This is a genomic window from Umezawaea tangerina (assembly GCF_003002815.1).
GTDB classification, from domain to species: Bacteria; Actinomycetota; Actinomycetes; order Mycobacteriales; family Pseudonocardiaceae; genus Umezawaea; species Umezawaea tangerina.
Genome location: NZ_PVTF01000009.1, coordinates 170,918 through 545,808, shown reverse-complemented (window position 1 = coordinate 545,808; position 374,891 = coordinate 170,918). Strand labels below are relative to the sequence as shown.

Genomic DNA, 374,891 nt, shown 5'->3' with positions numbered 1-374,891 from the left:
GACCAGGTTCCTGGAGTTCTGTCGTTATCTGCGCACGCTGTATCCGCCGACGGTGCGGTTGGCGATCGTGTGCGACAACTACGCCCCGCACCTGACCACCAAGCGGTGCCGTCGGGTCGCCGACTGGGCCGAGGCCAACAACGTCGAGATCGCCTACACCCCCACGAACTCGTCGTGGCTCAACCGTATCGAGGCCCAGTTCACCGCTCTGCGTTACTTCACCCTCGACGGCACCGACCACCTCGACCACAAGCAGCAGGGCAGCATGATCCGCCGCTACGTCATCTGGCGAAACAAGCACGCTCAGGATCGGCGGCTACGCGAGGTCGTCAACAGGGCGAACGTTGCCTGATACGGCACTAGTTGGTCGACCAGTTCGTCGAGTGGGAAAACGCGGTGGCCCGCCGCGGCGGCGGTGCGGCGGGTCATCCGCTGGAATCCAGAATGCCCTAACTTGTGCGGGCGCGAGTATTAAACGCCCAAACGAGTGGGTGACGTTATCGTTTATCAACCGCGAGTGATCGCTTTGTCACTCCCGTGTTCACCGGTAGGTGTCGGGCACCCCTGATAGTGGGGGAGGGGCGCCTGCTGACCGGCCCCGCCGCGCGCAGTTCGGGGAACCGGAGGAACAGCGCGCGCACCGCCGCGGTGGCCTCCATCCGGGCCAGGTTCGCGCCGAGGCAGTAGTGGATGCCCGACGAGAACGCCAGGTGCTCGCGGGCGTCGGCGCGGTCCGGGTCGAAGCGGTGCGGGTCGGCGAACACCGCGGGGTCGCGGTTGGCCGCCGCCAGCAGCATCAGCACCGGCGTGCCGGTCTCGAGCCGCTGCCCGCCCACCTCCACGGGCTCCAGCGGCACCCGCACGACGTACTGCACCGGCGGGTCCCAGCGCAGCGTCTCCTCGACCACGCGCTCCGCGTACTCCGGCTCGGCGATCAGCCTCCGCCGCACGTCGGGGTGGCCGAGCACGGCGTTCGCCGCCGTGCCGATGAGGTTCACCGTCGTCTCGAACCCGGCCACCAGCAGCAGTTCCGTGGTCGCGACCAGGTCCTCCAGCGCCAGCTCGTCGTGCGCGACCAGGTCGCTGACGAGGTCGTCGCCCGGATGGCGTCGGCGGTGCTCGACCAGGTCCATCAGGAACGCGTCGAACTCCGCCAGCGTGTCCTGGAGCAGCTTCAGCTCCTTCGTGTCGCGCACGCCGTCGATCGAGTTCACCAGCGCGCTGCCCCACCGGATGAAGCTGTCGTGGTCGCTCGCGGGCACGCCGAGCAGGTCCGCGATCACCTGCACCGGCACCTTCTTGGCGAAGTCGTCGACCAGGTCGAACGCGCCCTTCTCCGCGACGAGGTCGAGGTGCCGCCCGACGACCGCCTCGATGGCCGGCATCTGCTGCCGCAGCGCGCGCGGGGTGAACCAGCCGCCGACGTACCGGCGCAGCCGGGTGTGGTCGGGCGGGTTGCGCATCAGGAACGACCGCTGCAAGGGGTTCACCAGCACCCGGCTGTCCGGGGCGTACGCCGTCTCGTCCACCAGCGCCATCTCCGACGGCGCCATGACTCCCCAGCGCGGGTCGCGCAGCACCTCGGCGGCGATCGAGTGCTCGGCGGTGAGCAGCAGTCCGAGCTTGCTCGGCACCAGCTTCCCTTTGGCGCGCACCGACTCGTATAAGGGGTAGGGGTCTTCTATTGCGGGCTTGCGGAACAGGCGCGCGCCCGGGTCGCCCGTGGCGGCGCGCAGGGCGACCACCACCCGCCCGACCGCGAGCAGCACGGTGTTCTTCCACGACGACGGCATACCCCTACGGTGCCGCGAACGCGAAGGCGGTTCAAGAGCCCCGACGGGCGGGTTCGCGCACCTGGAAGACCCGCCGGACGCCCTCGGGGATCGTGGTGTTGCGCAGCTCCAGCGTCCCGACGGCCACGTACCGGTTCCACCCGGTCGCGATCGGCGTCCCGTCCACGTCCGCCTCGAACGCGAGCGTCACCGACGTCGTGCCCATCGACCGCACCCGGACCCCGATCTTGACCAGGTCGTCGAACCGGGCCGACCCGGTGAACCGCAGCGACGACTCCTCCACGACGAACTCGATCCCGTTGCGCTCCAGCTCCTTGTAGGAGCCCAGCAGCGAACGCAGGGTCTCGACCGTGGCGGCCTCGAAGAACAGGGGGAACCGGGAGCTGTGCACGACACCCCGGTGGTCGCAGTCGGCCGGGCGCACCCGCACCCGGTGGACGTGGGCAGGGCGCGCAGGAGCCATGTCTCGGATCCTCACCGATCCCGCCCCGTTGGCCAAGCACGGTTCCGTCACGTTCCGTATGCGGTTGGTCGCCTGTCTTGACGGTTTGACTCAACCGCGCAAGAATCTTCTCAACTAAGATAATTACCGAACAAGAGGTGATCGTGGTGACCCAGCCGGTGCTCCGGGTGTCCGACCAGGAGCGGGAGCAGACCGTCGCGGTGCTGAACCAGGCCGCCGCCGACGGCCGCCTGACGTGGGACGAGCACTTCGACCGCGTCCAGGCCGTCTACAGCGCCCAACTCCGCGGCGACCTCGCGTCGCTGCTCGACGACCTCGGCCTCGCCGACCTCCCGGCGACGACCGCCCCGCAGCGCGTCCACGCGTTCGCGAGCAAGGTCCACAGCGCCCCCGTCGCCCGTCGCATCGAGGCCGAGGCCAACTTCGGCGCCGTCGTGCTCGACCTGACCGGCCTGCCCGCGGGGGAGCGCTACACCCTGGAGGCGTCGTCCTTCTGCGGCAAGGTCACCGTCCTGGTCTCCGCCGCGGCCGTGGTGCTCGACGGCGGCACCGCCAAGCTGGGCAAGCGCTCCCTGCCCGGTGCCCCGACGGCCACCGGCGGCCCGGTGATCACCGTGACCGGCAACTCCACCCTCGGCCACATCCGCGTGGTCCGCCCCGACTCCCACTGGGCCCGGCACGCGCTGCACTAGTGGGTCCTACCAGGGCACGGGCTGTCCGAACCGGTCCAGGAACCGCAACCCGCCCGTTCCGGCCCGCGACTCCAGCACGTCGACCACGGCCGGGATCGTGTCCCGAGGTTCGAGGGGTGCCTCGGGACCGCCCAGCCGGGTCCGGTTGTGACCGGGGTCGATCAGCAGCTTGGTCCGACCGTCGTCGGCGGTGCGGGTGGCGTAGCTGCGCATCAGCTGGTTGAGCGCGGCCTTGCTGGCCTTGTAGAGCTCGTAGCCGCCCTCGGTGTTCAGCGAGACGCTGCCCTGCTCCGACGACATCACCGCCACCGTCCCGCCGGGCGCGACGAGGTCGCCCAACGCCTCCAGCACCCGCAGCGGGGCGAGGGCGTTGGTGATCATCACCTCGACGAACTCGTCGGTGTGCACCTCGTCGATCGGGAGGTCTCCCCGGTCGATGGCCGCGTTCACGAACAGCAGGTCCAGCCTTCGTCCCGCCAGGCGTCCCCGCAACGCTGTCAGCCCTGCCGGATCCGTCATCTCCAGCGACTCCACCTCGACCCGCCCGCCCGGCGCGTGGCCCTCCAGCGGGCCTCCGGGTCCGCGGACGGTCCCGATCACCTGCCACCCGCGCAGGGCGAGCTCGTCGACGAGGGCCAGGCCCAGTCCTCGGGAGGCCCCGATGACGAGCGCTTGACGACCGGGCGTGGCGGGCATGGCTGCTCCTTCGAGGAGGGGTAATTGACGAGACGCAACGTTGCGTCTAGACGCTAGCACGCCCCTGCCGACCGGTACGCTGTCCCGCATGCCCGTCGTGAACTCCGAGTCCCGCAGGGCCCGTTCCGGCAACCGGCGCGACGAGGCCGCCCGCGTCGCCGTGCTGCACGCGGCGGACGACCTGCTCGTCGAGCACGGTTTCGGCGCGCTGACCATCGAGGCGATCGCGCGCCGCGCGGGCGTGGCCAAGCAGACGATCTACCGCTGGTGGCCGTCCAAGGTCGAGATCCTCCTCGACACCCTCATCGAGGACAGCGACAAGCACGTCCCCGTCCCGACCGGGGAGGTCACGGCCGACGGCGTCCGCGACTACCTGCGCGGCTTCGCGCGGTTCCTCACCGGCGACCCCGCGGGCAAGGTCCTGCTCACGCTCATCGCGCAGGCGCAGCACGACCCCGGCACGGCCGGGAGCTTCCACGAGCGCTACCTCGGCCCGCGCCGCGACCAGGAGCGCGACCTGCTCGCGCGCGCCCTCGACGCGGGCGTGATCGCACCCAGGCTCGGGCTCGACGAGGTGGTCGACGCCCTCGTCGGACCGATCGTCTACCGCGCCCTGGTGGGGGCGGCCGTCCCCGACGCCCTGGTGGACGCCCTCGTCGACGACCTGCTCAGGCCCCGTCCCGAGTCCTGAGCCGAAGCGGGCCGGGCGCGCTCACCGCCAGCCCGAGACCGGCCGCCACGAGCTGCGCCGCGGCCACCGCGAAGATCGCCGCGCGGGTGTCGTGCAGCGTGCCGCCGACAGCGGCGCCGATCGCGAACGCGCCGATCTTCAGGCTCGGCCCCGTCGTCGAGACCTGCCCGAGCAGCACCGCGGGCGTGTACCGCTGCCGGGCGGTGATCAGGGACGTCAGCGTCGGCCCCTGGGCGATGCCCGCGACCACGGCGAGCCCCACCAGCACGACGAGCCCGGTCGCGAACGGCCACGACGCCAGCACAAGGCCGTACCCGGCGATCGACGCGAACAGCACCCGTTCCGGCCGCCACCGGTGCAGGTGCCCGCGCAGCACCAGCAGGCTCGCGACGCTGCCCACCTCGATCGCGGCCCACACGAACCCGGCCGCGCCCGCGGGGTGGCCGAGCTCCGCGACCCGCACCGGCAGCGCCGTCGCCAGCAGCCCGACCGAGCCGTACCCGAGGACCGCGGCCAGGGTCGCGCCGCGCAGCGGGGGAGTGGTCACCAGGTGCCGCACGCCGTCGCGGATCGCGCGCGCCATCGACATGTGCACGACGTCGGCGTGCGGCGGCACGCGCAGCCGGAGCGTGCACAGCGCGCCCGCCGTCGCCAGCACGCCGATCGCGACCACCGCGCTGTCCACCCCGAACAGCGCGGTCAGGCCGCCCACGACGGCGGGGCCCGCCAGCGCCGTGGACAGGTACACGAGCGCGTCCGCCGACGTCGCCCGCGGCAGGTCGACGGCGATCCTGGGCAGCAGGCCGGTGAAGCCGCCGCTGCTCATCGGCAGCGCCGTCCCGGCCAGCGACGCCAGCGCCAGCACGGCGACCGGGTGTCCCACGAAGAGCAGCAGACCCGCCGCGGCCACGGCGAGCAGCAGCTGGTTGCCGACCAGCGCGACCAGCGGCCGCCGGGTCCGGTCCAGCCACGCGCCCAGCAGCGGACCGGACACGATCGACGGCACGGTGTACGCCGCGACGGTCGCGCCCGCCAACGCCCGGCTGTCGGTGCGCAGCAACACGAACAGCACCAGCGCCAGGCCCACCATCTCGTCGGCCAACCGGGTCAGGCCCGCGGCCACGAGGTAGGTGCGCAGGCCCATGACCGGAACCCTATGCACGAACGGTCGTCGCGCTTAGCCATTTCGAGTACGTACCGCACCTGGTCGATGACTTCGCGTGGCATCGGTTTTACGGTGATCACATGACTGAGTACACCGACGAGGAACGCCAGACCCTCCGCATCGCGGTCTACGGTGCGGGTCTCCTCGTGTCCAAGGCCGATCCGGGATCGATGGAGGTGGAGGGCTCCGCGACCGCCACCGCCATCAAGAGCCTGTCGCCGGAGTTGCAGGAGGCGTTGGGGACGGTGTTCCCGAAGCTGCCCAGGGGGTCCGCGGCGCAGGTCGAGGGCGAGGTGCTCGACGCGCTGCGGCAGTCCGTCGCCATCCTCAAGGCGAAGGCGCCGCGGGTGGCGCGCGCCTTCCCCGACGCGGTCGTCTCGGTGTGCGACGCGGCGGCCAACGCCGACGGGGGCGTGTCGCAGCCGGAGGTCGCGGCCATCACCAAGGTCAAGGCGGCGCTGGCCGAGGAGCTCTAGGGTTCCGCGGGTTCGCCAGGCGCTACGACGTGCGGCGTCGCCTGCGGACGGTCTCCTCGACGACGTCGAGCACAGGACCGAGGTCGTCCGCGGGCAGGCCCATCGCCAGGTGCGACACCAGGCCCTCCAGGACCAGCTCCAGGAAGCTGGTGAGGACGTCCACGTCCACGTCGTCGCGCAGGTTGCCCGCCTCCCGCTGGCGCAGCAGCCGTTCGCGGGTCGCCTTGGTCAGCTGCGACGAGCGCTCCGCCCAGCGGGCGCGGAACTCCGGGTCGGTGCGGAGCCTCCGCGACACCTCCAGGCGAGTGCCCAGCCAGTCCGCCGGGTGGTCCTCGGTGGACGGTTCCTGCACCAGCAGCAGGTCCCTCATCACCTGCACCAGGCCCTGCTCGGCCACCACGTCGGCCATCCGCAGCGCGTCGTCCTCCGCCAGCGCGAGGAACAGCGACTCCTTGTCGCGGAAATGGTGGAAGATGGCACCGCGGGACAGCCCAGTGGCCTCCTCCAGGCGGCGCACCGTCGCGCCCTCGTAGCCGTAGCGGGCGAAACAGGTCCGCGCCCCGTCGAGGATCTGACGGCGGCGGGCGTCGAGATGGTCCTGGCTGACCCGTGGCATCCACGGATGATCCCAGTACCGGCCCGCGATATCCAATCCGTACGTACGGATTGCGAGCCCCGATCCCGTCGGGACCGGTACCCCCAAAGGTGATCCTTTGGAGTGGATCTGGTCTGTCGTTGTCGAACTCCCAGGTCAGAGCGCAATAGTGTCCGATTCGTGGAAGCACTCGGAGACTTTCGACCCTCGACCGCGCACACCCGTGAGCTGGGTGACGAGGTGCGCGAGGTCCGCGAGCGCAGCGGGCTCAGCCTGACCAAGCTCGCCGAAGGCCTCGGCTGGTCCCCCGGCAAGCTGTCGAAACTGGAACACGGCCGCCGCGGCGGCGACGTGGTCGACCTCATCAGGCTCGTCGGCTACTGCCAAGGCGACCAGGCCTCGCTGGACCGGATTCTCAGCATCGCCCGAGAGGGGGAGACGGGCTACATCATCCGACCCCACCTCGACGGTGTGCCGGACGCCCTGCGCGCGTTGATCTCCAGCGAACGCAGGGCCACCACGATGTTCGACTACGAGTCGATGCGGGTCCCCGGCCTGCTCCAGACCGAGGACTACGCGCGGGCGCTCATGCTGGCGGGCAGCGATCCGCGGTTCGCCGTCGAGCCGGGGGTCCAGACCCGGATGGAGCGCCAGGAGGTTCTGCACCGCTCCCAGCCCGCGCACTCCACCTTCTTCATCCACGAGGCCGCGCTGCACTCGTGGGTCGGCGACTGGCAGGTCATGGCCGACCAGATGCTCCACCTCGCGCTGACGAGCGCCGCCGGCCACCTCCACATCCGGCTGGTGCCGTTCAGGGGCGGCAGCCAGGTGTGGACCGCCTTCCCCTTCCGGCTCATGGAGTTCAAGGACAGCGAGCCGCTCGTCCACTCCGCGAACCTGACCTTCAGCGTCCTGTCCGAGCGGCCCGAAGTGGTCAAGAGGCACCGGGCGGTCACCGAGGCGATCAACGCCATGGCGTTGAGTGAGGAAGAATCGCGGTCGGAGTTCGCCCGCTGGGCGGACCACTACGAGCGACTGCGGGGCGACGATGACAACGCAGGTGGGCCAGTGGCGTAAGAGCAGCTACAGCGACGAGAGCGGAACCAACTGCGTCGAGGTCGCGGCATCATCCGTCCGCGACTCGAAGAACCCCACCGGTCCGGTACTGGTGTTCCCCGTGGCCCGCTGGAAGTCGTTCCTGACCCACGTGAAGAACAACTAACCCCGACTCGACCCAACCGATCCCCACACGGCTCTGCGCGCAACCGGCCATCCCGTAGCGCGTCCCCGGCAGCGTCACCGCCTGCATCACCGGGCGGCAGTCGCCTGTCGCGCGCGGAGGTGCGGGGCGGTTTACCGTGAGGCAAACGCTTTCCCCTTGACCGGCCCAGGAAGTTGGCGGCCTTGACAGTAAGGAAAGTTTCCTTCCTAATTGAGGTCGTTCCACTCGCCGGGGCTGCCGGGGCTGTTGCCCGTGCTGTTGCTGGTGCTGTTGCCGGTGATGTTGTGCGAGTTGCTGTCCGACCTGCGTTGATGCCGCCGCCACGGTAGTGATCCAACCCGACCCTGCTAGCGGGAGGCACTCAGTGGTACCGAGGAACAGTCGACGACTTCGCGCCGTCGGCACCCTGTCCGTCGTGATGGCCACGGTGGTCGCCGCGTTGGCCCTGCCCGGCGCGGCCTCCGCCGCGCCGACCCGTTACGAGGCCGAGAACGGGAGTCTGGTCCAGGCCGTCGTGGAGTCGAACCACGCGGGCTTCTCGGGTGCCGGCTTCGTGAACGTGGACAACGTCGTGGGCAGTTCGGTGGAGCTCACCGCGACCGCCGCGCAGGCGGGCCCGGCGACCCTGACCATCCGCTACGCCAACGGGACCGCGGACAACCGCCCGGCGGACATCAGCGTGAACGGCGAGCTCGTCGTGGACGACCTGGCGTTCCCCGCGACCGGTGCGTGGACGACGTGGCAGAGCCTCACGACCACCGCCCAGCTCGCGCCCGGCGCGAACAAGATCCGGATCACCTCGGCCGGGGCGACCGGGGCGGCGAACATCGACTACCTCGACGTCGACGCGGCGGGCGTTCCCGCGTCCGACTACGAGTCCGAGTCGGCGGCGATCAGCCAGGGTGTCGTCGAGTCGAACTGGGCGGGCTACTCCGGCAGCGGGTTCGTCAACTACGACAACGTGGTCGGCAGCTCGGTCGAGTACGCCGTGACCGCGGCGCAGGCGGGCGCGCACTCGCTGGCGTTCCGCTTCGCCAACGGCACCACCACCGATCGGCCGCTGTCGATCAGCGCCAACGGCGGCACACCCGTCACCCTGTCGTTCCCGCCGACGGGCGCGTGGACGACGTGGCAGACCGCGACCACCACCCTGCCGCTCGCCGCGGGCACGAACAAGATCCGCACCGTGGCGACGACCGCCGTCGGCGGCCCGAACGCTGACAAGCTGAGCGTCGCGTTCAGCGGCCCTGCCGACACGGAACGACCGCTGCCGCCGACCGGGCTGCGCTCCACCGGGCACACCACAACCACCGTGTCGCTGGCCTGGGACGCCGGTTCGGACAACGTCGGCGTGACCGGCTACGACGTCTACCAGCACGGGCAGCTCGTCACGAGCGTCGGCAACGTCCTGCAGGCCACCGCGACCGGTCTGATCGCCGACACCGAGTACGACTGGACGGTGTTCTCCAAGGACGCCGCGGGCAACGTGTCCGTGGCCAGCACCAACATGATCGTCCGCACCGACCCGGCACCCGCCGATACCGTCGCGCCGACGACCCCCGGTTCGCTGCGCTCCACCGGCAAGACCGCGACCAGCGTCGACCTGGCGTGGACCGCGTCCACCGACAACGTCGCCGTGACCGGCTACGACGTGTTCCGCGACGGCGTGCAGACCGGCACCGCCGACGGCACCGCCACCGCCATCACCTCCGCAGGCCTCACCGCGGGCACCGAGTACGCCTTCAAGGTCCGCGCCCGCGACGCCAAGGGCAACCTCTCCGGTTTCAGCAACGAGATCAAGGCGACCCCCAGCGCCGGCGGCCCGGCGGGCAGCCCTGACCCCGGCACCGTCAGCACGTTGGCGAGCGGCGTGGATGTCGCCTGGGGCGTCGTCTTCCTGCCCGACGGTTCGGCGCTGTTCAGCGAGCGGGAGACGTTCACCGTCTACCGGCTCACCAAGAGCGGGCAGAAGACGTCGGCAGGCAAGATCTCCCAGGCCGTCGGCACCGACGGCGAAGGCGGCCTGCTCGGCCTCGAACTGTCGCCGACCTTCGCTACCGACCACTGGCTGTACGTCTACCACACCGCGTCCGAGGGCAACCGGATCGTGCGGATCAAGTACGAGAACGGCGCACTCGTGCAGAGCAGCTACCAGATCCTGTTGCAGGGCTTGGCGAAGAACCGCTACCACAACGGCGGCAGGCTCCGCTTCGGTCCCGACGGCAAGCTGTACGCCTCCGTCGGCGACGCGCAGAACAGCGCCAACGCCCAGAGCAACACCTCCCTCAACGGCAAGATCCTCCGCATCAACGCCGACGGCACCATCCCGTCGGACAACCCGTTCGGCAACGCCGTGTGGAGCAAGGGCCACCGCAACCCGCAGGGCCTGGACTTCGACTCCCAGGGCCGCCTGTGGGAAGCCGAGTTCGGCAACACCAGCCAGGACGAGGTCAACCTCATCACCAAGGGCGGCAACTACGGCTGGCCCAACTGCGAAGGCACCGGCGGCTCCTGCGCCGGCTTCATCGCCCCGAAGAAGGTCTGGGCCACCAACGTCGCCTCACCCAGCGGCCTGACCATCATCAACGACCGCGTCTTCGTCGCCACCACCGTCGGCCAGCGCGTCTACCGGATGACCATCGACAGCAGCAGCAACCTCGTCGACCAGAAGATCTACTTCCAGGGCACCTACAACCGCCTGCGGACCGTCGAGGTCGACCACGACGGCGACATCTGGCTCACCACCTCCACCGACAAGGACGGCACCCCCAACAACGACCGCGTCCTCCTCGTCGACATCGTCTACTCCGGCACCCGCACCCAGAAACCCGCCTAGCCACCCAGGGTGCCGACCCCTCGCGGTCGGCCACCCCGCCGGACCTTCCATCCACCGCCTCCCCGGCCTCCGGTCGGGGAGGCTTTTGGTTGTCTTGGTTGTTTCAGTGTTGACCGAAATTAGTGTTGGACGGTTCGAGCGCTGGAAAGCCTGGCGACGGTGCCCGAAAAACAGGAGCCTTCAGGGCCAGAACCAGGGCCAGAACCAGAACCAGGGCCAGGGCCAGGGCCAAGGCCAGGGCCAGGCGAGAGCGGGGCGGGGCCAAGGCAGAGCCAAGGCGAGGCGAGAGCGGGGCGGGGCCAAGGCAGAGCCAAGGCGAGGCGAGAGCGGGGCGGGGCCAAGGCAGAGCCAAGGCGAGGCGAGAACGGGTCAGGGTCTGCGGTGGCGCTAGCGCCAAGGCCGAGACGGGCCAGGCCAGAGCTGGGCTTAGGGCCGGGGTGAGTCAGAGCCTGGGGCGGGCAGGGCGGGCAGGGCGGGCAGGGCGGGCTGGCGTCAGGGCTGCGTCAGCAGCCAGGGCTAGGGCAAGGGCAGGGGTGGAGCAAGGGCAAGGGCAAGGACGGGGATTGGGTCTGGGGCTGAGGAATGGGCTGGCGCTGGGGTTAGTGCCAAGACGGGCCATGGCCGGGGCGGGCCAGGGGCAGGGCGAGCCAGAGCTAAGGGGGCGGGCCGGGGAACCGTGGCCGTGGCCGTGGCAGGAGCTGGGACTGGGCCAAGGCCAGTGCCGAGGCTGGGCCGGGGCCGGGACTGGGGCCGGGACTGGGGCTGGGCAGGGGCTGGGTCGGCCGAGGCTGGGTCGGGTTGGGGTTGGGGCCAAGGCAGGTCGGGGTCGGGATGGTGCGGTGGCAGCGATGCGGCCAAGGCAGGCCGAGGTTGGATCGGGCTGGGGTTGGGGTTGGGGCCAAGGCAGGTCGGGGTTGGCATGGTGCGGTGGCAGGGATGGGGCTGAGGCAGGCCTGGGCTGGGCGGCTGGGGCTGGATCGGGTTGGGATGGGGTGGTGGCAGGGAATCGGGCTGGGGATGGATGGCGGTTGCAGACCGGGGGGCTTTGTGTGGTGGGGAAGGTCGGGCCTGGCGGCAGGTGGGCAGGGTCGGTGTCATGGCGAGGTGTCCGGGTTCTTGGTTGGTTGGGGTCGGAGTTGTGGGTTCGTGGTCGGGGTGGAGTGGTGAATGTCCTCAAAGGACGGGTGGTGGGAGTTGGAGGTGTGGTGTCAGGGGGCGGCGAAGAAGGTGAGTAGTTCGGTGGTGACGGCGGTGGGGTTCTCCTCGGGGAGCCAGTGGCCGGAGTGGGGGATTTCGGTGGTGCGCCGGAGGTTCGTGGTGAGAGGGGCGAGGGTCGGTGTGGTGGAGGCGAGGGTGCCCTCGGCAGTGAGGAGGAGCGTGGGGACGGTGGTCGGGCTGGCGGAGGTGTTGTCCTTCTGGTCCTGGTCGAGGGTGCGGTAAAGATCGAATCCTCCGGTGAGCACCTGTGGGCGCCGGTAGGTGCGGGCGTACTCGTCGACCTGTGCGGGGGTGAACGGGGACTGGGTGTTGGTGCCGCCGAAGGCGGTGCCCTGGTAGGCGACCTGGGGGTAGAAGGCGGACAGGTAGTCGTGGACGTCGTCGTCGACGAGCATCTCGGGGATGCGCGGTTGGGTGTGGAAGGCCATGTGCCAACTGAACTTGCGGTAGTCGGCGGCGCTGAGGGCGGGGCCGGGGACGGGGTAGTCGAGGTGGGCGTAGCGGACGACCTGGTCGGGGTACTGGAGCGCGTACTGGATACCCACGCCCGCACCGAGGTCGTGGCCCACCAGCCGGATGTGGTCGAGACCGAGGTTGTCGGCGAGCAGGGCGTGGACGTACCGGGCGAGCGTCGCCTTGTCGTAACCCGTGGGCGACCCGGTGCTGTCGCCGAGCCCCGGTAGGTCGAGTGCGTACACGGTGTAGTTCCGGGCAAGGTCGGGCATGATTCCCCGCCACTCGTACCACGACTGCGGCCAACCGTGGAGCAGCACAAGCGGCTCACCCGTGCCGCCGGTGACGTAGTGCATGCGCACCCCGTCGACGTCGGCGAACTCGTGCCTGAACTGCCGGTTGAACGCGGCGTCGTCCCTGGTGGCCGCGTCGAACGCGTCCGCCGCGCCGGTGGTGTCCGGCGAAAAAGCGCATCCGAGTAGGCACAGCAGGATGGCGATGGCGCCCGCGAGTCCGCGGTACCGCTTGGTGTTCTGGTGGTTGAGCGTCACGCGGCGAGCTTGTGGGGCGGGACTCGTGATCGACAAGATTTGTTGCCGATCGGCAAGTCGCTAGGGGCTGTCTGGGGTTCGGATCTAGGTAGGGGCCGGTGGTGAGCTGGTCGGGCTGGTAGAACACGGATGTGGCGCGTTTTGATCTTGACCGATGCCGAGTGGGCACTGATCGAGCCGCATGTGCCGGTGGCGGCCACGGGGCCGTTGCCGCGGCGGGTGTGGGACCAGTTCAACGGGATTCTGTGGCGGTTCCGTACCGGATCGGGCTGGCGTGATGTCCCTGAACGGTACGGGCCCTGGTCCACCGTCTACTCCCGGTTCGACGCCTGGGTCAGGACCGGGGTGTTCCAGGTGTTGATGGACGCGCTGATCGCCGAGGCCGCGTCTCGTGGACAGGTCGGGTTGGAGTTGGTCAGCGTGGACTCCACGATCGTGCGGGCTCATCACGAATCGGCCGGGCTCGCGGTTGCCGGTGGGACCCTCGATGCGCTGGAACAGGCACTGACCGAGGAAAAAGGGGCTCCGTTGCCTACGCGGCAGCGGGTGCTGCGGGTGATCAGCCGCAGGCCAAGGCGGATAAGGACTGCGCGGGCACATCCATCGGTCAGGATCGTGCCGGTCTCCGGCGACGTCGCAAGGCGCGGGCGGAGGCGGCCTGGCTCGGCCGGTCCCGAGGCGGGCTGAGCAGCAGGATCCACGCCGTGGTCGACGCGGGCGGAATGCCGTTGGCGTTCGTGCTCACGCCTGGTCAAGCTGGGGACTCACCACAGTTTCAGGCCGTGCTGAACAAGATCCGGGTCCCGGGCGAGGTCGGTCGGCCTCGCACCCGTCCGGGCGCGGTGGCGGCGGGCAAGGCCTACTCCTCCAAAGCAAATCGGGCTTGTCCGCGTCGTCGTCGGATCACGGCGGCGATCCCGGAGAAGGCCGACCAGCAGGCCAACCGGAAGAGGAAGGGCTCTGCTGGAGGACGGCCGGTCTCGTTCGATCCCGCGCTTTACGTACAACGCAGCACCGTCGAACGCTGCTTTCAGAAGATCAAGACATGGCGTGGGTTGGCCACTCGCTATGACAAGTCAGCGGAAGGCTACGAGGCCGGGTTACGTCTACGAGCTGCGGTCATGTGGTTGAGGACCCTGACCTCAACCACATGATCCAAACCCCAAACAGCTCCTAGCAGGGTGTCCAGTGGTCGTCTCGAACGCCTCCCTTGGGCTTGGGTGGATCCCGTGTGGACAGCAGGATGAAGACGCTTGTCGTTTGCCGGGCTTGGGGTGGGACTTGTGAGCGGCAGGGGGTGTTGCTGGTGTGCAAGATGGCGGTCATGGATGACGACGCGAGCGCTGTGCTGGAGGGTGTGGGGCAGAGGTTGAGGGTGCTGCGTCGGTCACGGGGGACGACGTTGGCCGAGTTGGCGGGGGAGACGGGGTTGACCGCGAGTACGTTGTCGCGGTTGGAGAACGGCAAGCGGCGGCCCACCTTGGAGCAGTTGCTCCCGTTGGCGCGGGCGCACGGTGTGCCGCTCGACGACCTCGTCGGCTACCGGCACACCGGTGACCCGCGGGTCCACTTGCGACCGGTGGCGCGGGACGGGATGACGTTCGTGCCGTTGACGCGGCGGGCGGGTGGGATCCAGGTGTTCAAGGTCGTGTACCCGCCCGCGTCGCGTTGGGGGGAGCCCGCGTTGAAGACGCACGAGGGGTACGAGTGGTTCTACGTGATGAACGGCAGCGTCCGGTTCGTGCTCGGTGACCAGGACCTCGTGCTGCGAGCCGGCGAGGCCGCGGAGTTCGACACCCGCCTGCCGCACTGGATCGGCAGCGCGGGCGAACACCCGGCCGAACTCCTCACCCTGATTGGGCTCCAGGGCGAGCGGGCGCACCTCACCGTCTCGGGCGACTGACGGCCGGTACGTGGGGGACATCGACATGGTCGGGCTCCTTCGTCGGATCGATTGCGTGCCGCTGGCACGTATGGGAGACTTTACCCGAAGTGCGTGCCGGAGGCACGTAACCTGATCGGGTGTAAGACGTGCGGGCGGCCAGAATGTGACCCAGCTCACCGGAGAGTCGAGAACCGCCAGCCGCCTCCCCGACGACCCAGTCACATGCCGGAGGGATCGAGCGGGATGGACGAGCGCGTGCTGCTGCGCCGTGCCGCGGCCGGGGACCGGGAGGCGTTCGCCGAGTTCTACCGGCAGACGGCGCCCTGGTTGGCGGTGCGGCTGCGCAAGCGGTGCGCCGACGAGCAGCTGGTGGCCGAGGTCGTGCAGGACACCTACGTGGCGGTGTGGCGGGCGGCGGGGTCGTTCGCCGACGGGGCCGCGGTGGACAGCGTGCTCGGCTGGTTGTGGCGGGTGGCCGCACGGCGGCTGGTCGACGCGTTCCGCCGGGAAGGCCGGCACCGGGACGTGGTGGAGGCCGCCGCGGAGACGGCCGCGACCGCCCCGGCGGCCGAGGACGCCGTCCTGGAGTGGACGTTGTCGGGGGACGTCGGGTCGGCGCTCGGCGCGCTGGCACCCGAGCTGCGGCAGGTGCTGCAGGCGATGGTCCTGGACGGGCTGACCGTCCGGGAGACCTCGGACCTGCTGGGGATCCCCGAGGGAACCGTGAAGACCAGGGCCCGGCGCGCCAGGCTGACTATTCGGGAGGCGATGTCATGACCGCCGGGAAGCACGTGGGACCCGCACTGCTCGCGGCCTACCTCGCGGGAGCACCGGCGCTGCCCGCCGAGACCGAGTGGGCGGTGGAGGCGCACCTGGAGAACTGCCGGGACTGCCGACTGCGGCTCGCCGACGTCGTGCGGGTGCGGGAACCGGCGCTGGACCTGGTGCTGGGCCGGGTGTGGACCGAGGTGGAGGCCGCCGAGCCCGAACGCCCCGCGCCGACGAGACCCGCCTGGGTGCGCTGGGCGCGGACGTGGGCGCCGCCGACGATGGGCCCGTGGGTGCTGACGGGGGTGCTGGTCGCACTGGTGGCGTTCGCGATCGACCTGGCGGTACCTGTCGGGCAGTCGCCGCTGATGTTGCTGCTGGCGCCGGTCGTGCCGCTGTTCGGGGTGGCGGCCGCGTGGTCCAGGCGGTTCGACCCGTTGCACGAGCTGACGGCGGCGACGCCCGCCGCGGGGCTGCGGACGGTGTTGCGCCGCACGACGGTCGTGCTGGTGGCGGTGATCCCGGTGCTCGCCGTGGCGGGTGCCTTCACGGGCCTCGCGCCCGCGCTGTGGTTGTTGCCCTGCCTGGCTTTCACCGTCGGCGCGCTCGCGCTCGGCACGGTGGTGGGCGTGGGGAGGGCCGCGCTGGCGCTGGGTCTGGTGTGGACGGTGTTCGTCGTCGCGCCCTCGTTGCCGGACGAGGTGAGTCCGTCGTTGCTGCGGCAGGCGGCACTGCCCTGGTGGGCGCTGGTCGTGGTGGGTGCGGTGGTGGTCGTGGTGGCGCGGGCGAAGTCGTTCGCCGCGCCGGGAAGCAGGTACTGACGTGGAGATCCGAACGAGGGAGGGCACTGTGGTCCGGGCGGTCGATCCGACCGAGCTGACGCCGACGCTGCACGCGTGGGAGGTCGAGGCGCACGGCCTGCGTTCGCGGGTGGGCAGGAGGATGGCGGTCGACGGGCTCGACCTGCGCCTCGGCAAGGGGGTGCACGGCCTGCTCGGCCCCAACGGGGCGGGCAAGACGACGCTGATCCGCACGTTGGCGACGATCCTGAGCCCGGCGGGCGGGACGCTGGAGCTGCTGGGCAGCCCGGTGTCCGGCAAGCCGGATCTGCGGGCGCTGCGCCGTCGCATCGGCTACCTGCCGCAGGAGTTCGGCTACTACCCGAAGTTCACCGTGCGCGAGTTCGTCGAGTACATGGCCTGGCTCAAGGAGGTCGACAAGCGCGACGTCGCGGGAGAGGTGCAGCGGGCGATCGAACGGGTCGGGCTGGCGGACCGGGCCGAGGACCGGATGAAGACGCTGTCCGGCGGGATGCTGCGCCGCGCGGGCATCGCGCAGGCCGTGGTCAACGAGCCCGACCTGCTGCTGCTCGACGAGCCGACCGTCGGCCTGGATCCCGCGCAGCGGCTGGAGTTCCGCACGCTGCTGCGGGAGCTGGGTGAGCGGTCGTGCGTGCTGGTCTCGACGCACCTGGTCGAGGACGTGTCGGCGGCCTGCACGCGGGTGGTGCTGATGACCGAGGGGAAGTCGGTGTTCCAGGGCACGCCGGACGAGGTGGTCGCGGCGGGCGGCGAGGGCGACATCGGCGACAGCCCGATCGAACGCGGGTACTCCGCGCTGCTGGCGGGGGCGGCCCGGTGAACGGCCGGATCCTGCGGATCGAGCTGCGCCGGTCCGCCGCGGCGACGTCGGGCGCGCTGGTCGCGTTCGTCGGCATCGCGGGCCTGTACACGCTCTACTTCACCGAATCGGGCGACCTGTGGAGCGTGCAGTGGACGATGCTGGCGGCCTTCCAGCGGGTCGTCCTGCTGCTGCTGTGGCCGTTGGCGCTGGGCGCGGGGGCGTGGATCGCCCGGCGCGACCGGCGTACGCGGATGGAGGAGCTGCTGCTGACGACCCCGCGTTCGGTTCGTTCGCGGATGATGCCCGCGGCGACAGCGCTCGGGCTCTGCCTGGGCCTTGGCTACCTGCTGATCTTCGGGGCGGGCGCGGTGGTGATGTCGCCCTCGTACAGCCACCTCGGTTGGGTGCCGATCTCCGTCGTGGGCGTGGTGTCGTTGGTGGCGGCGGGGTGGCTGGGGCTGGGGATCGGGCGGCTGCTGCCGTCGACCTACACACCGCCCCTGCTCACGGTGGCGAGCTTCCTGGTGCTGGTGCTGCCCGTGCAGCTCAGGAGGGGCGGGGGACTCAACTGGACCGCCCTGCTCGCGCCCAACCTGAGCTCCTACCTCGACGAGGTCACGACGGTCGACGGCTCCGCCACCCTCGGCCAGGCCGCGTGGTTCGTCGGCTTGGCGGTGGCCGGACTGGTGCTGGCCGTCGGGGCTCGTCATCGCGGCGCGGTCCTGGCGGTCGTGCCCGCGCTGGTCGGGTTGGTGGTCGCGGTCCCGTTCCTGTCGGCCGCGCCGAAGGCGGGGCTGCGGGTCGACCCGGCGGCGGTGGCCGAGATCTGCACCACCGACGGGGGCCCGGTGGTCTGCGTGCAGAAGGTGCACGAGCACGGCCTGGCCGAGTTGACCGGACCCGCTCGACGCGCGTTGGAGTTGTTGGCGAGGCTGCCCGACCCGCCGACGTCCGTCCACGAGGTGCGCCCCGCGCGACCGGGCCCGCAGCCCACCTCCGAGGTGTGGTTCAGCGGCGGGTACCACCAGGCCGGAACCGGGTGGATCGCCCAGGGCGACGCGCTGGTGGGCCGGGTGCTGGAAGGCGCGGGCACGCGTCCGTGCGGGCACGAGGGCTTCGATGACCGGTCGATGGCCGCGGCGTGGCTGTGGGGCTCCTACCCGCTGCCCGGCGGCGAGCTGTCGCCCCAGCTGGAGGCCGAACGCATGGTCCTCTGGGAGCGGTTGCGGTCTCTGCCCCCGGCGGAGCAGCTCCAGCGGGTTCTGGCGACCCGCGCTGTGGGCCTGGCCTGCACCATTCAGGGCAACCGGCCGTGAGGGCGCTCGCGCTGTACCTGAGGTCGCGGCAGGTGCCGTTCGCGCTGCCGGGCGCGGTGGTGGCGGTGCTGCTGGTCGCCAGGATCGGAGCCGTGGCGCCCAACCAGCAGCTGGAGGTGGCGGCCGTGGTGCTGGCCATGGGGCTCGGACTCGCCATCGTGGGCTACGGGCTGGGCGGCGCCGACCCGGAGCTGGAGCGGACGGCGGCGGTGTCGTGGCCGCCCCGCCGGGCCGCCCACCTCGTCGCGGTGACGGTGGTGCCCGCGGCGGCGTTGGCACTGGCGACGACGGTGCCTCTGGAGATCGTGCTGCGGGCCGCCGTGGGCTTCGCGGGCCTGACCGCGCTGGCCGCGATCCTGTTCGGACGGCAGCTCGCGTGGACGCTGCCGGTGGCTTGGGCCGGGGGAGTCGCCGCGGTGCCGCCGGTCGACGACCCGGTGCTGCTGCTGGTGCTGACGTGGCCCGCCCAGCCCGTCGGCAGCACACCGGCGTTGGTCACCGCCTGCGTGCTCGGCGGGATCGGCCTGGTCGGGTACGCCCTGCGCGGCTGCCGGACCTGAAGGTGCGCCCTCCCCCTGGCGAATCGGGGGAGGGCGCACGGGTCAGCCGGTCACGACGCCTGGCAGGTGACGGCCGGGGCCGCCCACTGGCCGTTCGCCATCACGGTGAAGCCGAACGTGGTGCTGGCACCGGCTCCGAGCGAGCCGTTCCCGTTGGGCTTCATGGTCATCACGTTGCCGCTGGAGTCCCAGCTCGGCGAGCCGTTCCAGGTCGCCGACACCTTCTGCGGCGACGTGACGGTCACGGTCGAGGTCCAGGTGGAGATGGCCGCGCTGCCCGCCTTGATCGTCACCTCGCCGTTGAAGCGGTCGCCCCACGTCTGCGTGGTCCGGTAGGTCGCCGTGCAGGAGCCCCCACCCGACGGCGGGGTGGTGGTCGTGGTGGTCGTCGGCGGCGTGGTGCCGGGGTCGTCCGACGGGGCGACGGCCTGGCCGGTGGCCGTGGAGATCATGCCCGCGCACAGCCCGCGGCTGGTGAGGTCGGAGACGATCTGCGGGATGGCGTTGACGGTCGTCTGGTAGCCGTCGTGCATGAGGATCACGCCGCCGTTCTGCAACGTGGACGCAGCCTGCACGATGGCCGAGGTGCTCGCGCCGTTCCAGTCCTGCGAGTCCACGCTCCACAGCACCTCGGTCAGCCCCTGCTGCTGCTCCACCGCCTTGAGCGTCGAGTTGGTCTCGCCGTAGGGAGGCCGGAACAGCTTCGGCGTGTCACCGGTGGCCTGCTGGAGCGCCTGCTGGGTCTGGCTGAGCTCCGAGCTGATCTGGGACTGCGACAGCTGGGTCAGGTGCGGGTGCGTCCAGCTGTGGTTGCCGATCCACATGCCCGCGTCCTTCTGGCTGCGTGCCAACGAGGCGTTCGACGCGACCTTGTTGCCGATGTTGAAGAACGTCGCCCGCACGCCCGCCGAGCGCAACGCGCTGAGCAGTGCCGGGGTGCTGCCCGCGATGGGCCCGTCGTCGAACGTCAGCCCCACGTAACCGTTGCGGCAGTTGCCGTTCGGCGGGGTGGTGGTGGTCGTGGTCGTCGGCGGTGTGGTCGTGCCGCCGCCGTTGAGGGCGTTGAGGACGGACGTGTACGCGGCCTTCTTGTTGCCGGAGCCGTCGAACAGCAGCGGGCTGTCGCCGGAGCGCCACGAGTCGCTGTCGCGGATGCCCCACACCGTGATGCCGTTGCAGCGGGCCACCGCGAGGCAGTCCTTGGTCACGTTGCCGTAGGTCGTCCCCGACGCGCCCGCGATGTCGAGCTCGGTGATCTGCACGTCCACGCCGAGCGCGGCGAAGCTGGACAGCGTCGTCCGGTAGCTCGACGGGTACGGCGAACCGCTGTTGAAGTGCGACTGGAAGCCGACGCAGTCGATCGGGACTCCGCGGGACTTGAAGTCGCGGACCATGTTGTAGACCGCCTGGGTCTTGGCCTGGCCCCAGTCGTCGGTGTTGTAGTCGTTGTAGCAGAGCTTCGTGTCCGGGTCCGCCGATCGCGCGGCCCGGAACGCCGCCTCGATCCAGTCGTTGCCGGTCCGCTGGAGGTTGGAGTCGCGGCGCGCGCCGGAGCTGCCGTCGGCGAAGGCCTCGTTCACCACGTCCCAGGAGTAGAGCTGGCCCTTGTAGTGGGTCGCGACCTGGGTGACGTGGTTGAGCATGGCCGAGCGCAGCGCGCTGCCGCTCATGTTCTGCATCCAGCCGGGCTGCTGCGAGTGCCACGCCAGCGTGTGCCCGCGGACCCGCATCCCCTGGCCCTTGGCGTGCGAGACGATCCGGTCGGCGTTGCCGTAGGAGAACTGCCCCTGGTTCGGCTCCGTCGCGTCGATCTTCATCTCGTTCTCGGCGGTGACCATGGTGAACTCGCGGTTCAGGATTCCCACGTAGGTCGAGTCCGAGAGCTTGTTCGCCGCGACCGCCGTACCGAAGTACCGACCGCTCTCCGCGGCCGAGGCACCCAGGGTGGTGCCGGCGCTGGCCACACCGGGGACGACCAGTGCCACCGCCCCCAGCAGCGCGGCCACGCCCGCCAGCAGCGCGGCTCTGCGCGGGCGCGCGCCGGCGTCATCGATTTTCGACATCAGTCCTCCACGTTGAGGGTCGAAAGTTTCGTAACAAGTTACTAAACTTCTCGCAACGTAGAATCGCGGGCCGACGGCGTCAACGACCAAGTTCCATCTGAGACGGCTTTTACCACTGGTTAGAGCCATGTGGGCGAATAAAGAGGAGTCGAAAGTTTCGATATCAACGAAAGTGCGCGTGCGGCGCCGTCCGGTCCGACGGCGCCGCACGGCCCGTCAGCGCAGCGAGACGGCGATCTCCTCCAGCAGGTCGAGGCCCTTCTGCATGCCGTCCTCCATGCCGGACTCGACGTGCATGTCGCGCCCCTCCTTCGTCTTGTGCTCCACCAGCAGGGTCAGAGTCGTGCGGCCGCCCTCGTCGGTGAACGTGTGCGTGGTCGTCGCCGCGTTCCCGTCCGGGTCGGGGATGCCCTCGTAGGCCTCGGTGCACACGATCAGCTCGTCCGGCACCAGCTCCAGGTACTCGCCGTGGAAGCCGACCTCGAAGCCCTCGGGGGTGACCAGCGCGTAGCACCATCTCCCGCCCACGCGCAGGTCGACCTCGGCGACGGTCATCTCGCCGTGGCCGCCGGGCCACCAGCGCCTGATCAGCTCGGGCTCGGTCCACGCCCGGTACACCAGGTGCCTCGGCGCGTTGAACTCGCGCGTGATCAGGATCTGCGTGTCGGCGGGGAGGGTGACCACCGCGCTGCCGACCGTCGTGTCCGTCATGTCCCGTTCTCCTCTGCTTTGAGTTCTTCCAGCACGTCGTCGAGCGCGGAGAAGCGCTCCTCCCACGCCTGCGCGTAGCCCTTGACCCAGTCGTGGACGGCCTTGAGCGGGACCGCGTTGAGGCGGTAGACGCGCTGCCGTCCGGCGTCGCGCACGTCGACCAGCCCCACCTCGCGGAGCACCCGCAGGTGCTTGGACACCAGCGGCTGGGCCAGGTCCAGCAGGTCGACGAGGTCGTTCACGGGCCGTTCGCCACCCGCCAGCACGTCGAGTATCTGCCTTCGTCGGGGTTCCGCCACCGCGTTGAACGCGTCCGTCGTCGTCGCCGCTCGTGCCATGGCGGAAAACATATACCCATATGGGTATATGTCAAGCGGAAGCGGGTGTCGGATGTCCGGTTGTCCCTGATCCGTAAGGAGATCGCCAACTTCGTCACGTGCGACTGTCGGTGCCCACGTGTAGCGTCGAATCGCGACGAAAGATCACGGGGAGTACCGGAATTGACTGCTGTGCGTAACGTCTCGGCCGAGGGGCCCGGCCCCCAGGTGTTCCGGGACCGTGCCGAGGCGGAGGCCTACGTGGCCTCCGTCTGCTTCAAGCACGGGCCGCCGCGCCTGTTCGGCGTCGAAATCGAATGGACCGTCCACCACCGACAGGACCCGACCCGGCGGCTCGACGCGACCAGCCTCGCGGCCGCGCTCGGGCGCCACGCGCCTCCCACCCTCGTTCCGGACAGCCCCCAGCGGCCGCTGCCCAGCGGCACCCCGCTGACCGTCGAACCCGGTGGCCAGGTCGAGATCTCCACCCCACCCCGCGCCTCCCTGACGGAGCTGCTGAAGACCGTGGGGGAGGACGTCACCGAGCTCCGACGCCTCCTCGGCGCCTCCGACCTCGTGCTCGGCGACCGGGGAGCGGACCCGTTCCGCCCACCCACCCGGATGCTGCGCGTGCCCAGGTACGCGGCGATGGAACACGCCTTCGAGCCGATCGGCCCCGAGGGCATCACGATGATGTGCAGCACCGCGGGCCTCCAGGTGTGCCTGGACTTCGGGCTGCGCGAACACCTCAACGCCCGGTGGGCGGCCGTGCACGCGCTCGGCCCCGTGCTCAACGCGCTGTTCGCGAACTCGCCGGGCGTGGGCGGCCGTCGTCCGGAGTGGGCGTCGGCGCGGATGAGGGCCCTGTACGGCACGGACCCGGTCCGCACCCGGCCCGCCGCGGCGGTCTGCGACGACCCGGCGGGCGAGTGGGCGCGCCGGGTGGTGGGCACGCCGGTGATCGCGGTCCGCGGACCCGGCCCGAACTGGGTGCCGCCGCGGCCGCTGACCTTCGCCGAGTGGGTCGACGGAGCCCTGGGCGACCGGGTGCCCACCAGCGACGACCTGGACTACCACCTGTCGCTGATGTTCCCGCCGGTCCGGCCGCGCGGGTACCTGGAGGTCCGCTACCTCGACACCCCGCCGGACGGGCGGTGGATCGAGCCGGTCGTGCTGATGGCGGCCCTGTTCAGCGACCAGTCGGTCGTGGACGAGGTGCTGGCCGCCACCGCGCCCGCCGTCGGCCGCTGGCTCACCGCGGCCCGGTACGGGCTGGCCGACCCGACCATCGCGCGGGTCGCGCGGGAGGTCGTCGAGATCGGCTGCCGCGCGCTGGAGCGCACGGACCTGTCGATCAGCCAGAACGCCGCCGTGGCCGAGGAACTGCACCGCATGCTCGCCGAGAAGTCCGGAGGAGTCACGCCATGACCAGCATCGACGATCTCGGTACCGACCGCCTGCGCGACCACGTGGCCGCCCAGCTGACGCGTTCCCGCGCCCGCAGCGCGGCGCTGACCGACGCCGTGGACGAGCACGACCTCGTGCGCCAGCACTCGAAGCTGATGTCGCCGCTGGTGTGGGACTTCGCGCACATCGGCAACCAGGAGGAGCTCTGGCTGGTGCGCGACGTGGGCGGGCGCGAGCCGGTCCGCAGCGACATCGACGAGCTCTACGACGCGTTCAAGCACTCCCGCTCCTCCCGCCCCGAGCTGCCGCTGCTCGGCCCGGCCGAGGCCCGCCGGTACGTGGCCGAGGTGCGCGACAAGGTGTTCGACGTGCTGGAGACCACGAGGTTCGAGGGGCGCAGGCTGCTCGACGGCGGGTTCGCGTTCGGCATGATCGTGCAGCACGAGCAGCAGCACGACGAGACGATGCTCGCCACGCACCAGCTCCGCGTCGGCGCGCCCGTGCTCGACGCGCCACCGCCGCCCCCCGGTTCACCGCTGCCGGTGTCCGAGGTCCTGGTACCGGGCGGGTACTTCACCATGGGCACGTCCACGGAGGCGTGGGCGCTGGACAACGAACGGCCCGCGCACCAGGCGCGCACTGACCCGTTCTTCATCGACACCGCACCGGTCACCAACGCCCGGTACGCGGCGTTCATCGACGCCGGCGGGTACACCGACGAGCGCTGGTGGAGCGAGGCCGGGTGGGCCCACGTCCAGCAGGCGAAGCTGGTCGCGCCCCGGTTCTGGGAACGCGTCGGCGCCGAGTGGTACCGCGACCGGTTCGGCGTCGTCGCGCCGGTGGTGCCGGACGAACCCGTGGTGCACGTGAGCTTCCACGAGGCCGAGGCCTACGCGAAGTGGGCGGGCAAGCGCCTGCCGACCGAGGTCGAGTGGGAGAAGGCGGCCAGGTTCGACCCGGCGACCGGCCGGTCGCGCCGGTACCCGTGGGGCGACGAGGAGCCGACCGAGCTGCACGCCAACCTCGGCCAGCGGCACCTCCAGCCCGCACCCGTCGGCGCCTACCCGGCGGGGGCGTCGGCGTTGGGCGTGCACCAGCTCATCGGTGACGTGTGGGAGTGGACGAGCTCGGACTTCCACGGCTACACCGGGTTCGAGGTGTTCCCGTACGCCGAGTACTCGCAGGTGTTCTTCGGCCCCGAGTACAAGGTGCTGCGCGGCGGCTCGTTCGGCGCGGACCCGGCCGCGGTGCGGTCGACGTTCCGCAACTGGGACTACCCGATCCGACGGCAGATCTTCGCCGGCTTCCGATGTGCCCGCGACGCGGAGGCGGCCGAGCTGAGCTGACATGTGCCGCCATCTGGGCTACCTGGGCACCGCCGTGCCCGTCGCGTCGCTGGTCCACGACCAGCCGCACTCGTTGGTGCACCAGTCCTACGCGCCCGCGGACATGCGGGGCGGGGGCTCGGTCAACGTCGACGGGTTCGGCGTCGGGTGGTACCCCACGCCCGGCTCGGCCGCGGTCCGCTACCGGCGGACCGGGCCGATCTGGTCGGACGCCAACCTGGAGGCCGTGACGCGCGTGAGCACGTCCGGCGCCGTGCTGGCGGCCGTCCGCAACGCCACGGTCGGCATGCCCCTGGTGGAGACGGCCTGCGCGCCCTTCACCGACGGGCAGTGGCTGTTCAGCCACAACGGCCGGATCGCCGACTGGCCCGACTCCGTCGCCGACCTCGCGAAAGCGCTGCCGGTGACCGAGTTGCTGACGCTCGACGCCCCCACCGACTCCGCGCTGCTGTGGGCACTGGTCCGCACGCGGCTCGCCGCCGGTGGACACCCGACCGCCGTGCTGGCGGGCGTCGTGTCCGAAGTGGCCGCGACCGCACCCGGCTCGCGGCTCAACCTCTTGCTCACCAACGGAACCGTGCTCGTCGGCACGACGTGGACGCACGCCCTGTGGGTCCGCTCCACCCCCGACTCGGTCGCGCTCGCGTCCGAACCGTGGGACACCGACGAGCGCTGGCGGGAGATCCCCGACGGTTCCGTCGTCACGGTGGCCGCACAGCCCTCCACCGTGGACATCCGGCCGATCGGCCCACGAGGCAGAACAGGAAACCCATGACAGAGCCAGTGGTGGACGTGCACCTGACACCCGAGGACGCGGCCCGCGCGCTGCGCGCGGAGGCCAGGGCCGGACTGACCGCGAAACCCAAGTGGGTCTCGCCGAAGTGGTTCTACGACGCCGTCGGCAGCGAGCTGTTCGAGGACATCACCCGCCTGCCGGAGTACTACCCGACCAGGGCCGAGCGGGAGATCCTCATCGCGCGGTCGGTCGAGATCGCCGCGACGACCGGCGCGCACACGCTGGTGGAGCTGGGTTCCGGCTCGTCGGAGAAGACCAGGCTGCTGCTGGACGCGCTGCGCGACCACGGCACGCTCGAGGAGTTCGTGCCGCTCGACGTGTCCACGACGGCGTTGACCGAGGCGTCGGCCGCGATCCTCGCCGACTACCCCGGCCTTGGCGTGCACGGGGTCGTCGGCGACTTCACCGAACACCTCGCAGGGCTGCCGGGGTCCGCGCCGCGCGTGGTGGCGTTCCTCGGCGGCACGATCGGCAACCTGATCCCGGAGGAGCGGCGCAAGTTCTTCTCGTCGGTCCGCGACGTGCTCGGCGCGGGGGAGTGGCTGCTGCTCGGGACGGACCTGGTCAAGGACCCGGACGTGCTGGTGCGGGCGTACGACGACGCGCAGGGCGTGACGGCGGAGTTCAACCGCAACGTGCTGCGGGTGATCAACCGCGAGCTGGGCGGCGACTTCGACGTGGACGCGTTCGAGCACGTCGCGCTCTGGAACGCCGAGCAGGAGTGGATCGAGATGCGGCTGCGCGCCACCCGACCGGTGCGCGTCCGACTGGCTGAACTGGACCTCGACGTGGAGTTCACGGCGGGCGAGGAGCTGCGCACCGAGGTGTCGGCGAAGTTCCGGCCGGACGGCGTGCGGGCGGAACTGGAGGAAGCCGGGTTCGAGCTGCACCGGTGGTGGACCGACAGCCAGGGGAGGTTCGCCCTCTCGCTCGCCCGAGCAGTGGGCTGACCGGCGGAACGGTCGCTGTGCGTGGTCGGACCAGGCCACCACAGCGACCAAGTCCATCCGATCTGCGGGTGTTCTGACACACGGACGGGTGGGAGTCTCCGGCGGTTGCGTCGCAAGGCACACGAGGGGCGACGCACGCGGAGACCAAGGAGTCAGCACCCGTGGCACTACCGAACGCACGCAGAACGCTAGCCGGCGCACTGGCCCTGGGGGTCGTGTGGTCCGGGCTGGCACTCGGCGGATCCGCCGCCTCAGCACAACCGGAAGCCACCACCACCGCCAAGCCCGCCGCGTGGACGACCTGCGCCGCCGACGTGCTCGCCGAGATCCCGGAAGCCCAGCACGACAAGGTCAGCTGCGCCGCGTACCCGGTGCCGCTCGACCACGGCAAGCCGCGCGGCGCCACCATCGGCATCCAGATGATGAAGCGCCCGGCCGACGACCAGGCGCACAAGATCGGCTCGCTGTTCATCAACCCCGGCGGCCCCGGCGGCGCGGGCCTCATCTACTCCGCCTACGGCAGCTCGTTCTTCCAGCCGGAGGTCATGAAGCGGTTCGACCTCATCGGGTTCGACCCGCGCGGCGTCGGCCGCAGCGCGCCGCTGAAGTGCTTCACCACCATGGAAGAGGCCGACGAGGTCTTCGGCCGCATGTCGAGCATCCCGGTCACCCGGACCCAGATCCGCGACACCATGGACGCCACGCTCGACTACACGCGGTCCTGCGCCAAGGTCGCCGGCCCGCTCATCGACCACATGTCCACCGAGGACGTGGCGCGCGACCTCGACCTGATGCGCCAGGGCGTCGGCGACAAGCAGCTGAACTACGTCGGGTTCTCCTACGGCACGCTGCTCGGCGCGACCTACGCCAACATCTTCCCGAGCAAGTCCCGCGCGATCGTGATCGACGGCAACGTCGACCCGAACCTGCGCACCCACAACGGCACGCAGTACGACCGCGAACGCGCGCAGGGTTTCGAGATCTCGCTCGACGCGTTCCTCAAGCGCTGCGACGCCGTGGGCGCCAAGTGCGCGTTCAGCGACGGCGACCCGCGCGCCAAGTTCGACGCGCTGCGCGACCACCTGCGCACGCAGGCCGTGACGCTGCCCGACGGCACGTCCGCGACCTACGAGGGCGTGATCGGCCGCGTTTCGTCCAACCTGTACTCGCCGGGCTCGTTCACCGCGCTCGCCGCGTACCTGCAGACCGTCCACAACGCGATCAACGGCACCGCGTCCCTGTCGGCCAACGCCGTGTCGGACGTGCCGCTGCTGGCCAACAACCAGGGCCGCGCCGACGTGCGCGTCCTCGCGGACACCCCGTACACGTTCGACGACTCCTACTACGCCGTCAACTGCTCCGACAAGCCGTTCGTCCGCGTCCCGGAGCTGTTCCCGCTGGTCGCCAAGGCGTGGGAGCGCGAGTCGCCCACGTTCGGCCGCAGCCAGGCCGCCTCCGACCTGCTCACCTGCGCGAGCTGGCCGGTCCCGCACCCGGACCGCTGGGCAGGCCCCTGGAACCGCAAGACGCCCAACCCGGTCGTCGTGGTCGGCAACTACTACGACCCCGCGACGCAGTACAAGTTCGCGCAGCGCATGGCCAAGCAGCTCGGCAACGCGCGCTTGATCAGCGTGGACGCCTTCGGCCACTGCATCCTCGGCGACAGCGCCGGCGTCGACACACTCGTCACGGACTACCTCGTAAACCTCAAGGCCCCGGCCAACGGCCAGGTCTTCGCCCCGAACGTCCAACCGTTCGCGTGACCCCGTGAGCGCCCCTCCCTTCGCGGGGAGGGGCGCTCGGGTCGGTGCCCCGTGGTTGTCGGGCGCCGTCGTAGTGGATCGGCGGCAGTGCGCGGCGGTCCGGTGTTGGTCAGCCGCCGTTTTGGGGGTAGGTCTTGCCCTCGGCGGGTGTCGGAGATGCCTCTCCGCAAGTTCCCCCAATCGGGTGGTCACCTCGGCGTTTTCCCAGGTAGCGGCGGTCATCGGAAGCATGGATACTCTTCTTGACGGGTGCCCGACCCCTGCGGACGACGATGGGAGCGACTCCATGGAAGCGCTCTCAACGTTGTGGAAAATAGTTCGGTCGCCACCCACCACCACACCACCGATCCACCCACTGGGCCGGTAGCCGGTGACCACCACGTCGGCGTCATCGTCGTCCAACACCCACCGGTCCCCGTCGTCCAGGGGCCCGTCGAACACCCGCCCGTCCCCATCGTCGGCGAGGTCCGGCAACGCCGACCGCTCGCCCATCCCGATGCGCGCGTGCGCGTCGGGCGACTCCGGCAGGTTCGGCGAGTCCACCCGCAGCACGTCCGCACCCGGCAGCGCCAACGTCCACGTCGCGACCGGCCCCGCGATCACCCTGGTCAGGTCCAGCACCCGAACCCCTTCGGCTGGCAGCTCCGCCCTCAGGAGCACCCTTCCGGCGCCGTGCCCGCTCCTGTCGACCAGCGGGTGCCTGGTGCCGGACATGCCCACCGCCACCGCCAACTCGCCCACCGCGTAGACGGTCTGCTGGCCCCACCCGGCCCGCCGCCGCTCCAGGCCCGGCCGGTTCCCCGTCTCCGCGTCCTCACCCAGCCCCAACACGTCCAGCAACTAGGCCTGGTGGTGCGGGTAGTTCGCGTGCGTGCGCACCTGCCTGCTGCCGGTCTGCCAGAACCCCGACACCGTTGGCGCCCGGCCATCGACCCGTAGGTGCCGCTCGCTCACAAACGCCGTTGCCACCCCCCTCGTCCACCCGAACCGCCCGAGCCGCGTCCACCCGAGCCGCGGGCATCGCGCTCCCGTTGTGCACCGCCAGGATCTCCGCCGCCGCCAACGAACACACCCCGACCGCAGCCCGCGCCAGCTCCCGCATCGGCAACTGCGCCTCCACCCCGCGCACCTGCCTGCACGACACCCCACCGACCAACTCGCCCGCCCCACCCAGCGCCGCTGACGCCTCCGCGATCGCCCCGTCCACCTCACCCATACCGCCAGCCCGCCGCCGGTCGGGTATACCTGCGAGATGGCTGATCTTCCCCGGTCGGGGCTCGGTGACAGTGCTGGAGTGCCCGCTCGTACGCACCTGCTCGTGGCCGCGGTGGTCGGGGTTGTGGTGGGGGTGTTGGCGTCGGTGTTGGGGGCGCACTGGACGTTCGCGGTGCTGATCGGGTGGATGGCGGGTGGGATCGCGTACCTGGTGTGGAAGTGGGTGACGATCTGGCCGATGGACGCGCCCACGACGGCCCGGCATGCGGTGCGGGAGGACGCGGGGCGGGCGGTGATGGATGTGCTGGTGCTGGTGTCGGCGGTGGCCAGTCTTGGGGCGGTGGTGCTGCTGTTGACGGCGTCGGGGGAGAACCCGGACCTGCAGGCGGCGTTGAGCGTGGGGAGCGTGGCGGTGTCGTGGGCGGCGGTGCACACGACGTTCGCGACCCGGTACGCGCGGCTCTACTACACGGGGCCGGATGGCGGGATCGACTTCAACTCCGGTGAGCCGCCCGCGTACACCGACTTCGCCTACCTGGCGTTCACGCTCGGGATGACGTTCCAGGTGTCCGACACGGCCATCCGGGATCGGGTGATCAGGGCCACGGCGTTGCGGCACGGGCTGCTGTCGTTCCTGTTCGGCACGGTGGTGATCGCGACCATGATCAACCTGCTGGCTAGCCTCGGTCGTTCCTGAAGCGCTCCAGATGTGAGCAGCGGCACGGCTGAACTGGGAAAACGGGCCGGTAGGATCGGTTCAGTGTTCAACCATGTCGTCGTAGGGAGCCTCGCGTGACCACGACCCTGGAAACCTCCACCGTCCGGCGCAGCGCGGCGCCCGCCCTCGCGGCCCTCGCGCTCGGCGGCTTCGGCATCGGCACCACCGAGTTCGCGACGATGGGCCTGTTGCCGCAGATCGCGAGCACGTTCGACATCTCCATCCCCACCGCGGGGCACTCGATCAGCCTGTACGCGCTCGGTGTCGTCGTCGGCGCGCCGCTCATCGCCGGGCTGGCCGCGAAGCTGCCGCGCAAGGGGCTGCTGATCGCGTTGATGCTCGCCGTGGCGCTGGGCAACGGCCTGTCGGCCGTCGCGCCAAACACCACGTTGCTGATGGTCTCCCGGTTCGTCGCCGGCCTGCCGCACGGCGCGTTCTTCGGCATCGCCGCCGTCGTCGCCTCCGGCATCGTCGCGCCGGAACGCCGGGGCACGGCCGTGGCGCGCGTGATGGTCGGCCTGACCGTCGCGAATCTCATCGGCGTCCCGTTCGCCACCGCCGCCGGTCAGCAGATCGGGTGGCGCAGCGCGTACGCCGCGGTCGCCTTCGTCTCGGTCGTCACGGCGCTGGCACTGGCGAGGTGGGTGCCCCGCATCCCGGCCGCGCACGGGGCCAGCGTGGGTGCCGAGCTGCGCGCGTTCCGCCGCCCGCAGGTGTGGTTCGCCCTGGTCACGGGCATGATCGGCTTCGGCGGCATGTTCGCTGTGTACTCCTACATCTCGCCCACCACGACCGAGGTCACCGGGCTCGGCGCGGGCGCCGTGCCGTGGATCCTGGCCGTCTTCGGCCTCGGCATGACGTCGGGCGCGTGGCTCGGCGGCCGCTTCCTCGACCGCTCCGTGATGGGCACGGTCTTCGGCACACTGATCGCCACCACGGTCGAACTGGCCCTGTTCGGGCTGCTGGCCACCATCCCCGTGGCGTCGTTCCTGCTGCTGTTCCTGATCGGCTTCACCACCACCGTGCTCGCGTCCGCGCTCCAGATGCGCCTGATGGACGCCTCCCCGGACGCCCCCTCCCTCGCGTCCTCGTCCAACCACTCCGCCTTGAACGTCGCCAACGGCGCGGGCGCGTGGCTCGGCGGGCTCGCCATCGCCGCCGGATGGGGCTACGTGTCCACCGCCTGGGTCGGCGTCGCCCTCAGCCTCGCGGGCCTCGCCATCGCCGTCCTGTCGGTCGTCGTGGAACGCCGTGCGAAAACTGTCGTACCCGTTTGACATGCTCGGCACATGCCGAACGACCACCCACGCGCCACCACACCCGAAGACCTGGGCCGCTACTTCGTCGAACGAGCCAACGCGGGCGACATCGACGGCCTGGTCGCGCTCTACGAGCCCCGCGCCGTGTTAGCGCTGCCCGACGGCCGTCGCGCCACAGGAACCGAGGAGATCCGCCAGATCTACACGATGCTCCTCGAGGACCGCCCGCAGTTCGCCGCGGGCGAGCAGCGCACCGCCCTCCACAACGGCAACCTCGCCCTCACCTCGACCCGCCGAGGCCCCAGCGCCACCGCCGAAGTCGCCCGCCGCCAACCCGACGGCACCTGGCTCTGGCTGCTCGACGAACCCAACGTCCTGGGCTGACCGCCACGGGCACGGCGATTCCTGGTCACCGTGCCCGAGCCCGGCTCGTCCACTCGACGGTGTTGGCCCGATCGACTTGAGAGGCTCTTCGGGTGAAGAACGTGCGGCCGGTCGGGTGATGCGGCTTGGGCTGGGTAACACGCAGCGTTGGGCTTGGCGATGTCCGGGGCGGGTGAAGTGGGCCGCGGACGAGCTGAGGGTGTGAGCGATGTTCAGGCGGAAGGCGAACAGGATCGCGGAGCTGGAGCGGGTCGTCGCTCGGGTCCAGAGGCGGCTGGACGAGGCGAACGAGCGGTTGGCGGAGATCGGCGGGTTCGAGTACGAGAAGGTTCGGCGGCAGGTGGAGGGGCTGCGGGCCGAGGCGGAGCGGGTGTTGAGGGAGCGGTTGGCGGCGAAGCTGCGGTTCGAGGCGGAGCTGGCTGAGCGGAAGACCGCGCAGGTGGTCGCGTTGGCGCACGCGCGGGCGGCGGTGGAGGCGGAGTTGGGGGACGTGCGCCGTCAGATCGCGGAGGCGCGGCAGGAGCTGCGGCAGTTGGAGGAACGGGACGGGCTGGCGCGGCCGGAGAGCCTGCGGCCGTTGCCGCCGCTGCCGCGTGACGGGGAGGCGGAGGCGGGGAAGCCGCCGTTGCCGCGGGATGGTGAGGCTGAGGTGGGGAGGCCGCCGTTGCCGCGGGATGGTGAGGCCGAGGTGGGGCGTGCGCCGCAGGAGGAAGGGGCCGGGAGGCGGCCGCTTCCGGAGGTGGCGGAGCAGGCGCGGCGCGTGGTGGAGCGGGAGGGCCAGAAGGCTGAGGGCTAGGTGCCCTTGGCCTGTTGTGAACGGGCACGCGGTCGCGGGGGCATCCGGCTCAGTGATGGCGTTGCCGGTGACAAGCGCGGTGGCGTTCGCGTGGGAGGCGGAGCCGAATCGGACGATTTCCGGTGGCCTACCAGCTCGCCGATGGCGCCGCAGGTGATGGGTGTGGTGGCGTTGGCCGGTGTGCGGGGTAGTAGGGCCGATGTCGGAAGGCTCCCAGTCGGCGGGGATTCGGTGGCCTACCAGCTCGCCGATGGTGCCGCGGGTGATGGGTGTGGTGGCGTTGGCCGGTGTGCGGGGTAGTAGGGCCGATGTCGGAAGGCTCCCAGTCGGCGGGGATTCGGTGGCCTACCAGTTCGTCGACGGCGCCGCAGGTGATGGGTGTGGAGTAGCAGGGCTGAATCGGCGGACTCCCGGTCGGCGGAGGTTCAGTGGCCTCGCAATGCGCAGATGCCCCTGGGCGGCGTGTGTGGTGGCGCCGAATCGGCGGGCGGGCGGTGGCGGAGGGGGCACCGACCGCCAGCTCCGCGATGGCGTCATGAGCGACGGGTGTGATCGCGCCTGTCCTACGACGAAAGCCACCGCCTACCCGATGGCGCTGCGGACGATCAGGGTGACGGCGGTGATGGTGGACAGCACGAGTACGGGGGTGCGGATGCCGTTGGTGTCGACGAGTTTGCGAAGGGGGCTGGAGAGGAGGAAGCCGAGGATGAGGAAGGGGATGAGGAGGAGGCCGGTGAGGAGTTGGGGGGTGTGGACCTGGCCCGCGATGGCGAGGCCGGTGACCGAGGTGATGGAGCCGAGGACGAAGTAGGCGGCGAGGGTGGAGCGGACCAGGGCGCCGGGGGAGTTCTGGTAGAGCATGGCGACGGGAGGGCCGCCGACGGACATGGCGGTGCCGAACGAGCCGCTGGTGAGGCCCGCGATCACGAGGGACACCTTGGTGGGGCGCGGGGTCCAGGTGGTGATCGACAGGAGCACGCTGGCCAGCACGACGACGCCGATCAGGAGGCTGAACCGCTTCTGGTCCAACGAGTCCACGAGCAGGACGCCGATGGCGGTGCCGGGCAGGCGGCCGATCATCGCCCAGCCGACGCCGTGCCAGTCGACGTGCCGGTGCTCGCGCGCGAGGCTCAGGACCGAGTGCGTCATGGCGGTGATCAGGATCGGCACGGGCAGCAGGGACGGGTCGAGCAGGGCGAGGATGGGGACGGCCACGAGGGCCAGTCCGAAACCGGCCAGCCCCTGGACCAGACCGCCGAGGGTGACCACCACACCGGCGAGCAGCAGTCCAGTCCACATGATTAGCCACGCTAACAGTCGAAAGCGCCCAACCCGGACCCGCGGTGGTGTCTACTTGCGCACATGCGGCGCGACGTGATCGGTACGGGGTGGAAGGTCGCGGGGTTCCTCGCGCTCAGCGCGGCGGCGGTGGTCGTCGCGGCGGTGCTGGGCGGGATGCTCGGCAAGGGCCCGTGGCCGGTGGTGGCGATCGCCGCGGCGCTGGTCCTGGTGCTGACGCGGCTGTTCGACGGCAAGCGCCCCGCGACCGGGAGGCTCAAGCGCCTGGCCTGGTTCGCGGTGGGCGCGGTCGTCGGCACGGCGCTCGTGTGCGGACTCGCGTGGGGCCTGATGCTGCACGGGGTCCTGTACTGGGTGCCGAACAGGGCGTTCACGGGGTCGGTCGCGCTCACGGGTACCGCGTACTTCTTCTTCGCCGTGCTGGTGGAGGAGCTGGTGTTCCGCGGTTACGCCCTGCGGCGCCTGGCGGACAGCCTCGGCCCGAAGGTCGCGGTCGGCCTGCTCGCCGTCGGGTTCGGCGGCTACCACCTGGTCAACCTCGGCACGTCCCCGTCGGTGAAGTCCGGCGGCCTCGAGCTCCTCTGGACCGCGGCGGGCCCGGCGATCGGCGCCGTCGTGTTCGGGGTGGCGGCCCTGCGCACCGGCGGGATCGCCCTGCCGCTCGGCCTGCACCTCGGTTGGAACTGGACGCAGTGGCAGTTCTTCTCGGTCCCCGGCGACGACACCCCGATGGGCCTGTGGAGCCCGATCCTCGTCCCCACGGCGAACCCGGTCGCCTTCCAGGTCGGCTACCTGGTGGCGATGGCGGTCGCGCTGGCCGCGGTGCTGCTCGGCACCCGCGACTACCGCCCTGGGAACAGCCAGCTCAGGGCGGCCAGCGACTTCTCGGCGTAGACGGACTTCCCGGTGTCGAGCGCGTACGCCAGGTCCTCCAGCACGGTGCACCGGGCGTAGAACACCGCGCGCTCACGCGGCGCGTCCGTCCCGTACGCGGCGAGCGCGGCGTCCAGCGCGGCCGGACCGAGGTCGCGGTGGAGCAGGCCGAAGTCGTAGGCCGGGTCGCAGAACGCCGCGTCCGTCCAGTCGATCACGCCGGTGACCCTCCACGAGCGCGGGTCGACCAGGACGTGCTCGACGCCGAGGTCGTTGTGCGAGAACACCCGCGCGGACCGGGCCGGGGGTGGTGCGGCGGACAGGAAGGACTCGATCGGTCCTCTGTGGACGGACGGGACCGTGTCCGGGACGTACAGCTCCGCCGCCTCCGCGAGCCACCGGGCGGGCGGGTCGTCGTCCACGCCGACCACGTCGGCCATCCGTTCCGCGGGCACGGCGTGCAGCACGGCCAGGTACACGCCCAGCACCGTCCCGAGGAGAGCGGCGGGCGGGTCCGCCAACCGCAGCAGCGTGGTTCCTGGCACCTTCCGGTACGCCAGGCATCCCTGTTCCGGCACCGAGAACACCGGTGTCGGAACAGGGATCGGAGACACCTCGGCCACCTTCGCCAGCAGCCGCGCCTCCCGGTCGGTCTCCGCCGGGTCGGGGTGCTTCGCGAACCGCACCACCAGCTCGCCGTCCACCTCGTACGCCACGTTGTCCTGCCCCTCGCCGAGCGGCACCACGTCGCGGTAGGACGGCCAGTGCCCGGCCAGGACCTCGGTCACCCGCTCGCGCGCGTCCACGTCAGACCGGGATCAGCCAGGCGTAGCCGGTCGGCTGCCCCATCGCCTGCCACCGGTCGTACCCGGTCGCCGGGTGGTACCAGGGGGAGCGGGCGCCCTCGTCGAGCGCGGTGTAGGCGAGCAGCACGTCCGACGCGGTCTTGCAGCCGGGGTGGGCCGCCGCGAAGCGCCGCACCCGGTCCCGCACGGCCGCCGAGCACACCCACTCCCGGACGACGGCCGCCGGGTCCGCGGGCCACCACCAGGTGAACCACTGGTCCTCGCCCCGCAGCAGGCCGGTGGTCCACTCCAGCGCGAGCCGGACGACACCGGCGTCCGCCTGCGGCCCGCGCAGCGCGTCGAGCCGGGCGAGCCACGGGCCGAGGTCGTCGTACGCGCACGCCAGCCCGCCCAGCAGCGTGGTCACCTCGTGCGCGGGGTCGCCGTAGGTGACGGCCACCTCCAGGACGGCCGCCAGCGCGTCGTCGAGCGCCGTCCGCTGCCGCTCGGGCCACGAGGACAGGTCCGCGTGACCCTTACCCAACGACGCGAGCTCCCGGTCGACCAGCCCGCGGCCCCGCTCGGCGAGGACCTCCCGGACCACCCGCGGCGCGGTCCTTGACCAAAGCGCCCGCCACTGCTCGGGCGACCAGTGGTCGGCCGACTTGCGCAGCGCGGTCGTGGCCAGGTCCACCGGGATGCGCGCGGGGTCACCGGCGAGCACGGCCAGGTCGGGCTCGCTGAAGCAGGCCGAGCACCCGTCCGACAGGTCGACGGCGGGCGGATCGGCGAACGCGAGGTCGAGAGCGGTCAGGAATCGTTGCACGGCAAGACCTTAGAACAGGGCGAAGGCCCGCCCGGTGCGAACCGGACGGGCCTTCGCCGTGAGCGGGAACCCACTGTGGCGACCACGATCCTCGGCGGGCACTTCCGGGCCCAGCCGCTCGCGGGGACCGCCTGGACGGCGGAACTCCCCGGCGAGGATCCGTGGTCACCGCACTAGCTGCGGACCATCTTGCGCAGCACGTACTGCATGATGCCGCCGTTGCGGTAGTAGTCCGCCTCGCCGGGGGTGTCGATGCGGACGACCGCGTCGAACTCCACCTTCGAGTCGGCCTTGGTCGCCACCACGTGCACGGTCGACGGCGTGGAGCCGTCGTTGAGCACGGTCACGCCGGACACGTCGAACGTCTCCGTGCCGTCCAGGCCCAGCGACGCGGCGGTCTCGCCTGCGGGGAACTGCAGCGGCAGCACGCCCATGCCGATCAGGTTCGAGCGGTGGATGCGCTCGAACGACTCGGCGATCACGACGCGCACGCCCAGCAGGGCGGTGCCCTTCGCGGCCCAGTCGCGCGACGAGCCGGAGCCGTACTCCTTGCCCGCCAGCACGACCAGCGGCACACCGGCCTCGGCGTAGGCGGCAGACGCGTCGTAGATCGTGGTCTGCGGCGCGTCGTCGGCCAGGAAGTTGCGGGTGAACCCGCCCTGGACGTCGTCCAGCAGCAGGTTGCGCAGCCGGATGTTCGCGAACGTGCCGCGGATCATGACCTCGTGGTTGCCGCGGCGGGAGCCGTAGGAGTTGAAGTCCTTGCGCTCCACGCCGTGCTCGGTCAGGTACTTGCCCGCGGGGGAATCGCCCTTGATCGAGCCGGCGGGGGAGATGTGGTCCGTGGTGACCGAGTCGCCGAGCAGCGCGAGGACGCGGGCGCCCGACACGTCGGTGACCGGCTTCGGGTCCATCTCCATGCCCTCGAAGTACGGGGGCTTGCGCACGTAGGTCGAGTCCTCGGCCCACTCGAACGTCTTGCCGGTCGGCGTCGGCAGCGACTGCCAGCGCTGGTCGCCCGCGAACACGTCGGCGTAGTCCTTGGTGAACATCTCCGAGGTGATCGACGTGGAGACGACCTCCGCGACCTCCTGCGCCGACGGCCAGATGTCGGCGAGGTACACCGGCTTGCCGTCCTGGTCGTTGCCCAGCGGCTCGGTGGTGATGTCCTTGTCCATCGACCCGGCGAGCGCGTACGCCACGACCAGCGGCGGGCTGGCCAGGTAGTTCATCTTGATGTCCGGGTTGATCCGGCCCTCGAAGTTGCGGTTGCCCGAGAGCACGGACACCGCGGCGAGGTCGTTGGCCTGGATGCCCTCGGAGATCTCGTCCTGCAGCGGACCGGAGTTGCCGATGCACGTGGTGCAGCCGTAGCCGACCAGGTGGAAGCCGAGCTTCTCCAGGTACGGGGTGAGGCCCGCGCGCTCGTAGTAGTCCATGACGACCTTGGAGCCGGGCGCGAGGGTCGTCTTGACCCACGGCTTGCGCTCCAGGCCGCGCTCGACGGCCTTCTTGGCCAGCAGCGCCGCGCCGATCATGACCGACGGGTTGGACGTGTTCGTGCACGACGTGATCGCGGCGATGGCCACGGCGCCGTGGTCGAGCTCGAACTCGGCGCCGTCGAGCGACACCTTGACCGGGTTGCTCGGACGGCCCTGCGCGCCCTCGGCGGCGGAGTGGAAGACGTGCGGCTTGCCGCCGCCGTTCTCGCCCTCGTGCACTGCGATCGGGTCGCTGGCCGGGAACGTGTCCTCGATGGCGTCGTCGACGTCCGACTTCGCCTCGACGTCGCCGTGCGCCACGTACGCCTTGAGGGCCTGGCGGAACGACTCGCGCCCGTTGGTCAGCTCGATCCGGTCCTGCGGCCGCTTCGGGCCCGCGATGGACGGGACGATCGTGGCGAGGTCCAGCTCCAGGGTCTCGGAGTAGACGGCCTCGAAGTCCGGGTCGTGCCAGAGGCCCTGCTCCTTGGCGTAGGCCTCGACGAGCGCGATCTGCTCGGCGGAGCGGCCGGTGAGCTTCAGGTAGTCGATGGTCTCCTGGTCGATCGGGAAGATGCCGACCGTGGAGCCGAACTCCGGGCTCATGTTGCCGATGGTGGCGCGGTTGGCCAGCGGCACGGCGCCGACGCCCTTGCCGTAGAACTCGACGAACTTGCCGACGACGCCCTGCTGGCGCAGCATCTCGGTGATCGTCAGCACCAGGTCGGTGGCGGTGGCGCCCGCGGGCAGCTCGCCGTGCAGCTTGAAGCCGACCACGCGCGGGATCAGCATCGACACGGGCTGGCCGAGCATGGCCGCCTCGGCCTCGATGCCGCCGACACCCCAGCCCAGCACGCCGAGGCCGTTGACCATGGTCGTGTGGGAGTCGGTGCCGACGAGGGTGTCCGGGTACGCCTGGCCGTTGCGGGTCATGACCACGCGGGCCAGGTGCTCGATGTTCACCTGGTGCACGATGCCGGTGCCCGGCGGGACGACCTTGAACTCGTCGAACGCGGTCTGGCCCCAGCGGAGGAACTGGTAGCGCTCGTAGTTGCGCTCGTACTCCAGGTCCACGTTCGACTCGAACGCGTCCGGGCGGCCGAAGACGTCGGCGATGACCGAGTGGTCGATGACCAGCTCGGCGGGCGCCAGCGGGTTGACCTTGGTGGGGTCGCCGCCGAGCTGCGTCACGGCCTCGCGCATGGTGGCGAGGTCGACGACGCAGGGCACGCCGGTGAAGTCCTGCATGACCACGCGGGCCGGGGTGAACTGGATCTCGGTCGACGGTTCGGCCGTCGGGTCCCAGCTCGCGAGCGCGCGGACGTGGTCGGCGGTGATGTTCGCGCCGTCCTCGGTCCGCAGCAGGTTCTCGAGCAGGATCTTCAGGCTGTACGGCAGGCGCTCGGCACCCTCGACCGCGTTCAGCCGGAACACCTCGTAAGAGGCGTCTCCTACTGAGAGCGAACCGCGGGCGCCGAAGCTGTCCTTGCTCGAAGGTGCAGTCACGTCAACTCCATACAGCGCAAGTCTGGTGGTTGGGAACAAGGCGAGTCTTGCGCACTCGCGCTGGTGGCGCAGACGTTGCCCTCTGGTTTAAACAGTACGCGTGTCCTTTATAGGGCTTCAAGCCAGGCTCACCTAACTCGCGGCAGGATGTCCCGGTGATCCGACTGGAACGAGTAGGCAAGCGCTACGGCCGCGGACCCTGGGTGCTCCAGGACGTGGACCTCACCTTCGAGCCCGGCGAGCTGACCGTCATCGCTGGCGGCAACGGCTCCGGCAAGTCGACCCTGCTCAGGATCATCGCAGGTGTCACGTCGCCCAGCGGTGGACGGGTCAAGGGCAGACCGAGATCCGTCGGCTACCTGCCCGAGCGCTTCCCGGCGGGCCTGCGGCTGTCGGCCAAGGCGTACCTGCGGCACATGTCCGCGGTGCGCGGGAGCACCGGCGCCGACGTGCTCGACGCCCTCGGCTTCCGGGGCGACCCGGACGCCCCGATCTCGACGTTGTCCAAGGGCAACACCCAGAAGGTCGCCATCGCGCAGGCGTTCCTCGCGAAGGACCTGCTCGTCCTCGACGAGCCGTGGACCGGCCTGGACACCGGCGCGAGCGCCGTGCTGGCCGAGCTCGTCACCGCCGCCGAGGCCACCGTGCTGGTCACCGACCACCGCGGCACCGCCCGCGCCCTGCCCGACGCCCACGAGGTCGTGATGCAGGGTCCCGCGGCCGCCACCGGCGTGGCCATCGAACTGGTGCAGGTCAGCGACCTCACCACCACCGTCATCGGCGACTGGGACGGCGTCCGCGTCCTGTCCGCCTCCGACGGCAGGCTCAGCCTGCTGGTCGAGACCGCCGTCAGCGACCGCGTGCTGGCCGACGCGCTGCGGATGGGCTGCTCGGTGAAGAGCGTGCGGACCTGACGTCCGTCTGAACCGATCATGGTGATCCTCCTTGCCCGCCAACGACTTCGAGTCCGGTTGGGACGTTTGGGGGTGGCGCGGCGCGGTCCGGCGCGGTGGGATCGTGGCGGAGCCGACGGAGGTGCCGAGGGATGTTGCGGACGCGGGTCGTGGTGTCGTTGCTGGGGCTCGTGCTGGTCGCGGGCGGCGCGCCCGCCGTGGCCGCGGAGCCGGTCGGGTCGGCCGACGTGGAGGTCGCCGGGCGGGGTGTGCCGGACGACCAGCCCCTGCCGGGTTACTCGGTCGTCAACCCGCCCCTGCCGCCGGAGTCCGTCGGCGGCAAGCCCAGCCGGGTCCTGCAAGGGGTCTACCGGCACGCCGCCTACACGATCGAGGTGCCGCCGAACTGGAACGGCCGCCTCACCATGTGGGCGCACGGCTACCGCGGCACCGGCAAGGTGCTGACCGTGGACCCGCCCGCCTACGGGCTGCGGACCACGCTGCTCCAGCAGGGCTACGCGTGGGCGGCCTCGTCGTACTACGACAACGCCTACGACGTCCGCGCCGGGGTCACCGGCACGCACGACCTCGCGCTGCGGTTCGGGCAGCTCGTGGGCAGGCCGAGGAAGGTGTTCGTGGCCGGTGTGTCCATGGGCGGGCACGTCATCGGCCGGTCGCTGGAGCAGTACCCCGGCTTCTACGACGGCGCTCTGCCGATGTGCGGGGTGCTCGGCGACCAGGAGCTGATGGACTTCTTCCTCGACTTCCAGCTCACGTCCCAGGCGCTGGCCGGGATCGACGCCTACCCGCCGCCCGCCGACTACGTGACCGCCGTCGTCCCGCGCGTCCAGGCCGCGTTGGGCCTGACGGGACTCGTGCCCGGCGGTCCGGACACCACCAACGAGCGCGGCAAGCAGTTCCGGTCCATCGCGGTCGAGCGGTCCGGCGGCCCGCGCCCCGCCGACGCGAACGCCTTCGCGTACTGGAAGGACTTCCTGTTCGGCCTCGGCGCGCCCACGACCGGCGACCGGCTCGCCGAGAACCCCGGCCGCATCGCGACCAACCTGACCACCCGGTACAGCCCGACCAGGCCGGTGGACGTCAACCGGGCCGTGGAGCGGGTCGCGCCCGAGGACTGGCGGAGCCGGGTCTCGCCCGCGCTGACCGAGATCCCGCGGATCGCGGGCAGGCCCACCGCGCCGGTGCTCTCGCTGCACGGCGTCGGCGACATGTTCGTCCCGTTCTCGATGGAGCAGCTCTACCACCGCGACGTGGTCCGCAACGGCCGCGGCGGGCAGGTCGTGCAGCGCGCCATCCGCACGGTCGAGCACTGCGAGTTCGCGCCCAGCGAGGTCGGTGCCGCGTGGACCGCGCTGGTCGACTGGGTCGACCGCGGCAGGCGGCCCGCCGGTGACGACGTCGACGCCGCCTCGGCGGCCGACTTCGGCTGCCGGTTCAGCGACCGCGCCGCCTACCCGACCGGCACCCGCGGGATGTTCGCCCCCTGCGCCTGACCTGACCGAACGGGCACGGCCGCGGCCGAAGCGCACCCCACGGGGCCGGGGCGCGCCAGGTGGGCGACAATCGGGGTATGCCACTAACGGGTGAACGAGTGACCGAGCGGGCGGCGCGGAGCGTCCGCCCGTGACCGCCCTGGTGCGCTACCTGGCCGTGGACCTGCTGCGCTCGCAGCGCTACCTGCCGCCGTTGCTGCTGCACTGCGCGGTGCTGGGCATGATGTTCAGCGGTGACGCGGGCGAGGCGCTGTTCGCCTACGCGGGGTCGTGCGCGCTGGTCTACCCGGTCGCCGCGTGGCTCGGCGTCGTCGTCGCGACCACCGAGGACCCGACCCAGCGCGCCGTCACGGCCGTCACCGCGGGCGGGTGGGGCCGGGTGGCGTCGGCGCAGGCCCTGCTGGGCGCGCTCGGCACCGTGGTGCTGGCGGTGCTCGCGACCCTCTGGCCGGTGTTCACCAACCCGCACCCCTACACCGCGGGCGTGGTCGGGCTCGGGTTCGCCGCGCACCTGGTGTGCGGGCTGACCGGTCTCGCCGTCGGGATGCTGTGCTCGCGCCCGGTCATCGTCCGCACCGGGCCGTCGCTGCTGGCCGTGGTCGCGGTCGTGGCGCTCACCTACAAGGCGGGCCGCGGCACGCCGGTCGGCGCGATGCTCGGCGGGCTCGCCCAGCAGGACCTCGCCGCGCTTCCCTTCGCGGCCGGCGCCGCCGTGCTGCTGGTCGTCGTCGCGGCGGCGGTCGCGTGGCGGCTGGGGCCCCGCCGGGCGTGAGGCGCGCGCCCGGCGGGCCACCCGTCAGGCGTACTGGTAGGCCTTCATGTCGCGCAGCAGCAGGTACGTGTCGACGAGGTGCGCGCTGTCGTCCAGGGACCGGTAGATGCCCCACTTCGGGCGCACCACGTCGTCCAGGTAGGTGTCGCCGTTCCTGGTGGCGTCGATGACGGTGCTGCCCGCGTCGCGCAGCGCCCAGCGGACCCGGCCGGCGCTGCCGTTGCCGATCCTCTGCTCGATCTCGACGTCGATCCACTTGTCCTGCAGCGGCACCAGGTCCACCGACCCGACGGTGATGTCCGGCCCGTAGATCCTGAACTCGATCTTCGGCACGCCGCCGGTGTGGCGCAACGACATCACGGTCAGCGGCAGGGTGCCGGTGCCGGGCATCTTGGTCTGGAAGATGTGCGTGAAGCTGGTGGTCGCCTTGAGCGTGCCGGGGATCCACATCCGGTAGTTCCAGCGCCACGTCTGGCCGTTCTTCACGGTCAGCAGCGACCCGTCCGAGCGCATGCCCTTGACCTCGCTGCGCTGCCTGTCGTCCTTCGCCTCCCGGTCCACCGTGTGCACGGTGAACCGGTAGTCGTTGCCCTTGACGTAGATGTGCGAGCCGCCGTGCGAGGTGAGGCCCCAGTCCTCCACGCCCTCGAAGGCGTTCAGTCCCGCGCTCGACGCGACCGGGCTCCACTTCAGCCGCCACGACGCCGCGCGCGCCCGGTCCGTTCCGAGGAGGGGGACCGCCGCCCCGGCGGCCAGTCCGGCGAGCACGGCACGTCGTCCGATGTCGGCCATCGATCGTCCTTCCAGATCCACAGGGCGGCGGATTTGGATGGGAAAGGTTCTTTCCGAATCCAAGCACCGGGATCGGGCGCCGGTCAAGGACTGGTCTGGACCTGTTGCGGTCCCGGACGACGGACGCCCCGCCACCCGTGGTCGGGTGGCGGGGCGTCCGCGCAGGTGGAGGACTACTTGGCGAGCTTGAGCAGCTCGTCGATGTCCTTCGGCTCCAGACCCCGCATGAGGGTCAGGCCGAGCTCGCTGTACGTGCGGATGGGGCTCACGTACCACTTGCCGTCGACCTCGGTGGACACGACGCCGATGCCGTCCTTGAGCACCCGCGACCCGATCCGGGCGATCACGTCGAGCGCCGCGCTCGGCACGCTCGTACCGCTCTGCTGCTCGACGAGCTGGGTGATCTCGTCGGCGCACAGCTTCTGGTTCTGGCCCTGCGCGGTGACCGCGTAGCAGTCGCCGGAGCGGACGACCTCGACCTTCTCGCCGTCGACCTCGACGCCGAGCTTCTTGATGGTCAGCTGGGTGCCGCCGGTGACGTCCTTGGAGTCCGTCTCGAACGCCGTCAGCTTCGCGCCGGTGGCCGGGATCCGGCCCGCCTGGTCGATCAGCACCGGGCCGACGTCCTGGAGCACGCCCATCTCGTCCGGCGGCAGCAGCGCGATGACCTTGGTCAGGTCGGCCGCCATGGCCGCCTCGACCAGGCTCTTCGCCGCGGCCTCGGCCGAGCTCGCGCCCGCCGGGGCGATCGGGCTCGACGGCCACTTCAGCTTCTCCTCGTGGAGCGCGTTGTCCGCGATCGTGTAGAAGAGGCTGGGGTACCAGTCGCTGCCGACCTTGATCGACGCGATCCGCAGCGGCTCGCCCTTGTTGGACTTCTTGATCTCCTCGGCGATGTCGATGGTCTCGGTGGTGGGCTTCTCGTCCTGCACGCCCATCGCCTCGACCAGCTTGTCGGTCAGGGGGATCTTCTTGACGTCCGAGGTCAGCGTGATCTTGCCCTCGGTGAGCTTGTTGATCACGAGGTGGTCGTTGACCTTCTCGGCCGCGCCCTCGTCGAACTTGATGTTCTCGGCCTTGAAGTCGACGCCGCTGATCTTGTTCGGGTCGGCTTCCTTCTTCAGCACCTCGAGCCGCTTGAGCTCGTCGACCGTGCCGGTCAGGTAGTCCTTGCTCAGCTTCGCCTCGGCGGGCGCGAGGCCGTTCATGATGCCGATGACGTCACCGCTGCCCAGCGCGCTGACCAGGTTGTTCGCCGCCGCCGCGGGGCTCGGGGCGCCCGCCGCCACGTCGTCGGAGTTCTTCAGCGCGTAGACCGTCACGACGGCACCCGCGGCCAGCGCGACCACGGCCACGACGGCGGTGATCGCCAGGCCGGTGCGCTTCTTCTTCGGCGCGGGACCGGAGGCGTAGCCGAACGGCTGCTGGCCGCCGGGGAACTGCGGCGGCGGCTGCTGCCCCCAGCCCGGCTGCTGCTGCGGGGGCTGCTGCGGGAACCCCTGGGGGTTCGACTGCGGGTAGCCCGGCTGCTGGGGGAAGCCCTGCGGCCCGGTCTGCGGGTAGCCGCCCGGCTGCTGCTGGGGGAAGCCCTGCGGGTTGGACTGCGGGTACCCGCCCTGCTGGGGGTTCTGCTGCCACCCGCCCTGTTGGGGCTGCTGCGGCTGCTGGGGGTAGCCCTGCTGGCCCGGCTGCTGGTGCGGGTTGTTCTGCGGGGGCCATTCGCCGCCGCCGCCACCTGGGTAGCTCACGGTGTTCCTCCTGGGGTCCTGATCGCTGTGCGGGTCGACGCGGTGAGCACGGTGATCGCCCCCGCGATCGCCAGCACAGCACCACAGAGGGCCACGGCGGGTCCGGTCGGGTTGATCCCGACCATCGCGCCCTCGTTGCCCCCTTGGACGGTGACAAGTGCCGCCACCGTTCCCGTGATGGTGCCAAAAAGAATTCCGATCCACGCGGCGAATCGGCGAAGTCCGAACGTGAACAGCAACACGGCAACCACGGCGACGGGTGTCATCGCGACCCACGCGACCCTGATGACCTCGCCGGACCCGTTCGACAGCCCCGCCCAGCCACGCAGCGCGAGCACTTCGTAACTGTCCCTGTTCACGGTTCCCGACCGCAGCCACGGCAAGAACGAGCCGGCCACGGTCGTTATCAAACCGAGAGCACCTACCCCGCAACCGACACGCATCACGCTCACCACGTCATGTTCCCAGCCTTTCCCGGCGTCATTTCACCCAACACGCGAAAATGGCGGTCGCGGTTCACCGGGGGACGTGTGGAACGGTGGGGGAGTGAGCGCGGACACCGGTGCGGCGGGCGCGGCGGTGGCCACCGCCCGCCGCGTCGCGGTGCTCACCGGCGCCGGGGTCTCCACCGCGTCCGGCATCCCCGACTTCCGCGGCCCCGCCGCCGTCGACGTGTGGTCGTCCGAGCCGCCGGTCGACGCGTACGCGGCCGACCCCGAGGTGCGCCGGACCGCGTGGCGCGCGCGCCTGCGCCACCCGGTCTGGACGGCCGAGCCGAACGAGGCCCACCGCGCGCTCGTCGACCTGGAGCGCTCGGGGCGGCTGCGCGCGCTGCTCACCCAGAACGTCGACGGCCTGCACGGCCGTGCCGGATCGGGGCGGGTCGTCGAGCTGCACGGCACGATGCGCGCCACCGCCTGCCTGGGCTGCGGCGCCCGCGCCCCGATGTCCGCCGCGCTCGACCGCGTCCGCGCGGGCGACCCGGACCCGTCCTGCGAGGCCTGCGGCGGTGTCCTCGGGCCCGCCACCGTGTCGTTCGGCCAACCCCTCGACCCGGACGTCCTGCGCGCCGCCCGCACCGCGGCCCTGGACTGCGACCTGATGCTGGTCGCGGGCACGTCCCTGCTGGTCCAGCCCGCCGCGGACCTGGTCGTCCTCGCCGCCCGCGCGGGTGCCGCCGTCGTGGTCTGCAACGCCGAACCGACCCCGCTGGACGGGTTGGCGGCCGCGGTCGTCCGCGCACCGGTGGAGCTGGTGCTGCCCGAGCTGGTCGCCGTGCCGCGGGCGGATCCCGAACGGCCGGTGCGGACGTGGGGCGATCCGAGCACGTGGTGATTAGGGTGAACACCTGATCGACTGCGGAGGTGCGTCCCATGAAGGTGCCACTGACGATCGCGGACTTCCTGAGCCGCGCCGAGCTGGTCTTCCGCGACACGACGGCGACCGTCGACGAACCCGACCAGCCCGCGGACCCCGTGGCGACGACGACCTACGGCGGGATGGCCGTGCGGGCGCGCGCCTGGCAGGCCGGGCTGGACGCGTTGGGAATCGGCGAGGGCGAGCGGGTCGCCGTGGTCAGCCACAACTCGGCGCGGCTGCTGGAGCTGCTGCACGCCGTGCCCGCGAGCGGCCGGGTGTGCGTGCCGGTGAACTTCCGGCTCAGCCCCGAGGAGGTGTCCTACATCGTCGGGCACAGCGGCGCCTCGGTGCTGCTGGTCGACCCGGAGCTCAAGGCGCTCGACGGGATCACCGCGCGGCACCGGTTCACCCTGGGCGAGGAGACCGAGACCGGGCTGATGCGGTTCGACACCGAGCCCCGGCCGTGGGCCGAGCCGGACGAGGACGCCACCGCCACGATCAACTACACCTCAGGCACGACCGCGCGGCCCAAGGGCGTGCGGCTGACCCACCGCAACATCTGGGTCGACGCGGTCACGTTCGCGATGCACACCCGCGCGTGGGAGCGGGACGTCTACATGCACGTGCTGCCGATGTTCCACTGCAACGGCTGGGGGATGCCGTTCGGGCTCGCGGGCCTGGGCGTGCCGCAGGTCGTGCTGCGCAAGGTCGACGGCGCCGAGATCCTGCGCCGCGTGCGCGACCACGGCGTGACGCTGATGTGCGGGGCGCCCGCGGTGTGGAACAGCGTGCTGGACGCGGCGCAGTCGTGGGAGGGCGAGATCCCCGGCCGCGACCGGGTGCGCGTGGTGTGCGCCGGCGCGCCGCCGCCGAGCCGGACGATCGCGCGGATGTCGGAGGAGCTGGGCTGGGAGTTCCAGCAGATCTACGGCCTCACCGAGACCGCGCCGCTGCTCACGTTCAACCGGACCCGGCCCGAGGACGTGGACCTGCCCGCCGAGGAGCGCGCGCACAAGCTGTCCCGCGCGGGCGCCCCGGCGCTCGGCGCGCGGCTGCGGATCTCGTCGGACGGCGAGGTGCTGGCGCGCTCGAACGTGGTGATGGACGGCTACTGGGAGAACCCCGAGGCGACGTCCGACGCCATCGAGGACGGCTGGTTCCGCACCGGCGACGGCGGCTACCTCGACGACGAGGGCTACCTGACGATCTCCGACCGGCGCAAGGACGTGATCATCACCGGCGGCGAGAACGTGTCGTCGATCGAGGTCGAGGACGCGGTCTTCAGTCACCCGTCCGTGGCGGAGGTCGCGGTCATCGGCGTGCCGCACGAGAAGTGGGGCGAGACGATCAAGGCGCTGGTGGTCGTGGCGGAGGGCGCCGAGGTGACCGAGGCCGAGATCATCGCCCACTGCAAGGCGAAGCTGGCCGGGTACAAGGCGCCCACGTCCGTCGAGTTCCGCGACGCGATCCCGCGCACGGCCACCGGCAAGATCCAGAAGTTCCGGCTGCGCGAGCCCTACTGGGCCGACCGCGAGCGCAAGGTGAACTGATCACTCTCGGTGTCCGTGTGACACGAGTGGTTGATGGTGTGCGTGTTCCCCGTGAAATCGGAGGGGTAGGAGTGGCACTCTCCCGGTGAACGTTCGCGCTGGGCCGTTCGGCCCAGCGCGGATGGGCTGATCGGTGGGAGGTGGCGTCGTGACCACACGACGGGCAGTCGCTCGGCTCGCGGTCTCCGGTGTGGTGGCCGTGGTCCTGGCCCTGTCCACGGCCGGACCGGGCTCCGCCGCCCCGCCGCCACCGCCCAACCCCAGCGACTCCGAGATCGACCAGAGCCGTGCCGACGCCGACGCCAAGGCCGCCAGGGTCGGTGAGCTGACCGGTCGGCTCACCGCCGCGGAGGCCCGGCTGCAGGAGCTGACCGACGACGTCGCGGCCAAGATGGAGGCCGCGAACAAGGCCCGCGTCGACCTGGAGGCCGCGCAGGCCGAGGCGGCCAAGGCGGCCGCCGACGCCGCGTCGGCCGGGGTCGAGGCCGACGCCGCGGGCAAGGCCGTCGAGGACAGCCGTCGCGACCTCGACGAGTTCGCCGCCGCCAGCTACCAGCAGGGCAGCACCATCGGCTCGATCAGCGCGTACTTCGGGGCCAAGAGCCCCGAGGACCTGCTGGCCAGGGCGCAGCTGCTGGAGGCCGTGTCCGGGTCGAGCCTCAACGCGATGGACACCATCGAGCGCAGCCGCACCGAGAAGGCCAACAAGGACGCCGCCGCCCGTGCCGCGCTCGACGTCGCCAACGACAAGCAGGCCGCCGCCGACGAGGCCAAGCGCAACGCCGACGCCGCCCAGATCATCGCCGTGCGCGCCCAGCAGGACCAGGCCGGGCAGGCCGCCGTGCTGCGCGACGACAAGGCCGCCGTCGAGGCCGAGCTCGCCCAGGCGCTCGGCGCCGTCGACGGCCTCACCGCCCAGCGCGCCCAGTACGACGACTGGGCCGCCGCCAAGCAGCGCGAGGACGACGACAACGCCCGCCGCGCCGCCGAAGCGGCCGCCGCCGCGTCGGCCCCGGTGTACTCGGCCCCCGTGTACGAGGACTCGGAACCGGACTACAGCCCCGAACCGGTCTACGCGCCCAGCGGCGGTGGCGGCGTCGAGACCGCCATCGCCCGCGCCATGGCCTACCTCGGCACCCGCTACTCGTGGGGCGGCGGCAACTACAACGGCCCCACCGTCGGCATCCGCGACGGGGGCGTCGGCGACTCCTACGGCGACTACTACAGCGTCGGCTTCGACTGCTCCGGCCTGATGATGTACGCCTTCGCGGGCGCCGGCGTCTACATCCCGCACTACAGCGGCTACCAGTACACCTCCGGCCGCCAGGTCCCGCTCGCCCAGGCCGAGCGCGGCGACATGCTCTTCTGGGGTCCCGGCGGCGGCACCCACGTCGCCCTGTACCTCGGCGACGGCATGATGATCGAGGCCCCGTACTCCGGTTCCAGCGTCCGCATCTCACCCGTCCGCTACGGCGGCATCATGCCCTACGCGACGCGGCTGCTCTGAGCGCTCGCCGCTTGAGGTACCGCGGAACGAGAGGTCGCCGGCCGCGGGGCCGGGGCCCGCGCTGTCGAACCAGCGGGGTCGCTATCCCTTCAGCCCCAACTGCTCCCGCCCCACCGGCGACAGGTCCGCGGCCGTCGGGCGGCCCGTCCACGAGACCTCGTAGTCCTCGGCGGCGAAGTCGGAGGGGCTCTTCCCGGACAGGAAGGCCTCGCCGCACAGTGCGGCGTAGGCGGCGTTCTTCTCGCAGTGCGGGCTGGCCGGGATGTACATGACGTTGCCCCACCCCTTCTGGTCGGTGACCTCGCCGACCGAGTGGATCAGGTCGCCGTGCCACCACACCGTGTCGCCGGGCTCGACGGTGGGGATGGGGGTGAGGGCGGGCAGGAGCAGGGGGTGCCAGGTGGGGTCGACGGGGAGGGCCTGGCCGTTGGCGGCGCCGCAGAGGTCGTCGTCGGCGACGTCGTCCTGGAGGGCGCGCAGCAGCACGTACGCCATGGCCGACGGGATCGGGACGGTGTGCAGGACGCCCTCGGTCGGCTCCATGTCGGACAGCGCCGTCCAACCCTGGAAGGTCCGGAAGGCGGAGCACATGACCGTGGACTCGAACTCGTGGACCTCGGTGCGGTAGGCGCCGTCCCACGGGTCGTGGGCGTCGACGTCGCCGTCGAACACGTGCCGGAACACGGCCTGGTAGGCGGGGAGCAGCCAGCGTTCGACCGAGCCCGAGTCGGTGTGCGGGGAAAGGCCGCCCGAGGTGGCGCCGGGCGCGCGGCGGCGGACGCGGTCGGGGTAGGCGGTGTCGCGGGTGGGGTCGAACCACACCCTGCCCTCGGACTCGTGCTTCCAGAAGCCGTTGAGGAAACCGCGGACGGCGACCATCGCCGGGTCCTCGCGGGCCTCCATCTGGGGCTTGGACCAGTAGATCGGGAAGATCGACGGCCTGCCCGCGGCGAGGCCGCCGAAGACGCCGTCGTCGACGTACTCGTAGGTCTTCCCGAACTCGTTGCGGTCCAGGTAGGACACCAGCTCCCGGTCCCACGCCTCGGCGCGGGCGCGGGGGAAGGTGCCGCGCACGACCGCGCAGCCGCGGCGGCGGACGGCGGCCACGACGTCGGCGGGGACGGTGCCCGCGGCGACGTCGGCGTAGCGCACCTCGGGCCACACCCGCTCGCCGCGGGTGCGCGCGGCCACGACCTCGTCGACCTCGGCGCGCACCAGCTCCTCGGCGCGGGCGAACGCCTTGGCCGGGTCGCCGAGCCGCTGCCGGAGCGCGGCCTTGGCCGACCGGATGGCGGCGGGCATGTCCTGGGGTGTCATCGAGGTACCTCCGCGATTTGGTAAGGTGACCTAACTAGAACGTTGCCCTACCGTAGACCCGCCTACGGAGAGGACGCAAGAGTGGTGTTGCCCCAGGCCGTGCTGCGCGAGGCGACCGACCGCAAGCTGTTCGACGAGGTGGTCGGCCGCGAACGCGTGACGAGGGCCGAGCTCGCCACCGCGACCGGTTTCTCCAAGCCCACGGTGTCCGAGTCCGTCCGCAGGCTCACCGAGGGCGGCCTGCTGGCGGCCACCGGACCGCAGGAGACCGGCCGCCGCGGCCGGGTCGGCACGTTCTACGAGCTGGGCACCGCGGCGGGCTGGGTGCTGGCCGTCGAGGTCGACCAGTCCGGCGTGCAGGCCTGGTCGGCCGACCTCGCGGGCCGCGTCCTGCACCGGCACGACCGGCCGCCGGGCGGCGCGGGCGACACCGGGGCGCTCGCCGAAGCCCTGCGCGCCACCGTCTCCGCCGCGCTGCGCAAGCCGCCCGCCGGGCCGTTGCGGGCGGTCGCGGTGTCCATGGCGAACCCGGTCCACCCCGACACGCGCGAGGTCATCGCGCTGCCGCGCTCGCCGTTCCCGGAAGGCCTGCTGAGCCCCGGCGACATCCTCGCCGACCTGGTCACGGCCCCGGTGCTGGTGGACAACGACGTCAACCTGGCCGCGTTGGCCGAGCAGCGCTTCGGCGACGCCACGAGCTTCGCCTACCTCTACGTCGGCGCGGGTCTGGGCCTCGGCCTCTACCTCGGCGGCACGCTGGTCCGCGGCGCCCACGGCCTGGCGGGCGAGGTCGGCTACCTGCCCGGCGCGGGCTGGCGCACGCTGGCCACCGAGCTCGCGGCCGCGGGCCTCGGCCGCTCGGACGCCCCGTCCAACGACGTGGCGGCCGTCCTGCGCGCCCTCGACGCGGGCACCCCGGCGGTGCTGATGGCACTGGTCGCCGCCGTCGCCCGCGCGGTCGCCTCGGTCACGGCCGTGGTCGACCCCGAGGTGGTGCTCCTCGGCGGCCCGCTCGGCACCCACCCGGCGCTGCTGGACCCGGTGCGCGCGGCCGTGGCCACGTTGTCGCCGAGCCCCACCCGCCTGGACCACGGCACCCTCGGCGCGCTCGCCCCGCTGCACGGCGCCACCCACCTCGCCCTGGACCACGCGGTGGCCGCGGCGATCAAGCACGACGTGCCGGGGTAGGGCGTGGCGACCGACTGGGCGGCGATCGTGCTCGCCGGGGGCTCCGGCAGCAGGCTCGGCGGCGTGGACAAGGCCTCGGTGGTGGTCGGCGACCGGACCCTGCTCGACCACGCGCTCGCCGCCGTCGGGGGAGCGGCACGGGTCGTCGTGGTGGGACCGGGGGAGCGCGACGGTGTCGTGTGGACGCGCGAGGACCCGCCCGGCGGGGGACCGGTGGCCGGGCTCGCGGCGGGGCTGGCGGCACTGGCCGATGTGGACCTCGCCGCCGTGCTGGCGGTGGACCAGCCCGGTGTCACGGCCTCCACTGTGGACCGTCTGCGGGCTGCCGTCGGGGACCGCGCGGGGGCGGTGCTGGTCGACGCGGGCGGCCGGCTCCAGTGGCTCGCCGGGGTCTGGCGCGTGGACGTCCTGCGCGCGGCCATGCCCGCCGAACCCGAGGGCGCCTCACTCCGCTCGGTGCTGCGGCCGTTGGCCCCGGTGGAGGTGCCCGCGCTGCCCGGCGAGGCCGACGACGTGGACACGCCGGAGGACCTGTCCACCCTTCACAAGCGCCACACCGGTCACGCGGTTGACTAGGCTCGCGAAACCGCCAGTGCTGTGTGTGTTCTAGGAGGTTGACACGTGACCGAGTCCGGTCCCGGTACCGAGGGTTCGGTGGGCGAGACGCCCAGCACGCCCGCGCGTGATGCCCAGCTGCTCGAACGGACCGTGTTCGAGGTCAAGCGCGTCATCGTCGGCCAGGACCGGTTGGTCGAACGGATGCTCGTCGGCCTGCTGGCGAAGGGCCACCTGCTGCTGGAGGGCGTGCCCGGTGTCGCCAAGACGCTCGCGGTCGAGACCTTCGCGCGGGTCGTGGGCGGGTCGTTCTCCCGTGTCCAGTTCACCCCCGACCTGGTGCCCGCGGACATCCTCGGCACCCGCATCTACCGGCAGAGCAGCGAGACCTTCGACGTCGAGCTCGGCCCGGTCGTCGCCAACTTCGTGCTCGCCGACGAGATCAACCGCGCGCCCGCCAAGGTGCAGTCGGCGATGCTCGAGGTGATGGCCGAGCGGCACGTGTCCATCGGCGGCAAGACGTTCCCGATGCCGAACCCGTTCCTCGTGCTCGCCACCCAGAACCCGATCGAGAACGAGGGCGTCTACCCGCTCCCCGAGGCCCAGCGCGACCGGTTCCTTTTCAAGATCCAGGTCGAGTACCCGACCGCCGAGGAGGAGCGCGAGATCGTCTACCGGATGGGCGTCGAGGCGCCCGTGCCGAGCCAGGTGCTCAGCCCGGAGGAGCTCGTGCGGCTGCAGGGGGTCGCCTCCCGCGTGTTCGTCCACCACGCCCTGGTCGACTACGTCGTGCGCGTCGTGATCGCGACCCGCGCGCCGAAGGAGCACCAGCTCGACGACGTCGCGGGCTGGGTCGCCTACGGGGCGTCGCCGCGCGCCAGCCTCGGCATCATCGCCGCCGCCCGCGCGCTCGCCCTGGTCCGCGGCCGGGACTACGTGCTGCCGCAGGACGTCGTCGACGTCGTGCCGGACGTGCTGCGCCACCGGCTCGTGCTGTCCTACGACGCGCTCGCCGACGGCGTGCCGCTCGACCACATCATCACGCGCGTGCTCCAGACCGTGCCGCTGCCCCAGGTGTCCGCCCGGCCGCAGCCGCCCACCGGCCAGCCGGTCGCGCCCGCGCAGGCCGGGATGGCCGGCAGGCCGTGAGCGCCGGAGAAGCCGGCGCGCGCCCGAACTGGGCGCCGCCGGTGATGCACGGCGGCCGCATGGAGGCCGCCCTGCGCACCCTCGAACTCGAAGTGCGCCGCAGGCTCGACGGGCTGCTCCAGGGCAACCACCTGGGACTGGTCCCCGGACCGGGTTCGGAACCCGGCGAGGCCCGCACCTACCAGCCCGGTGACGACGTGCGCCGGATGGACTGGGCGGTCACCGCCCGCACGACCGTGCCGCACATCCGCGAGACCGTCGCCGACCGCGAGCTGGAGACGTGGCTGGCCGTCGACCTGTCGCCGAGCCTCGACTTCGGCACCGCCGTGTGCGAGAAGCGCGACCTGGCCATCGCCGCCACGGCCGCCGTCGCCCACCTCACCAGGGGCGGCGGCAACCGGATCGGCGCCCTGGTGTCGACCGGCGACGCGCTGGTCCGCGTGCCCGCACGGGGCGGGCTCGCCCACTCCCGCGGCCTGATCCGCCGCGTCGCCGAGACCCCGCGCGCCCCCGAGGGCACCAGGGGCGACCTGGCCGGTGTGGTCGAGCAGCTGCGCCGCCCGCCGCGCCGCCGCGGCCTGGTCGTGGTGATCTCCGACTTCCTCGGCGACACCGGCTGGCAGCGCCCGCTGCGCGCCCTGTCCGCCCGGCACGACCTGGTCGCGATCGAGATCGTCGACCCCCGCGACATCGACCTGCCCGACGTCGGCACGGTCGTGCTGGCCGACCCGGAGTCCGGCCGGCAGCGCGAGGTGACCGCGTCCCCGCTGCTGCGGCGGGAGTTCGCCGCGGCCGCCGCCGAGCACCGCGCGGACGTGGCCGCCGGGCTGCGCCAGGCCGGTGCCGGCCACCTGGTGCTGCGCACCGACTCGGACTGGATCGCCGACGTCGTCCGCTTCGTCGTCGCCCGCAAACGCCGCTGGTCTGGAGGAGTCGCCTGATGTTCGGGCTCAGCTTGGGGGCGTTCGCGACTCCGTGGTGGTTCCTGCTGGCGATCGCGGTCGCCGCGTTGGCCGTGATCTACGTGGTGCTGCAGCGGATGCGGCGCAGGCGGATGCTCAGGTTCGCCAACCTGGAGCTGCTGGAGCGGGTCGCCCCGAAGCGCGAGGGCTGGTACCGGCACGTGCCCGCGGCGTTCCTGCTGGTGGCGTTCCTGCTGCTGACCGTCGCGCTGGCCGGGCCGACCGCCGAGCAGAAGGTGCCGCGCAACCGGGCGACCGTGATGCTGGTGATCGACGTGTCGCTGTCCATGAAGGCCACCGACATCAAGCCCAGCAGGCTGGAGGCCGCGCAGGCCGCCGCGAAGTCGTTCGCCGAGGGCCTCACCCCCGGCATCAACCTCGGCCTCATCTCGTTCGCCGGGTCCGCCACGGTGCTGGTCGCGCCGACCACCGACCGCGACGCGGTCAGCCAGAGCATCGGCGACCTGAAGCTCGCCCAGTCCACGGCCACCGGTGACGCGATCGTCGCCGCCATGGCCGCCATCGACTCGTTCGGCAAAGTCGTCGGTGGCGCGGACGGCCCGCCGCCCGCCCGCATCGTGCTGATGACCGACGGCAAGGAGACGGTCGGCACCCGCAAGGCGTTCGATGCCGCCGAGGACGCCAAGACCGCCGGGATCCCGATCTCCACGATCTCCTTCGGCACGGAGGAGGGCGTGGTCGAGATCGAGGGCCGCCGCCAGGACGTGCCGGTGGACGACGACTCGATGAAGGAGATCGCCAAGCTCTCCGGCGGCGAGTTCTTCAAGGCCGCCAGCGCCGAGGAGCTGCGCCGGGTGTACGACACGCTCGGTGAGCAGATCGGCTACGAGAAGAAGCAGGCCGACGCGAGCAAACCGTGGCTGGTGCTGGGCACCGTCCTGGCCATGCTCGCCGCCGCGGCCGCGCTGGTCTTCGGTCAACGCCTGCCCTGACGGCGTCCCCGGTGGGGCGGCCGGTCAGCCGTGCAGGTCGCGGTAGGCCGCCGCGGCACCGGGGTGCAGGGGGACGTCGGTGGTGCCGATCAGGCTGCGGACGTCGAGGAACTGGGTGCCCAGCGCCTGGTCCGGCACGAGGTCCGCGGCCCGTCCGACGAGGACGCGGGTGACCGCGCCCGCGATGTCGTCGGGCAGGTCGGGGCGGCACACGAGCAGGTTGGCCACGCCGACCGTGGGGATGTCGGCGGTGGAGCGGTAGACGCCCGCCGGGACGGAGACCGGCTCGTAGACGCGGCCGTAGCGGTCGCGCAGCGAGGTGAGCACGTCGGCCAGCGGCAGCAGGCGGATCGGGACCTCCTCGTCCAGCGCGGACAGCGTCGGGGTGGGCAGGCCGCCGGACCACAGGAACGCGTCGATCCGGCGGTCCGCCAACGCCTGCGCGGCCGCGGCGAGCGGCAGGTGGTCCACGCGGTCGCCGAGCGCGGCGGCGGTGACCAGCCGTTCGCCGAACACGGTGGCACCCGCGCCGCGCGCGCCGAGGGACAGCGCGCGGCCCGCGAGGTCGTGGACGGCGGTCGCCGGGTCGTCGGAGCGGACGACCAGCTGGAAGTAGTTCTCGTAGACGCGGCCCAGAGCCCGCAGGTCCGCGCCGATGGCGGTGTCGGCCAGCGTGAGGGCCAGGTCCGCCTGGCGGTCGCGCAGCAGCGACAGGTTCTCCAGGCTGCCCGCGGTGGCCTTCGGGGTCGTGCGCAGGGCCGGGCCCAGTGCGGCCGCGAGGAGCGTGGCGAAGTCCAGGTACAGGCCGCCCTGCTCGCCCGCCGCGATGGTCAGGTCGCCGGAGGGCGTGCCGGTGCCGCAGGCGGTCAGCGCCACGGCGCCGAGGAGGAACGCGCGGCGCTTCACAACGGCGGCTCCAGCGGCAGGGTGAGGCGGACGCGCAGGCCGTGCGGGTGCGCGGTGGACAGGTCCAGGCTGCCGCCGCGCGCGGTGGCGAGCCGGTCGGCGATCGCCAGGCCGAGGCCGGTGCCGCGGGTGTCGGTGCCGCCGCGCCAGAACCGGGTCGTGGCCAGAGCGAGGTCGGCGGGCGGGAGGCCGGGGCCGTCGTCGGCGACCTCGACCCAGGCGGTGCCCGCCGCGCGGTCGGCGCCCATCGTCACGCGCCCGCCCGCGCCGTGCTTGGCGGCGTTGTCCAGCAGCACGTCCAGCACCTGGGCGAGGTCGGACTCGGGGCAGCGCACCAGGATCGCGAGCCCGGTCGGCACGTCCGCCTCGGCCGCCCAGAAGTCCGCCCGGTCCGACACGACCGCGCCGAGGTCGGCCAACGCCGGTTCACGACCGCCCGCCGCGACCTCGGTCGCCGTGCTCTCCGCCGTCGCCAACGCGAGCAGACCGTCCAAAAGGGACTCCAGCCGTTCGACCTCGGCCACCGCGGCCCCGTAGGTGCCGTCGGGACCGACCCGCGCGGACAGCGTGTCCATCCGCAACCGCAGTGCCGCCAACGGGTTGCGCAGCTGGTGCGAGGTGTCGGCGATCAGCCTGCGCTGCTGGTCGGCCGCCTCGGCCACGGCGTCGGACATGCGGTTGAACGACTCCGACAGCGCCCGCAGCTCCCGCGGGCCGCTGCCGCTCGGCACGTGCGCCCGCTGCTGCCCGGAAGCGACGGCCCGCACCCCGCCCTCCAGCTCCGCCAACGGGCGCAGCAGCCACCGCGCCACGACCTGCGCCAGCAGCACGCACGCCAGCGCGGCGGCCAGCGCGCCCGCGAGCACCCACACCCAGCCGACCGCGACGTCGGCGGCGGCCCGTTCGGTGGACGCGCGCAGCACCACCACACCCGCCACGCCGGTCCCGGTGCCGACCGGCCGGGCGAACACCACGGGGTCGGTCGACCACGGGCGGACGGTGGGGACGGGCGCCGCGGGCTGGTTGCGCAGGGCGGCGTCGAGCGCGGCCGCCAGCGCGGGGTCCGCCGGGTCCAGCTCGCCCGACCGCGCGACGACCCGCCGCTGCCCGTCGACGACCAGCACCGGCTCGTCGTACACGGCGGTGTAGGCGGAGATCTCGGCGACCAGCGCGGACCGGTCGCCGGTCGCCAGCGCTGCGAACCGGTCGACGTCCGACGTGCGGCTGATCACGAACCGCTGGGTGCGCTCGGCCGCCGTGCTCGACAGCAGCGGCAGCGCGAACGCGGTGACGGCCGTGGCGGAGAACAGCAGGAGCACGACGAGCAGGCGGCGGCGCATCCCTACTCCCCGGTCGCCAGCCGGTAGCCGAAACCGCGGATCGTGGTCACCACACCGGGCCGGTCGAGCTTGGCCCGCAGCGCCGTGAGGTGCACGTCCAGGGTCCGCGACACCGCGAGGTAGGCGTCACCCCACACCTCGTCCATGAGCTGCTGCCTGCTGACCGCCGTGCCCGGCCTGGTGGCCAGCACCGCCAGCACCTCGAACTCCTTGGTGGTCAACGCCACCTCCCGCCCGCCCACCAGCACCCGCCGGGCGTCCAGGTCGATCTCCACGTCACCGGTCCGCACGACCCGGTCTCCCGGCGCGGCGTGGGCGCTGCGCCGCCGCACGGCGTCCATCCTGGCCAGCAGCTCGGCCAGCCGCACCGGTTTGACCAGGTAGTCGTCGGCGCCCAGGCGCAACGCGCGCACGATCGTCCGCTCGTCACCGCGCGCCGTCAGCACCACGATCGGCACGTCGGCCATCCGCCGGATCTTGCGCAGCACCTCCAGCCCGTCCTCGTCGGGCAGCCCCAGGTCCAGCAGCAGGAGGTCGAAGTCGCGGTGCGCCGTCAACGCGTCCGCGCCCCGCCCCACCCGCCCCGGCTCGTGCCCGTTCGCGCCGAGCGCCTCGACGAGGGCGGCCGCCACCCCGTCGTCGTCCTCCACGAGGAGTACACGCACCAACACACCTCCCGTCGCGTCTGGGCCAGTATCGCCTCCGGGGTGTACACAATGCTGGTGAGCATCAACGAGGTGGAGTCGGCTGCCCGACTCGACGAGGCGAGCGCAGCCCTGGAGGACCTCCAGGGCGTGCTGGCCTCCGAGGAGCCCATCCAGGACGCCCTGCAGGGACTGGCGGAGGCCGCGGTGCGGGTCATCGCGGACGCCGGAGCGGTGACCATCACCATCGTCGACGGCGAGCACGCGAGCACGGCCGCCTCCACCAGCGAGGACGTCATCCGGATTGACGCCGACCAGTACGCCTCCGGCGAAGGGCCCTGCCTCGAGGCCGCCCGCACCCTCACCCCGGTGCGCGTGGCCGTCGGCGAGGCCAGGCAGCGCTGGCCCAAGTTCGCCGACACCGCCGAGGAGGCGGGCGTCCGCGCCTACCTCTCCGCCCCGCTCGCCGTCGGCGACGACGTGCTCGGCTCGCTCAACGTCTACGGCTACACCGACGAGGCCTTCGACCCCTACGACGAGGCCCTGCTCAGGCTGTTCACCACCGCCGCCTCCGGCGCCATCACCGCCGCCCGCCGCTCGTCGCGGTCCCGCCAGATCATCACCAACCTCACCAAGGCCCTCGTGTCCCGCGCCGAGATCGACCAGGCCAAGGGGGCGTTGATGGCCGTGCACGGGATCGAGGCCGACGCGGCGTTCCAGCAGCTCGTGGACGAGTCGCAGACCACGAACACCAAGCTGGTCGAGGTCGCCCGAAGACTCATGGAGTCGTTGCGCCGGGAATGACCAGCGGCTCCGCCTGCGCCGACGGCCGTCGGGGAGCCCCGGTCCGGCCGTGTCCGAATCCCGCGGGAAAAAAAGTTTCCCGCCCCTGTCGATGTGGGTCGTCCCCGTTCGTCGGGTGGTCGTAAACCGATGGTGATGTGGAGGGAAGACCATGCGCTACATGCTGCTGATCTGCGCCGACGAGTCCGCTCAGGTCGACGAGGTGGACCCGATCGAGCCGTGGCTGGACAAGGCGGGGGCGCGGCGGTTGGACGGGTCGCAGTTGCGGCCGGTGGCGGATGCCACGACGGTGCGGGTGCGCGGGGGTGAGGTGGTGGTGTCGGACGGGCCGTTCGCGGAGACGAAGGAGCAGATCGCGGGGTTCGACCTGATCGAGGCCGGTGACCTGGACGAGGCGCTGGAGATCGCGGCGGCGCACCCAGTGGCGAAGTTCGGGACCGTTGAGGTGAGGCCGCTCTGGGAGGACTGAGCCAGGACGCGGTCGCGGAGGTCTTCCGGGACGAGTGGGGCCACGTGGTGGCCACGCTCATCCGGATGACCGGCGACTGGGACCTCGCCGAGGAGTGCGCGCAGGACGCCTTCGCGACGGCACTGGAACGGTGGCCGAGCGAGGGCGTCCCGCGCCGCCCCGGCGCGTGGTTGACGACGACCGCGCGCAACCGGGCGCTGGACCGGTTGCGGCGCAAGGCGAACGAGGCCGTGAAGCTGCGGGAGGTGGCGGTCGTGGCGCCGGGACCCGAGGAGGACGACCCGAGCGGTGTGCCGGACGACCGGCTGCGGCTGATCTTCACCTGCTGCCACCCCGCGCTCGCGCTGGAGGCGCAGGTGGCGCTGACGCTGCGGACGCTCGTCGGGCTGACCACGGTCGAGATCGCGCGGGCGTTCCTGGTGCCGGAGGCGACGATGGCGCAGCGGCTGGTGCGGGCCAAGCGCAAGATCCGCAACGCGGGCATCCCGTACCGCGTCCCGCCCGCGCACGTGCTGCCCGACCGCGTCCAGGGTGTGCTGGCGACGCTGTACCTGCTGTTCAACGAGGGCTACTCGGGGCAGGCGCGGCACGAGCTGTGCGCGGAGGCCATCAGGGTCACCCGCGTCCTGGCCCACCTGATGCCCGACGAGCCGGAGGTGCTCGGCCTGCTGGCCCTGCTGCTCCTGCACGACGCCCGCCGCGCCACCAGGACCGACGCGGCGGGTGACCTGGTCGTGCTCGCCGAGCAGGACCGCACCCGGTGGGACCGCGGCGAGGTCGACGAGGGCCTGGCGCTGCTGGACGCGGCGATGCGCCGCCGCGAACCCGGCCCGTACCAGGTCCAGGCCGCCATCGCCGCCTGCCACGCCTCCGCGGTGCAGGCCGACGACACCGACTGGGACCAGATCGCCGCCCTGTACGGGAGCCTGACCAGGTTCGTCCGGTCGCCGGTCGTCGAGCTGAACCGGGCGGTCGCGGTCGCGATGGCCCAGGGCCCGGCGGCCGGGCTCGAACTGGTGGAGGCGTTGGCGGACACCGGGCAGCTCACCGACTACCACCTGCTGCCCGCGACCCGCGCCGACCTGCTGCGCCGCCTGGACCGCAGGGCCGAGGCGGCGACCGCCTACCGCGAGGCCCTCGCCTTGGCGACCAGCGACGCCGAACGCCGGTTCCTGAGCAGGCGCGTGGAGGAGATGGGCTGAGACCTCAGCTGTCGGCGGACTCCAGCCGCTCGGAGCGCAGCGCCCTGACCTCCTCGCGCAGGGCGCGCAGCTCCTCCAGCACGACCAGGCTGTTGTCCGGCGCCGGACGCGGTGCGGGCACGGCCGCCGGCTGGGCCTGGATCTCGGACTCCATGGCGCTGCACACGACGGCGATGAACAGGTTGAGCATCGTGAACGTGCCGACCAGCAGGTAGCAGACGAAGAAGATCCAGGCCAGCGGCTGGGCGGGCATGAGGTCGCGCATCACGTCCGACCAGCCGTCGCCGGTGGTGATCTGGAACAGCGTGAGCACGGTCGCGCCCAGGTCGGCGAAGCGGGGGTCGCCGCTGCGCTGGAACAGGTTGCTGGCGACCACGCCGCCGACGTAGAGCAGCAGCATGAGCAGGCCGGACAGCGACACCAGGCCGGGGATCGACTTCACCAGCGCGGCCACGACGCGGCGCATGCTCGGCACCATCGCGACCAGGCGCAGCGCCCGCAGGATCCGCAGCGAGCGGACGACGGACAGCGTCCCGCCCGCGGGCATCAGCGAGATGCCGACGACCAGGAAGTCGAAGCAGTTCCACGGGTCGCGGAAGAACCGCAGGCGGTGGGCGTAGAGGCGGGCGACCAGCTCGGCGACGAAGATGCCCAGCGCGACGTGGTCCACCGCCGTCAGCAGGTCGCCGTGCGCCGCGACGAGCCGCGGGGACGTCTCGCAGCCGAGCGCGATCGCGTTCACCACGATGACGCCGATGATCACCCGCTGGAACCGCTTGCCGTCCACGAGGTCCGCAACGCGGTCGCGCAATGCCATGGTGTTTCCCCCGAGATGTGTCGCGCGCCGGAAGTAACCCCATTGGGTGACAAGGGATCCGCGGCGCACCATATGTCCACTAGGGACGATAACAGGCGGTTCCCACCCGATCGCGGGGAGTACCGGCGACGCGCTCGGACCGCCGCTTGACGACCGCGCGGCGGTGTCGTGCCTAGGCTGGTCGCATGACTGCTTACACGGACGAGGAAGCCCGGACGTTCCGCACCGCGGTGTTCGGCGCGATGGTGCTGGTGTCGACGGCCGATCCGGGCGCGCTCGACAAGGAGAGCTACGCGGGTGCCAAGGCGGTGGACCTCCTGTCACCCGACCTGCGCGAGCTGCTCAGGGCGGGCCAGCCGACGCTGCCCGCGGGCACGGTGTCCGATGTGGAGAACGGGGTGCTCTCGGCGCTGCGGGAGTCCGTGGCGATCCTCGCCGCGAAGGCCCCCGAGGAGGTCGACGCGTTCCCCGCCGCGGTCGTCGAGATCTGCCGCGAGGTGGCCGAGGCGGACGGCCGCGTGGTCGGTGCCGAGGACGCGATGGTCGCCAAGATCGAGGCGGCGCTCACCCGCTGACCGCCGTCCCCCGGCCCGTTCGCGCGGGTCGGGGGAGACCGTCCGGTCTGGACGTCCCGCGTGCGCGGCGCTCGCGCGAGGTTTCGGGATCCCGTCTTGTGCTCCACGGGTCCGGTGCTAGCTTCGGTCAGGTCATCAGCGGCCCGGCCAAGGGTGGTGGATCGTGGTCGCCTCACCGGAGGCCGACAAGTTCGCCCGCCACCTGCGGATGCTGAAGGAGCGCAACGGCGCGGGGTTCAGCAGGTTGGGCAAGCTCGCGGGCGTCAGCGGGTCGACGCTGCACCGGTACTGCTCGGGGCTGAGCGTCCCGGCGGACTACCGGGTGGTGCACACGTTCGCGAAGGTCTGCGGCGCCACCGCCGCGGAGCTGCGGGAGGTCCACCGGCTGTGGGCGCTGGCCGACGCGAGCAGGTCCGCGCCACCGGTGCCCGAACCCGAGGAGCCCCCGGTCGTGCCAGGACCGCCCGGTCCGCGCGCGGTGCCCGCCTTCCGCTACGCGGCCGTCGTGCTGGGGCTGCTCCTGGTCGGCGGCCTGGTCTGGTCGAGCGGCGGGAGCGCGGCCGCGCCGGAGGTCGACGCCGGCAGACCGCTGTTCGCGCCGGGGTGCTCCGCGGTGGCCATGGGGCGCAACGACGAGTGCGTGCGCGAGCTCCAGGCCCTGCTGCTGAGGGCGAGGGGGCGGATCACCGTCGACGGTGCGTTCGGACCCGAGACCCTGCGCCGGGTAACCGCTTTCCAGGTGCTCGCGGGCCTGCCACCCACCGGTTCGGTCGACACCCCCACCAAGAACGCGCTCTACGCGCAGGGCGTGGACATGGCGACGTGGTCGCCCGCCGAGGTGGAGGGCCGGATCCGCGAGGTGTTCGTCGAACGGCCCGACGTCGCGGTCGCCATCGCCCGCTGCGCGTCGTTCCTGGACCCGCAGTGGGTGCTGCCCAACACCAACGGCAGCCGCAACTGGGGCGTCTTCCAGATCTCCGACGCCCGCCTGCGCGACCTCGACGGCACGCCCCGGCGCGCGCTGGACCCGGCGTGGAACATCGAGGCGGCGCACCGGTTGTGGAGCGCCCGGCACGACTTCCACGACTGGCCGTCCTGCGAGGCCGCCGCGGTACCGGGCTGAGGCCGGGGACCACAGCGGCGGTCCCCGGCCCCTGGTCCCGGTGGGTCAGACGGTGCCGTCCTCCCACCACCACGCGCGGCCGAGGTCCGCCCGGCTGTCGACGTGCTGGTGGTCGACGGTGTAGGTCTCCAGGCCGGAGAACCCGCAGGTCTCGGCCTTCTGGTAGACCGTGCGGTTCGCCACGCCGGGCACGTTCAGGTCCGCCGCGGTGCCGTAGAGGTGCATGCTGTCGGTCGCGCCGCCGACGTCGGCGTTGTGCGCGATGCTGCGGAAGCCCGAGTTGACCGTGATCGCCTTGTCGCCCAGCTTCTTGCGCAGCGCCTCGAGCTTGTACATCGTGCGGCGGGCGTTCTCCTTGGTGGAGGCCGCGCTCAGCTTGCCGCCGGAGAACGTGCCGCTCACCCGGTCGGTGAACTCGCTCCAGTTGAAGTGCAGCGTCGACCCGTCCGACTGCTCCAGGGAGTTCAGCTTCGCCTGCGTGGACGGCCCGACGCTGCCGTCGGCGGTGAGGCCGTAGGCGGACTGGAACCGCTTGACCGCGGCGAGCGTGCCCGCGCCGAACTCGCCGTCGATCGCCACCCGGCTGTGGCTCGCGCTCGACGCCGCCCAGCCCGCGACCCTGATCTGCAGCTCGGTCACGTCGGCGCCGGTGGCGCCCTGGGTCAGCGTCCGGGTCCACGAGTACGCCTGCGCGACCCCGGAGAACAGCAGCGGTCCGAGCACGACACCCGCGCCCGCGGCCAGCGCGCCGCGCAGCACCGCACGGCGGTTCGGGGTGGGGGAGGAGGAGGTCATCGTCGTCCTTGTCCTTTCGGTCGGGGAGTCCAACGTCGGTGTCGTGGGCGTGCTGTGCGGGGAGCATGCGCACGCCCACGACACCGGGCGCACCGGCGGCCCCTCGGAGAGGGCTACCGGTTGGCCAGGTGGTCGAGGTGGGCCCGTGCGCCGTCGCGGACGTCCTCGGTCACGGGCGCGCGGCCGCCGTCGGTGTGCTCCGCGGAGTCGAGCGCGAACCCGGAGGGCTGGGAGCGGCGGCCGGACCGGGCGACAAGCGCGGACCGCGTGTTCGGGCCGGCGTTCGCGCGGCGCCGGGAGTCGACCACCCGCTCCTTGACCGGCGGCTGCCAGGGGGCGCGCCCGCGGACCGCGACACCAGGGGTGCGCACGGGGTCGGCCGCGGCGTTCCCGACGCGGCGGGCACGTGCCCGCGCCGGAGTGCTGTCGTTCCCATGCGGACCCTCCTGGTGCGGAGGCCGGGAGGCCCGGCCGGGCACCAGGTTGGCAGCGGTCACCCGGATGGTCGCCCCGCGGAGGCCGCCGCGGGACGATGGGACGTTCTCAGGCCTCCGACCTGCGGGGACGCGCCCGCCCTGGGACGCGCGTGGGACGCGGCACCTTGGCGCGGCCACCCGTCGGGCCTCCCCGACCGACGCCGTGAGCCCTCGGCGCCCGCAGTGGATCGATCAGTCCGCGCACCACCTGCTGCCGACCGCGCGGACCTGGATGTCCTCGCCGTGGACGACGTCGGTGGACGGACCGGTCGCGGAGACGACGCGTGGGGGAGTTGTCGCCGGGCGTGGACCTCAGCGGCTGAGCGCGCGGCGCCACTGGTCGGCGACGACGTGGCGCAGCCGTTCGGTGTCGACCACGTCGGGTGCGAGCACGCGTTGCAGGCCGATGCCGCGCAGCTGGCCCAGGATCGTCACGGCGACGTCGTCGGACGCCACGTCGGGGCGCACGCGGCCCTCGGCGATCCCCGCCTCGACGTCCGCGCGCAGCCTGCTGCGGAACCCCTCGTCACGCGCCCGGAAGAGGTCGGTCAGCTCCGGTGTCGTGGACGACTCGGCCCACAGCAGCAGGAACGCCCTGCTGATCACGGAGATGTCGCCGAGCGCGCCCACGTACCCCTCGACCACGGCCAGCAGCCGGTCCAGACCCGGCTCGAACCGGTCGACCCCCGGCACGAACCCGCTCTGCGTGGCGTGGGCGAGCGCCTCCAGCAGCGCCTGCTTGGTACCGAAGTGGTGGTTGACGATCCCCCGGCTGTAGCCGGCGCGCTCACCGACGCGGGCGAGCGTCATCGACCTCAGCCCGGACTCGACCACCAGTTCCGCAGCAGCCGCGACGAGCGCGGTCTCCGTCCGGTCGCGGCGTTCCCGCTGGGTGAGTCGAGCCATGATCGGCAGTCTAGGGCGAAACTAACTTGCGTGATAGATGGCAAGTATGTGAGTCTTGGCGGACCCGACACCGAGGAGTCCTCATGACCGAGATCGCCGACCACGACCTGGACCTGCTGCTCGCCGAGGATCCGGGCGGCCCCGTGGTCATGCTCAACCTGCTGCGCTTCCGGCCCGACGGCGGACGCGAGCGCTACCAGGAGTACGTCGACGCGCTGGGCGACGGCGTCTCCGCCAAGTACGGCCTGGAGATCCAGTACCTGGGCGAGGGCGCCCGCGCGCTGGTGGCGCGGGAGGGGCAGGCCTGGGACATGGTCGTGCTCGTGCGCTACCCCAGCCGCTCGGCGTTCGTCGACATGGTCCGCGACCCGGCCTACCAGGCCGTCGCGCACCTGCGCACCGAGGCGCTCGTCGAGGGCGTCCTGCAGCCCACGGTGCCGATGGGGGCGTGACCATGCCGGTGTTCGTGCACGGCAACCCCGCGACCGCCGCCGTCTGGGAACCGCTGCTCGCCGCACTCGGACGCGACGACGTCACCCGCCTGTCCCCACCCGGTTTCGGCTCCCCGCTGCCGCCCGGTTTCGGCGCCACCGCCGACGAGTACCACGACTGGCTGGTCGCCGAGCTGGAGGCGTTCGGCGAGCCCGTCGACCTGGTCGGCCACGACCTCGGCGGCAGCCACGTGGTCCGCGTCGCCATGACCCGTCCCGACCTGCTGCGCAGCTGGGTCAGCGACGCCGTCGGCGTCTTCCACCCCGACTACCGGTGGCACTACCTCGCCCGGCTGTGGCGGACGCCGGGCGTCGGGGAGGTCGACGTGGCCAGGCGGTTCGGCGGCACCGTCGCCGACCGCACCGCGTTCCTGGTCACCCGCGGCGTCCCCGCCGACGTGGCCGCGCGCATCGCCCCGCACCAGAACCCGGCGATGGGCCGGGCCGTCCTCGCCCACCACCGCTCCACCACCCGCCCGACCCGCTCCCCCCGCCTCGCCGCCCACCGCCCCGGCCTGGCCGTCGTCGCCACCGCGGACAACACCGCGGGCACCGACGTCCAGCGCTGGGAGGCCGCCGCCGCGGCGGGCGCCTCCGTCGAGGTGCTGGAGGGGCTGGGGCACTGGTGGATGGTCCAGGACCCGGACCTGGCCGCGAAGGCGCTGACCCGCTTCTGGGAGTCGGTGCCCGGCTCAGCGGCGTAGGGCGGTCGCCCGGCCCATGTGCGACAGCTTCGCCGGGTTGCGGACGGCGTAGAGGCCGGAGACCAGGCCGTTGTCGACGCGGACCGCCAGCACCGTGTCGATCTCGCCGTCCTGCCGCAGGACCAGTGCCGGGTGGCCGTTGACCTCGGCGGGGCTCAGGGTCATCGACCGGGCGGTGATCGTGCCGAGTCCGACGGCCAGCAGGCGGGCGACCCGGTCGGCCCCGAGCACGGGGCGCAGGACGGCCTGCTTGACGCCGCCGCCGTCACCGAGGAAGACCACGTCCGGGGCTAGGACGTCCAGCAGGCGCTGGAGGTCGCCCGTCTCGGTCGCCCGCCGGAACGCCTCGAACGCCTCCCGCGTCTCCTCCTGGGACACGAGCGCGCGCGGTCGGCGTGCCGCCACGTGCGCCCGTGCCCGGTGGGCGATCTGGCGCACGGCGGCGGCGTTCTTGTCGACGGCCTCGGCGATCTCGTCGTACTCCAGGCCGAACACCTCGCGCAGCACGAACACCGCCCGCTCGGTGGGTCCCAGCGTCTCCAGCACCAGCAGCATCGCCATCGAGACGCTCTCGGCCAGCTCCACGTCCTCGGCCACGTCCGGTGCCGTCAGCACCGGCTCCGGCAACCACTGCCCGACGTAGGACTCCTTGCGCCGCCCCAGCGTCCGCAACCGGTCGAGCGCCTGCCGCGTCGTGATCCGCACCAGGTACGCCCGCCGGTCCCGCACCTCCCCGAGGTCCACCCCCACCCAGCGCAACCAGGTCTCCTGCAGCACGTCCTCCGCGTCCGCGGCCGAGCCCAGCATCTCGTAGGCGACCGTGAACAACAGGTTCCGGTGGGCGACGAACGCCGCGGTGCTCTCGTCCGGCATCGGTCGGCTCCTCCCTCTCGCGTCGCCCATCGGACGCCGGCCCCGGCCGTCGTGTGACACCCGTCGACCATGGCGCTCGTCACACGACCTCGCTGTCACCGGGACATGCGCTCGGTCGTCTTGTGTCCGCCCAGTAGGACACCACGAGTGAGGACGCACCATGGATGCCCGCTTCGACATGTTCCGCAACGAGTTCGCCACCAGGTTCGCCAAGCGCTTCGTGGCCGCCGCCCAGCTGCTCGACCAGTCACCGCTGCCGAAGTCGATCCAGGAGCTCGTCTCGCTGCGGGCCAGCCAGATCAACGGCTGCGGCTTCTGCACCGACATGCACACCAAGGACGCCACCGCGGCGGGCGAGACCCCGACCCGCCTCCACCTGGTCGCCGCCTGGCGCGACGCCACCGTCTTCACCGACGCCGAACGCGCCGCCCTCGCCCTCGTCGAGGAGGGCACCCGGCTCGCCGACACCCACCACGGCGTGTCCGACGAGACGTGGGCCCTGGTGCGCGAGCACTACGACGACGACCAGACCGCCGCCCTCGTCTGCCTCGTCGCCCTCATCAACGCCGCCAACCGGATGAACGTCATCGTCCGCAACCCCGCGGGCTCCTACGAACCCGGCATGTTCGCCTCGCTGACGGGCTGACCGTCCTCAGTGGACGTTCCGCCCGACCGCGACCCCGGTGGTCCCGGAGCGCGGTCGGGCGGTGGTCGTCAGGTGTACTGGGAGAGCTCGCGGGCCACGTCCTGGGGGGACGGCATGGCCGCGACCTCGTCGGCCATCGCCCTGGCGGCGGCGAGCACGGCCTCGTCGGTGAGCAGGCGGTGCGCCTTGGCCGTGACCACCTCGACGGCGAGGTCGGCGGCGAGCACCTGGTCGCCGAGGCCCGCGGCGGTCACGACGTCGGCGTTGCTGAACTGGTCGGCGCCCTGCGGCAGGACCAGGTGCGGCACGCCCGTGGCGAACGTGCTCATCGTCATGCCCGCCCCGCCGTGGTGCACCACGAGGTCCACGTGCGGCAGGAGGTCGGCGTGCGGCACCCACGGGCGCACGACCACGTTGTCCGGCACCTCGCCCAGCGAGCCCGCCGGGACGCTCGGGCCGGTGGCGACGAGCACGCTGGCGTCCAGCGCGGCGAGGCCGTCGAGGGCGGTGCGCAGCACGGTCGTGTTGCCGAACGCCGTGCCCAACGTCAGGTACACCAGCGGTTTGCGGCGTTCGACCACCCACGACGGCAGCTCGCCCGGCTCGGAGAACGGCACCGGCCGCAGCGGGACGACCGTGGTGGGCCAGCGCGGGAAGTCCGGGTCCTGCACCGAGGGCGGGCAGATGTCGAGGTAGGGGTTGCCGAGCGTCGTGGGGTCGCCGTCGGGCATGTCGACGCCGAGCTCCGCGGCGACCTCGGCCAGGTTCGCGCGCAGGGTCTCGATGGGGCCGGTGGGCCGCCACATCCGGCCGAACGAGTGGCACACCGCCGGCACGCCGGCGGCCCTCGCGGCCAGGCCGGCGCCGGGGTTGGCCACCTCGTGCACGACCAGGTCGGGTTTGCGGTCGACGATCACCGGCGCCAGGTCCGCGGCGTAGCTGCGCGGCAGGATCGACCCGAACACCTTGGAGACCCGCTCCGGCCGGAAGTCGGGCTTCCTCCGGTCGGCGGGACCCGCCTTGGCCTGTTCGAACGCCGCGAGCATGTCCATGCCGCCCACCACGTGGTCGACGCCGTTCCCGGTCAGCGCGCTCGCGAACCGGGCCGTGGTCACGAAGGAGACCTCGTGGCCCACCTCGCGGGCGGCGATCACGAGCGGGAGGAGCGGGTAGGTGTGTCCGTGGGCACCGAGGCTGGAGAAGAGGATTCGCACCGGGAAGAACGTAGCGAGTTCACCCCCGCCGGAGACGAGCCACCCCCGACCGCTGCGGTCCGGGCCGACAGCACTTCGGGATCGCCGGACGCGGACGGGGGAAACGCCTGGTGGCGGTGGTCGATCTTGCCGCGGGGCCATCGCCCTAAGGCGAGGTAAGGACTTCCCCGGCCTCCTTGTCGCGCCTCGCCCGCCACCGCATGGTGTGGGTGATCACACTAGGAGGGCGACCATGGCAGTGGAGGCCGGTACCGGGACGGGCGTGGTGGAGCGGCGGGTCGTCGCGAACGTGCTGCGCGGATCCATCGGGAACCTGATCGAGTGGTACGACTGGTACGCCTACACGGCGTTCAGCATCTACTTCGCGGCGGCGTTCTTCCCCAAGGGGGACCAGACCGCGCAGCTCCTCAACACCGCGGCGGTGTTCGCGGTCGGGTTCCTGATGCGGCCGCTGGGCGGGTGGCTGCTCGGGCGGTACGCGGACCGGCACGGGCGGCGGGCGGCGTTGACGCTGTCGGTGTCGTTGATGGCGCTGGGGTCGTTGATGATCGCGTTGACGCCGTCCTTCGCGACGATCGGGGTCGCGGCGCCGATCCTGCTGGTGACGGCCCGGCTGCTGCAAGGGCTGTCGGTCGGCGGGGAGTACTCGACGTCGGCGACCTACCTGTCGGAGGTGGCGTCGAAGGGCAGGCGGGGGTTCTACTCGAGCTTCCAGTACGTGACGCTGACCGCGGGCCAGCTGCTGGCGCTGGGGGTGCAGATCGTGCTCCAGCAGGTCCTGGCCAAGCACGAGATGCAGTCGTGGGGCTGGCGGATCGCGTTCGTGGTCGGCGCCACGGGGGCGATCATCGTGATGTACCTGCGGCGCGGGATGGACGAGTCGGAGAGCTTCCGGCGGGAGGGCAGGACGTCGGAGTCGCGGGGGTCGCTGCGGGCGTTGCTCCAGTACCCCAAGGAGTGCCTGCTTGTCGTCGGGCTGACCCTCGGCGGGACGGTGGCGTTCTACACGTACACGACCTACCTGCAGAAGTTCATGATCAACACGAGTGGGATCGACGCGGCGACGGTCAGCTGGATCAACTTCCTGGCGCTGCTGGTGTTCGTGGTGATCCAGCCGGTCGCGGGGGCGTTCTCGGACCGGATCGGGCGGCGGCCGCTGCTGCTGGCGTTCGGTGTGCTGGGGACGCTGGGCACGGTGCCGCTGCTGACGGCGCTGGCGTCGACCAGCGAGGCGGTGCCCGCGTTCCTGCTGATGCTGGCGGGTCTGGTGGTCGTGACGGGGTACACCTCGATCAACGCCATCGTGAAGGCCGAGCTGTTCCCGACGCGGATCCGGGCGCTCGGTGTCGGGCTGCCCTACGCGCTCACGGTCGCGATCTTCGGCGGCACGGCGGAGTACGTGGCGCTGGGGCTGAAGTCGGCGGGCCACGAGTCGTGGTTCTACTGGTACGTCTCGGGATGCGTCCTCGTCTCGCTGGTCGTGTACGGCACCATGAGGGAGACGTCGAAGGAGTCGACGCTGGAGGAAGCGAGTCCTTAGTGGACTCGACCTCGGGGTGAACCAGCGCCCGGACGGGCCGGTTCACCGCTCAGTCGCGCAGACCCAAAGCCCTGGCCAGGACGGTCGCCGAGTGCACGGGTTCGGCGTCCGAGCCCTCGCGGACCTGGGTGCGGCAGCTGAACCCGTCCGCGACCACGGCGGTGTCCGCGTCGGCGGCGCGCACGGCGGGCAGCAGCGCCTGTTCCGCGACGGCCATCGACACCTCGTAGTGGCCGCGCTCGAACCCGAAGTTGCCCGCCAGCCCGCAGCACCCGGCGTCCAGCACCTCCGCGGTCACGCCCGCCTTGGCCAGCAGGGCCCGGTCGGCGTCGAAGCCGAGCTCGGCGTACTGGTGGCAGTGCGTCTGCACGATCGCCTTCCCGGTGCCCGCCACGCCCTCCAGCGACGGCTCCACGTGCTCGGCGAACGTCCGCGTCGCCGCGGCCAGCGCGGCGACGTGCGGGTCGTCGCCCGCCAGCTCCAGCGCGTCCGACCGCAGGAACGCCGTGCACGACGGCTCCAGCCCGACGACCGGCACCCCGGCCCCCGTGTACCGCCGCAGGATCCGGGCAGTGCGGCGCAACACCTTGCGCGCCAAGCCGAGCTGGCCCGTGGACATCAGCGTCAGTCCACAGCAGACGGTCCGGTTCGGGATCCGCACCGACTCGCCGAGGTGGGTCAGCACGGCCGCGGCGTCGTGCCCGATCGACGGCTCGAAGTGGTTGGTGAACGTGTCGGTGAACAGCAGCACCTCGGGCCCGGAGGACTTCACCCGGCGGAACGTCGCCCGGAACGACCGCTTCGCCACGGTGGGCATCCGGCGTTCGGACGCGAGCCCGGCGAGCCGGGGGAACCGCGACGTCAGCCGGTTCACCAGCCCCAGCCGCAACCACAGCGGCAGCCAGCCCATCGAGTAGTGCGCGACCGGCCTCCTGCGGCCCTTGTAGTGCTGGTGCAGGAACTCCGCCTTGTAGGTCGCCATGTCCACGTCGACCGGGCAGTCCCGCTTGCACCCCTTGCAGCCCAGGCACAGGTCCAGCGCGTCGCGCACCTCGGTGGACCGCCAGCCGTCGCGCACGACCTCCCCGTTGAGCATCTCGAACAGCAGCCGCGCCCGGCCGCGCGTCGAGTGCTGCTCCTCCCCGGTCGCCCGGTAGCTCGGGCACATCACGCCGCCGCTGGTGTTGAGGCACTTCCCGACGCCGACGCAGCGCCGGGTCGCGCTCGCGAAGTCGCCGCCGTCGGCGTGCAGCGCCAACGCCGTGCGGGTCGGGATGCGGGCCGGTGCCACGAGCACGCGCAGGTCGGCGTCCAGCGGCAGCGGGTCGACGATCCGGCCGGGGTTCATCAGGTTGCCGGGGTCGAACGCGGCCTTGAACCTCCCGAACGCCTCGATCGCGGCGGGCGGGTACATCCGCGGCAGCAGCTCGGACCGGGCCTGGCCGTCGCCGTGCTCGCCGGAGATCGACCCGCCGTGCGCCACCACGAGGTCCGCCGCGTCCTCCAGGAACGCCCGGTAGCCCGACGCGAGGTCGAAGTCGATCCGCACGTGCACGCAGCCCTCGCCGTAGTGCCCGTAGGTCAGCCCGCGCCGCCCGTGCCCGGCCAGCAGGGCGTCGAACTCCCGCAGGTAGGCGCCCAGCCGTTCCGGCGGCACGGCGGCGTCCTCCCAGCCCGACCACGCCTCGGTGCCGTCGACCGTCCGCGTCGCCAGTCCCGCGCCGTCCTCGCGGATCCGCCACAGCAGCCGCTGCCGGGCGGGCGAGGTCACCACGACCGAGCTCGGCGCGATCGACGCCACCCGCTGCGCGGTCCCCTCGTCGCGGCACTCCACGAACAGCCAGCTCACGCCGGGCGGCAGCAGGGCGAGCGCGGGGGAGTCCGGGGTCCGCTGCCGCACCACGGCGACCATGCCCGCGTCGATGCCCTCCAGCGCCAGCACGTCGTGCTCGCGCAGCGCCATCACGTTGTCGGCGGCGTCGTAGGTGTCCGCGAAGCCCAGCACGGCCAGCACCCGCCGCCGCGGCGCCTCGACCAGCTTCACCGTCGCGCCCAGCACGGTCACGCACGTGCCCTCGGTGCCGACCAGCGCGCGGGTGAGGTCCGGCAGGGCGTCCAGCGCGTACCCGGACACCCGGCGGCCCAGCGCCGGGAACCACGCCGGGTCGACCTCCGGGAGCCCCAGCGCGGGCGGTGTCCGGGTGTCGAACCGGGTCCCGTCGGGCAGCAGCACGTCGAGCGCCTCGACGTTCTCGCCGGTCTTGCCCCACGCCACCGAGTGCGCGCCGCACGCGTTGTTGCCGATCATCCCGCCGAGCGTGCACCTCGAGTGCGTCGACGGGTCCGGGCCGAACAGCAGGCCGTGCGGGGCCGCGGCCGCGTTCAGCCGGTCGAGCACCGCACCCGGCTGCACCACGGCCAGCCGCCGGTCGGGATCGACCTCCACGACCCGGTCGAGGTACCGGGCGAAGTCGAGCACCACGCCGGGGCCCGCCGAGTTGCCCGCGATGCTCGTGCCGGCGCCCCGGTTCGTGATCGGCACGCCGTGCTCGACCGCCAGGGCGACGGTCGCCAGCACGTCGTCGAGCGTCCGCGGCCGGACCACGACGGCGGGCACGTGCCGGAAGTTCGACGCGTCGGTCGAGTAGACGGCGCGGGACGTCGGGTCGGTCAGCACGTCGCCGGAGACCTCGGCGGCCAACCGATCGGATAGTTCGCTCACCCGGACGATTGTGATCCGGGTCCGCCGATGCCGGGGTACTCGGGGGTAACGGATAGCCTCGCGGCCATCAACCAGCAGCGATGGGAGAACCGTGTCGAGGTCCGTTCTGGTCACCGGCGGCAACAGGGGTATCGGCCTGGCGATCGCGCAGGCGTTCGCAGCACAGGGTGACAAGGTCGCCGTGACACACCGCGGCTCCGGCGCCCCCGAGGGCCTGTTCGGCGTCAAGTGCGACGTGACGAACGGCGACGAGGTGGCCGCGGCGCTGGCCGAGATCGAGGCGCACCAGGGGCCGGTCGAGGTGCTCGTGGCGAACGCGGGCATCACCGACGACACGCTGCTCCTGCGGATGAGCGACGACCAGTTCGAGCGCGTGCTCGACGCCAACCTGACCGGCGCGTTCCGGGTCGTGCAGCGCGCGTCCAAGGGGATGCTGCGCAAGCGCTACGGCCGCATCGTGCTCATCTCCTCGGTCGTCGGCCTGCTCGGCAGCGCCGGCCAGGTCAACTACGCGGCCAGCAAGGCCGGTCTCGTCGGCATGGCCCGGTCGATCGCCCGCGAGCTGGGGTCGCGCAACATCACCGCGAACGTCGTCGCGCCCGGCTTCGTCACCACCGACATGACCGACAAGCTCACCGACGACCGCAAGAAGCAGATCCTCGGCCAGGTGCCCGCGGGCCGCTTCGCCACGCCCGAGGAGATCGCCGCGACCGTGGCGTTCCTCGCGTCGGACGCGGCCGGGTACATCACCGGCGCGGTCATCCCGGTCGACGGCGGCCTCGGCATGGGCCACTGACCTTGACTCTCGAAACGACCAACGGAGGAAGTAAGTGACGGGACTGCTCGAAGGCAAGCGACTGCTCATCACCGGTGTCATCACCGACGCGTCGATCGCCTTCCACGTCGCCAAGGTCGCGCAGGAGCAGGGCGCCAAGGTCGTGCTGACCGGGTTCGGCCGGATGAGCCTGGTCGAGCGGATCGCGAAGCGGCTGCCCGAGCCCGCGCCGGTCGTGGAGCTCGACGTGCAGAACCAGGAGCACCTCGACACGCTGGCCGACCGCGTGCGCGAGCACGTCGACGGCCTCGACGGGCTCGTGCACGCCATCGGCTACGCGCCGCCGAGCTGCCTCGGCGCGCCGTTCATGGACGCGCCGTGGGAGGACGTGGCCACGGCGATGCACGTGTCCGCGTACTCGTACAAGGCGCTGGCCGGTGCCGCGCTGCCGCTGCTGACCAGGGGCAGCTCGATCGTCGGCCTCGACTTCGACGCCCGCCAGGTGTGGCCCGCCTACAACTGGATGGGCCCGGCCAAGGCCGCGTTCGAGTCGATCAACCGCTACCTCGCCCGCGACCTCGGCGAGCACGGCGTCCGCGTCAACCTCATCTCGGCGGGCCCGGTCCGCACCATGGCCGCCAAGTCCATCCCCGGCTTCCCCGAGCTCGAGTCGATGTGGGCCGACCGCGCCCCCCTCGGCTGGGACGTCGACGACCCGACCCCGGTCGCGCAGTCCGTCTGCGGCCTGCTGTCCGACTGGTTCCCGGCCACCACCGGGTCCATGGTCTTCGTCGACGGCGGCGTGCACTTCCTGGGCCTGTAGACCACCCGACCGGGTCGACGTGATCATGAGCACGTCGACCCGGTCGTGCACGGGTCGGCGGTCAGGGCCAGGATGTAGCGGTGAGTTACGACGCGCTGCTCTGGTTGTCGTTCGGGGGCCCGGAAGGACCAGCGGACGTCCGTCCTTTCCTGGAGAACGTCACCAGGGGCCGTGGTGTGCCACCCGAACGACTGGACGAGGTCGAGGCGCACTACCAGCACTTCGGCGGCGTCTCACCCATCAACGCCCTCAACCTCGCCGCCATCGAGGCCGTCCGCGCGATCGGCTTCGACCTGCCGATCCACTTCGGCAACCGCAACTGGCACCCCATGGTCGAGCAGGCCCTCGCCGACATGAAGGCCGCAGGCGTCCGCCGCGCGCTCGTCTTCCCCACCAGCGCCTACGGCGGCTACTCCGCCTGCCGCCAGTACGACGAGGACATCCTCCGCGCCCGCACCGCCGTCCCGGACGCCCCCGAGCTCGTGAAGCTGCGCCAGTTCTTCGACCACCCGCTCTTCATCGACGCCTTCGCCGACGCCGTCCGCGCCGCCGCCACGACCCTGCCGCCGGACTACCGCCTCGTCTTCACCGCCCACTCCGTCCCGGTCTCAGCCGACCAGGCCGCGGGCCCTCCGTCCGAAGGCGGCCACCGCTACTCCCGCCAGGTGGCCGAAGCCTCCCGCCTCGTCGCCGCCGCCGTCGGCCAGGACCAGTACGACGTCGTCTGGCAGTCCCGCTCCGGCCCACCCCGGATCCCCTGGCTGGAACCCGACATCGTCGACCACGTCGAGTCCCTCCACAAAGAAGGCGTCCCCGGCATCCTGGTCTGCCCCATCGGTTTCGTCAGCGACCACCTCGAAGTCGTCTGGGACCTCGACACCGAGGCCCACGACCGCGCAACCGAACTGGGCATGCCCTTCGCCCGCGCGGCCACCCCCAACAGCGACCCGCGATTCGCCCAACTGGTCGTGGAACTAGTCCACGAACACACCCACAACCTCCCCCCACGCAAACTCTCCCCCTTCCCCACAGCCGGCTGCACCACCAACGGCACCCCCTGCGCCCCCCTGTGCTGCGAACCCGCAAAACGACCGACCAAGCATTAGCCAGCAACGGGAAACAAACGCCAAGCACCAAACGCCAAGCACCAAACGCCAAGCACCAAACGCCAAGCACCAAGCACCAAACGCCAAGCACCAAGCACCAAGCACCAAGCACCACAACGAAACCGAGCGCGCTCGTCCGCTCGTGCGGCCGACTTGACTTGGGGTTTTTGGGCTTAGACTTGCGGCGGCGGGCAGGCTCTACCACCTGCCCTTTTTCGCCCGACGAAGCCCAAAAAAGGGGCCCCAAGTCAAGTCGGCCGCACCCGGAGACAGCTGTAGCGACACCCCGCTCTGACTCTCCGCGACGACACCCCGCTTCGACCCTCTGCACCAACACCCGGCGCCACCAGAACCCCCTCAACCCCCCACATGCACATAAGCCGCCCACAACGACGGCACCCCCGGATACCTCCCCCGCACCCTCCTCACAGTCCGGTGCACCGCCCCCGCCGCCCTCCCCGCATCCGGCACCCCCTCCAGCAACTCCCCGTACACCATCTCCGCGAGCCTCGGCGCCAGCGCGTCGTGGATCTCCCACAACGTCCCCACGACCTGCCCGAACCCCGCGATCTGGAACGCCGAAGTCGGGTGGATCGCCTCGTCCGTCAGCCGCTCCGATCCCCGTGCCGTGTCGCAGGCCGACAGGTACGCGAACTCCGCCTCCTCCAGCCGCAGCCGCGACACGTCCACCACGTCCAGCGACGACCCCACCAGCACCAGGCGGCTCCCCGACGGGTTCTCCGGATCGCTCACCCCGTGGCACGCGAAGTGCGCCCACGTGCTGTCCCGCAGCCCTGCCAGCACCCGTTCCCGAGTCGCCTCCGCCCCCGCCAGCACCACGCACCCCGGCACCCGCTCCGCCAGGTGGGCGGCCTCCTGACGGGCCCCCGGCAGGTTCCGCGCCCCGTCCACCTCGGGCACCGCCACCACCAGCATCCGCGGGTTCCCCGGCCTCCGTGCCCGTGACCGCGCGTGCCCCAACGCCCGGACGGTCGGCGTCACCGAGGACACCACCCGGTCCAGGACCGTCGGACCGCCAGCACGCAGGTGTCCGGCGGCGTGCAGCGGCAGCAGGCCCAGCAACCCGACCGGCGCCCACCACAGCCGCGGCAGCGGGTCCGTCCCGCCGACCAGCCCGAGCCGGTCCAGCACCGGCCCGGTCACCACGTCCCACAGCCATTCGAGGACGTCGTGCACCACGTCCTCGGCGGCCAACCGCTCCTCCCGGCCACCCCGCACCGCGAGCGCGGCCCGGAACGCCTCGACCTCGCGCCGGAGCCCGGAGGCGGTGAGGTCGACCAGGTCCTGCACCAGCACGCCGGACGGGGTCAGGATCACGGCGTCGCACCGGTACCGGCTGACGTTGACCAGCACCACCGGTCCCTCGTGCGCCTGCGCCACCAGGTCCGCGGTCAGCGGGGGCCGGAGGAAGCGGTCCATGCCCGGCAGCGCGCGGATCTCGGCGGTCAGCGCGGCGAGCTCGTCGGCCAGCAGGAGCCGGTCGTGCGGGGTGTCGGACTCGAACTCGGCGCTGAGCGCGGTGAACCGGTCGGCCAGCTCCGGCGAGTGGTCGCGCAGGTCGGACACGTCGCCGCGGCCGTCGAGCGCCTGCGCGGCCAGCACCCCGCGGCCGACCTCCAGCAGTGCGAGCGCGCCGTCCACGTCGCCCACGGCGAGCGAGCACGCCGCGGCGTCGGCGGCGAGGTCGGTGAAGCGGCCCAGCAGGTACTGGGCGTCGGTCTGGCCCACCCGCCGCCCGGCGAGCTGGGGGAGCAGGTGCACCGCGGTGGCGAACCCCTCCGCCGCCGAGGTGTAGTCGTCGGCCTCCGCGGCGAGCTCGCCCCACAGGTCGGCGGCGACCACCCGGTCGTCGGTCGGCGACGAGGTCGTGGCCGCGGCCTCGCGCAGGGCGGCCAGCGCCTCGGCCAGCGCGGCCCGGTCGCCGTGCCGGGTGAACCGCGGCCGGAGGGACCTGGCGAGGTCGGTCAGCCGCGACGCGCGCTGGTGCGCGGTGGCCGCGGCGGAGCCCGCCGCCCGGCGCCCGAGGTCGATCGCCTCCGCCAGCGCCTCCTCGTCCGGCGGTCCCGTGCCGGTGGTGTCCTCGTACCGCTGGCGGAGCGCCGCGCCCAGGTTCGCCAGGTACCCGGCGTGCTCGGCGCCCGCCGGGTCGGTGGCCAGCACCGCGGCCCGGTACGCGCTGATCCCGCGGTCCAGTGCGGCCAGGTCGCCGTACCGCCGGTGCGCCTGGACGAGCGCTCCGCCCAGGTTGCCCAGCGCCAGCGGCCGTCGGGGGTGCCGGTCCGGGGTCGCCCGCACGGACGCCTCGTGCAGGCTGATGCACTCGTCGATGGCCTCGGCCCGCCCGGTGCGGCTCCACAGGGCGAACAGCATCGCCCCGAGGTTGGTCAGGTGGCTCGCGTGGGCCGCGTCGGTGTCCGCTCCGACCCGCACGGCCTCGCGGCCGACGGCGATCGCCTCGGTGAGCACGGCCAGCTCGCCGGTCACGGTGGAACGGCGGTGCAGCAGCGCGGCGAGGTTCGCCAGCATGGTCGCGGGCCCGGTCGTGCCGCGGTCGGTCGCGACGGCCCGGCGGGTCACCTCCACCGCCTCGGTCAGCCGCGCGAGGTCGCCGGTGGCGTAGAACTGCGAGCTCAGCGCGACGCCGAGGTTCCCGAGGTAGCGCGACTCGTACGGGTGCCCCGCCGGGACCGTCGCCACCGCCTCCCGGTGCAGCGCGACGGCACGGGCGAGCAGGCCGTGGTCGTTGTCGCGCTCGGCCTGCTCGGCGAGCGCGCTCGCGAGCACGTCGAGCCGCTCCGGCCGGTGCGGGTGGTCGGGCGCGGTCTCCGCGAGCGCCGTCCGGCCCTCGTCGACGGCCCGGTCGAGCAGCGCGGGGTCGTGGGTCTCGCGGTACTTCATGACCAGTTCGACGCAGTGGTGCGAGCGCACCCCCGCCTGGTCGACCGGCGAGATCGTGGTGTCGGGCTCGCGCTCGCCGGTCAGCGCGGTCCACGCCCGTGCGGCCTTCTCGAAGCTCGACCGGTGCGAGCCGTACCGGGGGTGCCCCATCGGGGTGACCGCGACCAGCGCCCGCCGGACGTCGACGATCGCGGCCAGGTCGTCCCGGTCGCCGGTCAGCCGGTACCGGTCGTCCAGCAGGTACCCGAGCAGGGCCAGCCGGTCGAGCTTGAGCGCCGAGCCCGGCGGGGTGAGGTCGACGGCCCGCCGTTCGGCGTCGATCGCGTCCGACAGGCCGCCGGTGTCGCCGGAGGCCTGGATCCGGCTCCGGACCAGGAACGCGAAGAAGTGCAGGCCCTCGCTCCGGCCCTCGTCGTCCCCCTCGGCGTCGGCGACGGAGTCCCGGGCCTCCCGCACGGCCTCGCGCAGCACGTCGAGGTCACCGGTCTCGGTGAACGCGGTGGACAGCGCGACGGCGAGGTTGCGCCGGTACTTCGACCGCGACGGCCCCTCGGTCGTGGTCTCGACGGCGGCCCGGCTCAGCGCGACGGCGTCGTGCAGGACGGCCCGGTCCCGCGTGTGCTGGAACCAGGTGTGCCGCAGCATGCCCCCGTTGTTGAGCAGGCTCGCCTCCTGCTCGGCGTCCACGTCCTCGACGAGGGCGGTGACCACCGCGGCGTAGGCCGCCCGCAGGTGGCCCAGGTCGCCGGTCTGGTGGAACCGGGTCTGGAGCAGGCCACCGAGGTTGGACAGGTGGCGCACCAGGTCGGGGCTGCCCGGCGCGGTGGCGAGCCTGCCCGCTTCGACGGCGGCCTCGACGGCGGCCGGGCTGGGGTCGAAGCGGGCCACGTCGAGCGCGAGGTCGAACCGCTCTCCCGCGTCCACCGCCTACTCCGCGGTGGGCGGCACGTGCGAGGTGCCCGCCGGGCCTCCCGGAGCCTCGTCGGGCTCCTCGACGTCCCGCTTGGGCGTGAAGCCCCGGCCGTGGTCCAGGAGCAGGTCGTCCTCGTCGGGCAGGGGAACCGGGTCACCTGTCGTCACGCGTCCACCGCCTTCACGTCGTGGTCGGCGGGTCGGTTCGCGTCGACGAACTCCAGCACGTCGAAGTCCTCCGCGCGCAGCCGCAGGCCCGCCGTCCCCTCCACCTTCGGTCCGAACCGGCCGTCGGGCGCCATCACCCGCGCCGACTCCAGGTACAGCTCGGCCGGGTGCGGATAGGACGACGCGTACGACCGGTGCCCGTACCAGCCGCCCGCCCAGTTGCCGTCCTTGAGCCGGACCCGCACGAAGCACGGCTCGCGGTCGCGGAAGGCGTGGTCCCACGCGGTCGGCGTGCGCTGGTAGGTCGACCGGCGCCGCCTGCGCTCCACCAGCGACACGGCGAAGGCGGCCGCGCCGGGCACGACCAGGAACAGCAGCACCGCGACCAGCCCGACCGCGCGCGGCTGCTGGACGAACCCGGCGAGCTCACCGGGCGGGGTGCCCCGCACCATCCGGACCAGCGCGGGACCGGCGACCGCCAGGTACCCGGCGTCCAGCGCGATCGACGCGACGATCGCGCGGAGCACCCGCTCGCCGAGATCTCGCTCCCACGGCACCGGGCCGCGCAGGCGTTCGCGCACGAACTGGTAGGAGACGCCGGGCAGCACGAGCAGCACCAGCAGGACGAGCTGCACGACCGTCGAAGGTGCCTGCACCCACACCCTCCCCAGGTTCGACGATCTTCGTCCCCAGGCTACTGCGCGGGTGCTCCCGGCGTGCGGGTTTCCGCTGGACGGGGGACCGGCGGCCCGGTCCTAGGGCGTGTGTCGAAGTCCGTGTTCGCGGTAGCCGGGCCTGAGGCGGCCCCTGGGGGCACGGCCTGGTGGCCCGCATACAACAGCGGTATGCGGACCACCAGGCCGCACCGCCAGGAACCACCTCAGGCGCGACTCCCATCGAACGAGACTTCGACACACGCCCTAGTGCAGGCCCGCGGCCTGGTCGGACAGCACCCGCACGGCCTCCTCCACGGCGGCGCAGCGGGCCCGCCGGACGGCCTCGGACAGCGGGCGCAGGGCGTCGTCGCGGGCCTGCATGGCGGAGGCCGACTTGGCGTTGCCGGGTGAGTCGCCCGCGGCGACCTCCAGGATCGCGGTGACCTCGGCGGCGCGTTGCAGCACGCGCACGGCCCGCGGCGGCATGCCCGCGGGCCACTCCAGCTTCGAGTGCTTCGTGGACAGCGCGGCGATCTCCTCGCGCACGTTCGGGCGGTGCCTGGCCACGTCCAGCGTGACCAGCGCCGTCGCCGCCTGCCGCATCGCGCTGGCCAGGCCGTGCTCGGCCTCGCCGATCGGCACGTGCTCGGCGCCCGACGCGGACGGCAGGTCGAACACGGTCCAGCGCATCACGCCGTCGGCGACGATCTTCGGGACCAGCCCGACGCCGGTGTCCGGCAGCACGACGGCCTCGCCCGCGCGCAGGGCGCAGGTGCTCAGCGGGCCCTTGCCGCCCAGTCCGCGCACGTCACCGGGCACGGGCAGCGCCAGCCTGCCGGTCGTGGTGCCGGCCCGCCGCAGCGCGGCCAGCAGCAGGGCGGGGCCGACCGGGGCCTCGTCCGGGCCGGGGAGGTCGAGCGCGGTGGCGGTGCCGTCGTCGTCGGCCACCACCTCGTGCAGGTCCGCCCACGCCTGAAGGGCGTCCAGGACGTCGTCGGCCGCGGCTGCACCATGCAGCCACGCGGAGGTCCACACGACCAGCGTCGCACTCGCACAAGACACGCTGACCAAGGTTACTGCCTCCGGTGCCGTGCTCCGCGCTCAGGCGGCCGGTCCCACGTGGCGGACGAGCAGGTCGCGAAAACGGTTTCGGGCGACGTTGTCCTCGAACGCGCGGAAGGGCACCGCGTACATCGGACCGCGCGCGCCCGCCTCGGTGCGCAGGACGAACCCGCGGCGGGTCTCCGTCCACGCGGGCAGGTGCGCCCACGGCAGCTCGCTGCGCGCCGCCTCGCCCACCGTCATCCGCAGCGAGTGGTCGTCGGCGGTCGCGGTGACCGTGCCCGCCGCCAGCGGGTGGCCGCTGAAGTCGATCCGCACCTGCACGGGCACCAGCACCGCCACGACCACGGCCGCGCCCAGCCCGAACAGGCCCGCGGCGGTCTGCCCGGTGAGCAGCAGCACGACCGATCCCGCCGCCACGACCACCGCGAACCAGGTGGCCCAGCGGAACATCGGCACGGCGGATCGGAGCGCGTCACCCCAGTCCGCCGGTTCGGGTGACCACCTGAAGTCGACGCTGCCGCTCACTACCGCTCCGATGTCGTGGGTGTCCGTGTCGGGGGCATTCTGCTCCTCGGCGGCCACGGCTCAGGCGGGCAACCGCGAGACCGTGACGAAGGTGTAGCCGCGGTCCCGCAGCGAGCGCACCACCCTGGGCACGGCGTCCCAGGAGGACTACCGCGACGACGACGGCCCGGCGGCGCTGGAGCTGCTCCATGTCGACCAGTCCGGCAAACGTGCGTAGCGTCGAACGGGTGACCGTCTCCTCCGCACTTCCCCGTACCGCGGGCGAGCTCCGCGCCGCGGGCCACCTGCCCCGCAGCGTGAAGATCGAGATCCGGGAGAACCTGCTGACCGCCCTGCGCACCGGGAGCAACCCGTGGCCGGGCATCGTCGGTTTCGACCGCACCGTGATCCCGCAGCTCGAACGCGCACTGCTGGCCGGGCACGACTTCGTGCTGCTCGGCGAGCGGGGCCAGGGCAAGACCCGGCTGCTGCGCACCCTGATCGGCCTGCTCGACGAGTGGACCCCCGTCATCGAGGGCTCCGAGCTGGGTGAGCACCCGCTGGAGCCCATCTCCCCCGAGTCCAAGCGCCGCGCCGCCGAGCTCGGCGACGACCTCCCCGTCGTCTGGCGTCACCGCGACGAGCGCTACGCCGAGAAGCTCGCCACACCGGACACCTCCGTCGGCGACCTCGTCGGCGACGTCGACCCGGTCAAGGTCGCCCAGGGCCGCAGCCTCGGCGACCCCGAGACCATCCACTACGGACTCCTGCCGCGCTCGCACCGCGGCATCATCGCCATCAACGAGCTGCCCGACCTGGCCGAGCGCATCCAGGTGTCGCTGCTCAACGTGATGGAGGAGCGCGACATCCAGGTCCGCGGCTACACGCTGCGGCTGCCGCTGGACGTGCTGCTCGTCGCGACCGCGAACCCCGAGGACTACACCAACCGCGGCCGGATCATCACGCCGCTCAAGGACCGGTTCGGCGCCGAGATCCGCACGCACTACCCGTTGGAGATCGCCGCCGAGGTCGACCTGGTCCGCCAGGAGGCCGAGCTGGTCGCCGAGGTCGGTGACCACCTGGTCGAGGTCGTCGCCCGGTTCGTGCGGCACCTGCGCGAGTCGTCGTCGGTCGACCAGCGCTCCGGCGTGTCCGCCCGGTTCGCCGTCGCGGCCGCCGAGACCGTCGCCGCGTCCGCGCTGCGGCGCTCGGCGCTGATCGGCGAGTCCCCCGCGGTGGCCCGGCCGGTCGACCTGGAGTCGGTGCCCGAGGTGCTGCGCGGCAAGCTCGAGTTCGAGGCGGGCGAGGAGGGCCGTGAGATCGAGATCCTCACGCACCTGCTGCGCCGCTCGATCGCGGACACCGCGCGCTCCACGTTCGCCGGCCTCAACCTCAAGTCGCTGGCCGACGCCGTCACCGACGGGCACCCCGTCGCCACCGGTGAGCGGGTGCACGCGGGCGACATGCTCGCCGCGCTGCCGGAGCTGCCGGTGCTGCACGAGGTCGCGGCCCGCGTCGGCGTCGGCCCCAAGGACCCGGTGGGCCGGATCGCCTCCGCCGTCGAGCTGGCGCTGGAGTCGCTCTACCTGACCAGGCACATCGGCAAGGACAGCGACGACGATCGATCGGTGTACGGATGAGCGGTTACCGCTACGGCCGCTATGTGGACGGCCCCGACCCGTTGGCGCCGCCCACGGATCTGCGCGCGGCCATGGACGAGCTCGGCCGCGAGGTGATGGAGGGCAGCTCGCCCGCCGCCGCGCTGCGCGAGCTGCTGCGCCGCGGCACCGAGGGCACCCGCGGCCTGGACGACCTGATGGGCAGGCTGTGGAAGAAGCGGTCGGACATCCAGCGGCGGCACCGGTTGGACGGCACGCTGCAGGAGGTCCAGCGGCTGCTCTCGGAGGCGCTGAGCGCCGAGCGGCGGACGTTGTTCCCGGAGCCGACCGACGACGCCCGGTTCCGTGAGGCGCAGCTGGACGCGCTGCCACCGGGCACCGCGGCGGCCGTGCGGGACCTGGCCGACTACGACTGGCGCTCCTCCGAGGCGCGCGAGTCGTACGAGAAGATCCAGAACCTGCTCGGCCGCGAGCTGATGGACCAGCGCTTCCAGGGCATGAAGGAGGCGATGGCGAACGTCGACCAGGGCGACGTGCAGCGCGTCCAGGAGATGCTGGCCGACCTCAACGAGCTGCTCGCCGGGCACGCCGCCGGTGACGAGGACACCCCGCGCCGCTTCGACGAGTTCATGGCCAAGCACGGCGAGTTCTTCCCGGAGAACCCGCGCGACGTCGACGAGCTGATCGACGCGCTGGCCGCCCGGTCCGCCGCGGCGCAGCGGATGATGAACTCGATGAGCGACGAGCAGCGCGCCGAGCTGGCGGCGTTGTCGCAGCAGGCGTTCGGCAACTCCGGCGTCGGCCAGCAGCTGTCCACGTTGGACTCGCTGTTGCAGGGGCTGCGTCCGGGGGAGGACTGGAACGGCTCCGCCCGCTTCCGCGGCAACAACCCGCTGGGGCTGGGCGAGGGCGCGCAGGCCATGTCCGACCTCGCCGACCTGGACGCGCTCGCCGAGCAGCTCGGCCAGTCCTACCCCGGAGCCAGGCTGGAGGACATCGACGTCGAGTCGTTGGTCCGCCAGCTCGGTGCGGAGGCAGGGGTGGACGCGCGGCGGCTCGCCGAGCTCGAACGCCAGCTGCGCGACCAGAACCTGCTCGAACGAGGCCCCGACGGCGACCTCCGGCTCACCCCGAAAGCGCTGCGGCGCCTGGGGGAGACCGCGCTGCGCGGTGTCGTGGACAGCGTGCGGACCCCGCGCGGCGACCGCGACAACAACCGCGCGGGCGCGGCCGGTGAGCCGATCGGCAGCACCAGACCGTGGCAGTTCGGCGACTCCGAGCCGTGGAACGTCCCGCGCACCGTCACCAACGCCGTGCTCCGCAGCGGCGGCGGCCCGGTGTCGCTGGACGTCGTCGACGTGGAGATCACCGAGACCGAGCAGCGGTCCCGCGCGGCCATCGCCCTGTGCGTCGACACGTCGTGGTCGATGGTCCAGGACGGCCGCTGGGTGCCGATGAAGCGCACCGCGCTGGCGCTGCACCACCTGGTGCGCACCAGGTTCCGCACCGACGCGCTGGAGCTCATCACCTTCGGCCGCCACGCCGAGACCGTCGACATCGGCGAGCTCACCTCGTTGGAGGGGGTGTGGGAGCAGGGCACCAACCTGCACCACGCCCTGCTGCTGGCGGGCAGGCACCTCCGCCGCCACCCCGACGCCCAGCCGGTCGTGCTGGTCGTCACCGACGGCGAGCCCACCGCGCACCTGGAGCCCACTGGCGAGGCGGAGTTCAACTACCCGCCACTGCCGCGCACCCTGGGCAAGACCCTGGTCGAGGTCGACAACATCGCCAAGCTCGGCGCGTCCATCACCGTGTTCAAGCTCGGCGACGACCCGCGGTTGGCGGCGTTCGTCGACACCGTGGCCCGCCGCAGCGGCGGGCGCGTGGTGGCACCGGACGAGGACGGGCTCGGGGCGGCCGTGGTGAGCGACTACCTGCGGGCCCGCAAACGCAGGCGCTGACCGGTTCGGCGACGACACGCTCAGGCACTCCCGATCGGGGGTGCCTGAGCGCTTTCCGGGCCCGAGCGCCCACACTGGTCCGGTGGACTCCGAGCGGGCGCGGGTGGCGCGGGACTGGTTGGGCGGGTGGGGTGTGTCGGCGGTGGGGGACGCGTGGGTGTGCCTGACGCCCGACGGTGACGAGGAGTCGTTCAGCGCGAACGACATCGCCCACGAGTGGACCGAGAAGGCGTTGGAGGACCCGGCGCTGGACGGGGCCGGGCGGGTGCGGGTGGCGTTGGGGCTGCTGGACCTGCTCGACCAGTACGCGGTCGCGATGTACCTCAAGGTCACGCCGCTCGACCCCGCCACCGAGCACCTGCTCTGGCAGGCCTTCCGGGACCGGCTGGAGCACCCGGCGTCGGCCGAGTCGGTGACCTACGCGCTGTGGGTCGACTGGTTCGAGGACCCGGCGACGGTGGAGACCGCGTTCGCCGAGGTGGTCGCGGGGCTGGAGGAGCTGACCGAGGGGCCGTTGCGGCGGGCCCGGCGGGTGCTGGTGGTGTCCGGACCGGTGCCCTGGCGGCTCAAGCACGACCTCTACCGCAGGGCGGCGGCCACACCGGTCCTGCACGAGGCCCTGTTCCACGGTCTGCGCGGCAGCCTGCACGACGTGTACGGCGACCTCGACCGGGAGGCGGCGCTGCACCTGCTGGCCGCGCTCGACCTGCCGGAGGAGCGGGTGGCCGTGCTGCGCGGGGACATCAAGGCGCTCTAGGGTTCTGGTTCCCGGTCGGCCGCCAGGGCGGTGTCGGTGGCCTTGTCCCGGCGGACCCGGTGCTTGCCGGGTTTGAGCAGCGAGAAGTGCGACTCGTCGCGCATGCGGTCGACCATGTGGGGGTAGTGCAGCTCGAACGCGGGCCGTTCGGACCGGATCCTGGGCAGCTCCAGGAAGTTGTGCCGCGGCGGGGGCGAGGTGGTGGCCCATTCGAGGGAGTTGCCGAAGCCCCACGGGTCGTCGGCGGTGGCGGCGTCGCCGAAGCGGTAGCTGCGGAAGACGTTGTACACGAACGGGAGGACGGAGGCGCCGAGGAGGAAGGCGCCGATGGTGGAGAGGGTGTTGAGGAAGGTGAAGCCGTCACCGGGCAGGTAGTCGGCGTAGCGCCGCGGCATGCCCTCGTTGCCCAGCCAGTGCTGGATCAGGAACGTCAGGTGGAAGCCGAGGAACGTGGTCCAGAAGTGCAGCCTGCCCAGGCCCTCGTCGAGCATCCGGCCGGTCATCTTGGGGAACCAGAAGTAGATCCCGGCGTAGGTGGCGAACACGATGGTGCCGAACAGCACGTAGTGGAAGTGCGCGACGACGAAGTACGTGTCGGTGACGTGGAAGTCGATCGGCGGCGACGCGAGCAGGATGCCGGTGAGCCCGCCGAGCAGGAACGTGACCAGGAAGCCGACGCTGAACAGCATGGGGGTCTCGAACGTGACCTGGCCGCGCCACATGGTGCCGATCCAGTTGAAGAACTTGATGCCCGTCGGCACCGAGATCAGGAACGTCATGACCGAGAAGAACGGCAGCAGCACCGCGCCGGTGGCGTACATGTGGTGCGCCCACACGGCGACCGACAGCATGGCGATGGCCAGCGTCGCGAAGACCATCCCCTTGTAGCCGAACAGCGGTTTGCGGCTGAACACCGGGATGACCTCGGTGATGATGCCGAAGAACGGCAGCGCCACGATGTAGACCTCGGGGTGGCCGAAGAACCAGAACAGGTGCTGCCACAGGATGACGCCGCCGTTGGCGGGGTCGAACACGTGCGCGCCGAGGTGGCGGTCGGCGGCCAGGCCGAGCAGGGCCGCGGTGAGGATGGGGAACGCCAGGAGGATCAGGATGCTGGTGACCAGGATGTTCCAGGTGAAGATCGGCATCCGCCACATCGTCATGCCGGGCGCGCGCAGGCAGACGACGGTCGTGGTCATGTTGACGCCGCCGAGGATCGTGCCGAGACCGCTGACCGCCAACCCCATGATCCACAGGTCGGCGCCGATGCCGGGGGAGTGGACGGCGCTGCTCAACGGGGTGTAGGCGGTCCAGCCGAAGTCCGGGGCGCCGCCGGGGGTGAGGAACGACGACATGACGATCAGGCCGCCGAACAGGAACAGCCAGTAGGAGAACGCGTTGAGCCTGGGGAACGCCACGTCGGGCGCGCCGATCTGCAACGGCAGGACGTAGTTGGCGAACCCGAACAGGATCGGGGTCGCGTAGAGCAGCAGCATGATCGTGCCGTGCATGGTGAACAGCTGGTTGTACTGCTCGTTCGACAGGAACTGCAGCCCCGGCCTCGCCAGCTCGCCGCGCATCAGCAGCGCCATCACACCGCCGACCATGAAGAACGCGAACGACGTGACGAGGTAGAGGATCCCGATCTGCTTGGGGTCGGTGGTCTTGAACAACGAGAGCAGCAACGAGCCCTTGGGCCGTGGTCGGGCGGCGCCGGGACGGGGGATCACCGGTGTGGGCCTGAGCGTGGTCATGCCGCCTCCCTCGTCACAGGACGTGAGCGGCGTCCATGCTTCACCCGCCGGGAGGCCCCGGCAATCGGTCAGCCGGGGAGTTGTTCCTCCTCCGGCTTCGGTTCAGATGACTTGACCTGCGCGGCCTGCCGGTCGAGCGCGTCGGAGCCCTTCTCCAGGAACCGCAGCAATTCCACGGGGAACGGCAACACCAGCGTCGAGTTCTTCTCCGCGGCCACCTCGACGATGGTCTGGAGCAGCCGCAGTTGCAGCGCCGCGGGCGTGTCCGACATCGTCGCGGCGGCCTCGGACAGCTTGTACGACGCCTGCAGCTCGCCGTCGGCGGTGATGATGCGCGCCCGGCGTTCGCGCTCGGCCTCGGCCTGCCGCGACATCGAGCGCTTCATGCCCTCGGGCAGCGCGACGTCCTTGATCTCGACCCGGTCGATGTCGATGCCCCAGCTCAGCGCCGGTGTGTCGATCATCAGCTCCAGGCCCTGGTTCAACCGCTCGCGGTTGGACAGGAGGTCGTCCAGCTCGCTCTTGCCGATGATGGAGCGCAACGAGGTCTGCGCCACCTGGAGGATGGCGAACCGGTAGTCCTCGACGGTCACGACCGCGCGCACGGGGTCGACGACCTTGAAGTACACCACCGCGTCCACGCGCAACGTCACGTTGTCGCGGGTGATGCCGTCCTGGGCGGGGATGGGCAGGGTGACGATCTGGAGGTTGACCTTCTTGAGGCGGTCCACGCCGGGGAGGAGCATGGTGAGGCCGGGGCCGCGGAGGTGCTCGCGCACACGACCGAACCGGAAGACGATGCCCTGCTCGAACTGCTTGATCACACGGGCGCTGGACCCGAGCCCCACGACGGCGAGTCCGAGGACGCCGAGTGCTATGTCGAGGATCACGGGGATCATCTCCTCAGGTGCTACTCGTGAGGGTACGCCGGTGGGGTGTGGGGTGAGGGGGTTGGTGGTGGGGTGTGGGTTTGCTCTGTTATTTGTGGGGAGGTCGGGGCTTGCCCTGTCGCCCCTGGGGAAGTCCGGCCCTTGCTTGCATCGTGCCCACCCCGCGCGAAGCCCAGCCCCCGGCGCGCGATTGTCTCAATGCCTGATCTTGCTTGTCAAGACGATAGGGCTGTCTTGACAAGCAAGATCAGGCAGGAGGGCGCTGTGGATCGGGGGCAGAGGGGAAGTCTGGCTTCGCCAGCATCCGACGCTCCGCGCCGGACCAGGCATCCTCGCTGCGCGTCGGACAGGGCATCGGGCTTCGCCCGACCAAGCATCAGGCTTCGCCTGACTCAGGCATCGGCTGGCGCCGACAAGGCCCCAGGCGCTCCGCGCCGGATGCGCGCTGGCGGGCTGCGCCCAATTGTGGAGGGCTCGGCTGGGTTGGTAGGTGGGTGGGCTTGTCCGATATGTGACCTTGTCCGTCAGGCGGGGCTGATCAGGGCGATTTAGCCTTCTGCACCATGAAGTGGCTTCGTTGGGCTCTGCCCGCGCTCCTGGTTGTCGTCTGGCTGGCCGTGGGCGGTGTTGGGGGGCCGTTGCAGGGGAAGTTGTCGGAGGTGCAGAAGAACGACAACGCGTCGTTCCTGCCCGCGGCGGCGGAGGCCACGGAGGTGGCGGACTGGCAGAAGCGGTTCGCCGACCAGGAGTCGCTGCCCGCGCTGGTCGTGTTCGAGCGTGAGGGCGGTCTGACGCCGGAGGACCTGGGGGCGATCGGGGAGCGGGTCAAGGCGCTCGGGTCGTTCGACGGTCTGTCCGGCAAGGTGGTGGGGCCCGTGCCCGCCGAGGACGGTGAGGCGGCGCAGGTGATCGTGCCGCTCAAGCCCGTCGGATCCGAGATCACGGAGGTCGTCGAGAAGCTGCGCGGTTCGGTACGCGAGGGGTTGCCGGGCGGTCTCACCGTGTACGTGACGGGGCCCGCGGGGATCCTGGGGGACTTCGCCAACGCGTTCGGGGGGATCGACGGGCTGCTGCTGCTCGTGACGGCGGTGGTGGTGGCGTTGATCCTGCTTGTCGTCTACCGCAGTCCGCTGCTGCCGCTGGTGGTGATCCTCAACGCGGGGCTGGCGTTGTGCTTGGCGGTGATCGCGGTGTACCTGTTGGCGCGGGAGGACGTGCTGACGTTGAACGGGCAGAGCCAGGGGATCCTGTTCATCCTGGTGTTCGGTGCGTCCACGGACTACTCGCTGCTGCTGGTGGCGCGGTTCCGGGAGGAGCTGCACCGGCACGAGGACCGGTGGAGCTCGTTGCGGACGGCCATGAAGAGGTCGTTGGAGCCGATCGTGGCGTCGGCCGGGACGGTGATCATCGGGTTGCTGTGCCTGCTGCTGTCGGACCTGAAGTCGAACCAGGGGCTCGGGCCGGTGGCGGCCATCGGCATCGCGGCGTCGCTGGTCGCGACGCTGACGTTCCTGCCCGCGGTGCTCGCGCTGCTGGGGCGCGCGGCGTTCTGGCCGTTCCGGCCGAAGTTCGACACGGTGCCGCACAAGGAGAACGGCCTCTGGCAGCGGGTGTCGGCGCTGGTCGGTCGACGGGCCCGTGCGACCTGGATCCTGACGACGCTGGTGCTGCTGGTCGGGATCGCGTTCGTGCCGCAGCTCAAGGCGAACGGCGTGGCGCAGACCGACTTCTTCCTCAACCCGGTGGAGGCGGTGACCGGCCAGGAGGTGCTGACCAAGCACTTCGACGGCGGCACCGGGTCGCCCGCGGTGATCATCGTGGACCAGGCCGCCGCGCAGGAGGCGGTGACCAAGGCCAAGGCGGTGCCCGGTGTCGCGGAGGTCGCCCCGTCGGGTGACAAGGTGGTCGACGGGCGGGTCGAGCTGCTCGCCACGCTCAAGGCGCCGGCCGACAGCGCGGAGTCGACGGCGGCGCTGCGGCAGCTCCGCACCGACCTGCACCCGGTCGGCGGAGCCCTCGTCGGTGGTGTGACGGCGATCCAGGTCGACGTGCAGGACACCGCGAAGCGCGACCTGAGGGTGATCATCCCGGTGGTGCTGCTGGTGATCTTCCTGATCCTCTCCCTGCTGCTGCGGGCGCTGCTGGCGCCGCTGCTGCTGATCGCGACCGTGGTGCTGTCCTTCGCCGCGACGCTGGGCGTGTCGGCGCTGGTGTTCAACCACGTGCTCGACTTCCCCGGCGCGGACCCGAGCGTGCCGCTGTTCGCGTTCGTCTTCCTGGTGGCGCTGGGGATCGACTACAACATCTTCCTGATGACCAGGGTGCGCGAGGAGTCCCAGCGGCACGGCACCCGCGAGGGCACCCTGATCGGCTTGTCGGTCACCGGTGGCGTGATCACCTCGGCGGGCGTGGTGCTCGCCGCGACGTTCGCGGCCCTCGCCGTGCTGCCCATCCTGTTCCTCGCGCAGATCGCGTTCCTGGTCGCGTTCGGCGTCCTGCTCGACACCCTCGTCGTGCGCTCGCTGCTCGTGCCCGCGCTCACGGTGGACATCGGACGGGCCGTCTGGTGGCCCAGTCGGCTGGCCCGGAAGCCTGTGACCAGCGTCCCAGTGGACGAGAAGTCCGCCGAGGTCGAGCACTCGGGTTAGGGTCGAAGGCATGCAGACCTGGTCTTCCATTCCTGTGCCGCGGGTAGCGGGCGAACCTCGGCCCCTGCGGTTGTTCGACACGGCCACGGGCGAGGTCCGCCCCACCGCGCCGGGCGCCACCGCCAGGTCGTACGTCTGCGGCATCACGCCGTACGACGCGACGCACCTCGGGCACGCGGCCACCTACCTCGCCTTCGACCTCGTCCACCGGGTGTGGCTCGACAACGGCCACGACGTGCACTACGTGCAGAACGTCACGGACATCGACGACCCGCTGCTGGAGCGGGCCGCCCGCGACCAGGACGACTGGGTCGTGCTGGGCATGCGCGAGACCGCGCTGTTCCGCGAGGACATGGAAGCGCTCCGGGTCGTGCCGCCGCGCGAGTACGTCGGCGCGGTCGAGGCGATCCCGGAGATCGTGGAGGCCATCGCCAAGCTCGTCGCGGACGGCTCGGCCTACCGGGTCGACGACGCCGAGTACCCCGACCTGTACTTCGACCACGCCGTCACCGGTCGGTTCGGCTACGAGTCGAACTACGACGAGGAGACCATGCTGCGGTTCTTCGCCGAGCGCGGCGGCGACCCGGACCGCCCCGGCAAGCGCCACCCGCTCGACGCGCTGCTCTGGCGCATGGCGCGCCCCGACGAGCCCTCGTGGCCCTCGGACCTCGGCGCGGGCCGTCCCGGCTGGCACATCGAGTGCAGCGCCATCGCGCTCAACCGGCTCGGCACCGCGTTCGACGTGCAGGGCGGCGGCTCCGACCTGATCTTCCCGCACCACGAGTACAGCTCCGCCCACGCGGAGGCGCTGACCGGCGAGCACCCGTTCGCCCGGCACTACGTGCACGCGGGCATGATCGGGCTCGACGGGGAGAAGATGTCCAAGTCCAGGGGCAACCTGGTCTTCGTCTCCAAGCTGCGGGCCACCGACGTCGACCCGAACGCGGTCCGGCTCGCGCTGTTCGCCGGGCACTACCGCAGCGACCGGCCGTGGAGCGACGAGCTGCTGGCGCAGGCCCAGGAACGGCTGGCCCGCTGGCGTTCGGCCGCGGCGCTGGTCGCGGGACCGTCCGCCGAGGACACCATCGCACGGCTGCGCGACCACCTCGGCAACGACCTGGACACGCCGCGCGCGCTCGCCGCGGTGGACGCGTGGGCCGCCGACGCGCTGGCCGCCGGCGGCTCGGACCACTCGGCCCCGGCGCTCGTGCGGACCGCCGTGGACGCGCTGCTGGGCGTGGAACTCTGAGGAGAACAGCACGAAGGCCGTCCTGCGCTGAGCAGGACGGCCTTCTCCGTGCTGTGTGGGAGGCCGTCGGCGGGTCACCCCGGAGATGGGCGGGGTGGTCCGCCGACGGGTCGTTCAGGTGGGGTGACCGCTATCAGGCGTCGAGCGTCCAGGAGTCGATGCGACCCGTGTCCAGGCTCGCCTGGTCGCGGACCCTGAGCTTCCAGGTACCCGCGATGACCTCGCTCGAAGCGTTGACCGTGTAGGTCTGGTTGATGTTGTCGGTGCTGCCGCCGCTGCGGTTGTGCAGGTTGTAGACGGAGCCGTCCGGCGCGACCAGGTCGACGATCAGGTCACCGATGTAGGTGTGGACGATGGCGACCGTGACCTTGGTGGTCGAGGACGCGGTGCCCGAGCAGGTGAGCGCGATCGAGCTGCTCACGTCGGAGTTGTCCGGGATGGCCACGTCGGTGCCGTTGGTGGCCGCCGGGCAGTCCGCGCCGACCGGGTTGACGACCCAGGAGAACGTCGCCGAGGCCGTCTTGGCCGCCGCGTCGGTCGCCGTCACCGTCACCGAGGAGGTGCCCTCGGTGGTCGGCGTGCCGGAGATCAGACCCGAGCTGCTGATCGACAGGCCGGCCGGGAGGCCGGTGGCGGTCCAGGTGTAGGGCGAGGTGCCGTTGACCGCCGTGAGCTGCAGGCTCACGGCCGTGCCGACCGTGGTGGCCTGGGAGCCGGGGTTGGCTACCGAGGGGGTGCCGGGCGTGCCGCCGCCACCGGTGTAGAGCAGCTTGTTCGGCGACCCGGTACCGGGGCTGGTGATCTTGTCGCTGGTCGCGGCCGCGACCAGGGCGGAGGACACGGTGGCGGGGGACGCCGTCGGGTTGGCCGCCAGGTACAGCGCGGCCGCGCCCGCCACGTGCGGGGTGGCCATCGACGTGCCGCTGATGGTGTTCGTCGCGGTGTCGTTGGTGTTCCAGGACGAGGTGATGTCCTGGCCCGGCGCGAAGATGTCGGTGCAGGTGCCGTAGTTCGAGAACGAGGCGCGCGCGTCGGTGCGCGTCGACGCGTTCACGGTGATGGCCGTGGGCACGCGGGCGGGGGAGAAGCTGCACGCGTCGGCGCTGGAGTTGCCCGAGGCGATCGCGTAGGTCACGCCCGAGGCGATGGAGTTCGCGACGGCGTTGTCCAGGGTGGTGTCGACACCGCCGCCGAGGCTCATGTTGGCGACGGCCGGCTTGATGGCGTTCGCGGTCACCCAGTCGATGCCGGCGACGACACCGGCGGTCGTGCCGGAGCCGCCGCAGGTGAGCACCTTGACGGCGACGATGGAGACGCCCTTCGCCACGCCGTACTCGGAGCCGCCGACGTTGCCCGCCACGTGCGTGCCGTGGCCGTTGCAGTCGGTGTTGTTGCCGTCACCCGCGGTGTTGGTGCCCCACGTCGCCCGGCCGCCGAACGTGGAGTGCGTGGTGCGCACACCCGTGTCGATGATGTAGGCGTGCACGTTCGACGCCGTCGTGGTGTAGCTGTAGCTGTTGTCCAGCGGCAGGTTCTGCTGGTCGATCCGGTCGAGGCCCCAGGAGGGGGTCGGCGTCTGGGTGTCGGCCAGCTTGACGACCGCGTCCTGCTGCACGTAGGCCACACGGGGGTCCGCGGCGAGCTTGCGGGCCTGGTCGGCGGACATCGTGGCGGAGAAGCCGTTGATCGCGTGCTTGAACGCCGCGCGGACCTGGCCACCGTACTTCTGGGTCAGGGTCCCGGCGGTCTCCGAGGACTTGGCCCTCGGCGACTCGCTCTCCTTGAGCGTGACGATGTAGCTGTCCTTGACGGCGTCGGCGCGGTCCGCGCCGAGGATCTGGCCCTGTGCCGACGCGGGTGAGGCGACGGTGACGGCCAGTGCGATCGCCGCGGTGGCGGCCATGCCCAATCCGGCCAGTCGTCTGGTGATCCGAGCGTCTCCCATTGCAGGTGTCTCCCTCAAGACAAGGTGGCCCTGCCGATCGGCGACGCCGACCGACTGGGCTGCAGGGATGGGACGTTCGCGCGAACGGGTGAAGCTGTGATCGACCGGTCACAGAAGATATTCGTGACATTCCACGCCGGGGAGTAGCACCGATCGTCGCAACCTTGCAACGGACAATTACCCGTTGACATGCGAAAACCGGACACGTGTTTAGGGGTCCCGTTCAGTGGGGACGCGCGTGCCCGACTACTTCAGCCACCCGTGGGGTCGATACCGTCCGACGGCCCTAACTCTTTCCGGGCACGCCTGCATAGCGTCACCCGTCAGGAGCACCGGAACTGGGGCGGGCAGTTCAGGGCCGTTGGGGACGCGGAGCCTTCATGTCGTGTCGTGCGTGCGGCCACGTTGCAGCGTGGTCGATCTCCTCATCGCGGTCCGGGCGGCGGTCGTTACACCCGCCTCCCAAGTTGCGCCGTTCGGCCCAGCTCCGGTTCTGCTAGCCCCCTCGGGGGTGTCCCTGCAGGCGAGGAAGAGGAGAGCTGGATGATTCGCACGAGTGTTGCGCGGGTGGCCGGAGCCACAGTGCTCGCGGCGGTCTCACTGGTACCGGGAACGGCACTGGCGCACGCCGACCAGGCGTCCTCGGGACCGTCCAGCGAGGTGCTGGCCGCCTACAAGCGCGACCTCGGGTTGGACGCCGACCAGGCCAAGGCGCGTCTGGAGCAGGAGCGGACGGCCGCGGCGACGCAGAAGGCGGTGGTGCAGTTCACGGGTGACGCGTTCGGCGGGGCGTGGTTCGACCAGGCGAGCGGCAAGCTCGTCGTGGGGGTCACCGACGCGGCCAAGGCCGGGGTCGTCAAGTCGCTCGGTGCGGAGCCGAAGGTCGTCGCGCACTCCGAGGCGACGTTGACCGAGACCAAGGACAAGATCGACCGGGCGGGCCGCGCGCCCGGTTCGGTGACGGGCTGGTACGTCGACGGCAAGGCCAACGCCGTCGTCGTCACGGTCAAGAAGGGCGCCGTCGACGCCGAGGCGCAGAAGTTCCTCGACACCGCCAAGGCCGCGGGTCCGGTCTCGGTCGTGGAGACCGACCGGTCGCCGAGGCTGTACGCCGACGTGGTGGGCGGCGACGCCTACCTCATCGACAACGCGGCGCGGTGCTCGATCGGCTTCGCCGTGTCCGGCGGGTTCGTCTCCGCGGGCCACTGCGGGTCCGCGGGTGACTCCGTCACCTCGGGCAGCACGCCGATGGGCACGTTCGAGGGCTCGTCGTTCCCCGGCAACGACTACTCCTACGTCAGGACGACCAGCGGCTGGACGCCGTCGCCGAAGGTCAACGGGTACGACAACGCCGACGTGACGGTCACCGGCTCCACCGAGTCGGCCGTGGGCGCGTCGGTGTGCCGGTCGGGTTCCACCACGGGGTGGCACTGCGGCACGGTGCAGGCGAAGGACCAGACGGTGAACTACCAGGAGGGCTCGGTCTCCGGTCTCACGCTGACCAACGCGTGCGCCGAGCCGGGCGACTCCGGGGGCTCGTGGGTCAGCGGTACCGAGGCGCAGGGCGTGACGTCAGGCGGCTCCGGTGACTGCACCTCCGGCGGGGAGACCTACTTCCAGCCGGTCAACGAGATCCTGTCCGTCTACGGGGTCAGCCTCATCACGGGCTGACGCCGTCGCGAACCGGTGGGCCACCCCTCAGGGATCGGGGTGGCCCACCGGCCTGCTCAGGCCAAGGCCTCCTTCGCCACCCGCTCCAGCGCGGCCCGGTACCCGGCCCACCAGGCCCGGTCCACCGGCGGCATGAACGGGTCCTCGCGCTGCTCGCCGACTTCCCCGTCGACGAGCTCGCGCACGACGTCGGCGTGCCCGGTGTGCCGGTGGCACTCGGCGACCACGTGCACCAGGACCCGGTGCAGAGTGGTCCGCCGGTGCTCTTCCGGCCACCACGGGACGAAGCCGGGCGCGTCCGGCTCCAGCGCCTCGATGGTGGCGTCCGAGTGCAGGCAGGCCCTCCGGTAGGTGTCGAGGAGGTACTCCCGCGACTCGTCGGCCGCGGCCCACTTGTCGGCGTTGGGCTCGGCCTCGCGGCCCACCCACGGCGGCGGCCGCTCGGGCAGCCGGTCGAAGGCGACCCCGAAGTAGATGACCTCGACCGTGGTCAGGTGCTTGACCAGGCCCAGCAGGTTGGTGCCGGTGGGCGTCAGCGGGCGGCGGACGTCGTAGGAGGACAGCCCGTCGAGCTTCCACACCACCGCCTCGCGGGCCTTCACCAGGTACTCGTGCAGATCGGCCTTCATCCGCTCACGCCTCCTTCAGCACGGCGCGCAGCCGGGTCTCGAACGCGGCCGGGTCGCCCGCGAAGCCGATGTGGTCGCCGGGGAACATGGTCGGCTCGACGCCCAGCAGCGCGCAGAGCGCCCGCGAGGTGCGGTCGCAGATCTGGCCCGCGGACTCCTCGCCGATGCCGACCAGCACGCGGGTCCCGCCGGAGCGCAGCAGGTCGAGGTCGGGCCGCCAGGCGATGGTCGGCCGCATCATGTGCGCGTTCTGGTAGTCGGCGTCGGCGATGTCCTGCGCGGACCGCTCGCCCGCGAACACCATCTGGAACACCTCCTCCGGCATCGCGATGTTCGCCTGCGCCAGGAACTTCCGCATGGCGCCCACGCGGTCGCCGGACAGGTGGGTGGCGATGATGTCCTCGGTGCCCGCGCGCAGCTCGTCGCGGTCCTCCAGCAGCTCCAGCAGCGGCGGCTCGTGCGCGATGACCGTGTGCACCAGGTCGGGCCTGGCCTCCGCCAGGGCGAGCACGCTGACCGCGCCGCCGCTGGAGCCGAGCGCGACCGCCGGACCGGCGTCGAGGTGGGTCAGCAGCCGGGCGAGGTCGTCGGCGCGCATCTCCGGCGTCGAGTCCTGGTCCGGGTCGTCCACCGGGCTGCGGTTGATGCCGCGCGGGTCGGTGGTGAGCACGGTGTGGTCGACGGCGAGCAGGTCGGCCAGCGGCTCGAACGACCTGGCGTCCATCGGCGCGCCCACGAGCAGCACCAGCGGTCCACTGCCCCGCACCTCGTGGTGCAGCTCCGCGCCGGGCACGCGGAGCGTCGTGGCGGTGGCGGTCGACGTGTCGTCCATCAGGTCCTCCTGGATTCGGGTAGTCGCTGTTCGGGGGTGGTGACCGTCCGGCTGGGGCAGAATCGTCGCTCGTGAGCGAAGTTCTTGCGGCACGACCCGCGGAGGAGCCCGACCTGGCCCTCGCGCGCGACGGTGACGACGCCGCGTTCACCCGGCTCGTCGGTCCGCTGCGGCGCGAGCTGCACGCCCACTGCTACCGCATGCTGGGCTCGACCCACGACGCCGACGACGCGTTGCAGGACGCGCTGCTGCGCGCGTGGCGGGGGCTCGCGCGCTTCGAGGGCCGCAGCTCGCTGCGCTCGTGGCTCTACACCGTGGCGACCCGCACCTGCCTCGACACGGTCGCGACCCGCGGCAGGCGGGCGCTGCCGGTGGACCTCGGCCCGTCCAGCGAGCATGCCGTGGTCGGCGACTCCCCGCTGACCGAGGTCGCCTGGTTGGGGCCCTACCCGGACACCGACCCCGGCGCGGGCTACGAGCGGCGGGAGGCCGTGGAGCTGGCGTTCATCGCCGCGCTGCAGCACCTGCCCGGCAACCAGCGGGCGGCACTGCTGCTCTTCGAGGTGCTCGGCTTCTCCGCCGCCGAGATCGCGGACATGATGGCCACGACCACCGCGTCGGTGAACTCCGCGCTGGCGCGCGCCCGCCGGGTCGTCGCGGAGAAGGTCCCCGAGCGCGGCGGGCAGCGGCCGCTGCGCGAGGTCGACGACGCCCGCGTGCGCGAGATCGTCACCGGGTACTCGTCGGCACTCGAACGTGGTGACGCGGCCGCCCTCGTGGCGCTGCTGACCGAGGACGTCACCTGGTCGATGCCCCCGATGCCGTGCTGGTACCGCGGGGTCGACGCGGTCATGGACTTCGCCACCAGGATCCCGCTCGGCAGCTGCGGCGCCTGGAAACACCTCCCGACCAGCGGGAACGGCCAGCCCGCCGTCGCCTGCTACCTCTGGAAGGAAGAGGAGGGCGTGTTCCGGGCGTGGGCGGTCAACGTGCTGACCCTGCGTGGCGACCGCATCTCCGACGTGACGTCGTTCATCGGCCGCGAGCACTTCGAGGCGTTCGGACTGCCCCTTTCACTGTCCTGACCGGAGTCCGCGGCCGCGTTCGGTAGTCCCCGGTTCACTCCATGAAACCCGGCCGCCGCTCGGATGGCCGTTGTCGGGGGATCGGGCCGGTTGCCAGGGTCTTGTTCCGAGCCCTCGCAGCCGGTCCGAAGGAGTAGCCCCGCTCATGCAGGCGTTCACGCTGCCCGATTTCTACCTGCCCCATCCGGCCAGGCTCAACCCCAACCTGGAGCGCACCCGCGACCACAGCGCGGCGTGGGCCAGGAAGATGGGGATGCTCGACTCGCCCAAGCCGGGGGGAGGTGTCGTCTGGACCGAGGCCGCCCTGGAGAAGATGGACTACGCGCTCATGTGCGCCTACACCCATCCGGACTGCGACGGGGACGCGCTCGACCTGATCACCGACTGGTACGTGTGGGTCTTCTTCTTCGACGACCACTTCCTGGAGCAGTTCAAGTACAGCCGCGACCTCAAGGGCGCCAAGGCCTACCTGGACCACCTGGAGCTGTTCATGACCGCGGGCGACGCGTCCCCGCCGGAGCCGACCAACCCGGCCGAGGAGGGCCTGCGCGACCTCTGGCGGCGCACCGTGCCGTCCATGTCGGACGGTTGGCGCCGCCGGTTCACCACGGTGACGCACAACCTGATGGTCGAGTCCATGTGGGAGCTCGGCAACATCGAGCTGGGCCGCGTCGCGAACCCGATCGAGTACGTGCAGATGCGCCGCCGGGTCGGCGGCGCGCCCTGGTCGGCCGGGCTCGTGGAGTACGCGGTCGGCGCCGAGGTGCCCGACGCCGTGGCGGCCCTGCGGCCGATGCAGCTGCTGTCGGACACGTTCTCCGACGCCGTGCACCTGCGCAACGACCTGTTCTCCTACCAGCGCGAGGTCGAGGAGGAGGGGGAGAACTCGAACGCCGTGCTGGTGTTCGAGAGGTTCCTCGGCTGCTCGACGCAGCAGGCCGCCGACCTGGTCAACGAGCTGCTCACCTCGCGGCTGCACCAGTTCGAGAACACCGCGCTGGTCGAGGTCCCGGCGCTGCTGGCCGAGCACGGCGTCCCGCCGCACGAGCAGCTCGGCGTGGCCGCGTACGTGAAGGGGCTTCAGGACTGGCAGTCCGGCGGTCACGAGTGGCACGCGGTGTCCAGCCGGTACATGAACGAAGAGGCGGCCACCGGCACGAGCGTCCTGGGTGGACCGAGCGGGTTCGGCACGTCGGCGAACCGGATGTTCTCGCCCGCGGCCACCGGCCTGCGCCGCCGCAGGCAGCAGTTCACCCACCGGCCGTTCGAACCGGTCGGCCACCTGCCGCTGCCCGACTTCCCCATGCCGTACGCGGTCAGGACGAGCCCGCACATCGACGAGTCCCGCCGCTACGCCGTGGGCTGGGCGCGCGACATGGGCATGTTCGACGACGGCGTCTGGGACGAGCGCCGGTTCGTGGGCTTCGACTTCGCGCACTGCGCGGCGATGATCCACGCCGACGCGAGCCGGGACCAGCTCAACCTGACGTCGGACTGGCTGGCCTGGGGCACCTACGGCGACGACTACTTCCCGCTGGTGTTCGGCGCGGCCCGCAACATCCCCGCGGCGAAGCTGTGCAACGAGCGGCTGTCGCTGTTCATGCCGCTGGACGGCGGCGCGACCCCGGACCCGACCAACCCGATCGAGCGCGGGCTGCGGGACCTGTGGCGGCGCACGGCCGGGCCGATGGCCGTGGGCGCGCGGCAGGAGTTCCGCAAGGCCGTGGAGGACATGACCGAGAGCTGGGTCTGGGAGGTGTTCAACCAGGCGCAGCACCGCGTCCCCGACCCGGTGGACTACATCGAGATGCGGCGCAGGACGTTCGGCTCGGACATGACGATGAGCCTGAACCGGCTGGCGCACTGGAGCTCGGTGCCGCGCGAGATCTACCAGACCAGCGTGGTGCGGGAGATGGAGACCGCGGCGCAGGACTACGCGTGCTTCACCAACGACCTCTTCAGCTACCAGAAGGAGGTCGAGTACGAGGGCGAGGTGCACAACATCGTCCTGGTGGTGGAGAACTTCCTGGAGGTCGACCGGATCACCGCCCGCGACGTCGTCGCGAAGCTGATGACGGCGCGGATGGAGCAGTTCGGGCAGATCGTCGAGAACGACCTGCCCGCGATGTTCGAGGACCTCGACCTCGACGAGGAGGTGCGCGCGATCCTCACCCGGCACGCCGACGGCCTCAAGGAGTGGATGTCGGGCATCCTCGAGTGGCACCGCAAGTGCGTGCGGTACGTCGAGGCGGAGCTCAAGCGCACCAGGGCGTCGGCCGTGCCGGACCTGGGGACGTCGGCGCTGAGGGTGCGGGGAGCGTCCGCGCCGGGCGTGTTCGGCGTGGGCAGGCCGGGTCTCGCGGTGTCCGGTGCCGGGCTGCCCGGCGCGCTCCGACCGGGGGCGCCCGCGGGTGGCCCGCCGGTCGGCGCGGTGCCGAGCACCCCGGTGGGTGCGGTCCCGAGTGGACCGGCTGTCACCACGCCGAGTGCGCCCGTGGGGGCCGTTCCGTCCGGACCCGCGGTGACCACGCCCAGTGCGCCGGTGGGTGCCGTCCCCAGTGGACCAGTGGTCACCGGGCCGAGCACGGACGTGCCGAGCTCAGGTGGACCGGTGGTCGCGACGGTGAGCGCACCGGAGGGCAAGCGCGCGATCGGCGTGCCGACCGGGCTGGGCACGTCCGCGGTGCGGGTGCGGCCTCAGGAGCCGAAGGTCTCCGCACGGTAGGCGTGCCAGCGCTTCAGCATCGCGGGCATCTCGCTGTGGATGAACTTGAAGAACGCCAACGTCTCGTTGAGGCGGCGGCCGGCGGGGGTGTCGGGACCCAACGTCTCGACACCCTCCTTGAGCGGGACGGACCAGCGGTCGAGCATCTGGTCCTTGTGGAAGACGGCCTCGTACCAGACGTCGTCGGAGACCTGGAAGACGTCGCGGCGCGAGCCCACCTCGCGCTCGCGGCGGATCAGCTCGACCTGGCTCAGGTAGCGCACGGCGCCGGAGATCGCGGCGGGGGAGACCTGGAGCAGCTCGCCGAGCTCGGCCGCGGTCATCCGTCCCGTCTCGCTGACCAGCAGGGTCACGAAGACCCTCGCCGGCATCCGCGCCATGCCCGAATCGGTGAACACGGAGGAGAAGCGCTCGATGAAGCGCACCACCGCCTGCTCGTCGCGCTCTGCCACCTCGGTCACCGTCGCATCATCCCCTTCGACCGGTTCGGGACCGAACCTTATCCGATTTCATAACTTCACGAATTTGTGAAACAAGTGTAGCTTACCGGTCATGACAGATGCGATATCCGTGTCGGGCCTGGTGAAGAGCTACGGCCCGACGCGTGCGTTGGACGGTCTCGACCTGACCGTCCGCACCGGTGAGGTGCACGGCTTCCTCGGCCCCAACGGCGCGGGCAAGTCGACCACCATCCGGGTGTTGCTGGGACTGCTCCGGGCGGACGCGGGCACCACCCGCCTGCTCGGCGGCGACCCGTGGAAGGACGCGGTCACCCTGCACCGCAGGCTGGCCTACGTGCCGGGCGACGTCACGCTGTGGCCGACCCTGTCCGGCGGCGAGGTCATCGACCTGCTCGGCAGGCTGCGCGGCGGTCTCGACCCCACCAGGCGCGCCGAGCTGCTGGAGCGGTTCGAGCTCGACCCCCGCAAGAAGGGTCGCGCCTACTCCAAGGGCAACCGGCAGAAGGTGGCGCTGGTCGCCGCCCTCGCCTCCGACGTCGAGCTGCTGATCCTGGACGAGCCGACCTCCGGGCTGGACCCGCTGATGGAGGCCGTGTTCCAGGAGTGCGTTCAGGAGGAGCGGGTCCAGGGGAGGACCGTCCTGCTCTCCAGCCACATCCTCGCCGAGGTGGAGGCGCTCTGCGACCGGGTGAGCATCGTCCGCAACGGCCGGACCGTCGAGTCCGGCACGCTCGCCGAGCTGCGCCACCTCACCCGCACCAGCATCTCCGCCGAGCTCGCCTCCGCCCCCGACGGCCTGGCCGCGCTGCCCGGCGTGCACGACCTGAAGGTCGACGGTCTGCGGGCCCGCTTCGACGTGGACACCGACCAGCTCGACGCCGTCCTCCGGCAGCTCACCCTGGCCGGTGTGCGCAGCCTGGCCAGCCACCCGCCGACGTTGGAGCAGCTGTTCCTCCGGCACTACGAGGCGGAGCCGGCGGTGTCGCGATGAGCGCCGGACGCGCTCCCGCGGTGTCCCGACCGGATCCGACTCCGACGTCGCCGGACGGTGGACCCGATGCCACCGCTGTGAGCGGCGGGTTCGTCGGCACGGGCGCGTTGGTGCGGCTCGCTTTGCGCCGTGACCGGATCATGCTGCCCGGCTGGGTCGCGGGCATCGTGCTGCTGGCGGTGGGGTCCGCCGCGGCCGCCGCCGACCTCTACTCGACGGTCGAGTCGCGCATCGCCTCCGCCACCGCCGCGAACAACACGACGGCGCTGGTCGCCCTGTACGGCCGGGTGTACGACCCGGCGTCGGAGGGCGGCATCTCGATGGTCAAGACCGGCGGCATCGGCGCGGTGATGATCGCGCTGCTGTCGGTCATCGTCGTCGTCCGGCACACCCGCGCCGAGGAGGAGTCCGGGCGGCTGGAGCTGGTCGGCGCGACCGTCGTCGGCCGGTTCGCCCCGCTGACCTCGGCGCTGGTCGTCGCCGTCGGCACCAACGTCGTGCTGGCGCTGCTCACGGCCGTGACCGTGGCGGGGGCGGGCATGCCGACGGCGGGCTCGTTCGCGTTCGGCCTCGCCTGGGGCGGGGTCGGGATCGCCTTCGCGGCGATCGCCGCCGTCACCGCGCAGGTCTCGTCCACCGCCCGCGGCGCGACCGGTCTCGCGGCGGTCGTGCTCGGCGTCGTGTACGTCGTGCGCGCGGTCGGCGACACCGCGGGCCCGGACGGTCCCGGCTGGATGTCGTGGCTCTCGCCCGTCGGCTGGGGCCAGCAGTTCCGGCCCTACTCGGGCGACCGCTGGTGGGTCCTGCTGGTCATGCTCGGCTTCGCCGCCGTCGTCGTCATGGCGTCGTACGCGCTGGTCGAACGTCGCGACATCGGCGCGGGCCTGGTCGCCGACCGGCTCGGTCCCGCCGGGTCCGCGCGGCTGACCGGCACGTTCGCGCTGGCGTGGCGCCTGCAACGCGCGTCGCTGCTCGGCTGGGCGGCGGCCTTCGCGGGTCTCGGGCTCGTGCTCGGCAACATCGCGGGCAACGTCGGCGGGTTCGTCGACACCCCGTCCGCGCGGGAGATGGTCGCCAAGCTGGGCGGCACCGACGCGCTCACCGACGCCTTCATCTCCGCGGAGATGGGCATCATGGGCCTGGTCGCGTCGATCTACGGCATCCAGGCCGCGCTGCGGCTCAGGTCCGAGGAGACGGGCCAGCGCGCCGAGCCGCTGCTGGCCGCGGCGGTCTCGCGGACGAGCTGGGCGTGCAGCCACCTCGTCATCGCGCTCGGCGGTCCGGTGCTGCTGGTGGCGGCGACCGGTGTGGGCGCCGGGCTGTCGCACGGCGCGTCCTCCGGTGACATGAGCCGGTTCGGGCCGGTGTTCGTCGCGGCGATGCTCCAGGTGCCCGCGGCGTGGGTGCTCATCGGCATCGTGGTCCTGGCGTTCGGCGCGGCACCCCGCCTCGTCGCCGCCGGGTGGGTCGCGCTCGTCGTGTTCCTGCTGCTCGGCCAGCTCGGGCCGCTGCTGGAGCTGGACCAGTGGGCGATGGACCTCTCGCCGTTCACCCACGTGCCGAGGTTCCCGGCGGGTGACGTCGACCCCGTCCCGCTGGTGGTGCTGGCGCTGGTCGCCGCCGCGCTCGTGGCCGCGGGGCTCGCCGCGTTCCGGCGCCGGGACCTCACCACCTGACCTGATCGCCCGTCCGGCCGGGTCCTCCGCGGGGGACCCGGCCCTTGCCGTGCGCCCGTCGGCGTGCAAACCTGAAAGAGAACTTTCGAAAGAACTCTTTCAGGAGTGGTGATGGTGTTTCCGGAACCGCGTCGGGTCGTCGACGTCGACGCGCTCAAGGCGCTCACGCACCCGTTGCGGGTGTCGCTGCTCAACCACCTGGTGTCGGTCGGACCGCGCACGGCCAGCGAGTGCGCCGACGAGGTCGGCTCCAGCGCCTCCAACTGCAGCTGGCACCTCCGGCAGCTGGCCAGGTTCGGCTTCGTGGAACGGGTCGACGCCACCGACGCGCGGGAACGGCCGTGGCGGGCCACCGAGGTCGGGTTCGACTTCGGCGGGTTCGACGAGGACCCGGCCGTGCGCACCCAGCAGGACGCGCTGGCGGCGTTGCAGCTCAACGAGGACAACCGGCTCGTGCAGCGGTTCCTCGACCGGCAGCACGAGCTGCCGCGCGAGTGGCTGGAGGCCTCGGCGTTCCACGGCTACGCGCTCAACGTGACCGCGGAGGAGCTGGGCGGGCTGCTCGGCATCGTCGACGACCTGCTGCGGCCCTACCTCGTGCCGGTGCGCGAGGACGTGCCAGAGGGCGCCGCACCGGTCCACTTCGGCATCCGGGCGTTCCTCCGGTGAGCGGCCCGCTGGCGAACCCCGCGTTCCGGCGGCTGTGGGTCGCGGGGTTCGTCTCCGAGATCGGCGACTGGGTGCTCCAGGTCGCGATGCCGATCTACGTCTACCAGCTCACCGGGTCGGTCGGGGCCACCGCGACCACGTTCGTCGTCGCGCTGCTGCCGGGCATCGCGCTGTCGCCGGTGGCCGGTGTGCTGGCCGACCGCTGGGACCGGCGGCGGCTGATGCTGCTGGTCAGCGTCGCCCAGGCCCTCGCCCTGCTGCCGCTGCTCGCCGTGCGCGGCGCCGAGGACCTGGTGCTGGTCAACGTCGTCACGGCCTGCCAGGCCGGGCTCGCCGCGCTGTTCGAACCGGCCAAGAGCGCGCTGCTGCCGTCGTTGCTGGAGCGCGACCAGATCACGGCGGCCAACGGGCTGATCGGGCTCAACGGCAACCTCGCCCGGCTGCTCGGCGCGTCGCTCGGCGGCGTCCTGCTCGGGTGCACCGGGCTGCCGGGGGTGCTCGCGGCCGACGCGGCGTCGTTCCTGCTCGCCGCGGCGCTGCTGGTGCGCGCGTTCGGGGTGGACGCCGAGCCGGTCGAGCACCCGCCGGTGGTCAGGGCGTGGGTGGAGGGGCTGCGGGAGATCACCGGTCGGCGGCAGCTGCGGTTCATGGTGCTGGTGGTCGGGCTGATGTCCACGGCCCAGGGGTTGTTCGTGGTGCTGTTCGTGGTGTTCGTGACCGAGCGGATCGGCGGGGACGAGGCCGCCACCGGGTTGCTGCGCGGCGTCCAGGCCGTCGGCGGGCTCGTCGGCGGCGCGCTGGTCGGCGTGCTGGCGCGCAGGTTCGTGCCGGGCCGGGTGCTGGCGTGGGGGCTGCTGAGTCTCGGGGTGCTCAGCGCGGTGATCTGGAACAGCGCCTCCCTGACCACCTCGTTGCCGTACTACCTGGTCGGGTTCGCGGTGGTCGGCGCGCCGGGGGTCGTGGTCGGCGCCGGGATGCTGTCGGTGTTGCAGCTACACACCTCGGATGCGACGCGGGGAAGGGTGCTGAGCAGCTTCTTCAGCCTGTTCGACGGGTTCCAGGCCGTCGGGATGATCATCGCCGGGGCTCTCGTCGGGCCGTTCGGGCTGCCCGTGCTGCTCGACGTCCAGGCCGGGTTGTACGTGCTCGCCGGCGTGTTGGCGGTGCAGCGCCAGTGGGGGGACGGCGACGAGCAGCGCGGCCGGGACGAGGAAGGCCACGACCGCGTCGAGGTGGTACAGGGGCACGATCAGCGCCGGTGAGAGCGCGCCGCCGAGGAAGCGCAGCGACTGCACCACCGACACCGACCCACCCCGGTTCGCGCCCGGATCCGACAGCACCAGCGCGTTCACGCCGACGATGATCCCCTGGCTGGCCGCGCCTCCCGCCGCCCACAGGAGTCCGACGGCCCACAGCGACGGGAGCAGCGCGACCCCGGCCAGCAGGACGGCGCCGGTCACCGAGCCGAGCAGCACGCACCGCTTCGCCCCGAACCGGTCCACCGCCCGCCCGACCAGCCGCGCGGTGAGGATTCCCGCGATGCCGAACCCGGTCAGCACGAGCCCCCGCTGCCCCGCGCTCAGCCCGAACCCGTCCCCCAGCCGGAACGCCACGAGGAACGACAGACCACCCAGGCACCCCCACGCGATGAAGCCGGTGACGGCGATCCGGATGACCGACGGACGCCAGGCGCTGCGGAGCCCGGGGCGGTCGGTCGAGGTGGTCCTCGGCAGGCCCGCGCAGGCGAGCAGGGCCGCTACCGCCGCGGCACCCAGGAAGGCCCAGCGCCAGGAGGCCTCGGCGGCCAGACCGCCCACGAGCGGAGCCGACGTCTGGCCCACGGCCTGCATGGACGCGAAGACACCCAGCGTTCGCCCCAGTCGGTGCTTCGGGGTTGTCGAGGCGAGGGCGGCGAGCAGCAGCGGGGTGGTGAAGGCGTTCGCGGCACCTTGGAGGACTCGGCCGGTCAGCAGGAGGGGGAAGGTGTTCGCCGCGGCGCAGAGGAGGGAGGCGGCGGTGTAGGTGAGGTAGGCGATCCGGACTGTTCGCACGGAGCCCCAACGGGCGCCCAAGGTGCCGGAGAAGAGCATGAGGGCGGCGAAGGGGAGGAGGTAGAGGGAAAGGGTGAGGGCGGCGTCGCCGGGGGTGCGGTGGAAGTCGGCGCCGATCTCGGGGAGGACGGAGGAGGTCATGGCGCCGCCGAAGGGGCCTAGGAGGCCGCCTGCGTAGAGGGCGGGGGTTTGCCAGGGGCGGGGTGGGGGTTGGGGTGGTTGGTCGTGGGGGTGCTGGTGGGGGTGCTGGTGGGCGGGAATTGTCGGACCCCCTGGGTACCTTGTGTATTGGGGGGTCTTCCGGATCGGGGGACCCTTGGGTGGGGTTGGGGTTTCGTTGGGGGCGTGGGGGCACCCCGGTCGCCGAGTGTTCTATACCCGCCGAATCTTGTCAAGACGGTGGAGCTGTCTTGACAAGATTCGGCGGGTATAGAGATGGCTTTCTCGTCGGGGTGTGGGGGGAAGGGTGGGTTTTGAGGGCATCAGGCTGCGCCTGACAGGGCATCGGCTTCGCCGACTGGGCATCCTCGCTGCGCGTCGGACAAGGCCACAGGCGCTCCGCGCCGGTTGGGGGTGGCGGGCTTCGCCCGGCTGGGGGTCCTCGCTGCGCGTCGGACTGGGCATCCTTGCTGCGCTGCGGATAAGGCCCCAGGCGCTTCGCGCCGGATGCGCGTTGGCGGGCTGCGCCCAACGTGGGGTTCCTTGGCTTCGCCGTCGGACGGGCGTCCTGGCTGCGCGTTGGACTAGGCGGGGGACGCTCCGCGTCGGGTGGGGGTGGCGGGCTGCGGATCTGCTGGGGATCTTCGCTGCGCGTCGGGTTGGGCGGCCTTGCGTCGGGTGTAGCGGTGGGTGCTTTGCGCCGGAGGCGAGGTGGCGGATGCGTTGGGGTGGGGATCGGTGGTGTTGAGGGCGTCCGAGCTTGCTGGATGTGGGTGTCGACTAGGTGTTGGGCGTGTCTGGCCAAGAGGCGGGCAGGTGGTCTGGTGCCTCGGCTGGGCGGGTGTGGTTGTGGGTGGGGGTGCCGGGATCGGGGGGCCGATCCCGGCGTGGGTGGGGGTTAGAGGCCGGTGGGGCCGCGGCCTGGGCCGCGGCCGCGGCGGCGGAGGTAGCGTTCGAATTCGGCGGCGATGGCGTCGCCGCTTTCCTCGGTGATCTCGATTTCGGCGTCGCCGCGTTCCTCGAGCGCGCGGACGTAGTTGCGGACGTCCTCGTCCTCGTCGGCCATCTCGCTGACGGTGCGCTCCCACTCCTCGGCCTGCTCCGGCAGCGCGCCCAGCGGGACCTCGACGTCGAGGACTTCTTCGACGCGGTGGAGGAGGGCGAGGGTGGCTTTGGGGGAGGGGGGTTGGGAGACGTAGTGGGGGACCGCGGCCCAGAAGGAGATGGCGGGGATGCCTGCCTGGACGCAGAGGTCCTGGAAGACGCCGACTATGCCGGTGGGGCCCTCGTAGCGGGAGCGTTCGAGGCCGTACTTGGCGGCGGACTCCTCGTCGTAGGCGGTGCCGGTGACGGGGACGGGGCGGGTGTGGGGGGTGTCCATGAGGAGGGCGCCCAGGGTGACGACGGTGGTGATGCCGAGGCCCTCGATGTGGCCCAGCAGTTCCGCGGCGAACTTGCCCCAGCGCATGTTGGGCTCGATGCCGTGGACGAGGATGACGTCGGTGGCGGAGCCGGGAGGGCGGCACACGGTCAGGCGGGTTGTGGGGAATTCAACCCTTCGGGTGATGCCGTCCACCATGCGGACCGTGGGGCGGGTCACCTGGAAGTCGTAGTAGTCGTCGGGATCGATCTCCGCCAAGGGCGTCGCGTCCCAGGTGAGTTGCAGGTGTTCGATCGCGGTACTGGCTGCGTCTCCAGCGTCGTTCCAGCCCTCGAACGCCGCCACCATGATCGGGTTGGTGAGGGGTTTCCGAGGGTCGTAGGGGGTGGGGGAGGCCTGGTCCGGATCGGTCACCGGGTCAGACTACGACCCTGGTCCAAGTCCGTTGCCCGTAGGCTTGGCGCATGGTGGATCGTGTCTCATCACCTTTGCTGGCCGCGCTCGAAGATCGTGTGGTCGTCGCCGACGGGGCGATGGGCACGATGCTCCAGTCCGTGGACCTCACGCTGGACGACTTCGCAGGTCACGAGGGTTGCAACGAGATCCTGAACGTCACCAGGCCGGACGTGGTGCGGGGTGTGCACCGGGCCTACCTGGAGGCGGGGGCCGACGCCGTCGAGACCAACACGTTCGGGGCCAACCTGCCCAACCTGGCCGACTACGGCATCTCCGACCGGATCTTCGAACTGTCCAGAGTGGGCGGTGCGCTGGCCCGCGAGGTGGCCGACGAGTTCGCCGAACCGGGGCGGCCGAGGTTCGTGCTCGGGTCGGTCGGGCCCGGCACGAAGCTGCCGACGTTGGGGCACGCGCCGTTCGCGCGGTTGCGCGACGCGTACGTGGAGCAGGTGAAAGGCCTGCTCGCGGGTGGTGTGGACGCGATCGTCGTGGAGACCTCGCAGGACCTGCTGCAGACCAAGGCGTCGATCATCGGGGCCAAGCGGGCGATGGCGGCGGACGGCCGGACGGTGCCGATCATCGCCCAGGTGACGGTCGAGACGACCGGCACGATGCTGCTCGGCTCGGAGATCGGGGCCGCGCTGACGGCGCTGGAACCGCTCGGGATCGACCTGATCGGGTTGAACTGCGCGACCGGACCCGCCGAGATGAGCGAACACCTGCGGCAGCTCGCCAAGCACGCCCGGATCCCGCTGTCGGTGATGCCGAACGCGGGCCTCCCGCGACTGGGTCCGAACGGGGCGGTCTACCCGTTGTCGCCGGAGGAGCTGGCGGAAGCGCTGGTCGGGTTCGTGCGCGACTTCGGCACCCGGCTGGTCGGCGGCTGCTGCGGCACGACCGGCGAGCACATCCGGCAGGTCGTGCGGGCGGTGCGCGACCTCGGCCCGACGGTCCGGAGGCCGCGGCCGGAGCCGGGCGTGTCGTCGCTCTACCAGGCGGTGCCGTTCCGGCAGGACGCGTCGGTGCTGATGATCGGCGAGCGGACGAACGCGAACGGCTCGAAGGCGTTCCGGACGGCGATGCTGGAGGACCGGTTCGACGACTGCGTCGAGATCGCCCGCGACCAGACCCGCGACGGCGCCCACCTGCTCGACCTGAACGTGGACTACGTCGGCCGCGACGGCGCGGCGGACATGACGGCGCTGGCGTCGCGGCTGGCCACGGCGTCGACGTTGCCGATCATGCTCGACTCGACCGAGCCGGAGGTGCTGCGGGCGGGCCTGGAGTGCCTGGGCGGCCGGTCGGCGGTCAACTCGGTCAACTACGAGGACGGCGACGGGCCGGAGTCGCGGTTCCACCGGATCATGGAGCTGGTGGCCGAGCACGGCTCCGCGGTCGTGGCGCTGTGCATCGACGAGGAGGGCCAGGCGCGCACCGCCGAGTGGAAGGTGCGGGTGGCCAAGCGGATCATCACCGACCTGACCACCAACTGGGGGATGCGGACCTCCGACATCATCGTCGACTGCCTCACCTTCCCGATCTCCACCGGGCAGGAGGAGGTCCGCAAGGACGGCGTCGAGACGATCGAGGCCATCCGCGAGCTCAAGCGGCTCTACCCGGACGTCCAGACGACGCTGGGGCTGTCGAACGTCTCGTTCGGGCTGAACCCGGCCGCCCGGCAGGTGCTCAACTCCGTGTTCCTGCACGAGTGCGCGCAGGCCGGTCTGGACTCCGCGATCGTGCACGCCTCCAAGATCATCCCGATGGCGCGGATCCCGGACGAGCAGCGCGCGGTCGCGCTGGACCTGGTCTACGACCGCCGCCGCGAGGGCTACGACCCGCTGCAACGGCTGATGGAGCTGTTCGAGGGCGTCACCACGTCGTCGGACAAGGCGTCGCGGGCCGAGGAGCTGGCCGCGCTGCCGCTGTTCGAACGGCTGGAACGCCGCATCGTGGACGGTGAGCGCGTCGGGCTGGAGGCCGACCTGGACAGCGCGCTGGACCAGCGCCCGGCGCTGCAGATCATCAACGACACCCTGCTGTCGGGCATGAAGACCGTCGGCGAGCTGTTCGGCTCCGGCCAGATGCAGCTGCCGTTCGTGCTCCAGTCCGCCGAGGTGATGAAGACCGCCGTCGCGCACCTCGAACCGCACATGGAACGCGCCGACGACGGCGGCAAGGGCCGGATCGTGCTGGCCACGGTCAAGGGCGACGTGCACGACATCGGCAAGAACCTGGTCGACATCATCCTGACCAACAACGGCTACGAGGTGGTGAACCTCGGCATCAAGCAGCCGATCACCACGATCCTCGACGCGGCCGCCGAGCATCGCGCGGACGCCATCGGCATGTCCGGCCTGCTGGTGAAGTCCACCGTGGTCATGAAGGAGAACCTGGCCGAGATGAACTCGCGCGGGGTCGCCGCGCGGTGGCCGGTCCTGCTCGGCGGCGCGGCGTTGACCAGGGCGTACGTGGAGAACGACCTGACCGACGTGTACCTGGGCGAGGTCCGCTACGCCCGCGACGCGTTCGAGGGCCTCCGGCTGATGGACGCGATCATGGCGGCCAAGCGCGGCGAGTCCCCGGTGGTCGACCCGGAGGCCGAGGCCAAGGCCGCCGAGCGCAAGGCGCGGCGGGAGCGGTCGCTGCGGATCGCCGCCGAGCGCAAGGCCAAGGCGGAGGCCCTGGAGACCGAACCGGTCGCGGCCCGCTCCGACGTCGCCGTGGACGTGCCGATCCCGACGCCGCCGTTCTGGGGCAGCCGGGTCGTCAAGGGCATCCCGGTCGCCGACTACTCCGCGCTGCTGGACGAACGGGCCACGTTCATGGGCCAGTGGGGCCTCAAGGGTGCGCGCGGCGGCGGGCCGACGTACGAGGAACTGGTGGAGACCGAGGGCAGGCCGCGGCTGCGGTACTGGATGGACCGGCTGGCGACCGAGGGCGTCCTCGCGCACGCCGCCGTCGTCTACGGCTACTTCCCGTGCGTGGCCGAGGGCGACGACCTGGTGGTCCTCCAGGAGCCGAGGCCCGACGCGCCCGAACGGCTGCGGTTCACCTTCCCGCGCCAGCGCCGCGACCGGCGGCTGTGCCTGGCGGACTTCTGGCGGCAGCGCGACGCCGCCGTGGCGGAGGGCGTGGTCGACGTGATCGCGTTCCACCTCGTCACGATGGGGCAGCCGATCGCGGACCACGCCAACGAGCTGTTCGCCAAGGACGCCTACCGCGAGTACCTGGAGGTGCACGGCCTCGGCGTGCAGCTCACCGAGGCGCTGGCCGAGCACTGGCACCGGCGGGTCCGCGAGGAGCTGCGCTGGGCCGACGGCGGCTCGGTCGCGGCCGAGGACCCGACCGACGTCGAGGAGTACTTCAAGCTGGGGTACCGCGGCGCGCGCTACTCGTTCGGCTACGGTGCCTGCCCGGAGATGGAGGACCGGGTCAAGGTCGTCTCCCTGCTGGAGCCCGACCGGATCGGTGTGGTGCTGTCCGAGGAGCTCCAGCTGCACCCCGAGCAGTCCACCGACGCGTTCGTCGCACACCACCCGGAAGCGAAGTACTTCAATGTCTGAACTGGACAGAGCCCCCGCCGCCGTCCTGTGGGACATGGACGGCACCCTGCTGGACTCCGAGAAGCTGTGGGACGTCCCGCTCTACGAGTTCGCCGAGAAGCTCGGCGGCACGCTGTCGCTGGAGACCCGGCACGCCATGGTGGGCTCGAACGTCCCGACCACGCTGTCGCTGCTCTTCGCCGAGGTCGGCCTGGAACCGTCCCCGGACGACCTCAACGACGCCGCCGTGTGGATCGCGCGCCGCACCGAGGAGGTGTTCCGCGCCGGGCTGCCGTGGCGGCCGGGCGCGCCGGAGGCGTTGCGCGCGGTGCGGGACTCGGGTGTCCCGATGGCTCTGGTGACCTCGACCGAACGGGCGCTGACCGAGGTCGCGCTGGACACCATCGGCCGCGACCTGTTCGACGTGACAGTGTGCGGTGACGAGGTCGACGGGCACAACAAGCCGCTGCCGGAGCCGTACCTGCGCGCCGCCCGGCTGCTCGGGGTGGACGCCGCCGACTGCGTCGCCGTCGAGGACTCGCCGACCGGTGTCGCGTCCGCCGTCGGCGCGGGCTGCACGGTGCTGGTGGTGCCGTGCGACGTCCCGGTCGACCAGGGGGAGCGGCGGATCTTCCGCGAGTCGCTCGTGGGCGTCGACCTGGCCGTGCTCTCGGCGCTGTGAGACGGAAGAAGGGGAGCCCCCGCGAGGGCTCCCCTTCCACCTTCGTGTCGTCCTAGGCCGCTACGGCGGCCTTGGCCTCGCTCTTGCGGACCGCCGGGTCGATCAGCAGCCCGAACACCACGCCGAGCCCGATCCAGAGGGTCGCCGTCTCGGCCAACGACGCCAGCCGGAAGTCCCACAGGACACCCGACGGCATGTCGGCCGGGATCGCGTCCGGCGGCGGCGGGAACACCAGCAGCAGGACGGTCACCGCGACGACGGTCGCGAGCAGCACGGCCGTGACGCGCACCGGCGCGGCCAGGTGGCCGAGCCGCGAGGCGAGGTAGCTCGCCCCGTACGCGACGACGATGCCGGCCAGGATGAGCCCCAGGTACAGGCCCGTGCGGAAGTTGACCGTCGTCGGGTCGCCCACCGCGGGCGGGTTGGCCGGGTACTTGATGGCGGGCAGCAGCGCCGCCACGCCGAACGCCGACAACCCCAGCGCGGCGCTGCGGAAGAACGGCTGCTTGTCGACGAACCAGCGCCGCGTGTAGGCGAAGACCGTCGCGAACAGGGCGCCGACCGCGAGTCCGAGGACCACCGCGGCCAGCACACCGCCCACGACCTGGGTGCCGCGGCTGAAGAGCTCCGCGTGCTCGTGCTCGCCGCCTTCGGCGTGCTCCGCCGCCGCGCGGGCCTCCTCGACGGCCAGCGCGGCGCGGATCGGCACTTCGACGACGAACAGGCTGACCAGTCCGGCCGCGAGACCGGCGATGCCACCCGCGGCGAGGCCGCGGGTCAGCAGTCCGGTGTAGGTGGTGGGTGCCATGTCCGTGCCGCCTAGTGGCACGGAACGCCGAGGGCGTGGCGTCCGTCGTGGAAGAACTCGTGGACGTTCTCGGCGGCCGCGCCGAGCGCGACGCCGTTCTCCTGGAGGACCACCCAGGCGACGATCAAGGCCACGAGCGCGACGGCGAAAGCCCATTTGGGCACGGCGATGGACGGTGTCAGTGCGGGGCTCGTCATGACGGGCTCCTCCATACCTCGTGGAAGGTCAACGGTGTACTCGGCGCCGCAGCCGGTCTCCTGACTCCCAGGTCACCGCTAGCCCGCGTCTTCCCAGCAGGCTCTCTGCCAGTGACGTTCTCGGCGGGGTCGCTACCCGGTCACAGTGGCGAGGACCGCGCCGGATTCACACCGGCTTCCCGTCCACTGCGGCGGGGGAACCGTAAAGGCCGCGTGCGCCCCGGCACAACCGACCAGACGAGTTGTCGTGCAGGTCACCTCGGTGACAGCGGACAGTCGCCGCAGGTACCGCCGCCGTCGAGGCGGTAGTAGAGGCAGCAGCTGGACCGCAGGAAGGCGACCTCGTCGGGGAAGTCGAGGAACTGACCCGCACGCCGCAGCGGCCCGTCGGCGAACAGCTCCGCCCCCTTCTCCAGGCACTCCCGCGCGCTCGCGGTGCCGGTGCGGGCCATCGTGCGCAGCCCGCCCGCCATCGACGACGCCGCGTTGCCCCACAGCAGCCCGACCGCGACACCGCTCTCGCGGCGGACCGCGTCCACGACCGGCGTCATCGCCTCGACGACGCCGGGACCCGCCAGCGGCTCGTCGAGCCGGACCCGCAGGCCCTGCTCGGGGTCGTAGCGCCACCACAGGTTCTCCGGCCGGACGTCCGGGACCGCGCCGTCCAGGACGTGCGCGGCGACGGTGGGGCAGAGCAGGCGGGCGGTGTAGCTGAGGAAGAACAGCGACGCGGCGACCCGGCGTTCGGTCGTCCGGTAGCGCGCGCCGATCTCGTCGAGGGTGTCCGGCAGCGCCCGGCTCCCGTCGGTGAGCGCGGTGCCGTGGTGCCACGTGCCGTCCGGGCGGCCGACGTCGAGCACGAAGAACGGGCTGATCCCGCGGGCCTGCCGCAGCGTGGCCAGGACGGCCGCGTAGTCAGACACGCCGCTACACCGACGTCGGGCGGTGGGCGAAGGTGCGGCGGTAGTCGTTCGGGGTCACGCCGACGGCCTTGTGGAAGTGGTGGCGCAGCAGGGGAGCCGTGCCGAACCCGCTGTGCCGCGCGACCTCGTCGACGCTGAAGTCGGTGTCCTCCAACAGGTGCCGGGCGCGCAGCACCCGTTGCGTGGTCAGCCAGCGGTGCGGCGTGGTGCCGGTCTCGGCGACGAAGCGGCGGGCGAAGGTGCGCTCGGACAGCTGGGCGCGCTGCGCCAGCTCGGCGACCGGGTGCTCGGTGGCCAGCGTCTCCAGCATCCAGGCCAGGATCGGTTCGAGGCTGTCCGCCGTGCAGGTGGGGATGGGGAGCTCCACGTACTGGCGCTGGCCGCCGTCGCGCTGCGGGGCCACGACCATCCGGCGCGCGATGGCCGTCGCGGCCACCGACCCGTGCTCGCGGCGGATCAGGTGCAGGCAGGCGTCGATGCCGGACGCGGTGCCCGCGCTGGTGACGATGTTGCCGTCGTCGACGAACAGCACGTCCGGGTCGAGCCTCGCCAGCGGGAACCTGGCCGGGAAGGTCTCGGCGTACTGCCAGTGGGTCGTGCACCGGCGCCCGTCGAGCAGACCGGCCTCGCCCAGCAGGAACGCGCCGCTGCACACCGAGAGCACGGTGGCGCCCGCGGCCACGGCCCGGCGCAGCGCGTCGATGACGGCGGGCGGGTACTCGTCGCGGATGCGGAACGCGGGCACGGCCACCAGGTCCGCGCCGACCAGCGCGTCCAGGCCGAGCTCCGGGGTCAGGCTCGCGCCGACGTTCGTGCGGACGGGGACGCCGGGGTGCTCGCCGCAGACCCGGAACTCCATCGGCGGCACGCCCTCGTCGGTCCGGTCGATGCCGAAGACCTCGCAGATGAGGCCGAACTCGAACGGGGCGAGGCCGTCCATGACGACGCAGGCGACGGTGTTGAGCATCCCCCGAGAGTACTTGGCAGGATTTTGATGCACAACGTCAGAGCTGCCACTGTTGGCGAGATGTTGTGCATCGTAGATTTACTGCCATGACCACCGCGCTGATCGCCCTCATCGTCCTGGCACTGCTCGCCTACGGCCTGGAACGCAACAACGCCAGGCAGTCCTACCCGCACTCGCGGCTCGCGGGCAGCAACGACGTCCAGGACCGCGACCTCATCCGCACCGACGCCGACCTCCGCGCGGCCTCCGCCCTCGGCGCGACCCCGCGCCACCGCCGGACCCCCGCCCTGCGCCTGCACCGGAGTGCCTGACCCGACAGCAGTACCTCGCCCCCGCGGCCGGGCCCCGAGCACGACGGGGTCCGGCCGTTCCGCGTCTCAGCCCGCCGACGGGTCGGGCAGTCCGGCGGCCACCTGGCGCAGCGCGTTGCGCACCAGCTGCGTGATCGGCGCGGGCTTGGCCGTGCTCAGCCACTTGTCGGTGGCGACCTCCACCGCGGCCCACACCGTCGCCGCGACCAGCCGCGGGTACAGGTCCCTGGTGACCTTGGTCCCGGTGCGCTCGGCCACCACCTCGGCGAGCTCGCGCTCGGCGATCGCGTTCGTCTTGAGGAACTCGCCCAGCAGGCTCGGCTCGCTCGTCATCAGCCGGATGCTGGCCGTCCACTCCGGATCCGGGCGCTTGCGGTCGGCCTTGTACGGCGACAGCGCCGCGTGCGTGATCGCGTCCCACAGCGGCTCGCCGGCGGGGCGGGCGCGCAGCGCCTCCGCGACGCCGCGCGCGCGGTCGAGGTGGCGGGCGGCGATGGCTTCCGCCTTGCCGCCGAAGTAGTTGCTGAACGTCCGGTGGGACACGCCCGCCGCGGCGGTGATGTCCTCGATCAGGGCGTTCTCCACGCCGCGCTCCACGGCGAGCCGCACGGCCGCCTGGATCATCGCTTCGCGCCTGGCCAGCTTCTTCTGGTCGCGCAGGCCGAGGGGAGGGGTCGTCATCGGCACACGATAGTGGGGATCTTGCGTGGGGTGCAAGATTGCTCGGAGCGCAAAACCAGCCGTCCCGGACGGTGCTGCCTGCGCCCCGGTCGACGTGTCCAGTGTCAGTCCACTGGGTGGACATCTGCGCCCGGATGCACCGCGTCCGGACGCGGGGTGGGAAGATTCCCGCTCGTGAAGACCTTCGACGAGCTGTTCGCGGAACTCAGCGAGCGCGCCCACACCAAGCCTGAGGGGTCCGGCACCGTCGCAGCACTGGAGGCCGGCGTGCACGCGCAGGGCAAGAAGGTGCTCGAGGAAGCCGGCGAGGTGTGGATCGCGGCGGAGCACGAGTCCGACGAGCGGCTGTCGGAGGAGATCTCGCAGCTCCTCTACCGGCTGCAGGTGTTGATGCTGGGCCGCGGGCTCACCCTGGACGACATCTACAAGTACCTGTAAGGGGAGACCCATGCTGCGCGTGGCTGTTCCGAACAAGGGCGCGCTCGCCGAGCGCGCCTCCGAGATGCTGAGGGAGGCGGGCTACCGCCAGCGCAACGAGCAGCGCGACCTCACCGTCATCGACTCGGCCAACGACGTCGAGTTCTTCTTCCTGCGCCCCAAGGACATCGCGATCTACGTCGGTTCCGGCAGGCTCGACCTCGGCATCACCGGCCTCGACCTGATGCGCGACTCCGGCGCCAACGTCGAACCGCGGCTCCCGCTCGGCTTCGGCGGCTCGACCTTCCGCTACGCGGGGCCCAAGGGCACCGACTGGCAGCTCGCCGACATCAAGGGCAAGCGGCTCGCCACCGCGTACAAGACGCTCGTCCAGGCGGACCTGGAGAAGCACGGCATCGAGGCGGAGATCATCCGGCTCGACGGCGCGGTGGAGATCTCCATCCAGCTCGGCGTGGCCGACCTGATCGCGGACGTGGTCGGCTCCGGCCGCACGCTCCAGCAGCACGACCTGGTGCCGTTCGGCCACACGATCTGCGAGTCCGAGGCCGTCCTCATCCACTCCTCGGCGGTCGAGGACTCGGCGGCCAAGCAGCAGCTCACCGCCCGCCTGCAGGGCGTCGTGTTCGCCCAGCACTACCTGATGCTCGACTACGACTGCCCGCGCTCGCTGCTGGACGAGGCGCTCCGCGTCACGCCGGGCCTCGAGTCGCCGACCGTGGCCCCGCTCGCCGACCCGGCCCAGGTGGCCGTGCGCGCGATGGTGCCCCGCAAGGACGCCAACCGGCTGATGGACCAGCTGTCCGCGCTGGGCGCGAAGGCGATCCTCGCGTCCGACATCCGGTTCTGCCGGCTGTGACCCCCGTGCGGTGACCGCCGACGGATCGGCGGTCACCGCACGGATGAGCCGTTCCCGCGGCCGAATTGGCCGAAACCGGACGTCGGGTCCCCGTCGACCTGCGGTTCCGCCTCCATGGCCGTCACCCTGTGTTCACAGAACGTGCATCCTTCGCTACGGTGCGAGCTGGGAGCATTCCCAGATCCCTGTTCCGCAATCCTCAACGTGGAGGACGTGTGAACTTCCGAAAGGTGTTACCCCAGGTGCTCGGCGTGCTCGCGGCGGTCGCCGCGCTGCTCGCCTCGCTCGTGGTCGGCGTCGCGAACGCGCACGGCTCGACCACCGACCCGCCGTCCCGCAACTACGGCTGCTGGCAGCGGTGGGGCAGCGACTTCCAGAACCCGACGATGGCCACCAAGGACCCGATGTGCTGGCAGGCCTGGCAGGCCGACCCCAACGCGATGTGGAACTGGAACGGCCTGTACCGCGAGAACGTCGGCGGCAACCACCAGGCCGCCATCCCCGACGGCACGCTGTGCAGTGGCGGGCGCACCCAGAGCCCCCGCTACAACGCCCTCGACACCGTCGGAGCCTGGCAGGCCGCGACCAAGAGCAGGCAGTTCACCCTGACGGTCACCGACCAGGCCCACCACGGCGCGGACTACCTCCGCGTCTACATCACCAAGCAGGGCTTCGACCCGACCCGGCAGGCACTCGGGTGGGGCAACCTGGAGCTCGTGACCACGACGGGCCGTTACGCGCCTGCCGGGACGTACGCGACCCCGGTCAACGCGGGCAGCCGCACCGGGCGGCACGTGGTGTACGTGATCTGGCAGGCCAGCCACCTCGACCAGTCGTACTACCTCTGCAGTGACGTGATCTTCCAGTAGGCCGGGGGCTCCGGGTGCGGCGATTGTGCGCCACACCCGGAGCCGCGGTTTTCCCAGGCACCGGACCTGTCGGCGTTCCCGCCCTACCTCTCGCGGACGAACAGCGACTGCGCGGTCCGGCCCACCGGGCCCAACAGGTCGTGCACGACGCTGGTCGCCACGCCGACCCCGCCCGACCCGATCGCGGTCTCGGCGTCGAGGGCGAACCAGGACCCCTCGGGCTCGCGGTGCAGGTGCACGGTGAGGTCGGTGTTGATCGCGAACCACTTGCGGATGTCCAGCCTGCTCGACACCCCGCTGGCCGAGTCCGTGATGGCGAACATCCGCTGCAGGGCGGTGCTCTCCTCGTCCTGGACGGTGGGCAGCAGCGGCTTGCCCCACACGACCGCGTCGCCGGGGGTGAAGATGCCGCCGTCCACCGACCGCCAGTCGACCGCGTCGAGGTACCCGCACCGCCAGTCGGAGGGCATCTCCATCGAGGGGCACATCCGCGGTTCGGGCAGCATGCCGGAGAACTCGGTGGCCAGCGGCGCGGTGTCCCCGCGGCTGATCCGCCACGCCTGCGCGCGCAGCACCGCACGACCCCCGTGCCGCAGCTCCGCGCCCAGCAGCTCGACCGACCGCCCCGGCCGCACGACCGACGCCGACACCGCCAGCTCGGCCACCGGGACCGGCCCGAGCACGTCGAACACGACCCGCGCGAACGCCATGTCGGCCCGCGGCGCCAGGTTCTCCATCTCCCGCACCAGCAGCGCGGACGGCGGCCCGAGGTGCTGGCTCTCCGTGCTCCACGGCCCGGCCGTGTGCGGGGTCGCGAGGTACCGGTTCTCGCCCAGGTGCCGGTAGAACCCGGCCATCAGTCGACCCTGTCCAGCGGCGTCTCGACGCTCGCGTCGGGCTCCGGCCAGCCGGGGTAGGGCGGCGGCGTGCCGTCGAACGCCGGGCAGAACGCCTTGTGGTCGCAGTAGTCGCACAACCTGCTCGGGTTGGGCCGGAAGTCGCCGGTCCTGCCCGCCCGCAGGATGGCCTCCCAGATGGCCTCCAGCGTCCGCTCGAACCGGGTGAGCTCGGCCTCGTCCGGCGTGTAGGCCAGCGCCTGCTTGTCCGCGAGGTACATCAGCCGCAGCTGGCGGGGCACCACGCCGCGCAGCTTCCACAGCACCAGCGCGTAGAACTTCATCTGGAACAGCGCCTTCGCCTCGCCGACCAGGCGGGGTGCGGCACCGGTCTTGTAGTCGACCACCCGGATCTCCCCCGTCGGGGCGACGTCCACGCGGTCGACGTACCCGCGCAGCAGCACCCCGGACGGCAGCTCGGACTCGACCAGCAGCTCCCGCGCGTCGGGCTCGAACCGGCGCGGGTCCTCCAGCTCGAAGTACCCGTCCAGCAGCCCCTCGGCCGACAGCAGCCACTCGCCCAGCTCCGGGTCGTCCGCGCTGTCGAACAGCCCGGCGAACTCGGGCCGCTCCTCGCGCACCCGCTCCCACGCGGGCCCCAGCAGGTTCTTCGCCACCTCCGGCGTCCGCTCGCCCGCGGGCAGCCCGAACAGGTCCTCCAGCACCGCGTGCACCACGGTGCCGCGCACCTGCGCCCTCGTGGGCACCTCGGGCAGCCGGTCCACCGCGCGGAACCGGTACAACAGCGGACACTGCTTGAAGTCCCCGGCCCTGGACGGCGACAACGCGGGCCGCCGCACCGGACGGGTACTGGTGACGACCGCACTGGCCGCTGCTGGGTCGGACATGCCCCGAACGATAGGCGAGACCACCGACAGTTCCCGATCGCCCACCGGCCGTGCGGGCTCCCACGTGTCACGGCAGTCGTACACAGATGACCCTAGGCTGCCCCAATGGCCACGACGGGGAGCTGGCGCAGGCAGGTTGACCGGGACGGCGGCGTGCTGCTGTTCCGCGCCGCCGGCGTGCCCGTGCTGCTCGCGCCCTCGTGGTGGCTGGGCTCCGCGGCGATCGTGCTGATCTACACCCCGCTGGTGGGCCGCCTGCTCCCGGACGTCGGCGCGCTCACCGCGTTCGTCATCGCCGCCGCGTTCACGATCTTCCTCGGGCTGTCGGTGCTCGCCCACGAGCTGGGCCACTCGCTCACCGCCATCCGCCTCGGCCTGCCGGTGCGCAGGCTGCGGCTGTTCCTGCTCGGCGGCGTGTCGGAGATGATGCGCACGCCCACCAGACCCAGCCACGAGGGCCTGGTCGCCGCGGCAGGCCCGGCCGTCTCGGTGGGGCTCGCGGCGGCGTTCGGCGTGGCCGCGATGGTCATGGAACCGGACACCTCGCTGTGGCTGCTGATCGCGCAGACGGCCTTCGCCAACGCCGCGGTGGCCGTGTTCAACCTGCTCCCCGGCCTCCCGCTCGACGGCGGCCGCATCCTGCGGGCGGGCATCTGGGCCGCCACCGGCAAGCGCGCGTCCGGCACCAGGGCGGCCGTGCTGGGCGGCGGTGTGGTGGCCGCGCTGCTGGTCGCCTGGGCGTTCTGGGGTGTCGTGCAGGGCGAGGACGACGCCTGGGTCCGCTTCGGCGTCTGCGTCCTCACCGCCTGGTTCGTGGTGGCGGGCGCCCGCGGCGAGCTGTCCGCCGAACGCAGGCGCACCTGGCCCGAAGGCCTGACCCTCGCCGAGCTCGTCCAGCCCGTCCTGCAGCTGCCCGCCGAGAGCCCGGTCTCCGGCGCGCTGGCGGCGTCGGCGGGCAGGGGAGTGGTCCTCGTCCGCGCGGACGGCGTGGCCGTCGGGCTGCTCGACCAGGACCTGGCCCGCAGGCTGTCCACGAGGTCGCCGCACGCCCCCGCGGAGCAGGCGGCCGACCCCATCCGCCCCGAGACGGTCCTGCTGGCCGACGAGCCCGGTGAGGAGATCGTCGACCGGGTCCAGGGCACCGCCGCGTGGCAGTTCCTCGTGGTCGACCTGGAGGGCCGCCCGTCCGGCGTGCTGCGCCGGGAGGACCTCAAGGCCGCGCTGGACCGTCGCTGACCAACCCGGCCTCCTGCGCCAGGATCGCCGCCTGCACCCGCGACCGCAGGTCCAGCTTCGTCAGCACCCGCGACACGTGCGTCTTCACCGTCGTCTCGCCGATGTGCAGCCGCCGCCCGATGCCCTGGTTCGACAGGCCCTCGCCGAGGCAGCGCAGCACCTCGGTCTCGCGCTCGGTCAGCAGGTCCAGCACCTTCGGCCGCTCCACCTGCCGGGGCGCCACGGCGGCGAAGTCCCGCATCAGCCGCCGCGTCACGCTGGGCGCCAGCACCCCGTCGCCCGCCGCGACCAGCCGCACGGCGTCGACCAGCGCCGCCGCCTCGACCGACTTCAGCAGGAACCCGGCCGCGCCGGCGCGCAGGGAGGCGTGCACGTACTCGTCCATGTCGAACGTGGTCAGCACCAGCACCTGGCACACGCCGTCGCCGACCAGCTCGCGGGTGGCCGCGATCCCGTCCATGCCCGGCATCCGGATGTCCATCAGCACGACGTCGGGCTTGAGCGCCCGCGCCATCCGCACCGCCGCGGCGCCGTCACCAGCCTCGCCGACGACCTCGACGCCCTCGCCACCGCCGAGGATCATCACCAGCCCGGCCCTGATGGCGGTGTGGTCGTCGGCCACCAGCACCCTGATGGTCACCCGCGCGCTCCTCCTGTCGGCAGTTCGGCCCGGACCCGCCACCGGTCGTCGACGCGCCCGGCGTCGAACGTCCCGCCGACGGCCTGCGCCCGCTCGGCCATGCCGACCAGCCCGCTCCCGGTCCCCGGCGTGGAGGCGCCACGCCACTCGCTCGTCACGGTAACGGCCAGCCGCTTCCCTGCCTCGTCCAGCGCCACCTCGACGCGCGCGCCCGGCGCGTGCTTGAGCGCGTTGGTTAGCGACTCCTGCACGATCCGGTACGCCGCCAGGTCCACGGCGACGGGCAGGTCGGTGGGCGCCTCGCCGGACAGCTCCACCCGCAGCCCGCCCGCGCGCGCCGAGTCGACCAGCCGCCCCAGCTCGCTCAGCCGCGCCGAGGCGGGCTCGTCGGGCACCTCGTCGTCGGCCCGCAGCACGTCGATCATGGTCCGCATCTCGGCCAGCGACTGGATGCTGTTCTCGCGCACCGACCTCAGCACCGTCCGCACGGTCTCCGGGTCGCGCGCGGCCATCGACAGCACCGCCTCGGACTGGATGGCGATCGCGGACAGGTGCCCGGCGATCACGTCGTGCAGGTCCCGCGCCATCCGGGTGCGCTCGGCCGTCACCGCCGCCCGCCGGTCCAGCTGCGAGATCCGCTCCACCTGCTCGGTGTTGAGCCGGTGCTGCCGCAGGTTGATGGCCCACCACACGGGCATGACCAGCACCGAGAAGATCTGCAGCCCGGACCCGACCGCGCTGCGCCAGTCCTGCACGGTCAGCGCGATCCCGACCGCGATCCCGACCGCCGTCATCACGACCAGGCCGATGATCAGCTGGCTGGTCCGCTTGGACCCGCGCAGCGTGGCCACGTGCAGCAGGTCCATCAGCACGATGATCACCGGCGCGCTCAGCCCCAGCGCCACGTCCACCGACGCCGCCGACAGCGCGACGAACGCCCCCACGAGCGGCGCGCGACTGCGCAGCAGCTGGCCGAGGCAGGCGATGCCGAGCACGAGCAGCCGCCAGCCGAACGGGGTGTCCGACGGGCCCGCCCACAGCTCGTAGAGGTTGAACCGGTAGAGCACGGCGCCGACCGCGAAGCAGCCCAGCGCGATCAGCAGATCGCGGGCGGGGTCGGGGAGTCGGCGCACGTGGTCATCTCAGCACACCGGCCCTGGCCTGCGGGTCCTACGAAGTGATGACACCCCTTCGGTACGACCGATGGACTCGGGAACGGCCCCGGACGGCCAGGCTGGTGGCAACGCAAACGGCTCCCACGACAGCCCAGGAGGCAGTCATGATCGCGATCATCGCCCAGGTCCTCGGGTTCGTCATGCTGATCCCGCAGGGGATCCTGCCCATCATCTTCCTGGCCGCCGGCATCCAGTCGAAGAGCTGGTTCCTCGCCCTCTACGTGCCGGAACCGATGAACCTGCCGGTCGCCATCGCGTTCGTGCTGGTCGGCGGTCTCCTCGCGTTCTTCGGCACCAGGACCGTCATCCGCTGGACCTGACCGCCCGGTGTCGGCGGCCGCCGCGGGCCCTGAGACCATCGTGCGCCTTGAGTTCCGCACGTAAGCAGGAGGTTTCCCGCGGTGATCGCCGCCAGTGGCCCGTTCCGTCCCGGTGACCGGGTGCAGTTGACCGACCCGAAGGGACGGCACTACACGATCGTGCTCGAACCGGGCAAGGAGTACCACACCCACCGCGGCGCGCTGCCGCACGACAAGCTGATCGGCGAGCCCGAGGGCTCCGTCATCCAGTCCGTCGGTGGTACGTCCTTCCTGGCCCTGCGGCCCCTGCTGGCGGACTACGTCCTGTCCATGCCGCGCGGCGCCCAGGTGATCTACCCGAAGGACGCGGCGCAGATCGTCATGTACGGCGACGTCTTCCCCGGCGCGCGCGTGCTGGAGGCCGGTGCCGGCTCCGGCGCGCTCACCTGCTCGCTGCTGCGGGCGGTGGGGGAGAAGGGCAGCGTCATCTCCTACGAGGTGCGCCAGGACCACGCCGACCACGCCGTCCGCAACGTCGAGCAGTTCTTCGGCGAACGCCCCGGCAACTGGTCGCTGACCGTGGCCGACCTGGCCACGCACACCGGTGAGGTCGACCGGGTCGTGCTGGACATGCTCTCCCCGTGGGAGCAGCTGGACACGGTGGCGAAGAACCTCATCCCCGGCGGCGTGCTGGTCGTCTACGTGGCGACCACGACGCAGCTGTCGAAGGTGTGCGAGGCGCTGCGCGAGCAGCAGCACTGGACCGAGCCGCAGTCGTGGGAGACGCTGGTGCGCCCGTGGCACACGGTGGGCCTGGCCGTGCGGCCGGAGCACCGGATGATCGCGCACACCGCGTTCCTGCTGACCACCCGCAGGCTGGCCGACGGCGTCACGCCGCCGCGCCCCCAGCGCAGGCCGTCGAAGGGCTGACCGGACGTCGAACGGCCCGCCCCAGGAGTGCCGGGGCGGGCCGTTCGACGACGTGGGGCGGGGTCAGAAGGTGTCGCAGATCTTCCAGTCGCCGTCTTCCTTGATCATCTTGAGGGTGACCGAGTCGTCCTTGATGAAGTCCTTGTACTTGTCGGGCACGTTCTCGACCTTCAGGCTGAGCTTGGCCGTCGCGGAGTCGCCGGTCTCGGCCACCTCGCCCACGGTGAACGTGACCTTGACGTCCTTGAACTCCTCGCCCTGCGAGCCGGGGTCGTTCACCTTGATGTCGGCGGCCTTGTCCCGGTCCTTCTTGCAGGTGAAGGACTGGATGGTGCTGACGTTCGCGTCCTTGCCCTTGTTGAGCTCGGCCGCGAGCTGGTCCGCGGTGCCCTTGGCGGAGCCGCCGGTCATCGTGACGACGACGACCACGATGGCCGCGACCACGAGGACGCCGACGCCCGCGAAGACCCACACGAGCGGGTTTTTCTTCTTCGGGGGCCCGTAGGGCTGCCCCTGCGGGCCGGGTTGGCCGAAACCACCCGGTTGGCCGTATGGGGGCTGGCCGTACTGGCCCTGCTGGCCGTAAGGCTGCTGGCCGTAACCGGGCTGTCCCTGCGGCGGCTGCTGGGGAAAACCCCCGGAAGGGGGGCCGTAACCGGGCGGTTGTCCACCCTGTGGGACACCGCCGGGCGGCGGAGGATACCCGCCCGGTTGCTGTCCGAACCCCGGCTGCTGACCGAATTGCCCAGGCTGTTGGCCATGTGGATCCGGCTGCTGGCCGTACGGACCGGGCTGCTGCGGCGGGACGGACATCACGTTCTCCTAGAACTTGCCGCTGGTGGCGTGGACACTTCCCGGACACACGCCGGTGGACGACGTACAGGACGCACGGTAGCGGGTGGGTGGTTCCACTTGACACCGAGATGGAGCAGTCCATCCCCTTGGGAGGGTCGTTGGTGACGCCACACGACTCTCGATGACCTTGGGGATAGCCGCTTTTGTCGGTGATCGCCGGTACCGTTGCTGATACGAACACGGGAGGAGGGTGCCGACATGCAGCACGGTCATCCCGGCAGCCAACCCGATGAGGGTGGCGAGCTGAACACGGGCAACAACTCAGATGAGCTGACAGCGCAGGTCAGGTTCCTCGAGGACGAGATCGCGCTGCTGCGCCGCAAGCTGACGGAGTCCCCGCGACACGTCCGCCTGCTGGAGCAGCGATTGGCCGAGGCATCCGAGCGCGTCAGCCAATTGACCGAGCGCAACACGAAGCTCATTGACACCCTCCGAGAGGCACGAGGCCAACTGCTGGCCCTGCGCGAGGAGGTCGACCGCCTGGCCCAACCGCCCAGCGGCTACGGCGTATTCCTCGAGCAGTTCGAAGACGGCACGGTGGACGTGTTCACCTCAGGCCGTCGCATGCGGGTGTCCGTCTCGCCTGCGGTGGAGTCCCCCACCCTGGTGCGCGGGCAGTCGGTGCGCCTGAACGAGGCACTCACGGTCGTCGAGGGAGGCAGCTTCGAGCAGACCGGTGAGGTCTGCACGTTGCGCGAGATCCTCGACGGCGTCGAGCCGGAGAACTCTGTCCAGCGCGCGCTCGTCGTCGGCCACGCCGACGAGGAGCGGGTCGTGTGGCTGGCCCAGCCGCTGATCGACTCGCCGTTGAAGGTGGGCGACTCGCTGCTGGTCGACTCGAAGGCGGGCTTCGCCTACGAGCGGGTCCCCAAGGCCGAGGTCGAGGACCTCGTGCTCGAGGAGGTCCCGGACGTCCTCTACACCGACATCGGTGGCCTCGGCAGGCAGATCGAGCAGATCCGCGACGCCGTGGAGATGCCGTTCCTGCACGCCGACCTGTTCCGCGAGTACAAGCTCCGGCCGCCGAAGGGCGTCCTGCTGTACGGCCCTCCCGGCTGCGGCAAGACGCTCATCGCCAAGGCCGTGGCGAACTCGCTGGCCAAGAAGGTGCTCGAGGCCCGCGGTGAGACGGGGAAGCAGGCCAAGTCCTACTTCCTCAACATCAAGGGCCCGGAGCTGCTCAACAAGTTCGTCGGCGAGACCGAGCGGAGCATCCGCCTGATCTTCCAGCGGGCTCGCGAGAAGGCCTCCGAGGGCACCCCGGTCATCGTGTTCTTCGACGAGATGGACTCGATCTTCCGCACCCGCGGCTCGGGCGTGTCGTCCGACGTCGAGACGACCATCGTGCCCCAGCTGCTGTCGGAGATCGACGGCGTCGAGGGCCTCGAGAACGTCATCGTCATCGGCGCCTCCAACCGCGAGGACATGATCGACCCCGCGATCCTGCGACCCGGCAGGCTCGACGTGAAGATCAAGATCGAACGTCCGGACGCCGAGGGCGCCATGGACATCTTCAACAAGTACCTGACGCCCGACCTGCCGATCCACGCGGACGACCTCGCCGAGTTCGGCGGTGACCCGCAGGCCTGCATCGAGGGCATGGTGCAGCACACGGTCGAGCGCATGTACGAGGAGTCGGAGGAGAACCGGTTCCTGGAGGTCACCTACGCCAACGGTGACAAGGAGGTCCTGTACTTCCGGGACTTCAACTCCGGCGCCATGATCCAGAACATCGTCGACCGCGCCAAGAAGGCAGCCATCAAGGCCCTGCTCGACACCAAGCAGCCCGGCCTCTCGGTCCGCCACCTCCTGGCCGCGATCGTCGACGAGTTCGCCGAGAACGAAGACCTCCCCAACACCACCAACCCGGACGACTGGGCCCGCATCTCCGGCAAGAAGGGTGAACGGATCGTCTACATCCGCACCCTCGTCACCGGCAAGAGCACGGACTCCGGCCGCGCCATCGACACGGCCACCAACACCGGCCAATACCTGTAACAACCACGACACCGGAAAGCCCGCCTGCCACCACAGGCGGGCTTTCCGCATCTACACCCCCTGTACCCGCCTCGCCCCCTGTCGCCCTGTCCGGCGCAGCCCGGATGCTTTGTCAGGCGAAGCCTGATGCCTGGTCCAACGCGCAGCGAGGATGCGGTGTCCGATGGCGGAGCCGAGGATGCCCCCGTTGGGCGGAGCCCGCCAGCGCGCATCCGGCGCGGAGCGCCCGCCCGCCTTGTCCGACGCGTAGCGAGGATGCAGTGTCCAACGCGCAGCGAGGATGCCCCCGTTGGGCGGAGCTCGCCACCCCCAACCGGCGCGGAGCGCCCGCCCGCCTTGTCCGACGCGTAGCGAGGATGCAGTGTCCAACGCGCAGCGAGGATGCGGTGTCCGATGGCGGAGCCGAGGATGCCCCCGATGGGCGCAGCCCGCCACCCCCAACCGGCGCGGAGCGCCTGGGGCCTTGTCGGCGCCAGCCGATGCTTTGTCAGGCGAAGCTCGATGCTTTGTCCAACGCGCAGCGAGGATCATCCGCCGGGCGTCAGCCGCCACCCCCATCCGGCGCGGAGCGCCAGGGGCCTTGTCAGGCGAAGCCTGATGCCTTGTCCGACGCGCAGCGAGGATGCCCTGATCCTGGCGAAGCCAGACCCCCTCCCGCCCCCGATAAACAGCGCCCTCCTGCCTCACCCCTGTTTGTCAAGACAGCTTCATCGTCTTGACAAACAGGGGTGAGGCATTGAGACAATCGCGCACCGGGGGCCGGGCTTCCCTCTTTCCCCCAACCCCCGCCCAACCCCCGCCCGCCCCACCCCCGCAGACCTACACATCCACCACCCCCGCCTCATAAGCCGCAATCACCAACTGCGCCCGATCCCGCGCCTGCAACTTCCCCAACAACCTCCCCACATGCGTCTTCACCGTCCCCGCACTCACATGCAACGCCCCCATGATCTCCGCGTTCGACAACCCCTTCGCGATCAGCACCAGCACCTCCCTCTCCCTCTCCGTAACCCCTTCCAGCCCCCGACTGACCCGCCTCTCCGGCCTCCTCCCGAACTCCTCGATCAACCGCCGCGTCACCGTCGGCGCCAGCAGCCCCTCCCCGGCGGCGATCGTCCGAACCCCCGCCAGCAGTTCCACCGGTGGCGTGTCCTTGAGCAGGAACCCGCTCGCCCCGGCCCGCAGCGCCGCGTACACGTACGCGTCCAGGTCGAACGTCGTCAGGATCAGCACTTTCGACTCGGCGGCGATCCGCCTGGTCGCCTCGATCCCGTCCATCTCCGGCATCCGGATGTCCATCAGCACGACGTCCGGCCCCGTGGTCCGCACGAGCTCGACCGCTTCACGACCGTTGCCCGCCTCGCCGACCACCTGGAGGTCCGGCGCGGAGTCCACCAGCAGCCGGAAGCTGCCCCGGAGCAGGGCCTGGTCGTCCACCACCAAGACGCTGATCATCCGAACGGCACCTCGGCGACCACCCGGAACCCGCCGTCGCGTCCCGGTCCGGCCCGGAACTCGCCCCCGTACATCGCCACCCGCTCCCTCATCCCCGCCAACCCGTGCCCGCCGCCACCGGCGAGCACCCGTTCACCGGCGCCGTCGTCCGACACCTCGACCACGACCCGCGCGTCCGAGACGGCTATCGAGACCGAGCACCGCGCGGGTGCGGCGTGCTTCACCACGTTCGTCACCGACTCCTGCACGATCCGGTACACCGTCAGCCCCACCCCGTCCGGCAGTCCCGGCGCACCCGTAATGGTCAGCGACACCGGCACTCCGGCCATCCCCGCCCGCTCCACCAGCGCCGGCAGGTCTCCCAGACCCGGCACGGGCGAGAGCTCCGGCCCCTCCGACGACCTCAGCACCCCCAGCAGGTGCCGCATCTCCACCAAGGTGGCCCGGCTCGTGGTCTCGATGACCCGGAGGGCGTCCCTGGCCTCGGCGGGCTGCTCCTCGGCCACGTGGTTGGCGATCCCGGCCTTCACCGCGATCATCGTCAGGCTGTGGGCGACGATGTCGTGCAGCTCCCGCGCGATCCGCAGCCGCTCCTCGGTCAGCGCGTGCTCGGCCTCCTCGGCCGCGGCCTTCGCCGCGTACTCCCGTCGGACCCGCGTGGTCCACCCCAACGTCCAGGTCGCGCCCATCAGGAACCACACCGTCAGGGTGATGCCGAAGTCGTCCGGCCACGGTTCGGAGATGGCGACGGCGACCGCCGTCAGCACCGCGCCGCACGCCAGCGCCGGCGTTGACCGGCGGCGGGGCAGGGCGACCGCGACCAGGTACAGGGCGAACAGCGTCGGCGTGTACACCTCCAGCGTGATGTGCAGCAGGGTCGCGGTGTTCTGGGCGAGCACCACGACCGCGTAGACGGCCAGCGGCCACTTGCGCCGCACCGCCAGGGGAACGCCGATCAGGAAGGCCAGCACGTAGCCGAACGGCACCGGACCGTGGGTGATCTCGACGAAGGTGAGGTAGAGGAGCGTCGCGGCGACGGCGGCGGCCACGTCCACGGCGACCGAGTAGGCGACCGGCAGCCACTTGACCAGGCGGGGAGGTGCAGTCACCGGTCGACCGTAGCGACGGACCGGCCGGAGGGGATCGGACCGTGGTCCGACCCCGGTCGTGGTCGCTGGGCCGATCCGCGGCGGCGCCGATCGCGCCAAGGTTCTCGGCATGATCGAAGTACGCGAGCTCACCAAGCGCTACGGCGCGGTCCGGGCGGTCGACGGACTCTCCTTCGAGGTGAAACCCGGCTACGTGGCGGGGTTCCTGGGCCCCAACGGCGCCGGGAAGTCGACGACCATGCGGGCGGTGCTGGGGCTCGACGCCCCCACGTCCGGCGAGGCGCTGGTCAACGGCAGGCGGTACGCGGGGATCAAGCGGCCGATGTTCGAGGTCGGCGCGCTGCTCGACGCCAACGCCGTGCACGGTGGCCGTTCCGCCGTGAACCACCTGCGGTGCCTGGCCCGCAGCAACGGCATCGGCCTCAAGCGGGTGGTCGAGGTGCTGGAGCAGGTCGGCCTGGCCGGTGCCGCCAAGCGGCGGGTGTCCGCGCTGTCGCTGGGCATGAAGCAGCGGCTGGGGGTCGCGGCGGCCCTGCTCGGCGATCCGGGGGTGCTGCTGTTCGACGAGCCGGTCAACGGGCTCGACCCGGAGGGCATCCGGTGGATCAGGGGCCTGATGAGGGGACTGGCCGCCGAGGGGCGGACCGTGCTGGTGTCCAGCCACCTGATGAGCGAGATGGCGCTCACCGCCGACCGGATCATCGTGGTCGGGCGCGGGCGGCTGATCCTGGAGTCGTCGATGCGCGACCTGGCCGACCGGTTCAAGCGCGACGTGCTGGTGCGCACGCCCGACGTCGCCGGGCTGCGGTCGGTGCTGGAGAACGCGGGCGCGTCGGTGTCCGTGGACGACGGCGCGCTGGTCGTGCGGTCGCTGGAGGCCGCGGACATCGCGGACCTGGCCGCCCGGCACGGCATCGCGGTGCACGAGCTGACCCCGCGCAGCGCGACCCTGGAGGACGCCTACCTGGAGCTGACCGAGGACAGCGTGGAGTTCCGCACCGCGGAGGTGGCCCGGTGATCGACGTGACGGCCTCGGAATGGCTGAAGGTCCGCACCGTGCGGTCCACCTGGTACCTGCTGCTGAGCGTCGTGGGCGTGCTCGCCCTCGGCACGCTGATCTCCTACCTGATGACCGCCGAGTGGGACCGGTCCACCCCCGACGTCCAGGCGGCCTTCGCCTCCGCCGACCCGAGCGTCGTCGTCATGCCGTTCGCGCAGTTCGCGTTCGGTGTGCTCGGGGCGCTCGTGGCCACGTCGGAGTACGGCAACGGGATGATCCGCACTGTCCTCGTCGCCGCGCCGCGGAGGCTGGTGCTGCTGGTCGCCAAGGTGGTGGTCGTCGGCGTCGGCGCGCTGGCGCTGGGCACCGCGGTGTCGTTCGCCGCCTACGCCATCGGCAAGGTGGTGACCGGTGACCGGCCCGCGCCCATCTCGGGCGACCCGTTCTCCGAGGCGCTGCCCGCGCTGTTCGCGAACGGGCTCGCCGCGCTGGTGATCGCACTGGTGGGACTGGGTTTCGGGGTGCTGCTGAGGTCGACGGCGGGTGCGCTGGTCACGTTGTGCGTGCTGATGTTCGTCGTCCCGGTGGTGGCCGTGCTGTTGCCCGCGCCCTGGAACAACCGGGTGGTCTCGGTGACGCCCCTCTACCTGGGGCCGCAGTTCTCCGGGCAGCTCACCGGCCAGCTGACCCCGGCGCAGGCGCTCGCGGTCATGATCGCCTACCTGGTCGTGGCGCTCGGGGCCGGTGCGCTGGTGCTGGTCCGCCGCGACGCCTGAGCCGACCCCGTGCGACCCGCGCGCGACGCGAGCCACTAAGTTCTGGGAGATCACCGAGCTTGGAGGACAGCCTTGCGTCGCGCGCACGTCGCGGTCGTGGTCGCGACCACCCTGATGATCACCGGCTGTTCGGTCGAGCAGCGCCCGCTGCGCCGGGGCTTCGCCCTCGACGAGACCACGGGCCCGACCACCACGAGCACGTCGGCGGGCGCGACCGCCAAGGCCGCGCCCGCGACGCCGACCAGCACCAGCCCGAGCCCGAGCTCCGGTCCGAGCGCCAAGGCCAGGCCCGCCGCCGAGCTGGCCGCCCTCGCCCTGCCGCAGCCCGCGCTGACCGAGGACGGGCTGGACGTCCGCGAGTCGGCCGCCGCCGCGCCCTCGGTCGCGGAGACGGTGTGCGGCAAGCCGCTCACCGTGCCCGGCCGGGCCCCCGACGGCTACCGGGTCTCGACCCGCAGCCAGAGCGGCGCGAGCAAGCTGGAGCAGCGGGTCACCGGCTACCCGGAGGCCGAGGTCGTCGTCGACGCCGCGCGCAAGGCGTTGACGTGCCCGGAGACCGCGCTGCAACTGTCCGGAGTGGACGACGCGGTGGCGTGGTGCGAGGCGCTGCCCGGCGGTCGCGGCGCGTGCACCACCGTGCTGGCCAAGGACGACCTGGCGATCACGTTGCGGATGGAGACCATCAGCGTCGAGCGCGCCACCGAGGTCACCACCCGGCTCGCGGCCGCGGCCGCGGGACTGCTCGCCCAGGCCTGACCGGTCAGCCCTCCCCGCGCGCGAGCCACTCCAGGAACAGGGCGCGGCCGTCCGGCACGACCGCCCACTCCGGGTCGTCCACCCGCACCCGCAGCTCGTCGAGGTCCATCCAGCCGCCGGAGGCGACCTCCTCCGGCTGGTGCACGAACGGGCCGTCGGTGCGCACCTCGTAGACGTGCGCGAAGTAGCGGATCGGCGGGTCGACGAACCGGGTGCTGAACGACCGGGTCAACGGCACCCCGCGGACTCCCAGCTCCTCGGCCAGCTCCCGTTCCGCGCAGGCGTCCGGGTCCTCGCCGTCGGCCAGCACCCCGCCCGCCCAGCAGTCGTGGAGGCCGGGGTAGACGTCCTTGGTGTCGGTGCGCCGGTGGACGTACACGCGCCGCCCGTCCGGCGACCGCACCAGGATCGACGCGCAGGCGTGCCACAGCCCTTCGGCCCGCACGTCGCCCCTCGGCCTGCCCGGCAACGGGGTGCCGTCCTCGGCGAAGACGGCGACCAGCTCCAACGACGATGTCACCGGTTGTCCTCCTGTGGTCGTACCGCCCATTGCTACCACGGACCGACGCACGGCGACGCCGGTGGTTCCTACGGTCGGAACGCACACCGTCACGAGGAGGAGCCTTGCCCACAACGATCGGACTCGCGCTAGCGGAGTTCCGCCACCGACCCGGCCGCGCGCTGCTGCCGGGTGTCGCCCTGATCGTCGGTGTCGCGTGCCTGATCGCCTCGCTCGTGCTGAGCGACGCGCTGGTCAAGGCGGCCGACGAGGGCATGCCGGTCGTGCCGTCGGCGGTGACCCTCCAGGTCGGCCTCGACCAGGACCCGATGCTCGACCTCCCCGTCCGACCCGTGCTCGACCAGGCCGCCGCGGACCGGATCGCGGCCGTGCCCGGCGTGGAACGGGTCGTGCCGGTCCGCCGGATCGGCGTGGACCTGTTGCTGGACAACGGTCGCGCGGGCACCAGGCGCGGGGTCGGCGACGTCGAGGTGGACCGGGAGGGACTGCGCCGCGTCCCGATCGGCGAGGGTCGGTCGCCCGCGAGCGACGGGGAGATCGCGGTCGACCGGGTCACCGCGGACCAGTACCACCTCGCGCCGGGTGCGACGGTGAAGGTCGCCGACGCGCAGGGCAAGCCGCTCGACGTGGTGGTCCGGGGGATCACCAAGCGCGGCTCCACGGGCGACCAGCCGGCCGTCGTGGTGGGCGAGGCGCTGGCGGCCAAGCTCGACCCGAAGCCGGAGGTGTCCGAGCTGCACGTCGTCGGCGGTGAGCAGGCGGCCGTCGCCGCGGCGGCCGGGCCGGGGCTGCTGGTGAGCGGGGTGAGCGAGAGCGCGCGCAGCGGACTCGGCGGCAGCAACGGGGAGGCGCTGTCCACGGTGCTCATCATGTTCGCGATCCTCGCGCTGGCCACCGCGTCCTTCGTCGCGGCCGCCACGTTCCGCGCGGTGTACCTCCAGCGCCAGCGCCAGACCGCGCTGCTGCGCTGCCTCGGCGCCACCCGCAAACCGCTGGTGCTGGCCAACCTCCTGGAGGCGTTGCTCACCGGCGCGGTGGCGGGCGCGCTCGGCGCGCTGGTCGGCGGACCCGTCGCGCTCGGGCTGTCGCGGATCTTCGACGTGACCGGGGTGTCCGCGATGTTCGGCACGTCCTCGCTCACCCCGGAGCTGCTGCCCTCGACCGGGTACGCGGTCGTCGGTGCGGTCGTCGCCGCGCTCCTCAGCGCGTTCGCCGCCGTCCGGCCGTCGCTGGCCGCCACGCGGGTCTCGCCGCTGGCCGCGCTGCGCACGTCCGAGGGTGCGACGCCGAGCAGTTCGGTGGCCCGCTGGCGGATGGTGTTCGGGCTGTTCCTGGTGGTCGTCGCGGGCGGGCTGGTCATGGCGGCGCTGGCCGCCAAGGGCACGACCGGCGCGATGTTCGCGGTGCTGTTCTCGGCGATCATCGCGGTCGCCGCGCTGTTCGGGGTGCTGGGCCCGGTGGTGGTGCCCGCGATCAGCATGCTGTTCGGCTCGGTCGCCGCGAAGGTCGGCGGCGCGAACTGGAAGCTGGCCGCGGCCGAGGTGCGCCGGGTACCCCACCGCTCGGCGTCGGTCGCCATGCCGCTCGTGCTCGCCGCCGCGATGGTCACCTTCTTCGCCGTCACCGTCGGCACCGTCCGGAACCTGGAAAGCGAGCTGTCCCAGGGCTCCCGGCCCGACGTGCAGATCTCCGACGTCGGCGAACGCCCGTTGACCGACGAGGTCGACCGCGTCGCGAACCGCCCCGAGGTCGCGGGCAGCGCCGTGCTGCACCGCGCCGAGGGCAAGCGCGCCGACGGCGACACCTACGTCGCGCTGGGCGCGGACCCCCAGCGGCTCGCGACGTGGCTCAACGCCGAGAACGAGGGCGCGACCGGGCTGGCCGACCTCCGCGAGGGCACCGCGCTGATGTCCGAGGGGGCCATGTGGTCGTGGGGGACCTCGGTGGGGCAGGCCGTCACGCTGGACGGCCTTCCCGGTGGGGCGCGCACGGTGAAGGTCGTGGGCACGGTCCCGAGCGGCCTCCTGTCCTACGAGGGCGTCGTGGTCGCCGATCCCTCGATCGGGCCGGCGAGCAGCGTCGTCGTGGCGCTCAAGCCGGGCGCGGACGTCGGCGCCTACCGCGCCGCCGTGCTGGCCGGGCTGGCCGCCGAACCGACGGTGGCGGTGTCCACCAGCGCGAGCGACTCGGCCGAGAACCAGCACTACCTCGACCTCGCGATCGTGATGCTGATGGTCCTGCTCGGCCTGTCCGTCGCGGTCGCGGTGACCGGGATCGGCACCACGCTCACGATCTCGGTGCAGGAACGCCGCAAGGAGCTGGCGCTGCGCCGTGCGCTCGGCGTTACCAAGGGCGGCCTGCAGCACGGGGTCGTGGCCGAGGCGGTGCTGCTCGCGCTGGTCGGCGTGCTCGGCGGTGGTCTGCTCGGCCTCGGGTACGCCCAGCTGACGATCGCCGCGGTCGGGGTGTCCACGTTCCCCAGCGCCGACTGGCTCTCGCTGGGGCTCGGCGGGCTCGCCGTCGTCGTGCTGGCGGTGCTGTCGGCGTTCGGCCCGGCCCGCGGCGCCTCGCGGATCCGCCCGGCGGCGGGGCTCGCCTCGGGGTGACGTTCACCCGAACGACCCTTCCCACGCCCACTTGTCCAGACCACTCTGGATCAAGTGAACCCAGTGGGGAAGGTTGGCGCCCTCGCGGTCGCCGCACTGGTCGCGCTCGCCACGGCGCAGGTAGCCGTGGCGGGCGCGACCCCGTTGTCCGACCAGGAGATCACGCTCATCACCGGCGACCGGGTGGTCGACGGCGGCGGGGTCGAGCCCGCACCGGGACGCGAGGCGCTCGTGTTCTCGGTGTACGAGCGGAAGGGGCACCGGTACGTGGTGCCGGAGGACGCGCTCGGGCCGATCCGCGACGGCGGGCTGGACGAGCGGCTCTTCGACGTCACCGCGCTGGCCGAGGCCGGGTACGGCGTGCGGGGGCGGCCGGTCCCGGTGATCGTCGGCCACCGGCCCGGCGCGGTCCGGACCGCGATGGCGGGCACGACCGCGGAGCTGCCGGTCATCGACGCCAGCGCGGTGGCCGCCGCGACGGACGGCTCGGCGTGGCGGGCGATCCTCGACGGCGGCGCGCGGAAGGTGTGGCTGGACGGGCGGGTCAAGGCCTCGCTCGACCGCAGCGTGCGGCAGATCGGCGCCCCGGCGGCGTGGGAGGCGGGTCTCACCGGCGCGGGCGTGAAGGTCGCGGTGCTGGACACCGGTGTCGACGAGACGCACCCGGACCTGGTGGGGCAGGAGATCGCCGAGCGCAACTTCAGCCCGGCCGCCGACAACGTCGACCGCTACGGCCACGGCACCCACGTCGCGTCCACCATCGCGAGCAACGGGACGAGGTACCGGGGCGTGGCGCCCGGCGCGCGGCTGCTCGACGCGAAAGTGCTCGGCGACAACGGCGGCGGCACGGAGTCCGGTGTGCTGCAAGGCATGCAGTGGGCCGCCGAGCAGGGCGCGCGGGTGGTCAACATGAGCCTGGGCGCGGTCGACTCCGACACCGAGGACCCGGTCGAGGAAGCCGTGAACGCGCTGTCCGCGCGCTACGGCACGCTGTTCGTGGTGGCCGCGGGCAACGAGGGGCCGCGGGTGACCACGATCGGCTCGCCCGGCAGCGCGGACGCGGCCCTCACCGTCGGGGCCGTCGACCGGGACGACTCGCTGGCGCCCTTCTCCAGCCGCGGTCCGCGGGTCGGCGACGGCGTGATCAAGCCGGACCTCACCGCGCCGGGCGTCGGGATCGTCGCCGCGAAGGCCGCCAACGGCCGGATCGGCACACCCGTCGAGCCCGGCTACGTGTCGGCGTCCGGCACCTCGATGGCCACCCCGCACGTCGCCGGTGCCGCCGCGATCCTGGCGGGCGAGCACCCGGACTGGACCGGTGGTCAACTGAAGTCGGCGCTCACCGCGTCCGCGAAGCCCACCGCGGGCCTGACCCCGTTCGAGCAGGGCTCCGGCCGGGTCGACGTGGCCCGCGCGATCACCCAGACCGTCGGCACGGTCCCGTCGTCGGTCTCCCTCGGCACGCACGTCTACCCGCACGACGACGACCAGCCTGTGACGAGGTCCTTGTCCTACCGCAACTCCGGCCCGACCGACGTCGTGCTGGACCTCGCCGTGGACGCCGCCGCGCCCACCGGGATGTTCACCCTCGCGCCCGCGCGGCTGACCGTGCCCGCGGGCGGCGAGGCGACCGCGTCCGTCACCGGGTTCACCGGCCTGGACACCGCCGACGGCACCTACCACGGCGCGGTGGTCGCGACCGGCGCCGGCACGAGCGTGCGCACGCCGCTGGCGATCGTCCGGGAGGCGGAGAGCTACGACCTGACGCTCCACCACGTGCAGCGGCCCGGCGCGCCGTCGGGCAACTACAGCACCACGGTCATCAGCTACGCGACCGGCGACGCGATCCAGCCCTACGAGCCGGACGGCAGCGTGACCGTCCGGCTGCCCAAGGGGCGCTACCTGGTCGACAGCACCGCGGGTGGGCCGACGTTCGACTGGCTCGTCCGGCCGTCGCTGGTGCTGGACCGCGACACCACCCTCGACCTCGACTTCGGCACCGCCCAGCCGATCCGGATCACCGCGCCCGACCCGACCGCGTTCGTGCGCGGCGCGGCCGTCCACTACGACCACCGGCTCGGCACGGGTGCCGTGGTGGGCAAGGGGTCCATGTCCGGTGGCGACGCCAGCCTGAACCGGATGCGGGTGGCGAACGTCGGCCCGCCCGCCCCGGCCGACGAGGAGTTCCGGTCGCTGGTCAGCACCCAGTGGGCCGCCGACAACGGCGACTTCTACGGGCTGGCCTGGCACCAGGACGGCGCGTGGCCGACCGGGTTCACCCGCGCGCCCGCGAAGGCCGACCTGGCGCACGTGCGGGCGGAGGTCGGGCCGGGCAGGCGGTTGGTGAAGCCGTTCCCCACGACCGGGGCCGCGGTCGCCGACCACGGGCTGCCGCTGCCGGTGACCGGTCCGCGCGACGAGTACCTCAGCACCGAGGGCACGTCGTGGCGGACCGACACCCGCGAGATCGCCGCGGACGGCTCCACGACGACGTTCGAGCAGCGCGGTCCGGTGAAGCGGTACCGGGCCGGGCGGACCTATGCCGAGCACGTCGGCCGGGGCGTGCTCGGCCCGGCGTTCCCGCCGACCCGCGACGCGGGGCAGTGGGTCACCCGGACCGGTGACGCGCTGCACGTGGACGTGCCGTTGTTCGGCGACCGGGATGGCAACGCGGGCTTCTCCACCGTGGACCCGCGGTCCACGACGGTCGTCCGCGACGGGGTGCCGGTCGGCGAGGCGTCGGGCACCGGTGCGGCCGACTTCGCGCTGCCCGCAGAGCCGGGGGAGTACCGGCTGACCACCTCGGCCCGCCGGGCGGGGGCGACCACCAGCACGGCGGTGTCGGCGACGTGGACGTTCCGGTCGGGTCGCACCGACCGGACGACCGCCCTGCCGCTCATGGCCGTCCGGTTCGACCCGGACACCACCGCGGCCCGCGCGGGCCGGGCGTTCGCGATCCCGGTCGCCGTGCAGGGGCCCGCGCCCCGGTCCTTGACCGCGGAGGTGTCCTACGACGGCGGCCGGACCTGGCGGCGGGCGCCGGTGCTCGGCCGGTCGCTGGTCGTCGTGCACCACCCCCGCGACGCCGTGTCGGTGTCGCTGCGGGCCACCGCGGCCGATCGCGGGGGCGACACCGTCGAGCAGACGATCCTCGACGCCTACCGGCTGGTCTGACGGCCTACGCGGGGTCTCCGGGCCCCGCGTAGAGCCAGTCCAGCTCGGTGTAGTCGTCGTCGGCGCGCAGCGCGAACATCCGGTCGCGCACGCCGATCAGCAGCGGGTCCGCCGTGTGCCACAGGTCGCCCCACGGCCGTGCGGACGTCTGGCAGCGCACGGCCTTGGGCCGCCGGGCACGCTGGAACGCCTCCAGTGCGGTGCCCGAGTCCTCGTGCAGCCGCGCGCCCAGTTCCACCGCGTCCTCCAGCGCCTGGCAGGCGCCCTGGCCGAGGTACTGGAGCATCGGGTGCGCGGCGTCGCCGACCAGGACGAGCCTGCCGGTGACCCACGAGTCCAGCGGCTCCCGGTCGTGCATCGCCCAGTGCCGGTCGCGGCCCACCCGCGCCACGGCGTCGCGGACCGGCTCGCAGGTGCCCGCGAAGGCGGCCTCCAGCTCGTCCACGCCGCCCCACTCGGCCTCACCGGCGTGGAACCGGGGACTGCGGAACACCGCGACCTGGTTGACCAGCGCGCCCGCCCGGACCGGGTAGCGCACCAGGTGCAGGCCGGGCCCGATCCAGAGCACGACCTCGTCCGGCCCGTCGCCCTCGCGCGGCGCGGTGCCCCGGTAGGCGGCGTACCCGCTGCACACCGGCTCGTCGTCGCTCAGGTGCCCGCGCAGCCCGGACCCCAGCCCGTCGGCGGCCACCAGCGTGCGCGCCCGGTAGGTCGACCCGTCCGCGCAGCGCACCTCGGCGCCGTCGGCCCGCACCTCGGAGGAGACGACCTCCCGGCCCGCCTCCAGGGTGACCAGGTCGTGCGCGCGGCAGTGGTCGAGCAGCACGTCGAGGAGGTCGCCGCGGTGCATCACGAGGTAGGGGTGGCCGTACCGGTCGCGGAAGGCCCCGCCCAGGTCGAGCCTGGTCAGCACGCGCCCGCTCACCGCGTCCCTGAGCACGCCCGCCGCGGGCCGCACGGCCAGCGGCAGGACGTCGTCCAGCACGCCCAGCGCGTCGAGCGCGCGGCTCGCGTTCGGGCCCATCTGGAGGCCCGCGCCGATCTCGCCGAACGCCGCCGACCGCTCCAGCACGCGCACCGGCAGCCCCCGCCGGGCCGCGGCCAGGGCGGTGGCGAGCCCGCCGATCCCGCCTCCGACGACGAGCAGGGGCACCTCGACAGTGCTCAACGGGGGTCCTTTCGTCCGTGGCGAACGCAGAGTATTGGCAACGCCATATAGCCCCGAGCAGGGGCGGACGCCGTAGGCTGCCCCCATGAGGCGGATCATGGGAACCGAAGTCGAGTACGGCATCTCGGTGCCGGGGGATGCGACGGCGAACCCGGTGCTGACCTCGACACAAGTGGTGCTGGCCTACGCGGCGGCCGCCGACATCCCGCGCGCCCGCAGGGCCCGGTGGGACTACGAGGTGGAGTCGCCCCTGCGCGACGCGCGCGGGTTCGACCTCGGCGTGCCGGGCAACCACCCGATCGACACCGACGTCGAGGACCTCGGCGCGGCCAACGTCATCCTCACCAACGGCGCCCGGCTCTACGTCGACCACGCCCACCCGGAGTACTCCGCGCCCGAGGTCACCAACGCGCGCGACGCGGTGATCTGGGACAAGGCGGGCGAGCGGATCATGGAGCAGGCGGCCATCAAGGCGGCCAGCGTGCCCGGCCAGCCCCGGCTGCAGCTGTACAAGAACAACGTGGACGGCAAGGGCGCCAGCTACGGCACCCACGAGAACTACCTGATGGCCCGCAGCACCCCGTTCACCGCGGTGATCGCGGGCCTCACCCCGTTCTTCGCGTCGCGCCAGGTCGTCACCGGCTCCGGCCGGGTCGGCATCGGTCCGACCGGCGACGAGGAGGGCTTCCAGCTCTCCCAGCGCTCGGACTACATCGAGGTCGAGGTCGGCCTGGAGACCACGCTCAAGCGCGGCATCATCAACACCCGCGACGAGCCCCACGCCGACGCGGACAAGTACCGCAGGCTGCACTGCATCATCGGCGACGCGAACCTCGCCGAGTACTCCACCTACCTCAAGGTCGGCACCGCCTCGATCGTGCTGGACATGATCGAGGCCGGCAGGCGCTTCGACGACCTGCGGCTGCTCGACCCGGTCCGCGCCGTGCACCAGATCAGCCACGACCCGACGCTGAAGGTGCAGGTGGAGCTGTCCGGCGGCCGGAAGATGACCGGCCTGGACATCCAGTCCGCCTACCACGAGCGGGCCGTGCGGTTCCTCGAGGAGGACACCTCCGGCGACCACGCCGCCGACCGCGACGTCGTGCGGATCTGGGGCGAGGTGCTCGACGCGCTGCGCCGCGACCCGCAGGAGTGCGCGGACCGCCTCGACTGGGTGGCCAAGCTGCGGCTGCTGGAGGGCTACCGCTCCCGCGACGGCCTGGCCTGGGGCGCGCCCCGGCTCAAGCTCGTCGACCTGCAGTACTCCGACGTCCGGCTGGACAAGGGCCTCTACAACCGGCTGGTCGCGCGCGGCTCGATGAAGCGCCTGGTCAGCGAGGAGGAGGTCCTCGCGGCCATCAAGTCGCCGCCCGAGGACACCCGCGCGTACTTCCGCGGCCGGTGCCTGGAGCGCTACCCGCAGTCCGTGGCGGCCGCCTCGTGGGACTCCGTGATCTTCGACCTCGGTCGGGAGTCGCTCGTCCGGATCCCCACCCTCGAACCCCTCCGGGGGACGAAAGCCCACGTGGGAGCGCTCCTGGAGGCCGCCGAGACGGCCGAACAACTGGTGGACGCCCTGACGAGGGGCTGATCATCGAACCCGTGTGGCAGGCACTAATTGTCGGTCCTGCTGGGTAATGTTGTGGGAGACCCCTTCACTCGGGTCGACGCGGGAGGCTGAGATGGCACAGGAACAGGTTCAGCGGCAAGGCGGCGGTGACGGCGACGGCGATGGCGGCGACGCCGCGGCGGCCGGTCAGGAACGACGCGAGAAGCTCGGCGAGGACGTCGACGCGATCCTGGACGAGATCGACGACGTTCTCGAGGAGAACGCCGAGGACTTCGTGCGGGCATACGTGCAAAAGGGCGGCGAGTAGGCGGTACGCACCGCCCACCAGCCGACTCGGGGACAGGAGACGAAGCCACACATGGAAAACAGCTCGTCCGGGCGGTACCCGTCCGCGTCGTTGCCCCCGGCGTACTTGACGCCGGGGTCATCGTCGTTCACCGACTTCCTCCGCGCCCAGGCGCCCGAGCTGCTCCCGTCGGGGCGCAAGCTGCCCGAGGGCAGCCACGTCCAGGCCCCGCACGGGACCACGATCGTGGCCGTCACCTTCAAGGGCGGCGTCCTGATCGCGGGCGACCGGCGGGCGACCATGGGCAACGTGATCGCCCAGCGGGACATGAAGAAGGTGTTCGTCACCGACGACTACTCCGCGGTCGGCATCGCGGGCACCGCGGGCATCGCGATCGAGATCGTGCGCCTCTTCGCGGTCGAGCTCCGGCACTACGAGAAGATCGAGGGCGTCTCGCTCTCGATCGACGGCAAGGCCAACCGCCTGGCCGCGATGATCAGGGGCAACCTGGACGCGGCCATGGCGGGCCTCGCGGTGGTGCCGCTGTTCGCGGGCTTCGACACCGAGGCCCCGGACCCCGATCGCGCGGGCCGGATCGTGTCCTACGACGTCACCGGCGGCCGCTACGAGGAGAACCAGGGCTACCAGGCCGTGGGCTCGGGCTCGCTGTTCGCCAAGTCCGCGCTGAAGAAGCTCTACGACCCGGACGCCGACGCCGACGGCGCCGCCCGTGCCGCCGTCGAGGCGCTCTACGACGCGGCGGACGACGACACCGCCACCGGCGGCCCCGACACCGTCCGGCGCATCTACCCGGTGATCGTCACGATCACCGCGGCCGAGGGCGCCGTCCCGCTGTCCGAGGAGCGCACGGCCGCGGTCGCCGAGGCCGTCGTCGAAGGCCGCAGGGTCTAGCCGTGTTCACCCCCATTCGCCGAGGTCAGGAGCCGCGCCAGTGACGATGCCGTTGTACGCCTCACCCGAGCAGATCCTGCGCGACCGCTCGGAGTACGCCAGGAAGGGTATTGCCAGGGGCCGCAGCGTCGTCGTGCTCAGGTACGCCGACGGGATCCTGTTCGTGGCCGAGAACCCGTCGAGCACGCTGCACAAGGTCTCGGAGATCTACGACCGCATCGGCTTCGCGGCCGTCGGCCGGTACAGCGAGTTCGAGAACCTGCGCCAGGCCGGGATCCGGTTCGCCGACATCCGCGGGTACCAGAACGACCCGCGCGACGTCACCGGCCGCTCCCTGGCCAACGTGTACGCGCAGACGCTGGGGTCGATCTTCACCGAGCAGATCAAGCCCCTTGAGGTGGAGATCTGCGTCGCGGAGGTCGGCAGCCTGCCCGAGCAGGACACCATGTACCGGCTCACCTACGACGGCTCCATCGTCGACGAGCCCCAGTACGTGGTCATGGGCGGCCAGGCCGAGGCCACCACGACCGCGCTCAAGGACCTGTTCGCCGACGGGCTGGCGCTGGCCGACGCCGTGAGCGTGGCGGTCCGCGGGCTGAGCGCGGGGTCGACGAGCACCGGCAACGGTAAACCGGACCTGCTGGACCGGGGCAAGCTGGAAGTGGCGGTCCTCGAACGCGACCGACCGCGTCGGGCTTTCCGGCGGATCGTGGGGGCGGCTCTGGACGCGATGCTGCCGTCCGGGGAGGAGCCGGGGGCGGAGGATCCGAAGTCGGAGGCGCCTACGTCCACCAAGGGTGGGCCGGCCAAGCCGACGAAGGATGTGAACCTGCCGCCGAACGACGACAAGGCTTAGGGTTTGAGGCATTGCGGGGCATCTCCGGGTGGGGGTGTCCCGCTTTGTTGTGTGTGGGGTGGTTGATGCTGTCGTGGGGTAGGACGGGGTGTTGTCGCGGGGTGTCGAAGCGCGGGGTGTCGTCGCGGAGGGGGCAGAGCGGGGTGTCGTCGCGGAGGATCTAAGCGGGGTATCGCCGCAGAGGGGTAGGGCGGGGTATCGCGCAGAGGATCTAAGCGGGGTGTCGCTACAGCTGTCTCCGGGTGCGGCCGACTTGACTTGGGGCCCCTTTTTTGGGCTTCGTCGGGCGAAAAAGGGCAGGTGGTAGAGCCTGCCCGCCGCCGCAAGTTTAAGCCCAAAAACCCCAAGTCAAGTCGGCCGCACGGGCGGACGGGTGGGCTCGCTGGCGTCGTGGGTGGGCGTGCTCCTCGGGTTCTGTCGTGGGTGGGCGTGCTCGGTGTCGTTGTGGGTGGGCGTGGTCCTCGGGTCTGTTGTGGTTGTGGGTGCTCCTTGGGTTTTGTTGGGTCGGGCTGCTCGGCTCTGGCTTGTGGTCGTGTCCCTTGTTCTGTCCGCTGGACAACGGTGGGTGTACGAAGGTTGCGCCGCGTAGCGGGTTCCTGACCAGGGAAGTCGGTGGGAGAATCCACGCTGACAACGTTGTCATCTTCCTCGTCCCTGCAGGAGGAACCATGCGTCTTCGTTCCGTGGTCCTGGCGGCCGTGACCTTCGCGGCCGTCGCGGTCCCGATATCGGCCGGTACGGCTCAGGCGGTGACTGATCCGGCTCAGTACGTCAACGCGTTCGTCGGTACGAAGCCCGGTGGGCCGGACTTCGGGCATGGTGGTGGGGCGGGCAACACGTTCCCCGGTGCTGTGTCGCCGTTCGGCATGTTGCAGTGGAGTCCGGACACCGTCACGCACCAGCACGGTGGTTACCACTACGACGACAACCGCATCCGCGGCTTCAGCCTGACGCACCTGTCGGGGCCGGGGTGCAGTGACTTCGGGAACATCCCGTTCATGCCGACGCTGGGTACGAGCCCGGTGAGCTACTACACGTTCAACCACGCCAACGAGATCGCGCAGCCGGGCTACTACTCGGTGGCGTTCGACAACGGGCTGCGGACGGAGCTGACGGCGAACCAGCGGTCGGGGGTCGCGCGGTTCACCTACCCGGCGGGGCAGCGGGCGTCGTTGTCGGTGGACGCCGCGAAGGCGTTCAACGCGGCGAGCGGGTCGATCACGATCGGGACGAACAGCCTGTCCGGGTACACCGACAGCGGTGGGTTCTGCGGGGCGGGCAACCGGTACCGGTTGCACTTCACGGTGACGTTCGACCAGAACTTCAGCACCGCGGGCGTGGTGGACGAGCAGGGCAAGGTCGACGAGTCGCGGCGGACGGTCGAGGGCAAGAGCGGGCAGCAGCTGCCGCCCGAGCCGAAGACCGCCGAGACGCAGAACCTGCCCGCGTCGCCCGGCGTGACGCAGCAGGACGTGCAGCCGTTCGCGGCGGCGGCGTTCGTCTCCTTCAACACCAGCACGGTGACGGCCCGCATCGGCATCTCGTTCGTCGACCTCGACGGCGCGAAGGCCAACCTGGCGAGCGAGACCGGCACGAAGTCGTTCGACGAGGTGAAGGCCCAGTCGCGGGCGGCGTGGAACGGCTGGCTGGGGCGGATCGACGTCACCGGCGGCACGACGACGCAGCTGCGCACGCTGTACACGTCGCTCTACCACTCCCTGTTGCACCCCAACGTGTACAGCGACGTCAACGGCCGGTACACCGGGTTCGACAACCAGGTGCACACCACGTCGACCGTGCAGTACGCGAACTACTCCGGCTGGGACGTCTACCGCTCCCAGATAGCGCTCATCTCCCTGCTGGCGCCCAAGGAAGCCTCCGACATCGCGCAGTCGGCCGTGAACCAGGCGGCGCAGGGCGGCTACTTCGACCGCTGGACCGTCGCCAACGGCGGCACGGGGGTCATGAACGGCGACCCGATGGCGATCATCGTCTCCACGGTGCACGCGTTCGGCGGCACGTCGTTCGACACCGCGCAGGCCCTGCAGCGCATCGTCGCGGGCGTCAACGACGTCCGGCAGCGGCCGGGCTGGTTGCAGTACAACACCTACGGCTACGTCCCGACGGGCCTGCCGGACGTCTGGGGTTCCGCCTCGACGACGCTGGAGTACACCAGCGCCGACTTCGCCATCAGCCAGCTCGCGTCGCGACTGGGCGACACGGCCACGGCGGAGAACTTCCTGCGGCGCGCGCAGAACTGGCGCAACATCTTCGAGTCCGGGCAGAAGTACCTCAAGCCGCGCAACACCGACCTGAGCTGGCCCGCGTTCGACCCCATCCAGGAGAACGAGTACGTCGAGGGCAACGCCGCCCAGTACACGTGGCTCGTGCCCTACAACCACCGCGGCCTGTTCGACGCGATGGGCGGCAACGCGACCGTGGTCTCGCGGCTGGACACGTTCTTCACCGAGCTCAACGCGGGCCCCAAGAAGCCCTACGCCTACCTGGGCAACGAGCCGACGCTGAACACCCCGTGGGCCTACGCCTACGCGGGCGCCCCGGCGAAGACGCAGGACGTGGTGCGCCGCGCCCTGACGTCGATCTTCACGCCGGTCCCGGAAGGCCTGGTGGGCAACGACGACCTCGGTGAGATGTCGTCGTGGGCGGTGTGGGCCGCGCTCGGCATGTACCCGGAGGCGCCGGGCCGCGCCGACCTGGTGCTCGCGAGCCCGCAGTTCCCGCAGACCACGATCACCCGCGGCAACGGCAAGACCATCACGATCACCGCGGCGGGCGCGTCCGACTCGGCGAAGTACGTGCAGTCGTTGCGCGTCAACGGAACCGCGTCGACCAAGCCGTGGCTGCCGTCGACGTTCGTCGCCAACGGCGGCACGCTCGACTACGCGCTGGGCACGTCGGCGTCCTCGTGGGGCACGGCCGCGGCCGACGCCCCGCCGTCGTTCGACGTCGGCCCGACGCCCGCGCGCACCGGTGCCGTCAGCGGTCTGGCGTCCAAGTGCGCGGACGCCGACCCGGCCGTCACGGGCAACGGCGCGCCCGTGCGCCTGTGGGACTGCAACACCTCCGCCGCCCAGCAGTGGACCCTGGCGTCGGACGGCACGGTCCGCGCCGCGGGCCGGTGCATGGACGTGAGCAGCAGCAGCCGGTCGAACGGTGCCAAGATCCAGCTCTGGGACTGCAACGGCACCGGCGCCCAGCAGTGGTGGCCGAAGGCGAACGGGTCGCTGGTCAACCCGCCGTCCGGTCGCTGCCTGGACGTCCCGAACAGCAACTCGGCCAACGGGACGCAACTGCAGATCTACGACTGCAACTCCAGCACTGCCCAGCAGTGGAGGGTTCCGTAGCAGCGTCGTCCCGGCCGCGCACCACCGCGCGGCCGGGACGTCCGCCACTGTGAGACGACTTGACTCATAGATCGCCGGGTGGCAGGCTCCCCCTGTGAGACGCGGTGTCTCACAGAGCCCACGGACGGGGAGTCGGCATGACGCGCGGGAGCGGATCGGACGGCCTGCGCCGGATCCTGGTGCTGGGCGCGACCGGGGCGACCGGCCGGGAGGTGGTGGACCAGGCGCTCGCGGCGGGCCACCACGTCACCGCGTTCGTCCGACGGCCGGTCCTGCCCGCGCACCCGATGCTGGACACGGTCGTCGGCGACCCGGTCGACGACGTGGCGGCGCTCGCCGTGGCGGCCAAGGGGCAGGACGCGGTCATCTCGGCGCTGGGCAACACCCTCGCGCTGCGGGACGGGCGCCACCCGAAGATCCTCGCCCGCGCGGCCCGCACGCTCGTCGGCGCCGCGGCGGACGCCGGGGTGGCGCGCGCGGTCGTGATGCTCAGCTACGGCAGCGCGGCGACCGCGCCCCTCGCGCCACCGCTCATCAGGCTGCTCGGCAAGACGGTGCTGCGCAAGGACTTCGACGACCTCGCCCGAGCCGTGCGGGTCCTGGAGTCGTCCACACTGGACTGGACGGTGTGCCACTTCGGTGCCCTTGTCGACGGTCCGCGCACGGGGCTGGCCACCGCCTCCGCCGCGCTCACCCGTCCCGCCGCCTACCGGATCCGCCGGGCCGACCTCGCGGAGGTCCTGCTGCGCGTCGCGCTCACCGACGCCCACCCGAAGCGGTCCGTCGTGGTCAGCGGACCGGCGGCGCGGTCGTGAGCCGCGACCTCGCCGGGCGCACGGTGGTGGTGACCGGCGCGAGCTCCGGCACCGGTGCCGAGGCCGCCCGCCTCTTCGCCGCCCGCGGTGCCGAGGTGGTCGTGCTCGGGCGTTCCCCGCGGCGGACGCGGGCCGTCGCCGAGGAGGTCGGGGGAACCGCGCACCTCGCCGACTTCGCCGTGCTGGCCGACGTGCGCCGCGTCGCGGAGGAGCTGCGCGAGGCCCATCCCGTCGTCCACGTCCTGGCCGACAACGCGGGCGGCGCGTTCCCGTCGACCGAGCCGACCGCGGACGGCCACGAGCCCAACTACCAGGTCAACGCGCTCGCGCCGATGCTGCTGGTCGCACTGCTCACGCCCGCCCTGCGCGCCGGGCGTGGACGGGTCGTGTCCACGTCGTCGAGGTCCCACAAGGGCGCGACGCTGGAGGCGGGCAACGTCGGCGAGCAGCTCGACAACCCGCTCGGGCTCGGTCCGCACCAGCGCTACGCGCGCGCCAAGCTCGCCGCGCTGCTGCTGCACCGCGCCTACGCCTCCCGCCATCCCGACGTGCCGGTCGCCGACTTCCACCCCGGCATCGTGGCCTCCGACTTCGGTCGCTACCTCGGCGCGGTCGGGGCGGTCGCGAAGGTGCTCGGCAGGCCGTTCCTGGCCTCACCGCGCACCGCCGCCCACCGGCTGGTCCACCTCGCCACCACCGCGGACCCCGTGGCGGGCCGCTACTTCGCGCACACCACTCCCGCGGCACCCAACGCGCTCGTCCTCGACGCCGACCTGGCCGAAGCCGTGTGGTCCGACGCGGACGCCCGGCTGGACCGGGCCCTGGAGCGGGCCTGACCGGTCGCGTCAGGAGACCGCGGCGAGCACCTTGTCGAACTTCTCGGTCATCGCGGCGGCGGTGTCGGTGGTGGCGTTGACGAAGTAGACGTCGACCGTGCGGCCACCCTTTCCGAGGTCGCCCTCGATGGTGTTGGCGCCGCGGGTGCACGTCTTGCCGTCGGCGACGGCGGACTCGCCGAGCGTGCCGCCGTTGTCGGTGCAGTCGCTCTCGAAGTGGGTGCGGGCCGCGGCGGCGTTGGCGCCGGTGATGGTGTCGACGCGGAGCACGAGCGGGTCGCCCGCGTCCTGCGGGGTGCTGGGGGAGATGAAGACGCAGACGAGGGCCTTCACGCCCGGCTGGGTCTCCAGTTCGTGGTCCTGGCGGGTGTCGCCGAGCTCGAAGCTGAGCCCGGTGGCGCTCGACAGGTCGGCCGCGCTGAGCGGACAGCCCGTGCCGGGCGTGCCCTCGGCCGCGGCGGACGTGGCGGCCGGTGCCTTGGTGCCCGCCGCGCCCGTGGGGGTGCCGGACGTGTCCGACGGGCCGCACGCGGTGGCGGCCATGGCGAGGGCGGCGGTGCTGACCAGCAGGGCCGCGATGCGTCTCTTGGGTCTCATGTCCGTAGTGGACGAAGACGTGGGGTGACCGGATCCGTCCGTGATGAGATCGTGTCGAACGGACGTCCGGTCGCGACCGGCGCCGCGGTGGCGTCCTGACGCCACCGCGACCGCCGACAACATCCGGGGGCCTCGCGACGGGCGCGCCGGGGCCCTCGGCTCAGGCCGCGCGGCCGAACGTTGTCGTGAGCGCGTCGGCCAACGACCCCTCGCCGGACCAGCACACCGTGGTGTCCGGTCGGAGCAGCAGCGGGCCGAGGTCGTCGGCGGACTTCACCCGCACCACGTCCACGCGGTCCGCCCAGCCTTCGGGCACGTCGAGCGAGCCGGTCGGGTCCAGCAGCAGCCCGCGACCGGTGCGCAGCAGCTCGGCGAGCCGGACGGGACCGTCCTCGGTGACCAGGTCGTGGTCGGGCACCCGTCCCTCGGCGTCCAGGCCCGACATCATCCCGGCCAGGTGGTGGTTGGCGTCGGGCAGCCGGATGAGGTCGGTGAAGATCTCGCGCAACGCCACCAGGTCCTCGTCCGGCTTGGGGGTGGCCAGCAGCCGCTGGGCCGAGGTGTGGTGCAGCACGCGCGCGGCCTTCGGGTGGCGTTCGACCTGGTAGGTGTCGAGCAGCCCCTCCGGCGCCCACCCGGCGGTCGTCGCCGCGAGCTTCCAGCCCAGGTTGACCGCGTCCTGCACCCCGAGGTTCAGCCCCTGCCCGCCCCACGGCGGGTGGATGTGCGCCGAGTCGCCCGCGAACAGCACCCGCCCGTGCCGGTAGTGCTCCAGCTGCCGGGTCGCGTCGCTGAACCACGACGAGTTCAGCACCTCGCCGAGCACCGTGCCCTCGCCGTAGACCGCGGTCAACGCGCGCTGCACGCCTTCCGGCGTCGCCTTCGCCTCCTCCTCGGTGCTCGTGGCGCCGTAGGTGAACCGGTACTCGTCCCCGCCGACCGGCACCAGCATCCCGAAGTACCCGTTGTCGTGCCGGGTCATCGTGCTCAGGTGGCCCGCCGTGGTCGGCACCAGCTCGGACACGGCGGTCAGCCGCACGTCGGTCAGCACCGCCCGGTAGGTGCCGGGCCTGCCGGGGAACGGCAGCTCCAGCAGCTTCCGCACAGCGCTGTGCGCCCCGTCGCAGGCCACCGCGTACGCCGCCCGCAGCTCCACCCCACCCGCCGTCACGGTCACTCCGTCGTCGTCCTGCTCCACCGCCGTCACCGCGTGGTCCCGCATGATCGCGACCCCGCGCGCCACGGCCGCCTCGGCCAGCACGTCCTCGATCGCCCACTGCGGGACGGCGATCGGGTACGGGTGCCGGGTCTGCCAGCCCTCGCAGTCCAACGACACCGGCAGCCCCGCGAAGTGCCCACCCGCGTTCGTCCGCTCCAGCGCCCGCTCCTGGATCGCCTCCAGCAGCCCCCGTGCGTCCAGCAGCTCCGACGTGCGCGGCTGGATCGCCCCTCCCTTCACCTGCCGCACCCGCTCGGCCAACCGCTCCACCACCACGACCTCGGCCCCACCCAACGCCAACTCGTGCGCCAACACCAGCCCCGTCGGCCCCGCCCCGATCACGACGACGTCCATAACTCCCTCTCAGTGCATAAGTAGACTGAGTGCAAGTTATACCCCAGTGCAGACAGGCCGGCTAGTCTGGTGCGGTGAGCGAGCAGACCGGTTTGCGCGAGCGGAAGAAGCTGCGGACCTACCAGGCCATCTCCGACACGGCCTTGGCCTTGTTCGCCGAACACGGCTACGACCAGGTGTCCATCACCCAGGTCGCCGAGGCCGCCGAGGTCTCCCGCCGCACCCTCTTCAGCTACTTCCCCACGAAGGAAGACCTGGTCATCAGCCGCATGGCCGACCACGAAACCGAGGCAGGCCGCGTAGTCCGCAACCGCCCACCCGACCAACCCCCACTGGCCGCCCTGCGCACCCACTACCTCGACGGCCTGTCCCGCCGCGACCCCATCACCGGCCTCACCGACCTCGAACCGGCCCTGGTCCTCTACCGCGTGATCCTGGGAACCCCGTCCCTGGTCGCAGGCATGTTCAAATTCAAGGTCAACGGCGAAGAAGCCCTAGCCGCCGCCCTCCACGAAACCGCCGCCCTCCCCACCCTCACCGCCAAACTCGCCGCCACCCAAATCATGGCCGTCATGTGGATGCTCTCCCTCGACAACCGCGAACGCGTAGTAGCCGGCACCTGCTCCGACGACCTCTACCCTCACGCAGTAGCAGCCGCCGAACAGGGCTTCACCCAACTAGCCAACGGCCTAGGCACACTACTAACCGCAACAACAACAACAACCTGACACCACACAGCGCCACCTCACGCCCGGCGCGGACCGCCCACCGCCCGCCCAATCGACGCGATGCGAAGCGAGTCCGCCACCCCTCCTCGTTGGGCGCAGCCCGCCAGCGCGCATCCGGCGCGGAGCGCCTGGGGCCTCGTCGGCGCCAGCCGATGCCCTGTCCGCCGCGAAGCGCGGATGCCTCGTCCGACGGCGAAGCCGAGGATGTTTGGTCAGGCGCAGCCTGATGCTGGCGAAGCCAGACTTCCCCTCTGCCCCCGATCCACAGCGCCCTCCTGCCCGATCTTCGTTGTCAAGATGGCTTTATCGTCTTGACAACGAAGATCGGGCATTGAGACAATCGCGCGCCGGGGGCTGGGCTTCCCCAGAGCCGACGAACAACCAACCCCCTACGCGTTATCCCTCCGAAAAACCCAAACCCCCCACCCCAAAGCCACCCCCACCATCCCCAAAGCCACCCCCACCCCCAAAACCACCACCCCATTCACATACCTCCCCAGGAACACCTCCCGAACCGCGTCCACCACATACCTCAACGGCGTCAACCTCGACACCACGTCCAACCACCTAGGCCCCAACGACATCGGCAACAACACCCCCGACAGCAACAACAACGGCACGGTCACCGTGTTCAACAACGGCGCCAACGACTCCTCGCTCTTCGTCGCCATCCCCACCGCGTACGACAGCGCCGCCAAGCCGGCACTCAGCAGGGCCACCAGCACCAGTCCGATCAGCACCCCGACCACCGGCGCCCTCAGCCCGAACCCGACCGCCACCACCACGAGCACGACGCTCTGCCCCACCAGCAGCACCACGTCCCGCAGCACCCGTCCCAGCAGCAGCGCCACCCGGCTGACCGGTGTCACCCGCATCCGCTCGATGACCCCCGACCGCACGTCCGCGATCACCGAGAACCCCACGAACGCCGCCCCGAACAGGGTCAGCTGCACCAGCAGTCCCGGTATGTAGACCTGCCAGGAGTCGGCTCCCAGGTTCAGCCCGGCCAGCAGCGGCCCGAAGAACACCAGGTACACCACCGGTTGCACCAGGCCGACCACCATCCACAGAGGACTGCGCAGGGACAGCGCCAGCTGCCTGCGGAAGATGAGCGCGGTGTCCCGCATCGGTGTTCCCCTCACCCGATCGCCGTCCGAACGGGAACCTCGTCGGTCAACGGGTTCCCCGTCACCGCCCGGAAGACGTCGTCCAGCGTCGGCCGGTGCAGCTGGATCGACCTCGCCGTGAACCCGGCGCCGTCGAGCGTCCGCAGCAGTTCCGCCAGCACCCGGTCCCCGTCGCTCACGGTCAGCCGCAGCACCGTGCCGTCGTCGACCACCGTCCGCACGGCCGGGTGCGCGGCCAGGACCCGCGCGGCCGCCCGGTCGACGTCGACGACCACCACGTCGCCGTGCAGGCTCCGCTTGAGCTCGTCCGACGTCCCCGCCGCCACGACGACCCCGCGGTCGACCACCAGCAGCCGGTCGCACAACGCGTCGGCTTCGTCGAGGTAGTGCGTGGTCAGCAGGACCGTCGTGCCGTGCAACGCCCGCAGGTGGTCCCACAGGTCGTCGCGGCTGCTCGGGTCGAGCCCGAGGCTCGGCTCGTCCAGGAACAGCAGCGCGGGGGAGTGGACCATCCCCAGGGCGATGTCGAGCTTGCGCCGCTGGCCGCCCGACAGCGTGCCGACGGTCCGGTTCTCCAGACCCGCCAGGCCGAGCAGTTCGCACAGCTCCCGCGCACGGCGGCGCGCGGTGGTCCGGTCGACCCGGTACAGCTCGGCCTGGAGCACCAGCTCCTCCGCGACCCGGCACCGCGGTTCGGTGCCGCCGCTCTGCGCCACGTACCCGATCCGCCGCCGCACCAGCGCCTGCTCGGTGAGCAGGTCGGCGCCCGCGACCGTGGCGGTGCCGGAAGTGGGGCGCAGCAACGTGGTCAGCATCCGCAGCGTCGTGGTCTTGCCCGCCCCGTTGGGGCCGAGGAGGCCGACGGTCTCGCCCTCCTCGACCCGCAGGTCCACCCCGCGCACGGCCTCCACGTCGCCGAACGACCGCCGCAGCCCGCGCGCGTCGATGATCACCAGCCCACCGCCACGGCCGCCACGAGCTCCCCCTTGTGCGTGATCGACACGGTGACCCGCGAGATCCCGGCGGCGTCCGCGGCGGTGCAGGCGCTGTCGCGCAACAACACCGCGGGCGCGCCGGACGGGTCGCGGGTCACCGCGATGTGGCTGGGCACGACACCCTGGAACAGCCCGGTGCCGAGCACCTTGAGCACCGCCTCCTTGGCGGCGAACCGGCCTGCCAGGAACTCCGCGCCCCGCTCCGCCGCCAACGACTCCGCGTGCGCCAGCTCGGCGTCGGCGAAGGCGAAGCGGCGGAACCACCTCCGCGTCAGCAACCCGTCCAGCTCGTGGCGGGTCAGCAGGTCAATGCCGAGGCGCATCGGCGTGCCCCGCGGCCGGGAAGTAGTCGCTCTTCAGCAGGCCCTGGAACACCGACAGCCGGTGCAGGTTGCTGGTGCCCTCCATGAACTCGAACGCCCGCAGGTCCCGGTAGGCCTTCTCCAGCCACGGGTGCTCGATCAGCGACGCCGGGCCGAGCAGCTCGGCGGCCAGCAGGGTCGCCCGTTCGCCGAGCTGCGCGGCGCGCATCTTCACCGTGCCGATCCGGTGCGCGTTCACCACGCCGCGGTCGACGTCGGCCGCCACGTCGTACATCATCCGGCGCACGGCGGCGATCCGGTCGAGCAGCGCGTCCACCCTGGCCTGGTCGGCCTTGGGCAGCACCGGCCGGTGCTCGGCGAGGTAGTCGCACGCGGCCTGGGTGAGGCCCAGCGTCATCGCGCCGAGGCCGGGCCGGAACCGCAGCAGCGCGTGCAGGGCGCCGTAGATGCCGCGGCGGCTGGGCGTGCGGTGCCTGCCCAGGACCCGGTCGGCCGGGACGCGCACGGCGTCGAACCGCAGGTGGCTGATCCGCGCCCCGCGCAGGCCGACCATCGGCAGCAGCTCACCGCTGAACCCCTCGGCCGACGGGTCGACCACGACGGCCTCGATGCCCCACGGACCCGGCGCGCGGCGGCAGAACACGACGCCGATCTGCGCGCGGGCGCCGTTGCCGATGTACTTCTTCTCGCCGTGCAGCAGCCAGCCGTCGCCGTCGGGCGCCGGGGTCAGCCGGGTGTCCAGCTCCAGCGCCGCCGAGCCCTTGCCGGGTTCGGTGAGCCCGAAGAAGGTCCACGTTGGGCCGTCGTCGACGCGTCCGAAGAACTGCTCGCGCTGGGCGTCGTCACCCAGCTCGCGCACGACGTCGCGGCACAGCCCCGCGCCTGGACCGGCGAGGATCGCGCCGGGGTCGCCGTGCGACAACGCCTCCAGCACCACGCACAGCGCCGTGCACGTCGGGTCGAACGCGTCCACGACCAGGTCGCCGGTCTGGTACTCCGGCGGCGTGAACACCTGGCCCAGCACCCCGAACGCGGGCAGGTGCAGGAAGTCGCGGATCGAGTCGGGGTCGCGGTCCAGCGCCACGCCGACCTCGCGGAACGACGGCGCCACCTCGCGGCACTGCGCGTGCAGCCTCCGCAGCGGTCCGTCGAGCGCGTCGGCGCCGCGCTCTACCCCGGTGCTCAGCAGGCCGGTCATCGGTCCTCCTCGCCGGGGTGCAGGTAGACGTTCCCGGTGACCTCGGCCAGGTGCAGCTCGCCGCCGGGTCCGGTGACCAGGAAGCTGCTGGCCCCCAACAGGGTCAGCAGCAGCCGACCGGCCGCGGTGAGGCCCTGGTGCGCGCGCCACCTGGACGCCGGGTCGTCCGGGCGCAGCGCCTCGCTCTCCCGGATCTCGACGGCCACGTCGGCCAGCGACGCCTGCACGAGCTGGCGGTCCAGCAGCGTGGTGTCGCCGGACGTGCGCCCGTTGAGGTGCTCGACGGCGTGGTCGATGCCGCGCCGCAGGAGCTGCCGGTGCAGGTCCAGCAGCCCGTCGGCGAACCGCTCCAGCACCAGGGGGTCGTCCGGGTCCCGGCGTCCGACGCCGAGTCCGAACCGGGTCAGCGGGTGGTCGCCCGCGATGCTCTCGCCGGAGGCGATGACGACGCCCGAGGCCGAGGCGACGAGGTGGTCGCCCGCGGTGCGGTCGTGCAGCGCGTCCAGCAGCGCCGGGTAGCTCACGTGGGGTCCTCCGTGTCGGTGTGCCGCAGCAGGGCGGCGTGGCTGCGCCCGGTGCGCGGGTCGGTGTCGCACAGGACGATCGCGTCGTGCTCGGCGGCCCACCGCTCGTGGTGCCGGGCCAGGTCGAGCCACAGGCTCGTGCAGTAGGAGCCGGGTGCGACCCGGTGGTGCGGCCGCCCGGTCGCCTCGACCACGGCGGCGTCGGTCCACGGACCGGCCACCACCAGCGGCCGGTCGCCCCGCACTGTGTCGAGGAGCAGGTCGGCAAGGTCACCCGCGGGCGGCAGCGCGGCCACCTCCCACGAGCCCCTTCCGCCGCCCAGCACCAGGACCGCGGCGGTGTCGGCCAGCGCCCCGTCGCGTGCGAGCGGCTCGTCCTGCCCGAACGTCGACTGCTCCACCACGACCAGCGCGAGCTCGCGGCAGCGGCCGGAGCGGGCGTAGGCGCCGCCGACGCGCAGGGCGGTGAACGGTGCCCGCAGGCCCTGGTCGGAGATGGCGAAGTTCTCCGACCCGCCGCCGACCAGCTTGTCCACGTGCCCGCCGATCGAGCGGAACGGGTAGTGGTCGGGCAGCCCGTGGGCGATGATCACCAGGTCCGGCCTCGGCGGTTCGGCCAGCCCGTCCAGCGCCCGCGCGGCCAGCTCCTGGAAGCCGATGTTGGCGCCCTGCTCCAGGAACCTCTCGTCGAACGGGACGCCGAACGGCGCCAGCAGGTCCCGCTGGTAGGACACCAGCCAGTCGTCGCGCCGGTAGGGGTGGCGGTGGTCGGCGACGAACGCGCTCGCCGCCCGGAGCGTCAGGCCCATGTCATACCGACACGTCGAGGTTGCCCTCGATGTAGTCGGCCAGCGTGCCGATGGTCTGGAAGTTCTCCATCTGCAACGACTCCGGGTCGACCTCGATCCCGGTCTGGTCCTCCAGGGCCATCAGCAGGGTCAGCACCGACGTGGAGTCCAGGTGCAGGTCCTCGAACAGCCGGGTCTCCTCCGTCACCTCGGAGTACTCCCGCTGCATGATCTCGGACAGGGCGTTGACGATGGTCTTGACCACGCTCGGACGATCCATTGCGGACTCCCTTTGTCAGGTGGGGATGAGCTCCTGCTTGCCCAGCAGGTCCTCGACGGTGTCGCGGCGGCGCACCAGGTGCGGCGTGCCGTCGAGCACCAGCACCTCGGCCGGGAAGCCGTGGCCGAGGAACAGGCCGGGGGAGGCGGTGGGGCCGTACGCGCCGGAGCGCTCGACGCCGATCAGGTCGCCCGCGTGCACCTCGGGCAGCGCGACCTGCTTGGCGACCACGTCGTTCGGCGTGCACAGCGGCCCGGTGATGTTGTAGGGCCGGAACGCGGGCTCGGCGTAGCGGGTCAGCGACCGCACCGGGAAGTTGCGCTTCACGAAGCTGCCGATGCCCACCGCGGCCATGTGGTGGTTCGTGCCGCCGTCGGCGACGACGAACCACTCGCCCATGGACTCCTTGACGTACCGCGCGCGCACCACGTAGGTCCCGCACCAGCCGACCAGGTACCGGCCCAGCTCGGTGATCACCCGGCAGTCGCCCTGCCGGTCGAGGAACCCGGCGACGGCGCTGTTCACGCCCGCGGCGAGCAGGTCGACGTCGAGGTCCTTCTCGTTCTCGAAGTACGGCACGCCCAGCCCGCCGCCGACGTCCACCGTCCGCAGGTCGAAGGCCAGCTCGACGGACAGCTCCTCGGCGGCGGCGAGGATGCCGCGGGTGTTGTGCACGACGTCCTCGGCGTCCAGGATCCGGGTGCCCATGTACCCGTGCACCCCGATGATCTCCACGTGCCGCAACGACTTCAGGAACGACCGCGACCGCAGCAGCACGTCCTGGTCCATGCCGAACTGGCGGGGCTTGCCGCCCATGGCGAGCCGCGCGCCCTTGGACTCGAACGACGGGTTCACCCGCAGCATGACCCGCGCCCCGCCGGGCACCCGCAGGTCGTTGACCTGCTCCAGCTCGTCGAACGACTCGCACACGATCGCGTGCACGCCCTGGTCGACGCACGCCCGCAGCTCCTCGGCGGACTTGCCGGGGCCGAGGAAGATGACGTCCTCCGGCGCGGCACCGGCCCGGCGCGCGGTCACGAGCTCGACCAGCGACGACACCTCGATGCCCGCGCCCAGCGAGCGGAGCACCGCGCACACGCTGACGTTCGGGTTCGCCTTGGCGGAGTACAGGATGTCCACCCGCGGGTCGAGCCGCTCGCGCAGCGAGAGGTACACGTCGCGCAGCACGTCGCCGTCGTAGAGGTAGAGCGGTGTGCCGAACCGCTCCGCCAACTCGCTGATCGGGTGTCCCTGGACGGTGTACTCGCTCGTCATCGGCTCTCCAGCGTGGTGAGTGCGGTCTGGGTGGCGGCGTCCAGCGCGGCGAGCCGGGACCGGTCGGGGGCGACGAGGACGGCGTACAGGCGGCCCTCGAACGGCGCGTCGTCGGCCGCGTTGGCGTTGACCGTGCCCGCGCAGGTGACGACGACCCGTTCGCCGTCGCGCTCGTCCAGCAGCGCCCCGAGGGTGGCGCGGACGTGGTCGAACGGGAGCCGTCCGTCCAGCCGCAGGGTGTAGTGCCTGGCGAGGGCGGTGTGGCCGGGCGGCAGCAAGCGTTCGGTCACGCCGCCCTGGTAGGTGGACATGTTCAGCCGCGCGTTGATCTCCAGCAGCGGGTACAGCACGCCGTCCGCGCCGAGGATCGCGTCCACCCCGGCGACTCCGCTGAACCCGTCGGCGTGCAGCCGCGCGCCGATGACGTCCGCGGCGCGCCGCAGCTCCTCGTGGTGGTGCGGCGGGAGCTCGGCGGGCACGAGGTGGCCCTTGTGCACGCCGTCCTCGGTCAGCGCCTGCTTGACGAAGTCGAACGCCACGGCGCCGTCGCGGCCGACGGTGAACTGGTAGTTGAGGTCGAACCTCTTGGGCAGCCAGCGTTCCACGACCACGTGCAGCCGGTCGTCGCCGGTGCGGGCGGCCCGGCGGGTGACCAGCTTCCGGACCCCGGCGACCTTCACGGCGGCGTCCAGCACCACGAGCCCCTTGCCGGACACGCCGTAGGCGTCCTTGACGACGACCCGTTCCCCTTGCGCCACCAGCGGTTCCAGCTCGTCGAGCACGGCGAGGAACTCGGCGGTGGTCTCGCACTCGAAGCCGGGCACCGGGCGCAGCCCGCCCGCCGCGGCCACCCGGCGGCCGTAGATCTTGCTGTTGACCCGTTCGAACACCTCGGCGCCCGGCACGGCCAGCGGCAGCCCGGTCTCCTCGGCCAGCTTCTGCTCCGGCACCGTGGTGCCCATCGGCAGCAGGACGCCGTCGATGCCGCCGAGCCTGGCCAGTAGTTCGGGGGAGGCCAGGGCGTTCTCGGTGGTCGACCGGGCGGGGTCGACGTTCTCCGGCACCAGCACGGTCGGCAGCGCGAAGCCCAGGTCCTCCGCGTAGCGCCGGAAACCGGGGTCGACGTCCTCGGACACCACCAGGTAGTCGTCCGGTCCGCCGAGCAGCACCCCCAGCTCCTCCATCCGCCGCACCAGCCGGGTGGACGCCGAGAACGGCACGCTCGGCAGGCCGAGGTATCGCTCGGCCCAGAACGCCTCCGCCTCGAAGTTGCACACCAGCACGAGCGGTGTCGACCCGTCGCCGGTGAGCGCCTTCTTGATCCCCCGCAGGTAGTCCGTGGTCATGTCGTCCCTCCGCCGCGGTGCTCGATCACCATCGCCGCGTAGGTGGCCCCCAGGCCCACCGACGTCAGCAGGTACAGGCCGCCCTCGACCAGCCGCCCCTCGTCGCGCAGGGTGGCGTAGTTGAGGAACGGGTCGGCGCAGCAGCAGTGGCTGTAGCGCCCGATGTTGTCGAAGAACGCCCGCGACCGGTCGACGCCCAGCTCGTCGAGCGTGCGCCACCAGAGCAGCTTGCTCACGTTGTGCGGCACGAGCATCGTGATGTCGTCCAGGGTGAGCCCGGCCCGCGACAGGGCCTTGTGGACGGCCTCGGCCAGGAACGCGGTGTAGTTGTCGTTGAACTCGGTGACCAGGTCGTCGGCCAGGTACACGCCGTCCGACAGCAGCACCTGCGTCCTGGTCGCGTAAGCCCGGACCACGTCACCGCTGCCGCCCGCGCCGACCAGGCACGCCGTGGACGCCTCGCCGAGGATGGTGGTGTTGTTGACGACCCGGAACCGCGCGGTGACGGGCTTCTCGCCGGTGATCACCAGCGCACGGGCGTCCGGGTCGTCCTCGGAGCGCAGCAGCTCGCCCGCGATGTCGACCGCGGCCAGCCCGCTCGCGCAGTGCTGCTGGGTGACCGCGAACGCCTCGGCGTCGACCAGCCCGAGCGCCCGCCGGATCACGTCGGAGGCGTCGACGTGCGACGGCGTGACGTCCAGGACGGTGTGCGCGAACAGCAGGTACCTGATCGCGCCGGGGTCCGGGGTCGCCTTGACGACGAGCTCCGCCGCGGCGGTCACGAGCCCGAACAGGTCGAGCTGGGTGTCCTGGTGCAACCGGTCGAACCCGTGGATGTTGCGGAACATCCGCACCACGTACCTGTGCAGCCCCAACGACTCCCCGACGTCCTCGATGGGGACCGAGCGGCCCGGTGCGAAGGCGGCGATCCGCTCCAAGGTGGTGACCCGACTGGACATGGCGCCGACGTTAGGCAGGTTGTCCAGACCACAGCATGAGGGGAATCCCTACACCCGCACCCTGCGCAGCGGCTTGAGGAGGCAGTCGAAGACGGGACCGGCGGGGGTGAACGCGGTCGTGGCCACCGGCGTCCACCCCCAGCGCAGGTAGGCCGACCGGGCGGGCTCGTTGCCCGGCTCGACGCACATCAGCCCGCGCTCCTCGCCGCGGGACCGCAGGAACTCGTCGTGCAGGGTGCGGGCGATCCCCCTGCCCCGCCACGGCGCGCGGACCATGATCTCCTGGATGAACACGGTCCGCGCACCGGTCTCCTCGGTGGTCTCGGCGGGCAGGACGTCCTTGAGCGGCGACCACCAGCGGGTGTGGCCGGGCAGCGCGAACCCGTAGAGGTACCCGGCGGTCTCGTCGCCGTCCTCCGCCGCGAGCAGGCTGAACCCCGGCTGCCGCGACGCGACCGCCAGCCGGTCGCGGAACCGGTCGTCGGCGTAGTACGGGACGCCCCGGAACGGCGGCTCGGCGTGGACCTCGCCGTGCACGCGCACGGCCTCGTCCAGCACCGCGCGCGTCGCGTCCGCGTCGCGGCTGCGCAGCGTGACTGGTCTCATGGCACCCGATCCTGACCGCCGGACGGCGCCGCGGTCCATGCCGCGACACCCGATTCCGCCGAGGACAAGGGTTTTCCCCCATGCTGCGGCGGGGCGCGCCGGCTAGCGTCGGCACGGGTGTCAGCCTCGGGAGGCAGCGATGGGACAACTGCGCGTCGACTTCACCGGTGCCCGCGCCGGACGGGCGCCGGTCACGCTCGGGCAGGGCAACGTGCTGGAGTGGATCGGCGAGCAGCGGCAGGAGCGCTCGGACGTCCTGTGCCGCTTCGTCCCGGTGCCCGACGGCGTGACGGCCGCCGACGTCGCCGAGTCGTTGCGCGTGCTGCTGGTCCGGCACGAGGCCCTGCGCACCACCGTCCTGCCCGGTGACCGGCCCGAGCAGGTCGTCGCGCGGGAGGGGACGCTGCTCGTCGACGTGGTCGAGCTGGACGGGCCCGACGTCGAGCCGGTGCTGCGGGAGCGGCTGGCCGGGTCGCCCTTCGACTACGGCGAGGACCTGCCGCTGCGGGTCGCGGTCGCCACCCGTTCCGGTGTACCGCACCTGGTCGCGCTCGCGTTGTCGCACCTGGCCACGGACTTCGCGAGCATCGAGCTCGTGGCCGGCCAGCTCGTCGCACTGCTCGCCGACCCCGCGTCGCGGGTGGTCGGGCCCACCGGGCACCAGCCGCTCGACCAGGCCGAGCGCGAGGCCACCGAGCCCGCCCGACGCCGGGCCGCGGCCGCCCTGCGGTTCTGGGAGGCGCAGCTCCGCCGGATGCCGCAGTGCGTGTTCTCGGTGCCGCCGGTGGGGGAGGAGGGCTGTCGCGAGGGGTACCTGAGGTCGCGGGCCGCCGGGCTGGCGCTGCCCGCGATCGTGGCCAGGACCGGGGTCTCCCACTCCACCGTGCTGCTCGCGGCCGCCGCCACGCTGCTCGCGGTGCACACCGGCAACGCGCGCGGGGCGTTGGTGTCCATCTGCGGCAACAGGTTCCGCCCCGGCATGGCGGAGTACGTCGGGACGATCGCCCAGGACGCGCTGGTGCCGTTCGAGCTCGGGTCGTCCACTGTGGACGACGTGGTCCGCGGCGTTCGGCTCGCGACGATGAACGCCTACCGCTACAGCCAGTTCGAGGCCAGGAGGCTGTGGCCGATCATGGACGCGGTGGCCGCCGAGCGCGGGACCCGGTTCCAGCGCGACTGCGTGTTCAACGACGTGGGCGCGCACCGGGAGCAACGCCCGGTCGACACGACCCCGCCCGACGCGGCCCTGCTGGCGGCGGCGGGACCGGACACGGTCTTCTCCTGGCTGCCCGCGACCTCCTACCCGGTGGCGTTCTACTTCACCGTGGTCAGCGCGGGCCAGGACGTGGAGATCGCGCTGTACGCCGACACCCGGTACCTGCCGCCCGCGGCGATCGAGGCGTTCCTGCGCGGGGTCGAGGCGCTGCTGGTCGCCTCCGCCGACCGCGCGGTGCCGGTGTCGGAGGTGCCCGCGGTGACCGGGGTCGTGCCGGTGCGGCGCGGGCCTGGCTGGGTGCGCGTGGACTCGTGCTGGGTCGAGCTGGACGCGGCGAGCCGGGTGCTGGCCGAGGCCACCGGCGGGGTCGCGCGGGTGTTCGGCGGCACCGAGCTGGTCGGGTACGTCGTGGCGGACGAGAAGCCGGAGGCGATCCACGAGAAGTGCCTGGCCCTGCTGCCCGGTCGGTACACGGCGATGGCGCCCGGCCGGTACGTCGTGTGCGAGCGCGCCCCGGACGACCCCGCGGACCGGGCCGCGTGGGCCGGGGTGCCGGTGGTCGCCGAAGGGACCGGCCGACCGTAGAAATGCCGTTGCGACCGGGTGCCCGCCGAGTCGACAGTGGTCGCATGGTCGTGGTGCGGGTGCTCGGGGTCGACGACTGGGCGGACTGGCGGGAGCTCCGCCTCATGGCGTTGCGGGAGGCGCCGGGCGCGTTCGGCGCGAAGCTCGCGGACTGGCTCGGCGAGGGCGACGTGGAGCGGCGGTGGCGCACCCGGCTCGGCGGCGGCACGCACAACCTGCTGGCCTACCTGGACGGCAGGCCCGCGGGCATGGTCAGCGGCACCAGGCCCGACCACGGCGGCACGGTCGGCCTGATCTCGATGTGGGTGGCGCCGTTCGCCCGCGGCCGCGGGGTCGGCGACGCGCTCGTGGACGCGGTGGTCGACTGGGCCGAGGAGCACGCGACCGGTCGGGTCGTCCTGCTCGTGCTGCGGGACAACGACCGCGCCCGTGCCCTCTACCGGCGGCACGGGTTCCTCGACGCGGACACCGGCGACGACGCCGAACGCCGCATGGTCCGCCACCCGTCGCGCTCCTGGCTCTCCCCGCGCGCCGAGGTCCGCCCCTCCCCGATCGACGGCCTCGGCCTGTTCGCCACCTCCCCGATCCCCGCGGGCGAGGTCGTGCTGCGGCTGGGCGGCGTGCTCATCGACGACGACGCCCTGGCCGCGCTCACCCCGCCCTACAGCAGCCTGACCGTCGCCCACGGCCACCACCTGCTCCTGGACCCCGTCCACCCCGCCCGCTACGGCAACCACTCCTGCGACCCGACGCTGTGGCACGCCGACGCGACCACCCTGGTCGCCCGCGCGGACGTCCCGGCGGGCGCGGAGCTGACCGTGGACTACGCCACCCACACCGGCGTCGGGACGTGGCGGATGGACTGCCGCTGCGGGACGTCCCGGTGCCGCGGCGCCGTGACCGGGCAGGACTGGCGCCTGCCGCACCTGCGCCGCCGCTACGGCGGCCACTGGAGCCCACCACTGCTCGACCGCATCGCCGAGGAGCCGTAGGGGAGTTGCACGGGTCACATCCGGCAAATTGCTTCGCATGGGCAAGTAATCTGCTGGTCTGCCACCCACCCCCGTCCGAAGGTCCTCCATGACATCGGTCAGCCTCGAACAGCCGTCGACCGCCGTCCGCGCCCCGCGCGCGCTCACCCCGACGCTCGTCTACATCGGCCTGCTGATCGCGGTGGTCAGCAGCCTGGGCGCGCCGCTCATCCCGACGGTGGCGGCGGACTACGACGTGAGCCTGGGCAGCGCGCAGTGGTCGGTCACGCTGACCCTGCTGGTGGGCGCGCTGGCGTCGCCGGTCGTGGGGAAGCTGGGGGACGGCCCGTGGCGGCGGCAGGTGCTGCTCACGGCGCTGGTGGTCCTGCTGGCGGGCAGCGTGCTGGCGGCGTTCCCGCTGCCGTTCGCGCTGATGCTGGCCGGACGGGCCATGCAGGGCGTCGGGCTGGCGCTGCTGCCGCTGCTGATGAGCGTCGCGCGCGACAACCTCGCCCCGGACGCGGCACGGGCGGCGGTGGCGACGCTGTCGGTCACGGCGGTCGTCGGCATCGGTCTCGGCTACCCGCTGATGGGGCTGATCGCCGGGAGCCTCGGGTTCCACGCCGGGTTCTGGCTCGCGGCGGGCCTCGGGGTGGTCGCGATCGCGCTGGTGGCCGTGGTGGTTCCGGCGAGCCCGACGCGGGTGGCCAAGCCGTTCGACGTCGTGGGCACGGTGCTGCTGGGGCCGGGGATCGCCTGCCTGCTGGTCGGGCTGAGCGAGGGGCCGGTCTGGGGCTGGGGGTCGCCGCGCACGCTGGTGGCGTTCGCGGTGGCGGCGGTGCTGCTCGGCGTGTGGTTCCGCCGCGAGCTGCGCACGCCGCACCCGCTGGTGAACCTGCGCCTGATGCGCAACCCGTCGGTGCTGGCCGCGAACGCGACCGGGCTGGTGGCCGGGGTGGGCATGTACATGCTGATGTCGATGGTGATCCGGTACGTCCAGACGCCGACGTCGGAGTCCTACGGGCTCGGCGCGCCGGTCGTCGTGGCCGGGCTGGTGCTGGTGCCGATGTCGGCGTGCAGCTTCGCGGTGAACACGCTGGTCGGCAGGCTCGGTGCGAGCGTGAGCCCGAGGGTGCTGCTGCCCACCGGGGTCGGGATGTTCGCGGTCGCGCTGCTGCTGTTCGCCGTGGCGCGGTCGCGGCTGTGGGAGATGTTCGTGGTGATGGGGTTCGCCGGACTCGGCACCGGGCTGGTGTTCGCGGTGCTGCCGAGGATGGTGGTCGCCGGGGTGCCGATGGAGGAGACCAGCAGCGGGCTCGCCATGCACCAGGTGCTGCGCACGGTCGGTTACTCGGTCGGCAGCGCGCTCAGCGCCACGATCCTGACCGCGCGCACGGTCGCGCCGTCGCGGTTCCCGGACAACGGCGGCTACACGGTGGGGGCCGTCGTGGCGATCGCGCTGTGCGTGGTCGCGGGCGTCGGCGGCCGCCTGCTCCAGGCCCGGCCCGTGCCGCGGGAGCCCTAGTAGTGCTTTGTTAGGTTATTCGGTGGTTGTTGCGATGTAGTGGTTTCACGGTTTGGTGGCAGGTCAGACACACGCCGGTCCAGGTCGCGAGGAGCTGTTGCAGTTCGCGGATGACCTTGTAGAGGGTCAGGCCGGCGCAGCAGCTTTTGGGTCGCCTCGCAGCAGGGTGAGGAACAGGTGTGCGGCGGTGACCAGGGTGACGTGGCGGTGCCAGCCCTGCCAGGAACGGCCTTCGAAGTGGTCCAGGCCAAGGCCGGTCTTGAGTTCGCGGTAGTCGTGTTCGATGCGCCAGCGGATCTTGGCGTAGCGGACGAGGTCGACGGCGCCAGTGCCGGCGGGAAGACTGGACAGCCAGTAGGTGACCGGTTCGGGCTCACCATCGGGCCACTGGGCGATCAGCCACCGCTCGGGCAGGACGCCGTCCTCGCCGTCGCGGGGGACGCGGTGCCCGGCGGGCCGGACCCGCAGGAACACGAACTGGGAGGACAGCGCGCCCTTGCTGCCTTCGCGCCAGGTGAGGGTGAGTGCGGCCTCACGGCCGGCGGCGGCCACGTGCCGGGCCAGGCTGACCGGCTCGTCCGGGTAGACGGGTGTGTCGGCCGGCGGGCGGCCGCACCGGCCCGTGCCGGGCCAGTCCTGTGCGGCGGGAACCGCCTCGCCGGCGTGTGCCAGGGCCTCGCCTTGGAGCTGCACGCTGTAGGCGATGTCGCGGTTGTCGAGCGCGGCCCGGAACCGGCTGTTGTCACCGTAGCCGGCGTCCGCGACCAGCACGGGTGGCCGAAGCCCATGTCCGGCGAGCTTGTCCAGCATCTCGACGACCAGTATCCACTTCGGACGGTGTCCCTCGTCCTCGGGTATGCCGGACCGGTCGCGCCGTGTCCTGGCGGCCTCGGTGACCGCCCGCACGTCCACCTCGACCTCGGCGCCGGTCGGCCCACCGGCCGCCGCGGTGGCTCGTGGCCCGTTCTTCAGTGTCCTGCGCCGCGTGGCGTTGGCCGCTTTGATCGCCGCAGGGCCCGCCTTGGCGGTGTCCCAGGACTCCGGCAGGAACAGCCGCCAGTGCAGTGGGCAGGAGGCGGTGTCGGTGACCGCGTGCACGCTCACCCCGATCTGGCAGTTGGCGACCTTGCCCAGGGTTCCGGAGTATTGCCGGGCCACACCCGGTGAGTTCGTGCCGTCCTTCGGGAAGCCGCTGTCGTCGACCGCCCAGGCCACCGGGCCGATCGCTTCCACCGCGGTGCGGGCCAGTCGCGCCCGCACCGCGTCGGTGTCCCATGTCGAGGTCGTCACGAACTGTTGCAGTCCTTGATGATCCACTCCCAGCCGTTCCGCCATCGGCTGCATCGACTTGCGCCGCCCGTCCAGCAGCAGCCCACGCAGATACGTCTCGCCCTTGGCCCGCTGATCAGACCGGGCCAAGGGCGCGAACACCTCCGCCGCGAAGTCCTCGAGACGTTGCCGGACATGAGCAAGCTCATCAGGAGTCACCGGGACATGAAACCGCCGAGTCTGTCCGGAGTCCCCACGACACGCCGTAACCTAACAAAGCACTACTAGGGCGTGTGTCGAAGTCTCGTTCGATGGGAGTCGCGCCTGAGGTGGTTCCTGGCGGTGCGGCCTGGTGGTCCGCATACCGCTGTTGTATGCGGACCATCAGGCCGTGCCCCCAGGGGCCGCGTCAGGCCCGGCTACCGCGAACACGGACTTCGATACAGGCCCTAGACCCAGTCGGCGGTGTGCCGGTGCCTGCCGAGGCCGACCGCGTCGAACGCGTCCTGGTCCTCCTCCGCCACGACCCCGATCCGCCGCAGGGCTTGGGAGATCGCGGTTCCCTCCGCCGGCGGCTGGTCGCCCTCCTCCAGCTGGACCGGCCCGAAGACGACCTCGCCGCCCTCCCACACGACCGCTCGCTGCGATCCCACGCCTGCCCAGAACTCGGCCTCCACGTAGGCCACCGGCCCGGTCTTGGACCACTCCGCGGCGGAGGCGGCCAGCTCCGCGGTGAGCTTCCAGAACCCCAGCTCGTCACCCGACGGCCCGCGCACCGGCAGCAGCGCCCACCCCGCGGCCAAGGTGGCGAGCGGGGCGTCCGTCGCGGCCCGCAGCAGCTCTTCGCGCGCGATCACGGCCTCGATCACGTAGGTCACGCGGGCATTGTGCCGGACCCGGCCCGCCGGTCCGCCCGCCGGGGCCGGGTCCTAAGTGGACTCCGCCCCGGAAAGCCGTTGCGCCACACCGACCCGCGACTTCACCCCGAGCTTGGTGAACATCCGCGCGAGGTGCGCCTCCACGGTCTTCGCGCTCAGGTACAGCCGCGCGGCGATCTCCCGGTTGGTCAGCCCGTCCGCCACCAGCCGCGCGATCTCCCGTTCCCGCACGGACAACGCGTCTACGGTGCCGACGGCATCCGGCTTGCGGGGACGCGGTGCGCGGGCGCCGAGCCTGCTCTCGCTGTTGCGGACCCGCGTCAGCAGCCACCCGGCGTCGCAGGACGCGTACCCGTTCTTGGCCAGGCCGAACTCGACGCGCGCCCGTTGCAGGTCACCGGCGGCGGACAGGGCGACCGCGGCGACGTCGTGGGCCATCGCCCGGTACAGCGGGGCGCGGGCCTCGGTGAAGCGGTGCACGGCCGCCTCCGCCTCGTCGACCGACAGCGGCAGCTGGCCGCACTCGGCGAGCACCCGCGACCGGGTCAGGTGGGCGAGCCCGCGCTGGAACGGCAGGTCCGTCGCGTCGGCGAGCACCTGGGCGTGCTCGGCCAGGTCGAGCGCCTCGTCCAACGCCCCCAGGTGCGCCTTCGCCACGGCGAGCGACCCGCACCACCGCACGGCGTGCAGCCCGACGACGTCCTTGGGGTCGTCGCCGACGTGCGGCCCGATGTGCTCGGCGGCCTCGCCGGGCCGGTCGGCGAACAGGTGCACGGTCGCGACGAACACGTCGGCCTCCTGCGCCCACCACCGCGACTTCGCGCGCCCCCCGGCGAGCTCGGCGGCGGCCTCCGGACCCCGTTGCCACAGCGCGGAGCGGAGCTCGACGGCGTTGGCCATGGCCGCGGTCTCGGGGCTGCCGATGAGCGCGGAGGTCTCCCGCGCGTCCTCGGCGCGCTGCCGCGACTGCCCCAGCCGACCGGTCCTCGCCTGCAGCGCCGAGTCGACGATGAGCAGGTAGGGCAGCACGGGTGTGTGCCCGCTGGCCCGTGCGACCGCCAGGCCGCGGGTGAGGTGCCGGGCGCTGTCGGCGTAGCGCTCCAGGTGCAGCTCCAGCCACGCCAGCGGCGGCAGCAGGTGCAGGTGCTCGCGCAGCTCGGTGTCGGACAGGCCGTCGACGAGCCGGACCGCGTCGGTGGCCAGGACGCGGGCGGTCGTCGTCTCGGCGCCGTGCAGCGCAGCCAGGCCGAGCAGCGTCGTACCCGCGGCGACCTGGCCCCGGTCGCCCAGCTCCCGCCCCATCTCCACGGCGGTCCGCGCGTGCGCCGCGCACCCGGCCAGGTCGCCGCGCAGCACGTCGGTGGCGGCCAGCTCGACGACCAGCCCGACCCGTTCGACCGGGTCGTCCGGCGACTCCGCCTCCAGCAGCGCCCGAGCCTCGTCCAGCCTGCCCAGCAGCCGGTCCACGACGGCGCAGATCCGCACGGCGACCGCGCGCCGCGGACCTGCCGTCTCCAGCACCTCGTGCAGGATGTCCCGGCTCTCCTCCAGCCGCCCGGTGAGCCCGAGCGCCCTGGCGAGCAGCAGCAGCACCTCCGCCCGCCGCTGCGCGCGTTCGGGCAGCAGCCGCAGCGCGGTGCGGGTCCACTCGACCGCGTGGCCGGGAGCGGTGTCCAACGCCGCGGTCGCGGCCTCCACGAGGGTGTCGATGACATCGTCGTCACCGGCCCGCGCGGCCCGGCTGAGGTGGTGCGCCCGCAGGGGGAGCGGGCCGCCGCGGGCCCGCAGGTACTCCTCCGCGCGGCGGTGGCCGCCGATCCGCCACGCCGGTCCCGCCGACTGGTAGGCGGCGGCCCGCACGAGCGGGTGGCGGAACCGGAACCGCGACCCGGCCGTGTGCACGACGCCCAGCGCCACCAGGTCGTCCAGCGCGCGGAACACCTCGTCCTCCGGCGCGTCCGCGATGCTGGTGACCAGGTCCAGGTCGGCCGGGTCGCCCGCGATGGCGGCCGCCTGCGCGACCAGCCGCCGCATCGCGTCGAGCGAGCGCAGCTCCGTCATCAGCAGCGCCTGCAACCGGTGCGGCATCTCGCCCTCGCCGAGGTGGTCCGGCGCGGCCCCGTCCCGGCCGGTGTGGTCCGGCGCGGCGAGCGCGGCCACGGTCTGGTCGTCCACCCGCGCCAGCGCGTCCAGGTAGAGCGGGTTGCCGCCGCTGGCCGCGAGCAGCAGCCGCCTGCGCCGCGCGGGCACGTCCGGCAGCAGCCGGGCCACGTCCGCGGCCCCCAACGGGCCGGGCGCGAGCCGGGTCACCTCCGCGCGCGTCCTGGCCAGCGCGGCGGGCAGGCCCGGCGGCACGTGGTGGCCGCGGTAGGCCAGCGCCACCAGCAGCGGCACCCTCGGCATGTCCAGCAGGACGTGCTCCAGCAGCTCCAGCGACGCCTCGTCGGCCCAGTGCAGGTCGTCGAGCAGCACGACCAGGCCGGGCGTGCGGGCGTACCGGACGGCCACCCGCCGCACGGCCCGGTACAGCCGGTACCGCTCGGCGCCCGCTGTCACCCCGGTCGCGGGATCGGGGGACAGGGCGTCCACGACCGCGCGCGTCTCGCCGTCGCCACCGGCGGTCGCGAGCCGGTCGACCGCCTCGGCGACCATCCCGAAAGGGACATCGCGCTCGTATTCGCCCGCTCGACCCGATACCAATTCCATTCCGTGGTCTGCGGCCATTCGGGCGAGTTCGTCGAGTAATCGGGTCTTGCCGATTCCGGTTTCGCCGTGGATCTCCACCACTTGCGGACGGCTCTGTGCCAATCGGCCCAAAACCTCGGTGAGTTTGCCTATTTCGTTCCGTCTACCTGCGGTTATGGGTGGCGGGGCTTCCGGGTCGACGACGTTTCCCACTCGGGTTCTCCTCGTTTCCGATCCACGGAAGTCGGAAACGCGATCGTAAGTGAACGGCGGAATGCTGTCGATCACCGCAATGGCGATCGCCTATCGGCTCCATTCGCCGCCGAGCGGGCGCTGCCACGTCTGGCCGATCACGTCGCGTCCGAAGAGCCGGTCCGGCCGCTCCTCCCGCAGGGTGAACCCGGCCCGTTCGTAGACGCGCCGGGCCGAGTCGAGCCCGGCCACGGTCCACAGCGTGATCGACCGGTACCCGGCCCGCTCGGCGAAGCGCAGGCACTCCTCCACCAGGCGCGCGCCGATGCCGAGACCGCGCGCGGACGGCTCCACGAGCAGCAGCCGCAGCTTCGCCGTCGTGTCGTCCAGGCGCACGCACAGCACCGAGCCGACCGGCTCGCCGTCGACCTCCGCGATCCACGCCGCCTCGCGCTCGGGGTCGTGCCCCCGGCCGAAGTCCGCGACGACCTCGGCGACGAGCGCCTCGAACGTGCCGTCGAACCCGCTCTCCTCCGCGTAGCGCACGCCGTGCCGGTGCACGACCCACCCCAGGTCGCCGGGCCGCGGCGGGCGCAGCACGTAGGAGGACGGGGGAGTGCGGCCCAGCACCCGCTGGACGGTCGCCATCGCGGCGGTCAGCCTGCGCCGGTCGGACTCGGGGACGTCCGCCAGCAGGGCGCCCACCTCCGCCGATGACCGCTCGTCCAGCGCGGCGAACACCTCGCGGCCCCGGTCGGTCAGCCCGGCGGACTGGCGGCGGCCGTCGGTGGGGGACGGCTCGCGCACGGCGAGCCCGTCGCGTTCGAACCGGGTGAGGATCCGGCTCAGGTAGCCGGCGTCCACGCCGAGGTCCGCGCGCAGGTCGGTGACCTCGCAGTGGTCGCGGGTGGCCAGCTCGAACAGCACCCTGGCCTCGGTGGCCGAGTACGGGGAGTCGAGGTAGCAGCGGTCGAGCAGGCCGATCACGCGGGTGTAGAAGCGGGTGAACCCGCGGACCTGGCCGACCGTCATCGTTGACCGCCTCAACTGAGTCTTTGACAGAGTCAACGACAATAGCGGACGCGACCACCCGTCCGGGAAACTTGACCCTCACGTCGCGTGAGGTCGTAGCGTCGCCTCCATGACCGGACGGCAAGGCCCTGAGCAGCGGTGGAGCGTGGGGGAGCTGGCCCGCGCGACCGGCCTCACCGTGCGCGCGCTGCACCACTACGACGACATCGGGCTGGTCACGGCCAGCGAGCGGACGGCCGCGGGGCACCGCAGGTACGCGGAGGCCGACCTGCGGCGGCTGTACCGGGTGCGCGCGTTGCGCGGGCTCGGGCTGTCGCTGGAGGAGATCGCCACCGTGCTCGCCCGTGACGTCGACGACGTGTCCGCGCTGCGGGCGGTCCTGGAAGGCCAGTTGGCCCACCTGGACGAGCAGGCGGTGCGCGTGTCCAGGCTGCGCGAGCAGGTCGCCGGCCTGCTGGCGAGCCTGGACGAGGGCATGCCCGGTCCGGAGAGGTTCACGGCGACCCTGGAGGCGATCTCGAGGATGGACGACCACTACACCCCCGCCCAGCAGGACCTCATGGCCCGGAAGAGGACGGAGCTGGGCCCGGCGGCGATCGAGGCCATGAAGGTCGAGTGGTTCGGCCTGGCCCGGCGGTTGATGGGGTTGCAGGCCCAGGACGTGCCGGTGGACGATCCGCGCGTGCAGGAGATGACGAAGAGGTGGGACGAGATCGGCACCGCCTTCCACGGCGGTGACACGGCGATCGTGGCGGCGACCGACGCGGCCTACGAGGGGTCCAAGGAGAGCCTGAACCGGCAGCTCGGCTGGCCCGCGCCGGGCGACGGCCCTGACCTGGTGGACTACGTGCGGCGGGCGCGGGAGGCGCGGACGTGAGCGGGTACACGACTCCGGGGCCGATGACGTCCGCCGGCAGGCACTCGGCGCTGCTGGAGCAGCTGCCCGACGACCTCGCGGGCCTGGTGTCCGCGGGGCACGGGCTGCTGATCCACGAGCACATCGCGCCGAACTACGGCGTGGAGCTGTCCGCCGCCGACCGCGCCCCGGTGCACCTGCGGCGGGTCGAAGACCTGCTGGACCGGATCGCCTCGCGCGACGACCGGCCCCTCACCGAGGCCAGGGAGCCGCGGGACCGGGTCGCGGGCAACTGCAGGCACTTCACCGTCCTGCTGGTGACCGCTCTGCGGGCTCGAGGGGTGCCCGCCAGGGCGCGCTGCGGGTTCGGCGGGTACTTCGGCGGCGGCACGTTCGAGGACCACTGGGTCGCCGAGTACCACGACGCCGAGCAGGACCGCTGGGTCCTGGTCGACGGCCAGATCGACGACGTGCAGCGCGGGATGTTCCCGATCGACTTCGACCCGCTGGACGTGCCGCGCGACCGCTTCCTGGTCGCGGGCGACGCCTGGCTGCGCTGCCGGGCGGGCACGGCGGACCCGGACGGGTTCGGCCTGGCCGTGATCGGCGAGACCGGGATGTGGTGGATCGCGGGCAACCTCGTCCGCGACGCGGCGGCCCTGCTGGGCACCGAGGTGCTGCCGTGGGACGGCTGGGGCGCGATGCCGGGGCCGGACGAGGAGATCACCGACGATCTGACGGCCCTGTTCGACCGGCTGGCGACGCTGACGCTGACCCCGGACGAGTCGGCCGCCGAACTGCGGGAGCTGTTCCTCGACGAGCGGCTGCGGATCCCCCCGACCGTGCACAACCACGTGCGCGGCACCGAGGACCCCATCTGACCCGCGGCCCCGCGCCGCCTTGTCGCCGACTTCCGAAAGGGGAGGCCGCGCCGATGTCGCGGCGCGGCCTCCGGGCGTGAAGTCGGGTGCGGGTCCTCAGGGGCGGTAGATCGCCAGGGCCGCGGGGTGCGAGCGGAACCGGAAGCGGTCGCCGGTGGGGCCGACCTCGCCGTCGGTCGCGATGGCCACGTCGGAGCCGAACACGCGGACGTCCAGCGTCCTGGTCTCCATGTGGCGGTAGGTGCGGCTGCGGTGCAGCGAGCCCAGCAGGGCGCCGATGAGGAACCGGATCCGCGAGTACCGGGTGTCCGCGCGGATGAACCGCACGTCCATCAGCCCGGTGTCGAGCTTCGGGCGGGTGGTCGGGGCGAAGCCCTTGGGCAGGTACGGGCCGTTGCCGACGAACAGCATCCACACGCGGTGCGGCTCGCCGTTGAGCTCCATGTCCAGCGGCTGCGACGTCCGCAGCACCTTGGCCATCGCCATGCCCGCCGCGGGCCACTTGCCCCAGCGCTTCTCCAGCTTCTCGCGCACCCGCACCATGTCCGGGTAGCCGCCGAGGCTCGCGGTGTTGACGAACCAGATCCGGTCACCGCCGTCGACCTCCACGGCCGACAGGTCGACCCGCACGCCGTCGCCCGCCGCGACCGCGGTCTCCGCGTCGGCCAGACCCTCGACGCCGATGTCGCGGGCGAAGTGGTTGAGCGTGCCCGCGGGCACGAGCACCAGCGGCAGGTCGTGCTCGGCGGCCACGGCGGCCACCGCGGCGACGGACCCGTCGCCGCCCGCGACGCCCAGTGCGAGCGGGTGGTGGTCCTCGACGACGGTGTCGAGGCCGTCGATCGCGATGACGGTGGCCTTCGGCCACGCCTGCTGGATCTGCTCGGTCGGGTCGGTCGTGGTGGGCCCCGAGCCGGGGTTGACGACCACCACGAGGCCCTCGCCCTCGGCCAGCGGTTCCAGCGTCGTGTGCTCGTAGGCGGTCGCGGCCTCCTCGCGGCCGAGCGGCCACCAGCGGCGGGTCAGCAGGCCCGCGCCGACGCCGATCGCGGCACCGGCGGCCACGTCGGACGGCCAGTGCACCCCCGTGTGGACGCGCGAGTACGCCACGGCCGCCGCGATCGGGGCGATCGCGACCGCGACCTTCGGCGAGTCCATCGCGATGGCGGTGGTGAACGCCGCCGCCGAGGCCGCGTGCCCCGACGGGAACGACGAGGAGGTGGGCCGCTTGGTCAGCCTGCGGGCCATCGGCACCAGGTCGGCGGCCGGCCTGCGGCGCGGGAACAGGGTCTTGCCGACCGCGTTCGCGCTGAAGCTGGCGCCCGCGATGGCCACCACGCCGCGCAGCGCGGCCTTGCGCGTTATTCCTTTCCGCGTGGCCAGCAGACCGGCGATCGCGAACCACAGCACACCGTGGTTCGCCGTCTTCGTCAGCCTCATCAGCACCGCGTCCGCCGAGGTCAGAGGCAGGTTCGCACTCTTCCGAACCAGCTTCTGGTCGATCTGCCCGACCCGCATACCCGACTTGCGCACTCGTCTCAACACACGACGACGTTAGCCCGAATCGGGCACGCCGCCCGTTTGGATCACTGATCGCGGGGGGTTTTGCGCCTACTGTTGAGGGATGCAGCGGCGGATCTTCGGCATTGAGACTGAGTTCGGGGTGACCTGCACCTTCCACGGGCAGCGCAGGTTGTCCCCGGATGAGGTCGCGCGGTATCTGTTCCGCCGGGTCGTGTCGTGGGGGCGTTCCTCGAACGTGTTCCTGCGCAACGGCTCCCGGCTGTACCTCGACGTGGGCTCCCACCCGGAGTACGCGACGGCCGAGTGCGACGACCTGGCCCAGCTCGTCACCCACGACAAGGCGGGGGAGCGGATCCTCGAAGACCTGCTCGTCGACGCCGAACGCAGGCTCGCCGACGAGGGCATCGGCGGGGACATCTTCCTGTTCAAGAACAACACCGACTCGGCGGGCAACTCCTACGGCTGCCACGAGAACTACCTGGTCGCCCGCGCGGGGGAGTTCTCCCGCATCGCGGACGTCCTGCTGCCGTTCCTGGTGACCCGGCAGCTCATCTGCGGAGCGGGGAAGGTCCTCCAGACTCCCCGCGGAGCCGTGTTCTGCCTCTCGCAGCGGGCCGAGCACATCTGGGAGGGCGTCTCCAGCGCGACGACCCGCTCCCGGCCGATCATCAACACCCGCGACGAGCCGCACGCCGACGCCGAGCGCTACCGCAGGCTCCACGTCATCGTCGGCGACTCCAACATGTCCGAGGTCACGACCCTGCTCAAGGTGGGCAGCGCGAACCTCGTGCTGGAGATGATCGAGCAGGGGGTGCAGTTCCGGGACTTCTCCCTGGACAACCCGATAAGGGCCATCCGCGAGATCAGCCACGACCTCACCGGCCGGCGCACCGTCCGGCTCGCGGGCGGCAAGGAGGCCTCGGCGCTGGACATCCAGCGCGAGTACTACGAGCGGGCCGTCGAGCACGTCGCCAAGCGCTCCCCGGACCCGATGGCCGAGCGCGTGCTCGAGCTGTGGGGCCGCACGCTCGACGCGATCGAGGCCGAGGACCTGTCCAAGATCGACCGCGAGATCGACTGGGCCATCAAGCACCGGCTGATGCAGCGCTACCAGACCAAGCACGACATGGACCTGTCCAACCCGCGCATCGCCCAGATCGACCTCGCCTACCACGACATCCGGCGCGGCCGGGGGATCTTCGACCTCCTGCAGCGCAAGGGCCAGGTGGAGCGGGTCACCGATGACGGCGAGATCGAGGCCGCCAAGGACACCCCGCCGCAGACCACGCGGGCGAAGCTGCGCGGCGACTTCATCGCCGCCGCGCAGGCCGCGGGCCGTGACTTCACGGTCGACTGGGTGCACCTGAAGCTGAACGACCAGGCGCAGCGCACCGTGCTGTGCAAGGACCCGTTCCGCGCGGTCGACGAGCGCGTCGAACGGCTCATCGCCTCGCTGTAGTACCTGTCGAGACGCGGAGGGGATCCCTACTTCGGTAGGGGTCCCCTCCTGCCGTCGGGTGGGGCAGCATGATCGCCAACCGAGAGGGGCGGACATGCGGGCGTTGGGCGTTGTGGTCGCGGTGCTGCTGTCGTTGCTGGTACCGGGGGTGGCGTCGGCCTCCGGAGGGCCCTCGTGGGTCGTGCGGCCGACCGGCGTGGACGCCCAGCTGCGCGGGCTGTCGGCCGTGGACGGCCGAGTCGCGTGGGTCAGCGGCAGCAAGGGCACCGTGCTGCGGACGGTCGACGGCGGCGCCACCTGGGCCCCGGTCGCCCCGCCGGACACCGCGACCCTGGAGTTCCGCGACGTCGAGGCGTTCGACGCGCTGCACGCCGTGGTGCTGTCCATCGGCCCCGGCGACTCCTCCCGGATCTACCGGACCTCCGACGGCGGCCGGACCTGGGACCTGGCCTTCCGCAACACCGAGGAGGCCGCGTTCTACGACTGCGTGGCCTTCTTCGACCGCTTCCGGGGCCTGGCCATGGGCGACCCGGTCGACGGGAGGTTCCGGATCCTGTCCACCCACGACGGCGGCCGCAGCTGGTCGCTCGTGCCGGAGGAGAACTTCCCGCCGGCGCTGGCGGGCGAGGCCGGGTTCGCCGCCAGCGGCCAGTGCGTGGCCACCGCGGGCCCGTTCGACGCCTGGTTCGCCACCGGCGGCGGCGCGACGGCCCGCGTGCTGCACTCCGGCGACGGCGGCAGGCACTGGCAGGCCACCGACACCCCGCTGCTGAGCCTGCCGTCCGCGGGCGTGTTCGCGGTGGCGTTCCGGACGCCGTGGCAGGGGCTCGCGATCGGCGGCGACTACGCGCGGCCCGCGGAGCCGGTGCCCGCGCTCGCGTTGACGGCCGACGGCGGCCGGAGCTGGAAGGTGCCGCCTCAGGCGCCCCTCGGCTACCGGTCGGGAGCGGCGTGGCGCGGCGGCTCGGTCATCGCCGTCGGACCCACCGGCAGCGACCTGAGCACCGACGGCGGCAGGCACTGGCGGTCCTTCGACACGGGCGGCTTCGACACCGTGGACTGCACGCCGCTGCGGGTCTGCTGGGCCTCGGGCGCCAAGGGGCGGGTCGGCGTGCTGAAGGGCTGAGCCGCTTCCGACGCCGTGAACGGTCCGTTCGGCGGTGCTCGTGCCGGGGAGGCAGGACGTCCGGTCGTCCGACGGGGTTAGGGTTGGACGGTGTCCACCACCCGCGCCGAACGGCTCGTCAACCTGGTGTTGTGCCTGCTGTCGACCCGCCAGTTCCTGAGCGCCGAGCGCATCCGCGGCATCGTCCCCGGCTACGCCGACGCGCTCAGCGACGAGGCGTTCTTCCGCATGTTCGAACGGGACAAGACCGAGCTGCGGGACCTCGGCGTGCCGCTGGAGGTCGGCAAGACCCAGTCGTTCGAGACGACGGACGGGTACCGGATCGCGCGCCGCGACTACGAGCTGGGCGACATCGACCTGGAGCCCGACGAGGCCGCCGCGGTCGCGCTGGCCGCCCGGCTGTGGGACTCGCCGCAGTTCACCGGTGCCGCGCACGGGGCGCTGATCAAGCTGCGCGCGGCGGGCGTGGACGTGGACCAGGACGTGCACGCGGCCGTGGAGCCGAAGGTGCGCACCAGCGAGCCGGCGTTCCCGTCGCTGCTGGCGGCGGTGCAGGCCGGTCAGGTCGTCGAGTTCGACTACCGGCGCCCGGTCGCGACCGACGTGGCCACCCGCACCATCGAGCCGTGGGGCGTGGTCGCCTGGCGCGGCCGCTGGTACCTGGTCGGCCACGACCGCGACCGCGGCGCCGCCCGCTGCTTCCGGCTGTCCCGCGTGGTCGGGGAGGTGCGCACGGTCGGCAAGCCCGGAGTCGTGCAGCGGCCGGAGGACGTGGACCTGCTGAGCTTCGTCGCGACCAGCCAGCGCGACGCCCCGCCCAGCGCGCCCACCAGGCTGTGGGTGGCCAAGGGCCGGGCGCACGGGCTGCGCAGGCGCGCGCGGCTCGTCGGCGAGCAGGTGGTCGAGGGCGAGCCGGGCGACCTGGTGGAGATCGAGCTGCGCTTCCCGGACTCGGCGGCCAAGTGGATCGCGGGCTTCGGCCCGGACGTGCTGGTGCTGGAGCCCGAGGTGCTGGCGAAGTCGGTGCGGGAACGGCTGCTGGGCGCGCTGAGCACCCAGCGCGGTGCGGAGGTGGGTCGGTGAGCGCGTCCTCGGAACGGGTGCCCCGGCTGCTCGCCCTGGTGCCGTACCTGCTGGCCAGACCGGGCATCCCGCTGCGCGAGGTGGCGGCGGACTTCGACGTGCCCGAGAAGCAGCTGCGCAAGGACCTGGAGCTGCTCTGGATGTGCGGGCTGCCCGGCTACGGCCCCGGCGACCTGATCGACCTGTCGTTCGAGGGCGACACGGTCACCGTGGGCTTCGACGCGGGCATGAGCAGGCCGCTGCGGCTGACCGCCGCCGAGGCCACGTCGCTGCTGGTGGCGCTGCGCGCGCTGAGCGACACGCCGGGCATGCTGGACGCCGAGGCGGTCCAGCGGGCCGTGGCGAAGATCGAGGCGGCCGTGGGGCAGGCCCAGCCCGCGGGCGTGGCGGTCGGGCTGGCGCTGCGCGAGGCACCGGAGACCGCGAAGGTCCGCGACGCGCTCCAGGACGGCGTCCGGCGCGGTCGGGCGCTGCGGCTGCGCTACTACACCCCGTCACGGGACGAGATCACCGACCGGGTCGTCGACCCGATGCGGATGCTCCTCGTGGAGGGTCACAGCTACCTCGAGGCCTGGTGCCGGGGAGCCGACGGCGTCCGGTTGTTCCGGCTCGACCGGATCGACGAGGTCGAGGTGCTGGAGGAGGGCGCGGCCCCGCCGCCGCACGCCCAGCTCACCGACACTTCGGAGGGGTTGTTCCGGCCCGACCCGTCGCAGCGGATGGCCGTGCTCGTGCTGGAGCCGGACGCGCGCTGGATCGCCGAGTACTACCCGGTCGACGACGTGATCGAGCTCGGCGCGGGCCGGGCGCGCGTGATGATGCGCTACGCGGACCTGTCGTGGATGGTCAGGCTGGCCCTGGGCCTCGGCGGGGACGTGCGCGTGGAGCACCCGGCGGAGCTCGCCGACGAGGTCATCAGGCAGTCCACCGCCGCGTTGCGGCGGGCGGAACACCTGCCGTCCACCTGAGACCAGTACGGTGAGGGGGTGCCGTACTTGCCCAGCCTGGTGCTCGTGGTCATCGGAGTGGTCGCCCTGGTGGTGATAGCGATCCGAGTGACCCGGTCGTTGCGCCGCTTCACAGGGGCCAGCACCCTGGTGGGTGACAATGTGGGCAACGGCGTGGGTTTGCTGAAGGCGCGGACGGCCGCGCTCGGCGTTGCCTTCGCGGAACGGCGTTCGGATCAGCCCCGCGTGCGATCGACGGACCGGGGGAGACAGGAGGACCACCGTGGGTAACCTCGGAGCTACAGAGCTGATCATCATCGCCGTGGTGATCATCCTGCTGTTCGGTGCGAAGAAGCTGCCGGACATGGCGCGTTCGCTCGGCAAGTCGGCGAAGATCCTCAAGGCGGAGACCAAGGGCCTGCGCGAGGACGACGACCAGACGCAGCACCAGGCGCCCCCGCAGCAGTACGCGCCGCAGCCGCCGGTCCAGCAGGCCCCGCCCCAGCAGCTGCCGCCCGCACAGCCCCAGGTCGTGCAGCCGCCCGTCGCGCAGCCGCAGCCGGTCGTGCAGCAGCAGCCCGTGGACCAGAAGAACCCCAACAACTGAGCTGAAGGACGGACCGCACGGTGGGCGCAAGTCCCGTCCGGTGGCTGGGTCAGCTCCGGGACCGCAGGAACAAGACCAGCCGTCGGGCGAACCCCGATGGCACGATGTCCCTCAAGGACCACCTCTACGACCTGCGCAGCAGGCTCGCGTGGGGTCTGCTGTTCATCGCCATCGGCGCGATCTTCGGCTTCTTCTGGTGGCAGTGGCGGCTCTTCGGCCTGCCCAGCCTCGGTGACGTCGTCATCGCCCCGTACTGCGGCATCCCGCTGGACAACCGGCTGCACCAGGGCGACGTCGCCTGCCAGCTGCTGCAGACGGAGCCGTTCGAGGGCTTCATGATCCGCCTGAAGGTCGGCGCGGCGGCGGGCATGGCCCTGACGTCGCCGCTGTGGCTGAACCAGGTGTGGCGGTTCATCGCGCCCGGCCTGTACTCGAAGGAGCGCAAGTTCGCGCTGGTCTTCGTGTTCGCGGCGTCCGTGCTGTTCATCTGCGGCGCGGTGCTGGCCTTCTACGTCGTGCCCCAGGGCCTGAACGTCCTGGTCGGCTTCGGCGACGAGAAGTTCCTGACCGCGCTGTCCGGTGGCGCGTACATCAACTTCGTCCTGGCGCTGCTGCTCATCTTCGGCGTCAGCTTCGAGCTGCCGCTGGTCGTGGTCATGCTCAACCAGGTCGGCGTGGTGAGCTACGAGAAGCTGAACAAGTGGCGCCGCGGCATCATCTTCGCCCTGTTCGTCTTCGCCGCCATCGCCACGCCGGGTACCGACCCGATCTCGATGGTCTTCCTCGCCGTGGCGTTGACGCTGCTGTTCGAGCTCGCGATCCAGATGGCCCGCGTGCACGACCGCCGGGCGGCCAAGCGGCTCGCCGCCGAAGGGCTGGCGGAGCTCGACGACAACGAGCCCGCGCCGTTCGACTACACGCCCTCCTCGATCGAGGAGGAGCCCGTCGAGGCGCCCGCGACCCCGCGGAAGCGCCCGGACTACGACGACGCGACCTGACCCGAAGTCCTGACCGCGGGCCGTGCCGAGCTCCACCGGCGCGGCCCGCGGTCGTTCTTCCGCAGGGGTTCCGGGCACGCCCACGTGGGTATGCTCGCGACGGCGGAACGGCTGACCGAACGGGGAAACGACCGATGACCCACGCGGCCCTGCTGGTGTGCCCGGCCTCGGGTAAGGGCAGGGCGGCGCGGATCGCGGGCACGGTCGCGGCGGGCCTGCGGGAGGCCGTGGACCGGCTCGACCTGCACGTCGGCTACAGCGCCGGGGACACCGCCCGACTGGCCCGCAAGGCCGTGGCCGACGGCGTGGACGTGCTCGTCGTCCTGGGTGGCGACGGCGGCGCGCACCTCGGCGTCCAGGCGTGCGCGGAGACCCCGACCGCGCTGGCCGTGGTCCCCGCGGGCACCGGCAACGACTTCGCGGCCGTGCTCGGCACGGCGACCGTGGACGACGTGGTGGCGAACCTGCGTTCGGGCGCCCGCAAGCGGTTCGACCTCGGCCGGGTCTCGACCGGCACCTGGTTCGCGACCGTGCTGTGCGCCGGGTTCGACTCGGCCGTGAACGAACGCGCGAACGCGATGCGCTGGCCCGCCGGACCCCGCCGGTACGACCTGGCGATCCTGGCCGAGCTGGCCGCGCTGCGGGCGGCGCCGCTGGTCGTGGAGACCGAGCACGGCGTCGAGGAGCTGGACGCGACGCTGGTCGCGATCGGCAACACCCCCTGCTACGGCGGCGGCATCCCCGTCTGCCCCGACGCCGACCCGACCGACGGTCTGTTCGACCTCACCGTCGTCACCGAGGTCAGCCGCACCGCCCTGGTCCGGATGCTGCCCACCCTGCGCACCGGCGGCCACGTCGAACACCTGGCCGTCCGCACCCTGCGCGCCCGGTCCGTCCGCCTCGGCGGCGACAACGGCTGGGTCGGCTACGCCGACGGCGAGCGCATCGCCGAACTACCCCTCTCGGTCGACTGCCGCCCCGGCGCGCTGGCGGTCGTCGCCTCGTAGTTGGTGCGCTCGGTCTCTTCCGCACAGATGACGAACTCGTTACGGTCAGTGTCTGGGAGCGTTCCCAGAAACGTGAGGAGTAACCGTGCGAACCCTGCTGCGCGTGCTCGCCGCCGTCATGTCCGGTCTGTCCGTCGTGGCACTGGTCGTGGTCGGCGGCCACTCCTCCGCCTCGGCCGCACCCGCCTGCGCCGTCGTCTACCAACCGAACCAGTGGCAGGGCGGGTTCACCGCGAACGTCACCGTCACCAACGGCGGCGCGCCGGTCACCGCGTGGACGCTCACCTGGACCTACACCGGCAGCCAGGTGGTGACCTCCGCGTGGAACGCGACCGTCACCCAGTCCGGCAAGGTCGTCACGGCGAAGAACGCCGCCCACAACGGCACCCTGGGCACCGGCGCCAGCACCCAGTTCGGTTTCCAGGCGACCTTCCAGGGCACCAACGACGCCCCGGTCGACTACGCGTTCAACGGCGTCTCCTGCAACGGCCAACCGCCCACGACCACCACGACGACAACCACCACCACGACGACGACGACCACCACACCCCCGGTTCCGGGCACGTGCCCGACCGGCGCCGTCTGCGACAACTTCGAAAACCAGACCGGCACGACCCCCTCGGGCCTGTGGACCGTCGGCGCGGCCAACTGCACGGGCGCCGGAACCGTCTCCGTCGACACCGCCGTCGCCCACGGCGGCACCCGCTCCATCCGCGTCGACGGCAAAGCCGGCTACTGCAACCACATCTTCTTCGGCACCGCCGTGTCCATCTCCGGCCCGGTCCGCGTCCGCTACTACCTCCGCCACACCACCGCACTACCCACCAGCCACATCACCACCGCGGCGTTGAAGGACACCTCCGACAACAACCGCGACCTCCGCTTCGGCGGCCAAAACCAAGCCCTCCAGTGGAACCGCGAATCCGACGACGCCACCCTCCCCGCCCAAAGCCCGGCAGGCGTGGCGCAAAGCGTCCCGCTCCCGCTCAACCAGTGGAACTGCGTCGAATTCGAAATCGACCGCACCGGTACCCTCCGCACCTGGCTCGACTCCCACGAGATCACCGGCCTGAAAGTCGACGGCACCCCCACCCCCGACATCGACCAACAATGGCTCTCCCGCACCAACTGGCACCCCACCCCAGTCGACCTGCGCCTCGGCTGGGAAAGCTACGGCGAAGGCTCCGACACCCTCTGGTACGACGACGTGGTAATCGCCAACTCCGCCATCGGCTGCTAACCACCAGGGCACACCAATCGGAGGTCCCCTGACCGTGAAGACCCCCCGATGCACAAGGTACTCAGGGGGTCCGACATTTTCGGCGCGCCAAATTCGGCACACGGCTACTTGATCTTCGGAAACACCAGCTACTACTTGACGACCCTCCACACGACACGACAAGCGCCTAACCCGACAAATGCCCACCACCCGCCACCCACCGCACCGGATGCGACCTGGCCCATCCGCCACCTCGCATCCGGCGCGGAGCGCCCGCCTTCTCCATCCGACGCGCGGCGAGGACGCAGTGTCCGACGGCGAAGCCAAGGCTCCGCAGATGGGCGAAGCCCGCCAACGCGCATCCGGCGCGCAGCGCCCAGGGCCTTATCGGCGCAGCCGATGCCTGTACCAGGCGCGCAGCGAGGATTCCCTGATGGGCGAAGCCCGCCACCCCCATCCGGCGCGGAGCGCCTGGGGTCCTGTCCGACGCGTAGCGAGGATCCCCAGCGGGGCGCAGCCCGCCACCCCCAACCGGCGCGGAGCGCCAGGGGCCTTGTCCGACGCGCAGCGAGGATGCCCGGTCGGCGAAGCCGATGCCCTGTCAGGCGGAGCCTGATGCCCTCTCAACCACTCGTCCCCCACGCACCCCGACGAGAAGCCATCTCTATGACCACCGCCGCTTGTCAAGACAGCGCTATCGTCTTGACAAGCGGCGGTGGTCATAGAACACTCGGCGACCGGGGTGAACCCCTCACGAAAACCCCAAACCAAGGGTCCCCCAACCCAGAAGACCCCCCAATACACAAGGTACTCAGGGGGTCCGACAATTCCGGGCCCCCAGAAACCCAAACCCCCCAAACCCAAACCCCCCAAACCCAAACCCCCCAAACCCAAACCCCCTCAAACCCAAGGGCCCCCGAGGACAACACCGTCCCCGAGGGCCCCAGCCCAACACCCGTCAGCCCAACACCCGTCAGCCCAACATCACACCATCGGCCGATCACCCGGCCCGATCGGCCGAGGCAACAAATCCCTACCGGTCAAATAAGCATCCACCCCCGCCGCCGCCGACCTCCCCTCCGCAATCGCCCACACGATCAACGACTGCCCCCTCCCCATGTCCCCCGCCACGAACACCCCGTCCACCGACGTGGCGAACGACCGATCCCGCGCCACATTCCCCCGACCATCCAGCTCCACCCCCAGCTCCTCGATCAACCCAGCCCTCTCGGGCCCGAGGAACCCCATCGCCAGGGTCACCAGCTGAGCCGGGATCACCCGCTCAGTCCCCTCCACCGGCACGAACTTCCCACCCTCGAAGGCGACCTCGACGAGCTGCAACGACTGCACAGCACCGTTTTCGTCTCCCCGGAACTCCACCGTGGACACCGCGTAGACGCGCTCCCCACCCTCTTCGTGGGCCGAGGACACGCGGTAGATCATCGAGTAGGTGGGCCACGGGTTGGTGGCAGAGCGCACCTCCGGAGGGCGGGGCATGATCTCGAGTTGGGTCACCGAGGCCGCGCCCTGCCGGTGCGCGGTGCCGACGCAGTCCGCGCCGGTGTCACCGCCCCCGATCACGACGACGTGCTTCCCGCCCGCGTGGATGGGCGACTGCTCGAGGTCGCCCCGTGCCACCCGGTTCGCGGGCGGCAGGTACTCCATGGCCTGGTGCACCCCGGACAGCGAGCGGCCGGGGATCGGCAGGTCGCGCCACGCCGTGGCGCCGCCCGCGAGCACGACTGCGTCGTAGGACTCGCGCAGCTCCTCGACGGTGACGTCCACGCCGACGTTGACCGAGACGCGGAACTCGGTGCCCTCGGCCCGCATCTGGTCGAGCCGCCGGTCGAGCCGCCACTTCTCCATCTTGAACTCCGGGATGCCGTACCGCAGCAGCCCGCCGATCGCGTCGGCGCGCTCCAGCACCACGACGTCGTGACCGGCGCGCGTCAGCTGCTGCGCGGCGGCCAGGCCCGCGGGCCCGGAGCCGACGACGGCGACCTTCTTGCCGGTGCGGACCTCGGGGACCTGCGGGGTCACCCAGCCCTCGTCCCACGCGCGGTCGATGATCGAGATCTCGACCCGCTTGATGGTCACCGGATCGCCGTTGATGCCGACGACGCACGCGGTCTCGCACGGGGCGGGGCACAACGTCCCGGTGAACTCCGGGAAGTTGTTGGTGGCGTGCAGGCGCTCGGCGGCCTGCCGCCAGTCCTCCCGCCACACCAGGGTGTTCCACTCGGGGATGAGGTTGCCCAGCGGGCAGCCCTGGTGGCAGAACGGGATGCCGCAGTCCATGCAGCGCCCGGCCTGCTTCTCCAGCCGCTGCCCCTCGAACTCCTCGTAGACCTCGCGCCAGTCCTTCAGGCGCAGGAACACCGGCCGGGTGGTCGGCACCTCGCGCCGGGTGGTGAGAAAACCCCTCGGGTCAGCCATGAGCGGCCTCCATGATCGCCTCGTTGACGTCGCGGCCCTCGCGCTCGGCCCGCTCCTGCGCCGCCAGCACCCGCTTGAAGTCCTTCGGCATGACCTTCGTGAACCGCTCGGCGGCCACGTCCCAGTCCGCCAGCAGACCCCGCGCCACCGCGGACTCCGTCTCCGCGTAGTGGCGTTCGACGACCTCGCGCAGGAACCCGCGCTCGTCGTCGGTGAGCCGGTCGAGGTCGACCATCTCACCGTTCACCCGCTGCGGCAGCAGGTCCAGCACGTAGGCGATGCCGCCGGACATGCCCGCCGCGAAGTTGCGGCCGGTCTGCCCGAGCACCACGACCCGACCACCGGTCATGTACTCGCAGCCGTGGTCGCCCACCCCCTCGACGACGGCCAGCGCACCGGAGTTGCGGACGCAGAAGCGCTCGCCGACCCGACCGCGCAGGAAGATCTCGCCCGACGTCGCGCCGTAGCCGATCACGTTGCCCGCGATGATGTTCTGCTCCGCCGCGAACTGCGCCTCGGCCACCGGGCGGACCGTGATCCGGCCGCCCGACAGGCCCTTGCCGACGTAGTCGTTGGCGTCGCCGACCAGCCGCAGCGTGATGCCCCTGGGCAGGAACGCGCCGAACGACTGGCCCGCCGTGCCGGTGAAGGTGATGTCGATGGTGTCGTCCGGCAGCCCCTCACCGCCCCAGCGCTTGGTCAGCTCGGAGCCGAGCATGGTGCCGACCGTGCGGTTCACGTTGCGCACGGGCAGCTCCAGCCGCACCCGGTCACCGGAGGACAGGGCGCCCTCGGCGAGCTGGATGAGAGTGTTGTCGAGCGCCTTCTCCAGACCGTGGTCCTGCGTGGTGGTCTGGTGCCTGGCCGCGCGCGGCGGCAGCTCGGGCACGTGGAAGATCGGCGACAGGTCGAGACCCGCGGCCTTCCAGTGGTCCACGGCCTTGCGCTTGTCCAGCAGCTCTGCGTGCCCGACGGCCTCCAGCAACGACCGGAAACCCAGTCGCGCCAACAGCTCCCTGACCTCCTGCGCGATGAACTGGAAGAAGTTCACCACGTGCTCGGCCTGACCGGTGAACTTGGCGCGCAGCACCGGGTTCTGCGTCGCCACCCCCACCGGGCACGTGTCGAGGTGGCAGACGCGCATCATCACGCAGCCCGACACCACCAGCGGCGCGGTCGCGAAGCCGAACTCCTCCGCGCCGAGCAGCGCGGCGATGACGACGTCGCGGCCGGTCTTGAGCTGGCCGTCGGTCTGCACCACGATCCGGTCGCGCAACCTGTTGGCCAGCAACGTCTGCTGCGTCTCGGCCAGCCCCAGCTCCCACGGTCCGCCCGCGTGCTTGAGCGAGGACAGGGGAGAGGCGCCGGTGCCGCCGTCGTGCCCGGAGATGAGCACCACGTCGGCGTGCGCCTTGGACACGCCCGCCGCGACCGTCCCGACACCGACCTCGGACACCAGCTTCACGTGCACGCGGGCGGCCGGGTTGGCGTTCTTCAGGTCGTGGATCAGCTGGGCGAGGTCCTCGATCGAGTAGATGTCGTGGTGCGGCGGCGGCGAGATGAGCCCGACACCCGGCGTGGAGTGCCGGGTCTTGGCGATCCACGGGTACACCTTCGTACCGGGCAGCTGACCGCCCTCGCCGGGCTTCGCGCCCTGCGCCATCTTGATCTGGATGTCGTCCGCGTTCACCAGGTACTCGCTGGTCACGCCGAACCGCCCGGACGCCACCTGCTTGATGGCCGACCGGCGCAGGTCGCCGTTGGCGTCGCGGGTGTAGCGGTCGCTGTCCTCGCCACCCTCACCGGTGTTGGACTTCGCGCCCAGCCGGTTCATCGCGATCGCCAGGACCTCGTGCATCTCCTTGGAGATCGACCCGTAGGAGATGGCGCCGGTGGCGAACCGCCTGACGATCTCGGAGACCGGCTCGACCTCCTCGATCGGCACCGCGGGCCGCACGCCCTCCTTGAACTCGAACAGGCCGCGCAGCGTGAGCAGCCGCTCGGACTGCTCGTCGACCGCGCGCGTGTACTCCTTGAAGATGTCGTAGCGCCCCGACCGCGTGGAGTGCTGGAGCTTGAACACGGTGGTGGGGTTGAACAGGTGCGCCTCGCCCTCGCGGCGCCACTGGTAGTCGCCGCCCACCTCCAGCTCGCGGTGGCTCGCGTGCACCCCGTCGGCCGGGAACGCCTTGCGGTGCCGCTTCGCCACCTCCTCGGCGAGCACGTCGAAGTCGACGCCGCCGAGCCGGGACGTGGTGCCGGTGAAGCAGTTCTCGACCACGCCCTCCCCGAGGCCGATGGCCTCGAAGATCTGCGCGCCGGTGTAGGACGCGACGGTGGACACGCCCATCTTCGACATCGTCTTGCGGACGCCCTTGCCCAGCCCCTTGATCAGGTTCCGGGCCGCCTGGTGCGGCGAGATGTCGCCCAGCACGCCGCGCGCGCTCAGGTCCTCCACCGTCGCCATCGCCAGGTACGGGTTCACGGCCTTGGCGCCGTACCCGACCAGCAGGGCGATGTGGTGCACCTCGCGGGCGTCGCCGGACTCCACGATGAGCCCGACCTGGGTGCGGGTCTTCTCGCGCACCAGGTGGTGGTGCACCGCCCCGGTGAGCAGCAGCGACGGGATCGGCGCCTTCGTCGCGGTCACACCGCGGTCGGACAGCACGATCACCCGCGCGCCGTCCTCGATGGCCTCCGACACCTCGGAGCGGATCTGGTCGAGCCTGGCCACCAGCGCCGCGCCACCACCCCGCACGTCGTAGGTGCCGCGGACCGTGACGGCCTGGAACTCAGGGAACTCCCCGTCGTCGTTGACGTGGGTGATCTTGGCCAGCTCGTCGTTGTCCAGCACCGGGAACGGCAGCGTGATCCGCCTGCACGAGTCGCCGTCGGCGAACAGCAGGTTCGGCTCCGACCCCACCGTGGTCTGCAACGAGGTGATGAGCTCCTCGCGGATCGAGTCCAACGGCGGGTTCGTCACCTGCGCGAACAGCTGCGTGAAGTAGTCGAACAGCTGCCGCGGCCGGTCCGACAGGGGAGCGAACGGGGCGTCGTTGCCCATCGACCCGATCGGCTCGGCACCCGAGACGGCCATCGGCCGGAGCAGGACGTTCAGCTCCTCCTCGGTGTAGCCGAACGCCTGCTGCCTGCGCACCAGCGACGCGTGCGACGGCCACTCGCGCTCCCGCAGCGGCAGGTCGTCGAGCGCCACGAGACCCTCGGCGACCCACTCGGCGTACGGGTGCGCGGCGGCCAGCTCGCCCTTGATCTCGTCGTCGTCGATGATCCGACCGGCGGCGGTGTCGACCAGGAACATCCGGCCCGGCTCCAACCGTCCCTTCCGGACGATCGTGGCCGGGTCGAACTCCAGCACACCGGCCTCGCTGCCCAGGACCACCAGCCCGTCCTCGGTGACCCAGTACCGGGCCGGGCGCAGGCCGTTGCGGTCCAGCACCGCGCCGATGACCGTGCCGTCGGTGAACGACACCAGCGCGGGCCCGTCCCACGGCTCCATGAGCGTGGCGTGGAACTCGTAGAACGCGCGCCGCGCGGCGTCCATCTCGGTGTGGTTCTCCCACGCCTCCGGGATCATCATCAGCACCGCGTGCGGCAGCGACCGGCCGCCCAGGTGCAGCATCTCCAGCACCTCGTCGAACGTCGCCGAGTCGCTGGCGCCGCGCGTGATGACCGGGAAGATCCGGGACAGGTCGCCGTCGATCACGTAGGAGGCCAGCGTCGACTCGCGGGCGTCCATCCAGTTCCGGTTGCCGCGCAACGTGTTGATCTCGCCGTTGTGCGCCACGTACCGGTACGGGTGCGCCAGCGGCCACGACGGGAACGTGTTCGTGGAGAACCGGGAGTGCACGAGCCCGATGGAGCTGGTCACCCGCTCGTCGGTGAGGTCCGGGAAGAACCTCTCCACCTGGGGCTCGGTCAGCATGCCCTTGTAGACGATCGTCCGCGCGGACAGCGACGGGAAGTACACGTCCGCCGCGTGCTCGGCGCGCTTGCGCACGACGAACGCCAACCGCTCCAACGCCAGCCCCTCGACGGCCGGGTTGCGCGGTGCGACGAACACCTGGGCGAAGTGCGGCATCGTGGTCGCCGCGGTCGGACCGACGTGCTCGGTGTCGACCGGCAGGTCGCGCCACCCGAGCACCTCGGCGTCCTCCTCGGCCGCGATCCGGCCGACCGCGTCGACGACCTCGGCGCGCTCGCCGGGGTCCACGGGCAGGAACGCCGTCCCCACGGCGTACCCACCCGCTTCCGGGAGCTCGAAGTCGACGACGGCCCGGTAGAACGCGTCCGGTACCTGGATGAGGATGCCCGCGCCGTCACCGGTCTCCGGTTCCGCTCCCCGAGCACCCCGGTGCTCGAGGTTGCGCAACGCGACCAGTGCCTTGGACACGATGTCGTGGTTGCGGCGTCCGGCCAGGTCGGCGACGAACGCGACACCGCACGCGTCGTGCTCGAACTGCGGGTCGTACAGACCCCGAGCGGAGCTCTGTTGCTGCTTGTGGTGGGTCACAGCCTGCGGCCCTCCCATGGCTAGTGCTGACAAAGGGGCACACATGTCGTTCGGGCACACGTCGGTGGCCGGGCCCCAGCACGACGAGGTGACGGGGGCACGGCCTGAGCGGGTACCGCAAAGCGCCGGGTGGAAGCCGGCTGATCTACAGGTGGTGACCGCACGCCGTTGTGCGGGAGGCACTGCGTGGTGCATGCGCACGCGGCCGGATGGCGGATCGTGGTGCGCCTGGGTGCTGCGCCGGGGGTGACCCGGTCTTGTGACGATAGTGTGAATTCGTCGTTATGGCTCTAGTCCGTCCAGGGCTCGTGGGAAATCCCACCCCGTGTTGACAAGCTCCCGGCAGGTGGAACCGACACCCGTTCGGCCGAACGGCGCAGCGAACGGGTGTTCCGGCAGGTCCACCGGTGCGCGTGGTCCTAACGACGGCGCCTCAGCAGGTAGGTGTCCATGATCCAGCCCTTGCGCTCCCGAGCCTCCGCGCGGGTGGCCACGATCCGCTCGGCGACCTCGTGGACGGGGCCGGAGACGAGCAGCTCGTCCGGCGTGCCGACGTAGGCGCCCCAGTAGATGTCGACGTCCTGGTCGGCCACGCCGGTGAACGAGTTGTGCGCGTCCAGCATCACCACGACGTCGTCCACCCCGTCGGGGAAGCCCTCGGCGAGCCTGCGCCCGGTCGTGACCTGCACGGGGCGGCCCACCCGGTTCAGGCTGGTCCGGTGCTTCGCGACCAGCGCCTGGACGCTGGTGATGCCGGGGATGACCTCGTAGTCGAACTCCACGCCGCCGCGCGCCAGGATGTCCTCGACGATGGCCAGCGTGCTGTCGTAGAGGGCCGGGTCGCCCCACACGAGGAACGCGCCGGTCTGGCCGTCGGCCAGTTCGGCGCGGATCAGCTCCTCGCACACGTCCGCGCGCCGCCTGCGCCAGTCGTGCACGGCCTCGGCGTACGCGGGCGTGCTCCGGTCCCGTTCCGGGTCGCGCGCCTCGACCACGCGGTAGGCCCGGTCGACGTGCCGGTCCAGGATCTCCTGGCGGACGTCCACCAGGTCCTGCTTGACCTCGCCCTTGTCCAGGACGAAGAACACGTCGACGCGGTTGAGGGCCTTGACCGCCTGGATGGTCACGTAGTCGGGGTCGCCCGCTCCGATGCCGATGACGAGGATCTGCTTCACGGGCGCGAGTCTGCCAGTCGTCCTACCCCTGTTCGGCGATGGCGCCGCGCACGCACGCGGCCGCGGCGATCAGCAGCGTCGCGGCGAGGACCGCGGGCCACACCGTCGACGAGGTGATCGCGATGCCGATGTTCACCACTCCGGTGAGGGCGAACAGGACGGCGGGAAGCAGCCACGCGCTGTGATGGCCGTGACGAACGCGGTGGGTAACCGTCTGCTCCAACAAGTGGCACCTCCTGGTCCTGTGACACCCATATCGGCGAGGGTGCGAGCCGGGTTACCCCGTTCTCGTCCGATTCACTCCTGGATCCGACGAGTGGTCGTTTTCGCGAGCCGGACGGTCAGGCGCGGTCCAATCTGGGGAACAAAACCTCTCTGAGTAGCAGCAGCACCGCCGCTGCCAGCGGAATTGCGACGATTGCTCCGATTACGCCGAGGAGGGTGCCGCCGATGAGGACGGCCGCGACCGTGACGACGTCCGGGATCTCCACGACCCGACCCATCACCTTCGGCGAGAGGTAGTAGTTCTCGACCGTCTGGTACACGACGAAGAAGACGGCGGTCGCGATGCCTACGGGGAGTGACACCGTCAGTGCGATCAGGCTGACGACGACCGCGGCGATCGTGGCGCCGACGGCCGGGATGAGGTCCAGGATCATCACGCCGATGGCGAGCAGCAGCGCGTAGGGGACGCCGAAGACGATCAGCCAGACGAACGTCACGCCTCCCGCGATGAGCGAGATGAGCACGTTGCCCAGGACGTAGCCGCCGATCTTGGCGAACATCTGGTCGCCGATCAGGATCGCCCTCGGCCTGCGCGTGCTCGGCACGAACCGGTAGATCGTGCGGCGGATCGCCGGGAGGTTGCCCAGGAAGTACGCGGTCAGGATCAGCACGATGACGGTGTTGGTCAGCGCCCCGAACACCATCGCGCCCGCGCCCAGGATCCCGTTCATCAGGGTGTCCTGGTTCTTGGTCACCAGCTCCTGGACCCTGTTCTGCAGGTCGAAGCGGGTGTTCAGCTCGGTCAGCACCGACCCCTTCGAGGTCAGGTCCTTGAGGTACTCGGGCGCGTGGGCGGCGAACTGGGTCGCCTGGTCGACCAGCGGCGTGATCGCCATGACCAGGAACCCCACCAGGATCCCGACCAGGGTGAGCAGCACCGCCGACACCGCCAGCCCGCGCCGCCACCGGTGCTGCGCCAGCCACGACACGGCGGGTTCGAGCCCCACGGCCAGGAAGAACGCCAGCCCGATCATCACCAGCACGTCCCGCGTGCTCAGCAGGAGCTGCGACAGCCCGTAGGTCACCGCCACGCCCGCCGCGCCGATCATGCCGACGAAGAACGGCGACCTCCGGTTGAGCGGCCGACCGGGACGTCCCAGCGGCCGCTCGTCGCTGCTCATCTCCGCTGCCGCCGCCTCGGCGTCCGCGATCGGGCCCTCGGCCTCTTCCTCGTGCGGCTGCGCCACCAGGTCGTGGTGCGCCTCCGCGGCCTTGCTGTCCGGGTCCGCCATCTCGCCATGCCCCCAGGTCCGCCGTGTTGTCGCCGGATACCCGTCGACCTGCACAGGAAACGTACAGCCGGGACACAGCGCGCGAACGGGGTGAAGCGGCGAAAGTGGAGGTCATGAGCGGACACACACCTGACCACGACCGGGGCCTCGCCTTCGACCTGGCGACCCTGAACCGCCGTCGCGTCCTCGCCCTGTTCGGCGGCGCCGGACTCGCCACCCTCGTCGGCTGCGCCAGTGGCTCCACCGGTGCCGCCACCGCGACCTCCGGCACCACTTCCGCCGCGGCCTCCGCCTCCGCGACCGCCTGCGCCACCGAGATCCCCGACGAGACCGCCGGCCCCTATCCCGGCGACGGCACCAACGGCCCGAACGTCCTCACCGAGAGCGGCATCGTCCGCACCGACATCCGCTCCAGCTTCGGCGCCTCCTCGGGCACCGCCCAGGGCGTGCCGCTGACCATCGCGCTCACCGTGCAGAAGGACTGCAAGGCCTACACCGGCGCCGCCGTGTACCTGTGGCACTGCGACCGCGACGGCAACTACTCGATGTACTCCAAGGGCGTCACCGACCAGAACTACCTGCGCGGCGTCCAGGAGGCCGACGCGGACGGCAAGGTCACCTTCACCACCGTCTTCCCCGCCGCCTACTCCGGCCGCTGGCCCCACGCCCACTTCGAGGTCTACCCGACCCTCTCCGAGGCCACCAGGGCGGGCGACCCCGTCAAGACCACCCAGCTCGCCTTCCCGAAGGACGTCTGCGACACCGTCTACGCCACCGACGGCTACACCGCCAGCATCCGCAACCTCGCGTCGACCTCATTGGACTCCGACATGGTCTTCGCCGACGGCCACGACACCCAACTGGCCACCGTCACCGGCACCCCCACCACCGGCTACACCGCGACCTTGCTCGTCACCCTCTAGCCGTAGCGCACCATCACCCCCATGATCATGCGCCAAGCGACCGCCACCGACCTAGACTCCCTGGTAGCCCTGCGCTTCGCCACCGCCGAGGCCCACATCGCCTTGGAACCGCAGGTCTACCGCCCACCCGACCGACACGCCGTCCTCACCCACGCCACCCCACCCCGATGGGCGCAGCCCGCCAGCGCGCATCCGGCGCGAAGCGCCTGGGGCCTTGTCCGCCGCGAAGCAAGGATGCTCTGTCCGACGCGCAGTGCGGATGCTTTGTCCAACGCGCAGCGAGGATGCCTCGTCCGACGGCGAAGCCGAGGATGCAGTGTCGGGCGGAGCCCGATGCCCGAGTCGGACGGAGTCCGATGCTGGCGAAGCCAGACTCCCCCTCTGCCCCCGATCCACAGCGCCCTCCTGCTTGATCTTGCTTGTCAAGACAGCTTCACCGTCTTGACAAGCAAGATCAAGCATTGAGACAATCGCGCGCCGGGGGCCGGGCTTCCCCGGAGGGTGAGAGGGCCGAAAGCCAAACTCGCAGGGCGGGACGGCCGCAACCCAACTTCACCAGCGCCACCCCCCCTCACCCCACAGTCACCCCAAACAACACCCCGATGTAATAAGTCACCACCATCGTCACCGCCCCCACCACCACATTCCTCACCACAGCCCTCCGAACCCCTCCACCCCCCACCCACGCACTGACCACCCCAGTCCCCACCAACCCCACCAACACCGCCACCACGCACGTCCACACACGCCACGAAGTCGGCGGCGCGGTGATCGCCACCACCGGCACCAGCGCCCCCACCGCGAACGACACCAACGACGCCCCCGCCGCCTGCCACGGACTGGTCAGTTCGTCCGGATCGATGCCCAACTCGGCCTCGGCGTGCGCCCGCAACGGGTCCGCGCGCGTCAGCTCCCGCGCCACCTGCGCCGCCAGCTCCGCCGACAGCCCCTTGTCCTGGTAGATCCCGGCGAGCTCCTGCTCCTCCTCGACCGGCATCTCCCGCAGTTCCTGCCGCTCCAGCGCCAGCGCCGCCTGCTCGGTGTCGCGCTGAGTGCTCACCGACACGTACTCCCCGCCCGCCATCGACAGCGACCCCGCGACCAGTCCCGCCACCCCGGCCGCGAGGATCGCCGTCCGGTCCGTCGTCGCACCGGCCACCCCGACGACGAGTCCGGCGGTCGACACGATCCCGTCGTTCGCGCCCAGCACCCCCGCCCGCAACCAGTTCAACCTGCCCGCGAGGCCGTCGTGATGGGGTTCACCGGGGTGCGCCATGCCGCGATCACATCACGAACGCGTCCGGTCGGCCGCTCGGGCCGTCAGCCGGTCTCGGTGATCTTCCAGCGGGGGCCGTCCTGCCAGTTCGCCTCGAGCTTCGACTTCTCCGCCGAGCTCTGGAACTCGACCACCAGCGACGTGCCCGTCGGCTGCTGGACCGACACCGCGAAACCCTGGCGGGGGGTGGCGGAGATGGTCTGGACGGAGTCCGCGGTGAAGCGGACGGCGACCTCGCCGCCGTCGAGCTGGAAGCTGCGGACGTAGACCTGCTTGCCGTTCTCCTCCGACCAGCTGCCCTCCGTGGACGCCAGCCGTGCGGGCGTCGAGGGGTTGGTGGAGGAGACCGCGGAGGAGGACGGGGTGCTGCTGGTGGTGCTGGGCGCGGACGTGACCGAGGAGGGCGGTGGCGGGCTGGAGGGGCGGGTGGTGGTCGCGGTGGTGGTGGCGCTGCTGGTCTCCAGGGTGCGGCCGGTCACCACCTGGGGGCGTTGCTGCACGCCCGCGTCGAGCACCGAGCGCACGCCCAGCCAGGACAGCGCCACGGCGACCGCCGTCGACGCGAGCCAGGCCGCGATGTACCGGATGCCATGTGCCACGGGTTGCATCCTGCCAGTACCGTCCTCCCATGCCTTCGGTGCTGCTCGTCGAGGACGATCCGGTCGTGCGCTCGGCCGTGACCAGAGCCCTCACCGCACTCGGCAACGCGGTCACCCCCGTCGGGACCGCGCTGGACGCGTTGCGGGAGATCACGTCGGGGACGTTCGACGTGGTCGTGCTGGACCTGGGTCTGCCGGACATGGACGGCGGCGACGCGCTGCGCATGATGCGCGGCGTGTGCGACGTGCCCGTGATCGTGGCGACCGCCCGCGACGACGAGACCGAGATCGTGCGGTTGCTGAACGCGGGCGCGGACGACTACCTCGTGAAGCCGTTCTCCAGCGACCACCTGGCCGCGCGGTTGGCCGCCGTGCTGCGCCGGGCCCGGCGCGACGACGCGCACGAGCCGTTGCGGGTCGGCGAGCTGGTGGTGGACCTGGAACGCCGCGAGGCCGCGCTGAGCGGCCGGGTGCTCGCGTTGACGCGCAAGGAGTTCGACCTCCTCGCGTACCTGGCCGCCCGCGAGGGCAAGGTCGTGCCGCGCGGCGAGCTGCTGGCGAACCTGTGGAACATGCCCGGCAACCAGGACGACCAGACGCTGGACGTCCACCTGTCCTGGCTGCGCCGCAAGCTCGGTGAGCGCGCGGCGGCGCCCCGTTACCTGCACACCGTCCGCGGTGTCGGGTTCAAGCTCACGGCGGCTGGGTGAGACGCTCGCTCGCGCTGGTCGCCCTCGCGGTCACCTCCATGATCGCGTTGGCGTTCCTCATCCCCTTGGCGCTGGTCGTGGCGCAGCTCGCCGAGGACCGCGCACTCGCCGACGCCGAACGCCAGGCCGTGGCCCTCACCCCGGTCCTGGTCATCACCAACGAGCCGAAGGCCATCGAACAGGCGCTCGCCAGCACGCAGTTCGGCGGCGCGGGCCGCATCGCGGTGCACTTGCCCAGCGGGCAGGTGCTCGGGTTCGTGAAGTCGACCCCCGAGCAGCTCGCGACCGCGAAGGAGGAGGGCAAGTCGTTCACCGCCTCGGTGTCCGACGGCCGCGTCTACCTCCAGCCCGTGGTGCTCGACCGCGGCCGGGTGGCCGTCGTCGAGGCGTTCATCCCGGAGGCGGACCTGTCCAGGGGGGTCGAGTCGGCGTGGCTCGCGCTGTCCGGGGTGGCGATCGTGCTGGTCCTCGGGTCGGTGCTGGTCGCCGACCGGCTGGGCGCGCGGGTCGTGAGCGCCGCGCAGGCGCTGGCCGACGGCGCGCGGAAGATGGAGCAGGGCGACCTGACCGCGCGCGTGGAGCCGACCGGGCCGCCGGAGCTGGTCGAGGCCGGTGGCGCGTTCAACCGGATGGCCGCACGGATAGGCCAACTGGTCGCATCCGAACGTGAAGTGCTCGCCGATCTTTCGCACCGCCTCCGCACCCCGTTGACGGCATTGCGTCTCGATTCCGAAACCCTCGGCACCGACAGCAGCGCCAATCGCGTGCGGCAGGCCGTGCACGCGTTGGAGCGCGAGGTGAACGAGCTCATCCGCGCGGCCCGCCGTGAGCTGACGGACCCGGACAGCAACCGGTGCGACGCCGCTCTCGTCGTGCAGGACCGGTTGGTCTTCTGGTCGGCGCTGGCCGACGACCAGCAGCGCCTGTGGAACCTGCGCGGCACCGAGAAGCGGGCCATGGTCGGGCTCGCGCGGTCCGACCTCGCGGCCGCGATGGACGCCGTGATCGGCAACATCTTCCGGCACACCCCGGAGGGCACGAACTTCGTCGTCGCGCTGTTCCACCAGGCGGAGCGCGTGGTCATCGTGATCGAGGACGCCGGTCCCGGCATCCCGGACACCGAGGCCGCGCTGCGCAGGGGCGTGAGCGGGGCGGGGTCGACCGGGCTGGGCATGGACATCGTCCGGCGCGCGGCCGAGGCGACCGGCGGGTCGCTGCGGATCGACCGGGGGCCGCTGGGCGGCACCAGGGTCCAGCTGCGGCTCGTCCGGCTGCCGGATTAGGTCAAGTCGCCTTTTCTTTTCCTGATGTGAACATTAAATGTTCCATAAATAAATGCTCCTTGACATTGTTTCGAATGCGGCTAGTGTTTTGCGTGGCCATTAATTCGTCACTTGCCGCAGAAGAGGACGCTCGCTGTGCCACGCACCACGACTGCCGTTCGCTCGTTCCTCCTGGTCGCCAGCACCGTGTTGCTGGTCGCCGGCTGCGAAGGCGGTGGCACCGTCGCAGCGGGTGGCGGTGGTGGTGGTTGGGTGACCCAGACCCCCAGTCCCACGACGGCCACCTCGCCGTCGTCCCCGGACGCCCTGACCGGCCCCAGCTCCTCCTCGCCGTCCGGCAGCTCCAGCGCGCCCAGCAGTTCCAGCGCGGTCTCCTCGGCTCCACCGACGACGACCACCACCGAGACCTCGACGACCACGCCCGCGCCCCAGGCCCCGCCGCAGACGACGGAGAAGCCCGCCGACCCACCCGCACCTCCCGCCCCGACGCCCACCGAGGCCGACGCGCAGGAGGCGAAGGTCGTCGAGCTCACCAACAAGGAGCGCTCCAACGCCGGGTGCGCCCCGCTGGTCGCCGACAAGCGGCTCGGCACCTCCGCCCGCGGGCACAGCCAGGACATGGCGAACCAGAACTACTTCGACCACGTCTCCAAGGACGGCCGCACGTTCGTCGACCGCATCAAGGCCGCCGGCTACCCGAGTCCCGGCGCGGAGAACATCGCCGCCGGCCAGCAGACCCCGGCCGACGTGATGAAGAGCTGGATGGAGTCGCCGGGGCACCGCGCGAACATCCTCAACTGCGGACTGAAGGCGCTCGGTGTCGGCGTGGCCAAGGGCGGCTCGTTCGGCATCTACTGGACCCAGAACTTCGGCTGGTAGCCGTTTCCCGCCCGGACCTCCGGGCTTGAGGCTCAGGCACCCGGGACCCTGCATCTCGGGTGCCTGACCTGTTTCTGCCCTGTTTGCTGGGGCCCGGTTCGCTGCTGCCTGGTTCGTTGCTGCCTGGTTTCTGGGGCAGGCATCGCGTCAGTGTTCGTCGAGCAGTTCGCGGATCCAGGAGAGCGTCGAGGTGGCCTGGGCGCGTTGGAACGCGCGGAGGGTCGGTAGGCCGGGTGGTGCGGGGAGCCGGGCGCCGTCGGTGAAGAAGCCGGCGAGGCCGGCCAGGACGCCGATGGCGTCCGCGCGGTCCACGTCGAGGCGGTCCAGGAGCCTGGTGGTGTCGTGGCCGCCGTGCAGGCGGACGTTGACGAGTGTCAGCAGGGAGTCCATCCACGCCGGTCCGCGGCAGGCCCACGGCCAGTCGACGATGGTCACGCTGTCGTCGGGGCCCAGGAGGATGTTGTCGGCGCGGATGTCGGTGTGGACGAGGGTGTCACCGGTGAGGGCTGCCAGGCCGTGGTCGGCGAGTGCGCGCAGGTCGTCCAGGTGGGTGTTGGTCCACGGGTCCAGAGTGGTCGGTTTTTCGACGACTCGGTGCCAGCCTTGGAAGTCCTCCTGGAGGCGTTCGGCGGTGGTTTCCAGGGTGGGGGACGGGGTCGTCGTTCTCGCCATCTCTGTGAGTGCTGTGAGGACCAGGGTCAGTTCTTCTTGTGTCCACGGGGTTTTGGGGTGGCGGCCTTCGATGTCCTCGAGGACCAGGACGACCCAGTCGCCGTCGTCGTGGGAGCCGAGGAGGTGAGGGGCGGGGACGGTGGAGGGGAGGGTGCTGGTGGCGAGGATCTCGCGGCGGTGCAGGGCGGGGGAGTGGGCGTTCTGGGCTGTGCTGACGGCTTTGACGAACGCGCGGAGGCCGGTGGAGGTGGTGACGCGGTCGGCTGTGCCGGGGGAGAAGCCGCCTTGTTGGGAGACGGCGGTGGTGACGGTGTCGCCGAGGATGGATTCGACGGTGGAGCGGATGTGGAGGGGGAGGTCGGGCCAGGTGATCCTGGTGGTGGGGGGCATGGTGGGGTTTCTGGTTGGGGGGTGTGGGTTTGGTGGGGTTGTCGGACCTCTTGAGTACCTTGTGTATTGGGGGGTCTTCTGGGTTGGGGGACCCTTGGTTTGGGGTGTTCGTGAGGGGGTTCACCCCGGCTCGCCGAGTGTTCTATGCCCACTCCTGCTTGTCAAGACGGTAGGGCTGTCTTGACAAGCAGGAGTGGGCATAGAGATGGCTTTCTCGTCGGGGTGTGCGGGGGGGAAGGGTGGGTTTCCGAGGGCATCAGGCTGCGCCTGACAGGACATCGGCTGGCGCCGACCGGGCAATCCTCGCTGCGCGTCGGACAAGGCGGGCGGGCGCTCCGCGCCGGTTGGGGGTGGCGGGCTGCGCCCCGTTGGGGGGTCCTCGCTACGCGTCGGACGGGCATCCTTGCTGCGCTTTGGACAAGGCGGTGGGGCGCTTCGCGTCGGATGCGCGGTAGCGGGCTTGGTCCGGCGGGTAAACCTCGGTTTCGTTTGGGGGTCTTCACGAGTGGGGGACCTGGGGTTGGGGTTGTCAGGTTGTGGGGGTGTGTAGTTCGTCGAGGATCAGCACTGTGTGGCTGGAAGTGACGTCTGGCATGGTTTGCAGGCGGTTGAGGACGAGGTCGCGGAGGCTGTGGGCGTCGGGGGCGCGGACGAGGAGGACCAGGTCGTAGTCGCCTGAGACGAGGGCGCCGTGCCAGACCTCGGGGATTTCCTGGATGCGTCTGCGGACGGCTTTCCAGGAGTGCTGGCTGATCTTGAGGTAGACGTAGGCGGAGATGCCGAAGCCGTAGCGTTCCGGGTCGATGTCGGCGCTGTAGCCGGTGATGACGCCGTCGCGGTGCAGGCGGTCGACCCTGGAGTAGGCGCCGGCGCGGGAGATGTGCAGGCGTTCGGCGAGGGTGCGCATGGAGAGGCGGCCGTCGGTGCGGAGCTCTTCGACGATGCGGCGGTCGGTGTCGTCCAAGGGGTCCAGACGTCCAGGGGTGGGGGCCTTGGCGCGTGGCTTGGTGGGCATGTGGCCAACGATATGTGCTGGTGGGAGCCGTTCGTCCAGGAAAACGCCCGAGAACTAGAACATTGGCTGTGAGCCAGTTCACCATGGGCCTTCCCAGGGTCGAGGAGGACACCGATGGTGCGCACCAGCCTGCCCGCGCGGGAGCGTTCACTGCTGCCGACCGACGAGCCGTTGTCGTTGTTGACGAAGACCGGTGAGCCGGTGGCGGACCCGGTGCTGGAGATGCCGGGGGACGACGTGCTGCTGGAGCTGCACCGCAAGATGGTGGTGGGGCGGCGGTTCGACACGCAGGCGACGGCGTTGACGCGGCAGGGACGGCTGGCGGTGTACCCGTCGTCGCGTGGCCAGGAGGCGTGCGAGGTGGGGGCGGTGCTGGCCCTGCGGGAGCAGGACTGGTTGTTCCCGACCTACCGCGACTCGGTGGCGCTGGTGACCAGGGGAGTGCCGGCGGGGGAGACGTTGACGCTGCTGCAGGGCGGGTGGCACCTGGGGTACGACCCGTACGAGCACCGGGTGGGGCCGCAGTGCACGCCGTTGGCGACGAACACCCTGCACGCGGTGGGCCTGGCGCAGGCGGCGTCGCTCAAGGGCGAGGACACCGTGGCGCTGGTGCTGGTCGGCGACGGCGCGACGAGCGAGGGCGACACGCACGAGGCCTTGAACTTCGCCGGGGTGTGGAAGGCGCCGGTGGTGTTCCTGGTGCAGAACAACGGTTACGCGATCAGCGTGCCGATGAGCAAGCAGAACGCCGCGCCCTCGTTGGCGCACAAGGGAGTCGGCTACGGGGTGCCGTCGGTGCTGGTCGACGGCAACGACCCGGCCGCGGTGTACGCGGTGGTGCGCGACGCGGTCCGCACGGCCGCCGAGGGCGGGGGCCCGACATTGGTCGAGGCGCTGACCTACCGGGTCGAGGCGCACACCAACGCCGACGACGCGACCCGCTACCGCGACGCCGACGAGGTGGCGGCGTGGCTGGACCGCGACCCGGTGGACCGGATCGAGAGCCACCTGGCGGCGAAGGGCCTGCTGGACGACGCGCGGCGCGCGGCCGTCGCGCAGGAGGCGGAGGCGTTCGCCGCGTCGGTCCGCGAGGTGATGAACACCGACGTCGAGGTCGACCCGGCGGAGCTGTTCGCGCACGTGTACGCCCAGCCGACCAGCCACCTCCAGGAGCAGGCGGCGATGCTCGCGGAGGAGCTGGCATGAGCGCGCTGTCCATGTCCGGCGCGCTGAACCGCGCCCTCGCGGACGCGCTGGAGGCGGACGACCGGGTGCTCGTGTTCGGCGAGGACGTCGGCCCGCTCGGCGGCGTCTTCCGGATCACCGACGGGCTGGCCGCGCGGTTCGGCGACCGGCGGGTGTTCGACACCCCGCTGGCCGAGTCCGGCATCGTCGGCACGGCGATCGGCATGGCCATGAACGGGATGCGGCCCGTGGTGGAGATGCAGTTCGACGCGTTCGCCTACCCGGCGTTCGAGCAGATCACCAGCCACCTGGCCAAGATGCGCAACCGCACCCGCGGCAAGGTCGAGGTGCCCGTGGTCATCCGCATCCCCTACGGCGGCGGCATCGGCGGCGTCGAGCACCACTGCGACTCGTCGGAGGCCTACTACACGCACACGTCCGGCCTGCGCGTCGTCACGCCCGGCACCCCGCAGGACGCCTACGACCTGCTGCGCGACGCGATCGACTCGCCGGACCCGGTGATCTTCCTCGAACCCAAGCGGCGCTACTGGTCCAAGGGCGAGGTCACGCCCGGCGCGGACCGGGTCGGGTTCGACCGCGCGGTCGTGCGCAGGCCCGGCCGGGACGTCACGCTGATCGCCTACGGCCCGATGGTCGCGACGGCACTGGAGACCGCCGAGGCCGCGACCGAGGAGGGCTGGGACGTCGAGGTCGTCGACCTGCGCAGCCTGTCGCCGTTCGACGACGAGACCGTGTGCGCGTCGGTGCGGCGCACCGGGCGCGCGGTCGTCGTGCACGAGGCGTCCGGGTTCGGCGGGTACGGCGCGGAGGTCGTCGCACGGGTCACCGAGCGCTGCTTCCACCACCTGCACGCGCCCGTGCTGCGGGTGACCGGGTTCGACATCCCCTACCCGCCGCCGAAGCTGGAGGAGCACCACCTGCCCGGCGTGGACCGGATCCTGGACGCGATCGGCCGCCTGCAGTGGGACGACGAGGTCGTGGGGGCTGGTCGCGGTGCCTGACTTCCTGCTGCCCGACCTCGGCGAGGGCCTGACCGAGGGCGAGATCGTCACGTGGCTGGTGTCGGTGGGGGACAAGGTGTCCGTCGACCAGCCCGTGGTCGAGGTGGAGACCGCGAAGGCGGTCGTCGAGGTGCCGTGCCCGTTCGAGGGCGTCGTCACGGCCACGCACGGCAAGGCGGGCGAGTCGCTGGCCGTCGGCGCGGTGCTGCTGACGGTCGGCGGGGACGAGGGGTTCCAGGAGCCCGGTGTGGTCGTGCCCGAGCAGGGCAGCGGCAACGTGCTGATCGGCTACGGCACGTCGGAGGCCCCGCGCAGGCGCCGCCGCGCACGGGCGGCGCAGGTCATGACGTCGGCGCCGGTCGTGACGGCGCGGCCCGGCGTCATCTCGCCGCTGGTCCGGCGGCTGGCACGGGAGAACGGCGTCGACCTCGACCGGGTCACCGGCACCGGGCCGTCCGGCATCATCCGCCGCCACGACGTCGAGCAGGAGCTGGCGAAGCGCGCGGCCACCGCCCCCGCCGCGGAAGGGCGCCGGATCCCGTTGAAGGGACTGCGCAAGACCGTCGCGGACAAGCTCTCCACGTCCCGCCGGGAGATCCCCGAGGCGACCGTGTGGGTGGATGTCGACGCCACCGCGTTCCTGGAGGCGCGCGCCGCGCTCAAGGACGTCGGCCTGCTGGCGCTGCTGGCCCGGTTCACCGTGCTGGGGCTCAGGAAGTTCCCCGAGCTGAACTCCCGCGTCGAGGGCGACGAGATCGTCGTGCTGGACCGGGTGCACCTCGGGTTCGCCGCGCAGACCGACCGCGGCCTGGTCGTGCCGGTCGTGCGGGACGCCCAGGAGCTGACCGCGAGCGCGTTGTCGGCGGCACTGGCCGAGCGCACGGCGGCGGCCAGGGCTGGCAGGCTCGCCCCCGCCGACCTGACCGGCGGCACCTTCACGGTCAACAACTACGGCGTGTTCGGCGTGGACGGCTCGGCCGCGATCATCAACCACCCGGAGGCCGCGATCCTCGGCATGGGCCGGATCATCGACCGGCCGTGGGTGGTGGACGGGCAGCTCGCGGTGCGCAAGGTGTGCGAGCTGACGCTGGCGTTCGACCACCGCGTCTGCGACGGCGCCACCGCGGGCGGGTTCCTGCGGTACGTCGCCGACTGCGTCGAGTCGCCGATCACCGCGCTGGGCGACCTCTAGGGCGTGTGTCGAAGTCCGTGTTCGCGGTAGCCGGGCCTGAGGCGGCCCCTGGGGGCACGGCCGACTGGCCCGCATACAACAGCGGCATGCGGGCCAGTCGGCCGCACCGCCAGGAACCACCTCAGGCGCGACTCCCATCGAACGAGACTTCGACACACGCCCTAGTCCAGCAGGCCCCCGAGTCCTGGACTCCGGGGGAGAGGGAGCGCTTCCACCGATCTGCGATCATGCTCCGCCATGCAGCGATATGAGCGGTTTCGTGGTGCGGCGGTCGATCTGGGCATCCCGCGGGACGAGGTCGACAAGTTCGCCCACCAGCTCCGGTTCGCGATCTGGGCGGGGCCGAGCGGTGCCGGGGACCGGGTCGTCGGGCAGTTCGGAGGGCTTCCCCGGCTCCCGGTGGGCGTGGCGTGGCCGGGTGACCCCCTGCCGTTCATCGGCTCCGTCGACTGCGCGGCCCTGCCTCGGGCCGATGGACTCGACCTGCCGGAAGACGGCTCGCTGCTGTTCTTCCTGCACCACGAGGAGGACATGGAGGAACACCCCACCACCGAGTTCTCCCGAGTCCTGCACGTCCCGGCGGGCACGGAGACGGAGGTGGCCCCACCGCCGCCCGGCCACGACACCAGGACGTCCTTCCACGAGGAGGTCCCGTTCCTCCTCCCCGAGCACGCGCTCGCCGCGTGGGTGCGACCGGTGCTGCCGGAGTGGATCGTCGACCGCGACGCAGACTCCGAGGCGGACTCCGTGAAGCGGTTGTACGACGAGCTGAAGCACGTCGACGGGTTGTGCGCGCTCGTCGAGGACCTCTGGCCGGACCAGGACCGCTCCTGCACGCTTCGCCTCGGCGGGTACGGCCGCGGGATCGGCGGCCAGGACGACCCGTGGACGCAGATGGCGTTCGACGACCTCGACGGCCGCGGCACGGCGAGGGAGGAGCTGTTCCGCCTGCTGCCCGAGGAGGCGCACCGGTTGACCCGTGACTGGGTGCCGCTGGCCCAGTTCCCCACGGCGAGCGAGTTCTACCACGGGTGCTTCCTGATCGGCCCGGACGACCTCGCCGCGCGGCGCTTCGACCGGATGCGGTCGTTCACCATGTTCACCGAGTAGGGATCACCACCGCACCGGGCACGTGCCCGTCTAGACGCGCAGAGCCCAGGCGAGGCAGGCGAAACCGGCCGTGGACGTCAGGGTGCGCACGAGGTTCCACGGGACCCAGGTGGTCTCGAACCGCGTGCGCACCGCGGCCAGGTCGGTGATCGCCGCCGGGTCGCCCGCGGCGTCGAGCGCGTTGTTCAACGGGATGTTGACCGCGGCCGTCACGGCGATCGCGGCCAGGTAGAGCACCGCGCCCGCCAGCACCCAGCCGAACCCGGCGCGGCCGAGGTGCAGGAACGCCGCCAGCACCCCCAGCACGGCCGCGCCCAGGAACGCGAGCAGGAACCACCCGTTGACGATCGCGACGTTGACCCGCTGCATCGCGTCGACGAACGTCCGGTCGTCCGCGCCCTTGAGCGCGGGCATGACCGAGCAGGTGTAGGCGAAGAAGAGGCCCGCCATGAGGCCGGTGGTGAGGGTGGCCCCGACCAGCGAGGCGCCGCGCAACGTGTCCATGCGCCGAGTGTCGGCGGGTCGGCGCGCCCGGACCATCGTCGAGGCGCTCACCGCTGTGCGCGTCCGTCTACGCTGGTCGGGTGGACGCACTGGCGGGGCTCCTGGACGGTCCGCGCGCCCGCGGCGCGTTCCTCCTGCGCACCGTCCTAGACCCGCCGTGGTCGGTCCGCATCCAGGACGAGGCGCCGCTCACCGTCGTGTCGGTGGTGCGCGGGCACGCCTGGATCGTGCACGACACCGGCACCCCGGTGCGCCTGGCCGCGGGTGACGTCGCCGTGGTCCTCGGCCCCGACCCATACACCGTCGCCGACGACCCGACCACCCCGCCGCTGGCCGTGATCCACCCCGGCCAGCGCTGCGAGACCCCCGACGGCCGCGGCCTGGCGCAGGAGATGGCGCTCGGCGTCCGCACCTGGGGCACCGACCCCGACGGCGCGATGGTCATGCTCACCGGCGCGTACCCGATGCGCGGCGAGATCGGCCGACGGCTGCTCGACGCCCTGCCGCGGTTGCTGGTGCTCGCCGAGGGCGACTGGGACTGCCCGGTGGTCCCGTTGCTGGCGGCCGAGATCGTGAAGGACGACCCCGGCCAGGAGGTCGTCCTGGACCGCCTCCTCGACCTGCTGCTGATCGCCGTGCTGCGCGCCTGGTTCGCCCGCTCCGACGCCCCGCCCTGGTACCGCGCGCTGGGCGACCCGGTCGTCGGGCAGGCCGTGCGGCTGCTGCACCACGACCCCGCGCACCCGTGGACCGTCGCCGGGCTGGCCGCGAAGACGGGCGTGTCCCGCGCGGCGCTGGCCCGGCGGTTCACCGAGCTGGTCGGCGAGCCCCCGATGGCGTTCCTCACCGGGTGGCGGCTCGCGCTGGCCGCGGACCTGCTCCGCGAGTCCGACGCCACCGTCGGCGCCGTCGCCCGGCAGGTCGGCTACGGCAGCCCGTTCGCGCTGAGCACCGCGTTCAAGCGCGAACACGGGGTCAGCCCGCAGGAGTACCGGACCGGTCAGCTCCGCCAGGTCGAGTTGTAGCGGTCTTCCTCGTCCTTGTCGTGGTGGCTCCGGCGGTACTCGCCCGCCGACCCGCGCGGGTACCCGTACTTCGTCACCCGGTTCTCCACGCTCTCCGCCGCGTACGACAGCGAGAAGTACACCCCGACGATCAGCCCGATCCCGCCGCACGCCACGGCCAGCCCGACGGGCGAGCCGAGCGCCAGCACGAGGACCAGGGCGATGGCCAGGCTCAGCGGCAGCACCTGGAGCAGCGCGCGGACGGTGAACCGGACCAGCCAGTCCTTCCTGGTCACGTCGGCGAACACCCACTCGCGGTAGCGCCGCGGCAGCCTCCCGCCGAGCAGGTACCACAGGTGCAGGAACGGGTTCGGTGTCATGACGACTCCTGGTGTGCCGCGGCGATCACGCGGGTGAGCGAGCTGTGCAGGGTCCGCAGCTCGTCCAGGCCCATGTCGAGCCTGGAGACGATCGCGGGCGGGATCTTCAACGCCTCGTCGCGCAACGCCCGTCCGGCGGGCGTCAACGTCACCGCGAGCGCGCGTTCGTCGCCGCGGTCGCGGTCGCGGGTGAGGTAGCCGGCGGCCTCGAGGCGCTTGAGCAGGGGCGAGAGGGTGCCGGGGTCCAGCCGCAGCAGGCGGCAGAGCTCCTTGCCGGACAACGGGTCGCGCTGCCACAGGGCGAGCATCACGAGGTACTGCGGGTGCGTGAGGCCCATCGGTTCCAGCAGTGGCTTGTAGACGGCCACGACCCCGCGCGCCGCGATCGACAGCGCGAAGCAGACCTGGTTCTCCAGCGCCAGCGGGTCCTCTTCCATGTGGTTAGCGTACCAAAGATTGGTACACCAAGTAAAAATTGGAGTGTGACCCCGGACGCGCATGGGGTTAGCTCGACTCCCATGACGCCCGAACTGCTCGTCGGCCTGCTCGCCGAACCGGACCGCCTCCGCGTCGTGGCCGCCGTCGTCCTCGGCGCCCGCACGCCGTCCGAGATCGCCACCGCCGCCGCGCTGGACGCCCGCGTGGTGGTCAAGGCGCTGGGGAGGCTGGAGGCGGGTGGTCTGGTGTCGTCGCGCCCGGACGGCGTCGTGCTGCACGCGGAGCTGTTCAAGGAGGTGGCGGCCTCGGCGGTGGCGCCCGCCGTCGAGCACGAGGACCAGGTGCTGCGCACGTTCGTCCGCGGCGGCAGGCTGGTCCGCTTCCCGGCGCAGGAGACCAAGCGGCGCACCGTGCTGGAGCACGTCGCCGACTCGTTCGAGCCGGGCCGCCGCTACCCGGAGTCCGAGGTCAACGCGACGCTGGTCGCCTGGTGCGAGGGCGGGGAGGCCGACCACGTGACGTTGCGCCGGTACCTGGTCGACGCCGGTCTGCTGCTCCGCGACGCCGGGCTGTACTGGCGGGCCGTCTGAGGCCGCGATGAGTTTCCCGGCGCCCTCGGGTCTACCTCCCGACCGCTGACCACCCCCACCGCCGGGAGCACCCCATGGGCCTCGTCCACCTCGAGCTGTTCACGACCCTCGACCTCGTCGCGCAGGCGCCCGGCGGCCCCGACGAGGACTCGCCGGAGTTCCCGTTCAGCGGCTGGCAGGTGCCGATGCTGGGCGAGATCGACGGGGCCGGGATCGACACCGGGCACGAGGGCATGGACGCCCTCCTGCTCGGCCGGAAGACCTACGACGTGTTCGCCGGCTTCTGGCCGCACCAGGAAGACGGCCCGATCGGCGAGACCGCGGTCCGGTTCAACAAGGTCCCGAAGTACGTGGCCTCCCGCGGCACCCCCGACCTCGCCTGGAGCTCCTCGACCCACCTCGGCCCGGACCTGGTGGCCGCCGTCCGCGAGATCCGCGACCGGCACGAGCACGTGAAGGTCATCGGCAGCCTCGACCTCGCGCAGACCCTGCTGCGCGAGAAGCTCGTGGACCGCCTCGACCTCCTGGTGCACCCGATCGTGCTCGGCGTCGGCAGGAAGGTGTTCGACGACGGCGCGGTGCCCACGAACCTGGCGCTCCTCGCGCCGCCGGTGGCGGGCCCGATGGGTGCGGTGTACCTGCGCTACGGGCTGGTCGACGGCACGCCGGGGACGGGGGACATGAGCGCACCCGATCCCGGCGTCTGAGGCCGGACTCCCGCTGTCGTCGGCGGCGGGTCCACCCGGACCCGCCGCACTAGCTCTTGCGGATCCCGTCGAACGCCACGCGGCACACCGCGTCGGCCAGGTCGACGTGGTCGGAGCCCTTGCGCGGGCGGTACCACTCGGTCAGCGAGTTGACCATGCCGAACAGCAGCCGCGCCACCGTCGCGGGCTCCAGGCCCTCGCGCACGTCGCCCTCGGACTCGGCCTGCTTGACCAGGTCCGTGACGAGGTGGTCGAACTCGCGCCGCCGCGCGAGCGCCGCCCGTTCGACCTTCGTGTTGCCGCGCACCCGCAGCAGGAGCGTGACGAAAGGCAGCTGCTCGACCAGCACGGCCACGCTGCCGCGCAGCACGTGCTCCAGCCGGTCGATCGCCCGGCCCGGCACGTCCTCGATCTCCGCCACCACCGCGAACAGCCCGTCCAGCGCCCGGTCCACCGCCAGCCGCAGCAGCTCGTCCTTGCTCGGCACGTGGTAGTAGATCGCCGACTTCGTGATGCCCAGCTTCCGCGCCAGGTCCTCCATGCTCGTGCCGTCGTAGCCGCGCTCGTTGAACAGCTTCACGGCCACCTGGAGGAGCGACTCCAGGTCGTAGCCGGGACGGCCGCGACGGACGGGCTTCGTGGTCATGGTCGGCATTGTCGCCCAGGTCTCGTTTCCTGACCGAACGGACGGTGGATAATGAGTGCCCTGCCGAGGAAGGGAACCCTGATGCCCGAGGTCTACCTGGTCGACGGAGTCCGCACCGCCCAAGGCCGCTACGGCGGGGCGCTCGCCCAGGTCCGCCCCGACGACCTTGCCGCGCTGGTGGTCGCGGAGGTGCTGCGGCGCACGGGTGTGCCGGGCGACGCCGTCGACGAGGTGGTGCTGGGCGCGGCCAACCAGGCGGGTGAGGACAACCGCAACGTGGCCCGCATGGCCGTGCTGCTCGCCGGGCTCCCGCAGGAGGTGCCCGGTTACACCGTGAACCGCTTGTGCGCCAGCGGGTTGACCGCCGTCGCCTCCGCCGCCCAGGCCATCCGCGCTGGCGAGGCCGACGTGGTCGTCGCGGGCGGCGTCGAGTCCATGACCCGCGCCCCCTGGGTCATGGCCAAGCCCGGCACCCCCTGGGCCAAGCCCGGCGAGGTGTCCGACACGTCGCTGGGCTGGCGCTTCACCAACCCGCGCTTCGACGCGGGCACCACGTTGTCCATGGGCGAGACCGCCGAGGAGGTCGCCGCCCTGGACGGCATCACCAGGGCCGAGTCCGACGCCTTCGCCCTGCGCTCCCACGACCGCGCCGTCGCCGCCGCCGACGCGGGCCGGTTCAGCCCCGAGATCGTCCCGGTGCCGGTGAAGGGCGGCGTGTTCGAGGTCGACGAAGGACCCCGGCGCGGCAGCACGCTGGAGAAGCTGGCCTCGTTGAAGACCGTCTTCCGCGACGGCGGCGTCGTCACCGCGGGCTCCTCCTCCCCGCTGTCCGACGGCGCCAGCGCACTTGTCCTCGCCAGCGAGGAAGCCGTCCGCCGCCACGACCTCACCCCCCGCGCCCGCATCGTCGCCGGCGCCGGCGCCGGCGTCTCCCCGCACCTCATGGGCCTGGGCCCCGTACCCGCCACGGAGAAGGTGCTGGCACGCACCGGCTGGCGCACCGACCAGCTGGACGCCGTCGAACTCAACGAAGCCTTCGCCGTCCAAAGCCTCGCCGTCTTCCGCCGCCTGAAACTCGACGAGGAGAAGGTCAACGCCGACGGCGGCGCCATCGCCCTCGGCCACCCCCTCGGCGCCTCCGGCGCCCGCCTCCTGGTCACCCTGCTGGGACGCCTCGAACGCGACCACACCTCCCGCGGCCTGGCCACGCTCTGCGTAGGCGTAGGCCAAGGCGTCTCGATGCTGATCGAACGGGTGTAGCAAGAGAAGCACCACGAACCCGCTGGCACGCAAGACAACCACGGCGAACCCGCCGGCAAGCAGGACAAGCACGGCGAACCCACTGACACGCAGGACAACCACGCCAGACCCGCTGGCACAGGACCAGCACACCCAACCCGCTGGTACCAGCACCAGTACACCCAACCCGCTGGTACCAGCACCAGCACCAGCACACTGAACCCGCTGGTACGCAACAAAAGCACGCAAGCGTGGTCGATTTTACTTGGGGTTTTTGGGCCTACAATGAGTCGGCGGGCAGGCTCTACCACCTGCCCTTTTTCGCCCGACGAGGCCCAAAAAGAGGGGCCCCAAGTCAAATCGACCACACCCACCCACGCAACCACCCCCTGGAACCACCCTCCACTGTCCGACCAGCACAACGAGCAGCCAGACCAGCACGACGAAGGATCCCCGGCACAGCCGATCCTCAGCCCCCGGCACCCCAGCCCCGACGATCCCCCCAACACGATCACCGGACCCCTCCCACCTGCCCCACCACCACCATGCACGGAGGGTGAGACCGGTCAGTCCGTCCACCCACACGAACCCCACCGGTGTGGATTGTGGAATGCCGGATGCCTTGTGCGACCATTGGATCATGACTCTGCTTCGTGTCGCGGTACCGAACAAGGGTTCTTTGAGTGCCGCTGCCATGCAGTTGTTGACCGACGCCGGTTATCAACTGCACCGCAACAATCGCGAGCTTTCGATGCTCGATCGCGCGAACGGGGTGGAATTCTTCTTCCAGCGCCCGAAGGACATCGCCGTCTACGTGGGAAGTGGTGCCCTCGACGTCGGCATCACCGGCCGCGACCTGCTGATGGACTCGGGCGAGGCCGCCAAGGAAATCCTGCCGCTGGGCTTCGCCAAGTCGAAGTTCCGGTTCGCCGCCAAGCCGGGCGGCGTCTCCGACGTCGCCGCGCTCGACGGTCGGCGGGTGGCGACGAGCTACCCCACCCTGGTCGGGAAGTACCTGGTCGGACGGGGTGTGACCGCCAACCTGGTCAAGCTCGAGGGCGCCGTGGAGAACGCCGTGAAGCTCGGGCTCGCCGACGCGGTGGCCGACGTCGTGGAGACGGGGACGTCCCTGCGCAACGCGGGCCTGGTCGCGTTCGGCGAGCCCATCCTGGCCTCGGAGGCGGTGCTCGCCCGCACGGAAGGCGGAAAGTTGTCACCCGAGTTGGAGGTCGCCGTAGAGGTACTGGTCCAGCGCTTGCAAGGCGTGCTGCACGCGCGGGAATTCGTGTTGATCGATTACGTCTGCCGCACCGACGTGGTGGACCGCGCGTGCGAATTGACCCCTGGTCGCGAATCGCCGACGTTGTCACCACTGGCGAAAGAAGGGTGGGTGGCCGTGCGTTCCCTCGTCGAGCGCCAGGGAATTCAGCGGCGCATGGACGAGCTGACGAAGATCGGCGCCGAGGCGATTCTCGTGACGAAATTGGAAGCCTGCCGGATCTGACACGCTGTTACGGCTTCCACCGCGGATCGCGCCCGGTCAACCCGAGCACCCGGTCCACCGTGGACGCCCCGTCGGGCACGACGACCTCCGCGCCGTACACCCCCATGGCGCGGCCCTGGTCCGCGGTCTTCGCCACCTCGCCGAGGGCGAACTCCAGGACGTCGTCGTCCCACTCCGGGTGCTGCCCGCTCGCCCGAGCGAGGTCCCAGCCGTGCACCAGCACCTCCACGAGCACCATCCCGCCCACCAGGTCGGCGGGCATCTCCGTCGGCCCGCCCATGTGCGTCGTGCCCTGCCACGCGCCGTCGTCGCCCCACGCCACGACGAGGTCGTCCAGCACCGCCTCCAGCTCGGCCGTCCAGTCGTCGCCGACGCGCACGCCCTCCCTCGGCGGCACCCCTTCCTTGCGCCCGGCACCGGCCAGCGCCGGTCCCCACGTCAGCATGTGCTCCACCAGCGCGCGCACGTCGAACTCGGCGCACGGCGTCGGCGCGTCCAGCTCCCGCACGCCCCGCACCACCCCCACCGTCGTCGAAACCGCGCCGCCGACCAGCGATCCCCGTGCCATCCGCCGTGCTCCTCACCCGTTCGTCGTCGTTGCGCCGTCACCGTAGGGGCGCGTCGCGGGGGGTGTCTTGGACTAACGCGACACTAGGATCGGCTGGTGGCCGACCGGGACGTCCGGGAACTGGGTGGTGCGTGGGCGAGCTTCCAGCACCACTCGTTCCCCGAGCCCGCGCCGGACCTGGCGCCGTTCGTCGACCACTTCTGGGCCGTCACCTGGGACCTGACCGGGCAGCCGCCGTACCGCCAGCTGGTCGTGCCGAACCCGACCGTGCAGCTGTCCTTCCGCGCCGGTGGCGCCGAGGTGCACGGCGTTGGCCGCCGGTCCGGCTTCAAGGTGCTCGACGGCGTGGGCCGGGTGTTCGGCGTGGCCTTCCGGCCCGGCTGCTTCCGGCCGTTCCTCGGGAGGCCCGCGTCCACGATCACCGACCGCGTGCTGGCCGCGGCCGACCTGTTCCCGGACGTGCCCGCGCGGGCGATGGCCGAGGCACCCGACGAGGCCGCGCAAGTGCTGGTGGCGCAGGACTTCCTGCGCTCGGTGCGCCCGGAGCGGGACCCGACCGCCGAGCACGTCGCGGACGTCGTGGCGCTGGTCGCCGCCGAGCCGGGGATCACGCGGGTCGACGTGCTCGCCGAACGCCTCGACACGCACGTCCGCTCGGTGCAGCGGCTGTTCGCCGAGTACGTCGGAGTCGGCCCGAAGTGGGTGATCCGCCGGTACCGGCTGCGCGAGGTGACCGACCGGATGGCCCGTTCCGGTGCCGTGGACTGGGCCGGTGTGGCCGCTGAGCTGGGGTACGCGGACCAGGCGCACCTGGCCCGCGACTTCACCGCGATGGTCGGTGAGTCACCGACCCGTTACGCCGCGAGGTATCCCGCACCACCTGCTTGACTGGACCATTGGCAACGGTGTTCCATAACGAGGTTTCCCCTATCGGGAGTGGGTCTGCTATGAGCGGCGTCGAGGACGGGGTGGTCGACGGGGTTCCGGCGCCCGTCCTCCCGGTCGAGGGGACCGTGCCGAAGTGGCTCACGGGCACCCTGCTGCGCACCGGTCCCGCCACCTCCCCGAGCGCCTTCCGCAACTGGCTCGGCGGGCCGTCCGCGTTGCACCGCTTCGGTTTCGGCGGCGGACGCGTGTCCTACCGCACCGGCCTGCTGGACTCCCGCACGACGCGGCGGGGCCACGGCCGCATCGACTTCGCCGAGTTCACGGTCGACCCGTGCCTGGCGCTGTTCTCCCGCTTCTTCACCCGCTACCGCGTCACCCCCAACGCCGCCGCGAACGTGCTGTCGCTCGCCGACCGCCAGTGGGCCCGCCACGAGACGCCGATAGCGGTCGACTTCGAGCCAGGTGTGCTCGACGGCGTCGGCATCTCCGGCGGCCTGGACCCCGTCGCCCCCGGTGCCCGCCCGCACCACGCCCCGCTCACCGGTGACGTCCTCGACTACGTGCTCAGCTTCGGCGAGCGCAGCGAGTACCGCGTCCACCGCCGCCGCCCCGGCGGCCGGGTCCGCGACCTGCTGGTCGCCATCCCCACCGAGCACCCCGGCTACCTGCACAGCTTCGCGGTGACCGACCGGTTCGTCGTGCTGGTCGAGTACCCGTTCGTCGCCGACCCCCGGCACCCGCTCGCGCCCGGCAGGCCGTTCATCGCCAACCACCGCTGGCGCCCCGACCTCGGCACCCGCTTCATCGTGGTCGACCAAGCCGACGGGCGGATCGTCGCCGACCACCGCACCGAGGCGTTCTTCGCCTTCCACCACATCAACGCCCGCGACGCCGGACACCGCGTGGTGCTCGACATCTGCACCTACGCCAACGCGGACGCCGTCAACGCCCCTCGCCCGGCCCGGTGGCGCGGCGAGCTCCCGCTGGCGCTGCCCACGCGCTACGAGATCGACCTGCTCGGCGGTGTCCTGCACACCCGAAGACTCGCCGCCCAGGCGTTCGAGCTGCCCCGCATCTCCTACCGCGCGCACAACGGCGGCGACTACCGCTTCGCCTACGGCGTGGGCGTTCCGGGCCCGCGCGGCGCCGACGTGTTCGACCGCCTGGTGAAGCTCGACGTGCAGTCCGGCGAGACCTCGATCTGGCACGAGCCCGGCGGGCACCCCGGCGAACCCGTCTTCGTGCCCTCGCCGACCGCCCGCCACGAGGACGACGGCGTGCTGCTGTCCGTGGTCCTCGACGGCCGCGACGGCCATGCGGGCATGGTCGTCCTGGACGCCCACTCCTTCGAGGAGCTCGCGCGCGTCGCCGTCCCGCACTTGGGCGGCACGGCCACCGTGCACACCGCGGCCAGCTAGCCGGCTATTCGGCGAGCGTGTGCGCGACCAGTGCGTTCGCGTGCCCGTGGCCCAGACCGTGCTCGGTCTTGAGCCAGTTCACCAGCTCCATGTGCTTGGTCAGCGGCGACGCGCGGATCAGGTCCTTCCACTCCGCGATCGGGCGGCCGTACTTCTTCTCGATCGACGGGAAGTAGGACGCCGGGCCCTTCACTGGTTCGGTCACGCGGGGAAGTGTCGCATGGAATCACCATCGGGCCTGGTAGGAGGCCGCTGTCCGCGGGTACAGCTCGCGGTAGGCGGGCACGTGGCGCCACCCGGTGGTCACCGACTCGGCCGCCAGCAGCCCGTGCACCAGCGCGCGGGCGAACACCTCCGCGCCCGCCGCGACCACCGCCTCGGCGTCGGTGTCCTCGGTGCCGGTGGCGACCGCGAACACCGTGTCGCCGTCGAACAGGCCGTGGGCGGGTCGCACCGCGAGCGCGAGGCCGTCGTGGGCGGAGTTGGCCAAGCGGAAGAGCTGGGCCGGGGTCAGTCGGGCGTTGGTCGCGATGACGCCGATCACGGTGTTCAACGGGTTCGACGGGGTCGACGGGTTTGACGGCATCAGGTGGGATCGTGCGGCGGTCAGGTCGTCGCCGCCGGCGGTCGGGAACTCCTGCCAGGCCACCGGTTCGCCGTCGCGCCAGCGGTGGTGCACGCCGGTCGACGCGGCGTGGGGGAGGCCGGTGTCGGGGTCGACGGAGGTGCCGACGGCGTTGAGGGCGGCCAGGGCGGCGATGACGGTGCCGTCGGGGAGGACGGCGCTGGCGGTGCCCAGGCCGCCTTTGAGGCCGGCGTTGACGGCGCCGGTGCCTGCGCCTGCGTTGCCGGTGGGGAAGTGGGGGTTGGCGGTTTTGGCGGCTTCTGCGGCTTCCATGCCGAGGGTGGGATCGGGGTGGAGGGTGAAGTTGCCGCCGCGGCCCAGGTCGAAGAGGGCGGCGGCTGGGACCAGGGGGGTGGGGGTGCCCAGCCAGGTCTGGACGCCGTCGGCTGCGGAGAGGCCGTAGGAGCTGCCGCCGGTGAGGACGATCGCGGGGACCTCGCGGCCGCCGTAGCGGGGGTCGAGGGCGGTGGTTTCCCTGGTGGCTGGTGCGCCGCCGCGGACGTCCGCTGTGGCGAGTGTGCCGGGTGGGAGGAGGACGACGGTGGTGCCGGTGAGGGCGCCGTTGTGGGTTCTGGTGGCGTTGCCTACGCGGATTCCGGGGATGTCGGTGATGGCGTTGAGGTGGCCCGCGGTGGTGGCGGTCATCGCGGGAGCGTACTGGGGGTGGGGCACCCCGGTCGCCGAGTGTTCTATACCCACCCGCGCTTGTCAAGACGGTAGGGCTGTCTTGACAAGCGCGGGTGGGTATAGAGATGGCTTCTCGTCGGGGTGCGTGGGGGGGTGTGGGTGGGGAGGGCATCCGACGCTCCGCGACGGACAGGGCATCCTCGGCTGCGCCGTCGGACCAGGCATCCTTGCTGCGCGGCGGACGAGGCCCCAGGCGCTCCGCGCCGGATGCGCGCTGGCGGGCTGCGCCCAGTGGGGGATCCTCGGCTGCGCCGTTGGACAGGGAAGGCATCCTCGCTGCGCGTCGGACAGGGCCCCAGGCGCTTCGCGCCGGGTGGGCGCTGGCGGGCTGCGCCCGCCGGGGTTGTCTGTGCTCGGGTTGCTGGTGGGTGGGGCGTTCTTGCTGTGCGTTGGGCTTCGCCTAGTGGGTTAGGCGCGGCCCAGGGCTTGGCCGGCGGCGGAGAGGGTGCGTTCGACTAGGTCGGTTGGGGTGTGGGGGGACCAGCGGGTTGCCCAAGCGGAGGCGTAGTTGAGGTAGTCCGTGTACTGCTCGGTCGACCAGGGGCCGTCTGGGTGCCAGGTGCTGCCGCGTAGGGCGTTGATGGCGATGGTGATGTTGTGGTCGAGGATGAGCGGGCCGTTGGTGGTGGGGGTGTAGGCGCCGAAGTGGAGGACGCGGGTGGTGGCGGCGGTGCTCAGTGCGGGGAGGGGGTGGGGGCCGCGTTTGCTGAGGAGGGTGTAGCCGGAGGTTGGGGACTCCGAGCGGGTGGTGCGGATGGCGAGTGAGAGGTTTTCGCCCAGGTTGGTGGGGTTGGCGGTGAAGACGGCGCCGAGTTTGGGGGCGTTGCGCCACTTGGTGCCGGTGGTCCAGACGGTGGTGGCGACGAGGGTGTGGATGGCGCCCAAGGGGGTGTCGGCGCGGGTGCCGATGGTGAAGAGGGTGCGGCGGTCGACGGTGGTGCGGTCGTCCAGTTCCGGGGGCCAGTAGGCGCGGTCGGGGAGGTGGTCGAGCCAGTGGCCCTTCACGAAGGTGGTCGCCTGGTCGAGCAGGTAGGCGCCGTCGCGCGGAGGAGGGGTGTCGCGGAAGACGGTCTCGAACGCCAGGGAAGCCACCCCCCGGCATCCTATGGACAGGGTGTTCCGGGCAGCTCCGGGAGTGCTCCGGAACATGGTTCAAGACTTAGTTTAAGTGATGTATTGACACCTGGCTGTAACAGTCATAGCGTCCTGACCACGGAGAAAGGGGTCGTGGTGAGCAGATCCGAGGTCGTTGGAAGACGTCGGCTGGGCGCCATGACCGGAGCTCCTCGGTAGTGCACTTCCAGGGCGCGGTTCCGCCGCACGGCGCCCGTCGGTCCGTTCCACCCCGCTGACAGTTGTCCGACGGATCGCCGGCACGCCCGTCCCTGCCCGTCGGCCCCCAGTACGAAGGGGGTCGGTCGGTTCGCGTGCGCGTCGGTGACGACGCCGCGCGCGCCGCGGCCGAGGAGGGTTCCCACAGTGCTTCCACGTCCCAAGGGCCGCGTGCCGCGCGGTCGACGAACGGCTTTCGCCGCGGTGCTGGCGGTGATCGCGGGCATGGTCACGTTCCTGTCCGTGGGCTCGCCCGCCGCGAACGCCGCCGTCGACCCGTCGGTCTGGTACACGGTCGTGAACCAGGCGACCGGCAAGTGCGTCGACGCGCGTTCGGCCGCGACGGCGAACGGAACGGCGCTCCAGCAGTACACCTGCAACGGGACCGACGCCCAGCTGTGGCAGTTCCAGGCCACCAGCGGCGGGTTCAGCAGGGTGAACGCGCGGGGCGACGCCGCGCAGGTGTGGGACGTCTCGAACGTGTCCACCGCCGACGGTGGACTCATCCACCTCTGGACCTATGGTGGTGGGAACAACCAACAATGGCAGGCGGTAGAACAGGCGGGCGGCTCCTACCGCTTCGTCAGCAGGCTGAGCGGGAAGTGCCTGGACGTGCCCGGCTCGTCCACGGCCGACAGCGTGCAGCTCCAGCAGTGGGGGTGCACCGGGTCGAGCGCGCAGTCGTTCACCCTTGTCCCCGCAGGAGGAACCACCCCCGTGCCCCCAGTGCCCGGTACTCCGGACTTCGGCCCGAACGCGATCGTCTTCGACCCGTCCATGTCGGCGGCGACGATCCAGAGCAGGGTCGACCAGATCTTCGCCCAGCAGGAGCGCAACCAGTTCGGGCAGCAGCGGTACGCGCTGATGTTCAAGCCGGGCACGTACAACGCGAACGTGAACGTCGGCTTCTACACCCACGTTCTCGGCCTGGGCAAGAACCCGGACGACGTGAACATCAACGGGTCGGTGCACGTCGAGGCCGACTGGCTGGGTGACCAGAACGCGACGCAGAACTTCTGGCGCGCGGCGGAGAACCTGTCGGTCACGCCCACCGGGGGCAACGACCGCTGGGCGGTGTCGCAGGCGGCGCCGTACCGGCGGATGCACCTGCGCGGCAACCTGGCGCTCGACGACGGCGGCTGGTCCAGCGGTGGTCTGCTGGCCGACAGCAAGATCGACGGCCAGGTCCGGTCCGGGTCGCAGCAGCAGTGGCTGACCCGCAACTCCGAGATGGGCAGCTGGACGGGCTCCAACTGGAACATGGTGTTCGTGGGCGCCACCAACGCCCCCGCGGGCACGTTCCCGAACCCGCCGTACACGAAGGTCTCGCAGACCCCGCAGGTCCGCGAGAAGCCGTTCCTCAACATCGACGCGGCGGGCAACTACAACGTGTTCGTCCCGGCGCTGCGCACCAACTCCACCGGTGCCAGCTGGACGAACGGCGCGGCCGCGGGCCAGAACCTGCCGATCAGCCAGTTCTTCGTGGCCAAGCCGGGCACGTCGGCGAGCGCCATCAACGCCGCACTCGCCTCCGGCAAGGACCTGGTCTTCGGACCTGGCGTCTACCACCTGAGCGAGACGATCAAGGTCACCCGTCCCGACACCGTCGTGCTCGGCCTCGGCCTGGCGACGCTGATCCCGGACAACGGCGTGACCGCGATGACCGTCGCGGACGTCGACGGCGTGAAGATCGCGGGCATCCTGATCGACGCGGGCCCCACGAACTCCACCCTGCTGATGGAGATCGGCCCGACCGGGTCCAGCGCGAACCACGCGGCCAACCCGACCTCGCTCAACGACGTGTTCTTCCGGGTCGGCGGCGCGGTGGTCGGCCGGGCCACGACGAACCTCGTCATCAACAGCGACAACGTCATCGGCGACCACATGTGGATCTGGCGCGGTGACCACGGCGACAGCACCGGCAACGGGGTGGGCTGGAACCTCAACACCTCGGACACCGGGCTGATCGTCAACGGCGACGACGTGACGATGTACGGCCTGTTCGTCGAGCACTACCAGAAGTACCAGACCATCTGGAACGGCAACGGCGGCAGGACGTACTTCTACCAGAACGAGATGCCCTACGACCCGCCGAACCAGGCGGCGTACATGAACGGCTCGACGCAGGGCTACGCGGCGTACAAGGTCGCGAACTCGGTCACCAGCCACGAGGCGTGGGGGCTGGGCAGCTACTGCTTCTTCAACGTCAACCCCAGCGTGGTCAACGCCCACGCGTTCGAGGTCCCGAACAACCCGAACGTGAAGTTCCACAACATGGTGACCGTCTCCCTCGGCGGCAACCAGGGCACGATCCGCAACATCATCAACAGCACCGGCGGGACGGTGGGCCCCAACAACCCCACGGTCGCGAACTTGGTCAGCTACCCGTAGTTCCGCGCAGTACGGGGAAAGGCGCCGTCCGGGTCCTCCGGGCGGCGCCTTTCCGCCGTCTCAATGTCTGGATGCTCAGTAGCTTCAGTGCAGACCAAAACTCAGTCCGGCGTCACCCCGGTGCCGCGGACCTCGCTGCCCGGCCGCGACCTCTGGTGAGCGGTCTCAGGAGGGCTTCAGCTCGCCCGCCTCGACGGGCACGGTGACCACGTTGCCCTTCGGCGGTCGTGGGCAGGTGCCGTAGGGCGAGAAGGCGTAGGGCATGTTCCTGGCCCGGTTGAAGTCCAGCACCGCGCGGCCGTCGCGCAGCGCGCCCGTCAGGGCTCGCCACTCGGCGGTCGACGTGCCGCTGGTGGGGTCGCTGAACCGGAGGTCCACGGTGTCGCCGTCGACGGAGGCGGCCAGCCGCTGCTCGACGCCGGCGAGGGTGAAGACCAGCTCGCCGTGCACGGTGGTGTCCTGCTCGAGCCCTTCCTGGGCGGACCCGACGACGATCGTCCGCGGTGCCTCGTACGGCGTGAACACGGCCTCCACGACGTACTCCGGCCGCACGGCGAACGCGGGGACGCCGGTGAACGACCGCAGCACCGGGGCGTTCGGGTCGCGCGGCCGCAGCGCGTAGCGGCCGGACCGGAGGGCGACCTCCAGGTGCACGTCGCCGTAGGAACCGAAGATCGTCGAGTCCTGCTCGGCGACGGTGACCTCGGCGGAGCCGTCGAACGGGAGGCCGTCGACCACGAGCCCTTCGGCGGCGGTCGCGGTCACCCGTGCGGCACCGCCGTCGACGCGCCACTCACCGGGCACTCCGGGGAACCGCCGCGGTCGTTCGTCCAACCAGTGCAGCCCGGCCAGGCTCAGCCACCCGTGTGGCCCGCGCAGCTCGGCTTCCCGGCGGTCGTGCCACTCGGTCCACCCGGCCTGGAGATCATCGCTCATGTCGGCAAGAACGTCCGGGACGGGGACGGGATTCCTGGTGGGTGCCGAGCGGCACCCACCAGGGTGACCCGCTAGCCGAGCTGGTCGCGCTCCAGGCGCACGGACACCTTGCGGCCCTTGACCGTCGCACCGCGCAGGGCCACGATCACCGACTGCGCCGCCGACTCGGGCACCTCCACCAGCGAGAACCGGTCCGCGATCTCGATCGCGCCGATGTCGCGGCCCTTGAGCTTGGCCTCGCCCGCGATGGCGCCGACCAGGTCCTGCGGCCGGATGCCCGCGCTGCGGCCCGCGCCGAAGAACAGCCTGGTCATGCCCGCGGTGGGCGTGCGCGGCCTGCGCTCACGCCGGTTGCCGGGCTCGGCGGACCCGCGGCCGGGGCGGTCCAGGCGCGCGGACACGTCCGGGATCTCCTCCTCCTCGTCCGCGGCGGCACCGGAGGCCTCGTGGGCCAGCTTCACGGCGGCGAGGGCGATCTCCATGAGGTCGAACTCGTCGGTCAGCGTCTCCACGACCACCCGGAAGCCCTCGAGCTGGTCCTCCAGCAGGCTCTCGTGCAGCGCCGCGCGGGTGAGCTCCAGCCTGCGGGCCTTGAGGTCCGCGACGGTGGGGACCTTCTCGACCGGGATCCGCTGCTTGGTGACCCGCTCGATGGTCTTGAGCATCCCGTGCTCGCGGGGCTCGGCCAGCGTGATGGCCACGCCCTCGCGGCCCGCGCGGCCGACGCGGCCGATGCGGTGCACGTAGGACTCGGGGGCGGAGGGGACGTTGTAGTTCACCACGTGCGTGAGCTGCTCGATGTCCAGGCCGCGGGCGGCGACGTCGGTCGCCACCAGCAGGTCGGCCGTGCCGTTGCGCAGCCTGCCCATGACCCGGTCGCGCTGCTCCTGGCTGATGCCGCCGTGCAGCGACTCCGCCCGGTAGCCGCGGCCGTTGAGGGTCTCGGTCAGCTGGTCGACCTCGTCGCGGGTGCGGCAGAAGACGATCGCGGCGGTGGGCGACTCGACGTCGAGCACGCGGCCCAGCGCGGCGGGCTTGTGCGCCCGCGGCACGATGTAGGCGCTCTGCCGGACGCGGGGGGCCTCGCCGGGCGCGGTCTGCTCGCGCCCGATCGTGATCCGCACCGGGTCCTTGAGGTGCTGGCGGGCCAGCTTGTCGATGCGCGGCGGCATCGTGGCGGAGAACAGCACCGTCTGCCGGGACTCGGGGGTCTCCTGCAGGATGCTCTCGATGTCCTCGGCGAAGCCCATGTCGAGCATCTCGTCGGCCTCGTCGAGGACGACGATCTCCAGGCCGTCGAGCTTCAGCGTGCCGCGACCGATGTGGTCGATGGCCCGGCCCGGCGTGGCGACGACGACGTCGACACCGCGCTCCAGGGCCTGCAGCTGGCGGCCGATGGGCTGGCCGCCGTAGATGGGGAGCACGCGGGCGCCGAGGTCGCGGCCGTACTTGTGGATCGCCTCGCACACCTGCACCGCGAGCTCGCGGGTCGGGACGAGCACCAGCGCGAGCGGGGCGGTCGTGCGGCGGCCCGACTCGGTGAGCTTCTGCAGCACCGGCAGCGCGAACGCCGCGGTCTTGCCGGTGCCGGTCGCGGCCTGGCCCAGCAGGTCCTTGCCCTCCAGCAGCGGCGGGATCGCCTCGCGCTGGATCGGCGTCGGCTCCTCGTAGCCGAGCGTCGTCAGCGCCTTGAGGAGCTCGGGACGCAGCGCCAGGTCGGCGAAGGTGGTCCTGTCCTCGGTCGCCTCGGCGGCGTCGACAACGTCGGGCACGTCGGTCACTTCGGGGGTCATGCAGCTCCTCGTTCCAGGTCCGATCAACTGTGGCGGACCGGCCGAGTTCTGCTCGGCGAGAGTTCAGGCCAACCGGCGCCTACCTGCGAAACCGAGGTCGAGACGGTGGTACCAGCTGAGCTCGGTGTCGCCTTCCAACCAGCACAGCAGCACCGGCGCGCCGTCAAGGTCCGAGGGGAAGTCTACGAGGAGGGGGGCGAACCCCTTCAGTTCGGCCCCTGTCTGCTGCACCGAGGTGAGCAGTTCGTCCAGCTCAGCCTGTGCGGCCTTCCACTCGGGGAGGCCTCCCAGACGGGACGGTCCGCCGCCGGGGGACACCGCGGCGGCGAGCTCCGCGGCGTCGGCTCGCAGGCGGACGATGTCGTGCAGCACGGGCATGAGGTCGGCCAGCACGGCCCGCGCCTCGGCGACGGTGAACAGTCCCATGGCCGGCAGTTTCGCACCGCCCCCTTCCGGCGCCGCCGGGGGCGGTCGGCGGGCCGAGGGGTGAGGATGACGCGGACCGGATCGGCGTCGGCGCCCGCTGGGGGTGACCGGTCGTCGACGCGCGGGTCCGCGCCATCTCTCGGGGAGCCGAGAGCCGGGGCGGCCGGCCTCGTGCGGGACTGCGGTGGAGCGGGGTCCGGGCGTCCGCTGCCGGACGTGCGGCCACTCGGGGGTTAACAGCCGGCTAATTGACGGTTGACGCTTCCTCGACCACGGTGACGACACCGTCGAGGTTGACCATGCGGGTCAGCTCGGCCTGGTCGATCTCGATGCCGAAGGTGCGTTCCAGCGCCGACAGGATTTCGATGGCCCCGAGGCTGTCCGCGTCGTGGTCCTCTTTGAACAGGCTCGTCGCCGTCATCTCCGCGGGGTCGATCTCGAGGATTTCCGAGACGATTTCCTTGATCTGCGCCCTCTGGTTCTCGTCGAGCGTCACGGTGGCCTGCGAGGCGGTCATGGTTCCTCCACGGGAGCGGTATCTGCGAAGGAATGCTCCGGGCGCCCGCTATAGCACTTCTATACTTCAGGTTGTCCGCCGAAACGGTGTTTCGCGACCTATCCCATTGCCGCTACGGTGCGTTCCGAACAACATCCCGGAGCTTCGCCACGGCACCAGGAACGCGACCGCCCCGCGTCCCGGAGCCCTGGGCGGGTGACGGTCGGTAGCCGGATCGAGGGCGGAACACGTGGGTCGAAGGGTCACCGTCGAGGTCGTTGACGACCTGGACGGGAGCACTGCCGAAGGTGTCGCCACCATCAGTTTCGGGTTGGACGGCGTCGAGTACGAGATCGACCTGTGCCCGGCGAACGCGGCTCGGCTCCGCGAGGTGCTCCGGAGGTATGCGCTGTGCGCCCGTTCGGGCCTGCGGGATGCCGAACCCGCTGCTCGCGGCGCTCGGCCGAGCCCGGTGCGCAGCCTTGACGTGGAGGAACTCCGAGCGGTGCGGGCGTGGGCCCGCGGCAGGGGGTTCAGCGTCTCGGATCGTGGACGGCTGTCGGAGGCCGTGCTCAGCGCCTATGAAGAGGCTCATCCGAACGACCGCAAAAGCCCTCGTCCGACTGCGCGCGGATTATGGAACTGACCGGTAACATAATTCTGCGATGTGTTTCGGCCTGCCATCGTGGCTGGTCGGGGCCGGATTGTGAACAACTGGCTGACTGCCGTTGCAGTACGTGAATTGTCGCACAAGGCCCAGTCCGCTGCGCCGTTCGGCCGCATACCGCCCGCGTGCCCCCGACGCGAGCCAAATGATATTTCCCCCCAACGTCGCGGCGTAGGCAACATGTGATCGCTTTAACAAGGACTATTCCAGGTCGTCGTCCCGTCCGCTGATTCGTGGGTCGACGGCCTGGATTCCTGCGCTCTACCACCCTCCGCACCGGCCGCGAAAGGTCTGCGGGAGGTAAAGAAAGGTTGAACGGCGAAGTACACCTTCGCACCGCCGAGGGACTTGGGGGTCCTGGCCATGCAGATTCAGATTCTGGGTGCCGTCGCGCTCGCTCACGGAGACCGACGGATCGGAGTCGCTGCCCGGCAGGTTCGTACTCTTCTCGCCTTGCTCGCACTGTCTCCTGGAACGCCCGTCCCATTTGACCGCCTGGTCGAGGAACTGTGGGCCGGAAAGACGATGGGCAATGCACGAAATGCACTACAGGCAAATGTGGTGCGTTTGCGAAAATTGTTGGAAGGGGTAGCGGACCGGCCAGGGGATGAACTGGTCCGAACACTGGGCAGCGGTTACGTGCTCGACGTCGACGCCGATTCCATCGACGCGTACCGCTTCCGCGACCTGGCCGACCTCGGGTCGAGCTGCGTCACCCGCAGGCCCGCCGAGGCCATCGACCTGCTGGAGCGCGCGCTGCGGCTGTGGCGCGGCCCGGCCCTGTTCGACGTCGGCGACGGGCTGCGCTTCCGGATCGAGGCCGCCCGCCTCGACGAGCGCCGCCTGAGCGCCAGGGAGGACCTCATCGCGGCCAAGCTCGCCAACGGCGAGGACCGCGGCGTCGTCTCCGAGCTCAAGCAGCTCGCCGCCGAGTACCCCGAGCGCGAGCGCTTCAGCGAGCAGCTCATGGTCGCGCTCTACCGCAACGGTCGCCAGACCGAGGCGCTCGACGTCTTCCACCACACCCGCAAGCGGCTCGCCGCCGAGCTCGGCCTCGAGCCCGGTCACGCGCTGCGCGAGCTCTACCAGGCGATCCTCGTCCACGACCAGGTGCTGCTGTGAAGCCCGGAGCCCAGTCGTCGCCGTCGATCGTTTCGCAGAGGGGTGTGAGTCCGTTGCTGGAGTTCCGGATCCTGGGGCCGGTCGAGGTGCTGAACGACGGGGAGGAGGTGCCGCTGGACGGCTCGAAGCCGCGCACGGTGCTGGCGGCGTTGCTGCTCGCCGACAACGGGACCGTCTCCGACTCGGAGATGAGCGACTTCCTGTGGGGCCACCACCCGCCCGCCACGTTCAACGCGCAGATCTACACATACGTGTCCAGACTGCGCAAGACATTGCTCCACGAGGTCGGCATAACTCGCCGTTCACGCGGTTACGACATCCGGCTCGGGAACTGCCGGTTCGACCTCTGGGAATTCGAGGAACAGGCTCGGCTCGGCCAGAACGCATTGGCGGCCGGGCGGTACGAGGAATCCGCCGGATTGCTGCGTTCGGCGTTGTCGTCGTGGCGGGGTCCCGCGTTGTCGGGGGTCTCCGAACACCTGACCGACGCCGAGGGGCCGCGGCTGGAGGAGGCCCGCATCGCGGTCCTCGAGAGCCGCATCGAGGCCGACCTCGCGCTGGGCAGGCACGCCCAGCTGCTGCCGGAGCTGACCCGCCTGGTGCGGCAGCACCCGTTGCAGGAGCGGTTCCGAGCCCAGCTCATGACCACCTTCTACCGCTGCAACAGGCAGGCGGACGCCCTCGTGCTCTACGAGGAGGGCAGGCGCATGCTGGCCGACGAGCTGGGCATCGACCCCGGCTCGCTGCTGCGCCAGGTGCACCTCGCGATCCTCACCGCGGACCCGGTCCTCCAGGTCCCGCACGCGCTGCGCGTCGGCGTGGGCTGACCAGGCACATAGGCCAAATATAGCCCTCGGGCGCAGTCTTGAACGGTAGGAAAAAGCTGCGTTCGTGGAGGAAACAAATGACTACTTCCCAGTCCGTGACGATCGACGAGAACCAGAAGTCACAGATCAAGGAAATCGTCTCGGAAATCCTCGAGATCGACCCCGCGGAGATGACCGACACCAGCCTGTTCAAAGAGGACCACGACGCCGACAGCCTCGGCGCCATCGAGATCCTCTCCGCTCTCGAGCGCACCTTCGGCGTCGAGATCGACCAGGCCGAACTGACCCGCATGGTCAACCTCGAGGGCGTCATCGCCGTCGTGGCCGAAGCAGCAGCCGCCAAGTAGCCCCTCGGCCCGGTTGGAGCAGACGATGCACGAAGAGCGCCAGTCACCCCGCCGAGTGGTGATCACCGGTCTGGGTGTGGTCACGAGCATCGGCATCGGCGTGACCGAGTTCCTGGCGGGCCTGCGGGCCGGTCGCAGCGGCGTCAAGCCGATCACGTCCTTCGACACCACCGGGTTCGCCCACTCCAACGGCGCCGAGATCGACGAGTTCGATCCGGCGGACTGGTTGGAGCGGGCGGAGCCGGAGGAGTTGGGGCGGGCGAGCCAGTTCTCCGCGGCCGCGGCCCGGATGGCCGTCGCCGACGCCGGCATGTCGCTGGACGAGGTGCGGGCCCGCCGGGCGCTGGTGTCGGTCGGCACGACCGACGCCGAGTCGCGGGACCTGGACAACCTGATCGGCGTCCAGGTCGAGCAGGGCCCCGAACGGCTCGACCCGGTCGTCGCCCGGCGTTCGACGGCGGGCAGGCTGTCCTCCAGCATCGTCCGCGAGCTGGGCCTGACCGACGTCGAGGCGGTCACCATCCCGACCGCGTGCGCGGCGGGCAACTACGCCATCGGCTACGGCTTCGACGCGATCCGCGACGGGGACGTGGACGTGTCCCTGTGCGGTGGCGCGGACGCCGTGTGCCGCAAGACGTTCACCGGGTTCTACCGGCTCGGCACGATCGCACCCGAGGTGTGCCAGCCGTTCGAACGCGACCGCAAGGGCATCCTCACCGGTGAGGGGGCGGGCATCCTCGTCATGGAGAGCCTGGACTCCGCGCTGGCCCGCGGTGCCCGCATCTACGCCGAGGTGCTCGGTTACGGCCTCAACTGCGACGCGAACCACCCGGTCGCACCGGACCGCGACAGCCTGGCCCGGTGCATCGAGCTGGCGCACCGCAACGCGGGCGTGAAGCCGGAGGACGTCGACTTCATCTCCGCCCACGGCACCGGCACGAAGGCCAACGACGTCACCGAGTCCGGTGCCATCCGCCAGGTCTTCGACACGCCGCCGCCGACCATCTCCATCAAGGGCATGCTCGGGCACACCATGGGCGCGGCCAGCGCGCTCGCCTCGGCGGCCTGCGCGCTCGCGATCAAGGAGGGGTTCATCCCCCCGACGATCAACCACGTCGAGACCGACCCCGAGTGCGGCGTCGACTGCGTGCCGAACGTGGCGCGCGAGGCCCAGCTCGAGGTCGTGCAGAACAACGCGCTGGCGTTCGCGGGCAACAACGCGGTGCTGATCCTCGGTCGGTACCGGGACGCCGTCTGATGGTCCAGGTCCTGCTGCTGCACGGGCTCGCGGGCAAGCCCGCCGTGTGGGACCCGATGATCGCGGCGCTGCCCGACGGCGTCGAGGTCACCAACGTCGAGCAGCCGTGGCACGGCATGTCCGACGGCACGTGGGCCCACCACCCCGACCCGGTGCGGCTCGTCGTGGACGCGGTGCGCCCTGAGCACGACGTGGTGGTGGCGCACTCGTTCGGCGCCACCCTGCTCGCCGAGGCCTATGCCGACGGACGCGTGCCCGCGCGGCCGTCGGTGCTCCTCTGCCCGTTCCACCGGTCGTCGTCCGCCGAGTTCGACTGGTCGACGATCTCGTACTACCTGAACGACTTCCACCGCACCTTCGAAGAGGCCATGCGGGTCGGCGAGACCGCCCGCTTCCCGGAGAGGCGCCGTGCGTGGCTCGCCCGCGCGCTGCGCGACCAGGTCGGCCCCTACGGCTGGATGCGGTGGTTCGAGACCTACCTGCGGTCGCCGTTCCTCGACTTCTCCGGAGTGGGGGCACCGCAGCTCGTGCTGTCCGGTGTCGACGACATCGCCGCCCGCCCCGAGGACGGGCGAGCACTCGCGAAGTCGTTGCCGCACGGCCGGTTCGAGCTGCTCGACGGCTGCGGTCACTTCCCGATGCTGGAACAGCCCGACCGGGTCGCGGCGCTGATCCGCGATTTCCTCGACGACGCCTGGAGTTGACGTGAGCCAGACCGCTACCCCCGAACACCTGACGATGTCGCAGATCCGGCCCCGCTACGAGGGCTCGAACATCTGCACCTGGATCGGTTTCAAGCACGTCAACTACATGGTCGAGGAAGCCGTGCTGGACCACCTGCGCCAGCGCGGGTTCCCGGCGGGCGCGCTCTACGAGCGCTACGGCCTGTGCACCGACATCACCGACCTGGACACCAAGATCCTCACCGCGTTCCACATCGACGACCTGGCCACGGCCACCGTCCGCGAGGTGGCGCACGACGGCCCCGAGCTGCGGCTGTCGGTCGAGTTCACGGTGGACCGCGGCAAGCCGGTCAAGGCCGTCAAGTCGAAGGTGTCCGTGTCGCTGCGCCTGGACCCGCACGGGTTCGACGCCGAGGACGCGCCCGCCGAGCTGCTCCCGCACGTCGTGGCCTCGATCTCCGCCGAGGACAAGGCCGTCGTGCCGATCCCGGTCGGCGACGCCGACCCGCTCGACCTGCTCACCGCGGGCCGCAACGCCTTCGGCTGGGCGTGGCGGATGCCGTACTTCTACTGCCACTTCACCGAGCGCGTGCAGATGTCGGGCTACCTCCGCCAGATGGAGGAGATCCTGGACCTGTTCGTCGAGGACCGCGGCGTCTCCATCAAGACCCTGCTCGACGAGCAGAACTGGATCCCGGTCGTGCCGCACTCGCGGATCACGTTCCTGGCCGAGGCGAAGATGGAGGAGACCCTCTACACGGTCTTCACCGTCGAGAACGTCTTCAAGCGCTACACCTTCACCGCCCGGATGGACTGCTACGTGCTGCGCGACGGCGTGCTCGTGCCCACCGCGACCGGCCGCATCACCCACGGCTGGGCCGTGATCGAGAACCGCAAGGACTGGAGCCTGGTCAACTTCGACGACCGGCTCACCGACGCGCTCACCGGCAAGGCGGGCGTGATCTCCGGCCGCGGAACGGTCTGATCCCATGACCGCCACGACTCCCGTCGACCGCACGGGTCGACTCGTCTTCTCGGCCTGGTCCGCCGTGTCGCCGTACGGCATCGGCGGCGACGCCTTCGCCGCGGGCGTCGTGGCGGGCCGGGACGCGACCACCGAGCTGGACCAGGAGACCTACCCCGGCCCGTACCCGCGGGCCGGGCTGGTCCCCGAGTTCACCGCCGCCGGAGCGCTGGGCCGCAAGGGGACCCGCACGATGGACCGGGTCACCGCCATCGCGGTCTCGGCCGTCGGGCAGCTCATCGACGACTGCGGTCCCGAGCTGCTGGCCGAGCCCGACCGGGTCGGCCTGGTGCTGGGCACCGGGTCCGGCAGCGTGCAGTCCATCATGGACTTCACCAAGGACTCGCTGACCGGCGCCAAGCCCTACCACGTCGACCCGGCGCTGTTCCCGAACACGGTGATGAACCGCGCCGCCGGGCAGAGCGCCATCTGGCACGGCATCAAGGGCCCCAACACCACCATCGCCGGTGGTGCGCTGACCGGTCTGCTCGCGCTGAGCTACGCCATGCGGCTCTACCGCGGCGGGCACTGCGACCGGGCGCTGCTCGGCGCGGCCGAGGAGTACTCGGTGCAGCGCGCCTGGCTGGAGTGGCACGGCCGCACCGGTGACGGCGTCGCGCCGTCGCTGGGCGAGGGCGGCGCGGTGTTCCTGCTGGAGCCCAAGTCCGACGCCGAGACCGCGGGCCGCACGGCGCTCGCCGCCGTGCTGGCCACCCGCTTCCGGGCGTTCGGCGAGACCGTCGACGCGCGCAAGGCCGTCGGCGACTGCGTGCGGGCCGCGCTGGCCCAGGCCGGGGTGTCCGCCGCCGACGTGCGGCTGGTCGCCCCCGCGGGCGGCGAGTTCGAGACCGCGGAGGACGCGGGCGTCGCCGACGCGCTCGACGGCGGCACGCCGGAGTTCGTCCGCTGCGGACAGCTCTTCGGCGACACCTCCGCGGCCGGTGCCAGTTTCCAGCTGGCCGCCGTGCTCGCGAAGGGCGGTGGCGGCATCGCGCTGGTGACTGGCGTCGACCGCGACGGCACGGTCGGGTGCGCGGTGCTGGAGCTCGCCGGATGACCGCCGTGGAGGAGGGGACGCGGGTCTTCGTCGACCCGGCCGACCCGGTGTTCGCCGGGCACTACCCCGGATTCCCCATCCTGCCGGGTCTCTTCGTCGTGCAGCACGTGCACGAGGCCGTCCGCGACCGGCTGCCCGGCATGCGGGTGAGCGCGGTGCAGCGGGCCAAGTTCCTCAGCCCTGTGTTCCCCGGCGACTCGCTGCTGATCGCCACGACGTTCGCCGACGACGGCGACAGCGTCCTGGTGACCGCCGTGGTGTCCACCGGCACCGGGCCGGTCGTCGAGGTCAAGCTCCGCTACTCGGGGAGCGCGTCGTGACCGGGGTCGAGGGGATCAAGAGGATCATCCCGCACCGGTTCCCGGTGCTGCTGGTCGACCGGGTGTCCGAAGTGGACCCCGGTCGCACCCTGGTCGCGCACAAGGCGATCAGCGGTCGCGAGTCCTGCTACGAGGGGCTCGCCGACGACGCCGACCACGCGTACCCGATCGGCCTGCTGCTGGAGTCGTGGGCGCAGTGCGCCGTGCTGCTGACCCGCTGGGAGAGCCCGAACCCGGACGTGCTGGCCGACAAGGTGGAGCTGATCACCGGGATCCGCGGCGTCTCGCTGCTGGCCCCGGTCTACCCCGGCGACGTGCTGACCCACCACGTCCGGCTGGTCCGCGAGGTCGACGACGCCGCGATCCTGGCCGGTCACAGCGTGGTCGGCGGGCGCACGGTGCTGGAGGTCGGCACGTTCACTATGGCCCGTCGCGGGGTCGAGGTCCTGCGGCCGCAACGAGGAGTGGTGGCATGAGGCGCGTCGCACTGGTGACCGGAGGGTCGCGCGGGATCGGCCACAAGGTGGTGACCCGCCTGGCCGAGGACGGCTACGACGTCGCGTTCTGCTACCAGTCCAACGCCGACGCGGCCGCGGTCGTGGCCAAGGAGGCCGAGGCGCTGGGCGCCGCGGTGCACGCCGGGCAGGTGGACGTGGCGCAGCGCCGCGAGGTCGAGGCGTTCGTCAAGAGCACCGAGAAGGAGCTCGGCCCGCTGCACACCGTGGTCTCCTGCGCGGGCATCGTGCGGGACAACCCGCTGGTGCTGCTCAAGGAGGACGACTGGCAGGCGGTGCTGCGGACCAACCTCGACGGCACCTACCACCTGTGCAAGGCCGCCGTGTTCTCGATGATGAAGCGGCGCGCGGGGAGCCTCGTCACGATGTCCTCGGTCGCCGGGGTCTACGGCAACGCCGCGCAGACCAACTACTCGGCGTCCAAGGCCGGGATCATCGGGTTCAGCAAGGCGCTGTCCAAGGAGGTCGGCAAGTACGGCATCCGGGTCAACGCCGTCGCGCCCGGCTTCATCGGCACGGACATGGTCGCCGGCCTCGCCGACGACTTCGTGGCGAGGATGACCGAGAGGATCCCGCTCGGCCGGTTCGGCACGCCCGAGGAGGTCGCCGACCTGGTGTCCTTCCTGGCCTCCGACCGCGCCTCCTACGTCACCGGCCAGGTCTTCGGGGTCGACGGCGGACTGGTCATCTGAGGAGGACGGCATGAGCAAGAACCCGAGGTTCTACTTCTCGCTGCGCAGCCCCTACTCGTGGATGGCCTACCGGGACCTGCTGGACAGGTACCCGGACGTGGCCGAGGCCGTCGAGTGGGTGCCGTTCTTCGAGCCCGACGAGCTGAGCACGCGGATGCTGACCGAGCGGGGTGAGGAGTTCCCGTACTCGGCGATGTCGCGCGCGAAGCACTTCTACATCCTCCAGGACGTCGGCAGGCTGACGAAGGCCCGCGGCCTGCCGCTGACCTGGCCGGTCGACCGGGACCCGGTGTGGGAGGTGCCGCACCTGGGCTACCTGGTGGCCCGGCGGGCCGGGCTGGGCCGCGAGTACGTCGACGCCGTCTACCGGACCCGGTGGGAGCTGGGGCGCGACATCTGCGACCCGGAGGTCATCGCGGACGTGGCGACCTCGCTGGGCCTCGACCCGGTCGCGGTGTCCACCGCGGCCTCGGACAGGGCCCTGCGCGAGGAGGGCGTGGAGATCCTGCTGCGGATCTGCAAGGACGGCGTGTTCGGCGTGCCGTTCTTCGTGCACCGGTTCTCCCGCTTCTGGGGCATGGACCGGCTCGACGAGTTCGCCACCCACCTCCGCTCCAAGCTCGCCCCGGCGGGCGCGCTGCCCGCGTCGGCCACGTCGGTCGGCCTCGGGCGCTCGTCGGAGGAGAGCCACGCGGGCGGCTGCGGCTGAGATCCACCACCTGGCGACGTGGAGCGGCTCCCCGGAGAACTTCTCCGGGGAGCCGCTCCACGTGTGCTCCGCGAGATCAGGTGCAGCGCCAGACCGTCGGCTGGTTGTTGGACCCGGTCGCCCGGCTCCAGCCCGCCACGGCACCGTTGTCGGCGGACACGTTCACGCCCAGCGTGCCCGAGAGCGTCGTGGTCGCCGTGCCGAGCTGCCACACCCCGAACGTCAGCGAGGTGGCGGTGGTGAACCCGGTGGACTGCCCGGAGCGGTTGACCGAGTGCAGGGCCGCCGAGCTCGTCGGGAGCACCGCGGCACCGCTCTGGTCCCACAGCACGCCCTTGCCCGCGGACGTGCTGGAGGAGTAGGTCGTCCCCGCCACCCGGCCGTTGGAGATCGACTCGCCCTCGACCGACGCCGTGCCGGAGGGGAGCACCAGCTTGCGCGCCGCGGAGGCCTTCCACAGGTACAGGTTGGTCGCCGTGAACGCGTCGGTCTGCGTCGGGAAGTGCTCGACCAGCACCGTCCCGTCCTGGTCGATCCCCGTCGCGATCGTCTGCCCCGTGGTCGGCAGGCCACCGGACAGCTTCACCACGGTGCCCGGCGCGCTCGCTGGCCACAGCACCGCCGTGTGCACGGTGTAGATGGTGGTGCCCTGCTGGAAGTCCGTGCCGACGTGCCCGACGATGTCGCCGTTGTCGTTGACACCGGTCGCCCACGACGAGTCGACGCCCGCGGGCTCCGGCAGCGCCGTCAGCGCGGTGCCGGTCGAGCGGAACGCCCGGTAGTGGGTCAGGGTCGTCTCCTGCGAGTAGCCGACGACCGTGCCCGCGGCGTTGACGCCGGTGACGGTGACCCTGCTGATGTGCCCCGGCAGGGTGCCGAGGTTGGTGACGGTGCCGCCCGTCCAGCGGACGGCGTCGACGGTGGGCGAGCCGAGGACGCGCTGACTGGTCGCCTCACCGGCGAAGCCGCCCCCGCTGTCCGCCGCGGTGACGACCGCGGCGACCCTGGACGTGGGGATCGGGAGTGTGGTCGGCGTCCACGCGCAGGCCGCCGCGGACGCCGTGGGGGAGGACATCGCCGCGAGCACGAGCGCGATGGCCACCGGGTACCTGGACCGCATGATTCTCCTTGGCTGATAAGGGAAACCGATGGCTCACCGTCGCGCCGCCCGCTGACTTCCCCCTGACCGGCCGCTGATCGGCTGACCCGTCGCTGACCGCACGCTGACGCGGCCCCCGGTCGCGGGAACCGCGTCGGCGTGCGGTCGGGTGCGGGTCAGAGGCAGCGGAAGTACGCCGGGCGCACCTGCGCGTTGGGATCCGCGCGGGTCCACCCGGCCACGGTGCCGTTGTCGGCCGAGACCAGGAGGGCTCCGCCGCCGGGGAACGAGCCGACCTTGGCGGTGCCCTGCCACACCGAGTAGGTCACGCTCAGGAACGAGCCCTCCTTGTAGCCGACCGACTGGCCGGTGCGGTTGACCGAGCTCATCCGGGTGGACGCGGTGGGGACGGCGAAGGTGCCGCCCTGCTCCCAGAGCGCGCCCGTGGGCCTGTTCGTGCTGTAGGTCGACGCGCCCACCACCCGGCCCGCGGAGATCGCGTTGCCCGCGACCGCGGACGTGCCCGCGGGAACGGGCAGCGCCCGCGCGGTCCCGGCTCGCCACAGGTACAGCGCGGTGGCGTCGCCGGTGAAGGGGGACCCGGTGAAGTGCTCGACCAGGATCGTGCCGTCCTGGTCGACACCGGAGGCCTCGGTGTGGCCCGTGGTCGGCAGGCCGGTCAGCTCGACCACCGTGCCGGGCGCGTTCGCTGGCCAGAGCACGGCGACGTGCACGACCTGGGAGGAACCGCCGGTGGTCCTGGTCCTGGCGACGTACCCGACGACGTCGCCGCCGTCGTTGACCGCCGTGGCCCAGGAGTCGGTGGCACCGGCGGGTTCGGGCAGCGGCCGCAGGGCCGTGCCCACCGACCGGAACGCCTGGTCGTGCGCCGTCGCCGCCGCGTACGTGGAGCCGACGACGACGCCGCTCCCGTTCGCCCCGGTGACCGACGCGAACGGGCCGAAGCCGGGGACGGTGCCGTAGTCGGTGACCGCGCCACCGCTCCAGCGCACGACGTGCGTGCTCCAGTCGGGGGCGGTGGGCGCCGGGGCGACCTGGCCCGCGTAGCCGCCCTGGCTGTCGGCCGCGCGCACCTCGCCCGTGGTCATGCCCGCGGGCAACGGGAGTGGTGTCGGTGTCCACGTGCAGGTCGCCGCGGACGCGGTGGGTGGGGAGATCACGGCGAGCACCAGGGCGACGGCCACCGGGTATCCGAACCGCATGGTTGTCCTTTGCTGGTCGGGGAAACGACTGCCCATCGTGGTGGCGTCCCCTGACCCGCTCCTTACCGCGCGCTGATGCGGCTCCCCGGCGGGGGAGCCGCACCGCGGTCGATCAGAGGCAGCGGTAGTAGGCGGGCTGGTTCGGCGAGTTGGCCGCCGTCCGGTTCCACCCGGCGACCGTGCCGTTGTCGGCGGACGCGGTGAGACCCCACCGGCCGGAGTACGTGCCGACCTTGGTCGTGCCCTGCCAGACGGAGTAGGTCATGTTCAGCGACGGACCCGCCTTCCAGCCGACGGTCTGGCCGGTGCGGTTGACCGAGGTCGTGTAGTCGGCGGCGGCGGGCTTCACGATCGTCCCGTTTGGCTCCCACACCGTTGCGGAGAGGTCGCCCAGGACGGTGGACCCGCCCGCCACCCGGCCGTTGGAGATCGCGTTGCCCGCCACCGAGGACGCGCCCGACGGCGCGGGCAGCGCGCGAGCCGACCCCGCGCGCCACAGGTGGAGGACGTCGGCGTCGAGGAAGCTCGTGGTGGTCGGGAAGTGCTCGACCAGCACCGTCCCGTCCTGGTCGACGCCCCGCGCGATCGTCTGGCCCGTCGTGGGCAGGCCCGCGGTCAGCTCCACCACGGTGCCGGGAGCGTTCGCGGGCCACAGGACGGCGGTGTTCACCAGGTAGGAGGAGCCGCCGATCGTCACGTCCGCGCCGATGTTGCCGACGACGTCGCCGTTGTCGTTGACGGCCGTGGCCCACGAGTGGTTCGCGCCCGCGGGCTCCGGCAGCGCCTGCAGCGCCGTGCCCACCGACCGGAACGCCCGCTGCCGGTTGCCGGTCGCGGCGCTGGTGCTGCCCACGACGACCCCGTTCCTGTTGACGCCCTTGACCGAGACGTACGGCCCGTACCCCGGCACGGTGCCGTAGTCGGTCGCGGTGCCGCCGCTCCACCGCACGGCGTGGCTGGTGGCGCCGTCGCCGGAGGCCACGCCCGCGTACCCGCCCCCGCTGTCGGCGGCGTACACGGTGCCCGTGGTCATGCCCGCGGGCAGCGGGAGGATCGTGGGGGTCCACGTGCACGTCGCCGCCGACGCGGTGGGGGAGGAGATCGCGGCGAGCACCAACGCGATGGTCACCGGGTATCTGAACCGCATGGTTCTCCTTGGCTGGTAGGGGAAACCCGCGGCCCAACGTGGCGACCCGCGCTGACGTGCCGCTGATCGGGACCCCGCCGTCAGCGCGCGGTCAGCCACCCGGAAAGCCGGAAGGCAGGACCACCGGGGTGGTCCTGCCTTCCGCGCGGCCGTCGTCGCGAGGCCCTAGGTCAGGTCGGAGCACTTCCGCGCGTCGGGATCGGCGCCCGCCCTGGGCACCCACTTGACGTTGGCGAAGGACGCCGAGAACGGACCGTCGGTGTACACCAGGAAGGGCGTGTTGACGTGCTCGAAGTCCAGGCCGCCCGCCTCGAAGCAGGAGACCGGGATCTTCACCGTGTTCTTGCCCGGCGGCAGGTTCGTGAACAGGTTCGTGGCCACGACCTCCGAGAAGCACGGGTAGACGCAGTGCATGCTGACCACGGTGCGGTTGGCCGGTGCCTGGTTCACGACCACGTCGAACACCAGCGCCGCGTCGGTGTTCAGGTAGCCGCGCAGGTCCTCACCCGTGCCGGGGCTCTGCATGTACAGCTGGGCCGCGCCCGCGCCGGTCCAGGTGGCCTTCAGGCCGTCCTGCTGGACGTTGACGTCGGCCGGGACGACGGTGATCTCGGCGTGCGCCGCGGTGCCGTCGGGGCCGATCTCGGTGCCGCCCCAGTTCTCCGGGGAGCCGATGTAGCTCTTGTACGGCGCGGAGTCCTGGCGGTTGAAGATCTCCAGGTCCTCCGTGGCGTTGCCGCCACCGCCGCCACCGCAGTTGGCCGGGGACTCCTCGCTGAGCACGGGGACGGTGGCGCGCTGCCCGTTGCGCAGGCCGTAGCCCAGCTTGAACAGCGGGTCGTAGCCGTCGGTCCCGGCGTTGAGCGGGGTCTGGCAGGCGCTCTTCGGCCAGGAGTAGGACAGCTTGCCGGTGTAGCCCGAGCCGGTGTTGCGGCCCTTGACCAGCAGGTCGGCCACGCCGCCGCCCTCGGTGCCCGGCAGCCAGGCCGCCACGAAGGCGTCCGAGCGGTTGAGCTCCTTGTTCACGTACAGGGGGCGGCCCGACACGTACACCGTGACGACCGGCTTGCCCTTGCCCGCGACCTTGTCCAGCACCGCGAGGTCGTTCGGGTAGATCTTCGCCGCCTCCAGGGTGCGGCGCAGGTCGCCGGTGCCCTCGGCGTACGGGGTCTCGCCGATCACGGCGACGACCGCGTCGAACGCGGCGGGGTCCACGCCGTCGGCGTTCTCGCTGAACGTCACGTTCGCGGCGCCGAGCGCCTCCTTCAGGCCACCGAGGACGCTGGTGCCGTTGGGGAAGTCGGCGTTGGTGTTGCCGGTGCCCTGCCAGGTCAGCGACCAGCCGCCGGTCTGGTTCTGCAGGCTGTCCGCGCTCTTGCCGACGACCAGCACCTTCGACTTCGGCGACAGCGGCAGGACCTTGTTGTTGTTCTTGAGCAGCACCTGGGACTCGCGCACGGCCTCGCGGGCCAGCTTCTTCGAGTCCAGGGCCCGCGCCGACCCGGCGAGGTCGCGCTGCGACGGCTTCGGGGCGGTGAACAGGCCCGAGCGCAGCTTCACCCGCAGGATGCGGGTGACCGCGTCGTCGATGCGGGCCATCGGGATCTGGCCGCTCTCGACCTGCGCGGTGGTGTTGGCGATGAACGCCTTCCACTCGCTGGGCACCATGACGACGTCGATGCCCGCGTTGATCGCCTGCGGGCAGCTGGAGTTGGTGCAGCCCGCGACCTGGCCGATGCCGTTCCAGTCGGAGACGACGAGGCCGTCGAAGCCCATCTTCTTCTTGAGGATGTCGTCCACGGCCTTCTTGCTGCCGTGCAGCTTGCCCTCGTCGATGCCGAGCTCTTCGTTGGTCCAGCTGTTGAACGACACCATCACCGACTGGGCGCCCGCGGCGAGCGCGCCGTAGTAGCCCTGGCCGTGGGTGTTGATCATCTCGGCCTCGGACGACGGGTTCACGCCCTGGTCGGTGCCCTTGAGCGTGCCGCCGTCACCGATGAAGTGCTTGGCGGTGGCGATCACGCCGTCCTCGCCGAGCCTGCGCGAGTCGCTGTCCTGCAAGCCCTTCACGGCCTCGTAGCCGTACGCGCGGGTGATCCGCGGGTCCTCGGAGAAGCCCTCGTACGTGCGGCCCCACCGGTCGTCCTTGACCACGGCCAGCGTCGGCGCGAACGCCCAGTCCTGGCCGGTCGCGCGGATCTGCTCGGCGGTCGCCTCGCCGATGTCGCGCACCAGGCACGGGTCCTGCGCCGCGCCCAGCCCGATGTTGTGCGGGAACAGGGTCGCGCCGTACACGTTGTTGTTGCCGTGCACCGCGTCGATGCCCCACAGGACGGGAATCCTCGTCCTGGTCTCGACGGAGGCCTGCCAGTAGGCGTCGGCCAGCGCCAGCCACGCCGCCGGGGTCGCGTGCTTGTCCTTGCCCGGCCACGCGCCGCCGCCGTTGAGGACGGTGCCGATGGCGTAGGTCTTGACGTCCTCCGGCGTGATGGAGGTGATCTCGGGCTGCGTCATCTGGCCGATCTTCTCGGCCAGCGTCATGCCCTTGACCATGGTCGCGATCCGGCGCTCGTCGAACGGGTTCTTGTCGATCCGGCTGTCGACCTTCGGCCAGTCCTTGAGGGTCGGGAGCCTGTCCTCGATCCGCGCGCACCCGTTGCGGTCGGTGTTCGGGCGACCGACGGTGGGCTGCCGGTTTCCGCCCTTCTCCGCGTCGGGGGCGGCGCTGGAGTACCCGGCGGCGGAGCCGGCCAGGAGCGCGACCGCGGTCAGCGCCCCGAGCGCACCTCGTCGTGCGCGTCTCCAGGCGGGGGATCTGGTCATGGAGGTTCCGTTCTCGTCGGGTGGGGCAGGGGAGCCACACCGGGCAGCGGTGCGTCGATGCTGACGCCGTTCTCGCAAGCGGTCAACAGCCTCACGAGAGCGCTCTCTGGCGAGAAAAGTACCTGGCGAGAACGTCTCAACTGGCGTCCCGGTCGTCCGTCTTGTCCGGAGACACCACCCGGTCGTGCTCAGGTTCCTCTCACCTTCTCCGGGCAGACTGGTGGGTACGGGAAAGGAGCCCCCCATGGACCTCGTAGGGTCGCTGCTCGGCACGCTGCTCTGGCTGTTCTGGCTCGTGATGCTGGTGCGCCTCGTCCTCGACTGGGTGGCCGTCGCGTCCACCTCGGGCGGCCCGTCCTGGACCGGCCGGGTCCGCGGCTTCGCCTGGTCGGTGACCGAGCCCGTCATCGCGCCCGTCCGCCGGGTCCTGCGGCCGGTCAGGGTCGGTGGGATGTCCATCGACCTCGCGTTCACCGCGGTGCTGGTCGGAGTGCTGGTGCTCCGGGCCGTCGTCGCCGCCGTCTTCTGAGAGGGATCGCCCAAGATGGAGCTGACCAAGTTCGGACACGCCTCGGTCGCACTCGAACGCGACGGCCGCAGGCTCGTCGTCGACCCCGGCGGGTTCACCGACGCGTCCGCGCTCGACGGCGCCGAGGCCGTGCTGATCACCCACGAGCACCTCGACCACTTCGTCGAGGACCGCATCCGCGCGGCGCTGGCCGACGTGCCCGGCCTGGAGGTGTGGACGAACCCGGCGGTCGCCGCCGCGCTGGAGGGCGCGGGCCCGCGGGTGCACGCGGTCGGCCACGGCGACGCGTTCACCGCCGCCGGGTTCGACGTGAAGGTGTTCGGCGAGTGGCACGCCGTCATCCACCCCGACATCCCGCGGATCCACAACGTCGGCTTCCTCGTCGACGACGCCGTGTTCCACCCCGGCGACGCCTTCACCACCCCCGAGGTCCCGGTCGACACGCTGCTGGTCCCGGTGCACGCGCCGTGGTCGAAGCTGGCCGAGGTCATCGACTGGATCCGCGAGGTCAAGCCGGGCCGCGCGTTCGGGATGCACGACGTGCTGCTCAGCGAGACCGGCCTCGGCCTGGTCGCCAGGCTGCTCGGCGAGGGCGGCCCCGGCACCGGTGCTCCCTACCGGCGGATCGGCGTCGACGAGCGGGTCGGCCTCGCCTGACCGCGACGCGCCGGGGGCGGGGGTGACCCGCCCCCGGTGACCCGAACGGTCGTGTCGCTCCCACCGCGCGAGTGCCTAACGTCACAGGGAGGTCACGAGCGAGGAGCCGACACATGACGACGGCCGGCCTGTCTCCGCAGTTCCGCACGGCCCGCGAGGCCGTCGCCTGGTGCCGCGCCACCGTCACCCCGGCGCTCAGACGCGAGGTCGACCTCCTGCCCGCCACGATGCGCGCCATCGCCGGCTACCACTTCGGCTGGCTCGACCGGCACGGCGCGCCTGACACCGGCGACCCCGGCAAGGCCGTCCGCCCGGCACTGGTCGTGCTCGCCGCGCGCGCCGTCGGCGCCGACCCCGGCACGGCGGTCCCCGCCGCGGTCGCCGTCGAGCTGGTCCACAACTTCTCCCTCCTGCACGACGACGTGATGGACCGCGACCCCGTGCGCAGGCACCGCCCCACCGCCTGGACCGTGTTCGGCGAGTCGGCCGCCGTCCTCGCGGGCGACGCCCTGCTGGCCGCCGCGCCCAGGGCGCTCGGTCGCAGCCCGGTGCTCGTCGGCACGACCGCGTTCGACTGGCTGGCCCAGGGCGTGCTGGACCTCTGCGAGGGCCAGGCCGCCGACCTCGCGTTCGAGTCCCGCGCGGACGTCGGTCTGGACGAGTGCCTGCGGATGGCGGCGGGCAAGACCGGCACGCTGCTCGGCCTCGCCTGCGCGCTGGGCGGCCTCGTGGGCGGCGCCGACCACGTCCGGATCGGGCACCTGCGCGCGTTCGGCGACCACTTGGGGCTGGCCTACCAGCTGGTCGACGACCTGCTGGGGGTGTGGGGCGACCCGCTGGCCACCGGCAAACCGGTGGGCGCGGACCTGCTGAGCCGCAAGAAGTCGCTGCTGGCCGTGGCGGCGCTGACCTCGGGGACCGCCGCCGCGCAGGAGCTGGCCGCGCTGTACCGGCGCGAACGGCCGCTGGAGCCCGCCGAGGTCCCGCTGCTGGCCGCCCTGGTCGAGGGGACCGGCGCCCGCGAGTGGGCCCGGACCCGGCTGGCGCACGAGCTGGGGGAGGCGACCCGCCACCTGGCGGCGGCCGACCCCGGCGAGGGTGCCGCCGATGCGCTGCTGGACCTCGCCCGGCACGTCGTCGGGCGGGACCGGTGAACCGCCGCGACCGCTGGTCCGTATGCCTGGGTGGGAGACTCCGGGAACGCGCCGGAGATCACCCCGCCGCACCGCGCCGCGGGCGCCTGACCTGGGACGGGAAAAAAGTTCTGATCGGGTTGAACCGACGGCCGATGTCGTACGTAGGCCCCGGTGTCGGAGTAGTACCCGAGAACGGCATGCTGCGGTTCACGACGAAGATGGGACCAGTCATGCGACCGATTCGCCGGACCACGTGGTCCAACCACGCGGACTTCACGAGTCAGTCGGGGGTGGAAGGGGCTTGAGACCCAACAACGTGAGACCCAACAAGCCGAACCCGCCCGTTCTGCTCACGACCTCGCACAAGGTCACCCCCGGCCGCCTGTCGGACTTCTCCGTCGGCGCCAGGGGGCTGGTGAGCGCCGCGCAGCGGTCCCCCGGCTGCCTCGGCGGCTCGGTGACCGGGTCGCCGACGGACAACGGCGTGTGGCAGATCGTGTGCCGGTTCACCGACGAGGCCGCCGCGGACGCCTGGGCGCGTTCGTCGTCGAACGCCCGCTGGGGCCGGTACATGCAGAAGTACTCGATGCAGATCGGCGTGACGTTCTCCAACGGCGTCACCTCGGTCGACGAGTCCACCGCGCAGGCGATGTCGCCGGTCTACGACGACGACCTCGAGCCCGCGCGCGCCCCGCGGGGCAAGCGCCGGGTCGTGCTGGCCGTCTTCGTGTTCGTGGTGTTCTTCGGCGCCGTGATCGTCGCCAACGGCATGGCCGTGAAGATGCTGCCGAACGTGCCGCCGCTGGTCCGCATCCTGGTGCTGTGCTTCGCGATGACCGGTCTCGCGGCCTGGGTGCTCCCGCCGCTGCTCGGCCGAGGTGGTGGCGATGCCGCCGCCGTCGAGCCCGCGCCGGAGAAGCCGCGCCGGACCAGGGAACCCGTGATCAACACCCCGAAGACCCGCAGGCGCGCCCCCGAGGTGGACCGCCGCGGTCGTCGGATCGAGCCCGCGCCGCGTCCGGAGCCGACCCCGGCGCCCGTCGCGGCCGAGCCGCCCAGGGGCAGTGGCAGGCGCGGCAAGCAGGCGCCGCGGCCGATGCCGGCCAGCAGCACGTTGACCACGATCGAGCCGGTCGGGCCGCCGCCGCAGGCGAGGCGCCGGGCCGACCGCCGTCCGAACGCCGCGCAGGAGCAGCAGCGCCGCAGGCAGGAGCCGGAACCGGTGCGCCTGCGCCCGCTGAACATCGACCCCGGTCCGATGATGGAGTCGCCGGTACCGCCGCCAGCGGCCGCGCCCCTGCCCGCGCCGAGGGGCGGGTTCTTCCCCACGTCCCCGCACAAGGGGCCGCGCACGTGAACGCTTCGTGAGCGAGCACGTGCTCACGGTTTAAATTAGGTCTTGAATTAAGACCTGAAGTTGGGTTGTCTTGGGGTGCCCGGCCGGTGCTTCCGCACCGGCTCGCACCGCGAAGGAGACATCGATGTCTTCAGCGAGTCCCAGGACGCCCCAAGGGGTTCGGGAGCTTGCCCGTGGCCGCGTCGGCCGGGGCCGCCGCACGTCGCCCTCCACGGGTGGCGCTCTCCCTGTGAAGAACCCCCGAAAGGTCCCTGCATGCGCACCGTTCCCAGCGGTAAACGCAAGGTCGTCCAGCTGTTCGCCCTGCTGCTCGCCGGCCTGTTCGTCGTGGTCAGCCCGGCACTCGGGCGCGTCGAGGCGCAGGCGGCGCCCCAGTTCAAGGTCCTGGCCTTCTACAACGGCACGTGGGACGCGGCCCACATCAACTGGGTGAAGGAGGCGAACGTCCGCTTCCCGCAGATCGCGGCGCAGAACAACTTCTCCTACACCTCGACCACCAACTGGAACATGCTCAACGCCACCGACCTGGCCCAGTACCAGGTCGTCATGTTCCTCGACGACGCGCCGACGGGTGCCGCGCAGCGGTCGGCGTTCCAGCAGTACATGGCAGGAGGCGGCGGCTACTTCGGCTTCCACGTGTCCGCCTACACCGACAACGCCAACAACTGGCCCTGGTTCAACAACACGTTCCTCGGCTCCGGCACCTTCAAGAGCAACACCTGGGGCCCGACCACCGCCGTGCTCAAGGTCGAGGACCAGACCCACCCGTCGACCAAGCGGCTGCCCACGACGTTCACCTCCGCGGTGAGCGAGTGGTACAGCTGGAACAACGACCTGCGGACCAACCCGAACATCAAGGTCCTCGCGTCGGTCGACCCGTCCAGCTTCCCGCTGGGCACCGACCCGAACCAGCAGTGGCGCAGCGGCTACTACCCCATCCTGTGGACGAACAAGAACTACAAGATGCTGTACGCCAACTTCGGCCACAACGCGATGAACTACGAGACCAACACCGGCCTGTCCTCCACGTTCGACAGCGAGGTCCAGAACAGGTTCCTCCTCGACGGCCTGCTCTGGCTCGGCGGCGGTTCCGGCACCACGCCGCCGGATCCGGGCGGCATCTCGCCCACGGCCTGGTACAGCGCGGTCAACAAGGGCAGCTCCAAGTGCGTCGACGCCCGCTCCGCCGCCACCGCGAACGGCACGGTCGTCCAGCAGTACGCCTGCAACGCCACCCTCGCCCAGCAGTACCAGTTCGCGCCCACCAGCGGCGGGTACGTGCGGATCAACAACCGGGGCAACGCCGCGCAGGTCGTCGACGTCAGCAACACCTCCACCGCGGACAACGCGGGCCTGCACCTGTGGGCCTACGGCGGTGGCGACAACCAGCAGTGGCTGCCCGTCGCCGAGACAGACGGCAACTACCACTTCGTCAGCAGGCTCAGCTCCAAGTGCCTGACCGTCCCCGGCGGCTCCGCGGCCGACAGCGTTCAGCTCGTGCAGCTCACCTGCAACGGCAGCGCCTCGCAGTCGTTCCACCTCACCCAGCAGGGCTGACCGGACCCGTGGAGGGCCCGCCCACCACGGGCGGCCCTCCACGGGGGTCAGCGCTTGCCCTTCAGCTCCCGCAGCGCCTCCGCGCGCCGCTGGTCCATCGCGAGCTTGAAGTCGAGCTCCACCTGTTCGCGGGCGGCCTGCGCGGTGGTGTCCAGGTGGCGTTGGCGTTCCTGCGCCTCCAGGATGATCGCCGCCGCCTCGACGCGGGCCAACCGGACGACGGCGGCGTGCTCGGCGTCGATGGCGTCCCGCTGCCGCTTGGTCTCGTCGGCCAGGCGGTCGTAGTGCAGGCGGAGCTTCGCTGCGGACTCCTTGGCCGCGGTCCAGGTCGCTTCGGCGCGTTCCAGCACGCAGGCCGCCTCGGCGGTGGCGACCTCGACCATGACGGCGAGGCGGACGGGCAGGACGTCGGGGTCGTAGGGCTTGCTGCACACCCGGTTGAGCTCGGCGCGCAGGGCGGCCGTCTCCGCGCGCGAGCGCTCCAGCTGTTCGGCCAGGTGGTCGGCGCGCGCGGTGCAGGCGTCGCGGTCGGCGGCCAGGTCGCGGAGGTCGTGCTCGAGGTCGTGCACGTAGTCGTCGACCTCCTCGCGCTGGTAGCCGCGCCAGCTCAGGTCGAACCCCGTCTTCAGCGGCACGAGGTCCTCCACGCTGTGGACGCTCATCGGCTGCTCCTCACGCTCGTCACGACTCGGCCCTTTTCCCGTACTACGGATGGCGGCCGCGCTCGGTTCTGGCCAGACTGGTCGCATCACGGACACATCGGACGTCGACCAGGCCGCGGACGAGCTCTACTCCTTGCCGCCGGCCGACTTCGTCACGGCCAGGACCAAACGCGTCACCGCCGCCCCCGACAAGGACACCGCCCGCGCCATCGCCGCCCTGCGCAGACCGACCGTCGCGGCCTGGGCGGTGAACCGCCTGGTCAGAGACGGTCACGCCCTCGTCGACGAAGCCTTCGACCTCGGCTCCCGCCTCCGCTCCGCCCAACGCCGGATGCACGGGAGCGAACTCCGCCGACTGGACGTCCGCCGCCGCGAACTCATCACCGAACTGACGGCACTCGCCTCCACCTCGGCAGGCGGCCTCACCCCCGAAGCCGAACAACAGGTCCGCAACACCTTCACCGCGGCCATGTCCGACGCCACCCTCGCCGACCAACTCCGCGAAGCAAGACTCACGAAGGCCCTCGAATACTCCGGCTTCGGCCCCCTGACCGACGCCACCCCCATCGACGACCTCTCCGAACGCCGCGCCCTACGCCACGAACGCAAACTCGCAGAAGCCCGCGAAGCCCTCGAAGAGGCAGAACAACGCGTCACCGCTCACGAGAAGGAAGTCAAGGACGCCACCACCGAACACGCCAACCGCCTGCGCACCCTGGAAGACCTCCGCTCCCAACTACGCGACGCCGAACGCCAGGCCCAACAGGCGAAAAGAACCTTGGACAAAGCCGAACAACACCTCACCTCAGCAGAAACCGCCCGAACCGCCGCCCAAACAGCCGTCACAGAACTAGAGCAATAACCCCGCCACAGTCACCACCACAGCCCCTCAAAGCCAGACCCGACACACAGCGAGCACCCACCCCCGCCCCGTCGGGCGCAGCCCGCCAGCGCGCATCCGGCGCGGAGCGCCTGGGGCCTCGTCGGCGCCAGCCGATGCCTTGTCCGCCGCGAAGCGCGGATGCCCGGTCCAACGGCGAAGCCGAGGATGCCTGGTCGGACGAAGTCCGATGCTTGAGTCAGGCGCAGCCTGATGCTGGCGAAGCCAGACTTCCCCTCTGCCCCCGATCCACAGCGCCCTCCTGCCTTGCCCTAGTTTGTCAAGATGGCTTTATCGTCTTGACAAACTAGGGCAAGGCATTGAGACAATCGCGCGCCGGGGGCCGGGCTTCCCCAGTGGTGGGAGGACCGAAAGCCGAACTCACGGGGGTGAGAGGGCCAGAACTCCACCAAGCGGTGAGCACGACGCAACCCGCAAGCCAGCCGCCTCACCCCCCACCCTTGATGTTCCCCAAAGCGATCGAAGCCACCTGCTTCGACACCTCACAAGGCTTCCCGTACTCCGCCGCCCGCTCGTCCTCGATCTCCACCTCCACCTCGAACGCCGCCCCCTCGGCGATCCCCACCACCGTCGAGCACCTCCCCGACGTCCCCTTCCCCGTATCCCGGTCCACCGCCGGATACGCCTCCACCACCGTGGGCTCGAAGTACGAGAACGCCCCGCGAGCCGCGTACACCCGCGCCAACCCCTGCGCTTCCCCGAACAGCGAGATCCCGATCGTCTTCGTGTCCGCCGTCCACCGGCACTTCCCCGCGAACTGCTCGGGGTCCGGTGTCCCCGGCCCGTCCACCCCCAGCGCCCCCAACTGGTCCACCCCGAAGACCCGGCACGGTTTCCCCGTGAACACCTTCAGGCTCAGCGGTGGCACCTCCAGCTTCGGCACGTCGCCCACCGCCGCCACCGGCGCCGACGTGCAGCCCGCCGCGGCGCCCACTGCGCCCGCGGCGGCGATGATCATCGCGAGAGTCGCGAACTTCACGGTCCTCACCTCCGGGTGGTCCCGTGAACTCCTACGGACCCGCGCGACCCCCGGTTCACCCCCGCCCGACCAACCGAGACGGGCCCGGAAACGCCTTCGGGGACGTGATCCGGTGCACCCGCGGGCACCTCCGGCCGTGGTCCTTCCGAAAACTGTCGGACCCTGGAGATACCCTCCCAGTACCGCCCATCGCGAACCGCGTCCGCAATCCATGATCGGGAGATTGACCCTGTGACTGCCGAGACCCTCTACGGGGCCGATGACCTGACACATCTGGAGGGTCTGGAAGCGGTCCGCAAACGACCCGGCATGTACATCGGGTCGACCGACAGCCGCGGCATCAACCACCTCTTCACCGAGATCGTCGACAACTCGACCGACGAGGGCATCGCGGGCAACGCGACCCGCGTGGTGGTGACGCTGCACGCCGACGGCAGCGTCCAGGTCGACGACGACGGCCGCGGCATCCCCACGGGGGTGCACGCGAAGTCCGGCCTGTCGGGTGTCGAGCTGGTGCTGACCAGGCTGCACGCGGGCGGCAAGTTCGGCGGGTCGGGCTACAAGACCTCCGGCGGCCTGCACGGCGTCGGCGCGTCGGCCGTGAACGCGCTGTCGCACCGGTTCGACGTGACGGTGAAGCGCGACGGCAAGGTGCACCAGATGTCGTTCGCGCACGGCGTCCCGGCCGTGTTCGACGGTCCCGGCCCCAAGGCGGCGTTCACCCACCAGACCGGGTTGCAGATCACCGGGCGGATGAAGCGCGGCGAGTCGACGGGCACGTCCATCCGGTATTGGTACGACGCCAGGTACTTCGAGAACGGGTCGTCGCTGGACGTGGAGAGCGTGCGCGCCAAGCTGCGCAACACCGCGTTCCTCGTCCCCGGCGTGACCTACGTGCTGCGCCACGCCATCGAGGACACGATCGGCGAGGAGACGTTCCACTACCCCAACGGCCTGGCCGACATGGTCGACTTCCTGGCCCCGGCGGGGGACAAGGCGGTGTCCGGCACGCTGATCGTCAACGGCACCGGCACCTACCAGGAGAACGCGGCCGACCAGAACGGCGTCATGCGGTCCAAAGTGGAGCGCCAGGCCGAGGTCGAGGTCGCGCTGCGCTGGGGCACCGGGTACGAGCGGGCCGTGGAGTGCTTCACGAACACGATCCGCAACGTTCACGGCGGCACGCACCGGCGGGGCTTCGACCGCGCGGTGGTGAAGGCGCTGCACGACGCCATCTCCAAGACCCGCGGCCTGCTCAAGCCGAAGGAGGACATGCCGACCCTGGACGACGTCCTGGAGGGCATGACCGCCGTCGTCCACGTCCGCATCCCCGAGCCGCAGTTCACCTCGCAGACCAAGGACGAGCTGTCCACCGCGGGCATCACCAAGGTCATCCAGGGCGTCGTCGAGCGGTACCTCAAGGCGTGGACCGAGGACCGCAAGACCAAGATGGAGGCCAAGGTCGTGCTGCAGAAGGTGGTCGACGCCTCGCGCGTGCGGCTCACCCAGAAGCAGCAGAAGGACGCGGCCCGCCGCAAGACCGCGCTCGAGGGCGCCTCGATGCCGCCCAAGCTCGTCGACTGCCGCGCCACCGGCGTGTCCCGCAGCGAGCTGTTCCTGGTGGAGGGCGACAGCGCGCTGGGCTGCTTCACCGGCGACACGATGGTCGCCATGGCCTACGGGCGGCCCCGGTCGTTCGCGGACCTGGTGGCCGACTGGCAGTTCGGCATCACGCACTACGGGTACGCCACCACCGACACCGGCCGCGTCGTCGTGGCGCCGCTGCTGGAGCCGCGCCTCACCCGCTACATGGCCCCGCTGGTCCGCGTGACCCTCGACAACGGCGGCGAGATCCGGTGCACCCCGGACCACCTGTTCCGGCTGCTCGACGGCGGCTACCGGCGGGCCGACGAGCTCGTCATCAACCAGTCGCTGATGCCGCTGTACCGCTCGCCGTCCATCGTGGACGGCGGCAGGCCGGTGTGGATGAACGACCGGGGGATCTGGGCGCTGCCCAAGCTCGACACCGAGGTGGAGACCACGATGTTCGGCCACCTCGACGCCCCCGGTGACGGCCGGTCGCCGGTCAACCACCAGGTGCGGTCGGTCGAGATGCTCGAGGAGGTGGCGGACGTCTACGACCTCACGGTCGACGGCCTGCACAACTTCGCCCTGGAGACCGGCGTCTTCGTGCACAACAGCGCCCGCATGGCGCGGGTGTCGGAGTACCAGGCGCTGCTCCCGCTGCGCGGCAAGATCCTCAACGTGCAGAAGGCCAGCCTGGGGGACACCCTGCGCAACGCCGAGATCGCCTCGATCGTCCAGGTGCTCGGCGCGGGCACCGGCCGCACGTTCGACCTGGCCGCCATGCGCTACGGCCGGGTGATCCTGATGGCGGACGCCGACGTCGACGGCTCGCACATCAGGACGCTGCTGATCACGCTGTTCGCCAAGTACATGCGCCCCGTCATCGAGGACGGCAGGCTCTACGCGGCGATGCCGCCGTTGCACAAGGTCGTCACCAAGGGCCGCAACCCGGAGACCCGCTTCACCTTCACCCAGCGCGAGATGGAGCAGACGGTCGCCCGGCTGGAGAAGGCGGGCAAGCAGATCGTCACGCCCGTGCCCCGGTTCAAGGGCCTCGGCGAGATGGACGCCGACGAGCTGTGGGAGACCACGATGAACCCGGCCACCCGCTCGGTCCGCCGCATCACCATGGACGACGTGGACGCGGCCGAGACCGCGCTGGAACTGCTCATGGGCGAGAAGGTCGAGCCCCGGCGCGCGTGGCTGGTGGAGTCCTCCTCGCGCGTCGACCAGTCCGCGATCGACCTCTGACCCGTCCCCGCACCCGTAGAAAGAGCGCTCAGCCATGGCACGCCGCAAAGGCCCGACGACCAAGGTCGACCCCTCCGCCTTCGACCAGGCGGGCGCGAACGTCGTCGACAACCCGCTGAAGTCCGAGATCGAGGACTCCTACCTGGAGTACGCGTACTCGGTCATCCACTCGCGCGCCCTGCCCGACGCCCGCGACGGGTTGAAGCCGGTGCACCGCCGGATCCTGTACTCGATGAACGAGCAGGGCTACCGGCCGTCGCACGCGTACGTGAAGTCGGCCCGCGTGGTCGGCGACTGCTTCGTGCGCGGCGCGCTGGTGTCCACGCCCGAGGGCCTGCGGCCGATCGAGGCCATCGGGGTGGGCGACCTGGTCCTGGACGCCGAGGGCGTCGCGGTGCCGGTGGTCGAGGCCTACGAGAACCCGGTCTCCGAGCTGGTCAGGGTGACGTGGTCGACCGGGCGGAGCATGGTCGTGACGCCGGGGCAGCGGTTCCGGACCGTGAACGACGACCTGACCCCCGGCTGGACCGCAGCCCGCGACCTCGCGGGCAGGCTCACCGCCGGTTACGGCAGCGCCCGCTGGGCCGCCGCGCCCGCGCAGGGCCGCGACGCGCGCCCGTACGTCCAGGGGCTGGTGTCGGCCGCGGGCCGGGCCGTCGACGGCGGTGTCGTCGTCGAGCTCGCCGACAGCGCGCCGCTCGACGTCGCGCACGGCTGGGCGATCGCCGCGGGCGTCGCGGCGTCCCGCGACAAGCACGAGGACCCGGTGCGGCACACCCTGACCCTGACCGGCTTCGCGGTCGACGAGGTCCCGGCATCCGTGCCCGCCGACCGCTCGACCTGGATCCCGTTCCTGGCGGGCCTGCTCGACGGCGCCGGTTCCGCCTCGCCGCACGGCGTCCTGCTGCCCGCCGCGGCAGGCTCCGCGGTCCGCGCGATGCTCGCCGACCTCGGCGTCCGCGCGAGCACCCACCCCGAGGGCCTGGCCGTGACCGGTGCCGACGCCGCCGCGCTCGCCGCGATGCTCGTGCGCTGGTCCACCACCGACGGCCTGCACGCGGTCCCGGCCACGAAGTCGCGCGCCGCGGCCCTGCCCGGCCTGTCGCTCACCGGCGTGACGTCCGTCGAACCGGTCGGCCGCGACACCACCTACGACATCCAGGTCGGCACCGCCGAGCACGCGTTCGTCGTCGAGGGCCAGGTCGTCCACAACTGCATGGGCAAGTACCACCCGCACGGCGACGGCGCGATCTACGACGCCATGGTCCGGCTGGCCCAGGACTTCTCCCTCAACACCCCGCTGGTCGACGGCCACGGCAACTTCGGCAGCCCGGACGACGGGCCCGCCGCGTCGCGGTACTGCGTGGTCGGCGACACCCGCGTCCGGCTCGCGGACGGGTCGAGCACCCGCATCGCCGACCTGGTCGACCTGCCCGCCGACGCCGAGGCGGACGCCGACTTCGAGGTCCTCGACAAGGACGGCAAGGCCGTCCGGGTCAGCAAGGTGTTCAACTCCGGCGTCCACCCGACGCTGAGCGTGACCACCAGGGCCGGGTTCTCCATCCGGGGCAGCGAGAACCACCTCGTGCTGTGCCTGGAAGCGCCCATGGGCGTGCCCCTGTTCCAGTGGCGCAGGCTGGACGAGGTCCGGCCGGGCGCGGTGGTGTGCATCGCCCGCAACGCCTGGGCCGACGTCATCCCCACCGCCCGCGAGACCATGCTGGGTGTGCGCGGTGCCGCCGCCGTGGCGCGCGGCGAGGCCGTGCCCGAGTTCGTCTGGGCGGGCGGCTGGGGCGTCAAGCGGGCGTTCCTGACGGCCGTGTTCGACGAGGACGGCGAGGTCCGCGCCACCGAGGTCGGCCCGGTCGTGCACTGCCCGGCAGGCGGGGAACTCGCGGCCGAGATCCAGGAGATGCTGGCGGAGTTCGGCGTCATCGCCCGGCGCACGGCCCCCGGCCTGGCCGTGTCCGGGGTGCGCGACCTGCGGGCGTTCGTCGAGCGCGTCGGGTTCCAGAACGCGAAGGCGCGCCGCCTGGAAGACCTGCTCCGGCGGCCGCACCGGTCGGCCCCCGACGAGATCCCGTTCGTCGCCGAGTTCGTCGGCGAGGCGCTGGACCTCGACGACTGGGAGACCGGGCGCGCGCGGATCGTGGACGGGATCGCCGACCAGGAGACCCTGGCGACCATCCTGCCGATCATGGACTCGGGCTACCGCTTCGAGACGGTGACCGACGTGGTGCCCGGCGAGCGGGCCGAGGTCTACTCGGTCCGGGTCGACACCGAGGACCACTCGTTCCTGGCGGGCGCGTTCGTCAACCACAACACCGAGGCCAGGATGTCCGAGGCGGCGATGCTGCTGGTGGGCGAGCTGGGCGAGGACACGATCGACTTCCGGCCCAACTACGACGGGTCGCTGGTCGAGCCGTCCGTGCTGCCCGCGGCGTTCCCGAACCTGCTGGTCAACGGCACGTCCGGCATCGCGGTCGGCATGGCGACGAACATGATCCCGCACAACCTGGGCGAGGTCGTGACGGCGGCGCGGTGGCTGATCACGCACCCGGACGCCTCGCTGGACAAGCTGATGGAGTTCGTGCCCGGCCCCGACCTGCCGACCGGTGGCATGCTGCTGGGCCTGGACGAGGTGCGCAAGGCCTACGAGACCGGCCGCGGTGTGGTCCGGATGCGGGCCAAGGTCGACATCGGTCCGCTGGAGGGCAGCCGGGGCAGGCAGGCGATCACGGTCACCGAGCTGCCCTACGGCGTCGGGTCCGAGCGGATCATCGAGAAGATCACCGACGAGGTCAACAAGTCCAAGCGGCTCTCCGGCATCGCGGACGTCAAGGACCTCACCGACCGCGAGAACGGCATCCGGCTGGTCGTCGAGTGCAAGGTGGGGGTGAACCCGCAGGCGCTGCTGGCCGACCTGTACCGGCTCACGCCGATGGAGCAGTCGTTCGGCATCAACAACCTGGTGCTGGTCGAGGGCCAGCCGCAGACGCTGGGGCTCAAGGCGCTGCTGGAGGTGTTCCTCGCGCACCGCTACGACGTCGTCACCCGGCGGACGAGGTTCCGCCGCCGCAAGCGCGAGGACCGGCTTCACCTGGTCGAGGGCCTGCTGACGGCGCTGCTGGACATCGACAAGGTCATCAAGCTGATCCGGGACAGCGAGAACGCCCAGGCCGCCAAGGACGGCCTGATGAAGCGGTTCAAGCTGTCCGAGATCCAGGCGACCTACATCCTGGACACGCCGCTGCGCCGCCTCACCAAGTTCGACAAGATCGAGCTGGAGGCCGAGCAGGACCGGCTGCGCACCGAGATCGCCGAGCTGACCAGGATCCTCGACGACCCGGCCGTGCTGCGGAAGCTCGTGTCCACCGAGCTCGCCGCGGTGGCCAAGGACCTGTCCGCCGACCGCCGCACCTCGCTCATCGACGGCGACCTCAAGGAGGTCCTCGCGGCGTCCAAGCCCGCCGGGCCGCTGGAGGTCGCCGACGACCCGTGCCAGGTGATCCTGTCCGCGACGGGGCTCGTGGCGCGCACCGCCGCGGAGTCGGAGGAGGCGTCGGAGGCCAGGCGCCGCAAGGGCCGCACCCGGCACGACGCGGTCGCCGCCGTGGTGCACTCCACGGCCCGCGGCCAGATCCTGCTGGTCACGAACCTGGGTCGGGCGTTCAAGACGGACGTGCTGCCGCTGCCGGTGCTGCCGGAGCAGGTCGGCACGGTGTCGTTGAGCGGTGGCATGGCCGCCAGCGAGCTGCTGCCGTTGGAGAAGGGCGAGAAGGTCGTCGGCATCGCCCCGCTCGGCGAACCGGACCCGACGTCGCCGGGCCTCGCGCTCGGCACCCGGCAGGGCGTGGTGAAGGTCTGCGCGCCCGAGTGGCCGGTGCGGTCCGACGAGTTCGAGGTCATCAGCCTCAAGGAGGGCGACGAGGTCGTCGGCGCCACCTGGTTGACCGACGGCACCGAGACGCTGGCGTTCGTCACGTCCGACTCGTCGCTGCTGCGGTACGCGGTGTCGCTCGTGCGGCCGCAGGGCCTCAAGGGCGGCGGCATGGCCGGGATCAACGTCTCGGCGGGCGCGAAGGTCGTGTTCTTCGGCGCCGTCCGCCCGGACGACGAGGTGCACGGCGAGGCGATGGTCGTGACGTCGAGCGGCCAGAGCGTGAAGGTGACACCGTTCGGGGAGTACCCGGCGAAGGGCCGGGCGACCGGCGGCGTGCGGGCGCACCGGTTCCTCAAGGGCGAGACCGGCCTCGTGCTGGCCTGGATCGGCTCCCGCCCGGCGGGCTCGTCGAAGTCCGGCGTCCCGGTGGAGCTGCCCGAGGTGGACCAGCGACGGGACGGGTCCGGCTCACCGCACCCCGGCCCGGACGTGGTGGGGCACGTGATCGAGCGGGGCTGACCGAGGAGGCGCGATGAGCCGGATCAACGACGTCGGCGGGATGCACGGGTTCCCGCCGATCGAGCGGGAGATCGAGGAGCCACCCTTCCACGCGGACTGGGAGGCCCACGTGTTCGCGCTCAACCGCGCCCTCATCGGCCGCGGCGTCTACAACCTCGACGAGTTCCGCGACGCCGTCGAACGCCTCCCACCCCAGGAGTTCCTCGCCTCGTCGTACTACGAACGCTGGTTCCGCGCCCTCTCCACCCTCCTGGTGGAGAAGGGTGTCTGCACCGCCGAGGAGCTCACCGGTGCCTGACCTCTTCGCCCCCGGCGACCGCGTCCGCACCACCAACCTCGACCCGCCGCACCACACCAGGGTGCCCCGCTACGCCCGCGGCGCCCCCGGTGTCGTCGTCGAGGTCGAGGGCCACCACCCGCTCGCCGACGACCGCGCCCGCGGCCTGCCCACCACCCCGCAACCGGTGTACGCCGTGCGCTTCACCGCCCGCGACCTGTTCGGCGAGGGCGACCACTCGGTCACCCTCGCGGTCTGGGAGACCCACCTACGAGCGGAGCCGTGATGAGCGGAGACCACACCGGAACCGACGCCGCCATCGCCGCACAGGTCCGCCACGTCGAAGCCCTGCTCGAAGAACGCGGACTCGTGGACCCCAAGGAACTCGACCGGGCCATGGAAGCCTTCCTCGCCAAGGCCAACCCCGACAACGGCGCCCGCCTGGTCGCCAGGGCCTGGCTCGACCCCGCCTTCCACCACCGCCTGCTCACCGACGCCTCAACAGCACTGACCGAAATCGGCCTCTCCATGGGCGGCGGCCTCCAGGAACAACGCCTCAAAGTGGTCGCCAACACCCCCACCACCCACAACGTCATCGTCTGCACCCTCTGCTCCTGCTACCCAGTAGCCCTACTGGGCCCCTCCCCAACCTGGTACAAGAGCGAGGCCTACCGCTCACGAGTCGTCCGCGACCCCCGCTCGGTACTAGCGGAATTCGACTTCCACCTACCCCCGACCACAACCATCACCGTCTGGGACGCCAACGCCGAAACCCGCTTCATGGTCATCCCCCAACGCCCAAAAAACACCGACAACCTAGACGAACACGCCCTTGCCAACCTCGTAACCAGAAACGGCCTAATCGGCGTCGCACCGCTCTAACCCCCACCCAGTCCGAGCGCAGCGAGGATGCCCTTCCGACGGCGCAGCCGAGGATCCCCAGTTGGGCGAAGCCCGCCAGCGCGCATCCGGCGCGGAGCGCCTGGGGCCTTGTCCGCCGCGAAGCAAGGATGCTCTGTCCGACGCGCAGCGAGGATGCTTTGTCCAACGCGCAGCGAGGATGCCTTGTCCGACGGCGAAGCCGAGGATGCCTTGTCGGACGTAGTCCGATGCCCTGTCGAGCGCAGCTCGATGCTGGCGAAGCCAGACTTCCCCTCTGCCCCCGATCCACAGCGCCCTCCTGCTTGATCTTGCTTGTCAAGACAGCTCTATCGTCTTGACAAGCAAGATCAAGCATTGAGACAATCGCGCGCCGGGGGCCGGGCTTCCCCACAGGTGAGAGGGCAGGAACCGGGCTTCACCGGGAGACGGGCACAACACAGAGAACCGGGCTCAGCTCTTCCCCCGCCCTCCACGCCAAGCTCATGCCACCCTCACCCCATGCCACTGATCTGGATCACCGGCACCTCAGGCGCGGGTAAATCCACCCTCTGCGCCCACCTCAACTCCCTCGGCCACCCAGCCGTGGACGCCGACTGGGAGGGCTACAACCACTGGGTCGACCGCACCACCGGCCTCACCGTCGCCGACCCGCCCGACCCCGTCCCCCCTGGCTGGCTGGACCGCTTCTCCTGGCGCGTCAACCGACAACAGGTCGAAGCCCTGGCAGCAGGCACCGAAGAGACCACCTACCTCTGCGGAACAGTGGAAAACGAAGACGACGTCCGCGACCTCTTCGCCCTCACCATCTGCCTGGTCGTCGACGACGAGACCCTTGAGCACCGCCTGCTCACCCGCACCACGAACACCTTCGGCAAGCACCCCGAGGAACTGGCGGCCGCTCTCCACCACAACGCCGCCGTCGAACCCACCTACCGGAGCCTGGGCGCGACGATCGTCGACGGCACCCGCCCCTTGGACCAGGTCACCCGCGCGGTCTTGGAGGCAGCCCTCAGCTCTGGTTGTCGATCAGCCACGCACCGCCCTGCTGCACCAGCGTGAACGTGAACGTCTCCGGTGGCTGCGTACCGTTCACGGCGACGTAGTTCACCGTCGCGGTGACCACTCCGGGTCCCTGCTCGACCACGTTCGACGTCGACACCGAGCTGAACCGGTTCCAGAAGTCCACGTAGTCCGCGAAGCTCGGTGCACGGGCGGCCTTGAACGAGTTGGTCAGGCGCGCGTAGGACGCTTCCTTGTTCGCCAGCAGCCCCGCGTAGTAGTCCTGCAACGCCTGCGCCGCGGTCCCGTTGGGCGGCGGAGGCGTGTTCGAGGGCTGCTGCGACGTGGTCGTGGGTGGGGTCTCGGAGGTCGTCGTCACCGCTTCCCCGGTGGTCTCCGCGGGCTGTCCGCCTCCGGAGGTCGTCTGGGGCGGCGCGCTCGTGGAGCTGGACGGGTTGCCGCCCTGCCCTTCGGTGCCCTTGTCCCGGTTGGCGATCAGGAACACCACCCCGACGATCACGAGCAGCAGCACCAGCACCCCGGCCAAGCCGAAGATGGCTTTTTTCCGCCGCTTCTCGTCCTCCGTCGGCGGCGGCTTCGCCACGGCGGGCGCCGCGGACGGCGCAGCGGTGGGCGCGGCAGGAGGTGCGACAGGATCCGGGACCACGACCGGTGCCACCACCGGCACGGAGGCCTCCGGTTCGGGCTCGGCCGCGACGGGCTCGGCGGCCACGGGCTCCCCGACGGGCTCCCGGTCCACCAGCGTCGGCACCGGTTCCCGGATCTCCGCCAGGACCGCCAGCTCCTCGGCCGCCTCCGGCATCGTCGGCCGGGTCTCCGGGTCCGGGTCGAGCAGGCGCAGCAGCACCGGGGTCAGCGCCCCGGCCCGCTCCGGCGGGCGGATCGTGCCCTCGGCCACCCGGTGCAGCTGGGCGATCGAGTTCTCCGAGATGCCGAACGGCGGCGTGCCCTCGACGGCGTTGTACAGCGTGGCACCGAGCGAGAACACGTCCGACGGGTACCCGCCGTCCTCGCCCTTGGCGACCTCGGGGGAGAAGAACGCGGGGGTGCCGACGGACCGACCGGTCGCGGTGGCCGTGGCGTCGTCGATGGCGCGCGAGATCCCGAAGTCGGTGATCTTCACGGCACCCGCGTCGCCGAGCAGCACGTTGCCGGGCTTGACGTCGCGGTGCACCACGTTGACCTTGTGCGCGGCCGCCAGTGCGGCGGCGAGCTGGCCGCCGATCTGGATCACGTCGTCGACCGGCAGCGGCCCGTTCTCCGCGATCACCAGCGCGAGGCTCTTGGACGGCAGGTACTCCATGATCAGCCACGGCTGGCCGTCGTGCTCCACGACGTCGTACACGGCGATCGCGTTGGGGTGCTGCAGCCGCGCGGCGATGCGCGCCTCCCGCATGGCACGGCGACGGGCCTGCTGGGCCGCCTTCTCGTCGAGGTACGAGGGCAGCAGCAGTTCCTTGACCGCGACGATGCGGTCCAACCTTTGGTCCTGGGCGCGCCAGACCAGCCCCATGGCTCCACCGCCAAGTCGCTCGGCCAGCTGATAACGCCCGGCGATCCGCCGGTTTTCCTCGCTCACGTGCGACTCCCCGGACTGGCAAACGCTGACGGTACGGCAATGTTAGTGGGGTACCTCCGAGGCTGATCGAATGAGGCCGACAGAATGGCCCGCGTCGAAGTCCTCGGGGGAAGGAACTTGGTGGCGGAGCAGCGCGACGACCGGGATGTGCGGGCCAGGCCGAAGCGGGGGTGGCGCTGGGTCCGGCGGGTCGGTTACGCGCTGCTCGCGCTGGTGGTGCTCGTGCCGGTGGGGGCCTTCGCGGTGGTGGACCGGGTGGTGGACGTGCCCAGCACGACCGAGATCTCGGCGCGGCTGGGCAAGGTCGTCACGATCCTCTACGCGGACGGCTCCGAGATGACCCGGATGGCCGCCGACGGCGCGAACCGGACGCTGATCGCGAACGGGCGGATCCCGGACGACGTGCGGCACGCGGTCTACGCCGCCGAGCAGCCGGACTTCGAGACGTCCTCGGACTTCGACCTCGGCTCCGGCCTGGCGAAGCAGTACCTGCGCGCGGTGACCGAGTCGTACGAGGACTCCTGGCGCCGCGAGTTCGTCGACTTCGTGACCGCGCACAAGCTCAGCTCGAACGAGAGCAAGGACCTGGTGCTCACCGGGTACCTCGACACCGTCCACTTCGGCCGAACGGCCTACGGCGTCGTCGCGGCCGCGCGGATGTACTACGCCAAGGCCGTCGCGGACCTGACGGCGTCCGAGGCCGCGATGATCGCCGGGGTGATCAGGGACCCGGCGAAGGCGGACGACCCGGTCTACGCCGAGGCCCGCTGGAACGCGGTCATGGACGGCATGGTCGAGCACGGCTGGATGACCCGCGACTACCGCGCCGCCCAGGAGTTCCCGAAACCGGTACCGGTCGAGGAGTCGCGGCTCGAGCCGCTCGCGGGCCCGCGAGCGCTGATCCAGGCCGAGGTGCTCCGCGAGCTGGAGCGCAAGGGCTTCCCGGTGGAGCGCGCCGCGCAGCTGGGGCTCGTCGTGCAGACGACCATCGACCCCAAGGCGCAGTCGGCGGCGGAGAGCGCCGTCGACGAGGTGATGGTGGGCCAGCCGGAGGTGCTGCGCCAGTCGATCACCGCCGTGGACCCGGCCAAGGGGGCCGTGCGCGCCTACTGGGCGGGCCGGGACGGCCAGGGGGCCGACTACGCGCGCGACACGCTCCAGGCGCCGGGCACGGCGTTCCTGCCCTTCGACCTGGTGGCCGCCCTGCGGAAGGGCATCGGCCTGGGCGCGAAGCTGGACGGCACGTCCCCGCGGACGTTCCCCGGCAGGGAGGCCAACCCCGTCAGGAACAACGGCGGCACCCCGTCCTGCGCCAAGGAGTGCGGCCTGCGCGCCGCGGTGGAGCAGGACGTCGCCACGGTTTTCTACGACCTGGTCGTCAACCAGGTCGGCACGGTCGCCGTGGCGGACGCGGCCAAGGCGGCCGGGATCCCGGCGTCGGTCAAGGTCTCGAACGTCGAGCGCGAGCTGCTGGGCGGCCACGACCCCGGTTCCGCGCCGGACGGCGACATCGCCCTCGGCGGGGGCCTCACCCTGGTCCGCCCGTTCGACCTGGCGGTCGCCTACGGCACGTTCGCCGCCGAGGGCGTCCGGCACGAGCCGTACTTCGTCGAGAAGGTCGAGGACACCCCCGGCCACCTGCTCTACCAGCACACCGACGCCGCCAGGTCCGCGTTCGACGGCGACCAGGTCAGGAGCAAGGCCGTCGCGGACAACGTCACCGCCGCGCTCAAGGGGGTCCCCGGCATCGCGGGGATCCCGTGCGCGAACCGGGAGTGCGCGGGCAAGCCCGGCGTGCAGACCCTGGACGCGGGCGGGAACTCGCAGGCCTGGATGGTCGGCTACACCCCGTCGCTCGCCGCGTCGGTCTGGGTCGGCACCGCCGAGGGCGCGGTGGCGCTGCGGGACAAGACGGGCCAGGCCGTCACCGGGTCCGGACTGCCCGGTCTGCTGTGGCAGCGGTTCATGGACAGGGCGCTCGACGGCACGCCGCCGGTCGCCTTCCCCGCACCGACCCCGATCGGCCAGTTCGAGTAGTCAGTCCACTTCGGACGGTCACTGGAACGCGTGCCGGTAGGCCTGCGGGCTCACCCCCGTCACGCGCTTGAACCTGTCCCGGAACGACGTGGGGGAGCCGAAGCCGACCTGCAGGGCGATCCGGTCCACGGTGTGCCCGGTCGTCTCCAGCAGGAACTGAGCCTGGCGCACCCGCGCCCGGTGCAGCCACTGCAACGGCGTCGAGCCGGTCTGCTCGCGGAACCGGCGCAGCAGCGTGCGGGTGCTCATGCCGCTGTGCCGGGCGATGTCGTCGAGCGTGAGGTCGCGCTCGACGTTGTCCTGCATCCACCGCAGCACCGGTTCCAGCACGGAGCCCTGCGGGGTGGGCGGCGGCTCGTTCACGATGAACTGCGCCTGCCCGCCCTCGCGCTCCAGCGGCATCACCGACAGCCGCGCGGCGTCCGCGGCGACCGCCGACCCGTGGTCGCGCCGGATCAGGTGCAGGCACAGGTCCAACCCCGCCGCGGCACCGGCGGACGTGAGGATCGACCCGTTGTCGACGTAGAGCACGTCCGGGTCGACGTCGACCTCCGGGTGCAGCTGGGCCAGCATCGCGGCCGCGGCCCAGTGCGTGGTCGCGCGCATCCCGTCGAGCAGGCCCGCGGCCGCCAGCGTGAACGTGCCGGAGCAGATGGACGCGATCCGGGTCCCGGCGGCCGCCGCGGCCCTCAGCGCGTCCAGCACCGGCTCCGGGACCGGCCGGGTCACCGTCGCCGTGCCCGGCACGATGATCGTGTCCGCGTCGGCGAGCCCGTCCAGGCCGCACCGCGCCGTGATGGTGAACAGGCCCGCGTCCACCACGGGCTCCGCGGCGCACACCCGGACCCGGTAGGCGGGGCGCCCGTCGGGCAGCCGGGCTCGCCCGAACACCTCCAGCGGGGTGCCGAGGTCGAACGGGACCACCTGCTCCAGCGCGAGTACCGCCACGGTGTGCATGGCGACAACGTAGAACAACCCCGTGATCCCGCCAAACGTTTGCACCTGGGCTTATAGTTCCTGGCCGCCGTTGGCGAGAACTCGTTGGAACGTGGCGTTCACGCCACTGGCGAACGAGTCGGGAAGGTGTTCGGGGCGCGCCCGCGTGTCATGGCGGTGGGGGAGGGTTAGGTTCCGTCCATGAACGAGACCCCCGACATCAAGCCGCGCAGCCGCGACGTCACCGACGGTCTGGAGCGCACCGCCGCGCGCGGGATGCTCCGGGCCGTCGGCATGGGCGACGAGGACTGGGTGAAGCCCCAGATCGGGGTCGCCTCGTCGTGGAACGAGATCACCCCGTGCAACCTGTCGCTGGACCGGCTGGCCAAGGCCAGCAAGGAGGGCGTGCACGCGGCGGGCGGCTACCCGCTGGAGTTCGGCACGATCTCGGTGTCCGACGGCATCTCGATGGGCCACGAGGGCATGCACTTCTCGCTGGTGTCGCGCGAGGTGATCGCGGACAGCGTGGAGACCGTGATGCAGGCCGAGCGGCTGGACGGCTCGGTGCTGCTCGCGGGCTGCGACAAGTCGCTGCCCGGCATGCTCATGGCGGCCGCGCGGCTCGACCTGGCCAGCGTGTTCCTCTACGCGGGCTCGACCCTGCCCGGCAGCGTCAAGCTCTCGGACGGCAGCGAGCGCGAGGTCACGATCATCGACGCGTTCGAGGCCGTCGGCGCCTGCTCGCGCGGCCTGATGAGCCGCGCCGACGTGGACCTGATCGAACGCGCGATCTGCCCCGGCGAGGGCGCCTGCGGCGGCATGTACACGGCGAACACGATGGCCAGCGCCGCCGAGGCGCTCGGCATGTCGCTGCCCGGCAGCGCCGCGCCGCCCGCGCCCGACCTGCGGCGCGACGGGTTCGCCCGACGCTCGGGCGAGGCCGTCGTGGGGATGCTGCGCCGGGGGATCACCGCGCGGGCGATCATGACCCGCGAGGCGTTCGAGAACGCGATCGCGGTCGTGATGGCGTTCGGCGGGTCGACCAACGCGGTGCTGCACCTGCTGGCGATCGCCCACGAGGCCGAGGTCGAGCTGAGCCTGGACGACTTCACCCGGATCGGCGCGCGGGTCCCGCACCTGGCGGACGTGAAGCCGTTCGGGCGGCACGTGATGACCGACGTGGACCGCATCGGCGGCGTGCCGGTGGTGATGAAGGCGCTGCTGGACGCGGGCCTGCTGCACGGCGACTGCCTCACCGTCACCGGTCGCACGGTGGCCGAGAACCTCGCCGACATCGCGCCCCCCGACCCCGACGGCACCGTGCTGCGCGCCATGGACAAGCCGATCCACCGGACCGGCGGCATCACCATCCTGCGCGGCTCCCTCTCGCCCGACGGGGCCGTCGTCAAGTCCGCCGGGTTCGACTCGGACGTGTTCACCGGCACCGCGCGCGTGTTCGACCGCGAGCGCGCGGCCATGGACGCCCTGGAGGACGGCACGATCACCGCCGGGGACGTCGTGGTCATCCGCTACGAGGGCCCCAAGGGCGGCCCCGGCATGCGCGAGATGCTGGCCATCACGGCGGCCATCAAGGGCGCGGGCCTCGGCAAGGACGTCCTGCTGCTCACCGACGGCCGCTTCTCCGGCGGCACCACCGGCCTCTGCGTCGGCCACGTCGCCCCGGAGGCCGTCGACGGCGGCCCGATCGCGTTCGTCCGCGACGGCGACCGCATCACGCTCGACGTCGCCACCGGCACCCTCGACCTCGACGTGGACCCCACCGAACTGGCCGCCCGCCGCGAGGGCTGGGAACCGCTGCCCGCGCGCTACCGGCGCGGCGTGCTGGCCAAGTACGCGAAGCTGGTCGGCTCGGCGTCGGGCGGGGCGGTCTGCGGGTAGGCATTTCCTGCGGTGTGGAAGGGGGTGTCCGGAAGATGGGCACCCCCTTGACCGTTTCCGCTGGTCGCTTGACGTGTCAACCCCTACTTCAACAAATGGCGTCGCCCATACTTTTCGACGTTCACAAGAACGGGTTCACTCGACCGGGGTACTCGTTAGCGGAAGTGTGAACGGTCAAAAAGACTGCCCGAAGCGCGGGTTGTCCGAAGTGCTCCGGGGTAACGCGCGTGTTTCCCCCGTGTAGGCGATGGTCACGAACTCGTCCCAATTGGGAGTGGAGCCGGTTGCAAGGCGGAAGATCACCGCGAGTCGGTGGTCAAACCGGTACCCGATCGGCCATGCTGCTCGCCGGCACGACCCGTTTCACGCGGCTAACACGCAGGTCAGGCGATCCTGACGGGGTGACACGTGGGGCGGTCCCATCATCGGAGGTGGGCGTGTTTAATCTCATCGCCAGAAGCGGGCACTTCGGCTGGCGCCGATGTCCGTCGTCAACGTCGCACTGCACCCGCGGAAGGACTGAGCACAGGTGACCGGATTCCTGTTGCGGCGGTTGGTCAACTACGTAGTGCTGGCGTTCGTCGCGACGTTCCTAGCCTTCAGCCTGGCCTCCATCACATTCGACCCCATTGGCGTGCTGCAGCAGCGCAATCCTCCGCCGCCCGCCGCCACGATCGATGCCAAGCGCCACGACCTGCACCTCGACCAGCCGATTCCGCAGCGATTCTTCACCTGGATGGGTGGCGTCGTCCAAGGCGACTTCGGCCGGACGATCGCCGACCGGCCGATCACCGACGAGCTCGGCAGGCGGGTGGGCGTGAGCCTGCGGCTGTTCCTGCTCGGCATCACGATCGGCATCCTCTTCGGCGTGCTGCTCGGCGTGGTGAGCGCGATCCGCCAGTACAAGTTCAGCGACTACTTCGCCACACTGTTCTCGTTCGTGGTGCTGTCGACCCCGGTGTTCGTGCTCGGCACCGTGCTCAAGCTCGGCGCCCAGAACCTGAACAACTCGATCGGCGACAACGTCCTGCTGTTCACCGGCGAGACGACACCGGGCTTCGAGGGCAGCTGGATCGCGTCGCTGCTGGACCGGGTGCAGCACCTCATCGTGCCGACCCTGACGATCGCGCTCGGGCAGATCGCGTACTACAGCCGCTACCAGCGCTCGTCGATGCTCGACGTGCTGGGCAGCGACTTCCTGAGGACCGCGCAGGCCAAGGGCCTCACCCGGCGCAAGGCGCTGTTCAAGCACGGCCTGCGCACCGCGCTGATCCCGATGGCCACGCTGTTCGCGTTCGGCTTCGGCCTGCTGGTGGTGGGCGGCACGTTCACCGAGCGGCTGTTCAGCTGGTTCGGCATGGGCGACTGGCTGATCACCGGCATCTCCACGCAGGACACCAACGTGACGGCCACGGTGACGCTGTTCGTCGCGGTCTGCGTGCTCTTCTCCGGATGGCTGGCCGACGTGCTCTACGCGGCTCTCGACCCCCGAATCCGCATCTAGGCAGGGTGACGACGTGACCGTAATCCTCAACGAGGGCGACTCCGCGGGTACCTCGGGTGCCGCCTCGGGCAGCCCCGTCGACGCCGCGCCGGAGCCCGGCAAGTCCACGACCAGGGGCAGGCTCGTCCTGACCCGGTTCCTGCGCAACAGGCTGGCGCTGTTCGGCCTGGTCGTCATCGTGCTGATGTACCTGCTGGCGTTCGTCGGCCCGCTGCTGTCCAAGTGGAGCTACGACGAGCAGGACTACACCGCGTTCCTCCAGGCGCCCTACCCGGCGCACATCTTCGGCACCGACAAGATCGGCACGGACATGTTCGCGCAGACCATGCGCGGGCTGCAGAAGTCGCTGCTCATCGGTCTGCTGGTGGCGGTCATCTCGACCGGGTTCGCGGCGCTGGTCGGCGCGGTCGCCGGCTACTTCCTCGGCTGGGTCGACCGCGGCCTCATGTGGATGGTCGACCTGCTGCTGGTGCTGCCGTCGTTCCTGATCATCGCGATCCTCAGCCCCGCGTTCCGCGGCAAGTCCTGGCTGCTGTTCGTGGTGCTGCTCGCGGCGTTCCAGTGGATGATCACCGCCCGCATCGTGCGCGGCATGACGCTCACGCTCAAGGAGCGCGAGTTCGTCAAGGCCGCCAAGTACATGGGGCAGTCGCCGGGGCGGATCATCGCCAAGCACATCGTGCCGAACATGGCGTCGCTGCTGATCATCGACGCGACCATCAACGTCGGCTCCGCGGTGCTCGCCGAGACGGGCCTGAGCTACTTCGGCTTCGGCGTGCAGCCACCGGACGTCTCGCTCGGCACGCTCATCGCGTCCGGCAGCGACTCGGCGCTCACCTACGCCTGGCTGTTCCTCATCCCGGCGGGCTTCCTGGTCGTGTTCGTGCTCGCCGTGAACTTCGTCGGCGACGGACTGCGCGACGCGCTCGACCCGACGTCCTCCCGCGGCCGCAAGCGCGAGAAGAAGGCCGACCGGGACCGGGACGACGACGCGCCCGCGTCCACGCAGGGACCCGACACCACCACGTCCAGCACCACCACGTCCGGCGGAGGAAAAGCCTGATGTCCAGCGCGGAACTCCTCTTCGACTCCGCCGACCGCCCGGCCCCGACCGGGCCGGTGCTGGAGGTCCACGACCTCGCGGTGTCCTTCCCCAGCGAGTCCGGCCGGGTGCGCGCGGTGCGCGGCCTGAGCTACCAGGTCGCGCCCGGCGAGGTGCTCGGCATCGTCGGCGAGTCCGGCTCCGGCAAGTCGGTGTCCTCGCTCGCGGTCATGGGCCTGCTGCCCCCGCAGGCGCGGATCACCGGCTCCATCAAGTTCCAGGGCCGCGAGCTGATCGGCCTCAACGACGGCGAGCTCTCGAAGATCCGCGGCAAGCGCGTCTCGATGGTGTTCCAGGACCCGCTGTCGGCGCTCACCCCGGTCTACACCGTGGGCGACCAGATCGCCGAGGCGCTGCTGGTGCACCGCGGCGCGAAGATCTCCAAGCAGGCCGCCGCCAAGCGCGCGGTCGAGCTGCTGGACCTGGTCGGCATCCCGAACGCCGTCGAGCGCGCCAAGGCGTTCCCGCACGAGTTCTCCGGCGGCATGCGGCAGCGCGCGGTCATCGCGATGGCCATCGCCAACGACCCCGACCTGATCATCGCCGACGAGCCGACCACCGCGCTCGACGTGACGGTGCAGGCGCAGGTGCTGGAGGTGCTCAAGACCGCGCAGGAGGTCACCGGCGCGGGCATCGTGATCATCACCCACGACCTCGGCGTGGTCGCGGGCTTCGCCGACCGGCTGATGGTGATGTACGCGGGCAAGGCCGTGGAGACCGGGCAGGTCGACGAGATCTACGCCCGCCCCCGGATGCCGTACACGCTGGGCCTGCTGGGTTCCATCCCGCGCCTGGACGTCGGCGAGAAGCAGCCGCTGGTGCCGATCGTGGGCCAGCCGCCGTCGCTGACCGAGCTGCCGCCGGGCTGCCCGTTCGCCCCGCGCTGCCCGATGGAGGTCGACGCCTGCCGCACGGCCGAGCCCGAGCTGGTGGACGTGGACGGCTCGGCCGAGCACCGCGCGGCCTGCATCCGCACCGACGAGCTGGCGGCCAGCGACACCGAGGGCGCCGAGGCGGCCGTGGAGATCTTCGGCGCCGAGGTCGTCGAGGAGGCGCCGATCGCGAAGGTGCCCCGCGAGGAGCGCAAGATCGTGCTCCAGCTCTCCGGCCTGGTGAAGCACTACCCGGTCACCAAGGGCGTCGTGCTCAAGCGCCGGGTGGGCACCGTGCACGCCGTCGACGGCATCTCCTTCGACATCCGCGAGGGCGAGACCCTGGGCGTCGTCGGCGAGTCCGGCTGCGGCAAGACGACCACGCTGATGGAGATCCTCAACCTCCAGAAGCCCATGGGCGGCACGCTGTCCGTGCTCGGCCAGGACGCCGCGGACCTGAACGCCAAGTCCCGCAAGGCGATCCGCCGCGACCTCCAGGTCGTGTTCCAGGACCCGATGGCCGCGCTCGACCCCCGGCTGCCGATCTTCGACGTGATCGCCGAGCCGATGCAGGTGCACGACCTGGACAAGGAGCACATCGCCAACCGGGTCCCGGAGCTGCTCGACCTGGTCGGGCTGCGCCGCGAGCACGCGTCGCGGTACCCGGCGGAGTTCTCCGGCGGCCAGCGGCAGCGCATCGGCATCGCGCGGGCGCTGGCGCTCAACCCCAAGCTGCTCGTGCTCGACGAGCCGGTGTCCGCGCTGGACGTGTCGATCCAGGCGGGTGTGATCAACCTGCTGGAGGAGCTGAAGGCCAAGCTGGGCCTGAGCTACCTGTTCGTCGCGCACGACCTGTCCGTGGTGCGCCACATCGCGGACCGGGTCGCGGTCATGTACCTGGGCAAGATCGTCGAGATCGGCCAGGTCGACGAGGTCTTCGACGCGCCGCGCCACCCCTACACGCAGGCGCTGCTGTCGGCGATCCCGATCCCGGACCCGGTCAAGGAGCGGCAGCGCGAGCGGATCCTGGTGACGGGCGACCTGCCCAGCCCGGCCAACCCGCCGTCGGGCTGCCGGTTCCGCACCCGCTGCTTCCTGCACGCGACGCTGTCGGAGGACAAGCAGCGCACGTGCGTCGAGGTGGAGCCGCCGCGCCAGGAGCAGGGCGAGGACCACGAGGCCGCCTGCCACTTCGCTCAAATCAGGCAAGTCCTCTGAGTCGCACCCCTACGGTGTGATCCACGGGGCAAAGAGGGTTTCCGGACGCGGGGCGTCCGGGCGCACGAACCGGGCCACGACGTACGCGGCCAGGCATGAGGGAGGTTCACGACAGTGAGTCGACGTGTAATGGCCAGGGTGGCCGCGCCGGTGGCCGCGCTGGCACTGGTGTTGACCGCGTGCGGTAGCGGTCCGTCGGGCAGCGACCAGGGCCTCAAGGGCGCTGACCAGCAGGAGCAGGGCAAGGACGACATCAACCCCGTCGAGGCGTCCAAGCTGAAGGACGGCGGCGAGCTCAAGTGGCCCGTCGACTCCCTGGCGGACAACTGGAACTACAACCAGGTCGACGGCACCGTCGCCTCGGGCGCCCGCATGATCGCCGCGGTCATGCCGAACATCTTCAGCCAGAAGGCCGACGCCACGATCGAGCTGAACAAGGACTACCTGGAGGACGCGTCGGTCACGTCGCAGGACCCCCAGGTCGTCACCTACAAGCTCAACCCGAAGGCCAAGTGGAGCGACGGCGCCGCCTTCTCCTGGGAGGACTTCGCCGCGCAGGCCAAGGCCAACAGCGGCGCGGACGCGGCCTACCTGACCTCGTCCACCACGGGCTACGAGGACATCGAGAAGGTCGAGAAGGGCGCGACCGACCAGGAGGTGAAGGTCACCTTCAAGAAGAAGTTCGCGGAGTGGAAGAGCCTCTTCGGTCCGCTGTACCCCAAGGCCCTCAACGCCACGGCCGAGGAGTTCAACAAGGGCTGGGTCGACGGCCCCAAGGTCACCGCGGGTCCGTTCAAGATCGGCACGATCGACCTGACCGGCAAGCTGGTCACCGTCGTGCGCGACCCCGCGTGGTGGGGTGAGAAGCCGAAGCTGGAGAAGATCACCTTCCGTGTGATCGACCGCACCGCGCTGGCCGACTCGCTCGCCAACGGCGCCATCGACTGGTACGACATCGGCTCCAACGTCGACCTGTTCAAGCGCGCGCAGCAGACCCCCGGCATCAAGATCCGCCAGGCCGTCACGCCGGACTACAACCACCTGACGTTCAACGGTGCCGCCTCCGCCGTCATGAGCGACGCGAAGGTGCGCACGGCCGTCATGCAGGGCATCGACACCGCCACGATCGCCAAGGCGATCCTCGGTCCGATCCAGCCCGACCCCAAGGTCCTCGGCAACCACATCTACCTGCTGGGCTCCAAGGAGTACAAGGACAACGCCGCGGTCGCCAAGTTCGACAAGGAAGCCGCGAAGAAGTCCCTCGACGACCTGGGCTGGAAGCTCGAGGGCGACGTCCGCAAGAAGGACGGCAAGGACCTCGCGATCCGCTTCCTGATCCCGACGCCGAACCCGACCAGCGACCAGGTCTCCAAGCTGGTGCAGACGCAGCTCAAGGAGGTCGGCGTCAAGGTCGACATCGTCGCCGTCCCGTCGGCGGACTTCTTCAAGTCGCACGTCAACGTCGGTGACTTCGACATCACGTCGTTCCGCTGGCTGGGCACCGCGTTCCCGATCAGCTCCTCGAAGTCGATCTACGCGCTCGACCCGGCGAACGTGAACCAGAACTACGGCCGCGTCGGCAGCGACGAGATCAACAAGCTGTTCGACCAGGCCAACAGCGAGCTCGACGACACCAAGCGCGGCGAGCTGGCCAACCAGATCGACCAGGAGATCTGGAAGGCGGGCCACCAGCTGCCGATCTTCCAGAGCCCCGGTGCCGTCGCGGTCCGCGAGAACATCGCGAACTTCGGCGCGGTCGGCTTCGCGAACAACCCGTACGACTACATCCACATCGGCTTCACGAGCTGATAGCGATGGTCCCCGACGGCCCGGTGGGTTCTCCCGCCGGGCCGTCGGCCTGTGGAGGAGGAGTTCGCTTGTTCCGGGTCAGGGCGGTGCGCCACGGCGTCGCCGCGGTCGCGGTCGTCCTGGTGCTGTGCGCGGGCGTCGCGGTGACCGCGCTGCTGTCGTTCACCTCGGCGTCGGACCGGATCGGCACGCTGACCGGCCGCGCGGTCGGCCAGGTCGTCCGGGTCGCGCAGAACACCGTCGAGCTGAGCTGGCCGCTGCCCGACGGCACCTACCGGACCGCGCTGGTCGAGATCCCCGGCCGCCCACCGGCACCGGGCCAGAAGACCCAGGTCGCCTACGACCCCGACGACCCCGGCCAGGTCGTGATGCCCGGCGCCGAGCTGCTGGTGCAGGCCGACCGCGCCCTCAGCGGCCTCGCCTTCACCGCCGCCGTCGTCCTGCTCGTCATCGCAGCCACCGCCTGGCGCCTGCTCACCCGTTCCCGCGCCGCCCGCCAACCCGCCCGCAAGGCCCGCGTCCGCCGCGTCCGCGTCCAGTCGGGCCTCATCGTCCGCTCCTGGCTGGAGGTCGACGGCCCCCGCGAGCGCTGGGTCCCCGTCTACTACGACCCCGCCCTCGTCGCGATGCCGTCCCCGGCCGACGTCGTGCTGCACGGCGACCCGAACCGCGACCGGCTCGTCGTGGTCGAGGTCGGCGACGTGCTGCTCTACCCCTCCGGTCCCGTCACCTCCAAGCACCCCCGCGGCCGCCGCGGCGACAGCCCCGCCGAACCGGACCCGGACGTCGTGGCCGCGGCCCGGTCCGCCGGGTGGCGACGCCAGCTCCGCGCCGACGCCGTGCTGGTGATCCCGGCCCCCTTCATCGGCCTGTTCTGGGCCTACCTGGACGGCAGCGGCTTCAGCGGCTGGCTGGCCGCGACGCTCGTGACCGCCGGGATGGGCTTGTGGGTCGCCGCCTGGCGCGGCGCCGACCCGTCCTGACCGGGGCGTGTCCACAGTGGACCCTCGGGGTCACCTACCCGCGGCGAGCACTTGGAGTCCCAGCGGTGTGACGAGGTGCTCGGCGACGTTCTCGTGCCGGTCGGTGGTGATCAGCCCCGCGTCGCGCAGGACGCCCGTGTGGTGGCTGACGGTGGCCGGCGCGATGCCGACCTGCCGCGCCAGCCCGGTCGTGGTGCCGCCGTGGAGGACCGACCGCAGGATCGTCGCCCTGGTGGCCCCGAGCAGCGCGCTCACGTGGTCGCCGCCGCCACGCCCGCCCGCCAGCAGCCGCGACTCGACCCGGATGGGGAACACCAGGACCGGGGGCAGCAGCGGGTCGGCGAGGGCCACCGGGTGGTGCAGGCAGAAGTAGCAGGGGATCAGCTCCAGGCCGCGCCCGCCGAGGTGCAGGTCGCGGTCCAGCGGGTAGTCGACGGCCAGCACCGGCGGCTGCCAGCTCGTCTCCTGGCCGAGCCACTTCAGCAGCCCCTCGGGGCCGGTCTTCAGGTAGCGCTGCGCCCAGCCCGCGCACTCGATGCGCAGCCCGTCGCCGATCACCTGGAGGTGCGGCTCGACCAGGGTCCTGAAGTACACGTGCAGGGCCTGCCGCAGCTGCTTCAGGGCCACCGACCGCCCGCGGGCGAGCTCGGCCAGCCACCTCGCCGCCGGACTCCCCGTCGGCCGCAGCCTGTCGACCTGCTGGCGCAGCGCGCACGGCGGCGTCGACAGGACCGCGTCGACACCGGTGGCGATGTCGGGCACGTGCCGCGCGGGCGTGAGGAAGTCCGGGAAGTAGGCCGCGTGCGGCGCCACCGCCACCAGCGTCCGCACGGCAGCCCGCAGACCGCCGTCCCGGCTCATGCTCTCCCGCACCCCGCGGCGCCAGAGGTCGAACGGCAGACCCCCGTCGGTGTGCTGGAGGACCTGGACGCTGCTCACGATCTCCCACATGAGGTCCACCTCCAGCCTCAACCGCGTCCGCGCGATGTCCGCGTCGGTGAAGTGGATGCGCAACTGCGGCACGTCGTCCCCCCGGACTTGACAGCACCTGTCGACCACCAGGTCGAATCCCCCAGGCCACAACCCCCTGCTACCAGGGCCCGCCACCCTGCCACCCCGCTCCCGCCGACGTGTTGCCTTCGCGGAGGAACAGCCGATAGGAGCAAGCCCTCGGCGCACCCGGTTGGCCCAACGGGGCGGTGGGTTCCACCACGAGCTGTTCTCCCGGATCGGTGCGCCGCCGTTTCGCGGCCCGTGCAACCGTTCGGGCTGTCCGACTTGTAGTACCCGAGTCCGGCGAGTCGGGAGGGACTGCGGTGGGGGTACCTGAGGGGTTCGAGGAGTTCGTGGCGGGCGCTTCGACGCGTCTGCTGCGGACCGCGTTCCTGCTGACACGGGACATGGGGCACGCGGAGGACCTCCTGCAGACCTCGCTGGCCCGCGCGTGGCGGGCGTGGCAGCGGGTGCAGGGGGATCCGGAGCCGTACGTGCGGCGGATCATGGTCAACACCTACGCGACGTGGTGGCGTCGGCGGTGGCGCGACGAGCGGCCGACCGAGGTGTTGCCGGAGCCGGTCGGGGTGTCGCCGGAGGCGGCGGTCGACGAGCGCGAGTGGCTGTGGCAGGCGCTGGGGCGGTTGCCGCGCAGGCAGCGGGCCGTCGTGGTGCTGCGGTTCTACGAGGACATGACCGAAGCCCAGGCCGCCGACGTGCTGGGCTGCTCGATCGGCACGGTGAAGAGCCAGGCCAGCCGAGCGATCGCGAAGCTGCGGCTGGACGACTCCGTGGTACGGGAAGGGATGCGGCGATGAACCTCGACGACCTCGCGTCGGTGCTGCGCGACCGCGCCGACCACCTGCCGGACGCGCCTGCCGGTCCCCGCGTCGCGGGTGTGCAGTCCCTCGTCCGGGCCTCCCGACGGCGCCGGGCGGTGACCGGTGCGCTGTGCCTGGCGCTGGTCGGCGCGCTCTACGCGCTGGTCGTGCCGACGCCACGGGAGGGGCACCTGCCCGCCGGGCCGGTGCGGGCCTACCCGGACCACCACCAGGGAACGCGGATCCTCGCCCAGGCCACGGGGAGGACCGCCGTCACGCGGTTCGTCCCCCGGACGCTCGACCTCAGCCTCTTCCTCCGCTGCGACAAGGAGGTCGTGGTCCGCGTGGTCGTGGACGGCCGGGACGCGGGCCTGGTGCCGTGCGGTCCCGGCGGCGGTTCCACCCTGCCCACGTGGGCGGACTACGGCGTCGCGGTGGGCAAGCCGTCGGTGGTGGCTGTCGCGATCGAGGGCAGGCACGCCCCCGAGCCACCCGCGGAATCCGGCTACCGCCTCGTCCCGGCCCCACCCGACGTGACCGCCGCGATCGCCGTGGGTGAACCCGTACCCCCGGACACCTACCCGTTCCCACCCCGCCCCGCCGAGCTGAGGGCCCTGCGACAGCCCCACCTCGGCACCACCGTCCTCCGCTCCGACCCCACCGACCCGAACCTGCCGCGGCAGCTCACCTGGACGTGGCCCGGCGGCGGCGACTTCCGCGTCCAGTCCACCACTCCCGGCAGGCTGCGCGTGCTCGTGAACGACGTCGAGGTCCAGGACCACTCCTGGTGGGACTACGAGGCCATCGGAGGCGTCGCCGTGATCCCTCGCGACACCAACTGGCAGGGGCTGGAGGTCGGACAGCGGGTGACGGTGACGGTGGTACCGGAGCGGTTCACCGGCGAGTGGATGGTGGAACTGCCGATGTAGGGGGCCCGGCCCGCTTCAGGGTCGGGTGCGCGGACAGGCTTCGGGCGTCGATGGCTCGCCCGCCCGGTGGAAGTGCTGCTCCACCTTCTCGATGTGCCCGGCCTGCACCACCGAAGCGCTGGCGTCGGCGTCCACCTGGTTGGTCGTCGACGTCAGCGCTTCCGGCGGCGCCGTCGCCAACAGCCGCACCAGTCCCGCCACGGGTAGCTCAGCGTCCTGGAGTTGATCGCCGGGGCCGACGCCGCGGACGCACCACTGGGGCCGGTCCACACGGCTCGATCCGCTTACCGGTGGATCCGTGGTGGAGGAACTCGAGGAGGATTCCGCCGTGGACATGTCGGTCGGGTCCGAGGACGGGCTCGTCGAGCTTGAGTTCGGCGGCTTCGGGTCCTTCGTCTTGGTCTTGCACCACGCTGGTGAACGCGATGGCCAGCACGGCCGACGCACAGGCGAGCGGAATGAGGAAGCGGCGGCGCGACAAGGGGATCGGGATTCGAGTCAGCTGACGTTCCACGCCCACGCGGCGTTCTGGCACCGAGCATGACCTACCTCCCCGCGAACACGTACGCCTTCAACGCGGGCTCCGCCGTCACCTGCGGCGCAGTCGCCAGATTCGCGGTGATGGCGGCGTTGGTGGCCGCGAAGTCGTCCGCGAACGTCGCCGGATCCACGCCCGGCATGTACTGCTGCGCGCACAGGTCGGGGGAGAGGCGGGAGGGGGTCGCGGGGCCGGGGTGGGTGAGGGCGTCGAGGGTGAGGGCGTGGGCGATGGGGTCGGAGGTGCCGATGGCGATGTGTTCGCTCTGGTCGGCGGGGCAGAGGTCTTGGAGGGCGATGTTCGTGATGCGGCCTCCGCCGCCGTGCAGGCTGGTGGAGCCGGTGTCGTCCTGGTTCGGGGTGACGTACTGGTCGTGGACGGTGTAGACGTTCGTGTACGAGATGCCCGGGAAGGTCTCCTGGCGGGAGTTGAGGGCCTTCAGGAAGGCCGAGCTGGACCGCATCTGCCAGAACGACGGGGGACAGGAGCTGCCCGCGGCGCAGCCGGAGTCGTTGCCGGTGCTGCCGTGGTTGGGGGTGGCGAGGGCGACGTAGTCGGCCACCATCGCGCGGGTGTCGGGCCAGAAGCGGAGCGCGAAGCGGGGTTCGAGGCCGCCCTGGCTGTAGCCGACGACGGCGATCTTGCGGCCGCTGACCGCGTGGACGTGCCGGATCGCGTGCACGACGTACTCCGAGGACACCTGGATGTCGCCGAGGGCGTACCCCGGCAGCTCCACCGAGCAGTACGGGCGGCCGCTGCTGTCCATCGCGCGGAACCAGTTCCAGGCGAACACGTCCGGGCCCAGCGCGGTGGGCGGGACGAACAGGGCGACCTCCTGGTCGGCGCGGGTGGCGTTCGGGGTGCAGGTCACGGCGGCCGCGAGGGTGGCGGCCGGTACCGAGAGGCGGGGGCCGAGGCGGTCGACGGGCGCGTAGCCGTGGGTGGCCGCCGTGGCAGGGGCGGCTGTCAGGCCCGCGAGCAGGAGCAGGCCCAGTGCCGCGCGGCGGAGGGTGGGGATCATGGCCGGGTTCCTCGTTCCGATGGGTCGGGTCGAACTCGGCTACGCTAAAACCTGACACAGATGTGAGCTGCAATGATCAGTGGCCCAGGTCACGGGTGGAGGGTGTCGTGCGGATCGGTGATCTCGCGGGGAAGACCGGCGTGGCGGTGCGGTCGTTGCGCTACTACGAGGAGCAGGGGCTGCTCACGTCGGTGCGCGGGTGCGGCGGTCAGCGCCAGTACGACGAGTCGGCGGTGGAGCGGGTCGACCTGATCCAGCTGCTGTACTCCGCCGGCCTGTCCAGCAAGGCGATCCGCGGGCTGCTGCCGTGCGTCGTGTCGAAGGCCAGCACGCCGGAGTCGCGCACCGCGCTGGCCGCGGAGCGGGAGCGCATCGACGGGCAGATCGCGGACCTGGTGCGGGCGCGGGACAAGCTCGACGAGATCATCCTGTTTAGCGGCAGCCCGGAGTCCGGGTGCACGTGGGTGGAGACCGCGCAGGTCTGACCTACTCGGCGATCTCCCGCCGGGACAGGCGGACCTCCTCGATGTCCAAAGTGGACTGGATCTGGCGCAGCACGGTGTCGTCGATGCTGCGTTCGTCGCGCAGCCGCACGACGGTCGCCCGCTTGTGCGCGATGACGGCCAGCCGGAGCGCGGTGTACTCGTCGTTGTAGACGCGGAAGCGCTCGGCGTCCTCGTCGTTGCCTGCGTGCAGCTTGCGCAGGTGCTTCTCGTGCTCCTGGCGCAGCCGCTCGTGCACGGCGCCGCTGGTGCCCAGCTGCGCGGCCAGCTCGGGCAGCGCGGCGGTGGCCTCCTCGGACATGATCCGCTGCGCCATCAGCCTTTCCTCCTCGACCTCGGTGTCCGGGCCGAGCCGCGCCCAGCGCACCACGACCGGCAGCAGCAGGCCCTGCGCGACGAGGGTGACCACGACGACGCCGGAGGTCACGAAGATGATGGTGTCGCGGCCGGGGAACTCCTCGCCGGACGCGATCACCTCCGGCACGGCCAGCGCCGCGGCCAGCGACACCGCGCCGCGGAAACCGGCCATGACGCTGACCATCCGAACACGGGGACCGACCCGCCGCAGCCGCTGCTCGGGTCGGCGGTCCAGCGCCCGCACGACGTAGGGCACGGTGAACATCCACAGCAGCCGGGTGCCGAACACCGCGGCGGAGATGACGCCCACCAGCACCAGCGCGGTGCCGATCGTCGTGGTGAGGCCGCGGATCGCGGTCTGCGCCTGGAGTCCGATGAGGACGAACAGGGCGCCGTTGAGCAGGAACGTCGACAGGCTCCAGAAAGCGGTCGACTGCTGGCGGGTGTCCGCGCGCACCAGGCGCGGCCCGATCTGGCTCAGCGCCAGCCCGCACACCACGACGGCGAGCACACCGGACGCGTGCGCGAACTCCGCCAGCAAGAAGGCGAGGAACGGCGTCACGACGCTGAGCACGTTCTCCAGCAACGGGTTGTCCAGCCTGCGCCGGGTCTGCACCGACAGCCAGGCCGCGACCAGACCGGCCACCGCGCCGCCCGCGTAGGCGAGGAGCGTCAGCCCGGCGACGCTGCCGAGGCCGAGCTGCTGCTCGCCGACGGTGACGCCGATCGCCAGTCCGTAGATCACCAGCGCGGTGCCGTCGTTGACCAGGCTCTCGGCCCGCAACGTCGTCACGGTGCGCCGCGGCAGCCCCCTGGCGATCGCGCCCACGGCGGTCGCGTCGGTCGGCGCCACGGCCGCGCCCAACACCCAGGCCGGGGCCCACGGCAGCCCCAGCGCGTGCGCGACCACCGCGACCGACGCCGCCGTCGCGACCACCAGCAGGGTGCTCGCCAGCACGATCGACCGCAGGTTGCTGCGGATCTCGCGCAACGACGTGGTGAGGCTCTCCCAGTAGAGCAGCGCGGGCAGGAACACCAGCAGCATGAGCTCCGGCGGCAGGCTCACCCCGCGCAGCGCCGGGACGAAGCCCAGCAGCGCCCCGCAGGCCAGCAGCACCAGCGGTGGCGCGACGTGCAGCCGGGGCGCCACGACACCGGACAGCAGGATCGCCACACCGAGGACGACGACGATTTCCAGTCCAAGCACCGGCACATAGTGCCCCACCAGGTGCCTTGGGGGCAGGTCGTGCCCGGTGCCGTGGACGGTCGTCCCGTCCACGGCACCGGTCGGTCAGGACGGGACCGGGACCACCGCGGGCACGCGGTCGACGGCGGGCGGCGGTCCCGGCGGGGTGCCGTCGCCGAACGGGGAACCGCCCAGCTGCTCGCGGAAGTGCGGCGTGAGCCAGGCCGCCGGGTCGGGGCCGACGGCGACGATGCTCGTCGGGTTGATCGCCACGTGCACCCCGTAGTAGTGCCGCCGGATGTGGTCGAAGTGGGTCGTGTCGCCGAAACCGGGCGTCTGGAACAGGTCCCGCGCGTACGCCCACAGCGCCGGGTACTCGATCAGCTTGCGCGCGTTGCACTTGAAGTGGCCGTGGTACACCGCGTCGAAGCGGGCCAGCGTCGGGTACAGCCGGACGTCGGCCTCGGTGATCCGGTCGCCCATCAGGAAGCGCTGCCGGGTCAACCGGTCCTCCAGCCCGTCCAGCCCGTCGAACACCCCGCGCACGGCCCGGTCGTAGCTCGCCTGCGACGGCGCGAACCCGGCCCGGTAGACGCCGTTGCTGACGTTGCGGTAGACGTGGTCGTTCAGCTCGTCGATGCCGTCGCGCAGCGCCACCGGGTACAGGTCCGGCGCGCCCTCGCGGTGCAGCGCCTTCCACTCCGAGCCCAGGTCCAGGGTGAGCTGGTCGTAGTCGTTGGTCACGAGGTGCCCGCTGGGCACGTCCACCAGCCCCGGCACGCTCACGCCGCCGTCGTAGGCCGGGTCGCGCTTGAGGTAGGAGTCGCGCAGCGCGTGCACGCCGAGCACCGGGTCGAGGTCGCCGGGGCTGCCGGTCCCCGCGGTGAACACCCAGTGCACCTCGCCCGCGATGAGCTCCTGGATCGGGTCGGTCACGCCGAGGGAGATCGCGTCGTCCAGCCCCATCAGCCTGCGCACGATCACCGAGCGGTGCGCCCACGGGCACGCCCGGTTGACCACCAGCCGGTACCGCCCGGCCTCGACCGGCCAGCCGTCGGCCGCGTCCGCGGTGACCCGGTCCACGAACTTCATCGGCGTGCGCTCGAAGTCGGCGCTGTCGTCCGCTGCCACCGTGCTCTTCTCCCTCGTTCGACGTCGGTCACAATCGTCCGCGTGCCAGGACAACGCTCGCGTGTGATCACCACAGCCTCTCCCTGCCCGTGCGGGCTCGGCAACTCCTACGGCGACTGCTGCGGCAGGGCCCACCGCGGCGACACGACCGCGGCCACGGCCGAGCTGCTGATGCGCTCGCGGTACAGCGCCTTCGCGGTCGGCGACGTGGACTACCTGCTGCGCACCTGGGACCCCACCACCCGGCCCGCGGAGCTGGACCTCGACCCGGCGCAGCGGTGGACCCGGCTGGAGGTGCTCGGCACCACCGGCGGGGGACTGCTCCAGCGCGAGGGCACCGTGGAGTTCCGCGCGCACTACCTCGACGGCGGGCAGCGGTTCGACCTGCACGAGAACAGCCGCTTCCGGCGCGACAACGGCCTGTGGGTGTACCTCGACGCCGTGGTCTGAACCGGGTTCCACCGCACCGGACCCGAGAAGCGCGCACGTTCACGAGAACCGCCCCCAGTCGACCGGGGGGCGGTTCTCGTGGACAACGCGGCGGAGCCGAGCACACCCGAACCGGCACCCGCCGCCTGGTCGCCCGCGCCGACACCGGGGGTGGTCCCGTTGCGCGTCCTGACGATCGACGAGATCCTTTCCGGCACCTTCCGGACGTTGCGCCGCGCTCCTGGTCGGGACGTCCACGGCGGTGCTGCTGGTCGCCCTGGCGCAAGCCGCGGCGGACTGGCGCCGGACCACCCACGTCGTGCCGGACCCATCCGGCGGGGTCGTTCAGTCCGCAGGCCCGAGGCCCTGGTCGGGAAGGCTCATGTCCCCGGTCGCCGGTGTGCCGTCGGCGAGCCCGTAGCTCAGGTGCACCGAGCCCTTGGGGCCGGCCGCGGGCGGTTGGAGGAGCGTGAGGTTCGTGGGCACGGCACCGTCGCCGAACACCTTCTTGCCGACGCCGAGCGCGATCGGGTGCACCCAGAGGTCGAGGCGGTCGAACAGCTTCTCGCGCAGGAGGGTCTGCACGAGGTCCAGGCTGCCGACCACCGTCACGTGCTCGTGCCGGTCGCGGATCCCGCGCACCGCCGCGGCCAGGTCCGGGCCGAGCAGCGTGGACCCGGCCCACGGGAGGTCGGGCGTGCCGCGGGAGGCGACGTACTTCGGGATGCTGTTGAACAGGTCGGCGAACTCGTTGCCCTCCTGGTGCGGCCAGTAGCCCGCGAAGAAGTCGTAGGTCCGCCTGCCCAGCAGCAGCGCGTCCGTGCCCTGGTACGCCGCCACTACCTGCTCCCCGGCGACCTCGTCGAGCAACGGCGCCTGCCACCCCCCGAACGGGAACCCGTCCGGGTCCTCCTCGGGGCCGCCGGGCGCCTGCCCGACGAGGTCGAGTGTCGCGAACATGACGACGTGGACGATGCCCATGGCCTACTCCCGGTGCTTTGGTGTTCGTGATCGGGAGGTAGACCGGACAGCGGCGGGAAACTCATCGCGGCTACGGCTCGGACCCCCGCTTCGACAGGAAGACCCTGGTCGCCAGCACGACCGCGCCCGACGTGAGCGCCGCGGCCCAGCCGATCTTCGCGGCGTTCATCTCGAAGGCGAAGTCGAGCCCCTGGAAGGCGACCTGGAGGACGCCGATCACGGTGACGGCACCGAGCAGCTTGTTGCGCCTGCCGTCCACGTGCCGCTGCCGGGCGTCGCGCAGGTCGTCGACGGTGCGCTCCAGGTCCGCCACGACCTCGGCCCAGTACTCCTCGCGCTGCCGGATCCCGCGCACCTCCTCGATGGACTCGTAGAAGGCGCGCTCGGTGTCGTACCGCAGGACGTTGAAGTAGCGGTGGCGCTGCACCTCCTGGAACGTGGTCAGCCGGAAGCGGCGGAACCGGTCGAACGTCTCGTCGCCGCGCCACCGCCCCAGCCGGTCACCGGGGTCGAGCAGCCCCACGTCGTCGAGGTGCCGGATCAGCTCGCGGACCTGGTTCTCGTAGCGGCGCACCAGGTCCTCGTTGTGCAGCGTCATCAGGTGCACGAGGAAGAGGTACGGGCAGGTGCCGATCCAGCCGCGCCCCGCGTTGAGGCTGCGCGACCGGGAGACGACCTCGTAGAGCGAGGCGGGCGTGGCGTAGACGATGAAGTACCCGGAGTCGTCCTGGACGCCGGACGGCGGGTAGATCGGGTCCGTGCTGTCCTGGATCTCGGAGAGGTCCTGCCGGAAGAAGTCGATGATGTTCTGGAAGTAGCCCGACAGGAAGTAGTAGGCCAGGTGGTCGGGGTGGCAGCGGTCGAGCACCTCGCGGCGGTAGACCAGCACCCCGTCCTCGGTCGGGACGGGGTCCACCGCGTCGAGGTCGGTGAGCCGCTCGCGGATGTCCTGGTCGAGCAGCCGGAAGAAGTAGGGGTCCTCCAGCACGGTCACGCAGGTGGTGTTGGAGTCGGCGGCGTCGGTGGCGGTGACCCGCTCGGGGTCGAAGAACGTCTTCGAGAGCTGGGGGTCACCGGTCGCCGTCACCTTCGTCTTGGCGGTGGTGCGGATCGTGTCGAACAGGTCGACCGAGTCGAGCTGGAAGCGGTGCCGGACGTACTCCGGCAGCGAGCGCGCGACGGACTGGCGGTCGCGGCGCGAGGTGGCGACGGGCGACGCCTCGTCGGACTCGTACATGGCCGAGGTGCCCTCGGTCGGGAAGAAGACCTTCTGCAGCAGGCTGAGCGCGTAGTAGTGCGACGCGCTGTGCTGGTAGGTGAGCTCGAACGACAGGTGGTAGGACAGCGACAGGTTCGAGTGCGCCACCCAGAACGCCCGGCAGCGCACCGACTCGAACCGGACGTGCCGGTCGAGGTCCGCGCGGAGGTCGCGCCCCTCGGTCGACCAGGACACCCGGTCCGGCATCTCGATGTCGATGATGTCGCACACGTTGGGGCCGTACCCGTCCCTGGGCACGATGCTCTCGGTGTCGATGAGGAAGTCCTCGACGAAAAGCCCTCTTTTGCGGTCCGCGATGTCGTTGAAGAGCGGTTCGATGGCACGGGACAGGGCTTTGCTGTCCTGGTGCCCGCGCAGTTCCCCGACGTGCTCCTTATTCCAGGTGAGTCCCGGAAGCCTTTGTGCCAATTCGTCCTGCAACGCCTCGTGGCTGATGAGCAGGGACGTGGTCAGGTGCAGTCTGCCGTCGCGTTGCCGCAGGTCGGCGAGGCCGGAGAACAGGTCCTGCTGGCTATTCTCGTCCGTGGACAACCGATTCATGATCTCCCCGTGGACATCCGACGTGCCGGGGTCGGGTCGGCGGCCCCGAAAGGGATCGTCGGAGAACTCGAGGCGGTTTCACTTCTTGGCGGATCAGCCGGTAACGGTTTGATCACACGGCGTGGGTGGCGGCTTTCGCCAGCTGCTCGCGGACGCCCACGTCCGTCCGGCCTACCTGGGCGCGCAGGTCGTCGAGAGCGGGCAGCGGGTCGAGCAGCGCGACGGGGCCCAGCAGGCGGCACTCGCGGACCTGCGCGGCGGCGAGGTCGTTGGTCGCGAGGTCGCCCGTCTTCAGCACCGAGATGGCGAAGAACCGCTCCAGGTGGTCGGCGAGCAGGTCGCCGTCGAGCTCGAAGTCCTGCTCGGCCAGCACGGCGAGGATCAGGTTCCCGCCCGGCTGCTGGGTGTCCGACAGCGGCGGCTGGACGTAGGGGAAGTCGACGACGCGGACGCCGAGCCGCGCCCAGATGGCCACCCGGTCGAACTGGTCGACACCGGACGCCGCCGAGTCCTGGGCGTACTGCTCGGCGGTGAGCAGCAGCGGGTCGTTCAGCTCTAGGAACACCACGACCGGGCCCGCGGCGGGGTAGAGCCGTTCCGCGATCTCCCGGCAGGCGTCGACGAGCCGCCGCAACAGGCCCCGGCCGCGCATTCCGGGGAGGACGAAAGCGTAGTTCAGGTGCATGGTGACAATGGCGTGCCCCGGCAGCGGTGCGGCCAGGAAATTGGCCCCGCCGATGGTCCGGCCGTCGATTTCCGCGACCACGACGAGTTCGCGGAAATCACCCAGTCGTGCCGATATCCGGGAATACCCCGGTTCGTGGTTGAGGGCGAGGCAGTCGACGAACCCGTCCCTTTCCTCCTTCTCGTCGACAAGGGTGAAGGCCTGGTCGTACCCCTCGTAGAAGGTGGTGAAGACCTCGCTCGCACCGTCGTCGGCGACCAGGACGTCGAGGCCCTTCCTCGACCGGAACCCCGTGTCCATGTCGATTCCTCCCGGTGCGGATGGCGTGTTCCGGAGCGCGTCGATCCGGGACATCGTAACTCCGGTCCGCGCGCTCCGGCCGCCTTCTTCCGCGCTCAGTCGCGCAGCTCCGCGGGAAGTCCGAACTTCTCGAACAGCGAAAGGTCGAAGAAGCACGCGACGTGCGTGACGCCCTCCGGGGAGAGGGTGAGCACCGGCAGGTTGAACGGGCGGTGCACGCCGTCCTCGCCGCGCATGTAGAGCCCGAACGCGGGCTGGCCGTTCGCGACGGTGGGGACCAGCCGCATGTCGCCGGGGCCCTCGGCGGGGCACTGGGTGTCGACGAGCCGGGCGATGTCGGGGCCGCCCTGGTACCAGGCGGTGAACGGCGGCATCTCCCACACGGCGTCGGAGGTGAACAGGTCGACGATCGCCGGGATGTCCTTGGCCTCGAACGCCCTCACGTACCGGTCGAGCAGCTCCCGCTGCTCCGCCGTGGTCGGCTCGACGACCGCGTCCTCGGTCGGCGACACCTCGTCGAGCTGGGCGCGGGCTCGTTGCAACGAGCTGTTCACCGCCGCCGTGGTGGTCTCCAGCAGCTCGGCGACCTCGGCCGCCTTCCACGCCAGCACGTCGCGCAGCAGCAGCACGGCCCGCTGCCGCGGCGGCAGGAACTGCAGCGCGGCGACGAGCGCGAGCCGGATGCTCTCCCGCGACGCGACGATGGAGGCCGGGTCGTCCGGGGTGGCGGTGAGCATGGCGTCGGGGATCGGCTCGAGCCACGGCACCTCGGGCCGTTCGACGAGCTGGTCGTCCGGACCGGAGCGCGGTCCGCCCAGACCGGTGGGCAGCGGGCGCTTGCCGCGGCTGTCCAACGCGGTCAGGCACGTGCGGGTGGCGATCGAGTAGAGCCACGTGCGCAGCGACGACCGGCCCTCGAACCGGTCGTAGGCCTTCCACGCGCGCAGGTAGGTCTCCTGCACCATGTCCTCGGCGTCGTGCACGGAGCCGAGCATCCGGTAGCAGTGCGCCAGCAGCTCGCGGCGCACCGGTTCGGCGAGCGCGAGGAAGTCCTCGTCGACCGCAGGGTCCACTGTCGTCACGGCGGTCCGTCTCCTTCCGGGGCCCGCCCGACCGGCCGGTACCGGTCCGCGGACGAGTTTTTCGTCGGGCGCGATGAGTTTTCGCCACGGGCGCCGTCAACACAACAGCCAACCCCCACCGGAAGGGAAACACACCATGACCGCCACCTCGCTCCCCGCCGCCTCCAGCCGCTCCGCGCACATCGCCGTCGTCGTCGTGCGGGTGCTGGTGGGCGTGTTCTTCGTCGTCGCCTCGGCCGCCCCGAAGTTCTTCGGCCAGGCCGACGCCGTGCGGATCTTCACCGAGATCGGCGCGGGCCAGTGGTTCCGCTACCTCGTCGGCGCGCTGGAGCTCGCGGGCGGTGTCGGGCTGCTGGTCCCGAGACTGGTCGCGCCCGCCGCGGTCGGCCTGGTGGGGCTCATGATCGGCGCCGGGTACACGCAGGTCGTGGTCCTCGACGCGCCGGCACTGGTGACGGCGCCGGTGGTCCTCGGGGTCCTGTGCGGACTCGTCGCGTGGCACTACCGCGCGGGCCTGCGCACGGTCCTGTCCCGGTAGGACGGAAAACAGCTCGACCTTCCACGAACGAGTTACGCGATCACTCGTTCGTGGAAGCTGTCTGCGGTGACTTTCACGTTGTGTGGCAAGAAAAACGCAAACGTTGTCCTTCTACCGTGTTCGCGGTGCACGGCACGTACGCTCCCGCCCCGTTGGCTCGACGACTACCGGTCGAGCGGGGGGCGCCTCAGAGGAGTCGTGCGTGCTCGGTTGTTGGGAACTCGTCGCATCCGCCGTCCTGTACGCGATGGGCATCGTCGCCCAGAGCGTCGCCGCGCGCCGCGCCGAACACCGCCCCGGCGCGGACCTCGGGCTGATCGCCCGGCTGGCGACCGACCGCCTGTACCTGCTCGGGTTCACCGCCCAGGTCGGCGGGTTCGTCCTCGCCTTCCTCGCACGGGGCTCGCTGCCCCTCTACCTCGTGCAGGCCGGGTCGGCCTCGGCCATCGGCATCGCGACCGCGTTCGGCGTCCTCGTGCTCGGCTGGCGGGTCCGCCGGGTCGAGGTGGTCGTGCTCGTCCTGCTGGCCGTCGGCATGGTCCTGCTCGGCGGGGCCGCCGCGCCGTCGACCGCGCGCGACCTCACCCCGACGATGGTCGCCGCCCTGGTCGGGGTGCTCGTGCTGACCGCGCTGCTCGGGGTCAGGACGGGCAGGCCGAACGCCCTCGTGTCGGCCGCCGTGCCCGCGGGCGTCGCGTTCGCCGTGGTCGCCGTCGCGGGCCGGGCGCTCGCCGGGGGCGACCTGCTCGCGCTGCCGTGGCAGCCGCTGGCGTGGGTGCTGGTGTCGGCCGCGGTGCTCGGCCAGGCGCTGCTCGCGGGCGCGCTGCAACGCGGGTCGGCCACGTCGGCGATCGCCACGATGGACGCCACCTCGATGGTGCTCGCCTCGGTCGTCGGCATGGTCGCGATGGGCGACCGGGTCGCGCCTGGCCGCGAGTGGTGGGTGGTCGTCGGCCTCGCGCTGGTCGTGCTCGGCGTGCTCGCGCTGGGCAAGGCGCCCGCGGCCAGCCCGGCCGCCGCACCGGTCGAGGAGGCGGTGTGAGGCCGACCGCGAGCGTGTCGCTCGACCTGGACAACCTCTGGGCCTACCTCAAGACCCACGGCGACCAGGACTGGACCCGCTACCCGAGCTTCCTGCCCAGCGCCGTGCCGCGGCTGCTGGAGGTGTTCGGCGAGCAGCGCCTGACCACGACGGTGTTCGCGGTCGGCGCGGACGTCGAGCGCGAGGACGGCGCCAAGGCCGTCGCGGCGATCAGCGCGGCGGGCCACGAGGTCGCGAACCACTCGTGGGGCCACGAGCCGTGGCTGCACCGGTACTCGCCCGCCGAGCTGGAGTCCGAGCTGGTCCGCACCGAGGACGCCATCGTCGCCGCGGGCGCGCCCCGGCCCATCGGCTTCCGCGGCCCCGGCTACAGCGTCACGCCGGACCTGCTGGCGCTGCTCGTGGAACGCGGCTACTCCTACGACGCGAGCACGTGGCCGACCTGGATCGGGCCGCTGGCCAGGGCGTACCACAACCGGAGCGTCGCCGAGGGCGCCGAGTCCGACGAGCTGTTCGGCGGGTTCTCCCGAGTCCGCGCCCCGGTCGGCGCCTACCGGTGGCGGGTCGGTGCCTCGACGTCGCTGGTCGAGCTGCCGGTCACGACGATGCCGCTGCTGCGCACCCCGATCCACGCCTCCTACCTCCAGCAGCTCAACCAGGTGTCGCCGCGGCTGGCGCGCGGGTACTTCCGGACCGCGCTGCGGCTGTGCCGGGCCCGCGGCGTCGGCCCGTCGCTGCTGCTGCACCCGACCGACGTGCTGGACGCGACCGAGGCGCCGGGCATGGAGTTCTTCCCCGGCATGGCCGTGCCGAGCGCCCGCAAGACCGAGCTGCTGGGCTGGGTCCTCGGCGAGCTGCGCCGCCACTTCGACCTCGTGGGCACCGGCGAGCACGTGGCCCGCGTCCGCGCCGGGGGGCTGCGCCGCGAGCGCGACGCGCTGGAGACCCGCGGATGACGACGCTGGTGGCGGCGCGGCGCGACCTGCGGCTCCCGGAGCGGTCGCTGTGCGCCTTCGCGTGCGCGACCGTCGCGCTGGCGCCGGTCGAGGGGTACCTGCTGGCCGTGCACGGCCAGCTCGCGAAGCTGGCGCCCGCGCTGCTGGCGGTCACCTGGGTGGCCGTCCGGGTCCGCGACCGCGTGCCGCCCCGGCCGCACCCGGTGCACGGCGTGCTCGCGCTGTTCGCCGTCGTCGTGCTGGTGTCCGCCGCGGTGCACGCGGGCGAGCCGTACGCGCTGGAGTACACCCAGCGCTGGCTGCCGTTCCTGGTGGTCACCGCGATCCTGGTCGACGTCGCCGCCCGCGAGGTGCCGATCCGGTCCCTGCTGGTGTCGGCCGTCGCCGGGGCCGCCGTCGCGGGCGGCGGGGCGCTGTACAGCCTGATCGCCGAAGGCGAGTCGCGGGCCAGCGGGCCGCTGGACGACCCCAACGACCTGGCCCACGTGCTGGTCGCCGCGCTGCCGCTGGTGGTGCCGATCGTGGCCGCGCGGCGCGGGCCCGTGTCCGTGCTCGCGCTGCTCGCGGGCGGGGTCCTGGTGGCCGGTGCCGCCGCGACCTTCTCCCGCGGCGGCGGGCTCGCGCTCACCGCGGCCGTCGCGCTCCTGGTGCTGCGCAAGGTGTTGCCGCTGCGGGTGCTGGCCGCAGCGTGCGGCGTGCTGGCCGTGCTCGCGCTCGGCGGCGCGGTGGTCGCCGAGCAGGAGCTGGCGAAGGCGTTGCAGGAGAAGAGCTTCATCGCCTCGACCAATGTGGACACCCGCGAGCTGCGCTGGCAGGCCGCCGCCCGCATCCTCACCGAGCACCCGCTGCTCGGCGTCGGACCCGGTGGGTTCCGGCAGGAGTACGCGGGCGCGTCGCACAACGCCGAGGTCGACGAGCAGACCCCGGTGGCGCACGACATGTACCTGGAGGTCGCGGCCGAGCTGGGCCTGCCCGGCCTCCTGCTGTTCGCCGGGCTGATCGGCACCGCCGTCGTGGCGGGCGAACGCGCCCTGCGCCGCGGCGCCGACCGGCACCAGGTGGTCGCGGTGCAGGCGAGCCTGCTCGCCGTCGTGGTCGCGTCGACGTTCCTGTCCGAGCAGTACTACCTGCCGCTGTGGCTGATGATCGCGGTCGCCTGCGCGGCCGACATACGAACCGGGAGTGGGAGTGCGCGTCCTGCACGTGATCAGTGAGATGGGCACGGGCGGCGCGGAAGCGCTCGTCGCGGGCATGACCATGGCGGGCCGGGACTTCGGCTGGGACTCCGCCGTCGCCAGCGGCGGCGGCCACCGCGCCGACGCCCTGCGGGTGCCGCACTTCGCCGTGCCGCCCGCCCGGCGCAGCGCGACCGGCGTCGTGCGCGCCGCACTCGCGACCAAGAGCGCCTACCGCGAGTTCCGGCCGGACGTCGTGGTGGCGCACAACGTCGGCGCGTCCGCGGTCGCCCGGCTCGCGATGCTGCCGCTGCGCCGGGTGCCGGTGCTGACCGTGTTCCACGGCGTCTCCTCGACCGACTACACCAAGGCGGCCAAGGTGCTGCGCCGCACGTCCGACTCGGTCGTGACGGTCGCCGCGGCCACCGCCGACCGGCTGTGCGAGGCCGGGCTGAGCAAGCCCGCGGTGATCCGCAACGCCGCGTTCCCGCAGACCCCGCGCGTCGACCGGTACACCGTGCGGGCCGCGCTCGGCGTGCCCGACGACGTGCCGGTCGCGCTGTGCCTGGCCAGGATGGAACCGCAGAAGCGCCACGACGTGCTGCTGGACGCCTGGGCCATGGTGGGCCGCGACGCCGTGCTGTGGCTCGCGGGCGACGGCAGCCTGCGGCCCGCGCTGGAGCGCCGCGCCCACGAGCTGGGGCTCGACGGCCGGGTCCGCTTCCTGGGCAACCGGTCGGACGTGGCCGACCTGCTCACCGCCGCCGACGTCACCGTGCTCACCAGCGACTGGGAGGGCATGCCGATCGCCGTGCTCGAGTCGCTGGCCGCCGGACGTCCGGTGGTCGCCACCGACGTCGACGGCGTGCGGGAGGCGCTGACCGACGGCGGTGGTGTGGTGGTGCCTCGCGGGGAACCGCGGGCCGTCGCCGACGCCCTGCGCGCACTGCTTTCCGATGCCGACATCCGCGCCACCGTCGCCGTGGCCGGGACCGAACACGACGGGCAGACCCTGATGAAGTCCTACGACGAGCTCCTGCGCACGATGGTGGACGGGGGCCGACGGTGAACCGGCGCCTGGTCGAATGCCTGCTGGCCGCTCTCGGCGTCGGCGCGCTGGTGCTGGTGGTCGGCCTGCTGCGGCCCGTCGAGTACCAGGGCCGGGTCGGGCTGCTGGCCGAACCCGCCGCCGCCGTCCAGGACACCGGGTCGACCGCCCAGTACGGCGAGGTCGTCTCGCTCGCCCTGCCCGCGCTGGTCGAGCTGTCCCGCAGCCCCTCGGTGCTCCAGTCCGCCGCGGGCGGGTCCGGCTACTCGGCCGTCGACCTGGCCAAGCACGTGTCCGTGGAGCTGGTCCCGGCTTCCGGGCTCGCCCGGCTGTCCGTGCGCGCCGGGTCCGCCGACCAGGCGGGCGCCACGGCGTCCGCGATCGCGCGCAGCCTCGTCGACGCGGGGCTGCTGGCCCCGGTCGGGAAGCTGCGGATCCTCGACGAGCGCCCGGACGTCGTGCAGGTCGCACCGGACCGCCTCCTGTCCACCGGGCTGGCACTGGCCGCGGCGGTCATGGCCGGGGTGGCCATGGCGGTCGTCCGGCAGCTGCTCACCTCCCGTGGGCACGACGCCGTCCGCAAGGCGCTGACCGCCGCGGGAACCCGCCACCCGGTCCTCACCGCGAACGCCGACGACCCCGAGCTGGCCGACCGCCTCGCGGTGCTGTGCCGGGCCTCCGGGCGGCCCGCCCGCGTCGTGGCCGCCGCGCCGGACCTCGTGGAGCGGGCCGAGGAGCTGTCCGACCGGCTGGTGCTGCTCACCCACCCGGCGCGGGTCCTGGTGCCCGACCACGGCGACCAGCCCGAGCCCCCGGTGGGCGACGCGGTGGTCGCGGTGACCCACCGCGGCTCCGGCGACGACCTGACCGCCGCCGTCGGCGTGCTGCCCGCGTCCGCCGTGCTCGTCGCGGTGGTGCTCGCATGACCTCCCGCCGCGGGCCCGCGTTCGCCGCCGCCGTGGGGGACTGGGCGGCCGTGTCGAGCCGCGTGGTCCGCCCCGCGACCGCCCCCGCACCACCCGCCGACGAGCCTGGTCCCGTTGTCCCGCAAAGTGAGGGCACGCCCGAGGAGCCCGACGGGGCGGTGTGCGCATGAGGCCGGGCGCGTCCTGGGCCGACGGGGGTGCCGCATGATGCTGCGCGAGCTCCGCAGGCCCGGCTCCGCCGTGGCGGTCGGCACGGCGCTGCTCGCCGCCGCCGGGCTGGTCAGCGCCTGGTGGGCGTTGCGGCCGTCGTGGCAGGTTCCCCTGCCGACGCTGGAGAACCGGCCCGAGGTGCGGTTGCAGGACTTCCGCGACGCGACCTACTTCCCGTTGCGGGAGTTCCTCGCGGGCGGCAACCCCTACGACCCGGCGGTGATGTTCGCGCACTGGCCGGTGCGGCAGGACTTCAACCTCTACCAGCCCTACCACCTCGTGCTGCACCTGCCGTTCGCGCTGGTGGACTACCGGGTCGGCGCGGTCGCGTTCGTGCTGACCTCGTTGCTGCTGCTGGTGCTGCTGTCGCTGATGGCGGCGAACGCGGTGCGCCGGGTGGTCCCACTCCCACTGGCGCTGGGCACGGCCGGGATCGCCGCCGCACTGGTGACGAGCCAGATCGGCAAGGCGCAGCTGTACCTCGGGCAGGTGAACCCGCTGCTGGCGGTGGGCGCGGCGGGTGCGCTGGCGGCCCGCGACCGGCATCCGCGGTGGGCCGCCGTCGGCTTGGCGGTGGCGTGGCTGAAGCCGCAGTTCGGGCTGCCGCTGGCGGTGCTGCTGCTCGCCCGCGGGTCGCGGCGGGTGGCGTTGGCCGGGACCGCGATCGCGGCCGTGGCGAGCCTGCCGGTGGTGGTGCTGCTCGTGGTGCGCGGCGGCGGGATCGGCGCGTTCGTCGACGTGGTCGCGGCGAACCTGGCGCACGCCACCAGCACGGACTACGGCGCGGTGGACTCGCCGACCGCGCAGCGGATCGACGTCCCGGCGGTGCTGTTCCGCGTCACCGGGTGGCTGCCGCCGGGGGCGGAAGCGCTTGCGCTGGTGGGTGTCCTGGCCGCGAGCGCGGTGCTGGCGCGACGGTTGGACCGCACCGGCGAGGCGGCCGTGGCGGACCTGCTGACCTGCCTGGCCGTGGTGGTCTGCGTGGTCCACCAGCCCGGTGACGTGCTGGTCGCCGTGCCCGCGATGGCCGTGCTGGCCGCCGTGTGGTGGCGCCGCCGTCGTGAACCGGGGTGGCGCCTGGCCGGGTTCTCGTTGCTGGCGTTGGCCTTCCCGTTCGCGCACCTGTACGTGGTGGACTCGGCGATCACGTCGGTGTTCGGGTCGCGGGTGGCGGTCACCGCGGACGGGGTCGCGGTCATCGCGGCCTGGGTGCTGCTCGTGGTGTTCGCCGTCCGCAGGCGGGGTGATCCGTGACGCGCGGCCTCGCGGTGCGCGGGTCGCTCTGGCTCGGCGCGGTGAACCTGGTCAGCAAGAGCAGCCAGATGGCCGTCACGCTGGTGCTGGCGGCGTTGCTGACCCAGGGCGAGCTGGGCCTGGTGGCGCTGGCCGTGGCCGTGGTCAACCTCGGCCAGGTCGTGCAGTCCATCGGCGTCTACGACGTGATCAGCCGCACCGAGCACGACCCGCGCCGGATGGCGGGCACGGTGCTGACGATGAGCGTCGGCGTCGGCGTGCTGCTGGCCGCCGTCCTGGTGCTGGCTGCCACGCCGATCACCGTCCTGCTCGGCGCCCCGGACGCGGCGCCGCTGGTGCGGCTCGCGGCGCTCAGCCTGCCGTTCTCGGCGGCGGGCGGCGTGCAGATGGGGCTGATGCACCGGGACCTGGACTTCCGCCGCCGGATGCTGCCCGACGCGGGCGGCGCGGTGCTCGGCGCCGCGGTGACCGTCGTGCTCGCCCTGCGCGGCGCCGGACCGTTCGCGCTGGTGGTCGGCCTGTTGTGCACGGCCGTCGCGCAACCGGTCCTCGGAGCGCTCGCCGGCGGGGCCGTGCGGCCCACCTGGCATCGCGACGTCGCCACCGAGGCGCTGCGCTGGATCTCCGTCGTGGGCCCCGCCGCCGTCGTGGCGGCACTCGTGGTGAACGTCGACTACCTGGCCGTCGGGCACGTGCTCGGCCCGGACGCGGTCGGCGTCTACTCGCTGGCTTACCGGATCGCGTGGGTGCCCTACATCATGGTCGGCGTCGTGCTCGGCGCCGTCGCGTTCCCCTTGTGCGCCAAGCTGGTCCGCGAAGGCCGTCGGGCCGAGCTGGCCGCCGCGACGGGCCGGTTCACCCGCGCCGTCCTGGTGGTCACCGGCGGGCTGTACCTGGCGGTCGCGGTGGTCGGCGACCGCGTCGTGGTGCTGGGCGCGCGCTGGGCCCCCGCCGCCGCGCCGCTGGTGCTGCTGTGCGGCTACGGGCTCGGCATCAGCGTGCTGCACATCTGGTACCAGGCCGTGAAGGCGACCGGCCACGCCGGGCTGTACCTGGCGCTGGAGTGCGCCCACCTCGTGCTGATCGCGATCGCGCTGGTCGTGGCGACCGGGCACGGCGTGGCCGCCGTCGCGGGCGCCCAGCTCGCGGTCGTGTGCGTGCTGGTGCCGGTGACCTGGTCGCTGCTGCACAGGCTCGGGGTCGCGCCCGCCGTTGGCGGGATGGCCGCCCGTGTGCTGGCCGCCGCGCTGGTAGCGGTCGTCCCCGCTGTGCTCCTCGACCGGCTTGGGGTCTTCGGACCGGTCGACTCCCTGGTCGGCGCGCTCGCCGAGGGGGTCGTCCTGCTGCTCGGTTACGGCGTCGGCACGCTCCTCGTGCACCGCGCCGCACTCGACGAACTGCGCGGAGGTCTGCGGTGAGGGTCGTGCACGTGACGCAGCCGGTCGAGGCCGGAGTCGCGGCGGTGGTGCTGGAGCTGGCGCTCGCCCAACGGGCCCGCGGCTGGTCCGTCGTCCTGGTGTGCCCGCCCACCGGGTGGCTCGCCGACCGGGCCCGCGGCCTCGGCCTCGACGTGCGCGGCTGGCGCGCGACCCGCCAGCCAGGACCGTGGCTGGTGAAGGAAGCCCTGTCGCTGCACCGGATCCTGACCCGGCTCACCCCGGACGTGGTGCACCTGCACAGCTCCAAGGCCGGGCTGGTCGGCAGGCTCGCGGTGCGCGGCCGGATCCCCACGGTGTTCCAGCCGCACCTCTGGTCGTTCCAGACCGCGCGCGGCGCCCTCGGCCGGGTCAGCGCGGCCTGGGAGCGGCACGCGTCGCGGTGGACGGACCTGGTGGTGTGCGTGAGCGACGACGAGCTGGCCACCGGCCGCGCGGCGGGCGTGACGGCGGACGCCGAGGTGGTGTGCAACGGCGTGGACACCGAACGGCTGCGCCCCGGCGACCGGGCGGCCGCCCGCCGCGGGCTCGGACTGGGGCAGGACGGGCCGCTCGCGGTGTGCGTGGGCAGGCTGGCCTCGCTCAAGGGCCAGGACCAGCTGCTGACGGCGTGGCCCGAGGTCCTGTCGCGGGTGCCCGGCGCCCGGCTCGTGCTGGTCGGCGACGGCCCGGACGGGCACCGCTGGCGGGCCGAGCACCCGGTGTCCGACCACGCTTCCGTGCGGTGGTGGGGGCACAGCGACGACCCGGCCCCGTTCTACACCGCCGCCGACGTCGTCGTGCTCCCGTCCCGCGCCGAGGGCATGGCGCTGGTGCCGCTGGAGGCGATGGCGTCGGGCCGGACCGTCGTGGCGTTCGACGTCGGCGGCGTGCGGCAGAGCGTCGGGGACGCGGGCGCGGTCGTGCCCGCGGGCGACGTCGGCGCGCTCGCCGCCGCCGTCGCCCACCGGTTGGCGGATCCCGGACTCGCCACGACCGAGGGGTGGCGCGGCAGGCGGCGCGCCGAGGCCCTCTTCGACCGGGGCCGGATGGCCGACCAGGTCGCCGCGCTCGTCGACAAGCTCGCCAGGGGACGGATGACATGAGTGGACGGCTGCGCGTCGCTTACCTGCTGACCCAGGACCGGGGCGGACCGGTGGACGTGACGGTCCGGCTGGCCGCGACGCTGATCGAGTCGGGGCTGGCCGACGTCAGGGTCTTCGGCCCGGCACCCGCGCGCGGCGCCGGGCTGCTCGCCGGGCACCACGAGGAGATCTCGGTGCCCCGCAAGGGGGACGTGGTCGCGGGCAGGCGCACGCGCGGGGTCGTGCGGGCGTGGCGGCCCGACGTCGTGCACGCCCAGGACCGCCGGGCGGGACTGGTCAGCACCGGGCTGCGGTCGTCCGCGGTCGTGCACACCTACCACGGCGTCCCCGACGACGTCGGCGAACCGTGGTTCCGCGGCATCCCCGGCGCCACCCCGCCCTCGGCCTACACCCGTGCCGTGCTCACCGCCGACGCGCTGGTCGCGCGGACCGTGCACCGCACGATCGTGCCCGCTCCCGCGATGGGGAGGTTCCTGGCCGACCGGCTGCGGGTGCCCGCGAAACGCCTGGCGCAGATCGACAACTGCGTCGCGACGACGGACGTGCGGCTGCCGTCCGGACCGGTGCGGCACCTGGCGTTCGTCGGGCTCCTGGTGGCGCGCAAGGGAGTCCTGGACCTGTTGACGGCGTTGGCCATGCCGGGGGTGATGCCCGCCGACGGGCGGCTGTCCGTGATCGGTGACGGCCCGCAGCGCGAGGCGGCGGAGCGGCTGGCCGGGCAGCCCGCGCTGGCGGGCAAGGTGGAGTTCCTCGGCTTCCGCGACGACGTGCCGGACCTGCTGCTGGCCTGCGACGCGCTGGTGCTGCCGTCGAGCATGGAGCAGCAGCCGCTGGTCGTGGCGGAGGCGATGGCGGCCGGGAAACCCGTGGTGGCGACCGACACCGGGGGAGTGGCGGACATGGTGGGCGCCTCCGGGTACCTGTCGCAGCCCGGTGACGTCCCCGGTCTGGCCGACCGGCTGCGGACGCTGTTCGCGAACCCCGACCCGGCCGGGACGGGGCAGGAGCTGGCCACGCGGGCACGGGCCCGGTTCACGCCGGAGGCCTGCGCCCGCAAGCACCTGGAGCTCTACGAGGAGCTGCTGGCGTAGCGGTCGCGGGTGGGTAATCCGGCGGACCGGACTACCCCTCTGCGGACCGGGAACGCCGTTACGGCTTGGGTTTCACCAGGACCACGCCGTCGGCGGCGGCCAGGTCGAGGGGAGCCGTGACGGGTCTGCCCTCGATGGTGACCAGGCCTTCGGGGGCGGTGACCTTCAGGACGCCCCCGGTCGGGTTGACCGCGACCCAGCCGTTGGTGAACTGGCGGGTCCACATGCCGTCCGAGCGGCGGTTGGCGGTCTCGATCGCCTCGCCGAGCCCGGATCCCTGCAACGGCGACCACTCCGGGTTGAGGTAGTCGTCCGTGGTGGCCGGGGTCCAGCAGGTGCGGGGGCCCGCCAGCAGCGCGGCGCTGGCGTAGCCCGCCCGGTCCTCGCGGGCCTCCCTCGTGCGGGTCACCAGCAGCAGCATCGACTCGCCGAGCGCGGCCTGGGCGCGCAGCTCGTTGAACTCGTTGCCGCGGAAGGTGAGCAGGCCGCCGTTGCCGCCGTCGTCGCGGAAGCCGAAGTTCTCCTCCATGGCGCCGCCGAACCGCGAGTGCGCGGTCCAGCGGCCGGGTGTCAGGTGCGTCTCGGACACGTTGGGGACGAACAGCTTCCCGGCCTTGGCCAGCGCCTCGCCGGTCACCCCGAGGAAGTCGTCGAGCCCGTCGCGCAGCAGCCGGTCGGTGGCCTTGACGTCCGCGGTGCCCTTGAGCACGGCGGGGGAGTAGTGGCTCAGCGAGTTGAAGTCGTTGTCCGCCAGCACCCCGTCCCAGCCCTCGCGGGTCACCTCGGCGGTCACGGCCTTCGTCCACGCCATCTGGTAGGCCTTGTCCCACACCGCCATCTGCCAGTGCTTCGGGTACCCGGACCACTCGATGCGCTTGCCCGCGGTGTCCAGCGCGAACCACTCGGGGTGCTCGCGCTGCGAGGTGTTGTAGCCCAGCCCGGACGGCAGGTAGGACGCGTCCTGGTCGCCGTTCACCGCGCCGGGGTAGTTGCGGGTGCTGGAGAGGTCCTTGTACACCAGCACCTTGATCTTCGGGTTCAGCTGGTGCAGCTGCCGCATGGCCGCGGTCTCCATGGCGTTGAGCACCACCACGTCGTACCGGGTCGCCGCGAGCCGGATGTCCCTGGCCGTCGGGCTGTCCCCGATCCCGTACCACCACGCGCACGGCGCGGTGGCCTTCGGCGGCGGCCCGTAGTCGTCCTGCGCGGCCGAGCTGAACGCGCACGCCTGCGCGGACATGAGCGCGGCGACCGTGGCCACCCCGGTGACCGCCCGCCTGGTCCGGGAGGCGCCACCGCATCGGGCTACCGTTGTTCGCGACATACCAATTCACCCACCGTCAGCACTAGGATCTTCAGGTCCAGCCACAACGACCAGTTGGCGATGTAGTAGTTGTCGTACCGGGACCGGTCGGCGATCGAGGTGTCGCCGCGCAGCCCGTGCACCTGCGCCAGCCCGGTCAGGCCCGCGGGCACCCGGTGCCGCGCCCAGTACAGCTCGTGGATCGCCGAGAACTCCCGCACGAACACCGGCCGCTCCGGCCGCGGTCCGACGATCGACATGTCGCCGCGCACGATGTTCCACAGCTGCGGCAGCTCGTCGAGCGAGGTGCGGCGCAGGAACCGGCCGACCGGGCCGACCCTGGCGTCACCGCGCACCGACCAGCGCGTCTGCGAGTCGTCCGCGCCGCCCGGCCGGACGCTGCGGATCTTGTAGATGCGGAACTTGCGGCCGTCCAGCCCGATCCGGACCTGGCGGAAGATCACGGGGCGGCCGCTCTCCACGAGCACCGCCACGGCGCAGAGCCCGATCACCGGTGCGAGCACGGCGAGCGCGACGGCGGCCAGCAGGACGTCGACCACGCGCTTGACCCACCAGCTGGGCCTGCTCGTCGGGGCGGTGCCAAGGCGCATCAGCGGGTAGCTGCGCAGCCGTTCGACGTCGTGGTTGTCCTGGTACAGCTCGAGCATCCGCGGCACGACCAGCGTCGTGCAGCCCAGTCGGTGCGCCGTGATCGCCGCGTCGACGGCCGAGGTGTCGCGGGTGTCGGAGAACGCGAGGATGACGGTGCCGACGCCGAGCCGGGTGATGGCCTCGCCCAGCTCCTCCTCGACCAGCGGCACCGGCAGGTCGTCCCGGTCGAGCACGGGCTCGGAGTCGATGAACCCGACCGGCCGCAGCCCGAACTGCGGGTGCTCGACCATGGTGTGCACCAGGTCGGCGCCCACCTTGCCCGCGCCGACGACGAGCGTGCGGTCGCAGCGGCCGAACCGGCGGCGCCCCCAGCGCCCGAGCCAGAAGGCGGTGAACCGGGCGGGCTCGCCGCACGCGGTGAAGACGAGCACGAGCTGCTGCAGGGCGGTCGACACCGCCGCGGGCTGCCCGGTGAGCAGTGTCCAGCAGGTGAGCAGTGCGAACGCGGTCGCGGTCGCGCCGAGCGAGCGCGGCACGTCCTGGAGCCAGGACAGCCACAGCCTCCTGCGGTAGACCCGGCTGCTCGACCGGACGACCAGCAGCAGGGTGCCCGCGACCAGCGCCGCTCCCCAGCCCGGCGCAGTCCGCACCGCCCCCGCGACGAGCGCCGCGAGGTCCACGGCGACCAGCGCCACGGTGACCGCGTTCACCCGCGCCGACAAGGGCCGCGCGGGCGACCCGCTTTCCGGTTTGCGGGCCAACCGGTTCTTCGGGAGATCGGGGGACACGACGGCCGAAACCAGTTCAGTCATCGAAATTCACCCTTTCGTGGGAACTCCACACCGCACTCCAGTGCGGTCTACTCGGTCTCCGCGGCGGCAGCCACGCCGCGCCATGCCACATCCCGAACGACTTCCTCTCCGCATTCGGCTCGGCGGCTGTCCCGAACAGCCGTTCCCTTGCCAGCACAGGACACCCGATGGAGTTCACCCGGTAGGTACTATCGAGCGTCCTCGACCGGGAAAACGGCAAACTCATCGGCAACAATCACGCTTCCGGATGACAAAAAACCCTCCTTCGAGTGACGGGTGTTTGAGCGTCCTGTGGTCTGGTTACGACGCTCGCCGTCACCAGGTTAAAGAAAACACGGAACGTAGCCGAATATGACTCACGACGCGGGCGGGCAATTCCGCCCCGCCGTCCGATTGGCGAACAATGGTGAGGGGCACTGTGGCACTCGAAGAGGCCGAGGTGCGGATCAGACCGGTGTCGGTCGTTCCGCTGGCGGGCAGCGCGACGCTGACCGCCGGGAGGGCGCACGTCGTGCTGCCCGCGTACAACGAGGAGGGCTCGCTGCCGCCGCTGCTGGGCAGGCTCGCGGCGCTCTCGCTGGCGGGCGGGCTGACCGTCTGGGTCGTCGACGACGGCTCGCGCGACGCCACCGCGGCCACCGCCGAGCGCGGTGTCGAGGGGCTCGACGTCCGGCTCGTGCGCCACCCGGTCAACCTCGGCCTCGGCCGCGCGGTCCAGTCCGGCCTGCGCGCCGCCCTGGAGGACGCGGGCACCGACGACGTGGTCGTCGTCATGGACGCCGACGACACCCACGACCCCGGCCTCATCCCGCTGCTGCAGCAGGAGATCGCCGCGGGCGCCGACGTCGTGATCTGCTCGCGGTTCGTCGACGGCGGCGACGACACGACGGCCCCGTTCGGCCGCCGGATGCTCTCGCGCGGCGCGGGCGCCCTGTTCCGCCACACCCTCGACGTCGAGGGCGTCCGCGACTTCACCAGCGGCTTCCGCGCCTACCGCGCGAGCCTGCTGCGCCGCGCCGCCGACCACTGGGGCGAGCGGCTCGTCGAGGAGCAGGGCTTCGCCTGCATGGTCGAGCTGCTGCTCAAGCTGCGGCACTGCGACCCGGTGATCGCCGAGATCCCCCTGCCGCTGCGCTACGACCGCAAGCAGGGCGCCAGCAAGCTGCGGCTGCGGCGCACGGTCGGCCAGTACGTGAAGCTGCTCGCGCGCGACCGGCTCAGCCCCGCGCCCTTCCGGAAGCTGTGACACCGTGACGAACGAGACCCGCCACGTCGTGGTCGTCGGCGGCGGCATCTGCGGCCTCGCCGTCGCGCACCGCCTCTCCCGCTCCGGTACCCGCGTGACCCTGCTTGAGGCGAGCGACCAGCTCGGCGGCCTGGGGACGTTCTTCCCCACCGGCGACCGCTGGGTGGAGCGCTTCTACCACTGCGTCATGCCCACCGACGACGCCCTGCTGTCCTTGTTGGACGAGCTCGGCCTGCGCGACGACGTCCGCTGGCGCTCCACGTCGATGGGCATGGTCGTCGACGGCACCCACTACCGCTTCAACTCCGCCCTCGACCTGCTCCGCTTCAAGCCCCTGCGACTGCGCGACCGCGTCCGCTTCGGCGTGGTGTCCGTGCTGCTGCGCAGGCTGGGCAAGGGCAAGGACCTCGACAACCTGCGCACCGAGGACTGGCTGCGCAAGCTCTACGGCGACGTCATCTGGACCCAGCTCTTCGCCCCCATGTTCGGCTCCAAGTTCGGTGCCGCCTTCGGCGACGTGCCCGCGCTGTACCTGTGGCAGCGGCTGGGGCGCGAGAGCAACGTGGCCACCCGCGGGTACCCCGCCGGTGGGTACAAGTCCGTCATCGACGCGCTGCAGGGGTCGATCGAGGGTGCCGGCGGTGTCGTGCGCACGTCCTCGCCCGTGGTCGGGTTGCGCAGCGGACCGACCCGTTCCTCCGTGACCCTGGCCGGTGGCGAGGTGCTGGAGGCGGACCAGGTCGTGTCGACCGTGCCGCTGCCGCTGCTGCGCGGCGTGGCGGACGCCGACCTGGCGGACCGGCTGCCGGTGCTGTCGTTGTCCTACCAGGGCGTGGTGACGGCGCTGTTCTTCCTGCGGCGACCGCTGTCCGGCAACTACTGGGCGCCCGTGCTGCGGTCGGGCACCGAGTTCGACGGCGTGATCGAGATGTCCGCGTTGGCGGGGACCGAGGTGTACGGCGGACGGCACCTGGTCTACGTGATGCGGTACACGGATCGGGCGTCGGAGCTGTACGGGGAGGAGGCGGAGGTGATCGCCTCGCGGTGGACCGGGGAGCTGCTGGAGCTGTACCGGGGGGTCGGGGTCACGGCCGCGGACGTGGACGAGGTGCGGGTGTTCAAGGCGCCGTTCGTGGAACCTGTTTACCCGTTGGGGTTCCGGGAGAGCCGGCCAGGGGTGGAGGTCGGGGGGACGTCGGTGTTGTTGGCGACGACCGCGCACGTGTACCCGGATGTGACCAGTTGGAATTCGAGTGTGGGGTTGGCGGAGTCGGTGGCGGGGAAGGTTTTGGCGGCCGGGGTGGGGGTGGGGGTTTCGGCTTGAGGGGGTTCGGTGGCCGGGAGTTGTCGGACCTGGTGAGTACCTTGTGCGTTGGGGGGGCTTCGCGGGTGGGGGACCCTTGGGTGGGTGTGGGGTGAGGGGTTCCACCCCGGCTCGCCGAGTGTTCTATGCCCACTCCCGCTTGTCAAGACGGTGAAGCTGTCTTGACAAGCGGGAGTGGGCATAGAGATGGCTTCTCGTCGGGGTGGGTGGGGGGGGTGTGGGTGGGGAGGGCATCCGACGCTCCGCGACGGACAGGGCATCCTCGCTGCGCGTCGGACCAGGCATCCTTGCTGCGCTGCGGACAGGGCCCCAGGCGCTCCGCGCCGGATGCGCGCTGGCGGCTTCGCCATCGTTGTTCTGTGGTCGCGGTGGTTTGTGGTTGGCGGCCAGTGCCGTGTTGTGCTGTGGTTTTGCGCCGTCGGTGCGTGTTTTTCTTGAGGTGGCTTGTGCTTGTGTTGCTGTTGCTGTTGCTGCTTGGGGTTACGGCGCGGCTAGCGCGGGGGCGTGGGCGACTAGGCGTTCTACTGCCATGGCGATGAGCTTCGAGGTGGAGTTGTCGCCGTAGGGTGAGGGGATGCGGGCCAGTCGGGTGCGGTGGCCGGGGATGTCGTGGAGCCAGTGCAGCACCTCGGCGTGCAGGCGGTCCGGGGTCACGAGGGTGCCGAAGGTGCCTTCGATCTCCGGGCGCTCGGTGCTCCGGCGCACGACCACGACCGGTCGCTTGAGGACGCTGACCTCCTCCTGGATGCCGCCGGAGTCGGACACCACGACGGCCGCGCCCCTGGCCAGGGCCAGGAACGCCGGGTAGGCCTGCGGTTCGACGACGGTCAGCCCGGCGAGCACGTGCCCGAGGCCGAACTCGGCGATCCGCTTGGCCGTGCGCGGGTGCAGCGGGAGCACGACGGGCAGGGGGAGCCGGGCGAGCTCGCGCAGGACGGTCTCGAGGTTCGACCGGTCGTCGACGTTCTCCGGGCGGTGGATCGTCGCGACCGCGTACCCGTCGACGGCCAGCCCGTGCCGGTCCAGCACGGCCTGCTGCTCGTCGGAGTCGGGCAGCGCGGCGTCCAGCGCCTCGACGACGGTGTTGCCGGTGAGCGCGATCCGTTCCGCCGCAACGCCTTCCGCCAGCAGGTTGCGCCGGTTGAGCTCGGTGGGCACGCAGCACAGGTCGGCGATGTGGTCGATCATCACCCGGTTGTGCTCCTCGGGCATCGCCCGGTCGTGGCTGCGCAGCCCGGCCTCGACGTGCACGAGCGGAACGCCGTTCGCGTTGGCGGCCAACGCCCCCGCCAGCGCCGACGTGGTGTCGCCCTGCACCAGCACGGCGCCGGCGCCGAACGCCCGCAGCACCTCGTCGACCACCCGGACCGCCTGCGACAGCTGGGCTCCCCGGCCGACCCCGCCGACGGCGAACTCGTGGAAGCGGCCGGGTTCCGGGAGGTCGTCGAGGATCTGGGAGTACATCGACCGGTCGTAGTGCTGTCCGGTGTAGACCAGCGCCGCGTCCTGGCCGAAGTGCCGGAGCAGCGGAGCGAGCTTGATCAGCTCGGGCCGTGTCCCGCACACCATGGTGATCACTCGGTGTTTTCCCTTCGCCCCAACGTCGAACCGCCACGCTACTGACGAGGGCACCCCGAACCCGCATACCTCAGCCCATCGGGTGAACGACCGCGTTCGCGTGCAAGGCGTGGACGGGGTGCTCTCTAGGGTTGGTGGGCAAGGGATCGAAGACAACCGGGAATGGGACGTTCAGCGTGTTGAGAAAGTACGGGGCGCTGGCAGGCGTCGTCATGGCCGCCGCGTTCGCCGTGGCCGCGCCGCGCGCGGGCGCCGAGGCCTCGCCGATGCTGCCGGACCTGCGCCAGGGCCCGGTGGGGTGCCTCGGCGGGTACGGCGGCAACCCGGTGAGGTGCGAGGACTGGGACGTGTGCATGGTCGCGGACCCCGCGGCGCCGCGCGGCGAGTGCCTGAGGTCCGGTCCGGCCAAGGCGGTCCGGATCCGGTTCACCAGTTCGGTGGACAACATCGGCGACGGCCCGCTGCTGCTGTTCGGCCGCCGCGAGAGCGCGGACGAGCCGACCATGCGGGTGCGCCAGGCCTTCCAGTCCGGTGTGGACGGTCCGATCCCGGACGGCTACGCCACCGCCCAGCGCGCGACGACGGCGTTCGCCTACTACGAGCCCGCGCAGTCGCACGAGCACTGGCACCTCATGGGGTTCGAGCGCTTCCAGCTGCGGACGCCGGCGGGCGACGAGCTGGCCACGGACCGCAAGAACGGCTTCTGCCTCGGTGACCGCTACGCGACCCACGACGTCGGCAGGCTGCCCTACACCCCGCAGGACGGCACGGCCGCGGGCCGGGTCGCGGACCTGCTGGACGGCAACATGTGCGGGCACCACGCCCCGGAGGCGCTGGACGTCGTCGAGGGCGTCTCGGTCGGCTCCGGCGACGACTACCAGTACAAAGTGGACTTCCAGTGGCTCGACATCACGCACGTCCCGTCCGGGGTCTACGACCTGGTGCACACCGCGAACCCCGACCGGACGCTGCTGGAGAAGGACTACGGCAACAACTCCTCGTCGGTGTCGATCTCCATCAAGTGGATCGACGAGGTCGGCCCGCTGGCGGTGCCACCGAGGGTCCAGCTCCTGCGCAGCTGCCCCGGCCGAGCGCGCTGCTCCTGACGACCGGTGCCGCGGGGAGCGCGCGACCGCGCTCCCCGCGCCCCGGTCAGCTGGAGTAGGAGTGCGCCCCGGTGCCCGCGAGCTTCCCGCCGTCGACGATCAGGTACTCGTCGCGGATCGGCTCGCCGTCGAGGAAGTCCTCCAGGATCTCGCGGGTGCCCGCCGCGTACCGGGTCTGCGCGGACAGCGAGGACCCGGAGATGTGCGGGGTCATGCCGTGGTGCGGCATGGTCCGCCACGGGTGGTCGGCGGGCGCGGGCTGCGGGAACCAGACGTCGCCCGCGTACCCGGCGAGGTGCCCGGACTCCAGCGCCCGCACCACGGCGTCGCGGTCGACGATCTTGCCGCGCGCGGTGTTGACCAGGTAGGCGCCGCGCTTCATGCGGCCGAGCAGCGCCTCGTCGAACAGGCCCTCGGTCTCCGGGTGCAGCGGCGCGTTGATCGTGACGACGTCGCAGTGCGGCACCATCGAGGCGGCGTCCGGGTGGAAGGTCAGGCCGAGCTCGCGCTCGACGTCCTCGGGCAGCCGGTGCCGGTCGGTGTAGTGCAGGTGCACGTCGAACGGCTTGAGCCTGCGCAGGATCCCGAGCCCGATGCGCCCCGCGGCGACCGTGCCGACGTGCATGCCCTCGACGTCGTAGGAGCGGGCGACGGCGTCGGCGATGTTCCACCCGCCGTCCAGGACGATCCGGTGCGCGGGCAGGTAGTCGCGCACCAGCGACAGGATCATCATCACCGCGTGCTCGGCGACGCTGACGCTGTTGCAGTAGGTCACCTCGGCGACCGTGATGCCGCGCTTGATGGCGGCGGCGAGGTCGACGTGGTCCGACCCGATGCCCGCCGTGACGGCGAGCTTGAGGTTCGGCGCCTTCGCGATCCGCTCGGCGGTCAGGTAGGCGGGCCAGAACGGTTGGGAGATCACGACGTCCGCGTCGACCAGCTCGCGCTCGAACTCCGAGTCCGGGCCGTCCTTGTCCGAGGTGACGACGAGCGTGTGGCCGCGGCCCTCCAGGAACGCGCGCAGGCCCAGCTCGCCGGTGACGCTGCCGAGCAGCGCGCCGGGCGTGAAGTCGATCGCCTTGGGGGTCGGCAGCGCCTGGCCGCCGGGGTAGGTCTCGATCAGCGGGAGGTCGTCGCGGGCGTAGGTCTTCGGGTAGCCGTCGGTCGGGTCGTCGTAGAGCACGCACAGCACCTTCGCCATGGGAGGACTCCTCTTCCGCGCTGATCTGGTGCCCATCACGCTGCTCCGGTGACCCGGCGTGGTCAAAGCGTTCCTCCCTGTCACCTGATAGGCGACGGCTATCAGCCCGCGTGCTCGTCGACCAGCCGCGCCAACACGGCCCGCACGTCGACCTGCCGGGCGACCTCCACCAACGCCTTCGCCAACACCGACTCCGGGTTCCGACGCGCGGTGACCAGCCCGATCCGCGGCGCCTGCGGCGCCCCTTGCAGGCGCAGCGCCCGCATCCCCGCGGGCACGCCGAACATGTGCAGCCACGCGTGCGACACCACGCTGTACCAGTTCCGCGTGGCCACGTGCGCGTAGAGCGCCGCCACCGAGTCGGTCTCGATCGCCGGCGTCACCGTCGCCCCGGCCGCCGCGAACACCTCGTCGAGGATCCGCCGATTCCGCATCTCCTGCGACAACAGGCACAACGGCACCGCGGCGGCCTGCTCCCACGTGGCACCACCCTGCCGTGCGAGCGCGCTGTCGTCCGGCGCCAGCAACAGGTACTGCTCCTCGTACACCGGCAGCCGCCGCACCCGCCCCAGCTCCTCCCCGTCCAGGTAGGTCAGCGCCACGTCGAGCTCGAACTCCGCCAGCCCGTGCGCGATCTCCCGCGAGGACAGCGACTGCATCGACACACGAGCATGCGGATGTCGCTGGCAGAACGGCGCCGTCAGCAGCGACGCGGCGGTCAGCGCGGTCGGGATGGCGGCGATCCGCAACGTCCCGGTCAGGCCCTGCCGCATCGCCGCCAGGTCGTCCACGAGACCGTCGCGCTCGGCCAGGATCCGGTGCGCCCACAGCAGCACCCGCTCGCCCTCCGGCGTCAGCCCGTCGAACCGCCTGCCCCGGTTGACCAGCGGCGCGTCCAGCTCGCGCTCCAGGGTCCTGATCGCCCCGGACAGCGACGGCTGCGAGACGTGGCACGCCTGTGCGGCCCGCCCGAAGTGGCGTTCGCGGGCGAGCGCGACGAGGTATTCGAGCTGGCGCAGCAGCATCGCCGAAGTATCGTCGGGAGACGCCCCCTCCGTCGATGCCGGTGCGCCGACCCCGCCGTCGGCCGAGCGGCGGAGGTCGACACCCGCGGGGCCTCCGTTGTTCCCGCCACGGCTGTGAGGTGTGCGACCGCCAGGATCCGGGACGGCTCGGCAGGCCGGTCACTACGCTGCGAAAGCAGTCGATCTTGAGGGGTGAACGGGATGTCGAACGTCGTCGTCATCGGTGGAACGGCCGGACTCGGTCGCGAGCTGGCCGCCCACTACGCCGGGCTGGGCCACTCGGTCGTGCTGTCCGGGCGTGACGCCGAACGCGCCGAGAAGGTCGCCGCGGAGGTGGGTGGGCGGACGCGGGGCATCGCCCTCGACCTCACCCGCCCGCACGAGCTGGTGGACGCGCTGGCCGACCTCGGGCAGGTGGACCGGCTGGTCCTGGTCGCCATCGAGCGCGACCTCAACACGATCGGCGAGTACGACGTGGCCAAGGCCGTCGGCCTGGTGACGCTGAAGCTGGTCGGCTACACGACCGTCGTGCACGCGCTGGCGGGCCGGTTCACCCCGGAGTCGTCCGTGCTGCTCTACGGCGGGATGGCCAAGGACCGGCCCTACCCCGGCTCCACGAACACCACCATCGTCAACGCGGGCGTGGTGGGCATGGTCAAGACCATGCTCCACGAGCTGAAGCCCGTGCGGGTCAACGCGATCCACCCCGGCGCGGTCGGCGACAGCCCGTTCTGGAAGGACAAGCACGGCGCGCTCGACGCCGCGCGCGCCCAGACGCCGACCGGCAGGCTGGTCACCATGGCCGAGGTCGTCGAGGCGTCCGTCCTGCTGCTGGAGAACCGCGCCCTCAACGGGGTCGACCTCGTCGTGGACGGCGGCCTCACCGCCTGAGACCCGCGGGTGACGGGGGCGGCCCGACCGGCCGCCCACCGCCGCCGAAGCGCGGAACGGGCTGGGCTGGACGCCGAGGCCGGGCGGCGACCGCGGAGGGTCGCGGGCGACTCGGGTACCGGCTGCCCGGATAGGGGTTGACGTCGCAGAACGGCGGTTGTGGACAATGGGCGAGTAGTCGTCCACCGTCCGTGATGTCCGTTCCTGCGGCCATTCGGGCTATCGACGCGGCGAGCACCTACCACCGACGGCCGGTTCGCCACTACGGTCGGTTTCCGACGTGGGAGGTGATCATGGTGTGGAGAGCCGCGGCCAGGACGTTGAGGGTCGTCGCGTTCGCGATCCTGGGTGTCGTGACGATCCTGGGGCTGCTGCCCGTCGCCATCAACGTGGCCACCGGCGGGACCGCGCCCGCGGTGCTGGGGCCGTTGGTCGACTGGCTCTGGCCGCTGATCATCGTGCTGTCGGCGATCATGGTGGGGCTGGTGGTCTGGGACCGCGGCAGCGGACAGGGCGTGCGGATCATCCCGCGCCGCCCCGGCCACCCGTCGCACCGGGTCAACGCGGTCGACCGGGTCGAGCTGGAGGTCCTGCGGCGCAGGCACGGCTCGCTGGCCGAGCAGCTGGTGCTCAAGCTCGGGCTGGCCGCGCCGCCGCACCCCGTGCTGCACCGGATGGACCCCGCCACCCGACCCGACCCGGACGAGCCGCCGTCGGGGATCGCCGAGGTGTTCGCCGAGACGCAGCAGGTGCTGCTCGTGCTGGGCGCCCCCGGTTCGGGCAAGAGCACCCTGCTGATCGACCTGTGCGCCGACCTGCTGAGCCGGGCCCGCGCGGACAACGAGCAGCCGGTGCCGGTGCTGCTGGACCTGGCGAACTGGTCCACCACGGCGCTCAAGCCCAAGGGGCGCGGCCGGTCGACCAAACCCGACGACTTCGTGGAGTGGCTGCTGCGCGAGGTCTCCACCCGCTACCGGATCGCCGTCCCGGTCGGCCGCGCCTGGCTCGCCGAGGGCAGGCTGGCGCTGCTGCTGGACGGGCTGGACGAGGTCGCCGCCGACGACCGCGACCGCTGCGTCGAGCAGATCAACGCGCTGGGGGAGCGCTCGGCCGTGCCGAGGATCGCGGTCGCCAGCCGGGCCGCCGACTACGAACGGCTCAGCGCCACGCTGCGGTCCCACCACGCCGTGCGCGTCGAGCCGTTCGACCGCGAGCAGGTCGAGGAGTACCTGGAGACCGTCAGCCCGCGGCTCGACGGCCTGCGCCACGCGCTGGAACGCGACCCCGAGCTGTGGAGCTCGGTGCGGACGCCGCTGATGCTGGATCTGCTCGCGCTCACCTACCGCACCGGCAAGCCCGGCGACGACGTGTCGACCGGCGGCGAACGGGCGCTGCTCGACACCTACCTGGTCGAGATGGTCGCCCGTGACTCGACCGGCGGCGCACCCTCGGCCGAGCGCGCCTTCCGCTCGCTGCGCTTCCTGGCCAGGCTGGCCGCGAGTCCACTGTGGAACGACCTGGTGGCGCGCGGCAGGCTGCCCAGCCGGGTGGCCTGGCTGGAGCTGCTGCCCGCCAAGCCGATCTGGCTGCTGTTCCTGCGCGTGCAGCCCGCCGTGCTGGCCGGGGCGGTGGGCGCGCTGGCGACCGTGATCGGCCTGAAGCTCGGCCTGCTGTCCGGGTTGCTGTCGGGACTGTGCCTCACCGCGCTGGTGGTCGTGGTCAACCACTTCCTCGTGACGCACCTGTTCGTGTTCCGGCGGCCGCCCGGCACCAAGTCGTGGGGTGTGCTGCCCGCGGCCATCGGGCTGCTGGTCGGGGCCGTGACCGGGCTGGTGCTCGGGGTGCTCGGCGGCTGGCTCGGGCTGCTGCTGGCGCAGCTGCCGACGATCCTGGGATTCGCCGCGGTCATCGTGATCACGTTCCTGGTGGCGTTGAGCGCGAGCGTGCACCTGGAGGCCGTGAAGGACGCCCCGTACTGGGCGGTCGCGGTGTCGCTGCTGCCCGCCGCCGTCATGGTGTGGACGGGTCCGTCGCGGGAGCTGCTGGTGGGACTGGGCATCGGCCTGTTCGCCGGGCTCGCGACGAGCCTGTTCGTCAGCGGGTTCTTCGGCGTCTGGCGGGCCCTGCACGTCGAGCAGTGGACCTCGCTGCAGGGTCGGGGCCGCTGGTGGCTGCGGGTCGCGGTGCCGATGGGCGTCGCCGGGACTCTGCTCGGCACCGGGCTCGCCTTCTGGCTGGGCGCACCGCTCACGACCGCCGTGCTGGCGCCGATGACCGGCGTCCTGATCGGGCTGTTCAGCGCCCCCACGTCGGCGCGCGAGCACCTGCTGCCGTTCGAGCTGATCTCGACCGGCATGGCGGAGCTGCTCGCCCGGCCGCTGGTGCTGGGCGAGCTCCCGTTGCGGCGCAAGGCGTTGCTGCACTTCGCCGGGGACCGGATGCTGCTGCTGCACGTCGAAGGGGAGTACCGCTTCGCGCACGCGCTGGTGCGCGACCACCTGGCCTCGTGCGACCCGGCCGAACTCGGCGCGGCGGTCGAACGCCGCCGCGCCGAGCTGGTCAAGACCGCGTGACGTCCGACAGGAACCTGGCCCACGTGCTCGACGGGAACTCGAGCACGTGGCCGTGGTTCTTCGTATCGCGCACACCGACCGCGGCACCGGTGTGCTGGACCTCGACGCACGCCATGTCGGGCCCGCTGTAGCTCGCCTTGCGCCACCCGATCTCGACGCAGGACTGGTTGGGGTTGCTGTAGCTCGCCTTCTGCCACCCGGAGAACTCGTCCTCCTGGAGCGTCGGGCGGATGTCGGCCATGCGGTCACGTTCCTTCCTGGGTTCTCACCTCGCGAGCAGGAAGGTGCGTGACTGCTCAGGGCCGAGAGCTACGGCGATCTGCTGTTTCCACACCTTGAGGTAGACGGATACCTCTTCCTGCTCGGAGGTGACGTCGCCGTCCTCGATACCCTCGACGTGGACCAGTTGAACCTGTGGATCGCTTTTGTATCCGAATATCGCGAAATTCGACTCCTGCCCCCAGTAGTACCCCACTTCCCAGGGGACCACCTGGACCTCCAGGTTGGGGCGGTCGATCATCTCCGCGATGTGCTCCTTCTGGCCACGCCGAATTGCGTTGCTGCCCGACATGTTCGCCATCCGCTCGAAAGCGGCCTGGTCGATGATGAACCAGAACTTCTTGCCGGGGTCGTCCAGGACGAGCTGGCGCTCCAGCCGGTTGACGGTCTCGCGCTCGATCGCCTCGGGCGTCATCGACGGGCGCACCGACCGGAACAGCTGGCGGATGTAGGCCTCGGTCTGCAGCAGGCCGGGGATCGTCATCGCGGTGTGCTGCCACTGGTAGTGCGCGCTGGTCTCCAGGTCGACGACCTCGCGCATGGTGCCGTGGAACCGGGCGCGCAGGGACTTCGGCGAGTACCGCCCCTCGCGGCCGCGGGCCATGTCGACGAGGTTCTGCCTGGTGGAGATGTCGGGGCCGTAGCCGTCGAGCAGCGTGGTCAGGTCGGGGATCTTGACCCCGCTGTCGCCGCGCTCGATGTTGCCGATCTTGTTCTGCGTGCAGTCGAGCAGCTTGCCCGCCTGGGCCTGGCTCATCTCGCAGGCGATCCTCAGCGCTTCGAGCTTCCGCCCGATGATGATGTTGACGACGCGCTTGGGGATGGCGGCGGTCATCGGCCCTCCGTGGTCCGTGAGCGTAACTTGTGATGACGGAACGTAGCAGGCCACTCCGCTGAGTTAGACTGGTATTCAATGTGGTTAAACAGTTTGGTCGCCTGGCTCCCCCTCGAATGCGTGAACACTACGCGGCGAAAAGTGGTTATCAACATTGTTGAGCGGACATCACCATTTCGGGCGACTCCTCCGGATGCCGAAAACCGCCCCCGCCGAACCGCGGCTGCGGTACGGCGGGGGCGGTATTGGGTAACGATCAGGCCAGGGTGGCGAGACCGCGGGCGTTCGCCCGCGCGCGACCGCGGGACACGGCCACCGGGTCCCACCCCGCGGACCGTTCCGGCATCAGCTCCCGGTTGCCGACGACGGCGCCCTTGACGACCTCGCCGAACAGCAGGGGCCTGCCGATGATCTGGCCCGCGCACACGATCCCGCCCGCCATCACGCCGGTGATGCCGCTGCCGAACTGGGTGCTCTGGCCGACCACGTAGAGGCCCTCCACGCCGGTCTCGAACACCGGCCGCTGGCCCGCGTCGCCCCACTTGGACATGCCGAACGGCGTGCCGCCCGACGAGCGGGTGTAGCGCTCCTGGGTCAGCGGCGTGGCCATCTCCAGGTGCACGATGCTGTCGCGGAACGGGCCGAGCGCGCGCTCGCCCGCCTTGACGACGGCCTCGGTGAAGCGCTCCTTCTCGGCCAGGTACTTGGGGTTGCGCCGGTACTTCTCGCCGTCGACCGGGCCGTTCTCCACGCCCCAGCCCGAGTAGCCGGGCGGGCAGAGGGTGATCAGCTGGAACGTCGAGTGGCCCGCCGGGTGCATGTGCCGCGAGTCGGCCTCGTTGCGGGAGGCGAACGAGATGAACAGGTGCTTGATCTCCTCCGGCTGCCCGTCGTTGTGCAGGGTCTCGTACAGGTGCTCGATGTTGTCCTCGGCGTACCACCACATGTTCGCGTCCTCGGGGCGCGTGTCCAGCTCCCGGTCGAGCGCCACGTAGACGGTCGCGAAGGGCAGGCCCATGGAGGCCTCGCGGGTGTCCTGCACGAGCTCGGGCGGGAAGTGCTCACCGCCGACGAGGTCCAGGATCGTGCGCCGGTAGTCGGCGTTGGAGATGACGATCGGTGAGGTGACCTCGGTGCCGTCGTGCAGCAGCACCCCCCTGGTCCTCCCGTCCTCGACGAGGATGCGGTCGACCTGGCTGTTGGTGCGCATCTCGCCGCCGTGCGCCTCGATGACCTCGGTCAGCGTCGCCGCGATCATCTGGCCGCCACCGACCGGGTGGTAGGCGCCGCGGATGTAGTGGTCGGTGACCATGGAGTGCGTCGCCACCGACACCTCGGTCGGCCCGAGCCCGTAGTTGGGGGACTGGGCGGCCAGCACGGTGCGCAGCCTGGTCGAGAGCTTGCAGTGGTCGAACAGGGTGGACAGCTTGTGCCAGCCCCAGCCCTGCAGGTACTGCGTCCCCTCGATGATCTGCTCGAACGGGACGTCGGGCGACCAGCTCAGCGCCCAGTGCTGCTCCTCGCCGGTGGCCTTGGTGACCGTGCAGAACTCGCGGATGCCCTCCACCTCGTCGGGGAAGGCCTCCTCCAGGCGCCTCTGGTACTCCTCCCAGTCCGACGGCACGTCGAACACCATGCCGGGGATGACGATCTTGTCGAACCCCTCGGGGTTGAGCTGGTGGAACTCCACGCGGTCCTCGGCGCCCAGGCCGCGCAGGACGGTGGGGATGATCCCGTCCTCGCCGCAGTCGCCGAGGTAGTGCACACCGACGTCGAACTCGTACCGACGACGCCTGCGGAACACGTGGCTGTTGCCACCCGCCCAGTCGTGCTGCTCGAGGACGAGCACCTTGCGTCCGCTGGCGGCCAGGTACGAGGCGGTCGTCAGGCCGCCGAGACCTCCACCGACGACGATGGCATCCCAGTCACTTCGTTGTGTCGTCAACGCGACTCCGCTCGAAGATCGGAGCAACCCCTGTGGGCGCTGCTCTCCGGTAAGGGCACCCCACTGAGATTCCTCCCCCAACCCCTCCCCTCCTACCCCTGCCCACCCCTAAAACAGTGTTATCTGACGGTGTTTTTTAGTGAATAACCTTCATGTCCAGGGGGTCTGTACGGGTGCCCGTTTCCGGGCTTCCAGCAGGTAGCGTCGTGCGTGGGAGACGAACGGACCCTCCGATCGGATCCGATCGTGCAGACCGATCAGTTGGGGCCGGTAGCGCTCTGGGGTGAAGCCCGGCACGGTCCACAGGACCTTCCTGAGGAAGTGCACGATCGCCCCGATGTCGTAGTACTCGGCCCTCAGCGATTCGTGCAGAAGGGTGATGACATCGAGCCCGGCGGCGTCCGCGGACTCCGCGATCCCCTCGTCGGTGGGCGCGGGTAGGGGCCCCATCATGGCCTCGCTCAGCTCCCGGTTGGACCCCGCGCCGATCCCCTGCGACAGGTAGGTGCCGCCCGGCTTGAGCACACGGGCGATCTCGTGCCACAGCACCGCCGTGGGGTGCCTGCTCACGACGAGGTCGAACGCGCCGTCCTCGAACGGCAGGTCCGCCGTGTCCGCCGACTCCACCACCGTCCCGCCCAGCGGCGCCAGGGTGCGCCGGGCGATCTCCAGGTTCGGCGGCCACGACTCGGTGGCCCTGAGCACCGGCGGCGGGTGCGGGATGGTCGCCAGCACCTCGCCCCCGCCGGTCTGCAGGTCGAGCGCGGCCTCCGCCTTCGCCATGCGGTCGGCCAGCAGCCCCGCGTAGCCCCAGGAGGGCCGTTCCTCGGTCGCCCGCCCCTCGAACCAGGAGAAGTCCCAGCCCTCCGTGGGGACGGCCGACCCCTCCGCCAGCAACTCCTCGAAGTCGTCCATCCGTCCAGCCTGGCACCGCGGCGCAACCGAATTCGGCGCTCACTGGTGATCACGAGACGCCCTGGACCTCGGCGGTGAGGCGCTTCCGCACAACCGCGCGTCTCGGGTGGCCCGAACACGTATTTATCACCCGTCCGGCCGCTCCTTTCCTGGTGGTACGCCCTTCCACGAGCTTGATGGGGGACTGGGATGAGCATCGCGGTCCACGACGGGTACGAGTCCGCCGGTCGACCGGTCGACGCCCACTCGGACCGGTTCGCGACCCTGATCGCGAACGACGACAGACCCGGCGTCCACGTGGTGGCGGTGACGGGGCGCTCGGACCTCGCGCGCGCGTGCACGCTCGACGCGTACGCGCTGCTGGCGAACGCGCACGAGCTGCCGGTGGTGCGCGGCCGGGCGCCGGAGCGGCCCGTGCCGTACGGGTTGTTCGCCGACGCCTTCGACCGCGCGGCCGCCGCGCCGGAGCCGTTCACGCCGGTGGAGCAGGACGCGAACCTGGTGCTGCGCGGTCTGTTCCGGTCGCTGGCCGAACCGGGGTGGGCGCGCGGGAACGACCACCACCGCGCCGTGTGCACGACGCTCGACACGATGTCCGGGCCCAACGGGACGGTGTTCCTGCTCGACGACGTGCACCGCGCCGACGAGGGTTCGCTGGCCCTGCTCGACCACCTGGTCCGCCGCGGCCCGCGCACCCCGGTCGTCCTCGTGCTCGCCCACGACCCGCACCCCGTGCCCGCCGCCCTCGCGGCGGTGCTGGCCGAGGCCGAACGCCACCGCTGCCCGGACACCCTCGCGCCGGTCGTCCGCCTGGTCGACGCGGGCGGGCACCGGCTGACCCAGCGCGAGCTGACCGTGCTCCAGGTGCTGGCGGAAGGGCTCACCGCCGACGCCATCGCCAGGCGGCTGGACATCTCCCCGCGCACCGTCCACCGGCACCTCCAGCACCTGTACCGCAAGCTCGGCACCACCGACCGGCTCGCCACGGTGCTGCGCGCCAAGTCGCTGGGCCTGCTGCCGTAGCGGATCGGGGGATTCGCGGGAACCGATGGGGTCCTCGGCACGACTACCTGGAGGATGATCTCCTCCGCCATGCCGACCGGACCACGAAGGGCCACCTGATGAACCTCCGACGCCTCGGCGCCGCGCTGCTGCTGACCGGCCTCGCCCTGGCGGGAACCGCGACCCCCGCGCTGGCCCACGCCGAGCTGCTGAGCAGCGACCCGGCGGCGGGCGCGGCGCTGCCCGCCGCGCCGACGCGGATCCAGCTCACGTTCGCCGAGCCGGTCGGGCTCCCGGAGAACCCGATCACGGTGACCGGGCCCGACGGGGCGACCTGGAAGGTGGGGCAGGTGACCGTCGCCGGTGCCGTGATCACCGCACCGGTCATCCCCGCCGGGCCGTCGGGGGAGTACGTGATCGACTACAAGGTGATCTCCGACGACGGCGACGAGGTCGGCGACAAGATCCGCTTCTCGCTGACGGCACCCGCCGCGGTGCCCACGTCCTCCGCGGCGAACACGAGCACGCCCGAGGACACGACCGCGACCACCACCACGACGACGACGAGCACCCCGGCGGCCGCGCCGTCCGCGGACGCGCCCGCCGGTGGCGGCGGGGTACCGGTGTGGGTGTGGATCCTGGGTGCCGTCGTGCTGGTCGGCGCGGGCGCGTTCGGCGCGACGCGGCTGGGCAGGACCAAGTCCGAGCCGGAGGCCCCGGTCGACCCGGAGACCAAGCCGGAGTAGCCGCCCCGCAAGGACCACCGGGTTCCGACACCGGCCCGGCGCCCACTGGCGTCGGGCCGGTGTCCGTCCACGGACCCGTCGCGGGATCAGCGCGGCGACACGAGCGGGTTGACCTGCCAGTGGCCGTCGACGTTCGTGGTGGGCAGGTGCGCGGTGAGGCCGCGGTCGTCGTTCACGGCGAGGAACGTGTCGCCGTCCAGCACGACGACCGAGACGTGCCACCTGCCGTCGTGCGGCTGGCCCACGAGGTACTTCGCCACCTCGTCGCTGCCCTCGACCGGCCCGCCGAGCAGCGTGACGACCCCGTCGGGCTGCCGGTTGTTCAGCGCCGACTCGTAGGCGCGCGCCAATTCGTCGGGCGAGGGCGCGCCCGGCGGTGGCTCGGCGTGGATCCACAGCGCGATGAACACGACCCAGCCCACCACCATGCTGAACGCGAGGAAGCGCAGCACGCGGGTGCTCGTCCGGGAGACCGGACGGGGTTCGGAGCCGATGCCGTACATGGCCCCGATCATGCCCGGCGGACGGCCGTTCCCCAAGACCTCCCGCCGACACCCGGTGTGACCGCGCCGATGTCGGGCGTCCCTCGGACGTGCGGTCCGGCGCGGCGGTCCACGAGGGCCGTCCCGCTACGCAGAGTCGGGGCGTTTCCCGTCCGGGTGGCTTCGGGTCCGGTGGCGCGTGGACGCCGGCGGGACGGGTAGCCCGTCCTGGCGAGGATGTCAGTCCATTCGGGAGAGAGGTTGTCCGATGATCGACCAGAAATCGGTGGAGCGCCTGTACGAGTGCGATGTCATCGACGCGCGGGGTGACCGAATCGGTTCCGTCAAGCAGGTCTGGCTGGACGAGGCGAGCGGGCAGCCGATCTGGGCGTCCGTCCACACCGGACTCTTCGGGATGCGCGAGAGCTTCGTCCCGATCCAGGACGCACAGGTCAAGGACAAGCACATCACCGTCCCGGTCGAGAAGCAGAAGGTGAAGGACGCCCCGGAGGTCGACGCCTCGGGCGGCAGGCTGTCCGACGCCGAGCAGGCCGGTCTCTACGAGTACTACGGCATGATCCCGGCCGCGAACAGCGGTGACCACGACCGGCTGCCGCAGCGCTCCGGCAACCACATGGCCGGGCAGGACCGGATGACCGACCAGCAGCGGGTGGCCGAGCGCCGGCGCACGGCGGGTCTGCAGGACGCCACCGGTACCCGCGACCGGATGGGCCGCGAGCAGGACCGGGCGACCGGGCAGCGGGAGCGCGGGACCGACCGGCAGAGCATGACCCGGTCCGAGGAGCAGCTCAGGGTCGGCAAGGAGCAGGTCGAGACCGGCCGCGTGCGCCTGGTCAAGCACACCGTCACCGAGCAGCAGAACATCACGGTGCCGGTGTCGCACGAGGAGGTGCGGGTGGTGCGCGAGCCCGTCGACCCCAACGACACCTCCGCCCGCGGCGGCAAGGCTTTCCAGGACGACGAGACCGAGCTCGTGCTGCACGAGGAGCGGCCCGTGGTGCGGAAGGAGACCGTCGCCGTCGAGCGCGTCGGCCTCGGCAAGGAGACGGTGACCGAGGAGCGGACCGTGGGCGGCGAGGTCCGCAAGGAGCGGATCGACGTCGTGGACGACTCCAGGCAGACGCCCGGCGACCGCAAGCGCTGAGGCGTTCCCGCGGGGACGGGGACGCCTCGGAGTGCGTCGCCCCGTCCCCGCCGTGCCGGGCGGCTCGCCTACCGCCGGGCACGCGGCCGGGGTGGCTCCACGAGCCACCCCGGCCGCCCTCGCGGTGACACCGGTCGGGTCCGGACGACCCCCAGCAGGCCGCCTGTCCGCACGACCGTCGGCGTGGCGCGCGCGCCCGGACCCGCGGTCACCGCACCCGTTCAGCCGGTCGTCAGGTCGAGTCCCGCCGCGGTGAGGCCCGTCGGTCCGGGGGCGTCCGGGCCGTCGGGCAGCGGGACGCCCTGGCAGCCGCCGTCGATCCGGCCCGTGGTGAAGTACTCGACCAGGTCGGCCGAGCACTCGGGCACCCGCAGGACGGACCCGTGGACGTCGTCCTCGACGGTGTAGGTCCTGCCGCCCACGGCCGCCTTCATCTCGGCGGTCCACTCGAACACCGAGACGCTCTCGTGGCGGTGTCCGACGAGCACCAGCGACCCGGTGCCGCGGCGGAGCCGGTACTCCTGGACGGGCAGCGGCCACCCCGCGCACCCGGCCGAGAACCGCAGGGACCTGCCGGTCACCGGGTTCGCCGCGAGGCGCTGCCGGAAGTCGGCCCAGGCGTGCTCGAAGTCGAGCCTGCTCGGGTCCTCGTTGCAGAAGGCGGCCTGGTTCATCGTCCGGTTCACCGGCTCCGGCGCACCAGGCGGGGGCGGGGTCTGCGGCGGCCCCTCGACGACGTCCTTGAAGACCGGCGGCGCGGTCGGGCCGGTCGACTCCCGCAGCGCCTTGAGCACCTGGCCCACCAGCGGCCACGCCCTGGAGGGCTGCGCGGCGCTCACGGCGATGATCTCGCCGTCGACCGCCCTCGGCAGGTCGGTGTAGTGCCTGGGGTTGGCGTCGAAGTCCCGGACCATGGCCAGGATCGTGGCCCGCACCCGCTCCGGGGTCGCGCCGAGGCCGTAGGTGTCGTCGAACCGGGCGAGCCACGCCACCAGCCGGGTGGAGTCGCGCTCGGCGGCCATGGCGCGGCCGTCCTCGAACTCGTCGATCCGGAAGTGCGGCGGCGCGACGCTGTCCAGGAACACCCGGCCCGCGGAGGCCGGGAACTCGCTGCGGTAGACCGCGCCCAGCCACGTCCCCCAGGACACGCCAAGGAAGCTCAGCTTCCGCTCGTGCAGCGCGGCGCGCACCAGGTCGAGGTCGCGGGCCACGTTCTCGGTGGTGAGCTGCCGGAGGAACTCCGGATCGCTGTCGCCGCAGGACTTGTTGAACGCGACCTCGAGGTCGTAGTCGGCCTTGGCCGCCTCCTTGGTGATCGGGCCCGTCGGCGGCTCGCCCTCGCGGTGGGGCGGTGCGCAGTCCACGTGGGTGCTGTAGCCGACCCCGCGCGGGTCGAAGCCGATCAGGTCGTACCGGTCGCCCAGCCGCGCTGCCTCGTCGTTGGTGAGGGTGCCGATCTGGACGCCCATCAGGTATCCGCTGCCGCCCGGACCGCCGGGGTTGACCGCGAGGCTGCCCAACCGGTGCGCCTGGTCGAGTGCCTTGAGCCTGGTGATCGCCACGTCGATCCGCCTGCCGCCGGGCTCGCGGTGGTCGAGCGGGACGCTGACCGTGCCGCACTCCATCCGGTCGAGCTGGGCCCGGACCGCGGGCAGCCGGTCGTCGGGCACGCCGATGGCCAGCAGCACCTCGTCGGAGTAGGCGGGGCAGGTCTTCCAGGCGACCTGCGGTGTCGGGCCGCGTCCGGTCGCCTCGGCCGGACCGACGCCCAGCGAGGTCAGCGCCACGGCGGCGACGGCCACCGCGGAACCCTTGCGCATCAGCACTTGTCGTCTCATGCCGACAAGGCTGGCGCCGCCCGCGTGCGCCGCGCGTCCGTCTGCGCGCCCATGACCACCTCTGTCGCGAGGGGTACACCGGGTCGCCGATATCCGTCTTGCGACTGACGCGGGCGCACACCGCCGGGTCCTAGGCTCGCGGGTCATGACGAAGCGGCTCCGCGACTGGCCACGTCTGCCCGCGGTGCTCGACGGGGTGTTGGCCGTGGCGTTCCTGCTGGCGGGTACCGCGGTGGACCTCGGGCCCGGCGACGGCGGCTTCCCCTTGGAGAAGCAGGCGGTCGTCTGGTGGGGCGCCACGGTCCTGGCCGCGGTCGCGGTCGGGTTGCGCCGCCGCTGGCCGGTGCCGATGACCTTCGTCGCCGCCGCGTCCGTCGCCACCCACCTGCTCGCGGGGATGCCCCTCGCGGTCGTCGACCTGAGCCTGCTGGTCCTGCTCTACACGGTCGCGGTCCGCTACCGCAGGGTCGTCTCGGTCGCCGTCCTCGGCGGTCTGGTGCTGCTGGCCGCCGGGTGGAGCGCCCACAACGCGTTCGCCCCGCGCCGGGTCGTCGCCCCGCCGGAGACCACACGGGTGGTCGCCCCAGTCCCCGGCCGCGGCGAGCCCATGCGCCCTCCCCCGCCCGTGCCGCCCGACGACAGCGCCTGGGACACCTCGTGGGACGAGCTGCTCGTGTGCGCCTCGGCGCTGCTCGCCGCCTGGGCCATCGGGTTCGGCACGCGCAGCAGGCGGGCGCACCTCGACGAGCTCCGCGCGCGGGCCAGTGAGCTGGAGCGCGACCGGGACCTCCAAGCGGCGTTCGCGGTGGCCGCCGAACGCGGCCGGATCAGCCGCGAGCTGCACGACGTGGTGGCGCACGGGCTGTCCGTCATGGTGATCCAGGCCCAGGGCGGTGCCGCCGCGCTGGACAGCAGGCCCGCCGACACCCGGTCCGCGCTGGACGCCATCGTCCGCACGGGCCGCGAGTCGCTGGCCGACATGCGCCGGGTGCTCGCGGCCGTCGGCGCGGTCGAGGACACCTGGCACCCGCAGCCGGGGCTGGCCCAGCTGACCGCGCTCGTGGGCCAGGTGCGCAAGGCGGGCACCCCGGTGGGGCTGCGGGTCGAGGGCACCACCGTGCCGCTCCCGTCCACTGTGGACCTGTCGGCCTACCGGATCGTGCAGGAGGCGTTGACCAACACCATGAAGCACGCGGGCAAGGGGGCGAAGGCCGAGGTGGTGCTGTCCTACGTGCGCGAGGGGGTCTCCATCAGGGTCAGCGACGACGGCCGCGGCCCGGCCACCCGCACCGGGGGCGGCAACGGGCTGCGCGGCATGCGCGAGCGGGCCAGGCTCCTCGGCGGCAGCCTCGTCGCCGAACCCGGCCCCGACGGCGGGTTCGTGGTCGACGCCGCCCTGCCGATCCGGGGGAGCGCCAGGTGATCCGGGTGCTGATCGCCGACGACCAGACCCTGGTGCGCACCGGGTTCCGGATGATCCTGGAGAACTCCGGGGACATGCGCGTCGTCGGCGAGGCGGGCGACGGCGCCGAGGCCACCGCGATGACGCGCGACCTGCGCCCGGACGTCGTGCTGATGGACGTGCGGATGCCCGAGGTCGACGGCGTCGAGGCGACCCGCCGCATCTGCGCGGGCGACACCGGCGCACGGGTGCTGATGCTCACGACGTTCGACCTCGACGAGTACGTCTACGCCGCCATCCAGGCGGGCGCGAGCGGCTTCCTGCTCAAGGACACCCTCGCCGCCGACCTGCTGTCCGCCGTCCGCGTGGTCGCCCGCGGCGACGCCTGCGTCGCCCCGAGCGTCACCCGCCGCCTCCTCGAACGCCACATCGGCACCGGCGCCCCGCCGCCGTCCGAGGCGCTCGACGTGCTGACCGAACGCGAGCGCGAGGTGTTCGGCCTCATCGCCCGCGGCCTGTCCAACAACGAGATCGCCACCCACCTCTTCCTGTCCGAGGGCACCGTCAAGACCCACGTCAGCCGCGTCCTGGCCAAGCTCGGCCTCCGCGACCGCGTCCAGGCCGTCGTGCACGCCTACGAGTGCGGCTTGGTCCGCGCGGGGACGCCCTAGCGCTCCACCGAGGCGAACGCCTCGCGCAGCCGTCGGGCGAACTCCTCCGGGTGCGTGGTGTACCCGCCGTGGTCGCCGGGGAAGGCGACCGGCTTCAGGGACAGCGACTCGGCCAGTGCCACGGCGGTCCGGTGCGCCAGCTGCCCCTCGGACTCCTCACCGACGGCGATGACGACCGGCAGGGCGGCGACCCGCTCGTCGACCCGGAAGTCCTGCATGGGCCCCATCATCGAGCCGAGGAAGAACTCGAGGTTCCGCATCATCCCGGCCATGGCCTCCGGCGGCGGCTCCGGCATCCGCGCGGACGTCCCCGCCAGCCCGGTCACGTTCAGGAACACCCCCATCGCGGGCCCGACGCCGTCGGCGAGGTAGGTGCCGTGGATCCTGGTGAACCCCGCGTCCACGTCGGCGAGCACACCGGCCGCGGGCGGCTCGTGCGCGACCAGGGCTCTCACCTTGTCCGGGTGGGCCGCCAGCAGCTCAAGGCCGACCACCCCGCCGCCGCTGCTGCCCAGCACGTAGGCGGGCCCGCCGCCGACCTCGTCGAGCAGCCGCGCCGCGTCGTCGGCGAACGTCCGCACCGACACCTGGCCCGGCGCGTCCACCGCGCTGCGCGACAGCCCGCGTGGGTCGTAGGTGACGACCGCGTGGTCGCGGGCCACCACCTCGGCGAACCCGGCGAACGCGTGCGCGTCCGCCGGACCGCCGGGGATGAGCAGCAGCACCGGCCCGGAACCGGTGACCTCGTAGTGCAGCGTCGCGCCGTCGACCTTCAGCGTGCCCATGTCGCCCTGCCTCCGTTGTCGGGATCTCTGCAGGTAGGACACCGCTCACGCCGAAAAGTCATCGTCGCCGGTCAGAAGAGCGGCCGCCCGGCGTTCTTCGCCGCCACGTACGCCTGCCAGTCGCTGGTGACCTGGTCCGCGTAGCCCGTCGCGAACGCCCGCGTCTCGGCCTGCAGCCCGGACACCGACGTGATCGCGCCGTCGATCGCCGCGTCCGCCGAGTAGCCGAGCCCGGTCCCCGCGATGTCCTGGTCCGCCCGCGAGTGCGCCGCCGCCAGCAGCCGGGCCACGTCGCGCACCGAGTCGTCCCACACCGCGGACGAGTCGAGGTCGTCGATCGAGAGGTCCTCGGCGAACGGCGACTTCTCCCGCACCAGCACCGGCGTCGCGCCCACGCTCGCCCAACCCGCCAGCGGGTCGGACTGGTTCACCAGCCACCGCATCGCCAGCGCCGGTCGTTGACCGCCGGTCAACGAGGTCGCGGTGGGTGCCAGCGGCTTCGGCGCCGGGTCGACCTCCTGCTTCAGCTCCAGGAGCACGTCGTCGGCGTTGCTCGTCGTCGGACCCTCCACCAGTGCGTACCAGCGGTAGCGGCCGAGGCTGCCGGTCCCCGCGCCGAGCCTGCGCCGGACGTCCTTCACCGTCGCGGCCTGCGCCGTCAGCGGCGCGGACGCCGTCGTCCGGTACGCCGCCACCGCGGCGACCACGTCGGCACGGGTCGCCGCCGACACGGCCTGGAGCTGCGGGTCGGACTTGAACGCGCCACCGGACGTCCACTTCGCCAGCAGGTCGGACCGCTTGTCGCCCGCGGCCTTGTCGATCAGCTCCTCGGTCAGGTCCGACGAGGTCGAGGCGGTCAGCCGGTAGGTCAGCTCGTCGTCGGTGCCGTGGAACTTGCCGATCCACTGCGCGTACTCGGCGACCAGGGTGTTCAGGTCAGTGGTGATCTTCGCCGCGCTTCGCCCGTTCGCGCGTTCGGCCAGCACCACCGAGACCGCCTCCCGGCGCAGTTCCCACGTCCACGACCCGCGCCAGGCGTCGTCGGTGTCGGTGAGCTGGAACTGGGCGGTCCCGTCGGCGCCCTTGTCGGCCCCGGTGTTCTCCAGGTGCGCGTCACCGGTGATCCACACGTCGCCCGCCGCCGTGGCGTAGGCGGAGGGCGCGAGCTCGCCGAGGTCGCGGTAGAACAGCGGCGACGTGCCCCGGAAGAACCCCCACGCGCTGGCCGCCAGCTTGGTGGTCCGCGCCTGGAGGTCGTCGTCCGTGGCACCGCCGTTCGCGGTGTGCAGCGCGTGGTCGCGCGCGTAGACGACCGCGACCGGGTCACGGGAGAGCAGCGGCGCCGCGTCGGCGGGAACCACGGCCACGGCGAGGGCGATCACGGACAGGGGGACGGCACCGAACCATCGACTCATTCCTCCCGTTGTACCGGCCGCGGGTGGACCGCGGCCGAACTCCGGCTGTCGTGACTACGGGCATCCGATGATCACCGGGGTTCCCGCGCCCTCATCCCCGCAGCGCCCGCAGCGCGCGCCCGTCGGTCAGCCCCACCGCACGGGCGGCCGCCTCCATCGTCGACCCCTGCCCGATCAGGTGCTCGGCCCTCTCCAGCCTCAGCAGCTGCTGGTACCTCAGCGGCGTCATCCCCGTGGCCCGGTGGAAGTGCCGGGTCACGGTCCGCTCGCTGCACCCCAGCTCCCGCGCCATCCCCACCAACCGCAGCCGCTCGGTGAACCTCTCCTCGATCAGGTCCTGCAACCGGTGCACGAGGTCGTCCACGTGGTGGCGGTGGCGCAGCAGCACGCTCGTCTGCTTCTCGTCGCCGTTGCGCCGGGTGAAGATCACCAGGGTCCGCGCGATCCGCGCCGCCGCGCCCGGCCCGTGGGCCTGGGCGATCAGGTGCAGCGCCAGGTCGATGCCGCTCGCGATGCCCGCGGACGTGGCGATCCGGCCGTCCACCACGAAGAGGACGTCGTCGACCACGGTCGCGGCCGGGTAGCGCCGGGCGAGCTCCGGGCGCAGGTCGTGGTGCGTCGTGCAGCGCCTGCCGTCGAGCAGGCCCGCCCGGCCGAGGATCTCGGCACCCGCGCACACGCTGACCACCCGGCCGCCGCGCTGGTGGTGGCGGCGCAGCACGTCGAGGCTGTTCCTGCCGACCTTCACCTTCGCCAGCCCGGTGAGCTGGGACCCCGGCACGACCACGAGGTCGGTCGGCTCCAGCTCGGGCCACGCGGTGTCGACCCGGATCGGCAGCCCCTCCGCGGTGACGACCTCCGGCTCATCGGCCACATAGGACAACCGGTAGGGGAGGCCCTGGTCGATGGCGGCCTGGTACACCTCGGCGGGGCCCGCCAGGTCGAGGAGGTACAACCGTTGCGGCAGCAGGAACACGACGTTGGTCACCGCGGAGCGTGTTCTCATGGAGGATAGATACAAGATCCATATCGAACCGCCAAATCCGGGGGTCCCGACGAGGTGGATTTCAGCCGGATGTCCGTTCCGCCACCAGGGCGAACGGGGTCCGGCCGAACGTCGCGCCGTTCACCTGGAGCTCGATCGCGTGCTCGCCGGGGTGGTAGACGCGGGTCGTGATGGGGCGGAACGAGTGCGTGCGGGCGACCGTGAGCCGCTCACCGGGCGGCAGGGTCTTCGTGGTCAGCTTGAACACCTTGGCCGTGGTCGACCCGTTGGCCTTGCGGTGGTGGACCACGTAGTCGATGGCGAGCTTCACGGGCGCGCCGCCGGTGTTCTCCACGGTGTAGGAGAAACCCAGCTCGCCGCCGACGGCCACGGTGTCGCTCGTCAGCTCCGCGCCGTCCACCACGAGCCCTTCGGCGGGCCCGAAACCCAGCAGCGCCAGCGCGTCCGGGTGCCCCTGCTTGACCAGCGTGCGCAGCCCGTGCCGGACCAGCCGGAGCGTCGGACCGTCCGGGTCGGCGCGCAGCCAGCGCGCCGCGACACCCGCGGCGAGCGCGGGGTCGCGGCGGCTGATGTCGTTGAGGTGGTTGGCCACCGACCGCCGCACGTACTCCGACGGGTCGCGGTGCAGCGCGTCCAGCACCGGCACCGCCGCGGCCGGGTCGTCGAAGATCGCGCGGACCCGCTTCGCCCACGGCAGCAGCGGCCTGGTGCCCTCGCTGGCGAGCCTGCGCACGTGCTCGTCCGGGTGCGCGGTCCAGGTGAGCACGACCGGCAGGGCCCGGCGCAGGTCGTGCTCCAGCAGGCGCCGGATGCCGAACTCGGCCGTCAGCCTCGGGGTCAGCTCGGCGAGCAGGGCCAACGCCCGGTCGAACGCCTCGCCGCCGCCGTCCTCCAGCGCGCGGCTGGTGACGGCCTCGGTCACCGGCCAGATCATCCAGCCGGTGAACCCGCTGTCCGGCAGGGCTTTCCGCACCGCGGCCTCGAACTCCGCGAAGCCCTCCGGCAGGTCGGCCAGCAGCGCGTCGCGCACCAGGTCGCTGCGCTCCCGCAGGCCCAGACCGTCCAACATGGAGGCGGCGGCGAGCACCGCGGGCATCGGCCCGGCCAGGCACCGGGCGAGCCCGGCGACCGCGGTGGCGTCGAGCAGTTCGTCGGCGGTGGGCACGGTGCTCCTCGCGGTGGTGGAACCCCGAGTCTAGGACCGCCCGACGGCCGCTCTCAGGCCGACCGGGACGTGTCGACGGGGCGGGCGCCGACCAGGCCGTGTTCCGGACCCGCCCGTCGACGTCGTCCTCAGGGCAGGCTGCTCGTCAGGAACGGGAACAGGCTCGTGGCCAGCTCGACGCGGGCGGTGCGCACCAGGGCGGGGTCGAAGTCGGCGAACACCTCGCGCATGGTGCGCTTCCCGTCCACCGCCGCCAGGATCGGCCGGACCCGCGCGGGCGGGAGCGCGTTGGGGAACGCGGAGGTGTTCGGCACCTCGTTGTAACGGCCCTGCTCGTCGAGGACCCAGCGCCTGCGCCGCGCCGAGGTGGGCGTGAACACGGTGTCCAGGAACGCCTCGTCGTGCTCGGCGGCGGTGAGCCTGCCGCGGGCCGCGTGCCCGGCGTAGAACCACATCATGGGGGAGCTGTCCATCAGCAGCAGGTTCGACACCTGCCAGCGCTCCCGGTCCGGCAGGCCCTCGTAGCGCTCGCGCACCTCGGGGTCGCGGATCGGCACCTCCCACAGGTAGGACTCGCCCGCCTGGTCGAACGCGTTGACCGTCGGCGCCTCCACGGTGAGCCCGCACTCCTCCGCCATCGCCCAGAACTGCTCGACGGTGTAGTCGTGCTCCAACGGGCTCATCCAGCTGTCGGCCCAGCCCTCGTCGCCCATGTACTCGTACTGCTCCAGCCTGCGCCCCACCTGACCGCCCGGTGGCACCGACTCCGACAGCCTCCTGGCCAGCGAGAGCCTGTCCTGCAACGACTCCACGTCGTCGTAGCCGAGCACGGTCAGCGCCTGCTGGAACCGCACGATCTCCTGGCGGTGGAAGGTGTTGTAGACCATCAGCTCCAGCACGGCGTCGGGCCGCATCGCCGCGGTCAGCCTGCGCAGGCACGCGGGCGGGTCCGGGTTGTGGTGGATCACGCCGGTGCACAGCACGTAGTCGAACCGCTCCCGGTGCTCGGCCTGCGTGATGCCCTCGTGCCGCAGCTCCAGGTTCGTGACGCCGAGCTGGGCGGCGTTGGCCGCGCACATCTCCAGCGACCGCTCGGAGGCGTCGGTGCCGAGCACCGTCGCGCCGGGGAAGCGCAGGGCGGTGATCAGCGCCTGGTTGGTGCCGCAGCCCGCGACCCAGATCGAGGCATCGGGGGCCAGCCGGGTGTGCCCGTAGTCGCCGACGTCCTGCGCGATCATCCTGGTGTAGAACGCCGGGTCGTCCAGCGCGACGAGCTGCCGGGGCGGCCAGGGGTAGGGGAAGGAGCGGTAGAAGACGTTCAGCACACCGCTTTCGTGCCCGTTCACGACGTTCGCGGTCATCGGGACCTCCTGGGTCTCTTGCGGCGCGAGAGTGCCCGGCAGGTCGGCGGCGCCCCGACCGCGGAAAGCGCTGCGGGTCCTTTTCGGATACCAGCGGGTCCTCGGGCGGCCTCCCAGTCCGCACCGGGGGCCCGGTCGGACGGTGCGAGGTCGAGTCGCGCCGGGACGTACCGGGTGGAATGCGGACAGCCTACGCAAATCCCCGTGCCAGCGCGAGGAGTCCGCGGCCGGCTCGTCGGCCGCGCGGGGTGCTCCCGTCGGCCTCCGCTGCCCGCGTCGTGCGGCCGTGCCGGTCGGGAGCGGGAGCCGACGTCCGCCGCCGACCAGCCGCGACGGGTCCTCGTGGGACGTCCGGCGCGCGCCGAGGACCGTCCGGAGTGGACGGTGCCGGGGCTGGCGGGGTCGACCCGGTCCGCCGTCCCGTGCCCGTGACGCCTTTCGGTGTGCCGAACCCGTGGACGGCGACCGGTTGACAACCCCGGAACCGGTCAGCTCGCGCTGGCCGCCGACAGCTCGAACCGCACCGGCTGGCCGAGCACGGCGGCGGCCTGCCGGGTGTACTCCTCCGCTGCCCGCGTGTCGCCGGTGCCCAGGTGGACCGCGGCCAGGTTCCGCAGGGTCACGGCCTCGCTGTAGAGGTCCTGGAGGTCCCGGTGCACCTCCAGCGCCTGCCGGTAGCACAGGATCGCGCGGCTGTGCCTGCCCGCGCGGTCGTGGATGGTGCCCAGGCTGTCCTGGGCCGCGGCCTCGAGCGACCGGTTCTCCAGCTCCCGCGACATCAGCAGGGCCTTCTCGCACAGCAGGACGCCCTGCTCGTGGTCCCCGAGGTCGCTGTGCGCGCACCCGAGGTTGTTGATGCAGTCGGCCTCCATCAGCCGGTCGCCGAGCAGCCTGCTGATCTCGTGCGCCCGGATCTCGTGCTCCAGCGCCTGCTGGTGCATGTTCTGCCGGCCGCACAGGTCCGCGATGTTCTGGTGCGTGCGCGCCTCGCCGCGCAGGTTCCCCAGCTCCACGTACAGCTCCAGCGCCGACCGGAACTGCCCGGCGGCGCGGACCAGGTTGCCGAGGTGCTTGTGGGCGTACCCGAGGCTCCGGTGCACGTAGGCCCGGCCCGCGCGTTCGCCGGTGCGGCCGGTCGCGGCGAGCGCGGCCTCCTGCGCGGTGACCTTCTGGTGCCAGTGCCCGTTGCGGTCCAGGAACGGGTCGAACGTCCAGCCCAGGCGCCAGGTGTGCTCGTCGAAGCGGTGTTCGGCGGACATCTCGATCGCCGCGAACAGCGTGGGGGACATGGTGTTCGTCCACGCCTGCGCGGCCGCGCGGTCCGCGATCGGCTCGACGACCGCGCCCTCGCCGAGCGGCGGCAGCGCGATGGGCGGCCGGTGCGGGTCGATCAGCCCGGCGGCCAGGAAAGCGCTGTGCAGGTAGTGGTCCAGCACCCGGCCGCGGGCGGCGCGCCGGACGCCCACGGTGTCCACGGCCTCCGCGAGCTCGTTCGCGTAGACCCGGACGAGGTCGTGCATCGTGTAGCGGCGCGGCGCGTACTGGGAGACCAGGTGGCCGCGTTCGAGCTCGTCGAGCAGCGGCACGGCCTTGGCGACGGGCACGCCGAGCAGGGCCGCGGCGGCGCGGGCTGGCACCTCCGGGCCGGGGTGCAGGGCGAGCCGCCGGAACATCTCCGCGGCGGCCGGGCCGAGCGCCTGGTAGGACCAGGTGAACGCGGCCCGCGCGTCGATGATCGAGTCCGCGTCGGCGAAGCTGTCCAGGCTGTCCTTGGTGTCGCGCAGCGCGGCGGCGACCGCGCTCAACGGGTGCAGCGGCTGCAGCGCGGCGCGGGCGGCGACGATCGCGAGCGCCAGCGGGAGCCCCGCGCACAGCTCGATGATCTCCGACACCGCCGCCGGGTCGGACGCCGCCGACCGGCTGCCCAACCTGCGGACCAGGAACTCGCGCGAGTCGCCCTTCGACAGCGGGCTGAGCAGCAGCGGCCGGGCGCCCTCCACCGCGACCAGCGACAACAGCTGGTTGCGGCTGGTCACCACGACGTGGCAGCCGGTCGCGCCGGGCAGCAGCGGACGCACCTGCTCGGCGTCGCGGGCGTTGTCCAGCACCACCAGCACGCGGCGTTCGGCCAGCACGCTGCGGTAGAGGTTGACCTGGGCGTCGAACCCGACCGGGATCCGCGCCGACGGCACGCCCAGCTCGTCGAGGAACCGCCGCACGGCGTCCTCGGGCTGCACGACGTCGCCGGTGTGGTCGAACCCGCGCAGGTTCAGGTACAGCTGGCCGTCCGGGTAGAGGTGCGCGATCCGGTGCACGTAGCGCACGGCCAACGTCGTCTTGCCGACCCCGGCCATGCCCCGGATCAGCGTGACCGCCGTCGAGCCCGCTGGGTCGTCGTGCTCGGCCAGCAGGTGGTCCAGCTCGTCCTTGCGCCCGGCGAACACGGCCAGGTCGCGCGGCAGCTGGGCGGGCATGACGGAGGGCGCGGGCATCGGCGCGTCCACCAGCGGCTCGGGCTCGAACCGCACCTCCGCGGGCGCCTCGGGCCCCTCGCGCAGCACCGACTCGTGCGCCGCGCGCAGCTCGGCACCGGGGTCGATGCCCAGCTCGTCGGCCAGCCGGGTGCGGATGGCCGCGTACACGTCCAGCGCGTCCGCCCGGTAGCCCGCCGCGGCCAGCGCCAGGATCAGCCGGGAGTGCGACGGCTCGTCGAACGGGTGCTGCGAGGTCACCCACTGCAACGGCACCAGCAGCGGTTTGGGCAGGTCGCAGCGCAGCGCCAGGTCGGTCGCCTCGTTCACCGCCGCCACGTGCTCGCGCTCCAGCGCGGTGAACACGGCGTGCGCCCGCACCGGCGCGGGCGTGTTAGCGGCCACCGGCCCGTCCCACAGGGCCAGCGCCTCGGCGAACGTGTGCACGGCCTGCCGGTCCGACCCGGCCGCCCGCTCGGCCCGCGCCCTGGTCATCAGGTCGCGGAAGCGCAGCAGGTCCAGCGTCGCGGCGTCGGTGGTGAACCGGTACCCGCCCGCCCCTCTGATCAGCCACCTCCCGGCCTCGCGGTGGCCCAGTTCGGGCTCCAACGCGCGGCGCAGCGCGCCGACGTACCGGTGCAGGAGGTTCACTGCGCTGCCGGGGTGGTCGGCGCCCCAGAGGGCGTCGACGAGCGAGGCGACGCTCACCGGCTGCCCGCCGTGGGCGAGCAGGAGCGCGAGCACCGAACGCTGCTGAGGTGGCCCCAGTTCCACCTCGACACCGTCCAGCCACGCGCGGAGGGGGCCGAGAACGGCCAGTCGCAGGGTGCTGCGTGCTGGTTCAGGGAACAACATCGCTCCGCCGGGGTAGGTGGCTCCCACGAAGGGGGCCACGTGGTCACACTTTAGTCATTGGGTGTCAAGTCGGGCGAATTACGGTTTGCGAGCGGTGGTCGGCCTTCTCCAGACACAGGAGCGGCCCGGCACGCGTCGGATACGAGTCGGTGGATTAACGCTCGCCGCGCGTCTCAACCGGTGGACCGCCGTCAGCACAAGGGCAAGGGGAGGCCGTTCGGCACCGGCACGTCCGCCGGTCGTGGACGGCGGAAGCAGGGGAGAACCGTGACGTCGCGACGAAACGGGGCCGATGCGTTGGTCCGCCAGCTCTACTCCGAGCACGGAGGCGCCATCCTGGCGCACACCACCATCCTGACCAGGGACAGGAGCGCGGCCGAGGACGTCACGCAGGAGACGCTGGTCCGCGCGTGGCAGCACCGCGACGCGCTGGTGAACGGCAAGGGGTCGGTGCGCGGCTGGCTGCTCACCACGGCGACCAACATCGTGATCGACCTGTCGAGGCGGCGGAAGGTTCGGCCGACCGAGGTGGCGATCACACCCGACCAGGCCACGTCGGCGGGTGACCACGCCAAGTCCGTGGTGGACGGTGTGGTGGTGCGGGACGCGCTGGTGCGGCTGCGGCCGGAGCACCGGGAGGTGCTGGTGGAGGTGTACCTCAACGGCAGCAGCATGGCCGAGGCCGCCGACATCCTCGACCTGCCGATCGGGACGGTGAAGTCCAGGTCCACCTCCGCGCGCCGGGCGATGCGGGAGCTCCTCGCCGGCTAGAGCACCTTCCCCAGGAAGGCGAGCACCTCGGCGTTCAGCTCCTCGTGGAACGCCTGCCGGTCGAACCCCGGCGGGTCCTGCGAGGGCGGGAACGCCGGGTTCGCCATCCGCTCGGGGAACGGCGCCAGGAACGAGTAGTGCCCCGCGCCCGGCACGACCCGGTGCTCGACGTCGGCGACACCCGTCGTGACGATCTCCGCGTGCCACGGCGGCGTGTGCTCGTCGTGCTCGGCGGTCAGCATCAGGACCGGCACGTCCACCGCGGCGAGCGACCCGGCCCGCTGGAACCACGCGGTCGCGGGCGCCAGCAGCACGAGCGCCCGCACCCGCTCGTCGGGGGTGACGTCGACCGGGTGCGGCTGGCGGTCGGGGGTCTCGTGCGGGAACGCGGTCGGCGTGCCGCCCGCCAGCGCCAGGCCGGTGCAGCCGCCGAGCGAGTGGCCCACCACGGCGACCGGGCCGATGTCGAAGGCGCCCGAGGCCCAGTCGACGACCTGCCGGACGTGCCGCGGCCGGTTGGCCAGGATCGCGGACGTGCCGCCCAGCTCGTTGTCGTTGCGGTTGTTGAGCGGGTGCTCGGGCAGCGCGACGACGAACCCGGCGCGGGCCAGGTGCGCGGCCAGTGTGCGGTAGAGCAGGTGCGACCCGCCGGTGCCGTGCGAGACGACCACGAGCGGGTGCGCCCCCGGTTCGACGGGGCCGTCGAGGGCCACCTCGGCGGTGTACGGGCCGAACGGCTCGGGCCTCTCGGGCGCCGTGGACGGGTACATGACGAGCACGGGGAACGGCGCCTCCGCCATCAGCTCCACCGTGCGGCACCCCGCTGACCTGGTCATGCGCGGCACGCTAACACCGGACACCGACATCGGCGGGTCCACCGCGCGGCCGCGGGCACCACGACCACCCGGTGCTCTCCCCGCCGGTGACGTGGCAGGAGGTCGTGGCGGGACCCCACGGGCGTTCACCGAACGTTCACCCCGCCTTCCGGGTCGCAGCGGCACCACCGCGCGTCCCACCGGCGGATGATCCGGATCGGTGACCTACTCCACGAGGTGGCTGAGGTGAAGCGCTTGTCGGGCATCGCGCTCGCGGTGGTCCTGCTGGTCGGTGTGGTGTTCGCGGTGGTGCGCGGTCGGTCCGACGAGGCGGGCTCGCCGGACCTGGAGACCGTGCGCGGGGTGATCGGGTCGGAGAAGCTCGCGTTCTTCGCCGACCGGCGGGTGAAGGACGCCTTCGCCCGGCACGGGCTGCGGGTCGAGGTCGACCCGGCGGGCTCGCGGCAGATCGCGACCTCGGTCGACCTCGACCGCTACGACTTCGCGTTCCCCTCCAGCGCCCCCGCGGCCGAGCAGCTCCAGCGCGCCCGCGGCGCGGCCAGGACGTACGCGCCGTTCTCGTCGCCGATGGTCGTTGCCACGTTCGACCCGATCGTGGAGCTGCTGACCGCGCAGGGCGTCGTCCGCCAGGGGCCGGGTCGATACCGGGTGTTCGACGTGGCGCGGTACCTGGAGCTGACCGCGGTCGGCACCCGCTGGGACCAGCTGCCCGCCAACACCGACTACCCGGCGCGGAAGAACCTGCTGGTCACCACCACCGACCCGCGCGACTCCAACTCCGCGGCGATGTACCTGGCGATCACGTCGTTCGTGGCCAACGGCGGCGTGGTCAGCTCACCCGACGCCGAGGCGAAGGTGCTGCCCGTGGTCGGGAAGCTGTTCCTGGAGCAGGGGTACACGCAGAGCAGCACCGACGGCCCGTTCGAGGACTACCTGTCCGCGGGCATGGGCAAGACGCCGCTGGTGCTCGCGTACGAGGCGCAGTTCGTCGACCGGGTCGTGCGCGGCGACTCGACGATCCGGCCGGGCATGACGCTGCTCTACCCCGCGCCGACCGTGCTGTCCAAGCACACCCTCGTGCCGTTGAAGCCCGCGGGCGACAAGGTCGGCGAGCTGCTCACCGGCGATCCGGAGCTCGGGGAGCTGGCCGCCACCTTCGGGTTCCGCACCGCCGACCCGCGCTACTTCCGGCAGGTCGTCGAGGAGCACGCGGTGGCCGTGCCGGACACCGTCGTAGACGTGGTCGAGCCACCCTCCTACGAGACGCTGGAGCGGATGCTCGAAGCGATCGCGAAGCAGTACTGACGTGGACCCCGACTTCGTCCTCACCGCACCGGAACCGGTCGCCGCGGTCCCGGCCGACCGGGCCGCCGGGCTCGTCCCGGTCGACGAGGAGACCCGCCGGGAGTCCGTGCGGCGCGCGGAGGAGCTCGCCGCCGAGCTGACCACGGTCGACTCCCGCTCGCCGGAGTTCGCCCGGCTGCTGGACCGCGTGCTGCTGCTCGGCGAGGCGGACATGCGGGCCGCCGCGCAGGTCGCGTCCAGGCTGCTGGACCGCTCGCTGGCCACGTTGTCCGAGCCGGGCGCGCAGCGGCAGGTCACCGGGGGACTGGGGGAGCTGCGGCGCACCGTGCGCGAGCTGGACCCGAAGGACCTGCGCGGGCTGACCGGCCGCAAGGTGCTCGGCCTCATCCCGCTGGGCAACCGCGCCCGGCGCCTGCTGGCCAGGTTCCGGGCCGCGAACGAGCCGCTCGACCAGGTCGTGCTCCGGCTGCGCGCGGGCCAGGACGACCTGCGGCGCGACAACGCGGCGGTGCGCGGTGAGCGGGAACGGCTCTGGGGCGTGATGACCCGGCTGTCGGCGGACGCCGTGCTGGCGTCGGCGGTGGACGAGGCGGTGGACCGGCAGGCGCGGGTCGTCGAGCTGTCCGACCCGCGCCGGGCGACCGAGCTGCGGGCCGACGTGCTGCACCCGGTCCGGCAGCGGCACCAGGACCTGGTCACGCAGCTGGCCGTGTGCGCCCAGGGGTACCTGGCGCTCGACGTCGTCCGGCGCGGCAACGACGAGCTGGTCAAGGGCGTCGAACGCGCGGTCGGCACCACGGTCGCCGCGCTGCGGATCGGGGTGGTGGTCGCGGCGGCGCTGGCCGACCAGCGCGAGGTCGTGGACCAGCTCGACGCCGTGCGCGGGCTGACCGACGGGCTGCTGCGGACCAACGCGGACCTGCTGTCCCTGCAAGGCGACGACATCCAGCGCATCGCGAGCACCCCCGCGGTCGGGATCGACGCGCTGCGCACCTCGTTCGACCGCGTCTACGCGACCATCGACGCGATCGACACCTTCAAGGCGCGTGCCGCCGAGAACATGGCGGGCACCGTCTCCGCGCTGGACTTCGAGATCCGGCGCGCCCACGACCACCTGACCCGCGTGCGCGCCGACGAGGAGCCCACACCATGATCCGCCGTGTCCTGGTCGGCGTCCTCGCCGCCGCCCTGCTGGCCGGGTGCTCGTCCGACCCGGCCACCCCCGCACGACCGGTCGGCGACCCCCGGCCCGGTGTGCTGCGCGTGCTCGCGGGCAGCGAGCTGGCCGACCTGCGACCCGTGCTGGACGAGGCCGCCAAGGCCACCGGCGTCACGGTCGAGCTGAGCTTCACCGGCACCCTCGACGGCGCCGAGTCGGTGGCCAACGGCCAGGCCGAGGCCGGGTTCGACGCGCTCTGGTTCTCCTCCAACCGCTACCTCGAACTCCTGCCCGACGCCGCCAAGCGGCTCGGTACGCCGACCAGGGTCATGAGCTCCCCGGTCGTCCTCGGCCTGCCCACGTCCAAGGTCGAGGAGCTGGGCTGGAGCGGCAGGCGCGTCGGCTGGGCGGAGATCGCCGAGGCCGCCGGGCGCAAGGCGTTCACCTACGGCATGACCGACCCGTCCACGTCGAACTCCGGGTTCTCCGCACTGGTCGGCGTCGCGTCCGCGCTCGCCGGGAGCGGCTCCGCGCTCGACGCGGCCGCGATCGCCTCGGTCGCCCCGCGGCTCAAGGACTTCTTCGCCGCCCAGACCCTGTCCGCGGGCTCGTCCGGTTGGCTGTCCGAGGCCTACCAGCGCCGCGCCCGCGGCGAGGACCCCGGTCCGGAGGTCGACGGCCTGGTCAACTACGAGTCCGTGCTGCTCTCGCTCAACGCCTCCGGCCTGCTGCCCGAGCCGCTGACGCTGGTCTACCCGAACGACGGAGTCGTCACCGCCGACTACCCGTTGACCCTGCTCACCTCGGCCGGGTCCGACGCGCGCGGCGTCCACGAGCGGCTGTCGGAGTACCTGCGCTCGCCCGACGTGCAGCGGCGGATCTCCGAGGTCACCGGCCGCCGCCCGGCCAACCCGCAGGTCGCGCTGGGGGACCGGTTCGCCGTGCGCGACCTGGTGGAGCTGCCGTTCCCCGGCACCGGGGCCGCGGTGGACGGCCTGGTCACCGCGTACTTCGACCAGCTGCGCAGGCCGTCGCGGACGCTGTACGTGCTCGACACGTCCGGCTCGATGGAGGGCGACCGGATCGACGGCCTCCGCCAGGCCGTCATCGGCCTTACCGGGGCCGACACGTCGCTGTCCGGCAGGTTCAGCAGGTTCCACGGCCGCGAGCAGGTGACGCTGCTCCCGTTCAGCAGTTCGCCCCGCGAGCCCCTGCGGTTCAGCGTCACCGGCGACGCCGAGCTGGGGCAGATCAGGTCCGCCGCCGAGGGGCTGGAGGCCACCGGGGGCACGGCGATCTACAGCAGCCTGCGGCGCGGCTACGACGTGCTGCGCGCCCAGGCCGCCGACGACCCGGACCGGTTCACCTCGATCGTGCTGATGACCGACGGCGAGAACACCTCCGGCGACGCGTTCCCCGCCTTCGCCGCGTTCCACAGCGGACTCGACCCCGCAATGAAGGGCGTGCCGGTGTTCCCCGTGCTGTTCGGCGAGAGCGCCAACGACGAGATGCGGCAGGTCGCCGCCATGAGCGGCGGCAAGGTGTTCGACGCGCGCGGCCGCACGCTCGCCGAGGCGTTCAAGGAGATCCGTGGCTACCAGTAGCTACCTCGGCTCGACGAGGAACATCGTCGGCTGCGTCGGCGGCCTGCTCGGCCTCGGCCTGCACTTCGCGGGTGTCGCGGGCACGTACTGGCTCGCGGTGGTCGTCGGCCTCTACGGCGTCGGCGCCCTGCTCGCCCCACCGGACCGCGTGACCCTCGTGACCGACCCGACGCAGGACGCCGAACGCCTGCGCCAAGACCTCGAAGCCCTGGTCGCCCACGTCCGCACCGCCCGCGTCCCGTCCGAGGCGCTGCCCCGCCTCGACCGCGTCGCCGACGTCCTGCGCGGCCTGCTCGACCGCCCGCACGACCTCCGCGCCGACCCGGACGCGATGCACACCGCCACCAGGGTCATCGGCACCGACCTGCCCCTGGCCGTCCAGACCTACCTCGCCATGCCGTGGTGGTACGCCGCCGCCAGGAACGCCGACTCCGAGCTCCTGCGCCAGCTCGACCTCCTCGCCGCCGACGTGGTCCGCACCGCCGAGGGCTTCCACTCCGCCGACGCCCGTCGCCAGACCGACCACACCCGCTACCTGGAGGACCGGGACCGGTGACCTCATCGGGGGACCGGTAGTCCGGGGACGGGTGATCGGAACCCCCGGATAATCGGGGGCATGGACCGGTCTGAGCTGGCTTCGTTCCTGCGCGTCCGCCGCGAGGCGCTGCGACCCGCCGACGTGGGTCTGGCGCCGGGTGCCCGGCGCCGGACGCCGGGGTTGCGGCGGGAGGAGGTGGCGTTGCTGGCGAACATGTCGACCGACTACTACGAGCGGCTGGAGCAGGCGCGGGGGCCGCACCCGTCGGAGTCGATGGTGTCCTGCCTGGCGCGGGCGCTGCGGCTGTCGACCGACGAGCGGGACCACCTGTACGTGCTGGCGGGGTACGCGCCGCCGGTCGTGCACCACGCCAGCGGGTACGTCGACCCCGGCCTGATGCACGTGCTGGACGCGTTGACGACGGTCCCGGCGGTGGTGGCGGACGACCTCGGCACGATCCTGGCGCAGAACCCGTTGGGCACGGCGCTCTTCGGGCCGTTCACCGGGACCGGGGGACGGGCGGACAACACGTTGTGGCGCTGGTACACCGAACCGGAGTCGCGCGACATCTACCTGCCCGCCGACCACGAGCGGCTGGCGCGCGCTTTCGTCGCGGACCTGCGGGCGTCGACGGTCCGCCGCGGCAAGGACGCCGTGTCCGCGACCCTGGTCGCCGACCTGCTCGAGGTCAGCGCCGAGTTCGCGGCGGTCTGGGAGCTGCACGAGGTGTCGCCCATGCGGTCCGGGCGCAAGACGTACACGCACCCGAAGGTCGGGGTGCTGGAGATGCAGTGCGACGTGGTGCTGAGCCCGGACACCGGAAGGCGGCTCGTCGTGCTGCGCCCCCAGCCCGGCACGGACGCCGCCGAACGGCTGGACCTGCTGCGGGTGCTGGGGACCCAGGCGTTCGCGCCCTAGGGCGTGTGTCGAAGTCTCGTTCGATGGGAGTCGCGCCTGAGGTGGTTCCTGGCGGTGCGGCCGACTGGTCCGCATACCGCTGTTGTATGCGGGCCAGTCGGCCGTGCCCCCAGGGGCCGCCTCAGGCCCGGCTACCGCGAACACGGACTTCGACACACGCCCTAGGCGGTGCGGCGGCGCACGATCTGAGGGTGGCCGCCGACGCCGGGGCGGGTGGCGGGCATCCTGTTGTAGGGCAGCGGTCCCCGGCCGCGGACCGGGGTGGTCGGCACCTGCGCGGCGGACCGGAGCACGGACAGCACGGCGGTCGCCGACGGCAGCCAGCGGCGCTCGTTGTGCGGCTCGACCAGCCAGTCGGACCCGGCCTTCGGGGGCAGCGGCACCTGACCGGGTGTGCGCAGGAGCACCACGCCGGGCGGCATCTGGGACTGGCTGAACACGCAGTCGTTGGTGTCGGCGAGCGCGACGGCCTTGGGCTCCACGTCGTCGAGGAACCCGATGACCGGGCCCTGCACGTCCATCGTGGACATCATCGAGGCGGCGAGCGGGAACCACTTGCGGGGGAACAGGAAGCCGGTCATGCCGTGCGTCAGGGACAGCGCCGGAGCGCCGTCGACCAGCTGCACGTCCCAGCCCATCTGGTTCCGGTACCAGGCCAGCGCCTGCCCCATGTCGGCCGCCTTGTCGTTGCGGCGCAGTGGAACGCGTGACATCAGGGGTGCCTCCTCGGTCCGGTGCGCACCGAGTCCAGCACAGTACCTGGCGGTAGTGGCCGAACTCTGCCCGAAAGACCCATCCGCACTGCCCCCGTGTCAACACCTTCGTGACCAATGTGACCAAAAGCATGTCGCGCGGCGGCCCCGGAACCGCGCGGTCCCGGGGCCTCAACGCGTCAGTTCTTCTTGTAGAAGTAGTAGGTGGCGCTGTAGAAGACGTTCTTGAACGACTTGTCGGCCTGGTCGCACGTGCCCGCGGGAGCGACGCCGCCGACGGTGTTGAGGCGGTGCACGAACGTCACGTCGGAGAACACGCCGGTGCCCGACGTGTCGAGCGCGGTGAGGCGCAGCAGCGGGACAGCGCCCTCGCGGGAGGGCGAGCTGACCGCGTTGCCGCCGTGCACGCGGCTGTGGTCGCGGTTCGACTGCCAGTACGGGCCCGCGGGCAGGTTCGCGTCGACACCGCCGAAGTGGACGCCGGTGTCGCCGTTGCCGCTGAGCCACGCCTTCGGGGCGTGCAGCGTCCACGTCCCCGCGGTGCCGCACTCGTAGACCTGGAAACCGATCGCGTCGTAGCGCGCGGTCACGTGGTTGCCGTCGGGAACGGCGATCTCCGCGGGCACCGACGGCGGTGCGAGGTCGGGAGCCGCCTGGGCGACGGCGGGTGCCATCGCGAGCACGCCACCTGCCACCGCGACGGCGGCGGCCGCGAACCTGGTGCTGGTACGACGAGCGGAAGTCATCAGCAATTCTCCAAGGATGGGGTAAGCGATCGCCGACAACATAGGTGCACCCGGGCCGGGGAGACCGTCATCGGACCGTGATCAGGGGTCCTTCTGGCGAGATGACGCCACGATCGCGTCTTGACCAGTCCCGGGCCCATAGACCGTCCGTACTCCTCCCGGGACCCTGCCCTGCACGCGGTTCTCCCACCTGCGGTTTCTCCCGTTTTTCGAGCTTGGGACGCGGACGGCTATTGCGATGACCAGTTGACCGGATATCCTCATCTGGTCAATTAGGAGGTTCGATGGCGGGCAGACGGGTGCGGACGGACGACGTCGAGGGGCGTCGGGCCCGCGTCGAGGCGGTGCTGGCCGCGGCGGCGGACCTGATCGCGCGGTGGGGGTACGACAAGACCACCATCGACGACGTCGCGCGCACCGCGGGCATCGCGAAGGGGACGGTCTACCTGCACTGGAAGACCAAGGACGAGGTGTTCGTCGCGGTGCTGCGCCGCGAGCGGGTCCTGCTGCTCGAAGCCGTCCGCGACGGGCTCGCCGCGGAGCCGGAGCCGGGTCCGCGCGCACTGTTCCGGCACCTGGCGGCGGGGCTGATCGGTCGCCCGCTGATGCGCGCCGTGCTCCTCAACGACCTGGCCGTCCTCGGACGGCTGGCGATCCGGCTGCGGTCCGCGACGGGGTGGCGCACCACGTTCACCGACTACCTCGACACGCTGCGCGAGCACGACGCCATCGGCGGCGACTGGGACGAGCGCGGCCAGCTGACGCTGATCACGGCGTCGTTCATCGGCGTGCTGACCACGGCGTCGCTGATGCCGGAGCACCTGCGGCTGACCGCCGACGAGCAGGCCGACCTGATCGCCGACGCGGTCGACCGGACGCTGGGGCTCGGCGCTGGCGTCGACCCCGCCGCGCTGTCCCGCGCGACCACCACCTACTTCGACGCCGCGTACGCCGTCGCGCGGCGGGAGCTGGCCGAGTCCACCGGACTCGCCGACGGGGGAGAGTCATGAGCGCGACGGTCCTGGACATGGCCGACCCGGCCGCCGACCTGCTCGCGGTCGGCGGCAAGGGCGAGTCGCTGGCGAGGCTCACCGCCGCCGGGCTGCCGGTGCCGCCCGGCTTCCACGTCACCACCGCCGCGTACCGGGAGTTCCTGGCCGCCAACGGCCTGGCCGCGAAGGTCGTCGGGGCGTCCGAGCGGGAGGTCGCGGACCTGTTCGCCGCCGCGCCACTGCCGCCGGACGTCGCCACCGCCATCTCGGACGCCTACGCGGACCTGGGCGGTGGTGCGGTCGCGGTCCGCTCGTCGGCGACGGCGGAGGACCTGCCGGACGCGTCGTTCGCCGGTCAGCAGGACACGTTCCTCGACGTCGAGGGCCCGTCCGAGGTGCTCGACGCGGTCAAGCGCTGCTGGGCGTCGCTGTGGACGGAACGGGCCGTCGACTACCGCGCCCGGCACGTCGTCGCGCAGGCCGACGTGGCCATCGCCGTCGTCGTGCAGCGGATGGTGCCCGCGACCGCGGCCGGGGTGCTGTTCACCGCCGACCCGGTGACCGGGGCGCGGGACCGGCTCGTCATCAACGCGGTGCGCGGACTGGGGGAGGCCCTGGTGTCCGGCGCGGCCGACCCGCAGGTGGTCGTGCTCGACGACCGCGGCATCACCGACCGGCGCGGCGACCCCGTGCTGTCCGACGACGTCGCACTCGCGCTCGCCGGGTTCGGCCGCCGGATCGAGGAGCTCTACGGGCGGCCGATGGACGTCGAGTGGGCGGTCCGCGACGACGAGGTGTCCATCGTGCAGGCCCGGCCGATCACGGTCACCGCGCACGAGGAGTGGAACACCAGCCTCGTGGGCGACTACCTGTGGACCTGCGCGAACCTCGGTGAGGCGATCCCGAGCGTGATGACGCCCGCGACCTGGTCGCTGGTGCGGATCTTCATGTCCGAGGTCATGTCCGTCCCCACCCTCGGCGGGCATCCGCTCGACGGCAACATCGGCGGCCGCTTCTACCTCAACCTCAGCGTCACGATGGCCGCCGGGTCCGCGCTCGGCCTGGAGGGCTTCGTGCGGCGGGCCAGCGAACAGGCGTTCGGGCGCATCCCGTCCGATGTGGAGGTCCCGCGGCTGCCGTTGTCCCGGTGGGCGGTCCTGCGGGACATGCTGCCCACCGCGCTGGGGTTCCTGCGCCGCATCCGGCCGTACCAGACGGATCTGCCCGCGCTCGTGGACGGCGCGCGGCAGCGGTCCGACGACGCCCGCGCGCGGATCGCGGCGACCACGGACCCCGCGGCGCTCGCCCGGCTGTGGCGGGCGGACGTCGACGCGCTGCTGCGCGACACCAGCCGGATGCTGGCCGCGGGAGCCAGGCTCGACGGGGCCGGGCTGGTCCGGATCCGCCCGTGGCTGCTCGGGCTCGTCGCCGAGAGCGACGCGAACGCGCTGCTCACCGGCCTGCACACCACCGCGGGACCGCTGGCCAGCCTCGGGCCGGTGGTCGGGCTCGACCGGCTGGCCCGCGGCGAGATCACTCGCGAGGAGTTCGTCCGCGACTGGGGCCACCGCTGCCCGGACGAGTTCGAGGTGTCCGCGCCGCGACCGGCGGAGGACCCGGCGTGGCTCGACCGCGAGGTCGAGGGCGTCCGGGGCGCGCTGACCGACGTGCGGACGCTGCTTGCCCGTCAGCAGGAGCACCGCGCCGCCGCGCTCGACCGGTTCCGCGCCCGGCACCCGCGCAAGGTCCGCACGCTGCGACGGCGGATGGCGCGCGCCGCCGCGGCCGCGCGCGGACGTGAGGCGGGCAGGTCCGAGGTGATCCGGGCGTTCTGGGTGCTGCGGACGTTCCTGCTCCGCGCGGGCGAGCTGACCGGGGTGGGGGAGGACGTGTTCTTCCTGGCCGTGGACGAGGTGCTGGCGCTGCTGGACGGCGACCGGAGCGCGCTCGACCACGTCGCCGCCCGCCGCGAGACCCACCGCCGGTACGCGGCGCTGCCTCCCTACCCGACGCTGGTGCGCGGCCACTTCGACCCGTTCCGCTGGGCCGCGGCCGCCGACCGGCGTTCCGACGTGTTCGACGAGACGCGGGACGTGGCACCGCTCGGCGACGCGGTCACCGGGTTCGCGGGCGCGGCGGGCGTCGTGGAGGGGGTGGTCCGCGTGCTCGCGTCGGTCGCGGACGGCGCGGCGCTGGAGACCGGCGAGGTGCTGGTGACGACGGTGACCAACATCGGCTGGACGCCGCTGTTCCCGCGCGCGGCGGCCGTCGTCACCGACATCGGCGCACCGCTGTCGCACGCGGCGATCGTGGCCCGCGAGCTCGGCATCCCGGCTGTGGTCGGCACCGGGAACGCGACCACCAGGCTGCGCACCGGCGACCGGGTGCGGGTGGACGGCGGCCGCGGGACGGTCGAGGTGCTGACGCCCGCGGTGTGACCGGTGCGGTGGCCACGAACCCGGCCCGGAACTCCCCGCCGGGGATCGTGGTCACCGCACTACTCCTCCTTGCGGGCGCGGCGCAGTTCCTCGACGGCCCAGTCCGCCCACTCCCGCTGCATGACCGAGTACCGCAGGGCCCACTCCAGGGCGAGCCTGCCGTAGACCACCAGGTCGCCGTCCTGGGGCTCGAGCTGCTTGTCGATCTCCAGCATGCCCGCGCGCATCTCGGTGGCCGCGGCCGCGCGGTCGTGCAGGTACGCCTCGGCCTGCTCCGGCGTGAGCAGGCCGAGGAAGAACACCCTGAGCAGCATCTCGCTGCGCCTGGTGGGCGCGGGCTTGGTCTCGCCGAGCCAGTGCCGCAGCTCGGCCATGCCCTCGTCGGTGATCGAGTACTCCTTGCGCCCGCGGGGCCCCTCGGCGGCGACGGTGACCAGTCCCGCGTCGGCGAGCTTGCCCAGCTCCCCGTAGAGCTGGCTCTGCGTGGCGGGCCAGACGTTGGCCAACGACTCGCCGAACGTCTGGAGCAGGTCGTACCCGCTGGCCGGGCCGAACGACAGCAGGCCGAGGGTCGCGTGTTTCAGGCTCACCACCTCAGCATACTTCACTGTTGACATGTCTGTGTAGGAAGTTCTACCTTCCACCTGTCACTACTGACATGTGAACGGAGAAACGTCCATGACCGCGTTGTCCAGCGGCACCACCGGCAAGACAGGCGTCCGCGCGCTCGCCGGCCTCATCCTCGCGGTGTCGATGACCACCATCGACCAGACGATCGTCGCGCTGTCCGCCCCGACGATCCAAAGCCGGCTGGGCCTCTCGAACGGCGGCATCCAATGGGCCGTCAACGTCTACCTGCTGGCCACGGCCGCGTTCTTCCTGCTCGGCGGTCGTCTCGCCGACGTGTTCGGGCACAAGCGGATGGTGCTGGTCGGCATCGCCGCGTTCGGCGTGACGTCGCTGCTCTGCGGCCTGGCACCGGCGGGCGGGTACGCCGAGGCGTGGCTGGTCGCGGCGCGGGCGTTGCAGGGCATCAGCGGCGCGATCATGTTCCCGGCCGCCATCGGCATCGTCGTGCAGACCTTCTCCCGCGAAGGCCGGGGCAAGGCGATGGCGCTGTTCTTCGCGGTCACCGGCGCGATGACCGCCATCGGGCCGATCGCGGGCGGCTACCTCACCGCGTGGACGTGGCGCTCGATCTTCTGGGTCAACGTGCCGATCGCGCTCGCCGCGCTGGTCGTCGTCGCGCTGTCGGCCGCCCCGTCACCCCGCCGCGACGAGCGGATCGACTGGGTCGCCGCGGGCCTGGTCGCGCTGGGCATGGGCCTGGTCGTGTTCGGGCTCCAGCAGGCCAGCGGCTGGGGCTGGACCAGCGCGGGCGTGCTCGCGGCCCTGGTCGGCGGTGCCGCGTTCCTGGTCGCGTTCGCGGTCCACGAGCGCCGCACCCACGAGCCGCTGGTGAACCTGCGGGCGTTCCGCGACCGCGGCTTCACGCTCGCGACGCTGGGCAGCCTGTTCGCGTCGGTCGCGTTCGTCCCGGTGTTCTTCTTCCTCAGCGTCTACGGCCAGGTGTCGCTCGGCCTGTCCGCCACGATGACCGGTCTGCTGTTCCTCAAGCTGTTCCTCGGGTTCGTGGTCGCCTCCCGCTTCGGCTCGTCGATGTTCGACCGCGTCGGCGCGCGTCCGGTGCTCGCGATCGGCGGCGTGCTCGGTGCCGCCGGGTTCGGCTGGCTCGCCACCGCGGTGACCGACCTCGACTTCGACGCCGAGGCCTTCTTCAACCGGCAGACCTGGCCGATCGCGCTGGCGGGCGCGGGCATCGGGTTCATGCTCAGCGCGGTCAGCACCGACGCGGTGAACCGGGCGATCGGCGCCTCCTACGGCGAGGTCACCGCGCTGTCCCAGTCCATGCGCAACTTCGGCGGCGCGTTCGGCCTCGCCGTGCTGACCACGCTCGTCACCGGCAGGCTGACCACCGGCCTGACCACGTCGTTCGAGGCCATGGGCGGTACCGCCGAGGACGCCCGCAAGGCCGTGGACCTGGTCACCGGCGCGGGTGGCGACAGCGGCGCCCCGGCGGCCGTGCGCGACCAGATCATGCTCGCGGTCCGCACCGACTACGCGAGCGCGGTGCAGTGGGCGTTCGCCGGGATGGCCGTCGCGATGGCGGTACTCGTCGTCCTCGCCGCGCTCTACCCTCGCGACCGTCGCCAGACCGCCTGAGCCCGGACACGGCGCCGGACCCGGTTGCCGCGCCTCAGGGGGGACACCCGACGACGGTGGAGGAAGAGCATGACGAACGCGGCGAAGCCGAGCCTCTTACCCGAGATCTTCTCCCTGGAGTACTACGCCGACCCCTTCCCCACGCTGGCGTGGCTGCGGGAGCACCGGCCGGTGGCCGAGGTGGCACTGCCGTTCGCGGACCTGGACCTGTGGCTGGTCACCCGGCACGACGACGTGCGGGCGCTGTCCACCGACCCGCGGCTCAGCGCGGACACCCGTTCGGCGAGCGACCGGTTCCTGGCCTCCGGGCTGGCGATGGGCGTGGGGACCGGTTGGGAGAAGGCGTTCGTGCTGGACCCGCCGGACCACACCAGGCAGCGGCGGGTGGTCGGCGGGACGCTCACCCCGCGGGTGATCGCGGGCTGGGAGTCGGTCATCGCCGACACGGCGGCGGCGCTGCTCGACGCCATGGCCCAGGAAGACGAGCCGGACCTGCTGCGGTCGTTCGGCTACCCGCTCGCGATCACCACCATGGGCACGGTGCTGGGCGCGCCGCAGTCCGACCACGCCAGGCTGCGCGCCTGGTCGGACGCGGCGACGAGCCCGGACCGGGCGGCCTCCGGCGCGGCGCTGCTGGCCACCCTCGACTACGTCCGCGAGCAGATCGGGGTCAAGCGCGGGCAGCGGGGCGACGACCTGCTGTCGTTGCTGCTCAGGGCGTCCGAGGGCGAGGACACGCTGGACGAGGACGAGGTGTGCGCGGTCGCCGCGAACCTGCTCGGCGCCGGGTACGACACGACCGCCAACTTCTTTGCCAACGCCGTCGTCGCCCTGCTCGACTACCCCGACCAGCTGGCCGCGACCGCACCGGACGTCTCCGACCGGGCCGTCGAGGAGCTGCTGCGCCACTCCGGCCCGGTCGTGCTGTCCCCGGTGTTCCGGTTCGCGTTCGAACCGATCGAGCTGCACGGCACGACCATCCCCCAGGGCGCCACCGTCGGGTTGATGGTCGGCGCGGCCAACCGCGACCCGGCCGTCTACGACGACCCGGACAGCGTGCGGATCACCCGGTCCGGCCCGCCGCACGTGTCGTTCGGCCACGGCCCGCACCACTGCGTCGGCGCGGCCCTCGCCAGGCTGCAGGCGCGGATCGGGCTGACGGCGCTGTTCAGCCGCTTCCCCGACCTCGGGTTCGGCGTCGACCGGTCGCTGCTCCGGCAGCGGATCTCGCCGTTCATGTACGGCTTCGACCGGCTACCGGTCACCCTCGGCTGAGTCCAGCAGGTCGGCGACCAGCCGTGCGGCCTCGTCGTCGGGGATCGCCTCGGTCGCCTCGCCGACCTGCACCTCCACCGCGGTGAGCCCCGGCACGTCCGTGGTGGCGCCGCGGTTGAACAGCCAGGTGCCCGTGCGCTCGGCGAGCCGCAGGTGCGCGCCCGCCAGCGCGTCGGGGGAGCCGGGCAGGAACACGCGGAACCCGTTCGTCCGCGGGGTGGTCACGCCCGCCCCGCGGACCTGGGCGATGGCGTGCGCGAGCGACTCCGCGCGGTCGCGGTAGGCGGCCATCCTGGGCAGGTACCGGTTCAGGCCGTCGATCGCGGACAGCGCGTACGGGTAGTTCGCGTACACGTTCGCCCCGTGCCTGGTCAGCCACGGCGTCGCGCGGGCGAGGAAGTCCTCGGAGCCGACGAGCGCGCAGCCCGCGAGCCCGTTCAGTCCTTTGTAGAACGACACGTACAGCGAGTCGGCGAGGTCGGCGATCTCGTCGAGCGGCCTGCCGTAGTACGGCGCCGACTCCCACAGCCGGGCGCCGTCGAAGTGCAGCGGCACCCCGTGTCCACGACACCAGTGCGACACGGCGACCAGGTCGTCCCAGTCCGGCAGGGCGAACCCGGCGTTGCGCAGCGGCAGTTCCACCGTGACGACCCCGAGCGGCTCGCCGACCGCCTCCAGCTCCGCCACGCCGAACCCGCGCCCGCCGTCGAGGCGGACCGCGCGCAGCGGGTGCAGGCGTTCGAAGGCGCCCAGCTCGTCGGAGTCGATGTGGCTCAACGGGTGCAGCGCCACGGTGTGGATCCGGCTCGCGTCCGACCAGGTGCGCAGCGCGGCCTGCTGGGCGATCACGCCCTTGACCACGAACCGCGCCGCCGGTTTGCCGAGCAGCTCGGCGACCCGCCGCTCCAGCAGGGCCACGGGGTCGCCCGAACCGTAGACGTCGGGGTACCCCTCGGACTCCGGCATGGCCATCAGCCCGGCCAGCCGCTCCCGCATGGTCGACTCACCGTGGCCGGACAGCCACCGGGTACAGCTGCGCTTGACCTGCAGTCGCTTCTCCGCATCGGACATCGCCCCACCGTGCCACATCGGGGGCCGTTCGGGTCACCCGATATCCGGACAGGAGACCCAGCGCGCGCTGTACGGCTCCTCGACGCAGAACGGCCGGGCGGCGCTCGTCGCGGTGGTGCGCAACGGCTTCCCGTCGTCGTCGACCACGAGCTCACCCCTGCCGACCCCCGAGGACCACGGGATCCGCAGCCGCCACTCGACGTCGTCGGTGGTCGAGAGCGGCCGGATCACGACGTGGCCGGGCTCGGTCCCGCTGACCCGGTGCGGGAACTCGGCGGGCCGGCCGTCCGGCCCCAGGACGGTGGTCGGGCGGTCCAGGTCCACGGTGAGCCCGTCGGTCGGCACCGGGCCGCCGCACGGCGAGGGCAGGAACACCCCCGGCAGCGCGGGCCTGCGGCTGACCACCTCGACGACCGGCGGTTCGAGATCGACCGCGTCACCGGTCAGGCCCCGCACCGTGACCGTCACCGAGCCGCCGCTGCCCAGCACCGCCTCCGCGGGCTTGCCCGCCATCGGGATCGGCCCGTCGCCCGCGTCCGGCACGACCCAGCCCGACTCGCAGTACCCCTTCACCCCGACGCTGGTCACGGCGGCGACCCGGCCCTGCGGGGACAGCACCGATGCCCACACGTAGACGCTCGCGAGCAGCAGCACCGCGATCACGCCGCCGACCGCGAACGTGTCCGGCCGCTGCCGGGCCCGGACGCGCGCCCCGGTCCGCGCGGTGGCTTCCGCGCGTCCGCTGCCCCTCGCGTCGTTCGTCCCGGTCGGCATGACCGTGACATCGGGGCAGGTCCCCTCGGCGTAACGGGGGTGCGTCCGGACGGTGTCGCGGGTGCTACCGGACGGATCTTGTCGCGGGCCGCCTGACCTCGGGCGAAACCGGTCGGTTCGCCCGGTTGGCCGCCGCGCGGCTTCACCCGGAAGGCCCATCGGTTCCACTGTGGACGACCAAACCGCTTGCGCGGCGACGTAGGGTCGAGGCATGTCGGTCGAACCGCAGCACGTCGCCGCGGCCGCGCGAGCTCCCCGCTCGTCGGTCGCCGCCGCTGCCTGACCTCGTTCGACCCCCACCGGCGACCGGAAACGGTCCGTCCGGTTCCGCCGTGGCCCTTTCCGGTCGTCCCACCCCGGAAGGACCCCGCCATGGACACCCGGCACGTCATCGACACGTTCGTCGACTTCTTCACCTCCCGCGGCCACCAGCGGATCACCGGCAGCTCACTGCTGCCGCCACCCGGTGACCCCGTGCTGTTCACGACCTCGGGCATGCACCCGCTGACCCCGTTCCTGGAAGGCCGCCCGCACCCGCTGGGTGGACGGCTGGTCAACGTGCAGCGCTGCCTGCGCACCACCGACCTCGACGAGGTCGGCGACCCGTCGCACCTGACCGTGTTCGAGATGCTCGGATCGTGGTCGCTGCGCTCCTACGACGGCCCGCAGAGCCTGCGCTGGGGGTACGAGCTGCTGTGCGACGGGTTCGGCGTCGACCCCGGACTGCTGCACGTCACCGTGTTCGGCGGCGACGACCAGGTCGGACCGGACGTCGGTTCCCTGGAGACGTGGCGCTCGCTCGGCGTCCCCGTCGAGCTGACCGGGTCGGAGAACTGGTGGTCCAACGGGCCCACGGGGCCGTGCGGGCCGGACAGCGAGATGTTCGTGTGGACCGGCGACGGCCCGCCGACCGGCACTCCCACCACCGACGACCGGTGGATGGAGGTGTGGAACCACGTCATGATGCGCTACCGGCGGCACGAGGACGGCGGCCTCACCCCGCTGTCGGACTCCACAGTGGACACCGGGATGGGCTTGGAGCGCCTGCTGATGTTCCTCCAGGGCAAGCGCTCGGTGTTCGAGACGGACCTGCTGTCGCCGTGGGTGGACGGGCTCCCGTGGGACGTGTCCGAGCCGCGGCTGGTCGTCGACCACCTGCGGTCGGGCGTCGTGGTGATCGGCGACGGCGTGACCCCGTCCACCACCGGTCGCGGGTACGTGCTGCGCAGGCTGCTGCGGCGGACGTTGACGACGCTCTGGCGCGAGAACGGCTCGTACACGCTGTCCGACCTGCCGGAACCGTTGGTGCGGAGCACGTTGACGCACTTCGACCAGCGCAGCGACCGGGTGTTCGACGTCCTGGAGGAGGAAGAACGCCGCTTCCGCTCGCTCGTCACCCGCGGGCGGGGTGTGGTGTCGCGCTACCGGGACCCGTTGACCGAGCAGGACTTCCGCTACCTGCACGAGACCCACGGACTCCCGCGCGACCTGGTCGTGCTGCTGCGGGATTTGTAGGGGCCCCAAAGCACCCCTAGGTGCCGGGTGGTCCGGTGGTCGGGCGCCCATACTCGGACGGTGGAGGACGTGATGCTCGCGGGAAGGCTCGACCTCACGACGTTGGACTTCGCGGTGGAGGAGGTGCCCGTCCCCGTACCGGGTCCGGGTGAGGTCCTGGTCGCCGTCGCGGCGGCGGGCGTCTGCCTGTCCGACCTGCACCTGATCGACGGCACGCTCCGCGTCTGGCAGAACGACCACCCCAAGCTGACCCTGGGCCACGAGGTGTCCGGCACCGTCGCCGTCATCGGCCCGGACGTCCCGTCGTCCGTCACGGTCGGCCGCCGCGTCATCCTGCAGGCCGGTCAGTCCTGCGGCGCGTGCGAACTGTGCGTGCGCCAACGCCCTTGCCTCAACGGCCGGACCAGGGGAGTGCACTACGACGGCGGCTGGGCCCAGTACGCCCTGGCCAGGCACGACACTCTCGTCCCCATTCCCGACCACCTGCCGTTCGACCAGGCCGCCATCATCCCCGACGCCGTCTCCACCCCCTACGCCGCCATCATGTCCACCGCCCAAGTCCGCCCCGCCCAGTCCGTCGGCGTCTGGGGCATCGGCGGCCTAGGCGCTCACGCCGTGCAACTGCTCAGGTTCACCGGCGCCGCCCCCATCATCGCCATCGACCCCCTCCCCGAAGCCCGCGCAAGAGCCTCCACCTTCGGCGCCGACCTCACCCTCGACCCGACCGCCGCCGACTTCACCGACCGCGTCCTCACCGCCACCACCGGCCGCGGCCTCGACCACGCCTTCGACTTCGCAGGCACCCCCACCATCCACGACCAAGCCACCAAAGTCCTCGGCCTCTCCGGCACCCTGGTCCTGGTCGGCCTCTCCAACGGCCCCCTGACCCTCACCGACGGCATCGGCTTCAGCGTCCGCAACCAACGCCTACTGGGCCACTTCGGCTCCACCCCAGAAGACGTAGAGGCCTTGGTCGCCCTCACCACCTACCACCGCCTGGACTTCACCAACTCCATCAGCGCCCACATCCCCCTCACAAACGCCACCGACGCCGTCCACCAACTAGCAACCCGCACCAACAACCCAATCCGCCTAGTCCTCATCCCCTAACCAAACCCAACCCCACAACCCACTCCGACGCGCAGCGAGGCTGCCCGTCCGACGGCGCAGCCAAGGATCCACAGCTGGGCGCAGCCCGCCAGCGCGCATCCGGCGCGAAGCGCCTGGGGCCTTGTCCGCAGCGAAGCAAGGATGCCCTGTCCGCCGCGAAGCGCGGATGCCCCGTCCGACGGCGAAGCCGAGGATGCAGTGTCGAGCGCAGCTCGATGCTGGCGAAGCCAGACTTCCCCTCTGCCCCCGATCCACAGCGCCCTCCTGCTTGATCTTGCTTGTCAAGACAGCCCTATCGTCTTGACAAGCAAGATCAAGCATTGAGACAATCGCGCGCCGGGGGCTGGGCTTCGCCAGTCGGTGGGAGGCCCGAGAGCCAGGCTCGCACGGCGGGAGAGCCGGAACCGAGCTTCACCACGAGGCAGCACCCAACCAAAGCCAGGCACCGCAACGCAATCCACCACGCACACGGCCCCAGAATCAAACCTTCCGCCCAACCCCCACATACACATCATCCGGACTAGTGTCGTAATCCACCTCAGGCCTCCAGTGCGGAGCGCTCACCACCCCCGGCTCCACCACCTCCAACCCCTCGAACATCCCCGAGAACTCCCCATGACTCCGGAAGTACATCGGATCCCGGCTGTTCTTCATCGCCTCCACGACGGCCGCCATCTCCTCCGGCTTCCCGTCCGCTGTCAGGTGCGACAACGCCACCAGGCTCCCCGACGGCAACGCGTCGATGTACTGCGCCAGCACCTCGTGCGGCTTCTTCTCATCCGGCACGAAGTGCAGCACCGCCACCATCAGCAACCCGACCGGCTTCCCGAAGTCCAGCATCTTCCGCACTGCGGGTGCCGACAGCACTCGTTCCGGTTTCGTCGCATCAGCCGCCACCACCGTCGCGTTCTCGTTGCCCTGCAACAGGAGTTCGCTGTGCGTCACCGCGACCTCGTCGTAGTCCACGTACACGACCCGCGCGTTCGGGTCCGCCTGCTGCGCGATCTCGTGCACGTTGCCCACCGTCGGAATGCCCGACCCCAGGTCCAGGAACTGCGTGATGCCCTGGTCGATCATGAACAACACCGCCCGCCGCAGGAACGCCCGGTTCGACCCCGCGATCTGCCCCCCGTTCGGCAGCGCCTGCAACACCTTCTCCCCGACCACCCGGTCCACCGCGAAGTTGTGCCCACCGCCCAGCAGGTAGTCGTAGACCCTGGCGGCACTGGGCAACTCGGTGTTGATCGAGTCCGGCACCCAGGCTGGACGATCGCTCATCGCGCACCTCGCACTAGTCGGGGCCCAGGAGCCTATCGACCCCCGAACCAGCACTGACGACCACTCACCGCATCCATCCGGACACAACCCGCTACCAGCGCCATTCCTAGCCGCAAGGCCACGACCCGATGACCGGCAACCGTCACCAGCACATCGATCCCCACCCCGCCCCGTTATCACCAAGGCCGACCTCACTCATCGGCAACCGCTATCACCAGACCTCACACCCCCGACCAAACCGGCCAGTCCCCCCTCAACGCTCCCCGCCCTCCCAACCGCGTCTGCCTCCCAACCGCGTCTGCCTCCCAACCGTGTCCGCCCTCCAGCCTCCCGCCCTCCAACCTCCCGGTCCCCAACCTCCCGGTCCCCAACGCCCGGCCCCCGGCCCCCTGTGACTCCCGGTCGCGGTCCGAGGTCGTGTCAGCGCAGTAGCGGCAGGCCGCCGACGAGCTTGTCGACCTTGTTGCGCGGCCCCACGACGCTCACCGCGTAGTAGGTCAGGTCCGCCGCCTCGGTGCCCGCGACGGCGGCCAGGTACTCGTCGTACACGCGGCTGGTCTGGGCCTGTTCCGGCATGTCGACGACCAGCAGCCCCTCCTTGGACGCCGCCTTGGCCCGGATCTCCCGCACCTTGTCGGCGTCCCCGGCCAGGATCGAGCAGCCGGTCCACGGCAGGCCGGGGTGGTGGCTGCCGGAGGCATCGGTGGTGCCGGGTCCGAGCAGGGTCGGCACGGCGTTGCCGACGGCGGCCGCCATGCACACGGCGGCGTTCGCGATCAGCCCGGCCCCGAGCGCGACGTCGACGACCATGACCCACTTGAGCTTGGCGTGACGGGTCGGCAGGTCGGTGCGGATCTCGTCGGGTGCCAAGGTGAGCGCGACGGACACTGAAACTCCTCATTCGTTCGACGATGTGCGGACATCTCCGCAGAAGGGATATCGATGTGGCCGATGTTAGGGTCAACATCCCGCTGTTTCCATCCACGTCGAACTTAATTCGGCAAGGAGGCCCCGATGGCCGAGTTGGACGAACTAGATCAGGCACTACTGCGGGAACTGCAGCGCGACGCACGGCGCACCAACCGCGAGCTCGCCGCCGCCACCGGGGTCTCCCCGTCCACCTCGCTGGAGCGCGTCCGCTCGCTCCGCGAGCGCGGCGTCATCCGCGGCTTCCTCGTCGACCTCGACCTGGAGGAGGTCGGCCGCCCCGTCCAGGCGCTGATCGCCGTCCGCATCCGCCCACCGTCCCGCGCGAACATCGAGGCCTTCCGCGAATGGGCCTCCCGGCTGCCCGAGACCGTCGGCGTGTTCGTCGTGTCCGGTGGCGAGGACTTCCTCATCCACGTCGCCGTCCCGGACAACAAGTTCCTCTACGCCTTCGTCATCGACCGCCTCACCCAACGCCCCGAGGTCGCGGACGTCCGCACCAGCGTCGTCTACGAACACATCCGCAGCCCTGTCATCGAACCCGCCACCCCGGCCCGCCGCCGCAGATGAGACCCTTCTCCCTCCGATCCGGCTGACCTGCCTGGCGGGCAAGTTCACCGACCACCGCAAGAGCGGGCCCACGCCGGCCGCCGGTGTCCTGGTCGTCAGCCTGTTCGCCATCAGCGGAGGCGCAGAAGGACTGCTGGCTGCGGAAGGCGCCAGCACCTCCGTGGCCTGGACCGGGTTCCGCACCACCTCCGACAGGCAGGACTTCACGACCCTGATCGACCGCCCCGGAAGCGGCGACCTCCACCCGTTGGGCAGTGCGCTGCTCGGGCTCGGCGACACCCACTTCACCGGCCTCGACTACGGCACAGACACCAACGGCACAGACACCAACGGCACAGACACCAACGGCACAGACACCAACGGCACAGACACCAACGGCACAGACACCAACGGCACGGACGCCAACAGCACCTCGCTCACCGTTGCGGAGGCCGAGACGGCCACCGGCTTCGTGGACCCCGACAGCCCCGACACCCCCGACGGCCTCGCCGAGGTCGAGGCCCGCCTCCCTCCACTCTGATCCGGTCACCCGGACCGTGACGATCGGCTCACCTCCCCGAAAGCGTTCCGCCCCGACCGGGCACGGGAGGATGATCCGCATCCGTGACGCGTCGAACGGTGTTGCTCGCGGCGGTGGGCGTTCTCGGCCTCCTGGCCTTCGTGGTCGGTTCCCTGACGGTGCTCCCCTCGTTGCTGTACCCGGCGCTGCCGGAGGCCGACCTGCACGCGGTGTCCGACGCGGGTGCGCGGATCCAGCTCCAGCAGGCGCAGGGCCAGCTGCAGAACAGCGTCCGGTCCGCGCTGTTGCAGTTGACCGCCGGTCTGCTGGTGATCGGTGGTGCGGCGGCGACCTGGCGGCAGGTGCAGGTCAACCGCGAAGGGCAGATCACCGAACGCTTCACCCGTGCGGTGGAGCAGCTGGGCAGCGACAACGTCGACGTCCGCATCGGCGGCGTCTACGCGCTCGAACGCGTCGCCCGCAACTCCTCCGCCGACCGCGACTCGGTCCAGTTCCTCCTCGCCGCGTTCGTCCGCAACCACAGCCGGTGGACCGTGGGCGGTCCGGACGGCCCGGTGCACCCGAGCGCCGAAGTCGACATGCACCTCCCGTGGTTGCAGATCCGGACCCCGGACATCCAGGCGGCGATGGGCATCCTCGCCCGCCGCCCGTCCACACCGGGCTCGCCCCGCCTCTACCTCTCCCGCGTGGACCTGCGGAGCGTGCAGATCCACAACGGCAGGCTGACGGACACCCAGCTCCGCTACGCCAACCTCGCCCGCGCCTGGCTACCCGGAACACGGTTGGACCGCAGCGACCTGAAGTCGACCGACCTGCGCCTGGCGAACCTCGAGACCGCCGTGCTGACCGGCGCCACCCTCACCTCCGCCTACCTCGGAGGTGCGGTCCTGCGCGACGCCGTCCTGCGCGACGCGGACCTCAGCCACGCCGACCTCACCGGAGCCGACCTGCGCGGCGCCGACCTCACCGGCGCTCGCGTCGAGGACACGACGTTCGCCGGGGCGCTCGCCGACGACACCACCACCTGGCCGACCGCCTTCGACACCGGCCGCCTCGCTCTCCCGGTTCCCTGACCGCGCGACCCGGTCAGGGGCTGGGGAACCGCGAGGCGACCTCGGCTAAGGCGTCGAGCAGCTCGGGGTCGAGACTGCCGCGGGCCGTCTCGGTCTCGGCGATCGCGATGCTCTTCCCGTTGGGCTCGGAGTCGTAGTTGAGCCCGGTGAAGTGGATGTCGGCCATCTCCAGCAGAGCCGTGCCGAGCGGGTAGACGTCGCCGCTGCCGTGCCGGTCCACGACGGACTTGAACCGGGACACGTCGGTGCTGCCGCGGAAACCCACCCACACCACGGAGACGACCGCGCTGTTGCCCGCGCCGTCGTCGAGGGCCAGCACCATCCGGTCCAGCGACGTGCAGGGCGTGCGCAGGAAGAACTCCTGGACCTGGTCGTGCGAAGCGGCGACGCACTCCGCGTCCTTCCGCGACACCTTCTTGGCCTCGCGCATGCCCATCCGACGCCAGGCCGCCTCGGAGTCACCGCTCCGAGCGGACTTCTTCGCGTCCGCTTTGCGCACGGTGACGCTCTCGCCCACCGAGGTACCGGCCACCCCGCCGGTGCCGACCACCCCACCCGTGGCGCCGAGAGCGCCGAACGCCACCACGACGATGCCGACCAGGGCGAAACCACCGCCGCCCTTGTCGGAACCGCCACCCGCTCCACCGATCCTGCGTTTGAACATGCCGCTGATCCTGCGGACGGGCACCGACAAAAATGGCCGCTTTCCCGACCTGAAGGCCCTGCATTCACTCGATCGAGTGGAGTACTAGCCCAAGAGCTCGAGGAACCGCCTGGCGAACAGGTACGCGTCACCCGGCCACCGCGCGGACACGTAGTTGCCGTCCCGCACGACGAACGCGGGCCCGTCATCGGTCGCGGTGCCACGGCGGGACAGCTCCGTCGGACCGCGCTGGAACTGGTCGGGGTCGCGGAGCGCCGCGACCACCTCGTCCTGCACGTACGCCGGATACGTGCGGTAGTACCGGCCCCGGCGCCACGCCGTGAGGAAGTACGCGCCGCGCTCCATGTACTTCGGCAGGCACGTCGTCCGCCGCCCGGCGATCACCGACGCCCCCGTCGCCGGGTCGAGCGCGCGGGCCAGGACGAGGACACCGTGGCAGATCGCCCCCACCGGCCGGTCGAGCGCCCAGAACCGCGCCACCTTGTCCCGCAGCACCTCGCTGCCCAGGTACTGCCGCATCCCCGGCGCGTGCCCGCCCGGCAGCACCAGTCCGTCGTAGTCCGCGGGCTCCACGTCGGCCCACGTCAACGGCTTCTGGTAGGCCTCGTCGGCCAGCAGCTCGCGGTAGAACGCCTTCGGCTCGGGATCGGCGCCCAGCTGCCCGAACAGGACACCGGTCAGCAGCAGCGGATCAGCCTCCGGACGACCACCCTCCTCGGTGGCGAACACGACCTTGTGGCCCGCGTCCCGCAGCATCCGCCACGGCACCGCCACCTCCGTCACGTCGAAGTCCCGGTCCGGCAAGGGCACAAGAACACGCATGCCCGTTGCTTACCACGACCCGCCCCCTACGCCGGTGTGCGCGCCACGCTGAAGTTGCGGCGCGCCACCAGCTCGAACCCCATCGCCGTGTACAGCCTGATGGCGGGCGTGTTGGTGGACGTCGCGTGCAGGAACGGCCGGTCGCCCCGTGCCACGACGCCGTGCGCCACGGCCCTGACCAGTGCGCTGGCCAGGCCGCGACCGCGGAACGCGGGGTCGGTGCAGACGGCGCTGATCTCGGTCCACCCCGGCGGCCGGAGGCGTTCACCCGCCATCGCGACGAGCGCCCCGTCCTCGAAGACGCCGAGGTAGGTGCCCAGCTCGATGGTGCGCGGCCGCAGCGGGCCGGGTTCGGTGCGGGCGACCAGGTCGAGCATCGCGGGCACGTCGGCCGGGCCCAGCTCGCGGGCCTGGGGGAACGGGGCCGTCTCCAGCGCCACGGCCACCATCTGCACCCCGGTGGCCGAGAACAGCACCTCCCAGTCGGCGGGAGGGTCGGCGATCGACACCTCCTGGCCCGGTCCGACGAGGTCGGCCAGGTCGGACCACGCCTCGGCGTCACGAGGGCCCGCCACGGCCGTGAACCCCGCGACCTCCGGCTGGAAGCGGTAGGCCCGCCCCTTGGACTCGGCCAGGTGCGCGTGCGTCGTGGTCAGCGAGGCCAGGACGGGGTCCGCGGGCGGTCGCGCCGTCACGGCAGGTCTGCCAGACCGAGGTGCGAACGCAGCGTCGTGCCCTCGTACTCGGTGCGGAACACGCCCCGCTCCTGCAGCAGCGGCACCACCCGGTCCGCGAACTCGTCCAGGCCACCGGGGGTGATGTGCGGGACGAGGATCGCGCCGTCGCTGGCGTCCTCCTGGACGGAGTGGTCGATCGCCTCGGCGACGGTCTCCGGCGACCCGATGTAGGTCTGCTTGCCGGACACGTGGATGACCAGGTCCCGGATGGACAGTCCCTTCGCCTCCGCGAGTTCACGCCACTGCTTGGCCACGGCGAACGGGTCCCGGTGCTGCCGGACGCTGGCCCGGCCCTTCACCACGGTGTTCTCGCCCGCGATCGGGTCGACGTCGGGCAGCGGGCCGTCCGGGTCGTATCCGGTCAGGTCGCGGTTCCACACCTCCTCCAGGTGCCGGATCGCGGTCGGGCCGCTGACCTGCTGCCTGCGCACCTCCGCCGCGATGTCCTGCGCCTCGGCGTCGGTGTCGCCCAGCACGAACGTCGACGCGGGCAGCACCAGCAGCTGGTCCGGGGTGCGGCCGTACTTGGCGAGCCTTCCCTTGACGTCGGCGTAGAACGCCTTGCCCGCCTCCAGTTCGCTGTGCCTGCTGAAGATGGCGTCCGCCGTCGCGGCGGCGAACTCGCGGCCGCCGTCGGAGTCGCCCGCCTGGAAGATCACCGGACGGCCCTGCGGGCTGCGCGGCACGCCGAACCGGCCCGCGATGTCGAAGTGCGCGTCCTGGTGCGCGAAGGTCCCCGCGGCCGGGTCGTCGAGGAACCGCCCGGACTCCTTGTCCGCCACGACCGCGTCGCGCCGCCACGAGTCGAACAGCTCCCAGGCCGTCCGCATGAACCGCTCGGCCCGCTCGTAGCGCTGATCGGCGGGCAGGAACCCGCCGCGCCGGAAGTTCTCGCCGGTGAACGCGTCCCACGACGTCACGACGTTCCACGCCGCCCGCCCGTCGGACAGGTGGTCCAGCGACGCGAACTGCCGGGCCACCTCGTACGGCTCGTTGAACGTCGAGTTGATCGTGCCCGCCAGCCCGAGCCGGTCGGTCACCGCGGCGAGCGCCGCCAGCACGGTGAACGTGTCCGGCCTGCCCACCACGTCCAAGTCGTGGATCTGCCCGGCGTACTCGCGCAGCCGCAGCCCTTCGGCCAGGAACAGGAAGTCGAACTTGGCGCGCTCGGCGGTCTGCGCGAGGTGCCGGAACGAGCTGAAGTCGATGTGGCTGCCCGACCGCGGGTCGCTCCACACCGTCGTGTTGTTCACGCCGGGGAAGTGCACGGCCAGGTGGACCTGCTTGCGCGGCTTGGTCATCTCGTCCTCACGCGGGGGCGTAGCGGTTGACGGGGCGGGGCAGGCCGAGCAGCCCGCGCAGGGTGTCGGCCTCGTACTCGGTGCGGAACGCGCCGCGCCGCTGCAGTTCGGGCACCAGGGCGCGGGTGATCGCCTCCAGGTCGTGCGGCACGGCGCCCGGTCGCAGCCGGAACCCGCTCAGGCCGGCCTCCCGCCAGCCCAGCAGCAGGTCGGCCAGCTCGCCCGCGGTGCCGGTGAAGACGAGGGCGTCGGACCGGTACTCGGCGCCCGCCAGCTCGTCGAGCCGCGCCTTGCGGGACGCCGCGGCGCCCGGCCGGTCGTCCAGGAACACCACGAGCTCGCCGAACACGTGCGGCACCCCGCGCACCTCGCGGAGGATGCGGTGCACGTCGGAGCTGTCGAACGGGGTGACGTGCACGACGTCCGCGGCCCGGACCGCCAGCTCGTAGGCGGGGGCGACGTGGGCCAGCACGCTCACGACCGGCTGCCCCTGCGGCGGCCGCGGCGTGATCGACGGTCCGCGCACGGAGAACCAGCGGCCCTCGAAGTCGATCCGGTGCAGCTTCTCCCGGTCCACGAACCGCCCGGTGGCCGCGTCCCTGATCTCCGCGTCGTCCTCCCAGCTGTCCCACAGCCGCCGGACGGCCTCGACGTAGTCGGCCGCCTCCTCGAACAGGTCGAGCAGCAGCCGGTCCTCCAGGTCGTCGAGGCGCTCCAGCACCGGGACGTCCCGGCGGCCGAAGTGCTTGGCGTCGCTGGCCCGCGCGGAGATGACCGGCCTGAACCCCGCGCGCCCCCTGCTCGCGTGGTCCACCGTGGCGACCGCCTTGGACAGGTGGAACGGCTCGGTGTGCGTCACGATCGCCGACGGCACCAGCCCGATGCGCGACGTGCTCGGCGCGACCCGTGCGGCGACGAGCACCGCGTCGAGCCGCCCGCGGACCTGGTCGACGCGGTCGTCGAACCCGTCCAGCGCGGTCGACTGCGGTCCCAGCGAGTCCTCGATGGTCACGAAGTCCAGCAGCCCGCGTTCCGCCTCCAGCACCAGGTCGGTCCAGTACCGCCCGGAGAACAGCTCACGCGGCCGTGCGTCGGCCTCGCGCCACGCCGCGGGGTGCCAGCCCGCGCCGTCGAGGGCGACCGCGAGGTGCAGTGGTGACGTGCCTGGCATGCCGTCCTCTTCTCACCCGAACTCCCTGTCCTCATCAGGGTTACCCGGTGGGAGGCCGGAGCGCTGCCACGTCCGCGATGCGGGACGGCGGGCGGCGGGACCTGGTCCGGTCAGGGAATTCGTGCTAGCGCCCGGGCCATGACCTCGGAGCCGCGTTCGACGCGCAGCCGGACCTGCGGCGCGTGCTCGTCCGGCAGCAGGTCCGTGGTCCACACGACCCGGCTGCGGTCCGGGCCGTCGGCGAACACCTGGAACGACGCGTGGTGGTGGGCCAGCTCCGGACGGGACCCCTCGACCACGGCGTAGGCGAGCCGTTTGGTCTCGTCGTCGATGCCCACGATCACCTCGTGGACGACCCAGCCGTCGGCCATCGTGAGGTACCGGTGGACGCCGTCGATCCGGGTGTCCGCGACGTAGCTGGGGATGAGCCGCTCGTGCACGGCGCCGACGTCGCGCAGGCCCTCCCAGACGTGGTCGGGGTGGGCGTGGACGCCGAAGGTGTGGCTGATGGTGGCTATGGGACCAGCTTAGGATCACGACCATGGACGAGGCCGACTGGGGGCGGCGGCTCGCGCTGCTGTGGGACTCGCTCGACGAGCGCGCGGAGGACGACTTCCTCGCCGAGACGGCGAAGCTGGAGCAGCGGCCCGACGACCTCGACGACGCCGTCCGCGCCTTCCTGGCGCTGGCGCTGACCGGCGTCGGCCGGGAACGGGAAGGTGTCGCGATGGCGCTCACGGCGTTGGCGCCGCACCTCACCCGCTACAACCGCTCACTGGCCGCCTACGCCGGCGCGCTCGGCTAGTCCCCGGAAGAACGACCGCACGTCGCCGACCAGCAGGTCCGGCACCTCCAGCGCGGCGAAGTGGCCGCCGCGGTCGAACTCCGACCAGTGCGCGACCGGGTACGCCCGCTCGGCCAGCCGCCGGACCGGCAGCACGATGTCGTGGGCGAACACGGCGACACCCACCGGGACGGGACAGGGCAGGGGGACCCCGCGCGACCGGCCCGACTCGAAGTGCAGCCGCGCCGACGAGTTCGCGGTACCGGTGAGCCAGTAGAGCATCACGTCGGTGAGCAGCCGGTCGTCGGGGACCAGCCCGGCCGGGTCGGCCCACGCCGCCACCCGGTCGGCGATCCACGCGAGCTGCCCGACCGGCGAGTCGGTGAGCCCGTAGGCGAGGGTCTGCGGTCGGGTCGTCTGCACGACCAGGTACCCGGCGGGCGCGGCGAGGTACGCCCGCGTCCTGGCGAGGCGGGCCAGCTCCGCCTCGGACGGATCGTCGAGGTCCGCCGGTGCCGTCGGCAGGTAGTTCAGGTGCACGCCGACCACGCGGTCCGGTGCCAGCGCGCCGATCGTCCGGGCGATCGTCGAACCCCAGTCGCCACCCTGCGCGCCGTAGCGCGGGTAGCCGAGCCGGTTCATCAGGTCGACGTAGGCGCGCGCCATCCGGTCCGCGCCCCAGCCCGCCTCGCGGGTGGGACCGGACAGGCCGTAGCCGGGCATCGACGGGATGACCAGGTGGAACGCGTCACCGGGATCGCCGCCGTGGGCGCGCGGGTCGGCGAGCGGACCGATCACGTCGAGGAACTCCACGACGGACCCCGGCCAGCCGTGCAGCAGAAGCAGCGGCAACGCGTCGGGCTCGGGGGAGCGGACGTGCAGGAAGTGCACGTCCGCACCGTCGACGGTGGTGGTGAACTGCGGGAACGCGTTGAGCTCCGCCTCGTGAGCCCGCCAGTCGTAACCGGTCCGCCAGTGGTCGACCAGTCCTTGGACCCGCGCCAGCGGCACGCCGTGGTCGGTGCCGGGGACCTCGTCGGGCCAGCGGGTGCGGCTCAGGCGTTCGTGGAGGTCGTCGAGGTCGGCTTGAGGGACGTCGATCCGGTACGGCGTGATCATCGCGGGTCCAATCGTTGGTGCAACTAACGTTGGTCACGCAAACGGTAACCGGTAACCGTTGGTGGCGCAAACGATTCGGCTAGGCTGCGCGGATGGACCTGATGGCCGACGACTCCCCGCCCACCCGGCTGCGCACCATGGCGAGCTGGCTGATGACCCAGGTCGCGGTGGGTGCCGACCGCGTGGTGGGGGAGCGGCTGGCGACCGCGGACACCCGTCGCCACCACTACCGGGTGCTCGCCGCGCTGGACGAGTCCGGCCCGTCCAGCCAGGCGGAGGTCGCCCGCAACTGCGGTGTGCACAGCAGCGACGTCGTCGCGGTGGTCAACGATCTCGTCGGGAAGGGCCTGGTTGACCGGTCGCCGGACCCGGCCGACCGGAGGCGCAACACCATCACCATCACGGCGGTGGGTGTCGGCAAGCTCCGCGAGCTGGACGCGCTGCTGGCGGACGTGCAGGACGAGCTGCTCGCCCCGCTCACGACGGACGAGCGCACCGAGCTGGTGCGCCTGCTCGGCTTGGTCCTGGAGCACCAGGGACGATCGTGATCGGTCACCTGATGGGGTGAACCGAGTCGAGACGGGGCTTCCGGCGCCGTTTTTTGTCGGTGCCCGTCGCGAGGATTGGACCCATGAACCTCGACTGTCAGGTGCAGGGTCCACAGCAGGCGCACCATGGAGCACATGGCGCTCCCGGACATGAGCTCGTTGCGGACCAGGATCGCGTCCACCCTGTTCGCGAGGGTCGCGGGCCCGGACGGGCCGGAGACGCGGGCCAGGGTGCACGACACCCCCGGTCCGCGCTGGTTCGACGAGGACCGGCCGATCCGCCGGGTGCACGGGGACGCGGCGATGTTCGTCGGAGGGCTGCGGGCCCTCCTGCTCCAGTCGCTGCACCCGCTGGCGATGGCGGGCGTGGCCGGGCACTCCGACTACCGGGGCGACCCGTGGGGCAGGCTCCAGCGCACCAGCACGTTCCTGGCGATGACGACGTTCGGCACGGCCGAGGACGCGCAGCGGTCGGTCGACAAGGTCCGCGGCATCCACCGCCGGGTCCACGGCACCGCGCCGGACGGCAGGGCCTACCGCGCGGACGACCCGCGCCTGCTCGGCTGGGTGCACGTGGCCGAGGTCGACAGCTTCCTGCGCTGCCACCAGGTCTACGGCTCGCGGGCCCTGTCCCCGCAGGAGTGCGACGGGTACGTGTCGGACGCCGCCCGGATCGCGGAGGCGTTGGGGGTGGTCGACCCGCCGCGCACCGTCGCCGAGGTGGCGGCCGTGCTGGCCGATTACCGACCTGAGCTGCGCGGCACGGCCGAGGCGCGGGACGCGGCGCGGTTCCTGCTGCTGAAACCCCCGTTGCCGCTGGCGGTGCGGGCTCCGTACGCGGTGCTGGCCGCGACCGCGGTGGCCATGCTCCCGGCGTGGGCGAGGCGACCGCTGTGGCTGCCCTACCTCCCGGTCACCGAGGCCACCGCGGTGCGCGTCGCGGGTCGCGGTCTCGTCGGGGCGATCAGGTGGACGCTGGCGGCGTGAGGTCGGTGGCCGCCCGGAACGACCCGTCCATGTAGAAGGGCGTGGACGTGTGCTCGTGGGAGATCATCCAGGTGCCGTTCTCCTTGCGCAGCCCGGTGGTCATCCGGAACCAGAGGGTGAAGCCCTCGGGTGCCCCGTCGGGTGTCGAGGCCATCCTGTTGAGGCCGTGGCAGAACGCCACGTCCTCGCCGGCGGTGATCTCGAGGTCGGTCACCTTGTAGTACACCGGTCCGTCGAACGTCGAGAACCACTTCTCCTTGGCCTCGACGTCGTGCACCTCCGGACCGACGTGCCGCAGGGGCGGTGCCAGGTCGAACGTCACCGCGTCGGCCGTGTAGCGGGACAGCAGCAGCTCGGCGTCCTTGGCCTCCATCGCGGCCTCGACCCCGGTCACCAGTGCGCGGATCTGCTCGATGTCGCTGTTCATGATGTGCTCCTCCCACGTTCTCCGGACGGCTTTCACCGGGGACGTCGAAGCCGCCGACCCGGCTTCGACATGTTCGGTGGAAGGTTTTTTCCCGAGACCCGCGGAGGCGGTCGTGAAGTACCTGATCCTGATCCACAGCAACCCGAAGTCCAGGGCCGTGTGGGAGACGCTGACCGACGAGCAGCGGTACGCGTTCGGCAAGGGGCACCTGGAGCTGTCGGCGGCGCTGGCCGAGTCCGGCGAGCTGGTCGTGTCGGAGGGCCTGGTCGACCCGTCGCTGGCGAAGTGGGTGTCCGTGCGCGACGACAAGACGCTGACCAGCGACGGGCCGTTCGCCGAGGCCAAGGAGCACCTGGCGGGCTTCTACCTGGTCGAGTGCGAGAGCTACGAGCGGGCGGTCGAGATCGCGGCACGGGCACCGGACGCCCGGTACGGCGCGGTCGAGGTCCGTCCGGTGCTCGACATGAGCACCTGGGACCTGTGACCCCGTCGGTCGAGGACCTGCTGCGGGACCTGGCACCGCAGGTCCTCGGGGCGCTCGTCCGGCGTTACGGCGGCTTCGACACGTGCGAGGACGCCGTGCAGGAGGCACTGCTGGCAGCCGCTCTGCAATGGCCGACCGAAGGGCTGCCGGACAACCCGCGCGGCTGGCTGGTCACCGTGGCGTCCCGCCGCCGCACCGAGCTGTGGCGCAACGAGACAGCCCGAAGACGAAGGGAGGAGAACCTCGCGGCCCAGGCCGCACCGGACCCGGAACCGGCGCCCGCGGTCGACGACACCCTCGCGCTGTTCCTGCTGTGCTGCCACCCCGCGCTGACCGGGGTCAGCCAGGTGGCGTTGACGCTGCGGGCGGTCGGCGGTCTCAGCACCGGTGAGATCGCGCGGGCGTTCCTCGTGCCGGAGTCGACGGTGGGCCAGCGGATCAGCCGGGCGAAGCAGCGGATCAAGGCGAGCGGGGCCGAGTTCCGGATGCCGCCGTCGGAGGAGTTCCCGGAGCGCGTGGCGACCGTGCTCCGGGTGCTCTACCTGATCTTCACCGAGGGGCACACGGCCAGTTCCGGGGCGGCGCTGAACCGCGTCGACCTGACCACCGAGGCCATCCGCCTCACCCGGCAACTGCACGCCCGGCTGCCGGACGACGGGGAGGTGACGGGCCTGCTGGCCCTGATGCTGCTGACGGACGCCCGCCGACCCGCCAGGACGTTGCCCAACGGCGCCCTGGTCCCGCTGGCCGAACAGGACCGGAGCCGTTGGGACGCACCCGCCATCACCGAGGGGAAGGAGCTGATCACCACCGCGCTGGCCACTACCCGGATCGGTCCGTACCAACTCCAGGCCGCGATCGCCGCCGTCCACGCGGAGGCCGCGACCTCGGAGGACACGGACTGGCACGAGATCCTGGGCCTCTACACGTTGTTGGGGTCCATCGCGCCCGGTCCGATGGTCAGCCTCAACCGCATCGTCGCCCACGCCATGGTCCACGGTCCGCGCGCCGCCCTGGAGCAGTTGGCCGAGGCGGAGAGGGACCCGGCGCTGGTGGGCCACCACCGGGTCCACGCGGTCCGTGCCCACCTGCTCGACCAGGCGGGCGAGCACGACTCCGCCCGCGAGGCCTACCTGTTGGCCGCCCGAACGACGCTCAGCCTGCCGGAGCAGCGCTACCTGGAAGCGCGGGCCCGTGCGGTGGTCGACGGCGGCGGCGCCAGTGGCAACGGTGGTATCGGCGGCACCGACCGGTCGTCCGGCGACGGGATGCCGTCCACCAGCGGACGGGACTGACGGCAGGGCGGTCCTCCGGCCGGCGGGCAGGTCTGACACCGCCCTTCAGCCGACGGGCGGGAGTGGTGGTCGGTGGTGAGTCGACGGCTACGGCCGGCGGCTGGGCGCCGGGCAAAGCCACCGATCAGTCGACGGTAATCAGCGGGCAGGAGTGGTGGTTGGTCGTCGGTTGATGGGGAGGGCTGGTTGGCGGGTGGTCCGTCAGCCGAGGTTGGGAACCACGAACAGCAGCCAGATCAGGAGAGGAGCCACCGCGACGATGATGCCGCCGTAGATGAGCAGCGTGCGGAAGAAGGCGTCCCGGTCGACGTCCTTCGCGTTCGCCAGCACCAAGGCGCCATTGGTGGAGAACGGGCTCACGTCGACGACCGTCGCGGACACCGCCACCGCGGCGATCATCCCGACCGGGCCGACGGTGCCGAGGGCGAGGAACGGCACGGCCAGCGGGATCAGCGCACCCATCAACCCGACCGAGGAGGCGAACGCCGAGACGATGCCCCCGATGTAGCAGAGCAGCAGTGCGGCCAGGATCGGGATGCCGACCCCGGTGACCGCGTTGCCGACGAAGTCGATGGTCCCCATCGCCTGGAGCACCGCGACGTAGGTCAGCACACCGCAGATCAGCAGGACGGTGGGCCAGGTGATCTCGGCGACGGCCTGGCGGCTGTCGGCGGGCCAGATCAGGCTGAGCACGGCGGCGAGCGTGACCGCCGTGAAGCCGACGTCGAGGTCGAACACGAGCGTGCCGACGACCAGGGCGACCAGGCCGATCAGCGTCGCGGTCCTGGCCGGGGTGAGGGTGACGGCCGGTTCGGGTTCGTCGACCGTGAGGTCGTCGGGCGCGGTGGAGGAGTCGCGGGCCGTCGTGGTGCCGGCTGCCGCGCTACTGCCAGCTCTGCTGGTGCCTGCCGCGCTGGTGGATGCGGTGCTGGAGGTCCGGCTGCTGGTGGTTCCGGCTCCGGCGGTGACCAGGCCGCTGGTCGCCGCGGCACTGGAAGGCGTACCGCTGGTTGTCGCGTCGCTGGTTGTCGCGTCGGCCGTCGCGATGCCGGTCGTGCTGTCCGCTGCCGCCCTGCTGTCCGCGGCACCGGTGGTGGTCGGCTGTCCGTCGGTCGCGGTCCCGTCCACCGTGGTGGTGTCGGCGGCTGCCCGGCTGCGGGTGGCGGGAACCGCTTTCTGGCGGGCCAGTTTCCGGCCGCCGAGCACGAGGAAGAGGATCACGGCGATGGCGGTGTTCACGGCGAGGCTGGCGAGGAACAGGGCGACCGGGTTGCCGTGGATGTTGTTGCGCTCGACCAGGCCGTTGACGATCGAGCCGTACACGCTGATCGGTGAGAACCCGCCCGCCTGCGCGCCGTGCACGACCATCGCGCCCATCAGCAGTGGGTTGATCTTGTACCGGGCGGCGAAGCCGAGTGCGATCGGCGCGACGATCGCCACCGCGGCCGGGCTGACCGCGCCGATGGCGGTGAGCACACCGGTGATGACGAACATGACCCACGGGATCAGCACGATCCGTCCGCCGACCGCTCGGACGGCGGCCGACACGAGCCAGTCCGTCGTGCCGTTGGCCCTGGCCAACGCGAAGAGGTAGGTGACGCCGACGAGGACGACGAAGATGTCGCCGGGGAACTTCGCGAAGATGCCCTTGGCGTCGAGGCCGCCCGCGAGGGTGCCGACCAGGAACGCGGCGGCGAACGCCAGCGCTCCCATGTTGGTCGACCGGGTGGTCGCCAGCACGAAGATCAGTGCCAGTACGACGATCGAGATCACCTGCGCCGTCATCGGGCCTCCTCGACGGGCGGGGCGGCGCTCGACCACGACGGCTCACTGTCCGTCACTGCCGCCTGACTCCGAGCGAGTGTTCCACAATGATCAAGAGAGGTCCATACCACCGTCGCAGGTGGGGGACTGTGTCCAAGGTGGACGTTTCGCAGGCCGCCGAACCGGCTAACCACCGTTCACAGCCAACTGTTCGGAAGGGGATTCGTGGCGGACGCGGGACCGATCGTCTTCGCCGCCGCCGGCGTCGCCACCCTCGCGGCCGCACTGCTGCCGCGACTGCTGAACAGGGCACCCGTCTCGATGCCGATGGTGTTCCTGGCGGCGGGCGCGCTGACGTTCGCGGTCATCGACCCGCTGCCCGACCCGGACCCGGTGCGGCACAGCTCGATCGTGCTCCACCTCACCGAGCTGTGCGTGATCATCTCGTTGATGGGTGCCGGTCTCGCGCTCAACCGGCCCGTGGGGTGGCGGCGGTGGTCCACGACGTGGCGGCTGCTGGGCATCACGATGCCGTTGACCATGGTCGCGGTGGCCGTGCTCGGTTGGTCCGTACTGGGCTTCGGCGTGGCTGGTGCCGTGCTGTTGGCGGCCGCGCTCGCGCCCACCGACCCGGTGCTCGCGACCGAGGTGCAGGTGGCCGAACCCGCTGACAACAGCGAGGAGTCGGACGACAACGAGGACAGCGACGACGAGGCGCGGTTCGCGCTGACGTCGGAGGCCGGTCTGAACGACGGGCTCGCGTTCCCGTTCACCTACCTGGCGATCGCACTCGCGACCACGCCCGGCGACTGGCTGCCGCACTGGCTGGCCGTGGACGTGGTGTGGCGGCTGGCCGCGGGCCTGCTGGTGGGCATGGGGACCGGGTGGCTGCTGCGGAAGCTGTTCTTCGCGGCGCCGTCGGAGAAGTTCCGGCTGGCCAAGCACGCCGAGGGGTTCGTGGCGCTGGCCGCGGTGTTCCTCGCCTACGGCGTCGCCGAGCTGGCCCACGGGTACGGGTTCGTCGCGGTGTTCGTCTGCGCCTGCACGATCCGCGCCGGTGAACGGTCCCACGGCTACCACCGCGTGCTGCACCAGTACGTGGAGCAGGTCGAACGCCTGCTCACGGTGCTGGTGATCTTCCTGCTCGGCGGCGCGGTCGCGACCGGCCTGTTCGCCGGCATCGGCTGGCGGGAGGTGCTGGTGGCGCTGGTGGTCCTGCTCGTCGTCCGCCCGCTCGCGGGCCTGGTCGGGCTCGCCAAGGGGCGAACCGGACCGAGGGAGCGGGTCGTCGTCTCGTTCTTCGGTGTCCGCGGTGTCGGCTCGGTGTTCTACGTCGCCTACGCGCTGGAGGCCGCGAAGTTCGTGGAGGAGGGCGCGATGTGGCGGATCGTCGGGCTGGTCGTGGTCGGCTCGATCGTCATCCACGGCGTCACCGCCACCCCGGTCATGCGCTTCCTCGACCGCAAGCGGGAGACGGTCACGTCACCGTGATCGCGTCCAGCTTCTCCTTCAGGTACTCCGAGGCCAGGACCTCCGGGTAGCTGCCGTCCAGCGCGGCGACGCGGGCGTCGTGGTCGCACTCGTAGAAGTAGATCAGCGACACCAGGTCCTCGTCCGGCGCGCCGGCGTCGGGCGGCAGGACGCGGTGGCGGGTCGAGCGCCAGCGGTCGCCGGTCCAGCGGGCCATCAGGTCGCCGATGTTGATCGTGAAGGCGGCCGGGTCGAACGGGGCGTCCTCCCACTCGCCGTCTTTCGTGAACACCTGGAGCCCACCCACCCCCGCCTGGCGGTCCAGCACCGTGACCGTGCCGAAGTCGGTGTGCGGGCCGATCCGGAACTGGCCGTCCTCCGGCTCCCCGACCACCCCGATCGGCGGGTACCAGTTGATGTTGAACGTGTAGGTCGGATGTCCGGTGTGGTCGGTGAAGAACCCCGACGGCAGGTCCAGCGCCACCGCGAAGATCGTCAGCAGCTCGTCGGACAGCCGCCGCATCCTGGCCATGTACTCGGTCGCCGCCGCGGCGAGCTCGGGTACCTCGGCGGGCCAGGTGTTGGGCTGGAACCAGAAGCCGTCGACCTCGGGGTCGCCGACCGGGGTGTCGGCGCCGACCGAGTACGACTCCTTCAGGTCGGGCGGCGTCTCGGTGCCCTCCGCGTACCCGTTCGCCTCGACGCCCGGCGGCAGCCAACCGCGTCCGCCCACGGTGACGGCGTAGCGCCGCTTCACCTCCGCGGGCAGCGCGAAGAACCGGCGGGCCAGCTCACGGGTGCGCGCTCGCAGTTCATCGGGCACACCGTGACCGGTCACCAGCAGGAACCCCGAGTCGCGCAGCGCGGCGTCGATCCTGGCCGCCACGTCGGCGCGGCCCTCCGGCGTGCCCTCGAACCACGGACCCAAGTCCACCAGCGGAACCGTCATGGGGTCCATGAAACCGCATCCGCACCGCCCAAGCAGTGCGGTACGCCGTGGGGGAGGTGTTCGGATCCCTTCAGGGCCAACGGCTCGGGCTCGCCGCCGACCAGCGCACTGACCAGCGGTTCGAGTGGGACGGCGCCGACGAAGCGCGGCGTTTGCCTTTCTCACATGGGATTCCGGCGAGAAGCAGCCATCTCGGGTGGCAGGCCATCGCCTTGCGCGCCACCCCGGAGATCCCGCACCGCTCCGCGACGTCAAAGCCGATGTGCCCTAACACTTCCGGCCCGGTTCCCGGCGGAGTGGCCTCGTCGGGACGGCGCTCGGTTCGGGCAGGCCGGGGTGGTCGGGCACCCGTCGATCGGCGGGTGACCGCCCGAAGTTCGTCCGATACGTTCGGTTCACGTGTCCCGGCCCACCCTCCGCCGGGACGACCCTGCCGTATCGGAGGTAGTTCATGCTGCGCGGAAAACGCGGCTTGCTCGCCGGTTCGCTCTTCGGAGTCCTGCTCGTCGCCGCGGGCGGCGTCACCGGTGTGCAGGCGGATCCCGCACCGGCGGACTCGGGCCCGAGGTTCATCCGGCTCGCCAACCGCACGTTCGACCCGCTCGACGCCCAGACCGCGGCGGTGGCGACCGCGGGCAACGGCTCCTACCTGGTGCAGTTCCGCGGCAACCTCACCGACCAGCAGCGCAGACGACTCCGCGCGATGGGTGCCCGCGTCGGCACCTACGTGCCCGATTTCGCTTACGTGGTGCGGATGAGCGACACGACCCGCAAGCAGGTCGAGCGGCTGTCGTTCGTGCGCGCCGCGGTCGACTTCCAGGCCGCGGACAAGATGGACGCGACCGCGGCGACCGAAGGCCGCTACCTCGTCACGCTGGCCGAGCAGGACACCAAGGACCAGCGGGTCGTGGCGAACCGGATCGCCGGGCTCGGCGGCAAGGTGGAGCAGGTGTCGGCCAGCGGCCAGCACCTCACCGTGCTGCTCGGCGCCGACCAGGTCGCGGCCGTCGCGGGCCTGCCCGAGGTGATCGCCGTCGGCGCGGACTCCGCGCCGGAGACCGACATGGCGATCGCGCGGGAGACCAGTGGTGCCAACGCGATCGAGGCCGCGGGCGGGTACACCGGCAAGGGTGTGCGCGGCGAGGTGATGGACGGCGGCCTGCGCGCGACCCACCAGGAGTTCGCCGCCCGGCCGCCGCTGCTGCACGGCCCGAACTCGACCGACACCAGCCACGGCACGTCCACCTACGGCGAGATCTTCGCCTCCGGTGTCAGCACCGCGCACCGGGGCATGCTGCCCGAGGCGCAGGGCATCCTCGCCACCTACACCGGCAAGGACCGCTACGCGCACACCAAGGAGCTGGTCGACCCCGCCGGTCCGTACCGGGCCGTCTTCCAGAGCAACAGCTGGGGCGACGCGCTGACCACGTCCTACACCTCCATCTCCGCGCAGATGGACAAGATCGTCTTCGACACCGACCTGCTGATCTGCCAGTCCCAGAGCAACGCGGGGACGCGCAGCTCACGGCCTCAGGCCTGGGCGAAGAACGTGCTCTCGGTGGGCGGGCAGTACCACTTCAACACCGCCGACCGCTCCGACGACAAGTGGAACAGCGGCGGCAGCATCGGCCCGGCCGCGGACGGCCGCATCAAGCCGGACGTGTCCAACTACTACGACCGCATCGACACCACGTCGTCGTCCAACGACGCGTCCTACACGACGTCGTTCGGCGGCACGAGCGGCGCGACGCCGATCACCTGCGGCAACGCGGGCCTGCTGTTCCAGATGTGGGCGGACGGCGTGTTCTCCGGCGGTCCCGGCAAGGCGGCCGACGTGTTCGCGGCGCGTCCGCACGCCTCGACGGCCAAGGCGCTGCTCGTCAACACCGCCAACCAGTACCCCTTCACCGGCACCGCGCACGACATGACCCGCACCCACCAGGGCTGGGGCTCGGCCAGCGTCGGCAACCTGCACGCGCTGGCGGAGGCCAACGGCTGGTCGCTGCCCGTGCTGGTGGACGAGACCGACCTGGTGAGCACCGGTGACGTGAAGAGCTACACGGTGACCAGCGACGGCACCAAGCCGCTGCGCGCCACGCTCGCCTACACCGACCCGGCGGGCACGCCCGGCGCCGCGCTGGCCCGCGTCAACGACCTCACGCTGCGGCTCACCGCGCCCGACGGCACGGTGTACTACGGCAACAACGGCCTCTCGACGGGTGTGTGGTCCACGCCCGGCGGGTCGGCCAACACGGTCGACAACGTGGAGAACGTGTTCGTGGACAACGCGGCCGCGGGCACCTGGACCGTCGAGGTGATCGCCTCGGAGGTCAACGCGGACGGCCACGTCGAGACGGCGGCGACGGACGCGGACTACGCCCTCGTCGTCAGCTAGGGAATTCGGTCATCCCCGTCGTGACAACGTTGTCGCGGCGGGGATCTCCTTTGTCCAGGGACGGTCGCCGCTCGCGGTGTGATCATCGGCACGGCGGACCCGGTCCCACGTCCGGGTGAGCCGTGTGGCGGGGTCGCGCGGGTCGGGGCAGGGTGGTCGGTGACTTCGACACAGGAGGAAACCGCTGCATGATCCGCGTCAAGCCCTCGGCGGGCGGCCAGGTCAACGTCACGTTCGTGCTGTCCGACCCACCGCCGGGACACACCAGCGTCGTGGGGTGCTTCAACAACTGGACTCCGGGACGGCACCGGCTCGTCAAGCGCTCCAACGGGACGTGGTCCACCGCGGTCCGGGTCGACGCCGGAGCCACGCTCTGCTTCCGCTACCTCGCCAGTGAAGGCGTGTGGTTCGACGACCGCGACGTCGACCTGGCCCGTGACGAGCGCGGCCAGCTCATCTCGGTCTAGGGCGTGTATCGAACGAGACTTCGATTACACGCCCTAGCTCAGGCCCGGTGGGCCCCGACCGCGCGCAGTGCGAGCGAGGGGCCCGCCGAGGTCGTGGCGAAGTCCAGCGACACGCAGGCCGCCAGCGCCAGGAACACCGATTTGTGCAGTTCCCAACGGTCGTCGAGGCCGCACGTCTCGATCACTTTCAGCACCGACGGCGAGCACACCAATCGCACCGGCGCGTCCGTCAGCAATGCGCTGATCCCGGCCGCCGAGAACGTTGTCACCCCGCTCAGGTCGACAACTATGTCGGTTAACCAGATTCGGGCGTCGGTGATCGCGGCGGTGAGTGCGCCGACCGATGCCGCGTCCACCTCACCGACCACCGTGATGACTCCCGCGTCGGCGGGCGGGGCCGGGCGCGTGACCACGGACAAGTCGTTGACCTGGGGATCCGGCGCGATGGGCAGGGCGCGGACGTGGGGCCGCCCGGTCGCGCGTTCTCTTGCCATGTGCGTGCCAACTCGCCTTTTCGTCGTGGTGTTCCCGATTGAGACGACCTTCTTCAACCTGAACGCCAGTCCTACTTCTTCGGTGTCGGAAATCACGTGAACAATGCAGACTGTAGACCTGCGAATATCGCGCGTGAATACCTTCGGCGAATTGTTGCACACGTTCGGGTGGGCGGGTCAGGGTGGATACCGAGGCTATCCGTAATCGGAGATACACTGCAGTCGGGCGGTACGACGAAGGAGGGCCCGGATGCGGATGGCCGAGCTGAGCGCCGAGTCCGGTGTTCCAGTCGCCACGATCAAGTACTACCTGCGCGAAGGGCTCGTTCCCCCTGGGGAGCTGACCAGTCCGAACCAGGCCCAGTACCAGGCGAGGCACCTCCAGCGGCTCAAGCTCGTGCGCGCGCTGCTCGACGTCGGCGGACTGTCCATCGTGGACGTTCGCGAGGTCGTCCGGGCGATCGACGAGCAGGCCGCGACGCACGAGCTGCTCGGCGCCGCGCAGCACGGCCTGATCGTGCGCAAGGAAGAGGTCGACGAGGAGAGCCGCGCGTGGGCGATGGGCCACATCGAGGAGATCGCCGCGCAGCGCCAGTGGACCATCGGGCCCGACGACGTGTACGTGAAGTCGCTGGTCGGTCTGCTGTGCACGCTCCGCGACCTCGGGCACGAGCAGCTCATCAAGATCTTCCCGCAGTACGCGGAGTGCGCCGACAGCATCGCCCAGGTCGACCTCGAGGCGATCGGCGGCCTGCCCACGCCCGAGCTGATGGTGGAGAGCGCGGTCGTCGGCACGGTGCTCGGCGACGCGGTGTTCATCGCGTTGCGCAGGCTGGCCCAGCAGCACGCCTCGCGCCGGATGTTCGGCGTGGTGGTCGAGCAGCCGCCCGCCTGATCACCAGTGCGACGGCCGGGTGAGCGCGGCGGGGAACGTCGTCCGCGCGTCACCCCTGGCGGCGTTGAGCTGGACCTGGGTCAGGAAGACGCTCTCGGCGAGGTTCGCGCCGCGCACGTCCGCGTCCCGCAGGTCCGCGCCGATCAGGTCGGCGAGCCGCAGGTCGGCGCCGCGGAGGTCCGCCCCGATCAGGTAGGCGCCGCGCAGGTTAGCCCCGCGCAGGTCGGCGCCCTGGAGCTTGGCGCCGATCAGGTCCGCGCCCCGGCGGATCCTCTTGTTCCTGATCTTCGGCGTGCCCGCGCGGACGAGCTCGCTGGTGCGCAGCAGCAGCACGTTGACGCTCTCGCGGTGGCCCGCGACGTCCACCGCGCCGAAGGCCTCCGGTGCGGTGCGGGTCAGGCGTTCGGTCTCCTCCAACGCGGCCCGGAGGTCGGCGTGGACCGACCTGGCCGCCGGCAGCGCCAACGCCTCGGTCAGGTACCAGAGCAGCTCGTGCAGCTGGCGCATGACGGGGAACACCGCGAACATCGACTTCGCGGTGTCCGCCGACGCGCGCCAGCTCTCACCGCCGAACGTGACCTGGGAGGTCTTCTGGCCCGCGCCGAAGCAGTCGTAGACCGTGCACCCGGAGAACCCTGCGGGGCGCAGCTCCGTGTGGATCCCGCAGCGGTAGTCCGCGAGCAGGTTGCGGCACGGCGTCCCGATGTCCTTGTCCACCGCGAAGTCCGCCGAGGCCGAGAAGGCCAGTGCCACGCAGCAGAGCCCGAAGCAGTTCGAGCAGTCGGCGCGCAGGTCGGACGGGGTGTTCTCGGGCAACGGACCTGATCTCCTGGGGTAGCGGGTCCACCAGGGTAGAGGACCGCGTTCGGCCGGCCGCGTGGGCGGCCGGCCGGTCCGGTCGGGTCAGAGCGCCGCCTTGAGGAAGGCGATCGCCTGGGCGATGGCGGCCCTGGCCGCGTTGGTGTCGGCGAGCGCGTTCAGCATCACGAAGTCGTGGATGATCCCCTGGTAGCGGGCCGCGGTGACGGGCACGCCCGCAGCGCGGAGCTTGTTCGCGTAGGCCTCGCCCTCGTCGCGCAGCACGTCGGCCTCACCGGTGATGACCAGCGCCCGTGGCAGACCCGCGAGCTGTTCGGTGGTGGCGCGCAGCGGGGACGCGGTGATCTCGGCGCGCTGGGCGGGGTCGGTCGTGTACTGGTCCCAGAACCACTGCATGGCGTCGCGGCGCAGGAAGTAGCCCTCGGCGAACTCCAGGTAGGACGGGGTGTCGAAGGCCGCGTCGGTCACCGGGTAGAACAGCACCTGGCCGGTGAACGACACGTCGCCGCGCTCCTTGGCCAGCAGGGTGAGCGCGATGGTCATGTTGCCGCCGACGGAGTCGCCCGCGATCGCGATCCGGCCGCCGTCGAGCCCCTTGGCGGCGCCCTCGGCGGTGCCGATCCACTGCGCGACCGCGTAGCCCTCCTCGATGGCGACCGGGTACCGGGCCTCGGGGGAGAGGCTGTACTCGGGGAACACCACGGCGGCGTTGGCGCCGACGGCGAGCTCGCGGACGAGCCGGTCGTGGGTGTGGGAGTTGCCGAACACCCAGCCCGCGCCGTGGATGTAGAGGATCACCGGCAGCGGTCCGGTGACGCCCTCGGGTCGCAGGATCCGCACCTTCACCCGGCCCGACGGACCGCCGGCGACGGTGAGGTCCTCGATGTCGACGGCGGGCTTGGCGACCTCGCCGGACTGCACCTCGTCCACCGTCTTGCGGCCCTTCTCCGGGCCGAGGTCGAAGAGGTACGGGGGCTTGGCGGT

337 protein-coding genes, 7 pseudogenes and 1 riboswitch (1 of these 345 cut by a window edge) are annotated in these 374,891 nt (G+C 71.8%); of the genes and pseudogenes, 194 read left to right on the top strand and 150 right to left on the bottom strand.

From position 1 onward, the window contains the following. A partial coding sequence (locus CLV43_RS30625; RefSeq protein ID WP_211304619.1) for a transposase occupies positions 1-352 on the top strand: 352 nt, incomplete at its 5' end. A gap of 145 nt (positions 353-497) precedes the next feature. On the opposite strand, the gene CLV43_RS30620 is transcribed toward CLV43_RS30625, so the two are convergent. Both CLV43_RS30620 and CLV43_RS30615 read right to left on the bottom strand, forming a co-directional pair. After that, positions 498-1,793: a cytochrome P450 gene (locus CLV43_RS30620; protein WP_106191356.1), complete on the bottom strand. Its 1,296-nt coding sequence runs from the start codon at positions 1,791-1,793 to the stop codon at positions 498-500. A 31-nt stretch (positions 1,794-1,824) separates the two neighbouring features. Then, entirely contained in the window at positions 1,825-2,256 is a 432-nt protein-coding gene (locus CLV43_RS30615) for an acyl-CoA thioesterase (protein WP_106191354.1), read from the bottom strand. A gap of 146 nt (positions 2,257-2,402) precedes the next feature. Between CLV43_RS30615 and CLV43_RS30610 the strand changes: the two genes are divergently transcribed. After that, positions 2,403-2,948 carry a DUF1707 SHOCT-like domain-containing protein gene (locus tag CLV43_RS30610; protein WP_170156077.1) on the top strand — a complete coding sequence of 182 codons (546 nt, stop codon included), beginning with the start codon at positions 2,403-2,405 and terminating at the stop codon, positions 2,946-2,948. A 6-nt stretch (positions 2,949-2,954) separates the two neighbouring features. Here CLV43_RS30610 and CLV43_RS30605 read toward each other — a convergent pair whose 3' ends face one another. Continuing rightward, a complete protein-coding gene (locus tag CLV43_RS30605; RefSeq protein ID WP_106191351.1) occupies positions 2,955-3,644 on the bottom strand; it encodes an SDR family NAD(P)-dependent oxidoreductase in 690 nt (229 codons plus the stop codon). An 88-nt stretch (positions 3,645-3,732) separates the two neighbouring features. Here CLV43_RS30605 and CLV43_RS30600 point away from each other — a divergent pair, with 88 nt between their 5' ends. Next, entirely contained in the window at positions 3,733-4,335 is a 603-nt protein-coding gene (locus CLV43_RS30600) for a TetR/AcrR family transcriptional regulator (RefSeq protein ID WP_106191349.1), read from the top strand. Here CLV43_RS30600 and CLV43_RS30595 read toward each other — a convergent pair. Then, positions 4,313-5,479, bottom strand: a complete 1,167-nt coding sequence (locus CLV43_RS30595) for an MFS transporter (protein WP_245887097.1) — start codon at positions 5,477-5,479, stop codon at positions 4,313-4,315. The two genes, CLV43_RS30600 and CLV43_RS30595, sit on opposite strands and share 23 nt — an antisense overlap. 101 nt (positions 5,480-5,580) lie before the next feature. Between CLV43_RS30595 and CLV43_RS30590 the strand changes: the two genes are divergently transcribed. Further along, entirely contained in the window at positions 5,581-5,976 is a 396-nt protein-coding gene (locus CLV43_RS30590) for a hypothetical protein (protein WP_106191348.1), read from the top strand. A 22-nt stretch (positions 5,977-5,998) separates the two neighbouring features. On the opposite strand, the gene CLV43_RS30585 is transcribed toward CLV43_RS30590, so the two are convergent. Beyond that, on the bottom strand, positions 5,999-6,592 hold the full coding sequence (locus CLV43_RS30585; RefSeq protein ID WP_106191346.1) for a TetR/AcrR family transcriptional regulator: 594 nt from the start codon (positions 6,590-6,592) through the stop codon (positions 5,999-6,001). Between the two features lie 159 nt (positions 6,593-6,751). Between CLV43_RS30585 and CLV43_RS30580 the strand changes: the two genes are divergently transcribed. The 3 genes from CLV43_RS30580 to CLV43_RS30570 all read left to right on the top strand — a co-directional run bounded on the left by CLV43_RS30580 (position 6,752) and on the right by CLV43_RS30570 (position 10,629). After that, positions 6,752-7,648 (top strand): helix-turn-helix domain-containing protein, encoded by an 897-nt coding sequence (locus CLV43_RS30580; RefSeq protein WP_170156076.1) that lies wholly within the window; start codon positions 6,752-6,754, stop codon positions 7,646-7,648. Continuing rightward, complete coding sequence (locus CLV43_RS30575; RefSeq protein ID WP_106191343.1) at positions 7,620-7,793, top strand: DUF397 domain-containing protein; 174 nt, start codon at positions 7,620-7,622, stop codon at positions 7,791-7,793. Before CLV43_RS30580 ends, CLV43_RS30575 begins: the two co-directional genes overlap by 29 nt. A 418-nt stretch (positions 7,794-8,211) precedes the next feature. Further along, entirely contained in the window at positions 8,212-10,629 is a 2,418-nt protein-coding gene (locus tag CLV43_RS30570; RefSeq protein ID WP_106191341.1) for a PQQ-dependent sugar dehydrogenase, read from the top strand. Between the two features lie 1,208 nt (positions 10,630-11,837). On the opposite strand, the gene CLV43_RS30565 is transcribed toward CLV43_RS30570, so the two are convergent. Beyond that, a complete protein-coding gene (locus tag CLV43_RS30565; RefSeq protein ID WP_245887096.1) occupies positions 11,838-12,851 on the bottom strand; it encodes an alpha/beta fold hydrolase in 1,014 nt (337 codons plus the stop codon). Between the two features lie 129 nt (positions 12,852-12,980). Here CLV43_RS30565 and CLV43_RS30560 point away from each other — a divergent pair. The 7 genes and pseudogenes from CLV43_RS30560 (at position 12,981) to CLV43_RS30530 (ending at position 19,003) form a co-directional block, all read left to right on the top strand. Beyond that, positions 12,981-14,005, top strand: a pseudogene (locus tag CLV43_RS30560) (IS5 family transposase). A 170-nt stretch (positions 14,006-14,175) separates the two neighbouring features. Then, entirely contained in the window at positions 14,176-14,754 is a 579-nt protein-coding gene (locus tag CLV43_RS30555) for a helix-turn-helix domain-containing protein (protein ID WP_106191460.1), read from the top strand. 225 nt (positions 14,755-14,979) lie between these two features. Then, positions 14,980-15,513, top strand: a complete 534-nt coding sequence (locus CLV43_RS30550; protein ID WP_106191339.1) for an RNA polymerase sigma factor — start codon at positions 14,980-14,982, stop codon at positions 15,511-15,513. Continuing rightward, entirely contained in the window at positions 15,510-16,325 is an 816-nt protein-coding gene (locus CLV43_RS30545; RefSeq protein WP_106191338.1) for a zf-HC2 domain-containing protein, read from the top strand. The genes CLV43_RS30550 and CLV43_RS30545 overlap by 4 nt, the downstream gene beginning before the upstream one ends. A gap of 1 nt (position 16,326) precedes the next feature. Beyond that, positions 16,327-17,145: an ABC transporter ATP-binding protein gene (locus CLV43_RS30540; protein WP_245887095.1), complete on the top strand. Its 819-nt coding sequence runs from the start codon at positions 16,327-16,329 to the stop codon at positions 17,143-17,145. Next, positions 17,142-18,443, top strand: coding sequence for a hypothetical protein (locus tag CLV43_RS30535; RefSeq protein WP_106191336.1), 1,302 nt, complete (start codon positions 17,142-17,144; stop codon positions 18,441-18,443). Before CLV43_RS30540 ends, CLV43_RS30535 begins: the two co-directional genes overlap by 4 nt. Further along, positions 18,440-19,003 carry a hypothetical protein gene (locus CLV43_RS30530; protein WP_106191334.1) on the top strand — a complete coding sequence of 188 codons (564 nt, stop codon included), beginning with the start codon at positions 18,440-18,442 and terminating at the stop codon, positions 19,001-19,003. Before CLV43_RS30535 ends, CLV43_RS30530 begins: the two co-directional genes overlap by 4 nt. A gap of 50 nt (positions 19,004-19,053) precedes the next feature. Here the strand turns inward: CLV43_RS30530 and CLV43_RS48670 are convergent, their stop codons facing one another. The 4 genes and pseudogenes from CLV43_RS48670 to CLV43_RS30505 form a co-directional block, all read right to left on the bottom strand. Then, positions 19,054-19,455, bottom strand: a complete 402-nt coding sequence (locus tag CLV43_RS48670; RefSeq protein ID WP_245887107.1) for a cellulose binding domain-containing protein — start codon at positions 19,453-19,455, stop codon at positions 19,054-19,056. A 189-nt stretch (positions 19,456-19,644) separates the two neighbouring features. Further along, positions 19,645-21,066: pseudogene (locus CLV43_RS48665) on the bottom strand (endo-1,4-beta-xylanase); the annotation flags it as partial. Between the two features lie 216 nt (positions 21,067-21,282). Further along, a complete protein-coding gene (locus tag CLV43_RS30510; RefSeq protein WP_106191333.1) occupies positions 21,283-21,777 on the bottom strand; it encodes an SRPBCC family protein in 495 nt (164 codons plus the stop codon). Further along, on the bottom strand, positions 21,774-22,115 hold the full coding sequence (locus CLV43_RS30505) for an ArsR/SmtB family transcription factor (protein ID WP_106191331.1): 342 nt from the start codon (positions 22,113-22,115) through the stop codon (positions 21,774-21,776). The genes CLV43_RS30510 and CLV43_RS30505 overlap by 4 nt, the downstream gene beginning before the upstream one ends. A gap of 162 nt (positions 22,116-22,277) precedes the next feature. On the opposite strand from CLV43_RS30505, the gene CLV43_RS30500 reads away from it, so the two are divergent. From CLV43_RS30500 to CLV43_RS30480, 5 genes are all read left to right on the top strand, one after another. Next, on the top strand, positions 22,278-23,522 hold the full coding sequence (locus tag CLV43_RS30500; RefSeq protein ID WP_106191330.1) for a glutamate-cysteine ligase family protein: 1,245 nt from the start codon (positions 22,278-22,280) through the stop codon (positions 23,520-23,522). Continuing rightward, complete coding sequence (egtB, locus tag CLV43_RS30495; RefSeq protein WP_106191328.1) at positions 23,519-24,847, top strand: ergothioneine biosynthesis protein EgtB; 1,329 nt, start codon at positions 23,519-23,521, stop codon at positions 24,845-24,847. The genes CLV43_RS30500 and egtB overlap by 4 nt, the downstream gene beginning before the upstream one ends. Before the next feature lies 1 nt (position 24,848). Continuing rightward, complete coding sequence (gene egtC, locus CLV43_RS30490; RefSeq protein ID WP_106191326.1) at positions 24,849-25,622, top strand: ergothioneine biosynthesis protein EgtC; 774 nt, start codon at positions 24,849-24,851, stop codon at positions 25,620-25,622. Beyond that, positions 25,619-26,593 carry an L-histidine N(alpha)-methyltransferase gene (egtD, locus tag CLV43_RS30485; RefSeq protein WP_106191325.1) on the top strand — a complete coding sequence of 325 codons (975 nt, stop codon included), beginning with the start codon at positions 25,619-25,621 and terminating at the stop codon, positions 26,591-26,593. The genes egtC and egtD overlap by 4 nt, the downstream gene beginning before the upstream one ends. A gap of 161 nt (positions 26,594-26,754) precedes the next feature. Next, a complete protein-coding gene (locus CLV43_RS30480) occupies positions 26,755-28,356 on the top strand; it encodes an alpha/beta hydrolase (protein ID WP_245887094.1) in 1,602 nt (533 codons plus the stop codon). Positions 28,357-28,929: 573 nt separating this feature from the next. Here CLV43_RS30480 and CLV43_RS48660 read toward each other — a convergent pair. Then, a pseudogene (locus tag CLV43_RS48660) lies at positions 28,930-29,070 on the bottom strand (CoA transferase); the annotation flags it as partial. 580 nt (positions 29,071-29,650) lie between these two features. Here CLV43_RS48660 and CLV43_RS30470 point away from each other — a divergent pair. From CLV43_RS30470 to CLV43_RS30455, 4 genes are all read left to right on the top strand, one after another. Further along, complete coding sequence (locus tag CLV43_RS30470; protein ID WP_211304618.1) at positions 29,651-30,268, top strand: DUF1345 domain-containing protein; 618 nt, start codon at positions 29,651-29,653, stop codon at positions 30,266-30,268. Between the two features lie 95 nt (positions 30,269-30,363). Then, the gene (locus CLV43_RS30465) at positions 30,364-31,566 is read left to right on the top strand and encodes an MFS transporter (RefSeq protein ID WP_245887093.1); all 1,203 of its coding nucleotides are present in this window, start codon (positions 30,364-30,366) and stop codon (positions 31,564-31,566) included. Positions 31,567-31,578: 12 nt separating this feature from the next. Then, the gene (locus CLV43_RS30460; RefSeq protein WP_106191320.1) at positions 31,579-31,932 is read left to right on the top strand and encodes a YybH family protein; all 354 of its coding nucleotides are present in this window, start codon (positions 31,579-31,581) and stop codon (positions 31,930-31,932) included. 208 nt (positions 31,933-32,140) lie between these two features. Beyond that, positions 32,141-32,728, top strand: a complete 588-nt coding sequence (locus CLV43_RS30455) for a hypothetical protein (RefSeq protein WP_106191318.1) — start codon at positions 32,141-32,143, stop codon at positions 32,726-32,728. Between the two features lie 582 nt (positions 32,729-33,310). Here CLV43_RS30455 and CLV43_RS30450 read toward each other — a convergent pair. Then, a complete protein-coding gene (locus CLV43_RS30450; RefSeq protein WP_106191316.1) occupies positions 33,311-34,027 on the bottom strand; it encodes a sulfite exporter TauE/SafE family protein in 717 nt (238 codons plus the stop codon). Between the two features lie 63 nt (positions 34,028-34,090). Here CLV43_RS30450 and CLV43_RS30445 point away from each other — a divergent pair, with 63 nt between their 5' ends. Then, positions 34,091-34,921, top strand: a complete 831-nt coding sequence (locus CLV43_RS30445) for a CPBP family intramembrane glutamic endopeptidase (protein ID WP_106191315.1) — start codon at positions 34,091-34,093, stop codon at positions 34,919-34,921. Here the strand turns inward: CLV43_RS30445 and CLV43_RS30440 are convergent. From CLV43_RS30440 to CLV43_RS30430, 3 genes are all read right to left on the bottom strand, one after another. Then, a complete protein-coding gene (locus CLV43_RS30440; RefSeq protein WP_211304617.1) occupies positions 34,870-35,706 on the bottom strand; it encodes a phosphotransferase family protein in 837 nt (278 codons plus the stop codon). The genes CLV43_RS30445 and CLV43_RS30440 overlap by 52 nt on opposite strands. A gap of 1 nt (position 35,707) precedes the next feature. Continuing rightward, entirely contained in the window at positions 35,708-36,511 is an 804-nt protein-coding gene (locus CLV43_RS30435; protein ID WP_106191313.1) for a hypothetical protein, read from the bottom strand. A gap of 173 nt (positions 36,512-36,684) precedes the next feature. Next, positions 36,685-39,498 carry an aconitate hydratase gene (locus CLV43_RS30430; RefSeq protein ID WP_106191311.1) on the bottom strand — a complete coding sequence of 938 codons (2,814 nt, stop codon included), beginning with the start codon at positions 39,496-39,498 and terminating at the stop codon, positions 36,685-36,687. Between the two features lie 155 nt (positions 39,499-39,653). On the opposite strand from CLV43_RS30430, the gene CLV43_RS30425 reads away from it, so the two are divergent. From CLV43_RS30425 to CLV43_RS30415, 3 genes are all read left to right on the top strand, one after another. Continuing rightward, entirely contained in the window at positions 39,654-40,412 is a 759-nt protein-coding gene (locus CLV43_RS30425; protein ID WP_170156074.1) for an ABC transporter ATP-binding protein, read from the top strand. 131 nt (positions 40,413-40,543) lie between these two features. Further along, positions 40,544-41,905 carry an alpha/beta hydrolase family protein gene (locus CLV43_RS30420; RefSeq protein ID WP_106191309.1) on the top strand — a complete coding sequence of 454 codons (1,362 nt, stop codon included), beginning with the start codon at positions 40,544-40,546 and terminating at the stop codon, positions 41,903-41,905. 130 nt (positions 41,906-42,035) lie between these two features. Next, positions 42,036-42,677, top strand: coding sequence for a hypothetical protein (locus CLV43_RS30415; RefSeq protein WP_106191307.1), 642 nt, complete (start codon positions 42,036-42,038; stop codon positions 42,675-42,677). A 24-nt stretch (positions 42,678-42,701) separates the two neighbouring features. Here CLV43_RS30415 and CLV43_RS30410 read toward each other — a convergent pair whose 3' ends face one another. The 3 genes from CLV43_RS30410 to CLV43_RS30400 form a co-directional block, all read right to left on the bottom strand. Beyond that, positions 42,702-43,469 (bottom strand): Tat pathway signal sequence domain protein, encoded by a 768-nt coding sequence (locus CLV43_RS30410; RefSeq protein ID WP_106191305.1) that lies wholly within the window; start codon positions 43,467-43,469, stop codon positions 42,702-42,704. Between the two features lie 173 nt (positions 43,470-43,642). Then, positions 43,643-45,217: a flagellar basal body protein FliL gene (locus CLV43_RS30405; RefSeq protein WP_211304616.1), complete on the bottom strand. Its 1,575-nt coding sequence runs from the start codon at positions 45,215-45,217 to the stop codon at positions 43,643-43,645. After that, positions 45,214-45,615: a hypothetical protein gene (locus tag CLV43_RS30400; protein WP_106191304.1), complete on the bottom strand. Its 402-nt coding sequence runs from the start codon at positions 45,613-45,615 to the stop codon at positions 45,214-45,216. Before CLV43_RS30400 ends, CLV43_RS30405 begins: the two co-directional genes overlap by 4 nt. Before the next feature lie 148 nt (positions 45,616-45,763). Between CLV43_RS30400 and CLV43_RS30395 the strand changes: the two genes are divergently transcribed. The 3 genes from CLV43_RS30395 (at position 45,764) to CLV43_RS30385 (ending at position 49,633) form a co-directional block, all read left to right on the top strand. Continuing rightward, complete coding sequence (locus CLV43_RS30395; RefSeq protein ID WP_245887092.1) at positions 45,764-46,552, top strand: SIR2 family NAD-dependent protein deacylase; 789 nt, start codon at positions 45,764-45,766, stop codon at positions 46,550-46,552. Positions 46,553-46,590: 38 nt separating this feature from the next. Then, complete coding sequence (locus CLV43_RS30390; RefSeq protein ID WP_106191302.1) at positions 46,591-48,126, top strand: AMP-binding protein; 1,536 nt, start codon at positions 46,591-46,593, stop codon at positions 48,124-48,126. Between the two features lie 148 nt (positions 48,127-48,274). Further along, complete coding sequence (locus CLV43_RS30385) at positions 48,275-49,633, top strand: NlpC/P60 family protein (RefSeq protein WP_106191300.1); 1,359 nt, start codon at positions 48,275-48,277, stop codon at positions 49,631-49,633. Between the two features lie 81 nt (positions 49,634-49,714). Here the strand turns inward: CLV43_RS30385 and CLV43_RS30380 are convergent, their stop codons facing one another. Beyond that, complete coding sequence (locus CLV43_RS30380; protein WP_106191298.1) at positions 49,715-50,950, bottom strand: YbiU family protein; 1,236 nt, start codon at positions 50,948-50,950, stop codon at positions 49,715-49,717. Positions 50,951-51,031: 81 nt separating this feature from the next. Here CLV43_RS30380 and CLV43_RS30375 point away from each other — a divergent pair, with 81 nt between their 5' ends. The 5 genes from CLV43_RS30375 to CLV43_RS30355 are packed head-to-tail and all read left to right on the top strand — an operon-like array spanning position 51,032 to position 55,757. Next, on the top strand, positions 51,032-52,138 hold the full coding sequence (locus CLV43_RS30375) for an ROK family transcriptional regulator (protein ID WP_170156073.1): 1,107 nt from the start codon (positions 51,032-51,034) through the stop codon (positions 52,136-52,138). A gap of 3 nt (positions 52,139-52,141) precedes the next feature. Beyond that, positions 52,142-52,714, top strand: a complete 573-nt coding sequence (mobA, locus tag CLV43_RS30370) for a molybdenum cofactor guanylyltransferase (protein ID WP_106191294.1) — start codon at positions 52,142-52,144, stop codon at positions 52,712-52,714. Positions 52,715-52,759: 45 nt separating this feature from the next. Then, positions 52,760-53,842, top strand: a complete 1,083-nt coding sequence (locus CLV43_RS30365) for an AAA family ATPase (protein WP_106191293.1) — start codon at positions 52,760-52,762, stop codon at positions 53,840-53,842. A 44-nt stretch (positions 53,843-53,886) separates the two neighbouring features. Continuing rightward, positions 53,887-54,783 (top strand): DUF58 domain-containing protein, encoded by an 897-nt coding sequence (locus CLV43_RS30360; RefSeq protein ID WP_106191447.1) that lies wholly within the window; start codon positions 53,887-53,889, stop codon positions 54,781-54,783. Further along, positions 54,783-55,757, top strand: coding sequence for a VWA domain-containing protein (locus CLV43_RS30355; protein ID WP_106191291.1), 975 nt, complete (start codon positions 54,783-54,785; stop codon positions 55,755-55,757). The genes CLV43_RS30360 and CLV43_RS30355 overlap by 1 nt, the downstream gene beginning before the upstream one ends. A gap of 24 nt (positions 55,758-55,781) precedes the next feature. Here the strand turns inward: CLV43_RS30355 and CLV43_RS30350 are convergent, their stop codons facing one another. Genes CLV43_RS30350 through CLV43_RS30340 form a run of 3 tightly spaced genes read right to left on the bottom strand, consistent with a single transcriptional unit; the run spans position 55,782 to position 58,668 of the window. Next, positions 55,782-56,663, bottom strand: a complete 882-nt coding sequence (locus CLV43_RS30350) for a TAXI family TRAP transporter solute-binding subunit (protein ID WP_106191289.1) — start codon at positions 56,661-56,663, stop codon at positions 55,782-55,784. After that, on the bottom strand, positions 56,660-58,003 hold the full coding sequence (locus tag CLV43_RS30345; protein WP_106191287.1) for a sensor histidine kinase: 1,344 nt from the start codon (positions 58,001-58,003) through the stop codon (positions 56,660-56,662). The genes CLV43_RS30350 and CLV43_RS30345 overlap by 4 nt, the downstream gene beginning before the upstream one ends. A 2-nt stretch (positions 58,004-58,005) precedes the next feature. Further along, positions 58,006-58,668 carry a response regulator transcription factor gene (locus CLV43_RS30340; protein ID WP_170156072.1) on the bottom strand — a complete coding sequence of 221 codons (663 nt, stop codon included), beginning with the start codon at positions 58,666-58,668 and terminating at the stop codon, positions 58,006-58,008. A gap of 51 nt (positions 58,669-58,719) precedes the next feature. Between CLV43_RS30340 and CLV43_RS30335 the strand changes: the two genes are divergently transcribed. The 3 genes from CLV43_RS30335 to CLV43_RS30325 all read left to right on the top strand — a co-directional run bounded on the left by CLV43_RS30335 (position 58,720) and on the right by CLV43_RS30325 (position 61,122). After that, entirely contained in the window at positions 58,720-59,451 is a 732-nt protein-coding gene (locus tag CLV43_RS30335; RefSeq protein ID WP_106191284.1) for an ANTAR domain-containing response regulator, read from the top strand. Between the two features lie 151 nt (positions 59,452-59,602). Further along, positions 59,603-59,920, top strand: coding sequence for a YciI family protein (locus tag CLV43_RS30330; protein WP_106191283.1), 318 nt, complete (start codon positions 59,603-59,605; stop codon positions 59,918-59,920). Next, complete coding sequence (locus CLV43_RS30325; protein WP_106191281.1) at positions 59,917-61,122, top strand: RNA polymerase sigma factor; 1,206 nt, start codon at positions 59,917-59,919, stop codon at positions 61,120-61,122. Before CLV43_RS30330 ends, CLV43_RS30325 begins: the two co-directional genes overlap by 4 nt. 4 nt (positions 61,123-61,126) lie before the next feature. On the opposite strand, the gene CLV43_RS30320 is transcribed toward CLV43_RS30325, so the two are convergent. Next, complete coding sequence (locus CLV43_RS30320; RefSeq protein ID WP_106191279.1) at positions 61,127-61,939, bottom strand: ion transporter; 813 nt, start codon at positions 61,937-61,939, stop codon at positions 61,127-61,129. A 185-nt stretch (positions 61,940-62,124) separates the two neighbouring features. Between CLV43_RS30320 and CLV43_RS30315 the strand changes: the two genes are divergently transcribed. Continuing rightward, the gene (locus CLV43_RS30315) at positions 62,125-62,514 is read left to right on the top strand and encodes a hypothetical protein (protein ID WP_106191277.1); all 390 of its coding nucleotides are present in this window, start codon (positions 62,125-62,127) and stop codon (positions 62,512-62,514) included. Positions 62,515-62,677: 163 nt separating this feature from the next. After that, positions 62,678-63,637 carry a helix-turn-helix domain-containing protein gene (locus CLV43_RS30310; RefSeq protein ID WP_106191276.1) on the top strand — a complete coding sequence of 320 codons (960 nt, stop codon included), beginning with the start codon at positions 62,678-62,680 and terminating at the stop codon, positions 63,635-63,637. A gap of 45 nt (positions 63,638-63,682) precedes the next feature. Here CLV43_RS30310 and CLV43_RS30305 read toward each other — a convergent pair whose 3' ends face one another. The 3 genes from CLV43_RS30305 to CLV43_RS30295 form a co-directional block, all read right to left on the bottom strand. Beyond that, positions 63,683-64,432: a D-Ala-D-Ala carboxypeptidase family metallohydrolase gene (locus CLV43_RS30305; protein ID WP_106191274.1), complete on the bottom strand. Its 750-nt coding sequence runs from the start codon at positions 64,430-64,432 to the stop codon at positions 63,683-63,685. 113 nt (positions 64,433-64,545) lie between these two features. Beyond that, complete coding sequence (locus tag CLV43_RS30300; RefSeq protein WP_146174963.1) at positions 64,546-64,929, bottom strand: hypothetical protein; 384 nt, start codon at positions 64,927-64,929, stop codon at positions 64,546-64,548. 291 nt (positions 64,930-65,220) lie between these two features. Then, a complete protein-coding gene (locus tag CLV43_RS30295; protein ID WP_106191271.1) occupies positions 65,221-65,814 on the bottom strand; it encodes a TetR/AcrR family transcriptional regulator in 594 nt (197 codons plus the stop codon). An 83-nt stretch (positions 65,815-65,897) separates the two neighbouring features. On the opposite strand from CLV43_RS30295, the gene CLV43_RS30290 reads away from it, so the two are divergent. Together CLV43_RS30290 and CLV43_RS30285 are read left to right on the top strand one after the other, a co-directional pair. Continuing rightward, positions 65,898-66,266 carry a DUF1330 domain-containing protein gene (locus CLV43_RS30290; RefSeq protein WP_106191269.1) on the top strand — a complete coding sequence of 123 codons (369 nt, stop codon included), beginning with the start codon at positions 65,898-65,900 and terminating at the stop codon, positions 66,264-66,266. 2 nt (positions 66,267-66,268) lie between these two features. After that, positions 66,269-67,009, top strand: coding sequence for an alpha/beta fold hydrolase (locus CLV43_RS30285; RefSeq protein ID WP_106191445.1), 741 nt, complete (start codon positions 66,269-66,271; stop codon positions 67,007-67,009). On the opposite strand, the gene CLV43_RS30280 is transcribed toward CLV43_RS30285, so the two are convergent. Beyond that, positions 66,998-67,882, bottom strand: a complete 885-nt coding sequence (locus CLV43_RS30280) for an RNA polymerase sigma-70 factor (protein ID WP_211304615.1) — start codon at positions 67,880-67,882, stop codon at positions 66,998-67,000. The two genes, CLV43_RS30285 and CLV43_RS30280, sit on opposite strands and share 12 nt — an antisense overlap. 160 nt (positions 67,883-68,042) lie before the next feature. Here CLV43_RS30280 and CLV43_RS30275 point away from each other — a divergent pair, with 160 nt between their 5' ends. Next, on the top strand, positions 68,043-68,528 hold the full coding sequence (locus tag CLV43_RS30275) for a carboxymuconolactone decarboxylase family protein (protein WP_106191266.1): 486 nt from the start codon (positions 68,043-68,045) through the stop codon (positions 68,526-68,528). A 68-nt stretch (positions 68,529-68,596) separates the two neighbouring features. On the opposite strand, the gene CLV43_RS30270 is transcribed toward CLV43_RS30275, so the two are convergent. Continuing rightward, the gene (locus tag CLV43_RS30270) at positions 68,597-69,742 is read right to left on the bottom strand and encodes a glycosyltransferase (RefSeq protein WP_106191264.1); all 1,146 of its coding nucleotides are present in this window, start codon (positions 69,740-69,742) and stop codon (positions 68,597-68,599) included. Positions 69,743-69,974: 232 nt separating this feature from the next. Between CLV43_RS30270 and CLV43_RS30265 the strand changes: the two genes are divergently transcribed. Beyond that, positions 69,975-71,282, top strand: coding sequence for an MFS transporter (locus CLV43_RS30265; protein ID WP_106191263.1), 1,308 nt, complete (start codon positions 69,975-69,977; stop codon positions 71,280-71,282). A 49-nt stretch (positions 71,283-71,331) separates the two neighbouring features. On the opposite strand, the gene CLV43_RS30260 is transcribed toward CLV43_RS30265, so the two are convergent. Further along, complete coding sequence (locus tag CLV43_RS30260; protein WP_106191261.1) at positions 71,332-74,004, bottom strand: FAD-binding and (Fe-S)-binding domain-containing protein; 2,673 nt, start codon at positions 74,002-74,004, stop codon at positions 71,332-71,334. Positions 74,005-74,095: 91 nt separating this feature from the next. Here CLV43_RS30260 and fabG (CLV43_RS30255) point away from each other — a divergent pair, with 91 nt between their 5' ends. The 3 genes from fabG (CLV43_RS30255) (at position 74,096) to CLV43_RS30245 (ending at position 76,708) form a co-directional block, all read left to right on the top strand. Further along, positions 74,096-74,800, top strand: a complete 705-nt coding sequence (gene fabG / locus CLV43_RS30255; RefSeq protein ID WP_106191260.1) for a 3-oxoacyl-[acyl-carrier-protein] reductase — start codon at positions 74,096-74,098, stop codon at positions 74,798-74,800. 34 nt (positions 74,801-74,834) lie between these two features. Next, on the top strand, positions 74,835-75,602 hold the full coding sequence (gene fabI / locus CLV43_RS30250; RefSeq protein WP_106191258.1) for an enoyl-ACP reductase FabI: 768 nt from the start codon (positions 74,835-74,837) through the stop codon (positions 75,600-75,602). A gap of 80 nt (positions 75,603-75,682) precedes the next feature. Further along, positions 75,683-76,708: a ferrochelatase gene (locus CLV43_RS30245; protein ID WP_106191257.1), complete on the top strand. Its 1,026-nt coding sequence runs from the start codon at positions 75,683-75,685 to the stop codon at positions 76,706-76,708. 357 nt (positions 76,709-77,065) lie between these two features. Here CLV43_RS30245 and CLV43_RS30240 read toward each other — a convergent pair whose 3' ends face one another. The 5 genes from CLV43_RS30240 to CLV43_RS30225 all read right to left on the bottom strand — a co-directional run bounded on the left by CLV43_RS30240 (position 77,066) and on the right by CLV43_RS30225 (position 82,953). Beyond that, the gene (locus tag CLV43_RS30240) at positions 77,066-80,551 is read right to left on the bottom strand and encodes a CHAT domain-containing protein (protein ID WP_106191255.1); all 3,486 of its coding nucleotides are present in this window, start codon (positions 80,549-80,551) and stop codon (positions 77,066-77,068) included. A gap of 3 nt (positions 80,552-80,554) precedes the next feature. Beyond that, entirely contained in the window at positions 80,555-80,707 is a 153-nt protein-coding gene (locus CLV43_RS47995) for a hypothetical protein (protein ID WP_170156071.1), read from the bottom strand. Further along, positions 80,704-81,363 carry a DUF6338 family protein gene (locus CLV43_RS30235; protein ID WP_106191444.1) on the bottom strand — a complete coding sequence of 220 codons (660 nt, stop codon included), beginning with the start codon at positions 81,361-81,363 and terminating at the stop codon, positions 80,704-80,706. The genes CLV43_RS47995 and CLV43_RS30235 overlap by 4 nt, the downstream gene beginning before the upstream one ends. A gap of 264 nt (positions 81,364-81,627) precedes the next feature. Further along, positions 81,628-82,425: a hypothetical protein gene (locus CLV43_RS30230; RefSeq protein WP_106191442.1), complete on the bottom strand. Its 798-nt coding sequence runs from the start codon at positions 82,423-82,425 to the stop codon at positions 81,628-81,630. A 39-nt stretch (positions 82,426-82,464) separates the two neighbouring features. Continuing rightward, positions 82,465-82,953 (bottom strand): YcxB family protein, encoded by a 489-nt coding sequence (locus CLV43_RS30225; RefSeq protein ID WP_146174962.1) that lies wholly within the window; start codon positions 82,951-82,953, stop codon positions 82,465-82,467. Positions 82,954-83,180: 227 nt separating this feature from the next. Here CLV43_RS30225 and CLV43_RS30220 point away from each other — a divergent pair, with 227 nt between their 5' ends. The 3 genes from CLV43_RS30220 (at position 83,181) to CLV43_RS30210 (ending at position 87,269) form a co-directional block, all read left to right on the top strand. After that, a complete protein-coding gene (locus tag CLV43_RS30220) occupies positions 83,181-84,572 on the top strand; it encodes a sigma 54-interacting transcriptional regulator (RefSeq protein WP_245887090.1) in 1,392 nt (463 codons plus the stop codon). Continuing rightward, the gene (locus CLV43_RS30215) at positions 84,569-86,512 is read left to right on the top strand and encodes a vWA domain-containing protein (RefSeq protein ID WP_106191250.1); all 1,944 of its coding nucleotides are present in this window, start codon (positions 84,569-84,571) and stop codon (positions 86,510-86,512) included. Before CLV43_RS30220 ends, CLV43_RS30215 begins: the two co-directional genes overlap by 4 nt. Before the next feature lie 82 nt (positions 86,513-86,594). After that, complete coding sequence (locus CLV43_RS30210) at positions 86,595-87,269, top strand: hypothetical protein (protein WP_106191248.1); 675 nt, start codon at positions 86,595-86,597, stop codon at positions 87,267-87,269. Here CLV43_RS30210 and ctaD read toward each other — a convergent pair. Then, positions 87,266-89,023: an aa3-type cytochrome oxidase subunit I gene (gene ctaD, locus CLV43_RS30205; RefSeq protein WP_106191247.1), complete on the bottom strand. Its 1,758-nt coding sequence runs from the start codon at positions 89,021-89,023 to the stop codon at positions 87,266-87,268. The two genes, CLV43_RS30210 and ctaD, sit on opposite strands and share 4 nt — an antisense overlap. A 68-nt stretch (positions 89,024-89,091) precedes the next feature. Then, entirely contained in the window at positions 89,092-89,922 is an 831-nt protein-coding gene (locus CLV43_RS30200; RefSeq protein WP_425445780.1) for a slipin family protein, read from the bottom strand. Positions 89,923-90,476: 554 nt separating this feature from the next. On the opposite strand from CLV43_RS30200, the gene CLV43_RS30195 reads away from it, so the two are divergent. After that, positions 90,477-92,561 (top strand): MMPL family transporter, encoded by a 2,085-nt coding sequence (locus tag CLV43_RS30195; protein WP_106191245.1) that lies wholly within the window; start codon positions 90,477-90,479, stop codon positions 92,559-92,561. A gap of 10 nt (positions 92,562-92,571) precedes the next feature. Beyond that, complete coding sequence (gene mshC, locus CLV43_RS30190) at positions 92,572-93,810, top strand: cysteine--1-D-myo-inosityl 2-amino-2-deoxy-alpha-D-glucopyranoside ligase (protein ID WP_106191243.1); 1,239 nt, start codon at positions 92,572-92,574, stop codon at positions 93,808-93,810. 133 nt (positions 93,811-93,943) lie between these two features. On the opposite strand, the gene CLV43_RS30185 is transcribed toward mshC, so the two are convergent. Beyond that, positions 93,944-95,755 (bottom strand): S8 family peptidase, encoded by a 1,812-nt coding sequence (locus tag CLV43_RS30185; protein ID WP_106191242.1) that lies wholly within the window; start codon positions 95,753-95,755, stop codon positions 93,944-93,946. A 543-nt stretch (positions 95,756-96,298) separates the two neighbouring features. Between CLV43_RS30185 and CLV43_RS30180 the strand changes: the two genes are divergently transcribed. After that, positions 96,299-97,426 carry a S1 family peptidase gene (locus CLV43_RS30180; protein WP_106191241.1) on the top strand — a complete coding sequence of 376 codons (1,128 nt, stop codon included), beginning with the start codon at positions 96,299-96,301 and terminating at the stop codon, positions 97,424-97,426. A 56-nt stretch (positions 97,427-97,482) separates the two neighbouring features. Here CLV43_RS30180 and CLV43_RS30175 read toward each other — a convergent pair whose 3' ends face one another. Both CLV43_RS30175 and CLV43_RS30170 read right to left on the bottom strand, forming a co-directional pair. After that, the gene (locus CLV43_RS30175) at positions 97,483-98,055 is read right to left on the bottom strand and encodes a DinB family protein (RefSeq protein WP_106191240.1); all 573 of its coding nucleotides are present in this window, start codon (positions 98,053-98,055) and stop codon (positions 97,483-97,485) included. Between the two features lie 4 nt (positions 98,056-98,059). Then, a complete protein-coding gene (locus CLV43_RS30170) occupies positions 98,060-98,887 on the bottom strand; it encodes an alpha/beta fold hydrolase (protein WP_106191239.1) in 828 nt (275 codons plus the stop codon). Between the two features lie 71 nt (positions 98,888-98,958). Between CLV43_RS30170 and CLV43_RS30165 the strand changes: the two genes are divergently transcribed. Beyond that, positions 98,959-99,972, top strand: a complete 1,014-nt coding sequence (locus CLV43_RS30165) for a sigma-70 family RNA polymerase sigma factor (protein WP_211304614.1) — start codon at positions 98,959-98,961, stop codon at positions 99,970-99,972. A 145-nt stretch (positions 99,973-100,117) separates the two neighbouring features. Then, a pseudogene (locus CLV43_RS30160) lies at positions 100,118-102,298 on the top strand (terpene synthase family protein); the annotation flags it as partial. A 371-nt stretch (positions 102,299-102,669) separates the two neighbouring features. Here the strand turns inward: CLV43_RS30160 and CLV43_RS30155 are convergent. Continuing rightward, positions 102,670-103,158, bottom strand: coding sequence for a GbsR/MarR family transcriptional regulator (locus tag CLV43_RS30155; RefSeq protein WP_245887089.1), 489 nt, complete (start codon positions 103,156-103,158; stop codon positions 102,670-102,672). A gap of 91 nt (positions 103,159-103,249) precedes the next feature. Between CLV43_RS30155 and CLV43_RS30150 the strand changes: the two genes are divergently transcribed. From CLV43_RS30150 to CLV43_RS49550, 4 genes and pseudogenes are all read left to right on the top strand, one after another. Then, positions 103,250-104,149: an ABC transporter ATP-binding protein gene (locus tag CLV43_RS30150; RefSeq protein ID WP_106191236.1), complete on the top strand. Its 900-nt coding sequence runs from the start codon at positions 103,250-103,252 to the stop codon at positions 104,147-104,149. After that, a complete protein-coding gene (locus tag CLV43_RS30145; protein WP_245887088.1) occupies positions 104,146-105,825 on the top strand; it encodes an ABC transporter permease in 1,680 nt (559 codons plus the stop codon). Before CLV43_RS30150 ends, CLV43_RS30145 begins: the two co-directional genes overlap by 4 nt. Positions 105,826-105,936: 111 nt before the next feature. Then, entirely contained in the window at positions 105,937-106,494 is a 558-nt protein-coding gene (locus tag CLV43_RS30140; RefSeq protein WP_106191234.1) for a winged helix-turn-helix domain-containing protein, read from the top strand. Then, positions 106,491-107,606 (top strand): annotated as a pseudogene (locus CLV43_RS49550) (MFS transporter); the annotation flags it as partial. The gene CLV43_RS30140 and the pseudogene CLV43_RS49550, both read left to right, overlap by 4 nt. On the opposite strand, the gene CLV43_RS30130 reads toward CLV43_RS49550, so the two are convergent. Continuing rightward, complete coding sequence (locus CLV43_RS30130; protein ID WP_342749820.1) at positions 107,487-108,806, bottom strand: MFS transporter; 1,320 nt, start codon at positions 108,804-108,806, stop codon at positions 107,487-107,489. The pseudogene CLV43_RS49550 and the gene CLV43_RS30130 overlap by 120 nt on opposite strands. A gap of 796 nt (positions 108,807-109,602) precedes the next feature. After that, positions 109,603-110,499 (bottom strand): PAC2 family protein, encoded by an 897-nt coding sequence (locus CLV43_RS30125; RefSeq protein WP_106191231.1) that lies wholly within the window; start codon positions 110,497-110,499, stop codon positions 109,603-109,605. A 50-nt stretch (positions 110,500-110,549) separates the two neighbouring features. Here CLV43_RS30125 and metH point away from each other — a divergent pair, with 50 nt between their 5' ends. Beyond that, positions 110,550-114,107 (top strand): methionine synthase, encoded by a 3,558-nt coding sequence (gene metH, locus CLV43_RS30120; protein WP_106191230.1) that lies wholly within the window; start codon positions 110,550-110,552, stop codon positions 114,105-114,107. Next, positions 114,100-114,768 carry an HAD family hydrolase gene (locus tag CLV43_RS30115; protein ID WP_106191228.1) on the top strand — a complete coding sequence of 223 codons (669 nt, stop codon included), beginning with the start codon at positions 114,100-114,102 and terminating at the stop codon, positions 114,766-114,768. Before metH ends, CLV43_RS30115 begins: the two co-directional genes overlap by 8 nt. Positions 114,769-114,820: 52 nt before the next feature. Here the strand turns inward: CLV43_RS30115 and CLV43_RS30110 are convergent, their stop codons facing one another. The 4 genes from CLV43_RS30110 to CLV43_RS30095 all read right to left on the bottom strand — a co-directional run bounded on the left by CLV43_RS30110 (position 114,821) and on the right by CLV43_RS30095 (position 117,663). Beyond that, positions 114,821-115,576, bottom strand: coding sequence for a CbtA family protein (locus tag CLV43_RS30110; RefSeq protein WP_106191226.1), 756 nt, complete (start codon positions 115,574-115,576; stop codon positions 114,821-114,823). A gap of 11 nt (positions 115,577-115,587) precedes the next feature. After that, positions 115,588-115,773, bottom strand: coding sequence for a CbtB domain-containing protein (locus CLV43_RS30105; protein WP_106191435.1), 186 nt, complete (start codon positions 115,771-115,773; stop codon positions 115,588-115,590). Positions 115,774-115,806: 33 nt separating this feature from the next. Continuing rightward, positions 115,807-115,979: riboswitch (cobalamin riboswitch) on the bottom strand. A gap of 48 nt (positions 115,980-116,027) precedes the next feature. Next, positions 116,028-116,696: a (2Fe-2S)-binding protein gene (locus CLV43_RS30100; RefSeq protein ID WP_106191225.1), complete on the bottom strand. Its 669-nt coding sequence runs from the start codon at positions 116,694-116,696 to the stop codon at positions 116,028-116,030. Between the two features lie 4 nt (positions 116,697-116,700). Then, positions 116,701-117,663, bottom strand: coding sequence for a GlxA family transcriptional regulator (locus CLV43_RS30095; protein WP_106191223.1), 963 nt, complete (start codon positions 117,661-117,663; stop codon positions 116,701-116,703). A gap of 86 nt (positions 117,664-117,749) precedes the next feature. Between CLV43_RS30095 and CLV43_RS30090 the strand changes: the two genes are divergently transcribed. Continuing rightward, complete coding sequence (locus tag CLV43_RS30090; RefSeq protein ID WP_106191222.1) at positions 117,750-117,974, top strand: hypothetical protein; 225 nt, start codon at positions 117,750-117,752, stop codon at positions 117,972-117,974. A gap of 66 nt (positions 117,975-118,040) precedes the next feature. Here the strand turns inward: CLV43_RS30090 and CLV43_RS30085 are convergent, their stop codons facing one another. After that, complete coding sequence (locus CLV43_RS30085) at positions 118,041-118,655, bottom strand: TetR/AcrR family transcriptional regulator (protein WP_106191221.1); 615 nt, start codon at positions 118,653-118,655, stop codon at positions 118,041-118,043. Positions 118,656-118,829: 174 nt separating this feature from the next. On the opposite strand from CLV43_RS30085, the gene CLV43_RS30080 reads away from it, so the two are divergent. From CLV43_RS30080 to CLV43_RS30070, 3 genes are all read left to right on the top strand, one after another. Beyond that, positions 118,830-119,093, top strand: a complete 264-nt coding sequence (locus CLV43_RS30080; RefSeq protein ID WP_106191219.1) for a phosphoribosyl-ATP diphosphatase — start codon at positions 118,830-118,832, stop codon at positions 119,091-119,093. A 10-nt stretch (positions 119,094-119,103) separates the two neighbouring features. Continuing rightward, a complete protein-coding gene (gene hisG / locus CLV43_RS30075) occupies positions 119,104-119,949 on the top strand; it encodes an ATP phosphoribosyltransferase (RefSeq protein ID WP_106191218.1) in 846 nt (281 codons plus the stop codon). Between the two features lie 215 nt (positions 119,950-120,164). Further along, on the top strand, positions 120,165-120,818 hold the full coding sequence (locus CLV43_RS30070; protein WP_106191216.1) for a lytic polysaccharide monooxygenase auxiliary activity family 9 protein: 654 nt from the start codon (positions 120,165-120,167) through the stop codon (positions 120,816-120,818). Positions 120,819-120,901: 83 nt separating this feature from the next. Here CLV43_RS30070 and CLV43_RS30065 read toward each other — a convergent pair whose 3' ends face one another. After that, positions 120,902-121,675, bottom strand: a complete 774-nt coding sequence (locus tag CLV43_RS30065) for a thioesterase family protein (RefSeq protein ID WP_106191215.1) — start codon at positions 121,673-121,675, stop codon at positions 120,902-120,904. Continuing rightward, positions 121,675-122,562, bottom strand: coding sequence for a RecB family exonuclease (locus CLV43_RS30060; protein ID WP_106191213.1), 888 nt, complete (start codon positions 122,560-122,562; stop codon positions 121,675-121,677). Before CLV43_RS30060 ends, CLV43_RS30065 begins: the two co-directional genes overlap by 1 nt. A gap of 105 nt (positions 122,563-122,667) precedes the next feature. Here CLV43_RS30060 and CLV43_RS30055 point away from each other — a divergent pair, with 105 nt between their 5' ends. Then, entirely contained in the window at positions 122,668-123,798 is a 1,131-nt protein-coding gene (locus CLV43_RS30055) for a site-2 protease family protein (protein ID WP_106191212.1), read from the top strand. Here the strand turns inward: CLV43_RS30055 and CLV43_RS30050 are convergent. Further along, complete coding sequence (locus tag CLV43_RS30050) at positions 123,773-124,438, bottom strand: response regulator (protein WP_106191210.1); 666 nt, start codon at positions 124,436-124,438, stop codon at positions 123,773-123,775. The two genes, CLV43_RS30055 and CLV43_RS30050, sit on opposite strands and share 26 nt — an antisense overlap. Further along, a complete protein-coding gene (locus CLV43_RS30045; RefSeq protein WP_106191209.1) occupies positions 124,435-125,571 on the bottom strand; it encodes a sensor histidine kinase in 1,137 nt (378 codons plus the stop codon). Before CLV43_RS30045 ends, CLV43_RS30050 begins: the two co-directional genes overlap by 4 nt. Before the next feature lie 146 nt (positions 125,572-125,717). On the opposite strand from CLV43_RS30045, the gene CLV43_RS30040 reads away from it, so the two are divergent. Further along, positions 125,718-125,933, top strand: coding sequence for a hypothetical protein (locus CLV43_RS30040; protein WP_106191207.1), 216 nt, complete (start codon positions 125,718-125,720; stop codon positions 125,931-125,933). 81 nt (positions 125,934-126,014) lie between these two features. Further along, on the top strand, positions 126,015-126,842 hold the full coding sequence (locus tag CLV43_RS30035; protein ID WP_106191205.1) for a tRNA (adenine-N1)-methyltransferase: 828 nt from the start codon (positions 126,015-126,017) through the stop codon (positions 126,840-126,842). A gap of 63 nt (positions 126,843-126,905) precedes the next feature. Here the strand turns inward: CLV43_RS30035 and CLV43_RS30030 are convergent, their stop codons facing one another. Continuing rightward, positions 126,906-127,316 (bottom strand): Rv0361 family membrane protein, encoded by a 411-nt coding sequence (locus CLV43_RS30030; protein WP_106191203.1) that lies wholly within the window; start codon positions 127,314-127,316, stop codon positions 126,906-126,908. A gap of 579 nt (positions 127,317-127,895) precedes the next feature. Between CLV43_RS30030 and arc the strand changes: the two genes are divergently transcribed. Next, on the top strand, positions 127,896-129,695 hold the full coding sequence (gene arc, locus CLV43_RS30025; RefSeq protein ID WP_106191201.1) for a proteasome ATPase: 1,800 nt from the start codon (positions 127,896-127,898) through the stop codon (positions 129,693-129,695). 819 nt (positions 129,696-130,514) lie between these two features. On the opposite strand, the gene CLV43_RS30020 is transcribed toward arc, so the two are convergent. Further along, entirely contained in the window at positions 130,515-131,150 is a 636-nt protein-coding gene (locus tag CLV43_RS30020; protein WP_106191199.1) for a response regulator, read from the bottom strand. Then, positions 131,147-132,259: a sensor histidine kinase gene (locus CLV43_RS30015; protein ID WP_245887087.1), complete on the bottom strand. Its 1,113-nt coding sequence runs from the start codon at positions 132,257-132,259 to the stop codon at positions 131,147-131,149. The genes CLV43_RS30020 and CLV43_RS30015 overlap by 4 nt, the downstream gene beginning before the upstream one ends. 109 nt (positions 132,260-132,368) lie before the next feature. Between CLV43_RS30015 and CLV43_RS30010 the strand changes: the two genes are divergently transcribed. From CLV43_RS30010 to CLV43_RS47990, 3 genes are all read left to right on the top strand, one after another. Beyond that, positions 132,369-133,277, top strand: coding sequence for an ATP-binding cassette domain-containing protein (locus CLV43_RS30010; RefSeq protein ID WP_106191434.1), 909 nt, complete (start codon positions 132,369-132,371; stop codon positions 133,275-133,277). After that, positions 133,274-134,035: an ABC transporter permease gene (locus CLV43_RS30005; protein ID WP_106191195.1), complete on the top strand. Its 762-nt coding sequence runs from the start codon at positions 133,274-133,276 to the stop codon at positions 134,033-134,035. The genes CLV43_RS30010 and CLV43_RS30005 overlap by 4 nt, the downstream gene beginning before the upstream one ends. A gap of 72 nt (positions 134,036-134,107) precedes the next feature. Further along, on the top strand, positions 134,108-134,791 hold the full coding sequence (locus tag CLV43_RS47990; RefSeq protein WP_106191193.1) for a hypothetical protein: 684 nt from the start codon (positions 134,108-134,110) through the stop codon (positions 134,789-134,791). 4 nt (positions 134,792-134,795) lie between these two features. On the opposite strand, the gene CLV43_RS29995 is transcribed toward CLV43_RS47990, so the two are convergent. Then, positions 134,796-135,311 (bottom strand): NUDIX hydrolase, encoded by a 516-nt coding sequence (locus tag CLV43_RS29995; RefSeq protein ID WP_245887086.1) that lies wholly within the window; start codon positions 135,309-135,311, stop codon positions 134,796-134,798. A 104-nt stretch (positions 135,312-135,415) separates the two neighbouring features. On the opposite strand from CLV43_RS29995, the gene CLV43_RS29990 reads away from it, so the two are divergent. Together CLV43_RS29990 and CLV43_RS29985 are read left to right on the top strand one after the other, a co-directional pair. After that, positions 135,416-137,917 (top strand): FtsX-like permease family protein, encoded by a 2,502-nt coding sequence (locus CLV43_RS29990; protein ID WP_106191190.1) that lies wholly within the window; start codon positions 135,416-135,418, stop codon positions 137,915-137,917. Between the two features lie 54 nt (positions 137,918-137,971). Further along, positions 137,972-141,091 carry a S8 family serine peptidase gene (locus tag CLV43_RS29985; protein WP_146174960.1) on the top strand — a complete coding sequence of 1,040 codons (3,120 nt, stop codon included), beginning with the start codon at positions 137,972-137,974 and terminating at the stop codon, positions 141,089-141,091. A gap of 4 nt (positions 141,092-141,095) precedes the next feature. On the opposite strand, the gene CLV43_RS29980 is transcribed toward CLV43_RS29985, so the two are convergent. Further along, entirely contained in the window at positions 141,096-142,259 is a 1,164-nt protein-coding gene (locus CLV43_RS29980; protein ID WP_245887085.1) for an FAD-dependent monooxygenase, read from the bottom strand. Between the two features lie 85 nt (positions 142,260-142,344). Here CLV43_RS29980 and dop point away from each other — a divergent pair, with 85 nt between their 5' ends. The 7 genes from dop (at position 142,345) to CLV43_RS29945 (ending at position 150,899) form a co-directional block, all read left to right on the top strand. Next, the gene (dop, locus tag CLV43_RS29975; RefSeq protein WP_106191187.1) at positions 142,345-143,850 is read left to right on the top strand and encodes a depupylase/deamidase Dop; all 1,506 of its coding nucleotides are present in this window, start codon (positions 142,345-142,347) and stop codon (positions 143,848-143,850) included. 91 nt (positions 143,851-143,941) lie between these two features. Then, entirely contained in the window at positions 143,942-144,136 is a 195-nt protein-coding gene (locus tag CLV43_RS29970; protein WP_106191430.1) for a ubiquitin-like protein Pup, read from the top strand. A 51-nt stretch (positions 144,137-144,187) separates the two neighbouring features. Then, entirely contained in the window at positions 144,188-145,027 is an 840-nt protein-coding gene (gene prcB, locus CLV43_RS29965; protein WP_106191185.1) for a proteasome subunit beta, read from the top strand. A gap of 40 nt (positions 145,028-145,067) precedes the next feature. Continuing rightward, positions 145,068-145,883, top strand: coding sequence for a proteasome subunit alpha (gene prcA / locus CLV43_RS29960; RefSeq protein ID WP_106191183.1), 816 nt, complete (start codon positions 145,068-145,070; stop codon positions 145,881-145,883). A 668-nt stretch (positions 145,884-146,551) separates the two neighbouring features. After that, the gene (locus CLV43_RS29955; protein WP_106191181.1) at positions 146,552-149,248 is read left to right on the top strand and encodes a lectin; all 2,697 of its coding nucleotides are present in this window, start codon (positions 146,552-146,554) and stop codon (positions 149,246-149,248) included. Between the two features lie 137 nt (positions 149,249-149,385). Continuing rightward, the gene (locus CLV43_RS29950) at positions 149,386-150,063 is read left to right on the top strand and encodes an NAD(P)-dependent oxidoreductase (protein ID WP_106191180.1); all 678 of its coding nucleotides are present in this window, start codon (positions 149,386-149,388) and stop codon (positions 150,061-150,063) included. Next, positions 150,060-150,899 (top strand): SDR family NAD(P)-dependent oxidoreductase, encoded by an 840-nt coding sequence (locus CLV43_RS29945; protein ID WP_106191178.1) that lies wholly within the window; start codon positions 150,060-150,062, stop codon positions 150,897-150,899. The genes CLV43_RS29950 and CLV43_RS29945 overlap by 4 nt, the downstream gene beginning before the upstream one ends. Before the next feature lie 9 nt (positions 150,900-150,908). Here CLV43_RS29945 and CLV43_RS29940 read toward each other — a convergent pair whose 3' ends face one another. Then, on the bottom strand, positions 150,909-151,496 hold the full coding sequence (locus tag CLV43_RS29940) for a hypothetical protein (protein ID WP_106191177.1): 588 nt from the start codon (positions 151,494-151,496) through the stop codon (positions 150,909-150,911). A gap of 160 nt (positions 151,497-151,656) precedes the next feature. Next, a complete protein-coding gene (locus CLV43_RS29935) occupies positions 151,657-153,069 on the bottom strand; it encodes an FAD-dependent monooxygenase (protein ID WP_106191175.1) in 1,413 nt (470 codons plus the stop codon). 74 nt (positions 153,070-153,143) lie between these two features. On the opposite strand from CLV43_RS29935, the gene CLV43_RS29930 reads away from it, so the two are divergent. Next, complete coding sequence (locus tag CLV43_RS29930) at positions 153,144-153,797, top strand: TetR/AcrR family transcriptional regulator (RefSeq protein WP_106191174.1); 654 nt, start codon at positions 153,144-153,146, stop codon at positions 153,795-153,797. 389 nt (positions 153,798-154,186) lie between these two features. On the opposite strand, the gene CLV43_RS29925 is transcribed toward CLV43_RS29930, so the two are convergent. Genes CLV43_RS29925 through CLV43_RS29875 form a run of 11 tightly spaced genes read right to left on the bottom strand, consistent with a single transcriptional unit; the run spans position 154,187 to position 163,218 of the window. Continuing rightward, on the bottom strand, positions 154,187-154,924 hold the full coding sequence (locus CLV43_RS29925) for an ABC transporter permease (protein WP_106191172.1): 738 nt from the start codon (positions 154,922-154,924) through the stop codon (positions 154,187-154,189). Positions 154,925-154,935: 11 nt separating this feature from the next. Further along, positions 154,936-155,874 (bottom strand): ATP-binding cassette domain-containing protein, encoded by a 939-nt coding sequence (locus CLV43_RS29920; protein WP_425445781.1) that lies wholly within the window; start codon positions 155,872-155,874, stop codon positions 154,936-154,938. Continuing rightward, positions 155,874-156,242 carry a holo-ACP synthase gene (locus CLV43_RS29915; RefSeq protein WP_106191171.1) on the bottom strand — a complete coding sequence of 123 codons (369 nt, stop codon included), beginning with the start codon at positions 156,240-156,242 and terminating at the stop codon, positions 155,874-155,876. The genes CLV43_RS29920 and CLV43_RS29915 overlap by 1 nt, the downstream gene beginning before the upstream one ends. Continuing rightward, the gene (locus tag CLV43_RS29910; protein WP_106191169.1) at positions 156,226-157,440 is read right to left on the bottom strand and encodes an acyl-CoA dehydrogenase family protein; all 1,215 of its coding nucleotides are present in this window, start codon (positions 157,438-157,440) and stop codon (positions 156,226-156,228) included. Before CLV43_RS29910 ends, CLV43_RS29915 begins: the two co-directional genes overlap by 17 nt. Next, the gene (locus tag CLV43_RS29905) at positions 157,437-157,964 is read right to left on the bottom strand and encodes an acyl-CoA dehydrogenase family protein (RefSeq protein WP_106191167.1); all 528 of its coding nucleotides are present in this window, start codon (positions 157,962-157,964) and stop codon (positions 157,437-157,439) included. The genes CLV43_RS29910 and CLV43_RS29905 overlap by 4 nt, the downstream gene beginning before the upstream one ends. After that, positions 157,961-158,773 (bottom strand): hypothetical protein, encoded by an 813-nt coding sequence (locus CLV43_RS29900; protein ID WP_106191165.1) that lies wholly within the window; start codon positions 158,771-158,773, stop codon positions 157,961-157,963. The genes CLV43_RS29905 and CLV43_RS29900 overlap by 4 nt, the downstream gene beginning before the upstream one ends. Before the next feature lies 1 nt (position 158,774). Beyond that, positions 158,775-159,032: an acyl carrier protein gene (locus CLV43_RS29895; RefSeq protein WP_106191163.1), complete on the bottom strand. Its 258-nt coding sequence runs from the start codon at positions 159,030-159,032 to the stop codon at positions 158,775-158,777. Positions 159,033-159,047: 15 nt separating this feature from the next. Then, positions 159,048-160,307, bottom strand: a complete 1,260-nt coding sequence (locus CLV43_RS29890; RefSeq protein WP_106191161.1) for a type III PLP-dependent enzyme domain-containing protein — start codon at positions 160,305-160,307, stop codon at positions 159,048-159,050. Then, the gene (locus CLV43_RS29885; RefSeq protein WP_106191160.1) at positions 160,304-161,653 is read right to left on the bottom strand and encodes a preATP grasp domain-containing protein; all 1,350 of its coding nucleotides are present in this window, start codon (positions 161,651-161,653) and stop codon (positions 160,304-160,306) included. Before CLV43_RS29885 ends, CLV43_RS29890 begins: the two co-directional genes overlap by 4 nt. Next, positions 161,650-162,612 carry a ketoacyl-ACP synthase III family protein gene (locus CLV43_RS29880; protein ID WP_106191159.1) on the bottom strand — a complete coding sequence of 321 codons (963 nt, stop codon included), beginning with the start codon at positions 162,610-162,612 and terminating at the stop codon, positions 161,650-161,652. Before CLV43_RS29880 ends, CLV43_RS29885 begins: the two co-directional genes overlap by 4 nt. A gap of 48 nt (positions 162,613-162,660) precedes the next feature. Further along, a complete protein-coding gene (locus CLV43_RS29875) occupies positions 162,661-163,218 on the bottom strand; it encodes a GNAT family N-acetyltransferase (protein WP_170156069.1) in 558 nt (185 codons plus the stop codon). Between the two features lie 139 nt (positions 163,219-163,357). On the opposite strand from CLV43_RS29875, the gene CLV43_RS29870 reads away from it, so the two are divergent. The 3 genes from CLV43_RS29870 to CLV43_RS29860 all read left to right on the top strand — a co-directional run bounded on the left by CLV43_RS29870 (position 163,358) and on the right by CLV43_RS29860 (position 167,515). Further along, positions 163,358-165,019: a condensation domain-containing protein gene (locus tag CLV43_RS29870; protein WP_106191156.1), complete on the top strand. Its 1,662-nt coding sequence runs from the start codon at positions 163,358-163,360 to the stop codon at positions 165,017-165,019. 44 nt (positions 165,020-165,063) lie between these two features. Then, complete coding sequence (locus tag CLV43_RS47255; RefSeq protein ID WP_146174959.1) at positions 165,064-166,011, top strand: GNAT family N-acetyltransferase; 948 nt, start codon at positions 165,064-165,066, stop codon at positions 166,009-166,011. A gap of 88 nt (positions 166,012-166,099) precedes the next feature. Beyond that, a complete protein-coding gene (locus tag CLV43_RS29860) occupies positions 166,100-167,515 on the top strand; it encodes an MFS transporter (protein ID WP_106191154.1) in 1,416 nt (471 codons plus the stop codon). 126 nt (positions 167,516-167,641) lie between these two features. Here the strand turns inward: CLV43_RS29860 and CLV43_RS29855 are convergent, their stop codons facing one another. The 4 genes from CLV43_RS29855 to CLV43_RS29840 form a co-directional block, all read right to left on the bottom strand. After that, positions 167,642-169,003 carry an IS701 family transposase gene (locus CLV43_RS29855; protein WP_106191152.1) on the bottom strand — a complete coding sequence of 454 codons (1,362 nt, stop codon included), beginning with the start codon at positions 169,001-169,003 and terminating at the stop codon, positions 167,642-167,644. 230 nt (positions 169,004-169,233) lie between these two features. After that, on the bottom strand, positions 169,234-169,662 hold the full coding sequence (locus CLV43_RS29850) for a hypothetical protein (protein ID WP_106191150.1): 429 nt from the start codon (positions 169,660-169,662) through the stop codon (positions 169,234-169,236). Positions 169,663-169,713: 51 nt separating this feature from the next. Continuing rightward, complete coding sequence (locus CLV43_RS50145) at positions 169,714-172,560, bottom strand: ATP-binding protein (protein WP_281262185.1); 2,847 nt, start codon at positions 172,558-172,560, stop codon at positions 169,714-169,716. A 90-nt stretch (positions 172,561-172,650) separates the two neighbouring features. Beyond that, positions 172,651-173,571 (bottom strand): bifunctional helix-turn-helix transcriptional regulator/GNAT family N-acetyltransferase, encoded by a 921-nt coding sequence (locus CLV43_RS29840; RefSeq protein ID WP_106191147.1) that lies wholly within the window; start codon positions 173,569-173,571, stop codon positions 172,651-172,653. A gap of 109 nt (positions 173,572-173,680) precedes the next feature. Here CLV43_RS29840 and CLV43_RS29835 point away from each other — a divergent pair, with 109 nt between their 5' ends. Continuing rightward, positions 173,681-174,448: a MerR family transcriptional regulator gene (locus CLV43_RS29835; RefSeq protein ID WP_106191145.1), complete on the top strand. Its 768-nt coding sequence runs from the start codon at positions 173,681-173,683 to the stop codon at positions 174,446-174,448. Continuing rightward, positions 174,445-175,308: a transglutaminase domain-containing protein gene (locus CLV43_RS29830; RefSeq protein ID WP_211304612.1), complete on the top strand. Its 864-nt coding sequence runs from the start codon at positions 174,445-174,447 to the stop codon at positions 175,306-175,308. Before CLV43_RS29835 ends, CLV43_RS29830 begins: the two co-directional genes overlap by 4 nt. Before the next feature lie 96 nt (positions 175,309-175,404). On the opposite strand, the gene CLV43_RS29825 is transcribed toward CLV43_RS29830, so the two are convergent. Then, positions 175,405-176,853, bottom strand: a complete 1,449-nt coding sequence (locus tag CLV43_RS29825) for a bifunctional phosphatase PAP2/diacylglycerol kinase family protein (RefSeq protein WP_170156067.1) — start codon at positions 176,851-176,853, stop codon at positions 175,405-175,407. A gap of 79 nt (positions 176,854-176,932) precedes the next feature. On the opposite strand from CLV43_RS29825, the gene pafA reads away from it, so the two are divergent. The 9 genes from pafA (at position 176,933) to CLV43_RS29780 (ending at position 185,299) form a co-directional block, all read left to right on the top strand. Next, entirely contained in the window at positions 176,933-178,291 is a 1,359-nt protein-coding gene (gene pafA, locus CLV43_RS29820) for a Pup--protein ligase (RefSeq protein ID WP_106191139.1), read from the top strand. 94 nt (positions 178,292-178,385) lie between these two features. Then, a complete protein-coding gene (locus CLV43_RS29815; protein ID WP_106191137.1) occupies positions 178,386-179,417 on the top strand; it encodes a WD40/YVTN/BNR-like repeat-containing protein in 1,032 nt (343 codons plus the stop codon). A gap of 90 nt (positions 179,418-179,507) precedes the next feature. After that, positions 179,508-180,500, top strand: a complete 993-nt coding sequence (locus tag CLV43_RS29810; RefSeq protein WP_106191135.1) for a helix-turn-helix transcriptional regulator — start codon at positions 179,508-179,510, stop codon at positions 180,498-180,500. Further along, positions 180,497-181,468 (top strand): helix-turn-helix transcriptional regulator, encoded by a 972-nt coding sequence (locus CLV43_RS29805; RefSeq protein WP_106191133.1) that lies wholly within the window; start codon positions 180,497-180,499, stop codon positions 181,466-181,468. Before CLV43_RS29810 ends, CLV43_RS29805 begins: the two co-directional genes overlap by 4 nt. 18 nt (positions 181,469-181,486) lie before the next feature. After that, on the top strand, positions 181,487-181,738 hold the full coding sequence (locus tag CLV43_RS29800; protein WP_106191132.1) for a bacteriophage holin: 252 nt from the start codon (positions 181,487-181,489) through the stop codon (positions 181,736-181,738). Continuing rightward, positions 181,731-182,054, top strand: a complete 324-nt coding sequence (gene tatA, locus CLV43_RS29795) for a Sec-independent protein translocase subunit TatA (RefSeq protein ID WP_106191130.1) — start codon at positions 181,731-181,733, stop codon at positions 182,052-182,054. Before CLV43_RS29800 ends, tatA begins: the two co-directional genes overlap by 8 nt. 104 nt (positions 182,055-182,158) lie before the next feature. Then, a complete protein-coding gene (tatC, locus tag CLV43_RS29790; protein WP_106191128.1) occupies positions 182,159-183,052 on the top strand; it encodes a twin-arginine translocase subunit TatC in 894 nt (297 codons plus the stop codon). A gap of 134 nt (positions 183,053-183,186) precedes the next feature. Beyond that, positions 183,187-184,059: a diacylglycerol/lipid kinase family protein gene (locus CLV43_RS29785; RefSeq protein WP_106191126.1), complete on the top strand. Its 873-nt coding sequence runs from the start codon at positions 183,187-183,189 to the stop codon at positions 184,057-184,059. 85 nt (positions 184,060-184,144) lie between these two features. After that, positions 184,145-185,299, top strand: a complete 1,155-nt coding sequence (locus CLV43_RS29780; protein ID WP_245887083.1) for a cellulose-binding domain-containing protein — start codon at positions 184,145-184,147, stop codon at positions 185,297-185,299. 963 nt (positions 185,300-186,262) lie between these two features. Here the strand turns inward: CLV43_RS29780 and CLV43_RS29775 are convergent. The 5 genes from CLV43_RS29775 to CLV43_RS29760 form a co-directional block, all read right to left on the bottom strand. Beyond that, complete coding sequence (locus CLV43_RS29775) at positions 186,263-187,714, bottom strand: glutamate synthase subunit beta (RefSeq protein WP_106191125.1); 1,452 nt, start codon at positions 187,712-187,714, stop codon at positions 186,263-186,265. Further along, on the bottom strand, positions 187,707-192,245 hold the full coding sequence (gene gltB / locus CLV43_RS29770) for a glutamate synthase large subunit (RefSeq protein ID WP_245887082.1): 4,539 nt from the start codon (positions 192,243-192,245) through the stop codon (positions 187,707-187,709). Before gltB ends, CLV43_RS29775 begins: the two co-directional genes overlap by 8 nt. 419 nt (positions 192,246-192,664) lie before the next feature. Then, positions 192,665-193,420: a precorrin-6A synthase (deacetylating) gene (gene cobF, locus CLV43_RS29765; protein WP_106191121.1), complete on the bottom strand. Its 756-nt coding sequence runs from the start codon at positions 193,418-193,420 to the stop codon at positions 192,665-192,667. 22 nt (positions 193,421-193,442) lie between these two features. Next, on the bottom strand, positions 193,443-193,643 hold the full coding sequence (locus CLV43_RS47250; protein WP_146174957.1) for a hypothetical protein: 201 nt from the start codon (positions 193,641-193,643) through the stop codon (positions 193,443-193,445). Positions 193,644-193,761: 118 nt separating this feature from the next. Beyond that, positions 193,762-194,937, bottom strand: a complete 1,176-nt coding sequence (locus CLV43_RS29760) for an AI-2E family transporter (RefSeq protein WP_106191119.1) — start codon at positions 194,935-194,937, stop codon at positions 193,762-193,764. A gap of 113 nt (positions 194,938-195,050) precedes the next feature. Here CLV43_RS29760 and CLV43_RS29755 point away from each other — a divergent pair, with 113 nt between their 5' ends. Continuing rightward, positions 195,051-195,860 (top strand): dioxygenase family protein, encoded by an 810-nt coding sequence (locus tag CLV43_RS29755; protein ID WP_106191117.1) that lies wholly within the window; start codon positions 195,051-195,053, stop codon positions 195,858-195,860. 571 nt (positions 195,861-196,431) lie between these two features. On the opposite strand, the gene CLV43_RS29750 is transcribed toward CLV43_RS29755, so the two are convergent. Both CLV43_RS29750 and CLV43_RS29745 read right to left on the bottom strand, forming a co-directional pair. Then, a complete protein-coding gene (locus CLV43_RS29750; protein WP_106191116.1) occupies positions 196,432-197,136 on the bottom strand; it encodes a VIT1/CCC1 transporter family protein in 705 nt (234 codons plus the stop codon). A gap of 44 nt (positions 197,137-197,180) precedes the next feature. Beyond that, a complete protein-coding gene (locus tag CLV43_RS29745; protein WP_106191114.1) occupies positions 197,181-197,735 on the bottom strand; it encodes a hypothetical protein in 555 nt (184 codons plus the stop codon). 29 nt (positions 197,736-197,764) lie between these two features. On the opposite strand from CLV43_RS29745, the gene CLV43_RS29740 reads away from it, so the two are divergent. The 3 genes from CLV43_RS29740 to CLV43_RS29730 all read left to right on the top strand — a co-directional run bounded on the left by CLV43_RS29740 (position 197,765) and on the right by CLV43_RS29730 (position 200,607). After that, positions 197,765-198,445, top strand: a complete 681-nt coding sequence (locus CLV43_RS29740; RefSeq protein WP_106191112.1) for a response regulator transcription factor — start codon at positions 197,765-197,767, stop codon at positions 198,443-198,445. After that, positions 198,442-199,728 (top strand): HAMP domain-containing sensor histidine kinase, encoded by a 1,287-nt coding sequence (locus CLV43_RS29735; RefSeq protein ID WP_106191111.1) that lies wholly within the window; start codon positions 198,442-198,444, stop codon positions 199,726-199,728. The genes CLV43_RS29740 and CLV43_RS29735 overlap by 4 nt, the downstream gene beginning before the upstream one ends. Positions 199,729-199,980: 252 nt before the next feature. Further along, entirely contained in the window at positions 199,981-200,607 is a 627-nt protein-coding gene (locus tag CLV43_RS29730; RefSeq protein WP_106191425.1) for a CAP domain-containing protein, read from the top strand. 147 nt (positions 200,608-200,754) lie between these two features. On the opposite strand, the gene CLV43_RS29725 is transcribed toward CLV43_RS29730, so the two are convergent. After that, the gene (locus CLV43_RS29725; RefSeq protein ID WP_106191110.1) at positions 200,755-201,669 is read right to left on the bottom strand and encodes a phosphotransferase; all 915 of its coding nucleotides are present in this window, start codon (positions 201,667-201,669) and stop codon (positions 200,755-200,757) included. 529 nt (positions 201,670-202,198) lie between these two features. Further along, entirely contained in the window at positions 202,199-202,684 is a 486-nt protein-coding gene (locus tag CLV43_RS29720; protein ID WP_106191109.1) for an Lrp/AsnC family transcriptional regulator, read from the bottom strand. 114 nt (positions 202,685-202,798) lie between these two features. Between CLV43_RS29720 and pdhA the strand changes: the two genes are divergently transcribed. The 4 genes from pdhA (at position 202,799) to CLV43_RS29700 (ending at position 207,193) form a co-directional block, all read left to right on the top strand. Then, complete coding sequence (gene pdhA, locus CLV43_RS29715; RefSeq protein WP_106191107.1) at positions 202,799-203,890, top strand: pyruvate dehydrogenase (acetyl-transferring) E1 component subunit alpha; 1,092 nt, start codon at positions 202,799-202,801, stop codon at positions 203,888-203,890. Beyond that, the gene (locus CLV43_RS29710; protein ID WP_106191105.1) at positions 203,887-204,891 is read left to right on the top strand and encodes an alpha-ketoacid dehydrogenase subunit beta; all 1,005 of its coding nucleotides are present in this window, start codon (positions 203,887-203,889) and stop codon (positions 204,889-204,891) included. The genes pdhA and CLV43_RS29710 overlap by 4 nt, the downstream gene beginning before the upstream one ends. Then, complete coding sequence (locus tag CLV43_RS29705) at positions 204,884-206,083, top strand: dihydrolipoamide acetyltransferase family protein (protein WP_106191103.1); 1,200 nt, start codon at positions 204,884-204,886, stop codon at positions 206,081-206,083. Before CLV43_RS29710 ends, CLV43_RS29705 begins: the two co-directional genes overlap by 8 nt. 237 nt (positions 206,084-206,320) lie before the next feature. Then, a complete protein-coding gene (locus CLV43_RS29700; RefSeq protein WP_106191102.1) occupies positions 206,321-207,193 on the top strand; it encodes a DUF1963 domain-containing protein in 873 nt (290 codons plus the stop codon). A 30-nt stretch (positions 207,194-207,223) separates the two neighbouring features. Here the strand turns inward: CLV43_RS29700 and CLV43_RS29695 are convergent, their stop codons facing one another. Beyond that, the gene (locus CLV43_RS29695; RefSeq protein WP_106191100.1) at positions 207,224-207,697 is read right to left on the bottom strand and encodes an anthrone oxygenase family protein; all 474 of its coding nucleotides are present in this window, start codon (positions 207,695-207,697) and stop codon (positions 207,224-207,226) included. Positions 207,698-207,777: 80 nt separating this feature from the next. Between CLV43_RS29695 and CLV43_RS29690 the strand changes: the two genes are divergently transcribed. Beyond that, complete coding sequence (locus CLV43_RS29690) at positions 207,778-208,722, top strand: AraC family transcriptional regulator (RefSeq protein ID WP_106191098.1); 945 nt, start codon at positions 207,778-207,780, stop codon at positions 208,720-208,722. Here the strand turns inward: CLV43_RS29690 and CLV43_RS29685 are convergent. Both CLV43_RS29685 and CLV43_RS29680 read right to left on the bottom strand, forming a co-directional pair. Next, on the bottom strand, positions 208,698-209,081 hold the full coding sequence (locus CLV43_RS29685; protein WP_106191096.1) for a DUF5313 family protein: 384 nt from the start codon (positions 209,079-209,081) through the stop codon (positions 208,698-208,700). The two genes, CLV43_RS29690 and CLV43_RS29685, sit on opposite strands and share 25 nt — an antisense overlap. Next, positions 209,078-209,518, bottom strand: a complete 441-nt coding sequence (locus CLV43_RS29680; RefSeq protein WP_106191094.1) for a MarR family winged helix-turn-helix transcriptional regulator — start codon at positions 209,516-209,518, stop codon at positions 209,078-209,080. Before CLV43_RS29680 ends, CLV43_RS29685 begins: the two co-directional genes overlap by 4 nt. 81 nt (positions 209,519-209,599) lie before the next feature. Between CLV43_RS29680 and CLV43_RS29675 the strand changes: the two genes are divergently transcribed. Together CLV43_RS29675 and CLV43_RS29670 are read left to right on the top strand one after the other, a co-directional pair. After that, a complete protein-coding gene (locus tag CLV43_RS29675; RefSeq protein ID WP_106191093.1) occupies positions 209,600-210,109 on the top strand; it encodes a DUF2087 domain-containing protein in 510 nt (169 codons plus the stop codon). Positions 210,110-210,183: 74 nt separating this feature from the next. Beyond that, positions 210,184-210,816 carry a dihydrofolate reductase family protein gene (locus CLV43_RS29670; RefSeq protein WP_106191091.1) on the top strand — a complete coding sequence of 211 codons (633 nt, stop codon included), beginning with the start codon at positions 210,184-210,186 and terminating at the stop codon, positions 210,814-210,816. 49 nt (positions 210,817-210,865) lie between these two features. Here CLV43_RS29670 and CLV43_RS29665 read toward each other — a convergent pair whose 3' ends face one another. Next, complete coding sequence (locus tag CLV43_RS29665) at positions 210,866-211,462, bottom strand: TetR/AcrR family transcriptional regulator (protein ID WP_106191424.1); 597 nt, start codon at positions 211,460-211,462, stop codon at positions 210,866-210,868. Between the two features lie 81 nt (positions 211,463-211,543). Here CLV43_RS29665 and CLV43_RS29660 point away from each other — a divergent pair, with 81 nt between their 5' ends. Together CLV43_RS29660 and hisG (CLV43_RS29655) are read left to right on the top strand one after the other, a co-directional pair. Next, positions 211,544-212,722, top strand: a complete 1,179-nt coding sequence (locus CLV43_RS29660; RefSeq protein ID WP_106191090.1) for a thiolase family protein — start codon at positions 211,544-211,546, stop codon at positions 212,720-212,722. Between the two features lie 625 nt (positions 212,723-213,347). Then, the gene (gene hisG, locus CLV43_RS29655) at positions 213,348-214,205 is read left to right on the top strand and encodes an ATP phosphoribosyltransferase (RefSeq protein WP_170156083.1); all 858 of its coding nucleotides are present in this window, start codon (positions 213,348-213,350) and stop codon (positions 214,203-214,205) included. Between the two features lie 7 nt (positions 214,206-214,212). Here hisG (CLV43_RS29655) and CLV43_RS29650 read toward each other — a convergent pair whose 3' ends face one another. Continuing rightward, positions 214,213-214,773 (bottom strand): TIGR03086 family metal-binding protein, encoded by a 561-nt coding sequence (locus CLV43_RS29650; RefSeq protein ID WP_106191088.1) that lies wholly within the window; start codon positions 214,771-214,773, stop codon positions 214,213-214,215. Positions 214,774-214,869: 96 nt separating this feature from the next. On the opposite strand from CLV43_RS29650, the gene CLV43_RS29645 reads away from it, so the two are divergent. Next, positions 214,870-215,661: a helix-turn-helix domain-containing protein gene (locus CLV43_RS29645; protein WP_245887081.1), complete on the top strand. Its 792-nt coding sequence runs from the start codon at positions 214,870-214,872 to the stop codon at positions 215,659-215,661. A 59-nt stretch (positions 215,662-215,720) separates the two neighbouring features. After that, on the top strand, positions 215,721-217,079 hold the full coding sequence (locus CLV43_RS29640) for a carotenoid oxygenase family protein (protein WP_106191086.1): 1,359 nt from the start codon (positions 215,721-215,723) through the stop codon (positions 217,077-217,079). A gap of 4 nt (positions 217,080-217,083) precedes the next feature. On the opposite strand, the gene CLV43_RS29635 is transcribed toward CLV43_RS29640, so the two are convergent. From CLV43_RS29635 to CLV43_RS29625, 3 genes are all read right to left on the bottom strand, one after another. After that, entirely contained in the window at positions 217,084-217,284 is a 201-nt protein-coding gene (locus CLV43_RS29635; RefSeq protein ID WP_106191085.1) for a DUF4287 domain-containing protein, read from the bottom strand. Positions 217,285-217,305: 21 nt separating this feature from the next. Beyond that, on the bottom strand, positions 217,306-218,349 hold the full coding sequence (locus tag CLV43_RS29630) for a P1 family peptidase (protein WP_106191083.1): 1,044 nt from the start codon (positions 218,347-218,349) through the stop codon (positions 217,306-217,308). A 450-nt stretch (positions 218,350-218,799) separates the two neighbouring features. Next, positions 218,800-219,483 carry an 8-oxoguanine DNA glycosylase OGG fold protein gene (locus CLV43_RS29625; RefSeq protein ID WP_106191081.1) on the bottom strand — a complete coding sequence of 228 codons (684 nt, stop codon included), beginning with the start codon at positions 219,481-219,483 and terminating at the stop codon, positions 218,800-218,802. Between the two features lie 465 nt (positions 219,484-219,948). On the opposite strand from CLV43_RS29625, the gene CLV43_RS29620 reads away from it, so the two are divergent. Continuing rightward, a complete protein-coding gene (locus CLV43_RS29620; RefSeq protein WP_106191419.1) occupies positions 219,949-222,114 on the top strand; it encodes an RICIN domain-containing protein in 2,166 nt (721 codons plus the stop codon). 165 nt (positions 222,115-222,279) lie between these two features. Here the strand turns inward: CLV43_RS29620 and CLV43_RS29615 are convergent, their stop codons facing one another. The 4 genes from CLV43_RS29615 to CLV43_RS29600 all read right to left on the bottom strand — a co-directional run bounded on the left by CLV43_RS29615 (position 222,280) and on the right by CLV43_RS29600 (position 225,786). Then, on the bottom strand, positions 222,280-223,050 hold the full coding sequence (locus CLV43_RS29615; protein ID WP_106191080.1) for a DUF1684 domain-containing protein: 771 nt from the start codon (positions 223,048-223,050) through the stop codon (positions 222,280-222,282). A 71-nt stretch (positions 223,051-223,121) separates the two neighbouring features. Beyond that, complete coding sequence (locus CLV43_RS29610; protein WP_106191078.1) at positions 223,122-224,843, bottom strand: DEAD/DEAH box helicase; 1,722 nt, start codon at positions 224,841-224,843, stop codon at positions 223,122-223,124. A gap of 63 nt (positions 224,844-224,906) precedes the next feature. After that, positions 224,907-225,269 (bottom strand): DUF2203 domain-containing protein, encoded by a 363-nt coding sequence (locus CLV43_RS29605; protein WP_106191076.1) that lies wholly within the window; start codon positions 225,267-225,269, stop codon positions 224,907-224,909. Between the two features lie 244 nt (positions 225,270-225,513). Then, positions 225,514-225,786, bottom strand: a complete 273-nt coding sequence (locus CLV43_RS29600) for an acyl carrier protein (protein ID WP_106191074.1) — start codon at positions 225,784-225,786, stop codon at positions 225,514-225,516. A gap of 229 nt (positions 225,787-226,015) precedes the next feature. On the opposite strand from CLV43_RS29600, the gene CLV43_RS29595 reads away from it, so the two are divergent. From CLV43_RS29595 to CLV43_RS29540, 13 genes and pseudogenes are all read left to right on the top strand, one after another. Continuing rightward, a complete protein-coding gene (locus tag CLV43_RS29595; RefSeq protein WP_106191072.1) occupies positions 226,016-226,411 on the top strand; it encodes a histone-like nucleoid-structuring protein Lsr2 in 396 nt (131 codons plus the stop codon). A 384-nt stretch (positions 226,412-226,795) separates the two neighbouring features. Beyond that, positions 226,796-227,065: pseudogene (locus CLV43_RS49530) on the top strand (AfsR/SARP family transcriptional regulator); the annotation flags it as partial. Between the two features lie 6 nt (positions 227,066-227,071). Further along, positions 227,072-227,554 carry an AfsR/SARP family transcriptional regulator gene (locus CLV43_RS49525; protein ID WP_245887100.1) on the top strand — a complete coding sequence of 161 codons (483 nt, stop codon included), beginning with the start codon at positions 227,072-227,074 and terminating at the stop codon, positions 227,552-227,554. A gap of 44 nt (positions 227,555-227,598) precedes the next feature. After that, entirely contained in the window at positions 227,599-228,381 is a 783-nt protein-coding gene (locus CLV43_RS29585) for an AfsR/SARP family transcriptional regulator (protein WP_245887080.1), read from the top strand. A gap of 95 nt (positions 228,382-228,476) precedes the next feature. Beyond that, entirely contained in the window at positions 228,477-228,728 is a 252-nt protein-coding gene (locus CLV43_RS29580; protein ID WP_245887079.1) for an acyl carrier protein, read from the top strand. A 25-nt stretch (positions 228,729-228,753) separates the two neighbouring features. After that, a complete protein-coding gene (locus CLV43_RS29575) occupies positions 228,754-229,986 on the top strand; it encodes a beta-ketoacyl-[acyl-carrier-protein] synthase family protein (RefSeq protein WP_106191066.1) in 1,233 nt (410 codons plus the stop codon). Beyond that, a complete protein-coding gene (locus tag CLV43_RS29570; protein WP_106191065.1) occupies positions 229,986-230,690 on the top strand; it encodes an alpha/beta fold hydrolase in 705 nt (234 codons plus the stop codon). Before CLV43_RS29575 ends, CLV43_RS29570 begins: the two co-directional genes overlap by 1 nt. A 1-nt stretch (position 230,691) precedes the next feature. Further along, on the top strand, positions 230,692-231,654 hold the full coding sequence (locus tag CLV43_RS29565; protein WP_245887078.1) for a thioesterase family protein: 963 nt from the start codon (positions 230,692-230,694) through the stop codon (positions 231,652-231,654). 4 nt (positions 231,655-231,658) lie between these two features. Further along, the gene (locus CLV43_RS29560) at positions 231,659-232,750 is read left to right on the top strand and encodes a beta-ketoacyl synthase N-terminal-like domain-containing protein (RefSeq protein WP_106191063.1); all 1,092 of its coding nucleotides are present in this window, start codon (positions 231,659-231,661) and stop codon (positions 232,748-232,750) included. Further along, positions 232,747-233,070, top strand: a complete 324-nt coding sequence (locus CLV43_RS29555) for an ApeI family dehydratase (RefSeq protein ID WP_106191061.1) — start codon at positions 232,747-232,749, stop codon at positions 233,068-233,070. The genes CLV43_RS29560 and CLV43_RS29555 overlap by 4 nt, the downstream gene beginning before the upstream one ends. Beyond that, complete coding sequence (locus CLV43_RS29550) at positions 233,067-233,546, top strand: 3-hydroxyacyl-ACP dehydratase FabZ family protein (RefSeq protein ID WP_106191060.1); 480 nt, start codon at positions 233,067-233,069, stop codon at positions 233,544-233,546. Before CLV43_RS29555 ends, CLV43_RS29550 begins: the two co-directional genes overlap by 4 nt. After that, the gene (gene fabG, locus CLV43_RS29545) at positions 233,543-234,277 is read left to right on the top strand and encodes a 3-oxoacyl-[acyl-carrier-protein] reductase (RefSeq protein WP_106191058.1); all 735 of its coding nucleotides are present in this window, start codon (positions 233,543-233,545) and stop codon (positions 234,275-234,277) included. Before CLV43_RS29550 ends, fabG (CLV43_RS29545) begins: the two co-directional genes overlap by 4 nt. A 10-nt stretch (positions 234,278-234,287) precedes the next feature. Next, positions 234,288-234,986, top strand: coding sequence for a 2-hydroxychromene-2-carboxylate isomerase (locus CLV43_RS29540; protein ID WP_106191057.1), 699 nt, complete (start codon positions 234,288-234,290; stop codon positions 234,984-234,986). Between the two features lie 76 nt (positions 234,987-235,062). On the opposite strand, the gene CLV43_RS29535 is transcribed toward CLV43_RS29540, so the two are convergent. The 4 genes from CLV43_RS29535 to CLV43_RS29520 form a co-directional block, all read right to left on the bottom strand. Continuing rightward, entirely contained in the window at positions 235,063-236,106 is a 1,044-nt protein-coding gene (locus CLV43_RS29535; protein WP_106191055.1) for a hypothetical protein, read from the bottom strand. Between the two features lie 155 nt (positions 236,107-236,261). Further along, positions 236,262-237,308, bottom strand: coding sequence for a hypothetical protein (locus CLV43_RS29530; protein ID WP_106191054.1), 1,047 nt, complete (start codon positions 237,306-237,308; stop codon positions 236,262-236,264). Positions 237,309-237,420: 112 nt separating this feature from the next. Beyond that, positions 237,421-238,455 (bottom strand): hypothetical protein, encoded by a 1,035-nt coding sequence (locus CLV43_RS29525; RefSeq protein WP_106191053.1) that lies wholly within the window; start codon positions 238,453-238,455, stop codon positions 237,421-237,423. A 165-nt stretch (positions 238,456-238,620) separates the two neighbouring features. After that, the gene (locus tag CLV43_RS29520; protein WP_106191051.1) at positions 238,621-241,278 is read right to left on the bottom strand and encodes a glycoside hydrolase family 3 protein; all 2,658 of its coding nucleotides are present in this window, start codon (positions 241,276-241,278) and stop codon (positions 238,621-238,623) included. Between the two features lie 244 nt (positions 241,279-241,522). On the opposite strand from CLV43_RS29520, the gene CLV43_RS29515 reads away from it, so the two are divergent. The 5 genes from CLV43_RS29515 to CLV43_RS29495 all read left to right on the top strand — a co-directional run bounded on the left by CLV43_RS29515 (position 241,523) and on the right by CLV43_RS29495 (position 246,514). Then, a complete protein-coding gene (locus CLV43_RS29515) occupies positions 241,523-241,807 on the top strand; it encodes a YggT family protein (protein WP_106191049.1) in 285 nt (94 codons plus the stop codon). A gap of 15 nt (positions 241,808-241,822) precedes the next feature. Further along, on the top strand, positions 241,823-242,464 hold the full coding sequence (locus CLV43_RS29510) for an MBL fold metallo-hydrolase (protein ID WP_106191048.1): 642 nt from the start codon (positions 241,823-241,825) through the stop codon (positions 242,462-242,464). Between the two features lie 113 nt (positions 242,465-242,577). Next, entirely contained in the window at positions 242,578-243,618 is a 1,041-nt protein-coding gene (locus CLV43_RS29505; RefSeq protein ID WP_106191046.1) for a polyprenyl synthetase family protein, read from the top strand. A 298-nt stretch (positions 243,619-243,916) separates the two neighbouring features. Beyond that, positions 243,917-244,957 carry an antibiotic biosynthesis monooxygenase gene (locus CLV43_RS29500; RefSeq protein WP_106191044.1) on the top strand — a complete coding sequence of 347 codons (1,041 nt, stop codon included), beginning with the start codon at positions 243,917-243,919 and terminating at the stop codon, positions 244,955-244,957. Between the two features lie 255 nt (positions 244,958-245,212). Continuing rightward, positions 245,213-246,514, top strand: coding sequence for a ThuA domain-containing protein (locus CLV43_RS29495; protein ID WP_106191042.1), 1,302 nt, complete (start codon positions 245,213-245,215; stop codon positions 246,512-246,514). 47 nt (positions 246,515-246,561) lie between these two features. Here the strand turns inward: CLV43_RS29495 and CLV43_RS29490 are convergent, their stop codons facing one another. Further along, a complete protein-coding gene (locus CLV43_RS29490) occupies positions 246,562-247,176 on the bottom strand; it encodes a hypothetical protein (protein WP_106191040.1) in 615 nt (204 codons plus the stop codon). 49 nt (positions 247,177-247,225) lie between these two features. Between CLV43_RS29490 and CLV43_RS29485 the strand changes: the two genes are divergently transcribed. Beyond that, positions 247,226-248,038, top strand: a complete 813-nt coding sequence (locus CLV43_RS29485) for a hypothetical protein (RefSeq protein WP_106191038.1) — start codon at positions 247,226-247,228, stop codon at positions 248,036-248,038. A 466-nt stretch (positions 248,039-248,504) separates the two neighbouring features. On the opposite strand, the gene CLV43_RS29480 is transcribed toward CLV43_RS29485, so the two are convergent. Further along, a complete protein-coding gene (locus CLV43_RS29480) occupies positions 248,505-249,056 on the bottom strand; it encodes a DUF3558 family protein (protein WP_170156066.1) in 552 nt (183 codons plus the stop codon). Between the two features lie 231 nt (positions 249,057-249,287). On the opposite strand from CLV43_RS29480, the gene CLV43_RS29475 reads away from it, so the two are divergent. From CLV43_RS29475 to CLV43_RS29455, 6 genes and pseudogenes are all read left to right on the top strand, one after another. After that, positions 249,288-251,894: an ATP-binding protein gene (locus tag CLV43_RS29475; protein ID WP_106191037.1), complete on the top strand. Its 2,607-nt coding sequence runs from the start codon at positions 249,288-249,290 to the stop codon at positions 251,892-251,894. 136 nt (positions 251,895-252,030) lie between these two features. Further along, positions 252,031-256,296: pseudogene (locus CLV43_RS29470) on the top strand (DNA gyrase subunit A); the annotation flags it as partial. Between the two features lie 13 nt (positions 256,297-256,309). Beyond that, a complete protein-coding gene (locus CLV43_RS50345) occupies positions 256,310-256,594 on the top strand; it encodes an SH3-like domain-containing protein (protein ID WP_170156065.1) in 285 nt (94 codons plus the stop codon). Next, a complete protein-coding gene (locus CLV43_RS50340; protein WP_170156064.1) occupies positions 256,587-256,859 on the top strand; it encodes an SH3-like domain-containing protein in 273 nt (90 codons plus the stop codon). Before CLV43_RS50345 ends, CLV43_RS50340 begins: the two co-directional genes overlap by 8 nt. Beyond that, positions 256,859-257,455 carry a nitrile hydratase subunit alpha gene (locus tag CLV43_RS29460; RefSeq protein ID WP_211304610.1) on the top strand — a complete coding sequence of 199 codons (597 nt, stop codon included), beginning with the start codon at positions 256,859-256,861 and terminating at the stop codon, positions 257,453-257,455. The genes CLV43_RS50340 and CLV43_RS29460 overlap by 1 nt, the downstream gene beginning before the upstream one ends. A 498-nt stretch (positions 257,456-257,953) precedes the next feature. Further along, the gene (locus tag CLV43_RS29455) at positions 257,954-258,514 is read left to right on the top strand and encodes an AAA family ATPase (protein WP_106191032.1); all 561 of its coding nucleotides are present in this window, start codon (positions 257,954-257,956) and stop codon (positions 258,512-258,514) included. Here CLV43_RS29455 and CLV43_RS29450 read toward each other — a convergent pair. Further along, the gene (locus CLV43_RS29450) at positions 258,465-260,054 is read right to left on the bottom strand and encodes a serine/threonine-protein kinase (protein WP_106191030.1); all 1,590 of its coding nucleotides are present in this window, start codon (positions 260,052-260,054) and stop codon (positions 258,465-258,467) included. The genes CLV43_RS29455 and CLV43_RS29450 overlap by 50 nt on opposite strands. Positions 260,055-260,174: 120 nt before the next feature. Here CLV43_RS29450 and CLV43_RS29445 point away from each other — a divergent pair, with 120 nt between their 5' ends. Next, positions 260,175-262,091, top strand: coding sequence for a transglycosylase domain-containing protein (locus tag CLV43_RS29445; protein WP_170156063.1), 1,917 nt, complete (start codon positions 260,175-260,177; stop codon positions 262,089-262,091). Positions 262,092-262,109: 18 nt separating this feature from the next. Here the strand turns inward: CLV43_RS29445 and CLV43_RS29440 are convergent, their stop codons facing one another. After that, positions 262,110-263,048: a GlxA family transcriptional regulator gene (locus CLV43_RS29440; protein ID WP_106191411.1), complete on the bottom strand. Its 939-nt coding sequence runs from the start codon at positions 263,046-263,048 to the stop codon at positions 262,110-262,112. 180 nt (positions 263,049-263,228) lie between these two features. Between CLV43_RS29440 and ilvD the strand changes: the two genes are divergently transcribed. The 6 genes from ilvD to CLV43_RS29410 all read left to right on the top strand — a co-directional run bounded on the left by ilvD (position 263,229) and on the right by CLV43_RS29410 (position 272,414). Next, on the top strand, positions 263,229-264,926 hold the full coding sequence (gene ilvD, locus CLV43_RS29435; RefSeq protein ID WP_106191027.1) for a dihydroxy-acid dehydratase: 1,698 nt from the start codon (positions 263,229-263,231) through the stop codon (positions 264,924-264,926). A 529-nt stretch (positions 264,927-265,455) separates the two neighbouring features. Continuing rightward, positions 265,456-266,430 carry an ABC transporter permease gene (locus tag CLV43_RS29430; protein ID WP_106191025.1) on the top strand — a complete coding sequence of 325 codons (975 nt, stop codon included), beginning with the start codon at positions 265,456-265,458 and terminating at the stop codon, positions 266,428-266,430. A gap of 13 nt (positions 266,431-266,443) precedes the next feature. Further along, positions 266,444-267,493 carry an ABC transporter permease gene (locus tag CLV43_RS29425; RefSeq protein WP_106191023.1) on the top strand — a complete coding sequence of 350 codons (1,050 nt, stop codon included), beginning with the start codon at positions 266,444-266,446 and terminating at the stop codon, positions 267,491-267,493. Next, positions 267,493-269,622: an ABC transporter ATP-binding protein gene (locus CLV43_RS29420; protein WP_106191022.1), complete on the top strand. Its 2,130-nt coding sequence runs from the start codon at positions 267,493-267,495 to the stop codon at positions 269,620-269,622. Before CLV43_RS29425 ends, CLV43_RS29420 begins: the two co-directional genes overlap by 1 nt. Before the next feature lie 114 nt (positions 269,623-269,736). Beyond that, positions 269,737-271,431, top strand: a complete 1,695-nt coding sequence (locus tag CLV43_RS29415; RefSeq protein ID WP_245887077.1) for an ABC transporter family substrate-binding protein — start codon at positions 269,737-269,739, stop codon at positions 271,429-271,431. Positions 271,432-271,499: 68 nt separating this feature from the next. Continuing rightward, positions 271,500-272,414 (top strand): hypothetical protein, encoded by a 915-nt coding sequence (locus CLV43_RS29410; protein ID WP_106191018.1) that lies wholly within the window; start codon positions 271,500-271,502, stop codon positions 272,412-272,414. A 30-nt stretch (positions 272,415-272,444) separates the two neighbouring features. On the opposite strand, the gene CLV43_RS29405 is transcribed toward CLV43_RS29410, so the two are convergent. Next, a complete protein-coding gene (locus CLV43_RS29405) occupies positions 272,445-273,437 on the bottom strand; it encodes an ArsR/SmtB family transcription factor (protein WP_106191017.1) in 993 nt (330 codons plus the stop codon). 293 nt (positions 273,438-273,730) lie between these two features. Between CLV43_RS29405 and CLV43_RS29400 the strand changes: the two genes are divergently transcribed. Then, entirely contained in the window at positions 273,731-274,225 is a 495-nt protein-coding gene (locus CLV43_RS29400) for a SigE family RNA polymerase sigma factor (RefSeq protein ID WP_106191015.1), read from the top strand. Beyond that, a complete protein-coding gene (locus CLV43_RS29395; RefSeq protein ID WP_106191013.1) occupies positions 274,222-275,157 on the top strand; it encodes a hypothetical protein in 936 nt (311 codons plus the stop codon). Before CLV43_RS29400 ends, CLV43_RS29395 begins: the two co-directional genes overlap by 4 nt. Positions 275,158-275,172: 15 nt before the next feature. On the opposite strand, the gene CLV43_RS29390 is transcribed toward CLV43_RS29395, so the two are convergent. Then, positions 275,173-275,358, bottom strand: coding sequence for a hypothetical protein (locus CLV43_RS29390; RefSeq protein WP_106191012.1), 186 nt, complete (start codon positions 275,356-275,358; stop codon positions 275,173-275,175). A 100-nt stretch (positions 275,359-275,458) separates the two neighbouring features. Here CLV43_RS29390 and CLV43_RS29385 point away from each other — a divergent pair, with 100 nt between their 5' ends. After that, a complete protein-coding gene (locus tag CLV43_RS29385; protein ID WP_146174956.1) occupies positions 275,459-275,701 on the top strand; it encodes a hypothetical protein in 243 nt (80 codons plus the stop codon). 1 nt (position 275,702) lies between these two features. Here the strand turns inward: CLV43_RS29385 and CLV43_RS29380 are convergent, their stop codons facing one another. After that, positions 275,703-276,716, bottom strand: coding sequence for an esterase/lipase family protein (locus CLV43_RS29380; protein ID WP_106191008.1), 1,014 nt, complete (start codon positions 276,714-276,716; stop codon positions 275,703-275,705). Positions 276,717-276,823: 107 nt separating this feature from the next. Between CLV43_RS29380 and CLV43_RS29375 the strand changes: the two genes are divergently transcribed. Continuing rightward, positions 276,824-277,201, top strand: a complete 378-nt coding sequence (locus CLV43_RS29375; RefSeq protein WP_106191410.1) for a MerR family transcriptional regulator — start codon at positions 276,824-276,826, stop codon at positions 277,199-277,201. 1 nt (position 277,202) lies between these two features. Here the strand turns inward: CLV43_RS29375 and CLV43_RS29370 are convergent, their stop codons facing one another. Both CLV43_RS29370 and CLV43_RS29365 read right to left on the bottom strand, forming a co-directional pair. Continuing rightward, a complete protein-coding gene (locus CLV43_RS29370; RefSeq protein WP_106191408.1) occupies positions 277,203-278,783 on the bottom strand; it encodes a Na+/H+ antiporter in 1,581 nt (526 codons plus the stop codon). Positions 278,784-278,867: 84 nt separating this feature from the next. Further along, positions 278,868-279,854, bottom strand: a complete 987-nt coding sequence (locus CLV43_RS29365) for a glutathione S-transferase family protein (RefSeq protein WP_106191406.1) — start codon at positions 279,852-279,854, stop codon at positions 278,868-278,870. Between the two features lie 102 nt (positions 279,855-279,956). On the opposite strand from CLV43_RS29365, the gene CLV43_RS29360 reads away from it, so the two are divergent. Next, a complete protein-coding gene (locus CLV43_RS29360) occupies positions 279,957-280,343 on the top strand; it encodes a YchJ family protein (protein ID WP_106191007.1) in 387 nt (128 codons plus the stop codon). Positions 280,344-280,667: 324 nt separating this feature from the next. Here the strand turns inward: CLV43_RS29360 and CLV43_RS29355 are convergent, their stop codons facing one another. The 4 genes from CLV43_RS29355 to CLV43_RS29340 form a co-directional block, all read right to left on the bottom strand. Beyond that, entirely contained in the window at positions 280,668-281,303 is a 636-nt protein-coding gene (locus tag CLV43_RS29355; protein ID WP_106191005.1) for a dihydrofolate reductase family protein, read from the bottom strand. A gap of 70 nt (positions 281,304-281,373) precedes the next feature. Then, positions 281,374-283,113 carry a hypothetical protein gene (locus tag CLV43_RS29350; RefSeq protein WP_106191003.1) on the bottom strand — a complete coding sequence of 580 codons (1,740 nt, stop codon included), beginning with the start codon at positions 283,111-283,113 and terminating at the stop codon, positions 281,374-281,376. 121 nt (positions 283,114-283,234) lie between these two features. Beyond that, the gene (locus CLV43_RS29345; protein ID WP_106191002.1) at positions 283,235-284,107 is read right to left on the bottom strand and encodes a GNAT family N-acetyltransferase; all 873 of its coding nucleotides are present in this window, start codon (positions 284,105-284,107) and stop codon (positions 283,235-283,237) included. Positions 284,108-284,202: 95 nt separating this feature from the next. Next, positions 284,203-285,189 (bottom strand): sigma-70 family RNA polymerase sigma factor, encoded by a 987-nt coding sequence (locus tag CLV43_RS29340; RefSeq protein ID WP_106191000.1) that lies wholly within the window; start codon positions 285,187-285,189, stop codon positions 284,203-284,205. Positions 285,190-285,325: 136 nt separating this feature from the next. Between CLV43_RS29340 and CLV43_RS29335 the strand changes: the two genes are divergently transcribed. The 11 genes from CLV43_RS29335 to CLV43_RS29290 all read left to right on the top strand — a co-directional run bounded on the left by CLV43_RS29335 (position 285,326) and on the right by CLV43_RS29290 (position 295,950). Further along, complete coding sequence (locus CLV43_RS29335) at positions 285,326-285,727, top strand: DoxX family protein (RefSeq protein WP_106190998.1); 402 nt, start codon at positions 285,326-285,328, stop codon at positions 285,725-285,727. 202 nt (positions 285,728-285,929) lie between these two features. Then, the gene (locus tag CLV43_RS29330; RefSeq protein WP_245887076.1) at positions 285,930-286,769 is read left to right on the top strand and encodes a hypothetical protein; all 840 of its coding nucleotides are present in this window, start codon (positions 285,930-285,932) and stop codon (positions 286,767-286,769) included. Beyond that, positions 286,766-287,725, top strand: a complete 960-nt coding sequence (locus tag CLV43_RS29325) for a polysaccharide deacetylase family protein (protein ID WP_106190997.1) — start codon at positions 286,766-286,768, stop codon at positions 287,723-287,725. Before CLV43_RS29330 ends, CLV43_RS29325 begins: the two co-directional genes overlap by 4 nt. Then, entirely contained in the window at positions 287,722-288,939 is a 1,218-nt protein-coding gene (locus tag CLV43_RS29320) for an O-antigen ligase family protein (protein ID WP_106190995.1), read from the top strand. The genes CLV43_RS29325 and CLV43_RS29320 overlap by 4 nt, the downstream gene beginning before the upstream one ends. Then, positions 288,908-289,969 (top strand): glycosyltransferase, encoded by a 1,062-nt coding sequence (locus CLV43_RS29315; RefSeq protein ID WP_245887075.1) that lies wholly within the window; start codon positions 288,908-288,910, stop codon positions 289,967-289,969. Before CLV43_RS29320 ends, CLV43_RS29315 begins: the two co-directional genes overlap by 32 nt. Beyond that, complete coding sequence (locus CLV43_RS29310; RefSeq protein ID WP_106190993.1) at positions 289,966-290,874, top strand: YveK family protein; 909 nt, start codon at positions 289,966-289,968, stop codon at positions 290,872-290,874. Before CLV43_RS29315 ends, CLV43_RS29310 begins: the two co-directional genes overlap by 4 nt. Further along, on the top strand, positions 290,871-291,044 hold the full coding sequence (locus CLV43_RS47975; RefSeq protein WP_170156062.1) for a hypothetical protein: 174 nt from the start codon (positions 290,871-290,873) through the stop codon (positions 291,042-291,044). Before CLV43_RS29310 ends, CLV43_RS47975 begins: the two co-directional genes overlap by 4 nt. Positions 291,045-291,078: 34 nt before the next feature. Further along, complete coding sequence (locus CLV43_RS29305; RefSeq protein ID WP_245887074.1) at positions 291,079-292,338, top strand: glycosyltransferase family 87 protein; 1,260 nt, start codon at positions 291,079-291,081, stop codon at positions 292,336-292,338. Further along, positions 292,335-293,756, top strand: coding sequence for an oligosaccharide flippase family protein (locus CLV43_RS29300; RefSeq protein WP_106190992.1), 1,422 nt, complete (start codon positions 292,335-292,337; stop codon positions 293,754-293,756). The genes CLV43_RS29305 and CLV43_RS29300 overlap by 4 nt, the downstream gene beginning before the upstream one ends. Continuing rightward, entirely contained in the window at positions 293,753-294,859 is a 1,107-nt protein-coding gene (locus CLV43_RS29295) for a glycosyltransferase (RefSeq protein ID WP_106190990.1), read from the top strand. Before CLV43_RS29300 ends, CLV43_RS29295 begins: the two co-directional genes overlap by 4 nt. Further along, a complete protein-coding gene (locus CLV43_RS29290) occupies positions 294,856-295,950 on the top strand; it encodes a glycosyltransferase family 4 protein (RefSeq protein WP_106190988.1) in 1,095 nt (364 codons plus the stop codon). Before CLV43_RS29295 ends, CLV43_RS29290 begins: the two co-directional genes overlap by 4 nt. A 58-nt stretch (positions 295,951-296,008) precedes the next feature. On the opposite strand, the gene CLV43_RS29285 is transcribed toward CLV43_RS29290, so the two are convergent. Both CLV43_RS29285 and CLV43_RS29280 read right to left on the bottom strand, forming a co-directional pair. Next, on the bottom strand, positions 296,009-297,211 hold the full coding sequence (locus CLV43_RS29285) for a putative glycoside hydrolase family 15 protein (RefSeq protein WP_245887073.1): 1,203 nt from the start codon (positions 297,209-297,211) through the stop codon (positions 296,009-296,011). A 44-nt stretch (positions 297,212-297,255) separates the two neighbouring features. Further along, positions 297,256-298,677, bottom strand: coding sequence for an exopolysaccharide biosynthesis polyprenyl glycosylphosphotransferase (locus CLV43_RS29280; protein ID WP_106190987.1), 1,422 nt, complete (start codon positions 298,675-298,677; stop codon positions 297,256-297,258). 418 nt (positions 298,678-299,095) lie between these two features. Here CLV43_RS29280 and CLV43_RS29275 point away from each other — a divergent pair, with 418 nt between their 5' ends. Together CLV43_RS29275 and CLV43_RS29270 are read left to right on the top strand one after the other, a co-directional pair. Next, on the top strand, positions 299,096-299,923 hold the full coding sequence (locus CLV43_RS29275; RefSeq protein ID WP_245887072.1) for a glycosyltransferase: 828 nt from the start codon (positions 299,096-299,098) through the stop codon (positions 299,921-299,923). A 4-nt stretch (positions 299,924-299,927) separates the two neighbouring features. After that, positions 299,928-301,247 carry an FAD-dependent oxidoreductase gene (locus CLV43_RS29270; protein ID WP_106190983.1) on the top strand — a complete coding sequence of 440 codons (1,320 nt, stop codon included), beginning with the start codon at positions 299,928-299,930 and terminating at the stop codon, positions 301,245-301,247. A 480-nt stretch (positions 301,248-301,727) separates the two neighbouring features. Here the strand turns inward: CLV43_RS29270 and wecB are convergent, their stop codons facing one another. Further along, complete coding sequence (gene wecB, locus CLV43_RS29265) at positions 301,728-302,816, bottom strand: non-hydrolyzing UDP-N-acetylglucosamine 2-epimerase (RefSeq protein ID WP_106191397.1); 1,089 nt, start codon at positions 302,814-302,816, stop codon at positions 301,728-301,730. A 185-nt stretch (positions 302,817-303,001) separates the two neighbouring features. Here wecB and CLV43_RS29260 point away from each other — a divergent pair, with 185 nt between their 5' ends. Next, positions 303,002-303,931: a lysyl oxidase family protein gene (locus tag CLV43_RS29260; RefSeq protein ID WP_106190982.1), complete on the top strand. Its 930-nt coding sequence runs from the start codon at positions 303,002-303,004 to the stop codon at positions 303,929-303,931. Between the two features lie 46 nt (positions 303,932-303,977). On the opposite strand, the gene CLV43_RS29255 is transcribed toward CLV43_RS29260, so the two are convergent. Then, complete coding sequence (locus tag CLV43_RS29255; RefSeq protein ID WP_106190980.1) at positions 303,978-305,132, bottom strand: NAD-dependent formate dehydrogenase; 1,155 nt, start codon at positions 305,130-305,132, stop codon at positions 303,978-303,980. Positions 305,133-305,233: 101 nt separating this feature from the next. Then, positions 305,234-306,157: a LysR family transcriptional regulator gene (locus tag CLV43_RS29250; RefSeq protein ID WP_106190979.1), complete on the bottom strand. Its 924-nt coding sequence runs from the start codon at positions 306,155-306,157 to the stop codon at positions 305,234-305,236. Between the two features lie 201 nt (positions 306,158-306,358). Here CLV43_RS29250 and CLV43_RS29245 point away from each other — a divergent pair, with 201 nt between their 5' ends. Further along, positions 306,359-307,048, top strand: coding sequence for an SDR family NAD(P)-dependent oxidoreductase (locus tag CLV43_RS29245; protein ID WP_106191396.1), 690 nt, complete (start codon positions 306,359-306,361; stop codon positions 307,046-307,048). A gap of 293 nt (positions 307,049-307,341) precedes the next feature. After that, positions 307,342-309,621, top strand: coding sequence for an NACHT domain-containing protein (locus CLV43_RS29240; RefSeq protein ID WP_170156061.1), 2,280 nt, complete (start codon positions 307,342-307,344; stop codon positions 309,619-309,621). On the opposite strand, the gene CLV43_RS29235 is transcribed toward CLV43_RS29240, so the two are convergent. The 4 genes from CLV43_RS29235 to CLV43_RS29220 all read right to left on the bottom strand — a co-directional run bounded on the left by CLV43_RS29235 (position 309,608) and on the right by CLV43_RS29220 (position 313,595). Continuing rightward, positions 309,608-309,862 (bottom strand): DUF397 domain-containing protein, encoded by a 255-nt coding sequence (locus CLV43_RS29235; protein ID WP_106190975.1) that lies wholly within the window; start codon positions 309,860-309,862, stop codon positions 309,608-309,610. The two genes, CLV43_RS29240 and CLV43_RS29235, sit on opposite strands and share 14 nt — an antisense overlap. A gap of 24 nt (positions 309,863-309,886) precedes the next feature. After that, positions 309,887-310,735, bottom strand: a complete 849-nt coding sequence (locus CLV43_RS29230) for a helix-turn-helix domain-containing protein (RefSeq protein ID WP_106190974.1) — start codon at positions 310,733-310,735, stop codon at positions 309,887-309,889. Between the two features lie 256 nt (positions 310,736-310,991). Continuing rightward, entirely contained in the window at positions 310,992-312,680 is a 1,689-nt protein-coding gene (locus CLV43_RS29225; RefSeq protein ID WP_106190972.1) for a phytoene desaturase family protein, read from the bottom strand. Between the two features lie 150 nt (positions 312,681-312,830). After that, positions 312,831-313,595, bottom strand: a complete 765-nt coding sequence (locus CLV43_RS29220; RefSeq protein WP_106190971.1) for a class I SAM-dependent methyltransferase — start codon at positions 313,593-313,595, stop codon at positions 312,831-312,833. A gap of 189 nt (positions 313,596-313,784) precedes the next feature. Between CLV43_RS29220 and CLV43_RS48655 the strand changes: the two genes are divergently transcribed. Together CLV43_RS48655 and CLV43_RS29210 are read left to right on the top strand one after the other, a co-directional pair. Beyond that, complete coding sequence (locus CLV43_RS48655; protein WP_211304609.1) at positions 313,785-314,618, top strand: LuxR C-terminal-related transcriptional regulator; 834 nt, start codon at positions 313,785-313,787, stop codon at positions 314,616-314,618. Between the two features lie 98 nt (positions 314,619-314,716). After that, entirely contained in the window at positions 314,717-315,343 is a 627-nt protein-coding gene (locus CLV43_RS29210; protein ID WP_106190969.1) for a copper resistance CopC family protein, read from the top strand. Between the two features lie 86 nt (positions 315,344-315,429). Here CLV43_RS29210 and CLV43_RS29205 read toward each other — a convergent pair whose 3' ends face one another. Beyond that, positions 315,430-315,846, bottom strand: coding sequence for a hypothetical protein (locus CLV43_RS29205; protein WP_146174955.1), 417 nt, complete (start codon positions 315,844-315,846; stop codon positions 315,430-315,432). Positions 315,847-316,093: 247 nt separating this feature from the next. On the opposite strand from CLV43_RS29205, the gene CLV43_RS29200 reads away from it, so the two are divergent. Continuing rightward, a complete protein-coding gene (locus CLV43_RS29200; protein WP_106190966.1) occupies positions 316,094-316,990 on the top strand; it encodes a DUF2382 domain-containing protein in 897 nt (298 codons plus the stop codon). Positions 316,991-317,211: 221 nt separating this feature from the next. Here CLV43_RS29200 and CLV43_RS29195 read toward each other — a convergent pair whose 3' ends face one another. After that, positions 317,212-318,828 carry an alpha/beta fold hydrolase gene (locus tag CLV43_RS29195; RefSeq protein ID WP_106190965.1) on the bottom strand — a complete coding sequence of 539 codons (1,617 nt, stop codon included), beginning with the start codon at positions 318,826-318,828 and terminating at the stop codon, positions 317,212-317,214. Positions 318,829-318,973: 145 nt separating this feature from the next. On the opposite strand from CLV43_RS29195, the gene CLV43_RS29190 reads away from it, so the two are divergent. Then, on the top strand, positions 318,974-320,251 hold the full coding sequence (locus CLV43_RS29190) for a sensor histidine kinase (RefSeq protein ID WP_106190963.1): 1,278 nt from the start codon (positions 318,974-318,976) through the stop codon (positions 320,249-320,251). Continuing rightward, positions 320,248-320,901 (top strand): response regulator, encoded by a 654-nt coding sequence (locus tag CLV43_RS29185; RefSeq protein ID WP_106190961.1) that lies wholly within the window; start codon positions 320,248-320,250, stop codon positions 320,899-320,901. The genes CLV43_RS29190 and CLV43_RS29185 overlap by 4 nt, the downstream gene beginning before the upstream one ends. On the opposite strand, the gene CLV43_RS29180 is transcribed toward CLV43_RS29185, so the two are convergent. The 6 genes from CLV43_RS29180 to CLV43_RS29155 all read right to left on the bottom strand — a co-directional run bounded on the left by CLV43_RS29180 (position 320,898) and on the right by CLV43_RS29155 (position 329,959). After that, on the bottom strand, positions 320,898-321,686 hold the full coding sequence (locus CLV43_RS29180) for an alpha/beta fold hydrolase (RefSeq protein ID WP_106190960.1): 789 nt from the start codon (positions 321,684-321,686) through the stop codon (positions 320,898-320,900). The genes CLV43_RS29185 and CLV43_RS29180 overlap by 4 nt on opposite strands. Before the next feature lie 71 nt (positions 321,687-321,757). Then, on the bottom strand, positions 321,758-323,101 hold the full coding sequence (locus CLV43_RS29175; RefSeq protein ID WP_106190958.1) for a DUF2252 family protein: 1,344 nt from the start codon (positions 323,099-323,101) through the stop codon (positions 321,758-321,760). Between the two features lie 91 nt (positions 323,102-323,192). Further along, positions 323,193-324,107 carry a GlxA family transcriptional regulator gene (locus tag CLV43_RS29170; RefSeq protein WP_245887071.1) on the bottom strand — a complete coding sequence of 305 codons (915 nt, stop codon included), beginning with the start codon at positions 324,105-324,107 and terminating at the stop codon, positions 323,193-323,195. A 61-nt stretch (positions 324,108-324,168) separates the two neighbouring features. After that, positions 324,169-325,272, bottom strand: a complete 1,104-nt coding sequence (locus CLV43_RS29165; RefSeq protein ID WP_106190955.1) for a DNA alkylation repair protein — start codon at positions 325,270-325,272, stop codon at positions 324,169-324,171. A 128-nt stretch (positions 325,273-325,400) separates the two neighbouring features. Then, on the bottom strand, positions 325,401-326,633 hold the full coding sequence (locus CLV43_RS29160) for a class I SAM-dependent methyltransferase (RefSeq protein WP_106190953.1): 1,233 nt from the start codon (positions 326,631-326,633) through the stop codon (positions 325,401-325,403). 488 nt (positions 326,634-327,121) lie between these two features. Next, positions 327,122-329,959, bottom strand: a complete 2,838-nt coding sequence (locus CLV43_RS29155; RefSeq protein WP_106190952.1) for an AfsR/SARP family transcriptional regulator — start codon at positions 329,957-329,959, stop codon at positions 327,122-327,124. A gap of 267 nt (positions 329,960-330,226) precedes the next feature. On the opposite strand from CLV43_RS29155, the gene CLV43_RS29150 reads away from it, so the two are divergent. Further along, the gene (locus CLV43_RS29150) at positions 330,227-330,730 is read left to right on the top strand and encodes a sigma-70 family RNA polymerase sigma factor (protein WP_106190950.1); all 504 of its coding nucleotides are present in this window, start codon (positions 330,227-330,229) and stop codon (positions 330,728-330,730) included. Here the strand turns inward: CLV43_RS29150 and CLV43_RS29145 are convergent. Further along, positions 330,727-331,566: an alpha/beta hydrolase family protein gene (locus tag CLV43_RS29145; RefSeq protein ID WP_106191393.1), complete on the bottom strand. Its 840-nt coding sequence runs from the start codon at positions 331,564-331,566 to the stop codon at positions 330,727-330,729. The two genes, CLV43_RS29150 and CLV43_RS29145, sit on opposite strands and share 4 nt — an antisense overlap. A 225-nt stretch (positions 331,567-331,791) precedes the next feature. On the opposite strand from CLV43_RS29145, the gene CLV43_RS29140 reads away from it, so the two are divergent. Genes CLV43_RS29140 through CLV43_RS29120 form a run of 5 tightly spaced genes read left to right on the top strand, consistent with a single transcriptional unit; the run spans position 331,792 to position 337,090 of the window. Further along, positions 331,792-332,871 (top strand): hypothetical protein, encoded by a 1,080-nt coding sequence (locus tag CLV43_RS29140; RefSeq protein WP_106190949.1) that lies wholly within the window; start codon positions 331,792-331,794, stop codon positions 332,869-332,871. Between the two features lies 1 nt (position 332,872). Next, on the top strand, positions 332,873-334,024 hold the full coding sequence (locus CLV43_RS29135) for a toxic anion resistance protein (protein WP_106190947.1): 1,152 nt from the start codon (positions 332,873-332,875) through the stop codon (positions 334,022-334,024). Continuing rightward, entirely contained in the window at positions 334,021-335,634 is a 1,614-nt protein-coding gene (locus CLV43_RS29130) for a vWA domain-containing protein (RefSeq protein ID WP_211304608.1), read from the top strand. The genes CLV43_RS29135 and CLV43_RS29130 overlap by 4 nt, the downstream gene beginning before the upstream one ends. After that, positions 335,621-336,190 carry a hypothetical protein gene (locus tag CLV43_RS29125; RefSeq protein WP_106190945.1) on the top strand — a complete coding sequence of 190 codons (570 nt, stop codon included), beginning with the start codon at positions 335,621-335,623 and terminating at the stop codon, positions 336,188-336,190. The genes CLV43_RS29130 and CLV43_RS29125 overlap by 14 nt, the downstream gene beginning before the upstream one ends. Before the next feature lie 60 nt (positions 336,191-336,250). Then, positions 336,251-337,090, top strand: coding sequence for a helix-turn-helix transcriptional regulator (locus tag CLV43_RS29120; RefSeq protein ID WP_106190944.1), 840 nt, complete (start codon positions 336,251-336,253; stop codon positions 337,088-337,090). Between the two features lie 161 nt (positions 337,091-337,251). Here CLV43_RS29120 and CLV43_RS29115 read toward each other — a convergent pair whose 3' ends face one another. After that, positions 337,252-337,803, bottom strand: coding sequence for a hypothetical protein (locus CLV43_RS29115; RefSeq protein ID WP_106190942.1), 552 nt, complete (start codon positions 337,801-337,803; stop codon positions 337,252-337,254). A 179-nt stretch (positions 337,804-337,982) separates the two neighbouring features. Beyond that, positions 337,983-338,549, bottom strand: a complete 567-nt coding sequence (locus tag CLV43_RS29110) for a DUF3455 domain-containing protein (RefSeq protein WP_170156060.1) — start codon at positions 338,547-338,549, stop codon at positions 337,983-337,985. Between the two features lie 284 nt (positions 338,550-338,833). Between CLV43_RS29110 and CLV43_RS29105 the strand changes: the two genes are divergently transcribed. Both CLV43_RS29105 and CLV43_RS50140 read left to right on the top strand, forming a co-directional pair. After that, a complete protein-coding gene (locus tag CLV43_RS29105) occupies positions 338,834-339,559 on the top strand; it encodes a TetR/AcrR family transcriptional regulator (RefSeq protein WP_106190939.1) in 726 nt (241 codons plus the stop codon). Continuing rightward, positions 339,556-341,979 (top strand): PEP/pyruvate-binding domain-containing protein, encoded by a 2,424-nt coding sequence (locus CLV43_RS50140; RefSeq protein ID WP_106190937.1) that lies wholly within the window; start codon positions 339,556-339,558, stop codon positions 341,977-341,979. The genes CLV43_RS29105 and CLV43_RS50140 overlap by 4 nt, the downstream gene beginning before the upstream one ends. 59 nt (positions 341,980-342,038) lie before the next feature. On the opposite strand, the gene CLV43_RS29095 is transcribed toward CLV43_RS50140, so the two are convergent. Then, entirely contained in the window at positions 342,039-342,569 is a 531-nt protein-coding gene (locus CLV43_RS29095; protein ID WP_106190936.1) for a PadR family transcriptional regulator, read from the bottom strand. A gap of 88 nt (positions 342,570-342,657) precedes the next feature. On the opposite strand from CLV43_RS29095, the gene CLV43_RS29090 reads away from it, so the two are divergent. Together CLV43_RS29090 and CLV43_RS29085 are read left to right on the top strand one after the other, a co-directional pair. After that, positions 342,658-344,202 (top strand): MFS transporter, encoded by a 1,545-nt coding sequence (locus CLV43_RS29090; protein ID WP_106190934.1) that lies wholly within the window; start codon positions 342,658-342,660, stop codon positions 344,200-344,202. 69 nt (positions 344,203-344,271) lie between these two features. After that, positions 344,272-345,477: a cytochrome P450 gene (locus CLV43_RS29085; protein ID WP_106190933.1), complete on the top strand. Its 1,206-nt coding sequence runs from the start codon at positions 344,272-344,274 to the stop codon at positions 345,475-345,477. Here the strand turns inward: CLV43_RS29085 and CLV43_RS29080 are convergent. Both CLV43_RS29080 and CLV43_RS29075 read right to left on the bottom strand, forming a co-directional pair. Then, the gene (locus CLV43_RS29080; RefSeq protein ID WP_170156059.1) at positions 345,457-346,548 is read right to left on the bottom strand and encodes a threonine aldolase family protein; all 1,092 of its coding nucleotides are present in this window, start codon (positions 346,546-346,548) and stop codon (positions 345,457-345,459) included. The genes CLV43_RS29085 and CLV43_RS29080 overlap by 21 nt on opposite strands. A 33-nt stretch (positions 346,549-346,581) precedes the next feature. Next, positions 346,582-347,322, bottom strand: a complete 741-nt coding sequence (locus CLV43_RS29075; RefSeq protein ID WP_106190930.1) for a hypothetical protein — start codon at positions 347,320-347,322, stop codon at positions 346,582-346,584. A 372-nt stretch (positions 347,323-347,694) separates the two neighbouring features. On the opposite strand from CLV43_RS29075, the gene CLV43_RS29070 reads away from it, so the two are divergent. Then, positions 347,695-348,837: an alanine--tRNA ligase-related protein gene (locus CLV43_RS29070; protein ID WP_106190928.1), complete on the top strand. Its 1,143-nt coding sequence runs from the start codon at positions 347,695-347,697 to the stop codon at positions 348,835-348,837. A gap of 60 nt (positions 348,838-348,897) precedes the next feature. After that, a complete protein-coding gene (locus tag CLV43_RS29065) occupies positions 348,898-349,947 on the top strand; it encodes a zinc-binding dehydrogenase (protein WP_245887070.1) in 1,050 nt (349 codons plus the stop codon). A gap of 480 nt (positions 349,948-350,427) precedes the next feature. Here the strand turns inward: CLV43_RS29065 and CLV43_RS29060 are convergent, their stop codons facing one another. Together CLV43_RS29060 and CLV43_RS29055 are read right to left on the bottom strand one after the other, a co-directional pair. Continuing rightward, positions 350,428-351,225 (bottom strand): SAM-dependent methyltransferase, encoded by a 798-nt coding sequence (locus tag CLV43_RS29060; protein ID WP_106190927.1) that lies wholly within the window; start codon positions 351,223-351,225, stop codon positions 350,428-350,430. 420 nt (positions 351,226-351,645) lie between these two features. After that, complete coding sequence (locus tag CLV43_RS29055; protein WP_245887069.1) at positions 351,646-352,113, bottom strand: DUF2000 domain-containing protein; 468 nt, start codon at positions 352,111-352,113, stop codon at positions 351,646-351,648. Positions 352,114-352,239: 126 nt separating this feature from the next. On the opposite strand from CLV43_RS29055, the gene CLV43_RS29050 reads away from it, so the two are divergent. From CLV43_RS29050 to CLV43_RS29040, 3 genes are all read left to right on the top strand, one after another. Then, complete coding sequence (locus CLV43_RS29050; protein WP_106190925.1) at positions 352,240-352,722, top strand: Lrp/AsnC family transcriptional regulator; 483 nt, start codon at positions 352,240-352,242, stop codon at positions 352,720-352,722. A gap of 160 nt (positions 352,723-352,882) precedes the next feature. Beyond that, positions 352,883-353,242, top strand: coding sequence for a hypothetical protein (locus CLV43_RS48650; RefSeq protein ID WP_211304607.1), 360 nt, complete (start codon positions 352,883-352,885; stop codon positions 353,240-353,242). Positions 353,243-353,325: 83 nt separating this feature from the next. Continuing rightward, positions 353,326-354,315, top strand: coding sequence for a pentapeptide repeat-containing protein (locus CLV43_RS29040; RefSeq protein WP_146174954.1), 990 nt, complete (start codon positions 353,326-353,328; stop codon positions 354,313-354,315). 13 nt (positions 354,316-354,328) lie between these two features. Here the strand turns inward: CLV43_RS29040 and CLV43_RS29035 are convergent, their stop codons facing one another. The 6 genes from CLV43_RS29035 to CLV43_RS29010 form a co-directional block, all read right to left on the bottom strand. Then, positions 354,329-354,979, bottom strand: coding sequence for a hypothetical protein (locus tag CLV43_RS29035; protein ID WP_106190922.1), 651 nt, complete (start codon positions 354,977-354,979; stop codon positions 354,329-354,331). An 84-nt stretch (positions 354,980-355,063) separates the two neighbouring features. Beyond that, positions 355,064-355,801, bottom strand: coding sequence for a type 1 glutamine amidotransferase domain-containing protein (locus tag CLV43_RS29030; protein WP_106190920.1), 738 nt, complete (start codon positions 355,799-355,801; stop codon positions 355,064-355,066). A gap of 26 nt (positions 355,802-355,827) precedes the next feature. Beyond that, positions 355,828-356,496, bottom strand: coding sequence for a GNAT family N-acetyltransferase (locus CLV43_RS29025; RefSeq protein ID WP_106190918.1), 669 nt, complete (start codon positions 356,494-356,496; stop codon positions 355,828-355,830). Then, entirely contained in the window at positions 356,493-357,839 is a 1,347-nt protein-coding gene (locus CLV43_RS29020) for an NtaA/DmoA family FMN-dependent monooxygenase (protein ID WP_106190916.1), read from the bottom strand. Before CLV43_RS29020 ends, CLV43_RS29025 begins: the two co-directional genes overlap by 4 nt. A 7-nt stretch (positions 357,840-357,846) precedes the next feature. Continuing rightward, positions 357,847-359,010, bottom strand: coding sequence for an LLM class flavin-dependent oxidoreductase (locus CLV43_RS29015; protein ID WP_106190915.1), 1,164 nt, complete (start codon positions 359,008-359,010; stop codon positions 357,847-357,849). Between the two features lie 110 nt (positions 359,011-359,120). Continuing rightward, positions 359,121-359,519 (bottom strand): SRPBCC family protein, encoded by a 399-nt coding sequence (locus CLV43_RS29010; RefSeq protein WP_211304627.1) that lies wholly within the window; start codon positions 359,517-359,519, stop codon positions 359,121-359,123. Between the two features lie 32 nt (positions 359,520-359,551). Between CLV43_RS29010 and CLV43_RS29005 the strand changes: the two genes are divergently transcribed. Continuing rightward, positions 359,552-359,815, top strand: coding sequence for a tetratricopeptide repeat protein (locus CLV43_RS29005; protein ID WP_106190911.1), 264 nt, complete (start codon positions 359,552-359,554; stop codon positions 359,813-359,815). Here CLV43_RS29005 and CLV43_RS29000 read toward each other — a convergent pair. Continuing rightward, positions 359,783-360,913 (bottom strand): epoxide hydrolase family protein, encoded by a 1,131-nt coding sequence (locus tag CLV43_RS29000; RefSeq protein ID WP_106190910.1) that lies wholly within the window; start codon positions 360,911-360,913, stop codon positions 359,783-359,785. The genes CLV43_RS29005 and CLV43_RS29000 overlap by 33 nt on opposite strands. 92 nt (positions 360,914-361,005) lie before the next feature. Here CLV43_RS29000 and CLV43_RS28995 point away from each other — a divergent pair, with 92 nt between their 5' ends. Both CLV43_RS28995 and CLV43_RS28990 read left to right on the top strand, forming a co-directional pair. After that, positions 361,006-361,461 (top strand): MarR family winged helix-turn-helix transcriptional regulator, encoded by a 456-nt coding sequence (locus tag CLV43_RS28995; protein WP_106190908.1) that lies wholly within the window; start codon positions 361,006-361,008, stop codon positions 361,459-361,461. Between the two features lie 135 nt (positions 361,462-361,596). Continuing rightward, the gene (locus CLV43_RS28990; RefSeq protein ID WP_106191386.1) at positions 361,597-362,448 is read left to right on the top strand and encodes an oxygenase MpaB family protein; all 852 of its coding nucleotides are present in this window, start codon (positions 361,597-361,599) and stop codon (positions 362,446-362,448) included. Here CLV43_RS28990 and CLV43_RS28985 read toward each other — a convergent pair. Beyond that, positions 362,426-362,875 (bottom strand): YybH family protein, encoded by a 450-nt coding sequence (locus CLV43_RS28985; protein ID WP_106190907.1) that lies wholly within the window; start codon positions 362,873-362,875, stop codon positions 362,426-362,428. The two genes, CLV43_RS28990 and CLV43_RS28985, sit on opposite strands and share 23 nt — an antisense overlap. A 112-nt stretch (positions 362,876-362,987) precedes the next feature. Between CLV43_RS28985 and CLV43_RS48645 the strand changes: the two genes are divergently transcribed. Then, the gene (locus CLV43_RS48645) at positions 362,988-363,359 is read left to right on the top strand and encodes a YciI family protein (protein ID WP_106190905.1); all 372 of its coding nucleotides are present in this window, start codon (positions 362,988-362,990) and stop codon (positions 363,357-363,359) included. Further along, complete coding sequence (locus CLV43_RS28975) at positions 363,356-364,654, top strand: RNA polymerase sigma factor (RefSeq protein ID WP_106190904.1); 1,299 nt, start codon at positions 363,356-363,358, stop codon at positions 364,652-364,654. Before CLV43_RS48645 ends, CLV43_RS28975 begins: the two co-directional genes overlap by 4 nt. A 201-nt stretch (positions 364,655-364,855) precedes the next feature. On the opposite strand, the gene CLV43_RS28970 is transcribed toward CLV43_RS28975, so the two are convergent. Further along, a complete protein-coding gene (locus tag CLV43_RS28970) occupies positions 364,856-366,439 on the bottom strand; it encodes an SLC13 family permease (RefSeq protein ID WP_106190902.1) in 1,584 nt (527 codons plus the stop codon). Between the two features lie 204 nt (positions 366,440-366,643). Between CLV43_RS28970 and CLV43_RS28965 the strand changes: the two genes are divergently transcribed. Next, positions 366,644-367,909 (top strand): cation:proton antiporter, encoded by a 1,266-nt coding sequence (locus tag CLV43_RS28965; RefSeq protein WP_106190901.1) that lies wholly within the window; start codon positions 366,644-366,646, stop codon positions 367,907-367,909. Here the strand turns inward: CLV43_RS28965 and CLV43_RS28960 are convergent. After that, on the bottom strand, positions 367,896-368,837 hold the full coding sequence (locus CLV43_RS28960) for an isopenicillin N synthase family dioxygenase (protein WP_245887068.1): 942 nt from the start codon (positions 368,835-368,837) through the stop codon (positions 367,896-367,898). The two genes, CLV43_RS28965 and CLV43_RS28960, sit on opposite strands and share 14 nt — an antisense overlap. A gap of 451 nt (positions 368,838-369,288) precedes the next feature. On the opposite strand from CLV43_RS28960, the gene CLV43_RS28955 reads away from it, so the two are divergent. Then, on the top strand, positions 369,289-371,232 hold the full coding sequence (locus CLV43_RS28955; protein WP_106190897.1) for a S8 family serine peptidase: 1,944 nt from the start codon (positions 369,289-369,291) through the stop codon (positions 371,230-371,232). Between the two features lie 188 nt (positions 371,233-371,420). Beyond that, the gene (locus tag CLV43_RS28950) at positions 371,421-371,699 is read left to right on the top strand and encodes an early set domain-containing protein (protein ID WP_106190896.1); all 279 of its coding nucleotides are present in this window, start codon (positions 371,421-371,423) and stop codon (positions 371,697-371,699) included. A gap of 38 nt (positions 371,700-371,737) precedes the next feature. Here the strand turns inward: CLV43_RS28950 and CLV43_RS28945 are convergent, their stop codons facing one another. Further along, positions 371,738-372,289, bottom strand: coding sequence for an STAS domain-containing protein (locus tag CLV43_RS28945; RefSeq protein WP_146174953.1), 552 nt, complete (start codon positions 372,287-372,289; stop codon positions 371,738-371,740). A gap of 154 nt (positions 372,290-372,443) precedes the next feature. Here CLV43_RS28945 and CLV43_RS28940 point away from each other — a divergent pair, with 154 nt between their 5' ends. Further along, positions 372,444-373,088, top strand: coding sequence for a MerR family transcriptional regulator (locus CLV43_RS28940; protein WP_106190893.1), 645 nt, complete (start codon positions 372,444-372,446; stop codon positions 373,086-373,088). On the opposite strand, the gene CLV43_RS28935 is transcribed toward CLV43_RS28940, so the two are convergent. Both CLV43_RS28935 and CLV43_RS28930 read right to left on the bottom strand, forming a co-directional pair. Further along, positions 373,089-373,904 (bottom strand): pentapeptide repeat-containing protein, encoded by an 816-nt coding sequence (locus CLV43_RS28935; RefSeq protein WP_106190891.1) that lies wholly within the window; start codon positions 373,902-373,904, stop codon positions 373,089-373,091. 87 nt (positions 373,905-373,991) lie between these two features. Beyond that, on the bottom strand, positions 373,992-374,891 hold the 3' portion of the coding sequence (locus CLV43_RS28930; protein WP_106190890.1) for an alpha/beta hydrolase. The gene runs 45 nt beyond the window's last position; only the last 900 of its 945 coding nucleotides appear in the window; the start codon falls outside the window, past its right edge; it ends in the stop codon at positions 373,992-373,994.

What these genes read in the sequence shown, in the direction of transcription:
- CLV43_RS30195 (WP_106191245.1), top strand. Translation starts at nt 90,477, where the DNA reads ATGAAGTGGCTTCGTTGGGCTCTGCCCGCGCTCCTGGTTGTCGTCTGG.
- CLV43_RS30505 (WP_106191331.1), bottom strand. Translation starts at nt 22,115, where the DNA reads ATGGCACGAGCGGCGACGACGACGGACGCGTTCAACGCGGTGGCGGAA.
- CLV43_RS30040 (WP_106191207.1), top strand. Translation starts at nt 125,718, where the DNA reads ATGATCGCGATCATCGCCCAGGTCCTCGGGTTCGTCATGCTGATCCCG.
- CLV43_RS29785 (WP_106191126.1), top strand. Translation starts at nt 183,187, where the DNA reads ATGACCCACGCGGCCCTGCTGGTGTGCCCGGCCTCGGGTAAGGGCAGG.
- CLV43_RS29240 (WP_170156061.1), top strand. Translation starts at nt 307,342, where the DNA reads ATGGTGTGGAGAGCCGCGGCCAGGACGTTGAGGGTCGTCGCGTTCGCG.
- hisG (WP_106191218.1), top strand. Translation starts at nt 119,104, where the DNA reads ATGCTGCGCGTGGCTGTTCCGAACAAGGGCGCGCTCGCCGAGCGCGCC.
- CLV43_RS30545 (WP_106191338.1), top strand. Translation starts at nt 15,510, where the DNA reads ATGACCGCCGGGAAGCACGTGGGACCCGCACTGCTCGCGGCCTACCTC.
- CLV43_RS30110 (WP_106191226.1), bottom strand. Translation starts at nt 115,576, where the DNA reads ATGGCACCCACCACCTACACCGGACTGCTGACCCGCGGCCTCGCCGCG.
- CLV43_RS29775 (WP_106191125.1), bottom strand. Translation starts at nt 187,714, where the DNA reads ATGGCTGACCCGAGGGGTTTTCTCACCACCCGGCGCGAGGTGCCGACC.
- CLV43_RS30595 (WP_245887097.1), bottom strand. Translation starts at nt 5,479, where the DNA reads ATGGGCCTGCGCACCTACCTCGTGGCCGCGGGCCTGACCCGGTTGGCC.
- CLV43_RS29955 (WP_106191181.1), top strand. Translation starts at nt 146,552, where the DNA reads ATGCGTCTTCGTTCCGTGGTCCTGGCGGCCGTGACCTTCGCGGCCGTC.
- CLV43_RS29740 (WP_106191112.1), top strand. Translation starts at nt 197,765, where the DNA reads ATGCCTTCGGTGCTGCTCGTCGAGGACGATCCGGTCGTGCGCTCGGCC.
- CLV43_RS29195 (WP_106190965.1), bottom strand. Translation starts at nt 318,828, where the DNA reads ATGAGACGACAAGTGCTGATGCGCAAGGGTTCCGCGGTGGCCGTCGCC.
- CLV43_RS30285 (WP_106191445.1), top strand. Translation starts at nt 66,269, where the DNA reads ATGCCGGTGTTCGTGCACGGCAACCCCGCGACCGCCGCCGTCTGGGAA.
- CLV43_RS29250 (WP_106190979.1), bottom strand. Translation starts at nt 306,157, where the DNA reads ATGCTGCTGCGCCAGCTCGAATACCTCGTCGCGCTCGCCCGCGAACGC.
- CLV43_RS29620 (WP_106191419.1), top strand. Translation starts at nt 219,949, where the DNA reads ATGGTCACGTTCCTGTCCGTGGGCTCGCCCGCCGCGAACGCCGCCGTC.
- wecB (WP_106191397.1), bottom strand. Translation starts at nt 302,816, where the DNA reads ATGGTGTGCGGGACACGGCCCGAGCTGATCAAGCTCGCTCCGCTGCTC.
- CLV43_RS30360 (WP_106191447.1), top strand. Translation starts at nt 53,887, where the DNA reads ATGCACGGCGGCCGCATGGAGGCCGCCCTGCGCACCCTCGAACTCGAA.
- CLV43_RS29345 (WP_106191002.1), bottom strand. Translation starts at nt 284,107, where the DNA reads ATGGACACGGGGTTCCGGTCGAGGAAGGGCCTCGACGTCCTGGTCGCC.
- CLV43_RS29235 (WP_106190975.1), bottom strand. Translation starts at nt 309,862, where the DNA reads ATGGCCGACATCCGCCCGACGCTCCAGGAGGACGAGTTCTCCGGGTGG.
- CLV43_RS29675 (WP_106191093.1), top strand. Translation starts at nt 209,600, where the DNA reads ATGACGCCCGAACTGCTCGTCGGCCTGCTCGCCGAACCGGACCGCCTC.
- CLV43_RS29835 (WP_106191145.1), top strand. Translation starts at nt 173,681, where the DNA reads ATGACCGGACGGCAAGGCCCTGAGCAGCGGTGGAGCGTGGGGGAGCTG.
- CLV43_RS48655 (WP_211304609.1), top strand. Translation starts at nt 313,785, where the DNA reads ATGAGCATCGCGGTCCACGACGGGTACGAGTCCGCCGGTCGACCGGTC.
- CLV43_RS29685 (WP_106191096.1), bottom strand. Translation starts at nt 209,081, where the DNA reads ATGACACCGAACCCGTTCCTGCACCTGTGGTACCTGCTCGGCGGGAGG.
- CLV43_RS29760 (WP_106191119.1), bottom strand. Translation starts at nt 194,937, where the DNA reads ATGGCGGACCCGGACAGCAAGGCCGCGGAGGCGCACCACGACCTGGTG.
- CLV43_RS29495 (WP_106191042.1), top strand. Translation starts at nt 245,213, where the DNA reads ATGCGCACCGTTCCCAGCGGTAAACGCAAGGTCGTCCAGCTGTTCGCC.
- CLV43_RS29600 (WP_106191074.1), bottom strand. Translation starts at nt 225,786, where the DNA reads ATGACCGCCTCGCAGGCCACCGTGACGCTCGACGAGAACCAGAGGGCG.
- CLV43_RS30170 (WP_106191239.1), bottom strand. Translation starts at nt 98,887, where the DNA reads ATGGACGACACGTCGACCGCCACCGCCACGACGCTCCGCGTGCCCGGC.
- egtD (WP_106191325.1), top strand. Translation starts at nt 25,619, where the DNA reads ATGACAGAGCCAGTGGTGGACGTGCACCTGACACCCGAGGACGCGGCC.
- CLV43_RS29900 (WP_106191165.1), bottom strand. Translation starts at nt 158,773, where the DNA reads ATGGGCCTGACGCTCCGGGCGGCGAGCGCGTTCGTCGCCGACCACCGC.
- CLV43_RS29720 (WP_106191109.1), bottom strand. Translation starts at nt 202,684, where the DNA reads ATGCCCACCAAGCCACGCGCCAAGGCCCCCACCCCTGGACGTCTGGAC.
- CLV43_RS28990 (WP_106191386.1), top strand. Translation starts at nt 361,597, where the DNA reads ATGGCGCTCCCGGACATGAGCTCGTTGCGGACCAGGATCGCGTCCACC.
- CLV43_RS30315 (WP_106191277.1), top strand. Translation starts at nt 62,125, where the DNA reads ATGACTGCTTACACGGACGAGGAAGCCCGGACGTTCCGCACCGCGGTG.
- CLV43_RS29120 (WP_106190944.1), top strand. Translation starts at nt 336,251, where the DNA reads ATGGACCGGTCTGAGCTGGCTTCGTTCCTGCGCGTCCGCCGCGAGGCG.
- CLV43_RS29870 (WP_106191156.1), top strand. Translation starts at nt 163,358, where the DNA reads ATGGGACAACTGCGCGTCGACTTCACCGGTGCCCGCGCCGGACGGGCG.
- CLV43_RS29840 (WP_106191147.1), bottom strand. Translation starts at nt 173,571, where the DNA reads ATGACGGTCGGCCAGGTCCGCGGGTTCACCCGCTTCTACACCCGCGTG.
- CLV43_RS29395 (WP_106191013.1), top strand. Translation starts at nt 274,222, where the DNA reads ATGAACCTCGACGACCTCGCGTCGGTGCTGCGCGACCGCGCCGACCAC.
- CLV43_RS30605 (WP_106191351.1), bottom strand. Translation starts at nt 3,644, where the DNA reads ATGCCCGCCACGCCCGGTCGTCAAGCGCTCGTCATCGGGGCCTCCCGA.
- CLV43_RS30450 (WP_106191316.1), bottom strand. Translation starts at nt 34,027, where the DNA reads ATGTGGACTGGACTGCTGCTCGCCGGTGTGGTGGTCACCCTCGGCGGT.
- CLV43_RS29540 (WP_106191057.1), top strand. Translation starts at nt 234,288, where the DNA reads ATGAGCAAGAACCCGAGGTTCTACTTCTCGCTGCGCAGCCCCTACTCG.
- CLV43_RS29290 (WP_106190988.1), top strand. Translation starts at nt 294,856, where the DNA reads ATGAGTGGACGGCTGCGCGTCGCTTACCTGCTGACCCAGGACCGGGGC.
- CLV43_RS30570 (WP_106191341.1), top strand. Translation starts at nt 8,212, where the DNA reads ATGGCCACGGTGGTCGCCGCGTTGGCCCTGCCCGGCGCGGCCTCCGCC.
- CLV43_RS29085 (WP_106190933.1), top strand. Translation starts at nt 344,272, where the DNA reads ATGACGAACGCGGCGAAGCCGAGCCTCTTACCCGAGATCTTCTCCCTG.
- CLV43_RS28950 (WP_106190896.1), top strand. Translation starts at nt 371,421, where the DNA reads ATGATCCGCGTCAAGCCCTCGGCGGGCGGCCAGGTCAACGTCACGTTC.
- CLV43_RS29115 (WP_106190942.1), bottom strand. Translation starts at nt 337,803, where the DNA reads ATGTCACGCGTTCCACTGCGCCGCAACGACAAGGCGGCCGACATGGGG.
- CLV43_RS29670 (WP_106191091.1), top strand. Translation starts at nt 210,184, where the DNA reads ATGGGCCTCGTCCACCTCGAGCTGTTCACGACCCTCGACCTCGTCGCG.
- CLV43_RS29455 (WP_106191032.1), top strand. Translation starts at nt 257,954, where the DNA reads ATGCCACTGATCTGGATCACCGGCACCTCAGGCGCGGGTAAATCCACC.
- pdhA (WP_106191107.1), top strand. Translation starts at nt 202,799, where the DNA reads ATGGTGCGCACCAGCCTGCCCGCGCGGGAGCGTTCACTGCTGCCGACC.
- mshC (WP_106191243.1), top strand. Translation starts at nt 92,572, where the DNA reads ATGCAGACCTGGTCTTCCATTCCTGTGCCGCGGGTAGCGGGCGAACCT.
- CLV43_RS29940 (WP_106191177.1), bottom strand. Translation starts at nt 151,496, where the DNA reads ATGAGACCCAAGAGACGCATCGCGGCCCTGCTGGTCAGCACCGCCGCC.
- CLV43_RS29880 (WP_106191159.1), bottom strand. Translation starts at nt 162,612, where the DNA reads ATGTCCAGTCGGGTCACCACCTTGGAGCGGATCGCCGCCTTCGCACCG.
- CLV43_RS30290 (WP_106191269.1), top strand. Translation starts at nt 65,898, where the DNA reads ATGACCGAGATCGCCGACCACGACCTGGACCTGCTGCTCGCCGAGGAT.
- CLV43_RS30175 (WP_106191240.1), bottom strand. Translation starts at nt 98,055, where the DNA reads ATGAAGGCCGATCTGCACGAGTACCTGGTGAAGGCCCGCGAGGCGGTG.
- CLV43_RS29515 (WP_106191049.1), top strand. Translation starts at nt 241,523, where the DNA reads ATGGACCTCGTAGGGTCGCTGCTCGGCACGCTGCTCTGGCTGTTCTGG.
- CLV43_RS29005 (WP_106190911.1), top strand. Translation starts at nt 359,552, where the DNA reads ATGGACGAGGCCGACTGGGGGCGGCGGCTCGCGCTGCTGTGGGACTCG.
- CLV43_RS29220 (WP_106190971.1), bottom strand. Translation starts at nt 313,595, where the DNA reads ATGGACGACTTCGAGGAGTTGCTGGCGGAGGGGTCGGCCGTCCCCACG.
- CLV43_RS28970 (WP_106190902.1), bottom strand. Translation starts at nt 366,439, where the DNA reads ATGACGGCGCAGGTGATCTCGATCGTCGTACTGGCACTGATCTTCGTG.
- CLV43_RS29525 (WP_106191053.1), bottom strand. Translation starts at nt 238,455, where the DNA reads ATGCGGTTCAGATACCCGGTGACCATCGCGTTGGTGCTCGCCGCGATC.
- CLV43_RS48670 (WP_245887107.1), bottom strand. Translation starts at nt 19,455, where the DNA reads ATGATCTCCACGGCCACCGGCCAGGCCGTCGCCCCGTCGGACGACCCC.
- CLV43_RS30410 (WP_106191305.1), bottom strand. Translation starts at nt 43,469, where the DNA reads ATGGCCGACATCGGACGACGTGCCGTGCTCGCCGGACTGGCCGCCGGG.
- CLV43_RS29015 (WP_106190915.1), bottom strand. Translation starts at nt 359,010, where the DNA reads ATGCCAGGCACGTCACCACTGCACCTCGCGGTCGCCCTCGACGGCGCG.
- CLV43_RS29660 (WP_106191090.1), top strand. Translation starts at nt 211,544, where the DNA reads ATGCCCGAGGTCTACCTGGTCGACGGAGTCCGCACCGCCCAAGGCCGC.
- CLV43_RS29575 (WP_106191066.1), top strand. Translation starts at nt 228,754, where the DNA reads ATGCACGAAGAGCGCCAGTCACCCCGCCGAGTGGTGATCACCGGTCTG.
- CLV43_RS30420 (WP_106191309.1), top strand. Translation starts at nt 40,544, where the DNA reads ATGTTGCGGACGCGGGTCGTGGTGTCGTTGCTGGGGCTCGTGCTGGTC.
- CLV43_RS30390 (WP_106191302.1), top strand. Translation starts at nt 46,591, where the DNA reads ATGAAGGTGCCACTGACGATCGCGGACTTCCTGAGCCGCGCCGAGCTG.
- CLV43_RS29210 (WP_106190969.1), top strand. Translation starts at nt 314,717, where the DNA reads ATGAACCTCCGACGCCTCGGCGCCGCGCTGCTGCTGACCGGCCTCGCC.
- CLV43_RS30145 (WP_245887088.1), top strand. Translation starts at nt 104,146, where the DNA reads ATGAGCGCCGGACGCGCTCCCGCGGTGTCCCGACCGGATCCGACTCCG.
- CLV43_RS29630 (WP_106191083.1), bottom strand. Translation starts at nt 218,349, where the DNA reads ATGACCGCCACCACCGCGGGCCACCTCAACGCCATCACCGACATCCCC.
- CLV43_RS29090 (WP_106190934.1), top strand. Translation starts at nt 342,658, where the DNA reads ATGACCGCGTTGTCCAGCGGCACCACCGGCAAGACAGGCGTCCGCGCG.
- prcB (WP_106191185.1), top strand. Translation starts at nt 144,188, where the DNA reads ATGGAAAACAGCTCGTCCGGGCGGTACCCGTCCGCGTCGTTGCCCCCG.
- CLV43_RS29105 (WP_106190939.1), top strand. Translation starts at nt 338,834, where the DNA reads ATGGCGGGCAGACGGGTGCGGACGGACGACGTCGAGGGGCGTCGGGCC.
- CLV43_RS29530 (WP_106191054.1), bottom strand. Translation starts at nt 237,308, where the DNA reads ATGCGGTTCGGATACCCGGTGGCCGTCGCCCTGGTGCTCGCCGTGATC.
- dop (WP_106191187.1), top strand. Translation starts at nt 142,345, where the DNA reads ATGAGGCGGATCATGGGAACCGAAGTCGAGTACGGCATCTCGGTGCCG.
- CLV43_RS29665 (WP_106191424.1), bottom strand. Translation starts at nt 211,462, where the DNA reads ATGACCACGAAGCCCGTCCGTCGCGGCCGTCCCGGCTACGACCTGGAG.
- CLV43_RS30010 (WP_106191434.1), top strand. Translation starts at nt 132,369, where the DNA reads ATGATCGAAGTACGCGAGCTCACCAAGCGCTACGGCGCGGTCCGGGCG.
- CLV43_RS29875 (WP_170156069.1), bottom strand. Translation starts at nt 163,218, where the DNA reads ATGAGACCAGTCACGCTGCGCAGCCGCGACGCGGACGCGACGCGCGCG.
- CLV43_RS30330 (WP_106191283.1), top strand. Translation starts at nt 59,603, where the DNA reads ATGCGCTACATGCTGCTGATCTGCGCCGACGAGTCCGCTCAGGTCGAC.
- CLV43_RS29680 (WP_106191094.1), bottom strand. Translation starts at nt 209,518, where the DNA reads ATGGAAGAGGACCCGCTGGCGCTGGAGAACCAGGTCTGCTTCGCGCTG.
- CLV43_RS29615 (WP_106191080.1), bottom strand. Translation starts at nt 223,050, where the DNA reads ATGAGCGATGATCTCCAGGCCGGGTGGACCGAGTGGCACGACCGCCGG.
- CLV43_RS30555 (WP_106191460.1), top strand. Translation starts at nt 14,176, where the DNA reads ATGGATGACGACGCGAGCGCTGTGCTGGAGGGTGTGGGGCAGAGGTTG.
- CLV43_RS29505 (WP_106191046.1), top strand. Translation starts at nt 242,578, where the DNA reads ATGACGACGGCCGGCCTGTCTCCGCAGTTCCGCACGGCCCGCGAGGCC.
- CLV43_RS29420 (WP_106191022.1), top strand. Translation starts at nt 267,493, where the DNA reads ATGTCCAGCGCGGAACTCCTCTTCGACTCCGCCGACCGCCCGGCCCCG.
- CLV43_RS29060 (WP_106190927.1), bottom strand. Translation starts at nt 351,225, where the DNA reads ATGAGCGATCGTCCAGCCTGGGTGCCGGACTCGATCAACACCGAGTTG.
- CLV43_RS30095 (WP_106191223.1), bottom strand. Translation starts at nt 117,663, where the DNA reads ATGCTCAACACCGTCGCCTGCGTCGTCATGGACGGCCTCGCCCCGTTC.
- CLV43_RS29910 (WP_106191169.1), bottom strand. Translation starts at nt 157,440, where the DNA reads ATGACCGGCCTGCTGAGCACCGGGGTAGAGCGCGGCGCCGACGCGCTC.
- CLV43_RS29255 (WP_106190980.1), bottom strand. Translation starts at nt 305,132, where the DNA reads ATGGCGAAGGTGCTGTGCGTGCTCTACGACGACCCGACCGACGGCTAC.
- metH (WP_106191230.1), top strand. Translation starts at nt 110,550, where the DNA reads ATGGTGGATCGTGTCTCATCACCTTTGCTGGCCGCGCTCGAAGATCGT.
- CLV43_RS29890 (WP_106191161.1), bottom strand. Translation starts at nt 160,307, where the DNA reads ATGACGAGCGAGTACACCGTCCAGGGACACCCGATCAGCGAGTTGGCG.
- CLV43_RS29650 (WP_106191088.1), bottom strand. Translation starts at nt 214,773, where the DNA reads ATGGCACGGGGATCGCTGGTCGGCGGCGCGGTTTCGACGACGGTGGGG.
- CLV43_RS29555 (WP_106191061.1), top strand. Translation starts at nt 232,747, where the DNA reads ATGACCGCCGTGGAGGAGGGGACGCGGGTCTTCGTCGACCCGGCCGAC.
- tatC (WP_106191128.1), top strand. Translation starts at nt 182,159, where the DNA reads ATGTCCCTCAAGGACCACCTCTACGACCTGCGCAGCAGGCTCGCGTGG.
- CLV43_RS29860 (WP_106191154.1), top strand. Translation starts at nt 166,100, where the DNA reads ATGACATCGGTCAGCCTCGAACAGCCGTCGACCGCCGTCCGCGCCCCG.
- CLV43_RS30305 (WP_106191274.1), bottom strand. Translation starts at nt 64,432, where the DNA reads ATGACCTCCTCCTCCCCCACCCCGAACCGCCGTGCGGTGCTGCGCGGC.
- CLV43_RS30060 (WP_106191213.1), bottom strand. Translation starts at nt 122,562, where the DNA reads ATGTCCGACCCAGCAGCGGCCAGTGCGGTCGTCACCAGTACCCGTCCG.
- CLV43_RS29605 (WP_106191076.1), bottom strand. Translation starts at nt 225,269, where the DNA reads ATGGGACTGTTCACCGTCGCCGAGGCGCGGGCCGTGCTGGCCGACCTC.
- fabG (WP_106191058.1), top strand. Translation starts at nt 233,543, where the DNA reads ATGAGGCGCGTCGCACTGGTGACCGGAGGGTCGCGCGGGATCGGCCAC.
- CLV43_RS29895 (WP_106191163.1), bottom strand. Translation starts at nt 159,032, where the DNA reads ATGGATCGTCCGAGCGTGGTCAAGACCATCGTCAACGCCCTGTCCGAG.
- CLV43_RS50140 (WP_106190937.1), top strand. Translation starts at nt 339,556, where the DNA reads ATGAGCGCGACGGTCCTGGACATGGCCGACCCGGCCGCCGACCTGCTC.
- CLV43_RS29510 (WP_106191048.1), top strand. Translation starts at nt 241,823, where the DNA reads ATGGAGCTGACCAAGTTCGGACACGCCTCGGTCGCACTCGAACGCGAC.
- CLV43_RS29050 (WP_106190925.1), top strand. Translation starts at nt 352,240, where the DNA reads ATGGCCGAGTTGGACGAACTAGATCAGGCACTACTGCGGGAACTGCAG.
- CLV43_RS30200 (WP_425445780.1), bottom strand. Translation starts at nt 89,922, where the DNA reads ATGATCCCCGTGATCCTCGACATAGCACTCGGCGTCCTCGGACTCGCC.
- CLV43_RS30265 (WP_106191263.1), top strand. Translation starts at nt 69,975, where the DNA reads ATGGCAGTGGAGGCCGGTACCGGGACGGGCGTGGTGGAGCGGCGGGTC.
- CLV43_RS29080 (WP_170156059.1), bottom strand. Translation starts at nt 346,548, where the DNA reads ATGTCCGATGCGGAGAAGCGACTGCAGGTCAAGCGCAGCTGTACCCGG.
- CLV43_RS29570 (WP_106191065.1), top strand. Translation starts at nt 229,986, where the DNA reads ATGGTCCAGGTCCTGCTGCTGCACGGGCTCGCGGGCAAGCCCGCCGTG.
- CLV43_RS30295 (WP_106191271.1), bottom strand. Translation starts at nt 65,814, where the DNA reads ATGGCTCGACTCACCCAGCGGGAACGCCGCGACCGGACGGAGACCGCG.
- CLV43_RS29380 (WP_106191008.1), bottom strand. Translation starts at nt 276,716, where the DNA reads ATGATCCCCACCCTCCGCCGCGCGGCACTGGGCCTGCTCCTGCTCGCG.
- egtB (WP_106191328.1), top strand. Translation starts at nt 23,519, where the DNA reads ATGACCAGCATCGACGATCTCGGTACCGACCGCCTGCGCGACCACGTG.
- CLV43_RS30185 (WP_106191242.1), bottom strand. Translation starts at nt 95,755, where the DNA reads ATGGGAGACGCTCGGATCACCAGACGACTGGCCGGATTGGGCATGGCC.
- CLV43_RS30065 (WP_106191215.1), bottom strand. Translation starts at nt 121,675, where the DNA reads ATGGCCGGGTTCTACCGGCACCTGGGCGAGAACCGGTACCTCGCGACC.
- CLV43_RS30550 (WP_106191339.1), top strand. Translation starts at nt 14,980, where the DNA reads ATGGACGAGCGCGTGCTGCTGCGCCGTGCCGCGGCCGGGGACCGGGAG.
- CLV43_RS29110 (WP_170156060.1), bottom strand. Translation starts at nt 338,549, where the DNA reads ATGACTTCCGCTCGTCGTACCAGCACCAGGTTCGCGGCCGCCGCCGTC.
- CLV43_RS29365 (WP_106191406.1), bottom strand. Translation starts at nt 279,854, where the DNA reads ATGAAGTTCGTGGACCGGGTCACCGCGGACGCGGCCGACGGCTGGCCG.
- CLV43_RS29520 (WP_106191051.1), bottom strand. Translation starts at nt 241,278, where the DNA reads ATGACCAGATCCCCCGCCTGGAGACGCGCACGACGAGGTGCGCTCGGG.
- CLV43_RS30275 (WP_106191266.1), top strand. Translation starts at nt 68,043, where the DNA reads ATGGATGCCCGCTTCGACATGTTCCGCAACGAGTTCGCCACCAGGTTC.
- CLV43_RS28960 (WP_245887068.1), bottom strand. Translation starts at nt 368,837, where the DNA reads ATGACGGTTCCGCTGGTGGACTTGGGTCCGTGGTTCGAGGGCACGCCG.
- CLV43_RS29815 (WP_106191137.1), top strand. Translation starts at nt 178,386, where the DNA reads ATGCGGGCGTTGGGCGTTGTGGTCGCGGTGCTGCTGTCGTTGCTGGTA.
- CLV43_RS29485 (WP_106191038.1), top strand. Translation starts at nt 247,226, where the DNA reads ATGGCGGCCGCGCTCGGTTCTGGCCAGACTGGTCGCATCACGGACACA.
- CLV43_RS29915 (WP_106191171.1), bottom strand. Translation starts at nt 156,242, where the DNA reads ATGCGCCTCGGCATTGACCTGCTGACCCGCCACGAGCTGGACGGGTTG.
- CLV43_RS29170 (WP_245887071.1), bottom strand. Translation starts at nt 324,107, where the DNA reads ATGAGAACACGCTCCGCGGTGACCAACGTCGTGTTCCTGCTGCCGCAA.
- arc (WP_106191201.1), top strand. Translation starts at nt 127,896, where the DNA reads ATGCAGCACGGTCATCCCGGCAGCCAACCCGATGAGGGTGGCGAGCTG.
- CLV43_RS30380 (WP_106191298.1), bottom strand. Translation starts at nt 50,950, where the DNA reads ATGACACCCCAGGACATGCCCGCCGCCATCCGGTCGGCCAAGGCCGCG.
- CLV43_RS29200 (WP_106190966.1), top strand. Translation starts at nt 316,094, where the DNA reads ATGATCGACCAGAAATCGGTGGAGCGCCTGTACGAGTGCGATGTCATC.
- CLV43_RS30055 (WP_106191212.1), top strand. Translation starts at nt 122,668, where the DNA reads ATGGCCACGACGGGGAGCTGGCGCAGGCAGGTTGACCGGGACGGCGGC.
- CLV43_RS29070 (WP_106190928.1), top strand. Translation starts at nt 347,695, where the DNA reads ATGGACACCCGGCACGTCATCGACACGTTCGTCGACTTCTTCACCTCC.
- CLV43_RS29640 (WP_106191086.1), top strand. Translation starts at nt 215,721, where the DNA reads ATGAGCGGCGTCGAGGACGGGGTGGTCGACGGGGTTCCGGCGCCCGTC.
- CLV43_RS29180 (WP_106190960.1), bottom strand. Translation starts at nt 321,686, where the DNA reads ATGGGCACGCTGAAGGTCGACGGCGCGACGCTGCACTACGAGGTCACC.
- CLV43_RS29885 (WP_106191160.1), bottom strand. Translation starts at nt 161,653, where the DNA reads ATGACCACGGACTACCTGCGGGGGATCAAGAAGGCGCTCACCGGCGAC.
- CLV43_RS30335 (WP_106191284.1), top strand. Translation starts at nt 58,720, where the DNA reads ATGCTGGTGAGCATCAACGAGGTGGAGTCGGCTGCCCGACTCGACGAG.
- CLV43_RS29950 (WP_106191180.1), top strand. Translation starts at nt 149,386, where the DNA reads ATGACGCGCGGGAGCGGATCGGACGGCCTGCGCCGGATCCTGGTGCTG.
- CLV43_RS29190 (WP_106190963.1), top strand. Translation starts at nt 318,974, where the DNA reads ATGACGAAGCGGCTCCGCGACTGGCCACGTCTGCCCGCGGTGCTCGAC.
- CLV43_RS29205 (WP_146174955.1), bottom strand. Translation starts at nt 315,846, where the DNA reads ATGTACGGCATCGGCTCCGAACCCCGTCCGGTCTCCCGGACGAGCACC.
- CLV43_RS29490 (WP_106191040.1), bottom strand. Translation starts at nt 247,176, where the DNA reads ATGAGCGTCCACAGCGTGGAGGACCTCGTGCCGCTGAAGACGGGGTTC.
- CLV43_RS28995 (WP_106190908.1), top strand. Translation starts at nt 361,006, where the DNA reads ATGGACCTGATGGCCGACGACTCCCCGCCCACCCGGCTGCGCACCATG.
- CLV43_RS30115 (WP_106191228.1), top strand. Translation starts at nt 114,100, where the DNA reads ATGTCTGAACTGGACAGAGCCCCCGCCGCCGTCCTGTGGGACATGGAC.
- CLV43_RS30355 (WP_106191291.1), top strand. Translation starts at nt 54,783, where the DNA reads ATGTTCGGGCTCAGCTTGGGGGCGTTCGCGACTCCGTGGTGGTTCCTG.
- CLV43_RS30105 (WP_106191435.1), bottom strand. Translation starts at nt 115,773, where the DNA reads ATGACGAGCCCCGCACTGACACCGTCCATCGCCGTGCCCAAATGGGCT.
- ctaD (WP_106191247.1), bottom strand. Translation starts at nt 89,023, where the DNA reads ATGACCACGCTCAGGCCCACACCGGTGATCCCCCGTCCCGGCGCCGCC.
- CLV43_RS29320 (WP_106190995.1), top strand. Translation starts at nt 287,722, where the DNA reads ATGACGACGCTGGTGGCGGCGCGGCGCGACCTGCGGCTCCCGGAGCGG.
- CLV43_RS29925 (WP_106191172.1), bottom strand. Translation starts at nt 154,924, where the DNA reads ATGCGGGACACCGCGCTCATCTTCCGCAGGCAGCTGGCGCTGTCCCTG.
- CLV43_RS29460 (WP_211304610.1), top strand. Translation starts at nt 256,859, where the DNA reads ATGAGCGGAGACCACACCGGAACCGACGCCGCCATCGCCGCACAGGTC.
- CLV43_RS30600 (WP_106191349.1), top strand. Translation starts at nt 3,733, where the DNA reads ATGCCCGTCGTGAACTCCGAGTCCCGCAGGGCCCGTTCCGGCAACCGG.
- CLV43_RS30455 (WP_106191318.1), top strand. Translation starts at nt 32,141, where the DNA reads ATGTTCAGGCGGAAGGCGAACAGGATCGCGGAGCTGGAGCGGGTCGTC.
- CLV43_RS30575 (WP_106191343.1), top strand. Translation starts at nt 7,620, where the DNA reads ATGACAACGCAGGTGGGCCAGTGGCGTAAGAGCAGCTACAGCGACGAG.
- CLV43_RS29175 (WP_106190958.1), bottom strand. Translation starts at nt 323,101, where the DNA reads ATGAGTCGATGGTTCGGTGCCGTCCCCCTGTCCGTGATCGCCCTCGCC.
- CLV43_RS29440 (WP_106191411.1), bottom strand. Translation starts at nt 263,048, where the DNA reads ATGCACACCGTGGCGGTACTCGCGCTGGAGCAGGTGGTCCCGTTCGAC.
- CLV43_RS29145 (WP_106191393.1), bottom strand. Translation starts at nt 331,566, where the DNA reads ATGACCAGGTCAGCGGGGTGCCGCACGGTGGAGCTGATGGCGGAGGCG.
- CLV43_RS30215 (WP_106191250.1), top strand. Translation starts at nt 84,569, where the DNA reads ATGAGCGGTTACCGCTACGGCCGCTATGTGGACGGCCCCGACCCGTTG.
- CLV43_RS30590 (WP_106191348.1), top strand. Translation starts at nt 5,581, where the DNA reads ATGACTGAGTACACCGACGAGGAACGCCAGACCCTCCGCATCGCGGTC.
- CLV43_RS29155 (WP_106190952.1), bottom strand. Translation starts at nt 329,959, where the DNA reads ATGTTGTTCCCTGAACCAGCACGCAGCACCCTGCGACTGGCCGTTCTC.
- egtC (WP_106191326.1), top strand. Translation starts at nt 24,849, where the DNA reads ATGTGCCGCCATCTGGGCTACCTGGGCACCGCCGTGCCCGTCGCGTCG.
- CLV43_RS30090 (WP_106191222.1), top strand. Translation starts at nt 117,750, where the DNA reads ATGACCACCGCGCTGATCGCCCTCATCGTCCTGGCACTGCTCGCCTAC.
- CLV43_RS30180 (WP_106191241.1), top strand. Translation starts at nt 96,299, where the DNA reads ATGATTCGCACGAGTGTTGCGCGGGTGGCCGGAGCCACAGTGCTCGCG.
- CLV43_RS29030 (WP_106190920.1), bottom strand. Translation starts at nt 355,801, where the DNA reads ATGCGTGTTCTTGTGCCCTTGCCGGACCGGGACTTCGACGTGACGGAG.
- CLV43_RS30320 (WP_106191279.1), bottom strand. Translation starts at nt 61,939, where the DNA reads ATGGCATTGCGCGACCGCGTTGCGGACCTCGTGGACGGCAAGCGGTTC.
- CLV43_RS29000 (WP_106190910.1), bottom strand. Translation starts at nt 360,913, where the DNA reads ATGATCACGCCGTACCGGATCGACGTCCCTCAAGCCGACCTCGACGAC.
- CLV43_RS29355 (WP_106191005.1), bottom strand. Translation starts at nt 281,303, where the DNA reads ATGGGCATCGTCCACGTCGTCATGTTCGCGACACTCGACCTCGTCGGG.
- CLV43_RS29535 (WP_106191055.1), bottom strand. Translation starts at nt 236,106, where the DNA reads ATGCGGTCCAGGTACCCGGTGGCCATCGCGCTCGTGCTCGCGGCGATG.
- pafA (WP_106191139.1), top strand. Translation starts at nt 176,933, where the DNA reads ATGCAGCGGCGGATCTTCGGCATTGAGACTGAGTTCGGGGTGACCTGC.
- CLV43_RS47255 (WP_146174959.1), top strand. Translation starts at nt 165,064, where the DNA reads ATGGTCGTGGTGCGGGTGCTCGGGGTCGACGACTGGGCGGACTGGCGG.
- CLV43_RS30445 (WP_106191315.1), top strand. Translation starts at nt 34,091, where the DNA reads ATGCGGCGCGACGTGATCGGTACGGGGTGGAAGGTCGCGGGGTTCCTC.
- CLV43_RS30460 (WP_106191320.1), top strand. Translation starts at nt 31,579, where the DNA reads ATGCCGAACGACCACCCACGCGCCACCACACCCGAAGACCTGGGCCGC.
- CLV43_RS29700 (WP_106191102.1), top strand. Translation starts at nt 206,321, where the DNA reads ATGCAGCGATATGAGCGGTTTCGTGGTGCGGCGGTCGATCTGGGCATC.
- CLV43_RS50345 (WP_170156065.1), top strand. Translation starts at nt 256,310, where the DNA reads ATGAGCCGGATCAACGACGTCGGCGGGATGCACGGGTTCCCGCCGATC.
- CLV43_RS29750 (WP_106191116.1), bottom strand. Translation starts at nt 197,136, where the DNA reads ATGGCGCACCCCGGTGAACCCCATCACGACGGCCTCGCGGGCAGGTTG.
- CLV43_RS29230 (WP_106190974.1), bottom strand. Translation starts at nt 310,735, where the DNA reads ATGACCGCCGCCATCCCCAAGCGCGTCGTCAACATCATCATCGGGCGG.
- CLV43_RS29710 (WP_106191105.1), top strand. Translation starts at nt 203,887, where the DNA reads ATGAGCGCGCTGTCCATGTCCGGCGCGCTGAACCGCGCCCTCGCGGAC.
- CLV43_RS28985 (WP_106190907.1), bottom strand. Translation starts at nt 362,875, where the DNA reads ATGAACAGCGACATCGAGCAGATCCGCGCACTGGTGACCGGGGTCGAG.
- CLV43_RS29020 (WP_106190916.1), bottom strand. Translation starts at nt 357,839, where the DNA reads ATGACCAAGCCGCGCAAGCAGGTCCACCTGGCCGTGCACTTCCCCGGC.
- CLV43_RS30585 (WP_106191346.1), bottom strand. Translation starts at nt 6,592, where the DNA reads ATGCCACGGGTCAGCCAGGACCATCTCGACGCCCGCCGCCGTCAGATC.
- CLV43_RS30615 (WP_106191354.1), bottom strand. Translation starts at nt 2,256, where the DNA reads ATGGCTCCTGCGCGCCCTGCCCACGTCCACCGGGTGCGGGTGCGCCCG.
- CLV43_RS29610 (WP_106191078.1), bottom strand. Translation starts at nt 224,843, where the DNA reads ATGACCCCCGAAGTGACCGACGTGCCCGACGTTGTCGACGCCGCCGAG.
- CLV43_RS30345 (WP_106191287.1), bottom strand. Translation starts at nt 58,003, where the DNA reads ATGCGCCGCCGCCTGCTCGTCGTGCTCCTGCTGTTCTCCGCCACGGCC.
- CLV43_RS29160 (WP_106190953.1), bottom strand. Translation starts at nt 326,633, where the DNA reads ATGACCGCGAACGTCGTGAACGGGCACGAAAGCGGTGTGCTGAACGTC.
- CLV43_RS30140 (WP_106191234.1), top strand. Translation starts at nt 105,937, where the DNA reads ATGGTGTTTCCGGAACCGCGTCGGGTCGTCGACGTCGACGCGCTCAAG.
- CLV43_RS30150 (WP_106191236.1), top strand. Translation starts at nt 103,250, where the DNA reads ATGACAGATGCGATATCCGTGTCGGGCCTGGTGAAGAGCTACGGCCCG.
- CLV43_RS28940 (WP_106190893.1), top strand. Translation starts at nt 372,444, where the DNA reads ATGCGGATGGCCGAGCTGAGCGCCGAGTCCGGTGTTCCAGTCGCCACG.
- CLV43_RS29245 (WP_106191396.1), top strand. Translation starts at nt 306,359, where the DNA reads ATGTCGAACGTCGTCGTCATCGGTGGAACGGCCGGACTCGGTCGCGAG.
- CLV43_RS29755 (WP_106191117.1), top strand. Translation starts at nt 195,051, where the DNA reads ATGAGCGGACACACACCTGACCACGACCGGGGCCTCGCCTTCGACCTG.
- CLV43_RS30510 (WP_106191333.1), bottom strand. Translation starts at nt 21,777, where the DNA reads ATGACGGACACGACGGTCGGCAGCGCGGTGGTCACCCTCCCCGCCGAC.
- CLV43_RS29075 (WP_106190930.1), bottom strand. Translation starts at nt 347,322, where the DNA reads ATGCCGACCGGGACGAACGACGCGAGGGGCAGCGGACGCGCGGAAGCC.
- CLV43_RS29725 (WP_106191110.1), bottom strand. Translation starts at nt 201,669, where the DNA reads ATGCCCCCCACCACCAGGATCACCTGGCCCGACCTCCCCCTCCACATC.
- CLV43_RS29560 (WP_106191063.1), top strand. Translation starts at nt 231,659, where the DNA reads ATGACCGCCACGACTCCCGTCGACCGCACGGGTCGACTCGTCTTCTCG.
- CLV43_RS28955 (WP_106190897.1), top strand. Translation starts at nt 369,289, where the DNA reads ATGCTGCGCGGAAAACGCGGCTTGCTCGCCGGTTCGCTCTTCGGAGTC.
- CLV43_RS30085 (WP_106191221.1), bottom strand. Translation starts at nt 118,655, where the DNA reads ATGACGACCCCTCCCCTCGGCCTGCGCGACCAGAAGAAGCTGGCCAGG.
- CLV43_RS29305 (WP_245887074.1), top strand. Translation starts at nt 291,079, where the DNA reads ATGATGCTGCGCGAGCTCCGCAGGCCCGGCTCCGCCGTGGCGGTCGGC.
- CLV43_RS30620 (WP_106191356.1), bottom strand. Translation starts at nt 1,793, where the DNA reads ATGCCGTCGTCGTGGAAGAACACCGTGCTGCTCGCGGTCGGGCGGGTG.
- CLV43_RS30280 (WP_211304615.1), bottom strand. Translation starts at nt 67,882, where the DNA reads ATGCCGGACGAGAGCACCGCGGCGTTCGTCGCCCACCGGAACCTGTTG.
- CLV43_RS30020 (WP_106191199.1), bottom strand. Translation starts at nt 131,150, where the DNA reads ATGATCAGCGTCTTGGTGGTGGACGACCAGGCCCTGCTCCGGGGCAGC.
- CLV43_RS47975 (WP_170156062.1), top strand. Translation starts at nt 290,871, where the DNA reads ATGACCTCCCGCCGCGGGCCCGCGTTCGCCGCCGCCGTGGGGGACTGG.
- CLV43_RS29695 (WP_106191100.1), bottom strand. Translation starts at nt 207,697, where the DNA reads ATGGACACGTTGCGCGGCGCCTCGCTGGTCGGGGCCACCCTCACCACC.
- ilvD (WP_106191027.1), top strand. Translation starts at nt 263,229, where the DNA reads ATGAACGAGACCCCCGACATCAAGCCGCGCAGCCGCGACGTCACCGAC.
- CLV43_RS29335 (WP_106190998.1), top strand. Translation starts at nt 285,326, where the DNA reads ATGACCGCCACCTCGCTCCCCGCCGCCTCCAGCCGCTCCGCGCACATC.
- CLV43_RS29935 (WP_106191175.1), bottom strand. Translation starts at nt 153,069, where the DNA reads ATGGACGTCGTCGTGATCGGGGCGGGGCCGACGGGGCTGGTGTTGGCG.
- CLV43_RS29970 (WP_106191430.1), top strand. Translation starts at nt 143,942, where the DNA reads ATGGCACAGGAACAGGTTCAGCGGCAAGGCGGCGGTGACGGCGACGGC.
- CLV43_RS29280 (WP_106190987.1), bottom strand. Translation starts at nt 298,677, where the DNA reads ATGACTGAACTGGTTTCGGCCGTCGTGTCCCCCGATCTCCCGAAGAAC.
- CLV43_RS29035 (WP_106190922.1), bottom strand. Translation starts at nt 354,979, where the DNA reads ATGTTCAAACGCAGGATCGGTGGAGCGGGTGGCGGTTCCGACAAGGGC.
- CLV43_RS29130 (WP_211304608.1), top strand. Translation starts at nt 334,021, where the DNA reads ATGATCCGCCGTGTCCTGGTCGGCGTCCTCGCCGCCGCCCTGCTGGCC.